We start from the raw sequence: 461,373 nt of genomic DNA on the forward strand, positions 1-461,373 counted from the left end.
GATGGTGAAAAAGACATTATTTCTAATTCAACAACTCCAGAAAGTATAGATTTACAATATCATTTTAATAATATGTTAAACAATGGATGTGATTACTGTGCTATGGAAGTTTCATCACACTCATTAGCATTAAATAGAGTTGATGAAACAGACTTTAAACTAGGAATATTCACAAACTTAACACCAGACCATTTAGATTTTCACAAAGATTTAGAAGACTATAGAAAAGCTAAAGAAAAATTGTTTTTTAAGACTACTATGGCAAACATAATAAATATGGATGATGAGGGTGGTAAAAAGATATACGAAAATATAAAAGATATAGATGTTCCTTGTTACACATATGGAGTTGAAACTAATGCTGATTTTATGGCTAGAGATATAAAATCAGATTCAGATGGTGTATCTTATAGATTAATAACTCCTTCTTATGAAGAAGTTATATTTATACCAGTTCCAGGAATGTTTACAGTATATAATACTTTAGCTGTTATAGCTGCTTGTTATGTACTTGGCATACCTAAACCAGTATATAAAGAAGGTCTTAGACTTTCTAATGGAGTATCAGGAAGATTTGAAACTGTACCAAACGATAAAGGTATAAGTGTAATTGTTGATTATGCTCATACTCCTGACGCACTTGAGAATGTATTAAAGACAACACAACAATTTGCAGAAGGAAAAATAATTTCTGTATTTGGATGTGGTGGAGATAGAGATACTGAAAAGAGACCTTTAATGGGTGCTATTGGACAAAAATATTCTGATATATGTATTGTAACTTCTGATAATCCAAGAACTGAAGAACCAGAAGCAATAATAAAGGATATACTTGAAGGAATAGATAAGGAAAAGAAAAATTATCATGTTGTTGCTGATAGAAAGCAAGCTATAGAAGAAGCTATAAGTATGGCAAAGAAAGATGATGTTGTAATTATAACAGGTAAAGGGCATGAAAATTACCAAATAATAGGTAAGGTTAAGCATCATTTTGATGATAAAGAGATTGCCAATGAATGTTTAAGTAAAATGTAAGGTGAAAATTTAATAAAATATATATTTTAAGAATATAATATCAAAATTATTTTGATATTATATTCTTTTTATGTAGTGTACATTAATACAAATTATGTTAGTAACCTTTAATATAGATAATATAATTTATTAAAATTGTATTATCTATATTAATTAATTTTTTATTGTAATAAAGTTGATAATTTTGTATAATTACAGTAAATATGGAAAAATAAGTATTGTCGCAAAATTGTTAGAATAATTGATATAAAATAATAATTGTATACATATAGATTCCAGAAAGGCAGGAAGCGTGATGTTGGGTGATGCAAAAAATAATAGGCAGGGTTTGTCCATAATTGCTATCATAAGTATCTTAGTAGTTACAATTTCCTGTTTGATTTATGGTTCAAAGTTGAATAAGACACTAGGTGAGGAAACGAATCAATATCTTTCAGAAATAGCAAATCAAAGTGTCAATGTGTTAAAAAAACAAATTAATGGCGATATAAAATTGTTACAATCAATTTCAATATGTATTGAAGGAGAAAAATCTTTTGAATTGGACAATATTATTTCAATACTTAAAAGAGAATCTGTAAATAGTTCATTTAAAAGAATGGGTGTTATTCTACCAGATGGTATGGCATATACTACAGATGGTTATGTAGAAGATTTTTCTAAGAGAGATTATTTTTCCAAGTCAATGCAAGGAGAAGTAGTCATAACAGGTAAGTTAAAAGATGTAATAAAAGATCATAAAGACATTAATGTGTACTCTGTACCAATTTATAAGGGGAACAAGATTATTGGTGTTATATTTGCTACACATAGTACAAAGTTATATGAAAAGATACTCTCTGTACCAACTTTTAATGGAAAAGGATATTCTTATATAGCTAATAGTAATGGTGATATTGTTTTAAATCCAAGTAGCAAAAACGCAAACTCTAATATGGAAAATTTATTTTCATATATAAATAAAAGTAATGCCTTATCAAAATCTACTCTTAATGATATGAAGTTAAATATAAAAAATTCTAAATCAGGTTCATTAAGTTATAATATGTCTGGAAAAGGATATTATTTAAGTTATGCTCCAATAGGAATTAATGATTGGTATCTTTTTTCTGAAGTTCCTAGAACTGCTGTATCTGAAAAATCATATGCTATTATAAAACTTACACTATCAGCATGTATAGTTTTAATTGTGATATTTACATCATTAATAATTTATATCTTGATTATGCAAAAAAAGAGTAAGGAAAGGTTAGAAGAATTTGCGTTTAAAGACAGTATTACAGGAATTGGAAATTCAAATAAATTTAATCTGGAAGGTGGTAAATTTTTATCCACTCATGAGAAAAAAAATCTAGTTTTAATTTATTTTGATATAGATAAATTTAAGTTAGTAAATGATAGATTTGGATATGAAGAGGGAGATCGAGTATTAAGAAAAATTGCAGAGATGATTGAAAATATGTTTAAAGAAGAGTCTGTATTTTCAAGAATTTCAAATGATAATTTTGCTATAATATTTGAAAAAAAGAAGGATAAAGAATCAGTTATAGAGATATGTGAAATTATGCGTAAAAAATTATCTATGATAAAAACTAGCTTAGATGTAGAACTTAATCTGATACCATCTATAGGAGTGTATTTTATTGAAGAGGGAGAAACAAATATATCTACTTGTCTTGATAAGGCTATGATTGCAAAGACTACAGTAAAAAGAAAATACTTAAAAGTGTATGAAATTTATGCTGAGAATTTAAAGGAAACTCTTATAGAAGAACGTGATATTGAGCAAGAGATGCACGATGCTTTAAAAAATGAACAATTTAAGGTGTATTTGCAACCTAAAATTGAATTATCTACAGGTAAAATAGTAGGTTCTGAAGCTCTTGTACGTTGGCAACATCCAAAAAAGGGATTAATAAGTCCAGGTGTGTTTATTCCTATTTTTGAAAAGAATGGTTTTATAACAGAATTGGATATGTTTGTATTTATTCAAGTTTGTAAAAACTTTAAACGTTGGGAAAATGAAGGCTTACCTAGATTTCCTATATCAGTAAATTTATCAAGAGTACATCTTGAAAATCCAGACTTTATAGAAAAGTTTGAAAACATTGCAAAAGAATATGATATTGAACCAAATTTAATTGAAATTGAACTAACAGAGAGTGCAATATTTGATAATACAAAAATGTTATTTAAAATAATGCAGAATTTAAAATCTGTAGGATTTAAAATATCTATGGATGATTTTGGCTCAGGGTATTCTTCTTTAAATATGCTTAAAGATATGCCAATTGATGTATTGAAATTAGATAGACAATTTTTTATAACAGTAGAAGATACAAAAAAGAGTCAAATTGTGGTTTCAAGCATTGTTCAGATGGCAAAGCAACTTGATATAAAAGTTGTTTCAGAGGGAGTTGAAACCTTAGAACAAGCAGAGTTTTTAAGATTTATAGGATGTGATATGGCTCAAGGCTTTTTATTTGCAAAACCAATGCCAATAGAAGAATACGAAAAGTTGATATTAAATAGGAATGATATTGAAGGTATGAGTACAAATTAAAAAACTTAGTACAAAATGAAATAAAGATTTGTAAGAAGAGTGAACTTTGTATAGTCAAAGTTCACTTTATTTATGTAAAAATACTTTGGTATAAAAATATGAATTAGGTTTAGAGTATTACTTTACATTATATGGAGCATATAATATTTTCTAAAAGAGATATAATTTTTCCGTGGCTAGAAGTTTTTAATTTGAGTGTAACAGTTTGTGAATATAAGAATATCAGCAATTATGCAAGTACTTAAGGGAGGAAAATTTTTGAGTAATATAACAATTAGGGAAATGGTAAATGATGAAAGAAAGCTTGTTTTGGTGGAAAGCGTATTTGGGATTACAGTAAAGTACTGTCATTGTTGACAATCATAATTTCTGTGGGAATACTATAAAAAAGAGAGCTTCTATTATGATTTTTAAAAATCATTTAGAAAAACTCTCTTTTTTATAAAATCTAAATAGCTATTATAATATAATAGAAGTTTCTATTATTCTAATTTTCTTATTGTAATACAATAGTTAAGATTGTAGATAAATAAGCATTTTAAACATTAAATCTAAATAATATTACGTCTCCATCTTTAACTATGTATTCTTTACCTTCTAATTTAACTAATCCTTTTTCTTTTGCAGCTGCCATAGTACCATGTTCAACTAAATCATTAAAAGCAATTGTTTCAGCCCTGATAAATCCTCTTTCTATGTCAGAATGTATCTTTCCTCCTGCTTGAGGTGCTTTACTTCCAATCTTTATAGTCCATGCTCTGACTTCTTTTGGACCAGCTGTTAAGAATGAAATTAGACCAAGTAAGGCATAAGATGATTTTATAAGTTTATCAAGCCCTGATTGTTCAAGCCCTAATGTTTCTAAAAATTCTTTCTTTTCTTCAGCAGAATCAAGTTCAGAAATTTCTGCTTCTATTTGTGCACATACAACAACAACTTCAGCATCTTCTGTTTCTGCAAATACTTTAACTTGTTGAACATACTTATTACTTTCTCCATCATCTGCCAAATCATCTTCTGATACATTTGCAGCGTATATTACAGGTTTAGATGTAAGTAAATCTAATGAATTTACAAAGCTTTGTTCATCTTCTGTAAATTGCATAGTTCTTACACACTTACTATTTTCTAAAGTAGCCATGATTGAATTTAACAAATCAAGCTCAGAAACTAAAGTTTTATCAGCTTTAGCGGCTTTTTGAGTTTTATGAATTCTTCTTTCAAGAATCTCTATATCAGAGAAAATTAATTCTAAATTTATAGTTTCTATATCGCGAAGTGGTTCAACAGAACCATCTACATGTATAACATTTTCATCTTCAAAACATCTGACAACATGTACGATTGCATCAACTTCTCTTATATGTGATAAAAATTTATTTCCTAAGCCTTCTCCTTTAGAAGCACCTCTAACTAAACCAGCTATGTCACAAAATTCTATAGCAGTAGGAACTATTTTTTCAGAGTTGTACAATTCTTTTAGTTTATCTAATCTTTCATCTGGAACAGATACAACTCCAACGTTTGGGTCTATTGTACAAAAAGGGTAATTTGCAGATTCTGCGCCTGCTTGAGTTATTGCGTTAAATAGTGTGCTTTTACCTACATTTGGTAAACCAACTATACCTAATTTCATATTAATCGTCCTCTCTCTTATTCTTTTTATATTCTTTATATAACTTTAAACAATCAATCTATGGGATTGTAAAATTGTTTTAATTATAGACATACATATTGATTATACATCATATATATGAAGCTTGTAAACTAGACTTTAAAGCAGACTGCTCTAAATAACTTTATATTTAAATTTAAATAAAAATATTACTTTTAGAAAATAATAAAAAGGATATAATTAAATAGAAGGTTTTTATATATAAGTATATACAATCAAAAAATGAATAAATTTCAATTTTAAAATTGATGTTTAAATAAAAAATAGGAGGTACATATGGTTAATACTAAGAAAATAATAAATTTAGGTAATAATATTAATTTGACTTTGATAAAAACAGAAAAGTTTAAATCAAATCTTATAAGTTTGTATGTTCAGAGATTGTTGGATAAAAAAGAAACTACAAAAAATGCTTTGATACCATCAATAATAGCAAGTGGAAGTGAAAAATATCCTAGTGCCAGAGCAATATCCAATAAACTAGATGATTTATATGGTTCGTCTATGGGAGCTGATGCTGTAAAACGTGGAGAGCGTCAAGTACTAAGTTTTAAAATAATTAATATAAGTGAAAAGTATTTAGATGAAAATATATTTGAAGAAGTAGTAGAATTTTTTAATGAAGTAATAAATAATACACTTGTTGTAGATGGTGGATTTAAAGAAGAATATTTAAATATTGAAAAAGAAAATTTAAGAGATAAGATACAATCAATAATAAATGATAAAAAAGAATATGCACAAGATAAATGTATAGAAGCTATGTGTGGAAATGAAAGATACAGTATAAGTGAGTTTGGTTACGAAGATGAAATAGATAACATAACTTCAAAAGAGCTATATGAGCATTATAGAAATATACTTAAAACATCTCCAATAGACATAGTTGTAGAAGGTAATTTTGATGAAGATAAGGTTGTAGACATAATAAGTAAGAATTTAAAATTCGAAAGAGAAGATATTATAGATATACCAAAAGAAGATTTCATAAAACATGTAGATGAAGTAAAAGTAATAGACGAAAAAATGGAAATAACTCAAGGTAAATTAGTTATGGGGTATAGAGCAAATGTAGATTATGTAGATAATGATAAATATTATGCCCTTGTGGTCGGAAGTAATGTATTAGGTGGTGGTCCACACTCTAAACTATTTGTGAATGTAAGAGAAAAGGAAAGCTTATGCTATTATATTTTCTCTTCAATAGAGAAGTATAAAAGTATTATGCTTATATCATCTGGAATAGAAACTAAAGATTATGATAAAGCTGTAAAATTAATAAAAGAACAATTAGAAAGTTTAAAAGCAGGAGATATATCTGATGAAGAGTTAGAAAATAGTAAGCTTGCTTTAGTTAACTCTATGAAATCTATAACAGATAATATAGGTGGAATGTCTGATTTTGCTTTTTCTCAGTCTATGGCAAAGACAAATTCTGAAGTAGAAGACATAATATCTAGCATAGAGAAAGTTACTAAAAAAGATATAGTTGAGGCTGTAAAAGATATAGAACTTGATACTGTATACTTTTTAAGAAATTAATGGAGGAGATGTCTATGGAAAAAATAGTTAATGATATATTAAGAGAAGAAGTTTATTATGAAAAATTACAAAATGGCTTAGATGTATATTTTATGCCAAAGAGAGGCTTTACAAAAAAATATGCTATTTTAGCTACTAATTATGGTTCAAATGACTTAGAATTTATTCCAATAGGAGAAGATAAAAAGATTAGAGTAAATGAAGGAATTGCACATTTTTTAGAACATAAGATGTTTGAACAACCTGATGGAGGAGATGCTTTTGAAAAATTTTCTAAATTAGGTGTAAGTGCAAATGCATTTACTAACTTTACAATGACAGCATACTTATTTTCAGCTACGGAAAATTTTTATGAAAGTTTAGAGCACTTAATTGATTATGTTCAAACACCTTATTTTACAGATGAAAATGTTGAAAAGGAAAAAGGGATAATAGCACAAGAGATAAAAATGTACAATGATGATCCAGACTGGAATGTGTATTTTAATTGTCTAAAGGCTATGTATGTAAATTATCCTGCTAGAATTGATATAGCTGGTACAGTAGATAGTATATATAAGATAACTAAGGAAGAACTATATAAGTGTTACAATACTTTCTATAATCCAGGAAATATGGCTTTGTTTGTTGTAGGTGATTTGGATGTAGAAAAGGTAATAGATGTAACTAAAAAAGCAAACAATTATGATGTGGATAAACTTTCTAAGAATATAGAAAGATTTTATCCTGAAGAACCAGCAACTGTAAAGGAAAAAGAAGTTATAGAAAAGTTTCCTATATCTATACCTATGTTTAACATAGGTTTTAAAGATAATAATGTAGGTGTAAAAGGAAAAGAACTTTTACGTAAAGAAATTGTAACTGATATCCTTATAGGTATGTTATTTAAAAAGGGCAGTAAACTTTATGAAGATTTGTATATGCAAGGTCTAATAAATGAAAATTTTGGAGCTGGATTTTCATCTCAAGTAGACTATGCTTTTAGCGTAATTGCTGGAGATTCTAAGGAACCTAAAAAAGTAAAAGAGATAATTCTTGAATATATAGAAAGAGCTAAAAAAGAAGGATTATCTAAAGAGGAGTTTGAAAGAACTAAAAAGAAAAAAATTGGTTCATTTATTAAATGTTTTGATTCTATAAACTTTATAGGAAATAGTTTTATATCTTATATCTTTAAAGATATAAATATATTGGATTATTTAGATATTATTAAGGCTGTTGCTTTTGAGGAAGTTGAAGAGAGATTAAAAGAACACTTTAAAGAAGAGTATTGTGTTATTTCTATTGTAGAACCTAAGTAGAACGTTTGAATATTACAAATAAGTAGCTAAAGGCCAAATAGTTAATTTTGATACTTGTTTTATTTAGGTAGCAAGTGATTTTGTTGAATATACTTATACAAATTAAGTTAGTAAAAATTAAATATTATTAATAAAAATTTGTAGAGAGATTGGTGTATAATATACACCAATTTCTTTGCTTGTAAATAATTTATGCATAATTTTGTTGAGACAGCATGTATAATATATTTTAAGTATTTGTAGAATCAACATCAATATGTTTTGTAGAATTAACATTAATATGTTATCATAATTTAGTATAATTACAATTAATTGTAAACATGGTGTATTGCTTTGGAAATATTTTAATTAAGATAAAGAGGTGGAGTTATGGATAGAGTCGCATTTACACTGTTTGGGATAGACATAATGTGGTATGGAATACTTATGGCTAGTGGCATGATTTTGGGAACTTTAATAGCAATAAAAGAGTCGAAAAGAGTTGGGCTTAAAGAAGATGATGTATTAAATATAGCTATCATAGCAATTCCTGTTGGATTAATATGTGCAAGAATATATTATGTTATATTTAATTGGAGTTATTATGCTCAAAATCTATTTCAAATACTTAATTTCAGAGGTGGTGGACTTGCTATACATGGAGGGTTAATAGGTGGAATCTTAGCTGGCTATATATACACTAAGGTTAAAAATATTAATTTCTTAAAAATGGCTGATACTGTCATACTTGGAATGCCTTTAGCACAAGCTATAGGAAGATGGGGGAACTTTATTAACGGAGAAGCTCATGGAGGTACAACTAATTTACCATGGGGAATAATGGTTGATGGAGTAAAGGTTCATCCAACTTTTCTATATGAGTCTATATGGGATTTTGGAATATTTATAGTTTTATTATTGTTTAGAAAAAATAAAAAATACGAAGGACAAGTTATAGTGACTTATATAACCCTTTATTCAATAGGAAGATTTTTTATAGAAGGACTAAGAACAGATAGTTTAATGTTAGGACCACTTAGAATGGCTCAAGTGATAAGTTTAGTTGGTGTTATTGGTGGTATAATAGCACATATTTATTTATCAAAGAGAAATAAAAGCAACAGTATTGAAGAATAATTTAAATAGTAAGTTTGAAGGAGGTAGTTATGGAATTTCATCATGTATCAGTTCTTTTAAATGAATGTATAGAAAATTTAAAGATAAAACCAGATGGAGTATATGTTGACTGTACTATGGGTGGTGCAGGACATTCCAAAGAAATAGTAAAAAAATTATCAGATAAAGGATTATTTATAGGGTTTGACCAAGATAAAAATGCTATAAATACAGCAAGAGAAAGATTAAGTGAATATGAAAGCAGAGTAAAATTTGTTCATAGCAATTTTGAAAATATAAAAGAAGAATTGGAAAAAATCGGAGTTTATAAGATAGATGGTGTATTAGCAGATTTAGGAGTTTCATCTCATCAACTTGATGAAGCTGAGAGAGGATTTTCTTATATGCAAGATGCACCACTTGATATGAGGATGGATGTTAGGTGTGAATTTTCAGCATATGATGTTGTAAACACCTATGCAGAAGATGAGCTAGCTAAGATAATTAAAGATTATGGTGAAGATAACTGGGCTAAACGTATAGCTAAATTTATAGTTGAGGAAAGAGTGAACAAACCAATAGAAACTACAGGTGAATTGGTTGATATAATTAAAAAAGCTATTCCTAAAAAAGCTAGAATAGATGGGCCTCATCCAGCTAAAAGGACTTTTCAAGCTATACGAATAGAAGTAAATAATGAACTTGGAGTAATTACAAAAATGATAAATGATGCCTCTTCTATAATGAATGAAGATGGTAGAATTTGTATAATAACATTTCATTCGTTAGAAGATAGAATAGTAAAGAATGCATTTAAATATCTCGCATCAGATTGTATATGCCCACAGCATTTACCAATATGTCAATGTGATAAAGAATCTGAAGTAAAAATAATAACTAGAAAACCAATATTACCTAGTGCTGAAGAAATAGAAGTAAATCCACGTTCAAGAAGTGCTAAATTGAGAGTAGCGGAAAAAATATAATTTATATAGTTTGAGAGTAAGGACTAGCGATGTAATAAAATAATAAACTTCTTAATTATAGTTAAAACCTATTATAGTTTTTATTAGAATAGAAAACAACTATGATATAATCGACAATATAGAAAAATATTTTCTGTTATAATATAACTAAAGTAGATATTAGGAGTGGAGAAAAATAGAGAATAAGCATAAAAAATTATTAATAAAAATTTGTATTATATTGGGGGTATTTGGTATTTACTTTTTTATACCTCCTGTTAAAAAAATGGTAAATCAGATGATATTTTATCTGAGTATGTTAAATCTAGATGCAATTAAGGAGTACATATTATCATTTGGAGTTTGGGCACCGATAATATCATTTGCACTTATGATATTACAATCAATAGCTGCACCTCTTCCTGCATTTTTAATTACTTTTGCAAATGCAGCCTTATTTGGATGGGTAAATGGTGCTATACTGTCATGGATTAGTGCAATGGCAGGTGCTGCAATTTGTTTTGTAATTGGAAGATTTTTAGGTAGAGATGTAGTTGTAAAACTTACAAGCAAATTTGCACTAGAAAGTATAGATGGTTTTTTTGATAAGTATGGAAAACATACGATTTTAATTGCAAGATTGCTTCCTTTTATATCTTTTGACCTTGTGAGCTATGCAGCAGGTCTAACATCCATGAGTTTTATATCTTTCTTTATAGCTACTGGAGTAGGACAATTACCAGCAACCATTGTATATTCTTATGTTGGTGGTATGTTGACTGGTGGAGCTAAAGTCATGATGACAGGACTTTTAATATTATTTGCTTTAAGTGTATTGATTTATATGTTAAAGAAAATATATAGTGATAAAAATAAATAAAAATTAGTGTAAAATCTATAGGTTTGAATTCAAGAATTAGTGAATCTATAGATTTTTTGTTGTGTATAGAAAAAATTACAAATAGATTGTGTAACAGTGTATTAATTTAGCGATGAAATTTTAAAGGAAGAGATATGATTAATAACAAATATAGTATAGAGGAAAATCTAAAAATCTATATTATCGGGGTGATAATTTGAAAAAAAATTATAAAATACATAATCTAAATGAATATAAAAATAAAAAAAAGAATAATTATAAAAAGAGAATTAATAAAAAAATAGGGGCTAAATGTATTTTATTGATTACAACTTTCGTAGTAATAATATTGAATCTATGTGGTTATTCAAAAATTTCAGAAATGAAATATGATATTCATTATTTACAAAAAGATTTAAGAAAAAAAGAGATAGTACTAGAGGAACTAAAGGCAAAAGAAACTGAAAAAACATCAATAAAAGAAATTGAGTTAAAAGCAAAGGAATTGCTCAATATGGACTATCCAAAAGATGGACAAATAAAGTATATAAATGTGGATAACTAGGGGGAATAGGTTTGAGAAAAGTAAAAAGGATAAGCAAAAAAAGATTGGTACTTGTTCTTGTTTTAGCATGTGCACTGTTTTTTTGCCTTGTTATTAGGACTGGATACCTACAACTTATGAAAGGTAATTGGTTAAGTACAAAAGCATTAGAACAACAAACAAGAGATATACCTATAGAGCCTAAAAGAGGAACTATATATGATAGAAACATGAAAGAATTGGCAGTAAGTGTAACTAAATATACAGTTTGGTGCAAACCTGTAGAAGTTGAAGATAAAAAAGAAGCGGCTGAAAAAGTGGCTGAAATTTTGGACGAAGATTATAAAGATATTTATGCTTTAATAAGCAAAAAAAATATGGCTCTTGTAAAGGTCAAAAGATGGATAGATGATGATAAGGCAAGTAAAATAAGAGATGCTAAATTAGGTGGAATATGGGTAGCAGAAGACAATCAAAGATATTATCCTTATGGAAATTTTGCACCATATGTAATAGGTCATACTTCTTCAGATGCAACAGGGATATCTGGTATAGAAATGCAATATGATAAAAAATTAAAAGGAAAAGCTGGAAAATTAATAGTAAGTACTGATGCTTCAGGTAGAGAAATTCCACAAGGTATGGAAAAATATTATGAACCTGTTCAGGGGAATGGTCTTGTATTGTCTATAGATGAAGTAATCCAACATTATACTGAAAAAGCAGTACAAAAGGCTTATGAAATAAATAATGCAAAGAAAGTCACTGCAATAGCAATGAATCCTAAAACTGGCGATATACTTGCTCTAGCATCAAAACCAGATTATGACCCTAATGACTCAAGAACGCCAATATATCCATATTATCAAGAAGAACTTGAAAAATATAGCGATAAAGACAAAATAAAGGGTTATTATCAAATGTGGAGAAATCCAGCAGTAAGTGATACATATGAACCAGGTTCTACATTTAAACTTATTACATCTTCCAGTGCTCTTGAAGAAGGAGTAATAAAAGATGGTGAGAAATTCACATGTACAGGTAGTGTAACTGTAGGAGGAAGAAAGATTAAATGTTGGAGACACTATAGACCTCATGGAACACAAGAGTTTAAACAAGCAGTACAAAATTCTTGTAACCCTGTGTTTGTTGAATTAGGAAGTAGATTAGGTGTTGGTAAAATGTATGATTATATAGAATCTTTTGGTCTTATGAATAAGACAGGTATAGATTTACCAGGAGAAGCTAAAGGAATATTGTATAATGAAAAAAATGTAGGTCCAGTTGAGTTAGCTACAATATCATTTGGTCAATCAATATCAGTAACTCCAATACAACTTATAACAGCTATATCATCAATAGCAAATGGTGGAGATTTAATGCAACCAAGAGTAGTAAAATCTTATACTGATAACAAAGGTAATATAACTGAGACAGTAAAACCAAAAAAAGTAAGAAATGTTATATCTAAAGAAACATCTAAAAAAATGTTAGAGATTGCAGAGTCAGTTGTAACTGATGGTGGAGGGAAAATTGCATATATACCAGGATATAGACTAGGTGGGAAAACAGGTACAGCTCAAAAGGTTATAGATGGTAAATATGCTCAAGGAAAATATATATGTTCATTCGTGGGAATAGCACCTTGTGATGACCCACAAATTGTAGTTCTTGCTATTGTTGATGAGCCAACAGGAGTAAGTGCATTTGGTAGTACTACAGCAGGACCTATAGTAAAAGAAATAATGAATGATTCTCTAAAATATTTAGGGGTCAAACCAGTATATAAAGAAGAAGAAAAAGCTGAATATGAAAAGAAACAAGTCAAAGTACCAGATGTAAGAAATTTAAAAATTGGGGATGCAGTGAAAGCATTAGAAGATGCGAAGTTAAAACCAAATTTAGATACAGATATAGAAATTCCAAAGGATACAAAAGTAAAGGATGTTTTTCCAAAACCTGGAATAAAAGTTAATGAAGATTCAAGTATAACACTATATTTTGAAAACTAAAAAGTAACAGATAATTAACATATATCCATAAACATCTTCAAAAAAACAGAAATATAGTATATAATTATAAAGTTAAGAGTTATCGTAGGCAATGTATATGTAACGGTATACATTGCCTTTTGTTGCTAAGATAATATAGCTAATGTTTTATAAGGAGGAGTTTGAGAATGGAGTGCTTAACAATAAAGGAGTTAGTACTTGCAACTAATGGAAAGTTAATATATGGAGATTATAATGACTGTGTAAGTGATATAGTTATAGATAGCAGGGAAGCAAATGCACAAAATGCATTTGTAGCCATAGTTGGAGAAAATTTAGATGGGCATACCTTTATAAAGTCTGCATATGATAGTGGATGCAAAACTTTTATAAAAAATGAAAGTAATGGAATAAAATTAGAAAGTTCGGATATAAATTTAATAGAGGTAAAAGATACAACTTTGGCTCTAGGAAATATTTCCAGATATTATAAAGAAAAATTTGACATCCCATTTATAGGTGTTACAGGTAGTGTAGGAAAAACAACTACTAGAGATATGATATATGCAGCTATTTCTGCAAAATTAAACATCTTGAAAAATGAAAAGAACCTAAATAATCATTTTGGGGTTCCTTTGACTTTGTTTAATTTAAATAAAGAACATGAGTGTGCTGTAATAGAAATGGGAATGTCTGGATTTAATGAAATAAAGTATTTGGTGGACATAGTAAATCCTAAAATTGCAGTTATATCAAATATAGGATTGTCACACATAGAAAACCTAGGTTCACAGGAAGGGATTTTAAAGGCAAAGCTGGAGATTGCTTCAAATTTTGATGATACAAATACTTTGATTGTAAATGGGGATGATAAATTTTTATCTACATTAAAAGAAAAAGAGCATGTATATAAGTTAAAAACATTTGGATTTAAGAAAGATAATGACATTTATTGTGAAGATTATACTATGGAAGAAGATAGTTTGACATTTACGTGTGTCATAAATGGAAAAAAAGAGGAAATATTTATACCAACAATAGGAGAGCATAATATATATAATGCTATGTCGGCGATATTAGTTGGCATGAGTTTAAATATTTCTTTGGATTGTATAAAAACAGGTTTAAAAAACTTCAAAGGGACAAAAATGAGATTAGATATAATAAAAAATGAAAGATTAACAATAATTAATGACTCATATAATGCCAGTCCAGATTCTATGGAAGCAGCCTTGAAAATACTTGGTAGATATAAAGGTAGAAAAGTAGCAATACTTGGAGATATGCTTGAGATGGGTGAAATTTCAGAGTATGGTCATAGATTAGTTGGAAAATCATCTATGAATAATACTGATATCATAATAACTATAGGTGAAAACTCAGTGTTTATTGGAGACGAAGCAAAACGATTAGGATTCGATTCATCCAATATATATCACTTTAAAAATAGAGACGATGTATTTAATCGATTAGATGAATTAATAAAAACAGGAGACACTATTTTAGTGAAAGGCTCAAGAGGCATGAAATTAGAAAAAATAGTTGAATATCTAAATAAATAAGCTTAAACTAATGAGTTGATTGACAAGGGAGAGGAGTTTTATGATGTTAGGAATAACAGAGCTTACGTACACCGCATTGATTGCGTTTTTGATAGTAATTATAATAGGACCAATATTTATACCAATGCTTAGGAAATTTAAATTTGGTCAGACAGTTAGAGATGATGGACCTCAAACACATCTAGCTAAGAATGGAACACCTACTATGGGTGGAATTATAATGATTGTTGCAATTCTAATAACTGGACTTACAAGAGTAAAAGTTAGTCATGACATGGCAGTAGGTCTTATATGTATTGCTGGTTTTGGTTTTATTGGTTTTTTAGATGACTTTATAAAAATAAAGCTAAAAAGGTCACTTGGACTAAAAGCATATCAAAAAATAATCCTTCAAGTTGCATTATCTTTTTATGTTGCTTTTTATCAGTATACATCGTCATCAAGTGCTTCGCAACTTATGATACCATTTACAGATTTTGTAATAAATGTTGGAATACTATATATACCAATAATGATGTTTATAATAGTAGCAATAGTAAATGCTGTAAATTTAACTGATGGTCTAGATGGTCTAGCATCAGGAGTGACTTTAGTTGTTTCTGTATTTTTTATGTTGTTTGCAAGTTCAGTTGCAGGCAATACAGAAGTTGCAGTTTTAGCAGCAGCAACTGTTGGAGCATGTCTAGGCTTTTTAGGATTTAATTCATATCCAGCTAGAGTGTTTATGGGAGATACAGGTTCAATGGCATTAGGTGGTGCGGTTGTAGCATTTTCAGTTTTAACTAATTCAGTGCTTATAATACCTATAATTGGAGGCATTTATTTTGCAGAAGCTCTATCAGTTTTAATTCAAGTTGGATATTTTAAAGTAACTAGAAAGAGATTCTTTAAGATGGCTCCAATACACCATCATTTTGAACAATGTGGTTGGCCAGAAACAAGAGTTGTATTTGTTTTTTGGATTATTACAGTTGTTTTAGCTTGGATAAGTATAATAGCAGTATTTTAGGCCTAGGGGGAATAAAAAATGGACTTAAATGGAAAAAAAGTTTTATTAGTAGGGCTTGCAAAAACTGGTATATCTACAATTAAACATTTAGATAAATTAGGAGCAAGTATAATTGTAAATGATATTAAAGATGAAAATAAATTAAAAAACATACTTGATGAATTAAAATCTATAAATGACATAGAATACATATTAGGATGCCATCCAGAGGCTGTAGACGATGTAGATATGGTTGTAGTATCTCCAGGAGTACCATTAGACTTGCCATTTATTTTGAAGCTAAAAAATTCAGGCAAGTATATAATTGGTGAGGTAGAATTAGCTTTTAAATTGTCAAATAATCCAACTTTTATAGGGATTACAGGTACAAATGGTAAGACAACTACAACTAGCTTAGTAGGAGAAATTTTTTCAAGTGCCAAAAAAGATACATATGTAGTTGGTAATATAGGGAATCCTGTAATAGATACTATAGAAACTTCAAATGAAGAATCTATACTTGTAACTGAACTGAGTAGTTTCCAACTTGAAAGTGTGGATGAATTTAGACCTAAAGTAAGTGCAATATTAAATATTACAGAAGATCATTTAAATAGACATCATACTATGGAAAAGTACATAGAAGCTAAATCAAAAATATTTATGAATCAAAATGATGAAGATTTTTGTATATTAAATTATGATGATGAAATAGTGAGAGGCCTAGCTGATAAATGTAATGCCAAAGTAATTTACTTTTCAAGAACTCATAGAGTAAATGGAGGAGTATATTTAGAAAATAATGACATAATAATAGATATAGAGGATAAGATTAAGTTTCTAAATAAAGATGATGTAAGTTTGCCTGGAGGCCATAATTTAGAAAATTGTATGGCAGCAATAGCAATAGCATATGTTTGTAAAGTAGATTTAGAAGTAATAAAAGATGTATTGATGACATTTAAAGGAGTTGAACACAGACAAGAGTTTGTAAGAAACTTAGATAATGTAATATATGTAAATGACTCAAAGGGAACTAATCCAGATTCTACTATAAAAGCTGTACAGTCTTATAATAGACCAATAGTGCTTATAGCAGGAGGAATGGATAAGGGAAGCAACTTTGATGAACTTCTTGAAATTGCAAAATCATATGTCAAATCATTAATCTTATTAGGAGAAACTGCACCAAAGATAGAAAATTGTGCTAAAAATAAAGGATTTAATGACATACATATAGTAAAAGATATGGAGGAAGCAGTTAAGACTTCTCATGAGATTTCAAAAAATGGAGATATAGTGCTTCTTTCACCAGCTTGTGCAAGTTGGGATATGTATGAAAGTTTTGAAGTAAGAGGAAAAGACTTCAAAGATAATGTAAACAATTTAAAATAATCTCTTACCTCTAAACTTACTTAGATGGAAGAATGGAGGTAGATTAGTTGGATGCCTAAAGAAAATTTGAAAAAACAAATTGACATAAGGATGAAGACTGAATTTGATGGAGTAGTATTTTATACTACTATGCTTTTAGTATTTGTAGGAATAGTTATGGTGTTTAGTGCAAGTTTTATACAATCTTCATTTAAACACAATGATGCATACTATTTTCTAAAGAAAAATGTAATATATGCTATACTAGGATTTATAGTTATGATTATTACATCTAGAATAGACTATAATTTTTGGAAGAAAAATGCTACAGCAATTGGAGCTATAGCAGTAGTATTATTATTGTTGGTTTTAACTCCTTTGGGAATAGAAGCAAACGGAGCAAAAAGATGGTTAGGGATAGGTGCTTTAACATTTCAGCCTGCAGAAATTGCAAAGTTTGCTACAATAATATTAACTGCAAAATTGATTGAGAAAAATTATGATAAAATAAAATCTTTGACAAAAGGTGTTGTACCACTTCTCGTAGTTCCAGGAATATTTTTTGCGTTGATAATACTTCAACCAAATTTGTCAACAGCAGGTACTGTAATTCTAGTTACATTTGTAATGATATTTGTTGCTGGAATGGATATGAAAATTGTATTTGCTATGATAGGAAGTGGGGCTGCTTTATTTGCTGCATTAGTAATTGCTGAACCGTATAGACTTAGTCGTGTTACATCTTTTTTAGACCCATTTCAAGACCCACTTGGTAAGGGGTATCAGGTAATACAAGGTTTATATGCATTAGGTTCAGGAGGACTGTTTGGTTTAGGCTTAGGAAAGAGTAAGCAAAAGTATTTTTATATACCAGAGCCACAAAATGACTTTATATTTGCTATAATAGGAGAAGAGTTAGGATTAATTGGTTGTATAATAGTTATAATGCTATTTGTAGCCTTAGTCTACAGATGTGTAAGAATAGCTTTGAAGACTTCTAATGTATTTGCTTGTATGGTTGTCATAGGTATAGGGGCACAAATTGGAATACAAGCAGCTTTAAATATAGCAGTTGCAACATCATCAATGCCAGCTACAGGTGTAGCACTACCATTTATAAGTTATGGAGGTACCTCACTCACCATCTTTATGGGGGCTGTAGGTATAGTGTTGAACATCTCAAAGCATGTCAAAATTAATTAACAGGAGATGATGATTTGATGAAAGTTTTATTATCAGGCGGTGGAACTGGAGGACACGTATATCCAGCTATAGCTATTGCTAACAAAATAAGAGATGAACATCCAGACGCCGAGATAATGTTTGTTGGGACGGAAAAAGGAATAGAATCAGAAATAGTTCCTAAGTATGGATTTGAATTGAAAACTGTAACAGTACAAGGATTTAAGAGAAAAATAGACTTCGATAATGTAAAAAGAGTTTTTAAGCTTTTTAAAGGATTGGAACAATCAAGAAAAATTGTTAAAAAATTTAAGCCAGATGTAGTCATAGGAACTGGTGGATATGTCAGTGGACCTGTTTTATTTAATGCGTCTATGGGAAAAATACCAGCTATAATACATGAGCAAAATTCTTTTCCTGGGGTAACTAATAAGATTTTATCTAAAACAGTTACAAAGGTACTTACAAGTTTTGAAGATTCACATAAAAGATTCCCTGAGGCAGCAGAAGAAAAATTAGTTTTTACAGGAAATCCAGTTAGAAAAGAAATTTTGTTATCAAGAAAAAATATCGCAAGAAAAAATTTAGGAATAAGTGAAGAGAAAAAAATGGTACTTTGCTACGGTGGTAGTGGAGGTTCAAGAAAAATAAATGATGCAATGAGACTTGTCATTAAAAATATGGTAAATGAAGATATAGCTTTTATATTTGCAACAGGAAAAAGCTATTATGAAGAATTTATGGAAAGTATCAGTAATATAAATCTTAAACCATACCAAAAAGTAGTACCTTATTTAGAAGATATGGCAAATGCACTTGCAGCAAGTGATTTAGTTATAGGTAGTGCAGGAGCAATTTCATTAGCTGAAATAACAGCTCTTGGCAAACCTTCTATAATAATACCTAAAGCATATACTGCTGAAAATCATCAAGAGTACAATGCTAAGAGTATAGAGAAGCAAGGGGCAGGGGTTGCAATCTTGGAAAAAAACTTAACTCCAGAAAGCCTGAATACAGCCGTATTTAAACTTTTAGGAGATAGAGAACTTCTAGTTGATATGGCAAATGCAAGTAAAACTATAGGTAGACCTGAGGCTATAGACCTTATATATGATGAGATAATAAAGGTATATAACTCAACACAAAAATCAACAGCTAAGAAACCAAAAAAAGAAAAAGCTATTGAGGAAGTAAAGAAAGAAGCAGCTCCAAGTATAGAAGGTCAGGCTAAAGTAATAGGAATAAAGAAACGATAAATAAATATTTACCCCTAATTTATAATATATTAGATTTTCTAAATTATTCTAAATTAGGGGTTTATTTATGTGTATATAAGTTTTAAGTTATAAAATACATATAGTATTTTATATTTATTTTGATGAAATATCAATTTAATCCTCTTTTTTAATGTTTTATTAGATTGTTTTGTAAGAAAATGAGAAAATTTGACTTTAAATATTATATTTTTTTTGTAGGGAATATAAACTCGAAAGGTGTATTTATTAACCAAAGGGGTTGATTGTATTTGAAGAGGAGAAAGAAGCTAAATACGAATAATGTTATGATAGTTTTAGTTTTTATACTTATGCTATCTTTTGGGATATGTATTATTGTAGGGAGTGATTTATTTGATGTAAATAGGATAGATGTGATTGGAAATAAAAGAGTCACCAAGTCAAATATAATGAAATCGTTAAATGTAAGTTCACATGAAAATATATTTGCATACAATTTTAAAGACATGAAAAGTAAGCTTATGAAAAATCCGTATATAGAAGATGTAGAAATAAAAAGGAAACTTCCAAATAAGATAATTATAAGCTTAAAAGAAAAAGAAATTTTTGCGGTATTAAAGGATGAAGATAACTATTGTTATATAGATAAAAAAGGGAACTTATTAGAGGAATTAAAAGGCACTAATGAAAGTAAAAATGATTTGATAGTGGAAGTAGATTATAGTATTAATGATACAAAATCAATAAAATTTAAAAATTATAAAACTAAAGAGAGTGTATTTAAGACTTTAAATTATTTAAAAGAAGAAGGTATTTATAGAAAAATAAATTATGTAAACTTTAAAAAAGAAGGGAATGTAGATATGCTTACGAGAAGCAATATAAAAATCTTACTTTCTAATGATGATAACTTAGATTATAATATATCTAGGGTAAATAAAATTTTGATTGACCTGCAAAATAAAAATACCAATGGTGGGACTATAAATCTAAATTATGGAAAGCTAGCTGTATATAGTCCAGAAGGATAGACAATTGTAAGGAAGTGATATTTTGAAAAAAAGGTTTATAAATAAGAGTATAATTATAGGAAGTATTGTATTGGGAGTTCTCGTTAGTTTACAACTAAAAATTATTAATATAGAAAATAGAGGAATGACGACTTTTAAGAGAGGCGAGCAACTTACAGAAGAACTTAAATCTCTAAAAAAAGAAAAAGAAAATCTTCAATCAGAAATTAATAGTGTAAAAAAAGATATAGAGACATATAGAGGTAAAAGTGAAAAAGGAGAGCAAGATATACTTAAATCAGAAATAGAAAAATATGAAACTTTAGCTGGATATACAGATGTAGAAGGAAAAGGTATTGAAGTTGAAATAAATTCTACAAAAACTTTAGGAAGCTTTGATAAAAATGACAGTATACTATATAATTATGATTTATTACTGTCAATGATAAATAAATTAAATTCAGCACAAGCAAGTGCCATATCTATAAATAATCAAAGAGTAGTTTCAAATACATATATGTATTTGAAAGAAGATAAACTTTATATGAATGACACTGTTATAAAGGAGCCAATTACAATAAAGGCAATTGGTGATTCTGATACATTAGCTTCTGCGCTCAATATAAAGTATGGTATTGTCTGGGAAATAGAAACGTATTATAATGCAAAGGTAAAAGTAATTAAAGAAGATAATGTAAAAATAAATGGACATGGTGATACAGATAAAGTAGAGAGGAAATAATAATATGAAAAAGAAAATGATTATATTAGGAGCATTCATATTAGGCATTTTCATATCAACTTATATAAAATCACTGAACCCAAATAAAGTGTATATAACATTGAGCCAGACTAAAAATATTGAAAGTGAGATAGAAAATACAAATAAGGAAATAAAAAATCTAAAAGAAGCTCTTAAAAGTAACAAAAAGACTTTAGATGAATATAAGCAAGCAGAAAATAATGGAAATGAATCTATTCAAACATTAATGAAAAAAGAACTTGAAGAAGTTAAAGAGTTAAGTGGTTATTCAGCTGTCACAGGTCCAGGAATAACTATTACTATGAAGGATAGTGAAAGAGAATTAAAAGATGGACAAAATCCAAACGACCTGATTATACATGATATTGACATTCTAAGAGTTTTAAATGATTTGAAAAAAGCAGGTGCAAAAGCAATATCTATAAATGGAGAAAGAGTATTGTCAACAAGTAAGATAAAATGTTCAGGAGCAACTATTACAGTGAATGATACTACATATGGACAACCATTTATAATAAAAGCTATAGGAGATATAGATTTATTGAGTGCAGCTATAAATTCTCCAGAATCATATGCTAAATCTCTAAAGGATATATATGGGATTAATATAAAAATAGAGGAAAATAATGGAAATAGAGTGAATTTATTTGCAAAATAAAACGAAAAATACAAAAAAATAAAGAAAAAATAAAAAAAATTAATAAAAAGGATTGTAATATAGTTGTGTTTCAAAGTAAAATAAAGAGGTGAGGATTTATGATATGGATTTTAGGAGGATTGGCATTTGGTGTGGTAGTAGGTTACTACATTCCATTTACATATTCTATGGATTATTCGATATATATGTCAGTAGCTATTCTTGCAATAATGGATTCTATATTTGGAGCTATAAAATCCAGTTTTGAAGATAACTATGATAATGTAATTTTTGTTACTGGTTTCATAGGTAATGCTATCTTGGCTATATTATTGACTTATATAGGAGAAAAGTTGGGAATTTCACTTTACTACGTGGCAGTATTAGTTTTTGGGATGAGACTATTTAATAATTTATCTATAATTAGACGTTATATCATTGCCAATATTATGAATAAAAAACATAAAAATTAAAGAACTTTTGAGATATACATAAAATATTTTATACTTAAAGAGTAATATTTGACAATATAAGTAAGAAAATTAAAAAGGAAAATTTACGTTTTTGTGGAATATGTTACTTAAAGGTTAACAAAATAAAAGAAGAAAATGATATAATTAATACATACGATAACTTTGAATCATGAGATAAGGGGGTTTATGATGCTAAACTTTGACGTAGAATTAGAAGAATGTGCACAAATTAAAGTAATAGGTGTAGGTGGCGGTGGAAACAATGCTGTCAATAGAATGGTAGAAGCTCAACTTAAAGGCGTTGAATTTATATCAGTAAATACAGATAAACAAGCTTTATATACATCAAAGGCTGAATATAAAGTTCAAATAGGAGAAAAATTAACTAGAGGACTTGGTGCAGGAGCTAATCCAGAAGTAGGAAAAAGAGCTGCAGAAGAAAGTAAAGATGAAATAGTAAAACTACTTCAAGGAGCTGATATGGTATTTGTTACAGCTGGAATGGGTGGTGGTACTGGTACAGGAGCTGCCCCAGTAGTTGCAGGCCTAGCTAAAGAAATGGGTATCCTTACAGTAGGTGTAGTTACAAAACCTTTTGCATTTGAAGGTAAGATAAGAATGAAAAATGCTGAAGGTGGAATAGCTGAGCTTAAGTCAAAGGTAGATACTCTTATAACAATACCAAATGATAGACTTTTACAAATAGTACAAAAGAATACTTCAATGCTGGATGCTTTTGCAGTTGCAGACGATGTGTTAAAACAAGGTATACAATCAATTTCTGACCTTATAGCAGTTGAAGGATTAATAAACTTAGACTTTGCAGATGTTACTACTATAATGAAAGATAAAGGTCTTGCTCATATGGGTATAGGTAGTGCTAGTGGAGAAACTAGAGCTATAGATGCTGCTAGACAAGCTATCCAATCACCACTTTTAGAAACATCAATACAAGGAGCAAAAGGAGTACTTCTTAATGTTACAGGTGGTCCTAACTTAGGATTATTTGAAGTTAATGAAGCATCTACTTTAGTTATGGAATCTTGTGACCCAGAAGCAAATGTTATATTTGGTGCTTCTATAAAAGAAGATTTAGGCGATGAAATAATGATTACAGTAATCGCAACAGGATTTGAAGGTTTACAAGGTGGGATTTTAGATTTGGATACTAAGCCTAAATCAAGTATAAGGTCTTCTCTGAATACAACTGTAAAACAAGTTGTAAAAGAAATAGAAGAAGAAGAAATTGTGGTTGAAGAAAAGATAGAAGCTCCTAAAAAGGCAAGTATAATAGAAGAAGATGATGATGAGAGCATGGAAATACCTACATTTTTAAGAAGAAGAAGATAATATGTAAACTTATAAAGAAGTCAATAGACTTCTTTTTATTTTTTGTACTTTAATCTCCTATTTTTTTTAACATATTTTAATATCAAAAAAAATAGGAGATTAAAGTTTTTTCTACTGAGTATAGAAAAAAATGATAGTTATATAAATGGTTATAGTTTTTTATAATTAGACAATGACATTTTTATTTGGTAATATTAAACCTGAATTGAATTGTAAAAATTTGAGGAAAAAGAGAAATTAAAGTCTGAAAGGGGATTAAGTATGATTAAGCTAAAAAAAATTCTTTCTTTAGCCATGGTTGCTATTTTGTCAACATCACTTCTTGCTGGATGTACAAAAAAAGAAGAATCTAAAGGCAAAGATGGCAAAGAAAAATTAGTTGTATGGTCTGCACCGTTAACAGATCATGATGCAGATGCATGGAAACCAATACTTGAGAAATTTGAAAAGGAAAATAACTGTGAAATTGAATTCCAAATAGTACCATGGGATAATTATGCAGAAAAATATGCTACTGCAATCAGTGCAGGTGAGGGGCCAGATATAGGGTATATGTATGCAGAAATGTTTCCTCAATTTATAGAAATGGGAGCAGTTGAAGATTTAACTCCTTATTTAGAAAAATCAGGAACTTCAGATAATTATTTATACTTAGATAATGCAAAAATGATGGGTGGAATTTACGGTTTACCTATAGAAGCTGCTAATCCAGGTGTATTATACTATAATAAAGATATACTAGAAAAATTGGGAGAAAAACCTCCTAAAACGTGGGAAGATTTTAAAAGAATATGTGAAAAAGCAACAAAAGATACTGATGGAGATGGAAAAATAGACCAATGGGGTCTTGCACAAGGTTGGGGTTCTAAAGTGTTTGGTAGTTTGAACTGGAACTGGTATCCATATCTATGGCAAGCTGGTGGAGATATATATAATGATGATTTAAAATCAGTTAAATTTAACAATAAAGAAGGATTAAAAGCTGCAAACTTTATAAATGATATGAAAAAATATATACCAGATAATGCTTTATCAAAAGACAGTAATGAGATGGTTGAAAGTGTATTTGGACCAGGAAAAGCTGCATTTACTATAATGCTGTCTTCTGCTGCTACAAGTACTTTTGATAAATCATTCCCAGACTTAAACTGGGGATATGTAACTTCATTAGAAGATAAAACAGTTGGTAGTTTTGCCTCAGTAGATGATTTAACTTTAATGTCAGCGTGTAAAAACAAAGAACTTGGATTTAAACTTCTTGAATATATGTTAAGCAAAGACTCAATGGAAGCTTTCCATAAAGAGATACCAAGAGCACCAGTTGCTAAAGGTGAAAAATATCAAGGAGATCCAAGATTTGAAGAAATGGTAACAAAAGATAAAAATATGTACAGACCATTAACAGTTGGACCTCATGGAGTAGAAATATATGAACACTTATGGAAACAACTTCAAATGATGATAGCTGGAGACAAAACTCCAGAACAAGCACTAAACGAATCTGCAAAATATGCAAATGAATTGTTAGCACAATAATTTAATTTTATATTTGATTTATAGACTATGCAATTTAATTTTATACAAGTAAACGATTTACTTGCTATATTATTAAGTCGCATAGTCTTTTTTTATGGAAATATTCCAAAGGTAGAGTTGAATAACTTCTACCTAGATATATTGAATTCTACAAAAAAGTCTATTTCTTTGATGCTAAAAAAATATCTTTTGACGACATAAAGTATAAGACATATATCATTGTTATTTTTAAATAGAATTTGTTTTGGATTCGACTGTCAAAAGTGACATAAAATTTTGTACATACTATCTTATAATATGTTTAAAGGTTTTAAGGGGGGATACATGGTGTATATTGAGTACTATGTTATAGAAAACCTAGTAATAAATTATATTATTATAAGTTGTACTTCTATTCTTACTAAAAAATATAATCCTAGAAAAAATAAGTTGCTGGGGGCTAGTTTAGGAGGAGCCTACTCTGTTGCTTATTTATACCCATCAATGGATATACTATTTACAGTGCCATTTAAAATAATAATCATGAGTATTATAACTTTAATTTCATTTAGGACTAAGAGCAAAAAAGATTATGCTCATGTAGCATTAGTTTTTTATTTAGTAAATATTTTTATTTCTGGAAGTACTTATTTTGTAATTTATTTTACAGGAATAAGCCATTTAAAAATATCTTTTTTAATTGCATGTACTTATGTAAGTTGTGAACTATTAAAGTACATTTACAAAGACTTGAAGATGCTTAAATACATCAAAGAGCTTACGAAGACCATAAATATAAACTTATTAGAAAAAAGCTTTTGCTGTAAGGCATTAGTTGATAGTGGAAATTTATTAAAAGACCCAATAAGTCAAAGTGATGTAATAATAGTCAAATCAAGTGTATTAGAAGGATTGATTCCAGAAAATCTATTAAATATTAACTATGAAGATATAGATATGAAAAAAGCTCAGGAAATTATATGTAGTTTAGATGACAGAACTTCAGGGAGAGTTAGAATAATACCTTATAAACATGCTGGAAGTAATAAGACAAGCATAATAATTGGTCTAAAAGCTGATTATGTAGAGGTAGATGAGCAAAAGATAGGAAATATAATACTTGGTATTTCAAATTTTAATGATAGAGAATATGGGGCAATAATGAATCCAAATATATTGCCTGGATTCTAGCTAAAAATTTAAGGGGGACAAAGGATGTTACGATTAAAAGAAAGAATCATAAGCTTTATTACGATGTTAGGTATTAAATTAAAAATAATAAAGCCAAAAGGAATATACTATATGGGTGGAGCCAATATTCTTCCTCCACCACTAAAACCAGCAGAAGAAATGGAACTTTTGCAAAAGCTAGAAACTGATGAAACCGTAAAATCAATTTTAATAGAAAGAAATTTGAGATTAGTAGTCTACATATCAAGAAAATTTGAAAATACAGGGATAGATGTAGAGGATTTAATTTCTATAGGGACTATAGGTTTGATAAAGGCAGTCAATACTTTTAAATTAAATAAAAATATAAAATTAGCAACCTATGCTTCGAGATGTATAGAAAATGAAATACTAATGTATCTAAGAAAAAATAATAAAAAGAAAACGGAGGTATCATTTGATGAGCCTTTAAATATAGACTTAGATGGAAATGAACTTCTATTATCAGATGTTTTAGGTACAGAAAATGATGAAATATATAAAATAATCGAAGAAGAAATAGATAGAGATTTATTGGTTATGGCACTTGACAGATTAAGTGACAGAGAAAAGCAAATTATGGAATTAAGGTTTGGACTTATAGATAAAGGTATTGAAAAAACACAAAAGGAAGTTGCTGGAATGCTTGGAATATCTCAATCCTACATATCTAGACTTGAAAAGAAAATAATTTCAAGATTACAAAAAGAAATGAAAAAATTTGTATAATGCTAAATTAATTCTTCTTAAAAAGTATAAAAAAATTGGAAATGTAAATAATTTCAATAGATGAATACTTTTTGAGAGAGGACTGAAATGTATGCAAGTTAATAAGGTTGAAATATGTGGTGTTAATACATCTGAACTTCCAGTTCTTAAAAATAAGCAAATGAAGGAACTTTTATTACAAATAAAAAGTGGTGATGAAGAAGCCAGACAACAATTTGTAAGAGGAAATTTAAGGTTAGTCTTGAGTGTAATAAAAAAATTTAACAACAGAGGAGAAAATATAGACGATTTATTTCAAATAGGTTGTATTGGTCTTATAAAAGCTATAGATAATTTTGATTTAAGTCAAAATGTCAGATTTTCAACTTATGCTGTTCCTATGATTATAGGAGAAATTAGAAGATACTTAAGAGACAATAATCCAATCAGAGTTAGTAGATCATTAAAAGATATAGCATATAAGGCACTACAAGTTAGAGAAAGATTAATTAGAACAAATTCAAAAGAACCAACAGTATCAGAAATAGCAAAGGAATTAGAATTAGAAGTAGAGTCAGTTGTAATGGCACTTGATGCTATACAAGATCCAATATCTTTATTTGACCCAGTATATCAAGATAATGGAGATGCCATATTTGTAATGGATCAGGTTCAAGACAAAAAAGATACTGATGAAAACTGGTTGCAAGAAATATCACTTAAGGAAGCTATTAAAAAATTAAATAGTAGAGAAAAGTTGGTATTAGATTTAAGATTTTACAAAGGAAGAACTCAGATAGAAGTTGCTGATGAAATCGGTATATCTCAAGCACAAGTATCAAGAATTGAAAAAAATGCTTTAAAAAATATGAGAAAGTATGTATAAGTAATCCATGGAATGTAAACATAATTTTAAATTTAAATGACCTATATAGGTCATTTTTTTTTATCCAAATACATATTTATTTTTAAAGGAAGGGTGAGTATAATATGATTAGAGTTTCTGATATAATGGAAAAAGAAATTATAAATGTAAAAAATGGAAAAAGGATGGGTTTCATAATCGACATAGATATGGATATTCATGAGGGAAAAGTAGTCTCATTTACCATTTTTGGAGATGGAAGTAGAAGTTTTTTTTCAAGAGGAGGGGATGAAGAAGTTATATTTTGGAATGATATACTTAAAATAGGTTGTGATACAATAATAGTAAATATAGGTTCAGAATTAAGCTTAGATGAATTTGATATATAGCTAAACAAAGGAGGAATACAGATGCAATGTCCTTATTGCAATTATAAAGAATCAAAGGTAATAGATTCTAGACATACAGATTTAAAATCTATTAGAAGAAGACGTGAATGTGAATTATGTAAAAAGAGATTTACTACTTATGAAAAAATAGAAACTACTCCTTTAATGGTTATTAAAAAAGATAATAGTAGAGAGTATTTTGATAGAGAAAAAATAAAATATGGACTATTAAAGGCATGTGAAAAAAGACCTGTATCTGTTGAAGATATTGAGAATATAGTTGTACATATTGAAAATGAAATAAATAAATGCTTTATAGAAGAAATCGAAACCAAAAGAATTGGTGAAATGGTAATGGATAAATTGAAAGATTTAGATGAAGTTGCCTATGTAAGATTTGCTTCTGTGTATAGACAATTTAAAGATATAAATACTTTTGTAAATGAACTTAAAAGTATACTAATAGAAAAAGGAGACAAATGATGAAAGATTATATAAATCTAAAAAGTGTAGAAGATATTAAAGAGTATGTTAACTTAAGTAGCAATTGTAAAGAAATTGATGAAAAATTAAATTCTATAAATCTAGTTATAACTTGTAAAAATATAGATGCAAAAAGTAAAGAAGACATGTTAAGGGTTTGCAAGGAATGCGATTTAATGTTTGAAAATTTAACTAGTAATTCTCAAATACATTCAGACATAGTTAACATAGTTAGTAGAGAGAATATAGGACAAAAAATAGAAGGAGATGCACTTATAACAAACTTAGAGAAAGTACCACTTTTATTGTTTACAGCAGATTGCGTACCTATATCAATTATAGATGCTAAAAATAAAGCCATAGGACTGGCACATGCTGGCTGGAAAGGTACTTTTAGTAATATAGGTCACAAAACAATAAAATTGATGTCTGAGACTTATAAAACAGCTCCTGAAGATTTGATATGTATAATTGGACCATCAATTGGACCTTGTTGTTATGAAGTTTCTGAGGAGTTAGTAGAAAAATTTAACACAATTCTTACAAATAATGATGAAAAGTTCTATATAATAAAAGAGGGAAGTTACTATTTAGATTTATGGAAAATTAATGAGTATATGCTGAGATGTAGTGGAGTCAAAAAAGAAAATATAATAAATTTAAATCTATGCACTAGTTGTAGAGCAGATGAATTCCACTCTTATAGAAAACATAATAAGGCATCAGAGCGAATAGGAACGGTACTACAGATAAAATAGAGAGGAGCTTTTTAATGAATACTAAAGTGCTTGTTATAGACGATGAAATGCATATAGTTGAGCTATTAAAATTCAATTTGGAGGTGTCAAACTACGAAGTTAGTTATTCATATGATGGATTTGATGGATTTATAAAAGCTAAGGAAGTTAAACCAGATTTAATACTTTTAGATTGGATGCTACCAAATATAAGTGGAATAGAAGTATTGAGAAAAATAAGAAGTGATAAAGACTTGAAAAATATTCCTGTTATAATGCTTACTGCTAAAAATATGGAAAATGACAAGGTTGAAGGGCTTGAAGTAGGTGCTGATGATTATATAACCAAGCCATTTAGTATAAAAGAATTGTTAGCTAGGGTTAGCTCTGTTTTAAGAAGATATAACTTAACTAGTACAGGCGAAGAAAATAATATACTTACCACAGGTAATTTAAAACTAGATTTATCAAAACATGAAGTTACTAAAGGTTCTGAAAAGATAGAGTTAACACTTAAAGAGTTTGAACTGTTAAAATTATTAATTCAGAATAAAGGTAAAGTACTTTCAAGAAACTATCTTTTAGATAAAATATGGGGCTATGAATACTATGGAGAAACTAGAACAGTAGATGTCCATATAAGATATTTAAGAAAAAAAATAGAAGATGAAGATAAATCAGAAAAATATATAGAAACTATAAGAGGTGTAGGATACAAAATAGATTAGAAAAAGTTATATTTTAGGAGTGTTATCTTGTGGAAGAATTAAATAGCATATATTTTTTTATTGTTATGTTGTCTATAGCCATTGTAATATTGTCTGTAAGATATACAGTAACACTGAGAAAATATTTAAAAGAGTTTATATACGTTTCAAAAAAAGTAAGTAACAAGGAATTTCATGCTAGGTTGAATATATCAGCTAAAGGCGAATTAGGCGAATTAGCCAGAAATTTTAATCATATGATAAAAAATATGGATGATACATTGGAAGAAGTACAATATAAACATTTACAATTAAGGTCTATATTAAAGAGTATATCTCATGGAATTTTAGCTATAGATGTAAATGGAAACATATTATTGATAAATGATGAAGCTAAAGAAATGATAAAGAGTGAACCAAACAAACTAGTTGAAGGACATAATATCAATGCTGTAATAAAAGAAGAAGAAATATTAAAGCAGATACTTCAATTTATAGGTTCTAAAGAAAATGAAACTGCAAAGATTACTACTAAAGATGATATAGTATACAAAATAAAAGTGGATCCAGTTTATCTTCAAAATACCAATAATGTAATAATTGGCTCAATAGTAAACATAGAAGATATTACTAAAAAAGTGAAGCTTGAAAATATGAGAAGTGATTTTGTTGCTAATGTAAGTCATGAACTTAAAACACCACTTACATCTATAAGTGGATTTGTTGAAACGTTAAAATCCAATGAAAATATAGATGCAAACACTAGAAATAGGTTTTTGGAAATAATAGAAAGTGAATCAGACAGATTAAAAAGATTGATTGACGACATATTATTATTATCATTTGTAGAAAATAAAGACACTCTTCTAATGGAAGATGTTGTAATATACGATGTATTTAGAGAAGTATATGAAATAACTCAACGTTCAGCTAGTGAAAAAAACATAGAAGTTTTATATAAATGTGATGATAAATCAATAAACATACTTTCTAATAGAGATTATATCAAACAAGTATTTTTAAATTTAGTTGATAATGCTATAAAATATACTCAAGATAATGGTATTGTACAAGTGGTAGTTTTAAAAGATGAAGAAAAAATAATAATCAAAGTTATAGATAATGGTGTTGGAATACCAAAAGAAGATGTAGAACGTATCTTTGAACGCTTCTATAGAGTAGATAAAGCAAGAAGTAGAGATGTAGGAGGAACGGGTTTAGGATTGGCTATAACGAAGCATATAGTCAAATCATTAAATGGATGTATAAAAGTAAAAAGTGAACTTGGTATTGGTAGCGAATTTATTGTTACAATCCTACAAAAAAATTTCCTTAAATAGAAGGAAATTTTTTTTGTTTTTTGCACAAACTATATAAGAGAAGGAGCTGAGAAAATGGAAGAAAGCTTATTAGGTGCCAATTTATTTAGACACTCTTTTATAGTAGCAGTAATTATAGGAATATTATGTAGAGGATTAGTTTTAAGAGTTACAGACAAGCAATACCCATCGAGACCACAAGATTATTTAGAGCAAATAATAATATCAGGGCTTTCAGCTTCATTGGGTGCAATAGCATTACCTGCACTTATAGATAAGGAGTTTGCAGCATTAACATTTTTTGCAGTAGCGATACAACAATTTCAAGGTCTTGCAGAGCAGGAAAGAATAACATTAAAAAATATAGACAATGAAGAATTAGTACCAAAGGGAGATGCTTATGTAGAAGAAATAGCATCTACGTATGAATCTAGAAGTTATATCAGTCTTTTTTCTGCATTAGTATCTTCTATAGTTTATATTACTGTTTCAAAACGATATGACCTTAGCTTTATTTATTGTACAATACTAGCTGTTATAGCAGGAGCTTTGGTTGGTTTAATTTTTAGAAGGTTTCTAAGACGAAATAGTATAGCAGATATAGCAGATATAGTTCCTGCTGAAGTAAGTTTTGAAGGGCCTATTTTAAAAGTAAATGGTGTAATAATAACCAATATAGGTTTAGAGAATACAAGAGAAAAATATAAAAATGAATGTTTAGCTATAGAAATTATACCAAGAGATTTGGGTGCATTTGGGATAGTAAATGATATAGGACAAAGACAAGCTATAATACATAATCTATTTATTCATATGGGTATAGATAAAGATGTAGATGAGGTTGATATTGTAGCTATATCTAAAACTAACTTAGAAAAAAGCACTGTGGTTATACCATATATACCAATAATCAAGGATATAGATGTAATGATAGATGTAGTAAAAAGTACTCCTATCATAGAGACATCAAAAGGAAAACAGAGTGATTTTTCTAGAAAGACTTTGTAGATTTATAAGTGAACATTTTATATTAGATATTTTAGGAGTGATTTAATGGATAGAGTATTTTTTGTTGCAGTTATTATTGGTATAACATCAAGAGTTATAATGTTGAATTTAGACCAAAAACAGTACCCTACACAACCAAATGTTTTACTATCTCAGCTCATATTAGCCTTTGTTGCTTCGGCATTAGGAGCATTACTAGTTCCAGCTCTTATAAATCGTTCTTATACATCGATAACATTTTTATCTTTGGCAGCAGAACAGTTTAGACAAGTAAGAGCAAATAGAAGGAATACATTACAAAACTTAGAAGAAGTTCAACTTGTAAAAAGAGGAGCTGCATTTATAGAAGAGATAGCTAGAACTTATGAAGTAAGAAATTATATGTGCATAGTTACATCTTTTTTAACAATAGGATTATATTATGTAATTATTGAAGAAACTAAAATAAGTGAAGGTATGAGTTTGATAATAAGTTCAATTTGTGGTTTATTATTAGCTTTCATACTTAAAAAACTTCTTACTAGAAAAAGTATTGGAGATATAGCTGATGTAATGCCTGCTGATATTAGCTTCGTAAATGAATCTATATTGAAGGTGGGAGATTTAAAAGGAATAACAAATATAGGTCTAAAAAGTGATAGAGAAGTATATATTAATAGAGGTGTAGGAATACAAATAATTCCTAAAAATAGAGATTATGCTAATGCAGGAATATTATTTGATTCGGGTCAAAGACAAGCTATAGTGTACAATATATATTCAAGATTAGGTTTATATGGAGATTATGAAGAACCTGCATTTGTACCATTACCTAGACGAAATAAAGATGATGAAAGTATAATGATTGCTTATTTACCAATAGATAGGAATGTTGAAAAGGTAATGGAAGCTGTAAAATCATGTCCAATACTTTCAAGTTCTAAAGGTAAAAACTTATCACTGAAAAACTATAAAATAGGAAAGAAAGGAAGTGCATAAAATGGGAATGGATATAGGTCTAAATGAATATACCCTAGCAATAGTTACACTAGATAAAAATATGAGAAATGGTGGAGGTTGTCCAATATTTTATGCAAATGATGAAAAAGACTTGCAAAATAAGGCGATGCTCATGTCAAAGTGTGTAGGTGGAATGGTTCACGATATGACTAATGGAACATTAATAATAGTAAAGCATTAAAACGATAAGATACTTTTAAGAGCAAATAATGTTCAAATTTATAAAATATTTAAATTTGAATATTATTTGTTTTAATCTTTTTATAGCTATTTACTTATATTGACTATTAGAATTAAAATGTGTTATTATGACATGAAATGTTTAAAAATGCTATTGTAAAATATAATAAAGTAATAAACTGTATATGAAAATATATTATAATAAATATTGATGAATATAAAAGAGTGGTGAAAAAAATGGAAGTAAATGTAAAAAAAATAAATAATATTATAAGTAAAGTTTACAAAGATAGTATTGCAGAAGAAATAGGTATAGAAGTAGGAGATTTACTTATATCTGTAAATGAACAGCCAATACATGATATAATAGAGTATAGATTCTTACTAAGTGATGAGTATTTAGAGGTAGAGATACAAAAAAAAGATGGCGAAGTCTACATATATGAGATAGAAAAAGACTATGATGAAGATTTGGGTGTTGAATTTACAAATCCAATAATTGACCAAGCTAAAAGTTGTAGAAATAAATGTATGTTTTGTTTTATAGACCAATTGCCAGAAGGAATGAGAGAAACACTTTATTTTAAAGATGATGACTCAAGATTGTCTTTTTTACAAGGAAATTTTGTTACACTTACAAATATGAGCGAAGAAGATATAAATAATATAATTAAATACAGAATAAGTCCTATAAATATATCTGTGCACACAACTAATCCAGAATTAAGACAAAAAATGATAAGTAATAAATTTGCAGGAAAATTATATGGTATAATGAAGAGATTGGCAGATGCTCATATAGAGATGAACTGTCAAATTGTTTTATGTCCAGGTATAAATGATGGAAAGGAATTGGATAGAACAATAAAAGAATTAGCTCAACTTTATCCATATGTAAATAGTGTTGCTATAGTTCCAGTTGGAATTACAAAGCATAGAGAAAATTTAGTAGAATTAAATATATTTGATAATAAGGGTGCAAGTAAAACTATAGAGCAAATACATGAAATACAACAGATATATCTTGAGAAAATAGGAACTCGATTTGCATTTTTATCAGATGAATTTTATATATTATCTAGTAGAGAATTGCCTGGATATGAAGAGTATGAAGGATTTTTACAGTTTGAAGATGGTGTAGGTATGATACGTAAGTTAAAAACAGATATTGAAGAGTATCTAAACACATTGTCTGAGAATATTCTCAAAAGAGATAAAAAGGTATCAATAGCTACTGGACATTCTGCATATGAATTTATACAAAGTATGGCAGATGCTATGATGGACAAGTTTAAAAATCTTCAAATAGATGTTTATGAAATAAAAAACAAGTTTTTTGGAGAAACAATAACAGTATCAGGCCTTTTAACAGCTAAAGATTTAAAAGAGCAACTTGAGCATAAGGAATTGGGAGAAGCTCTTTATATAACAAGAAGTATGTTAAAAGCAGATGAAGAAATTTTCTTAGATAATATTGAACTAAATCAGTTAGAAGAACTTATGAAAATAAAAATTATCCCATGTTTAAATGAAGGAAAAGATTTTGTGGATAAAATTTTAAAATAGAAAACAAAAGATGGAAGGAGAAACAACATGAGTATAAGTAGGCCAGTTGTAGCTGTAGTTGGGAGACCAAATGTTGGTAAGTCTACAATATTTAATAAATTTGCAGGAAAAAGGATATCAATAGTTGAAGATACACCAGGAGTTACAAGAGATAGAATATTTGCAGAAGTAGAATGGTTAGATAAATATTTTACATTAGTAGATACAGGAGGTATTGAGCCTGATAGCGAAGATATAATATTATCTCAAATGAGAAATCAAGCTATGCTTGCAATGGATATGTCACATGTAATACTTTTTATAGTTGATGGCAAGGCTGGAATAACAGCTGCTGATAAAGAAATTGCTCAGATACTTAGAAAAACAAAAAAACCAGTAATTTTAGTGGTTAATAAAATTGATAGTCAAAGTCAGTTTGATAATATATACGATTTTTATGAATTAGGTTTTGGAACTCCTTTTGGAGTGTCAGGAGCCAATAGTATGGGATTTGGAGACTTATTAGATGAGATAGTTCAAAATTTTCCAGCAGGATTAGATACAGAGTATGAAGAAGATATAATAAGAGTAGCTATAACAGGTAAGCCAAATGCAGGAAAGAGTTCTATACTTAATAAGATATTAGGAGAAGAAAGAGTAATTGTAAGTCCAATTGCAGGAACTACTAGGGATGCAATAGATACTTATTTTGAAAAAAATGGACAGAAGTTTCTTCTTATAGATACAGCAGGGCTTAGAAGAAAGAGCAAAATATATGAGACAATAGAAAAATACAGCGTAATAAGAGCTATGAGTGCTGTAGATAGAGCAGATGTTGTGTTAATAGTTATAGACGCTTTGGAAGGCGTTACAGAACAGGATACAAAAGTTGCAGGTATAGCACATGATGAAGGCAAGGGATGTATATTTGTAGTCAATAAATGGGACTTAATAGAAAAAGATAATAAGACAATGAGTAATTACACAAAAGATATAAAAGAAAAATTCCCATTTATGATGTATGCTCCAATAGTATTTGTTTCTGCAAAGACTAATCAAAGAATGAATAAAATATTAGACACAGTTGAATATGTATCAAATGAGCATTCTAAGAGAATATCAACTTCAGCATTAAATGAAGTAATTGGAGAAGCTGTAATGTTAAATCAGCCACCATCTGATAAAGGTAGAAGATTAAAAATTTACTATGGAACTCAAACAGACATTAGACCTCCTAAAATTACTTTATTTATAAATGACAAGAACTTAACTCACTTCTCATATCAAAGATACCTTGAAAATAAGATAAGAGAAAACTTTGGATTTGAAGGAACTTCTATAAAGTTTGAGTATAGACAAAAAAATAAAAAGTAAATATCTAAAATATAACTAAAGGGGGTAAGTTCAGTGGAAATATTTAGTTATATAATTATTGCTGTAATTGCATACTTATTAGGCAATATATCAACTTCGTATATAGTTGCAAAGCGAATTGCTGGGGTTGATATAAGGACTCAAGGTTCGGGTAATGCAGGCTCGACAAATGTACTTAGAACACTTGGGAAAAGAGCAGGAGCAATGACTTTTTTAGGTGATGTTTTTAAAGGTGTAATTGCTGTTTTGATATCGGAAATTGCAGCAAAGTTGGTTGGTATAGATACTCTTTTAGCTGGATATCTAGCAGTTATATGTGTTGTAGCAGGTCATAATTGGCCAGCAGTTTTAGGATTTAGAGGGGGTAAAGGTGTTGCAACTTCGCTAGGTGCAATGCTTGCTGTAAATCCAGCAATAACATTAATGTGTTTGGCAGTGTTTATATTGGTGGTAATTATAACAAAATATGTCTCATTAGGTTCTGTTGTTGGTATAGGTTGTTCACCAATATTTATGATTATAGCAAAAAATAAAGCAGGGTTAGTTGTAGCTTTGTTTTTAACCATATCAGTAATATATAATCACAGAGCAAATATAAAGCGATTGTTAAATGGGACAGAAAGAAAAATTGGTCAAAAGAAAGAATAGTAAATATATTATACTCAGGTGGTGTTAAACATGGAGAAAGTATGTGTATTAGGTACTGGAAGTTGGGGAAGTGCATTAGCTTTAGGCCTTGCAAATAAAGGTAATGATGTTAGCATGTGGACTCGAAAAGAAGAACAAGCTAAAAAAATAAACAGGACTAAAGAAAATACAGACTATTTACCAGGAGTATTATTTCCACATAATATAACTATAAGTACTGATATAGAAAAAACTATAGAAAATTGCAAAGTAATAGTTTTAGCAGTTCCATCTCAAGCAGTAAGAAGTACTTGTGAAAAAATAAAACCCTTTGTAAAAGCTGGACAGATTATCGTTAATGTAGCAAAAGGTCTTGAAAAAGGCACTGGACTTAGATTGTCTCAGGTATGTGAAGAAGAATTGCCACAAAATCCATATGTAATACTATCTGGTCCATCTCATGCTGAAGAAGTAGCAAGAAATATACCTACTACAGTAGTAGTAGCCTCTAAAGAATTAAAAATAGCACAGAGTATACAGGATTTATTTATGAGCCCTAAACTTAGAGTTTATACAAATCCAGATATAGTTGGAGTTGAACTTGGAGGAGCATTAAAAAATATTATAGCTTTCGGTGCTGGTATATGTGATGGTTTAGGGTATGGTGACAATGCAAAAGCAGCTCTTATGACAAGAGGAATTAGTGAAATGAGTAGACTTGGTACTGCTATGGGAGCTAACATGTCTACATTTGCAGGCCTTTCAGGCATTGGAGATTTAATAGTTACTTGTACAAGCATGCATAGTAGAAATAGAAGAGCGGGTATACTTATAGGTCAAGGTATGAGCTTAGAAGATACATTAAAAGAAGTAAAGATGGTTGTAGAAGGAATAACGGCTACTGAAGTAGCACATGATGTTGCTGAAAAGCTGAATATAGATATGCCAATAACTAATGCTATATATTCTGTGATAACTAAAGGTGCAAATCCTAAAGAAGTTGGAATAGAGCTAATGATGAGAAGTAAAAAGCACGAAATGGAAGAAGTAGTTTTAGGTGATGATATATAAACTTATTGCATAATAAAATAAAAAAATAATAGACGTGTTTTAGCCCTCTTTATATAAAGAGGGCTATTTTAATATTACTTAGCATGTTTTATTATGTATTCAATAGAAGAAATCATTTTCATAGTTAATTCATCATCATTAGAATTTTTTCCTGTGTTCTTTTTTGAGAATAATAGATTTTGATAAAAAGAAATAATTATATCATTGATTATGTCTAAATCTTTAGCTGGTATATATCCAGTATCTACAAGATTGTTCAACAGTATTTTATTTCTTTCTTTTATACTTTTTCCTGTAATCATTAAAGATATATCACTGTCATGAATACCCAAATCTTCTGGAAACATATCATAATATTGTTTTGTTATATAACTAAGCTCATAACTGGACAAGTTAAAAAATACCTGATAAAAAGCTTGGGCATTTTCAAAAGAATGTTTACAAAATAATTTCCACATAATTATATATTTCTTATATTCATCATTTACATTCTCTATACACCTCGAAATATTCAAGTTATAATCTTTAAAATATTTTATAGATGCAAATGATATTAGATGGTCTAAATTTTTAAAGTAGTTGTATAGGGTTGAACTGTTATAGCCAGCCATATCTGCAACCTTACGAAGTGTAATATTTTCTATTCCTTCATTTTCCATAATGTTTTGAGCAGCTTCTATGAAATACATCAATATCCTTTTCTTTTGTAACTCTTTATTTGTCATTTTATTCACCTACAAATAATCAATATAGTTTATATAATCGTGATTTTATCATTAAATTTACCATAAATCAAGAATAATATTCCAAAATATAATGTATACTTGTTATATTTTAGATAATTTAAAATCATAATAATATAAAAAATATTTTAAAATTAAATCATGATTGACAAAATAATCATGATTATGATAAAATAATCACAAATAAATTTAATTTACATACGAATACAACAATTAATAAAAATGTTAATAATTTTAAAATAATATGTTTATCTTTGTTGTGTTGAATAAATTATCTAAATATTGAGAAAGAGGTGCACTATGTCAAATAATATGAGACTAGAAAGATTAAGAAAGTATATGAATGAAAAAAACATTGAAATTGCCCTAATATTTGAACCAGACAACCAATTTTATATTAGTGGATTTAAAGCAATAACTTACTCTAGACCAATTGTAACAGTAGTAACTCAAGATAAAATAGAATTAATAGTACCTGGATTAGAGGAGCTACATGCTAAAGAAGTTGCAAAAGTTGATAATGTATATGTATATTATGAAATACCAGAGATGAAAGAACATGGAATATCACATAAACATTACTTAGATATAATTTTAAATAGATATCCTAAAGGAATAACTGTTGGGATAGAAAAAGATATAGTATCTGCAAGCTTTTCAGAATATATAACTGAGAAATCATTTGCTATTAAAGATGTTGGAAGTAAAATATTTGAAATGAGATATGTAAAAGATGCAAGAGAGATAGAATTTTTAAAGATAGCTGGTTACTTATCTGATATAGGAATAAAAGGTTCTTTGGAAAATGTTAGAGTTGGGATGAGTGAATTGGAATTTGACGTTGCAGGGGATAATGCTTTACTAAAATATGTATCTGAAAATTATCCTGATACATATATCGGATTTGCAAACTGGACTTGTTCAGGCATCGATAGAACAGCACAACCACATTTAGACTCCAATACTAGGATACTTCAAAGAGGAGATATAGTAATACATAGTAGACAGGTTTGGTATGAAAACTATAGAGCAGAAAATGAAAGAACTTTTATTATAGGTAAGCCAACAGAAAGACAAAAAGAAGTATTTAAGATTGCAGTAGAAGCTCAACAAGCTGGATTAGATACAATAAAAGCTGGTATACCAGCAAGAATGGTGGATGAAGCAGCAAGAGCTGTTGTTGCAAAGCATGGTCTAGAGTTATATTCAAATCACAGAATAGGTCATGGTTTAGGTTTATCAGAACATGAGGAACCATATTTAAGATTTGACAATGAATTAATATTAGAAGAAGGAATGGTATTTTCTATGGAACCAGGAATATATATACCTGGAATTGGAGGATTTAGACATTCAGATACAGCAATAGTAGGTAAAAATAGTGCTACAATTATAACTAATTATCCAAGAAGTGTTGAAGAGCTTATACTTGATATTTAAATTAGTACATATGTATGAATTTAAGTAAATTTGAAATTGGAGGAATTACAGTGAAAAAGAAGATTGGATTTTGGGATTTAGTATTTATGAATATATCAGCATTATTTGGGATTAGATGGATAGCTAAATCTACTGCCTCTAGTTTTGGGTTGGGTCTTGGTTCGATACCAGTTTGGTTATTGTTTGCTTTTATATTCTTTGTTCCAGCATCACTTATATGTGCAGAGTTGGCTGCAACATATCCAAAAGATGGTGGACTTGGAGAATGGGTTAAACAGGCTTATGGAGAGAAGTGGGGATTTATGGTGTCATGGTTAAATTGGACATCAAAGATATTTTGGTATTCCTCATTCTTGACATTCTTAGCTATAAATATTGCTTATATGCTTGGAAATCCAGCTCTATCAAACAATAAGATGTTTATTTTAGTGCTTTCACTCATAATATTCTGGATGTTATCCTTAGTAAGTACTCGTGGAATGGCATTTGGAAAATTCTTTACAAATACAGGAGCATTAGGTTCTACAATTCCTGCTATATTACTTATAGTGATGGCATTTATGTCTGTAGTTATTCTCAAAAAAGCTCCATCAGCATCTGTATATACAATCCAAAATATAATACCAAAGATAGATGCTAATTCACTAGTTTCTATATCTGCTATAATATTTGCACTATCAGGAGCTGAAACAACTGCTAATTTCATAACCGAAATGGATAATGCTAAGAAAAACTTCCCTAAAGCTATATTGACAGTAGCTGTTTTAATAGGAGGAATCTATATCCTAGGTTCAGTAGCAATAACAATGATACTTCCTCCAGATGAAATTGCAGCATCGACAGGAATACTAGATGCGCTAGCTAAAGTTGCACAAGATTTAGGAATAGGAAGCTGGTTTATAAGAGTAGTAGCATTTGGGATAACTTTATCAGTACTTGGAGCACTAATACTTTATATAGCAGGTCCAGTAAAGATGCTTTTTGGCAATGTAAAAGAAGGTGTATTTCCTAAGCAATTAACTGTTACAAATAAACACAATATACCATCAAATGCTGTAGTAATTCAAGCTATAATAGTGAGTCTACTTCTTATAGGAACAAATTTACTGCCATCAGTAGATAATATATATAATGTCCTTGTAACTATGACAGCATTAACAGCCTTGTTTCCATATGTATTACTTTTTACGTCATATATAAGACTTAGAAAGACAAGACCAAACGAAGAAAGACCATACTCAATTGCAAAAAGTGATTCAGTTTGTATCAATATAGCCAGAATGGTACTTGTAGTGACTGTAGTAGGGATACTTTTCTCAACAGCACCAGTTATGGAGACTTTAAAGGATAATATAGTCTATGAGATTGAAATGATAGGTGGAGGTCTTTTTGTTATAATAACAGGTTTAATGATATGGAAGAACTATGAAAAGAAGGTATCTAATAATTCTGGAGATTCCTATAAATAAAAATATAATTATTTTAGTGAACTAAAAGCGTATCTCTTTAGTTCACTAAAAATTATGGATAAATTAACTTAACATATCAATAAATCTATAATATATTGAAATGTTAAAAAATCAATAATTAGTTGTCATAAAAATTTATGAGTATTTACATAAGGAGGAAATATGTCAGTTGAAGTGAATAAACCAAGCATTTGGAAAAATTTCAAAGTCTTGATAATACTCTTTGTAGCAGGAGCCTTTATATATGCTTTACCATATTTAAAGAATTATTACTATGACACTTTTGCACAAGCATTTAATCTTACAAATACACAAATGGGGAGTTTAGGAAGCATTTATGGTCTACTTGCAATGGTATCATACCTTTTTGGTGGTTTCTTAGCAGACCGTATTTCAGCCAGAAAACTACTTTCAGGTTCTTTAATTATTACAGGGGTATCTGGTCTTGTATTAACGCTTTATCCTCCATATATTGTTGTATTTTTAATCCATGCTTTATGGGGAATAACAACAATACTTACTTTTTGGCCAGCTCTTGTAAAAGCTGTCAGGATGTTAGCATCTGAAAATGAACAAGGAAAAGCTTTTGGATTTATGGAAAGTGGTCGTGGAATTACCAATGCAATTCATTTATCTATAGTCTTAATATTATTTGGATATATTTCATCAAAAGTAAGTGATAAATCTGGTCTTACAGCTATTATAGTACTGTATTCAGCTATAAATGTAATAGTTGGATTATTAGTATTTTTTAAGTTAAAAGATAATGAAAAAGAGGTATCAGCCAAATTTGATAAAGAAGCTTTCTTTACAGTAATAAAAATGCCTCATACATGGATAATAACAATAATAATGTTTTGCTCATATTCAGCTAATATGTCATTTTATTATTTTACGCCGTATTCAACTGAAGCATTTGGAGCTACTGTAGTATTTGCATCTGCAATATCAATATTAGCTCAGTACTGTAGACCAGTAGCATCAGCTGCTTCTGGATTGCTTGGAGATAAAGTTGGTTCATCAAAGATTATATCTTATGGATTTATACTTATGATTGCAGGACTTTTAGGTGTAATCTTTACACCAACGAAATCTTCTATGATTTATGTACTATTGATTGGATGTGTTGCAATATATGTATCTATGTATGCAATTCAAGGTTTACATTATTCATTACTTGAAGAAGGTAATTATTCACTATCAATATCAGGAACTGCTATAGGTATAGTTGCTACATTAGGATATCTTCCAGAAGTACTTTGTCCTCTAGCAGCAGGAAAGATATTAGATGCATTTCCAGGTGTAACTGGATATAAGTACTACTTCATTGTTCTTACTATAGTAGCCATAATTGGATTGGTGTTTACATTTATATGGATGAATATGACTAAAGAAAGACGTAAAGAGCTTATTGAAATGAATAGTAAGTCAAATGAAAATACTACTAAAGTTAGTTAATATAATACATTACTATTTAGGCTAGCATTATAATTTAATTTACATTGAAATTTGCAAATTTCTATATGTAAACTAAATTAATATTGCTGGTCTTTATTTTTCTATTTTAAGAATATTAACCTCGAAATCTAAATATAATTTAATAAGATTAGATGTATAGGAGGAATAATATGAATAATAACATATACGAAGATATATCCAAAAGGACTCAGGGGGATATATATATTGGAGTAGTGGGGCCTGTAAGAACAGGAAAATCAACTTTTATAAGAAAGTTTATGGAAAAGTTGGTTATCCCAAATATAGACAATGAGTTCAAAAAAGATAGAACAAGAGATGAGATACCTCAAAGTGGTTCAGGCAAAACTATAATGACAGTAGAGCCAAAATTTGTACCAGCAGATGGTGTAGAAATTAAAATAAAAGACACAGTATCTTTAAAAGTGAGAATGGTAGATTGTGTTGGATACATAGTTGAAGGAGCTTTAGGTCATGAGGAAGGTGGAAAGCAAAGATTAGTATCCACTCCTTGGTCACAAGAAGCTATGACATTTGAGAAAGCAGCAGAGATAGGGACTAAAAAAGTTATAAAAGACCATTCTACAATAGGAATAGTTGTCTTGACAGATGGCTCAGTTACTGGTATTGATAGAAAAAGCTATGTAGAGCCAGAAGAGAGAGTTATACAAGAATTAAAAAATCTTAAAAAACCATTTGCTGTAGTTTTAAATACGTTAAGTCCTAGAAGTGAAGAAACAAGTCTGCTTAGAAATGAATTAGAGGAAAAATATGAAGTTCCAGTCCTTCCAATGAATATAGTTGAAATGGAAGATGAGGATATAGAAGAAGTTATGGAAACTGTACTATATGATTTCCCACTTACAGAAATAAGAATAAACTTACCTAAATGGGTGGAAGGTCTTGAGAGAAATCACTGGATAAAAAGTAGTATAATAACAACATTAAAACAGAGCATTATAGATATAGGTAAAATAAGAGATATAGAAGGAATTATGCAAGGTTTCTCTGAGTTAGATTTTTTAGATGATACAGGTGTTGACCATGTAGAGTTAGGGGAAGGTGTCATAAACATTGACTTACAAACAAAGCAAGATTTATTCTATAATGTCCTTGAAGAAAAAAGTGGATTTAAAATTGAAGGGGATTATCAATTACTTAGCCTGATAACTAGACTATCTAAAGTTAAAAATGAGTATGATAAGATAGAAAGCGCTTTAATAGATGCTAAGATAAAAGGATATGGAGTAGTAGCCCCTTCTTTAGAAGAACTTAGCTTGGAAGAACCAGAAATAATGAAACAAGGAAAACAGTATGGTATTAAGTTAAAAGCTAATGCACCATCACTTCACATTATAAAAGCAGATATATCTACAGAAGTTTCTCCTATAGTTGGAAATCAAAATCAAGGTGAGGAGATGATAAAATATCTTATGGAGGTATTTGAAGAGCAACCAGCAGATTTATGGGAATCAAATATGTTTGGGAAGTCACTTCATGATTTAGTAAAAGAACAGCTTCAAAGTAAATTGTATACTATGCCAGAGGAAATAAGAGTCAAGATGCAAAAGACTCTACAAAAAATTGTAAATGAAGGAAGTTCTAATATCATAACTATTTTGTTATAAAAATATAGCTACTTGTTAAAGTAAAATATTTGTTTACTTTAACAAGTAGCTTTTTATTTATAAAAATCAATAAAAGTTTTTATATAAATTGACAATAATTGATAATTGTGGAAAAATTATAATGAGTAAAGTATATTTTTAGACAAGGCTGTTTTAAGCTAAAAAAATTCTAGAGGTGTAGTATGAGAAAGTATGAGATATTTATTTTTGTAAATATAATATTTTTATGTTTTATAAGTTTTCCACATAAAGTCTTTGGACAAGAGGATAATTGCCTTGAAGATTTTAAAATATGGTATCAAGAAAATAAAAACAATACTGGAGAGATGGTCTACACTCTTTCTTGTGATATGGTGATAGATGAAGAATATAGGTTTTTCACTCCAGATGAAGCTAAACTCACAATAGATACTAATAAATATAAAATTTTAATAAAAGACCAAGGGAATTTTATAATTCAAGAAAATGAATTGAATATAGTAGGAGAGGGTGGAGAAGATGGAGTAATACATGTAGAAAAAGGAGGAAGATTAAATATAGGTATAGATAATATAATTGCTACCAACGGAACTGCTTTATATATTGAAGAAGGAGGTTATTTAAGATTTAGTTCATACTATGAAAGTATTGGAAATATAAGGGCAAATGGAAATAATGCTATAGGAATTTATTCTGAAAATGACATTAGAGTGCCATATAAGGATATAGAGGTAAGAGGGAAAAATGCTGTAGGAGTATATTGTAAAGGTGATATTGAGTTGGAAAGTACATCAGTAAGAGCTTATGATAATGACAACAAAACTAGATTATTAAGAAGTTCAGATAAAACTGTTAAATCAATTGTATCAAAAAGTAAAAATATTTATATAATTGATAGTTATAATGAGTTTATACCAGCCATATCTGAAGATTCTGGATATAATATTGTAAAATGTTGTCATAGGGGAATTAATGTATTTAGTGAAGAAATAAAAGTAAGTAAAGATGATAAAATAGAAAATATAAAATTTCCCAAAGATATGATATTAGAAACATCTAGTAGTAATCAAATAGATATAGATGTAGAATGGGATTTTACTGATTATTATGAAAAGCTAAAAAAAGAAGAAAATTTTAGTATAACAGGAAAGTTTAAAACAGAAACATTAAATAAAGAAAAAATTATAATAAATGATGATGTTGTTCCTATTTTGAATATATCTGTTATAGAGAAAAAACCAATAGATAATTTGGAATTGGAATTTCAAAATACAAGAAATGGATATGTAGCTGCTTTGTATTATGACATGCCATATAGTGCAAGTAAAGTTTTTGTTGAATATTCAAGTGACGGAATAAATTGGATATCTGAAGAACAGGAGGATATTAGAGACCAAGCTATACTTTTCTTTGAAGATTTTAAGCTGCGTTGTTTTAGAGTAAGAGTGGAAGGAGGATTAAAAGAAGGGTATTCAAATATAGTTTTTAAACCAGGATTTATAACGGGAGGTGGCGATAGCCAAGAGACACCAGATGATGAACAGGAAAATGATGATATTGATGGAGACCGTGGTGGTGGCGGTAGAGATGACCCAGATAGAGAAGATTCTGAGATTATTGGAGATACAAATGACAATAATGAGAATGAAGCTATTGATAAGCAAAGACCTGAAGATTCTAATAAAGATACAGAATCTAATGATGAAGAAAAAGACAATAAACTTCAGCAAGATGAAAAAAATGATAAGTCAGATGAAAAAGATATTAAGACAGAGAATGAAACAAACAAAAACATTAATAATCAAGACAAAAACTTTAAAAGCAATGATTTAATCATGAAAAATAAAATTGAAAGTAGTTTAAAGGAAATATTAACAGAAAGTCATAATGAAAATTATAAATCTCCTCAAAATACATTTAATGACGATAATGCCTTAAATCGAGAAGATACTTCTGAAGTAGGTAAGTTTAATGATAAATTAGACTCTCCTTCTCAATCACAGAATAAAACTCAAAATTTTAATAGTGGAATTATCATTGGAATTGGAATTGTAGTTTTAAGCATGCTATGTTCAATAATAGCAGTAAATCCTGGTATCATAAAGTATATAAATAAATTTATAAAATTTAAATAGTAAAATAAGTAAAATTGTTTAAAATAACTCAATTTTATTTGATAAGAGAATTAGTAGGAGAAAAATATGAGCAAAACAAACAAAGCTTTTATTCTTATAAATTTGTTAATTATGATTTTTGCACTTTTCCCAAATAAGAGTTTTTCCCAAGAAAATAATTGTCTGAATGATTTTAAAAGTTGGATTTTGAAAAATGAATATAATAATAAAAAAATAGTTTACACTCTTTCTTGTGATATGGTAATAGATGGTTATTTTGAACTTAGTATTCCATATGGAACTAAGATTACAATAGATACCAATAAGTATAAAATACTCATAAAAGATAAAGGGAACTTTTTTATCAATGGGAATGAATTAAATATAATTGGAGAAGGTGAAACAGACGGTGTAATTCATGTAGAACGAGGAGGAAAGCTAAGGATAGGGATAGATAATATAACTGCTTTAAATGGAACTGCTTTGTATGCAGAAGAAGAAGCTGATTTAATTATAGATACATATTATGGTGAGGTTGGAAACATAAAAGCAAGTGGAGAAAACGCTATAGGAATTTATTCGGAAAATAATGTTAGAGTAGACTGTAAAACGATTGAAGTTGATGGAGAAAATGCTATAGGAATTTATTCTAAGGGAGAAGTCGAAATAGAGGATACTTCAGTAATTGTCAATGATGATAATAAACAGCAAAGTTTAGGGTTAAGAAGTAACAATAAAAAAGGACAGTCAATTGTATCAGAGATCAAGAATGTCTATATTATAGGAGAGCAAAATACAATAATGCCAGATATACCTCAAGATGATGATTATAATATTATAAGGTGTAATTGCAGAGGTATTGGAGTCTTTGAAGAGGAAATAATGATAACAAAAGAAGATAAAATAGAAGATTTAAAATTTCCTCAAACTGTAACTTTAAAAACTTCTAGTGGAAAGTTTAAAAGGTTAGATGTGGACTGGGATTTATCAAATTACTATACTGATTTAAATAAAAATGCAGAGTTCGTGATAAAAGGAAAATTTAAAGAAGAATATCTAAATGAAAATAATATAGTGCTAAATCATAATGTTGCGCCTATTTTATATGTTCATGTTACAAATAAAGGACCTATAAACGATTTAGAAGTATCTTTTATAAACTCAAAAAAGGGTTATTCAGCTATTTTAGATTACAGTATGCCATATAATGCCAAGAAGGTATTTGTAGAATATTCTGATGATGGTATAAATTGGGTAAGCAAAGAATTAAATTATATTAGTAACCAAACTATACTTGATTTTGAAGATTTTAAATTGAGATGTTTTAGAGTAAATGTAGAAGGTGGATTAAGGGACGGATATTCAAATATATTTTTAAAACCAGGATTTGTGATGGGTGGAGGCAATGGTCAGATGACACCAGAAGATGACCGAGACGTTATTATAGATGGAGGTGATCGTGGAGGTGGTGGTAGAGATGACCCAGATAGAGATGGCAGTAGTGAAAATGAGGGTAATAACAATAAAAATAAAGAAGAAGATAATAATGAAAATAAAGAAAATACTGACAATGGTAGTAATGAAAATAATGATTCTAATGGAGGAAAACCAAATGATTCAGAAGATAACATAGGACCAAGTGCTGGTGGTGTCGATAATAAAAATCATCAAAATAATAAAGAAAATACTGATATAAATGCTGATAAAGAAAATGATTATGAGTATAAAAATAAATTTAATAGTAAAAATTTAATGATAGAAGATGATAGCAATTGTAATTTAAAACAGAAATCAGTATTTAGCAATAATAATCAATATTTCTCTTATGGAGAGGCTTTTGTAAACGGAAATAAAGAAATAAACAATGAAAAATCAGGAGTAAATAATTATGATGAAATAGCAAATGACAATGAGAATCTTAAATCTATATTTAAAAAATATAATTTAAATAGAGAGATTTTCTTTTTACTTTGTATATTAACTCCAACTATGATTGTTTCTATATTAGCTGTAAATCCAAGTGTAAGAAAAAATGTAATAGAATTCATACAAATAAAAAATAATTTTTAAAAAGGTATTATTTAGTAAATTATAAAGCTACTAAGTAATGCCTTTCATTATTATGAAAACTATATATAACTATTAATAAAATGATATATAATATACAGTTTGGTTAAATAGTATAAAAATAATAGAATATTGAAAAAAAATTGACAAATGAATATATAGGTATTAAAATATATTAAATATATACATAAAAAGTGATTTACCAACAAATAAATGAAATATATGTTAGCAACTAGTTCAATTTGTAAAAATGTAAGATTTATAAAAAAATAAGGGAGGATATTATTATGAGAGCAATTTTAACAGTGATTGGAAAGGATAAACCAGGTATAGTAGCAGGAATTAGTGATGAGCTATACAAGCAAAATATTAATATAGTAGATATTTCACAAAAAATACTTCAAGAATATTTTACAATGATTATGGTAGTTGATTTAGAAAAAGCATTAAATTCTTTTGAGCAAACGGTTGAAGATTTAATTGAAAGAGGAAAGAAATTATCAGTAGATGTAAAAATTCAAAGAGAAGAAATCTTTAATTCAATGCATAATCTGTAGTAAATAGTAAGGGGAGGTGATAACAGTGAATGTAGGAAATATACTTGAAACAATCAAGATGATAGATGAAGAACAGTTAGATATAAGAACTATAACTATGGGGATTTCATTACTAGATTGTATAGACCCTGATGGAGATAAAGCGAGAGAAAAAATATATAATAAAATTATGAATTCTGCTAAAGACTTAGTAAAAGTTGGTAAGGATATAGAACGTGAATTTGGTATTCCAATTGTAAATAAAAGAGTATCAGTAACTCCAATATCCATTATTGCAGGTGCAACAGATGAAGAAGATTATGTGAAATTCGCACAGACATTAGATAAAGCAGCAGAGGATTTAGGAATAGACTTTATTGGTGGATTCTCAGCATTGGTTCAAAAGGGATATACAAAAGGTGATAAGATATTAATTAAATCAATTCCAAGAGCTTTGGCAAGTACTAATAAGGTATGTGCTTCAGTAAATGTAGGTTCTACACGATGTGGTATAAATATGGATGCAGTAAAAGAAATGGGAGAAATTATAAAAGAAACTGCAGAAATGACAAAAGATGCAAAAGGATTTGGTTGTGCAAAACTAGTAGTATTTTGTAATGCAGTAGAAGATAATCCATTTATGGCAGGAGCATTCCATGGTGTTGGTGAAGCAGATAGAATTATCAATGTTGGTGTAAGTGGTCCTGGTGTTGTTAAGAGAGCTTTAGAAAAGGTAAAAGGAGAGCCATTTGATGTTGTTGCAGAAACTGTTAAAAAGACAGCATTTAAAATTACAAGAGTTGGACAACTTGTAGCGAAAGAAGCTTCTAGTAGACTAAATGTTCCATTTGGAATAATAGACCTATCATTAGCCCCTACACCTGCAATTGGAGATTCAGTAGCAAATATATTAGAAGAGATGGGACTTGAAGTTGTTGGTACTCATGGTACTACAGCAGCACTAGCTCTTTTAAATGATGCAGTTAAAAAGGGTGGAGTTATGGCATGTTCACATGTTGGAGGACTCAGTGGAGCGTTTATACCAGTATCTGAAGATGCAGGTATGATTGATGCTGTTATTAAGGGTGCTTTAAGTATAGATAAACTTGAAGCTATGACTGCAATTTGTTCTGTAGGTCTTGATATGATAGCTGTGCCAGGAGATACTACAGCAGGTACACTTGGAGCTATGATAGCTGATGAAGCAGCAATAGGTATGATTAATAATAAGACTACAGCAGTTAGAATTATACCAGCACCAGGATGTGATGTAGGTGATATGGTCGAGTTTGGAGGTCTTTTAGGACGAGCACCAGTAATGCCTATAAATAAAAATTCATCTGAACTGTTTACTCAAAGAGGAGGAAGAATTCCAGCTCCTATACATTCATTTAAAAACTAAGTACATTACATATAATAATATTCAAATAAAGATTTATATGACAGAATTAAAGTTGTCTATGTGAGTCTATATATTGAAAGATTATAATTAAAATAATAAATTTTAAAATTTTTGTTGAGATTGTGATAACAACAAAGCGATACATAGACTTTTTAAAAGGTCATGTATCGCTTTTATTTTTTAATATTATCTAATTATTAAATAGAACTTTTTATGTACCTTAAAAGTTATGATATCTAATAGTAATAAATTATACTAACATTTATTTTTAATACATCAACTAAATAAAAAACTAAATAAAAAGTAAATTAAAAAAATAAAAAACTATCTAAATATTTAACACACATAATAATCATAAATAAATATAAAAATAAAACGCTTGCAATTAATAAAATTGCCTACAATATAAAACTTTATCATTTAAAATATTAACTTAAAATATTAATTTATAAATCTTATTATTTTTAAGCAATTTCTTTTTCTACATCAGTACCACGTATTTCACCAGCAGTAAGAACTTTAAAAGTACTGAATATTTTCGAGCCTAAAAATCCTGCAGCTACATTAAATAAGGCACATAAGCCAGCTGTTATGAGTACTTGATTAACTGGATTATAGGCAAACATTATAGCAAATCCAGCTACAGGTGTAGCTGTACCTGGAGTCATATTTACAAGACCCATCAAAGCTACAATGATACCAGAAAAAGCACCTCCAAAGAAATTAGTACAATATATAGGTATTGGATTTGCCGAAATTATGTCTGATTGAGTCAATGGTTCAATAGCAACAGATATAATATCTTTTTTAGATCCTAACTTCAATCTTGCAAATAATGTTGAGTTCATAAAAGCTGAACCAAAAGCACCTAATGCTCCTATTGCCATAGGAAGACCAGTAAGACCAATTATAGACGTAAGCGCCATTGAACTAAGTGGAGATGTACCAACTACTGTTATTAAGCCTCCTAATATAATTCCCATTACTATAGGACTAATATTAGTAGCCTCTATTAAAACTTGTCCGATTTGTAGTAGTGTACTATTAACTAATGGGTCTACATTTGATGCTATAAGACGAGATAGTGGTGCACATAGAAGGATTACAACTACTAAATCCACTCCAGGTGGTACCTTTTTCTCTATAAACTTAATTAAGAAAGAAACAAAGTATCCAGCAACGAATCCAGATAATATAGAAAAATCTAAACATGATAATCCTATTAAAACAGCATAAACTGGAGATACACCAAGAGCTAATGGCACAAGTATAGCAGCAGCAACTCCACCAAGGCTACCATTAGCGGCTCCAACACTTCTAAAAAATTCCATACCTAAAACGTCGCCAAGTAAAGAAAGATTGAATGCCTCGACTAAGAAAGTAGCACAAGCAGCACTTGCAAGAGCTCCCATAGCTTTCATACCATATGGAGCTTTGTAACTAAAAATTGTGAAACAACATAGAACCAATAAAAGTAAACCTGTTCCTAATAAAATTTCTGACATAAGAAAATCCTCCTTGTATTTTTTTTAGGACATAAACTTTTGCTTATGATAACGTTATCCTAATGTGTAAATAATTAACTAATTAATGACAACAGAACAAAAGTAATTTTAAATTTTAATTGGTTTTATATTGTATCTAAAAATAAAAATAACTATAAAGGTATATAAAGCAAGTTTAAAATCTAAGTTAAACTTATACTTTACAATATAATTATATATAAATAATACAATCTTGTATAGGAAGATTGATAAAAAATAAATTTAATATGAAAAAAAACAATTATTATCATATAAAAAAGGAATAAACCTTTTTTAGAAGAAGTATTTATAATGAAAGAAATTATATAGGGGGAGAGTCTTTGAAAAAGGTTAAATATACCAGATTAGTGATACTTGGTATTCTTATATATTTAGTATTTAATATTTTAGTAATGATTATTAGTAAGAATGTAGATACATTAGTATTAAAATCTGAAGTAGTCGATGCAAAAATTAGTACAGAAGGTACTCTAGAAAAAGACTTTAATGACCAGAGTAGTTATTTATCAATATATGTTGATAAAGAAGATTATAAAAGATTTGAAAAAAATCAAGATGTCGTAATTGAATATGACAAACAAAAAATAGATGCAAAAGTTTACAAAATATATAAAAATAATAATAAAATAATGGTAAAATTAAAAATAAGTAACCAAATTATTGGAAATCAGGATACAAGTGTCGAAGAATTTGATATAATATATAATCAGATGGAATGTTTAAAAATACCTAAAACTTCTATAAAAACAAAAGACAATAAACGTGGTGTATATGTAATTGATGAACAATCACAAAGTGTAAAATTTGTCATACTAGAAGGGATAACTTATGAAAATGAATCTTCTGTATTTGTGGATTATTATAAAAATGACATAAATGGAGTTAAAAGTGTTAATCTATATGACAAAATAATTTTAAGACCTAACAAAATAAACACAAATATAAGGATAAAGTAGGTGATAATAATGGGTTCTGTTAAAGAGAATTTATCTGAAATAAGAAGTAAAATTGATGAAGCTGCAAAAAAAGTAAATAGAGATAGTAAAGAAATTACTCTTTTAGCAGTTACTAAAACTGTTGATGTAGATTTAGTTAATGAAGCAATGGAAGAAGGAATTACTTCTGTTGGTGAAAATAAACCTCAAGAATTAGCTAGAAAGTATGATATTATAGGTGACAAACTAAATTGGCACTTAATAGGAACTTTGCAAACAAATAAAGTTAAGTACATAATAGATAAAGTTTGTATGATACATTCTTTAGATAGAGTCGCATTATGCGAGGAAATTCAAAAACGGGCTGAGCAAATAAATAGAGAAATAGATTGCTTAGTACAAGTGAATATATCTAAAGAAGAATCTAAACATGGACTTGATAAAGGAGAAGTTATAGATTTTGTCAAAGAAGTGTCAGAAAAATATAAAAATATAAAAATAAAAGGTCTAATGACAATGGCACCTTTTGTAGCAGATGAAGATGAAATAAGAGGTGTATTCAAAGGTCTTAAAGATTTATCAACACAAATAAAAGAATTAAACATATCTAATGTAGGTATGGATGTTTTATCAATGGGAATGAGTCACGATTATGAAATTGCTATAGAGGAAGGGGCTACCATTGTTAGAGTTGGAACATCAATCTTTGGAGAAAGAAATTACAATAAAAAATAATTACTCAAATCTGAATAAATTCTAAGGAGGAAGTTAATAATGTCAAATGGAATAATATCTAAATTTAAGAACTGGATAGTTGATGAAGATGAAGATTATGTTGAAGATGAATATGAAGGTGGTATGGAAGATATAGTTCAAGAGGAAGAAATAAATGGAGGATTTAGTGCTGCAAAGGCAAATAAAATTGTAAATTTACATACAACTTCTCAAATGAAAGTTGTAATAGTTGAACCTAAAGTTTATGATGAAGCTGCAACTATAGCAGACCATCTAAAACAAAGAAGGGCAGTTATAGTGAATTTGGAAGGATTGACTAATTCTGAAGTTCGTAAATCTATATTTAATTTTATGAATGGAGCGGTTTATGTTTTAGATGGAAGTATACAAAAGGTTTCTAAGTCAATATTTATACTAGCTCCTAATAATGTAGATATAGATGCAAATATGAAAAAAGAATTAGAAAGCAAAGCATTCTTCCCTTGGCAAAATAAATAGTAAAAAGGCGGTTAATGTATGGGAACAATAAGAATTGCACTATATTATCTTTTAGACATAATAGCATGGATGATAGTTATAAAAAGCTTGATGACTTGGTTTCCAAATGGAAGACAAAGCAAAATTTTTGAGATTTTAGAAAATCTTACAGAGCCAATAGAAGGTCCAATCAGGTCTATAATGTACAAATACACAAATGGGCCGATAGATTTTTCTCCTTTAATTGCAATAGTATTATTGATGTTCCTAAGACAATTAGTATTGGTTATATTCTAAGGTGATAACATGGACAAATTGAAATTGACAAATCACATAAAGGATGTAGACTTGAAAAATAAAATGTTTAAAGTAATAGACAAGGCTAATAGTTGTATAAAAAACTATGATGTTAAGTCTACTGAGTTTCTTAATCCATATGAAGTGAGAAATGCTGTAGATATATTAAATTCTACTAATGAAATAAAATACAGTGTGGATGGAGGTTATGAACAAGCTGAAAGAAGCACTGTATTTATTTATCCATTTTACATGGAATATGAGGATATAGAAGATACTCTTAGATTTTTACAAATAGAAGGAAATTTTAAATTTAAAAGTATATCTCATAAAGATTATTTAGGAGCAATTTTGAATCTAGGTATAAAAAGAGACAAAATTGGAGATATAATTATACATGATAGTTTTTGTCAAGTAGTTGTAAGTAGTGATATTTGTGATTTTATAATCATAAATTTAGAGAAAGTTTCAAGAAATAGTGTAATTGTAAAGGAAATTTCCAGAGAAAATATTGTTAATAGTTCTTCAAAATATAAAGAAGTATCATTTACAGTATCTTCAGATAGGTTAGATTGTATCATAAGTAGTCTTTACAATATATCTAGGCAAGATAGTGCAAAATACATAAATGGAGAAAAAGTCCATGTCAATTATGAAAAGATAACTTCAACTTCTAAAATAATTAAAAATGATGATTTAATTTCTATTAGAGGTAAAGGAAGAGCTAAAGTAACACAAATAGGAGATATTACTAAAAAAGGAAGAATAAAAGTTCAAGCAAAATTAATTGTATAAGGACTAATTAAAATTATAGCTGGGAGGAAATGTAATGCTAACTCCAATTGAGATAGAAAATAAAGAGTTTAAAAAAGGTTTAAGAGGTTATAGAGATGAAGAAGTTGATGAGTTTTTAGATATTATCAAAGAAGATTATGAATCTCTATGTAGAGAGAATACAGCTCTTAAAGAAAAATTAGGATTATATCAAGATCAAGTAAATAAATATGAAAATATTGAAGAAACACTAAAAGCTACTTTAATAACTGCTCAAAGTGCAGCAGAAGACACTTGTAGTGCAGCAAATAAAAAGGCTAAGATAATCGTTGAAGAAGCAGATTTAAAGGCTAGACAAATTATAGAACAAGCTAATAATCGTGTTATAGAGATAAGAAAAGAGTACGATGCTTTAGTTAAAGAATTTAAGATATTTAGAAATAAATTTAAATCATTGTTAGAAGATGAAATAAGAAGTGTCGATGAGATTTTTTATGATGTAGATGAAAAATGTGTAAATGCATTTGAAGGTACATCAGTGTATAATTATAGTAATGATGAAGCTGCTACAACTTTAGAATAAACAATAATTTTACTGGATTTTAGGTAGAATTATTGTTTAAGTTTGAGAATACTATAACAAAAACAAAAAATAGGATAAATATGTAAGAAAAATATAAATTATTATATTTTTCAAAAATATATTGACTATTCAAATTATTTGTTATAGAATTTCATATAAACACAGATAAATTTTTAAAAGCGTTGATAGAGACAATTATCTTTAGATAATTTTACAGAGAATTGGGTATGCTGAGAACCAAGGAATTTATAAAGATGAGAATCACTCTTGAGCTGCAGGCTGAACGATTAAACTTTATTAAGCTGTGCCGGTTAGTGCCGTTATACTATTAGAGTGTTATATGTGACTATTGTTAAGTTCACATATAGAATTAGGGTGGTAACGCGATTGATAACTCGTCCCTTTGTTTAAAGGGGACGAGTTTTTTATTATTCAAATTTACGTAAAAGAATAAAAACTTTGGAATTATAATAACTGTAGGAAAGGGTGATTTACATGGCAAAATTTAAGCCATTGGTGGACAGTTCTGTGAAACAAGCAGAAGCACAAGTTTTTGACTATTGGAAAGACATAGATATACTTGAAAAAACTCTAGAAAAAGGTAAAGACGACCCAAGTTTTGTATTTTATGAAGGACCTCCAACAGCTAATGGAAATCCTGGAGTACATCACGTTTTATCTAGAACACTTAAAGATTCTGTTTGTAGATATAAAACAATGTCTGGTTATCAAGTAAAGAGAAAAGCTGGTTGGGATACACACGGATTGCCAGTTGAAATACAAGTAGAAAAAGAATTAGGTCTTACTAGCAAGCAACAAATAGAAGAATATGGAATAGCTGAATTTAACCAAAAATGTAGAGAGTCAGTTTTCTCATTTGAAAAACAATGGAGAATAATGACTGAGAGAATGGCTTATGAAGTTGACTTAGATAATCCATATATAACTTTAGATAATAACTATATAGAATCTGTATGGTGGATATTGAATAAGTTCAATAAAGAAGGATATATATATGAAGGGCATAAAATACTTCCTTATTGCCCAAGATGTGGAACTGGTCTTGCTAGTCATGAGGTTGCACAAGGATATAAAGAAGTAAAGACAAATACAGTTGTAGCTAAATTTAAGAAAAAAGATGCTGATGAATATTTCTTAGCATGGACAACTACTCCATGGACTTTACCATCAAATGTTTCATTAACAGTGAATGCTGATGTTGATTACTTAAAAGTTAAAAAAGGTGATGAGGTATATTATGTATCTAAACCTTTAGCTAATAAAGTACTAGGTGAAGACTATGAAGTTTTAGAAGAAATGAAAGGTAAAGATTTAGAAGGCTTAGAATATGAACAATTAATGCCTTTTGTAGAAGTTGATAAAAAAGCATTTTTCATTACAGTAGGAGATTATGTAACTACTGAAGATGGTACTGGAATAGTTCATACAGCACCAGCATTTGGTGAAGATGACTACAATACAGGTAAAAGATACGATTTACCAGTTGTACAGCCAGTAGATGAAACTGGTAAATTTACAACTACTCCTTGGGAAGGTAGATTTGTAATGGAAGATGGGCTAGATGTTGAAATAATAAAATGGCTAGCTTCTGAAAATAAACTATATAGTAAAGAAAAAGTAGTTCATAATTATCCACATTGTTGGAGATGCCAAACTCCACTTGTGTACTATGCAAAACCAAGCTGGTATATAGAAATGACTAAGCTTAAGGATAAATTAATAGAAAATAATAATGGTGTAAAATGGTTCCCAGGCTTTGTAGGTGAAAAGAGATTTGGAAACTGGTTAGAAAATCTAAATGACTGGGCAATATCAAGAACTAGATATTGGGGAACTCCACTTCCTATATGGAGATGTGAATGCGGTCATACAGATTCAGTTGGTTCAAGAGCAGAATTAGCTGAAAAAGCTATAGAAGATGTAAACCCAGAAACTGTAGAACTTCATAGACCATATGTAGATGATATACACTTGAAGTGTGAAAAATGTGGAAAACCAATGACAAGAGTAACAGAAGTTATAGATTGCTGGTTTGATAGTGGAGCTATGCCATTTGCACAACACCACTATCCATTTGAAAACAAAGAAAACTTTGATGAGCTATTCCCAGCTGATTATATATCAGAAGGTATAGACCAAACTAGAGGTTGGTTCTACTCATTACTTGCAGTATCAACATTTGTATTAGGAAAAGCACCGTATAAGAGTGTCTTAGTTCCAGACCTTGTACTTGATAAAGATGGAAAGAAAATGAGTAAATCAAGAGGAAATACAGTAAATCCTATGCAGTTGTTTGATCAATATGGAGCAGATGCGCTAAGATGGTATTTACTATATGTTTCTCCACCATGGACTCCAACTAAATTTGATATGGATGGATTAAAAGAAATCCAAAGTAAATTTATAGGTACTATGAAAAATGTATATAACTTCTTTACTTTATATGCAAATACAGATGATATAAATCCAACTGAATTCTTTGTAGAATACAAAGATAGACCAGAACTTGACAGATGGATACTATCTAAATTCAATAATTTAATGAAAGATGTAGAAGAAAATTTAGAGATATTTGAATTAAATAAAACTTTAAGAATGATACAAGATTTCATAAATGATGATTTATCTAACTGGTATATAAGACGTTCAAGAAGAAGATTCTGGGCAACTGAATTAACAGAAGATAAAAAAGCTGTATACAATACAACTTATGAATTATTACATGGACTTTGCAGAGCTATAGCACCATTTGCTCCATATATGTCAGAAGAAATGTATAGAAACCTAACTGGAGAAGTATCTGTTCATTTAGCTGAATATCCTAAGTTTAATGAGAGTTTAGTTGATACTAAATTAGAAGAAAAAATGGATTTAGCTAAGAATCTAGTTACTTTAGGTAGAGCTTCAAGAGAAGTTGAGAGAATAAAAGTTCGTCAACCATTACAAAAAGTATTAGTAGATGGTAAATTTGAAGACACAATAAGTGATGTAGTTGATTTAATAAAAGAAGAGCTTAATGTTAAAGAGGTAGTATTTGCTAAAGATTTAGATGAATATATGAACTTTAGCCTAAAACCAAACTTTAAAGAAGCTGGACCAATATTAGGCGCTAAGATGAACTTATTTGTAGGAGCATTAAACAAGTTAAATGCACATGAAACTGCTAATAAACTTGAAAATGGTGAAACTTTAACAGTTGATTTAAATGGAGAAGCATTTGAATTTAATAAAGACTTAGTATTAATAGGTATAACTGCTAAAGAAGGATTTAATGTATCTGTTGAAAATAATCTTTTTGTTATACTAGATACTAAATTAACTGATGAGTTAGTTGATGAAGGATATGCTAGAGAATTTATATCTAAAGTACAACAATTGAGAAAATCTAATAACTTTGAAGTACTAGACAACATAGTAATAGATTACTGTGGTGATGATGAGATTGCTAAAGCTGTTGAGCATTTTGATGAATACATCAAGTCTGAGACTTTAGCTTTAGAAATAAATAGAGTGGATGATAAATCTTTAGAAGAACAAAACTTAAATGACCATATGACAGGTATAAAAGTTACAAGAAAATAAAAAATAACAAGCTGTTAATTAAGAGCCCTATAGAAAATGATTTGTAAATTTCTATAGGGCTTTTTTTAAAAAGATAGCTTATTTCTTTATTTAATTAATTGTTTTTGTACTTCAATAATTAAATGTTTTAATATTCCAAAATTTACAACAAATAAATTTATATAAATCATATAAATTATTTATAGCATATGATAAAATGTTAGTGAATAAACGTTTAAGTGAGGATGAATAATATTTTAGAGTGAACTACTTCTGGTAAATTTATTTTTAAATTTATTGTGTATTATGCAGGGTGGTTTATTTATTATGCAAAGGGGTGCGTTTTGATGTATGGTGAAAGCAAAAAACTAAGTATTGATAATAACATATTTTTGCAATATGGTCTTATTATATTGGGAATGATTTTATCAACCTTAGGAATAAATTTATATCTAGCACCAGCCAAGTTGTTAAGTGGAGGAGTAGCTGGAATTTGTGTTATATTATATAAGTTATTTGGTATAAATCAGGGATTATCTAGTTTTTTGATGAATATACCAATATTTATTATAGCTAAGAAGTATTTTGATAATAAATTTTTGTTAATAAGTTTTGTAAATATGTTACTATTTTCTGTTGCACTTGGTTTAACACAAGATATTGCTAAATATTTTCCAATAGATGATACTATGCTACAATCTATTTATGGTGGTGTTTTAACTGGTATAGGTATGGGATTGACCTTTAAAGCAAGAGCTACTGCTGGAGGGCTTGATATAATAGCAGCTATAATGAAAAGAAAGTACGATATACCAATGAAAAATACATTTTTATTTATTAATTTCTTTGTAGTATGTGCAGGTGCATTTTTATTTGGAGCAAAATTGGTAATGTACACTCTAATTACTATGTATATAATTTCTTTTACAATGGATATAGCAAAAGATTGCTTTGATAGAAAAAAATCTATACTTTTAATATCAAATAGATATGAAGAAATATCAAAAGTAATAATGAATAAGATGGGTAGAGGAGTAACTTTTTTAGAAGCAGAAGGAGCATATACGCAGAATAAGAAAAAAATGATTTACTGTATCATATCTGCAAATGAAGTAGGTAAATTTAAGGATTTAATTTATGATATGGATAGTGAAGCTTTTATTTCTGTAAACAATGTAGAAGAAGTAAAAGGTGGAGGTTTTAAGGATAAATTTTTATAAGATATAAGTGTTAAAAAATACCATATATCTTGTTATTGTACCTAGTTAGATGTATACTGTAACTAATGGGGCACATGAAGTGCTCAATAATATACTAGGAGGTATAATAATATGTTAAGAGAGAGATTTGTAGTAAGAAATCATCATAATCCACATGCTAATGGATGCTGTGGAACTGGAGGAGAAGGATGCTGTGGGGGAGATAACCATCAACATTCACACGAGCATTCTCACAGTCATGGACATGAACATGAGCATGTAAATGGTGTAGGTCATGACCATAATCATGATGATGGATTTTCAGGAACTCATGAGCATGGGCATGAACATACACATATACATGGGCATGAACATTTAGATGGGCATACACATCAACATAAATAGAAGTATTTTAAACTAATAAAATGATTTTTATTTTGTTATTCCATGAAGGTTTAAATAAAAATTATTCATAGCAAATAAAAAAGTGAGCTGTTAAATTAAAAAACTTTAATAGTTCACTTTTATTAATTATTAAAATATCAAGTTTAAATCCAATGGTTAACTAAAAAAGAAGCGATATTTTCATAAGGCATTTTTTCTGTTTTTAACAAGCTTTGGACAACTAAACCATCAACTATAGACATAAGTAAAAAAGAAAAGGATTCAGCATCCTGTTCATTCTCATCACCACTATATTTTTCAAGAGATTCAATAATTTCAGATTTAAGGGTAGCTCGCCATTCAATATATTTCAATCTCATTCTTTCTTTTAAATCATCATTTGAAGTAATAGCTTCACAAATAAGATACATATGTACTCTACCACGACTTTCTATAGTAGATATTTTTTCTAGTATTAAGTTGACCATTTCTATTTGAGAATTTTTGGATTTGACATTTTTTACACAGTTTAATATAGCACTAGTTATAACTTCTAAATGAGTATCAGCAATGTTATATATAATATCATTTTTAGATGAGTAGTGATAATATAGTGTACCCTTACTTATATTCACATCTTTTGCAATATCAGCAAGACTGGTATTTTGAACTCCATTTTTGGCTATTAAATTAGTAGCAGATAATAAAATAGCTTGTTTCATATTATTTGTTTTCATAAAACCTACCTTTCTATGTATATTTATAACAAATTAATAACATTATAAGCTTATAGAAAATTATTGTCAATAAAGCAAGAATCTATATCTATTGACTTTTTTTCATCCAAAATATAAAATAATAATTAAATCGGTCGTACGACCGACTGAATAAACAAAAACAATATCTTATAGTGAGGTTAATATGGATAAAATAAAATTGATAGTAGACAGTGCATGTGACTTACCTAATCATATAATAGAGAAATACAATATTGAAGTTATTGGTTTAAATGTATCTTTTGGAGAAGAGAACTATATATCTGGGAAGGAAATAGATAATGAAACTTTCTACAGAAAAATGGATGAAAGTAAATTATTGCCAAAAACATCATGTCCTTCACCAGATAAGTTTTTAGAAGCATATCAATGCGAAGAGGAAAGTATATTAGTAATTAGCATAAGTTCAGGATTATCTGGAACTTATAATAGTGCACTTTTGGCAAAAGACATGTTCGAAAAAGAAGGAAATAATAAAAAAATTGAAATTATAGATTCACTTAGTGGGTCAATTGGCATAGGACAATTAGTATTAAAAGCGGCAATATTAATAAAAGAAGGAAAAGAACTTGAAGAAATTGTTTCAATAATAGATAGATATAAAGACAATCCACCATTTTATGGAACTCTAGAGACATTAGAAAATGCTATAAAAGGAGGTAGAATAAATCCAATAGCAGGAAAAATTATAAATACATTAAATTTTAAGGCTATAATACAAGTTGCAGATGGGATTGTAACTCCAATAGATAAGGCAAGGGGTGAAGGGAATAGCTTGAAAAAACTGATTCAGTTAGTAGAATCAAAAATTATAGATAAAGAAGAGAAGGTTTTATTTATAGGACATGCTAACTGCCCTGAAAAAGCTCAAAAAGTAAGAGAAACTATGGAAAAAGATGTTAAATATAAAGACGTTGTAATCTGTGAAGTTGGTTCAGTAATGGGAACATATACTTCAAAAGGTGCAATTTTGATAACTGCAATATAAACAACAAACTAAAAAGTTAAAGCTGTATAAAAATGAATAAAATCATTTTTATACAGCTTATTTTGATGTTATTAAGTTAATCTTATAATCAACCAACCACACATATTTCTTTGTCATATTTGTTTAGTATTTCGCAACCATCTTCAGTAACTAGTACTAAATCTTCTATTCTAACTCCAAACTCTCCTGGTAAATATATACCTGGTTCTATAGAGAATATCATTCCTGGTTGTACAGTATCTGTATTTATAGAAGATACATCTCCCTTATCATGAACTTCAAGTCCTATAGAGTGACCAGTTCTATGAGTGAAGTATTGTCCATATCCTTTTTCAGTTATGTAATCACGAGCAGCTGCATCTATATCACAGAATCTAACTCCTGGTTTTACAATAGCTTCAGCTCTCTTATTGGCTTCAAGAACTATTTCAAATATTTCTCTACCTTTTTCAGGTATTTCTTTATAGAATACAGTTCTTGTCATATCAGCACAATAATTATCTTTTATGCAACCTATATCTAATATTATTGCATCACCAGGTTTTACAAGAGCATTTCCTGGTTCTCCATGTGGATTAGCTCCATTAGGACCAAATCCTATTATAGGGTCAAATGAAAATCCATCAGCACCTAAGTCTTCATATATTTTAGATAATTTACCAACAAGTTGTTTTTCTGTAAGTTCACCAGAAACAGTAGCTTTAAGTTGTTCCATACCTTTGTCATTTAATCTTGAAGCTATTCTCATTAATTCTTTTTCTTCTTCATCTTTACACATTCTTAAAGTATCTATTATATAAGATGAGTTTACAAATTTACTTCCTCCACCTGATTCTATTAAGCTTAATAAGAATCTAGCTGGCCAGTTTTTGTCAACACCCATAGTAGCATTTTTGTCTACATGTTCAGTTACTATTTCTATTGGATTTTGAGTATCATTAAACCAAACCATTTCAACACCTAAATCTTCTGCAACTGGGAATAATTCATTTATAAATAATTTATTATTACCATTTAAATTTAAGTATAAAGCTAACAGTCTTTCACCTGGGTGGATTAGTAATCCTGTTAAATAAAATATTGAAGTAGGATCACTTACCAACATTTGAGAAATATCATCTTTTTTCATTTGTTCAAGTACAGCATTTAATCTTTGAGTCTTCATAATAATTTCCTCCTAATCAAAATTCGATACAAATCAATTTTAGCACTATTAAACAAAAATTAGTATACTTTTCTTCTAGAAATATAAAAAAATTTTAACATATATTTTTTATATTAAATTTAATTCCCTATTTTACATTAAAAGAAAAGTAAAATAAGTTTATATTGTGAAAATTTTATAAAAATAATAACTTGAATAAGTAAAAATATATATTTGAGATAGTTATATAATTATGAAAATTAATAAAAAAATTTTTATATTAAAATAATATTGAAACAATTTTAATAATTTAGTATCATTAAAGAGAAAGTGATAGAACTTTCAAAATTTATCACTTTTAGTAAATTTTGATTTCAAAATATCTAAATTTGAGGTATAAATATTTTTATTTAAAGTATTTTATAGGTTAAATTGAAGTATTTTATAGGTTAAATTGAAGTATTTTATAGGTTAAATTGAAGTATTTTATAGGTTAAAGTTATTTTAACTGTTATGAAATCAATTTTTAATTAATAAAGAGAGGGGAAATTATAATAGGATGGAAAAGAAAAAAATAGGCCTATGGAGTTTGGTATTTATGAATGTATCAGCTTTATATGGTATAAGATGGATAGCTAAGTCGACAGCGTCAAGCTTCGGTTTAGGATTAGGTGCAATACCTATGTGGTTATTATTCTCATTTATATATTTCGTACCAGGAGCTTTAATTTGTGCTGAATTAGCTTCTACATATCAAAAAGGTGATGGAGGTTTATATGATTGGGTTAAGGAAGCCTTTGGAGAAAAATATGGCTTTTTAGTTTCTTGGTTAAACTGGACAGCTAAAATATTTTGGTATTCTTCATTCCTAACTTTTTTAGCAGTAAATGTTTCTTATACAATAGGAAATCCAGCACTTGCAGATAATAAGATATTTGTACTTATATTATCTTTAGTAATATTCTGGATATTATCTATTATAGCAACTAAAGGAATAAGCTTTACAAAAATATTTACTAATACAGGTGCATTAGGTTCAACAATACCAAGTGCTATACTTATAATATTTTCATTTTTAGCAGTATTAGTATTGAAAAAACATGATATGGCTTCAACATATACAATAGCTTCAATGACTCCAAAACTTAATATGGATGCATTTGTTGCTATATCAGCTATAATGTTTGGTTTAGCAGGAGCAGAAACTGCAGCTAACTTTATAACAGAGATAGATAAGCCTGAAAAGAACTTCCCTAAAGCTATATTAATATCAGCTGGAATAGTTGCTTCATTATATGTATTAGGTTCTATTGCAATAACAATGATAATACCACCAGACCAAATTACTGCTTCTAAAGGTGTGTTAGATGCGCTTGCAGCTGTTTGTGAATCTTTAGGAATAGGTTCTTGGTTAGTTCAATTGATAGCTTTTGGTATAGCTTTTTCAATATTAGGAGCAATAGTTCTTTATATAGCATCACCAATAAAAATGTTATTTGGTAGTGTTAAAAAAGGAGTATTTCCAGATAGTTTGGTAGAAGTAAATAAACACAAGATACCTTCGAAAGCAGTTATACTTCAAGCAATAATAGTTACTATAATATTATTAGTGACTACATTAATGCCTTCTGTTGATGCTATATACAATGTTCTTGTAACTATGACAGCATTAACTGCATTATTCCCATATGTATTGTTATATGCTTCTTATATTAAGCTAAGAAAAGAGAGACCAGATGAAATTAGACCATATACTATGGCAAAATCAACAGGTACTTGTATAGGTTTAGCGAAAATGGTTTTAACTGTAACTGTAGTTGGTATATTATTATCAGCAGCACCAGTTATGCCTACATTTGCTGAAAATATCATATATGAAATAGAAATGATTGGTGGAGGTCTTCTAGTTATCTTATCTGGTCTATGGTTATGGAATAGATATGAAAAGAGAACAGCTAAATAAAAATGTATTTTAAATATATATTTTGGATATTATTATATATATAGTTGACAATTTATATCATAAGGAATATTATAAAATAAAGAAATTAATAAATTAAATCCTGGGATAAGAAAGAGTAAATAAATAGACTTTTACACAGAGAATTAAGGGTGCTGAGAACTTAATAAAAAGTATTTATTGAATGGGTCTTTGAGGAGTAATGTGAAATGCAGTTTAAGACTGTAGATTATCTGATATCGTGTGTGCACGTTATAGCACATATTAAGATATATATATTCAGCTTTGAGTATATATAAATTTAGGTGGTACCACGGAAAATATATCCGTCCTATTGATTTAGGACGGATTTTTTAATATATAAAATTTAGGAGGAAAGATGAACGTAATAGGAATTATAGGTGCAATGGATGAAGAAGTAAGTATATTAGTGAATTTAATGGATATTAAAGAAATTGTAAAAAAAGCTAGCTTAGAATTTCATAAAGGAACTTTAGAAGGAAAAAATGTTGTTTTAGTAAAATGTGGTATAGGAAAAGTTAACTCTGCTCTTTGTGCACAAATATTAATAAGTGAATTTGAAGTTGATGCTATTGTCAATACAGGTGTTGCGGGGGCTTTAAATGAAAATCTTAATGTCAATGATATAGTAATTTCAACTGATGCGATACAATACGATATAGATACTACTGCATTTGGAGACCCTAAAGGTGTTATACCAAGAATGGAAACATCTGTATTTAAAGCAGATGAAAGACTCGTAGAAGCTGCTTATAAATCTTCTGTAGAAGAAACAAAAACGCATAAAGTATTAAAAGGAAGAGTAGTAACAGGAGATATATTTATAAACTCTAAAGAATTAAAAGAAGAGTTAGTAAATGATTTTGGCGGGTATTGTGGAGAGATGGAAGGTGGAGCTATAGCTCATGTATGTTACTTAAATAATGTTCCATTTGTCATAATAAGAGCAATGTCTGATAAAGCAGATGGAAGTGCTGGCGTTGCATATGAAGTATTTGTACATGAGGCCGCCAACAATTCTAAAGATATCGTATTAAGCATGTTAAAATCAATATAAATATATAAGGAGGTACAAATCATATGAGTGAAAAAAAGGTTATATTTAGTGGTGCACAACCATCAGGTAAGATGACTCTAGGAAACTATTTAGGAGCTATAAAAAACTGGACTGAACTTCAAGAAAATTATAATTGTTATTATAGTATTGTTGATTTACATGCAATAACAGTACCTCAAGACCCTAAAGTTTTGAGAGCTAATACTATAGAATTACTTGCTCAATATCTAGCTTGTGGATTAGATCCAGAAAAAAATACTATATTTATACAATCACATGTTAAAGAGCATGTTGAACTTATGTGGATATTAAATACAATGACTTATATGGGTGAATTAAGTAGAATGACTCAATTTAAAGATAAATCACAAAAGAGTGAAGCAAATCTAAATGCAGGATTATTTACGTATCCAGTTCTTATGGCTGCTGATATACTATTATATCAAGCTGATTTGGTTCCAGTTGGAGATGACCAAAAACAACATTTAGAGCTATCTCGTGATTTAGCAAATAGATTTAATAATAGATTTTCACCTACATTTGTAGTCCCAGAAGGATACTATCCAAAAGGCGGAGCAAGAGTAATGAGTTTACAAGAACCAACTAAGAAAATGAGTAAATCTGATTCAAATGACAACGCATTTATATTATTGGCAGATGATTCAGATACTATAAAGAGAAAGATTAAGAGAAGTGTTACTGATTCTTTAGGTGTTGTAAAGTATACTGATGAACAACCTGGTATTAAAAACTTACTTGATATATATTCTAATTTAAGTAAAAAGAGTGTAGAAGAAATTGTAAACATGTATGAAGGTAAAGGTTATGGAGTATTTAAAGAAGATGTAGCTGAAGTAGTATCAGAAGCTTTAAGACCAATAAGAGAAAAATACGTTGACCTTCTTAATAATAAAGATTATTTAGAAAAAATCTATACTATGGGAGCTGAAAAGGCTGAAAAGCAAGCTAGAAAAACTCTTAGAAAAGTTTATAAAAAGGTTGGGTTTATAGAGAGAAGATATTAATTATATTATATATCTTCTTTAGTAAATAAATATTTAAAGTTATTAAAAAAGTATATGATAGGAAATAGAGAGGATATTATTAAGATAATATCCTCTTTAGTTTTGTAATAAAAAAAGATGAGCTTTTGCTCATCTCAAAGGGGTTAGATTATTCTTACTTTGGGGAAAGTAGAATAAAGGTAAAAGTTAACTGACGTTAACTTTGTTCTTTTTTGCATATCACTACTGAGCATAAAAAAATCAGAAAACCAGAGCCTTCTGAACTAACCTTGAACATACATCCATTATACTTTATACTCAATATGTAATTTATGAATTAATTTTAACTCTTATAAAGAAAATTGTCAATAATATATCAAAAAAACGTTTTAAAAAAATTTATATATATAATTAAATGAGTTTGATTTTATGTTTAACTGATATGATACAATAATTAAGGCAATTATTTTTTATGTATTTAATAAGCCATAAAAATAATACCAATAACATATGTAAAAATTATTTTAAATAGGAAAAATAAGAGGAAAAAACATGAAAACATCAATTTTAATAGCATTAATAGAAAAAACAAGCCTTATTGTAGTATTATTTCTTCTAATAACAAAGCTAAAAACATTTAAACAAATATTTCAAAAAGAAGAATATAGCTTAAATGATTTGATTTGTATATCTTTAGTTTTTACTTTTCTAGCTATATTTGGTACTTACAATGGCATAAATTATATGGGGTCAATAGTAAATACGCGAATAATATCTATAGTATCAGGAGGCGTTTTATTTGGACCAATTGTAGGTATTACAGCAGGGTTGCTATCAGGTATACATAGGTATTTTATGGATATTGGAGGTATAACATCCATGCCATGCCTTTTATCAAGTATACTAGCAGGTGTGTTATCAGGATTTTTGTATAAGAAGATACCAAAGAAGCATAGAGTGATATATGGAATACTAGTAGGTATGATTTCTGAAAGTTTTACTATATTACTTATATATTTAATATCACAGCCTCATTCTCTAGCAATTCAAATAATTAATGGAATATACTTGCCTCTAATTGTCGGACAAATTGGTATAGGATTTGTTATATCTATAGTTGAGGGAATTGAAAAAGATAAAAAGGATATAGAAGCAAGAAATAAAGCAGAAATAAAAGCACTTCAAAGGCAAATTAATCCGCATTTTTTATTTAATTCTCTAAATACAATAGCATCCTTTATAAGATTTAATCCAGATAAAGCTAGAGAACTCATAATAAATTTATCAACTTACTTGAGATACAATCTTGAATATAGTGATAACTTGATAGACATAAATAAAGAGATTGAGCAAGTTAAATCTTTTGTAGAAATAGAAAAGGCTAGATTTGGAGATTTATTAACTATAATTTATGATATAGATGATGTAAATATAAAAATTCCAAGTTTAATTATACAACCAATAGTAGAGAATGCAATTATACATGGAGTTTTGGAAAGTGGAAGAGCTGGTGTGGTAAAAATATCTATAAAAAAATTACAACATTCATTAGAAAATACTATTAGAATATCGATTGAGGATAATGGTATAGGTATAAGTGAAGAAGTTATAAATAATGTATATCAAGATAATATGCCAGAAAATAAGATTGGACTTTATAATGTTCATTTAAGACTTAAGCTAATGTATGGAAGTGGTCTTAATATGAGAAGAACTGATAAAGGAACTTTAATTATGTTTTACGTAAAGGAGTAAGAATATGAAAGCAATAATAGTTGAGGATGAGTTTCCAGCAAGAAAAGAATTGAGATATTTTATTGAAAATAAAAGCGAGATTGAGGTAGTAAGTGAATTTACTAATGGCATAGAAGTACTAGATTTTATTCAAGAAAATAAAATAGATGTAATTTTTTTGGACATAAATATACCTCATCTTGATGGAATGTTACTTGCAAAAACATTAAATCAATTTAAAGCAAGACCTAAAATAGTATTTATAACAGCATATGAAAATTATGCAGTAGATGCTTTTTCATTAGGTGTATTTGACTATGTACTTAAGCCTTATTCTGAGGATAGGATTACATCAATGTTGGATAAGTTAGAGAAAAGTGAAACAAATAGTAGTGAAATATCTAGTGATAATAATTATATATCTAGTGATAAAAAATGTATAATAAATCAAAATATAGAGGAAATAACACATAAAATTAGCCTTTGGAAAGGTGATAAATTGGTTGTAATAGATATTGATGATATATATTACTGTGAGGCTAATGAAAGACAGACATTTATATATACTGAAAAGGAAACATTTATACTAAAAGAGGGTATATCAGAAGTAGAAAACATAATAAATGATAAAACTTTTTTTAGAACACACAGGTCTTACATAGTAAATTTAACTAAAGTAAAAGAAATTATCCCATGGTTTAATAACACATACATATTGAAGTTAAAAGATAGTGATTATGAAGTAACTGTAAGTAGAAGTAGAATAAAAGAATTTAGGCTATTAATGCACATATAAAGTCATTTCATGTATTTAAATATGCACTTAATGTGATTAACATTTATATTAGTACAAAAAAGTATTACTATTTGAACTGGAAATAGTTTTCTTAAACTTATAAAAATTTATAAAGCAATTATAAAAAAACTAAGGGGATGAATTTATGGTAAGTTTTTTAGGTTCAATGGTGGTACTTATAGTAGGTTATTTTATTTATGGTACTTTTGTAGAAAAGGTTTTTGGAATTAATGATAAAAATCAAACTCCAGCTATAGCTTGTAGAGATGGTGTAGATTATGTTCCAATGAAATGGAAAAGAATTTTCTTAATTCAATTCTTAAATATCGCAGGTTTAGGTCCTATATTTGGTGCTATACAAGGTGCATTATTTGGGCCATCAGCATTTTTATGGATAGTATTTGGGACAATTTTTGCAGGTGGTGTACATGACTTTGCTTCTGGATATTTATCTATGAAGAATAAAGGTACATCTGCATCAGAGTTAGTAGGTCTTTACTTAGGCAATAGTGCAAAAATAGCAATGAGAATATTTAGCGTTATTCTTTTGGTATTGGTTGGAGTTGTTTTTATAACAGGTCCAGCAGGATTACTAAAAACATTAACAGGAGTAAATACACAAATATGGGTTGGAGTAATAATTCTTTATTATATAATGGCTACTGTTTTGCCAATAGATAAGTTAATTGGAAAAATATATCCTTTATTTGGAGCAGCTTTATTAATTATGGCAGTAGGTGTAGCAGGAGGATTAATAATAAAGGGATATAACATACCAAATATAAATTTACAAAATATGAATCCAAATGGAACACCCCTATTCCCATATTTATTTATAACAATAGCATGTGGGGCAATATCAGGTTTTCATGCAACACAATCACCACTTATGGCAAGATGTGTTGAAAGAGAAAGTGAAGCAAGACCAGTATTTTATGGTTCAATGGTTGCAGAAGGAATAATAGCTTTAGTTTGGGCAGCAGCAGCTATGTCATACTTCCATGGTATACCTCAACTTAATGTAATATTTAATGATGGTGGAGCAGCTACTGTTGTTAATACAGTATCTGTTGGATTGATGGGGCCTATTGGAGGAGCTTTGGCTATACTTGGTGTTGTAGCATGTCCTATAACTTCAGGTGATACAGCATTTAGAAGTGCTAGATTAACAATAGCTGATGCAATGAACTACAATCAAGATGCAGTTAAAAATAGATTTTTAATAGCTTTACCACTATTTGCAGTAGGTGTTGCTCTTACATTTATAGATTTTAATATAATTTGGAGATACTTCTCTTGGGCAAATCAAACACTTGCTATGATAATGTTATGGACTGGTTCTGCATATTTGGTTAAAGCAAATAAAAACCACTACATAACTACATTGCCAGCGCTTTTTATGACTGTAGTAACATTTAGTTATATAATGCAGGCAAAAGAAGGTTTTAGACTACCAGTAAATATATCTAATGGAATAGGTGTTGCTGTTGCAATAATTCTTGGTATTTTATTCTTTAAAAAAGCTAAAGATATAAAAGAACAAAATACTCATAAATTAGCAAGTTAATATAATTATTACAAAAAATAAAAATATAACATTTAAATGTGTTTTAAAAATTTGTAGGTGAATTTAAAATTTGCCTACAATTTTTTTTTGAAAAAATCAAATCTTACTTTTTATTGTATTTTTAATTTAGTTTTCCACATACTATTTTTATGATATAAATATTAAAATTAGAGGTGTTAAAAATGGATACTAAAAAATACAAAGATAAATTATTGAAAGAAAGAGCAAATTTGACTAATTTAGTGGGAGATATGAAAGACAATACTTTATTTGGAGATACAAATAAACATACCAGTGAAAAGTATTCATCAGGAGAGTTATCTAGTTATGATAATCATATAGGAGATATGGGAACAGATTTATATATGCAAAATATGCAAAATAGTTTAATAAATCATGAAGAAGGTAGATTGTATCAAATAGATATGGCATTATCTAAAATAGAAAATGGGACATACGGACTTTGTGATTTATGTCATAATAAAATAGATTTAGAAAGATTGGATATACTACCTGATACAAATTTATGCAATGAGTGTGCAAAAAAAGAAGAGGATTTATTAGGACATGCAAGTGAAACTCCTGAAGTGGAGGATTCTAATTTTTATTCAACAGACCTAACAAATTTAACTGATTTAAACAAAAACGGAACATTAAGAGATTAAAAAATTGACATCACATATTGTTAGAACGAATTAAGAAAAGAGGTAATGACATGAAAAAAGTAATGTGGGGTATATGTATATGTGTATTATCAATAGTAGGCGTATATACATATAGTCATAATACACATAATCAAAATAGCGTAAAAGAAGCTTATAGTCTAAATGACAATATAAAGAACGATTATGAAGATGTAATAATCAAGCAAGGAAATGAGGACGAAAAAATTTTAGCATTGACTTTTGATGATGGGCCAGATGAAGACTTTACACCACAAGTACTTGATATACTAAAGAAAAATAATGTAAAAGCAACTTTTTTTGTGGTTGGAGAAAAAGTTGCATATAACAAGGAATTACTAAAAAGACAGTATGAGGAAGGGCATGAGATAGGTAATCATACATTTACACATATAAATGTTGAAAAAAATAGTTATAATAAAGTAGAAAAAGAAATAACAGATACACAAAATGCTGTAAAGAGTGTAATTGGAGTAGAGCCCAAAATATTTAGACCTCCATATAGAGCTATGAGCAAAAGTGTATGTGATATTATAGTTTCTAAAGGTATGAATATAATTCTTTGGTCAAACTTGGACCCTAGAGATTGGTCAAATCCTGGCGTTGATAGTATTATTAATACCATTCTTACAAAAGTACAAAATGGAAATATAATACTTTTACATGATTATAATAATAAAAGAAACAATAAGTCACAGACTATACAGGCTTTGGAAGTAGTAATTCCCAAGTTAAAAGAAAAAGGGTATAAATTTGTAACAGTATCTGAACTTATACAACATTTAGATAAAAATCAACAAGTACAAAAATAAAAGATATTTGTTTAAAGACTAATGATGCTTGTAAATCTAAAATACAAGCATCATTAATCTTTAAGCTATAAAATACACAAAAAGTATTGAATAATAGAGTATTTTGAAATTTTTTATACATAATAATGTAATTTTAAATTTGTAGCAATTTATAATATAGAAGGGTTAATATTATTTTTGATTAGTTTTACTAAAAAATTCAATTTTAACAGAGTTGCTCTTTATAGTATTTTTTTTGTATAATGGTAATAGTGAATTTCAATCAAAATTGATTTTTAAATAATTTATAGGGGGAAAAATCATTGTTATATGTGTTAATAATAATTCTGCTTATAGGATTAGACCAATTGTCTAAACTATGGGTGTTAAATAATTTGGTGAATGTGTCTACAATACCAATAATAAAGAATGTATTTCATCTAACTTATGTTGAAAATAGAGGTGCAGCATTTGGACTATTACAAAATAATCAATGGATATTTATAATAGTTGCACTAATTGCAACAGTATTTGGGTTATATTATCTCAATACAAGAAAAGTACATACATCTGGAAAGTTGGGAATCATATTAATAATATCTGGTGCATTAGGAAATCTAATTGATAGAGTTAGATTAGGGTTTGTAGTAGATTATTTTGACTTTAGGATTATATGGGAGTATGTATTTAATGTAGCTGATGTATTTGTAGTTGTAGGAACTGTATTTTTATGTATATATGTTTTATTTTTTGAAAGTAAAAGTAGGTGATTTGATGGAGAATGTAAGAGAGTTTTTAGTGCTTGAAGAGGAAGAAGAGGTTAGACTTGATGTTTATCTAGCAGAACAATTAGGAGATATGTCAAGAAGCTACATACAAAAAATTATAAAAGATGGTAAAGTAAAAGTTAATAATAAAGTAGAAAAAGCAAAATATTTAGTTAAAGAAGAAGATAAGATTATTATAGAAATACCAGAACCTAAAGTTCTAGAGGTTGTAGCTCAAAATATACCAATAGATATTGTATTTGAAGATGATGATATTTTAATAATTAACAAGTCTCAGGATATGGTTGTTCACCCTGCTCCTGGAAATTATGAAAATACATTGGTAAATGGAATTTTGTATCATTGTAAAGATAAGTTATCATCAATAAATGGTGTTATTAGACCTGGTATAGTTCATAGAATAGACAAAGATACTTCTGGTCTTCTTATGGTAGCTAAAAATAATTATGCACATAATTTTTTAGCAGAACAATTAAAAGAGCATTCTATAACTAGGGAGTATGAATTTATATGTTATGGTGTAGTTAAAGAAGATAAAATAACTGTAGACAAACCAATAGGAAGAAATCCTAAGGATAGATTAAAAATGGCTGTAGTAAAGGATGGAAGAAATGCAGTAACTCATTTTGAAGTGGTAGAAAGATTTGATAAATTTACTCATATGAGAGCTAGACTTGAAACTGGTAGAACTCATCAAATAAGAGTTCATGCCTCATCTATAAATCATCCGCTTTTAGGTGATAGTGTATATGGACCTAAAGAAAATAAGTTTAAACTAAAGGGACAAACTTTACATGCTAAGAAATTGGGATTTATACATCCTACCACTAAGGAATATATTGAATTTGATTCAGAATTACCAGAATACTTTAAGGAAGTTCTTAGAAAAATTAAATAAAAGTTTGTATGATATTATAAATCATCTAATTAGATTTATACAAGTGATAAAATTAGTGAAGTTTAGCTAAAATATTTTATATTAAAGTATTTTGATTAAAAAAGCTTGAAAAATTTGAAATATAAATATATAATTTGAGTTAATGGAGTATAAAAATTATCTTTAAACGATACAGAGATATCGTAAGACAATTGCTGAATTAGACTATATATTTTTTTATATAAAAGCTTCTTGTCTTGTGATGAGAAGTTTTTTGTTGTTTAAATTGAAAATTTTAATAAAGTGGTTCTATAAAAATTTAAGAGAGAGGAGTAGATTTGTCAAAATAAAAGAGAATATATTTTTTTGACAATAGTTATGATATGGTAGAAAAAGCTCAATTAATGGATGAAAAGGCTATAGCAAGAGCAATTACTAGGATAAGTCATGAGATAATTGAAAGAAATAAAGGTGTAGAAAACCTAGTCTTAGTTGGAATAAAGACTAGAGGTGTACCAATCGCAAATAGAATATCTAAAAAAATAGAACAAATAGAAGGAACAAAAGTAGATACTGGTGATATTGATATAACACTTTATAGAGATGACTTAGAAAAAATTAATGTTGAACCAGTAGTCAAAGGAACATATCTAGATTTTAATGTAGATGATAAAACAGTAGTTTTAGTTGATGATGTGTTATATACAGGAAGAACTGTAAGAGCAGCACTTGATGCTATTATTGATATAGGAAGACCTAAATCAATACAATTAGCAGTATTAGTGGACAGAGGACATAGAGAATTGCCTATAAGAGCAGATTATGTAGGAAAAAATGTCCCTACTTCAAGACATGAAATTATATCTGTTAGTTTATTAGAAATTGATGGAGAAGATTCAGTTACAATCAAAGAATAGTGGTTTTTTAATATTATATAAAAGCTCAGCATTGTATAGTCATGGAGGAGGATAAAGCTTACATATATTGCACAAAATAAATAATACAAGTTTATTAATGTGTATATTAATGTAGTCTCTATTCTCCTTTATTTTGGTTTTCAATGTCGTAAAATGTAAAAAAATGATAGTTTGTACAGTAAGTATATAGAGATTAAAAAATAGAATCTAGGGAATTATAATTAATTAAAAGATATTAATTGAACAAAGGATTTATTCATATATAATAATTTTTGGAGGTTTTTATGAAAAAAACGATAATGTCTTTACAACATTTATTGGCCATGTTTGGAGCGACAGTATTAGTTCCCATTTTAACAGGCTTTAATCCATCAGTTGCAATTTTTTGCGCTGGTGTTGGTACATTGATATTTCATTTTTGTACAGAAGGAAAAGTACCTGCATTTTTAGGTTCAAGTTTTGCTTTTATTCCTGTTATACTAGCAGCTAAAGAAGCTTATGGAGGAGATTTGGCATATGCTCAGGGTGGTATAATAGTAGCAGGATTAATTTATATTATAATGTCAATTATAGTAAAATTAGTTGGGGTGGATAAAATTAAGTTATATTTTCCAGCACAAGTTACAGGAGCTATGATAGCAGTTATAGGTTTGAATTTATTACCAACGGCTTTTAATATGGCTTCAGCTAATTTTATAATAGCTTTTTTGACTTTAGCAATAGCAATTTTGACTAATAAGTTTGGTAGAGGATTTATAAAACAATTAGGTATATTAATAGCTGTTTTTTCTGGATATATAATATGTTTGGTATTAGGATTAGTAGATATAACTACAATTACAGAAGCAAGTTTACTTGCTATACCTGACTTTACAATTCCTAAATTTAGCTTAGGAGCAATTGTAATTATATCTCCAGTTGTTTTAGCTGTATTTATGGAGCATATAGGAGATATGACTACTAATGGTGCTGTTGTAGGAAAAAACTTTATAGAGAATCCAGGATTAAACAGAACATTACTTGGTGATGGATTTGCAACTATAGTAGCAGGATGCTTAGGTGGACCAGCTAACACTACTTATGGGGAAAATACAGCAGTACTGGCGATAACTAAAAACTATGACCCTTCAATACTTAGACGTACAGCAGTATTTGCTATATTGCTTGCATGTGTAGGGAAGTTTGGAGGATTTCTTCAAAGTATACCAGGTTCAGTTATGGGTGGAATCAGTATAATGCTATTTTCAATGATAACTTATGTTGGATTAAAAACTATAAAAGATAGTTCTTGTGTAGAAAGTAAAGTAAATATATTGATAATAGCAGTTATATTATTGATAGGTCTTGGAACAACTTACTTATCTAATAAAGGGATTTCTATAGGAATTCCTATAACAAGTACTGTAAAGATAACTGGTCTTAGTTTGGCTGCGATTGTAGGTATTGTACTAAATAGAATATTGAATAATCAAGATTTTAAAGTTGAAAAATAATAATTAATTAAGTATATATTATTTTAAATAATCAATTTTTTATAGACATCGGCAATCAATATTGATATAATGATTAAAAATAAATAAAAGAAAGGGTAAGGTAACTGGGAAGATGAGAATATAATCTATTTTTTATAATTTAAAGTATTGTAAATTTTGAAAAGCCTATATTGGTGGCTTTATTTATAATGCTTAAATTAAGGAGAGTAGATTATAGTCTATACGTTTAGTTATTGTGCCTATTTATGTAAATCTCTCCTTATATTTAAGTATACCAGGGAGGGATTTTTTTATGATGTTAATAAAAGTAGAAAATTTAAAAAAATATTATGCTGATAAATTAATTTTGGATATAGATAAACTTGAAATATTAGAGAATGAGAGAATAGGTTTAGTGGGTTCAAATGGTCAGGGAAAAACAACTTTATTAAAAGCAATATTGGGTGAAATAGAAATTGATGAAGGTTGTGTTTATCTTACAGATAGCTATTCATATATAAGTCAGAGTGAAAATAATATTGAAAAATGTAATGATAGTAAAGAAAAAAGTCTATTAAATGCGCCAGATAAATTTGAAGATTATTTATCTGGAGGAGAAAAAGTTAAGCTAAAGATAGCAGATGCACTGAATAATAAGAAAAATATAATAATAGCAGATGAACCAACTTCAAATTTAGATAAAAAGAGTATAGATATTTTGGAAAATATGTTTAAGAGACATAAAGGAGCATTATTATTAATATCTCATGACAGACGTTTTTTAGATGAATTATGTACAACTATATTGGAATTGGAAGGTGGGAAATTAAAAGTTTATAAAGGTAATTACACTGATTATTTAGAACAAAAGGATGCGGATACAAAAAGAGCTGACTTTGAATATCATGAATATATAAATGAAAAAAAAAGATTGGAGAAAGCTCTTTTAGGCAAAAAAGCTTTAAGTGATGGTATAAGGAAGACTCCAAAACGAATGGGGAATTCAGAAGCTAGACTCCATAAAATGGGTGGTCAAACAAATAAGAAAAAAATAGATTCAAGTGTAAAAGCATTAAAAAGTAGAATTGAGAAATTGGAAGTAAAGGATAAGCCTAAAGTTTGTACAGATATGAATATTAAAATACAGGATGGTATGGAAATAATCAGCAAAAACTTAGTGGAATTAAAGGATTTAAGTTTAAATGTGGGAAAAAAGCTTTTACTAGATAATATTTCTTTCAAGGTAAAAAGAGGTAAGAAAATAGCTTTATTAGGCGATAATGGATGTGGAAAAAGTACTCTGATAAAAGAAATACTTAGTAATAAAAATGATTGTATAAAGATAAATAACAAGGTAAAGATAGGTTATTTTGACCAAAATCAAGATTTATTAGATGAGGAAAAGAGTATTTTGTACAATATCAAAGCAAATAGTTCATTTACTGAGTCTTTTATAAGAATAAATTTAAATTTATTTGGATTTAAAAGTGATACTGTTTATAAAAAAGTTAAAGTTCTTAGTGGGGGTGAAAAAGTAAAGATAGCTCTATGTAAAATAATACTAGAAGATAATAATTTTTTAGTTCTTGATGAGCCAACTAATTACTTGGATATAAAATCTATGGAAGCTTTGGAAAAAGCATTGATAAATACTGATAAAACTATGCTTATAGTATCTCATGATAGAGTATTTATATCTCATATTTGTGATTATTTTTTAGAAATAAAAGATAAGCATATAAAGGAGTTTGATTGTAATTATAGTGATTATATCATTAGCAGAAATAAAAAAACTCCCAGTATAGAAAGTAAAGTTAAACAAGAAAATCTTTTAGTATTAGAAAATAGACTTACAAACATTATATCTATGCTGTCAATAGAAAAAGATAATGCAAAAAAAGAGTGTTATGAATTAGAATATAATGAGCTATTAGAAAAAATTAGACGCATAAAAAATAATGCTCAAAATTAAACTAATCGTTGTTTTTTATAAAAATAGAAATTAATCAATTTAAATATAAGTATTGATTATTAAAAAACTAAAAATAAACAAATTTAAAAGTGGCATTCTTGTACAATAAGAATGCCACTACTTTTAGTTAATATGGTAAATATATTATTATTTACCAGTCAGAAATTTTTATAGCTACGAGATATATTTTATTCGGATTTAATTTTAAGCTTAGCTACCATTTCTTCTTCAGGAGTAACATAAATAGTACTATTAGTTTCATAGATAACCATACCAGGTTTAGAACCACTAGGTTTCTTTACATTTTTTTTCTTTGTGTAGTCCACAGGTACTTGAGAAGAAATCTTTGATTTGCTAAAAAATGCAGCTAACATAGCTCCCTCAAATATAGTATTATCAGTAATTTCTTTACCAGCACATTTTATTATTACGTGAGAACCTGGAATATTTTTTGTATGCATCCATAAGTCATCATTATCAGCAAGTCTTAATGTAAGATAATCATTTTGTTTGTTGTTTTTTCCAACCAAGATTTTAAATCCATCAGAAGAAATAAATTCATGAGGTTTTGTAGAAGGAATAGTGTCTTTTTTACTACTTTTCTTTTGTGCTTTGATATATCCAACTTTACCAAGTTCTTCTTTTATATCTTGTAATTCAGCCAAATTTTCACAGTTTTCAATACTCAAAATTATGTTTTCTAAGTAATCTATTTCTTCTTTGTTTAATGAAATTTGGTGAGATATTTCAACTTTGGCATGTTTCATTTTAGTGTACTTTTTAAAATATTTTTGAGCGTTTTCAGATGGAGTCAAATTTTTATTTAATTCTATTGTTACATTTTTACACTCTTCATCATAGAAGTTGGCAACATCAACACTTTCCATCCCTTTTTCTACCATATATATATAAGATGTAATTAGTTCACCCTTTACTTTATAAATATCTGCATTTTCAGACTCTAATAATTCTTCTTCTTGTTTTCTAAGTTTGTTATAAAGTCTATCCAGTTTAACAGATATGCTTTTCTTTAAGTCAGATGAACGTTGATTGATTCTATCTTTAATATCTTTAGTTCTGTAGAAATCCTCTAGTATATTAGAGATGCTTTCTTTATTGATATATGATAAATCATTAAACAATGTAAGATTGACACAACTGAAATCAACGACTTTATCTAATTTTTTATCTATAACAATACAAGGTGAAAACTTATTAGAATTTATATCATTAAATAAACTACAAAATTCTTTGTATAAAGAATCAAACTGTTGACTAGATATATCTTTGCTAATAGCGTTTTGATTTACATCTGCTCTATAACAAATTTCTTTGGCGATAGTAGGGCTTATACCTAAAAATTTAGAATATATAGACTTAAAAATAGGTCCATCAAATTCATTTAGATTGTTAATAAACGAATCTTTAGATATATTATCAAGAGGGTTAAGTTTATCTTGCTTTGGTGGCAATGAGTAACTATGTCCAGGTAAAACCTGACGAACTCTACTTATACTAAAAGGCACTCTTTTTATAGAATCTATAATTTTATCATCTTCATTATGAGTTACTATTATATTACTATGTCTTCCCATAATTTCAATTATAATATTTTTGATTGTCTTTTCTTTTAATTCATCTAAAGATTCAACACTGATTTTTATTATTCTTTCAAAACCAATTTGAGAAATTTCTATAATATTTCCACCTTGTATATATTTTCGAAGCAACATACAAAACATAGGCGCCTTTAGCGGATTTTCTTTTTTATAATTGCTTGTTAAATAAACCCTAGGATTTGAAGCACTTGCACTTAAAACCAATCTAAAATTTTCTTTGTTGTTTCTTATATTAAAAATTACTTCATCATCTTCAGGTTGATGAATCTTATCTATTTTTCCACCTGTAAGCTTTGATGATAATTCATCTACTATTGAATGTATAACTAATCCATCTAATGCCATGTATAGCACCCCTTTCTTTGACCAAAATAAGTCAGTAAATTAATTATACACATAATATATGCTCTATGACTAGGGGGAATTTAAACAACATGGATTAATGTGTAAATTTTATAATTATTTATACTTACAGGATATACTCACAAGAGAATAGGAAGTATATTTTTAAATTAATAATTTAAATTTGCTTAAATATAAAACAAATGTAGTATAATTAGTGTGTAAAGAATAACTTATAAAAGTATATAAACTTTACAAAGCTAAATAAATATTAAAGCTGTATAGTATATGAATATGAAAGAAGGTTGAAAAAATGAAATTTATTGATTTAAGAAGTGATACTGTTACTATGCCTACTGATGAAATGAGAGAAGCCATGGCAAAGGCTCCTGTTGGAGATTCAATCTTTAGAGATGACCCTACTGTAAATAAACTGGAAGAATTAGCAGCAGCTAAAGTTGGAAAAGAAGATGCTATTTTCCTTCCAAGTGGAACTTTTGGAAATCAGTTAGCTTTGTTTACTCACTGCCTAAGAGGTCAAGAAATCATTATTGGTAAAGGGTATCATATTGTGACTCATGAAGTTGGAGCACCTGCTGTAATAGCTGGAGTTCAACTTAGAACTATAGATGAAGATGAAAGTGGAGCTCTTAATCCTGAGCTTGTTGAGAAGGCTATTAGGAGAGATGATATACATGAACCACAAACAGGTCTTATATGTGTAGAAAATGCATATTCAGGTGGAACTGTTGTAAGCCTTGACAATTTAAAAGAAATTAAAAAAATAGCTGAAAAACACAATTTACCAGTGCATTTAGATGGAGCGAGATTATTCAATGCAGCATTAACTTTAGGTGTAGAAGCTAAAGAAATTGCACAATGTTGTGACAGTGTTATGTTCTGTGTATCAAAAGGTTTAGCTGCACCAATGGGTTCTATTCTTGCTGGAAGTAAAGAATTTATAGCAAAAGCTAGAAGAAAGCAAAAAGTTATGGGTGGAGGCATGAGACAAGTTGGTATAGTTGCAGCAGCTGGTATAATTGCCATTGAAAAAATGACACTGAGATTAAATGAGGACCATGATAATGCAAAATATTTAGCTTGTGAGTTGGATAAAATTGAAGGAATTGAAGTAAATAACACTAGTCCAGACCTGAGTATGGTATTCTTTAAAATGAGTGAAGATATAATAAAAGAAGATGTTTTAATAAAAGAGTTTTTTGAAAGAAATATAAAAATCAATAAAATGGAAAATGGGGAGTATAGATTTGTAACTCATGTAGATATTACTAGAGAAGATTTAGATTATGTTTTAAAAACACTTAAAGAATTAATAGGTGTATGCTAATTAGGTATGTTCAAAAAACTAAATAGAAGATGCTAAATATTTTATTTAAAAAATTCATATACAGTTTAAATAAACTATACATAAAATTCATATAGAAATATTATTATATAAACATAGAAAGAACTAGCTTAAAAACATAATATAATTACCCTAATTGTAATGGCAACTCTCCCTAACATCCTCAAATTATAGTTGTCATTACAAAACTTTTCCCATAAATTATAAGTTTATGGGAATTTTTTTATGTTATAATAGTTTAAGTGTTAATTTACAAAGGAGCGATACTTATGAAATTTTGGAAACTACATGGAATAGGCAATGATTTTATTGCAATAGATGGAAGATTTGACCAAATAGATTCATCAAATTATACTGTTTTAGCAAAAAAAGTATGCCATAGAAGATTTTCTGTAGGTGCGGATGGGTTACTAGTTGTAAAAAATTCAGAAATTGCAGATGTAGAAATGGTGTATTATAATTCTGATGGTTCAAGAGCAGCTATGTGTGGAAATGGACTTAGATGTTTTTGTAAGTTTGTTTATGATAATGGCATAGTTAAAAAAGAAAACTTTACAGTAGATACACTAGATGGTGTAAAAAATATAAAAATAAACACTATAAATGGAGAAATAAATACTATAAAAGTTAATATGGGAAAAGGAAGTTTTTTAGCTAAAGATGTTCCTGTGTTAACTGACGAAGAACGTTTTGTGCAAGAAAATATAAAAGTTTTAGATAAAGAGTTTAAGATTACATCTATGTTGATGGGGGTTCCTCACACTGTGGTTATAGTGGATGAATTAAATGTAGATGAAGTTTGTAAATATGGAAAAGAGATTGAAAATAATAAAATATTTCCGAAAAAAACGAATGTAAATTTTGTAAAAGTAGAAGATAAGTATAATATACATGTCTATACTTGGGAAAGAGGTTGTGGATATACTTTAGGATGTGGAACAGGTATGACTGCATCAGCAATAGTATGTAATTTACTTGATATGGTAGAAAATAGTGTAAATGTGACTTCTCAAGGTGGAACAGTACGAATAGATATAGGAGAGTTTTCTTATATGACAGGTCCAGCAGTAAAAATATGTGAAGGTGTTTTGGAGGTTTAGGTAATGGCTATAAGTATGACTGGTTTCGGAAGAGGAGAATACAAAGACGACAACTATTATTTTTTAGTAGAATGTAAAACAATAAATCATAAATATTCAGATATAAATATACGTCTTCCAAGAAAAATTTCATTTTTAGAGGATAAAGTTAGAAATTTAGTAAAAAACTATGTAAAAAGAGGAAGAGTTGATTTATACATAAAATTTGACTTATTAGGTAAAGAAGATGTAAACTTAAATTTTGATGAAGGATTAGCATCTCAATATATAGATATCTTAAAGGAAATAAAAGACAAATTTGATATTATAGATGATATTAGTGTTATGAATGTTGCAAGATTTCCTGATATTATAAAAATAGAAGAAAAAGATGAAGATGAAGATTTACTATGGTCGATGTTAAATCAAGCTGTAGAAGATGCAATGATAAAACTAAGAGAAATGAGAAGTGAAGAAGGTAAAAAATTAGCTGAAGATATTACCATGAGATGTGACTTATTAAAAAATCATATAGAAGAAATTGAAAAATATTCAAGTAGTGTTGTAGAAGACTATAGAGAAAAACTAAATTCAAGAATAAGTGAAATGCTAGAAGACCCAAGTATAATAGATGAAAATAGGTTAGCACAAGAAGTTGCAATATATGCAGATAAAAGTAGTATAACAGAAGAGATAGTTAGGTTTAAAAGTCATATTGGTCAGCTTAAAAAAACTATATTTAAAGACGATTCTATAGGTAGAAAAATTGATTTCTTAATACAGGAGATGAACAGAGAAACTAATACAATAGGTTCAAAATCATCTGATATAAATATAACTAATTTAGTAGTAGAAGTGAAAAGTGAGTTAGAAAAAATAAGAGAACAAATACAAAACATAGAGTAAGAATACAATATTAGAAGGGGAATATTTAAATGTTTACAAAAAAAGGATTATTGCTAGTTGTATCAGGTCCATCAGGTGCAGGAAAAGGTACTATTTGCAAAGAATTACTTAGAGAGAATGATACAATAAAACTTTCTGTATCAGCTACTACAAGAAAACCAAGAGCAGGAGAAGTTGATGGAGTAAATTATTTCTTCATAAGTAAAGAAAAGTTTGAAGATATGATAGGAAAAGGTGAGTTTTTGGAGTATGCTCAAATTTATGATAATTTTTATGGAACTCCAAAAGCAGCAATAATGGAATGTTTAGAAAAAGGACAGGATGTGCTACTAGAAATTGAAATGCAAGGAGCAAAACAAATAAAAGAGGTTTGTCCAGAAGGAGTATTTATATTTGTATTACCTCCATCACTTGAAGAGTTAAAAAATAGAATTGTTGGAAGAGGTACAGAGACAGAAGAAGAAATAGAAAAGAGATTTAGTTGTGCATATGAAGAAATAAAAATGATTAAGGATTATGATTATTTTATATTTAATGAAGATGTGAAAACATCTGCTAAAGAAATAGAAGGTATAATATCATCTGAAAAGAATAAAGTTAGCAGATATAAAAATATTATAATAGAGAAATTTAAGGAGGAATTATAATTATGTTAAAACCATCTATCAATGAGGTACTAGAAAAAATAGACAACAGATATTACTTAGTAGGGACTGTTTCAAAGAGAGCAAGAAAGTTAATTGATGGAGACGAACCATATGTTCCAAACAAAGCTAAGGAAAAACCTGTATGTGTAGCTACTAAGGAAGTTGCAAGTGGAAAAATAACATATAGATTATTGACAGAAGAAGAAATAGAGATAGAAGAAGCTAGACACTACGCTGAGCAACATCAACAAATTTCAGAAGAGGAGTAAGGTCATGCTAAAAAATAAGACTGTTGTAATTGGCATAAGCGGCGGAATAGCTGCATACAAGGCTTGTGATGTTGTAAGTAAATTAAAAAAATTAAATGCAAATATCCATGTTATAATGACAAAATCAGCAACAGAATTTGTTAGACCACTTACACTTCAATCACTAAGTCAAAATTATGTAGTAGAAGATATGTTTGAAGAACCAAAATCTTGGGAAGTTGAACATATATCATTAGCAAAAAAGGCAGATTTGTTTCTAATAGTACCAGCAAGTGCAAATGTTATAGGAAAAATTGCAAATGGTATAGCTGATGATATGCTAACAACTACTGTTATGGCAACAAAAGCACAAGTTTTAATAGCACCAGCTATGAATACTAATATGTATGAAAATCCAATTGTCCAAAAAAATATAAAAACTTTAGAGGAATTTGGATATAAATTTATAGAACCAGAAAGTGGAAGACTTGCATGTGGAGATATTGGAGCAGGAAAACTAGCTAAACCAGATTTAATAGTAGAGGCAGTTTTAGCCAATCTTACGAAAGAGCAAGATTTGAAAGGTCAAAGTATAATAGTTACAGCTGGACCAACTGTAGAAAGTATAGACCCAGTAAGATATTTAACTAATAGGTCTTCTGGTAAAATGGGATATTCTATAGCTAAAGAGGCTATATCTAGAGGTGCTGATGTAACATTAATATCAGGTCCTACAAATCTCTCTATTCCACAAAACCTTAAAAAATTTGTACAAATAGAATCAGCACAAGATTTGTATGAGGCAGTAGTATCAAATTTAAAAGAAAATAAAATAGTAATTCAAAGTGCAGCAGTTGCAGATTATAAGCCAAAAACTTATTCTGACAAAAAAATTAAAAAGAATAATGATGATTTATCAATAGAATTAAGTAGGAATTATGACATTGCTTATGAAATAGGAAAAATAAAGGAAGATAGGATATTAGTTGGATTTGCTGCTGAAACTAATGACTTAATAGAACATGCCAAAGGAAAAATTGAAAAGAAAAATTTAGATTTTATTGTGGCAAATGATTTAACTAAAGAGGGAGCTGGCTTTAGAACTGATACTAATATTGTAAAAATAATAGATACAGAAGGAAATATTACTGAGTACCCTAAAATGAAAAAGGAAGAAGTAGCTAATGTTATATTAAATAAGATTAAAGTGTTACTTGAGAAATAAGAACTTTTTTAAATATGATATTTGTGTATTTTATCACAGCTAAAGTGGCTGAAAGCTGCAATTTACTTTTAGCGAGTAAAAACTCGCAAATGTCAGTTAAATTGTGGTTTTCAGCATTTATTTTGCTGTAAAGTATAAAATATGATTAATAGTTAATTATTAAGATATATCTAATATTAGTAATAACTTGAAACTTTTTAGATATGCTGAGATTTTTTTGATATATTATGAAATGTGTTAAAATATGAGCAGTAGATTAATTTTAAGTAGGAGTTTTACAATGAAAAAATATGCAAAGGTAATAGTTAGAAGCAATACTATATACACAGACAATTTATTTACATATCAAATTCCTGTATTTTTAGAGGAAGTTATAAGTGTTGGGCATAGAATATTAGTGCCATTTGGAAGAGGTAATAAACCAACAGAAGCCTTTGTATTTCAACTTACAAATAATTTAGATGAAAAAATAAAGACTAAAGAAATCATAGATATATTAGATGAAAATCCAATATTTAGAGAAGAAGATTTAGAGTTGGTTTACTGGATGAAAAATAGATATTTGTGTACTTATATAGAGTGTATAAATTTGATATATCCAAAAGGATATAAACTAAATAATTACAAAGTAGTTTTACTAGGTGAAAAGCTAAATGGATTAAGTGAGACTGAATTATATGAAAAGATATCAAAGCTGAGTGATAAAAATAGAGAGATAGTAGAAAAAGTAGTTGGTAGTAAAGGAAAAATTAAGGTTGATAAGTTAAAATATATAGCGAATCTAAATAATTATCTATATACAATGAATAAAAATGGAATTATAAAATTATGTTGGGAATACAAAAATCATAAAAATGAGAAGAAAGTATGCTATGTATCTTTGAGTTTAGAAAATAATAAAATTGATGATTATATAGAACAAAATAAAATAAGCATAGGAAGCAAGCAAAAAGAGATATTAAATTTTCTTAAAAATAATGAAAATGTAGAGATAAATGATTTATTGGATTTATTAAATGCTTCAAAGCAGAGTATAAACTCTTTGAGTAAGAAAGAGTTAATAACTTTAGAATTTAAAGATTATTATAGAGAGCCAAAAAGTATTTACAAATCTATATCAAAAAGTATAAAATTAAACAATGAGCAACAACAAGCGGTTGATGAGATAAATTCAAGTATGTTTATAGATGATAAAAAGCCATATTTAATTCATGGTATAACTGGAAGTGGAAAGACTGAAGTTTATATGGAAATAATAGAATTTGCATTAAGCCAAGGTTTAGATAGTATATTTTTGGTTCCTGAGATAGCATTAACTCCCCAAACGATAGATAGATTAAAGAGTAGGTTTGGCGATTTAGTTGGAGTGTTTCACAGTAAACTATCTGAAGGAGAAAAACACGACGTTTATAAAGCTGTTAAAGCTGGCAAGATAAGAGTTTTAATTGGTGCTAGGTCAGCACTATTTGCTCCTTTTAATTCTTTAGGATTGATAATAATTGATGAATTTCATGAGTCATCATATAAGTCTGAAAAAAATCCTAAGTTTAACGCTATAGAAGTAGCTAGATTTATGGCATTAAAAAATAATCTAACTCTTATTTTAGGTTCAGCGACACCTTCAATTGAAGAGTATTATAGAGCAAAAACTGGTGAATATAAACTTATAAATATAAAAAATAGAGCAAACAATAAACCACTTCCAAATATTGAAGTTGTAGATATGAAAGATGAATTAGATATAGGTAATAGAAGTATATTTAGTTTAAAACTTCAAAGAGAAATAAGTTGTGCGATTGAAGAAAATAGTCAGGTAATACTATTTTTAAATAGAAGAGGTTATGCAAATTTTGTATCATGTAGAAAGTGTGGCTATGTGTTTCAATGTGAAAATTGCGATATATCTTTGACATATCATAAAAAAAGTAATATTGGAAGATGTCATTATTGTGGATATGAAAGAGAAATTCCAAAAGAATGCCCAGAATGTGGAAGTAATTATGTTAAGCCATTTGGAGTAGGAACTCAAAAAATTGAGGAAGAGTTAAAATGTATTTTTCCAAATATAAAAACTTTGAGAATGGATAAAGATACAACATCAAAAAAGGGTTCATTAGAGGAAATACTAAATAAGTTCAAAGATAAAGAAGCAGATGTATTGATAGGAACGCAGATGTTAAGTAAAGGATTGGATTTTGATAATGTAACTTTAGTAGGTATTTTGTCAGCAGACATGATACTAAATTTTCCTGATTTTAAAAGTTTTGAAACAACCTTTCAGTTGATAACTCAAGTTTCTGGAAGGGCAGGAAGAGCAGACAAAGAAGGTAAAGTAGTACTTCAAACATATGATACTGAGCATTATGCTATTAAGCATGCCATAGAGTATAATTATGAAGGTTTTTATGAAGATGAGATAAAGATAAGAAAGGCATTTGGATATTCTCCTTTTAATAACATGTTAAGTGTAGTTGTTAGTGGTGAAGATGAAAGATTAGTTATAAAAAATATAAAAAATATGCATGCATCTTTGATTTATTTATTAGAAAAAAGGGGTATAAACGACTTAGGGTTTATATTAGGACCCAATCCATGCTCAATATCAAAAATAAATCAAAATTATAGATGGCAAATACTCTTTAAAGATGAAAATATTGAAATTAATCTCTTAAAGGGTATAATAAAATATATATGTATAACAAAACGAGATTTGATATTTAATAAGAATATTAATGTATCTATAGATATTAATCCAAATAGTGTATTATAAATTTAGGAGGAAGTGTAATGGCTTTAAGACAAATAGTTCAAATAGGAGAACCAGTACTAAGAAAGAAATCAAAAAAAGTTGAAAAAATTGATGCAAAAATAATACAATTGTTAGACGATATGGCAGAAACTATGTATGATGCAGATGGTGTTGGACTAGCTGCACCTCAAGTTGGAATTTTAAAAAGAGTTGTAGTAATTGATATTGGAGAAGAACTTATAGAACTTATAAACCCAGAAATAATAGAAACATCTGGAGAACAAATAGATGATGAAGGTTGTTTAAGTGTTGTTGGAGAATCTGGAGAGGTTAAAAGACCAAACTATGTAAAAGTTAGAGCTTTAAATAGAAATGGAGAAACAATAGAGCTAGAAGGGGAAGAACTTTTAGCTAGAGCGTTTTGTCATGAAATAGACCATCTAGAGGGAATACTGTTTGTTGATAAAATAGAAAAATAGTAGGGGTTGATTTGATGAAAATAGTATTTATGGGAACTCCTGATATAGCAGTTCCTTGTTTACAAAAAATAATAGATGAAAAGTATGAAATACTAGGAGTTGTAACTCAGCCAGATAAACCAAAAGGAAGAGGTAAAAAACTTGGCATGAGTCCAGTAAAAGAACTTGCAATTGAAAATAATATACCTGTATATCAACCAATTAAAGCTAGAGACAAAGATTTTATAGATACAATGAAATCTTTAAAGCCAGATGTAATGGTAGTTGTAGCTTTTGGGCAAATACTTCCAAAAGAAATATTAGAAATTCCTAAGTTTGGATGTATAAATGTCCATGTTTCTTTACTTCCAAAATATAGAGGTGCGGCGCCTATAAATTGGGTAATAATCAATGGCGAAGAAAAAACTGGTGTTACAACTATGTATATGGATGAAGGGTTAGACACTGGAGATATGATATTAAAGACAGAAGTAAATCTTGATGAAAATATAACAGCAGGAGAACTTCATGATAAAATGATGAATATAGGAGCAGAAACTTTAAAAGAAACATTAAAGTTGATAGAAGCAGGAACTGCTCCAAGAGAAGTACAAAATCATGAGGAATTTTCTTATGCACCAATAATGAATAAATCACTAGGTAATATAGACTTTTCAAAAAATGCTAAGGAAATACACAATCTAGTTAGAGGTGTAAATCCATGGCCAAGTGCTTATACTACTTATAATGGTGTAACGATGAAAATCTGGAAAACTAAAGTATTAGAGGAAGAAAGTAACAAAGAAGCAGGTACAATAATTGAGGTAAATAAAGATGGCATAAAAGTAAGTACTAAAGATAAGGTACTTTTAATTGAAGAAATTCAGATGCCAAATAAAAAGAGAATGCTAGTTGGAGAATATATAAAAGGAAATACTATAGAAATTGGTGTAGTATTGAGTTAGGTGAAAAGTATGACAGATATAAAAAAGTATTTAACAAGTGTTGGTATCTTAGTCTTAATATTAGGGATTTTAATGGGAGTTGCAAACTTTTTTATAATTAGTTTGACTCAAATATTTTCCTTAGGAATAAATGCTGTAGTAATATCACTAATACTTATAATACTATGCTCAACAATAGTTACGTATAGAGTAATTAAAGGAAAAAATGTTAACTCAAATATAATGAAAATAAATTTTAAAATTGTTAGTGTATTATTTCCCATTATATCTTTTATTGCATCATCATTTGGTATGTCAAAAAGTGAAATTAGAAGAATATATATAAAGTTAAATAATGAATATATATACAGTAATAAATATAATTTTAATCCAGAGGATATAATAATTTTAATACCTCATTGTATTCAAGAGAATAGTTGCAAACTAAAAGTTACTAATGATATAGATAATTGTAAAAAATGTGGAAAATGCAATATAGGAGAATTAGCTGAGCTAAATAAAAGTGTTAAAGTAAAAGTATTTGTGGCTACAGGAGGGACTCTAGCTAGAAAAATTATAATTGACAATAAACCTAAAGCTGTTATAGCTGTTGCATGTGAGAGAGATTTAACATCTGGAATACAAGATATAAAAAAAATTCCTGTTTTAGGAGTATTTAATAAAAGACCTAATGGACCTTGTATAAATACTAATGTAGACATAGTAGATATTGAAAAAGCTATAAGCTTTTTAACAGGAAAAGAGATATTAGCTTGTAATTAAACTGTTTTTAAGTTATGTGAATATTAAAGAGGATGTATAATAAAAATATATTTTAGGAGAGTGTTATTTATGTACCCTGTATATGGCGGCTTTTGGGGATTTGACCCAACGATGATTATATTAATTCCAGCTATATTATTCACTGCATATGCTCAATTTAAAGTGAGCTCAACAACAAATAAGTATTTAAGAGTAAATACACGTAGAGGATATACTGGAGAACAGACAGCAAGAAGAGTACTTGATTCAAATGGTTTGTATGATGTAAGGATAGAAATGGTTAGAGGTCATTTAAGTGACCACTATGACCCAAGAAGAAAAACTGTAAGATTATCAGAAGATGTATATTATGGAACATCAATAACTTCTGTTGCAGTAGCTGCACATGAATGTGGTCATGCAATGCAACATGCTAAAGGTTATGCACCTCTTCAAATAAGAAGTAGTTTGGTGCCAGTAGTAAACTTTGCTTCAAGTATTTCTTGGTTTTTAATATTTCTAGGATTTATTATGGCTGGACCATTTCTAAAAATTGGGATACTATTGTTTTCAGCTTCAGTACTATTCCAAATAATAACATTGCCTGTAGAATTTAATGCTTCTAGTAGAGCAATTGTTCAACTTGGAAATCTAGGTATTATAGATGAGGGTGAGGTAAGACAAAGTAGAAAAGTGCTTTCAGCAGCAGCTTTAACATATGTTGCAGCAGCACTAGTTTCAATACTTCAATTACTTAGATTGTTACTAATAGCTCAAAGAAGAGATGACTAAAAATAAAGTGGGTTGTTTAGAAACAACCCTTTTTTATGTTTAATAAAAGGGAGAAATTTATATGGATGCAAGAGAAATTGGATTTAAAGTATTATGTGATATAGAGAAAAATAATAACTATTCAAATATTGCAATAAATAAGCATTTTAAAAACTTAGAAATAAGCGATATGGATAGAGGACTTGCAACAGAGTTAATCTATGGAGTAGTAGAAAATAAATATTACTTAGATTATATAATTAATAAACTTTCAAAAATAAAAGTAAAAAAAATGTCAACTTATGTTAAAATCTTTTTAAGAATGGGAACATATCAAATTTTATTTTTAAATAGTATATCAGATTATGCAGCAGTTAATGAAACTGTGAAGTTATCTAAAAAATATGATAAAAAATCTTCTGGTTTTATAAATGCTATTCTTAGAAATGAAATAAGAAATAAAGATACTATAATGGACATAACTGAGGAAGATAGTGTAAAATACTTATCTATAAAGTATTCTTATAACTCTTGGATTATAAAAAATTGGATAGAAAATTTTGGACAAGAATTTACTGAAGATTTATTAGAAGCAAACAATGAAAAACCTAGTATTTATATAAGAACAAATACACTTAAAATTAGCAGAGAAGAGCTTATTGAAAAATTAAATGAAAAGGGTATTATGTGTTTGAAAGTCCCTATGGTGGAAGAAGCTATAAAAGTCGAAAAATTAAAAAATATAGAAAATAATGAGTTATTTAAGGCTGGTTTATTTACAATTCAAGATATAAGTTCTATGATAGTAGGGAAAGTAATTAATCCAAAGGAAGATTCATTGATTTTGGATGTATGTAGTGCTCCTGGTGGAAAATCTACTCACTTAGCCACTTTAATGAATAATACAGGTCAAGTAATAGCTAGAGATATTTTTGAGCATAAACTAAAGCTTATAAAAGCTACTGTAAATAGACTTGGTCTAAAAAATGTATGTGTAGAAGGATTTGATGCTTCTGAAATTGATGAAAATAGCATAAATAAATTTGATTATGTTTTAGCAGATGTTCCTTGTTCTGGTCTTGGTATAATAAGACGTAAACCAGAAATTAAATATAAGAAAGAAGAAGAGTTGGAAGATATTACTTCTATACAAAAGAAAATATTAGAAAATGCATCAAAGTATGTTAAAATTGGAGGAACTTTAGTCTATAGTACATGTACAGTTCAAGATATGGAAAACATAAATATAATTACTTCTTTTATTGAAGAATATAATAATTTTGAATTGACTCCAATTGACACAGTAAACGTAGATTTAGACAATCAAGATAAAGGATATTTAAAAATATATCCTAATATTCATGGTATAGATGGGTTTTTTATAGCAAAATTAAAGAGAATAAGGTAGTGAATAGAATGGAAGAGAAAAAAATAGTATTAAAAAACTTTACTGAAGATGAACTCAAGGAATTTATGAAAACTATAGATGAAAAACCTTTTAGAGGGAGCCAAATATTTTCTTGGATATACAAAGGTGCAAAAACTTTTGATGACATGAATAATATACCAAAAAGTTTGAGAAATAAATTAGAAGAAGTTTCATGTATAGGTCATATAGATATAGAATTAAAGTTAGAATCTAAGGTAGATGGCACAAAAAAATATTTGTTTTTATTAGATGATGGAAATATAATAGAAACTGTGATGATGGATTATGACAGTAGGGTCACTGTTTGTGTTTCTAATCAAGTAGGTTGTAGAATGGGATGTAACTTCTGTGCATCTACAATGGATGGATTGATTAGAAACTTAGAACCATGGGAGATTTTAGACCAAGTTATTAAAATTCAAGAAGATACTGGAAAAAGAGTATCAAATCTTGTCTTAATGGGAAGTGGTGAGCCACTTGACAATTTTGAAAATACAAAACAATTTTTAAAAATAATTAATGAAAAAAATGGTCTTAATATAGGGTATAGACATATAACTCTTTCAACTTGTGGGATAGTGCCTAAAATGTACGAGTTGGCTGATTTGAAAATAGCTATAAATTTGGCTTTATCACTTCATTCACCATATGATGAAGAAAGAAGAAAGATTATGCCTGTAGCAAATGCATATTCTATTAAAGAAATACTAGATGCCTGTAGATATTATATAAAAAAGACAAATAGAAGGGTTACATTTGAATACTCTCTTATAAAGGGTGTAAATGACTCAGAAAATGAAGCAAAGGCATTAGCAAAGCTTTTAAAAGGTATGCTATGCCATGTAAATTTAATACCAATAAATAAGGTTGAAGAAAGAGAATATGAAAAGCCAGACAAGGCATTTATTTATAAGTTTAGAGATAGTTTAGAGAAAAATAATATACCTGCTACAGTTAGAATGTCTATGGGTTCTGATATTAGTGGAGCTTGTGGTCAATTGAGAAGAAAATACAAGTAATATGTAAGGAGGAAGTCGTATGGTTTATAGTTGTGCCTCCCATATAGGAAAAGTAAGAAAAAACAATGAAGACTATTGTGAGGGAGAAGTTATAGATACAGAACATGGTCCAATAGGAATATTTGCCATAGCTGATGGAATGGGTGGACATAAAAAGGGGGAAGTCGCCAGTAAGTTAGCAGTAGAAAATATAATTGATTTTCTAAAAGAAAACTTATTACAGCATGATAATGTAAAAATAGACTATATAGATGATATACTAAAACAGGCTTATAATAATGTAAACTCAATTGTGCACAAGAAATCTATGGAAGATATAGCATTTGAAGGAATGGGAACTACATTAGTTACAGCTATAGTGTATAATAATGTCTTATATGTGGCAAATGTTGGAGATAGCAGATGTTATTTGTTAACAGATGAAAAATTTGATAAAATAACTATAGACCATTCTGTGGTTGAAGAACTTATGATGGCTCATGTTATTACAGAAGAAGAAGCGAGAAGACATCCACAGAGAAATAGAATAACTAGAGCAATTGGAACAGATGATATGGTTGTTGTAGATATTTTTAAGAAGGAAATCAAAAAAAGTGATATAATACTTCTTGCAACAGATGGATTAACTGGGTTTATTTATGACGAAGATATAAGAAGTTTAATATTAGATTATGAATATGAGAGAATTAGTGATATAAGTGATGAATTGATAAGCATGGCCAATGATGTTTCTGGTAAAGATAATGTTTCGGTGATAGTAATAAAAGTATAATTAGGACGGTGATATTGTGGGAGATACAATTTTAGGAAATCGATATGAAATCATCAGGAAGATTGGTGATGGAGGAATGGCCTTTGTATATGAGGCTAAAGACAGATTATTAAACAGGACTGTTGCACTTAAAGTACTCAGACCTGAATTTGTAGATGACGATGAATTTTTAACAAAATTTAAAAGAGAAGCAGAAGCAGTAGCAAGCCTTTCACATCCAAATATAGTAAATGTATATGATGTTGGGGAAGATGGAAAAGTTCACTACATTGTAATGGAATTTGTAGATGGAAAAAATTTGAAGGAAATTATACAGGATGAAGGGATATTAGACGAATATACCGCACTGGATATAACAAAACAAATAGCTATGGCACTTAGTGCTGCACATAAAAAGGGGATTATACATAGAGATATAAAACCTCATAATATTCTCATATCCAATGAAGGAAGAGTAGTAAAAGTAGCTGATTTTGGTATAGCCAAAGCTGTCTCAAATTCAACTATGACTAATATTGGTAGTATAATAGGCTCAGTACACTATTTTTCACCAGAGCAAGCTAAAGGAAAGTTTGTAACTAATAATGCAGATTTGTATTCTTTAGGTATAGTTTTATATGAAATGCTGATAGGAAAAGTACCATTTAGAGGAGATAGCCCAATTTCTATAGCACTTCAACATATCAATGATGATATAGATTTTACATCAGAAGAGAAAGTTAGGATTCCTCAAAGTGTAAGAACTACAATAAAAAAGCTTACAGAAAAATCTAGTGCAGATAGATACCAAACTGCTGAAGAGTTAATAGAAGATATAGATTATATAGAAAAAAATATTGACTTAGATTTTATAAAGGAATACGATGATTTTGCAACGAAGAAAATTGATGAAAAAGAGATTAATAAAGCTGTAAATCCAGTACTTGCAAAGCCAGTTCCGGAAAAAGTAGTTAAACCTATAGAAGTTGCTGATTTAGATGAAGATGAAGATTATTATGATGATTTTTATGAAGAAGAAGATGAAGACGATGAAGATGAGGAAGAGATAATGAGAGCTAAAAAGAATCAAAAACCTAAGAATACTCAAAGTAAGAGGGCTAAGAAAAAGAAGAAAAAACAAGAAAGTCCTAAAGCTAGAAAAAGACTAAAAGTAGTCGCGGCAGTTTTGATAGTAATCTTATGTGCACAAGTATTCTTAGCATATAAATTTTTATTTGCTGGAGGATTTGGTAGTAAAGATTTAACTGTTCCTAATCTTGTGAATATGACATTAGAGGAAGCACAGAGTGCAGTTGAAAAAGAAGGATTGTCCTTAAGTGTAAAAAGTGAAGAGTATAGCAGTGAGGTAGATAAAAATTGTATAATATCGCAGACACCTGAAGGTGGAAGTACAAATATTAAAAAAGGTGACACCATAAATGTCGTTGTAAGTAAAGGTGCAAACGAAGCTTCAGTTCCCAATGTAGTAGGTATTACTTTAACTAATGCAAAAAAAATTATAGAGGAAAATAAATTGAAAGTTGGAACTGTCAAGTATGAGTATAGTTCAGTATATAAAGAAGGTACAGTTTTAAGTCAGAGCCCTAGTTCTGGTTCATCAAGTGTTCAAGAAGGTGATGAAATAGACCTATATGTTAGCAAAGGCTCAGAGAAATCAAATACGCCAACACCAACAACACCAAATAAGACTCCAACAACACCAGATGAGAATGATACAACAACACCTGGTTCAAACTCAGGAAATAGTGGAGGAAGCTCAGGAGGTTCAAACTCAGGAAATAGTGGAGGAAGTTCAGGAGGTTCAAACTCAGGAACTAACGGAGGAAATTCAGGAAATAGTGGAGGAAACTCTGGAAATAGTGGAGATAATTCAGGAAATAGTGGAGGAAACTCTGGAAATAATGGAGATAATTCAGGAGACTCAAACTCAGGAAATAGTGGAGATAACTCAGGAGGTTCAAACTCAGGAAATAGTGGAGAAACTCCAGCAGGAACTGGTGGAAATATTGGTAAATCAGAATAAATAGTAGCTAAAAATAAAAAGCTGTCCTTTTATAGAAATTATTTTCTTTAAAGGGGCAGTTTGTTTTGTATAAAATATTAGATTAATTATAAGGGAGATAAATATTTATGAATAAAAACAATAAAACAGTTTTGGTAACAGGAGGCTCTAGAGGAATTGGAAGAGCAATATCTAAAATATTTGCAAAAGATGGGTATAATGTATTAATAAACTTTAATAAATCAGAAAATGAGGCTAAAGAATTATACACTGTATTAAACGAAAAGGGTTTTTCTGTAAAATTATTTAAAGCTAATATTTCAAATAGAGAAGAAGTCGAAAATATGATAGATTATTGTATAAAGGAGTTTGGAGGATTAGATGTACTTATAAATAATGCTGGTATAAGCCAAGATAAGTTATTTACAGATATAACTGATGAAGATTGGGATAATATGATGAATATTAACTTGAAAGGAAGTTTTTATTGTTCACAAATTGCTTTAAAATACATGATATCAGAAAAAAAAGGAAACATAATTAATATATCTTCAATTTGGGGTATATCAGGTGCTTCTTGTGAAGTACATTATTCTGTATCAAAAGCAGGTATAATAGGAATGACAAAGGCATTAGCTAAAGAAGTTGCTCCATCAAATATTCGAGTAAATAGCATAGCACCAGGAGTTATTAATACAGATATGTTATCTGAATATAATGAAGATGAGATAGATGTTCTTGTAGAAGAAACTCCTTTAATGAGATTAGGAACACCAGAAGATATAGCAAATTGTGCTATTTTTTTAGCATCTGATAAATCAAGTTTTATTACTGGTCAGGTAATTAGCCCAAACGGAGGATTTGTTATTTAAAAAAAATGTGGTATTATATAAAAATAGGAAAGAATAACACTATATACTACTCATAAACAGTATAGGTTTATATAATTTTATAAAGGGAGGTATTTGATGCTAGAAGGAAAAATTATAAAAGGGATTAGTGGATTTTATTATGTAGATACAGAAAAAGGTCTTTATGAATGTAAGGCTAGAGGTATATTTAGAAAGCAAAAAGTAACACCTTTAGTTGGTGACAGAGTTAAAATAAGTGTTGTTGATGAAGATGAAAAAAAGGGAATTGTGGAAGAAATAGATAGTAGAGACACAGAACTTATAAGACCACCTATAGCAAATGTAGATAAGGCACTAATAGTATTTGCAATAAAAAATCCTAAACCAAACTTATCTCTTTTAGATAGATTTATAGTTTTGGCAGAAAAAGAAAATTTAGAAACTGTAATAATCCTTACAAAAGCAGATTTAGATGATGATAACATATTAGAGCATGTTAAAAAGATATACGAGCTTAGTGGATATAAGGTTATTCCTGTAAGTAATGTCACTAAGTTAAATATAGATAAAGTAAAAGATGAATTAAAAGAAAATGTAGTAGTATTTGCAGGACCGTCTGGAGTTGGAAAATCGAGTTTATTAAATGAAATAGATGAAAATTTTCAACTGCAAACAGGTGTAGTAAGTGATAAAATAAAAAGAGGAAAACATACCACTCGTCATGCTGAACTTTTAAAGTTGGAGTTTGGTGGAATGGTTGCAGATACACCAGGTTTTAGTTCACTTGCACTTGAAGACATAGAAGAAGTTGAACTTAAAGATTATTTTATAGAATTTGATAAATTTAATGATTGTAAGTTTGGTTCAAAATGTATTCATGAAAATGAACCTAATTGTGCTATAAAAGAAGCTGTTGCAAATGGAGAAATATCTAAAGAAAGATATGATAGTTATATACAGCTACTAAATGAAATAAGACAAAATAACAGTAGGAGGTATTAGAAACATGATTAAATTAGCACCATCAATATTATCAGCAGATTTTGCAAAATTATTAGAGGATGTAAGAAAAGTGGAAAGTGCAGGATGTGAATATCTTCATATCGATGTAATGGATGGACATTTTGTACCAAATATCACACTAGGACCACTTGTAGTTAAAAGTTTAAAAAAAGAGAATATAAATATGGTATTTGATGCTCATCTAATGATAGAGAATCCAGACCAATATATTGAAGAGTTCGTAAAAGCAGGATGTGATATAATAACTGTTCATCAGGAAGCTTGTACACATCTACATAGAACTATACAAAATATAAAATCACATGGAATAAAGGCAGGTGTAGTGCTTAATCCAGCAACACCAATAGATACTATTAAACATGTACTATCTGATTTAGATATGGTGCTTTTAATGTCTGTTAATCCTGGATTTGGAGGACAATCATTCATACCTTGTGTGTTAGATAAAATTAAAGAATTAAAAACACTTATAGATAGTAAAGGATTAAATATTGATATAGAAGTTGATGGTGGTATAAGTCCTAAAAATGTGGCTGAAGTTGTGCAAGCAGGAGCTAACGTAATAGTAGCAGGCTCTGCAATATTTGGAAGTGATGACATTCAAGAAACAGTTAATTTATTTAGAAAGAATGCTTCTCTTGAAGAATTAGTTTAGACTTAGGTATGAAAATCTGTATTGTTTTAAATGGTGAAATTGAAGATTATAAAATTACAAGAGATATTATACTTAAAGAATGTTATGACTGCATAATATGTGCAGATGGAGGAGCAAATCACACCTACAAAATGGATATAATACCAGATTATATTTTGGGAGATTTAGATTCAGTAGAAGAAGACAAGATAAATTTCTATAGAAATCAAGGTGTTAAATTTGAAAAATTTCCATCTAAAAAGGATGAAACTGATACAGAACTATGTCTTTTTTTAGCTAAAACTCTTAAAGCTAACCATATTGATTTTTTTTGTGCTTTAGGTGGGAGAATTGACCATACCCTTGCAAATATAAAGCTATTATATTATTTAAAAGAAGATGGCATATATTCTAGGATACTCTCAGATAAAGAAGAGATGTATATAGTTGAAAATGAAGAATTTACCTTGTTTGGAAACAAAGGAGATACTATTTCTGTAATAGCTGTAAAAGGAGATGCTAAAGGAGTAACACTTACTGGCTTGGAATATCCTTTGGATGATTATTATATGAAGTATTCAGTACCTATTGGAATATCCAATGTTATGTTAGGGAATTCTTGTAAAATTAAAGTAGAGCAGGGATGTGTACTTGTAATTAGAAATTTATAAAAATGGACTTTAATAATTGATTTTATATTACAGAGCAGATACAATCAAGTAAAATATATTTATAATTGTATCTGCTTTTTAATATATAATTATAAATAAATAATAATTTTTGACGCAAGGGGGATTTTTTGTGATAGACAGTATTATTTTTGATTTAGATGGAACTCTATGGGATTCAACTGAAGGAGTATGTAAGGTATGGCAAGAGGTCTTAGATAAACGTGAGGATATAGGTTTAAATGTTACAGTAGAATTATTTAGAAGTGTTATGGGCCTTTCATTTGATGAAATAGCAAAGCGTTTCTTTCCAGATTTAGATGAAGAAGAAAGAATGAATATATTAGATGAATGTTCTGCAAGAGAATGTGATTACTTATCTGAATATGGAGGCAAATTATTTGAAGACATAGAAAATACTCTTGGAGAATTATCTAAAAAATATAAATTATTTATAGTAAGTAATTGTCAAAAAGGATATATAGAATCTTTTTTAAAAGCACATAAGCTAGAAAATTACTTTATAGATTTTGAGTGTCCTGGAAATACTGGATTGCATAAAGGTGAAAATAATAAACTCATAATTGATAGAAATAAACTAACTAATCCAATCTATATTGGAGATACTCAAGGGGATGCAAATAGTGCTAAATTTGCTGGGATTCCTTTTGTATATGCAAAATATGGTTTTGGAAATGTGGATGAGTATGATTATTCTATAGAGTCATTTAAAGATTTGTTAGAACATGATATATTAAAATAAGGGAAGTTTAAAATTTGTTTTTAAATTAAAAAAATAATCTACAGGGGGACTTAAAAATGGAATTACAAGATACTATTTACAAAAGACAAAGTGTAAGAAAATTTAAAGAACAAGATGTTTTAGATGAAGATATTTTGAAAATGGTAAAAGCAGCAGGGGCAGCTCCATCAGGTAAAAACATTCAAAACTGGCATTTTGTAGTTATAAAGCGTCGTGATTTAATGGAAAAGATAGCAGATGTGATAACTAAAAAACAACAAGAAATACTTGTAGAGATGGACAAAGTATCAGTAGAAAAAGCTAATAGATTTAGAAAATTTGTGCCAAACTTTACTTTATTTTATTTAAAAGCTCCAGTTTTGGTATTAGTTTTTACAAAGGTATACAACCCATCAGGCTATTATGAGTTAGAACTTATAAATGCACCTAAAGAGACTATAGATAAGTTATTTATAAGAAATCCAGGCATGCAAAGTTTAGGAGCAGCAATTGAAAACTTTACATTATCAGCAATTGAACTTGGGTATGGTTCTTGTTGGTTGACAAGTCAAAACTATGCAGCAGATGAGATAGAATCTGTTTTAGAGGCAGAAACAGGGTTTGAAAAAGGCGAATACTTCTTAGGTGCAATGTTAGCACTTGGAGTACCAGAAGACAACTTAAGAAGTCCATCTAAAAAACCAGTGGAAGACATATGTACATTTATAAAATAAAAACAAGAATTTTTATAAAAAGTAAATAAACTAAAAATAAGTATGCAAAAACTAAAAAGTAGATTTTATTGATATTAAATTTATGTTTCAGGTTGTTGATTTAATTAATACAATAATACCTACTTTTTTTGTGTATATTAAAACAAGTAAATTTAAATCTTTAGAAAATCTTTAGAAAAGTATATATAATATCTTAAGTTTTTAGCTTTAATATTAGATATATAAATAAAGTAAAACAGTATTGAAGTTAAATTAAAGGGAGGGTTCTAAAATGGACATCAAAGATAAATAATTAGAATAGACCACTATAAATTTATAAAAAAATGGAAAAACTTCTATCATATTGTATAATCATATATGTAAAGGTAGTTTATAAATTAATTGATATAAAGGAGATTAAAATGAATTCATATAATATTTTGGTGGTAGAAGATGAAAAGGAAATAGCAGATGCTATAGAAATATACCTTTTAAATCAAGGGTATAATGTTTTTAAAGGTTACAATGGATTGGAAGGTCTTAAAATTATAGAAAGCCAAGAAATACACTTAGCTATAGTTGATATAATGATGCCTCAAATGGATGGAATAACGCTTACAATGAAACTTAGAGAAAATCATAATTTTCCAGTGATAATGTTATCTGCAAAATCAGAAGAAGTTGATAAAATAATGGGGCTTAACATCGGAGCGGATGATTATGTAACAAAACCTTTTAAGCCATTAGAGTTATTGGCTAGAGTTAATTCGCAACTTAGAAGATATACTAAGTATCTAAATATGATAAAAAATAAAGAAGAAAGTTCAGAAAATAATGAAGGTATATTTGTAATAGGTGGATTAGAATTAAATGAAAATACAAAAGAAGTCAGTATTGATGGAAATTATATAAAAACAACTCCTATAGAATTTAAGATATTAAGTTTACTTATGAGAAATGCAGGAAGGGTTTTTTCTGCAGACGAAATATATGAAAGAGTTTGGAATGAAAATGCTGTAAACACAGATACAGTTATGGTACATGTTAGAAATATAAGGGAGAAGATAGAAATTGACCCAAAAAATCCAAAATATTTAAAGGTGGTGTGGGGTGTTGGATATAAAATCGAAAAAATTTAAGGAAAAATATATAATCAGTGTGATAGTCTTTATACTTATGTTATCAGCATCATTAGGTATGATTAGCCAATATTCGACTATACAGTCAGCTGCTAAAGGTGGAGCTAAAAATCCATTTGAGCAAGAAGGATTTGTAGATAGCATATATAAAGGAAGTTATGTTTTAGACCACAATATGAAAGAAGAACAAGAAGGTAAGATGATACAACCTTCGAAGCTTTTTTTAAGTGAAGAAACTATAAATTATATAAAAAATACTAGTAAAGAGAAAAGCGCATATGAAGGTTCAGAAACCTATTACACTGATGAGAGTATTAATGCAGATTTTAATGAAAAATTTGATGAATGGGAATCTTTTATTGATAATTCAAGTAAAAACTTAAAATACTATTTAGTTGATAAAGAAAATAACTTTGAGCTTTTTAATGAGAATAAAGAGTTAAAAGCACTGGATACAACAAAAAATGACACTTCAAAAGAGGAATCTGATAAAAAGCAGCCTCAAGAGACAACTATGAATGATGAGGAAAGACAAGAAAAGATTAAAAATATAAAAGCAAATTATAGGTTTTACCTTGTGATGAATTTTGATAAAGATGGAAAAGTAAATATTGTAGACTCTTATGGAGTAGACCAAAAGATTATCAGCCAAATGTTATTATCTAAATCTAGAGAAGATTTGATGGAGACAGATTTAGATGGAAATTCAATCTCATATAAATTATCTCCAATAAAAAATAAAACATTGGTATATGCGGTACCTAAAGTAATAAGCCAAGATAATTCATATAGCTCATATAATAATTATGGGATGATTTATAGTAGTGATGATATAAGTAGATATATAAATAATGTAGAGAATAATTCTTATTATGAAATTTCTGCAATGATTATAAAAATCATAATATCTATAGTTGTAATTGTAGCTGTAGCATTTCCATATAGAAAATCTAAAGAGTTATTAGGGTTTGAGATAATCACAAGAATACCGTTAGAGTTACTTTTTATTGCTATTGTTATTATACAGAGTATCGTAGCTTTATATCCTACTGATATAATAAGTAACACATTGAATGGAAATTATGTCGAGTATCTAATAAAAAATGATATAAGTGGTAAAATGGCAAATATATTAGTAAGCTCAATGAATTTAATTTATTGGTTTGTAATCTTCTCAATAATATTTGTATTTATAGTACTTTTAAAACATATTCTAAACGTTGGAATAAAAGAGTACTTTGTAAAAAATACTTTGACAGGGATGTTTTTAAAATGGTTTAAAAAATCAAGTAAAGTAGTTATTAATCAAGTTAGAATGACAAATTTAAAGGAAAAGCCAAATAAAACTATAGCTATAATTTTAGCAGTAAACTTATTAATTATAGTTATAATGTGTAGTATGTGGTTCTTTGGAATAATACTTGCATTAATTTACTCAATAGTTTTATTTAAGGTATTGTCAGATTACTCTAAGAAAACAATACGTGAATACAATCAACTTTTAGATGTTACAAAGAAAATTTCAGATGGAAATTTAGAAGCAAATATGGAAGATGATTTAGGGTTCTTTAATCCTATTAAAGATGAGCTTGGAAATATTCAATCTGGATTTAAAAAAGCTGTAGATGAAGAAGTTAAAAGTCAAAAAATGAAAACAGAGCTTATATCAAATGTGTCACATGACTTAAAAACACCTTTGACATCTATAATCACTTATATAGATTTACTAAAGGATGAAAATATAACAGATGAAAATCGTAAAATGTATATTGATACATTGGATAGAAAGTCACAAAGACTACAACACTTAATAGAAGATTTATTTGAAGTGAGCAAAGTAAATAGTGGAGATGTACACTTAAACATAGTAAATGTAGATATTATATCTCTAATGAAACAGACATTACTAGAATTAGATGATAAGATAGCAGAGTCATCACTGAAAATAAAAAATAATTTTTCTAGCGAAAAAATAATATTACCATTAGATAGTCAACGTACATTTAGAGTATTTGAGAATCTTATAATAAATATAAGTAAATATGCAATGCCAAATTCAAGAGTATATATTGATATTTTAGAAACAGATAGACAAGTAAATATCATGCTTAGAAACATGTCAGCAACTGAAATTGATTTTAGTGTAGATGATATTATGGAGAGATTTGTAAGAGGAGATAAGTCACGTAATACAGAAGGCTCTGGACTTGGTCTAGCAATAGCAAAAAGTTTTGTAGAGCTACAAGGTGGTAAAATGAAGATAGATATAGATGGAGATTTATTTAAAGTTACAATTACTTTTAATAAAAATTAAGTTAGATTTTTATCACAGATTATAACTATATAATTTGAAAAATAAAATTTTTTAAGAGTGCTATTTTAAAGTAGCACTCTTTTTATTACTTTACATTGATTGTTATCTTGTATAGAATACTATGGAATCTCTTAGAAACTTTGCTAGTCCAGGCTGTTCTTTATCATAATATGATGTAAAACGTTCATCATCTACATACATCTGTGCTAAAGCAGCATGAGCTTCCTTAGAATAGGTATTCCAAGTGTAACTCAACCATTTATGATGCAATCTTGCAACTTCTTGAGAAAGTTCATTAGATGCATTACCAGTTTTAAAAGCTTTTTTGAGTTTACTAATTATCTCAGTACTTAAATCCTGCCAGTCCTCATAATCTTTTTTAGACATATTTTTTAATTTTCTATTTGATTGATTGATTACATCTTCACCATATTTTTCCCTAATTTCAGTTCCATAATTTTTTTCATTTTCATCAATCATCTTTTCTTTAAAACCTTCAAATTTTTCTAAATCTGTCATAATATATTTTCCCTCCTTCAATGCTATAGTTTTAGTTACATTTTCTATCAGTAAGTCAATTTGTTTTCTTTTAGCTAGTAATTTGCTATGATGTTCTTTTAATGCATTTAGACTGTCAAAAGTTGGTGAGTTTATAATGTTTTTTATATTTTCTAAGCTAATGCCTAACTCTCTATAAAAAAGTATTTGTTGTAGCTTATTAACTTCATTTTGACCATATATACGATAACCTGAGGAATTTATTTTAAGTGGCTTAAGAAGCTCGATTTCATCATAGTATCTAAGGGTTCTAGTACTTATACCAGCTATTTTACTTAATTTCTGAACTGTATATTCCATAAGTAATACCTCCTATAAATTAAATATACACTTTTACGCAACGTCAATGTCAATATATTAAAATATAAAAATTCATATCTTTTAATAAAAATATAAAAAAATATCTTTATTGGATATTTTAATCATAAGTGTCAATAATCACTAGTGAAAATTAAAAAATAAAATTTATAGATTATTTTTATCAAAAGATAGAGAATCTATAACCTGGGAGGAATTGTATGAATTTAAAAAGAAGCAAAGAAAAACGTGAAGAATATAGAAGGCTGTATTCAGATAAAGAAAGTTTTTTAAGTTTGATTCAAAATTTTACAAGCGTCTCAATAGCAAAGGAATTAACTCTTAAAAGTATAGAGTTAGAAACATCTTTTATATGTGAATATAAAGGAAAGGAAGTAGATATAATTTATAAAGTTTTTTCTAAAAATCGTAAAATTTCACACTATATAGTGTTGGAGTTTCAAACAGAAATGGATACTGAGATTGTACCAAGATTAAAATCATACAGAGAGCAAATTTGGAAAAGCTTTATAATGAAAAAGAGTCTTGAAGAAATAGAAAGCAAAGATTTTAAACTCCCAAAAGTTATACCAGTAGTTCTATATAGTGGACCTGAAAGGTTAAGTAAAAAAAGAGGTATTTTAGATATTATAGAATCTGCATCAGAAGATAGTAATAATTCCAGTATAAAAAATTAAAATTACATAATGTATTTATCGGTCTAAAATAGGAACTTATCGCATAAACTTAAATATGAAAATATTTGTAGATACAAGTTCTATGTGGAGGTGTTCCATGAGAAATAACAAGTCTAAGGTATTGCTAGGAATACTGTGTCTAGCAACAGGAATGGCAGTAATTTTATCTATGTTGCTTCCTGGCTGGATTTGGTCAGCACTTACCGCATTAATACTTATTGGATGTGGAGCATTATTATTTTTTTGTTAAAATAATTTTAACTATAAAGTGTGGGGTGAGTATTGATGAAAGTAGTAACAATAAAGTTACCAAAATGGATTTCAAACATAGTTTTAAAATTTATGAGAAAGAGTAAAAATGATTAAATTTAAAAAGCCTACTTTCGGAAGTAGGCTTTTAAACGTGGCTATTAAGCTCTTTCAATCTTACCAGAACGTAAACATCTAGTACAAACTTTTACTCTCTTAGGAGCTCCATCTATAATCGCTCTTACGCTTCTTAAATTAGCTGACCATGTTCTTTTATTATGTTTATTTGAGTGTGATACTTGGTTTCCAGAAACCTTACCTTTACCACATACGCTACATACTTTTGCCATCTACGCACACCTCCTTAAAATGATAACTATTTAAAGACTAAAAACATATTTATATTATCATAAATAACAAAAATTTGCAATAGAAATATATATTTGCCTTACATATATTGAAGAATTTCTCATTATCATATAAAATTATATATATAATTTTATATAAAGTAAATATATTTGAAAAATAATTATTATTTTTCTTTAAATATATAGACAGTACAAGAAATTTTATCCAAAAACTTTTCTAGGTTTAAATTATACCATATTTATAGTATGATATGATTATAATTTTATATAATAAATAAGTAAAAATAGTAAAAAATAAATTAAGAAACATTTTTAATAAAAAAAACTTAAGGGGGTCAACCATGAGTGCAAAGGTAATGAATCAATATGGAAGTATAGAAATAGATAATCAAGTAATAGCTCAAGTCACATATAGAGCTGCAATGGAAAGTTATGGTCTAGTAGGTTTAGCATCTAAATCTAAAGGAATAGTAGAATTATTAAAAGGTGAAAATGCTACTAAAGGTGTTAGAGTAGAAGAAGTAGAAGAAGATGCCATAGCAATAGAACTTTATGTTATAATACAATATGGTACAAATATATCTACAGTTGCAAATAACATAATAGATAGAGTTAAATATGTAGTTGAAAAGATGACTGGTGTAAGAGTCACTAAAATTGATATTAATGTACAAGGAATAAGAGTGAAGTAATTTTATAGGAGGAAAGAAATGATTCAGTATATAGATGGTAAAAGGTTAAGAGAGATGTTCATTTCAGGTGCAAACAATCTCCAAAACAATAAAGATTTAGTTGACAAATTAAATGTATTCCCTGTACCAGATGGAGATACAGGGACTAATATGTCCTTAACTATATCTTATGCCTTAAAAGAGTTAGCGAAAGTAGACAATGATAATATATCAGACATCGGAAAAGCACTATCTAAAGGTTCTTTAATGGGTGCAAGAGGAAACTCAGGAGTTATACTTTCACAAATAATTAGAGGTATAGCTAAGTCTATAGAGGGAAAAAGTAAATTATCAACAGATGATTTAGCAAAAGCTTTTAAAAATGGTTCTGATACAGCTTATAAAGCTGTAATAAAACCAATTGAAGGAACTATACTTACTGTAGTTAGAGAGAGCGGAGAGTTTGCAGTAAAAGCTGCTAAAAAAGAAAAAGATGTAGTAAAGTTTTTAAGTATGCTTGTAAAGGAATCAAATGCTTCACTAGAAAGAACTCCAGACCTTCTAAAAAATCTGAAGGATGCTGGTGTAGTTGATTCTGGAGGAAAAGGGCTTGTACTTATATATGAAGGTATGTTAGCTTCCATAAAAGGTAACAATATAGAAATAAAAAATACTAGCCTAGACACTAATATTGCAACAAATATAGACTTCCCAAAGAATAGTACTAGCACAGATGATATAAAATACTGTTATTGTACAGAATTTATACTAGAAAGTTCTAAAGTAGAAGATACGAAAATAAGAGATATAATGATGGCTTATGGCGATAGTTTAGCAGTAGTTGGAGATGATGGGGTCATAAAGGTACATGTACACACTAATGACCCAGGAAACGTGCTTCAAGAAGCTCTAAAGTATGGTCAATTATTAACTATAAAAATAGAAAATATGAAGTTACAACATGAAAATACAATATTGGAAGTAGAAGAAAAAAAAGAAAATGATAGTGAGCCTTTAGAGGAAGAAAGAGAATTTGGATTCATAGCTACTTCTATGGGTGAAGGATTAGCAAATATATTTAAAGACTTTGGTGTTGACCATATAATAGAAGGTGGTCAAACTATGAATCCAAGTACTGAAGATTTTATGAATGCCATAAAGGATATAAATGCTAAAAATATATTTATTTTCCCAAATAACAGCAATATAATAATGGCTGCTAACCAAGCTAAAGAATTGAGTGATAAAAATATAATAGTTATACCTACAAAAAACACACCTCAAGGATTTGCTGCATTAGTAACATTTAATGGAGAATTAAGTGAAGATGAAAATGAAGAAGCTATGATGAATGCTTTAAATTCAGTTAAATCAGGTCAAGTAACTTTTGCTGTTAGGGATACAGTAATGAATGAAATTGATGTTAAAGAAGGTAATATAATTGGAATTGCAGAAGGTAAATTATTATCAGCAGGGGATTATGTAGATGAAGTAACATCAAATCTTATTGAAAAATTGGTTGATGAGGATACTGCTATAATAACTTTATTCTTTGGTGAAGATGTTACAGAATCTCAGGCAAATGAACTTCGTACTTCTTTAGAAGAAAAATTTGAAGATGTAGATGTGGAATTATATTATGGAGGACAACCTCTTTATTATTACTTAATTTCAGTTGAATAATGATTATAAGAACCTGTATGACCATGTAGCTTTTATAAAGTTGGTTGTACAGGATTTTTGTGTAGTAGGTGATATATTTGTTGGATTTATATAAAGATGTTCAATATGTTAAAGGGATAGGACCTAAAAAGGCATGTAAGCTAAATAAGCTGGGTATATTCACATTAAAAGATTTATTGTATTATTTTCCAAGGCAATTTGAAGATAGAAACAATCTTAAGAAAATAGCGCAGTTGGAGAATGATGAAAAAGCTACAATAAAAGCAGTAATATCAAATATAAATACATTTAGTCCAAAAGAAGGAATGACTTTAACAAAGATTGATGTAAAAGATGAAACTGGTTCGGCTAAACTAGTGTTTTTTAATAAAACTTATATAAAAAATACATTTAGACCTGGAGATTCAATATTGGTTTTTGGAAAAGTTAAGAAAAGATTTAATAACTTAGAACTTACATCGTGTGAATTAGAGTACCTTACTAATTCACCTAAAAATACATGTAGATTTATGCCAGTGTATCAACTTACATATGGTGTTACAAATAAAGAGATTATGAGCATAATTAAGACTGTACTTGAAGATAAGGAATTAATTATACAAGAATATATGCCACAAAGAATTATAGAAAAATATAGATTATGTAATATAGATTTTGCAGTTAGAAATATTCATTCACCAAGCAATAAGGAATCGTTAAAAATAGCTTTATATAGAATTGTATTTGAAGAATTACTTATATTACAGTTGGGACTGTTTGTATTTAAAAGTGGAAGAAATAAAGAAAACGGAATAAAATTTACAACAAGTGAAAGTTTAAAGAATATAATAAGTTCTTTACCATTTAAATTGACTAAAGCTCAGAATAGAGCATTAGATGAAATTATAAATGATATGAATTCTGATAAAATAATGAATAGATTAGTTCAAGGTGATGTAGGTAGTGGTAAAACAGTAGTTGCTCTCTTAGCACTTGCAAATTGTGTCTTAAATGGTTATCAAGGAGCTTTGATGGCACCTACAGAGATATTAGCAGGACAGCATTATATTTCACTTACTGAAACCTTAAAAGATTTTGGTATAAATGTAGGTCTATTAATAGGTAGTCTTACAAAAAAACAAAAAGATATGGTATTAGAACAAATTAAAAATAATGAAATTGATATATTGATAGGAACACATGCATTAATTGAAGATAAAGTTGAATTTAATAATATTGGTCTAGTTATAACAGATGAGCAGCATAGATTTGGAGTTATGCAAAGAAGTAGACTTTCATTAAAAGGAATAAATCCAGATATACTGGTAATGACAGCAACACCAATACCAAGAACATTAGCACTTATACTTTATGGAGATTTAGATATTTCTATTATAGATGAACTCCCCCCAGGTAGACAGCCAATAGAAACACTTGCTATTGAAAAGAGCAAGAGAGATAGAGCTTACAATAACCTAGTAAGAAGAGAAGTTGAATCGGGAAGGCAAGTATATATTGTATGTCCACTAGTTGAAGAAAGTGAATCAATAGAAGCTAAGTCAGCTGTTGAATTAGTAGAGGAATTAAGAGCTGAATACTTCTCAGATTTAAGACTTGGACTTCTTCATGGGAAAATGAAATCAAGTGAAAAAGATGAAGTAATGAGTAACTTTAAGAATAAAGAAATAGATATTTTGGTTTCAACAACAGTTATAGAAGTTGGTGTCAATGTGCCAAATGCAACTCTAATGATAATAGAGAATGCTGAAAGGTTTGGACTTGCACAATTACATCAGCTTAGAGGTAGAGTTGGGAGAGGAAGCCATAAGTCATATTGTGTGCTAATTTACGACTCTAAAACAGATGTATGCAGGCAGAGAATGTCTATAATGGAAGAAACAAATGATGGGTTTAGAATTTCAGAAAAGGATTTAGAAATAAGAGGACCTGGAGAGTTTTTTGGGACCAGACAACATGGACTTCCAGAATTAAAAGTAGCAAATTTGTTTAAGCATATAAAAATATTAAAATTAGCACAGCAGGAAGCTCGATATATATTAGGTGAAGATAATAATCTACAATTGAAAGAGAATATTCCACTTAAAAAGGAAATTATAGATAAATTTAAAGATACATTGGAAGAAATTTCATTAAATTGATTTTAATTTATGTTAAAATATTATTGATGTAAGAATGTGCTGAAGGGAGATTGTCATATTGAGAGTAATTTCAGGAAAAGCAAGAGGATTAAAATTAAATACTCCAAAAAATGAAGATGTAAGGCCAACAACGGATAGAGTAAAAGAGTCTTTATTTAATATAATAAATTCATATATAATGGAAAGTGAAGTTCTAGATTTATTTGCTGGAACTGGTTCTTTAGGGATAGAGTGTTTGTCAAGAGGTGCCAAAGAATGTACTTTTGTAGATATTAGTAAAGAAAGTATAGAAATTGTTAAATCTAATATAAAAAAAGCAAGGGTTGAAAATGAGAGTTTTATTTTAAACCTTGATTTTAAAACTGCTATAGATAAGCTTAAGTTACAAAATAGTAAATTTGACATAATTTTTATGGACCCTCCGTATTATAAAAATATGTTTATAGAAGCTATTGAAAAAATTGATAATTCCAATTTATTGAATGAAGATGGAATAATAGTTGTAGAACATGATACTAATGATTTATTTCCAGATAAAATATGTAAGTTAGAAAAAACTAAAGATAAAAAATATGGAAATACTACATTAACTTTTTATAAGATGGAGGCATAAAATGGAAAATAAACCTAGAAAAGCTATATTTGCAGGAAGCTTTGACCCAATCACTAATGGACATTTAGATATTATTTGCAGGGCTTCGAAGTTATTTGACGAATTACAAATAGGAGTCCTAAATAATCCTAATAAAAAAGGTCTATTTAGCTTTGATGAAAGAGTAGAACTTATAAAAAAAAGTACAAGCCATCTAGAGAATATAAAAGTTGTAACTTTTGATGGGCTATTAATAAGTTACTGTCAAGAAAATGGAATTGGAGCATTAGTTAGAGGTGTAAGAAGTGGTGCAGATGTTGATTATGAGCTTCAAATGGCTCATATGAATAGAGAGCTTAATCCAGATATAGAGACTATAATTTTACCAAGTTGTACAAAATATTCATTTATAAGTTCATCTTTAATAAAAGAGGTTTTGCTCTTTGATGCTGATATAAAAAATTTGGTTCCAAAAATTGTTTTGGAAGAATTAAAGAAAAAAACTACTGGGGGTAATTGATATATGAAGATAGATTTAGAAATGATTGAACTATTTGATCAGTTAGAGGAGATATTTAGAAGTGCTTCTACAATTCCGTTTTCTCATAAATGCACTGTAGATAAGGATGAAGTTTTAGCAATAGTTAATGATATAAGAACTTTAATACCAGAGGAAGTAACACAGGCAGTCTGGATAAATAAAGAAAGAAATAAAATAATAAGCCAAGCTAAACAAGATGCTACAAACATAGTTGAACAAGCACAAAAAGAAGCTGAAAGAATACAGCAAGAATATCAAGAAAATATAGAAGAATTAAAGAAAAATTCTGAAGATGTAGTAAAAGCCTATGTAGAGTCAAGTGAACCTGTTGTTCAAGCAGACCAAAGAGCTAAGGATATAGTTGATAGGGCTGAAAGAATAGCCAATGAGATAAGAATTGGTTCAATTGAATATGCAGAAGATGTGCTTTCTAGTGTTGAGTATAATTTAAAAGAAATATTAGAAGAAATAAAAAGAGATAAAGCTGAACTTAGACCTAAAAAATAAACTTTTTTAAGTAGATGAAAACAGACCATATAATTATATGGTCTATTTTTTGTGTTGTAATTTAATAAAAGAGACTTTCAAATTAAAAATTTCACTAAAAAATTCTAGTTTATTTTAACTATATTGATTGCCATAAAAAATAAAATTAAAAATGGCACTATAGAAAAAAACTATAATAAAAAAAAATATATAGAAAAAACTGATTAGACAAGAAATACATGCTTTGATAATATTTTAAATGGAGTAAAATTATGTAGAATTACAATGAAAAAAGAAAAACCAAACAAGATGGAGGGAATTAAGGTGAGTATGTTGAAAAAATTGTGTTCACTAGCTATGGTGGCAATTATGACTACAACACTTATAACAGGGTGTTCAAGTGGTAGTGGAAAAGATGCAAAAAAGGATGGGGAAAAAGAAAAGCTAGTTCTTTGGATGCCACCAGTAGAAGATAATATGAAGGAAGTTTGGGACCCTATTTTAGATAAATTTGAGGAAAAAAATAACTGTGAAGTAGATTTACAGATAATTCCTTGGGAAAATTATTCAGAAAAATTTGCAACAGCCATAAGTGCTGATGAAGGCCCTGATGTTGGATATATGTATGCAGAAATGTATCCTCAGTTTATACAAAGTGGAGCAGTAGAAGATTTAACTGACTATGCAACTAAAGAGGATAAAGAACAATCTATTTACATAAAAACATCTGAAATGATGGGTGGAATGTATGGAATGCCATTCCAAGCAGCAAATCCAGGTGTATTATACTACAACAAAGATATTCTAGATAAAATAGGAGAAAAACCTCCTAAAACATGGGAAGATTTTAAAAGAATCTGCCAAAAAGCAACAAAGGATACTGATGGCGATGGAAAAATAGACCAATGGGGATTAGCTCAAGGATGGGGAGCTAAAACTTTTGGTAACATGAACTGGAACTGGTATCCATATTTATGGCAAGCTGGTGGAGATATATTTAATGATGATTTAAAATCAGTTAAATTTAATGATAAGAGTGGTTTAGAAGCAGCTAATTTCTTAAAAGAATTACAAGCATATGTACCTGAAGATTCTTTATCTAAAGATAGCAATGAAATGATAGAAAGTGTATTTGGACCAGGGAAAGCAGCCTTTACTATAATGTTGTCTTCTGCTGCAACAAGTGTATTTGATAAGTCATTCCCAGATTTAAATTGGGGATTTGTAACTGGTTTAGAAGACAAGAAAGCTGCAACTTTTGGAGCAGTAGACCATTTATCTTTAATGTCATCAGCAAAAGATAAAAAACTTGCATATAAATTAATACAACATATGTTAAGTGTTGAATCAATGACAGAATTCCATAAAGCGATACCAAGAGCACCAATAACAAAAGGGGAACCATATCAAGGTGATGAAAGATTTAAAGCAATGGTTGAAAATGATAAGGATGTATATAGACCATTGGTAGTAGGACCACATGGTGTTGAAATATATGAATATTTATGGAAAGAACTTCAAACTATGATTTCAGGAGATAAAACTCCAAAACAAGCGTTAGATGATGCTGCAAAATATTCAAATGATTTATTAGCACAATAAAAGTTTAAGGCTGTAAGATGTTATAAAATACTTTACAGATTAAAATTAGCATTGTATTTATAAGTACAATGCTAATATTTATATTGGAGAGGATAAAAATGAATAACTTAGTTAGAGAGTTTGAAGAAAATTCAACAAGAAAAAAATTAAAATTAAATATTAAACCATATATATACATATTACCATTGGGCATAATTTTAGTGGCATTTTATGTATTACCAATAATAATGTCAATATACTTTAGTTTTACAAAGTACAATATTATTAGTCCAGCAACATTTATAGGCTTAGAAAATTATAAAAAATTATTTACAGATGAGACATTAAAAGTATCTATTATAAATACGATTAAATTTGCTATTATAGTAGTACCTTGCCAGACTATTTTATCGTTGATTTTGGCAGTTTGGATTACAGGAAAAGGAAATAGTAAAATAGCTTCATTTGCTAAAGGAGCTATATTTATACCTGTATTGTCGTCTATGGTTTTGATTGGTATGGTATGGAGAGCTTTATTAAATGGAGAAGGTTCAATTATATATCAATTGTTAGGTGCTTTTGGAATAGAATCATCTAAACTTTTGGGAGATAGTAAAACAGCACTTCCTACGCTTATGTTTATATCTATGTGGAAAAATATAGGATATTTTATGGTAATTTATATTTCAGCTATAATGAATTTACCAAAACATTGTTATGAGGTAGCAAAGGTTGATGGAGCTACAAAACTTCAAGAATTTATGAAAATAACAGTTCCACTACTAAAGCCAACTACAATAATGGTTGTGTTTTTAGGAACAATATGGTCGTTACAAGTATTTGACTTGGTTTATACTGTGACAGGTGGAGGTCCAGGGATATCTACTATGAGTATAGTTATGCATGCATTTAACTTAAACTTTAAAAACTTCAATTCTGGATATGCAATGACTGTAGCAAATGTATTATTTTTGTTGATAGCAGTAGTTTCAATTTTACAAAATAAACTTGTAAAACGAGACAGTTCAGATTTTTAGAAAGGTAGGTATAATATGAAAACAACAAAGAGATTATTGAGTGATGGGTTGCTATTATTTATAGCATGTGCAAGCTTAGTACCATTTATATACATGTTGATAATATCATTAAAGGTAACCTATAATTCGTACAATTTGGATATATCTTTTTCAACAGTAACACTTCAAAACTATATAGATATATTTACTAAAAAAGGATTTACGCAATATTTTTTAAACACAGCCATAGTATCTTTTTCAGGAGTACTGTTAAACTTAGTATTTAGTACATTAGCAGGATATTCTTTTGCGAAGATGGATTTTAAAGGTAGTGATAAGTTATTTTTATTTATGATAATGACTTTAATTATACCATCTCAGGTTACAATGATACCACTTTATATAATAATGAAACACTTAGGATGGATAAATAGTTATTTGGCTCTTATTATGCCAATACCAACTGCATTTGGTGTATTTATAATGAGACAAGCTATTTTAGGAGTACCAAAAGAACTCTTAGAATCAGCAAAAATAGATGGTTGTTCAGACCTTAGAATTTTAGTACAAATAGTGTTACCTCTAATCAAACCAGCATTAATTACACTAGCTATATTTACTTTCATGGGAGCATGGAATGAGTTTATGTGGCCTCTTATAGCAACAACTAAAGATGCAATGAGGACATTAACAGTAGGGTTATCCACTCTTAAGACATTCCAGATAACAAATTATGGACAAATGATGGCAGGAGCAACAATAACATTTTTACCTCCATTTATTTTCTATTTAATTTTACAAAGTAAATTTGTTGAGGGTGTATCTTTATCTGGTATAAAAGGTTAAATAGTCTAATTTAAAAATACAAAATAAAACTATAGATGCGGAGGAAATTAAACCATGGAAATTTCATATGTATTGAAAGATTGCACATTTAAACACAATAAATACTCAGTTATAGAAGCTGAAACTTGGGGACATAAGGATTTAAATATTGTAGTAGCTAAAGGTGAAAAATTTGCATTTCAAATTATGCTGAAAGCTACAGAAGAATTTAATTGCACAATTGATGGTAGTAGTGCTATATCATGGAAAGGCTTGGGAAATAGAGTAAGATTAGGTCTAAATGTGCCTGATGGATTAGAAAATAATTTTAGTATAAATATATTAGGGTACGTTCAAGATGATACAAAAGCATTTGTAAATGATGCTATTTTGAGAGATAAAGATGTACTAGTGGAACAATATTTGCCTCAAACGTTTTGGATTGAAGGGCAAGTACCTGAGGATTTTTTAGGAAATAAGTTTAATATAAGTATTGATATATTCAAAAGTTTTGGTTATGAAGATGAAGAAAAAGTTTTTACAGTTGATGTGCCTATAGAAGTAAAAAATGTTGTGTTAAAGCCTTTGGACGAAAGTAAATTCTTTTTAGATTTATGGCAACATCCAAGTTGTCTAGCTAGAATGTATAAAGTTGAATTGTGGTCTGATATACATTTTGAGATAATAGATAATTATCTCAAAGAACTAGCATCTTTAGGAGAAAAAGTTGCAACAGTTATAGTTTCAGATTATCCATGGGCAGGTCAAAGTTGTTATAAAGTCTATAAAAATCCATCAAACTTATATGAATACAACATGGTAGGTGTCTCAAAAGATTTAGATGGAAATATCAAGTGTAATTTTGAAAGCATGGACAAATATATAAGTATAGCTAGTAAGTACAAAATGGCTCAGGAGATAGATTTATTTGGTCTGTTAGGTAATTGGTGTGCTGGAGAGTTTGGAAACCCTATAGAGGGCTATAAAGACCCTATAAGAGTAAGATACTTTGATGAAAAAGACAAAGTGTTTAAATTCATAAATAATACAGATGATTTAAAAGAGTATATAGGATTAGTATTAAATCATTTAATAGAATGTGGTCTATGGGATAGCATCAGGATTATAGCTGATGAACCAAATAATCCAGAGGTTGTAAAAGAGTGTATCAAATTTATAAACTCTACTGTAAGTACTCATCAAGTTAAATATAAATCAGCAACTCATGACCAAAACTTTTTAGATAGAGCTAAAGATGAAGTTGATGACATGTCAATAAATTTAAAACTTACTATTCAAAATTATAAAGATATAGAAAATCTAAAGAAAAAAATGCATGATAAAGGTGGAATATTGACTTGGTTTGTTTGTTGTTTCCCAGAAAAACCAAATAGTTTTATAAGTTCTCCTTTTGTAGAAAATAGAATAATAGGGTGGTACACTTATTATTTTGGTCTTGATGGATTTTTAAGATGGGATTATAATTTATGGACAGAAGACCCTTGGAAAGACGCAAGTTACAAATTCCCTATTTGGAAAGCTGGAGATATGTTCTTTGTTTATCCTGGAAAAGATTTAAAGCCTGTTAGAAGTGTTAGAATGGAAAACTTAAGATTTGGCATACAAGATTTTGAGTTATTTACTATGTTAGAAAAAGAAAAGGGAAGAGAATATATAGAAGTTGAGCTTATGCAAACTCTATTAAATAAAAAAGAAAATGCTGAAATTAAAGGTTTCGGAAATATAGAGCTTGGATATTCACTAGATAATTTTGGATATGATAAGGTCAAAAAACAAGTTTTAGATTTGTTAGATAAGTTATAAAAAATATAAGGCATTATATCGAGAAATAATCAAAGTTATTTTAAGATATACTGCCTTATATTTTTTTAAAAGTATATTTAGAATAAAATTTATAAAGAAGCATAATTAGAGATAACATGATATAATTTAATTTGTTATAATAGGGTACTAATGATATTAAAGCTTCTATAGATAGACTAAAACTAGTAAAGTAATATTATACAAAAAATAAGTTAGGGGGAGAGGAACATAAAAAGAATAGGTATTAGTATAGCAGCCTTTTTGAGTATAGCTTTTATTGGATTTTATTTTATAATAAGAGGAGATAGCGATAAAGTTACAATGCAACGAGGAATAAACATAGGTAATGCGTTAGAATCACCAAAAAATTTTCCTTGGGATGTTAAAATGTCAAATAAGTATTTTGATGATATAAAAATGGCAGGTTTTGATACAGTTCGTATACCAGTAAGATTTTCTGATTACACCTCAGATTCTAATGATTATAAAATTGATGAAGAATTCTTCAAAAAGATTGATGGGCATATAAAGTATGCTTTGGATAAAGAGTTAGTAGTTGTGTTAGATTTACATCACTTTGAAGACATTATGAAAGAACCACAAACTAATAAAGAGAAGTTTTTAAAAATATGGCAACAAATAGCTAATAGATATCAAAAATATGATAAAAAATTGGTTTTTGAATTATTAAATGAGCCTAAAGAAAGCCTATCTCCACAGTTACTAAATGAATACTTTAAAGAAGCTATAAATATAATTAGAAAAACTAATCCTAAAAGGACAATTATAGTGGGTCCATACAATTACTACCAAATTGATTATTTAAAGGATTTAAATATTCCTAAAAACTCTAATATAGTAGTTTCATTTCACTATTATGAACCAAATGATTTTGCATTCCAAGGAAATATCTATCATAAAGGGTTTGAGAACTTAAGCAATATTACTTGGGAAGGAACAAATGAACAACTTGAGTATCTAAAGAAAAGATTTGATACAGTAGAGAAATGGGCTAATAAAAATAATGTAAAAGTTTTATTGGGAGAGTTTGGAATAACAAAAGAGGCACCAGAAGCTTCAAGAGTAGCTTGGATAAAAGCAGTAAGAGAAGAGGCTGAAAAACGAAATTTTTCATGGGCTTACTGGGAACTTGCCTCTGGATTTGGAATATATAATCAAGTTGAAGGTACTTGGGATGAAGAGATATTGAATGCACTAGTAGGAAAGAGGTGATTTGATGAAGAAAAATTCAAAAAAGGTACTTATAACCTTAACTATTATTACTAATATTATATATATATTGTGGAGAATTTTTTATACAATACCTAAAGAAGAAGGGATGTTTGCATTAATTTGTGCGATAATACTACTTTCAGTGGAGTTAATAGGGATGATGGAAATGTTTGTACATTATTATGGAATGTCTAATATTGAGTATCCTGAAAAGCCAATTATAAGTGAAGAACTTTATCTACCTGTGGATGTATTTATTGCAACATATAATGAGTCTGTTGACTTGGTAAGAAAAACAATAAATGGATGTCTTCATATGCAATATCCTGATAAGAAAAAGGTACATATATATATATGTGATGATGGTAATCGTGAAGAAATGCGTCTTCTGTCAGAAAAAATGGGTGTCAATTATATAACTCGAACAGAAAGAGAAGGAGCCAAAGCTGGAAACCTAAATAATGCAATGCAGCATACAAACTCTCCTTTGATTGCTACATTTGATGCAGATATGATACCAATGCATGATTTTTTAATTGATACAGTACCATACTTTTTAAAAAATGAACAGGCTAAAAAAGATGGAGAAAAAGAACAATACGAAAAGATTGGTTTTGTGCAAACACCACAAAGTTTCTATAATCCAGATTTATTTCAATTTAATTTACACTCTGAAGGTAGAATTCCAAATGAACAAGATTATTTTTATAGAGATATTCAATTAGCTAGAAATAAAACCAATTCTGTAATTTATGGTGGTAGTAATACAGTTATTTCAAGAGAAGCTTTAGATGAAGTTGGAGGATTTTATACTTTTTCTATCACAGAAGATTTTGCAACAGGTATTTTAATTCAAAGTAAAGGATATAGATGCTATGCTATTCCAGAAGTACATGCATCAGGATTATCTCCAATAGATTTAAAAAGCCTTATTAAACAACGTGAAAGATGGGCACGTGGATGCATACAGACAGGTAGACGATTGAATATTTTGTTTAGAAAAGGTTTAGGATTTTGGCAGAAAATAAGTTATATTTCTTCAATTACTTATTGGTATGCAAGTATAAAACGCTTTACTTATATAATGGCTCCCATTTTATTTTCAGTCTTTAATGTAATTGTTGTAAAATGCACATTACTTCAAGTATTGATATTTTGGTTACCTATGTATATTTTAAGTAGTTTATCCCTTAAAATATTTTCTCAAAATATAAGAAACACAAGATGGACTAATATATATGAAACTATAATGTTTCAGTCTTTAATGCCAGCAGTAATACTTGAAACATTTGCAATATCTAAGAATAAATTTTCAGTGACCAATAAGAGTAAAGCAGAAGAAAAAAGAATATATAAGGTTTTGCAAGGAGCACCATATTTTATATACATAGTGCTATCTATAATAGGAATCTTAAAGATGTTTATATCAATATTTAAAATGAATTCAATGACATACTCAGTCGTACTGTTTTGGTTAATTGGAAATCTTTTTAATCTTGTTATGGCCATGCTGTTTATATCAGGAAGACAACAATTAAGAAAATCTGAGCGTTATGTTGCTGAAATTGATTTTAAACTAAAGCAAAATTCGTACATTCTTTCTTCAAAAACAATTGATATATCAGAAAATGGATTTGCGTTTTTGTTGGAAAATCCAGAGTATATTTCTCCAGAAGAATTTGAGGTAGAGTTTAAAGAAAAATCAGGAAATGAAATATATATAGCCAGTATGAAGGCAAAGATAGTTAATGTTGTGGAAATAAACTCAAAGTGGAAGTATGCATGTTACATTACACACATTGAAGATAATCAATTTGATAATTGGATGTGTATTGTTCATGATAGGGTGCCGACTTTGCCAATGACAATATCTAATCAATTAGGTTTTTTTGATGACTTGCAAATTAATGTAAAAAAACGTATTGAAAAATCTAAAACTTTATCGAGAAGAAGTCCAAGAATTAATACAAATTTCCAAAGTGATATAGAAAATATAGGTAAGGTAAAACTGGTAAATTTTAATTATCAGTATGTATTACTAGGTTTTGAAAATAAAGATATTTATCCTCAAAAAATAGAAATAGAACTTAATGAAAATATTATACTTGAGTGTGATTTATGTGAAGGTAAAGCCGATATGAGGGGTGTTTTATACAAAGTAAATAATATTGATAGTATAATGCAAAATTTATTTTTAAGAGAGGAAATGATGGAGTGGATATTACAACATAAAACAATTATAATTTCAAAACCTAATGAAAAGAAAGACGAATGCACAGATGAGTTTGAGCCAATGAAATATATTTAGGAGAGATAAAATGAAAATTTTAAAAGTATTTTTGTGTTATTTAAAATATTTTATTTTAGTGTTTATTTTTTTTATAAACAGTACTTTTACAAGTTCAGGAATAAGTAATAAAAATTTAGATTTATCTTTTAAAAAGGTGGAAAGTAATTTAAGTGCTAACATCATACATGAAAATACAAGTATAAAAATAGAGACAGATAGTTCTAAAAATAATAAAGAACGTTATCTATATATTTATAAAAATATAAAAGATGACTGGAATGTATTCCATAATTTTTATATTGAGATTCAAAATAAGAATAAAAGTCCTCAGCGAATTAATTTAAACATACAAAGTAAGGATACGCTTGACTTTAAGTTAAAAGAAGGTAGCGAAATATTTATTGAAAATCAAAATATAATATATTCAGATAAAATAAAAGATGGATGCATAGATATACCAGGTGAGTTTGAGGGAAAAATTTATGTGAATTTTAGCAGTTTTATAAATGATAAAAATAATGTCATGTTAGATTCAGATGTTCTATCAGATATTAACGGGTGGGGAATCACATTTATTCCATCTAGTGAAGAACATAATGTTATTACTATAAGAAAAGTATCTTTACTTTTAGAGGAGCAACTTGAATCCTTGCATAATATTAAAATAATTGGTGATGAAGAAGTACAAATACCTGTATTGGGTCAAAGTATAAGTCAATATAAAGTGTCAGGACTGGAACAGAGTTCAAAAATTAAGTACTCATTTGTAGAAAAACAAAACAATGTAAATATATCTCAGGAAGGTAAATTAACATTAAATAATGAAGTACAACCTGGAGAAATTATTTTAAAAGTTAATGTTGATGACAAGTTTAAAGTTGGAAAGAAGATAGTATTGACTCAGTCTTGGAGTATTAATCAAAAAGATAAAGATGGTGTTCCGTATACCTTAGTATCACCTAAACAATCACCAACCGTACAAAATATGAAAACAGTAAATGCTATGAATAATAGTGTAAATTTTATTCGCATTTTATTTATATCCTTATTAGCAATATGCTTAGGGATATACTTATATTGGAAAAAACACTTAAAAACTGAGTAAAGAGAGGAGGTATAGCATGTTATTTTCAAGTTTGATTTTTTTATTTTATTTTTTACCAATAACTTTGGTATTATATTATTTATTTAGATTTAATCGGACAATCCAAAATATGATATTACTTATTGTTAGTTTATTTTTTTATGCCTGGGGAGAGCCGAAATTTGTTGTTATTATGATAGCTTCTATAATAATGAATTATATATTTGGTTTGATAGTAGACAGATATAGAAAAAGTAAAGTAAAAGTAAAGATTATTTTGATTTTGATGTGTATATATAATATAGGTGTTCTATTTATATTTAAATATCTAGCTTTTGCACTAAGAAATATTAGTTCGCTTATTAATACAGAACTTGCGATTCCAAGCATTGTTTTACCTATAGGTATTTCATTTTTTACCTTTCAAGGAATGTCTTATGTTATAGATGTTTATCGTGGACATGGAGAAGTTCAAAAGAATCCTTTTTATGTAGGATTATATATAGCTTTTTTCCCACAATTAATAGCAGGGCCTATAGTTAGATATGAAAGTGTTGCAGAACAAATTCATAACAGAAAAGAAACTTGGAATAAATTTTCTATTGGAACATGTAGGTTTATAACTGGTTTAGGTAAAAAAATATTAATTTCTAATAATATGGCAATAGTAGCAGATTATATTTACACTATGAATAGTCAAGGTTCAATAGCTACATCGTTGGCTTGGCTTGGTTCAATAGCTTATACTTTACAAATATTTTTTGACTTTTCTGCGTATTCAGATATGGCCATAGGTTTAGGTCTTATGTTTGGTTTTAAATTTGAAGAAAACTTTAATTATCCATATATTTCAAAATCAATTTCTGAGTTTTGGAGAAGATGGCATATTTCTTTAGGAATGTGGTTTAAGAGTTATATATACTTTCCACTTGGTGGTTCTAGAGTTTTAAATAAAGACATTATGATTAGAAATATGTTTATAGTATGGTTATTTACTGGAATATGGCATGGTGCAGAATGGACATTTGTGATTTGGGGGATTTTGAATTTTGTTTTTTTAATTATAGAGAGATTTATAATGTTTGAAAAGATTGAAAATCATAATCTCATAAAACATATTTATACTTTACTAGTAGTAAACTTTGGATGGGTACTGTTTAGAGCTCCAAATTTAAATGAAGCATATAACTATTTTAAAGCTATGTTTGGTGCAAGTGGAGTTATGTGGAGTGACTATACATATATGTTCTTGAAAGAATATTTGATTTTCTTTATATTTGCATTTATTTTTAGTGTACCTATTGCAAAAAAAGTTAATAAATTTGTTGTTGAACAAGCTAAATACAGTACATTATTTAATTTATTTTATCCAATTTGTTCTATTTTATTGTTCTTTATTTCTGTGACATATTTAGTAACTGGAAGTTATAATCCATTTATTTACTTTAATTTTTAGCTGAGGAGGAAAAGTATGAATAGATTTTTTAAAGTAAGGCTAATAACTACAATTATATTCTTAGTTGTTTTATTCACCTTCTCTATCTCTAATATCTGTTATTCTGGAAAAGATATGATACAAGAAATAAAAAAATCAATTAATGATAAGAATAGTTTAAAGGATACTATATCGTCTATTGATAATACAGTAAATGACAAAGTGATATATAAAAATACTTTTATTGAAACTTATGGATATTTGCAAAAACTAATGGGTAAAAATGAATTTTCAAAGTTTAGTGTTGTGAAAGATACTTCTGGCAAAATGCATTACACATATTTTGCTAAATCTCCAAATCAAGTTGATTTATTGTCAGACAGAGTAAGTAAGTTCTCTAAGGAAATGGATAAACAAAATACTAAATTAGTTTATTTAATGACTCCAGATAAATATATAAAAGGAGTAACACAGTTTCCTAAAGGCATACCTTATTCCTATAGTAATGAGACAGCAGATAATTTTTTAAATGAACTAAAAAATGATAATGTTGACTATATAGATTTTAGAAAAAATATTTTAAAAAGTGGTATTTCAAAAGATGAGTTATTCTTTAAAACAGACCACCATTGGAAAGTAGAGACTTCTTTTTGGGCATTTGGAGAATTGATTGAACAGCTTAATAAAAAATATAACATGAAATTAGATGAAAATTATTATTATAGAGATAAAGAAAACTATAATTCGATTGTATATCCTAGGTCATTTCTTGGTTCTATGGGAAGGAAGACAGGAATTTTATATGGTGGAATAGATGATTTTACACTAATTTATCCTAAATTTAAGACGAATTATACATACTATACAGATTCTAAATCTCAAAAATTTGAATTAAAAGGAAGGTTTGAAGAGAGTTTGATATTATCATACCCTTTTAATGCTGACCTTAATTTAATGGATGGACAATCAGATAAATATTTTACATACTTATTGGGGAATCGTCCACTAGTTAAAATTAAAAATATAGAAAATCCAGAAGGATTAAAAGTGTTATTTGTTAAGGACTCATTAATTGTACCAACAGCAGCATTCTTTTCTTCTGTTTGTTCAACTATGGATATGATAGACCCTAGATACTATGATGGAGATATATTAGAATATGCAAAGTCTCAAGATTATGACTTTGTTTTTATATCTGTATATCCTCAAAACCTTACAAAAGAATTTTTTCCATTTTGTAAATAAAATAAAAAATAAATGGCTAACTTTGTACTATGTTAGCCATTTATTTTTATAATATTTTTTAAGAAATGTTTTTCTTATTGAATACTTCTTTATCAACTTTTCCAAGTGACTTACCTACAGTAATTGAAGATACCATAGCACCATTGACATTTATCATTGTACGTCCCATATCTAGTATAGGGTCTATTGCAAGTATTCCACCAACTAGTGGGAAATAAGAGCCAAGACCTACTCCAGAAATAACAACTGAAACAGCTATTGTAGCAGTTCCTGGAAGACCTGCTATTCCAAGTGAACTAATTGTTATAACAATTAACAGCATAACATAAAAACTGATATCCATATTTACTCCAGCCATATTAGCAAGAGTAACAGCCATTAAAGCAGGATATATGCCAGCACAACCATTCATACCCATGTTTGCACCTAAACTTGCTGTAAAGCTTGATACACCCTCATCAACTCCGTGATTTTGTACTAAACTTTCTATCGTAACAGGTAATGTTCCCAAACTAGAACGTGAAGTAAATGCTAGAAGTAGAGCTTCAGTTGAATTTTTTATATAAGTAATAGGATTTAGACCATTTAAAGTTATAAAAATTAAATGTATAACAAATAATATTGCAACTGATATATAAAGAGCTAATATAAAATATAAAACAGAAATTATTGAACTAATACCTTGTGAAGTTATTGTATTAGCAAGTAGTGCAACTACAGCATAAGGCATAAATTTGATAACAGTCATAGATACACTAACAATTATCTTGTAAGATGCTTCTATAAAATCTATAAATGGATTTATAGTTTCAAAATGTTTTTTACTTAGTCTCTTTACTGAGGTACCTATAAATGTAGCAAATATTATTGTAGCTACAATATTTCCATTTGCCATAGCCATTACAGGATTTGATGGTAATAATCCTCTTAAAGTATCTACAAGAGAGTTTATTTCCTTAAGCTCTTGATTTCCACCTAAACTGGATAAATCAGCTCCTACTCCTAATCTCATCGTGTTTGCAACAACAATTCCAACAATTGCTGCTATAGCCGTAGTAATAAGGAGCATTCCTAAAGATTTAAATGTCAAAGTTCCAAGGTTATTATCTTTCATGTTAATAATTACTTTTATAATTGATAAGAAAACTAAAGGTATTACTAACATTTTTAATAAGTCCATAAATCCAGAACCAAATAAACTATACCATTTGCTTACTTCTTGTAACCAAGTAATTTGAGTTGTATCAGTAGGAAAACCAGCAAAAGCTTGAATAATAATTCCCAATATAAGACCAATTATTGTAGCATATATTGTTCTCAATGAAAATTTGATTTTTTTCTTTTCAAATTGTCTAACAATAAAAAATATACCTATAAGTAATAATATGAAAAAAATCGTTTTAAAATCTGTAATCATAAGAAATTGTGATAAGAATGAGTTTTCCAATATTTTTTCTCCTTTGTCTAAAAATAAATTTTTCTAAGCTTAAATGATATCAATATATTAAAAAAATGTCAATATTATATCACAATTTACCGAGATAGAATAAAATAATTTAATTTATCAAAATATGATTAAATAGATGAAAAGGGGGTATAATATATGTTTAAAGACTTTGAATTAGATTAATGGATGTAAGAACAACTTTTATAAAATTTGATTTCAAATAAAAAGATGTTAAAAAAATAACTAAAGTTATCATGAAAATATATACATAGAATAGATATTAAATGAAAAGTTTAAACTAAGTAGAGAAATTAATTAGACGTCTAAGGAGAGATAAAATGAGAGTAATAATAATTGGTGGTGTTGCAGCTGGTATGAGTGCTGCAGCGAAATTAAAAAGAATTAAACCTGAATACGAGGTTGTAGTTTATGAAAAAACTGAAATAGTGTCTTTTGGAGCTTGTGGGTTGCCATATTTTGTAGGTGGTTTTTTTGATGATGCTAATGATTTATTGGCAAGAACACCTGAAAAACTTAGAGAATCGGGCATTGATTTAAATATATTTAGAGAGGTTGTTGCAGTTGATACTAAGTCTAAGAAAATAAAAATAAAAAATGTAAAAACAGATGAGATATACGAAGATTACTATGATAAATTGATGATAGCAACTGGGGCAAGAAGCATTCTGCCTCCTATAAAAAATATAGATTTAAAAAATGTTTCTACACTAAAAAGCCTATATGATGGAGAATATCTAAAAAAATTATTAAGTGGAAAAGAAATAAAAAAAGTAACAATAATAGGTGCTGGATTTATAGGATTAGAAGCAGTTGAAGCATGCAAAAAATTAGGTAAAGATGTACATGTAGTTCAATTGGAAGAGAGAATATTACCACAAGTATTTGATAAGGAAATTACAGATGTCTTAGAGGATGAAATAAGAAATCACGATGTAAAATTGCATTTGGATGAGATAGTTGTAGAATTGTCTGGAAAAGATAAAGTGGAAAAAGTAATAACAAATAAAGGCACAATAGATACAGATGTTGTGATAATTGCTACTGGTGTAAAACCTAACACGGAATTTTTACAAAATACAAATATAAAAACATTAAAAAATGGAGCTATAGTAGTTGATGAATATGGCAGGACTTCTGTTGAAGATATATATTCTGCTGGTGATTGTGCAACTATAAAGAATATAGTGAGTAATGAAAATGCATATATACCTTTAGCAACTGGAGCAAATAAATTAGGTAGGATAGTAGGAGAAAACTTAGCAGGTAAAGAAGTCTCTTATCAAGGTTCTCTATCCTCAAGTTGTATAAAGGTTATGGATATGGAGGCTGCCTCAACTGGAATTACAGAGAAACAAGCTAGTGATTTGGGATTAAACTTCAAATCCAAATTTATTTCTGATTATAATCAAACTCACTATTATCCTGGAAGAAATAAAATATATGTAAAACTTATTTACGATGCAGAGACAAAAGTTATTTTAGGTGGACAAGTAGCTGGTTTTAAAGATGCTGTTCAAAGAACTAATGTGTTGGCAGCTGCTATCTTTGGAAAAATGACCACAAGTCAACTTGGGATGTTAGATTTATGTTATGCTCCACCATTTGCAAGAACCTGGGATGTATTAAATGTAGCTGGAAATGTATCTAAATAATTTTATCTAAATAACTATTAATAATTAAGTAACTATTAATAAATTAAATAACAGTAATAAATTAAATAACAGTAATAAATATTAAAGGAATGAGTTTACCCTAAAATAATTTTATCTAAGGTAAGTTCATTCCTAAATTTTTATTAAGTATAATTTTTACTAAAGCTGTAAAATTAATTATTCATCAAAATTTAAGTGTAAGCTAAGTCTATCTTCACCAATAATCGTATTTTCAAAAACATTAGTAGCATTTTCTAAGTACATGTTAGGCATATCTAATGATGGGCTAAAGTGTGTCAATAAAAGTTGCTTAACATTTCCTAGTTTTGCAAGGTTTGCAGCTTCTCTAAAAGTCATATGCTTATTTTTGACAGCTTTTGAAATATCTAAATCATCACCATACATAGCTTCACATATAAATAAATCGCTATCTTTTATAAAGTTAGGTATTGAGTCTATAGGTCTTGTATCTGTTGTAAGACTTACTTTAACTCCTTTTCTTGGTTCTCCTAAAACCATGTCTGGAGTGTATTTTTTTGAATTTAAAACTACACTTTGACCATCCTGAAGATTTTTCCATATTGTTTTAGGAACTTTATTTTGAGTTGCTTTATTTATATCAAATTTAGGATTTCGTTTAAAATTAAAACTGTATCCTATACACTCTATAGAGTGTTCTAAATGGATTGTTGAAATCTCTATGTTTTTCAAATACTCATTATCTAAAGAAAAACTACCTTGAGGATTTTCTATAATTTTTAAAGTATAGGGTATGTATTCTACTAAATTTCTCATAGAACGAATACAATCAATTATTCCAATAGGACCAACTATAGTTAAATCACTTGTACGACCGCTATTTCCAATCGTTGATAGAAGCCCTAAAAGTCCAAATATATGGTCACCATGTAAATGTGTTATACAAATCAAGTCTATATCTTTAAAGCCACATTTTTTCAACTTCATAGATACTTGAGTGCCTTCACCACAATCAATTAGTATTTTTCTGCCTTTATAATTCATGAATACAGAAGACAAAAATCTATGTGGCATGGGTACATTTCCACCACATCCAAGTAAAGTTAAATCTATCATTTTTTCCCCTTTCTAAAATTAACACAAATCTGTTGTTTGTTTTTATTATGATATCCTATTATAATTATTTTAACATTAAATACAACAATAAATGTGCATTTGAGTCAAGAAATATTAGTAAATAGAAATTTTGTATAATAGTATACAAGAACTCTATAAGTGTAACTTTGCATTTATTTTTGAAAAATTTATAGGAGGTAAATCTAATGAAACTGTCAAAGAAAATTACTATTTTATCATTGATGATGTTGACTTTAGTTGGATGCAGTAATGGGGAAAGTAAAAAAACAGTTGAAGGTTCTAACCATATTCAAAATTCTAAAAAAGAAGAGCAATCTATCGTAGTACATAAAGATGAAAATATATTAAAAGATAGGTATGAGCCACCAAAAGGATTTAAAAGGGTTGATGTAGAAAAAGGTAGCTTCGAAAGTTTTTTGAGGAATACTAAGTTGAAAAATTATGGTGAGAAAGTTAAGTATTACGATGGTAGAACTAAGGAATCAAAAGGTATCTATGATAGTGTATTCGATGTCAATATTGGTGATAGAGATTTGCATCAATGTGCAGATGCAATTATGCTTATGAGAGCAGAATACCTGTATCAGAATAAGAGATATGATGAAATAAGCTTTGACTTTGTGGATGGTTTTAAGGCTAAGTATTCAAAATGGGCAGAAGGATATAGGATTTCAGTAAAAGATAGTGGTTCAAGTTGGTATAAAGCAAGTGAATATTCAACATCATATGATAGTTTTAGAAAATTTATGGATATAGTATTTGCTTATTCAGGCACTTTATCACTTGAAAAAGAATTAAAACCTGTGCAACTTGATGATATGAAAATAGGGGATGTTTTTATAGTTGGAGGCAGTCCAGGACATGCAAGTATAATTATGGATATGGCAGAAAATGAAAAAACCGGAGAAAAGGTCTTTATGATAGCTCAAAGTTATATGCCTGCTCAACAAACTCAGCTTCTTATTAATCGTAAACAACCAAATTTAAGTCCTTGGTATAACTTGAATTTTGAGGGGGATTTAACAGTTCCTCAATGGACTTTTAAAAGAGACCAGCTAAAAAGGTTCTAAAAAATACATATAAAATAAATGAAAATATAAGTGTGAAAAAATGTAACTAGATTAAAACTTGTTGGATATGGACAAAATTAAATTGATAGATAAATATTAAAATCGAAATGATTAACTTCATATATTCTAATATTTATCTAAAAAGCTTTATCTTAAAATAAGAGTCTTATTTTAAAGCTGAAACTAATTTTAGGAGGATAACTTATATTGAAAATTAGAAGATATTTAATTTTAGTAATTATAATTCTAATTACAACAGGCCAGAGTTTTATTTCTTATGGACTAGAGAGTTTTGAAGAAAGTTATAAAAGTGTAGAACAATTAAATAACTTTAAGCACAAAATAGAAAACTCATCTAAAGAAATAACCATTTTTCACACTAATGACATACATGGAAGATATGCTGAAGGTGATGAATATATACAAATAGGTAATCTAGCTACATTAAAAAAGGAAACTCCAAATTCAATTTTAGTAGATGCAGGAGATTGCTTACATGGGTTACCAATAGTAAATATGAATAAAGGTGAAGATGCAATTAAATTAATTAAAAGTGTTGGATATGACTATATTACTCCAGGAAATCATGACTTCAATTATGGAAAGGATAGATTATTAGAGCTATCTAAAATTGCTAATTCAGGAGATAAAACTTTAAAATTTTTAGCATCAAATATATTTGAAGATGATAAGAACATATTTGACAGTAATGATATAAAAGAAATATATGGTATAAAAATAGGATTTTTTGGGCTTACAACCCAAGAAACAAAAAGTAAGACAGGCTCTAAAAATGTAGAAGGATTAGAGTTTAGAAATCCTATAGAAAGTGCAAAAGAGCAAGTAAATGAATTAAAAAGAAAAGGTGCTGATGTAATAGTTGCAATATCACATATTGGAACTAATAGTTTAAGTAAGCCAAATAGTATAGATATAGCAAATAAAGTTAATGGTATTGATTTAATTATTGATGGTCATAGCCACACTAAGTTTGAAAATGGTAAACAGGTTGGTGATACACTGATTGTAAGCACAGGGCAATATCTAGAACATATTGGTGAAGTAAAGTTAACATTGGATACTAATGATACAGAACATATAAAAATAGAAAATAAATCAGCAAGATTAATTGAAAAAGAAGAAGCATTAGAGTATAAGCTTGATTCTAACATAAGTGAAAAGATTGGTGAAATAAAGAAACAGCAGGAACAAGTTTTAGATAAAGTGATAGGAGTAACAAAAAATACTCTAGATGGCTCATATGAAAATGTAAGGACAAAAGAAACGAATCTAGGAAATTTAATAGGTGATATCTTATTAGATAAAACTAAAGCAGATATTTCGCTATTTAATGGGGGGAATATAAGAGATACAATTGAAAAAGGGGATATAACAATAGGAAGTATTGCAGATGTATTCCCTTTTAGCAATACTATAGTTACTAAAAAACTTACAGGAGAACAAATAAAAAGTGTTTTAGAACATGGAGTAAAACTGTATCCAGAAAAAAATTCAGCCTTTTTACAAGTGGGTGGAATCTCATACTATTTTGACCCAAAGCAGAAAGAAGGAGAAAAAATAACTGGTATTATGAAAGATGGAAAATCACTTGACATGAATAAAGAGTATACAGTTGCAACCAATGATTATATAGCACTAGGTGGAGATGAATTTCCTTGCTTATCAAAAGAACCAATGTTAGAAGATTTTGGAAGTTTAGAAAGCGCAGTAATTGAGTATATAGAGTATAAAAAAGAAATCTGCAAGAGTGTAGATGGAAGAATTAGCATTAAAACTAAGGAAGAATTGATAATTAAAAGTAATGAGAGTAACTTAGTATTAAATGGTGATGAAGATAATTTAAATGATAGCGAAGACAGTGCAAATAATGAGGATACTAAAAACTCAAATGAGAATAAACGTAAAAATTTAGATAAAATGAAAGCTAGAGAAAGTTCTAATATAAAAGCATCTAAAGCAGAAATTAAAGAGAAATCTCCTAAAACAGGCGATTTAGGTATCAAAGATAGTATGTTTATATTTGTAGCTTCGAGTGTTTTAATTTACTTATTCAATAATAATCAGATAAATTTAAAAAATAAAAAAGTAAAATGAAATTAGTAATAAAATCAATAATAAAATAGAATTAATAATTATTTATTGATAAATAGGTATTAATTATTATATAAAATACAAACCTAAGCAAAGGTAATTGGATGTTTAAATACTGGATTGCCTTTGTTTTTTATTTATAGTAATATCGAATCAATAATTGTACCCTTGATTAAAAACAAATATATTATTAACTTATTATTGGTATGTTTATTTTATTATCTAAGTGTGTAAAATCTTCTTGATGATTAAAAAATATTTATAAATTGTCAAATAAAATGGCTTAGTTAGTATGATATAATTTAGCTAGTATACATAATAATGGAGGAGAAAAACATGAATAATATATTACTTTTAGAAGATGATAAATCTTTAAATAGAGGGATTAGCTTTAAATTAAAAAAAGAGGGATACAATGTTTTTAATACATTTAGTATAGAAGAGGCAAGAGGTATTTTTTTTAAAGAGGATATAAATTTAATTATTTCTGATATAGGTTTACCAGATGGAAGTGGGTTTGATTTTTGTGAGGAGATTAGAAAGAAAAGTGATGTTTATATAATAATGCTTACAGCACTTGATGAAGAAGTGGATATTGTTACAGGTTATGATTTAGGTGCAGATGATTATATTACAAAGCCATTTAGTTTGATGGTATTAATCTCAAAAGTAAATGCATTTATGAAAAGGGTAAATACAGTAAAAAATTACACTTTACTGGTTTGTGATGATTTGTTTTTTTATTATATAGAAAATAAACTGATTATAAAAAATGATGACAAGGAAGAAGAAATAATTTTAAGTAAAACAGAGACTAAACTATTAAGATATTTGATGGAAAATTCAATGCAAGCTTTGACCAAAGAACAACTATTAGAATCTTTATGGGATAGTAGTGGTAATTTTGTAGATGATAATACAGTTGCAGTAAATATAAGAAGACTTAGACAAAAAGTAGAAAAGAATCCTTCTGAACCTAAGTATATAAAAACAGTAAGAGGAGTTGGATATATATGGGGTGAAAGGAGTATAAAAAAATGTTAAAAGATATAAATACCAAAGAAAATTTTAGTATTAAAGAGGACTATATAATGAAAAAGGCTGTTATATATTCTATTTTATCCATGCTTGTGGTAACACTTGCATTTATATTTTTTGAATATAATAGACTATATGTTTTATATGAACATCAAATAAAAAATACTCAAAGTATGGCAGGTATGTTGATTGAAAAATATCCAGATGATGAGGTAGATATAGTAAAGTCTATTTATAATTTTGACTATAGTAATGCAGAGGTTGGAGAAAAAGCACTTGAAAAATTTGGATATGGGCTAGAAAATAAAATGTCAAATGATAAAAACTTTGGCATATATTTAAAATCTTTTTTTAAAGAATCAATTTTTGTTTTTTTAATAATGTTTATAGCCGTTACAGGAATAATATATTATTTTATAAGATACATAAACAAAAGATTAAGCAAGATTTATTTTATAGTGGAGCAAATGGCACAAGAAAATTATTTAAAAGAAGGTAGCAAGTTAGATAATTCTGGTTATTTGGTAGAATATAATGAGTATTTTAAAGAGGGTACATTTAGTAAGATTAACAATTGCCTGTATGAGTTAAATAGAAGTTTAAAGATAAAATTTATTAAATTAGAAAAAGAAAAGGAAAGTGTAAAATCATTAGTAACAGACATTTCTCATCAATTAAAAACTCCCTTAGCATCATTAAAATTATATAATACATTACTTATAGAAGAAGACTTAGACGAAGATGAAGCACATGAGTTTTTATTAACTAATAAAAATTCTATAAATAAATTGGAAAATTTAATAAATTCTTTAGTTAACATATCAAGACTAGAGATTAGTATGATAAGCATAAAAAAAGAAGATAATGACATAAAAAGTACTATTTTAAATGCTATAGAAAGTATAACTCCTAAAGCGAGAATTAAAAATATAACATTAAAAATAAATGAATTTAATAGTAGAATTATACCTCACGATAAAAAATGGACTGAGGAAAGTATTTTTAATGTATTAGACAATGCTGTTAAGTATACAGAAAGAAATGGAGAAGTAAATATATCCATAGAAGAGACTGTAAACTATTTTAAAATCATAATAGAGGATAATGGTAAAGGAATTGCAAAAAATGAATTTAATAACATATTTAAACGTTTTTATAGAGGAACAGATGAAGAAATTGAATCTATAGAAGGTAGTGGTGTAGGATTGTATTTAAGTAGAAAAATTTTGGAAGAACAAGGTGGTAATATCATGGTATCTTCTAATCTAGGAAAAGGAAGTAAGTTTTCTTTGTTTCTTACAACTATGTAATGTTTACTGAAAGGAGAATGTAATCCTCTACATATATTATATAAGTATAAACAGCTCCACAAATTAGAAGTAGATGATTAAGGAGCAACATAACTTAGAGTGAGGGGATAATTTTATGAAAATACTATATACTGAAAGTTTATCAAAACATTATGGAGAAGGAGAAAGTTTAGTAAAAGCTTTAGATGATGTAAATTTAGAAATAAATGAAGGTGAATTTGTAGCTATAATAGGTAAATCTGGTTCTGGAAAAAGTACATTGTTACATATGATAGGTGGTCTCGATATACCTACATCTGGCAAGGTATACATTGATAATAAAAACATATTTACATTGAAAGAAGAAGAACTTGCTGTATTTAGAAGAAGAAAAATAGGCTTTATATTTCAAAGCTACAATCTAATTCCATCTCTTAATGTATGGGAAAATGTAGTATTACCAATCGGTCTAGATGGTAGAACTGTGGATGAACAATTTATAAAAGACCTTTTAAAATCTTTGGGGCTTGAAAATAAACACGATGTTTTACCAAATACATTATCAGGAGGTCAACAACAAAGAGTAGCAATAGCAAGAGCTTTGGCAACAAGACCAGCCATAATACTTGCTGATGAGCCAACTGGAAACTTGGATTCCAAAACATCAGATGAAGTTATGAGTATACTAAAGTCTATGTCTAAGAAATATAGTCAAACTTTGGTTATGATAACTCATGATGATAGTATAGCTCAAATGGCTGATAGAGTTATATTTATAGAGGATGGTAAGGTGTCAAAGGTTGGTGACAAAAATGATTAATACTACTAAAATAGCAAAAAGTAATGTAAAACAAAATAAATCAAAAAGTATATTAATAATAATAACTATAATACTTTCAACATTGATGCTTTCATCTATAGGTATTTATATTGTCGATACAAGAGAATATCAAAAGGAAAATACAATAAAGTATTCAGGCAATTATCAAGGAGTATTAGCAAATGTAAATGAAAAACAAGCTGAAATATTAAGTAATCATGCAGATATTGAACTAGCTGGAAAAATGAATGGAGTGGGTGTTGAGAAGCTAGAAGATGATACAACCATTTCATTATCATATATGAATGAAGAGGGTTTAAAATTAAATAATTTTGAATTTATAAAAGGAAAATTACCAACAAAAGAAAATGAAATAGTACTAGATAGTGGAGCTTTAAAAGCATTAGGTCATGGTCAAAAATTAGGTGAAAAAATAAAAGTACCTTATGATGATTATAAAAGCGACAAAAGAATAGAAAAAGAATTTATAATAACTGGAATCTTAGAAACTAGTGAAATATATGAAGCAGGAAAGAATTATTCTGCTATTATATCAGAAACATATATGAAAAATACTAGAGATATGTCACAAGAAGATTTCAATATATATGTTAAATTAAAAGATAAGAGTGATTTATCTATAGAACAGGCAAAAGAAAAATTAAATAAGATTGCAAATGATATAGGATTAGATACTAATAATATACTTGTAAATGAAAATTATATAAATGCTTTAAAACCAGATAGTGAAACAATGATAGGAGGAGTTCTTATAGGCTTAGTAATTGTATTGTCTAGTATATTGGTAATATACAATATATTCTACATCTCAATAGTTACTAAAGTACAAGAGTTTGGAAAACTTAGAGCAATTGGTGCAACTAAAAAACAAGTAAAAGCAATAGTGTTTAAGGAAGGCTTTATATTAGCAGGAATAGCAATACCAGTAGGAACAATTTTAGGTTATGCACTTGCAAATATTATAATAAAATCATTTATGGATGTAGATGTAAAATCATCACAATTACCAGTGCTATTATTGGTTGTGGTAATAAGTTTTATATCTGTTGTTTTATCACTTTTGAAACCAATGAAAGTAGCTTCAAAGGTATCTATAGTTGATGCAGTAAGATATACTGGAAATGAAATAAGTGGTAAAAATGATAGAAAAGGACATAAAAATATAAATTTAAAGAATTTATCAAAAGCAAATTTAGAAAGAAATAAAAAGCGTACTTATATGACACTGACATCTCTTATGTTAAGTGGAACTATATTTATAACAGTATCTACTGCTTTAGAAAGTTTTAATGCTGAGAAGATGGCTAGAGAGCATTTTCCTTATGATATAGAAGTTAGATTTACTGGATATGAAATGGATAGCGACAAGAATCCTGAAAGTAATTTGAATATTCTACAAATGAATAATCCATTAGGTAAAGACTTTTTAAACCAAGTAAAGAGTATAGAAGGAGTCAAAAAAACTGAATTAGGAAATTCTGTAAAAATTGGGATGGAGGATTATAATGTTGAGTTTAAACATGACCTTTTACAGAGCATAAATGAAAATGATGTGAAGGATTTAAATAAAAACCTAATAGATGGAAAAATAAATTTTGAAGGGTTACAAACAGGAAACGAAATAGTCATTACTCACCTTGATACAGCAAAAGAAATGGGTGTAAAGGCTGGAGATAAAATAAAATTAACTCTATATGATGGAGATAAAGAGATAAAAAAAGAATTTAAAGTTCAAGCAATAGCTATGGGAACTCCAAGTTTTGGTATAGGAAAAGATTTTATAGATAGAACTTTGAAATATGATACAACAAGTACCATTGGAATATATACTGAAGAAGGAAAATATCAAGAAGTTAAAGATGCTATAAAGAAAATTGCTAAATCTAATGGATATTTAGAAGCGGATTTTTTAGATAGTAGAATAGAATCAAATAAGATGATGATTTCATTTATAAAAATAATGGGCTATACTTTAACTGGTATAATAGGTGTTATTGGATTTATGAATCTTGTAAATACAATGATAACTAGTATAGTTACTAGAAAAAAAGAACTTGGTATGCTTCAAGCAATTGGACTTACTAATAGACAATTAGTAAAAATGCTTAATTCAGAAGCTATATATTATACTTCTAGAATGATGATAGGAAGTATTGTCTTTGGAGGTATATTAGGATACATTGCAGTTGTATTTTTAAGAAAAACTGGATTATCTTATGCAACATATGCATTACCAATAGTACCAATTTTATTTATGGTTGTATTTATCCTTATAGCTCAATTTATAACAACTTATTTAATAGGAAGAAGCTTTAACAAAGAATCTCTTATTGATAGAGTAAGATATAGTGAATAAAAATATATAAAAAGCTATATTTAATTTTTAAACAGGATTATAGAAGATATAAAAATAGAGTTAAATAGGTTAATAATATACAAATACAGGGCAAGTGGCTTAAATGTTCATATGTCCTGTATTTTGTTGTTTTTACTGTTATAAAATTCTTATTAATATAACTTATCAATTTAAGTTGTAAGTGATAGTGTGTTTAATGTTCAGAAGATTGTTATCAGAAAAAAATGTATTGGTACAATTCTAAAAAAATATAAAATTGTACCATGAAAAATGAAAATTTTGTATAATAATCGTATAGAAAATAAAAAGGAGCTGATATATATGAATAATAAAATTAATTATGCACCAGGACCAACAGAAACTAGAGAAAATGTAAGGCTAATAAGAGCAGAGAAAACAACTAACCCAGATATAGATGTTGATTTTGTTGAGTTTTATAAGAAGACATGTGAAAAGTTTGGAAATATAGTTGGTACAAAGAATGATATTTACATATTAAGTGGTGAAGGAATATTGGGACTTGAAGCAGCTTGTGCTTCACTGACAGAGAAGGGTGATAGAGTTCTTGTAATTGACAATGGTATATATGGAGAAGGATTTAAAGACTTTGTAAAAATGTATGGTGGAGAGTATGTGCTTTTTTCAAGTCAATATACAAAAAGTATAGATGTTGATGAGTTAAGAAAGTTTTTAGAAAAGGATAATAACTTTAAATATGCAACAGTGGTTCATTGTGATACTCCAACAGGTGTATTAAATGATGTAAGTGAGATATGTCCGCTATTGAAGGAATATGGAATCTTAACTGTAGTGGATTCTGTGGCAGGTATGGTGGGTGAAAGGTTAAATGTAGATGAATCTAAAATAGATGTAATATTAGGCGGTTCTCAAAAAGCTATTTCTGCACCTGCGGGTCTTACTATAGTTGGTATAAGTCAAGATGCAAAAAATTGTATAAAAAATAGAAAAACAGACATAGTAGGTTTTTATTGTAATTTAAGTATATGGGAAGGATATTACGAAAAAAAATATTTCCCTTATACAATGCCAATAAGTGACATAATGGGTCTTGATAGAGCCTTAGACAATATACTAGAAGAGGGTGTGGAAAAGGTATTAAGTAGACATGAGAAAATAGCTTCTAGTGTAAGACAAGCTGTTGAAGAATATGGTTTAGAATTGTTTTTAGAAGAAGGATATTCTAATACAGTGACAGCAATAAAAATACCTGAAAGTATAGGAGCATTAAAACTTACTGATTATATGCTTAAAAATTACAATACACTTGTTGCAACATCATTAAATCAATATATGGATGCTATTTTGAGAATAGGTCATATGGGGGAAAATGCTAGTCTTGATAAAATAGTTCACATATTAAATGTATTGGATAAAAGTTTAAAAGCATTAGAATTTAATACAAATGGAAGTTTAGTAGATTTATTTAATAAATATTATTTTTAGTCACAATATAAAAGGAGGATGTGGCATGGAAGCTACAGCTAAACAGAAATTTACAACAAAAGATTTGGTAGAAACTTCACTATTAATAGCGTTAGTATTTGTTGCAACCAAGTTTATAAATATAAGATTGCCAATATCTATAAATGGAGGTCTTGTACATTTAGGAACAGCAATGTTATTTATATCAGCAATAGTATTTGGAAGTAAAAAAGGTGCGTTATCAGGTGCTATTGGGATGGCTCTTTTTGATTTGATATCTGGGTGGACTCTATGGGCTCCATTTACATTTATAGTTAGAGGTATTATGGGGTATTTACTTGGAAAGATTGTATGGGCAAATGGCAAGAATGGAGAAAATTTTTTGATTAATGTAATAGGAGTAGTAGTTTCATCAATTTGGATGTTGTTTGGATATTATGTAACAGAGGTTATACTTTATGGTAATTTTATAATTCCACTTACTTCAATACCAGGCAATTTAATGCAGGTGTTAATAGGTCTTATAATAGCACTTCCTATTTCTAAAGCATTAAAAAAATGTATAAGATAGATATGGAATAGATTAAGTTTTTGATAGGATAAATTATATTGTATAATATAAAGATAAAGTATATAATGATAAAAAAATTTAGGATAGAGGTTAATTACAATGTTATCAGTTACAAGGTATGCAGTTAGAAATGTTCGTTTAAAACCCTGGGTAAAGTTTATTTGGTACCTTGAAACAAAATCAAATATATTGCTAAATAATAAGTTATTACCTACAGATAGTATAGATATTATCATTAATCTTTCTGATGTTATGGAATATAAGATTGAAAATCAAAATTATAATGCAAGTAATATACATTTTAATGGAATAAGAGATAAGCATGGATTTGTTATTCAACGTGGAAATATACGTGTGATGGGTATTTCTTTTTATCCATTTGGGCTCTATCCATTTTTAAAGATACCAATTTCAGAGTTTAAGGGTCAACTTGTTGACTTAAAACAAGTATCAAAAGGTTTTGTTGGGAAATTGGAAAGTACATTAAATCAAATATTATCAATAGAAGATATAGTTTTACATTTAGAAAAAATATTAGTATCTGTATTAGATGAAAATTTGGTTATAAATAAGATGATAAATCTCCTAGATTTATTTATATACAATAATCAATATAGCACTATAAAATTGTTTTGTGATGAGATGAACATAAATATTAAAACTTTAGAAAGAGCTTGTTTAAAATATACTGGGTATACACCTAAAATACTAAGGAAAATATATAGATTTAAAATGGTAAGTAATCAGCTTATTTATAGCTCTAAAAATAATAACTTTCTTGACTTAATTTATGAAAATGAATATTATGACCAAGCTCATTTTATTAAAGAATTTAAACAGTTTTCAGGAGTATCGCCAATTAAATTTATTAAAGAGAATAAAACTATTAAAGAAAACACAACGTACAACTATTTATAATTATATTGTCGATTTTTTACAATACCTTTAATTTACTTCTTGTTATGATGTAAGAAAGATAAATAGGAGGGTTTGTATATGAAAATTATTACAGAAATAGTAGAATTTAATGTGGAAGAGAATTTATCAAAAGATGCATTTGTAGAGATTGTAAATGATTTAGAAATAAATTTTCACTCTGTTCAATCGGGCTTTATTGATACTGAGCTTTTATATGATGAAAAAACTCAAAAATGGATTATGATACAACACTGGGATTCTATAGAAAATCTTAAAAGTGCTTCTAGTAAAATGTTTAAAAATACATCTACTGAAAAATTTAGAAATGCTCTAAAGGCACAGACTGTTAAGATGAATATAATTCCACAAATTAAAAGTTGGAAGTTATAATGTCAGATATAAAAAATAATTAATTAGCAAGAAAATAAATCAGCCAAATAACATTTTGTATTAAAATCAAAATTGTTATTTGGCTTTTAGTAGTTATTTATATCTAGATAATATTATTTAAAAGTACTATTGCTGTGAGAGATGCAATAGGTATTTTAGAAGATGGAGGAGTAGAAGTAAAATAGATATCGTAGTCTATTAAGTTTTCTGGTCTTGTTTTTCCTCCAAACTCTATCATATCAGTACTTAATACTGTCTTGTATTTTTTGTCTTGGAATTTTGATATGTCTACTGATTGCATCAGATTAGGATGGAAATTAAATATAAATAAATATTTACCCTTACTGTATACTAAAAGTTTTTTATCATTATCTATATGTATAAGTTCATAACTATTCTGTGCAAAAATATCACTGTATTTTGTAAGTTCAAGCATAGATTTATCAAAGTTCAATAGTTGTTTATATTTTAAGTTATCATTTTCTGAAAGACTCCATTGTCTTCTAGCATATTTATAACTCCAATTGTTTCCTTCACGTGGAAAGTCAATCCACTCAGGGTGTCCAAATTCATTTCCCATAAAATTTAGGTATCCTTCACCAGCTAGAGAAAATGTTGCTAATTTAATTAATTTGTTTAGAGACATGGCTCTATCAATAATATGATTATTTGAGTTTATTTCCATATTCCAATACATTTCTTTATCTGCTAACCGAAATATAATTGTCTTATCACCAACTAATGCTTGGTCATGAGATTCACAATATCCAATGTTTTTTTCACCAGGACGTCTAGTAGTAAGCTCGTACCACATTTTGCCTAAATCCCAATTTTCATCAGAAGATTTTGAGATAGTTTTTATCCAAAAATCAGGTACTCCCATTGCTAATCTATAGTCAAAGCCAATTCCACCATCTCTTATAGGTATACACATTCCAGGCATTCCACTCATATCTTCTGCAATGCTTATTGAATTAGGTTTGATTTCTTTTATTAATTCATTTGCAAATTGAAGATATGTTATAGCTTCCATATCCGTGTTTGCACTGAAATACTTTTTATAACTGTCAAATGAAACTCCAAGACCGTGGTTATGATATAGCATTGAGGTTACGCCATCAAATCTAAAACCATCAAAATGATACTCATTTAGCCAAAATTTTATATTTGAAAGTAAAAAATGAATTACCTCAGGCTTACCATAGTTAAAGAGTTTTGTTCCCCAAGCAGGGTGATTACCTTTTGAACCTGAATGGAAAAATTGATGTTCACTTCCATCAAATTCATTTATTCCCTCTAAAGTATTTTTTACAGCATGAGAGTGAACTAAGTCTAATAAAACAGCAATTCCCATTGAATGAGCTGTATTTATAAGGTTTTTTAAGTCTTCAGGAGTACCAAATCTAGATGAAATTGCATAAAAGTTTGAAACTTGGTATCCAAAAGAAGCATAATATGGATGTTCCATGATAGCCATAAGTTGAATAGTATTGTATCCAGCTTTCTTTATCCTAGGAAGTATATTTTCAGTAAATTCATTATAAGTTCCAATAGATTCTTTTTCAGTAGCCATACCTATATGACATTCGTAGATTAAAGGGAAAGTTATGTTTTTTAAATCAAATTCATTATCAGTCCAATTAAATGGAGTTTTTGGTTGCCATATCTGCCCATTAAAGCTACCAGAATCCTTTTGGATTACCCTCTTTATGTATAATGGTATGCGGTCAAATGTTTCCCCATTTGTAGTGACTTGTACCTTTACCTCAGATTTATGAGGTAAGCTGTTTTTATCAGGTATAAAAATTTCCCAATTACCAGAATCTATTTTTTTTAGAGGATGGGATTTTCTATTCCAATTATTAAAGTCACCAATTAATGATAAACTATCTGCATTTGGAGCCCACTCTCTATAAAACCATCCATCATTTGTTTGATGGAATCCATAATAAAGATGACCATTTGCAAAAGAATTAAAATCTTCACAGCTAGTTAATATTTTTGCTTTTACATCTTCATAGTGTTTCATCCTTTTTTTTATGTCAGACTCAAATGGTTGTAGATAAACATCAACGTCTAAAATTTTAAATCTTTCTTGACTTTTCATTTGATTTTCCCTCCATAATAAGTATTATATTTTAATAAAATAATACTTATCTCATACTATCTTCTCTATATAATTGATATATATTATATAATCCTAATAAAAAGCTTAAACCACCAATAATTAGTTTCATAATTTACCTCCTTAGTATATTTAAAAATATACTTATATATCAGATTCATCAAAATTTAAAAGTTTATTTAAAACTCTTTTAATAATATCATAATCAAAGCCTTTATAGGAAAGATGTTGAGAAATTTTTTGATATATTTTCTTTTTATCTTCTTTTTTTACCCTTTCATATCTTTTTTTTGCTAGATACATGGCATTTTCAAATTCAGTATCTTTGTCTAATTCTGATACTGCTTCATCAATTGCACTTCTTTCAATACCTTTATTATATAAATTTTGTTTAATTCTGTTTTTGCCACATTTGTTTAAATTAACATTGGTATTAACTATTTTCTGAGCCAATATATTGTCATTTACCAGATTATAATTTTTAAGAAAATCTATAACTCTATCAATTGTATCCTCTTCAAAATCTGCTGATAGTTTTTCTTTCATTTTTTTTTCAGACTGGTCAGCACGAGACAAAATATTTAATGCTTTATTTTTAGCTTTTATATACATCTCATCATCTAAAATGGATTTTAATTCCTCTTCATTTACTTCATTTCCTTTTTTTAAATTAAATGTATAAACAAGTTCTTTAAATATAGCAATAAAAAATTTATCATCTACATAAATATTTACTCTATCATCATTTCTTTTTTGTTGTTCTATTTTTGTAATTATACTCATAATTGCTCCTTTTTTATATGTAATTATATTAACAAAAGTAACTAATAAAATTTAATAAAAAACTTATAATTATACGTTATATTTAATCTAAATTAAGACAAAATAATAAAAAGTTATTTTTATTAAAAAGTTAAGTGAAACTATGTTAAATAATTATTTTTTAAAGTGTTTTTTACCATATAAATATGATTATATACCAAAAAAAATAATTTATAAGCTTTAAGAAATAAAAAATAATGGTACAATAGTATTATAACATTAAAAGGAGACAAAATATGAGAAGTAAAAATCTAGTTCAGAAGGCAGAATTGAAAAATACTGAAAAACTAGAGAAATTTAATCGCCATAAAGGCAAAATCAAAATAGGTATATTAGGAGGTACTTTTGACCCTATACACTATGCTCATTTAGCAACAGCAGAGTTTATTAGAGATAAGTATGAGATTGACAAAATTATCTTTATACCATCAGGAAATCCACCACATAAACTAGGTATCACTACAAATAAGTATGATAGATACAATATGACACTTCTAGCAACTGAAAGCAATGAAGATTTTTTAGTTTCAAAAGTAGAAATCGAAAGAAATAAAAGGACTTATACAATCGATACATTAAAATATTTAAAGAAAAAATACAAAAATGCTGATATTTACTTTATAACAGGGGCAGATGCTATTTGTAGTGTTGAAGAGTGGAAAGATGTAAAGAAAAACTTTGAGTTAGCTACTTTTATAGCTGCAACTAGACCAGGTATTAGCTTATTAAGGTCACAAGAAACTATAGAGAAACTGACTAAAAAATATAATGCTGACATTATAACAGTTTACGTTCCATCATTGGATATATCATCCACATATATAAGGGAACAGCTAAATGAAGGAAAGTCTATACGTTACTTAGTACCCGAAAATGTAGAAAATTATTTGTATGAAAATAAACTATATCAATATGGAGATGATTAAATGAACTTAGAGAATATTAACCAGAGATTAAATCAAATGCTACCAGTAGGAAGGCTTAGCCATTCAAAAAATGTTGCAGAATGTGCTGTAAAATTGTGTGAAATTTATGGATGTGACAAAGAAAAAGCCTATATAGCGGGGATGATTCATGATTGTGCGAAATACTTAAGTGATAAAGAAGTAGAGGATTATGTTAATAAGTATGAAATATACTTAGACCCAATAGAAGATGGAAACCGCTCTCTATCACATAGTGTGATAGGGTCATACATATGTGAATATGAGTTTGGTATAGAAGATGAAGATATTATAAATGCAATTAAATACCATACAACAGGAAGAGAAGATATGTCTCTTTTAGAAAAAATAATTTACATAGCAGATTTAATTGAAGAAGGAAGAAAATTTCCAGTTGTAGATACATTGAGAGAATTAGCCTATGAAGGTAAGCTTGACGAAGCACTTTTAACTTCATTTAATAATACTTTAATGTTTGTTATTAATAAAAAAGAAGAAATACATCCAAGAACTGTTATGGCAAGAAACTACCTAATTAAAGAAAAGTTATTATAAAAATCTTATATAAAGGCAAACATATTAATAAAATTAAAGTTGACTATGTTACAAAATCGTATTAATATGTTAGAATAACTAAGTGTATTTAAATTAGGAAAGTGAGGAAATTTTATATGACAGTGGAACAAATGACAAAAATAGCATATGATGCCATAGAAGATAAGCTGGGTCAAGATACAGTTATAATAAATATAGGAAAAGTTTCTAGTTTATGTGATTATTTTGTTATTACTACAGCATCTTCTCAAAGACAAGTAAAAGCTATAGCTGATAATGTTGAAGATGAATTAGCAAAACTAGGATTAGAACCAAGAGGAAAAGAAGGACAAGGAACTCAAACTTGGGTACTTCTTGACTATGGAGATATAATGGTTCACGTATTTAATGAGGAAAATAGAGGATTTTATAATTTAGAAAAATTATGGAAAGATGCACCTTATATAGATATTGACACATTAGCATAAACATGATAATATATGTTATTATAGTTAGAAAATTTCAAAAATTGTATTGAATTGAATAGACTAGAGCAGTAAAAGATTATATTTTTTCAGAGAGTTAGTGGAAGGTGAGAACTAATATTATATAACTTTGAACTTACTAGATTAAAACCTATTCTCCATGGCTGGATTAAAAGCTATCTAAGAGAGTCTATAAAAGTAGGCTAATTAGGGTGGTACCGCGAAGATTTATCCTCGTCCCTAAACGCAAGTTTAGTGACGAGGATTTTTTATTTTCAAAGAATTATTTGGAAATTATAAGTAAATAATATTAAACAAAGTAGTTGAACACAACTAAAAACAGGAGGCAAAATATGAGCGTATATAATTTTAAACAAGTAGAATCGAAATGGCAAAAAATTTGGAAAGATAATGACCAATACAAAATGGATACAGCACAAACTGAAAAACCTAATTATTACACATTAGAAATGTTCCCTTATCCATCTGGAAAGATACACATGGGACATGTTAGAAATTATTCTATAGGCGATGTTGTCGCAAGATTCAAAAAAATGGAAGGTTATAATGTACTTCATCCGATGGGATGGGATTCTTTTGGTTTACCAGCTGAAAATGCAGCTATAAAACATGGAATACATCCACATAAATGGACAATGGAAAATATAGAAGAAATGAAAGAACAATTAAATTTATTAGGGCTTAGCTATGATTGGGATAAAGAAGTAGCAACTTCAACTCCAGAATACTATAGATTTACTCAAGAAATATTTTTGAAATTTTTAGAACATGGACTTGCATATAAGAAAAAATCTTATGTTAACTGGTGTCCTTCTTGTGAGACTGTTCTTGCAAATGAACAAGTTGTTCAAGGAGCATGTGAAAGATGTAAATCAACAGTATTAAAGAAAGACTTGGAACAATGGTATTTTAAAACTACTGAATTTGCAGAAGAATTACTTAATGATTTAGACACATTAGATGGATGGCCAGAAAAAGTTAAAATAATGCAAAGAAACTGGATAGGAAAAAGTACAGGAGCAGATTTAGTATTTGATATAGATGGAACTGACAAATCTGTGACAGTATTTACAACTAGACCAGATACAACTTATGGAGTTACTTATATGGTACTTGCTCCAGAACATGAACTAGTTAAAGAATTGGTTGCTGGTACTGAGTATGAAGCAGATGTTGAAGCTTTTGTTCAAAAAATGCACACTATGACAGAAATAGAGAGAACAGCAGCTGATGTAGAAAAAGAAGGTATGTTTATAGGTAGATATGTTATAAATCCTTTAAATGGAAAAAAAGTTCCTCTATGGATAGCAAACTATGTATTAGTTGAATATGGAACAGGTGCTATAATGGCAGTTCCTGCACATGATGAAAGAGACAGAGATTTTGCTGAAAAATATAATCTAGATATAATAGATGTAATAACAGAAGATAATAAAATGATAAATTCAGAAGAATTTGATGGATTAGATGCTTCAGAAGGATTTGAAGGAATAATAAATAAATTAGAAAAAGAAGGTAGAGGAAAGAGAACAATTAATTATAGATTAAGAGACTGGTTAGTTTCAAGACAAAGATATTGGGGTTGTCCTATACCTGTAGTTTATTGTGATGAGTGTGGAATAGTTCCAGTTAAGAAAGAAGATTTACCAGTTCTTTTACCAACAGATGTTGAATTTACTGGAAAAGGTGAGTCTCCACTTACTACTTCAAAACAGTTTATGTCAGCAACTTGTCCTCACTGTGGAAAACCAGCGAGAAGAGAAGTTGACACTATGGATACATTTGTTGATTCTTCTTGGTATTTCTTAAGATATGTAGACAATAAAAATGAAGATGAACCATTTAGTAAAGACTTAGTTAACAGATGGCATCCAGTAGACCAATATATAGGTGGAGTAGAGCATGCTATAATGCATTTACTTTATGCTAGATGGTTTGTAAAAGCATTTAAGAGTATGGGCATGGTAGACTTTGATGAACCATTTAAAAACTTACTTACTCAAGGTATGGTTCTTATGGATGGTTCTAAAATGAGTAAGTCTAAAGGAAATACAGTATCTCCTATGGATATAATTGATGAATATGGAGCAGATACTGCAAGACTTTTCGTATTATTTGCAGCACCACCAGAAAGAGATTTAGACTGGTCAGAACAAGGTGTTGATGGATGCTTTAGATTCTTAAATAGAGTATATAGATTAGTTGATGAGTTAGCAGATGTCTTCAAAAAAGATGTTGAGTTTGGCGAGTTAAGTTCTCAAGATAAAGATATGAGATATACTATACATTCTACACTTAAAAAAGTTACTGTAGATTTAAGTGAGAAATTTGGATTTAACACTGCTATATCAGCTCTGATGGAATTAATAAATGATATGTACAAATATAAGGAGCTAGATAATATCAATGAAGCAGTTATAAAAGAAGGTGTACAAACAATCGTAACTATAATTTCACCATTTGCACCTCATTTAGGTGAAGAATTATGGACTATGATAGGTCAAGAAGGAAGTGTATTTGATATAGATTGGCCTAAATATGATGAAAAAGCTTTAGTAAAAGATGAAATAGAAGTTGTTGTACAAGTTAATGGAAAGGTTAGAGGAAAGTTAACTGTTAGCTCAAATATATCTAAAGAAGATATGGAAAAAGTGGCTTTAGAAGATGAAAAAATTAAAGCTCTAGTTGAAGATAAAACTATAGTTAAAGTTGTTGCAGTTCCTAAGAAATTAGTTAATATAGTTGTGAAATAAAAAAGTTGTGGAATAAATAAAAAAAGAGAGCTATAAAATAAAATCCCCTTATTGCAATATAAGTAAAAGATTGCAGTAGGGGGATGTTTTATTTTAAACTCTATGATATAATTTATTTTAAATTCTAAACTCTATAATATAATTAACAATAGATTCCTTTTTCAAAGAAGTCTTTGATTTCATCAATATTATTAGTCTTTCCAAGAGCTAAAATAAGTTTTATTCTAGCTTTTTGACCTGGAAGGTCTCCACCAAATATACATCCTATATTTTTTAAGTCTCTACCAGAACCAAAGTAACCATAACTATCAAATACTCTACCTGAATGGCATCTAGAAACTATAACAACAGGAAGTCCTTTTTCCCTTGCATATTCAACGCCAGAAAGCATTAGAGGAGGAATATTGCCTCTACCCATAGCTTCAATAACTATACCTTTATATCCACTATCAACAGCAAATCTTATAAACTCTGCATCTTCTCCAACATATGCTTTAAATAGTGCAACTTTAGATTCTACTTTATCAGTATCTATAATGGTTCTATTTACAATATCTCTCGTAAGAACAAGTTCGTTACAGTCGATTATTCCCAATGGACCACTAGTTAAAGATTTAAATGTATTTAAAGAAAGTGTATTTGTTTTAGTAGCTTCAGAAGCCAATAGCACTTCGTTGTTTAAAACTACAAGAACTCCTTTACCCATAGCATCTTTAGATACGGCAGTACAAACTGATGCAGATAAATTGCTTGAACCATCATAGCCAAGTTCAGAGCTACTTCTCATAGCACCTGTAACTATTACAGGTTTAATATTATCAATTGTAAGGTCTAGAAAATAAGCAGTTTCTTCTAAACTATCAGTACCATGTGTTATTACAACTCCTGTGATATCTTTTCTTGCTAATAAATCATTTACATAATTTTTTAATTCCATCATTCTACAAGGTGTTATGTGAGGTCCTGGAATTTCATCAAAATTAAAAACTTCAACATCTGCAACTTTATCAATATTAGTGACCATAGATAATATTTGTTCCCCAGATAAAGTTGGTATAGCAGCACCTACTTTATCATCTACTGTCATAGATATAGTTCCACCAGTAAAGACTATGGCAACTTTTTTCTTAATACTCATAATATTCTCTGCCTTTCACAAATAAAATTTATAATTCCGATAGGATTATATCAAAAAAAATTATTTAGGTCTATATAAATCCTTTTATTCACATAATTTAGACATTTCAGTGTAATAGGATTATTTTTTTGTTTTTTCCCATTCAGCAATATAGCTATTCAATATTTCTCTTATTGCTTTCCCTATTTTAGTGTAGGCTTCATCATATAGATTTGCTAAAGATATTCTAATTGACCATTCAGGTCCATAGAATCCATTTCCACTAAGTAAGACTACTGAATAATCATTAGCCAATCTATAAAGTATATCTACTGGAGAGGCATTCTTACTTATAAATTTGAATAAATCTTCTCCATAGTTTATTTTAGCCCATTCTTCAATATCAAATTGAGTATAATATGCAGCATTATTTTTACTTTTATTAACTGGAAGCTCTAAAGCTTCAAACAATAGTTTTTGACGTCTATGACATATACTCATATTAAGTTTTTTGTAAGCATCAACTTTATCAATTAATGCAAAGGCAGAGAAAAATGACATTTGAACTTGTTGTGGAGTTGAAAGACCAGCAGTATGATTAAGAGCAACAAGTCTACTATCAGCAACAACTCTTTCCATAAATGAAAGACTAGAAGGATTAAGACTCATATCACTGTAACGCTTATCTACTGATTTCTTCAATTCTCCAGTTAAATCATTTATTTTTTTATCAAAAACATTCTTTTTATGAAGAGCGAATGTACCAAGTCTCCATCCTGTAACTCCAAAATATTTTGAATAAGAATAAACTCCAACAGTGTTATAAGGAAGTTTTGACATTAATGATGAGAAATCTTCTACAAAAGTCCCATATACATCATCTGATATTATCATTAAATCCTTATTATAATTTTCAATTACATCTATTAGATTATTACAAGATGTCTCATCCATAGCTATAGATGCAGGGTTGTTAGGATTAACAACAAATAAAGCTTTAATAGAATTGTCACGAAGCTTTTCTAATTCTTTTTTAGTATACTGCCATGTATGAGCACCTTTTTCATCAACTGCATTTGCGTTTATGTTTACAACTTTAAAATCATAGCGAGGAAGATTAGGTATCTCAAGATAAGGTGTAAATATAGGAGTCATTAAAGCTACTGTATCGCCTTTTTTTAGAAGTTCATTTGCCATTAATGAATCAAATATATAACACATAGCAGCTGTAGCACCTTCAACAGCGAATATTTCTACATCACCATATTTACTTGATATATCATATTTCATTTCTTGAACTAAATAATCATGCACTATTTTTTCCATATGAGGCAACATTCTATCTGGAAGTGGATAATTATCACCAATAATCCCATCAGCTAGTTCATGAACAAATTCATCGCCATCGAATCCAAGTTCATTTATACCAAAATTTATAATATCTCTAGCTAAGTATGCTCCAGGCATATCTATATTTTCATTTATATATTTAAAGAATCTTTCCTTAATGCCCTTTTTTTGAGGCATACCAGCTAAATGTCCTAAATCCCAATTAGAACGTGTTTCAGTAATCGCAAAATGACCAAAAGTGAAAAAAGCTTCTCTAGCAGTTGAACAAGTCCAATTTGGATTTCCACGACCTGCATCAAGCAGTTCTCTATGATTTTCATTTGCAGTATGTTTCGCAATATCTATTAATTTGTCCTTAAATTCAAAAGGACTTATTTTTCCATATATGTTTTTGATTTCTTTATAAGTATTATTTTTCATGTTTAATTCCTCCTTATGTAATAAGTTTCACATTTTTATAATAAAATAAACAAGTTCCTAAAATGATTATACTTTAATTATAATAGGTTTATAGAAAAAGTAAAGTATAAAATTAAAATAATAACTCTATTTAGCTTTATAAAATGTATGTTAAAAGATAAAATACCTTTTAATAAAAAATGATTACTATATAAAATAAAACTCTAATTTAACTTGCATTTTATTTTTTTTGTTATATTTGTTGTAAAAGGTACAGTTTTATTATTATGAAAATGTGTAAAATAAAACTTTTTTTATTTAATGTTGTTTATAAAAATATTTTAGGTTAGATGTGGTAATATTAATGTTATTAAAGAGAATAAAAAAACAATTTTTAATTAAGTAAAATAATATAAATATAAATTTTAATAAAAATAATAAAGAATAAACTGTTATTTTGATAAAAATGTAAAAATTATTTTAATATTATCATTTAGCGTAATCTAACTTAATTGAATAGATGTGTTTATTGTATTCAATTGTTGTATTTTTAGTTTTTTTGTGATTAATTAAAAAATTATAAAAATCGTTTACATGTTGATTTTTAAAAAAAAAAGATATAGAATTATATAGAAAGTAATAAATAAAAATTGGATTTACGGGAGTGGAATAAAATGATAAATGTTACCTTAACAGATGTGAAAGAAGCTAGAGAGACCATTAAAGACATAGTTAAAAAAACTGATTTACTTGAAAGCGTTAAACTTAGCGAAAAAACAGGAGCGAATGTTTTCTATAAATGTGAAAACCTTCAAAAAACAGGGTCTTTTAAATTAAGAGGAGCTTGTAATAAAATAGCAAGTTTAACCGATGAAGAAAAAGCAAGTGGAGTAATAGCTTCAAGTGCAGGAAATCATGCACAAGGTGTCGCATTAGGCGCAAAAATGACTGGTATAAAATCTACAATAGTAATGCCAGCAACGGCACCATTGGCAAAAGTTAGTGCAACTAAAGGTTATGGAGCAGAAGTAGTTTTAAATGGTGCAGTTTATGATGATGCATATGCAAAAGCTGTTGAAATACAAAAAGAAACAGGAGCAACTTTCTTACATCCATTCAATGATAAATATGTTATAGCAGGGCAAGGAACTATATCTCTTGAAATTTTCGAACAATTAAATAATAAGGTTGATACTATACTATGCCCAGTTGGTGGTGGAGGAATAATATCTGGTGTTGCTGTTGCAGCAAAGGCATTAAATCCTAATGTAAAAATAGTTGGTGTTCAAACTGCAAATATACCTTCAATGAAAGAGTCAATTAAAAACGGAAAAGTAACAACAGCATTTAATGATAGTACAATAGCTGATGGTATAGCTGTTAAAACTCCTGGAGACTTAACTTTTGAAATAATAAATGAATTAGTTGATGAAATAGTAGTAGTTGAAGAAATAGAAATAGCTGAATCAATATTATTTATGATGGAAAGTCAAAAGATAGTTTCAGAAGGTGCAGGGGCTGTGTGTACAGCTGCAATATTAAGTGGTAAATATGCACCAGCAAAAGATGAAAACGTAGTGTGTATAATATCTGGTGGTAATATAGATATAAATACATTATATAGAATAATAGGTGTTGCTCTAGCTAAAGAAGGAAGAAGATATTCATTTAGTACAATTATGGAAGATAAGCCAGGAAACTTTGCTGAATTAACTAGAATAATAAGTGAGAATGGTGGAAATATTTTAAGTGCTAATCAAGGTAAATTATCAGCAGGTGAAGCTCTAGGAAAACAAAGTGCGGAATTTATATTAGAAACAATAGATTATGACCATATAGCAAAAATAAAGAACGCAATAGAAGAAAAAGGTTTTAAAATTATAGAATTATAATAAAAGTGTATATAATATACAAGAAAAATAGTATAATAGTGTATGAAGATACATTTTATGTATAGTAGATTAACCAATTAGGAGGATTTTAATATGAAACATGAAGTATTACATACTAATGATGCACCAGCAGCGTTAGGACCATATTCTCAAGCTATAAAAGCTGGAAACTTATTATTTGTATCTGGACAAGTTCCACTTGTGCCAGAAACTATGGAAGTAGTTGAAGGAGATGTACAAGCTCAAACTGCTCAATCTCTAAAAAATCTTAAAGCAATATTAGCTGAAAGTGGAGCTGATTTTTCAAATGTAGTTAAAACTACAGTATTTATAAAAGATATGAATGAATTTGGGGCTATAAACGAAGTTTATGCTGAGTATTTTGGAGAAAATAAACCAGCAAGAGCTTGTGTAGAAGTTGCTAGATTACCAAAAGACGTTAAAGTTGAAATAGAAGTAATAGCTGTATTATAAGATTACAATATTTTTCAAACTGAAAAAAAGAGATGTTTTAAGATTTTAATCTTAAAACATCTCTTTTTTTATTTTAACTTCTAACAGTTTGTCGCTCTTTTATAAAACATATTGATACAATTAATCCAATAAATGCAAGTGTAGCTGCTATTGAAAATGCTACATCTATTCCATGGATATTAGACAGGATAGCTGAACTCATGTGAGCTTTTTTAGTAGCAGTTGTCATTATAGTAATAAGTACAGCAGAGCCTATAGCACCAGATATTTGACGAAGTGTACTATTAATTGCTGTAGCATGAGATATAAGTTCTCTATCTAGTGTTTTAATTCCCCATGTAGTTAATGGCATTAGAACCATTGAAATACCAATCATACGAATACAATACATTAATGATATATGAATTAAAGATGTATCTTTGCCTAAAAATGCAAAAGATAAAGTTCCTAAAAATAAGCATCCAGTTCCTAATATTGATAGAGCGTGAGGACCATATTTATCTAGGTGACGTCCTGCGACTGGATTTAATGCAACCATTAGTATAGCACCAGGCATCATTAAAGAACCTGAAGCAAGTGCAGAGAATCCCCTTACAGATTGAATATATAGAGGTATCATTAATGTAGCAGACATCATTGAAGCATATACAATCATAATTAATAATGTAGAAATAAGAAATGGTTTATTTTTAAAAACTCTTAGTTCTAAGAATGGTTCTTTAGATTTTAATTGACGCCATGTAAACAAAATTAATGATACAATTCCTAATATTATTGGTAGATATGTTGCACTATTAGTCCAGCCATAATTACCTTGATTAGTAAACCCAATCAATAAACCACCAAAACCTAAAGAAGATAGTATTATTGAAGGTATATCCAGTTTTAGTTTCTGAGCTTCTCCAACATTTTTTAATAATATAAATGAAAGTATAACATCTAATATAGCTATAGGTGAAAGAAGCAAAAATAAACTATGCCAACCAAATGAATCTACTAACCATCCAGATAAAGTTGGTCCTATTGCTGGAGCAAATCCCACTGTAATACCAACTAGACTCATAGCTGTACCACGTTTTTCTATAGGACATAAATATAATATAATAACTTGTAAAAGTGGCATTAAAGAGCCAGAACCTACTGCTTGTAACACACGAGCAATCAACATAGTTGAAAAATCACGAGAGAAAAGTGCAATAACACATCCTAAAGAAAAGATAGTCATTGATGTAATAAATAATTTTCGAGTACTAAATCTATTTATCAAGTAAGCTGTTGTAGGAATAATGATACCTGCAATAAGTAGATAAATCGTAGTTAACCACTGACCAACATCAGCAGTAATTTTAAAATCTGACATTATATTGGGAAGTGCAGTTGCCAGTAATGTTTGACTAAGAGAGCTTATAAAAGCACCAGTCATTACGATTGCTATTATCAAATTTCCTTTTTTATTGTTTTTGCTATTACTTTGTATTTCCATAGTTTATAACGTCTCCTTTTTTAATTGATTTTTAATACTATTCAATAAAAGTACTTTTGGTCTCAAAATGTCTTCTTTTTCTAGATATGTAATCATTGCATCCATAATTAAAGAATCATATAGTTGATTTTTTCCTTCTTCATATAATTTTTTTGATGCTTCTAGTAACTTAGGGTTTTCAACAAGAGAAGTGTTTGTTTTGATTAGCTCTTCTATATCCTCTATTGTTTTAAAAAATAATGATTTACTATAAAGAGAAGAATAAGCTTCATCTTCTTGTTCATATAAAAACATTGATTTTTCAATTAAAGGATTTAGGTTATCCGCATTTTCTACAACTAAATCAAGCATTTGTATAGTAAATTCAGCAATAAAGTATACATTTATTTCTCTTTTTTGTATATGAATAATATATGTAAACTGGTGAATTAGAGCATCTAGTAAGAAAACTAAATCAAATAGAATGTTTTCTATTTTGTCGCCATAATTATCAAATAAACTCAGCTTATATTCATTTAATAAATTAGCTCGAGATTTTTTTTGTAACTTACTTGTCGTTTTACGTTGCACTTCAGAAAAATTTTCCCTAACATAAGTATTTATAGTAGTTCTAGAAAAAATATTTCCCCATACAGCTATTATTTTTCTTTTTAATTTTTCAGATGGATGAATATCATTGTTTTCATTAATAGAATGTATAATTTCTAAAAATTTTTCGTCATAATAATTAATTATTTCACAGATAAAACTTTCTTTAGTTTCAAAATGTTTGTAAAAAGTAGCTTTAGACATTTTACATTCTTTTACAATATCTAGTATTGAAGTATTTTGAAAACCTTTTTGGTCAAAGATTCTTTGAGCAATAGTTATAATAAATTTTTGTTTGTCAGTCAATTGGCTATCTCCTTTCATGTAAAAACGATAAGTACTAAGTAGTACTTTAAAGTTTCCATAAATACATTATACATCATTTGGAAAAAAAATCAATATCTGGACCTGTGATATAAAAAAATTGAAAAAATATTGTTAGTTTTAGTAACATAAAGAAGAATTTAAGAGTTTCTTAAGAATTGTTTAAAGAATTTGCAATAAATTAATGATATGATTATACTATGAAGTAAAATGTCTTTAAATTTTTTAGATATTAAATCTAAATTATGGGGGTGCAGTATATGAAAAAGAAAAGAGGCTTGATTATAGTTTTTGCATTTTTTCTAGTTTTCGCAAAAATGTTTATTAATATATCTAGTGGAGAAAATAAAATCATGGCATATGAAATAAGTAAGTATAGAAAAGGTGTGAACGTTTTATCAATAAATAATATTGTAGTAGCAAACAAAAAGTATAGCTTACCTGAAGACTATTCTCCACAAGAAAGTAATGAAGCAAAAGATGCTTTTTATAAAATGAATAAAGAGGCTCAAAAAGCAGGATTAAATCTAAAAGCCTTCAGTACATATAGAAGTTATAAATATCAAGAGAAATTATTTAACTCATATGCAGAAAAACATGGTGAGAAGGAAGCAAACAGATTTTCAGCTAAGCCAGGAGAAAGTGAACATCAAACTGGACTTGCATTTGATATTGGAGGAGACGACCAATCTTGTTGGGCAAATAAAAAATTTAATAATACAAAAGAAGCTAAGTGGCTGTACGAAAATGCATATAAGTATGGATTTATACTTAGATATCCAGAGGGAAAAGAAAGCATAACAGGATACATGTATGAATCATGGCACTATAGATATGTTGGAACTGAACACAGTAAAAACTTTGCAATGAACAATCTAACACTAGAAGAATATTTACATATAGATTAATCCATAATTTGTTAAATTTAGGTTAAAATAAAAAATAATCTAGACTATTAATTATGTAAGGTGTTATAATGTAAATACAATTAAAGATAACTACTCGAAGGGGAGTAGCTTACACGAAAGTGGTAATTAATCGTCAGGACAGTAGAGATACTCGGTTAATTAACAAGGAATTCCTTGATAGCAAGACCTTCAAAATAAGCATTAAGTATGTTTGTTTTGGGGTCTTTTTTTATTCAAGGAATTTTTTATTTAAAAAATTTAAAATTTCAAGTATACATAAGAGTCCCCAAACATAAAATAAATTTATTAAAGAGGAGGGCAACAAATGTCTTACAAAAGTACTTATCAAGAAATAATTAAAAATTTAGACTCAAGCTTAAATGGTTTGAGCAAGGAAAGAGCAGAAGAGCTATTAGAAAAAAATGGAACTAATGAATTAAAGGAAGCAGATAAGGTTCCTACGTATAAGCTTTTCTTAGAAAGTTTTAAAGACCCACTGGTAATAATTCTATTGATAGCTGCTTTAGTACAAATATTTTTAGGTGAAACTGTAGAGTCAATAATAATTTTTGCAGTTATTATTATCAACTCTGTTTTAGGAGTTGTACAAACAAAAAAAGCAGAAAGTTCATTAGAAAGTTTGAAAAATTTATCTGCACCAAATGCAAAGGTAATAAGAGATAATAAGAAAATGACAATTCCAGCAAAAAATTTAGTAGTTGGAGATATTGTATTTTTAGAAGCTGGTGATTACATACCAGCAGATGGAAGACTTATAGAAGCACAATCATTAAAGGTTGTAGAAGGGATGTTAACTGGTGAATCAGAACCAGTTCTAAAACATACAGAAAAAATAAGCGAAGATGTAAGTTTAGGTGACCAAAAAAACATGGTATTTAGTGGTGCTGTAGTCGTTTATGGTAGAGGTTCATTTGTAGTAACTGGAACAGGTATGAATACTGAAATGGGTAAAATAGCTGGTCTTTTAGAAACTGCGGAAAATAAGTTGACACCATTACAACAAAAAATAGAAGCTTTTAGTAAAAAGCTTGGTGTAGGTATTGTAGTACTTGCACTCTTAATATTTATAATTCAGGTAGCAAGAAATTATATGATGGCTGGAAATGGAGAAATGACACAAATTATTCTCGATTCATTCATGTTTTCTGTAGCAGTAGCAGTAGCAGCAATACCAGAAGCTTTATCATCAATAGTTACTATAGTGTTGGCTGTTGGAACAAACAGTATGGCAAAGAAACAAGCTATAATAAGAAAATTACCAGCTGTCGAGACTTTAGGTTCAACAAGTGTCATATGTACTGATAAAACAGGTACTCTTACACAAAATAAAATGACAGTTGTGGACTGTTATATGTATGGAACTAACAATGATGAGCTTAATAAAGAAAATATAAATTATTCTTATCATGCTAAATTGTTGACTATGGTTTCTACATTATGTAATGATTCTCATATAACTAGTGATGGAAAAGAAGTAGGTGACCCAACAGAAGTTGCACTAATAAATTATTCAAGCAAAAATGATTTAGATTATGATAGATTAAGAAGTAAATATATTAGAATAAATGAAATACCATTTGATTCAGATAGAAAGCTTATGTCTACAGTAAATAGTATATATGGAGATTATATAATGTTTACAAAAGGTGCTCCAGATATTGTATTTAGCAGATGTAAATATGCTTTAAAAAATGGCTCAAAAGTAGACATAACAGATGAGATAATAGAAGAATACAAGAATAAAAATGAAGAGTTTTCAAATAGAGCACTTAGAGTATTAGCATTTGCAATAAAAGATGTTCCAGAAGAAGGTTTTACACCTTCAATTGATGACGAACATGATATGATATTGGTTGGGATAATGGCAATGATAGACCCACCAAGAGAAGAAGTAATGGACGCAGTAAAAGAAGCAAAGAGCGCTGGCATAAAAACAGTTATGATAACTGGAGATCACAAAACAACCGCAGCAGCAATTGCAAAAGAAATAGGTATAATGGAAGATGGAGATTTAGCACTTACTGGAAAAGAGTTGGATGCATTAAGTGAAGAAGAATTAAATAAAAAATTAGAAGATATAAGTGTATATGCCAGAGTTTCACCAGAAAACAAAATTCGTATAGTAAAAGCATGGCAACATAAGAATAACATAACTGCTATGACTGGTGATGGTGTCAATGATGCACCAGCTTTAAAACAAGCAGATATAGGTATAGGTATGGGAAGTGGTACTGATGTAGCAAAAGATGCTTCTGCTATGGTCTTAGTTGATGATAACTTTGCAAGTATAGTAAATGCTGTTGAAGTTGGTAGAACAGTATATAGCAATATAATAAAAGCAATAACTTATTTATTTGCAGGAAACTTGGGTGCTATAGTGGCTATCTTGTTTGCAGTATTTGCAGGATGGTCGAACCCATTTACAGCTTTACAACTTTTATTTATAAACCTAGTAAACGACTCTTTGCCAGCAATAGCATTAGGATTTGAAAAATCAGAAAAAAATATAATGAATAAACCTCCTAGACATCCAGATGAAAGTATATTAGCAGGAGGAACATTAAAAGCAGTGGCTATAAGAGGTTGTATAATTGGTATAGTTACAATAATTGCACAATATATAGGATTACAAGTGTCACCAGAACTTGGTGTAGCGATGGCGTTTTCAACTTTAATATTAGCGAGAATAATGCAAACATTGCCTGCACGTTCTAATAATCAGACAATAGTAAAACTAGGCTTTTTTAGTAATAAATATGTTATAGGAGCAGTTTTAATATGTTTTGGACTTTACTCTTTAACATTAATGCCAGTTTTGAGAGGGATATTCTCTATACCAACAGTATTTGGTTTATATGAATTAGGAATTTGTTTAGGTTTAGCATTACTTTCATCAATATTGATGGAACTTAATAAATTAATGAATAGAAATATTGTAGAATAATTAAAAATACTAAACTAAAGGGACATATTGATTTTATCAATATGTCCCTTATATAGTTAGATTTATTCTAGATTATCGATTATTTGGAATGCTTTTATAACCTCAGGAAGTTCTTTTTCTTCAGGCATTCTAAATCTTATAAAGTTTTTATCAAGTCCAGTAAAATCGCTACCAGATATAACTCTTATTTTTAATTTTGCAAATTCTTGTTGTAAATTTATATCTTTATTTTTATGTTCAACTGTCATTATAGATACAGTATCACTAGTCTCAGCTATGTTAAGGTTTTTCCATGGAATCAATAGTTGATTTTTTATAGCTTTTGTTTTTTCTTTTAATTCTTCTATAAATTGAACATCATCTAATAAATTAGCTGCAATACTACGAGAGATTTCAGATACTTCGTAAGGAGTAGAAATCTTTTTAATAGGATTAACAAGTTGTTCAGGAAGGACTGCATATCCTGCTCTTAGTCCAGCCAAACCAAAACCTTTTGAGAATGTTTTTAGAACAATTACATTATCATAATCATTTAAAAGTTTTACAGCTGAATTTTCTTTTGGCATATATTCACCATAAGCCTCATCTATCATAACAGCTATATCATATTTTGCTGCCTCTTTTACTATATTTTCAATTGATGATAGAGGTATAATTTGTCCAGTAGGATTATTTGGGTTATCTATGTAAATTAATTTATATTCTGAATTTATTTTTTCAATAAATTCCTTTTCATTAAACTTGAAATTATTTTCTTTCTTTAAAAGAACATAGTCATAAGTAGCACCATGCATTTTTATATCTGTTTCATATTCTGAAAATTGAGGTGAATATCCTAAAACCTTATCTCCTTTTTCAATAAATAATCTATTTAAAAGATAAATAACATGTATAGAACCATCAGCTAGACAAATTCTATCAGTAGTTAGTGCTGTAAAGTCTTTCCAATAATCAACTATATTGTTTTTTAGACTAATTGAATGAGGGTATCCTCTTATCATATCAAATTCTAAAGCATTAAAAGCTTCTACAGCTTTATTTGAGAAAGATACTGTATTTATACCTTCGCCACAATCTATCTCAAATACATCTTCGCAATGACCAGATTCTATGGCATAACTTTTTTTCAACTGCATTTCAATAGCTTTGTTAATTTTTAATTTCATAGCTTATCACTCCTTATTTAGTCAATAATAAATGTTAAAAAAGTTGCTAGATTTAAAATATTGTGAAAATACATAATAGTAAAAAACAAATATAAATATTATAATAGCTCACTTTATTTAATATGATTATATATCATATATTGTAAAATTTCTAGCATTATAAGACTATAAATTGAAAATATTCAGAAAAATACTACAAGAAACGATTTATTTTGCCTTGATATGGAAGTATAGGAATGTTATTAATTTTATAAATTGGAATAGTTTAAGTGTAAAGTTATGATATAATTTAATAAGGGTAATTCTTTAAATTAGATTAAGGAAATATAAGTATACAATAAAATGTTATGGAGTTGGATGATGGGATATAAATTGATTGTAACAGATATGGATGGAACTTTATTAGGAAATAACCATAAAGTTACTGATGAAAATAAAATTGCACTGCAAAAAGTTATTAAAAGTGGTATTAATGTAACTTTAGCAACAGGAAGAACTTTCGATTCAGCTAAATGCAATGTAGATTTTCTTAAAGAAGATATGCCAATAATAGCTTGTAATGGCTCATTGATAAGGGAGCAAAATGGAAATATAATATATTCAAATAAAATTGATACAAAAACATGTCTAGATATTTTAGATGTGTTAGACAAATATAATATTTACTATCAATGTAATAGTATAGATTCCATGCTTTCAAAAAAAATAGAAGGGCGTGAAGATAGAATAAGTGTGTTTTTGGGCTCTGAAACAGAAGTAATTATAAGGGATGATTTAAGAGAAGAGATTTCTAAAAATGACATATTAAAGTTTGTAATAATAGAAGAAAAAAATCCAGCTATTTTAGACGAAATAAGAAAAGAATTAAAAAAAGTTCAAGGCATAAAAATAACTTCTTCTTGGCCAAATAATATTGAAGTTATGAATACTGGTGTTGATAAAGGCAATGCGGTTAAAATTTTAGCTGAAAAAATGAATATAGATAGAGAAGATATAATTGCATTTGGAGATAATTACAATGATATAGAAATGATACAATTTGCTGGTCTTGGTGTAGCTATGGGAAATGCAGAAGAATTGATTAAACAAGAGGCTGATTATGTGACAGATAGCAATCAAGAGAGTGGAGTTGCAAAAGCAATTTATAAGTTTTTTGAGTTAAAAGAGTCACTTAGTTCTTAAAAAAGGCATTTAAAGGAAAAAATAGGTTGACTATTTTATAGATAGTAATTATAATACAAATAGGTAAAATATAAAAATTTAGATTCAGTGAAGAAGAGAGTAGATATAAAGCAGGTCTCAGCGAGTTAGGGATGGTGTAAGCCTAATGATAATACTTTATATTGAATAGAGCTTTGGAGAATATTACTTGAAATTCAGTATGGTAATAGGTAATCTCGCCTTAAGAGAATAGAGTGGGTAAACATAGTTTATCAACTAGAGTGGTAACACGGAATATTTCGTCTCTTGGTCTTTTTGACCAAGAGATTTTTTATTTTTAGCTAAAGTAAAAATATTATAATTAAAATATAAAAAATTAAAATATGAGGTGAAAAATATGAAATTATGGGGTGGACGCTTTAGAAAAGCTGAAAATCAACTTATGGAAGAATTTAATAAATCTTTTGGGTATGACTGTATACTATACAAAAAAGATATCGAAGGAAGTATAGCACATGTCTATATGCAAGTAAAATGTGGGCTTTTAACAGATGAAGAGGGAAAAGCTATAACAGAAGGTCTAAATGGAATACTTGAAGATATTGAAAATGGGAAATTGGCATTAGATGGAGATTATGAAGATATACATAGTTTTACTGAGATAAACTTGATTCAAAGAATAGGTGATGTTGGGAAGAAACTTCATACAGCTCGTAGTAGAAATGACCAAGTTGCAGTTGATATGAGATTATATGCCAAAGAAAAGGCAAGTGATTTAGTGGGGTTAATATCTGGATTTAAAGAAACTATAAAAGATGTTGCTGATAAAAATTCAGTAATGATGCCAGGATATACTCATCTTCAAAGAGCGCAAGTGGTAACTTTTAAACATCATTTGATGGCATATTATAGTATGTTTGATAGAGATGAGAAAAGAATAAAAAATGCTATAGAAATATTAGATGAATCACCTTTAGGTTGTGGAGCTTTGGCAGGAACTACACATGATATAGATAGAAATATAACTTGTGAGCAATTAGGGTTTAAAAAAGTTGTAGATAATTTTATGGATGGTGTAAGTGATAGAGACTATTTATTAGAACTAATGAGTGATTTTTCAATTATAATGATGCATTTAAGTAGACTTAGTGAAGAATTGATACTTTGGAGTTCTCAAGAATTTGGGTTTGTTGAAATAGATGATTTATATACTACTGGAAGTAGTATAATGCCTCAAAAGAAAAATCCTGATGGTGCAGAACTTATAAGAGGTAAGACTGGTAGAGTATATGGAAATTTATTTGGTCTTTTTACAGTGATGAAAGGTATACCACTAGCTTACAATAAAGATATGCAAGAAGATAAGGAAGGCTTCTTTGATAGTGTACACACTCTTGAAATGTGTATACAAATAATGGAGAGAATGATAGCTACATTAAAGGTAAATGAAGATAAAATGAAACAAGCAGTTAAAAATGGGTTTTTAAATGCTACAGAAGTTGCTGACTATCTAGTTAAAAATAATGTTGCCTTTAGAGATGCACATGGAATTGTTGGAAGTATTGTGATATATTGTGAAGATAATAAAAAAGCAATAGAAGATTTGACACTAGAAGAATTACATAAGTTTTCAGATGAATTTAAGGAAGATATTTATGACTTTATTAACTATGAAAGTATATTAAACAAAGGAATAAAAAAGAATTTAAAATAATATAGGATATTAAGTTTTAAAAGCTGTGAATTTTAATGAGTGGTATCATTAAAACTCACAGCTTTTTATTATATAAAACATTATTTATAATGCAATATCAATAACTTTTAGAGCCAATAAATTTAAATTTATTAACACTAAAAAGTTACTAAAAATAAAACCTTCTATTATTAAAATGATAATTAATATCAATAAGTATTGACAAAATTATTTTTAGATATTATTATATATAGTATAAATAATAATGAAAATCAATATCAAATAAGGCGGGAGGCAGTCTAATGAACTTATTAGTGATTGGTGGCCATGAAAGAATGGAAAAAGATTATATGGTTATGGCCAAGAAAAAAGGTTATAAAACAAAAGTATATACTACTATGTCATCTAAATTAAATAACTCTATAGGAAAACCTGATGCTGTTGTTATACTTACATCAACAGTTTCACATAAGATGTCTAGAACAGTTGAGTCTCAGGCTAAAAAACAGGATATACTAATTGTAAGACATAAAAATAGTAGTAAGGTAGCATTTAATGAATGTCTAGATATGGTTGATGAATGTCTAGGAAACTGTTCAAAATGTAAACTTAACGATAAGCAAAAACAGAAAAATACATAAATATATAATTTAATAAGTTTGAGAATACATATTCAATATGTGTTGAGTGTGTGAAATAAAGTGTGCATTCTTCCAAAAAGTTGTGGTAGTAAAGATATCACAATATACAAGGAAGGAGCACATTTTTATTTTTTAACAAAAATAAAATGTTAAAGAGATTATTGAAAAATATTATTTTAATTATTTTTAAGTTAAGTGCATTTTTAGTAAAATAAGAAAACATAAATAAAAACATATTAACTTAATTTTTGTAGAATTAATTGTCAACTTTTTATTTAAATGGTAGAATATTCATGGATGGTATCTTGTTATAAGAACTATACTTTAAATGTTTTTAATTATTTTGTCTTATATAACTCATATCTTCATGAATGAGATTGGAAATTAAGATGTTGTATCACAAGTTGGAGGTGATACTATTAAAATAGGATTTATTGGTTCTGGAAAAGTTGGGACATCTTTAGCAAATTATTTTTTGTCAAAAGATTATTGTGTAACGGGCTTTTATGGAAGAAATCAATTATCTTTATTAGAATCAACAGATTTAACAAAAACAAAGATTTATAGTAACTTGAAAGACATTATTTATGAAAATAATATATTATTTATTACAACATCAGATGATTCTATTGAAATCATAGACAAAAAACTTTCCAAATTTAATTTAAAACATAAATACATTTGCCACACAAGTGGCTCTTTAAAATCTAGTATATTGTTCTGTTCAAAAAAAGCAGGTGCATTAATTTATTCTGTCCATCCTATATTTGCATTTTCCAATAAAAATACTGATATTAAAAAAATGAAAGACATTTGTTTTTCCATAGAAGGTGATAATGAAAAAGATGATTTATTTATTCAAAATTTTATAAATAGCTTAGGAAATCGGTTTTTCATAAGAGATAAAAATACTTCATCCACTTATCATGTGGCCAATGTTTTAGTTTCAAATTTAGTGTTATCTTTACTATATGTAGGAGTAAGTTACTTTATTAAATTGGGTCTATCTGAAGAAGAAGCTTTAAAAGCTATAAATCCTTTGGTCAAAATAAATATAGAAAATATACTTGATAATGGATTTACTAAATCCCTTACTGGACCTGTTGTTCGTGGTGATATAACACCAATAAAAAAACATTTATCAGCATTAGATAAAAAAGATGAAGATATTTACAAAATACTCTCCTTAAATCTACTAAAAATAATAGCCTTGGAAAATGAAGATTCATTAAAATGTACAAAAAATATTTCTATAGAAAATGCAGTCGAAGATTTAATGAGTAAATCTGAAAAATATAAAGAGATTTACAAAATTTTAGGAGGAAAAAACAATGAAAAATACTATACTGACTTTTAAAAATGCTAAAAGTGATGGAAGGAAGCTATCTATGCTTACTGCTTATGATTACTCAATAGCAAAAATAATGGATGAATGTAACATAAATGGTATTTTAATAGGAGATTCATTAGGAATGGTCGTAAAAGGTGAAGAAAACACTCTATCTGTTACTATAGATGAAATTATATATCATACAAAAGCTGTAAAAAATGGTGCCAAAAATGCCTTAATTGTAAGTGATATGCCATTTCTATCTTACCATGTTTCTACAGAAGAGGCTGTTAAAAATGCTGGCAGACTTGTAAAAGAAGGTGGGGCACATGCTGTAAAATTAGAAGGTGGCTCAAAAGTTATAGAACAAATAAAAAACATTGTAAATGCTCAAATACCTGTAATGGGCCATTTAGGACTAACACCTCAATCTGTAAATTCATTTGGTGGATTTAAGGTTCAAGGAAATACTAGTGAAACAGCAAAACAACTTATTGAAGATGCTAAATTAATAGAAAAAGCAGGAGCATTTTCTATTGTCCTTGAAGGAGTTCCTGCTAAAATAGCTGAGAAGGTGACTAATTCTATTTCAATTCCCACAATAGGGATAGGAGCAGGAATTAATTGTGATGGTCAAATTTTAGTTTATCAAGATATGTTGGGGATGTTTGGAGATTTTGTACCTAAATTTGTAAAGCAATACGCAAATATAGGAGATATAATGAAAGATTCAATTAAAAATTACATACTAGAAGTTGAAACTGGCGTATTTCCACAAGAAAAACATAGCTTTTCAATAAATGAATCTGAATTAGAAAAATTATACTAAGATTAAGGATGGTACAAAATGCTTGTAAAAGAAATAAAATCACTAAGAAATATAATTAAAGATTGGAAAAAAACTGGCTATTCTATAGGACTTGTTCCTACTATGGGATTTTTACATGAAGGACATCAAAGCCTTATTAAAAAAGCTGTAAAAGAAAATGATAAGGTAGTAGTAAGTGTATTTGTAAATCCAACTCAGTTTGGACCAAATGAAGATTTTAACAGTTATCCGAGAGATATAGAAAAAGATTTTAAATGCTGTATAGATAGTGGTGCATCAGTAGTCTTTAACCCATCATCAGAAGAAATGTATTTGAAAGGCAATTGTACTACCATAGATGTGTCTGGACTTACAGATTTTCTTTGTGGTTCTAAAAGACCTGTTCATTTTGGTGGTGTATGCCTAGTTGTTTCAAAACTTCTGAATATAGTAACTCCTGATAAAGCTTATTTTGGAGAGAAAGATGCTCAACAATTAGCAGTAATTAAAAGGATGGTCAAAGATTTGAATATAGACACAAAAATAATAGGATGCCCTATAATTCGTGAAAAAGATGGTTTAGCAAAAAGCTCAAGAAATACATATCTTTCAAAAGAAGAAAGAAAAACTGCTTTAGTTTTAAATGAAAGCCTAAGCTTGGCAAAAGAAGAACTGGCAAAAGGAAATCTAGATGTAAAAAAAATAAAAGAATTAATAACATCTAAAATAAATTCTGAAGATTCAACAAAAATAGATTATGTTGAAATTGTAGATAGTGAGACATTACAACCTGTTGAACATATAGAAAATTCTGTACTTGTAGCAAGTGCTGTTTTCATAGGAAAAACTAGATTAATTGATAACTTTACATTTCAATTTGATATATAGGTTGTTATTTTATACAGTATAGATAATTAAAAAAATGATATTTTATAAAAAGAAAAATTTAAAAATTAGATTTGCTTAAGATTATGATTAATTGTAATTATATGGGAGGTCTCAAAATAAAAATTTGGGTATCTCCTTTTTTGTATAAAAAAGAAAAGGGATTCCTAAGAACTCCTTTTCTATGTGATAATTGTTCTTTAAAAAAACATTATAATTATAGCAGATAAGGGTGTTATAAATAAGTGGTATTGCTATTTTCTCATATTTCTTTTTCCTCTAGACTTTCTTTTATTATTCTTTTTAATATTTGAAGCTATTATAAATATAACTAGAAGTACTAAAATAGCCATAATAATTTTAATAGAAAGCATCAAAGTTTTATTTTCAGTTATAAATGGAAGACTACTATCAAGGTTATTTTTTGCAACTAAATCTATACTCTTTTCTAGCTTACCACTATTATATATATTTAAAGTACCAACCTTAGTACCTTTTTTTACAGGTAAATCAATTTTATCTAGTTCAGTTTTAGTATTGTAGTCACCTTGAGACTCATTTTGTCCTAAAGTTATCTTATAACTATATTTTGGTTCATAAATTAATTCATGTTGTTTTGTAAATAATACTTTTTTAGTATCAGTATATTTTTCTTTATCAACAATAGTAGCGCATTTAAAGTTATCAAATCCATAATCAATTAAGATGCGTGAATCTAAATATAAATCGTAATTAGTTGAATTAAATACAGCAGCAATGACTCTTCTTCCATCTTTTACTGCACTAGATAAAAGACATTTACCAGCAGCATCAGTATATCCTGTTTTTATACCATCAACTATATCGTATTTTATATCTATAGATTGACCTTTATATGTAATCTTATCATGTGATGTTAAAAATTTATTAGTATTTACAAAATATCTTTCATAAGGGTATGCTTTTGTAGCATCAAACTTAAGTGACTTAGTTTTTACAATCTGTCTAAAAACATCATTATTCATAGCTTCTCTGGCCATAAGAGCCATATCATGAGCTGTAGTGTAATGATTTGGGTCTGGTAATCCATGAGGATTGTTAAAATGAGTGCCAGTAGCTCCAATATCTTTTGCCTCAGAATTCATAAGGTCAACAAATTTTTGTACATCTCCTTCACCAACATATCTAGCTAATACAAAGGCAGCATCATTAGAAGAATGAATCAAAAGAGCGTTTAATAATTGTCTTACAGTGAAAGCTTCGCCTTCTTTCAAGTACATACTAGAACCCTCTATCTGAGGTAGGTTTTTAATTTCTATTACTTGATTTAAATTCTTAACCTTTTTCAGAACTAAACAAGCTGTCCATGCCTTAGTTGTTGAAGCTGGATAAAGCTTAGAATCTCCAGATTTATTATACAATATTTTTCCAGTTTCATAGTCCATTAAAACGGCATGTTTGGCAACTATAGCTGGTTCATCATCTGCAAAAGATATATTAGAACTTCCTAAAAATGAAGCAAATATCAAGAAACAGATTAATAAAAGTGATAAATTTCTTTTCATTGTGAGCCTCCAAAATTTAAATTCATCTTTTAGTATAGCATATTTTTGTCAATAATTAAAATGAAGGAGTGATTAATATATGAAAAAAAAGGTAAAAATTATTTTGTTTTCTATGGTATGTTTTTTAACATTGTCAGCAATAATCATTAATCGGTTAGATGTCTTCAAAGAAGATATTTATGTTGTAAGTAAAAATAATTCACATAATAAAAAAACAGATAAGGTAGACAAAATAGTTAAAAATGAAGTAAATAAGCATAATAAATATGAGGGGAAAATAGATAAAAATATTCAAATTAATAAAATAACTATATACATAAGTGGAGCAGTGAATAGACCAGGGATTGTAACTATAGAATCAGATAAGAGACTTTATGATGCTGTAGAATTATTAGGTGGAACAACAAAAGAAGCTGATTTAAATGGAATTAATTTATCACTAAAGTTAGAAGATGAACAACATTACATAATACCTAAAATAGGAGAAACAATATCTGTTACAAGCAACAGCGATTCTAATAAGCCAAGTCTAGAAAATGAACCTAAAAATGAATCTGAAAGTAAAAATAATAAAAATCTATCTGATAAATCAAAAATAAATATAAACACAGCAAAATTAGAAGAACTGGATGCTTTACCTGGAGTTGGAGAAGCTACAGCTAATAAAATTTTACAACATAGAGAAGAAAATGGACAATTTGATTCAATTGAAGATATAAAAAATGTGAATGGGATAGGAGATAAAAAATACGAAAATCTAAAAGATTTAATTTGTATAGACTAAAAATATAATACAAAACTCACTTATAGATATGGTATTATAAATATGTATGTATATGTGTGTATATGCGGAAATTTAGTAAAGGAGGTACTTTTATGAAGAAGGAACAAAAAAAACTTACAGAGATGACAACAGCAGGTGGATGAGCAGCTAAAATAGGGCCAGAGGTTCTGGCATCAGTTTTATCTCAATTGCCTAAAAATGATAATATAGAAAATTTATTAGTAGGATTAGATACAGCAGATGATGCTGCTGTGTATAAGTTAAATGATGATATGGCACTTATTCAAACACTGGATTTCTTTACACCAATGGTAGATGACCCATTTGTATTTGGTCAAATTGCTGCATCAAATTCACTATCAGATGTATATGCTATGGGAGGAAAGCCTTTAGTTGCAATGAATATTGTTTGTTTTCCATCATGTCATGATATGGATGTACTTGCAGAAATATTAAAAGGTGGATTTGATAAAGTAAAAGAAAGTGGTGCACTATTAGTCGGAGGGCATACTGTAGATGACCAAGAACCTAAATATGGTCTTTCAGTTTCTGGAATTGTAAATCCAAATAAAGTTTTATCAAATGCTACTGCAAAGCCTGGCGACAAGTTAGTTATAACAAAGCCAATTGGTGTGGGTGTATTAAATACAGCCATGAAAGAAGGTATGGTAGAACAACATGTATGTGACAAAGTAGTAGAAATAATGATACATTTAAATAAATATGCAGCAATGAGTTTTGATAAAATTGATGTAAATTCAGTTACAGATATCACTGGATTTGGTTTACTTGGGCATGCTTTAGAAATGGCTAAAGCTTCTGAAGTGAGTATTGAAATTGATTCAAAGCATGTTCCAATTATCGAGGGTGCTGTAGAAATGGCAGAAATGGGAATCATACCTGCTGGGATGTATAAAAACATGCATTATGTATCAAAAGATGTAGAAATTGTAGGAGATGTAGAAGTTGCAGTTCAAGATATTTTATATGACCCACAAACTTCTGGAGGGTTATTGATTTCTGTAAAAGAAGAATTAGCAGAAGAACTTGTAAGAGATATGAAGTTAAATGGAGCAATAGAAGCAAAAATCATAGGTTCTGTAGTGAAAAAAGGGGAAAAATATATTAAAGTTTTATAAAATATTATATGTAGAGAAAGAGTGATTATTTTGAGCAAAAGAGAATTATTTGCAATGTTACCTTCAGTTGATGAAGTATTAAGTGATAATAGAATAGTAGAAATAATAGAGGAATATCCTAGAAGTTTAGTTTTAGAATCTGTAAGAGAAGTGATAGATTTTAAGAGACAATTTATTTTAAGATTAAAAGAGGATGCATCTAATTCTGTAACAATAGAATTTGATGAGATAATAGAATCTTCAATAGAGAGAGTTAAATTAAATTACTCATTATCATTAAAAAAAGTTATAAATGCAACTGGTACAGTTATTCATACAAATTTGGGGAGGTCTTTACTTAGTGAAGATATAAAAGATGAATTATGGTGTGTTGCTTCAAGATATTCAAACTTAGAATATGATTTGGATAATGGAGAAAGAGGCTCAAGATATTCTCATTTAACTAATACAATAAAAAGACTTACTGGTGCAGAAGATGTACTAGTTGTAAATAATAATGCAGCAGCAGTGCTTCTTGTACTTAGCACAATGGCAAAAGGAGGAGAAGCAATTGTATCACGTGGAGAGTTAGTGGAAGTAGGAGGTTCTTTCCGAATTCCAAGTATAATGGCTCTTAGTGGTGCAGAATTAGTGGAAATAGGCTCAACTAATAAGACACACTTAAAAGATTATAAAGAAGCTATTACAGAAGAAACTAATGTATTGATGAAAGTTCATACAAGTAACTATAGAATTATGGGATTTACAGAGAGTGTATCTATCGAAGAACTAGTTAATTTGGGTAAAAAATATAAGTTACCTGTAATAGAAGACCTAGGAAGTGGAGTATTTATAGATTTATCAAAATATGGATTATCTTATGAACCAACTGTATTAGATTCTATAAGACAAGGTGCGGATGTAGTTACTTTTAGTGGAGATAAAATGCTTGGTGGGCCACAAGCAGGTATTATAGTTGGGAAAAAAGAGTATATAGAAAAAATGAAGAAAAATCAACTTACTAGAGCTCTTAGAGTCGATAAGCTTACAATATGTGCACTTGAAGCAACTTTAAGGATGTACCTAGATGAAACAAAGGCTGTAGAAAACATACCTACTTTAAAAATGTTGACATATAGCATTGGAGAATTAGAAGCAAAGGCAAATAAATTATTTGAAAAAATAACTGACTTAAATCTAAATGCTAAGATAAACATAGAAGATGGATTCTCTCAGGTAGGAGGAGGGTCTATGCCTCTTGAAACAATAGCCACAAAGGTAATAACAATAACTCCTGAGCATATGAATGTATCATCTTTAGAAAAAAAATTAAGACTCAGTGAAGCTCATATAATAGCTAGAGTATATGATAATAAATATGTTTTAGATGTAAGAACTATATTTGATGATGAATTTGATGTAGTAGTTGAGGAATTAAGAAAAGCCTTTAATTAACTAAATTTGATATAGTAATACTATTAATTTTAATTGAAAATTAAAAGCATTGAAGCTTTGATAGGGGGCAAAAAATGAAAAACGTAGTAATTGGAACAGCAGGTCATATAGACCATGGAAAAACAACTCTTATAAAAGCATTGACTGGAAGAGAAACTGATACCTTGGATGAAGAAAAAAAGAGAGGTATATCAATAAATTTAGGGTTTACTTATTTTGATTTACCAAACAATAGAAGGGCTGGTATCGTAGATGTACCAGGACATGAAAAATTTATAAAAAACATGCTAGCTGGAGCATCAGGACTTGATATAGTTTTACTTGTTGTAGCAGCAGATGAGGGTGTTATGCCACAGACAGTTGAGCATTTAGACATTTTAAGTTTTTTAAATATAAAAAATGGAATAGTAGTTTTGACTAAATCTGATACTGTAGACGAAGAATTTAGAGAACTAGTAAAAGAGGATGTTTGTGAAAAAATAAAAGGTACTTTTCTTGAAAGTGCAGAAATAATTGAAGTTGATTCTGTATCTAAAAAAGGAATAAATACTCTTATTGAAAAAATAGATAAGATGAGTGAGGCAATAGAAGATAAAAACGAAAATTCTCCAGCAAGACTTAATATAGATAGAGTATTTTCTATAAAGGGATTTGGTACTGTAATAACAGGTACATTAATAGAAGGAAAGATAAGTATAGAGGATGACTTGGTTATATATCCACAAGTATTAAAAACAAAGATAAGAAGTATACAAGTTCATGGGGAAAGTAAAGATACAGCTTATGCAGGACAAAGAACAGCAATCAACATATCAAATGTAAAGGTAGATGATATAAAAAGAGGAGATGTTTTGGCTGCTCCAAATTCATTAGAAGAATCAATGATGTTAGATGTGAAATTATCATTGGTAAATCATCTAGAAAAAGGGATAAAGCATTGGGATAGATTGAGATTGTATCATGGGACTAGAGAAATACTTTGTAGAGCAGTTCCACTAGATAAAGATTTAATTGAAAACGGAGAGAATGGATATGTTCAATTAAGACTTGAAGAAAGTATAGTATCTAAGAAGGGTGATACTTTTGTTGTCAGACGTTATTCTCCAATGGAAACTATAGGTGGAGGTGTGATAATTGACCCATCTCCTAAAAAGCATAAGAGATTTGATGAAAAAGTTATAGAGGGATTAAAAATAAAAGAAAAAGGTGAACTTAAAGATATAATAGAAGAATACTTAAAGAGAAATCTAAAAAATTATCCAAATCTAAAAGAAATAATGAGTTATAGTGGTGCTCATGAAGAGCATGTAAAAAAAGCTATTGAGATACTTATATCAGAAAATAAAGTATTGCTTATTGGAAACATGTACATGCATATAAATCAATACAATAAACTGAAGGAAAGTACAATAAATCTTTTAAGTGAGTACCATAAGAAGTATAGATTGAGAAAAGGTATGTTAAAAGAAGAAGTAAGGTCTAAGGTAGAAAGTAATTTTAAGACTAGAGAAATGGATATCTTATTAGAAAAATTATCTACAGAAAATATTATAAAAATAGAAAATAATATAATATCATTATTTGATTTTGAAGTTATCTTAAATGACAAACAAAGAGAAATAGCAAAAAAAATAGAAAAAAAGCTAAAATCATGTGGAGTTTCTTCAATATTGACAATAGATGAAGTTTCTGAAGGAAATCATAACTATGCTGAAGTATTAGAGTCAATGATAGGTAACAAGGTAGAAAAATTGGATGATTTGTATATAATGGATAAAGATATTTATGAAGATGCAAAGAATACTTTAATAAATTATATAAAAGAAAATAAGGAAATAACATTAGGAGAATACAGAGATTTGATAGATTCTAGTAGAAAAAACTGTATGATTATATTAGAAAACTTTGATAGAAACAAAATAACTAAAAGAGTAGAAAACAAAAGAATTTTGTTTTAGCGGAAAATGTCTGTTTTTGCTTTGAGGTATAAAGAAGGAATTATAATGTCGAGTATCGTATAAATTAATTAGTATAAAATATTAATTAAGAGGAAGTGTAAAGTATTGAAGAATATAATACCTGCTGTGAAACCAGATATAAAAGAAAGAGAAGACATGAGCCTTTTATTTATAATAATGGGCTCAGTGCTTTTGTTATTTATTATAAAAGATACAAATAAATATGAAATTTTACTGCATGCTGTATATGCTACATTCTTAATAGCTACAGGAATGATTATATTTAATACTACAAAATTTAAAGTAGATTCATTTTCTACATTTTTAGGATTAGTATTTGCAGCAACTGGAGTATTGGAGTGTATATATTTATTTAATTGTTTAGGTACTAGAGCAGAAGCTGTAATTGGAATTAACATTACAATATCAGCAATGACAGATTTATTTCCTATATTAGGTGTGTATTTAAGTTTTAAATTTGTTAAGGATAATAAACAAATTCATTCGAGCATAATTTTATTTGTAGTAACTGTAGTTTTAACAATATCATCTTTATTCATAATATCTGAAATTTGTAACTCTTTAGATAGAGGGACATTACACTATACTTTAGGGGTTGTTACATCTATATTTATGATAATTGTCTCTATTATGAGTGGAATTGAACTAAACTCAAGTTCAAACGCAAATAAATGGGAATATAGTGAGAAAAAGTTTTTTAATAGAATAATAATAATAACAATCTTATCAAGAGCTCCAAATTTACTACATATAGTAATTGGTAATATACATATAGAAGGTATGTTATCACAAATAACAATAAATGTAGCATTATATTATTTATATAATTATATAGTATCTAAGAACATTAAGAAAACAGCATTGGAATTACATGATACAAATGAAGAATTAACAATAAAAACGGAAAGTTTGAAAGAAAAAAATAAAAAATTAATATATGAAACAGAAAAAATAGAAGAACTTAAAGAAATACTTATAAAAAGAGAATTACGACTACAATCTACTTTAGATGTTGCTGTAAATAGTATAGTTGTGTTTAGTAAGGATGGAGAAATTACATATGCAAATAAAAGTTTTAGAAATATTTTTGGAGATTATAAAGAACAAGATAAATTAAGTTATAAAGTTAAAAATTTTAGTGATTTAATAGAAAGCATTAATTATGTATTTATCAATAAAAAAAATATAGAAAAATTTATTGATACAAGTGACAATAAGGTTTACCAAGCTATATTTGCTCCTTTAATTATAGCTACACAAATAGAAGGAGTCTTATGTGTATTAAAGGACAAAACTAAGAAAAAGGAATACGAACGAAAAGTTATTGAAGCAAATAAGAGAAGTGAAGACTTTTTGGAAAGTGTTGGAGATGGTATAGTAGTACTTGAAGGTAGTAATAAAATATATGTAAATAATGCATGTAGACAAATATTTAAAGAGACATTAGAAAACATCGATTTTTCCTCAATATGTAAAAGTGAAGAAAATATAGAAAAAAGGTATGTAATAGAGGGTGAAGTAAAATATGTAGAGATGAGTTTTTCTCATTATAATAATGAAGGAACTTATAAAACTATTATTGTAATACGTGATACAACTTCTCGAAAGATATCTCAAATAAAACTTGAAGAAAGTCAATCCTCTTATTCAAGATTTATAGATATACTACCTGATGGTATATGCTTGTTAAGAGAAGACTTAAGTGTAAATTATGCAAATAAATCATTTTTGGATATGCTATCTTTTACAAGTATAGATGATGTAAAAGATTCTAATATTAAGATATTAATGAATGCAAATACTGAAGAAAAAATGAAATTTACTGAAAATATGACTAAAGTTTTAAATGAAAATAAGAGTATACTTTTACTAGAATATGAATTAATAAATAATTATGATGATATAGTAGAAGTAGAATTAAGTGCCTTGCCTTTTTCGATATATAACACTAGATATATAATGCTTATTATAAAAGATTTAGCACATAAAAAATACTCTGAACAAGCTGAAAAAGAATTACTTGAAAGATTTAAAACAGATAAAATAAAAACTGAGTTTTTTGCAAATATGTCTCATGAGTTAAAAACACCATTAAATGTTATATCAAGTTCAAATCAATTGGTAGATTCTTTCTATAGAAGTGAAAAAATAAAAGACTATAATAATAATATTAAATCTCATGTTGATTTAGTTAGACAAAGTTCCTATAGACTTCAAAGATTGATAAATAATATTATAGATTTGACAAAGATGGAGTCAGGATTTTACACACTTAAACTTGCAAAATACAATATTGTATCTGTAATAGAAGATTTGTTTATGAATATAGAAGAGTATGCAAGCAGAAAAGATATAAGAATTCTATTTGATACAGAGCTTGAAGAAATCAATGTCTATGTAGACAAGGCTGAAATTGAGAGAATTATACTAAATCTATTATCAAACTGTATTAAATTTACTGATAATGGAGGATGGATATATGTAAACATCTACTATAAAATTGATAAAGTAATAATAAGTGTTAAAGACACTGGTGTTGGTATACCTCAAGATAAATTGGAGTTGATTTTTGAAGAGTTTTCACAAGTTGACAAGACTTTATCTAGAAATACTGAAGGAAGTGGAATAGGACTTGCTATAGTTAAGAACCTAGTAAGTCTTCATGGTGGAGATATAGAAGTAATAAGTGAAGTTAATAAGGGTACAGAATTTTTAATCTCACTGCCAATGAAAAGCTTTAGTAATGAGTATTATACAGAAGATAAGAGAATATACAATCTTCAAGAAAAAATAAAAATAGAATTTTCTGATATATATTATTAGAAAGTTATTAAATTGTAAAAGTAAAATAAAATATTCTATATTTAATAGAGTACATTATAAAAAGCTAGGCTATCATAAAAATAAGTTTTTATGATAGTCTAGCTTTTTTTGATGTTAATTGTATTTTGTATCTATATGTGAGAACATATGATTTCTAGATTACCTTCAAATCCAAAACTTCCAAAGTTATTTGGTAATATAAAATGCATACCTTTCTTTAAATCATACTCTATAGAATTGTGTATCAATTTACCAACTCCATCTAGGATACTGTACAAAGAAAAAGGTGTATTGTGAGTAAAATCACATTTTCCAAAAATATCTAATTTATAGACACTAAAAAATTCATTTGATACAAATGTTGTACATTTAAAGTTTGGTGTTGATACAATTTTATAATCAGTATCAAAATCTGTATGAGGAACATTTGTAACTTCTATTGATTTTTGAACATGAAGTTCACGTTTATTTCCTAAGTTATCAGTTCTATCATAATCATAAACTCTATAAGTAGTATCTGAGTTTTGTTGAGTTTCTAAAATTAATGTTCCCTTACATATAGCATGTATAGTTCCGCTTGGAACATAGAAAAAGTCACCTTTTTTTATATTAACTTTTCTAAGCAGTTTGTCCCATTCGTTATTATTTATCATTTCTATAAATTCTTCACGAGATTTTGCATTGTGACCTATTATAATTTCTGCATCATCAGAACAGTCTATTACATACCAGCATTCTGTTTTACCCAATTCTCCATTTTCGTTTTTTTGAGCATATTCATCATTTGGATGAACTTGAACCGATAAATTGTCATTGGCATCGAGTATTTTTGTAAGCAAAGGGAATTTATCTCCAGGTGTATTACCAAACAATTCTCTATTTTTCTCCCATAATTCAGATAGCTTTTTATTTTTATATTCTCCATTTTCTATCAGACAATCTCCATTTTTATGAGAACTTATAGCCCAACATTCACCTGTTGTAGGTGATTTTATCTCATAGTTAAATTTATCTTTAAGTGCAGTACCACCCCATATTCTATCCATAAAAATAGGCTTTAAAAATAATGGTTCCATAATCTTGTTCCTCCTATGATATTAAATTTATCCTACAAATAATTATATATAAATAGATTATAAAATCAATAGCAAAAAAGTTTTGTCCCTTGAAATGACATAAAGTATAAGGATTTATGAAACAAGATAAACTATGATATATAATATAAAGGTTTAAATTGGAGTGATAATCATGGAGAGATTTAAAGAAGAAAATCAAAAATATAAAAAAGAATTCTTGAAATTGTTGGAGGAATGGGTAAGTATACCTTCCTTTTATGATAAAAATACTGTATCTAAAGATATGCCTTTTGGAAAAGGTGTATATGATGCATTAAAGTGGTTTGAAAATTTAGGTAGAGAAAATAATTTTACTGTTAAAAATATAGATAATCATGCTGTTTATATTGAATATGGAGATGGTAAAGATTATATAGACATATTTGGGCATTGTGATGTTGTAAATCCAGGAGAAGGATGGGATAGTGAGCCATTTAAGCTAGATATTATGGGTGACAAATTAGTTGCTAGAGGTGTTTCCGATAATAAGGGCCCTATGATAGCAAATTTTTTGGCATTAAAAATGATAAAAAGTCTAAATATAGATTTAAAGAGAAAAGTTAGATTAATTGCTGGAGGAAATGAAGAAAGTGGATTTAAGTGCATAAAGCACTATTATAGCAAAGAGCCACATGGTGTATATGGATTTACTCCAGATGCTAAATTTCCTGTATTAAATGGAGAAAAGGGTGGAGCGATAATAAAGCTAATGCTGGATATAGATGATAAATATCTAGATATAAGTGGTGGAATAGAGTTTAATACAATTCCAGACAAAGTGTATATCAAAAATATTGAAAATTTAAGTAATGATTATATAAATTCTGATTTTAATAATGTTTCAATAAGTTTTAATGATGGTAAGTATATTGTGAATGGGAAAGGTGGACACTCATCTAAACCTGAAAAAGCAATAAATCCCATATTAGATACAATTAAAATTTTAGCAGAAAATCTTGGTGAAGATTGGGCAAAAGATTTGTACAGGCTAATAAATAAAGATAATATAGATGGAAAACTGTTTGGCTTAAATGTTGAAGGAAAATGTGGAATTCTTTCAATGGTTCCAACAATAATAAATATAAAAGAAGGAAAGCTTGAAGTAATTTTAAGTGTTAGGTATCCTGAAGTATTGACAGTTGAAGAAATAATAGAAAAATTTGATTTGTATATAAAAATAAATAATATTAATAAATTTAAGTTTATTGGGGAAAATTTAAAGCAAGCAAATTATATAGATGAGAATTCGAAACTTGTAAGACGTTTACATGAGATATATGTAAAGTATTCTGGAGACTCAAAAAGTGTTGTTAGAGTAACCAGTGCAGGAAGCTATGCAGCTGAAATGAAGAATTCAGTAATATTTGGGTGTGAATTTCCTGATGGTAGTTTTGGAAATGTTCATAGTGCAAATGAATTTGCCAGTTTAGATAGGTTTATAACTGCGATAGGTATCTATGCGGAGGCAATAGTTACATTATGCAATAATATATAAATACAAAATGTCCCTTATATAGACATATTATATATACAACTAAAATTTTATTTGATATATAATTGAAATCAAAGAGAAGGTGATACAATGATAACTAAGAAACATGCAGTAATAGTAAAAAGTTTAAGCAATAAAGATGGATATATGACATCAAATGAACTAGCTATTAAATTAGATGTATCTACTAAAACTATTAAAAGATATATAGCAGATTTAAATGGTATTTTGAGTAAGTATGATTTAGAAATAGATTCTTCAAGAGGTATAGGATATAAGCTAAGTGGCTCTAAAACCAACATATCAAAAGCTGTAAAAGAAGCAAATAAATATATAAATGGTTTCTTGGATGATTCTGAAGAAGCAAGGATGTCAAATATAATATGTATGCTGATTAACAGAAATTATATGAGTATAGAAGTAATGGCAGAAGAATTAAATCTAAGTATAGCAGCCATAAATAAATTATCTAGTAAGCTTAAAAGAAAACTTGAAAAGTATGACTTAGTTATAAAATCTAAACCTTATTATGGAAGCTATATATATGGTGAAGAAATTAATATAAGACAGTTGATTACTGATTATGCAATAAAGTTGGATGAGAAGAGTAAAATCAAAGTATTTTTGGATGATATCAGTGAAAACGATATAAATTGCATAGAAAGTATTTTAGAAAAGCATTTAAGAGAAAAAGAAACAATAATTTCAGATAAAGACTTTAATCTTTTACTTTCAAAAATAATAGTTTCTGTGTTTAGAAGTAAGAGAGGTCATAGCAAAAATATAAATTTAATAGATACAGGATATAGATTTCATAATTACAGTTTTATAGAAAAGCTTATGAAAGAAATATCTGATAAAGTTGGATTTAAACTTATTGAAGATGAAGTAATTTATATTTCCAATTATTCTGGTGTAATAGCATATAGAGGTGCACAAGGAATAAAAAATGCAAGTGAAATTGAAGAAAGAATAAGTAGCGTTATAAGTAGTGCTCTTCAAGATATACTGCTTATTTCAGGAAGTGACTATACAAAAGATGAAGAGTTTATGATAGCGATATCTGACCATATAAAGAGGTTTTTAAATAGAGCAAAAGCTAATATAAAATCTAATAATCCTCTGCTTCATCAAATAAAAGAGAAATTTCCAATAGCTTTTAACTTAGCTGTGTTTTTATCAAATAAGCTAGAAACTGAATTTAATTTAAAATTAGATGAAGATGAACTTGGATATATAGCTATTCACTTTGCTGCTTCAAATGAAAGAATGAAAAAAAATACAAGTAAGAAAATTTGTATAGTTTGTCATTATGGTATAGGCACAGGTCAGCTTCTTTCTGAAAAATTAAAGCAGAATATAAGTGACTTAAATGTTGTAGGTGTTTATCCATTTAGATATCTTGATATGGCAATAGGTCAAGATGTTGATTTGGTAGTATCAACAGTTGAATTAAAAGGATATGAAAAGCCAGTCTTATATATAGAAAATATATTTGATGATAGCCTAATTGAAAACGTAAACAAAGCCTTTTATGAAAAGGAAGAAAGAAGAAAAATAATAAGTAATATGTTTGATGAAAGAGCTTTTTTCAGTATAAAAGCAAATACAAAAGAAGAAGTTATACTTTCGCTTTCAAACAAGTTAAAAGAAAGAGACTTTATAGAAGAAAGCTCAATAAAAAGTATAATAGATAGAGAAAATATTTCATCAACTGAAATAGGAAATCTAGTAGCTATACCTCACACAATAGTGAAGGGAGATAAAAAATCTATAATCGGAGTTGGAATACTTGAAAATCCAATAATTTGGGATAAGCAAGAAGTTCAACTAGTATTTATGGTATTTTTTAATACTAAAGAAAAACATAATTTTTCAATATTTAAATACCTTTACAATTTTATAAAAGATGAAGGTGGAGTAAGAGGAATTATTAAAATATGTGACTTTAATAAATTAATGGCACTGATAGGTAATTAAGGAGGAAATTAACAATGGGAACAAACATATTTAACAAAGAATATGTATTTTTAAATACTGAGGCTAAGTCTAAGGTTGAGGTTTTAAAATTTATAGCTAAGAAAGCTAAAGAATTAAATTTAACAGAAGATGAAAATCTAGTATACGAAGGCTTAGCAGCTAGAGAAGAGCAATTTACTACAAATTTGGGAGAATCTATAGCAATACCTCATACTAAAAATGATGCAATTGAAAATCCAGCAGTAGTGGTACTAAAGTTTAATGATAATGTTGTTTGGAATGAAGGTGAGGACAATGTCAAATTGGCAATAAGTTTGCTTATGCCAGGAAAAAGTAAAGAAAACATACACCTTAAATTATTATCGTCTCTTTCAAGAAAATTAATAAATAAAGATTTTAAAGATTCTCTTTTAAAGAGTGATAATGTGGAAGAAATCGCTAATTTAATAAATGAAGCTTTAGGTTTATAGATAAATACTAAAGTTAAAATAAAAATAATTAATTAAAGTAAATAGGAGGAATTTAAAATGAATAAAAAATTAGTAGCATTATGTGCTTGTCCAATGGGACTAGCTCACACTTTTATGGCAGCAGAAGCAATAGAGCAAGCTGCAAAGGCATTAGGTTATGAAGCAAAAGTTGAAACTCAAGGTGCAGATGGTGTGCAAAATGAATTAACAAGAGAAGACATATTAGGAGCAACTATGATAATACATGCAGTAGCAATAACACCAGAAGGTATGGAAAGATTTGATGGTTGTGAAGTTTATGAGGTTGAATTACAAGAGGCTATAAAGAATGCAGAAGGTGTTATAAAGGAAATAGAAGAGGATTTAGGAATATAATAAATTTACTGTGGAGGAAATAGAATGGCAATCAAGAAAAAAGTTATAAACAGTTCAGGTGCTTCTACAACAGGAGGCAATAACGCAGGAAAAACTACTCCATCTAATCCAACTCAATCAAAGGGAAATGGAAAATGGAAAGAAATTAGTAAACATATAATGACAGGTATATCATATATGATACCAGTCTTAGTAATGGGTGGACTTATAGGAGCTTTATCTCAATTAATACCATATGCAATATTAGGGCTTGACCCATCTGTAGGTATAGTTGATGCTATGAACTCAGGTGAATTTACAGGATTTAAACTTAGCCTTTTAAACATGGCACAATTAATGTCAAACTTCGGATTTACTCTGTTTGGATTTGCAATACCACTATTTGCAGCATTCTGTGCAAATTCTATAGGTGGAAAAACAGCCCTAATCGCAGGATTTATAGGTGGATATATAGCTAATAAACCTGTAGGTGTACCACAATTCGTAGATGGACAATGGACAGAAGTTGTACCAGTTGCATCAGGATTCTTAGGTGCAATATTAATCGCATTTATAATAGGATATTTTGTAAAATGGTTAAATAAATCTATAAAAGTTTCTCATAACTGGTTAGCTTTTAAAACAACATTTTTAATACCACTAATAGCATCATTAACTTGTATGGTATTGATGATATTTATAATAACTCCATTTGGTGGATTAATTAATGAAAGTATGAAAAACTTCTTAACAGCAGCAGGAGCAGCGGGAGAATATGTATATGCAACAGCTTTAGCAGCAGCTACAGCATTTGACTTAGGTGGACCAATAAATAAAGCAGCAGGATTCGTTGCACTTGGTTTGACTACAGAAAATGTACTACCAATAACAGCAAGAACAATAGCTATAGTTGTTCCTCCAATTGGATTAGGACTTACAACTTTATTAGATAAAAGATTAGTGGGAAGAAGAGTATATGATAGACAATTCTATCAAGCAGGAAAAACTTCTATATTCCTATCATTTATGGGTATATCAGAGGGAGCAATACCATTTGCACTTGAGAGACCAGGTTTTGTTATACCTTTAAATATCGTAGGAAGTATAATAGGAGCTATTACAGGTATAGTTTTAGGGGCAATTCAGTGGTTCCCAGAGTCAGCTATATGGGCATGGCCTCTAGTAGATAACTTATTTGGATATGTAATAGGTATAGCAGTTGGTGCTATATTCATAGCTGTAGGAAATGTATTTTACAGAAATAAATTAATAAAGGATGGTAAACTTGTTGTAGATTATATTGATTAATTTATAAATTTTACTATCTATAATAACCTTGGCTGGTAATATTGATTGAAACAATATTACCAGCCTTACCTATATGACTAATTAAGGGTGGTGAAGATAAAATTATGAATAAAATAGAAAAAATAAGAAAGTATCTTAAAGAGTATAATGTAGATGGAATTCTTATTAATAGTTCTACCAATAAGTTTTATATTGGAAATCTATTTAGTTCATCAGGCTATGTTTTTATAACGAAAGATAAACAATATATAATAGTAGATTTTAGATACTTTGAAGAAGTTAAAAGAAAATCAGATTTATTTGATGTTATATTAATGGATAAAAATAGAACGTATTTTGATATAATTAATGATATTTGCAGAAATCAAAATATAAAAGAAATTGGCTTTGAAGGAAGTGAAGTATCTTTTGACTCATATAAAAGTATGAATAACAAATTAAATGTAACTTTAAAATCAATTGATTTATCTACTTTAAGAAAAGAGAAAGATGAAGATGAAATAAAATATATAAAAAAAGCTTGTGAAATAGTAGATGCTACGTTTTATCATATAATTGACTTTATAAAAGTTGGTATGACTGAAAGACAAGTAGAAAATGAAATTGTAAGATTCATAAAAGAATTAGGCGGACAAAAAGAATCATTCGACACTATAGTTGCATCTGGTTTGAGAGGAGCCTTACCTCATGGAAAAGCTAGTGAAAAAATTATAGAATATGGAGATTTTGTTACATTTGATTTTGGAGCAAAGTATAATAATTATTGTTCAGACATTACTAGAACTATTTGTATGGGAACTACAAATAAAGAACTAGAAAAAATATATAATATAGTAAAGAAAGCTAATGAAGAGTGTATAAAGGTTTTAAAGCCAGGTATGACTGCTGGTGAAATAGATAAGGTTGCAAGAGATATAATTAGTTCATATGGATATGGTGATAATTTTGGACACAATCTGGGTCATGGTGTAGGTATTATGGTTCATGAGTATCCAGCATTAACTTCAGAATCAAATGAAGTATTAAAAGAAGGCATGGTTGTAACTATAGAGCCTGGTATATATGTGCCAGAACTTGGAGGAGTAAGAATTGAAGATGATGTACTTATAACTCAAGATGGGTGTATGAGATTGACTATATCTACCAAAGATTTAATAGTTGTAAATTAAAAATAAATTGTAGCTAAGTATTTTTATAATAATAAGAAAAGACGAGGTAAATTTAAATGTATAATTTTGATGATAGGCCAGATAGAGTAAGTGAAAAGTGTAGAAAGTGGGATTTAAATATTATAAGAGATAAATTTGGAGATATTAGAGAAGATTTTGTACCAATGTGGATTGCTGATATGGATTTTAAAATACCAACAGAAATAGAAAGTAAATTTATTGAAGCTGTAAAAAGAGGTGTATTTGGATATACATACTGTTATGATGAATTTTATGATTCAGTTATTGGGTGGCAAAATGATATGCATAAAGTAAATGTAGAAAGAGAATGGATTACATTGACTTATGGAACTGTGTCAACACTTCACTATGTAGTACAAGCTTTTTGTAAAAAAGGAGATAGTATAATATTAAATACACCAGTTTATGACCCATTTGAATCATCAGCTAAAAAGCAGGGTGTAAATGTAGTTTGTAATACATTAGATGTGATAAATGATAGATATTATATAAATTTTGATAGATTAGAATCTCAAATTAAAGAAAATAAACCTAAGTTAATGATGTTTTGTACACCACATAATCCATCAGGAAGAATTTGGTCAATTGAAGAAATGACGAAAGTAGCAACTATATGTAAAGAAAACAATGTTATTTTAGTTGCAGATGAAGTACATGCAGAGCATATTCATTATGGCGAATTTAATTCTATTCTTAAGCTTGAAAGGGAACTTTTAGAAAATATTATCCTATTGACATCACCAAATAAAGGGTTTAATCTTGGAGGATTAAAGACCTCTTATTCAATCGTCATAAATAAGGATATAAGAGATACTTTTAGAAAGAAACTAAAACAAAATTCTATAACTTCTCCAAATGTATTTGGAATAATAGGATTAATAACAGCTTATGATGAATGTAGAGAGTGGTTAAAGAACGTAAATGAGTATATAAAATCAAATTATGAACTTTTAGAGAATTGGGTAAATAAATATGAGAAGATTAAACTAATGAAGATGGAATCGTCTTATTTAGCTTGGATGGACATAAGCAATCTAGGACTAAGTGCAAGTGAATTTACAGATAGGTTAGCTGTCAATACAGGAGTGCTAATAGAAGATGGAAGTCACTTTGTAAAAGATGGAGAAAAGTATGTTAGGATAAATTTAGGAACTCAAAAAGAAAATGTAATTGAGGCATTAAATAGAATGGATTTGTTTGTAAAGTCGTTATAAAAAGTTAGTTGAGTTATTTATTAAAAATAAAAAAATGTAGGTTGTTTCAAAGATGTACTAAAAAAGATTAAAAAATAAGGTTTATAGACAGCAAGATGTAATTCAATTATAAAATTAAATATGTTTAATGATAGGCATTTCTAATGAAATGTCTATTTTTATATATATTTTGTAAAGTTTCCTTTACAAAAATAAAAGCAAGTGGTATATTATAAATGTAAAGGAAACTTTACAAAAAGGAGGCAATCTTTTTGAAAAATCGTGTAGAGGATTTAAGAAAGAAAAAAGGTCTTAATCAAGAAGATTTTGCAAAAATTCTTAAGGTTTCAAGGCAGACGATTAGTTCTATTGAAAATGGAAAATATAATCCATCTTTAGAACTTGCATTTCAAATATCTGATTTTTTTGAAATGTCGATTGAAGAAATATTTTTATGGAAGGAGAAATAGTTCATGGAAAAGAGAAATTTAAGAATAGGAATTGTATTTGTAGTTTTAGGTGTTATTTTCTTGTTTCTTTGTTTAATGAATGGTGATAAGTTAGGTTCTTTGTTTGCTGGACTAGCAGGAGGTTTTGGATTTGGTGGAATTTCTGCCATTTATCGTTACTTTTACTGGAATAAGCATAAAGAAGAATACAAAGAAAAGCTCGAAATAGAAAACATTAATCTTCATGATGAAAGAAATGTTATGTATAGAGATAAAGCAGGAAGATATGCTTACATTGTATGTATGATAATAATTCCTATATCTGCTTTTGTTTTCTCTGTACTAAATGCATTAGATATATACAACTCATTGGTAATAATCATATATTTATTTGTTTTGTGGATTGTTTTATATGTTGTAGGAGTTATTTATTATCGAAAGTTAAAGAGTAATGGGTAGTGTTTTATACAAATCAAGCTATAAATATGGTATATACATAAGTACAATTTGTTTTAGACTACTTAGTATATACCATATTTTATATAAAACTTAAATTTACATTAGTTATATTAGAGTTATTTAAATTTGTATGTATAAATTTGTATGCATAATAGATATAGTTATTATTTAAACTCATTATTTATTGAACTTTTTAATAGAAAAAGCTTTGTCTGTAAGTTTAAAATTATTTTGTATGCCATTAGTTAAATATACTTTTTTATCTTTGGTTATAAATATAGCATCTACATTATCAATACTATTAATTAAATCCATACCTTTTTCAAGTCCAAGTCCAAATGTAGAAGTGGATAAAGCATCACAATTAATAGATTTATCAGAGATTATTGTAACACTGCTTAAGTTGTTTTCAAAAGGGTATCCTGTAAATGGATTTAACATATGGTGATATATTTTACCGTCTTTTTCTATAAATCTCTCATAAATTCCAGATGTAACAACAGATTTATTTGTAGTTTCTATATTCCCTATAGATTCTCCATTTTTGCTAGTTGGGTCTTGAATACCAATTTTAAAAGGTTTGTTATTTTTGCTATCTTCTAGAGTAAATATATTACCTCCCAAGTTTACTAAAGCTTTTTTTATACCTTCTGATTTCAAATAGCCTACGATTTTATCAGCAGCATATCCTTTAGCTATTGCCCCTAAATCAATTTTCATATCTTCTTTAGCTAACTTTATAGATTTATTTTTTTCATCTAATATAATATTTTTGTAATCAATGAGCGGCAGAAGTTCGTTTATCTCAGAGTTATTTGGGACTTTAGCCTTGTCTGTTCCAATTGCCCATAGATTGGATAGTGGACCAACTGTTATGTCAAAGTATCCATTTGACAACTTAGAGTATTCTATAGCCTCTTGTACAACAAAAAATGTATCATCAGAAACTTTGACAAAATCTTTACCAGCATTATCATTTATTTTAGAAACATCGCTTCCTGGTATATGGGTACTCATCTTGTTATCAATATATCTTAAAATTGAATCACATTCATTTAAAATTTTATCACTTTTTGATTCTTTTATATTAAATATAGTAACTTCATTTACTGTACCAAGGTAATAGCTTGTCTTACTATATTTAGTATTTTGACTTGAACTCCTAAAAAATGAAAATAAAATTAATGCTAAAATCAATATCACAAAAATAAATGTGATTTTTTTCTTATTCATGGTATATTCCTCCTATGAAATTGTGTTATTATCTTATTATAGCATAATTTCATAGGAGGACAAAAAATGAAGAAAAAAGACATTCTTCTTATTTTAGGTGTTTTGATTGTTATCACAGCATGTTATGGAATAATAAATGTTATAAATTCTAAAAATGCTGGAAGTATTGAAATTTATGTAGATAATAAATTGTATAAGACTGTTTCAATAAATACCAAAGAAGAATTTAAAATAGAAAATAGAGGAGGGTACAATATAGTTAAAATTCATGACAAAGGTGTGGAGATAATAGATGCTTCATGTCCTGATAAGGTGTGTGTACATACAGGTTTTATAAACAAACCAAGTCAAAGTATAGTTTGTATACCTAACAGAGTGAGCATAAAAATAAATACTAATGAAAAAAATGACAATCAAGAGGACATAATTTCTAAATAAAACAATAAATAAAAATAGCTGAAAGGAATTGGTGATAACTATGGTTAATTTAGGAAACGATTGGAATGAATTATTAAAGGAAGAATTTGAAAAAGAATATTATTTAAATTTAAGAAAATTCCTTATAGATGAATATAAGACACGTCAAATTTTTCCTAATATGCATAACATATATGAAGCTTTAAAACACACTTCATATAAAGATACAAAAGTTTTAATACTAGGACAAGACCCCTATCATGGAGATAATCAAGCTCATGGTTTAGCTTTTTCAGTTCAACCACAAGTAAAAACTCCACCATCTCTATTAAATATGTACAAAGAGTTGAAAGAAGATTTAGGATGCTTTATACCTAATAATGGATACTTAATGCCTTGGGCAGACCAAGGTGTGTTACTTTTAAATACAGCACTTACTGTTAGAGCACATGAAGCCAATTCTCATAAAAATAAAGGGTGGGAAATTTTCACAGATAGAGTGATTTCTATTTTAAGTGACCGTGAAGACCCAGTAATTTTTGTACTGTGGGGAAGTAATGCGCGTAAAAAAGTAGAATTGATTGATACAAGTAAGCATTATATTTTGGAAGCACCTCATCCAAGTCCATTATCAGCAAGTAAAGGTTTTTTTGGATGTAAGCACTTCTCTAAGATAAATGAAATTCTCGAAAAGCTAGGAAAAGAACCTATCAATTGGCAGATAGAAAATATATAAAGATAAAAGGTAACAAAATGATAACAAAACAACAATAAACAATGACATTGTTGTAACTAATAGAAATATGCTTCAATAGTTGAAAATACTATGTATGCATATTTCTATTTTTTTGTCAAGTTGACAACTCTTGAAAAAATAGTTACAATTTAGTTACACAAAAAACAAAAAAGAAATTTACGAAGCAGAATATTACGAAGCAAAATATATAGTGTAAAAAATTTGAGGGAGGAAATTTTATATGAATTTAAAGAAATTGAGTAATGTTAAAGTCTCGGCAATGGCGGTTGTTTTATCAGTTGGAATTTTATCTGGATACTCTGCACTTAATAAACAAGTAACATTAGTAGTAAAAGGAGAAGAAAGAACTGTATCTACATTTAGTTCTAATGTAGGAGACCTTTTGGAAGCCCAAAACATTAGCTATGATGGAAATGATATAGTTAGTTTGGATGTAAATTCAAAGTTATCTAATGGAGATAAAATAGAAGTAATTGATGTTAAGGAAAAAACAGTTGTAGAGACTAAAGACATTCCGTTTGAAGTTACAGTTGTTGAAGATAACTCTTTGTCAAAAGGAGATTCTAAAGTTAAAGAAGAAGGAAAAGCTGGTAAAAGTGAATTAGTATATAAAGAAACTTATCACAATGGCAAGAAAGTAGAAAAGGAATTTGTGAAAAAAGTTGTTACATCTGAGCCAGTTAATAAAGTTGTAAATAAAGGAACAAAAGTAGAAATGCAAGTAGCTTCATCAAGGGGAGAAAGTTCAAGAAGGATGGCTTCATCTTCTTCAAGTAGTAGCAGTAGTAACAATGGTAGAAGTATGAGAGTTGTAGCAACTGCATATTCTGGTCATAGTATAACTGCAACAGGAACAAAGCCTAAGTGGGGAACAATAGCTGTAGACCCTAAGGTTATACCATATGGAACGAAAGTATATATACCTCAATTTGATATGGTATTTACTGCTGAAGACTGTGGTGGTGCGATAAAAGGAAATAAAATTGATATATTTATGAATGACTCAAAGACAGTTTATAATTGGGGAAGAAAAACTATAGATATACGTATATTAAAATAATTAAATAATTTATATTTATACTGGAAATTGTATTTTGATTAAATAGAGGAAAAATTCTTTATAGATAATTAAAATATGGTTTCCAGTTTTTAAGTTTATAAATATAGTTATAAATATAATAAGAAGATATATAAATATTAATTGCTATAGATAAAAACTATTTAAAATATGATTTGCTATCAAATTAATCTATAAAAATTGTTGCAAAGAGTCAAAATATATGATATTATAGATTTCGTTGAGAAACGTTTCGTTATGGGAGTGGATGGGTGCCGGTGTGCCCTCTAGTCTTCAAAACTAGTATGAGGGGTTAAGAGCCTCTTAGGTGGGTTCGATTCCCACGCATTCCCGCCAGTATAAAAGGTATCTTTTAATATTAAAAGATACCTTTTTAAATTTAAAAATTATTTTGAGATAATTTAGTTTTAGTAATATATAATATCTAGTATTATATAATGTAAATTTTCTAATACTAATATTAGGTATATAAAAGTCTAGGAGAGTGGAAAAATGGAAAATAACTTTACAACGAGAACTAGTTTTCTAGTTGGAGATGATGGTATAGAAAAACTTAAAAATTCAAATGTAATAGTATTTGGAGTTGGAGGAGTAGGTAGTTTTACTGTTGAAGCTTTAGCAAGAGCTGGAGTGGGTAATCTCACTATTGTTGATTTTGATGATGTAGATATAACAAATATAAATAGACAAATACCAGCATTACATTCAACTGTGGGAAAATATAAAGTCGATGTTATGGAAGAAAGAATTTTAGATATAAATCCTAATATTAATATAAAAAAAATAAGAAATCTTTATAATAAAGATACTAGTAGTGAAATACTAACAGAAAGATATGATTATGTTGTGGATGCAATAGATATGGTAAGCTCGAAGATACATTTAATTGAAACATGTGAAAAAAGAGGTTTAAAAATAATAAGTTCTATGGGTATGGGAAATAAATTGGACCCAACTAAAATAGTTGTTACTGATATACACAAAACAAGTACTTGTCCTTTAGCTAAAGTCATGAGAAAAGAGCTTAGAGATAGAGGAATTAAAAAATTAAAGGTGGTATATTCAACTGAACAACCAATAGAACTTAAAAAGAAAGTCATGAATGGTAAAAAGGTAACACCAGGTAGTGTATCATTTGTGCCATCTGTTGGAGGTCTAGTAATTGCATCTGTAATAGTTAATGAATTATTAGGGTAATAATACTAAATATTTTATCTATAAATTTTATGGACATATTTTAAAGGCTAAAAGCATCAATATAAAACCATTTTATGTTGATACTTTTAGCCTAGTTCTGTTATGTAGTTACAGTTTTATTTCTTATGTTAAGTGTCTATTTTATATTTGTGTTTTGTAAATATCATTTTACCATCACTATAAAAAACAATATCACCCATTTTATCTGTCCTATAAATTGATATATTGTTTTGTTTTAAATTATTGATAACTTCCTTATGAGGATGTCCATATTGATTTTTATATCCACACGATATTGCGGCTATATCTGGATGAATTTTTTCAATAAATTCTAAAGTAGTTGATGAATTGCTTCCATGATGACCGATTTTTATAAAATTGATGTTATCTAATTTAAAATAATGTAAAATTTCTTTTTCAATTGCTTCTTCAGCATCGCCCATAAATAAAAATGAGGTGTCATTAAAATTTAATTTAAAAACTATTGAGTTTAAATTAGGTTCTTCCTGTATATATGAAGGACTTAATACATATATATTTATATTGTTATCGATATTTAAAACATCATCTCTGTATAGATACTGTATAGATAGGTTTTTATCATTACAAGAACTTATTAGATTTTGATAAGCTTCACTTTCTGTTGATTGTTCAGGCATATAGATGGAGTTTACATTAAATTTTTTTATGACATTATCAAGACTTCCTATATGGTCTGAATCTGGATGCGTAGCTATTATTATATCAATGGTTTTTATTCTTTTTTGTTTCAAGTAACTAGTAACTATATTTCCACTATCTTCATCACCTCCATCAATTAATATATTTTTCTTTGTAGGTGTTTGAACTAAAAGACTATCACCTTGTCCAACATCTATCATATGTATAGATAGTAGAGATTTTTTGTCACAAGCACTTAAAAGTGATATTATAATAAGTATTAATAAAAAAATTTTATTTCTCAATAAAAAATCACTCCAGTCATTACATGTTTATATAATTTTATGATGGGTAATATAAGATATATGGGAACTATCCTATTTTATATTTTAGACAATATAAGTGAAATTAATACCATAACTAAATTGGAGTTTTTATAGATACAAAATAAAATTTTAAAAAATTAAGCAATAAAAAGGTAGGAGGATTTTATGTTTTTCAAAGATATTGAACTAAATTCAAAAAAGGAGCTAGACCCTTATTTTGATTTAGTAGATTATGAAGCTTGTGAGTACTGTTTTAGTACTTTATATATGTGGCAACATGTTTATAAGACAGGATACTATATAGGTGAAGATTTTGCTGTTTTAGTTGGTGAATATGAAGGAGATAGTTTCTCAATATTACCACTTGCTAAAAAAGACAAACTTCCAGAAGTTGTAGATTTTGTACTTGAGTATTTTTCACATAACAACAAAAAAATATACTTAAGAGGTATTACTACTGAAGTGGTAGAATTTTTAAAAGAAAAATACCCAAATAGATTTGAGTATATAGAAGAAAGAGATTTATTTGATTATATCTATGATGCAGAAAGTTTAAGAACGCTAGCAGGTAAAAAGAATCAAAAGAAGAGAAATCATATAAATTATTTCTTAAAAGAATATGCAGGTAGATATGAAGCAAGATTATTAGATAAAGAAAACTTCAATGAATGTTTAGTATTAATGAAAGAATGGGAAAGTAACAAAGAAGAAAATAACGAATTTGATGAAAGTATGGATGATGAATTAGTTGGTATCAAAAAGATATTTAACAATTATGATATTTTAAAAGATAAAGTAAAAGTATTTGGTGTATATGTGGATGGAAAATTAGAAGCATTTAGTATCGGAGAGCTTTTAAATAAAAACATGGCATTAATTCATATAGAAAAAGCCAATCCAGATATAAGAGGTTTATATCCATTTATAAACCAACAATTTTTAGTAAGTGAATTTAAAGATGTTGAGTTTGTAAATAGAGAAGAAGACTTAGGTATTGAAGGTCTGAGAAAAGCTAAACTTTCTTACCACCCTTGTAGATTTGTTGAAAAGTACAGTGTTAGGGAGGCTTAATAAACTATATGGAGATTAGGTATGCTAAAGAAGAAGAAATAGAAAGTATAAAAGAAATATGGAGTTATTGCTTTAATGATAGTGAAAGTTTTATGAAATACTATTTTAATGATAAATATAAATATGAAAATACTGTAATAGCTTTAGATGAAGGAAAAATTGTTTCCTCTCTTCAGCTAAACCAGTATAAATTAAGTTTAAATAGTAAGGTATACAATACATCGTATGTAGTAGGGGTTTCCACACTTCCTGAGGGGAGAGGAACTGGCTATATGAGTAAAGTTATTAAATTTACTTTAAATGAGTTGTATAAGAAAGGACAACTAGTATCTATATTAATGCCAATTGATTATAGACTTTATAGAAGGTTTGGATATGAGCATTGTTATGACCAAATTGAATATACTATCAAAACAGATGATTTAAAAACTTTCAAGGCAAATGGAAAAATGATAAAAGCTAATTTATCACAAATTGATGATTTAATTAAAATAGATAAAGTATTTTTAAATGAGGTTAATGGTAATGTGTTAAAAGATGAACATTATTATGAAAACTTATTTAAAGAAATCCAAAGTGAAGATGGACATTTATATATCCATGAAGATAGTGAAAAAGATGGATATGTAATTTATTTTCTTCAAGGAGATAAAATGTTTGTCAGAGAGCTATTTTATAAAAACATAGATGCCCTTAAATCAATGCTTAAATTTATATATAATCACAATACTCAATGTAAGATAGTTACTATAGCTACTCCTATGATAGATAAGATAAGGTTTATATTAGACAATCCTAAAGACTGTGAGATAAAAATAAAACCTTTTATGATGGGAAGAGTTATAAATGTAAAGCAATTTATTGAAGATATAGATATTGATAAGGATATTAATGGCTCTATAAAATTATATATAGAAGATAAATATATAGAAGAGAATAATGGACTATTCAAAATATCTATACAAAATAAAAAAGTAATGTTAGAAAAATTAAATAAAGAATGTACAGATGAGCTTCAAGAGTGTTTTGATATTAAATTAGATATAAATGCTTTAACACAATTGGCATTTTCTTATATAGACATTGAAGAAGCACTTTTATTAAATAATATAAAGGGTATTTCAAAAAAAACAATAGAAATACTTAATTGCATTTTTTCTAAAAAAGATAATTATATAAATGAATATATATAGAAATGAAAATACGTCAAAAGATTTTAATAAATCTTTTGACGTATTCTTTTGTTTATAGAATAATTTCTTTTGTTTAAAAAATATTTATTTGAAAATAATCTAAATAATATGTTTTATAGAGGAGTGATTATGATTCAAATAAGAAGACCTTTACTAATTATATTAATATTTGTGATAGCTGTATCTTTTATTATCACAAATAAGAAGAAAGAGGATGAAAAATTTAATGATAAGATAATAACTATACAAGGAACAGTTAAAGGAAGACTTGAAAAGCCTAGATATAATCAGTATAAAGTAGGCGCTTTCTTAATAAATGATTACACAAGAACTAAAAATTTGAAAATTGGTCAGAAAGTTAATATTACAGGCAAATTTAAAAGTTTAGCTAAAATGAAATATGAAGATTTTGATTATGGAAGGTATATAAAAAGCACTGGATATAAAGGTATAATATATATAAATAGCTATAAAATTATTGGTAAGAATAAAATATATGACTTAATAGGTAAAGTAAAGTTTTACATAAATAAAACGTATAGATATTTATATAAGAAAAATTCGGATTTTATAAATTCTATATTGTTAGCAGAAGTTGAAAATCTGACAGATGAGCAAAAAGAAATGTTCACCAGAACAGGAACTAGCCATGTAATATCTATATCTGGTCTTCATACAGGCATACTATGTGTTGTAATTGCTTTTTTATTAAGAGGTATAAATAAATTGTATAAATTATTAATATTGTCGATTTTTATATCTTTATATTGTATAATGGTAGGTGCGTCTCCATCTATAATTAGGTCTATAACATTTGTTATGGTTTTCTATTTATCAGTCTTTATTAATAGAAAAAAGGATGGAATATCAACACTGTCTCTAATAGGGATAGTTTTAATTATAAATAACCCCTATGTTATATATAATGTAAGTTTTCAATTATCTTTTTTAGCTACATTCTCTATACTAATATTTTACAATAAAATAAATAGTATTATAAAATTAAGTATGGTATCATTGACAATATCGTCAAATATATTAACCTTGCCTATAATATATTATACATTTAAAGGTATACCATTGGTTTCAATCATAGGAAATTTAATCATAGTACCATTTATAGGTATAATAATGTATTTGAGTATTGCAAGTTTAATAATATTTAAAATAAGTGTAGTAATAGCTAAAATAATAGCTTTATTTAACAGTACATTGATAGAAATCATATTTTTTTTACTAGAGAAACTCAGCAATTTAAATTTTACATATATTGATATAGATAACCCTAAACTTTATATTGTAGTGATTTATTACATAGGAGTATTTTTTTACATATTTTACATAGAAGGAAAAGAGATAAAGGAGCAAGAAAATGGATTACAAGGATATTATAAGGAATATAAAAGATAAAAAACTTGAGAAAATGTATCTTTTTTATGGCAGAGAGTATTATTTAATAGAAAATGCAATAAAAGTCTTTAAAGAGAATTTAAACGAAGGAATGCTCGATTTTAACTTAGATATAATAGATGGAAAGGAAATAGTCTTAAATCAGCTTATAAGCTCTATAGAGACACTTCCTTTTATGGATGATAGAAAAATAGTAATAGTAAAAGACTTTGAGTTACTAAAAGGAAAGAAAAAGAATTTTACAGATAGTGACGAAAAATACTTGATAGAGCATTTAGATAATACTCCAGACACTACTACCATAGTTTTTGTTGTATACGGAGATATTGACAAAAGAAAATCTTTAGTTAAAAAGATAAGTAATAATGGAATTGTTTTTAACTGTGACAAGCTTTCTGATATGGACTTATTTAAGTGGATAAAAAAATCTTTTGCTCTAAATGAAGTTATAATAGAAAACTCTCAGATAATGTATTTTATTGAACAAGAAGGATATAGAGATAAAAGTAGTGAAAAGACTTTATCAGACTTAGAAAACGAGATAAATAAAATTAGCTCATTTGTTGGAAAGGGAAATAGTGTAACTAATGATATAATAGATAAATTATCTCCTAAAAAGGTTGAAAATGATATATTTAAGTTAATTGATTATATTGGAGAGCAAAGTGCTTCTAATGCAATGAAAATATTGAATGATATGATACAGGAGGGCGAATCTGTTTTAGGTATATTTTCTATGATAGCTAGACAGTTTAAAATAGTTATGCAAGTAAGACAATTACAATTAGAGGGATACTCAGCAAAACTTATAGCAGATAAATTAAAAATTCATCAATTTGTAATAGGAAAAGCATTAAAGCAGGCTAAGAACTTTTCTGATGATATAATCATAGAAATTTTAAACTATATATTAGAAAGTGATTATAAAATAAAAACAGGTCTTATAAGGGATACCTTAGCAGTAGAAATGTTGGTTAGTAGATACTGTAAAAGACAAGCAGTGTAAAAAAAATTATACATTAATAAAAAATAAATAGCAAGATATGTTATAGTTCAAAGTACAAGTAGGCTAGATTGAGTCTAAGAGTATATAATCTACTATAATATGTCTAACTATTTATTTTTTATTGTATAAATTTCCAAAATAAAAAACCCCTACATAGGGGTTATTATATATAAGAAATATAAACTGGTAATTAAGCGTTCATACCGTTTAACTTTTGAGCTAATTTAGCTACTTTTCTAGCTGCAGCATTCTTATGTATAGTTCCTTTAGAAGCTACTTGGTATATTCTTTTTTGAGCGTATTGGAACTTAACAACAGCATCCTCTCTGTTTCCAGCTGCAACAGCATCTTCGAATCTTCTTATTGCAGTTTTTATTTGAGATTTTCTAACTCTATTTAAAGCAGTTTTCTTTTCGATAACACTTATTCTTTTCTTAGCTGATTTTATATTTGCCACCGTGTTCACCTCCCTGTATTTTTTTCTCATATTCATCGTCAACATATTAGATTTTAACAGAAATAAATCTAAAAATCAAGGATTATTATTTATATATTTTAATAATGTTTTTTGTTTTGATTTTTTAGACTATAAATTATGTATAAATAATTTGAAATATTTTGTTTTTATGTTGATATATTTTGTTCTTTAAATATTTTAATAGATACAATTTAATATTTTATTTTTGTAACATATATCTTGAAATAATACAAATTATTAACATACATTTTGATAGTATTTCCAATAATTATAAGATAATACAAGAAATTACTCATTTTTATGGACTTAGTAATAAATTTTATAAAAATATGAATTTATATGGTTAATATGAAAGTTTTTCTATTAATTAAAGGTAATTTTTTTATTGTCGCAGATAAGCAGAACTATACTATCGCTATTTTTATTACTGTTGACTGTTTAATAGTTTTATATCATACTCTTGTATAGTCTAAAAAATTAGACTATAATAATTTTATGGATTAAAGAAAGGATTGATAAAGTGGATACAACAAAACTAATTTTAAATCCAGCTAGACTCCAAATTTTACAGTATATCAGAATTCATGGTAGTGTTCGTACATCTGATATTGTGAAGTATCTAAGTGATATTCCTCGTGCAACAGTTTACCACCATGTTAAAATTTTGGAAGATAACAATATGATTGAAGTAGTTAAAGAAAATCGTGTACGTGGTACAATTGAAAAAATTTATTCATTAAAGGAATATGCTTTGGATATGGAAGTAGATGCATCTGTTTCACTCTCTACAGCATTTCATATGGGTTTGATGCAAGAAATGAATGAATATTTTAGTTTAAAAAATCAAGACCATAAGAAAGACAATGTATTTTTCACTTCAGCATTGTTATATATAACTGATAGAGAATATGAAAATCTTCTTCAAAGTATAGTTGATTTATTGAAGCCATACATAGACCAAGAACCCAAATCAGATTTAAAACTCCGAAAACTCTCAATTATATCTTCTCCACCTGCAAAAAATGATGAGAAGAAGAAATAACAAACATTTTGTTTTTATAAGGAGGTATTATATATGAACTTTCATGAATTTGGGAATAAAAACAATCCACATATCATGCTGATTCATGGAGGTGGGAATGCATGGTGGAATTATTTACGACAAGCACGAGTATTGTCTGAATACTATCATGTAATACTTCCTACACTGGATGGTCATGGAGAAGAATACAAGACTACATATATTTCTACAGAGGATACAGCAGATAAATTGATGAAATATATAGATGAAGAATGTGGTGGTCATCTTTTTTCTCTGTGTGGAGTATCTCTTGGTGGACAGATTGTTATAGAGATTTTATCTCGAAAACCAGATATTACTGAAAAGGCAATTATTGATGGCAGTATTTGCTATCCTAGACCCAATATGGCACGAGCTTGTATGATGTCGATTCGATTTTTTAGAGGACTTTTATTTAGTGAAAAAGCTTGTAGATTTCAAATTGCTATAATGTCAAAATTATTTCCAAAAAACATGCAATATCCAGATGAAATTAAGAACTATTATATGAAAGATATGCCACATGTCAGAAAAGAAACACTCTATGCTATGTATCGTACTTATATGATGAAGTACACACTTAAGGAGAGTTTAAGAGAAACTACAGCACAAGTGATGTATTGGTATGGTGAAAAGGAAATGAAATGTGTAAAAAACTCTGCAAAGATGTTTCAGTCTTATGTACCTTCTTGTAAAATTTATGAAGCTAAGGGATATAATCATGGTTATCTAGCTATTTATTTGCCAAATGAGTGGTTGGAGATTACTGAACCATTTTTTCAACAGAATGAAATGATATAGAAATTATAAAGTTATTTTGATAAAAAGAAATGTATAATGAATGAAAATTTGACAGGAATTTGATAATATGAAATTGATAAATAGATTAAAAGGTAGCGCCTATATAAATAGTTGCTACCTTTTTATATTTGTAAATAGATGATAGTTAAGGAAGTTTACTGACTATTTACTGACCAAACTCAATTTTCTTACATTGAAAGCCTTAATTTTACTTGTTTTAAATAAATTTATAGTTTTTTGTTATAAAATACTAAATTTTGTTAACAATTATAATTAGCATTTAATTTATACTGGAGGTTTATATGATTAATGTAAGAACAGATTTGGCTTTAGAAGCTAGTGAAATGTGTGAAAAATCTCAAGAAGGAAGTAGTATTCCTGGGGTGGAAATAGAAACTAAAGAATTAGAAAATTGTGTTGTAACAAAAGTTGAAGTAATAGATGAACAAGGTTCAGAGATAATGAACAAAGATATAGGAAAGTATATAACCCTAGAAAGTAATCTTATGAAGTTTGATGATGATGAGTCAAGAGAAGAGATGATAAATTATCTAAAAGATGAATTAGTAGATGTATTTGGACAAGACAAAAATAAAAAGACACTAGTAATTGGTCTTGGAAATAGAAATATTACTTCTGATGCATTGGGTCCCAAAAGTGTATCTAAAACACTAGTAACTAGACATCTCTTTAAAAATTACAACAAGGATTATGATGATGATTTTACTGAGGTATCAGCTCTAAGTCCAGGGGTTATGGGTGTTACTGGGATAGAAACTAGTGAAGTAGTGAAGTCACTAGTTGAGAAAGTTAAGCCAGATAGAGTAGTAGCAATAGATGCACTAGCATCAAGAAAAATGGAAAGAGTAAACTCTACTATACAAATATCAACAGCAGGAATATCACCTGGTGGAGGTGTTGGTAATACAAGAAAATCTCTCACTAAAGAAACCTTAGGAGTGGATGTTATTGCAATAGGAGTTCCAACTGTGGTTGACGCAGCAACTCTTACTATAGATGTTTTGGATATGGCAATAGATAATTTAATATCTCAATCAGAAGAAACAGAAAGTTTTTATAATATGTTGAAAAAACTTAAAGAGGAAGAAAAATATCATCTAATAAAAGATTCGTTAGATCCATATGATAAGAACTTAATCGTAACACCAAAAGATATAGATGATACAATTGAAAATCTATCTATAATAATAAGTGAAGGTCTGAATAGATCTTTACATCCAGGTAGATTGTAAAATAAGGAGGAGCAAATATGTTTAAAAAATGCATTAAAGTAGTAACCTTGACTTTTATATTAGCATGCATTTTACCAGGAAAATCATTGGCTTTAAATCAAGATGACTTTTTAAAGTTTTTAGTAAATTCATCTTATCCAGAAGCTAAAGTCGAAGGAAATAATACAGAAAATAAAAAGAGTGATAAAAATAAAGAAGCAAGTAAAGAAAGTAAAGATGAAAATAAAAAATCTGAGGATGTAAGTAAAGCCGACAATAAGAAAGAAAGCGAAAAAGAATATATAAAACTTTATGTTGGTAAAGAAAATGTTCCAGATATTGAGTCAAAAAACTCAGATACAACTGAAACTAGTACTGCATCTAGTGCAGAGTATAAAGATGACTTAAGAGTGACTAAAGAAAATCCAAGAATTTTGATATATCATACTCATGGGTGTGAAACTTATTCAAACTCACCTGATGGAAATTATCATTCAAGAGATAAGAAAAATTCAGTAATGGAAGTAGGAAATGCATTAACTAGTGCTTTAGACAGTAAGGGATGGGGTGTAGTCCATACTACTAAATACCATGACTATCCATCTTATAATAACTCTTATGCAAGTAGTTTAAAAACAATAAAAAGTATACTCCCTAAATATAATACAGTGGACATAGCAATAGATTTACATAGGGATGCTAGGGATTTAACTAATCCAGCCACTAAAGAAAAAGACCATTTGAAATATACAACTATGATAAATGGAGAGAGAGTATCTAAATTCTTCTTTGTTGTAGGAGGAAAAAATGAAAATAAAGCACAACTTAGAGCTTTAGCAGATGATATAACTGCTTTTGCTGAAAAGAAATATCCAGGCTTGGTGTCTCCAATAGTAGAAAAAGACTATGCTAGATTTAATCAATTTGCAGTTAAAAATCACATGTTAATAGAAATTGGAAATAATGCAACGAGTATAGAAGAATCTAAGGCTACTACAAAGTATCTTGCTGAAATTTTAGATGAATATTTTAAACAAAAAAATTAGATTGTTTAGTGTAATTAGGAGCATGTTGAATGAGCCGATTAGAAAGAAATATAGAAGGTAAAAGTAAACAAAGAAAATATAAGTATATTATGAGAATTATATTTTTAGTTATTATGATTATAGGGACATCCATTTGTGTATTTATAGTTGATAGTAATGCTAAAAGTATGTTGGGAATAAAACAACATAATTATTTCTCAAGTATTAAATTTGATATTACAAAGTTTGATATACCAGATTTTGATATACACAAAATCGTTGAAAAATTTAATAAGTAGGAAATAAGTGAATAAGGTTTATTGATTAAAATAAGCCTTATTTTAGTTATGTATTTTTAATTGTATAAAATAAAAACACATTAACTATATTTTATAGGATTTACTTTAAGTTTATGATATTATATAATATTTAGTGTTAGACTTGATAATCCACATATAATGTGGATAATTTTGTTTAATGCCAATTAGTTTATATTCAAAAATTTAAAATTTGATATATAAAAAGTTTTTATATAATATAAAATGATAACTATAAGAATAATCAAGAGGAGGGAATTTAAGGTGGACAATAAACAAAGTAGAACTAGAAATTTTAGTATAATTGCACATATAGACCATGGAAAGTCTACCTTAGCTGATAGATTAATACAACAAACGGGGCTTGTCAGTGAAAGAGACATGAAGAGTCAATTACTTGATAACATGGATCTTGAAAGAGAAAGAGGAATCACTATAAAGCTTCAAAATATAAGATTAATGTATAAGGCGAAGGATGGAAATGAATATTATTTAAATCTTATAGATACACCAGGACATGTAGACTTCAATTACGAGGTATCAAGAAGTTTAGTAGCATGTGAGGGAGCATTATTGGTAGTCGATGCAGCACAAGGTGTTGAGGCACAGACTTTAGCTAATGTGTATCTTGCAATAGACCAAGATTTAGAAATATTACCAATAATAAATAAAATAGATTTACCAAGTGCAAGACCAGATGAAGTAAAACATGAAATTGAAGATATAATAGGGCTTGATGCAAGTGAAGCACCTCTTATTTCAGCTAAAACAGGTTTAAATATAGAAGATGTTTTAGAAGATATTGTAAAAAATGTCCCTGCACCTAAAGGAGATAATGAAGCACCATTAAAGGCGTTAATATTTGACTCTTATTACGATGCTTATAAAGGTGTTGTAGCCTATGTTAGAGTGTTTGAAGGAACTGTTAAAAAAGGTATGACAATAAAAATGATGAATACTAAGAAAAAGTTTGAAGTAACTGAAGTTGGTGTTATGGCTCCAGGGCAAACTGAACTTAGTGAATTATCAGCAGGTGATGTTGGTTATATTGCTGCTAGTATAAAAGACATAAGAAGCTGTCGTGTAGGGGATACAATAACAGATTCAAATAATCCTACAGAAGAACCTTTACCAGGATATAAAAAAGCTACTCCAATGGTATATTGTGGTATATATCCAGGAGAAGGTGAAAAATATGAAAATGTAAGAGATGCTCTTGAAAAATTACAAGTAAATGATGCTGCCCTTGAATATGAGGCTGAAACTTCAGCAGCACTAGGGTTTGGGTTTAGATGTGGATTTTTAGGTCTTTTACATATGGAAATAATGCAAGAAAGACTTGAGAGAGAATTTAATCTTGATATAATAACTACAGCACCATCTGTTATATACAGAGTTACAAAAACTGACGGAGAAGTTGTAATGATACAAAATCCTGCAAATTTGCCAGAAGTAGCTGAGATAAGAATGATAGAAGAACCTATAGTAAAAGGAGATATAATAGTTCCTAAAGATTATGTAGGTGTTGTTATGGAACTTTGCCAGGAAAGACGTGGAAATATGTTAAACATGGAATATATAGATGAGAGAAGAGTAATGCTTCATTACGACCTTCCTCTTAATGAAGTTGTTTATGATTTCTTTGATGCCTTAAAATCAAGAACTAGAGGATATGGTTCTCTTGATTATGAGATTAAGGGATATGTTGCATCTACTCTTGTAAAACTTGATGTTTTAATTAATAAAGAGCAAGTTGATGCACTTAGTTTTATTGTACATGAAACTCGTGCTTTCCCTAGAGGAAAGGCAATGTGTGAGAAATTAAAAGGAGAAATTCCAAGACATCAATTTGCTATACCTATACAAGCTGCTGTTGGTAATAAGGTTATTGCAAGAGAGACAATAAGTGCTTTAAGAAAAGATGTACTTGCTAAATGTTATGGTGGAGATATATCTCGTAAGAAGAAACTTCTTGAAAAACAAAAAGAAGGTAAGAAGCGTATGAGACAAATTGGCTCTGTTGAAGTTCCTCAAAAAGCATTTATGTCTGTACTTAAGTTGGATGAATAATTTATTAAATTTTTATAAATTTAGATAAATATACTTAAAAGCTAGAGTGATTTTAGAATTATTTCTAAATTAATCTAGTTTTTTTGTGGTATATTTTAATTAAACACATAGAGAATATAAGTAAGAGTATATTAAAGAAAAAATAAAAAAGGTGATATTTATGACTAATATAGAAATTCCTAAAAAAGTGGATTATATAATTAAAGAATTAGAAAAGAATGGTTATGAGGCATATGTAGTTGGAGGATGTGTGAGGGATTGTTTATTAGAAAAAATTCCAAATGACTGGGATATAACAACTAGTGCAAGACCTGAAAAAGTGGTAGAGATATTTGAAAGGACTATTCCAACTGGTATACAACATGGTACTGTAACAGTCATGATTGAACATGAGCCATTTGAAGTGACAACATATAGAATAGATGGAAGTTATAGTGATGGTAGACATCCAGATTCAATAGAATTTACAAATGATATAGTTAAGGATTTGTCAAGAAGAGATTTTACTGTTAATGCAATTGCATACAATTCAAAGACTGGATTAGTTGACCCATTTAATGGTTGTGAGGATATACAAAATAAGTGTATTCGTTGCGTTGGAAATCCAGTAGATAGATTTGAAGAAGATGCACTTAGAATGCTTAGAGCGATTAGGTTTTCTGCACAGCTTAATTTTAAAATAGCTGAAGATACTAAACAAAGTATCTACAGAAACGCAGATTTAATAAAATGTGTGTCTATGGAAAGAATTCAAGTAGAATTCAATAAAATGCTAATATCTGATTCATCTAAGTTAAATTTATTAATTTCAACAGGATTATTAAAATTTATAATTCCTGAAATATGTGACTTAGAAGATGTTATTCAAAATAATCCATATCATATTTATAATGTTGGAAAACATACATTGATAGCTACTGAAGTAATTGAAGATGAATTATATCTAAAGCTTACAATGTTATTTCATGATTTGGGTAAAAAAATTACTAAAACGACAGATAAAAATGGAATTGACCATTTTTATAGTCACAGTAGGGAGTCTGTCAAAATAGCAAAGCAAATTTTGAAGAGACTTAAGTATGATAATTATACTATTAATAAAGTTTTAATATTAATACAATATCATGATTATAGAATAGAACCAAAAAGAAAAATTATTAAAAAGTTATTAAATAAACTTGGAGATGTTGAACTATTTGAAGATTTAATAAAGGTTAATTGGGCTGACACACTTGCTAAAAACCCAAAATATGCAAAACAGAAAATATTAAACCTTATTGAGAGTGAAAAGGAATTTAAACATATAATAAGTCAAAATGAATGCTTTCATATTAAAGACTTAGCTATTAATGGAAACGATTTAATGTCTATAGGTGTTAAACCAGGTAAAGATATAGGGTATCTATTAAATAAGATGCTTGAAATTGTTATTAATAATCCAGAACTAAATGAAAAAGAAATTTTAAAAGGAAAAGTATTAGATATATACACATTTTAAGTTAAAAGATTAAACTTTAATTTAATTAATTTAAGATAGTAAATATAATTTACATTAAAAAAATAGACAGTCTTTAAAGGTTGAAATTATGAAGGTTGGTATTCTATAATTTTAAATGTATAGCAAATTAATATAAATTTAGTAAGTTAATATAAAAAAAAACTTTGGGAATACTAAAACCATAAATTTATAAAATTAATATTTTATGCACTTATAAAACAGTAAGGAGGGACATCATGCGTACTCAACTACAAAAGACTATTGGTCTTTCAGCAGCTCTTTCTACTGTTGTAGGTATGGTTATAGGTTCAGGAGTTTTTTTTAAGCCACAGGCAATATATACCACAACTAATGGAGCTCCAGGACTAGGTATTATAGCATGGCTTTTAGGTGGATTTATAACAATAACAGCTGGACTTACAGCTACAGAAATATCAGCTGCTATCCCAAAAACTGGTGGTATGATGATTTATATTGAAGAAATATATGGAGAAAAATTAGGATTTTTAACTGGATGGATGCAAACTGTATTATTTTTTCCAGGTACGTCAGCAGCATTAGGGGTAATATTTGCTCAACAAGCATCTGAACTTTTAAATATGAGTCCAAACAATATGTCAGTTGTGCTTCCAATAGCAATTGGAGTAATACTGTTTTTATCATTACTTAATATAATAGGCTCATCATTGGGAGGAAAAGTTCAGACAGTAGCTACTATTGGAAAAATGATACCATTAGCTCTAATAATAATATTTGGATTTATTAAAGGCCAAAGTAGTGAGATATTAAATCCATTTGTAGGTGATGGAGTTAATGTATCAAGTGCACTTGGACAAGTATTAATAGCAACGTTGTTTGCATATGATGGATGGATAAATGTCGGTGCTATCTCAGGAGAGATGAAATCTCCAGAAAAAGATTTACCAAGAGCAATAGTTGGTGGGCTATCATTAGTTATGGCAATATATATTATAATAAATGTAGCATATCTTTGGGTTGTGCCAGCAAGTGAATTAGCAACTGTTACTTCACCAGCAACATTAGTTGCAAAAAAATTATTTGGAAATTTAGGTGGAAAAGTAATAACTGTGGGTATATTAATATCAGTGTTTGGTACATTAAATGGATATTTATTAACAGGGTCAAGAATACCATATACATTAGCTGAAAAAGGAACTTTGCCTGCTTCTAAGGTTTTATTAAAAGTAAATTCTGGTGGGTCTCCTGTAAATTCAATACTGCTCATAACTGTATTAGCATGTATATATGCCTTATCTGGTCAATTTAATCTTTTGACAGATTTAACTATATTTTCAATATGGGTATTTTACGTATTGACTTTTGTTGGAGTTATAAGGCTTAGAAGAGAACAACCAGATTTACACAGACCGTATAAAGTTCCTTTATATCCAATAATACCAATTATAGCTATATTAGGTGGATTATTTGTAATAATAAATCAAATACTGACTTCAACAGCAGTATCTTTAGGTGGTATATTTATAACCCTACTTGGATTACCAGTTTATTATTATATGAAGAAAAAATAGTCATTTATTTTAAGTTGAAAAATTTGGATAAAAGTAAAAATCTACTTTTATCCAAATTTTTTATGATATTACATAGTGAAGATGCTTTATATGTTATTTGATGAGTTATTTTGTTTGATTTATAATTTAATAACTGATGCTTTAAGATAATTTTAAGAAATGAGGAATATAAAATGTTAGGACTTTATATACATATCCCATTTTGTGTGAAAAAATGTAAGTATTGTGATTTTAATTCTTATAAAATGGACCTAGATTCAAAAAAAAGATATATAGAAGATTTGAAAATAGAAATGGAGTTATACAGTAATAAATTAAATAGAGATGATAAATACAAAAATAAAGAAGATTTCAATATAGACAAAAACGATATAATAACAAGTATATTTATAGGTGGAGGAACACCTAGTATTTTGACATCTGAAGAAATAAGAGAAGTATTTGTAAGTGTAAAAGAAAAATTCAATATAGACAAAAACGCAGAAATAACCATAGAATGCAATCCTGGCACACTGACACTAGAAAAATTAGAAACTATGAAAGAAGTTGGTATCAATAGACTTAGCATAGGGTTACAAGCTGTCCAAGAAAAGCATTTGAACTTTATAGGAAGAATACATAGTTATAAAGAATTTGAGAAAAACTATATGGACGCACTGAGTGTAGGATTTAAAAATATTAACATAGACTTAATGTATAGTCTTCCCAATCAAACACTATGTGATTGGAAGGAAACTCTTGAAAAAGTTACAGATTTAAATCCAACACATATATCAGCATATTCTCTTATATTAGAAGAAGGTACTGAACTGTATAATATGTATGAAAATAATCAATTTGACCTTATAGATGAAAATATAGATATAGAAATGTATGAGTATACAATAAACTATTTAAAATCAAAAGGATACAATCAATATGAAATATCAAATTACTCACAAGAAGGCTATAATTGTAAACATAATATTTTATATTGGGAATGTGAACACTATATAGGTCTTGGAGCAGGAGCTTCTGGTTATATTGATAATAATAGATATAATAATTTAGAATCTTTAGAGGATTATCATTTAAGTCTGATTAAAGGAGAGAAGCCAATACAAGATAGTGAAAATCTTTCTATAAAAGATATGATAGAAGAAAAGATATTTATGGGCCTTAGAATGAATAAGGGAATAAAATTTAAAGATTTTGAAAAAAATTTTGGAATAGATTTTAGAAAAAAATACAGTAAGCAGATAGAAATGTTACTAGCTAGAGACCTTATAAACCAAAGCTTTGAGGGAATACAATTAACTCAAAAGGGAAGAGAAATATCTAATAGTATATTTATAGAATTTATGGAATGATTTTTAGGGTGTTGACAAAATAAATTTATAATGGTATATAATATATATAATCTTTTTAGCACTCGAACTTAGTGAGTGCTAACAGCTAGGAGGTATAATAATATGGAATTAAATGAAAGAAAATTAAATATCCTCAAAGCTATAGTTAAAGATTATATAGAAACAGCTGAAGCTATAGGTTCTAGAACAATATCTAAAAGGCATGATTTAGGTGTTAGTGCTGCCACCATAAGAAATGAAATGGCTGACCTTGAAGAATTAGGATATTTAATTCAGCCACATACTTCTGCGGGTAGAGTTCCATCTGAAAAAGGCTATAAGTTATATGTAAACTCTCTTATGAGTAAAAGTGAATTAGATGATAATGATAAGATTCTTATTGAACAATGTATGAATCATAACATAAATCATATAAAAGAATTAATTCATGAAACGTCTAAGCTATTATCTCAATTAACTAACTACACAACTGTAGCAGTTACTAAGAGTTTAATAAATCAAAGCGTCATAAAGCATATACAGTTAGTTGCTATGCATGACAATAATATTTTACTTATAGTTGTAACAGATAAAGGGGACTTAAAAAAAGCTAACCTTACAACTAATGTATATTTAGATCAATCTAAGTTAAATTTGATTTCTGATAATCTTACAAAGAAGCTCTTAGGAAAAAGTATAACAGATTTAGATGATAATCTGATTGCTTTTATTAAATATGAAATAAGTGAGTATTCAGGGTTTATAGATGAACTTTTAAATGCCCTAAACTCAAATATGGAAGAAGAAGATTTTTCTCTATCATTAAATGGAGCCACTAATATATTTAGTTATCCAGAATTCAATGATGTGTTAAAAGCAAAGTCATTTTTAAATATGTTAGAAAGAAAGGAAACAATAGCTGACATAATTAAATCAAAGGGAATACAAAAAGAAAATCTAAATATAATAATTGGTAGTGATAATGATTGTAAATTGGCACAGGATTGTAGTATAGTTACAGCAACTTATAATGTAGACAGAGACTTAGTTGGGCGAATAAGCTTCATAGGACCTACAAGAATGGATTACGCTAGAATTTACTCTATAATAAATTATATGAGTTTATTAATTAATAGAAAGTAAAGAAATTTTAAATTGAGGGGTGTAAAGTCTTGGATAAAAAAAATGAGCAACAAGAAGTAAAAGAAGAAAATGATACTTCTATTAACCAAGAATCTGAAACTCAAGTAGAGTTAGAAGATGAAGTTGTTAATGAAGAATGTGAAGAGTCAAGCGAAAAAACTGATGAAGAAAAAGCTGATGATGAAAATGTAACAGATATAAATTCTAAATTAGCAGAAAAAAAATTAAAAGATGAAGTAGATGAATTAAATGACAAATATCAAAGACTTCAAGCCGAATATGCAAACTATAGAAGAAGAACTCAACAAGAAAAAGAAACAATTGGTGTGTTTGCAAATGAGAAAATAATAACTGAGTTAATACCAGTTATAGATAGTATGGAAAGAGCCTTAGATGCATGTGAAGATAAGGAAGATACTATGTATAAGGGTATAAGCCTTGTACATAAACAATTAATAGATACTCTAGTAAAATTTGGAGTAGAAGAAATAGAAGCAGAATCTAAGGAATTTGACCCAAACTTACATCTAGCAGTTATGCAAGAGAGTGTAGATGGAGTAGAAGCAAATCAAATAGTGATGGTACTTCAAAAAGGATATAAGCTAGGAACTAAAGTTATAAGACCTTCAATGGTTAAAGTTTCTTGCTAAGTATATAAATTAAGGTTAAAATATTTAGCCTAATATAAAATACACAAATAAGTAAAATTTAATTATACAATTACTCAAGGAGGATTTTTAGTCATGGGAAAAATAATAGGAATAGATTTAGGAACAACAAATTCATGTGTTGCAGTATTAGAAGGTGGAGAAGCACAAATAATAGCAAATAATGAAGGTATGAGAACTACTCCATCAGTAGTGGCATTTACAAAAGATGGTGAAAGAATAGTTGGAGAACCTGCAAAAAGACAAGCAGTTACAAATGCAGATAAAACAATAACTTCAATAAAAACTCACATGGGAACTGATTACAAAGTGAATATAGATGGAAAATCATATACTCCACAAGAAATATCAGCAATAATATTACAAAAATTAAAATCAGATGCAGAAAGTTACTTAGGACAAACAGTAACAGAAGCAGTTATAACTGTTCCAGCGTACTTTACAGATGCTCAAAGACAAGCTACTAAAGATGCTGGTAGAATAGCAGGGCTAGATGTTAAGAGAATAATAAACGAGCCAACAGCAGCAGCTCTTGCTTATGGTATGGATAAATTAGACCAAGAAAAGAAAATATTAGTATTTGACTTAGGTGGAGGAACTTTTGACGTATCTATACTTGAAATAGGTGATGGTACTTTTGAAGTTTTAGCTACAGCTGGTAACAATAGATTAGGTGGAGATGACTTCGACCAAATAGTAATAGACTATTTAGCAGATGAATTCAAAAAAGCTGAAGGTGTAGATTTAAGAAATGATAAAATGGCTCTTCAAAGATTGAAAGAAGCAGCAGAAAAGGCTAAGAAAGAATTATCATCAACAATGAATTCAAACATAAACTTACCTTTCATAACTGCTACAGCAGAAGGTCCAAAGCATTTAAATATAGATTTATCAAGAGCTAAATTTGAAGAATTAACTAGAGGTTTAGTTGAAAAAACTATGGAACCAACTAAGAGAGCTTTACAAGATGCAGGACTTTCTACAAGTGAAATAGATGATGTATTACTAGTTGGTGGTTCTACAAGAATACCAGCAGTTCAAGATGCTGTTAAGAAATTTATAGGAAAAGATCCTCATAAAGGTATAAACCCAGATGAATGTGTTGCAGCAGGAGCTTCTATACAAGCAGGAGTTTTAGCAGGAGATGTTAAAGACTTATTATTACTAGACGTTACTCCATTATCTCTTGGTATAGAAACTATGGGTAATGTAATGACTAAGATAATAGAAAGAAACACTACAATACCAACTAAGAAATCTCAAGTATTCTCAACTGCTGCTGATAACCAAACAGCTGTTGATATACATGTACTTCAAGGTGAAAGAAGTATGGCTTATGACAATACAACTTTAGGAAGATTCCAATTAACTGATATACCACCAGCACAAAGGGGAATACCTCAAATAGAAGTTACATTTGATATAGATGCAAATGGTATAGTTAATGTTTCAGCTAAAGATTTAGGTACAGGAAAAGAACAAAAAATAACTATAACATCAAATACTAATTTATCAGAAGCAGATATAGAACAAAAAATAAAAGAAGCTGAGATGAATGCTGAAGCTGACAAACAGAAAAAAGAGAAAATAGAAGCATTTAACCAAGCTGAATCTACTATATATCAAACTGAAAAAACTTTAAATGAACTTGGAGATAAAATAAGTGCAAGTGATAAAGAAGATATAGAAAAAGCAATAGCAGACTTAAAAGTTGTAAAAGATAATCAAGATGCTACAGCAGAAGAACTTAAGAAAGCTACAGAAGAAGTAATGACTAAGTTCCAAAAAGTATCTCAAGAAATGTACCAAAAGGCAGCTCAAGAACAACAAGCAGCACAAGGTGCAGAGCAAGCTCAAGATAATGGACCTAAAGATGACAATGTAGTAGATGCTGACTTTAAAGAAGTAGATGAAGATAAATAAGCTATATAATATAACATCAAATGATAATTGAAGAATAGATTATTTATGAAAATCATATAGATATTAAAGATATATGGACAATATACATCATAAAGAATATAATATATCATAGATTATATAACTTAAAGTAGAATATAAGAATTAATGATAGCTTGTAGTTTATTATTCTACAAGCTATCGTTTTGTAAAATGAAGGTGGTGTCAATTTTTGAGTACAAAAAGGGATTATTATGAAGTCTTAGGTATCAGTAAAGGTGCAGAAGCTCAAGAGATAAAAAAAGCTTACAGAAAGTTAGCAATGAAGTACCATCCAGATAGAAACCCTGGTGATGAAGAGGCTGAAGAAAAGTTTAAAGAAATAAATGAAGCTTATGAAGTACTTTCAGATGATACAAAGAGAAAGACTTATGACCAATTTGGACATGATGGGCTAAATGGTCAAGGAGGCTTTGGAGGCCAAGGTGGATTTAATGGCCAAGGCTTTGGTGGATTTGAAGATATGTTTGGAGATATATTTGGTGACATGTTTGGAGGGGGCTTCGGAGGTGGAAGACAAAGAAGAAGAGGTCCACAACGTGGTGCAGATATAAGACAAAATGTTACTATATCTTTTGAAGAAGCTGCATTTGGTAAAAAAATGTCTATAAAGCTAAATAGAAGTGAAGAATGTGATGAGTGTGATGGAACTGGAGCAAAACCAGGAACATCAAAGAAAACTTGTTCAACTTGTAATGGAACTGGTCAAGTTAGAACTGTTCAAAGAACTCCATTTGGAAATATAGCAAGCTCAAGACCTTGTAGTACTTGTAATGGAACTGGAGAAGTAATTGAATCTCCTTGTAGCAAATGTCATGGAACTGGAAACACAAGAAAAGTTAAGACTATAGAAGTAGATATACCTGCAGGTATAGATGATGGTCAAATGATAAAACTTGCTGGTCAAGGTGAAGTGGGAGAAAAAGGTGCTCCAAGAGGAGACTTATACATTGTAGTTAATGTAAAATCTCATCCATTATTTACTAGAGATGGAAATGATATTTACTTTGAGATGCCAATTACATTTGTTCAAGCAACCTTAGGTGATGAAATAGAAGTACCTACTTTGGATGGAAAAGTTAAGTATAGTGTGCCAGAAGGAACACAAACTGGAACTGTATTTAGACTTAAAGAAAAAGGAATTCCTAGAATTAGAGGTAATTCAAGAGGAGACCAATATGTCAAAGTTGTAGTCGAGATTCCTAAAAAATTAAATGATAAGCAAAAAGATCTGTTAAGAGAATTTGCGAAGGAGTGCGGGTCGAACGTCCACGAAAAGAAAAAAACATTCGGACAGAAAATAGAAGATATGTTTAAGAAAAAGTAGTTAAAATAGCCAATATAATGTAATCATATTCTTTAGAATCTAAATTATTTAGTTATAAGATTTTGAATTAATATAATATGATTTTTATATTGGCTATTTTTAATTTTGAGTATGTAAAATATGTATAAATAATTTCTTTATAATACTCACCATTATAATGTAGTTGATGACAAAAATACTTATGTTTTTTAACGTGAGCTTTGTGGCAGGTATTAACTATATAACTTTTTTTTATAAAATAATTGTTTTGACCAAATGTACATTTTAGACGACCAGTTACGCATAAATTGTTGAATATTCTTTTAAATATCTATATACTTTATAGTATAATTTATCAGAAAATTTAGAAAAAAGGATATAAAAAGAAAATCTAATGAAATTATAGGCGGTGTTAATCATATGGAAAGTAATAATAAAGGTGTGTTTAACAATGGAACAATTTCTATAGGTGAAGTATCTATGCCTAAAGGTGGTGGCGCAATAAAAGGTATGGGTGAGACTTTTAGTTCAAATCCATTTACAGGAGTTGGAAATTTTTCTATACCAATAAAAACTTCAAAAGGTCGAGGTTTTGAACCAGATATTTCTTTAAATTATAACTCTGGTGCTGGGAATGGTCCATTTGGATTAGGATTTTCTATTTCATTGCCTTATATATCTAGAAATACGGAGAAGGGTGTGCCTACATATGAGGATATTTTGGATAAGTTTATATTATCTAATTCATCAGAACTTGTAAAAACATGTGATAATAGAAAACAAATGAAGAAATCAAAAAATTTAAATTCCTCATGGGAAGTGACTTCATATTTACCTAGAGTAGAAGGAGACTTTTCAAGAATAGAATATTGGAAGAGTAAAGAGAGTTCTTATTGGAAAATTACTACAAAAGATAACATTACATCAATCTATGGCAAGTCTTTAAATTCAAAAGTTGCAAATCCAAACAATGACAGTCAAATATTTATGTGGCTTATTGAAGAAAGTTTTGATTCAAAAGGAAATAAAATTGAGTATATTTATAAACAAGAAAATAATGAAAATATAATAGATAAATCTAATTATGTAGATAGAAGATTTGATTCATATAAATATATACATAAAATAAGATATGGGAACTATTTTGATAAACAAAAAAAAGAAAAATGGGCCTTTGAAGTGGTCTTTGATTATGGTGAATATGAATTAGAAGATACTTTATTAAAAACGAGTCAGTCGAATCCATATGTATATACAAATATGTGGAAAGTGAGAAAAGATTCTTTTTCGTCATATAGAAGTGGATTTGAAATAAGAATTTGTAGGCTTTGTAGAAATATATTAATGTTTCATAAATTTGAAAATGAACTTGGAGAGATACCATGCCTTGTAAATGTAACTAACTTAAAATATGAAGAAACACTGCAAATGTCTATGCTATCAGAAGTTCAACTGAAAGGATACAGAAGGAATAAAGATAATAGTTATTTTTTAAAATCTATGCCTCCAATAAAGTTAGGATATTCTAGTTTTAATCCAAATAATAAAAAATTCAATTTATTAAAAACAAAAGATGATTCTAATTTACAAGGATATTTACAAAAAACTGAGTTTAATTTTATAGATATTTATGGTGATGGTTTACCAGGAATTTTAATGAGCAATGAAGAGTCTACATTTTTTTGGAGAGCAGAAGGAGATGGAAAATATGGATTTTTAGAAAAACCAATTAAGTTTCCTATTGAAAAAGATTTAACTTCCTCTAATTATTTTTTAATGAGTCTTGAAGGTAATGGCAAATTGAACTTTATTGTTTCAAAAACAGAAAGAGCAGGATTTTATGAGTGTGAAAGTAATGGAGATTGGAAACAATATATGGATTTTGAATATTTTCCTATGGAATTTACAAGAAGCAGTAGAAAAGAAATGGTTGATATAAATGGAAGAGGACTAATAGATATTGCTATATTTGGAGATGATTACCTAAATGTGTATTCATCTATTAAAAAAAGTGGTTTTAGTAGAGCAAATAGAATTGATTTTGGAAATAGAATAAGTTCAGGAGAATTTCCATATAAGAATAGTGAAAACATAAATGAATTTATTGGATTTGGTAATGTACTTGGAGACGGTCTTTATCATAGAATTAGAGTCCGAAATGGATGTTTTGAATGTTGGCCAAATTGTGGTCATGGTAATTTTGGAGAAAAAATATTGTTGAGAAATGCACCAAAGTTTGATGAAGATTTGGATATATCAAGAATTCATTTTGCAGATATTGATGGTTCGGGAACTATGGATATGTGTTATGTATATTTAGATAGAGTAGATATATATCTAAATTTAAGTGGCAATAGATTTAGTGATGCAATATCAATACCATTACCAGAGAATTACTCAAAGTTTGACCAAATAAACTTTGAAGATGTAAATGGAAATGGAGCTTCTTGTATGATATTTACAAAGGTAGGAGAAATAATAAAGCACTATGTTTATGATTTTACAAATAACTCAAAGCCATATTTATTAACTAATATAGATAATTCTTTAGGTATGTTGACAAATATAACTTATTCTAGTTCTGTAAAGTTTTATCTTGAAGATAGGGCTTTAGGTAAAGAATGGCAGACAAAGTTACCATTTCCACTACATGTAGTGGAAAAGATAGAGTTTATTGATGAGATTTCAGAATCTAAATTTACAGAATATTACAAATATCATTCTGGTTATTATGATTATGTGGAACGAAAGTTTAGAGGATTTGGGTTTGTTGAAAATTGGAACTCAGAAAAGATTAATTCAAGTCTAGAAAATCCACTCATAGTACCTACTACTTATATAAAAAAATGGTATCATACAGGGTGTTGTGATCAATTAGAAAATATATCTAAACTTAATGAAGAAGACTTTTTTTCTGAAGATTTGGATGCCTATGTACTACCAGATATTATATTAGATAGTTCTATTAACAAAAAAGATTCAGAAGAACTGAGAGAGGCATATATCTCTTTAGCTGGAAAAATTTTGCGTGAAGAAACTTATGGATTAGATAGTGATATAGAAATTTCAGATATACCATATACTGTGTCTGAAACTAACTTTAAGATAGTAAAGCTTCAAGATAAAATAGAAAATAATTTTGGTGTGTTTTATTCTCATCCAACTGAGTGTATAACATACAATTATGAAAGATTAGTAAAAGACCCACGTATAGCACACAAATTTATATTAGATGTAGATAAGTTTGGTAATATAGAAAAATCTTGTGAAGTATATTACCCAAGAAGGTTTAAAATAATAAACCAAAATAGTGTTTATAGTAAACAATACAACCTTAATATAACAGCAGAATGTACAAAATTTATAAATGAAACTGAAGATTTTAATTTAATTGGAATTGCATATGAACATAGTTTATTTGAGATAGGAGAAGTATCATTAAATGGAAAAATCTATTTTTCATATGATGAAATCAAAACAATAACAAATGAATCTTTTTGTAATGTAGTAAATTACAATGAAAGTTTCAAAAAAGGAAAAGTACAAGCTAGATGTATTTCTTGTGATAGAAAATATTTTTGGAATGAGCATCAGGATAATTTACTGGATTTAGGAAAGATAACTGATAAAGCGTTACTTCATCATCAGGAATTTGCTGTTATGCCAGAAACTTTAGTAAATGATATATTTGCGGATAGGATAAATGATAATATATTAGTTCAAGATTGTGGTTATATCAAAAAAGAAAATTATTGGTGGAATAGAGGGCTTGTTCAAAGTTATTTTACTAGAGAAGAAAATGGATTTTTTATGCCTATATCAAATGAAAATTTATTTATAGAAAAAGATTCAAAATTATATTGTAAAAAATATATTGAGTATGATGAATATAGATTATTTCCAATTAAAATAGGAGAATATTTGTCTGAGCAAATATCAAATGAATCAGAGTTTATAATTGACTATATAACTACTTTACCAAAACAATTGAAAGATATAAATGGTAATATATATCAAGTTATTTTTGATCCATTAGCAATGGTAATTGCAAAATCTAACTATGGTATTGTTGATGAAAGTTTTCAGGGAAACGGAGATTTAGATATATATAAATATTTAGAGAATGCTACGTTTAAAGAGGTTATAAAAAATAATCAAAAATATTTACAAATGGCATCTGAATTTTTCTTTTATGATTTGTGGGAATGGAGTGATAATAAAAAACCAGCTTGCTTTATTCAACTTGTAAGAGAGAATTATTTAAGTGAGATTCAAACTAAGGAAGAAGATAAGGTTCAAATTAATATAGGTTTTTCAGATGGTTTTGGTAGAAATATAGAACAAAAAACTAAAGTTGATTCAGGAAAAGCAATCTTATATAACAAAGGAAATCTTATATATAACAAGTTAGGAGAAGTATCAACTGGGTATGTGGATGAACGTTGGCAAGTGTCCGGAAGAGTAGTGTACAACAATAAGGGAAAACCTATAAAGCAGTTTAAGCCATATTTTTCATCAACTTCTGAATATGAACAACAAAAATATCTAGATAATATATTAACTGCATCAGAAGTTATTTATTATGATTCAATTCTTAGGGTTGTGAAGATTGAAAAAGCTAAAGGTATACCATCAAAATGTTCTATAGTAAAGAATGTATTTACTAAAGTTAAGTATTCTCCATGGGAGGAAATTCACTATGATGAAAATGACACATTAGTAGATTCAGATTATTTCAATGAATATATAAATAATTATCCTGAAAATCCTACTGTAGAACAAGAATATGAGAAAAAAGCACTTTTAAAAGCTAGTAAATTTTATAATACCCCTGAAAAAAAAGTATTTGATAATATGGGAAATCAATATCTATTTATAAGGGATAACCTAGGTGAAGTTTATAAGGATTCATTTAAAGAGATAGCTTGTAAAAGAGGTATAAGTGTAGATGATATATGGAATGAGCTTTTGGGTAAGGAATATATAAAACCAAGCAAGATTCAAGAAAACAAAATTTTAAGTGGATGGGTATCTGAAAAATTTCAACCATATAGTAGTAATTTTAAATTAGAGATAGATGAGAAATATGAAAGTTGCAGTAATGAGTTAATAGATTTTATGAAAAAGAGTTGTCTAACAACGTTTAATGATATAGATGTAACTGGTAAGATTAAGCGTAGTGTAGATGCAAGATTGTATTATTCAAACATTAGTGAAAAAACAGATTTTTGTAATTTTAAGTATTTTTATGATATGAAAGGTAATGAAATTTATGTAGAAAGTGCAGATGCAGGTATAAAGTTAAACCTATTAAATATGTATAATAAGCCTACACATTTATGGGACTTAAGAGGTTTTCATAAAAAAATATATTATGATAATCTACAAAGAATTAAAGAAATTTATGTTGATGGAAGATGTGAAATTGGTCTAAACATAAATCAAACTGTAGAAAAGTATGTTTATGGAGAATTTTATAATCAAGATATTAAAAAGGTGAAAAGTAGGAACCTAATAGGCAAAATTTATAAACATTATGATAGTGCAGGTATAGCTATCTCAGATATTTATGATTTGAATGGTAAGGCTATTAGTGTTAGTAGACAGTTTGCTTCCGATTATAAGAATGAAATTAATTGGGATAAAATAAGTAGTGTTCAGCTTGAAGAAGATGTATTTCATACTAAATATAAGTATGATGCACTTGAAAGATTAAAAATAGAAATTACACCAGATTTAAGTATATATAAAGCCAAGTATAATCAATTAGGTCTATTAAATGGTGTAGATGTATTTTTATCTGAAGAAAACAAAGAATACAATTTTATAAAAGATATAGAGTACAATGCAAATAAGCAAAGAACTAAGATTTATATGAATAATGGTTTAATTACTCAGTATACTTACGATGATATAGATTATAGGTTGAGAGGAATTAAGTCTATAAGGACAATAAATAAAAATGAGGCAGATAAAGGTAATGAGATGAGCACATTTCAAGAGTTAAAATATATATTTGACCCATGTGGAAATGTTATGACTATAATAGATAGTTCTTTGGAAGCAATATTAAAAAGCAAAAAACAAATAAGTCCTGTAATGGAGTACACATACGATGCTATGTATCAATTAATTAATGCAACTGGGAGGAAACATTCAGGTGTTATTGCAGATAAATCAGGTTGTGGCTTTGGAAATTCAAAATACATTAAACTAGGAACATTACATATAAATGATAGTGAAAAAATTGAAAATTATAGAGAGATGTACGGATATGATGATTCAGAAAATTTAGTATCTATAAAGCATATATCAGATAGTTTAACATGGATTAAATCTATTGATATTGATAAAAAATCAAATCATTCTCGTGGTATTAAGTATGGAAATAAAGATGAATTATATTATGAAACTAATTTTGATGAAAATGGTAATATGAGAAACTTAGAAACTATTTCTCAAATTTGCTGGAATTACAAAAATAATATATCTCATGTAGATACTTTAACTAGAGAAGATGAAATATGTGATAGTGATTATTATATATATGATGCAAATGGTCAACGTGTAAGAAAAGTTAGTGAAAGAAAGATAAATACAAATATTTTTGAGATAGAAGAAAAATTTTATATTGGTAATTTTGAAATTAAAAAGATAAAGAGGATAAATAATAAAAATGAAACTATAATTTTAAGTAGAAAATCTATAAAGGTAATGGATGATAAGAAATGTATATCAATGATCTATTTCTGGAATATTGATGAAAGACAACGAGAGACTAAAAATACTAATAAGTACTTTTTTAAATATCAGTTAGATAATAGTAATGGCTCATATTGTGTAGAGATAAATGAAAATGCAGAACTAATAACTTATGAGGAATACTATCCATATGGTGGAACAGCTCTGATTTTAGGAGAAGATGATAGAGAAGTTAATCTAAAGGAATACAGGTATTCAGCAAAAGAGAGAGATTTATCGACAGGACTATATTATTATGGGGAAAGGTATTATGCGTCTCATATTGGGAGATGGGTTTCAGCTGACCCTGCTGGTAAAGTGAATGGTTTAAATTTATACACATTTACTATAAATAATCCTATTAGATATAGTGATGATTTTGGAATGGATATAGGTGATAATTTTACCTTTGAAAGAGATGATTTACTTTACGGATTGCATGAATCAAGGTCTAAAGATATTTATATGAATGAAGTTAGAGCAGCTAATGGACGTAGCCGTTTAGGTGTAGGACCCATAGTAGTGGACAATATGAATAACTTGTTTTTGGGAGTGCAAAGAGGTGAGACTTATGGTCAAGGTAAAGTAGCAATTAATGGGATGACTATAAGAACTCCTATTGTATCTAGATTTATGGCTTTTCTAGAGCATAATTTTTTAGGAAGTAAATTACCTAGAGATAGTAGCCCTTCTTCAATAAAAAGAAGAATCATATCTGGGTGTAAAGCAGGAATGTTGTTTACTGTTGCATCAGGAAAAACTATAAGGTTTGTGTTAGATGGATTGAATATAAGAAGTATATGCTACAATACTCATGAAAAAAGAAGCTATACAGAAAGAGAGCTTAGATTTATATATAAACGACGTAATGATGCAAATTTTATGCAAAACATAAAATTTTATAAAGAAGGTAGAGAAGTTGAAGCTCCATGGATAAGTAATAGTAAGTGGTGGAACACTTGGTATGAAAGTAAAACTGTTAAAGGGTATGGAAAGATTTTAAGTACACTTGAAAAAGTAGGATATGTTGCCTCTGTAATATTAGCTCCATTATTTCTTAACTTTGTTGCTAGTAAGGTTGGTTATAAGTTAAAAAAAGTTTTAAGTGTATAATATAAATTTAGAAAGGAGAATACTATGGATAAGGACAAGCTGACACAAAAAGAGCAACTCAATGTTTTTTATGGTAATAATCCAGATTTTGAATTATCGGATATTGAGTTACATAAAAAAGAAACTTTAGATAAATTAAATTTAGATGGAGTTAATAAAGAAGTGGTTTTAAAAAACCTTATGATACAAAAAAGATTACATCAATTGCATGCGTCAGAAGGTATACATTCAAAGTTGATTGAAAATGATTTAATATCAGCTCAACAAATTGCAAGTATGGAAGAAGAGTATTTTGTTAATACATATTCAACTAAACTAGAAATAAGCAAAGAAACTGCTAGGAAAATTTATAAAAATGCAATATCAATACAGAATAAAGTAATGAATCTCTTAGTAAATATAAAAACAACAGTTGCATCTCCATATTTTAGAAATCTCAAAGTAAATACAATAGGTGATGATACAATTAGATATTTTGAAAAATTACCTAGTTACCAAGAGATGTTCGGAAATTTAGATTTTTGTGATTGTGAAGATTGTAAATCAATATTTGGACCTGCTGCGTATTTCGTAGATTTAATGAGAATAATAGATAAATATATAACTAAACCAAATGAGCATACTATTGATAAAGACCTGAGTTTAAATTATAGAAGGCCTGATTTACAAGAGATACCTCTTACATGTGAAAATGCAAATAATCTTGTTCCATATCTAAAAATAGTAAATGAACGTTTGTATGATTGTATTAAAACTTTATTTAATACAAAAGACACAAGTATATTTGAGGTTCTTGCTACAAAAACTGTGTATCCATTTAATCTCCCATTTAATTTAAACTTGGAGCAGATAAGAGTATATCTAAATCAAGAAAATTTAAATTTGAGTGACATATATGAAACTTGGGATATAGAACAAAACGAAGTTGAGAGAGAAAGGTTAGGTATTTCATTAAAACAGTATAATATTTTAACACAGAGTTTTAAAGATGATAATCAATTAGCAAACTATTATGGTATGAGTGATAAAGCTAAATTAGCAGAATTAAATAATACACAAACATTACTAAAAGTAACACAATTAAAACATAATCAACTTGAAGAATTACTAATGCAAAATGTTTCACAGAACGAAAAAGATAATAATATAGCACATAATTTTTATATAAATCAAGGTCTTTTAGACAAAAAATATTTGTATATTGATGACAATAAGGAAAATAAAAATAATAATCTATCAAATTCAATTAAAAACATCAATAATGATGTTCTCGATAGATTAAATAGATTTATAAGACTAAGTAAAGTAACTTCTTTAAATTTTATGGATTTAGACTGGATGATAAACTCAATTCATTATTATGATAAAAATATAGAAATATCAAAAAAAACTATTACAGATATATCCCGTTTATTAAAATTATCGAGCGATATGGAACTTGATGTAATAGATTTATGTGCACTTATTGCTCCAATAAAAACATATGGAGAAGGCAATGACTTATTAAAGTCAAAAGTACCTTTTGATGTCATATATAATAATTGTAAAACTAAAAAAACTGAGTCTACATATCATCCTAAAAACAATAAACTAAACCCTCTATATATAGACAATTTAAAACTTTGGAATCCTGCTAAAATTGATGAAAATAATATTAAAATTTCAAGATGGCTTTCCAGTAGCTTAATTATGTCAATTGAAGATTTAAATTTTTTAGCTATCACAATTTTTAAAGAAAATGCAAACATAGATTTAAATGCAGATATAGAATTAACTGTAGATAATTTATCAGCTTTATATAGACACTCATTACTTGCAAGAAAATTTAAAATGAAAATTGAAACCTATATAATATTGCTTAAGCTATGCCACTTAGATACTAAAAAGGTTTTTTCTATTGATGATATTTATTGCATTAAAAATGTTGTAAGTTTTATAGAAAATTCTAAAATCAACGTACACAACTTTAACTATTTTATAAATGGAGAAGAAAGTCAGTATGTAAAGCAAATATTCAAAGAAGATAGTATTGATAATTGGTTAAAGTCATTATGTATGAGCATAAAAAAAGATTCAAGTTTAGATATAGAAAATGAAATTATAGAAATGATGTCTGCTTATCTAGGTACAGAAAAAGAGTTATTAAAATATTTAGTGATTGTGTTTAAAAAGTCAATTGTTTTACCTGAGGGTATAAAATATTGGACAGAAGCATTTATAAACTATTCTAACCCTGAGAAATATAAGTTTTATGTTATAGAGGTATTAAGATGTTGTTCAAGATGGATTAACTTAGTAACTAAAATAGCACCAGATTATAAGCTTGTTGAAAGTATTATTAAGTATCCGAACTATTATGGTTTCCAAAATGATTTTAAGTTGTATTCTATAGATAATATTATGAATTTTTATTTGATTAATGAGTATTTATATACTTTTGATGATGTAGATTATGACATGCTTAATTTTATTGAATCAAGCGCAAAAAAAGAAACAAATAGTACAAAATATCTGTCAATAGCAACTAATTGGAATAAATCTCAAATAGATGATTTAATATCTAAGCAATTTTCAAAAGAACAAAATTTAGTGATTTTGATAAAAAAACTAAAAAGCTGTTTTGAGATAGTTAATAAATTAAAGTCTGACAATGCATTTATAGACAATATTCTTACATTATCAGGTTTGGATGAAGAAAAAAATTGGACTAAATATGTTGACATTTCGAATATGGCAGTACAAAAAGTAAAAGGGACATACAGTATAGAAGAATGGAAATCGATAAATACAAAATTACAAGCAATTATAGAAGGTTCTAAACGAGATATTTTGCTTAGTATCACTTTGTATACTCTCAATAAAAAGTTTGTAGATATTAAAACATCAAATGATGTCTATAAGTATTTATTAATTGATGTAGAAATGGATGATTCTACGCAGATTTCTTATATAGTAGAAGCATTAAATGCTACTCAACTTTATCTTCAAAGATGTAGATTAAAAATGGAAAAAGGAGTAGAGTCACTAAATATACCTGAATCTTGGTGGTCCTGGATTATGAATTATAGAATGTGGGAAGCGAATAGAAAAATTTTTGTGTATCCAGAAAATTATTTATTACCATCAATAAGACATACAAAGTCAGAAATATTTAATAAGTTAGAAAGTGCATTATCTCAATCTGAAATAACAGATGCATATATAGAGACAATTTATAATGATTATATAGAAGAATTTTCAAATATATCAAAATTGACTATAGCAAGTTCATATCGTTGTACATATAAAGATTCAATGCGTGGAGATGTTTGTACCTTATTTTTATTTGGACGAACAAGTCAACAACCATATATATATTATTATTGTTATCAAGAAGAGGGGATGCCTTGGACTGAATGGAAAAAAATAGATTTAGCTATAAATTCACACTATATAACTCCAGTATTTGCATTTAACAAACTATTCATATTCTGGGTGGAATTAAAAGAAAATCAAAGTACATCCATAGATGTGGTGGGCTCAGTAAGTAAATCTAATAATAGCAAAACATTTAAAATGGATATGTACTATTCGTTTTTAAATATTCAACAGAAGTGGGTAAATCCTCAAAATATATTATCAGAAGATTTGGTATATTATACTGATTACTCTGACAAGGATTCAATAAAAAATCAACTGCCTTTTAAAAATATTTTTGAAATGGATAGTATTTCTTGGCTTAAAGTAAATGCATTTTCCGTTAATGCATCTAATTTTAAAGCGTTTGATAAAAAATCAAAGGATTTTGAGCGTATAAATATACTTTATGGACCATTTGCAAATCAATCTGGAAAGGTAATTGAAATAAAGCAAATCAATGATGATGGTACAAATAAGTATTGTTTTGAATCCAAGTTAAGTGAAATAGGGGAAAGTTTTAATAGATTGGTTTTAGCAAATAATACGGGTTACTTACCTATTCAACATCAATATTCATTTAATATGAATATGAACAATGAACCACTATTATTAAAAAATGAATTTTTATTGGTTGATAGATATTCACAAAATAAATATCAAATACCTTATAAACCTATTATAGATAAATTTAATAATAAGCTTGGGATTGTTTATTCTCAAAGTGTAATTTATGATAATTATCTATCCGATATGAAAGACTTATCGCATCAAATAGAGGAAAGCTTTGTTGAGTCAGATTCTTTTACATCAGATACAATTGAATTTAGTTTATCAAGTAAGATTTTTAATGATTTAAAAACAAGTAAGATAATTGATGATAATGGTAAGATATTAAAATCAAATCTCAGTACATTAGATTTGGAAATAGTGCTTATAAATAGGATTGTATCAAAAGAAATTAGTCCTAATCAACTTTTAGATATACAAAAAGTATTGTTTAGCCATGTTGGTGGTTTAAATATATTTAATAATATAAATCAAAAGGATATTTCTGTTATGCCTATATATAACCAAGTTGGTTCTTTTGTATTTGACAATGTAGATGAAACATTTATGATTTCTCCAGAGGATAAAATTTCAGTTCCAAGGTTTAGCATGTTATCAGATGGGCTAATAATTACAAGACCACCAGCAAGTGTAAGTTCTTTTTTATCACTTGGTCTTAACTATGATAAATCAATAAAATGTATAAAACTTTTGAAAAATTATGGGTTATTGGATGAAAATAATATAGTTAAAGTTTCGAATATAGATTACAACATAATAGAAATAATATTGAGTAATGCTCAGTTGGATGACACAACAAAAAAATCTATCTATAGGATGTTGATGAATTTTCCAATAGTAAATAAATATAGTTTTGTAAATAAGGATATTAGTAAGAGTGTATCAGAAACTATTTACAATACTTTTGAGTATTATAAAATTATAGATTCACATGGTAGAGCAGATGGAAATAATTTAACATATCCAGATGTTAAGTTGATTCTAAAAAATCAAATAGAGAAAGGTATTATTAAGGTAAATCAGATTTATGATATTTATGAAAAACTAGTTCATTCACCTGTACCAGTAACACTTAAATATGAAAATTTATATGAAGATAAGAATATGTCAGACCTATCTAAATATAAATTTAATATAACTAGACTGTCAACAGGTGCAACAAAAATATTACAAAAACGTATATTTATAGGTGGAATTGATATGCTTCTTAGTACTAATTCTCAAAATATACCAGTTGTTCCTGTTTTACCTTTTGATAGATTTGAACCAAATAAAGATTATATAAACTATCCAAGTGCAATTGATGGTGTACAGGTAGATTTTGATGGGCTTTATGGTGAATACTATTGGGAACTTTTTTATCATGCACCGATGTTATTAGCTCATAATCTGAGAAATAATCAAAATTATGCTCAAGCGCAAAGATGGTATCAATATGTATTTAATCCAACAAATCCAGAAACAAAAATAGTTAAAGATACTTTTTCAAAAGAAACTGAGCATATAATAACTGATAAAATGTCTGAAGATGTACTGTCAGTTTTAAATACTAAAAAAATAGGTAATCCAGCATATCCTATTATTGATGCTAATGGAAGAGTAAACCCAGAATTTAAATTAAATACAGAACTTAGTTTTTTAACAGAATGCAGTTTAAATAATGAAATGATAATCATGGTAAGAAATATATTGATGAATAAGCTTTTAGCTACACCATCAAGTTGTTATTGGAATTTCCAACTATTTCGTACTCATGTTTTAGATGAATTTATAGATACTTTAGATGACAGTAATCCTGCAATGAAAGTTTATAATAATGACCCATTTAACCCACATGCTATTGCTAGACTAAGAATGGGAGCATATGAAAAGTACACTGTGATTCAATATATAGAAAATATAATAGAGTGGGCTGATAAACAATTTATGCAAGATACATGGGAATCTATAACTTCTGCAACGATGCTTTATATATTAGCATCAAGCTTATTGGGAGAAAGACCAGTTAATTTAGGTAGACATGACAAAAAAAATGTAGAAACATTTAAGTCTATACAGACAAAATATAAAGATTGTCCAGGTGGTATACCTCAATTTCTGATAGACCTTGAAAATCATATATCTAATATAAATTCAGATATACAAGTTGATTTAGGGTTTAATAATATAGATGTTTATTTTGGAATACCAGAAAATGAGGAACTTATAAAACTTTGGGATATAGTGGATGATAGATTAAATAAGATTAGACATTCAATGAATATTAAAGGTGAAAAGAGATTATTGGAGTTATATCAACCACCAATTTCACCAGAATTACTTTCTAGGGTTGCAAGTTCAATCAATAATGTAAATTCATTAGCAGAATCACTAGATATAGAACTTTCTAATTATCGTTTTTCATTTCTAATTGAAAAAGCAAAGGAATTTGCAGGGCATATATGTCAACTTGGAACAAGTTTATTAAATACAATTGAAAAAAACGATGCAGAAAGTATGGCAGTGCTTCATTCAATACAAGAAAACAATATTTTAAATATGGTTACAGTAACAAAAGAGAAGCAAATAGAAGAGATAAATGAAACTATTAAGTCAATGGATCAATCCCTTAAGAGTGCAGAACATAAGAAAACATATTATGAGAATTCAATAAAAGATGGACTTTCAGAAGAAGAACAAACAAATTTAGATGCAATGGGAGTAGCTTTATTTTTCCAAGTTTATGCAAATATATTTAAAACATCTTCAAGCATTGGATATGCAGTTCCACAAGTAGGTTCTCCTTTTGCCATGACGTATGGAGGACAGCAGTTAGGAGCTGTATTAGAAGGAATGGCAGGTGCAGCAGAAATAGGGGCATCTATCTCAAATTATGAAGCACAACGCTCTTTAACAATGGCTGGATATAATAGAAGAGAAGAAGATTGGACACTTAACAAAGAATTAGCTAATTATGAAATTGAGAATATTAAGAAACAGATTGAGACTCTTAAAATAAAAGTCCAGAGCGCAAAACAAGAGCTTGAAATACATAAGAAAACAATTTTACAGGGTAATGAAGTTTATAATATTCTAAAAAATAAATTTAATAATGTAGATTTATATTCTTGGATGGTAGGTAGAATAAGTTTAATATATTGGCAAATGTACCAAATAGGATTAAATATGGCTCATGTAGCTGAGAAAGCTTATCAACTTGAATTTGGTTGCGATGATAAATTTATAAATTTTAACAATTGGGATAGTATGAGAAAGGGACTCTTGGCAGGTGAAGGACTTCAATTAGCATTAAGTCAGATGGAGGCATCCTATTATAATAAAAATAAGAGGGGTCTAGAAGTAGAAAAAACTATATCTTTGGCAATGATTAGTCCTGAAGCATTATTAAATCTCAAATCATTTGGAAAATGTAGTTTTGAATTGACTGAAAAAATGTTTGATTATGATTTCCCTGGACATTATTTACGAAAAATTAAGAGTATATCTATATCTGTGCCAGCAGTGGTTGGTCCATTTCAAAATATTAAAGCTACATTAGTTCAGAAAAACAATAGTGTTGTTACAAAACCTTTATTGGAAGTTGTAACTTACCTGTTGGGTAATAAAATTGGAAATAAACCAAAAGAAGGTATTAGAGAAAATTGGTTGCCTAATCAAAAAATTGCCATATCAAAAGGTATTGATGATAGTGGAATGTTCTTGCTTAATTTTAATGATGAGAGATACTTACCATTTGAAGGTACAGGAGTTGTTTCTAGCTGGGAACTTGAGATGTTAAAAGAAACGAATAGGTTTAATTTTGATAGTATATCAGATGTAATAATCAATGTAAAATATACAGCTCTTGAGGATTCAAATTTAAAAGAAAAGGTTATAGAATTGTTATCTAAAAGTTATCCATATGTAGGCGGACTTTATTTTCCTTTACAACAGATATTTTCTACAGAATGGAATATGTTTATAAATGAATGTGATAATCAAGAACTACAGAGTTTTAATTTTGACATTTCATTATCCCAACTTAGTTTCTTTAGAGAAGTTAATGTTAAAGCTATATATATGAAGTTAGATATATTAAAAGATATTGTTTTACCAATAAAATCAGACTTCATAACAATTGAAAATTTAGGTATGAAAGAGACTGTAATCAATTTAAATAAAGATATTGGAATGGTAAATAATATCAATTTAAATATGAATGATATTAAAGGCAAATGGAGTATAAAGATAGATTTAGAAAAAATGAAAAAAGATAAGGATTTAAAGAAGCTTCTTAAAGAAAATAATCATATTGATGGTAAGAAATTATATGGAATAGAAATGGTTTTGGACTATGAAAGTAAAATTTTTTAAGTTGATTAAATTGGTAAATCTAGTCAGTATTATGTTTTTTAAATCATATTAGAAAGAAGGCAAATACAAATGGATATTATTAAAAATATACAAAGCTATTGTGTAGAATTTAGAAATTTATTTGGGTTAAAAGATAATATATCAAGTCAGGTTTTATTAAGTATTGCAAAAGATAGTACATATGCACATAATCTGCATACATGTAGAAATGTTCAAAGTTTTCTTGAATATCTTATAAAGAATCCAGCTTTAGATTATACAGATGAAGAAGTTGAAAAAGAATTTTTAGATAGCACATTATTTTCTAAACTTGATAACATAATTAAAGAATCTAAAATAAGTTTTGTATATGAAGATAATAAAAAAGATTATGAAGATAAGTATGGTTCTTATATAGAGGAAGAAAAGAAAAAAAATCCTGAAGCTAAATCATGTAAACCATGTGCTGAAATTAAAGCAAATGATTTTAGAGAAGTGTACTTAGATTCAAATGGAACAACTTATATTCGTGATGAGATAGTTAAATTACTTAAAGATTATTATGATGGGGTTTATGGCTATGCTAATCCAAGTAGTTCAACAGTACAAGGACATTATACTTTCGATATTATAAATAGTTCCAGAAAGACAATAGCAGACTGTTTAATGGTTGATACAGAGGAAATATATCTTACAGGCTCAGGTTCTGAATCAAATAATTTGGCTATAAAAGGGATAGCGTTTAAGTATTTGGATAAAAAAGGTCATATTATAACCACTAAGATTGAGCATCCATCAGTACTTAGAACTATGGAATATCTTGAAACACTTGGATTTTTGGTAACCTATATAGATGTAGATAAATTGGGAAGGATATCACCAGAAGATATAAAAAATTCTATAAAGGAAAATACAATACTTGTATCAGTAATGGCTGCAAATAATGAAATAGGTACAATAAATCCTATTAAGGAGATAGGAGATATATGTAGAGGTTATAATATACCTTTCATGGTGGATGCAATACAAGCTTTTGGTAAAATACCTTTAAAACCTAAGGAGTGGGGAATTTCACTTCTTACATTTTCAGGACATAAAATATATGCTCCAAAAGGCATTGGTGGAATATATGTAGAAAATGGATTAAGCTTAGTTCCAATAATACATGGTGGAGGACAAGAATATGGACTTAGAGCTGGTACAGAAAATGTAGGTCATATAATGGCTTTAGGAATGGCAACTAAACTTGCTTACAATGAAATGAATGATGAATCAAATAGACTTTTAGAATTACGAAAGTTTTTCTTAGAAGAGATTGAAAAAATTGAACCAGATTATATTGTGAATGGGTCTCTTGAAAATCGACTTCCAAATAATTTAAATATAGGCTTTCCGCTTCTTGATAGTCATGCGATTATAAGAAGTTTAAATAATATAGGTATAAGTGTTTCTCCTGGGTCTGCATGCAGTTCAAAAAGGATAAAAACTTCTCATGTACTTGAAGCAATAGGAGCAAACACAAAACACTATGCTTCAATACGTTTTAGTTTTGGTCTTAATACAAGTAAAGAAGACTTAGAGTATCTATTTAAATATCTTAAACAAATTATTTATATATTAAAATCGAACAACGAAGAAGTGGCAAGAGAAATATTATTAGAAAATTAAAATAATGAGGAGTGTTTTACTATGGGCTATGATTATAATGAATGTAAAAGACGTTTGGAGCAAAAAAAGTTAAAGGCTTGTTTAGAAATGCATTGTATGGATTTTTCTACTTCAAAGGCATATCATGATTCATGTGGAGACCAAGGAATATATCAAGCAGTACATGTGGTAATGTGTAGGAATAGTAAGACAGGAGAAACACTTCCATCTTCTACAGAACATTTAATTGATGACTGTATAGCTAAACGTATGGAGAATAAAGACTGGAATTTAGAAGATTGTTGTTGCTGCTGTTCATGCTTTGCAGATGGTACTTTCATTGCAATACCAGATGGAGAAGTAGAAGTACAAAATATTAAAAATGGTGATGAGGTATTGGGAGGCTCTATAAAAAAGGCTGGAGAAAAAATAAATCTTGCATGGGAGCCTGTAAAAGTACAATTTAGTACAGGGACAGAAAGTGGAGAACAACCATCAATGGTATACATTGTATATCGTTCTTTAGATGAAGAAAGTTCAGATGAGTTAGAAAAGAAAATAAAAAATGGTAAGAGCGAATTAATCGTAACTGCAGACCACGTATTTTTACTTGCTAATGGAAAATTTACTGTGGCAGGTAAATTGAAACCTGGAGACATGTTAATTGACAAAGATGGAAATGAAGTACCTGTTTTAACTGCAAGTTTAGGTCATTATACTGGTGGAGTTCATCATATAACAACTGATATTAATTTTGAGGGAAGTGCTGACAAACATTTAGTTATTGCAGGTGGAGTAGTTTGTGGGGATTATACACTTCAACTTCACTTTGAAGATTTAGAGGATAATCTAAAAGTGGAAAACTACAATGAATTACCTATTATAGGAAGTGAAGAACATATGAAAGCATGTAAACATCTTGTGAAAGAAAGAGGTGTGTTACTTTTCCATAAAGAGGACAACACAGAGGTGGCCATTAATAAAAAATTCTCACCATATAAATTTGGATATAAAGGAACTATAACATCTGCACATACCCTATTTACAAGAGAACAAGCAAATGATATATTCCAAAATGGCACACAATTTCCAATACATATGACATTGGGCTTAAATGCAATCCAATATTTAATAAAACTATTTAAAGGATTTTATCCAGATATAAATATACATTTAGAATGGGATAGAATAGAACCAAATGTATATGCATTTGAAGAATATGGAGTAAAGACTGTCCTAGTATCTGGTGGATTAGTTAGAATGGAAAACTTAGATGTTGAGGGTCTTGCTATGGCAATTGGTCATGGGATAGGTCGTTTCTATGGAGGAGTACCACAAAATAGTGATAAAATGTCAGGGACAGGACCATCAGATTATTATTCGTTTGGTGTTGTAAGTAGAAAAATATGGTTTGGTGACCAATGGATGACTTTAACTCTTAGAGGATATGAGCAATTGGGAGATTTATGTAGATTAATATCAGATGAAAATGCTACAGGAAATGAATATAATGTTTGTGAAGAACCATCTATAAAATGTAGATTGAGCGCAATGGCTTCTGGTATACAAGGAGGAAGTTTACCAGTTTGTGCAGGTGGTGTAGAAAAGCCAAAATTAAAACTTGAAGCAGTTGATAATAATAATGATGGAATTTCTCTTACTTTTAATATGACACTTGATAAGGTATTAGCAGAAGATGAATTGAACTACTTGATAGCCCCAGTAGTTCAAGTAGAAGATATTATAGTAGATTCTAAAAGAGATTTTATAGTGAATATAAAGGCTAAATTTGAATCTGGAAAAGAGTATACTATAAGTGTTAAAAATCTAAAATCTATATATAAGACTGACTTAGATTCAAAATATTCTTCTATTGTTTATATATGTAAAGAGTAAATTGTATAAATATTAATTACATTAACATGCTATAAGATAGACAAAAAATAAAACTGAATATAAATAATTTTCTGAAAAAAATGCTTGTCCCTACATATCTAATATGCTATAATATAATCAAATAAGAGAAAGGGGTGATTCCAGTGGGAACGGATGTGGCACAGCCAAATGATGAAGAAAACTCAATTATAATCTATGAAATAAAGTTAGATGTTTTTAGTGCTATATTAAGTACTGGAAAAACTCAAAAGCTGGGATAATTATTGGAATTGCCTAGACTTAAAATTTTGGTAGTAAAATAGTCATATTGTATAGCCAAAGCATCTAAGTTTTAAAGTTATTTGTAAGAATTAAAACTTTTACAAATTGCATATTTGCTTATAATTTAGTTAGAAAAATTTACGTAAAAAATTGCTTTTGATATGTGCATATGTAAAGAAATATGTATATATGATTAGGTAATAGGCTAGATATGTATGTAAAGAAATATGTATTTAGTAAAATATATGTATATGTAAAGAAATATATATATTATGTGTATAAGATTTTTAGTATAGATTGGTGAATAATAAAAGCAACTTATTATGTTATGGAAAACTAATTTATGTTTGTAAAAAATATATTTAAGATTTGGTTGATATATAGTTGCAAAAATATTGTTTAGTATGAAAAAATAAGTCGAGATAAAAGTTTAAAATAATTGATTTAAATATAGTTTGTTTTGACATCTAATAAATTGAAATAATTTATAAAAATAGACATCTTCTCATAGTGAAAATATACTATGGGAAGGTGTTTTTGTTTTGTATTAAAGATATTATTAAAGATTTGCATGGTTTTACATTTTAATATAATATAGACATGATAATATATATATATTAATAAAATTTAAAAGAGAAAGGTGAGAAAGATGTATTATATAGGTGTAGACATTGGAGGAACAGGCATACAAGCAGGTGTGGTTGATAATCAAGGAAAGATACTTTTTAGAACAGAATGTAAAACTGTGGTTGAAAAGGGATTTGAAGGAATACTAGATGATATAAAAATAATGATTGATAAATTGTTAGAAGAAAACAATCTAAAGATGAAAGAGATAAAGTCTATTGGATTTGGAGTACCTGGGTTTATAAATAAAAAAGGTTTAGTAACTTGTGTAAACTTAAAATGGGATGGAGAAAGTTTTGAGAATGAACTAAAAAGAAGGTTTCCAAATGTTGAAATTCATGGAGAAAATGATGCAACAGTAGCAGCACTTGGAGAATCAAAGTTTGGAAGTATGAAAGGTGCAGATGTTGGAGTTTTATATACTTTAGGAACTGGAGTAGGTGGAGGAATAGTAATTAATCAAAAAGTTTTTTCTGGAGCCCATGGATTAGGCTCAGAAATAGGGCATCAAGTAATAGGAGAAAACTATTTTGATTGCAATTGTGGAAATAATGGTTGTGTGGAAACTTTTTGTTCAGCAACTGCCATTATAAAATATTCTCAAAAACTTATACAAGAAGGTAGAAAAAGTATGATTTTAGATTTAGCAGAAGGAGATTTGAAAAAAATAAATGCAAAGATGGTGTTTGATGCACATAGAGAAAACGACACAGTTGCAATTGAAGTAATAACTAGATTTAAAACTTATTTAGCAAAAACATTTGCAAATACAATAAATACATTAGACCCAGAAGTGATATCAATTGGTGGAGGAGTTTCTAAAGCAAGTGATATAATACTTGATGGGATTGAAGAATTGGTAAGAAAGTTTGTTTTATACAAAAAAGAAGATATAGCAAAAATTGTATGTGCAACCCTAGGTTCAGATGCAGGAATTATAGGAGCAGCTTTTTTATAAGATAAATGAATCAAAAATATTGGGGGCATGATATATGAGTAAGATAAATGCTAAAAGAACTCTTTTTTTAGTGGCTATAGGCTCAGGAACTATGCTGAATCCTCTTAATTCATCTATGATTTCACTTGCATTACATAGTATACAAAACGATTTTAATATTAGTTTTACAACTGTGTCTTGGATGGTTTCAGCCTTTTATTTAGCTAGTGCTATTGCACAGCCAGTTTCAGGAAAGATTGGAGATTTAATAGGTAGAAAAGTTTTATTTTTAAGTGGTTTAATACTCGTAAGTTTTTCAGCATTTATGGTACCATTTACTCAATCATTCTTTATATTGATTTTTATAAGAGTAATTCAAGCTATTGGAACAAGTACATTGTATCCATCTGGAGTTGCTCTTATACAAAATAATATAAAGGAAAGACAATCTTCTGCATTAGCAGTTTTAACTATTTTTGCTTCAACTACAGCAGGATTAGGTCCAACTTTAGGCGGAGTATTGCTTGATTTAGGTGGATGGCATGCTATATTTCTTGTAAATATACCAATTGTTATGGTTGCCATTTGTCTAGGATATTTTTTATTTCCAAAAGAAATAAAAGAGAAAAAAAGTATAAAAGAGACTTTTAAGAATGTTTTATCAAGATTAGATGTTGTTGGTATAGTTTTATTTTCAATTGCAATGATTTTTATATTACTATTCTTATTATCAGTTAAGGAGTCTTTTAATTTAGAGCAATTTGTATTAGGATTAATTTTGATGTGCATTTTTATTTGGCATGAACTGAGAACGAGATTACCCTTTATAGATATTAAACTTTTTATGAGTAATCCTAAGTTATCAAAGGTATATTTACAGTTTATTATATTAAACTTCTTCAATTATATCTTATTTTTTGGTCTTCCAAGTTATTTTCAAGATGCACTACATTACAGTGCTAGGTCAACTGGTCTATTTATGTTGTTCATGTCTGGTATAGGAATTTTCATATCTCCATTGACTGGAAAATGGATAGACAAATCTGGAACTAGAGTACCTCTTATAGTGTCATCAATTTTTATGTTGATTAGTGCAATACTTCTTTCATTAATCTTTATTCAAATACCAGTAATAGGTAAGGGGATAATTTTATCATTAGCAGGTGTTAGTTATGGAGTTGGTAATGTAGCATTACAATCTTCAATGTTTAAAGAAAGTCCTCCTGAGAGCATAGGTACAGCCTCTGGTCTATTTCAAACTAGTCGTTATTTAGGTTCAATTTTTGCTACTGTACTACTTGGAATGGTATTTGAAGCAACTATAACATCAAGTCAATTTAAAATTTTAGGATATGTTATGGTGATTTTAGGTACAATAAGTTTTTTGCTAAACTTTGTTTTTACAAAACAATTAAAGCAAGCGAAATAATGTATTAAAGAAATAATAGATTCAATAAGATTAAAGATATTATTTATAAAAAAGGATATCTTATCAAATATTTACAAGTTTAAAGGAGAGAATATTTGATAAATAACATTTGATAAAGTATATAGTATTTTAACTTAAAATCAAGCAGAAATGTGAGTTAGCATTTCTGCTTGATTTAGCAGTTAATTTTTTTTATATAGAAAATAAGATTTTACACTTAGATAAAAAATCATTGCATTTTCAAAGTTTTTTAAATCAAGGTTGAGTATTTCATTAATTTTTTCCAACCTATATACCAGTGTATTTCTATGTAAAAACATATCACTAGATGTTTTAGAGATGTTTAAGTCATTATTTATAAATTTTATTCCTGTAGATAGAAGTTCTTCATCAATAGATTTTATTTTATTGAAGTCTATCAGTCTATTAAGTACATCGTCTTTGTTAATTAAGTCTAAAGTTTTATACCTAATAAGGTCAAATAAATTTAAAAATTTATCCTTAGCATTATCTTTTACAATATAAGATAGTAAATTAGAGCATAACTGCAATCTAAAATTAAAATCAGATTTGTTATCTAACTCACCAAGATAGAAAATATAAGTACTTTGATAAGTTTCAGTTTCAATTATATTTTGTGTAGTTACATTAATGTCTAAGTTATACTTAGAGTTTACTACAAAAAAACTACTATGTTGAATTGTATTTATATCATCATATAAGTTATAAAAAATACCTTTTAGATATTCAAAATCTATATGTGGCTGATAAATTAAATAAAAGTGACCATTTAGATTATCTAAGTTATTTTCATCTAAAAAATCAATAACATAAACAGTATCATTAAAAGTAACTAAATGACTATTGGCATCTAAACTTTGATTTTTATAAGGGTAAATATTTATTTTTTTATTGAGTTGTTTTTCAAAAAAACTTTTCAAGTCTTCCATAAAGTCTCCTTAGAAATAAGATTATACTCTTATCTTATAGCTAAGTCAGTTTCTTTGTCAAATAAGTGTACTCTATTATTATCAACTGAAAGAGTTAAATTATCACCAACATCAACTCTATTTTTGCTGTCAAATCGAATTGCTATTGTATTTACATCTAATTTTAAATGAGCATAGGTCTCTGCTCCCATAAGTTCTTTTATTTCAACTGTTGATTTAAAGCAAGTATCTTGATTAGATTTAACAAAAGTATCTTCTATATGTATATCTTCTGGTCTAATACCCATAATAACTTCTTTTTTAATATAGTTGTCTTTTATTAAATCATAGTGTTTTTCTCTATTTAATTTTATCTTAATGTATTCGCTTTTAGCATATATTTCTTCATTCTCTTCTATTAATGTAACATTAATAAAGTTCATCTGTGGAGCTCCAATAAATCCTGCAACAAACACATTAGCTGGATAGTCGTATACATCTTGTGGAGTTGCAATCTGTTGTACCACTCCGTCTTTCATTACTACTATTCTGTCAGCCATAGTCATAGCTTCAACTTGGTCATGTGTTACATAGATGAATGTAGTTCCAAGCTGTTGATGTAACTTAGTTATTTCTGTTCTCATGGCAGTTCTAAGTTTTGCGTCCAAGTTAGATAAAGGTTCATCCATTAAGAATACCTTAGGATTTCTAACTATTGCACGTCCTAGAGCAACTCTTTGTCTTTGTCCACCAGATAGTGTTTTAGGTTTTTTATCTAAAAGAGGGACTAAATCCAATATTTTAGCGGCTTCTTTAACTTTTTTATCTATTTCATCTTTTGGCATTTTTCTAAGTTTAAGTGCAAATGCCATGTTTTCATAAACAGATAAGTGAGGATATAAAGCATAATTTTGAAAAACCATTGCTATGTCTCTATCTTTTGGTTCTATATCATTGACAAGTTTATCTCCTATATATAATTCTCCAGAAGATATTTCTTCAAGACCAGCAATCATTCTAAGCGTTGTCGATTTACCACAACCAGATGGTCCCACTAAAACTATAAATTCCTTATCTTTAATATCTATATTTATATTTTTTACTGCATTAAATCCATTAGAATAAAGTTTTGATATATCTTTTAATATTACTTCTGACATTGTAATTCTCCTTAATAATTTAAAATTTAATTATATAATATCAGATGATTTTATTGTAGGAAACATATAAAATAACCAAAAATTTTTGTTTAAAATGTATATCTTGCTAATTTGTATATAATAAATATAATGTGAACTATTTAAAATGTATTAAGGGAAAAGCATAATCAAATAAAGTGCTAAAAATAAGTTAGACAATTTATTATAAATTAAGTAAATTAACTATAATGTAGATATAAACTAATAAAAAATTTATAAAACAAAAAAGTATGATATTTGTGATATAATAAAAGTTATGGAAAAATAGGAAAATTAATATAGAAAAGAGAGGTAAACTTATGAATAATTGGATAGAAGTAACTATAAAAACAACAACAGAGGCAGTTGAGCCAATAACAAATATACTATATGAACAAGGTGCTGGAGGGGCTGTAATAGAAGACCCAAAAGATTTCTTATTTCAAAAGAAAAATGAATTAGATTGGGATTATGTAGAAGAAGAAGTATTTAAAAAGAATGAAGAAGATGGTGTACTGATAAAGACTTATGTGTCAGAAGAAAAAAATGTGATGGAATTTGTCGAAATAATAAAGCAAAAAGTTTTAGGACTAAGAGATTTTGGTATAGATATAGGTGAAGGAAGTGTGTCATTAGACCAAGTAAATGAAGCTGATTGGGCAAATGCATGGAAAGCATACTATAAACCAACAAAAGTAGGTCAAAAGGTAGTAGTAAAACCTACATGGGAAGATTACGATATGCAAGAAGGGGATTTGATAATAGAGCTTGACCCTGGTATGGCTTTTGGTACAGGAACACATGAGACTACTAGTATGTGTATTAGAGAATTAGAGAAATATGTAAATAAAGATTCTAAAGTATTTGATATTGGTTGTGGTAGCGGAATTCTTGCAATAGCAGCAGCTAAATTAGGGGCAAAAGAGGTTGTAGCTGTAGATTTAGACGAAGTTGCAGTGAAAGTTGCAAAAGAAAATGTGCTTGAAAATAAAGTTGAAGAGAATGTATCTGTAATGCATGGGAATTTAACAGATGTAATAAAAGATAAAGCTGATGTTGTAGTTGCAAATATAATCGCTGATATAATAAAAATACTTGCAAAAGATGTACAAAATTTTATGAAAGAAGATGCTATATTTATATCTTCAGGTATAATTTTGGACAAAGTAGAGGAAGTTAAAGAAAGCTTAATCGAAAATGGATTTGAAATAGTTGAGGTTCAAAAACTAGGTGAATGGTCAGCGATAGTTTCTAAACTTAAAAAGTAAAAGGCTGGGTGGAATATAATGGATAGATTCTTTGTTGAAAAAAATAATATAAATTTACAAGACAAAGCCTGCATTATAGAAGGTGAAGATGTAAAACATATTTCAAAAGTTTTAAGGTGTAAAATAGGAGAAAAACTTGAGATATGTGATAAAGATAATAATGAGTATATTTGCGAGATAACAAATATAGAAAAAAATATGGTTAATTTAAAAATTTTAGAAGAAGTTGATATAAATAGAGAATCTAAACTTAAGGTAAAATTATATCAAGGTCTTCCAAAAGCTCCAAAGATGGAGATGATACTTCAAAAACTAACTGAAGTTGGTGTAGATGAAATAATATTAGTTCAAACTAAGAGAAGTGTTGCTAAAGTTGATGATAAAAAAGAAGATAAAAAATTTGAACGTTGGGAAAGAATAATTTATGAAGCCGCAAAGCAAAGTAAAAGAGGTAAAATTCCAAATTTAAGAGGTGTTTTAAGTTTTAAAGAAGCTTTAGAAGATATGAAAAAAAATGATGTAAATATTTGTCCTTATGAGAACGAAAGAACTGTCTCAATAAAACAGGCACTTAAAAATTGTGATTCTAATATAGATAGAGTTGGAATTTTTGTAGGTCCAGAGGGTGGTTTTGCTGAGGAAGAAATAGAGCAAGTTCAAAAAGATAATTGCAGTACTGTATCATTAGGACCTAGAATATTGAGAACTGAGACAGCTTCTGTTGTAGCATCAACAATAGCTTTGTATGAGCTGAGTGATTTAGGAGGAGAATAATAAATTGAAAAAAGTAGCTTTTTATACACTTGGGTGTAAAGTCAATCAATACGAAACTGAAGCTATGCTAGAACTATTTGAAAAAGATGGATATGAACAAGTTAATAGTGAAGAATATGCAGACGTTTATGTTATAAATACATGTACCGTAACTCATATGAGTGATAGAAAATCTCGTCAATATATAAGACGAGTTAAAAAGAAAAATCCAGATGCAATAATAGCTGTTGTGGGATGTTATTCACAAGTATCGCCAGAAGAAATTTTGGATATAGAAGAAGTAAACCTAGTCATGGGTACAAATGATAGAAGGAAGATTGTTGAAGAGATTAGAAGGATAGATGCAAGTAAAAAAGTTAGCACAGTTGATGATATAATGAAGGTAAAAGCATTTGAAGAAATAGAAATTAGTCAAACTAATGGAAAGACTAGAGCATTTATGAAAATTCAAGATGGATGCGACAGATTTTGTACCTACTGTATCATTCCTTATGCCCGAGGACGTGTTAGAAGTAGGGATATTGATAGTATAGTTGATGAAGTGAAAAAATTGGCTAAAAATGGCTATAAAGAGGTGGTATTAACAGGAATACATGTAGCCTCTTATGGAAAAGATTTAAAAGATAAGGATATTAAACTTCTTGATGTAATAAAACAAATAAATGAAATAGATGCAATAGAAAGAATTAGACTTAGCTCTGTTGAACCGATTTTGTTTACTGATGAATTTGTGAATGAAGTTTTAAAGATGGAGAAGGTTTGTCCTCATTATCATCTATCTCTTCAAAGTGGATGTGATGAAACTCTAAAAAGAATGAATAGAAGATATACAACTGAAGAGTATAAGACTATTGTGGATAGATTAAGAGATAAAATACCAAATGTAGCAATAACTACAGATGTAATAGTAGGTTTTCCAGGAGAAACTAATGAGGAATTTAAACAAACATACAATTTCTTAAAAGATATAGAGCTTTCACAAATGCATATTTTTAAATATTCGCCAAGAAAAGGAACTCCAGCTGCAACTATGGAAAATCAAATTGACCCTCAAATGAAACACTTTAGAAGTGAACAACTTTTAAATTTAAGTAAAGAAAACTTTAGTAAATTTGCAACTAAATTTATTGGTAGTGAATTAGAAGTCTTATTTGAACAAAATATAGAGGGCAATAAGTTTGAAGGACTGACTTCAAATTATATAAGAGTTGTTGTTGAAAGTGACAAAAACATACAAGGTCAGATATTAAAAGTAAAAATAAATGATGTAAAAAATGAATATGTAGAAGGAATTTTGCTATAACATGTAGAAATTATAATATTTATAAGATAGGAGGTGGAAGGAAATGGATTGTATATTTTGTAAAATAGCGAACGGAGAAATACCTTCAACTAAAGTTTATGAAGATGAAAGAGTATTGGCATTTAATGATTTGAACCCAGTTGCTCCATATCATATATTAGTTGTACCTAAAAAACATTATGATAGTGTAATTGATATTCCTGATATAGAAATGGATATTGTGTCACATATTCATGTTGTTATTAATAAAATAGCTAAAGAGAAAGGTTTTGACCAAACTGGATTCAGAATCATAAATAATTGTGGAAGCGATGGAGGGCAAGAAGTTAAGCATTTGCACTATCATATTTTAGCAGGTAAAAAGCTTCCTAATTACGAAGCAGAACAAAACTAAACTAAATTATTGAAAAATTGAGTTCCTTCTTGATAAAAATACTTGATAAAAGTAAAAATTTAGTTTATAATAAACAAAGTGTTAGGTTGTAATGCATATTATGCAAAAAGAACATAGTTACAGTCCCAGCATAATTGCGCTATTGGAGGGAGGGAAAAAGAAATGTCAGAAGTAAGAGTTAGAGAAAATGAAACATTAGACAGCGCTTTAAGAAGATTTAAGCGTCAATGTGCAATGTCTGGCATCATGTCAGAAGTAAGAAAAAGAGAGCACTATGATAAGCCAAGCGTTAAGCGTAAGAAAAAAGCTGAAGCAGCAAGAAGAAAAAACGCTAAAAAATAGTAGTAAATAAGAATAAAGAGGTGAAGGGGATGTCCCTTAAGCAAAAGTTACAAGAGGATTTGAAATCTTCGATGAAAAACAAAGATACAGTGAGAAAATCTGTAGTAACTTTAATAAGAGCTTCCATAAAGCAGTATGAAGTTGATAATAGAACTGAACTTGATGAAGATGGAATTATCGATGTAATAGCAAAACAATTAAAGCAACGTAGAGATGCATTAGTTGAATTTGAAAAAGCTGGAAGAGAAGACTTAGTAAAAGAAACAGAAGCTGAAATTGAAGTTTTAAAAGAGTACCTACCTCAACAATTAAGCGAAGAAGAGTTAGAAGAAATTGTAAAATGTACTATATCTGAAGTAGGGGCAACATCTATGAAGGATATGGGAAAAATAATGTCAGTTATTCAACCAAAAGTTAAGGGTAGAGCTGACGGAAAACTTATAAATAAGTTGGTAAAACAAAACTTACAATAGATTGATATAGCCTAGAGAGAAATCTCTAGGCTTTTTATAATTTTTGAGAATAACAAGTCATATCTGAGCATATCTATAATCAAAGAAAATTTTGAAAGAAGGGGAAAAATTTGATTATATCGGTAAAGGAAATTAGAAATTTTTTGATAAACATATCAATACCATTAATAATAGGTTATTTAAGTAGTATTTTGACCATGTTGATTAGTGGAACAGATATTTCAACGTACTATCTACAACTTACAAAACCAAGCTTTGCACCACCAGCTTTTATCTTCCCTATTGTTTGGACTATATTGTACATATTGATGGGTATATCTTCATACCTAATATTAAAAAAAGGTTACAACTTGCCTAAAGTAAGAGATGCAGTGTTTTATTATGGATTACAACTTGCATTAAATTTTGTCTGGAGTATACTATTTTTTGGATTTGGACTTAGATTTACAGCTTTAATAGACATAATAATAATGATTATGGTTTCTATAATAGTTATTTTAAAATTTTCTAAAATAGATAAGAGAGCTGGATATATAAATTTGGTTTATTTGATATGGCTGGTTTATGCTGGATTTTTGAATTATTTTATATGGTTTATTAATAAATAGAATGTAAAGGTTTTGTAAATTACCCCGTACTTTTAATAATATCATATCAAATAAAAAATGAATAGACTATTAAAAATAATCATTTTCATATACAATTATATTAATTTAAATATAATAAATGTATCAAAAATATATTTAAAGATTAACATATTAAAGTATTAGAATTGGAAAGGCTCGAAGGGAGAGGTTTTTATGCAAATAATAGTATCTGGAAGACAAATGAAATTAACTGACGGAATAAAAGGATACGTAGATGGAAAATTAAGTAGGTTAGAAAAATACCTTGATCCTGAATCAGAAGTGAAAGTAACAGTAAGTGCGAAAAAGGATAGACAGAAAGTGGAGGTTACAATAATTCCTATTAATGGTCAAATAATAAGGGCAGAAGACGTAGAAGAAGATTTATATGCAGCAATTGACATTGTTTGTGACAAATTAAGTAGACAAGTTGTAAAGTATAAGACTAAGGTTAAAGACAAAGTTCAAAATAATAAAAGCATAAGATTTGAAAATATTGACTTTATAGATAATAGTAGCGAATTTAATGATTATGACTATGATGATGAGGAAGATGAAAATATAGTTATAGAGAGAAGAAAGAAATTTAATGTAAAACCTATGAGTTCAGAAGAGGCAATTCTTCAAATGGAGTTGGTAGGACATAACTTCTATATGTTTAGAAATCAAGATAACTTTGAAATAAATATAGTATATAAGCGTAAAGCAGGTGGATATGGTTTAATAGAGCAAGACTAATAAAAAAATTGTATACTTTTTATATTTTATATACAAAAAAGTAAAAAGGTAATCATGTTGATTTTTATCAATATGATTACCTTTTTCTTGTTTAAATAATATATTAAATATTAGGTATTTACTGTCTAAAAAAATTTAAAACTACTCCATGATAGTATCAATAAAGTGCATAAATACCTATTTTAAGCATAAAATTAATTAAGGGGGTAATGCTTATGTTAGAAATATCCACTGATTTACAAGTAAATCAACCAGTTGTTACTGTTACAAGTAATACTTTTATGAGTATAGAAAATTATCTATCAATACTAGAATATGAAGTTGATTTAATAAAAATAAAGACTAAGGTAAAAACAATTAAAATATCTGGGGATAAACTTTCGCTTAAGTATATTACTGACAGTGAGATAGGTATAAAGGGAATTATATACAATGTGGAGTATGTTGATTAGGAGGAGATACACTTGATAAGTTTTATAAGGGGATACTATGTTATAGTTGTGGAAGGAGTAGGGCTTGAACAATTTTTAAATCATCTTATAAGAAATGGAATAAATGTTTACAATGTAACTAGAATAAAAAATACTAAAATCGAGTTTAATATAAATAGACAAGATATAAAAGAATTTAAGAATATTTATAGAGGAAGTAAGTTTGATATTAAGGTAAAACAAAAAACAGGAGTTCCTTTTATTATTAAAAGAATTTATAAGCACAAAGGTATGTGGATTTGTGCTATTGTTTCTTTACTTTTATTGATGTCAACATCACAATTTGTAACGGATGTATATATACAATCTCCAGAAGGTATAAAAAAAGAAACTCTTAGAAGTGAACTTTATAAAGTTGGAGTAAGACCAGGAGTATACAAAAAGAGTATTGACAGAAAAGAAGTTAGGGACCATATGATGTCAAAATTTAATGATGTCGCATATTTATCTATTAATGTAAAAGGAACCAATATATTTGTTACTGTTACAAAAAAGGCTGAATCCTTAAAATCTACAGACCAATCAAATTATTGTAATGTAATTGCTTTAAAAAATGGTATAATAGAAAAGGTAATCCCTAGAAGTGGTAAGTCTGTTGTTAAATCTGGAGATATAGTCCAAAAGGGCGCTGTTTTACTAAATGGTGCTAATACAAAATCAATACCCGAAGTATGGGCAAGTACTTTTTATGAATCTACTAAAAAGGCAAGCTATGTAGATACTGTAAATAAAAAAACTGGAGAAAAGAAAAAGGTACACACAATAAGTTTTTATGATAAAGAATTTACAATTAGAAAAAATATAAAATATAAAAATTATGTTGTTGAAAATAAAGAAAAAAGACTTTCAATGGGAGATTATACTTTCCCTATAAAAATAAAGACGAGTACTTTTTATGAAACCAAAAAAGTTGAAGTGAAAAAGAACAAAGAAGAGTTGAAAAAAGAATTATCTGAAAAAGCTTTAAAAGAATTAGAATACATAATACCAGCTTCGGCTAGAATAATAGATGTAAAACATAGCTATAAGGTTAATAAAAATATGTTAGAATATTTAATAACAGTTCAAACTAGTGAAAATATAGCTAAAATTTATCCTCTTAGTAAAGCAGAGGCAGAAAGATTTATAAAGGAAGATAGTAAACCAAAAGAGGGAGAAGAGGAAGTTCCTTCTAATCCACAAAAAAGACCAATAAATGATATAAGAAATGAGTTTAATGAGGATAATAAAGATAATAACGACCAAAATAATTCTGATGGAAATAATAGTAATCAAAATAGTAACAATAGTCAAAATAATAATAGTAACAACAATTAATAAAATTTAACCTAAAACTTGAGGAGGATTAATTCAATTGATAATACAAAAAAAATTTACAATAGCAGATGGCAATTTTGAAAGAGAGTTATTTGGCAACTTTGATGAAAATGTAAAATTGATAGAGAAAACTTTAAATATAGATGTAATACTTAGAGAAGGCAATATAATTTTAATAGGAGAAGAAAAAAATGTAGATTCTGCATTAAAACTTATGAATGAATTGCATCAAACTGTATCAAATGGTAAGCATTTAGATAAACAAAGCATTTCTTATTCATTATCTCTTTTACTTGAAGGTAGTGAGCAAAAGATAAAAGAACTTGAAGGTACAATTGTTATAACTCAAAGAGGTAAAGCTGTTCAACCTAAAACTTTAGGGCAAAAAGAGTATATAAAGCTTATAGAAAATAATGATATAACTTTTGGTGTTGGCCCTGCTGGAACAGGAAAGACTTATCTTGCTGTGGCTATGGCAGTGAAAGCTTTTAAAAGAGATGAAGTTAGTAGAATTATACTTACAAGACCAGCAGTGGAAGCTGGAGAAAGTTTAGGATTTTTACCAGGAGATTTAAAAGATAAAGTAGACCCATATTTAAGACCATTATATGATGCATTATTTGAAATGTTGGGTGCTGATAAGTTTAATAAGTATTTAGAAAGAGGTACTATAGAAGTTGCACCACTTGCATTTATGAGAGGTAGAACTCTTGATAATTCTTTTATAATATTAGATGAAGCTCAAAATACAACTTCTGAGCAAATGAAAATGTTTTTAACTAGATTAGGATTTGGTTCTAAGGCTGTAGTTACAGGTGATATAACACAAACAGATTTGCCTCAAAATAAAAAAAGTGGTCTTATACAAGCTACAGAGATTCTTAAGGGCGTTCAAGGGATAGGCTCTATAATGTTAACAGACAGAGACGTTGTAAGACATGAGTTAGTACAGAGAATAATAAGAGCTTATGAGAAGCATGATAAAAAAGAAGAATTTAAAAAAGAAGAGCGCAAAAAAATGAAAATACAGGAAAAGACTTTCAAAAGAAAGTAAAAGTGTAGTAATATAGATGTATAGCATTATTAATGAATAAAAAGTAGGTGTAATTAATGGATTTGATATTAGATGATAGACAAGATAAATTAGAAGTAAATGAAGAACTAATAGAAAAAATAAAAGATATAATTTTAGAGTGTTTGGATTATGAAGGATATGATGATAATTATGAAGTGAGTCTTTCTTTTGTAGATAATAAAGAGATTCATGAATTAAATAGAGAATATAGAGGAGTTGATAGACCAACTGATGTTTTATCATTTCCTCTTTTAAGTGATGATTTTGAAGATGTTGAATTGGAAGAAGAATCTTTAGGAGATATAGTAGTATCTCTTGAAAGAGCTTTAGAGCAAAGCATAGAATATAATCATAGCTTTGAAAGAGAAGTATGTTTTTTAATATGTCATAGTATGTTTCATCTTTTAGGGTATGACCATGATACAGATGAAAATACAAAAGAAATGAGAGAAAAAGAAGAATACATATTAAATAAGTTAAACATAACAAGGGAGTAATTCTTATGAAAACAGGAAAAACTCGTCAAGGTATAATTAAAGCTTTTAATGCAGCTATAGAAGGAATATTATATACATTTAAATTTGAAAGGAATATGAAAATACATTACTTAGGCTCAGTTGCTGTGCTTATAATAAGTTTATTTTTTAACTTTTCAAAATTGGAAATGATAATGTTACTGATGTCTATATGTTTAGTTGTAGTTGCTGAGATGTTTAATACAGCTATAGAAAAAGCAGTAGACCTGGTAACTGATGAATATCATGTACTTGCAAAAATAGCAAAAGATGTTGCAGCAGGTGGTGTACTAGTAGCAGCATTAAACTCAGTAGTAGTTGGATATATTTTATTTTATGATAAATTGACAGATATATCTGGAATGTTAATTTACAAGATAAGAGAATCAGAATTACATATAACCTTGATATGCATATTATTGGTTCTTATAGCTGTAGTAGTAGTAAAAGCATTGACTTCAACAGGGACACCTTTAAAAGGAGGTATGCCAAGTGGTCATGCTGCTTTAGCATTTGCTATAGCAACTGCAATTACACTTATGACAGAAAGAGTAGTTGCATCTACTCTTGCATATATAATGGCTGTATTGGTTGCTCAAAGTAGGATTGAGGGAAAAATACATACATTCTGGGAAACCATAGCAGGAGCTTTGTTAGGCGTGTTAATAGCAGTATTAGTATTTCAGCTTGGAATGTTTTATAATTAAAATGAATGTACATAAAATATTTAACAATGAAACAAATCTGTTACAATTAAATTTTTATGATATAATGTAGAGTATTAAATAAAAATAAATTCTAATAAGTGTATACAGGAGGAGATGTTGTGGACAACATAGAATTGTTAAAGTTGGCAGAAGATGCTAGACAACATTCTTATGCTCCTTACTCAAGTTTTAGAGTGGGTGCAGCTCTTTTGACTAAGAGTGGAAAAGTTTATACTGGATGTAATATAGAATGTGCATCATTAGGTGGAACAAATTGCGCAGAAAGAACAGCTATTTTTAAAGCTATATCAGAAGGTGATAAGGATATATATAAAATAGCAATAGCAAGTGATAACTCAGAAAATAATGAACAAACATATCCTTGTGGAATATGTAGACAAGTAATTATAGAGTTTGGTTCTGATATAAAAATAATAACAGGATATACTAAAGGAGAGGTGTTTGAGCATGATATAAAAGATTTGCTACCAAACTATTTCTCTGGAAATGATTTAAAATAAATTAAAAAACTAAAATAAATTTAAAGCAATTAAATACAAGAAGATAAAAGTTAGGAGACAGTTAATGTTCAAATCAGGATTTGTCAGTATAGTAGGTAGACCAAATGTAGGGAAATCTACTTTAATGAATAATGTAGTAGGGGAAAAGATAGCTATAATGAGTGATAAACCTCAGACTACAAGAAATACAATACAAGCAGTCTATACAGATGAAGAAACTCAAATAGTATTTTTAGATACACCAGGTATTCACAAACCTAAAAATAAATTAGGTGAATTCATGGTAAAGGCAGCAACAGAAGCTTTTAAAAATGTAGATTTAATATTATTTGTAGTTGATGATTCTAAAAAAATAGGTCCTGGAGACAGAAAAATAATAGAGGATTTAAAATCTGTTAAGACACCAATAATTCTAGTTGTAAATAAAATAGACCAACTAGGTCAAAAAGATGAATTATTTGATATAATAAAAATGTATGATAGAGAAGGTATTTTCAAAGAGATAGTACCAATATCAGCGTTAAAAGGAAAAAATACAGATACTCTAATAAAAGTTATACAAAATTACTTAGAAGAAGGACCAAAGTATTTTCCAGATTATATGATTACAGATCAACCAGAGAGAGTATTAATAGCAGAACTTATAAGAGAAAAAGTTCTTCATTATCTTAATGATGAAATACCTCATGGTGTAGCTGTTGAAATTGAAAAAATGAAAGCAAGAAATGATAAAGAAATAGTAGATGTATCTGCTGTAATATATTGTGAAAGAGATTCACATAAGGGAATAATAATAGGAAAGAATGGTAGGAAACTAAAAGGAATAGGTAAATCAGCAAGACAAGATATAGAATTACTTTTAGGTTCACAAATAAATCTCCAGTTATGGGTTAAGGTTAAAGAAAATTGGAGAAATTTACAAAATTATATAAATAATTTTGGATATAATGATAAATAAAGGTGGGTTATATGGATAGGAAACTGGATGCTTCCCAAGATTTATTATATGAAGTAAAATCATTAATTGATAATAATAAAGTATTGGAGTTAAGAGAATTAATAGAGGAATATCATATAATTGATATATTCGATATAATGGAAAATTTAGAGGAAGACATGAAAATTCAACTGTTTGAAGTACTTCCTCTAGATATGGCATCTTCTATATTAGAAGAAGGTAGTGTAGAGTTTTTTATTAGTATTTTATCTAAGTTAGATGTAGAACATGCAAAAAACATACTTGAACTTATGTCTCTTGGAGACATGGCAGATAAACTTAGTGAACTTGAAGAAGAAGAAAGAGAACATATAATAAATCTTTTAAATCAAGAAAACGCTGACTATGTAAAAGAATTATTATTCTATGATGAAGACTCTGCAGGTGGAACAATGACCACTGGATATATTTCTATAAATAAAGATATGACAGCTCTTGAGGCAATAGAACATATGAGAGAAGAAGCTGATGAAGCTGAGACTATTTATTATATATATGTAGTTGATGATGAAGAAAAGCTAGTTGGAGTATTATCTTTAAGAGAGCTAATAATAGCGAGAGATGCAAATATAGTAGAAGATTTAATGAGTGAAAATATAATTTCTGTTTATGTAGATGAAGATAGAGAAGAAGCGGTTAGGTTAGTATCGAAATACAATTTAATAGCAATTCCAGTAGTAGATAGACAAGAAAAGTTAAAAGGGATAATAACAGTAGATGATATAATAGATGTTATGGAAGAAGAAGCAACTGAAGATATGTATAAATTTGCAGGAAGTTCAGAGCATGAAAGAGAAGTTGCTGAAAAGGAAAATCCTACATTGAAAGAGCAGACAATATCAGCTCTTAGAGGTAGACTGCCATGGTTAATTATTACATTAATTGGAGGTCTATTGGCTTCTCTAATACTTTCTAATTTAGATTATATAATGAACCCTATATATGCTCCACTGGTATTTTTTATACCTGTAGTAATAGGTATGGGTGGTAATATTGGAACACAATCATCTTCTGTTACAGTAATAACACTGTCTAATAAAGATTTGAATTTTAGCAATGTGGTAAGAGAAGGTATTGTAGGAATTATTACAGGTCTTTTGTGTAGTATAATAACAGGTATTGTAATTTACTTTGTTATGAAAAAATTAGACATTGTATTAATTGTTTCAATATCATTATTTATAAATATGGTTTTGGGTGCAACAATAGGTGCATTTATGCCTGTTTTATTAAAAAAGATGGATGCAGATCCATCTACAGTTTCATCACCAATTATATCTACAGCTCTTGATATAACTGGTATAGCAGTTTATTTTATAATAACGACAGCGTTATTGTCAAAAATTGTTTAATAACTTTATGTATGATTTATCCTCTTCTTACTAAAAATATAAGTATAAATGTAAGAAGGGGGTTTTTTAAAAATGAACAATATCAGTTGGGAAGTTTTTAAAAAAACAGGCAGTATAGATGCATATCTATACTTCTGTGATTGCAAAAACCTAAGTGAAGAAGTCGAAGAAGTAAGGGAGAAAAAAGAAGACGATGATAATCCTGAACACCCAGGGGATAGTACTTAAAGCTATAAGGTACAAGGAAAGTGATATAATACTTACTCTGTTTACGAGAAAGCTTGGAAAAGTATCTGCAATAGCAAAAGGAGCTAAAAAAAATAAGAGCTCTTTACTTTCATCATCACAGTTATTTTCTTATAGCAATTTTACTTTAAAAAAACAAGGAAATATGTACAAGGTTACTCAAAGTGAAATCATAAAGAGTTTTTATAATATATCCTACGATATAGAGGCATTTTCTTATGCTACATATATTACAAAATTAGTTGAAAATTCTATACTTGAAAATCAGACTAATAATAGGTTATTTATATTACTTGCACAGACGCTGTATTTATATACACAAGAAAATACAGATAATAGATTTGTAACAGCTGCATTTGAGTTAAAGTTCTTGGACTATATAGGATTTAAACCAATAGTAAATAAATGTATTAATTGCGGAAGTAAAATTTTGCAAAATTCTATGTTTAATGTTTATGAAGGTGGTATACTATGTAGTAAGTGTAATACACTTTTTGATAATAATATAAAACTGGATTTAACAACTGTTAGTCTCATGGAATATGTATTAAGGAATGATATTTTAACATGTAGCAAAGCTAAAGTATCAAAATATATAACACATGAACTCGAAAATATACTAGAAAAATATTTGAAAGTTTATGTTGATAATATTAATCTAAAATCATTACACGTATTGCAAAGTGTAAAAAACAATAAGGGAGTGGATAATAATGAGTAGTAATATAACTATTGAAATGGTTGATTCAGTCTTTGAAAGAGTTCCAGGAGCAACTTATGCAGAAGCAAAAGAAGCATTAGTGGAATGTAATGGAGATGTAATTGAGGCAGTAATATATTTAGAAAATAAAAAGAATACTTGTAATTGTAAAGCTAAATCTGCTAAAGAAACTATGGAAGAAGTATTTGGTAAAGATGGAGAAAATATAAAATATCAATTAAAAGAACTTCTTAAAAAAAGTAGTGTTGTAAGAGTAATAGTTGAAAAAGATGGAAAAACTATGATGAATATTCCTTTAACAGTAGGAGTTGTTGGATTAGCTTTTGTACCATTAGCTACTCTAGTTGGTTTATCAGCTGCTGTTATAAGTAAATATCGTATAAAAGTTCAAAATGAAGAAGATGGTGAAGTTGTAGACTTAGGTGAATTAAATGAAGAAAAACTTCATGTTTTGAAGAATATGATAACTAATGCAGCCAAAGATGTAAAAGATGTAGTAGTTGATAAAAAAGAAGATGATAAAGATGTAACTGCTGATCTAATGAAAGAAGAATCTGAAAAGAATAATGAAAACGAAGACGAAAATAAATAGATATAAAGTGACTTTTAAAAAATGAAAAGAAGATAATTATAAGAATTATCACTAACATTGACAAATTTTATAGAATTTGATATTCTAAAAGTTGTAGAAGAACTATTAAAATAGCCTTTCGTGTAGACGAGAGGCTTTATTGTTATAGGAGGGATTTTTATGAATTTTCAAGAAATGATACTGGCATTGCAAAAATACTGGTCAAAGCAAGGTTGTATCATGATGCAACCTTACGATGTTGAAAAAGGTGCTGGAACTATGAATCCTAATACTTTTTTAAGATCATTAGGACCTGAGCCTTGGCAAGTATGCTATGTAGAGCCTTCAAGAAGACCAGCAGATGGAAGATATGGTGAAAACCCAAACAGATTATATCAACATCATCAATTCCAAGTTATACTAAAGCCATCTCCAGATAATATACAAGAATTGTATTTAGAGAGCTTAAAAGAAATTGGAATTGACCCAAGTGAACATGACATAAGATTTGTTGAAGACAACTGGGAAGCTGCCACAGTTGGTGCTTGGGGACTTGGATGGGAAGTTTGGTTAGATGGTATGGAAATAACTCAATTTACATACTTCCAACAAGTAGGTAATATTGAATGTGAGCTTGAGACAGGAGAAATTACATATGGGTTAGAAAGATTAGCTATGTACATTCAAGAAGTTGATAGTGTTTATGATTTAAAATGGAATGATAAAATAACTTATGGCGAAGTGTTTAATAAAGCTGAGTATGAAAATTCAGTGTATGCGTTTGAATTATGTGATGCAGATATGTTGTTTAATCTGTTTGATATATATGAAAAAGAAGCATTAAGACTTATGGAAAGTGGTCTTGTAATACCTTCATATGATTATGTATTAAAATGTTCTCATGCATTTAATACATTGGATGCAAGAGGAGCAATAGGTGTTAGTCAAAGAGCTTCATTTATAGGTAGAGTTAGAAATATGGCAAAAACTGTTGCAGAAACTTTTGTAAAACAAAGAGAAGAAATGGGATTCCCTCTTTTAAAGGACGGTGACAAATAATGAAAAATTATCTTTTATTTGAAATCGGTGTTGAAGAAATGCCATCAAGATTTATGGGTAGTACACTAGAACAATTAAAAAACAATCTTAATAAATTATTTGAGGAAAATAGAATATCTTTTAATAAAATAGATGCCTATGGAACACCAAGAAGATTGACTTTAGTAGTTGAAGGTTTAAGTGATAAGCAAAGTGATTTAGAAGAAGAAATAAAAGGTCCAGCTAAGAAGATTGCTGTTGATGAAGACAATAATTTCACAAAACCAGCTTTAGGATTTATAAAAAGTAAAGGATTAAGCGAATCTGATATATATTTTAAACAAGTTGGAAAAGATGAATATATTTTTGCTACTATAAAGCAAGCTGGGAAAGACACTTCAGAAGTGTTAAAAGAGATATTACCAGAAACTATAAAATCTGTAGTATTTCCAAAAGCTATGCGTTGGGGAGGAAAAAACCTAAAATTTGCAAGACCTATAAGATGGATAGTTACATTGTTAAATGATAAGGTATTAGAATTTGATTTAGAAGGAATAATATCTTCTAATGTAACAAAAGGGCATAGATTCTTAGGAGAAAGTACAATAGAAGTTAATTCTATAGAAGAATATTTTGAAAAATTAGAGAAAAATTATATAGTTTTAGACCAAAATAAGAGAAAAGAAATTATAAGAAAACAATGTATAGAAGTAGCCAATTCTTTAGGTGGCGAAGTTGAGTTTGATGAAGATTTACTTGAAGAAGTAACTTACTTAGTTGAATATCCAACTGCTTTTTATGGCGAATTTAATACAGATTATATAAAACTACCAAAAGAAGTTGTCATAACTCCTATGAAACAACATCAAAGATATTTCCCAGTTCTTAAAGAAGGAAAACTGTTACCTAACTTTATAGCTGTTAGAAATGGAGATTCTTACAGAATAGATAATGTTAAAGCTGGAAATGAAAAAGTTTTAGAAGCAAGACTTGCCGATGCTTTATTTTTCTATAGAGAAGATACTAAGAGAAACTTAGAAAGCTACATAGAAAAATTAAAAACTGTTGTTTTCCAAGTAAAATTGGGTACTATTTATGACAAAACTTTAAGACTTGAAAAACTAAGCGCTGATATACTTGATAGTTTAGGATTAGCAGATGAAAAGGCAGACACTATGAGAGCTGCTAAATTATCTAAAGCAGATTTAGTTACTGGAATGGTAGGAGAATTTGATGAATTACAAGGTTTTATGGGAAAAGAATATGCGAAGGTTGGAGGAGAAAATGATGTTGTAAGTGAAGCTATTTTTGAACATTATTTACCAAGATTTGCAGGAGATATTCTTCCTAAAACTAATGCAGGGGTAGCTTTATCAATAGCTGATAAATTAGATTCAATAGCAGGATTTTTTGCTATAGGAATACAACCAACAGGTTCTCAAGACCCATATGCTTTAAGAAGACAAGCTTTAGGTATACTTAGTATACTTATGGATAGAAAAGTAGCTGTAGACTTAAAAGTACTTATTGAACATGCTTTAGATAATTATTCTAACTTAGATTTTAATAAAGAAGATGTTGTTGAACAAATAATGAACTTCTTTAATGAAAGAGTAAAAAATCTATTTAAAGATTTAGGTATAAGATATGATGTTGTTGATGCTGTTTTAAGTTCTGATATAAATGATATTTCTGATATGCATATGAGAGCTTTAGAGCTTAATAATTGGCTAGAAAAAGATGAATTAGTGGAAATGCTTACTGCATTTAATAGAGTTTCTACTTTGGCTCAGAAAGCAGAATGTGATAAGGTTGATGAAAGTCTATTAAAAGAAGATGCTGAAATTAAGCTTTATAATGAATTTAAGCAAGTAAAAGTAAGAGTAAAAGAATTATTAAAAGATAAGAAATACGGTACTGCTTTAGATGAGTTTGCATCTTTAAGACCTGTAGTTGATAACCTATTTGATTCAGTTATGGTTATGGATAATGATGAAGCAATTAAAAATAACAGACTTGGTCTACTTAAACAAATATATGATACTATGTTAGAAATTTGTGATTTATCTAAAATAGTTTATAAATAGTATAAAAACATAAACGATTGTAAAAAATGAGATAGTTATAAGCTATCTCATTTTTTATAATCATTTATGTTAAGTCATATTTTATACTTATCAATTATTTTATTTAATAAATCATCATTTGAATCTATCCATTCATAAAAATTTTCTGATGAAACCTCAGCTATTTCATAAAGCATTTTAGGAATGTCACTAGCCTTAAAATCTCCTAGAGATTTTCCTAGTCTAGTCTTACCTATTTCAAAACTACCTCCAACAAATAATTCAAATGCATCAGTAGATACTCCATTGACATTTTTCTTTTTACCACATAATCCTATGCTACCAATTTGGTGAACACCACATGAATTTAGACATCCTGAAATATACAGTTTAGGAGCTTTACTTAAAACTTCTTCATTGTTTTGTAATCTAAAATAATCTATTATCTCATGTAATATTTTTTGGCTATTTTGTATACCCATCTGACAAATAGGAACACCTATGCAGGAGATACTCTGTTCTAATTGAGAGTTACAACTAATAGTCTTGCTTATTTCTAATATCCTTTTTGCCTCATTTCCATCTAAATTTAGAATGTACAAGCCTTCTGTCATACCTAATCTAATCATAGGATTTTTAATATTATCTAACTCTTGAAGTAAAAATTTTAAATCTTTAGTAGATAATAGACCTCCAATTGGATGTATATATACAGTATATAAGCCAGATTGTTTTTGATGGATTAATCTAGAGTCATGTAAATCTATCTTAATTCCAGGTTTAGAATAGTCAATTTGTTCAACATTAAGTTCAAGATTACCTTTTTCTTTTTCTAATTTATAGTATTCTTTAAATTTTTCTAAAAACATATTTTCTCCAAGCGTTTCAACCATATATCTAACCCTAGCTTTGTTTTTATTTTCATAATTACCATAAGCCATAAAGAATTTAATCATTCCTTCTACACAATATAATGCATCTTTAGGTTTTATAACTTCATCAAGTTCTAAAGCAACTTTAGGTTGTTTACCTAAACCTCCACCTAAGAAAACTCTAAAATATGGTTTGCCATTTTTTAGAGTAGCTACAAATCCTAAGTCTTGTATACTACAATGGGCAGAATCTGTGTAACAACTAGAATAGGAAACTTTTAGTTTCCTAGGTAAGTGATATGTAGTAGCATTTTTGATAAAATATTTATCAGTAGCAACTGCATAAGGGGTAACATCAAAAGCTTCGTCAGGGTCAACTCCTGATAATGGAGATAAGCCTACATTTCTAGGATAGTTACCACCACCGCCTCTAGTGAAGATATCATTTTTTATTCCCTCTTCCATAATATCAACTATAGAGTCTATAGACAAGTCATGTAATTGTATAGCTTGTCTAGTTGTTAAGTGTATCTTATCTAGCTTATGTTTGGTAGCCATTTGGTAAATTTTTTTAAGTTGAGATTTCGACAATACCCCAGCAGATACTCGAAGTCTTATCATAAATGATTTTTTGTCTCTTTGAGCATAAACTCCATATCCACCAGAAAATCCTTTGTATTGCATTTTATTTATTTCTCCATTTAATAATTTTAAAGAATATTCTTTAAAATTATCTAGTTCATTTAACAATGTCTCTTTTAAATTATCCATTATTTCACCTCATTATTAGACTTGTATAAAAATAAATATGCTGTATAATTATATATATATTATTATCTAGAGTTGGTAAAAATATAACAGTAGAGTACTATTAAAAGTCAAAATAAGGAACATATACTTAGTATGACTCTTTATTTTGTTAAATAAGTATAATATTTTTGTTTTATAAAATATAATTAAGATAAATAGATAATTTTGTAATTTTAATATATAATATTTAGTATAGTGTTAAATAAACGCTTAATATTCGCAGGAGGAGTACTTGTATATGGGAGAAATAATAAATGCATTAGATAGAGCCCTAGACATAATTTTGCTATTATATCATGAAAAGAGAGAAATGGGAATAACTGAAATAAGTAAGATTATGGGAGTATATAAGAGTACTATACATAGAACTTTAGTAACTCTTGAAAACAAAGGTTTTGTTATACAAAACACTGAGAATGGTAAGTATTGGTTGGGAATAAATTTATATGCAATAGGTATGGTTGTGGGAGAACAGATGTCATTGACTGAAATAGTAAAACCATATACGAAAAAATTAAATCAAGAATTTAACGAAGTGGTGAATGTGTCTATACTAGAAGAAAGAGCTCAAGATTCTCCAAGAAGTATCATAATACATAAAGAATATGGTTCAAATCAATTACTCTCAGTAAATCCGTCAGTTGGTTCTAGTAGCGAATGTTATTGTTCAGCGGTTGGGAAATGTCTTATGGCATTTAATGATTCTATAGATTTTGAAAAATACAGAAAAACTCCAATACACAAATATACAGAACATACAATTGATAATTGGGATGATATGATGATTTTTTTGGCAAAAATAAAAGAGCAAGGATATGCTCTAGATGACCAAGAACTAGAACATGGTTTAACTTGTATTGGAGCACCTATTTTGGATAAAAACAATAAAGCTATAGCAGCAATAAGTCTATCAGGTCCTACTATAAGGATGCGAGAAGGAGACTTTGAATATAAAATTAAAAGGGTTATAGAAACTGCAAAGAGCATATCTGAACTTTTTAGATAATTTTAAGAAATAAATTTGAATAATAAAAAGAGACTAAATTTAAATTGTTATTTGTAAATACCAGTTTAGATATGGTCTCTTTTTTATTGAATATAAAAATTAAATATTTTTAAAATTGAAAAAATTATTGAAATATATAAGCGAATGTGATATCTTTTAATTAAGCAATACAAAACAGAACAGTGTTCTAAAGAATAGAACAATAATAAAATATATATATAATAAACCCACATGAATATTATATATTTAAAATTAGGTAAAAAAATTACTACATAAGAGGGGAGATTTGAAAAATGGAAAAAGTCAAGTTGAGTGTTGAAAGATGTAAGGGGTGTTATCTTTGTATTGAAGCTTGCAAAAAAGAAGCAATAAGTCTTTCTGATTACACAAATAAAAAAGGCTTTGTAACAGTCAAAGTCGATGAAGAAAAGTGTGTTCAATGTGGCGCTTGTTATACAATGTGTCCTGATTTAGTATTTGAGATATTATAAATAACTTTTTATTGGAAGGGAGAAAACGTATGCAAAGTTTATTAATTAAGGGAAATGAAGCCTTAGCAGAAGGAGCTATACGTGGTGGATGTAGATTTTATGCAGGTTATCCAATAACACCACAATCAGAAATATTAGAAATGATGGCTTGGAGACAAAAAGAGGTTGGAGGAGTATTTATTCAAGGTGAATCTGAAATAGCCAGCGTAAATATGGTTATGGGGGCAAGTGCACTTGGAGCAAGAGCTATGACATCTTCATCTGGACCTGGATTTTCATTAAAACAAGAAGGAATTGCATATTGGGTATCAGCTGGTTTACCAGCAGTTGTAGCATGTGTACAGAGATATGGTATAGGAGATGGATTTATAGGAGCTGGTCAAGATAATTACTGGCAAGCTGTAAAAGGTGGAGGAAATGGAGATTATCATTTAATTGTATTAGCACCTAATAGTGTTCAAGAAAATATGGATATGGCATATGAGTCTTTTGAATTAGCTGAAAAATATATGCATCCAGTACTTATACTTTCTGATGCTACAATAGGTCAAATGGTAGAACCTTGTATAGCACCACCAATGAAAGAATATGATAAGGATAAAGCTCCATGGGCAGCAAAAGGAACTCCTGTTGGAGAAAAAAATAAAGTAATAACTGATATAACATATTTTGAGGACCAAGATACATGGCAAAAAGGTTATATAGAAAAAATGAGAAAAGTTCAAGAAAATGAACAAAGATGGGAAGAAATAGAGATAGAAGATGCAGATGTGGTATTTGTTGCATATGGAATTTCTTCAAGAATAGCAGAAGGCGCAGTTAGAGATGCAAGAGCAAGAGGTATAAAACTTGGATTAATAAGACCAAAAACATTGTGGCCTTACCCAAGAAAAGCTTTTAAAAAATTAAAAGATTCATTAAAAGGGCTTGTAACAGTTGAAATGAATATGATGGCACAAATGAAGGAAGATGTAATTATAGCATGTAATAATAGATTCCCAGTATATTCAGTAGCAACAGCTCAATATATGGCAGAAGTAAATCAATTAATAGATTTTGCTCAAGAGATTATAGATGGAAAAGCTAAGCAAGAGGAGGTATTTTAATTATGGCTAAAAAAGCACCAGCAATAATGATGTGTGAAAATATGTTCTGTGGAGGCTGTGGACACTCTATAGTCGATAGAATTATTGGAGAAGTATTAACAGAAATGAATATATGTCAAGATACGATTATATGCTCAGATATAGGATGTAATCATATGTTTCAATTTAGTATGAATGTAGATGTTGTTGTTCCTCCTCATGGTAAAATGGGTGCAGCTATGGCAGCTATGAAAAGAGTTAGACCAGATAAATATATATTTACAATAGCTGGAGATGGTGGAGCTTATGCAATAGGGCTTGGAGAAACTATGTCAGCTGCTACTAGAAATGATAATGTAATATTTTTAGTTATGAATAATAATATGTTTGCAATGACAGGTGGGCAAATGGCTCCAACTACTGTACAAGGTCAACATACAGCTTCTACTCCAGCAGGTAGAACATATGAAGACCATGGCTCAACATTTGATGTTGTAAAAGTTATGGGAAATTTAGATATAGCATATTTGGCAAGAGGAACAATAACTAACCCTAAAGAAATAAATACAACAAAAAGATATATCAAAAAAGCACTTGAAAAACAAAAAGATAAAAAGGGCTTTTGCTTAATAGAAATACTTGTACCATGTCCAACAAACTGGGGATTAAAGCCAGTAGATGCTATGAAGAGAATAGAAAACGAACTTGTTCCAAAGTATCCACTTGGAGAATTTATTGATTAGGGAGGAAATAATATGTTAAATGAAATTATATGTGCTGGTTTTGGAGGACAGGGAGTTCTTACAGCAGGAAAAATTATAATGTATGTTGCATATAAGGCAGAAAAGAAGATTACATGGTTCCCATCTTATGGAAATGAGATGAGAGGAGGAAGTGCAAATTGTAATGTTGTTGTAAGTGATGAAAAAATTGCAAATCCTTGTGTAAAAAATCCAGATATCTTATTGGGAATGAATAGTGTATCAGTAGATAAGTATGAGAGTTTAATGAAAGCAAATGGTTATATGTTTGTCAATGAATCACTAGTAAATAAGGATAGAAAATATAGAGAAGATATTAATGTTATAAAAGTACCTGTTACTGAAATAGCTCAAAATTTAGGTAATGAAAAATCTGCTAATATTTGTATGTTAGGTGCTATGGTGAAGAAATTAGATTTATTCACAAAAGAAGAATTTGAAAGTGGTATGTGTGAATACTTTGAAAATCAAGGTAAAGGAAAGTTTAATGCCAAAAATGTAGAAGCATTTGAAGCTGGATATGACTATGAGTGAATATTTTAAATATTTAAAATTATTATTGAAATACTCATTTTTATGTGTTAGTATTTAATTAATAAAATATAGAACGTCGTTCTGAGTGATAGGACGACAAAAATTTTAAAAAATTAACAGAACGACGTTCTACAGTATGAAACAGAGGAGGCGTTGAAGTGAAAATTTTAGTAATTAATCCTGGTGGTACATCTACAAAGATTTCTGTATTTCAAGATAAAGATGAAGTTTTGAAAAAAAATATAACTCATACAAGAGAAGATTTAAAAAAATTTTCCAAGGTATTTGATGAATATGATTATAGAAAGCAATTAATAGTGGATGTTTTAAGTAGTGAAAATCATGATATAAATTCTTTTGACGCAGTAGTGGGTCGTGGTGGACTTATGAAGGCTATAAAAGGTGGTACCTATATTGTAAGTAAAGAAATGATTGAGGACATGAGAAATGAAATAAATGGAGAACATGCATCAAACTTAGGTGCCTTGTTAGCTAAGACTATAGCAGATGAAATAGGAGTTCAATCATTTGTAGTAGACCCAGTTTCTGTAGATGAATTTGATGATGTATCAAGGATTACAGGTATATCAGATATAGAAAAAGCTAGCTGGCTGCATGCACTAAATCATAAGGCTGTATCAAGAAAAATAGCACAAAAACTAGGTGGAAAATATGAAGATTATAACTTTATTGTAGCTCATCTAGGTTCTGGAATATCAATTGTAGCACATAAAAAAGGAAAAATGATAGATGGAAGTGGTGGAAGGTCTGATGGTCCATTTTCGCCAGAAAGAAGTGGAGGATTACTTGCATACCCTCTTATAGAATTATGCTACTCAGGAAAATATACTCACGATGAAATGGTTGCAAAAGTAAGCTCAATTGGGGGTATGTACGATTATTTAGGAACAAAAGATATGATAGAAATTGAAAATAGAATTAAAGATGGTGATGAAAAAGCTAAACTTATAATGGATGCATTCATCTATCAAACAGCTAAAGAAATTTCTATGTATGGAGCATCACTTTCTGGAGATATAGATAGAATTATTTTAACAGGGGGAATATCGCATTCGGAAATGGTGATTAAAGGAATAATGGAAAAAGTTTCATATTTAGCACCAGTAGAGATAGTGGCAGGTGAGATGGAAATGGAAGCACTTGCTCTTGGAGCTCTTAGAGTACTTAATGGAGAAGAAATGGCAAAAACTTATTAATATTTAGGAGAAAAAATATGTTAAAAGATTTTAATAATTTATTAGAAGAAGCTAAAAAGCTTGAACCTGTTATTGTAAGTGTTGCTGTTGCAGAAGATGAAGAAGTGTTAAAAGCTGTAAAATCAGCAACAGATTTAAATCTTATAAAACCAATTCTCGTAGGCAATAAAGATAAAATAGAAAATATATCAAAAGAGATTGGACTAAAGGGATATGAAATAATAGGGTGTCAAAATCCTGATGAATCAGTTAAAAAAGCTGTAGAAGTAGTTAAAAATAAGGATGCTAAAGTTCTTATGAAGGGGTTAGTAAATACAAGTGTTTATATGAGAGCTATATTAAATAAAGAGTTTGGTCTTAGAACAGGAAGACTTTTAAGTTTACTTGCAGTATATGAATTACCTCAATACCACAAACTTCTTTATTGTACAGATAGTGGTATAAATGTATCTCCAAATTTAAATCAGAAAAAAGATATATTGATAAATTCACTTCTTACTATGAAGAGTATAGGTATGGAAAATCCTAAAACTGCGATACTTACTGCAAATGAAATGGTAGACCCCAAAATACAATCTACAGTAGATGCTAATTCACTTGTAGAGATGGTAAAATTAGGAGAAATACCAAATTGTATAGTAGAAGGTCCAATAGCCTTTGATGTTGCATTTGATGCATATGCAGCAAAGCATAAAGGTATCGAAAGTAATATTGCTGGCGATGTTGACTTACTTGTATTTCCAAATATAGAGGCAGGAAACATATTAGGAAAGTCATGGCTTAGATTCAATAAAGCTAAGTGGGCAGGGATTGTTTTGGGGGCAACAAATCCAATAATTTTAGGTTCACGCTCTGATACAGCCGAAATTAAAATAAATTCAATAGCACTAGCCTGCTTAGCATCACAATAAGAAATTATTTAAAAGGGGATGAATTATTATGAAATATGCAAAAAGAATGGATATGGTAAAGGCTTCAGCTATAAGAGACTCTCAAAAGAAGATAGCTCAAAAAGTGGCAAGTGGTGGAACTGTTATATCTTTTGCAGCAGGACTTCCTGACCCAAACTTATTTCCAATAAAAGAAATAAGTGAAGTAACTAAGCAAGTACTTGATGAAAGAGGAAAATTTGCTTTAGCTTATGGACCTACTAAAGGTGAAGATGAGTTGTTAGAAATAATAGCTAAGAGAATGAAAGAAGAAGAAAATATTGAAACAAAACCAGAAAATATTATAATAACTACTGGTTCACAACAAGGTATAGCTCTTAGTGCTATGATTTTATTAGAAAAAGGAGATATAGTAGTTACAGAAAATCCAAGTTACTTAGGTGCAATAAATGCATTTAGACCTTATGAATGTGATTTTTTAGGAGTAGATACAGATGAAGAAGGAATGGTAACAGAAGATTTAGATAAATTATTATCTGAAAATTCAAACATAAAGGTGATATATGTAATACCAACATTCCAAAATCCTACAGGAAAAACATGGTCTTTACAAAGAAGAAAAGATTTTATGGAAGTTGTAAACAAGTATGATGTCATAGTAATAGAAGATAATCCTTATGGAGAAATAAGATTTACACAAGAACCACTACCTACACTTAAATCACTTGATACTAAAGATAAAGTATTATATCTAGGGTCATTTTCAAAAGTGTTATGTCCAGGATTTAGAGTTGCTTGGATGTGTGGGAATATAGATATTATAGATAAAGCAGAACTTTTAAAGCAAGGTATCGATTTACAATCAAATCAATTTTCTCAAGTACAGGTAATAGAATACTTAAAGAAGTATAATTTAAATGAACATGTAGAAAAAATAAGAGCTGAGTATAAAAAAAGATGTTTCTTGATGTTAGAAACTATGAAAAAATATTTTCCAGAAGAAGCAAAATATACAGAACCAGATGGAGGTATGTTTATATGGGTTGAACTTCCTGAAAGTATAAATGTAGATAATTTACTAGATAAAGCTATTGATGCTGGAGTTGCCTATGTTTCTGGAGAATCATTCTTTGCAAATAATGGTCCAAAAAATACTATGAGACTTAATTATACAACAATGTCAGAAGAGCAAATAGTTGAAGGGATTAAAATACTTGCAGAAGTTATAAAAAAAGAACTCAATTATGCTTGTGAATAAATATTAAAAGTGAGGGCTTAATTATGGGAGAAAAAGGGAACGGGATAAAGTTTGGAAAGTTAATGATTCAACTTGTTATCATAGCTATATGTTGGGAATTAGTTTATATTATACCATTTATCCAATACACATTGTATGATCCAATTTTAAAAGCATTACAGTGTTCAAATACTCAACTAGGTTTTCTACTTACAATTTATGGATTAGGTAATATATTTGGAGCTCCTATAGGAGGATGGTTAGCAGATAGATTTGATTATAGAAAGATAATTTTAGGCTCTGTATTTCTTAATGGAATAGTATCATTTTTATTTGCATTTAACATGAACTATACATTTGCTGTCATAACTTGGGTAGGTTGTGCAATTACATCATTAGTTATGAACTACCCTTCTATGGTAAAGATACTTAGAGTTATAGGAAAAGAAAATCAAGGTAAAGTTTATGGATTTAATGAAGCTATGGTTGGAGTTTCTGGAGTAGTAATGGGAGCTATATTCTTATATATTTATACATTATTTTCAACTCCTGTTTTAGGTATGAGATGGGTAATGATATCTTTAGGAATATTATCTATAGTAATGTGTCCAGTATTATGGTTTGTAATTAAAGATGTAGATATTAGTGAAGAAAAAGAAGAAGGTAAAAGTGAAAAAATGGCTGCTAGTGACTTTATGGTAGTTTTAAAATCACCAAATACTTGGTTAGTAGGTATAAGTATATTCTGTGTATATTCATTTACAGTTACAATGTCTTACTTTACACCTTATATAACATCAGTACTTGGAGGTTCAGTTGCACTATCTGGAGCATTGGCTATAATAAGACAACATGGATTAAAATTATTTGGTGCTCCATTTGGAGGGTACTGTGCAGACAAAGTAAAATCACCTACTAAAGTGCTTTTACCAATATATGTACTTGGTATAGTAGTAATAGTTTTATTCTTAGTATTGCCTTCATCAACGCCAATGACTTTATTTATAGCATTAACATTTGTAGTAGGTATATTAGGTTATATGGGAAAAGGTATATACTATGCAGTTCAAGAGGAAGTAAATGTGCCAGTTAAATATTCAGCTACTACTATAGGTATAGCAGCAGCTTTAGGCTTTTCACCAGATGTATTCCAATTTGCATTAATAGGGCATTGGATAGATACTTATGGTAATAAAGGGTACACATATACATTTATATTCCAAATAGCTATTTTAGTAATAGGAATATTATCTTGTTTATATATATTAAAAGTTAAAAAGAAAAGATTAGAGAAGTTAAAAGCTTAAAAGTTTCATTTAATAAGAGAGTATTTTTTTCAGTATAATCTACTGACATAAATACTGTATAAAAAGTAATACTAAATTAAAACTTATAGTTATATTTGATGAATAAAGTGTGAAAAAATTAAAATGTTATCAAGTGTTTTTAGTATAGTTTTAGCATAAAGTTACCCCTAAAAGTATAAGATTGAGTAGCAATTATCACCTATTTGTATATTTACATAAGTTTGTTTAATATAAATTTTACATGGATTTTAGTAATAGATGATATTTGCACTCAATTTTATATCTAATGATGAATAAGAAAATTATGAAATCTAACTATATATTATCTAGCTACATATTAATAGTGTACTATTTATGTAGTAGTATTGGGCTTTTCCTTATATGTATTTCAATTTATATTGTTTGATTGTCTGTCAAGCACATATCGTTAAAAAATTTATACACTTATGTTCATGTATCAATTGATATTCTTAATTTTGGTAATAATTGTTGGAGTTTACATATTAAAAGATAGAAATAAGGTAAATAAAATAAAAAATGAGTCTATAAGATATGTTGAGTTAAATAAAGTTTATACAAAATATTAGTACATAGCTGTTTAAATTATTGTCTATAAATTAAAATGAATGGTGGTGAGTTGAGTGACCGATTTAGTTAACACCATTAATGGAATTGTTTGGTCACCTGTATTAGTTGCAATGTGCTTATGCATAGGATTGTATTTTTCATTGAAATTAAAATTTTTCCAAATAAAAGACATAAAAGAAATGTTTACCCTTTTACTTGAAGGAGATAGTTCTCAGGTTGGTATATCATCATTTCAAGGATTTGCTACATCAATGGCTGGAAGAATTGGAACTGGTAATATAGCTGGTGTGGCTGTAGCAATAGCAATGGGAGGGCCAGGAGCATTAGTATGGATGTGTATAATGGCTACCTTAGGCTCGGCGACTGCATTTGTAGAATCTACTCTAGCTCAAATATACAAAGATGAACATGATGGTCAGTACAGAGGTGGTCCTCCGTATTACTTTGAAAAAGGTCTTGGATGGAAAAGATGTTCAATTTTATTTTCAGTAGTTGCAATCATAAGTTATACATTTTTCATGCCTGGGACGCAATCAAATACTCTATACTTAGCAATGAATCAAGCATTTGGATTTTCAAGAATGACAATTGCAGTTACATCTTCTATTGCATTAGGAATAATAATTTTTGGAGGAATTAAAAGAATTGGTTTATTTGCTGAAAAGGTAGTACCTATAATGGGTGGAGCATATCTTATCATGACAATAGTGATAATCATAGTAAATATAAATTTAGTTCCAGGAGCTATTATAACTATGTTTAAATCTGCATTCGGATTTGGTTCAATGTTTGGAGGAATGTTAGGTGCAGCAATATCTTGGGGAGTTAAAAGAGGTATATATTCAAATGAAGCAGGTGAAGGTTCTGGAACTTATGGTGCAGCAGCAGCAGAAGTAAGTCATCCAGCTAAACAAGGATTAGTTCAAGCTTTCTCTGTTTATGTGGATACATTATTAATATGTATGGCTACAGGTATTATGATTATAATAACAGGAAAATACAATGTTACAGGAGTTTTAACTGTATTACCAGGTGTAGAGCCAGGTCCACAATATGTGCAGAGTGCAATAAATACATTACATCCTCAACTAGGTGATATTTTTATAGCAATAGTTTTATTATTATTTACCTTCACAACATTATTAGCATTCTCATATATGATGGAGACCAATGTATCTTATTTGGTAACTAGAATTAAAGCACAAAAACATGAAAAGCATATAATAAATGTCTGTAGATTTATGCTTATAATATGTGCAGCAATGTGTTGTTTTATAGAACCACTTACAAGTTGGGCATTAGGTGATATATGTATAGGCGTTTTAACATATATAAACTTAATTGCTATCTTTACACTTCAAAGGCCAGCTATAAAAGCATATTATGATTACATAAGACAGAAAAAATTAGGAATAAAAAGAGCTGATAGAAATTTTAATCCTGTTGAATTGGATATAAAAAATGCTGAATTTTGGGAAAATAGATGCTTAAAAGAGAACGAGCAGAAGTTAAATTGAATTAATGGTTTTTATAGTATTTTATATAGACGTTTTAATTGGACTTTCAAAATAGATATTAAAGTTATGTAAACTCAATATAATAAATTATAAATTTTTAATGCATATGTTTATATTTTTACTTATTAGTTATTTGGTTTATACATGTAGAAATACATATTTATATTCAAAACTGTTATTTTAAAGGTTAGTATATATAGTAAGATTATTTATTTTAATAGATAAAATAATGGATAGAAAAATTTGTACTGTTGAATAAGTCACTAGGTTTTACTATAAGTGTAGAAATAGTTTTAATGTAATAAATATAAGTTTGTTTTATCTTATATGAATAAATATATAAATTAATTTTAATGGGAGGTAAGATTGATATGAAAGAAAAAATAATACAAGTTGCGGATTTAAAGAAAGAAAAAATTTTGGAGCTATGTCAATCTTTGTATGATGAACCAGAAATTGCCCTACAAGAGTATAAATCTGCTAAAAAAATATCAAAATTTCTAATAGAAGAAGGTTTTGAGGTTGAGGAAAATTTGGCAGGTATGGCAACAGCTTTTAAAGCAACAAAGAAAAATGGCGATGGTCCAAGAATAGCATTTATAGCAGAATACGATGCTCTTCCAGGTAATGGTCATGCATGTGGCCATCATTTGATAGCTTCCATGGGAGTTGGAGCTGGAATAACTCTTGCAAGTATACTAGATACTTACAAAGGAGAGGTAAGTATAATTGGGACACCAGCTGAAGAAACTGGGGATGGAAAACCTTACTTGATAGAACATGGTGTATTTGATGGTTATGATGCTGCAATGATGATACACCCAAACTCAAAGACTTGTGTAACTCCAGAAATTATAGCAATAGGAGGATTAGATTTTATATTTACTGGGAAAGCATCCCACGCAGGAGCTAAGCCATATAATGGAATAAATGCTTTGGATGCAGTAGTGTTATTATATAATAATGTAAATGCATTGAGACAACAATTGGTAGATGGAACTAGAATACATGGTATCATACTAGAAGCAGGAACTGCTGCAAATGTAATACCTGACATGGGGAAAGTAAGACTAGAAATACGAGCAAAAGAGCAAGACTACTTTGACGAGGTGGTTGAAAAAGTAAAAAATTGTGCTAGAGGAGCTGCAATAGCTACTGGCTGTGAACTTGAATTTTACCATTTTGAGCCAACTTGCCAAGGCTTAAATGCAAACAAGGTTTTAACAGGTATCTTTACAAACATTATGGAGGAATTTGGTATATATGATGACGATGAGCAGGTATTATTAGGTTCGACAGATATGGGAAATCTTAGTCAAATTATGCCATGTATACATCCTTTGATAAAATTCTCTGAAAATGGTGAAGAACTACATACAAAAGAATTTTTAGAAGCAGCTATAAAGCCATATGCAAAAGATAGAGTAATTGATGGAATAAAAGTATTAGCTTTGACAGGATTACGTTTATTTGAAGAACCAGAATTACTAAAAAAAATGAAAGAAGAGTAAATTCTAACAAAGGGGATTAGGCTATGACTAATAAGAGTAAAATCAAAAAGAAAAAATTAGCATTCCCGGATGCATATGTTTTGATGATAGGTTTAATTATATTTGCAGCCATAATGACCTACATTGTTCCTTCTGGAACATATAATAGAGTTGAAGATTTAAATACTGGAAATATGATTGTGCAAGCTGGAAGTTTTACATATGGAGAACAACATCCTGTCAGTATAATGGATGTATTCAGAGCTATACCAAGCGGGCTTGGAAAAAATTCTGTAACAGTTTTTTTTGTACTTATTATTGGAGGTGCATTTGGTATAGTAAATTCTACTGGCTCACTAGATGCCCTAATTGGTGGAGTTATCTCCAAAAGTAAAGGAAGTAAAAAAGGTGAGATTATAATTACATGTCTAGTATTGACTTTTGGACTAGCTGGTGGAGTTGTAGGAATGTATGAAGAATGTATTGCATTCTTACCTATATTGATGACCTTATGTATTGCTTTGGGATATGATGCATTAGTTGCTTCAGGAATTTTATTGTTAGGGCTTGCATCAGGTTATGGTTCAGCTACTATTAATCCTTTTACAGTAGGATTAGCACAAGGTATTTCAGGTTTACCACTTTTTTCAGGTATGTGGTTTAGATGGATATTTTGGATTTGTACAATGATTTTACTTTCTACATATATAATTTTTTATTGTAAAAAGATAAAAAAAGACCCAAGTAAAAGTTTGGTGTCAGACATTGATTATAGTCACTGGCAAATTGATGAGTCTTCTGTCGGGGATAAGTTATCTTCTGGAAATATTAGAGTATTAGTTACATTCTTTGGAGGAATACTGGTTCTGATGATACTGATTGTAAAATTTTCTTTAGGAATGTCGGATTTATCAGCTTATTTCTTTGCTCTAGGAATTTTATGTGGAATAGTCTATGGTATGAATCCAAATAAAATTGCCTCTGGATTTGTAAAAGGGATGCAAGAGATGGTATATCCAGCTATTTTGATAGGATTTGCATCTAGTATAGTAGTTATATTAGAACAAGGAGTAATTTTAGATTCAATAGTTCATGGATTGTCATTAGTGTTAAATTATGTTCCTAGGATTTTTAGTGGAGGAGCAATGATGATTATGCAATCTGTAATCAATTTCTTTATACCTTCAGGTACAGGTCAAGCTATGGTAACTATGCCACTTATGGCTCCACTTGCAGATGTTATTGGAATACCTAGACAAGTTGCAGTTTTAGCTTACCAAATGGGTGATGGATTTGCAAATGGAATAGTACCAACGCTAGGCGTTCTTATGGCTGGAATATCTATTGCTCATATCCCTTATACAAGATGGTTTAAATTTGCATCAAAGATAATACTTATGGAATTAGCTTTAGGATTTATATTTTTGATGATTGCAGTACAGATTAATTTAGGTCCTTTTTAAAGTGTTAAAAAATACATTTATATAATTTTAAAATAAAATATATTGGGATTGAACATATTAAATTATAAAATTTATAATATAATAAATTACATTTAAGTATAGTCTCTAAAATAAAAGGTGAACTTTATATAGTTCACCTTTTTGATTTACTTTTTTAATTTATAAAAAAAGTTTTTAAAAAGACTTGACCTGAAGTTAACTTAAGGTTGTATATTAAAAAAAGATAATTATAAGGAGTGTGATGCTTATGACAATTAAAGAAGCCTCAAAACGTACTGGAATATCAGTCGATAATTTGCGTTATTATGAAAGGATTGGTTTGATTCCACCTATTCCTAAAAATAAATCTGGAATTCGTGATTATGATGAACGCGCTATTCATTGGATTGAGTTTGTGATGAAGTTTAAAAAAGCAGGTGCTTCTTTAGAAGCTATTATTGAATATGTACGACTTGCATGCTCTGATGATGATACAAAGGAAGTACGTAGAGAAATATTGGTGGAAGTAAAGGAAGATTTGACTACACAGATTAGTAAACTTCAAGAATGTTTAGATGTTGTTGAGTATAAAATTGAAAATTACTATAACCTGTGTGACCCTGTAACACAAAAAATGGTTAAGGAGTGGAAAGAAAAGCATGAATATAAAAAATAATGCTTGACCTTAAGTTGAGTTAAGGGAATACAATATAAAAAATAAAATAAAAGAGGTAATTATATATGAAAAAAGATTTAGGTTCTGTAATAGGATTATATCCTACACCATTAGTAGTAGTTGGAGTAGTAATTAATGAAAGACCTAACTGGATGTTAGTAGGACATTTAGGTATTATTGGACATGACCATATTATGGTAAGTTTAGCAAAATCACATTATACGAATAAAGGAATTAAAGAAAGCAAAGTGCTTTCTGTAAATATTGTAGATGAGTATATGTTGTCAAAAGCAGATTATGTTGGTTGTGTAAGTGGAAGTAAAATTGATAAATCAAAAGTATTTGAATACGAAATAGGTGATGAAGGTGCACCACTAATAAAAGAATCAAAACTAAACATGGAATGTTATGTGGATGATATTTATGAAACAAATGGATTTGAAAATTTTATCTTAAAAATAAGTCATACATATGCAGCCGAAGAAATTTTAAATGAAGAAAGCAAAATCGATTATGATAAATTAAAACCAATTTTATTTGAAATGCCTGGATATACATATTTAAAAACAGGAAATACATTTGCTAAATGTATGACACTTAGAAAGAATGAAGGGGAATGATTATAATGCACTAGTAAAACAAGCCCAACAAGAAATACAAAAAGGTATTATGCCTAGTATTAAAAAAACATCATATGATTTAAATGATATAGAAACTTAAATAATCCTATATAAATCTGGTACTTATTAGACCTTTTAGATTTGTTAACTTATCATAGCAAAAAATATCATGAAAGGTTATAGCTCTGATGATAAAATTAAATACAAGATATATGTAGGAGGAAACAATATGGAGACTTTAAAAGTAAGAACTTTCGAATTATGTGGTACAAATTATGAAATAGGGTATGAGTTAGGAAAATCAATTGTAAATATACCAGAGTTGATAGGTGAACAAATTAATAAATCTAATGTTTTAACTAAAGAAGAAGAAAATCATATGGTGGAGTTATTTGATAAATATTGTCCAGGGCTTAATGAAGAATTACAAGGTTTTGCTGATGCTATTCATGTAAATCAGAATCAAATTTTATACTATACTATGACATATCTTAGACCAGGTTGTAGTCAAGTTGCATTAGCACCAGAATTAACTGAAAATGGTCATGTACTATTTGCACGTAATTTTGACTTTTCACACAAGATGGAGGATTTTGTATTATGCAAAACTAAGGTAGCTGGTAAATACGCACATATTGGGACTACAGTAATGCAGTTTGGTAGAACTGAGGGAATGAATGAATGTGGTTTAGGTGTGAGTCAGTCATCTTGTGGTTTACCTGTAGGTAATTCAGAGGGACTGAGAAAGCCAGCTGTTGTAGGTTTACAATTTTGGGCTGTTATTAGATATTTGTTGGAAAACTGTAAGGATGTAGAGGAAGCATTGGTATATATAGAAGACATGCCAATAGCATATAATATTAATTTATTGATTGCAGATAAGTCTGGAAATATTGCACTTGTAGAAACTTTAGATGGAAGAAAAGACATAAATAGAATAAATAAGGCAGAAAGTGAAAGGGAATCATTTTTGCATTCTACAAATCATGTCCATATTGAGGAACTTCATAAACTAGAACCACAATCAATGAGCAATTCTATTCATAGATATAAATTAATTAAAGAGTATATAGAAAGTTCTAAAAAGATTGGAGAGAAAGATTTAATTAATTTATTGACTTCAAAATATCCACAAGGTCTATCTTGTAATTATTATAATGATTTTTTTGGAACTTTAAAAAGTATAGTTATGGACCTAACTATGGGAAAATTTAATATTTTATGGGGTGGATTGGAAGACAATGGTTGGAATAGTTACTATTTAAATGATAACTTTAAGTATACAACACAACTTGTAAATATAAATATAGAGAAATCACCATCAGATTTTTTTAAATTAATTGAATAAGAAATACTCTGATTATCCTATGTAGTTATAGTATACAAAATAAAATGAAAGTACTAAACAATGTTGAATTGTTTATGATATTTTAGTATAGTAAACAAAATAGTGTTACTTGAAATATTATAATACTTGAGAATATTAAAGCGAATAGGGGGATAATCTTGGATTACTTAAAGTATTTTGAAAAAGCTATAATATATATTGAAAATAACTTAAAAGAAGATATAAGTGTAAATGATGTAGCAAAAGAATCTGGATACTCTTATTATCATTTAACACGTTTATTTAAGTCTATGTTTGGTGAGAGTGTAGGAAGTTATATAAAAAAAAGAAGATTAGTTAATAGTTCTAAAGAACTTTTATACAGTGATAAAAAGGTACTAGATATAGCAATTGATAGTGGTTTTGAATCTTCAGAAGCATTTAGTAGAGCATTTAAATCTATATACAAGGTCAGTCCCATAGAATATAGAAAAAATAGAATAGATGTATTTGTTGGAAAGAAGAAAAAATTAGAATTAGATTTTATGAAACATTTAGTTGAAAATGTAACAATCAAACCAGTTATAAAAGAGATAGATTCAATAAAAGTAATTGGTATAAAAGAAAAAGTAACACTAGAAGATGAGTCATTACCTAGTTTGTGGGAAAAATTTAGAGAAGTATACAATATGGTGCCAAACACTTTGCCATCAAACAGAGCATTTGGAATTTGTGAAGCAACTCCACAAATACATCTACTTAGTGAAACTATGGAATTTAACGAAATAATAGGGCTTGAAGTTAGTAGCTATGAAAATATACCAAGTTTATTTGTTTCAAAAAATATTGATGGAGGAAAATACGCTGTATTCACTCATACTGGTAGCTTGGACAAGCTAGATAAAACTTATGAATATATATGGGGAACTTGGTTCTTAAGCACAAAGGAAAAAATTGATATAAGAGATGATTTCGAGATATATGATGAAAGATTTTTAGGACCTGATAATGTAGATTCACAGATTGATATTTGTATACCTATAAAATAACTGTAGATAAAACTAAAAATAAGTTGAAATAGAAAATAGATGCTCAGAAAAGAGCATCTATTTTTTTATTTATAGTAGCTATCGACAATTTCGATAATAAAATAAATAAAAACAAGTTCTTAAATTTCTAAGAAAAATTTAAAATATAGTCACAATAAAATTTGTATATTTCTGAAAATTCTAATTAGTACAACTTTTTCCTTTGCAAAGTTGAAAAAAGATGTATTAATTTATCAAAAATATTATATTAAAATGATATTAATCAAAGAAAAACATTTATAATAATAGTATATCTTACAGAAAAAGGATGCAATTTGTAGAATTAAAGCTAGTCAATAAAATTAAAAATTTAAAGAAATTATAGGGAGGTTATAATCTTATGGAAAACGTTATTACAGGTCTAAGTAAAGGTGCAGAGTGGTTTATTGGTTTATTTCAAAAGGGAGGAGAACAATTTGTAGGTCTTATATCAGGGACTCTTCCAACATTAATCGTTTTAATGGTAGCTATTAACTCATTGATTAAAATAGTTGGTGAAGAAAGAGTAAATAAATGGGCTTCTAAACTTGGAAGAAATGCTTTTACAAGATATACTTTGCTTCCATTAGTGTCAGTATTTTTCTTAGGAAATCCTATGTGTTATACATTTGGTAGATTTCTAAAAGAGGAACATAAAGCAGGATTTTATGATGCAGCTGTTTCATTTGTACATCCAATTACAGGACTTTTCCCACATGCAAATGCAGGAGAACTTTTTGTATGGCTAGGTATTTCAGCAGGTTTAACTACATTAGGTAAGGAAACAACTACATTAGCATTATGGTATTTTATAGTTGGTCTAATTGTGATTTTTATAAGAGGTGTAGTAACAGAAAAAATGTACGCATTTTTAACAAGAAAAAATAAAGCAACAAATAAGGCTTAGGAGGGGTTTAAAATGGATGCAAATAGAGTATTAAAGATAGAAAAGGGAACTTCTGGTTGGGGAGGACCTTTATACATAAAAAAAGAAGCAACTAGAAATAAAATATTGTCAATGACTGCTGGTGGTATTCATGAAGTGACATTAAAAATAAAAGAATTATTGGATTGTGAGGTTATAGATGGATTTAAAACTGGGATTCCTGATGAAGAGGTGGCAGTAGTTATTATTGATTGTGGTGGAACAGCAAGGTGTGGGGTTTATCCAAAGAAGAAAATACCTACAATTAATGTAAATCCAGTGGGAAAAACAGGGCCTTTAGCAAAATTTATAACTGAAGAATACTATGTATCAGATGTTAATATTAATTGCATAAGTATTTTAGATGGTGAAGAAACACAAAAAAAATCTCAAGAAAATAAAAATGAAAGTCAAAGTTCTATTAGAAAGCCTGATAATTATAATGAAGTAAAATCAAAAGCTCAAGAAGAATATGCGAAGAAAAACATAATACTTTCTATTGGGCAAGGAGCAGGACAAGTAGTATCAAAGTTTTATGATGCGGGTAGAGATACTATCCAAATGATAATGAATAATGTAATACCATTTATGGCATTTGTAAGTATGCTTATGGGAATTATTTTGGCATCTGGGTTAGGTGATTGGATTGCAAAGGTAATATCACCACTTGCAGGAAACATTGGTGGTTTGTTAGTTATATCAATAATTTGTACACTTCCATTTTTATCACCTATATTAGGTCCTGGAGCAGTTATAGCACAGGTAGTAGGTACTCTTGTAGGAACACAAATTGGTCTTGGTGCAATACCAGCATATTTAGCACTTCCTGCTTTATTTGCAATAAATGGGCAAGCTGGCTGTGACTTTGTCCCAGTAGGATTAAGTTTAGGAGAAGCAGAACCAGAAACCGTGGAATATGGAGTACCAGCATTATTTTACTCTCGTTTAATAACTGGGCCAATATCTGTAATTATTGCGTATGGCGTTGCAATATTTGCATTAAGATAGTATTTTATGTTGTTATGAGATTTAAACTTAATTAATAAAATTGTAAATGTAAACTTAAGCTAGTCAAAATTTTAGTTAATGAAAGACTAGCTTTTGTAGTATTAATTAGGAGTGATTATTGATTTGGATTAATACTAAATTTTCCTCTAGCAAAGTGAAATTTTATGTATTAATTTGGTTTCAAGTTTGTACTAGAATGAAATCAAGGAGGAGATGCAAAATGAATGTAACTGAGAAAATTCCTTCTATTGACCGTAAAATATTCAAGATATTGATTATGTGTAGTAAAAAAGAGTTTGTAAGTATTGATTCAATAGCAGACGAATTGAATGTTACAACCAGAAGTGTCAGAACATATATAAAGCAATTGAATAAAGATTTAGGAAGTAACATAGCAATAATAAAATATATAAAAGGTCAAGGCTATAAACTAGAGATAAAAGATAAGCAAATACTCAATAAGATTATTGATGTGAATAAAAAAAGTGTATTTTCATTAAATTCAAAGGAAGAGAGGGCAGAGTTTATACTAAATTATTTGATAGAACTAGATGGATTTATTACACTGGATAGTCTAGCAGATGAGATGTGTATAGGAAGAACTACGCTAGTAAATGACTTTCAATATGTAGAAAAGGTATTAAATTCTTATAATTTGAATTTAGTAAAAAAGCAAAATACAGGAATGAAATTGCATGGTAGTGAACTTGATATTAGGTTACTTATATTAAATCAGTTGTATAAAGATTCAAGAAAAGATTTAAATAATTCTAAGTACTTTAAATGTATCAAAAAAGAAGAAATTGCAAGTTTAGAAGAAGAATTATTGACTTTATTTAAAAATAATAATTTTTATGTTACAGATGAAATGCTCAGAGAAGTTTTTAATTACATAGTAGTTTTGATGTATAGAGTAAAAGAACAGAAGATAGTAAAAGAGTATGATGTAAAATTTGATTTACTTAAGTCATATGATGAGTATCTTATTGCTGGGGAAATAAAGAATATTTTATCAGAAAAATTTGAATATATTTTAAATGATGAAGAAATTATTTATTTAACTATACCATTAGTAAGTGGAAATGCACCAGCATCAGAATGTGCTTTAAATAGTAGTAGAATAAATAAAAATATTGATGATTTAATGGAAAGCATATTCAATCAGATATATGTTGATATGGGTATTTTTATAAATGAGGATGAGTTAAGGGTAGGACTTGGATATCATCTTAGTTTTACACTGAACAGGCTATTATTTAATATAAAATTAAAAAATGTATTGTTAGAAGAAATCAAACAAAACTATATACTTCCATTTAAGCTGGCACAAATAGCAGGAAAAGTAATAGAGAAAAAATATAATCTAGAAGTTTCTGAGGATGAAATTGGTTATATAGCAATTCATTTTAGTGGATACTTAGAAAGAAATAGTAGTAGATTTTATTCAATTAAGAAAATAGCAATTATATGTGGGACAGGTCTTGGAACAGCAAAACTATTAAAAATAAGAGTTGAAAAATTGATAGGAAATAATCCTAAAATTGATACTCTTTCAAGTTTTAATTTGAGAAACATTAATTTAGATGAATACGATATAGTTTTTACAACTATTGATTTAGATACATCAAATATAAATACAATAGTATTAAAAATCAATACAATATTTGATGAAAATAAATTGAGGGAACAATTAAAGACCGTATTATGTTTAAGAGAAGGCAACATAGATACTACTGATTCTCCAAATTTACTAATAAATAATTTGTTAAATGAAAATAAATTTATGATATTAAATGAAAAAACGATACTTGATTCATTAGAAAAAATGATGGACAATCTTATGGATTTGGGATGTATTGATGATAATTTTAGAAAAAATATAATCAAAAGAGAAGAAAAATCTCCTACAGTTTTTGATAAAGGTTTATTATTTCCTCATGCTGTAAATGAAAAGTCAGATAAATTTTTAATGGCAGTTGGGGTTTTAGAAGAGCCAATATTTTATGCAAATAGAAGTATAAAAATAATACTTATGACAATGTTTCCATGTGAGGATAAGGTGGATTCAGATTTATTGGTAAAGATTTATGAAGAAGTTTTAAAGATAGGACAAAATGTAAAATTAACAAATAAGATAAGTAAATGTAGAAGCTTTGTAGAATTTAAAAAAGTATTGATTGAGAATATTATATAGGTTTTGTATAGGACTAAAAAAACAAATTAATTTATGAAAGGTGTGTAAATATGAAACTACTTATAATTTTATTTGTTGTTTATGTTTTAAATACTTTGTTTGTAATGAATCAGAATAAACTATATTTCAAAGCCTTAAATAAAGCTAAAAAAATGGGCGATATAGTGTCTACAGGAAAAAAGAAAAGTTATTTTTCTAAAGGAAGTATAGCTATTATATCTTCAGATTCAGAGGGATTTATAAAGTGTGGAGAAATTTTAAAAGGTCGCACAGTGATGGCTAAGTTTAAAGAGATTGAAGATATAAAAGGATTGGACATATATAGTGCAGAGCAAAAATTTAAAGATGAAGAAAGTATTGTACAAGCTATAAAATTTATAAAAGAAAAAATAAATGTTTCTTTTAATTAATCTAATATAAATTATCAGGAGGGATATCATGAAGTATGAAGTTAAGATAAGTGGGATAGGCAGTTTAGTTGAAGAATTAATAAATGAAAGCAACTGTCTTATTATATACGATGAAACTATTAATGATGAAGATTTGAAAGATATATCTGTAATTCATTCAATATCAACATTAAAAAGTAATGTTGAAATAGGGGATACACTTACAATAGGAAATCGAGATTATTGTATAGTTTCAGTTGGTGATATTGCTCAAAATACTCTTAGAGAAATTGGTCACTGTACAATTAAATTTGATGGAGAAGATAAAGTAAATTTACCTGGAGAAATACATGTAGAAATTGGAAAACCAGATATAAAGATTGGAGATTTAATAACTATTTATTAATTTGAAAAATAAAATTATTATAACAGGAGGAATTGATATGTTAGATTTAAACAGAAAACTTGCAAAGCTAGAAGAAGAAGGTAAAAAAATAAAAGTAGCTCTTATAGGTGCTGGTCATATGGGTAATGGAATGGTAAGTCAAATGGTAAATATGAAAGGAATGGAAGCATCTATTGTTGTAGATATAAATCTAGAATTAGCTCGTAAAGCATTTACTGATGCAGGTATAGAAGAAGAAATCATAGATAATGTAACAAATGAAACAGATGCAGAATTAAAATTACAAGAAGGAAAAGTATTAACATGTAATGACTTTCTTGTGGCTTGCAAAACAAAGTCAATAGATGTAGTTATAGATGCAACAGGAGGTATTGCAATTGGTGCAGAAATAGCACTAAATGCTATTTTAAATAAAAAACATATAGTAATGTTAAACGCTGAAACTGATTGTGTTGTTGGTCCAATACTTAAAAAATTAGCAGATGACGCAGGAGTAATATTTACAGGTTCTGCAGGAGATGAACCAGGGGCAGTAATGGGTCTATTTGATTTTGCAGATGCAATGGGATTTGAAGTTAGAGTAGTAGGTAAAGGTAAAAACAATAAACTAGATTTAGACTGTAATCCTGATACTGTAAAAGAAGAAGCAGAAAGAAAAGGAGCTTCACCTCATATGATAGCTTCTTTTAAAGAAGGTACTAAAACAATGGTAGAAATGGCTTTAATGTGTAATGCAACTGGATTTGTACCTGATGTAAGAGGTGGGCATGGTATTGAAGCTACAGTTAATGAAGTACCTAAGAAATATGCATTAAAAAGCGAGGGTGGAGTATTAGATAATTATGGTGTAGTTGATTTTGTAAATGGTATAGCACCTGGTGTTTTCGTTGTAGTTGCTCATAAATTAAAAGCAGTTAATGATGAATTAAAATACTTAAGTATGGGTGATGGACCTAATTACATATTATATAGACCATATCATTTATGCAGTTTAGAAACTCCTTTATCAGCAGCAATGGCAGTTTTAGAGCATAAGGCTACAATAGTGCCTAAAGCTGGATTAGTTGCAGAAGTTATGACTATAGCTAAGAAAGACTTGAAAAAAGGTGAGTATATGGATGGATATGGTGCATATACATGCTATGGCACTATAGAAAAATATGATGTTGCAAAAGAAATGAATGCTGTACCTATTGGTTTAATCAGTAAAAAGACTAAAGTTATTAAAGATATTAAAAAGGGTGAAGTTATAACATATGATATGGTAGAGATAGAAAAAGATACTACTTTATATCATTTAAGACAATTACAAGAAAAAATATTTGGATAAAATTTATTGTATAATAATATAATATAGATGTTATTTAAAAGAGGGTTGATGGTTATTTTAAAATCAGCCCTTTTAAATTTTTTTATATTTTTTGAGAGAGTGTTTTGATAAATCTTATTTTATAGTTTGTTTACAGTTAAAAATCTTACTAGTAGGTTTAATTTAAATTAATTCTGCAATTTTATATTCATATTTAAGATAATATAATTAAAAATTTTAATATAAAATGAATTAAAATAGCCAATTATGTATTATAATATTAACTGTAATACTAATATAGTTCTATTAATTAAAGAAATATCCCCCATTAATATACAATAAATATCTTTAAGCAAAAGAACTTGGTAAAAAATATATCGTATTCAATAAAAAATCTGTTTACAGAATGGTATATATAGTTATATAATATACTATATAAGATACGAAAAGATAAAAAGTATAGCACAATGAAAGAAGGTGATTATTATTCAGCTTAATGAAAGACAACTAAAAATAATAGATATAGTTAAGGAAAATGAACCAATAACGAGTGAAAGTATTGCCTCCAGCTTGAATGTGACTCGTGCTACACTTAGATCTGATTTAGCTATATTAACAATGACAGGAATACTAGACGCAAGACCAAAAGTTGGATATTTTTATTCAGGAGTTAGTGAAATTAATTTAATTGGTAAAAGTATAAAAGAAAAAACAGTAGAAGATATAATGAGCATGCCTGTACTAGCTAAGAAAGACGAAAGTATATATGATGTAATAGTCACTATGTTTTTATCTGATGTAGGGAGTATAGTTATTATAGATGAAAATGAAGAATTATGTGGAGTTGTTTCTAGAAAGGACTTATTAAAAGCAACTATAGGAGGTTCTGATATAAATAAGATGCCAATAGGTATGATAATGACAAGAACTCCAAATGTAGTTACTCTGACTAAGGGAGCAAGTGTTTTATTGGCTTCAAAAAAAATAATAGAACATGAAGTAGATTCGATTCCAATTGTTGAATATAAAGAAGAAGACAAAAATCATATGAGAGTTGTTGGGAGAATATCAAAAACCAACATAACTAAGCTATTTTTAGAAATAGTTGACAATTAAGGAGGTATGCTGGTGAAAAACCTAATTATATATGCAGTATCAGACTCAGTAGGGGAGACTGCACAACAAGTTGCAAAAGCATGTATGTCACAATTTTATGTAAATGAAACTTATGAAATAAAAAGATTTCCATATATGATTAATAAGGGAGTATTACTTGAAACACTAGAAAATGCAAAAGCTGAAAACGCTTTGATTGTATATACATTAGTTGATGAAGAGCTATGCAGTATTGTTGAAAGATATTGCGAAAGAGAAGGTCTTAGTTGTATAGATTTGATGACAGATATATTAAGGGAAATAAGTAAAAGAACTGGAAGAAAACCTAAAAGAGAAGCTGGTATAATCAGAAAATTAGATGAATCTTACTTTAAGAGAGTTGAGGCTATAGAATTTGCAGTAAAATATGATGATGGAAAGGACCCTAGAGGAGTTCTTCAAGCAGACATAATTTTAGTGGGAATATCAAGAACATCTAAAACTCCTTTAAGTATGTATTTAGCTAATAAAAATATAAAAGTAGCTAATGTACCATTAGTTCCAGAAATACCAATTCCTAAAGAAGTATTTGAAATAGAAACTAAGAAGATAATAGGTCTTACTAATTCACCTGAAAAGTTGAATGAAATAAGAACTCAAAGATTAAAAGCTTTAGGGCTATCTAGTAAAGCTAATTATGCTAACTTAGAAAGAATACTTCAAGAATTAGACTATTCAGAAGAAATAATGAAGAAAATTGGATGCCCAGTAATAAATGTTTCAAATAAAGCAATTGAAGAAACTGCAGGTATAATTTTAGACATAATGAAGGAAAATGGTCTAAAAATATATAAAGAAATAGAAATTTAATAAAATGTTTAATAATAAAAATGATATAAATTAAAATAAAAAAGATTAATGGGGGATTTAACAATGGAAACTAAGTATGTTTATAGTTTTGGTGAAGGAAGCAAAGACATGAAATCTTTACTAGGAGGTAAAGGTGCCAATTTAGCAGAAATGACTAAGATAGGCTTACCTGTCCCTCCTGGATTCACTATAACAACAGAGGCATGTAATGACTACTATGTTAATAATGAAAGTATAAGAGCAGAAATAATAAAAGAAATAGAAGCACATCTAGCTACTTTAGAAAAAGATTTAAACAAAACATTAGGATGCAATAAAAATCCACTACTAGTATCAGTTCGTTCTGGTGCAGTATTCTCTATGCCAGGAATGATGGATACAATACTTAACTTAGGTCTTAATGACAATAGTGTTATTGGTCTAGCAGAAGCTACACAAAATGAAAGATTTGCATATGATAGTTACAGAAGATTCATACAAATGTTTTCTGATGTTGCTATGGAAGTGCCAAAATACAAATTTGAAAATGTACTAGATAGAGTAAAAGAAGCAAAAGGATACACAGTTGATACAGAACTTACAACTGATGACTTAAAAGAAATAGTAAAAGAATTTAAAGCAATATACAAAAAAGAAATAAAAAGTGATTTTCCACAAGACCCAAAAGAGCAATTAATGCTTGCTATAGAGGCAGTGTTTAGATCATGGAATAACCCTCGTGCAATCGTATACCGTAGATTAAATGATATAGCTCATAATTTAGGAACAGCAGTAAATATTCAATCAATGGTATTTGGTAATATGGGAGAAACTAGTGGTACAGGTGTTGCATTTACTAGAAATCCAGCTACAGGAGAAAATAAATTATTTGGTGAATTCTTAATGAATGCTCAAGGTGAAGATGTTGTTGCAGGTATAAGAACTCCTCAAAATATATCAACTCTTGCTGAAGTAATGCCAGCTGTATTTGATGAATTCGTAAAAATTACTCATATACTTGAAGGTCACTATAAAGATATGCAAGATATAGAGTTTACTATAGAAAATGAAAGATTATATATATTACAAACTAGAAATGGTAAAAGAACAGCAGCAGCAGCAATAAATGTAGTAGTTGATTTAGTTGAAGCTGGAATAATAGATGAAAAAGAAGCTATAATGAGAATTGAGCCTAATCAATTAGACCAGTTATTACATCCAAAATTTGAAGATAAAGCTTTAAAAGAAGCTAAAGTTATAGCAAAAGGTTTACCAGCATCACCAGGTGCAGCAAGTGGTAGAGTTTACTTCAATGCTGATGATGTAGTAAAAGCAAATGAAAAGGGAGAAAAAGTAGTTTTAGTTAGACTAGAAACATCTCCAGAAGATATAGAAGGTATGGTTAAGGCTGAAGGAATTCTTACAGCTAGAGGTGGAATGACATCACATGCAGCAGTTGTTGCTAGAGGTATGGGTAAATGTTGTGTTGCTGGATGTGGAGAAATAAAAGTTGATGAGTTTAATAAAGAAGTAAGAGCTCTTGATGATATAGTTATAAAAGAAGGAGAGTACATTTCTATAGATGGTTCTACAGGAAATGTTTACTTAGGAGATGTTAAGAAAACAGAAGTTTCTTTAACTGGAAACTTTGAAAAATTAATGCAATGGGTAGATAAGCATAAATGTATGATGGTTAGAACTAACGCAGATAATCCTAGAGATGCTCGTGCAGCTATAGAATTTGGTGCTGAAGGTATAGGTCTATGTAGAACTGAGCATATGTTCTTTGATGAAGACAGATTACCAGCAGTTAGAGAAATGATATTGTCTAATACAGTAGAGCAAAGAGAAAAAGCTCTTGAAAAAATATTACCAATGCAAAGAGAAGATTTTGTAGAGTTATTCAAAGTTATGGATGGAAAGCCAGTTAATATAAGATTACTAGATCCACCACTACATGAATTCTTACCTCATGATGATGAAACTATAGAAGAACTTTCAAAAACTATGGGAATAAAAGTAAGTGATATTAAGAAGAGAATAGTTGATTTAGATGAATTTAACCCAATGCTTGGGCACAGAGGATGTAGACTTGCAATAACTTATCCTGAAATATGTGTAATGCAATCTAAGGCAATAATACAAGGTGCTATAGAAGCAATAAGAGCAGGTGTTAAAGTTTCTCCAGAAATAATGGTTCCATTAATTGGAGAAGTAAATGAGTTAAAGATAATAAGAAAAATGATAGTAGAAACTGTTGATGCTATAATCAAAGAAGAAGGAGTAGAAGTTCCTTATACTGTAGGTACTATGATAGAAATACCTAGAGCTTGTTTAACAGCTGATGAAATAGCACAAGAAGCAGACTTCTTCAGTTTTGGTACTAATGACTTAACTCAAATGGCATTTGGATATTCAAGAGATGATGCTGGTAAATTCTTAGGTCAATATGTAGATGAAGAAATATTAGAAAAAGACCCATTCCAAGTACTAGACCAAAATGGTGTTGGTAAGTTAGTTAAGATGGGAGTTAAATTAGGTAGAGAAGTTAAACCAGAATTAAAACTAGGAATATGTGGAGAACATGGTGGAGAACCATCTTCAGTAGAGTTCTGTTATAATGTAGGACTTAACTATGTATCTTGTTCACCATTTAGAGTGCCAATTGCTAGACTTGCAGCAGCTCAAGCATCTATAAAAAACCCTAGATAATAATATATTATAAATATATATAATTAAACTAAAATATTATATCTCCTATATATCAATGTATCAAATAGAGTATTTGTAAATTGAGTATAGGGGATTTTTATTTTATATTATTATAAAAAAACTAATTTATATTATAGTAGGTGAAACGTATTTAATTATGTTGCATACATTATTGTAAGAGAGAAATTTCAACCAATAATTAAATTGAGTTTACTGGAGGGGATAAAGTTGACAAAGTGTCCTAAATGTGGAAAAGAAGTATCATCACGTCCAGGTAGTATATGCCCACGATGTGGATTTAAAGTAGTAGAAGAGAGTCTTAAAATGAGATGCCCAGAACCTAGCTGTAGAGCATTAGTATCTAGGAAGTTGGACTATTGTCCTAAATGTGGATGTAAGCTGAAAGGATATAATATTTCAGAATTTGTTAATATGGTCAGATGTAAAATAGATGAAACATTTGATAAGAAGTAATTAAATTAAGCTTTAGACTTTATTTTGTAGTGAAGAATATATGTGTTCTTAGAATCAATAATATTTTAGTAAATAGAAAAAGAGTTGAACTAATAATAAGCCAACTCTTTTTCTATTTTATTGAGCAAATTTATTTTAGTAAATAAATGCTTTTATACAACAGTATTATTTTTTGCCTCCATCGCTAAGTATCCATGGCTTTTCTATACCATTTTTTAATGAATTATAGTTTACAATAAGTGTATCATAGCTATTTTTAGCATCTTCATTGCTTACTACTTGTTTTTTATAGTCAGTTAGAGTAATCAATCCTAAGTCATATCTTAGCTTAGTATTTTTTAATTGTTTTTCCGATAATTCAAGCTGTTTTTTAGTTGTTCCAATTGTATCTTCTAAAGCAAGTAATTGTGCATAGCTATCAATCAAGCCTTTTTTTAGAGCTTTTTTACTATCCTCTAGTGTAACTAAGCCATTTTCAGTATTATATTTTTGTTGAAGATAATTTGCATATGTAGTAAGTCCAGATGCATAAGTCTGTCTTTCAAGATTGTATGCTTCAACTGCTTTTTCATATTGCTCATAATCTTTATCATATTTCTTCTTAAGAACTTCATATTCAGCATCAGTTAAACTACCTTGTTCTGGTTTTGTAGGAGCAACTGGTCTTGTAAGATTAGGTCTATCTGGTAAATCTGCCTTATTTTCATCGTCATCATTAAAACTTTCTTCTGTACGTTCTAAAATCAATTGGTCATACTTTAAGTATTCATTAACCTTACCTTCCATGTATGAATCAACTGAACCACCTACTCTAAAAGACTCAAAACGGTATTCTTTATCTAATTGATAGTTGTCTAAATTTATATTAGTCAACAACTTAAAATAATCTTGATTATTTTTTAGTTCTTGAAGTTTAGATTTTTGAGTATTTTGTAGCGTCTGAAGTTCAAGCTCAGCTGACTCAGTTTCCAATGATGTCACTAGACCTAAATCCTTTTTTAGCTTCATATCTTTAATTTCTTTAGTTTTTATCTCAAGATTATTTTTTATTTTATCTAACTCATTTTCTCTTGATACTAAATCATTATACTTATTAGTAATATCATTTGCTATTTGGTCTTCCATAAAATATTTTGCCTGTTCGCTTTGATTTTTAAGAAGTCCAATTTGGTCATATGGAAATGAGTTGTCACTTCCAGTAAAACTATCAAATTCATCCTGTACTTCTAGTTTTTCTTTTAACATTTTTATTTCTTCTGATTTCATTTTTAATTTTTCACTATTTTTAATTGCTGCACTGACAGCATCTCTAGCAGTTAAAAGTTCTTTTTCAGCCGTTCTTTTAGTCGAGTCACTTAAGGTAGCATTATCAACTTTATTTATAGAAGAAGTATTATCATTTGCATAGGCTGGCATTAAATTAGCTGTTATTATACCAACACCACATCCAATTGCAATTATTTTACTAACTTTTTTCTTCAATACAATCGCCCTCCATTTATATTTAAATTTTAGCTTTTAATTTTGGTTTCTTAAATATTTTTCCTTTTATATCTCCTATTTTATCTGTTATTTTACCAAATATTTTAGGCATCCTATCTGAAAACTTATTTTCCCACTTATCAAATATTAAATATATAGTAGGGATAAGTACTAGTGTTATTAGTGTAGATACAGTAAGCCCACCCATTATAACTACGGCTAGTGGTTGCATTGTTTCTCCACCTTCACCAAGAGATAATGCTGTTGGTAACATACCTAGAATTGTTGTTGCAGTTGTCATTAAAACGGGTCTTAGTCTCGCAGCACAACCAATTGAAACCAATCCAATTAAATCATTACTACTATTTGCTTTTCTAAGTTGTTCTATGTAGTCAATAAGAACTATACCATTGTTAACAACGATACCGATAAGTAAGATTATACCTAACATACCTACAGTACTTAAACTTTGACCAGTTACCAAAAGAGAAAGTACAACTCCAACAAATGCAAATGGCACACAGAACATTATTATAAATGGTTTACTAAATGATTCAAATTGAGCTACCATTACCATATAAACAAGTGCTATGGCTATAACCATTGAGAATCCAAGACTGGCCATAGATTCATTCATCATTTCTGTTTCTCCACCAACACCAATAGAGTAGTCTTTAGGGATTAGCATCTTATTAGTTTTTTCTAATGCTAATTTTGTAGCTGTACCAGCATCTAAATTATCAAGTGTTGCAGTTATATTTACAGAAAAATCACCATCAGTTCTTGATATGGACTGTAAACCATCTACCATTTTTATATCCGAGAAAGCTCCAAGAGGTACTTCATTTCCAGTTGTAGAATTTACTTTTAACTGTTTTATATCTTCTAGATTATCGATACTATCTGCTTTAAACTTTAGATTTACATCGACTTTGTAGTCATCAATAGTAGCAGTAGTAACTGAATCACCATTTATTGCAGTACGCAATAATCCTGCAATTTCTGCTGTATTTACACCGTATTCTTGAGCTCTATGTTTGTCTATTGTAAATTGAGCTTCTTGTGTTGTATCTGTAAGGGAAGTCTCTACATTTCTAAATCCTTTTATAGAACTGAATTCTTTTTCAACTTCTTTTCCTAATATCTTTAATACATCCAAATCAGGGCCCTTCATCTCTAATGTGAAGTCTGCTCCTGAAGTTCCACCCATAACACTACTATTTTGACTTACATTTATTTTACAATCTGGAACAGTAGCAACTCTATCAATTATTTCTTTTTCTATTTCATCGGTAGTTCTTTTTCTATTTTTTTGAGATTCCAATTCAATTGCTATACTTGCACTATTATTATTTGAGTCTGATGTCAAACTTGTTATCAATGTCTTGATTTCTGGAATATCTGAAACTTTTTTCTCTGTCATAGAAACATAATAATCATTAGCTTCTAAGCTAAGACCCTTTGGAAGTTCTATAGAAATAGCCAATTCTCCTTTATCTGCTGCAGGCATAAAGTCCATACCTATAAAGCTCATTCCGAATAGAGAAGCTACAAATATAAGTAAACTTGATATTACTACTAATTTCTGATGTCTTAAGCATACACTTAGTAATCTTTTATATCCTTCACTTACCTTATCAAATATAGGGCTATCTTTTTCCTTCATTTTTTCACTACTTTTACCTCTACTTAGTTTTGCAAATACACTAGGAACAAGAGTAATTGCACCTATAAAAGAGAAGGCTAGAGAAGCTATAAGTGTTTTACCTAAAGCCCCAAATGTTATTTTGGCTATACCTTCTGTAAACATAATAGGTAAGAATATAGCTATAGTAGTCAATGTTGATGCTAGTATTGCATTGGTGACAGTTCTTGTACCTTCAATAGCACAATCATCAATGCTCAAACGACCACTTTTCCTGTATTTAAATATGTTTTCAATTACAACTGTAGCATTATCAACGACCATACCAACTGAAATTACCAATGAACTTGCAGTGATAAGGTTTAAACTTTCGCCTGTAAAATAGAGAACAGCTATTGCTCCTATTATAGAAATTGGTATTGCCACTGCAACAACTAATGAAGCTCTTACACTTTTTAAGAAAGCAAATATTACTACAAATGCAATAACTGCACTTATAAGTAAATTGCTCATTACGCTGTTTATTGATTCGCTTATGTAAGCACTTGTATCATTGGCAATTTTAATTTTAAATTGTGGATTTTCTTTATTCAATTCATCTACATATTTATATGCATCTTGCATAACTTTTACAGTATTTGCATCTTGTTGCTTAGAAATATCTATTACTAAACTGCTTTTTCCATTGTATCTATAAATACTATCTTTGTCTGCAAATCCATAATCTACACTACAAAGAGTATCTAAGTTAACAGTGTTTCCTCCTTTTACAGGAATTTGAATCTGTTTTATATCATCCAAAGATTCTAATTTATCAATTGATCTTAAGACTATCTTATCTTCACCTTGAGTAATTGAACCATAAGGGAATGTTTTATTACTAGATGATAAAATACCTTTTATAGTTGATAAACTAACTCCATAATTTGAAAGAACTGATGGGTCAGCTATTACATTAACTTGAGCTTTTTCTCCACCTTTAATGTCTGCTGATGTAGTACCATCTATAGATTCTATTTTAGGCTGAATTACATCTTCAGCGTATTTTCTTAGTGCTTGTGCATTATTATTTCCACCAGATATAACAAGCTGACCTATAGCTTGTGCATTCATATCTAATTTTAGTACTGTTGGCTTAGCTGCATCATCTGGTAAACTAGTTTGTAATGCATCTACTTTAGATCTAACATCGTTCATTATTTCATCTAGGTTGGTTCCAAATTCAAATTGAGCTACGACCATAGAAACACTTTCTTGTGAACTTGATATAGTTGAGCTTACATTTGAAACAGATGATAAACTTTCATCAACTTTTTGGCTAACTTGTTCGTCAACGTCTTGAGGACCTGCACCTGTCCAAGTAGTCATAACCATTACAACAGGTATTTCTATATCAGGCATTAGATTTATTGACATTTTTTTATATCCAATACCACCAAAAACTATTAATACTAAGAAGACCATTATGATTGTGAGAGGACGCTTAACGGAAGTATGTGTTAAATTCATAATACTATTTCTCCTTTTCTACAGGAAATATCTTAGTTCCATCAGAAATAAGACTTATCCCCCCAATAACCACTGTATCTTTTTCACTTACACCACTTTTGATTGCTATTTTATCCTCTGTTACAATTCCAGTTTGAACTAATGTTTTCTTTGCTATGTTATCTTTAGTTGCTATGTATACATATTTTTTTCCATTTTCTTCAAATATTGCTTTTTTAGGTACTGTAACAGCTCCATTTTCTTTTTCAACGCTTAAGTTTACTTGTGCAGACATTCCTGCTTTAAATTTGTTGTTAGTATTAGTAACAAGTATTTTAACAGGATATAAAGATGTCTGAGGGTCAACTACTGAAGGAACATAATCTATCTTTCCTAAAACTCTTTGGTCTTCAATAACAACATCTACATTACCATCCTTTTTAAATTTAGCTATATCTGCTTCTGTTACATTTAAGCCTACTTCTAATATATTAGGATTAGAAATAACAAAGGCTGGTTGTGATTGTGTTATCATCTCTTTTGAGTCAAAGTTTTTGGCTGTGATTGTTCCATCCACTGGAGCTTTTAATGTCAGCTTATCTAAGTTACTCATTGCTAAGTTATATGATACTTGAGCTTGGTCAAGTTGTTTTTTAGCAAGTGATTTAGCTTGAGGTATACTTTTTGAAGTTGCTGTATTGTATGCTCTTTGTGCAGAATCTAGTTGTTGTTTTGATTGTTCTAAAGCAACTTCTATTTTTTTAAATTGGTCTAAACTAATTACTTCCTGCTCATAAAGAACCTTGTTATTGTCATAATTTCTTTGGGATTCATCATATTGAAGTTTTGCGCTATCAAGAGCTGTTTTTGCTTGATTCACTTGAGCTTCTAATGCACCCCCAGTAGCACTTGCATAACTTGCTTTTGCTAAATCTAGTGATGCTTTAGACTGTTTTACACTGTTTTCTAAATCTTCACTAGTTATACTCAATAAATCATCACCTTTTCTTACATTTTGGCCAAGTTTCACATAAACTTCTTGAACTGTGCCAGCAGTTTGAGCAGTAACTGATGTCTCATCTTTAACTTTTGTAGTTCCTGAGAAAGCATTTGTATTTTCTATTTCTCCACCTACTGCCTTTTGAACAGAGACTGCTATAGGTTTTTCTGGTTCAGGTTCATCTGTTTTTCCACATCCAACTAAGAACAGTGAACTACACATTAAAAAAACTACTAAATATCTTTTCATATCTCCTCCTATTATATTTTACACTAGCTTGTTGTAGAATTTAAAGTGTCTTATAATTTAAGTTTAGTTTTAGGCTAATTAAAAAACTTCCCTTTTTTGGCATTTTATAATTCTCTAATTTGATTATAAATTTATAATTATTATGAGTCAATAACTTTTTCTTGTTTTAAATTTATTAATAGTTTATAATTTATACTATAATAAGTAATGAATATTTTATTACAGTATTTATTGAAGGGATGTTACAAATATGGATAACGATAATATACTTAAAATAGCAGACTCTTTTTTAGACTTTTTATTTGTACTTCAAAATAATATATTCAAAGAAAACGATTTGTTAAAAAAATTTCAAAACAACTCAGATATGATGAAAGAGTATTTTGGAGAGTGTCCAATGGCTCCATCACATGCAAAGGTAATTCTTTATCTTATGACATCAAACTCATCATCAATTTCTCAAATAGCTTCTAATTTAGGAATACTAAAATCAAATATGACACCAATTATTGATAGATTGGTAGAGCATAATTTAGTAAATAAATTTCCTGACCCAAAAGACAGAAGAGTTCTTAGAGTTGAATTGACAGATAAAGCATTTGAATTATTTGATATTGTACAATCTATTCTTAAAGAGTCTATAGTAAAGAAACTATCAAATCTTTCTGATGAGGAACTAACTTTATTAGATGAACATACACTTAAACTATCAGAAATAGTAAAAAAATTAGTTTAAATGTACATATGAGAAGTTATTATATAAAGTTAAATTTTTACACAAAGCAGAAATAGCAGTAGTATAATATATTTAATATTATACTACTGCTATTTCTGCTTTTATGAATATTATTTAATTATCAAATTCTATTTTCCAGTTGAAGTAGCCAGTATCTGGATTTTTATTATATTTTAATGTAGCATCAAACTTGTTTCCATTTTTAGAAGTTAAAGATTTTACTTTTGTCTCACCTTTTTTTAAAATATTTTTGACCATAGTTTTATTAACTTTCTTTTTGTAGAGGCTTAAGTATTTGTCATTTTTCCAAATAACGAACTTACACTCTTTATGATTTTTACAAGCAAATCCTTTATCAAACTCAAGAACATCACCTTGACAAATAGGACATTTACCAAGAGACGTATTTTCATTATTGGTTTTATTTTCTTTTTTAATATCTGTATCTTTTGATACAGCAATTTCCTTTTCAGAATCAGTTAAACTTTTTTTTGAATCCTTTGCTTTTACTTTAGTAAATTTTTTAGTTTTTGAATCAAAAGTATAAGCCTCTGTATTTATATTTTTTGAAGCATCCTGTTTTATAATATTAACATTTTGATATATAAAACTAATAATATGAGTAAGATATTCTTTTCTAGTGTATTTACCTTTTTGAATATCACTTAAACTTTTTTCAAGTTTACCAGTGTAATCTACATCAAATAAGTCCTTAACAGGAAAAATTTCAACTAAATTTTTTCCAAGGTCTGTTATAAAGTAAGATTTGCCTTTTTTCTTTACATAGCCCACTTGACTTATTTTTTTTAGTACATCAGCACGTGTGGCTGATGTTCCTATTGAATACCCTGAAAGTACAGTTGTGTCTTCTTCAGGTACATTTTTACCACAATTTTTCATAGCTTTTAAAAGTGTATCTTCAGTATATGATTTAGGTGGTGTTGTTTGTTTGGTTAATGGCTTTATCTCTAAGACATCAACAATATCATCCTTGTTTACAAAAGGAAGTAAATCGTTTTTTTCTTCCTTATTATACACCTCAAGGTATCCCTTTGATTTAAGTACTTTTCCTTTTGTTAAAAAAGTGCAATCATCTACTTTAGTTTTAATTTCTGTATTCTCATATTCAGCAGGAGGCATAAAATTTGCTACAAATCTATCTTTTATAGCATCATAAACCAATTGTTCATCTTTAGATAAATTTTTTGGTATTATGTAAGTAGGAATTATAGCACTATGTGAATCTACTTTGGATGAATCAAAGACCCTTTTTGTTTTGGAGAATTTAATTTTATTTTCATATTCAAGACCGACTTTTAATTTTTCTAAAGTTTGAGAAGCCTTTGAAGTTAAACTTTCTTCTAAAAAAATAGAATCGGTTCTTGGATAAGTTATATACCCACCTTTACCATTACCCTCATAAAGAGATTGACATACATTTAAAACTTTATCAGAGGTAAAATTAGAGTACTTAGAAGTTATATATCCTTGAAGTGATGTTAAACTAAAAAGTTTTGGTGCATATTCTTTTGACATAGTAACTTTTTTATCTAGTATTTTACCAGTTTGAGATGTAATTGAAGCTATGATTTTATTTGCATCTTCAAGTGTGTCAAATTTACTTTCTTTACCTTTAATATATTTACCTTTATATTCACCATTTTCAGCTTTAAAATGACCTTCTACTTCATAATAAGTTTTGGGAACAAAATTCAGTATTTCCATATCCCTATCATAGACTAATTTGACTGTTGGAAGAATTACTCTACCTATATTTAATAATTTTCCATTTCCATATTTTAATGTAGCAACGGAAGTGAAGTTTATTCCAATTAGCCAATCAGTAATAAGTCTTGTATATCCAGCAGCTTGAAGATTTCTCATTTCATCTTCATCTTTTAAGTTTTTTATACCTCTCGTAATGTCTTCTGGAGTCCATTCATTTACCAAAATTCTTTTTACTGGTTTCTTATTTTTTGCAAGTAAAAATATTAAAAATGCTATAAGTTCTCCCTCTCTGTCATTATCAGTGGCATTTATTACATATTCCACATCTTTTCTGTTTAAAAGTTTTTTTACAGTATTGAATTGTTTGGTTTTAGAACTATCAATTTTGAATTTAAACTTATTTTCAGGCACAAATGGAAAGTTATTCATTTTCCAAGAGCCAGAATACTTATCTTTATCATAATCTTTCATATCATATAATGATACTAAGTGTCCAACTGCATAAGTAATTATATAGTCATTTCCTTCAAAGTAACCATCTTGTCTAGTCTTTGCACCTAAAAACGATGCTATAGTTTTTGCAACAGATGGTTTCTCAGCAAGTACAAGTTTCATAAAAAATCCTCCTTTAAAACACTAATAATTATATTACCACAAAAAAATAAAAAACTTCAAGAGGCTGAAATTTAAGTTATAATATTTATAGGAAATTGAAAGGAGATATAAAATGTACAATTTAAAAGTAAAAAAATTAAATGACGACGCTATAATACCTAATTTTGCTCACAAAGGTGATGCTGGTATGGATTTGTATTCTATAGAGGAGGTTGTAATACCTTCTGGAGAGACTAAACTTATTAAAACTGGAATATGTATAGAACTTCCTGTTATGACAGAAGCGCAAGTAAGACCTAGAAGTGGACTTGCTTTAAAACATTCAATTACTGTGTTAAATACACCAGGAACTATTGATGAGGGATATAGAGGAGAGCTTAAAATCATATTAATAAATCATGGAAAAAATGATTTTAAAGTTGAAAAACATATGAAGATTGCTCAAATGGTAGTAAAACCTATATATGAGATTAATATAGAAGAAGTTAAAGAATTAAGTGATTCCGAAAGAGGAAAAGGTGGATTTGGTTCAACAGGGTTATAAAAGTTACAAAAAAGTTAAAAAATATAAAATTGTTTAATAAGATATAGTTTGGCTATATGACTGAGTTTTAACCTCTCTATGATTAAAAAACATTTATGGTAATTTATGGTATAGAATTATTACTATAGACAAATAGTTACAAATTTGTAATAATATTAATATAAAAGAAATAATTGATATTTAAAAATAGTGTCAATTATTTCTTTTATGTTAGAAATAAAAAAATAAATCTACTAGAAAAGAGGAGATGAGTGGAAAGTTATGAATTTTAATCAAAAGAGAGTAGCAGCCAGTATAATGGCCACAGCGATAATAATGCCTACAATGGGGAATTTAGCATATGCTAATGAGTCTGAAATAGAAAGTTCAACTGTAGAAAGTAGAACAATAACAGGGAATGCAGTAAATTTTAGAAAAGGACCAGGTACAAATAATGCATCTATAGGAAAGTTCTACAAAGGTGATAAAGTTGAGTACATAGGAAAAGATGGTTCTTGGGTAAAAGTTAAATATAATGGGAATACAGGTTATGTGCATGAAAAATATTTATCAATAAATAGCCTAGGAAATAGTAATGAAAGTAATGATGCTTCAGTAAAATCAACAAAAGTTGTTACAGCAAAGGGATTAAATTTTAGAACAGGTCCAAGTACAGGAAGTTCTAAAATATCTACTTTGGGATATGGTACTGAAGTTGGATACATATCTGAATCAAATGGATGGTCAAAAATAAGTTCTAATGGTAGAGTTGGTTATGTTTCAAGTAAATACTTAGGAACTAACTTAAGTGATTCTGCAAATGGAAATGATGGAAGCAGTTCAAGTGATATTGTAAAGGATACAAAAGTTGTAACAGCAAAATCATTAAACCTTAGAACAGGACCAGGAACAGGACACTCTAAAGTGGCTACGTTAAGTTATGGTACTGAAGTTGGAAGTATCTCAGAAGATGGTGGATGGACAAAAGTAAATCACGATGACCAAACAGGATATGTATCAAGTCAATATCTTGCAGAAAAAGGTTCTGTTGATACTTCAACTCCATCCGATTCAACTAATTCTCCAAGTCAGGGAGCTGATAGTGTAATAGGCTTTGCAAAGACACTACTTGGAAAACCATATGTATGGGGAGCAGAAGGTCCAAATAGTTTTGACTGTTCTGGATTCACACAATATGTTATGAAAAAATCTGCTGGAGTTAGTATACCAAGAGTATCTAGAGACCAAAGTAAGTATGGAACATATGTAAATAGAGGAGACCTTAGAAGCGGAGATTTAATATTCTTTGATACACAAGGTTCAAATAATGGCTCTGTAAGTCATGTTGGAATATATATGGGAAATGGAGAGATGATACACGCATCTTCAGGTTCATCAAAAAAGGTAACAATATCTAATATAAATAGTAGTTACTATTCAAGTAGATATGTAAATGCAAGAAGAGTTTTATAATCATTTAAATTTAATGATAAAACTTTATAAATAGATATTTCTTTATTGCTTATAAAATAAAAGCAGGTATGGTGTCAATAGTATTGTAGATTACTATCTATTATTACTGTTGATTCAGTACCTGCTTTTTGTTGTTTATTTATTCTATCTGTGTATAGAAAATGGACAATTCTTTATAGTTTTTTATATTTTTAAGCTAATTTAAGCGAAAAAGTAAGTTAGTAAATTAGTAAATAATTGTAGTTTTATATATAAAGAAGAATTTTAGAATATTTTTTGACATTCCTCTAATTCATAAGCATCCATTAAAGCTTCACCAAATCTTTGATAGTGAATTATTTCTCTTTGACCTAAGAATTTTAGTACGTTTATAACATCAACATCATCTGTTAAGTTTATAAGTTGATAATATGTTGCAAGTGCTTTTTGTTCAGCAGCCATATCTTCATGTAAATCAGTTACAGGATTTGACATAACTGCGATAGGTCTTACATCAAATGGAACTCCATTTGAATCTGTTGGATAAATTCCATATCCATTTTGTGCATAGTTTGAGCCAAGACCAGCAGCTTTTAATTCTTCTGGGCTTACATCAGAAGTTAACTGATAAACCATAGTACATATAAGCTCAACGTGAGCTAGTTCTTCTGTACCAATATCTGTTAAAAGTGCACGCATATTACCAGTAGGCATTGTATATCTTTGACTTAAATATCTTAAAGATGCAGCAAGCTCTCCATTTGGTCCGCCAAATTGAGTTATAAGAAACTTAGCCATTCTTGGGTCACAAGTTTTTATATTAACTGGGTGTTGTAAAGTTTTTTGATATATCCACATGAATTTTCAATCCTCCAATACTTGATGTCTAATAATTAAATTCTCTGTCCCAAGGCCAAGGTTGCTCAGCCCATTGCCAAGGGCATCTACTTGGAGCATACCCAAAGTTAGTTAAAGGACCATATTTATTTTCGTAAGCGTATCTAGCCTGTGCAAATTGGTTACATAATGAATTGTAAGTGTTGATAGCATTTTTATCATCAGGATGAGTGTCTAAATATAAGTTCATATCAACACATGCAAAAGATGTTTCCTGAATTTTTCTCATAAGTTCAGCTCTAGATGAATCTTTCATTATCTTCTACCTCCTCTTAATTTTTTTGGCTTAGCATATAATTCTTTGTTGTACATTTCAGATTCTAATAAATTTAGTTCTGGAAATATAGTTCCAAATTTTAATGCATCAGAAAGGCAGTACATTTCTGTGAAAATTTGATTATTAATATATGGTCTAGCCAAAGATGAACCACAATTTTTTTTAATATCTCTAGTTTTATTTTCCAAGATGAAAACCTCCTTGTTGTAAATAGATAGGTAAGTCTATCTAGTGTATAATATTCATACATTTAAAAATCGTTACTCATAATAAAATATTAAATGAGAAAAATAAAAAAGATAATAAAAGAAAGGCTTTATTTATGTTATTATAAGTTTATGTGTTATTGTAAACTATAAAGTATTTATTAAAATTAAAGTAAAACTATAGTATTTTATAGAAGTAGGTAGACTTTTTTGTAAAATATTATTAACATAAATATACGAGGTGATTAAATGAGTGAGCTATCAGGAAAAGGCTGTGAAATTATAGTTCCTTTTGAGGAAAGACTTTCACTAAGGGATATAGAAAAAAGTATTATAAAAAAATATAGAAAACATTTATGGTCTAAGTTTATAAAGGCAATAAGAGATTATAAACTAGTTGAAGAAGGGGATAAAATAGCTGTAGCAATATCTGGAGGAAAAGATAGTATTCTTATGGCTAAAATGTTTCAAGAATTAAAGAGACATGGACAAGTTAATTTTGATGTTGAATTTATTGCTATGGACCCTGGATATCATGCAAATATAAGGCAATTACTTATAGATAATTGTGAGTATTTAAATATTCCAATACATTTATTTGATTCAAGAATATTTGAAATAGCTGATGAAATTGCAAAAGATTATCCATGTTATATGTGTGCAAGAATGAGAAGAGGAGCATTATATTCAAAAGCAGAAGAATTGGGGTGTAATAAACTTGCATTAGGTCATCATTATGATGATGTAATAGAAACAACTATGCTTAATTTGTTGTGTGCAGGAAATTTTAAAACTATGCTTCCTAAGCTTAATTCCACTAATTTTGAAGGAATAAAAATTATAAGACCACTTTACTATATAAGAGAAGACCACATTATAAGATTTATCCAAAATAGTGGTATATGGCCTTTAAATTGTGCGTGCATGGTTGCTGCTAAAAAAACTGGAAATAAAAGATATGAAATAAAAGATTTAATAAAAAGTTTAGAGCCAAATTTTAAAAATGTAGAAAAATCTATATTTAAAGCAGCAGAAAACGTAAATCTTGATTCGGTACTAGGGTGGCAAAAAGATGGGGAGAAACATTCTTTCTTAGAAAATTATGAATAAAAGTAATTAAAAGAATCACTATAAACAATTGGAAAGGGTGTTTATATTGAAGAGAGTATATATAGATTTTGAGATGAATATGCCAAATTCTAAATCAAAGAGAGATATATTAAATTCAGATATAATTGCAATTGGAGCAGTTATGTATGATGAAAAGACAAAAAATATTGATAAGTTTAAATCTTTAATAAAGCCAGTAAGTAATGCCCAGTTGTATCCTCATATACAAGAGTTGACTCATATATCTTCAGAAGAATTAAAGTATGCACCAAGCTATGAAGAGGTCATGAGAAAGTTTAAAAAGTGGTTAGGCATATTTTCTGAGATTGAAGGAATATATACTTTTGGTAATTTAGATTTAACATGTTTCAATAACACTGATATGAGAAGTTCTAAAAAAAACAATCATCCAAGGTTCGTAAACAACATTAGAGAGTTATTTGTGGATATAAAAGAGAAATATATAGAGTGTGGTATAAAATGTATGAACTATATATCACTAAAAAATTTACTTGAATTTGCTAACTTAGAGTTTAGTGGAGATGCACATGACCCATTAAATGATGCATATAATTTATTTATTTTGGATGAGGCAATTACAAATAATGTAGATATACAAAATCTTTTAATAATGCTAGATATAATAAGACCTCCATTTAATAACATAAATCCAGATTTAAATGATTGTTTTGATAAATTTAAAGAATCACTTTATAAAAAAGAAGGAAATTATGATATTGTAGATTTTTCTATTGAGATAATAAAAACTGTGAGAATGTACTTATTGACAATTATAAATATAAACATACAAAACATAGAAGTTATAAAAGATATAGATAAAAAATTGGATACTATAGATAAATTAAAGAATATAGAAGATGGATATTTTTATTTATTAGAAGATGTGTATTTTGATATAAAAGATTTATTAGAAGATTTAATGCTTTATAGAGTACATGAAGATGAATACAAAAACGAAATAGAAAATATAATAAAGATGTTTGATGAAGATTTAGATAGTGAGAAAATATATATTGATAAGAATAATAACTTAAATGTTATTAATAAAGTATAAAAAGTTACAATTAATAGAACAAAATTTGGTGATTATGATAGTTTTTGAACAAAACTAGATTTAAATGGAACTAAACTACTATAAAAATATATAAAATAGTAATAAGTGTAGAAAGTATATATGCTTTCTACATTTTTAATATTATAGTATTCTAAATTTAATAAATGTATTATATATTTTATAATTAATATATTTTATTGACATTTTATGATTAAAAAATATAAAAACTACTTCTTGCGAAAGTAATTGATTTGTTGTATTATAATTTACATGAATATGGAAAATAATCTTGAAAGCTGTATTATAAAAGTGCATATATTTAAATTTTTAACAAATGACTTATTTATTAAAAGATGAAGGGTAGGATGATGTTATGGGATTTAAAGAAGTAAAAATTGAAGAACTACAGTTTAATCCATTCACTAAAATTGGTAAAGAGTGGTTACTTATAACAGCAGGAAACTCAGATAAATTTAACACAATGACTGCAAGCTGGGGTGGTGTTGGAGTGTATTGGAGTAAAAATGTTGTAACAACTTACATAAGACCACAGAGATATACAAAAGAGTTTGTAGATAATAATGACACATTTACAATTGCATTTTTTGATGAAAAATACAGAGAAGCTTTAAATATTTGTGGTACTATTTCTGGTAGAGATACAAATAAAGTAGAAAAAGCAGGACTTACACCATATTTTATAGATGATACAGTAGCCTTTGAAGAAGCTAATATGATTATGGTTTGTAAAAAATTATATCATGATACAATGCCACCAGAAAACTTTGATGCTAAAGAAAATGATGAAAAGTGGTATCCAAAGAAAGATTATCATACTATGTATATATCAGAAGTTGTAAAAGTTCTTATAAAAGAATAGATAAAATAAATTAAAAAATATTTTTAATAGTAAATAGGTATTTTCTTTTAATTACTATTAAATAGATATTTTTTTATTAAAAGATGAACTCTGTTTTCTAGGGTTCATCTTTTTTATTTCTTTGTATAGAAATATTTATATGAAGTATTCAAGGATATTTCATACGTATCTATTAATTATCTGTGTTTATTGTACTTAGTTTATTTTAAGAGAGATTCTTTTAAAATGAGATTTACTTAATATATAGTCTTAAAAGTATAAATGCCAACTAATAAAAATATATATTATATTAGGTATTTTAAATAAATTTTTATAGTAAAAGGGTGATTTTTATGGAAAATATAACTAGTTATTTTAGAACAATAGTATGTGTGTTTATATGTTTATCATCTGCATTTATATTTATTCAATTAGCTAGAGTTTTTATTAATAAGAAAAAAACTAGTATAAAAAATAAGTCAAAAAAAGGTTTTCGTTATGATAGAGATTTAATTGAGACAAGGAGAGAAAAAACATATACACAAGATAGAAATAGCGATAAAAATAAGAATATTGATAAGAAATTAAAGGGAGAAAAAGTATTCAAATATGATAATGGAGACTTATATAAAGGTGAGTTTATTGATGGGAAGAAAAATGGATTTGGAACATATATTTTTTCAAGTAAGGAAAGGTATGAAGGGTTATGGAAAGATGATAAGATGCATGGAATAGGTAAATATACTTATAAAGATGGTTCAATATATACAGGGGAATTTAAAGATGGTTTTAAAAATGGTCTAGGAAAATTAACTTATCCAAATAATGATATATATAAAGGTTATTTCTTAGATAATAAGAAAAATGGCAAAGGTGTATTATATAAAAGTGATGGAAATAAGCAGGCAGGAATATGGGAAAATGATGAACAATGTAAAAGTTTAGATTTTAAAGAATTAAGCAATAAAAAATTAAATAATAATGTTTATCAAAATAGATTAAATGATAATAAGATAAAAATTTAATTATTATAGTAAAATAATCTTTATTTATAATGGAATATCTGCTGTATATTTAGTAAAATTTGTAAAAATTTCATATATCATATAAAATTAAGTATTGATTAGTATATTGCATAAATATAGAATATAAATATATCCATTTGATAATAAGGAGAAGAGATATGAGAGAATATGTAGTTGTAGATTTAGAAACTACAGGATTAGATCCATATAAAGGTTGTGAAATAATAGAGATAGGTGTAACAGAAATAAAAAATGACGAAATTGTAAAAAACTATTCAAGGTTAATAAAACCTAAGGGTATAATTTCTTCATTTATAACGGAATTGACACACATAAGTAATGAAATGGTAGAAAAAGAGGAGTCTTTAGAGTTGGTTTTACCTAGATTTAGAAAATACATAGGTGATAGAACTATAATTGCACATAATGCAAAATTTGATTTAAAGTTTTTAAATTACTATCTTAGAAAGTTGGATTTAGAGCCAATAAATAATTATATATGTACACTAGAATTATTAAAAAAATGTAAAAGTTATAAAGGAAAAAATAAGAAGCTTGAAACAGCTTGTGCTTATTATAATATAGAGAATATAAATGCTCATAGAGCTGATAGTGACACTTTAGCAACTGCAAAGCTATTTTTAAAAATAAAAGATGAATATTAATCGCAAATATAGAGAAAATTAGTGAAAATATCCTTTATAAAATTGACCCTTAAACTTACAATTTTGTTCTTTGATTTATTTTGTGGAACAATGTATAATGTACCTTATATAAAGAAGGGAGACTAAAATGGGTTATTACAATGATGATGATAATAATAAAATAAGACGTAAAAAAGTTAGTAATAATAAAGATAGTAATAAAAAATCTAAACATTCTTATACTTCAACAAGTAAAAAAAATAAAAATTCTCAGACAGCCTCTAGTAAAAGAATGAGTGAAAAGGTAGATTCACAAAATATTATAAAAAGAGATAGTTTTACAAGAGATAATGTAAGACCTTTAAATACAGATTATAGTCAGAGAGATAGACGAAGAGTTGAGTACAAGCAAAGAGATAGAAAATTAAAAAGCAAAAAAAGAAGAAAGCAAAAGAGAATTAAAATAGCTAGAGCATTATTATCTGTTATGTTAGTGGCACTTATTATATTTTCAGTGGCAGGTGCAATTTTTACAGTTTCAGCTATAAAAGGTTCACCTGAAGTCACTAAAAAATTAATTAAGTCTAAATATATAAGTAGTGAGGTTGTCAGTATAAAACAAATGCCAAAGGACTTAAAACAGGCTATAGTTTCAATAGAAGATGAGAGATTTTATAAGCATAAAGGAGTAGATGTTATTTCCTTAGCTAGGTCAGTACTTAATAATGTGTTTACAGACACAACACAAGGTGGAAGTACTATAGACATGCAAGTTTCAAAAAATCTGCTTACAAGTGATGATAAAACTATGAAGAGAAAAATAAGGGATATGTATAATGCAAAGCAGATGAATAAGATTATGAGTAAAGATGAAATCCTTGAAGCGTATCTAAATAATATGTACCTAGGAAAAAATGCATATGGAGCTGCAAAAGGAGCTGAAGTGTATTTTGGTAAAAAAGTTGGAGAGTTAAACCTAGCTGAGTGTGCTATGCTTGCGGGTATGACCAATAATCCTGCGAGGTATATTGACCATGGAGAGGCTAAGAAGAGACAGTTGACTGTGTTGTATAAAATGCATGAACTTGGTTATATAACTGATAAAGAATACAGAATAGCAAAAGCTGATGACACTCCATTTAAGTCAGAAATTGATTAAAAATATAAAGAATGTAGCGTTTTCAAGGTCTTGAATAACTAAAAATGTAACAAAATAGGTGATTTGCCACCCATTTGCCACCATAATTACAATCTGGTGGCAAATTACTTTATAATTCCTTCAAAAATATTCACTGTTTCAGTCTTCATTTTATCAGTTACATGAGAATAAGTGTCCATAGTAGTGGCAATTTTATTATGACCTAGTCTTTTTTGTATATCTTTTATATTTGCTCCTGCTTCAAGAAGCATAGTGGCATGGGTATGTCTTAAGCTATGAAAATTAAAATCTATTCCTAATTCTCTATTTATAGTTCGTGACATGTTTTTTAAGTTATGTAATGTTATTTGAGAACCATTTTTTTTGGTACAAACCCAATCTGAATCAAAGTACCTAGGAATTTTGACATAAAGCATAGGATTTTCCTTTATAAATCTGTATGGATGGACAGCCATCTTAAAAGAATTATTTAAAACACCCTTGATTACTCTTATAGTGCCACTAGAATAATTTTCTTTAGATTTATCGTTCAAAAATTTTTGAATAATCATGGGTGTTATAAGTTTTAATCGGTACTTTCCTAAATTTGGTTTTATATGATTTTCTATTGCACGTTTATAATTATTTTGAGTCTGAAATTTACAATTAAGCATTACATATTCTTTGTACCAAAAATCTAAAAAATCGGATACGCTAATATTATTCTCGTCAAAAACATTTCCACAATCTTCATATTCATTTAAAGCTATTCTAAGAGCTGGCTGAGCCTCTTTTTTAGTATCTCCACCTACACGTTCTATTTTCTTTCTTTTTCCTTCTACAATGGCTAATTTAAAGTAACAATACCATTTATTACCACGTTTTCTTACGCCACCTTTCATAAAGTTTTTCCTCTCAAAATTAAATAATATGGTTAAAGTAAAATACTTCAATTATATTATAATAATTATATATATTATAAAGAATAAGATTATAAGAAAATAATTTATTCTAATGTTATTTAATGTGGTTAATTGAGTAGAAATAGTTTGTACTTTCGACAACATATAATATATGTTTGTTATACAATTTGATTGAGAGACATGAAAAAAGGGGGAGATATTTTGAAATCAAAGAAATTATTATCATTAGGGTTAGCTATGTCAATGTTTGTTGCTGGTTGTCCTGTATCTGCAAATGCACTTGATAAAATTGATAAAATTCAAGGAGCAGATAAATATGAAACTGCTGGGATTATTGCAGATAAACAAAGTTATACTACTGCAATACTTGTAAATGCAGATAGTACTATGGCTGATGGTCTAAGTGCAAGTGGACTTGCAGGAGCTACAAATGCGCCAATTCTTTTAACTAAAAAGAATAACATACCAAATGCAACTCTTAAGAGAGTAGAGAAAGCTAACAAGGTGTATATAATTGGTGGAGAAAGTTCTATTGATAAGGCAACAGAAACCTTTCTAAAAGATAAAGGAATAGAGACTAAAAGACTTCAAGGAAGCAATAGGATTAAGACAAGTTACAATGTAGCAAAAGAAATAAATTCTATTAATAAAGTAAGTGAGGTAATATTAACTAATGCTTTCAAAGGTGAACCAGATGCTATGAGTATTGCTTCTGCGGCTGTTAGAGATAAAGCACCCATAGTATTGACTGATGGGAAAAGTGTACCATTTAATACTACTGGAATAGAAAGTTATGCGATAGGTGGTACTTCATCAATGAATGATAACTTAGTAAATGATACTAATTCAACTAGATTGGGTGGAGTAGATAGATATGATACTAATAAGAAGATAGTAAATAAGTTCTATAATGGGACAAAAGAATTTTACATAGCAAGTGGAACCGATTTAGTGTATGCGCTTGTTGGTTCTACAATAGCTCAAAATACTCCAATAGCGTTAGTTGATATTGGAAGTAATAAAGATATGCTTAAAAACGCTACAAAAGTAACAGGGATAGGAAATCTAAGTGATAAAATTATGTTAGAGTGTGAAAATACAATTAATAACATTAGCCTTCCAGCCTCAAATAAGAATATAATATGTGGATTAAAGATTGATTTTGATTCGAATCACATAATTTGGAAAGATAAAGGAAGCTATCTTGAATGTTACGATGAAAACCTTGAATATTATACTGAAGAATATAAAGACCCAACTGTTCCTATAAATGTAGAAAATACAAGTACACAAAATTTAGATATAACAAAATTAAAGGTTTATGGAGAAGCTAATTCAACATTATATATGGAGCAATATGCTAAAATAAAAATGGATTTTAATAGTTTTAGTATATTAAAACCAGGAGAAAAATGTACTATTTATTTAGATATAATTTCATTAGACCCATCAAGAAGTATGTCATTGACGTTTTCTTATGTAGGTGATAAAGAAAACTATAAATATGAACAAGGATTGGCAAGTAGAATATTATTTTATAACCAAGATGGAGAAGATTATTTTGAATATAAATAACTATTTGGTATACAAATTAATAGATGTTGAGGATGTCAATATTATTTGTGCCATCATAGAAGAGGACTTTTTATAATGGCGTAGATGGAATAAATTAACTTGTTACAATTTAATTCAAGAATTCAAACAAAAAGATTGTTCGCACAAGTTCTTTTTGTTTGAATATATTTAATCTAATTTATTATGTAATTCTTGTATTTAATAGAACTTCTTTTATGGTACAATAAATATATAGAGATTTTGCAGTGTTCGTTTTTTTTGATGGTTTGTTCGCAGTCGTTGAATTTACTGTACTATATAGGTTTTTTGTGAAGTGTCAAAAAACACTATTACTCGCTCACTGCAATTTTAAAAGGATTATGTGACTTAAAGTTTTGAAAGTGCTCAATCTATTTTGGGGTTTTATATTAACTATGTGGTATGTAAATTTGTATTTATTGTTATAAAAATACGACAATCATCCTGCGTTTTATATTAACTAAGTAGATAGCATAGTAGTTTAAACTACTATGTTTCCTACAATTAAAATTTAAAAATAAATTATTAATAATGTTAAAAAATTTGTTTTCTATGAGTAATTTAATCAGCGAACTAAAATTCTGATTATAGAAACTATGATATAATAAATATATAAATGTGCAGTGACTGATATTTTGAAAATAAATACTGTAAGGATTGTAAATACTAAGTTATAAGTAATATTTTTTGAATTTATTTTGAGCTTTTACATTAACTAAGTGAAATGTAAATAAGATAATAATAGGAGTGGTTTTCAATGCTGATAAATTATCTTGATAGAGGTTATTTTAAACAAATATATATTATAAGTATTCTTGTAATAATATTTTCAATAATATGTGCATTCAAAGTAACTTTTCTATTCTTATTTCTTGCAGGTTTTTATATTGAACAAACATATAAGTTTTTAATAAAGTATAAAAATAAACTTTATATTTCAATTACAGATGATGATATTTTGATTGATGATAAATATATTTTTAGAAGTAAAAATACTAAAAATCATATCAAATTTAAAGATATAGTAAGTGTAAATAAACAAGATAATATTATCGAAATTTTTACGAATGAAAACTCTTATTGTGTATATTTGAAAGCTTTAAGCATTGAGAGCGAAAAATATCTAATAAATATATTAAAGTCATTTTGTTGATTTAATGTATTCTAAAAAAATAATATTAATATGCTTCATATTAACTAAGTGGATAGAAGAGTAGTTGAACTGAACCCTACTTAGTAGACAGTTTTTAATAAGATAGTTATTTTTAAGCAGCACGCTTATATTCTATAGGTGTGTTGCTATTTAATTTAGATTGTAATCTATCATAGTTATACCAACGTATATAGCTATGAACAGCAGTTTCTAGATCATCTCTTGAAGTATACGAATTTAAGTAGATCTCTTCACTTTTAAGATGACCAAAGAAATTTTCCATATAGGCATTATCATAACAATTTCCTCTTCTAGACATACTTTGAGTAATATTATTTATTTTCAAGATATTTTTATAATCCCAGTAAGTGTAGTGAAACCCTTAATCACTATGAATTAATAGTGACTTCTTATCTGAATCAGAAAGGTTATTTATAGCCTTAGTAACTGTATCTAGTATAAATTTAACATCTAAAGTAGAACTCATTTCATATGAAATGAGTTCATTATTGTATAAATCTTTTATAGCAGATAAATAAATTCTCTGAAGAGATTTTCCATAGTACAAATATGTTATATTTGTGACCCATTTTGTATTAGGTTTATCACACTTAAATTCTCTATTTAATATATTAGGCTCTACTTTATCAAATATTATATTTTTTGGCTAAAGTATTTAAATCTTTTTCTACGAATTAAAGATTTTATATCTAAAGACTTCATCAATCTAATAATTTTTTATGATTTACTTTTATTTTATAATTCTTAAAAAGCGTAGCTTTAATACGCCTATATCCATATACTTTTTTAGATTTATTATATATGTCAATAATCTTTTTTTTAAATCATAATCCCTATTGGGAGATTTTTGCTTCAACATCCATTTATAATATCCACTTCTAGAGACGTCTATAATTGAACATAAAAAACTTACCGTATAATTACTTCTCATGCTATGTATAATACGATATTTATCTACTGTGTGTATAACAATCTTTCTAAATTTAACAACTTTTTTAAATATTCATTTTCTGCTTTAAGTTTAAGTATTTCATCATCTTTTGAAAGCTCTTTAGTTCTACGTCTTCCTTTTGAAGATCCTTTACAAGATCCTCGCTGTTCTTCAAGAGTGTCTATTCCAAGTTCTCTATATTTCTTACACCATTTAATTATCATTTGCTCATGAATTTTAAATTCTTCAGCTAATCTTCTATATGTCTTTTAATTGCTAATAATTTATATTCAACACTATATGTTTTTCTTACATTACATTTTTTAATCAAAAAAATCACCCCATTTAGTAGAATTTTACAGTATCTTGTTTACTGTGTCTACTAAATAGGGTGCTGTTCAAGATAGCTGCTACCTTCTTTTTAGTGATTTTTAGAATTTTTTTAGTTTTTCTGGTGTTTTTGGTTGATATACATGCCACAGAGAAGTTGTGTTTGCAGATAAAAATGCTACAAACATAGCTAATACACCACATACTTTCATAAAATGATATAGAATTTTTTTCATGTTAACATCTCCTTATATTATTTTTTTATTTATAATGATTTGAATAATTAGCAATAAATTTATCCAAAATAAAGCTAAAAAAGTGTATACAACATAATTGTAAATAGATAAGTATCTGCATCCTAGAAGAATAGTCAAGAATAAAGTTATAGATATAATTCTTGACATTAACTTATTTTTTTTATATTTTATTTCATTCAGTGGATTGTTAGCATGGCATACTGGAGCAAAAATAAAAATGCCTATAAAGTTAAAACTAGACAATATCACTAAAAATAATGGAATAGGATTAGAATTGTTTAAAATTATTCCCAAAACCATAGAGATAAAAAAAATACTATTGAAAATTAGGATACAGTTTTTATTGCTATTTGCATGATAGCCACCTGAAAATTGTCTTATTATGCAAAAAGATATTAAGAATACTATAGAATAAATCAATTTACCTAATACCAAACCTATCATTAATGAAGCTAAAGTATTTATTATAGAAGATAGTAAAATCTCTAACCCATATGAACAGATTTCTAAATCGTCTTTTTCTATTACTTGATTTAAAACAAACAAAAAAGCTATTTTATCAGCACAAGATTTTATCATTTAACTTTCTCCTTAAATAATTTTATTAATGAATTATGGATATCAACTATTCTCATATGCAATATTTGAATCTTTTTGTGATTTTCCAATTGGTATCATCATATTTAAATAAAATAAATTTTCAGAGAAATTTATAGAAATTGCACCACCATATTTTTCTAAAGAATTTTTTATACTTTTTATTCCTAATCCATGAAATTCTTTATCTTCTTTTGTAGTTAAAAAAGTATTCTTTTTCAATAAAATATCATTTGATTTTGTATTAGTAATTTTTATTACAAAGAATCTATTTACTATCATTCCCTGCAATTTGATTTTTTTATCACCATTTTTAATCTTTTCACAAGCTTCGATTGCGTTATCTAATGCATTTGCAAATATAGAACATATATCTTCTTCTTTAATAAAATTACAATCACTAAAGTTTATATTAATTCTAAAATCAATTCCTTTTTCTATACAAAGTTCTTTTTTTTCTGATAATATAATGTTTAAAGTAATATTTCCTGTATCAAATACGGTACTATATTCATCAAGCTTTTTTTCTATGTTATTTATGTAATTACTAGTATCAATATTCTTTTTATTCATTTCCTTAATACAAATAAGATGATTTTTCATATCATGGTTTAGTTCTTTTGTTTTAATGTAATATTTTTTTATATTACTATAATATTTATTTTCAACATTTATTTTTTCCTGTAGTTTAGTTAATTCAATATATTTTTTATTACTTTTTAATATTTTAACTAGGCTAGAAATCAATGCTATATTAGAAAATGTTAATAATAGTACCATAATTAAGATATCTAATCTGGTAGTAGAAGAAATATCTAGAAGTTTTAAGATATATTTATAAAATATAAAAAATGATATCATATTTGCTACTATTGGTATGCACATATAAATTTCTCTTTTAGTCACTTGCAAATCGTTAGATATGAATTTATAAATGTACAATAGAGCAATAAGAACTATATTTCCTAAAACTATAGTTTCATATCTATAAAAATTATCATTTAATAAAATATTCATAGAACTCAAATTATTTATTGAAACTATCACTATCATACTTAATGCATTTATGCACACCAATATTGCCCAGTAAGAAAACAAAACTATTAAACATTTGGATATATTAACCTCATAATTTAATTTATAAAAAATAAACATTACAAAAATGCATATTAATATTCTATTATCAGCACCAACATTAGTATAGAAAGTAGAAATAATAATAAAGGTTGAAATTAAAAAATATAAATTTATTAAACTAGTTTTTACTTTACTTGTGTAATCAAACACTTTTTTGCACACCCAAATTTCTATAACAGAAGAAATAATTGTTATAAACATATCTAACATAATAAAACTCTCCATAACTTAAGTAATTTTGAATAAATTTCATTTAACAATACGAAAATGATTTGAAATTTTATAATAATTATATCATAAAATAAATTATCATTGGATAAAGTCGCTAAATATTATATATATATGTGATTATTAATCTAAATGAGTAAAACTATAATACATATTGTAATACTAAAACGAACAAAAATTATCATACTAAAACATAAGACAAGTTATAATTGTATTAGATATATACATTAACATACACTAAAAGTATTCTTTTTATATGAGTGCTTTTAGTGTATATTTTTTTACTTTGTCGAATGATTTTTGTCGTATGAATATATTATGAATAAGACTTTATGATAAAATAAGTTTAGAGAAGTGTTTTTATATTAAAAATTAATGTTTTGAATATTTAGAATTTATAAAAAATTCAGGGGATAAAGCTGATGTTGTTAAAAGAAGAAATTGAGTTGAATTTAGAGCCAAGTGATTTAATAAATTCTATACCATACTTTAAATCTGAATATTCAGATTTATGTGGTTTAGATGCGAATTTTATAAAGGAAGAGTTATTGAAAGCTAAAAATATAGAATATAACAAAAGTTTGATTTGTCACCATATTGCTACTATAAGTTGTAATTTGGTGGCAAATTATTTTATATATTCTTGAAAATATTTATAGTTTTATATTCTACAGTCAATCTATTAATAAGAAATTAGTTGGAGAAATGAGGAAATTTTTATTTAGAGTGTTATTTTAACAGCTAGATTTATATACATTTATTTTTTCTTAAGAAATATATATTATTTCTCAAAAAGTAAAAAGTCACTCTTAGTGAAAGAGCGATTTTTAGCTTGATATAAAAATTGAGTGTTATAAAAAAAATAACTTACTATGATTGGTTATGAAACTTCACTCTAGAGCAATAGATTGTAGTTTCTTTTTTTGTTTTTGATGTTATTTTACATCTTCATTATATCGAATTTTATAAAAAATAAATATATTTGAATTAAATTTGTATCATTTATTGTAAGACTATTTAAAAGTAGATAAAACTAAAAAGGATTTTCTAGAAAATAAAATCTATCTAATTGTACTTATTTATTAAGAACATCACTTGGTATAAATATGATTCTACTACATTTTCTCCGTACTCTAGCATAAAATCATCTAACTGTGTATCTATAAAATTACAATAATCATGTGAACTACTAATATAAGCAGCTAATACATGTGTACACGTATCTATTTTCTCCATAAACATTTTACATCCCCCTAAAAAACTTTCATAAAAACAAAAAGAAAATATCTTTTTGGCAACTGGCTGACATAACTCATAAGATACTTTATAAGTCTTAGTCCCTATAGCTTTGCGTCACTAAATTTCTCTAGTTTTGCCGATTTAGTTTTATTCTACACCTATATAATACTAGAATATAATCCATTATTCAATATTATTATGAGAAAATAAAAAATATTTTAAATTATGAAATAAATTTTGCTCAAAAAAATAAAATGAATGAATAAATTATATGGAAATACTTCTATATGGTTGTGTGTTAAAAAGTGCCTATTATTAATTTAGGCTAGAAAAAGCTTTAGGAAATGATAGGATATGAAAAAAGAAGAATTTTAAAAAGCTTATATGGTAAAAATTGGATAAAAAGGTTTGCTTTAATTCTCTTGCATATAAGACTCTATTAAGATAGAATTTATTTATGCATAAATTGACTTACACTATAGTGTGGTAATAAAACAAAGAAAGTATTTTAGCTTTGAAACAAAAGCTTTTTAAAAAATATACATAAAAATTTAATATCAAAAGTGATTTAAAGATTAGTCTAGTTTATTTCCCCAAAAAGTATTATAATGTTCTTTATGTGTAAAAAAGAATATTCATAATTAGATACTACTCAAGATAAAAAATATTAATATATTGTCGTTATTAATAATATAATAAAAAATTTAATGAATTATATTATTAAATCTAACTTATAATATTTTAAAAAAGATTAGAAAATTAACATAAAATGTAAAAATTCACAATTTTTTCATAAAGTATTTGACTAAAAAATTCTCTTGTTGTAGAATTATGTTAGAAAGAGTTTTGGGGGAGGTGTAAATCATGATAAAAAAAATACCACAAGCAGAACTGAAAGTAATGAAATTTATTTGGAGAGTAGATGCTACAGTGACATCAAAAGATGTTATTGAAGCAATGGAGCAAGAATATGGATGGAAACAAACTACAACACTGACACTTTTATCAAGACTAGTAAAAAAAGAATTCTTATATGCTCAAAAAATAGATAGATATACACATTACACAATAGTGGTTAAGCAACAGGAATACTTAAACTTTGAGACAAAGGATTTCCTAAGTAATATACATAATGATTCTTTGGTAAGTTTAATTTCAGCTTTACATGAGGATGAAGCTATAGATAAAAATAAGCTGGATTTTCTAGAAAATTACTTTGATAATTTAAAGGATGAATAGTTATATGATACAAGTTTTTGAAAATCTTATACAGACAACTATTGTATGTAGTCTTGGTATTTGTCTATTATTATTTTTGAAAAGATATTTATTTAAGAATTTTAGTAAAAAGTTCAATTATTATATTTGGTTAGTAATAGTCTTTAGAATGTTGCTTTTTCTTTTTAATTATACAATAGTGTATGAAGTAAAAGAATCAAAAAGTAATAATGTAGTAGGAAATAATATTACAGAAATCACTGTTCCTACAGATAATAATTTTATGTTGTATTTAGCTTGTTTATGGATATTTGTAGCTATAGTTATTGCAGTATATACTTTTGTAAAGTATATAAAATTTAAAAATCTTGTTGTCGATGTATCTTATGATATAGAAGATGATGATATTAACTGTCTTTATAAAGATTTACTGAAAGAGTTAAATATAAAAAAGAAAATTGAATTAAGAGGTTCTGATGAACTGATAAGTCCAGCAGGTATGGGATTATTTAAATCGTACATATTTTTACCAGATTATCCTTATAGCAAGGATGAGTTAAATTGGATTTTAAGACATGAATTGATGCATTTTAAAAACAAAGATCTTTTAATAAAGTTTGCAGTGTTATTTGTGAAAATAATATATTGGTTTAATCCACTTGTTTATATAATGAGTAATAAAGTAAATATAGATTGTGAATTGTGTTGTGATGAAAGTGTCTTGAATGATTGTTCTTTAAAAGAGAAGAAAGAATATGCATTAGCACTTATAAAGTCAATTAAGTTAAGTAAAAATTATCAAAGTGGGATTTTAACTACAGAATTTAATAAGACAAATTTAGAAAAGAGACTTGAGAGTATTGTTAGAAAGAAAGGCAAAAGTGGTATAATGATATCATTAATTTTGTTTATATTATTTTCAGTTACATATTTTGATTTTGAAAGTATTAGTTTTGATAACTCAAATTCTTTAAGAAATATAGGTATTTTAGAAAAAACAGGAGCAGATCTTAAGGATGAGGGTGTAGTTTCAAATAATCTTTATGTAGAGTAAAGATGACTATATGTGATAAAAATAAATATAATTATTTGAGGAGGAGTTTTGCATTGAAAAAAATTAAAAAAGTTATATTACTTGTAAGTTGTTTAATTTTAGTACCTACTAGTATTGTATTTGCAGATGTAAATGCAATGGAAAAATCTACTATGTCTGTATCTGATGGAGAAGAGACTATAAGTTCATTTACTATAACAGGCTATGAATTTACTTATGAGAATGCACCAGAATTTGCAAAAGATGAATATGAAAAAAGTTGTAAAGAATTAAATATAGTACCAGATAAAAATCACAAAATATTTATTCCAGATAAGGTTATAAATATGTATAATTTGGATGAATATAGTGGTGCTACAAGAGAATCATTTTTTATTGAATTTAAAAAAACATACTTCTTGGTTACAGGAAGTAGAAGTTATAGAGTAGATATAGCAGCTTCATCATCTATTGTAGGATATAATCATACTACATCAGGTAATCCAGTCCATCTAGCACAGATTTTATGTAATCAAATCAATGGTGCTGGCATCAAGGCTGATGGACAATTTGGTACTAATACATATAATGCTGTAAAATCATTGCAAGGCAGACTAGGTGTAGCAAAAGATGGTATTGTTGGAAAAAGTACTTGGGAAGCAGCAGGGTATGCTCTTTAATAAGAAATAATTTCTACATAAAAGAGAGTGTTCTAAGATGATTTTCTAGAAATCATGCAATAAGAAATACTCTCTTTTATATAGACACAATATTATATATTCTACCTAAAAACTATTTTTAAGTTTTTGGATAGAAAACAAGTATAAATTAAGGTCTTATTTATAAGTTGTTTTGTGTATGTTACAATCACTTCCATATAACCATACCATCAATATCCTTAACCTCTTGACAACCAGTCAAAATCATAGTTTCACATAACTCATTCCTAACCTTATCTATAAAAAACTCAACACCATCAAGACCTCCACCAAAAGAAGCAGTAACAAAAGATCTTCCCATCAAAACAGCATCAGCACCCAAACCTAACATCTTAACCACATCAACACCAGTTCTAACACCACCATCAGCAAGTATAGTTATCTTTCCTTTTACAGCCTTAGCTATATCTGGAAGCACCTCACAAGTACCAGGAGTATAATCAAGAACTCGTCCACCATGATTTGAAACAACAATAGCACTAGCTCCAGACTCTACAGCCATCAAAGCATCATCCACAGTCATAATCCCTTTTATTATAAAAGGCAATTTAGTCGCTTCAACCAACTCTCTAATCTCTTCAACTGTCTTAGGTGAAAAAGGATTTTCTTGAAGCTGATTATTAATTAATCCACAAGCATCAAGGTCTACACCAACTGCAAAAGCACCAGCCTCTTCAGATAATCTAATTTTTTCTATTATCTTTGAATTTTTCCAAGGCTTTATAAATACAATTCCATCTCCAGCATTATCTTTTAAAACGTCTAAATTATCCAATAAAAAAGTATCTACATTGGTATCTCCAACCATGGCATAGATTCCAGAGTTAGAGCAACCTCTAACAACAGGTTCTATGTATTCTTTTTCAGAAATCTTACCACCCATATTTAACATAGTACCTGATACAGGTGCAGCAAATATAGGAGCACTCATTTTTTTACCAAATAACTCGATAGTAGTATCTGGATTTGAAACATTATGTATTACTCTCATATTTATTTTTACTCTTTCCAAGCTTCTTCTATTTTCTATAAAAGAAGAGCCACTTCCTTTTCCTCCCATGCCAGGAACATTTCCAGCACAAGCTAATCCATTACAAATCTTACAGACTTTACATTTTCCATTAAAGTTATCTCTAGCAGATTCTAATAATTCATTATAGTTCATATCAAATTCTCCTTTTCATTATATTAAAATTGAGTATTACTATATTGAAAATATCTTAATTGTAAATGAAGAGATGATATTGTGATTAGTTAAACTGAGTAATACATATTAGATATTTTTATTATTGTAGGTAAGTAAATTATAGCATATTAGATAAATAAACTTAAATTGTTTTTGTTGATATAGTATATATATAGGATATTTATTAAAATTCAAAAAGGCTATATATAGATTTTTTTAATCTATATATAGCCTTTAAATTTATGTCAATTTCTTTTTTATCAATGAATAAATAATATAGAATACAATATACAAAAAAGTTGCTCGAAATGTTAGGCTAATCCCCATTTACAAAGCAACATCATTATGCTATGTAAATTTGAATCAACAATGTTTTCACCATACCTCACCATAAAGTCATCTAATTGTGTGTCTATAAATGAATAATATCCACTTATGCTATCAATATATGCAGTCATTAAGTGTATACATTCATCACTTTTATCTTTATACATCTGTATCTCCCCCTATACAATATATAAAATTTGATACTAAATCGTATCTTATAAAATAGTTAAGTGTGTTACATCTATATTCAATCTCTGTATTCATATACTTATATTAATAGGTAAAGTGAATTTTGACAATAGGTTTTGAAAAACTGGATGTTCAAAACGTAAAGTTGGGTTTTAAGATAATTAAGTAAATTATATGTATACAATATATGTATATAACTTACTTAATAAGAAATATTATAAAATTATATAACAATTACTTTTATTAAGAATGTTTAAGTGGTAGAATAACTTGGGAGATTAATAATTATTAGGAGGATATAATATGAGTTTGTACAAGTTTATATATGAAGACAAGGAATATTTATTAAAAGAAGATAATTGCAGTGCTTTAATAAATGATGAGGAAAGTCCAATTCAAGGAATAAGCATTCCAAAAATAATTGAGATACTTAATGAATCAGAAGATGTTGATTTTGATATAGAATACTATCAAGAAGCATGCCCATTATGCTTGGAGGGTGTAAAAGAAAAGAAAAAATTCTTTCCGTTTTTAGAATATCATTTTTATATTTTTAGTAAGGATGGAAAATATGTAATAAGTAATATATCTAGTGATTATAAAGGGATGTCTTTTAATAAATTATCAAGAGCAAATAAAGTTGATAATAGTTACATTGTAAGTGTGATAATTTGCGAAAATTGTCAAGATTATATAATTCAAATAGAAAATTGTATAGTTTAGTGTAATTTATGTCTTAATTTAGGAGAAATTTCTAAATTAAGACACCGACTTTTTTTAAAAATAGTATGGAAAATTACTAAATTTGTGAGATAATGAAAGTCGGAGGTGGGTTACAATATATAATAAATATTTGGAAGATATAGATAGTATAATTTTAGATTCAATGTTTAAGCTGACCTTGAATGAAAAACTATTAAATAATGATAACTTTTTTGAAAAAAGAATTGATGAAATTAACAATTCAATTAATTCCTACAAAACTGAACAAAGTAGTTTAATGTTATTAAAATTAAATTTTTTGCTAGCTTTACTGTATGGTATTCAAGGATTTAGTGAAAAAATGAAAAAGTATATTTTGATTTCCTGTAAATATATTGAACAATACTTACCTAAAGATTATGTGTTTTTAGCACGATTTTATTCACAAATAGCCATTTTAAGTTTAAAGAATGAAGATGTAAATAGAGCAGATCTATATATAGATAAATTTAATCTTATTTGTAAGGGGAGCAATTTTTTAGTGGAAGAAATTATCTTTGAATCTCAATTGATTTATATTAAAGCAAGTAAATGTATTGATTCTTCTATAATAATTAAGGAAATAGAAGACTTATATATAAAAGTAAAAGAAACTAATGATTTTAATTGTAAAAAAATATATTTTTTTATAATTGGTAAGATATATTTTTTGTTTTTAGATGATGCATTAATTGCTAAAATGAATTTCTTAAAAGCAAGAAAATATGCAGAGTTATCAAAAGATATAGAAGTATGCTCACTATGCGATATAAAGCTAGGGGAATGTGAATGTTCCTTTGAAAATTATGAAGGAGCAAGAGGATACTTTAATGAAGTAATAAAGAATAAGAAATATACAAACGTAAATATGATTCAAAAGTATAGAGCATCAAATAACATAACTAAATTATTAATAAAAACTAAAGACTATTCAGGTGCTATAAATAATTTAGCAAAATCTGAAGTATATTTGGAAAAATTTAAGAATCAAGATTTAAAAGAAGTAGAAAAATTAGACTTATGTATAAATCTAGCTATGTACTATGCAGAAAGTAATGAAAAATCATTTGAGAAATCAACTTGTTATTTAAATCGGGCTAAAAGTTTATTAAATAACATAAATAATGTAGAAGAGTATATAATATATGATTTAGAAGTGATTTATCATCAGATTAATATATATTATATATTTGAAGATTATGAAAAGTCCTTGATTACAAGCAAAAAACTTCTTGAAAAGGCTAAAGAAGCTAAAAATTATAATTATGTGAAAGAAGCATATAAAACTATACACATGTGTTTTGAGAAGATACAAGATTATGAAATGAGTATGAGATACTTTAAAATGTACTATGAGTTAAAACAGATGTATATGAAAGCTAGGAATAGAAATTATATAGACTCCTTAAATTATAGACATGAGCATATCGAAAAAGAAATAAATAATATGAAAAAAATAAAACTCGATTTAGATAAGAAAAAATACATCGACCCTTTGACAAATGCTTATAATAGAGCATATTTAAATAATTTCTTAGAAAAACAAGAGATTAGTGAGTACAGTTCTGCATTTATGATAGATGTAGATTATTTTAAGGAATACAATGACACTCATGGTCATTATAATGGAGATATTGCTCTTAAAAATATAACTATGATAATAAAAAAATATTTAAAAGAGGACATGTCTGTTATAAGGTATGGAGGAGAGGAATTTTTAATATTGTCTATATGCAAAGATTATAGAAAAAGCAAAGTATTTGGAAAAAAGTTATGTAAGGTTGTAAAAAAATTCTTAAATGATGATTTGACGATTAGTATTGGTATTGATACTTGTAAAAATAGTAGTATAGATATAAGTGAAATAATTGAAAATGCGGATAAAGCCTTATACAAAGCAAAACAAACTGGAAGAAATAGATGTTTGCATTATTATGATTTTAAGAATTTTTAACTCTTGAAATAGGATTGGTGATTTACTTGAAAGGGAGTTTAATAGAAGATTTAAAGAGAAATATAAAAAAGATAGAATATGATATGTTGACTAAGTTCTATCTGAATTTGACCGATTTAAACTACATCTTGGATTATCACAAAGACCTTTTAAATACAAAAATAGATGCTAAAGATAGAGTCTATATTTTATATTTAATTAGTCTAATAAACTATGTAAAAAAAGATAGAGAAGCATCGTATAATTATTTGATAGTTTCACTAAAAGATATTAAACAATTATCACTAAAAGATGATGCAGATATAATATCTAAGATTTATATTTATCTTACTCTATCTGCTATTTCTATAAAAAAATACGATAAAGCAAATCATTTTTATTTTTTAGCCAAAAAAATTATAAAACAACAACGTTTGAATGAATTATTGGTTTTGTTTAATATGAGTTTATGTGTAGAAATAAGTGCACTATATAAAACTAAATCTGAAGTAGTACTATTAGTAGAGGAAGTATCCTTTTTTAAAAAATTAAAAAATAAAGTTCTTGTAAGTAGAGCAAATTATATATTTGGTAGGGTATATCTATACTTATTTAACAACTTTATAAAAAGTATGGAGTATTTGATTGAATGTCTAAGATTAGCCCAGGAAAATAATCTATATTCTATAGAAGCTTTTTGCAAATGTATAATAAGCCTCTGTTATCTAGAAAGTGGGAATAACAGAGAAGCCATAAAGTATATAAAAAATGCACTAGATGTTGCACATAATAATAATTCAGTATGTTCAACTGAAAGAGTAGCAATAAAAATAGACCTTATATGGGCATATTTAAAAGAAGATATGAATAAAGAAGCAGAAGTTGTTTTAGAAAAAACTATAGAACTGATGGATGTTGTTGAAGGCGTATATAAAGATTATTTGTACTCATTCATATTTTTATATTCAGCCGAAATAGAGTTAAAGAAAGATACTTGTAATTTTGAAAGAGTAAATGCATATTTGATTTTATCAAAAAACATATATAAAAGTTTTGGAGATGTTTTTATATATAATTCTAAATTAGATTATATTTATAAGTTATATGGAGATTTATATATAAAATTTAACAATGTAGATGAAGGAATAAGATATTATTTGAAAGGTTTAAACTTAGTTAAAAAAAGTTCATTAAATCCTAAAAAATTGTCTATATTTTATGGTCTAATAGCAAAAGGATATGAATTGAAAAAAGAGTTCAAACTAGCGATTGAATATTATAAAAGTATGGATTGGTATTCAGATAAGTGGGAAAAAAACAATTCTTATAAAACATCACAAGGTATTCATAAACAATATGAATTAAGACAAAAACAAGAAAGTTTAAGATTACTTGTAGATAATAATAAGAAATTGGAAAATGATATTCTAACTGATGGACTAACTCGACTATATAATAGAAGATACTTAGAACAACAATTGAATTTATTCAATGAAGATATAGATAAAAATATGATGGCAATATTGATTGATATAGATTATTTTAAAAGCTATAATGATAACTATGGTCATCCAGCAGGAGATAAAGTTATAATTAAAGTAACTGACATTATAAAAAATGTATTTATAGATATTACTAAACACATAATTAGATATGGAGGAGAGGAAATCTTAATATTAGTAGATTCTATAAAATCAATAAATGTTGAAGAGATTGATAAGATAGAAATATATATTAAAAGAGTTTTTAAACTTCTTGAATTTGAAGGAATTGAACATATATACTCTAAAGTAGAAAACTATGTGACTATAAGTGCTGGAGTAAGTATAAAAAGATGTCGTAGTAGAAAAGATGTCGAGATATTAATTGAAGATGCAGACAAAAACCTATATAAATCAAAAAAAGCAGGTAGAAATCAGTATATACTATAATTTAAAATTGAGGTGATTTTATTGCAAAAGAAGATAGGAATTATAGCCTCTGATATTGAATTAAAAGAAAGAATAGAAGAATTATATAGAGAAGATGTAGAAAATGGAACTATAATAATCGACATACTTAATCTTGATTTAATGGAAAATCAAGGACGTATACTTGTTGAGAAAGGTGCTCAAGCTATAATCGGCAGAGGAGGAGGTTATAGTTTAGTAATAGACACAGTAAGTGTACCTGTAATACCCATGAATATGAAATCAACCGACCTTCTAAGAGCAATAGAAATGGCAAAGCGATATTCTAAAAAAGTAGTATTAATACTTGGAGATAATGAAGTTTCTTTTGATTATGTTGGTTGGAGAAATGTCATAAGTACTGAAATAACTGAAGAATGGTTTGAATCTAAATACGAAATAAGAAGTAAGGTTGTAAAGTATATAGACCAAAAAGATGAAGTTGTAATAGTTGGTGGAGGTCTAGCGTGTTCTTTTGCGAGACAATATGGTATTGATAGTGTATTTGCAACTGCCAGTGACGAATCTATAAGAGAAGCTGTTGAGTATTGTAAGAAATTATTAGATACATTAGGCGAGGAAAAATTTAATAATGAAGTATTAAGAAATATATTAGATGGTATAAAAGATGGAGTAATTGCTATAGATAGTAATGGAAGTATAATTTTGTACAATGAAAGTGCAAAAAACATGCTTAAAGTAGAAAGAAAATGTGCGCTTAATAAATATATTCTAGATATATTTCCAAAAATGGGATGGCTATTAGATTGTCTACATGAGAAAGATGATGTAGAAGATAGAAAGATAAGAAATATAAACAACTTGATTGTTAATACTAGAACAACATTAATAAAAGTAGATGATAGCACTTATGGAGTTTTAGGAATAATACAAGATATAACTAAGCTACAAAATTTAGAAAGAAAAATAAGGTTTGATTTAAATCAAAAAGGTCTATATGCTAGATATACTTTTGATGATTTTTTATTTAAAGATAAATTAACAAAGGAATTTATTGAAGAAGCTAAAAAAATTGGGAAAAGTGATTACACAACGCTACTTTATGGAGAAAGTGGGTCTGGTAAAGAAATTATAGCCCATAGTATACATAATATAAGCAAAAGAAAAGACAGGCCTTTTGTGGCTATAAACTGTGCTACTATAGCAGAAAATTTGCTTGAAAGTGAGCTTTTTGGATATGAAGAAGGTGCATTTACAGGTGCTAGGAAAGGTGGAAAAAGAGGGTTATTTGAACTTGCTCATGGAGGAACTCTTTTTCTTGATGAAATAAACAGTCTCTCATTTAATATTCAGACAAAACTATTAAGAGTAATAGAGGAGCGACAAATAATGAGAATTGGCTCTGACTACATAATACCTTTGGATATTAGAATCATAGCAGCTACCAATGAATCTTTAACAGAAAAAATAGTTATGGGTACATTTAGAGCTGACTTATTCTATAGATTAAGTAGTTTAGAGATAAATATCCCTCCTTTAAGAGATAGAAGAGAAGATATAATACCATTGTTTAATAATTTTGTAAATGAAGTTTTAAAGGATGATGGTTTACATGGAATAAACAGTATAGATGAAAATTTTGCTCTAACTAAGGATGAGATAAATGCGCTATATAATTATAGTTGGCCTGGAAATGTTAGAGAGCTAAAAACAATAGCTCAAAAGTATGTTGTGACAGGGAAAATTAAATTAAGAAAAGAGCAAAACTTTAAGGCTAAAGAAGTAGTACCTAGTTCTAGTGTAGAAGAATTTAATGTTGAAACAACAGCAAGTATGGAAACTACAGATAAAGTCATAGATATAAGTAAGATAAATGATGGTAAGGTAAGTATAGATATAAAAGAAGTAAATAAGTATGTTGAAGAAAAAATAATAAGCATGCTTTTTGCTCAGGGGCTTTCCAAAAATGAAGTTGCACAAGTTCTTGGAATAAGTAGAACATCTCTATGGAAAAAGTATAATAAAAATATTTGACATAATTACATATAAATTATTTTGAAGTGATGTTAATTTTTCAAAACGAATGTTAAGAAAAATTAACATTATTTTTTTGTAGAATTTTATTTTTTCAGACAAGCACATAGATTTGTAAGAAAAATAACTTAAACACTTAATTTTAGTAGTGAAAAAAATCAGAATTCTAAACAAAAGTAGTTTTACATAAAGTTAAATTTGTTGGCATGCTAATTGCTTAATATAAATGTGAGAGTAAATACAATTTTAGGGGTGATGGTATGAGTCAAAGTATGGTTGGTAAGCATGCAATGTGGCCAAAAGAAAATGATGTTATATTTAGCTTATCTGGAAGAGCTCAAGCAGCAGAAAAAGCTTTAGGTATGGATAATGTAATAAATGCAACAATAGGCGCTCTAATGGATGACTCAGGAAAATTAATAACAATGAAAACTGTATATGATGAATATAAAGCATTAGATAACTGTGATATAGGTGCATATGCAGCCCTTGAAGGTCAGCCAGACTACTTAGAAGCAGTTAAAAAAGTATTTTTTAGAGATTACTTACCAGAAGGACATATAAGAGTATTAGCTTCACCAGGAGGAAGTGGTGCAATAAAACTAGCTGTATGGAATTATACAAATGAAGGTGACGAAGTTTTAACATCTGATTGGTTTTGGAGTCCATATGTTAGTATAGCTGAAGAAGCTAATAGAAAAGTAGTAAACTACCAATTGTTTGATGAAAATAGAAAATTTAATTTTGATTCATTCAAAGAAAATTTTGTGAATATAGCAGAAAAACAAGGAAGAGTTTTTACAATTATAAATACACCAGCTCACAATCCAACAGGATATAGTGTTGCAGATGATGAGTGGGATAAAATATTAGACTTATCAAAAGAAGTTGCACAAGATAAAGACAAAAAGATAATATTTTTCGTAGATTCAGCATATATTGACTTTGCAGGTGATGATGATGTATGTAGAAAATTCTTTAAGAAATTTTCCAACTTGCCTGAAAACGTTCTTATATTAGTTGGTTTTAGTATGTCAAAAGGATTTACAGCTTATGGAATGAGAATGGGAGCTATAATTTGTATATCTTCAAGTGAAGATGTAGCAGAAGAGTTCCATTATTCATGTGTTCATTCATGTAGAGCAAACTGGTCAAATTGCAATAGAAGTGCTATGGCAGTTCTATCTAATATTGTAAATGACCCTAAAAAATTCAAAGAATATGAGGAGGAAAAAGAAGTATACAAAAAAATGCTGACTAGAAGAGCAGATGTATTTGTAAAAGAAGCTGAAAGAGTAGGATTAGAAATTCTTCCATATATAGCAGGTTTCTTTGTAAGTATACCATGTGATAATCCAAGAGAAGTATGTGAAGAATTAACTAAACACAATGTATTTGCAATTCCATTGAAGATGGGATTAAGATTTGCAGTTTGTGCAGTTTCAGAAGAAAAATGTAAGAAAGCACCAAGTATTATAAAAGAAGCACTTGAAAGTTTAGAAGTAAAAATAAATAATTAATTTCATTGAACAAATTGGGTGGACTATGAATTTAATAATTGTAGATGGAGGGAATTTTATATGAAACAATTGATGACAGGTAATGAGGCAATTGCACGTGGAGCCTATGAGGCTGGTGTTAAATATGCATCTGCATATCCAGGTACTCCAAGTACAGAAATACTAGAAAATTTAGCAACATATAAAGATGCAATAGTTGCAGAATGGGCTCCAAACGAAAAGGTAGCACTTGAGGCTGCTATAGGGGGTTCAATTGCAGGAGCAAGAACTATGGCTTCTATGAAACATGTTGGTGTAAATGTTGCAGCGGATCCAATATTTACTTATGCATATACAGGCGTAAATGGTGGTATGGTACTTATTACTGCAGATGAACCGGGAATGCATTCATCTCAAAATGAACAAGACAATAGAATGTATGCAAAGTTTGCAAAGATACCTTTATTTGAACCATCAACTAGCCAAGAAGCTAAAGATATGATAAAAGAAGCTTTTGAAGTAAGTGAAAAATATGATACACCAGTTTTATATAGAGTTACAACAAGACTCTGTCACTCAAAAGGTTTAGTAGAGTGTTATGATAGAGAAGAAGTTGAAATTAAAGAGTATGTGAAAAATGCTAAAAAAATGGTTACTGTTCCAGCAAATGCTCAAATAAGAAGAGGCGTTGTTGAAGAGAGAATGGAAACTCTTAAAAAATTCTCAAATGAAACTGACTTAAACTACTATGAAATAAATGATACAAAAATAGGTGTTATAGCTTCAGGTATGTGTTGTAATTTTGCTAAAGAAGTATTTGAAAAAAATGCATCATATATGAAGTTAGGATTTACAAATCCATTACCTTATGAAAAAATAAAAGAATTTGCAGACAAAGTAGATAAAATATATGTAATAGAAGAAAACGACCCATTTATAGAAGAACAAATAAAAGCGTATGGAATAGATTGTATTGGAAAAGATGTAATACCTCCATATGGAGAAATGACACCAGATGTTTTAAGAAAAGCTATATTTGGAAAAACAAATGACACTATAGAATATAAAACTGAATTAGTAACACCAAGACCACCAAGTTTCTGTGCAGGATGTCCACATAGAGGATTCTTCTATGAACTTGGAAAGAGAAAAAATTTAATAGTTGGTGGAGATATAGGATGTTATACTCTTGGATTTGCTCCTCCATATAATGGAATAGATTATGTTGTTTGTATGGGTTCTGCCTTTGGAACTGCACATGGTGCTCAAAAAGTTCTTAACATGAAAGAAGGAAATGAAAAGAGATTAGTAGGTGTACTTGGAGATTCAACTTTCTTCCATACAGGAATAAATGGTCTTTTAGATGTAGTTTACAATAGAGGTAATTCTATATCAGTAATATTAGACAATAGAATAACTGGAATGACAGGACATCAAGAAAATCCAGGTTCAGGATATACTTTACAAGGTGATAAAACTAAAGATGTTGACATAGAAGGATTAGTCAAAGCTTGTGGAATAGAACATGTAAGAGTTATAGACCCTAATAATCTAAAAGAAGTAAATGAAGCATTAGATTGGGCTTTGGCTATAGAAGATGAACCATCTGTAATAATCACAAGATGGCCATGCGTACTTAAAAAATTCTCTAAAGAAGATATAGAAGAGTTTAATAATCCATTTAAAACTAAGTGTAAGGTTGACCATGATAAGTGTATAGGATGTAAATTATGCTTAAAAACTGGATGTCCAGCACTATCATTTGATAAAGAAAATAAATTATCAAATATAGATAGAAATCAGTGTGTAGGATGTGGAGTATGTTCACAAGTTTGTCCAAAACAAGCAATAGTTAAGGAGGAAAAATAATATGACTAAGAGTATACTTTTGGTAGGTGTAGGAGGTCAAGGAACTATACTTGCTAGTAAATTATTAACTATGGGATTGATGGAAGCTGGATATGATGTAAAAATGAGTGAGATACATGGTATGAGCCAAAGAGGAGGTTCAGTTTCTTCACAAGTTAGATATGGAGATTGTGTTCATTCTCCAGTTATAGAAATTGGAGGAGCAGACATTTTAGTATCTTTTGAAAAGATGGAGGCTTTAAGATGGTTTAATTATCTAAAGCCAGAAGGAAAAGCTTTAGTAAATAATCATAGAATAGACTCTATGACTGTTTTAATCGGAGGAGCTGAATATCAAGAAAATGATATAGATGCAGAATTAAATAGATTAAATGCAAAAGTGATAAATGCAGCAGATAAAGCTGAAGAATTAGGAAATGCAAAGATAATGAATGTTATTTTATTAGGATGTCTAGTTAAATCTATGGAACTAGAGTCTATTGACTGGGAAAAAATTATAAGTGAAAATGTTAAACCAAAATTTGTCGAGTTAAATATAAAAGCTTTCCATGAAGGTATGGAAATGGTTGGCAAATAGTTTATAATATATATAAGATAAACTATAGAAATTAATGCGAAAGGAAGAAAAGTATGACTTATAGAATATTAGCCATAAATCCAGGTTCTACTTCTACAAAAATAGGAGTATATGATGGAGAAGAACAAATTTTTGTGAAGACGATAGACCATCCAGCAGAGGAGATTGCAAAATATAATACAATTCAAGACCAATTTGAAATGCGTAAAGAGGCAGTTTTAAGTATTCTTGAAAAAAACAATATAGATTTAAAATCTCTTAGTGCAATAGTTGGAAGAGGTGGAGTTTTACCACCAGTAAAATCAGGGGCATATTTAGTAAATGAAGAAATGATTGATGTACTTAAACATAGACCAGTACTTGAGCATGCTTCAAATTTAGGAGCAGTTGTTGCACATGCAATATCAGAACCACTTGGAATAAATTCATATATCTATGATTCTGTTGCAGTAGACGAACTTATAGATATAGCAAGAGTATCTGGGCTTTGTGGAATGGATAGATCAAGTGCAGGGCATGCACTAAATACTAGAGCAATGGCTTTAAAATATGCTAAAGATAGAGGTAAAGATTACAAGAGTTTAAACTTAATAGTAGCTCATATTGGTGGAGGAGTAAGTATTTATCTTCATGAAAAAGGAAGAATGGTTGATATGTTATCTGATGATGAAGGGCCATTTTCACCAGAAAGATCAGGAAGAGTTCCTGCTACAAAATTAGTAGCTGCTTGTTATTCAGGTCAATGCTCAGAAAGAGAAATGACTAAAAAGATAAGAGGTAAAGGTGGTATAGTTTCATATTTAAATACTGTAGATGCTAGAGAAGTTGAAAAGATGATAGCAGAAGGAAATGAAGAAGCCAAAATTATTTATGAGGCAATGGCATATCAATTGGCAAAAGGAATTGGAGAATTAGCAACTGTAGTAGATGGAAAAGTTGATGCTATAATTATAACAGGTGGAATTGCATATTCTGAAATGTTTACTTCAATGGTTAAAAAGAGAGTTGAATTTATAGCGCCAGTAGAAATTATGGCAGGAGAAAATGAGTTAGAATCACTTGCTTTTGGAACTCTTAGAGTGCTAAATGGAGAAGAAGAAGCTAGAATTTATAGTGAAAATTAATTAAATTAACTAAAAATGTTTAAATATTAGAAAAGTGGTATATCTATTTTTACACTAAAGCTTAGAATATAGGTGAAGACGTGTAAAATATGGATTGCCACTTTTTTTATGATTGAAATTCTATATTAAAATGATGAAAAATTTTGTAAAACTTTGTACTTATATATATATTTTATTGGTATTTATTGTTATTATTATTATGAGGAGTGATTTTTAATGGGAAAAATTAATTTAAAAAGTATGATAAGGTTGTTTTCAGGTTTTTTTATATTTGCAATTTCTTCTGTGCTTATGGTTAATGCACATGTTGGTCTTATGCCTTGGGATGTGCTTCATCAAGGTTTATCTATAAAATTAGGTATAACTATAGGTCAGGCGTCCATATTGGTAGGTGTTATAATCGTTATATTGGATGCAGTTTTTGGTGAAAATATAGGATGGGGTACATTGCTAAATATGACATTTATAGGAATTTTCATTGATTTAGTAATATTTTCAGGTGTGATACCTCATGCAAGTAATACTTATATAGGAGTATTAATGGTTGTTATAGGAATCATCTTAGCTGCTATAGCTAGTTTTTTGTATTTAGGAGTTTGCCTTGGAAGTGGGCCAAGAGATGGTCTTATGATTGCTCTTCAGAAAAAAACTAATAGGTCTGTACGTCTTGTTAGAACAGTTCTTGAAATATTAGCACTCGTTGCTGGTTGGTTATTAGGTGGTTCTGTAGGAATTGGTACACTTGTAAGTGCTTTAGGTTTAGGGTATGTATTACAAATAGTGTTTAGAATGTTTAAATTTGATACAAAATCTCTTAAACATAGATTCATTATAGATGATATAAAAGAGTGGAAAGAAAAGAAAAATGATGAACATAAATGTAAATCAAGCATTGTAATAAAAAATGAACAAAATTAATTATACTAAAATGTATCTATATTTTAGTTAACTTTATAAGGAAAGTAAGGAGATTTGAAAGTGGAATTATGGGATTTGTATAATGCTGATGGAATTAAAACAGGAAATGTTATAGAGCGAGATAATTCTATTGAAGAAGGATATTATCATTTAGCAGTTGAAGTGTGGATTGTAAATAGTAATTTTCAGGTTTTAATTCAGAAAAGGTCTGAAAATAAAAAGACACTGCCAAATATATGGGGGATGACAACTGGATGTATTGTTTCTGGAGAAGAAAGTTTAGATGGTGCAATTCGTGAGGCTAAGGAAGAAATAGGAATTGATATATCCAAAGATGAGATAAAGATTTTTAGAAGTATGATTCATGGAGATACTTTATGGGATGTATATTTAGTTAAAAAAGAGTATGATGTATCAAATGCAATTTTACAAAAAGAAGAAGTAAGTGATATAAAATGGGTAAGTACAGGTGAAATAAGACAATTATTAAAAAAGGGCTTATTTTTTGAATATCCAGAGATATATGATTTACTATCTGATATAGATAATAATGATTTAAATATATAATGTAGGCAGAATTAGATATAAGTATGTATTATCTAAAATTATCTTCTCTAAAATTTAATGTTGTATTAGGAAGAATTAATGCATTATTTTTAATGTTCTCCTAATTAGATTTTAGAATTAGAGTAATAAGTTTGATTGTTAAGTAGTAAAAATCTGGGGAGGATTACGCTGTGGAGAATAATAAAGAATTGACACCCGATAGTTCAAAATATAAGATTGTTTCTATATCTGTGGTAGTGATTATTTTAATTACATTTTGGTATATGTTAAATATGGTGCTTTTAACATTTATAATGACTTTTGTTTTTTATAATTTATTAGTTTCCATAAGAAAAAGAATTAGGAAATTATTTTCTTTCTATGTTCCTGATTCATTAATAATTATAGTATTATATTCGTTATTTGCTATATTATTAGTACTAATTAGTTATGCAGTTGTGCCAATAATTATAGTTCAACTTACAGAGTTAAGCAGGATTTTAAGTAATTTTGATGTAAATCAATTTGCTCAATCTTTAGGGCCAAAGATTTATCCTATTGTTTCAAAGTTGGATTTTAATAAATATATTTCACAGGCAGGATTGTTAATAGCATCAGCAGCAACTAAAGTTGGAAGTTTTGGGATAAATATATTACTAGCTTTTTTACTTAGTTTACTGCTTTTACTTGAAAAAAATGATATTAAAAAATTTGGAAATAAACTTGCAGAAAGTAAAATTTCTTTCATCTATAATTCTCTTGTATTTTTTGGAAAAAGTTTTGTGAAAAATTTTGGTGATGTAATGAAAGTACAAGTAATGATTGCATTTATAAATTCTATTGTTTCTATGATTTTTTTAGGATTTATGGGTTTTCCTCAAATATGGGCTTTAGGGCTTATGATTTTTGTTTTGGGTCTTATTCCAGTAGCTGGAGTTATAGTGTCTCTAATTCCATTAACAGTAATAGCCCTTAATATAGGAGGAATAGCAAAAGTATTTGGCGTTTTGGCCATGATTTGTATAGTGCATGCAGTGGAAACATATATATTAAATCCTAAGTTGATGTCAAATAGAACAAAACTTCCAGTTTGTTTTGTTTTCATTATTTTACTTGTAGGAGAGCATTATTTAGGTGTATGGGGATTATTAATTGGAGTTCCAATATTTATGTTTCTTATGGATATATTTGGTGTAAAATTTAGTTCAAGATGATAACTTATAATTACATTTACTTCCTAATACATAATGCTTTAATTGTAAAAAAGAACCTATAATAGATATCTTTTAAAAGGTATCTGTTTTATAGGTTCCATTTTATTTTTTATAAATACTAAATAGTTAAGTATCAATGAAATTATTTCATTTCAAAAGTTTCACAGCTTGCATTTCCTGAGTTTATATGAACTTTTTCAGCCTTGCAAAGTTCATTCTTGTTGTATTTACATTTTACAGCTTCACAATGAATATTATCTGTATCAACTTGGTTAGTGTCATTAGAACGACTAGTTATACCAGATGTATATTTGTCTTCAAAAGAAGCACAGTAAGTATTTCCTGTAGTAGTTGCTTGCATTCCATCTACTTTTATGCTACCAGCATAACAATATCCACTAGTATTATAAGCACAGTTAGTAGCATCACAATTTAAATTATTATTTTTCATAAATAACCTCCTAAGTTTTTTATTTAAACTTATTATGTGAAGTTATTTGAATTTTATACACTTATTTACAATTACATTTCTTACATTTAACAATTATATCTTCAGAAGTTTCTCTTCCTAAATTTTTATTAATATGATACACATCAATATTTTCAGTTGAACCACATATAGAACATTTAAAGTTGTTCTCTAGTAAAGTTCTTTCTCTAAACAACTTCCAGTACATAGAATTAATATAATCATTATAGTTTACCTTAAGGCATGTCTCAAGAAAGTTTATGTATAGATTGTCTAAATCTCCTGTATTTAAGTCTGTATATTCTGGCTCAAAATATTCACAACATCCTCTAAAATCAGGTTTGGTATCTGAAATAACACATTTAATATCATATCTGTAATCTAGGCTAGGCCCCTTCAATGAAAGGTGTGTACAAAAAGAACAAGATGTTTCTGGTAAATTTTTTTCTAGTTCATGTAATTTATTATTCATAAGTATTCCTCCAAAAAATTATTTTGAGTATATAAACAATGTAGATTATTTTAAATCTTTTATTTATTTATATTAAATATATAGGATAAATATTCCAATAAAAGGTGGCTGTTTATTTATTAATGTATTTAATAAGAAAGAGGCTAATCTCTATTTTGAGACAGCCTCTTTTTATTGAGTTATTTAAAATTAAAAGTTTTAATAAAAATCTAATAATATTTATATTTAGCTAGCTAGATTTGTATCCGTTTTGCTTTTTAGTTTTCTGCCATAGTATACAGTTAAAACAGCATACAAAACAGTAAAAATGGTAGCTAAAATATATGATATATTTATACTTAAGTTAAATCCAATTTGAGCATTGAATATATAACTAGAAATTACAAAAGAATAAAACATACCTGGGATTAAGCTTATGATATAATTTTTTTCTTTTATTATAAGATAAACTGTAATCATAGCAAAGGCGAATATAGCAATAGTTTGGTTACTCCAAGAGAAATATCTCCATAATATATTAAATCCAGAAGTGCTAAGTTTTGCAAATATAAGGATGGCTATAACAGGAATAAATATACAGATTGATAATATAACACGATGTTTCTTTTCTTTTTGGTCATAATGGAAATAATCTGCAAGCATTAATCTTAAAGATCTTAAAGCTGTATCTCCAGAAGTTATTGGTAAAACAATAACACCTATTATAGCTATAATACCACCAACAGAACCAAGTAAGTCTCTAGCAACTAAACCTATTACATCAGGAGAACCTATTAATTCACTAGGTATTCCTTTATTGTAAATACCCATAGCAGCTGCCGCCCAAATCATGGCAATTAAACCTTCCAAAATCATCATATTATAAAAAGTGCTTCTACCTTCTTTTTCATTTGAAACTGATCTTGCTATAAGAGTAGCTTGAGTTGAGTGGAATCCAGAAACAATACCACAAGCAACTGTAACAAAGAATGTAGGGATAAGAGGAATTCCATTAGGATGGATACCTTTCCAATTTGCTAGGCTTAAATTGGCTAAGTCATAACCCTGTGTAAATATTCCAATTCCAACACCAGCAGCAGATAAAAGTAGAATGGCTCCAAATATTGGATATATTTTTCCTATTATTTTATCAATTGGAAATAGTGTTGCACATAAATAATATACAAAGATGATTCCATAAACTATCCAAACGACTGGATTATTGATAGTTGATTTCATATTTAGAATTTGAGTAACTACCAAATCTCCAGGTGTATAAATAAAAACTGCACCAACCAAAAGCATTAATAAGCAAAGGAAGATATTATAAACTTGAAAGACCTTATTACCTAAAAATCTGCTGATAAGAGAAGGCATCTGTGCTCCTTTTTCTCTTATACTAATCATTCCACTCATATAGTCATGTAAAGCTCCTCCTAATACACAACCAATAGGAATTAGTATAAACGCAATTGGACCAAATAAAATACCTTGTATAGGTCCTAAAATCGGTCCTGTACCAGCTATATTAAGCAACTCAATAAGACTATTTTTCCATTTTTTCATTGGAACATAGTCTACTCCATCACTCTGAGCAAGTGCAGGTGTTTTTCTGTCATCTGGGCCAAATACTTTTTCACAATAAGCGCCGTATAAAGCACCTCCTATTAGTAAAATAGCCAAACCAATTAAGAATGTTGTCATAACATCACCCCATTTATAAATTTTTTTGGATTCTGTATACATATTGTCTGAATGTGTAAGTTTTTATAAGATTTTATACTTAAAACACTTACAAATTCTATAAAGTATTAAAACTAATATAATTTCAGAAATAAATACATATACATAATCATGCACTTAGTATACAGGTATTTGGAAAAAAATTCAATATTATAACAAGAAAGAATATAAAAAATATTCTGATAATATTCTACAAAAAATTAAAAAATACAAAAAAAATAATTTAAATAGAGGTAAAAAAATGATAAATTAATTGATAGTGTAAGTGTCTATATCTTAACAATATTAAGAGGTCTAAAATTCTTGAAGAAAAAATAGTCAAGTGATATAATGAATTTACAGGTGTATATACACTAGTACATATAGAAAGCGGTGCAATTATGGATAAAGATTTAACATATCAAATCAAAGAGCTAAAGAAAGAAAAAAATGCAATAATACTTGCTCATTTTTATCAACCACCAGAAATACAAGAATTAGCAGATGCAGTTGGAGATTCGTATTACTTAAGTGAAATTGCTAGAGATTGTAAAGAAGAAGTGGTTGTATTTTGTGGTGTGAGATTTATGGGAGAAAGTGCTAAGATATTATCACCTGAAAAAACTGTATTGATGCCAGTAAGTAACGCTGGATGTGCTATGGCAGATATGGTAGATGAAGAAGGCGTGATAAAACTAAAACAACAGTATCCAAATGCTTTGGTTGTATGTTATATAAACTCTACAGCTAAAGTTAAAGCACATTGTGATGTTTCAGTTACATCATCTAGTGCAATTAAAATATTAGAAAACATAGATAATAAAGAAATTATATTCCTCCCAGACAAGAACCTAGGAGGATATATTGCAGAAAAATTCCCTAATAAAGAATTTATATTTTGGGATGGATATTGTAAATATCACAACAATATAAAAGTTGCAGAAATAATTGAATTAAAAGAAAAGTATAAAGATGCAGAAGTATTGGTACATCCAGAATGTAAAAAAGAAATAAGAGACTTAGGTGATTATGTAGGTAGTACATCAGGAATAATAAAATATGCTACTAACAGCAAAAATACAGATTTTATAATAGCAACTGAAGAGGGTATCTTACATGAATTAAAGAAAAACAATCCTAATAAAAATTTTTATATTCCTGGTGGAAGAATACTATGTACAGATATGAAAAAAACAACATTAGAGAATTTGTATAGTACTCTTAAAAATATGGAAAACGAAGTTATTGTAGAAGATGAAATTATGGAAAAGGCTTTAAATTCACTGCTTAATATGCACAGATTAGCAGAAGGATAGAGGGATAGACTTATGAATTTAGAACAGGATGTTTTAATAATTGGAAGTGGTGTTTCGGGACTATATTGTGCATTAAATTTGGATAAAAATTTAAATGTGTTAGTAGTATCAAAATCTACAATTGAAAACAACAATACATATCTTGCACAAGGAGGAATTTCAACTGCTAGAAATATTGATGATATAGAATCTTTTGTAGAAGATACAATGAAGGCTGGTCAGTATAAAAATAGGGTTGAAGCAGTCAAAGTTCTTGCAGATGAATCTATAGAAAATGTAGGTCAAATAGTAGACTATGGTATGCCTTTAGACAAAGAAAATGGAGAGATAGACTATACAAGAGAGGGAGCTCATAGCGTAAATAGAATAGTTCATAGCAAAGATAATACAGGAGAAGTTGTTTTTAAGACTCTATTAAAAGAAGCTAAAACTAGGGAAAATATAACTCTTATAGAAGATGCTTATCTTTTAGATATATTAAAAGATGGTAATAAGTGTATAGGAGCTAGAATTTTTAAGTCTCAAAAAGAAATTCATATCTTTTCAAAGGTAGTAGTTTTAGCTACAGGTGGAATTGGTGGACTTTTTAAAAATTCTACGAATCAAAGACACCTTACAGGAGATGGAATTGCTATAGCATTAAGAAATAATATTAAAATAGAAAATTTAGAATATATTCAAATACACCCAACAGCTTTCTATGAAGAAAATAGTGAAGGTAGAAGGATGCTTATATCTGAATCTTTGAGAGGAGAAGGGGCTAAACTTTTAAACAAAAACAAAAAAAGATTTGTAGATGAACTTCTTCCAAGAGATGTAGTTTCAAAAGCTATTTTTGAACAAATGGAAAAAGATGATTTGCCTTATGTATATTTAGATGCAACACACTTAGATAGTGAATATTTAATCAATAGATTTTCTTTTATATACAATGAATGTTTAAATAGAGGAACAGATATAACCAAAGAATATATAAAAGTATCTCCTGCACAACATTATTTTATGGGAGGGATACATGTTGATTTAGATTCAAAAACATCTATGGAGAACCTATATGCAGTGGGTGAAATTAGTTGTACAGGTGTTCATGGAGCTAATCGACTAGCAAGTAATTCACTACTTGAAGGTCTTGTATTTTCAAAAAGAGCAGCTAAAAATATAAACTCAGTTATAGGTAGTATAGAAGTGAAGTTTATAGAAGTAGCAAATATAGAGGTGGATGTAGAAAAAATAAAGGAAGAGAATAAAATATTAGTTATAAAAGAAATAGAAAGAACAAGTGAGGATTTTGGCGATGAATTATTTGATTATTGATAAAATGATACAAGATGCTTTAATAGAAGATGTTCCAAGTGAGGATATAACAACTAATTCTATTGTAGATGAAGATTCTAAGTCTACTGTAGATTTAATTTGTAAACAAGATGGTATAATAGCGGGTTTAGGTGTGTTTAAAAGGGTTTTTGAAATACTTGGAGATGTAGAGGTAGAGTTGTATAAAAATGATGGCGATAGGGTAAATAATGCAGAAAAGATAGCTGTATTAACTGGAAATACTAGAAACTTACTTGTGGGAGAACGTGTAGCGTTAAATTATTTACAAAGAATGAGCGGAATAGCTACTGCTACAAGTATGTATGTGGAAAAACTTGAAGGTACAAATACTAAACTATTGGATAGTAGAAAAACAATACCTAATCTTAGAATTTTAGACAAATATTCTGTAAAAGTAGGTGGAGGATGCAATCATAGATTTAATTTATCTGATGGAATATTACTTAAAGATAATCATATTGGAGCTGCAGGTGGCGTCAAAAACGCAGTTGAATTAGCTAGAAAAAACACATCTTTTGTCAGAAAAATAGAGGTAGAAGTGGAAACTCTAGAAATGGTAAAAGAAGCTATAGAAGCTAAAGCAGATATAATAATGTTAGATAATATGAATTTGGAGACAGCAAAAAAGGCTATAGAAATGATAAATGGGAGAGCAGTTGTAGAGTTTTCTGGAAATGTAAATTTAGATACAATAGAATCTATAGGAAAAATTGGTGTTGATGTTGTCTCTGTGGGAGCGCTTACACACTCAGTGAAAGCACTTGATATAAGTATGAAAAACTTAAGAAATATATAAGACAGGACTAAAATAAATTTAATAAAAAAGTATTGAACAGATTTAATTTAATAATGTGATAAATAATTAAAATAGATTACTTAAATAAGCTAGATAAATTTAAGTAATCTATTTTTTATTTATTAAAGTTAACCAAAATGATGAAATAATCAAAAAATAATTGAATAAATATAGAAAAACACTATATTTCTATTGGATAATATTGTTATTATCTATTTTACAGATAAATACGAATAAACTTATAATATAATTACATATGTAAAATTTTGTATAAAATTTAGATAAAAAGTATAGGGGGAATAAAAATGAAAGTAGCTTATATTTTTAGTAGTACTAACTCACATAAAATTCTAGACAAAATGATAATACCACAATTAGAACAAGGAACTCATGGAGTAGATGTCCTAGGTATGTTTTTCTTTATGGATAATACCTTATTTTTGTCTAAAGGTAACCCAGTGGGAGAAAGATTAAGTAAATTGCATGAAAAGACAGATATGATAATAATGGCTTGTGACCAGTGTGCTATAGAAAGAGGGATAGAGGATAATTTGGTCGATGGAGCTACAATTGGATGTTTCCCAAATTTATATGCTTGTTTAGGTGGTGCAGGTGTAGACCAAGTTATAACATTATAAAATCTTGCGGAATACAATCCATAGAAAAAATTTTTCTGTGGATTATTTTAAGTAAAAGATAAATTGTTTAGAGTAGGGGATGAACAAATGTCTAAAATTTTAGTTGAATTCATAAATACTTGACCATCTTGTGATGAGCATGGAGTGTTTATAAAAAAAATTTCTGAGAAGTATACTAACAAGTTAGAAGTAAAACTTTACCAAGCAGGTAAAGATTTCTCATATGTCAAGAAGTATGGAATCATAACAAAAGGAACCTTAATAATAAACCAAAAAAAGAAGTATGATAGATTAAACAAAGATACCATTGAAAAGGCAATAGTAGAAGCTATAAATAATAGTTAAAAGTTTAAAAATTAGGAGCAGTAAAAATGAATATATTAGAAATTGTTTTAAGTGGAGTGAAAAACACTGTGGTAGCTTCTATAGTTACACTAAATGGAGCATCAGGATGGCTTATGATAAGTTTTATATTGGCAGGAGTTCTTCACAATGTTTTAACGCCAAAAAGGTTTCAAAAGCAACTTGGAAATAAGAAGTTTTCTTCTCTGATTAAAAGCACTATTTCAGGAATGTTTTTACCAATTTGTAGTTGTGGCGTAATACCATTGGGCATAAGTATGTATTATTCGGGAGCATACTTAGGGCCAGTACTTGCCTTTATGACATCAACTCCAATAATAAATCCAATAGCTGTAGTTCTTTGTTTAGGTCTTTTGGGACCTAAAATTACAATCATTTATCTTATATCTGGATTTTTAGTACCATTTTTAGTAGGAGTTTTGGGGAATACCTTTGGAAAAGAAGAATTATTTTTGCAAAATGACTCAGATGAAGAAGCTATAGAATTAGAAGAAGAAAAGAGAAGCTTTATAGAAAATATGGTTGATGGGCTTAAATGGTCCTTTGGAGAGTTAGCACTTACTATTAGTAAATATGTAATAATGGGAATGCTTTTTGCGGGATTTATAACAACAATTTTTCCAAATAGTATAATTCAAAAATACTTAGGAAATCCAGGTTTACTATCTCTTGGAAGTATATCAATACTTGCATGTGTTATGTATGTATGTGCTGTAGGACATATTCCATTTATAGCAGCCCTTGTTGCAAGTGGAGCATCTCCTGGGATAGCGATAACATTTTTGATAGCTGGTGCAGCGACAAACTTACCAGAACTTATAAGTATGTGTAAACTTATTGGAAAAAGAACTGTTGTTATATATTCAGTTACACTAACACTCTGTTCAATAATAATAGGTTATATAACCAATTTACTTTTGGCAAACAACAATACTGTGAATTTAGAGACAACAAATTCTTCAATACAATTAGCAAATAAACTAATGTTAAATATACCAGATAGTTTTGAATATATATGCACTATTTTGATTATTTTATTTGCACTTAAAGCAGTAATACCAAAGATGAAAGAGGTCATAGGAAATCATGCTTAAAAAGGTAGTTATAATATCATGTGTAGTAATTGCATTAATAGTCTTATCAAGGGTAGTAGATGATAACCTTAAACAAAATGACTCTATTCCAAATGTAAATCAAGAAACATTAACATATTTCAAGAAAAATCATAAGGAAGATATAATAACCTGTGCTGAAGAAGACTTAAATAATGATGGAAAAAAAGATTTAGTAGTTATATATAAAAAAGGTAATAATTCAAATGAAATGGCAGTGGTAGTTTCTGATGAGGAGAGCCATTATATAACAAAACCAATACCAGCACCTATAGAGAATCAAACTATAACTTTTAAAAATATTGATGAGAAGCTACCAATAGAAGTAATAGTGTCAGGTTCTAAAAATGGCAATGTAGGATACGCTATTTATAGAGTAGAGGGTAAAAAACTTGTCGCTTTATTTGGAGAAGATATGGACAAGTGTTGCTAAAAATAAAAATAATACATAAAAGAGGGGAAATTGAAATGAAAGTATCTAAAAAGATTCAAGCATTAATCTTAGTTAGTGCAGTGGGGGCATTTATATTAACTGGATGTAGCAGTAAACCAAAGGAAGAGGGGAAAAAAGCTGGAAAAGATGATTATGCGATAACAGTAGGGTATTATAATTGTGACCATATGACAGCTGGACCAGTAGCAGAAGCAGCAGGAATATATAAAGATTTAGGTCTTAATGTAAAAACTGTTGGGAATGGTAAAGTTCCTGAAGCCATGGCAGCAGGTAAGATGGATGCTGGTTATATAGGAACAAAGGGTCTAGTAGGAGCTATACCTAAAGGTTCACCAATAACAATAGCAGCAAATAATCACACTGGTGGGTCTGAATATTTAATAGTTTCAAATGATATAAAAGAACCTAAGGATTTAGTGGGCAAAAAAATTGCAACAGATATGAGTGATTTCTTATGGATAAGTGATTATGGTCCAGAAACAGGTTTACCAACTGACCCATCAAAATATGAAGTTGTAAATATGGATTCAGATAAAGATAAATATTTAGCTCTTAAAACTGGAAAGATACAAGCATTTACATCTTGTGACCCTTGGGGTTCTGTAGCTGAAAATGATGGAGTAGGAAAAATAATAGCATCAACTCAATATAAAGAAAAAGCTAATAATAAAGAATATAACTGTTGTTCATTCTCATTAAATAAAAACTTTATAAAAGAGCACCCAGACTTAGCAAAAAAATTGGTTTTAGCTCATACTAAAGCAATAGAATATATATATACAAATCCAGCAGAAGCAGCTAAAATATTTGCAAAATATTATAATGTAGAAGAAGAAGTTGCACTTAGAACTATTTATAAAAAGACAGTTGGAGAAGGTAGAACGCTTACTTGGAAAGTTACAGGAGAAGAATACAAAAACAATTTACAAATGTATAAAGATTTAAAGGCATTAGATGAGATACCTAAATATGAAGATACAATTGATACAAGCTTATTAGATTCTTGTGGGGCAGATGACTTTGATAAGTTTATAAAAGAAAAAGTTAATCCCAAATTTCCAGAAGGTATGAGTTATGAAGATTGGAAAGCAAAGGTATTATAAATAAATGGAGAGAATAAAAAATATAATAATACTTTTTGTCATTATTTTAGGAAGTATATTTATAATATTTTTTAATTTTGAAGATAAAGAAGAAATAAAAGGAAAATTAAGAATAGGGGTATCTGATGATACCTCTGGTTTTGTAATAAATTATATGATAAACAAAGATTACTTTGAAAGCATAAAAGTAAGTGATGTAATGGAGACTTTTACAATTAATGATTGCTGAGCAAGTACAATGCAATGGGCTCTGAGTTCAGAGGAAATAGATATAGCAATCATATGTAAAGATGCAGCAAAACAGTATATAAATGCAACTAGTGAGTTTGAAATTGTTGGTACAGTAGTTCAAAATTCAGATATATTTTTATTAAAGAAGAACAATCCTCAAAAAATAGGAATAATTCAAAATAGAAATTATCAATCTGAATTAGTAAAAAAATACTATGAAAATATAAAAGTTTCTCCATTATTAGGGACAGCACTAGCATATGGGCTAGAAAGTAATTTAGTAGATGGTGTTGTAATAGACTGTATAAAAGCAATTGGATTAGAAGGCGAAAAAAAATCTACAGCTAAATTAGGTGACTATGATACCTATGTATTAGTTGTGAATAAGGAGTTTGAGAAAAGCAAGTCGTATAGTGATTTTATAAAACTATACAATAAAAGTGTTGATAATTTAAGGAAAGAAACTATATTTAAAAAAGCATTAAAAGAGTATAAGAATATAAGAAATATAGATATGGAGGAAATAAGAAGTTGGAAATTAAAATTTCTAAAGATAGAGGAGATACAATAGCTAAGAAAAAATCTAAAAGTAGTATGGACATTTTATATAAAATAATACTTTTAGTTAGTATATTTTTAGTCTGGCATTTTGCAGCAAAAGATATAGGGAGTTCTTTATTACTCCCAATGCCAGTAGATGTAATAAAAGGTTTCTTTTACTGTGTGACAGATGTAGAGACAGTGACTAATCTGTTTATAACATTGCAAAGAGTGCTTAAAGGATTTATGTATGCATTATTGTTTGGACTTCCAATAGGATTTATTATGGGATTTTCTAAGACTTTTGAAAAGCTTTTATCTCCAGTAGTAGATTCTGTAAGACAAGTTCCTATAATGGCGTGGGTTCCTCTTACAATAGTATGGTTTGGTATAGGGGATGGTCCAACAATATTTTTAATAGCTTTTTCAGGAGTTTTTCCTATAATTTTAAATACTATTCAAGGTGTAAGAGCAATATCAAAGGATTATTATAATGCAGCTAGAAGTATGGGGGCATCGCCAATTGTAATATTTGCAAATGTAATAGTACCAGCATCTCTTCCAGATATATTGACTGGTTCAAGAATTGCCATAAGTACAGGATGGATGTCTGTTATCTGAGCCGAGTTCATAGCTACGAGTGCCGGTCTCGGTTACTCCATGGTACAAGCTCAGACATTGATGCATACAGATGTATTAATTGGGCTTATGATATTTGCAGCTTTAATAGGATTTATAATAGATAGAGTACTAAAATTTATAAATAAAATCCTTTGTAGATGGAGGTTTGCAGATTAATGAAATTAAGTGTGAGAGATATAAATAAAACATTTGTAAATAGCAAAATACATACAAAGGTTTTGGAAGATATAAGTATAGATATAGAAAATGGTCAATTTGTTTGTCTTTTAGGACCCTCAGGATGTGGAAAAACAACTTTACTTACTATAATAGGTGGATTTCAAAAGGCAGAAAGTGGAGATGTCTTTATAAATGATAAAATAGTTAAAAAACCAGGTATAGATAGAGCTTTCATATTTCAAAACTACGCTCTATTTCCTTGGAAGACTATAAGGGGCAATGTTTTATTTCCTATGAAACAGCAGAAAATACCGAAAGAAAAGAGAGAAGAAATGTTGGAAGAGCTTTTGGTTATGTCTGATTTAAAAGGGAAAGAAAATCTGTTTCCTCATCAATTGTCTGGAGGAATGAAACAAAGAGTTGCTATGATAAGAGCTTTAGCCTGTAATCCTGAAGTATTATTAATGGATGAACCACTAGGAGCAGTTGATTTTCAAATGAGACAAAACTTACAAGAAGAACTTGAAAGAATATGGACAAAAAAGAAAATAACTGCATTAATGGTAACTCATGATGTTGATGAAGCTGTATATATGAGTGATAGAGTTATAGTAATGTCAAGGGATAAGGGAAGAATTCTTGACGATATAAATATAGACATTCCAAGACCTAGGGCTAGAGGGAGCCAAGAATATGAAGAATATAAGAATAAATTAACTGACATTTTGTCAAAATGTTATGATGTTTAAAGAGGAGTAGAAATGAGTCAAATAGAAAAATACAATAGTTTAAATGACACACAACGAAAGATAAGAATATCTATTATGGATATGATAATAGATAATTGTTCTAGTGTTACACTTAAAGAAGTAATTGAACATATAAGTATAAATTTAAGCTTAGAAAAAGAATATCTAGAAACTACACTGAACCATTTTATTGATAAAAATATAATGGTTGTTGATGGAGATAGCATAAATTTTATATATCCAGTATCAGCATTACCTACTAATCATAAAGTTACATTAAGTGATAATAGAAGCTTCAGTGCAATGTGTGCTATAGATGCAATAGGAACTTCTTGCACATTTAATCAAGATGTAAGAATAAATTCTATTTGTAGTGCCACAGGTAAAGAAATAGAAATATTTATAAAAGATGAAAAAATTGAATATGTAAACAATCCAGATTTAAGAGTGCTTCATATAAACCTTGATAAGCATTCAAATTGGGCAGCAAGTTGCTGAAATGTAATGAATTTCTTCTGGACGAAGAATGATTTTGATGCATGGACAAAAGAAGCTGGATTATCAGATGATGAAGATATATATTGCTTGGACATTAATGAAGCAATAGTAGAATCGTATAAAATATTTAAACTTGAACAAAAAGTATTAGTATAGGAATGTACCTATCAAAAACTAAAAATATCCTTTAGACAAAATATCCATACAATATACACTATTAGTATTTAACATATATATGAGATGGATTTAAATCTAAAGGGATATTTTTAGTTTTTATAGATATTTAGATAGCTTTATTAAGTATATATTTGTTTATAACCTTTGCAACTCCATTTTCATTGTTGGTATCAGTAACATAATCAGCAATTTCTTTTATGCTACTACGTGCATTTCCCATAGCCACACCAAGCCCTGCATATTTTATCATATGTTGGTCATTTTCTTCATCACCAACAGCAATAGCATTTTCTATAGGTATATTTAGATTATTACATAATGTTTGAAGTGCAGTACCCTTATTAGTAGTTTTACCTAAAAATTCTAAATAAAAGGGAGCAGACCTTACTATAGTATATCTATTGAATAAATTCTTAGGAAGTTGTTTTATAATTTCTTCTAATCTTTCTGGTTCATCAACTATCATAACCTTACAGATTTTAATAGATTTATCAATTTTATCTTTATGTATATATTTAACTTCTATATCATTCAATTTAGCTTCATGAAGTGTGTACTTACCAGGAATTTCGTTTGGAGTAACTAAATTTGTCATGGTATTTATGTGTATTTTGGTATTATATTTTTTGCAAACATTGTTGTATATAAAATCAAAGTCGTCTAAAGTCATCTCTACATTATGTATTATTTTTTCACTTTTAACCTCTTGAATCATAGCTCCATTGAAGCATATAACATAATCACCTTCATCTGTTAGATTTAATTGATTTAAAAGTCCTTTGACACCAGGAAGGGGTCTACCTGTTGTTATAACTACTTTAGCTCCAGCTTTCTTTGCTTCTTGAATAGATTCAAATACTTCAGGAGTAACTTTTCTTTTTGTATTTAATATTGTTCCATCAATATCTAGTGCGATTAATTTGTACATATCAACCTCCAGTAATTTATATCCTCAATTTCCTAATGAAAACGTTGACACAACTAGTGTTGAACAAAATTTCAGTAGAAAATTTAATGTGTATATTATTATACCAAGAGATAAGCAATTTAGAAAGTTTAATAGTATTAATTTTTTGATAAAATTATTACTTATATAACATACTTATGTAAAATTGTATCTTTTATGAGTGTATAAAAGTTAACTATAAAAAATGGCATCGTTTGCATTTTGATGTAGAGATAAGCTTATACTATAAAGGTTAATAGTTTTATATGAAAGCTTTATTAAAGTTTGTATAGTAATTAATTTTATTCTATAAAATATTGTAATTACAATAATCATATGTTATTATTCAACATGATTATAATGTAAATATTACTCAAAATAATAATTTATAAAGTCATAGTAGTATGTAATACATGTAAATAATAGCATGTAATGCATATAAAACTATATTTATAAATAAAGAACAAAATTTATAAAGGAGAGTTTTAAATGAAGTTTTCAGAGTTTAAGTATGAAAGACCAAATTATGATAGTATAAAAAAAGAGTTTTTAAAGTGTGTAGAGGAAATAGATAATTCTTGTTGTTATGATGAACAACAAGAAAATATACATAAAATTAATTTTTTGAGAAATAAAATAGAAACGTTGTCAAACATAGCATCTATAAGATACAGTATAAATACTCTTAATAAACTCTATCAAGAGGAAAAAAAATATTGGGACGAATACATGCCTTTATATGAAGAATTAAATTCATATTTTTATAATGTTATAGTAAATTCTAAATTTAAATCTAATTTAAAAAAAGAATTTGGAGAACAATTTTTTACAATAGTGGATTATTCTTTAAAAAGTTTTTCTAAAGAGATAATAAAGGAATTACAAGAAGAAAATAAATTGTGTTCAGAGTATACTAAACTTTTAGCATCTGCACAGATAATGTTTGAAGGAGAAGAGAGAAACTTATCTGGAATGGGAATGTTTATGTGTTCTAAGTCTAGAAAAACAAGGGAATTAGCGAATAAGGCATATTATAATTTCTTTGAAGAAAATGAACCTAAATTTGATGATATATTTGATAAATTAGTTAAACTGAGAGATAAAATAGCAAAAAAACTAGGTTTTAAAAATTTTGTAGAGCTTGGATATATTAGAATGATGAGAAGTAATTACAGAGAAGATAGGATTGAAAATTTTAGAAAACAAGTATTAAAATATATTGTACCACTGGCTGATGAACTTTATGAAAAGCAAGCTAAGAGAACCGGTCTAGAATCTTTGAGTTACATAGATGAAGGCTTAGAATTTTTAACAGGAAATCCAACGTTAAAGGGCAATTCAGAATACATAATTGAAAATGGAAAAAGAATGTATGCTGAATTATCTAAAGAAACTGGTGAATTTTTTAATTTTATGTTAGAAAACGAACTTATGGATTTAGAAACAAAGAAAGGAAAAGGGGCTGGTGGGTACTGTACTTATATACCAGACTACAAGTCGCCATTTATTTTTTCTAACTTTAATCAAACATCTGATGATATAGATGTATTGACACATGAGGCAGGTCATGCATTTCAATTGTATATGTCCAGATGGATTGAAATGCCAGAGATTAATTTTCCTACACTGGATAGTTGCGAAATTCATTCAATGAGTATGGAATTTATAACATGGCCATGGATGGAGTTATTTTTTAAGGAAGACACAGATAAATACAAGTTTACTCATTTATCATCTGCAATTAAATTTATACCTTATGGAGTAGTTGTTGATGAATTTCAGCATTATATTTATAAAAATCCTAATATTGACAAATCAAAAAGAAAAGAAATATGGAGGTTTTTAGAGAAAAAATACTTACCACATAGAAAGTATGATGATAATTCTTTTTTAGAACGAGGTTGCTGGTGGTTTAAACAAGGTCACATATTTAAAAATCCTTTTTACTATATAGATTATGCATTAGCTCAAATTTGTGCATTACAATTTTGGAAAAAAATGATTAAAAACAAAGACTCTGGATGGAATGACTATATAAACATCTGTAAAGTAGGTGGAACAAAGTCATTTTTAGATATTGTAAGTATAGGAAATCTATATTCTCCATTTGACAATGATTGTATAAAATCTGTTATAGGTGATGTGAAATCATGGTTTGATGAAATAAATGACATCAATTTGTAAAAAATTATGAGAAATTTGTTCTCCCAGCTTAAGAATTAAAAACATATATCTTTCTTACAAAAATGATTATGTTTTTAATCAATATGAAATAATAAACCAAAAAAGATTTGTACTTAAAAAAAAAAGAAAATACAGGAAATATGTAATATCAACATTTGGAAAAAAAAGTAAAAATGTATACAAAATACATATAAAAAAACTATTGCAAATTTTATAGAATGTTTATATACTTAAGTCAACAGAGATAGAAAAAAGCTATTTATAAAAATAAAAAGATAAATTGCTAACTTTTCAATTTTCTGAAAATATAATAATCCGGGGGAAGAGTATGGGAGACTGCTTTATAAAAAGCGACCGAAGGGACAAATTTAATCTTACATACCCAGAAGATTAAATGAAATTCTCAGGTAAAGATGACTGTACTTGGACGGGTCTCTGAAAATGATTTTAACAGGGAAGACAAATTGGGAGATTTGTTTTTCCTGTTTTTTATTTATCGAGCAATAAATAAAAATTTGAAAGAGAGTAAAAAAATGATAATAATCACAAATAATCCAAAAGTAAAAGAAGAAGTTCAAGACAGAGAAGTTTTATTTAAAGATACAACTTATATTGGAATCTTAGAAACAAGTAGAGATTTGATACATGAAGGATATGAACTTTTATCTCATCCACTATATGGGAGTGTAAAACCAAATGAGACACCTTATAGAACAGTTATACTAAAACAAGGAAATCGTTTGGATATAAACTCTTTAACCTTAATTGAAGAAGCAATCATAACTGCAAGTAAATTTCAGAATAATAAAAAGACTCCAGCATGGACAGAAAGCGTTCAAGATGACTTTAGAGTAATCGATTATGACATATTTTATAATACAATACAAAGAATGCAGTATGAATAAATGAATTTGTTAAAAAGTTATTAAAATAGCATAAATATTAAATCTGATTTAATATTAAATAAAAATTAAGAAATTTAATTGGGGAGGATAAGTCAAAATGGAAAATGTGTATGACTTAGTAATAATTGGTTCAGGACCAGCAGGGCTTGCAGCAGGTCTTTATGGAGCAAGAGCAAAGTTGAAAACTCTAATCCTAGAAAAAGATAAGACTGGTGGGCAAATTGTAATAACACATGAAATTGCAAATTATCCAGGGTCAGTTCCAAATGCAACAGGACCAAGTCTAATAGCTAGAATGGTTGAGCAATGTAAAGAGTTCGGAGCAGAAATGTTAAGAGACAACATTGTAGATACTGAACTAGATGGAGATATAAAAGTTTTAAAAGGACAAAAGGCAGAATATAGAGCAAAAGCAGTAATAATAGGAACAGGAGCAACACCAAGAAAAATTGGTTGCCCAGGAGAAAAAGAACTTACTGGTAAAGGGGTTTCATATTGTGCAACTTGTGATGCAGATTTCTTTGAAGACTTTGAAGTCTTTGTTGTAGGTGGAGGAGACAGTGCATTAGAGGAAGCAATGTATTTAACTAAGTTTGCTAGAAAAGTAACAATTGTACATAGAAGACAAGGATTTAGATGCGCTAAAAGTGTTGAAGAAAAAGCAAAGGCTAATCCAAAGATAGAGTTTTTACTAGATACAGTAATAGAAGAAATAAAAGGTGATGGAATATTAGAATCAGTTGTATTTAAGAATAAAGTTACTGGAGAAACTCATGAATACTTTGCAGATGAAGAGGATGGAACAATGGGAGTATTTGTTTTCGTTGGATTAGATGCTCAAACTGATTTATTCAAAGGCAAAGTTGATATGGATGAAAAAGGTTACATAATAACTGATGAAGACATGAGAACTAATATACCAGGTGTATTTGCAGCAGGTGATTGCAGATCTAAGACTCTAAGACAGGTTGTAACTGCAACTAACGATGGAGCAATTGCATCTATAGTAGCTGAAAAATATATTGATGAAAAGTTTGAAAACTAAAAAGCTATAAAGTAAAGTTAATGAATAATATTTAAAATATTAAAATAAAATAAAAATTTCAAGGGGGAACATGAAAATGTTAGATTTAGATAAAAGTACTTTTGATGAAGAAGTTTTAAACGCAGAAGGTTTTGTATTTGTTGATTTCTGGAGTGAAGGTTGTGAACCTTGTAAAGCTTTAATGCCAGATGTTCATAAATTAGCTGAAACTTATGGGGATAAAATAAAATTCTGTAAAATGGATACAACAAAAGCTAGAAGATTAGCGATAAAACAAAAAGTATTAGGACTTCCAACTATGGCTATATACAAAGATGGAGAAAAAGTAGACGAAGTTACTAAGGATGATGCTACAATTACTAATATAGAAGATATGATTAAAAAATATCTTTAATATATTGATACAATATTAACAAAAATAAAGAAAAAATCGATTTAAGTCTAGAAGTAAAATAAAAAGGATTTTTATGTCTTAGTTTGTTAAAAAAATAATTTTGGATAAAATATTTTTTTTACGATAAAGAATTTTTAGTAATAAAACAAATATCAAGACATAAAAACACAATATGAAAACATCTTTAAAATAAGTTAGAAAATATTGATATAACTTTGAGAAAAACTCAAATGCATATATACAAAATTAAATAACAGGAGGTGCAAGTATGCGTCTTGAATTAGGGAAAATCTTTATAAAAGATATTCAATTTGGTGATGTAACAGAAGTGAAAGATGGAGTATTATACATCAATAAGCAAGAGATGCTACAAGAAATTGGTGGAGATGAGCATATTAAGTCTATAGATATAGAATTAGCTCGTCCAGGTGAAAGCATAAGAATAACACCTGTAAAAGATGTTATTGAGCCAAGAGTAAAAGTTGAAGGTAATGGGGGAATATTCCCAGGTATCATGTCTAAGGTTGACACTGTAGGAGAAGGAAAAACTCATGCTTTAAAAGGTGTAGCTGTTGTAACTACTGGAAAGATAGTAGGTTTCCAAGAAGGTATAGTAGATATGACTGGAGAAGGGGCTAAATACACTCCATTTTCTAAATTAAATAATGTAGTAGTAGTAGCTGAACCTATTGATGGTTTAAAACAATACGCTCATGAGAAAGCTGTTAGAATGATAGGATTCAAAGCAGCAATGTATTTAGGAGAAGCAGCAAGAAATCTTACTCCAGACGAAGTTTCAGTGTATGAAACTAAACCTCTTCTTGAGTCAATAAAAGAGTATCCAGAACTTCCAAAAGTAGGATATGTTTACATGCTTCAAACTCAAGGATTATTACATGACACTTATGTATATGGTGTAGATGCAAAACAAATAGTACCAACTTTATTATATCCAACAGAATTAATGGACGGAGCAATTGTAAGTGGTAACTGTGTTTCTGCATGTGATAAAAATCCAAGTTATGTTCATATAAACAATGGAGTTGTTGAAGACTTATATGCAAGACATGGTAAAGATATAAATTTTGTAGGTGTAATTATAACTAATGAAAATGTTTACCTAGCAGATAAAGAAAGATCTTCAAACTGGACTTCTAAGTTATGTAAATACTTAGGATTAGACGCAGTTATAGTTTCACAAGAAGGTTTTGGAAATCCAGATACTGACCTTATAATGAACTGCAAAAAAATAGAAATGCAAGGTGTAAAAACAGTTATAGTTACAGATGAATATGCTGGACGTGATGGAGGTTCTCAATCACTTGCAGATGCAGATGTAAGAGCAGATGCTGTTGTAACAGGTGGAAATGCTAACCAAGTTGTAGTACTTCCTAAGTTAGATAAGGTAATTGGACACTTAGAAGTAGTAGATGTAATAGCTGGTGGTTCTGATGGAAGTTTAAAAGCTGATGGAACTATTGAAGTTGAAATACAAGCTATAACAGGTGCAACTAATGAAACAGGATTTGGTCATTTAACTGCTAAAGGATATTAAGAGTTATTTCATTAAACGATTTAGTAATATCATGATTGAGTAATATCAATTAAAAAGATTGTAAATAAATCTATCAAAACATAATGAATGTTATGGATATATAAATAATTAGAAATATAATGAGGAGGATTATTATGAGTTTACTTAGTAATAAAAAGGTTCTTATAATAGGTGACCGTGATGGTATACCAGGACCTGCAATAGAAGAATGTGTAAAAACAGTAGAAGGAGCAGAGGTTGTTTTCTCATCTACAGAATGCTTTGTCTGAACAGCTGCTGGGGCTATGGACTTAGAAAATCAAAACAGAGTTAAAGAAGCTGCTGATAAATTCGGAGCTGAAAATGTTGTGATTTTACTAGGTGCTGCTGAAGCCGAAGCTGCAGGTCTTGCAGCCGAAACAGTAACTGCGGGGGATCCAACTTTCGCTGGACCACTTGCTGGAGTTGCTTTAGGATTAAGTGTTTACCATGTTGTAGAGGAACAAATGAAAGAATTATTTGATGAAACTGTATATGAAGATCAAATAAGTATGATGGAAATGGTTTTAGAAGTTGAAGAAATAGCAGAAGAAATGTCTGGTATAAGAGAAGAATTTTGCAAATTTTAATGCCTAAAAGCAAAAGGGGTGAAACTAAGAGATGGGAAAACTAAGAGTAGTACATTATATTAATCAGTTCTTTGCTGGTATAGGTGGAGAAGAAAAAGCTGATACTAAGCCACATGTGGCAGAAACTTTACCTCCAATAAGTTTACAACTTGATAAATTATTAGGTGAAGATATTGAAGTAGTTGGTACAGTAGTGTGCGGAGACAGTTATTTCAATGAAAATATAGATAGCGCAAGTGAAGAAGTTTTAGCAATGATAAAAGGTTTTGAACCACAACTTTTTATAGCTGGGCCTGCCTTTAATGCTGGTAGATATGGGGTTGCTGCTGGAACAATAACTAAAGTTGTAAAAGATGCTTTAAGTATACCAGCTTTAACAGGTATGTACATTGAAAATCCAGGTGCAGATATGTTCAAAAAGGATGTTTATGTAGTAGAAACTTCTGATTCTGCAGCAGGTATGAGAAAAGCACTTCCTAAGATAGCTAAACTTGCAATAAAACTTGCTAAAGGTGAAGAAATTGGAACTCCTAAAGAAGAAGGATACATAGCTAGAGGAATAAGAGTTAACTACTTCCATGAAGACAGAGGTTCTAAGAGAGCTGTTGACATGTTAATTAAGAAAATAAAAGGCGAGTCATTTGAAACTGAATATCCAATGCCAAATTTTGATAGAGTTGACCCAAGTAATCCTGTAAAAGACTTATCAAAATGCAAAATAGCTTTAGTTACTTCTGGTGGTATAGTTCCTAAAGGAAATCCAGATAGAATAGAATCTTCTTCAGCTTCTAAATATGGAACTTATTCTTTAGCAGGAGTTATGGATTTAACAGAAGAAACTTATGAAACTGCACATGGTGGATATGACCCAGTATATGCAAATTTAGATGCAGATAGAGTATTACCTGTTGATGTTCTTAGAGACTTAGAAAAAGAAGGTGTAATAGGAAAATTACATGAAACTTTCTACACAACTGTAGGTAATGGTACATCTGTTGCAAACTCTAAAAAATATGCTTCTGAAATTGGAGCAGCGTTGGTAGCTGATGGTGTAGATGCAGTAATCTTAACTTCTACATGAGGTACTTGTACTCGTTGCGGTGCAACGATGGTAAAAGAAATAGAAAAAACTGGACTTCCAGTAGTTCATATGTGTACAGTAGTACCTATTTCGTTAACAGTAGGGGCTAACAGAATAGTTCCAACTATAGCAATACCTCATCCACTTGGAAATCCAGCACTTGACCCTACAGAAGAAAAAGCCCTAAGAAGAGGCCTTGTAGAAAAAGCATTAAACGCTTTAACTACAGAAGTAGATGGTCAAACAGTATTTGAAAAATAAAAATAACATACACATATATTATATAGATAAAAATATAAACACACACTAAAAATAAAAAATAACTATACACAAAAAAATAATATAGATTTCATGAATGGGTAAATGTGAGTTATTCATTCATGAAATCTTAAAAAATACCAAAATACATAAAAAAAGAATAAAATAAAATATACAATAAAATAAAAATATAATAATTGAAGTCTTTAATGAAATTAAAATTAGGTGTTCATAAAATTTATGGAGGTGCACAAAATGACTTATCCAGTTTTAAAAGGGGCAGGCTATGTACTTATTCATACTCCAGATATGATAGTGCAAAATGGAAGTACTTGTACAGTTGAAAGAGCAACAAATCCAGATTCAGAATTTTTACAAGAAGTAGGTAATCATATAAGAAGTTATGAGGATGTAGTTAACTACATGCCAAATCAAGTTTACATAGGAAACAGAAGACCAGAAGAATTAAGAGATTTGCCAATGCCATGGTGTGAACAAAAAGTTGAGGGAACTAGAAATGGTAAATTTGGTGAAATAATGCCTCAAGATGAGTTTATAGCTTTAATGCAAATAAGTGATGCATTTGACTTAGTAAAGTTATCGCAAGAATTTATTGATGAAGTAAAACCAAAAATCGAAAATAACTACCCTGAAATTGCACCATTTGTAGGAAAATTAAAGGGTGATGATATAGAAGAAGGTAAGGAATTAGTAGCAACACACATAGCAGAAGGATTATACCATGATGGAAAATTCGTTGGCTATGTAAAAAGAGCACATGACGTAGATGTTAACTTAAATGCTCATACAATGTTTGAAAATTTAGTAGTAAAAGCATCTGGAGTTTTATCTGCTATTCAAATGCTAAGACATAGTAAAATAGACCCTGCTGAAATAGATTATGTTATTGAGTGTTCAGAAGAAGCTTGTGGAGATATAAACCAAAGAGGTGGAGGAAACTTTGCTAAATCAATAGCTGAAATAGCTGGACTTCAAAACGCAACTGGTTCTGATACAAGAGGATTTTGTGCAGCACCAACACATGCATTAATTCAAGCTGCAGCTTTAGTAAAATCTGGGATACACAAAAATGTAATGGTAGTAGCAGGTGGAGCAAGTGCTAAACTTGGAATGAATGCTAAAGACCATGTTAAAAAAGGCCTTCCTGTACTTGAAGATGTTGTTGGAGGATTTGCAGTACTTGTATCTGAAAATGATGGTGTAAACCCAGTTATAAGAACTGATTTAACAGGTAAGCATACAGTGGGAACTGGTTCTTCACCTCAAGCAGTTATGACAGCACTTATAACTTCAGGTCTTGATAGAGCTAATTTAAAAATAACAGATGTTGATGTATATTCAGTTGAAATGCAAAATCCAGATATAACTAAGCCAGCAGGAGCAGGAGATGTTCCAGAAGCAAACTACAAAATGATAGGTGCACTTGCTGTTAAGCGTGGAGACTTAGAGAAGAAAGAATTAAAAGATTTTGTGACTAATAAAGGATTACCAGGATGGGCACCAACTCAAGGACATATACCATCAGGAGCTCCTTATATAGGATTTTTAATAGATGATTTAACTACAGGAGATAGAAATAGAGCTATGATAGTTGGAAAAGGTAGTTTATTCTTAGGAAGAATGACTAATTTATTTGATGGAGTATCTTTTATAGCTGAAAGAAATACAGGTGTTACTGAAGAGACTTCAGGAATATCTAAAGATGAAATTAAGAAGATAATAGCTGAATCTATGAAAAAACTAGCATTAGATATGTTAGAAGAATAGGGGTGAGGATATGTCAAAAAAAGTAATCGCAGATGTATTCTTAGAAGTAGCTAATGCAATAGAAAGCGGCGAATTTGGCAAAAAAATAAGAATTGGTGTGACTACACTTGGAAGTGAACATGGTGTAGAGAACATGGTTAATGGTGCACACTTAGCAAAATCTAACTTATTTGATATAGTACTTATTGGTCCAAAAGTGGAAACTGACCTTGAAGTAGTTGAAGTTAATGATGAAAAAGAAATGCATGGAAAAATGGAAGAATTATTAGATTCAGGATATATAGATGCTTGTGTTACTATGCATTATAATTTTCCAATAGGAGTATCTACAGTAGGTAGAGTAATAACTCCAGCAAAAGGAAAAGAAATGATACTTGCAACAACAACAGGAACAAGTGCTACTAATAGAATAGAAGCAATGGTAAGAAATGCTATTTATGGTATTGCTACAGCTAAATCAATGGGAAATAAACATCCAAAAGTTGGAATACTTAATGTTGATGGAGCTAGACAAGTTGAAAAATGTTTAAAAGAGTTAAAAGATAATGGATATGATATAGAATTTGCAGATTCAATTAGAGCAGATGGTGGATGTGTTATGAGAGGTAATGATTTACTTGTAGGTGCACCTGATGTTATGGTTACTGATACATTATCTGGAAATATATTTATGAAAGTATTTTCTTCATATACTACAGGTGGAGACTATGAAGCTCAAGGCTTTGGGTATGGTCCTGGAGTAGGAGAAGACTATGATAGAAGAGTACTCATAGTATCAAGAGCATCAGGTTCTCCAGTAGTAGCTAATGCATTAAAATATGCTTATGATGTTGTAAAAGGAGAAATAAATAATATTGCAAGAAGTGAATTTACAAAAGTTAAAAGTGCAAAATTTGATGATATTATAGTTTCTCTTACTAAAAAAGAAGTTAAAGCTGAAAAAGTAGAAGTTAAAATGCCAGATAAAGAGGTTGTTACTCGTCAAATAGCTGGTGTTGATATAATGGACTTAGAAGATGCAGTATCTGAATTATGGAAAAATGGAATCTATGCTGAAAGTGGTATGGGTTGTACAGGGCCAATAGTTCTTGTAAATGATGCTAAAGGTGATTTAGCTGTTGAAACTTTAATCAAGGCTGGATACACTGCAAAATAAATATAAATTATACATGTAAATGAATAACATATAGTTATAGCCTTCTACGCTATAACTATATGTTATTTTTGTTACTCAACTTATATTATTTTTATTACCAAAGTAAGTATATAAAGATAATTAAATATTTATAACTGATAAAACAGAAATAGCATGGGCTTTTATCATAGTAATATTTTTTTACTTATTTGTTGTTACTTATACTAAGTAAAAAATTAGTGGAAATGTATAAATAATATTAATAACATATGAAAAAATTTTAGAAATAAAGCATCTATAAGATAAAAAATAACATTATTAGTGGTATAATATAACTAAAGCAAAAATTATTTTTTGGAGGCAAAATCATGAGTAAAGTAGAAAAAGTAGTAGAATTGTTAGAAGCTAAAGGACTTGATGCATTATACTTAACAAAAAAAACAAATGTAAATTACATAAGTGGCTTTCCTGATGAAGAAGCATATGCAGTTATTTGTAAAGATGGAAATTTTTTAGTTACTGATAGTAGATATATGGAGCTTGCTGAAAATGTTTGCAAAGGTTTTGAAGTTATAAACTGGCATAATTTTGATAGAAGTGTGGCAAAAGCTGTAAAAAGTGTGTGTGATAAAGTATGTATAAAAAAGCTTGGATTTGAAAGCACAAATATAATATTTGATAAATATGAAGAACTTAAAAATTTAGTTGAACAAGATGGAGGGGAATTGATACCTACAGAAAATATTGTAGAGACTCTTAGATATGTAAAGGATGAAGAAGAAATTAAAAATACAAGAAAAGCTTGTGAAATAGCTGATAAAGCATTAGAAGAGTTAGTTCCACATATAAAAGCTGGAGTTACTGAAATAGAATTAGCTACAAAACTAGAATATTTTATGAAAATGAATGGAGCTCAAAATATAGGATTTGAAACTATATTGATATCAGGAGCAAAAACTTCATTGCTTCATGGTAAACCAAGTGACAAGGTTATAGAAAATGGTGACTTTGTACTTGTAGATTATGGAGCTATGTACAATGGATATATTTCTGATACAACTAGAACTTTTATAGTTGGAGAAGCATCTGAAAAACAATTAGAGATTTATAATTTAGTTAAAGAAGCACAAGATGTTGGCGTTGAAAACATGAAGGCTGGTGTACATGCTACAATTCCAGATGCAGAAATAAGAAAAGTTGTTAAGAAATATGAAGATTACTATTATCAAGGGATAGGACATGGGGTTGGAAGAGATGTTCATGAAGAACCTTTTATTGGTAATTATGGTGATAAAACAATAGAAGAAGGATGTATAATAACAATGGAACCAGGTATTTATTTCCCAGGATGGGGAGGAGTTAGAATAGAAGATACTGTTTTAATTACAAAAAATGGACCTGAAAGATTAACTAAATTCCCTAAAGATTTGATGATTTTAGACAAATAATTTAATTTTTATATAATTTTTTACACAAAATAATATTGTAATCTCACCATTAAGCTCTCTCTACATATCTTAGTAAAGAGGGCTTAATTTTATTATGTGAGGTGATAATATCCATGAATAAAAAACATAAGTTTATGAAAAACATAAAAAAAGCCTGGTACAAAATTAAATTGATAGATAGATGTCTTATAATTGTTATGGCAATACTCATGTTTGAATCTATATACACATTGTTTGTCAATGAAGTTAACTCACAAGATACTACTACTATTGATGTAGTGATAAGAACTACTTCAGCAGCAATATTTGGATACTTTTTAAGTGCTAATTTTATAAGTAGAACTTCAAGAAAAGTTACAAATACTGATGCATATTCAAATATTTTTATAGATGATAATTCTTCTAATAACGGTCAAGTACCAAGTCAAAATAATATAATGAATGTGAAAAATACTATTGGATTTGAGTTAGAAAGTGACAATTATCAAAATAATGATAAAAAAGTGACTGTTAATAATGATGAAGAGATTGAAAAAGGAGAAACTAGTGAATTGCAAATTGTTATAGCTACTGTGATTTGTATAGTAGCATTAATAGTACTTTTTATTGTAAGAAATTTTACAACACCAGCAACAGCATCTCTAGGAACTATTTCACAGATGAGAGATTTTGTCTCTGGATGCGTGGGTTTCTTGCTAGGTTGTCCAAGTAAACCCAATTAAAAATATGAGTATTAAAATAGGTAAAATTAATATTAAAGGTATCAGTATAATAATATTTAAGTTATGAATGTATATCATTGTAATTCTTTTGAGATAATATATTTTATTGTTATACTGATACTCAAAAATATTTATAATATTTATCAAAATATATATAATGCTGTATTTACATAATATGTAGAAATATTAATTTATATGAATAGAAGCCATATATTCAATAAAAAGTTTCATACTATGAGATATATATTGATGTTTTCTCCAAAGAACACCAATATTGGCAGTAATTGCACGTTCTAAAGGAATTGAACAGAGATTTTCGGTATTCTGGAATATTTCTTTATATAGTATCGTTGAAGCTAAATCATTTTCTAATAAATAACGAATAGTAGAAAGTTGATTTGAGTGTAAAATTATATTTGGTTTAACCTTCTCAAGTCTTTTTGTAATAATTTTGTAGTGATAAGAACCTTCAGATAGTATGACAAAAGGAATATTTTTCAACATATAGTTTGAAATAATGGACTGTTTTGCTAATTCATTTTTTGGATTTGTAACTAAATATAATTCTGTTTTATATATTGTTTTTGAATCTATATCATCATAAATATCACTATCAATTATACCAATGCAAAAATCAAGTGTAGATTCTTCAATCATTTTGGCACCCACAAAGGTTGGGACTTCAAAAATTTTAAGCTCAATATCTGGATAAATTACATTAAATCTAGGTAGTATTTTTGAAAGTAAAAAAGTACCTAAAACTGTAGGAATTCCTATTTTTAGAGATGCTTTTCTTTTTTTTCCTAAATCTAGTGCATCACTTTGAAAATCCTCAAATTGTCTCGTGAAATTTATTGCCTTATCTAAGAAAATCTTACCTTCAGGAGTTAAATCTATTTTATTACCTATTCTAAAAAAAAGTTCAAAACCGAGTTCCTTTTCCAATTCTTTAATAGCTAAGGTTATAGATGGTTGAGAAATATGAATACTTTCTGCTGCTTTAGTCATGTTTTTATATTTACAAACAGTTTGGAAATAATATAGATAATTTATGTTCATTGGTTAATAGTTCCTTTCATTTATGTAATTAGTGACAAGTATATAATTAACAACAATATAAGTTTTGTATATTATTGTAGAAAAATAGAATAGTTTTAAACTATCATATCATAAGTTTTTGATATTTTCAATCTATTAAGAATAGTGCTATTATTAAATTAACAAAAGATAATAGCTGACATAATTTAGGTAACAACTATTTAAAACCTAGTTATATCAATGAATATTAAAAATTTAACTATCTAAAAATAATTAGTATTTATGTAATTTAACTGTTAACTAAATTGTAACATAAAAAACTAATGTTAGAGGGATGAAATTTTTTTAATTAGAAATGTTAATTTAATAACAAGATATAATTTTGCAAAGTTTGCAAAGAGGGGAGAGATATATTTTTTAATAAATATCGTTAATTTAATAACAAAATATGAAAGGGAGTGGTTTGGTGAAATTTGAGTTAATGGATTTTTTAATGAACCCTTTTGTCCTTATGTTCGCTGCTGTAATTACAGGAATATTATTTGGAAAAATTAAATTTGGGAAGTTTAATTTTGGAGTGTCAGGAGCGTTATTTACAGGATTATTTATTGGATGGCTTGTGTATAGCTTAGGAAATTCAGTAATAGCAAAAGGAGAGACAGCAGCAGGGTATAAGGCAGCAACTATCATGATGGGCAATGGAATTATTTCTTCTGATTTCTTTGATTTTTTTCTAATTATATTTGTTGCAGCAGTTGGTTTATTGGCTGCTAAGGATATGAAAGCTGTACTTAAGAAGTATGGAGCTAGATTTGTAGTTTTAGGAGTGCTTATAACTTTTATAGGAGGCTCTATGACTTATGCAATGACTTTGCTATCAAGTAATAAAGGAAGTAGTGCATATGAGGTTTCTGGTGTTTATACAGGAGCACTAACAAGTTCTCCTGGTCTAGCTGCTGCTCTAGAAACAGCTGGTAAACATGCAGAAGATGTATCAAAAGAGTTTGAGAAAGCATCAATAAAAGATAAAAAAGAAATATTAAAAGTAGTTGATCCAGAGGGAAAATTGGATGTAGCTACAACTACATCACTAACTCAAGAGCAAATAGATAAGTATATCGCATATGCTGAAGCAGGTGTTGGTATAGGGCATGCAGTTGCCTATCCTTTTGGAGTATTAATAGTGATTTTAGGAGTAAATTTCCTTCCTAAAATATTTAGAATGGACCTTAGAGAAGAAAGAAGAAAATATGAAAAAGAAATGAAAGAAGCTAGAGATAGTGTTGGTGGTAAAACGATACCAGAAGTTCCATTTAATATAATAACATTTTTCTTAACATGTCTTGCCGGATATTTAGTTGGAGGAATACACGTGTTCATGGGACCATTAGGATACTTTACATTAGGGGCAACTGGTGGTTCTTTAATTGTATCTCTAATACTTGGATATATAGGCAAGATAGGTATAGTAAATTTCAGAATGGAAGAAAAAGTATTAAATATTCTAAAACAAATAGGGCTAGTATTTTTCTTAGCAATAGTTGGATTAAGATATGGTGGTAAAGTTGTTGATTCAATTATGACATCTGGGATGCATCTAGCTTTAGTAGCTATAGTAGTAGGAATTACAGCTATGATGATTGGATTTTTAGTTGGTAAGTATGTATTCAAACTAAATTGGATTTTATTATCTGGAGCTGTCTGTGGTGGTATGACATCAACACCAGGTCTTGGAGCTGCTGTTGATGCTCTTGATAGTGATGACCCAGCAGCAGGGTATGGTGCTACCTATCCATTTGCACTGTTAACTAAAGTTATATTGGTTATAGTTTTACACAAACTTCCAATGTAAATAAGATTTTATATGGGGGGATATTTATGAATAATGAAGGAGTATTTGAAGAATTAAGCGAAAGATTAAGAAATAAAAAGTTATGTGATTTAATTATGAATGCAGATGAAGCTGCTAAACTTATAAATAATGGGATGGTTGTTGGACTTAGTGGATTCACACCTTCAGGTTACCCAAAAGCAGTACCATTAGCGGTTTCAGAAAGGGTAAAAAGTGGAGAGAAGATAAAATTGACTGTATATTCAGGAGCATCTTTAGGACCAGAAGTAGATGGAGCATGGGCAGAAGCAGGAATAATTGAAAGAAGACTTCCTTATCAAACTAATTCAATACTTAGAAACAGTATTAATAAAGGTGATGTCAATTATATAGATATGCATCTAAGTCATTCTACTCAATTTTTAAACTATAAAACTATACCTAAAGTGGATGTAGCGATAATAGAAGCACTTGCCATAACTGAAAATGGAGATATTGTACCAACTAGTGGGATAGGAAATTCACCATCTTTTGTAAAAAGTGCAGACAAAGTAATTGTTGAAATAAATCTGGCAAAACCAATGGAGATGGAAGGTATGGCAGATATATATATTACAGAAAATCCGCCAAACAGGAAACCAATAGAAATAAATCATCCTAAAGATAGAATCGGAACGACATATATACCTTGTGGTTTAGATAAGATTGCAGGAATAGTAATCACTAATATGCAAGATAAAACACGTCCATTGGGTGTTGTAGATGAAGCTTCAAAAAAAATATCAAATAATATTATTGCATTTCTTAGAGAAGAAGTAAAATCAGGTAGATTGTCAAAAAATTTACTTCCTCTTCAATCTGGTGTAGGAAGTGTAGCAAATGCAGTTTTATATGGACTATGTGAATCTGAATTTGAGAATTTAACTTGTTATACAGAGGTTGTGCAGGACTCTATGTTGGACTTAATAAGAATAGGTAAAGTTACAATGGCATCAACTACATCTGTAAGCCCATCACCAGAAGGATTAATAAAATTTGAAAATGATATAGATTTCTTTAAAGATAAGATTATATTGAGACCTCAAGAGATTAGTAACAACCCAGAAATAGCTAGAAGAATTGGTGTAATTGCAATGAATACTGCAATTGAGGTTGATATTTATGGAAATGTAAACTCAACTCATATCATGGGTTCAAAGATGATGAATGGAATCGGTGGTTCTGGTGATTTTGCTAGAAATGGAGCCATAACTATATTTAGTACTGAATCAATTGCAAAAAATGGTGATATATCATCAATAGTACCTATGGTATCTCATGTAGACCACACTGAACATGATGTAATGGTAATTGTAACAGAACAAGGATATGCTGATTTAAGAGGTCTTGCACCTAGAGAAAGAGCTATTAAGATAATAGAAAATTGTGTTCATCCAGATTATAAAGATCAACTTATGGATTACCTAAATAGAGCATGTCAAAATGGAGCAAAACAAACTCCTCATATATTAGACGAAGCTTTATCATGGCATAGTAAATTTATGAGTACAGGTACAATGAAGAAGTCAGAAACTTTTGAAAGTGCATTATAAAAATATTTAATAAATTGGAGGAATATTAAAAATGGAAAAAGCAGTAGAAAACTTTGAAGATTTAAGCAAAGAATATATTAATGGATACATTGAGAGGGCTAGAAAAGCTCAAAGGGAGTTTGAATGTTATACTCAAGAACAAGTGGATAAAATAGTGAAGATAGTTGGAAAGGTAGTATACTATAACGCCGAATATTTAGCTAAACTTGCAGTAGAAGAAACTGGAATGGGTGTATATGAAGATAAAGTAGCTAAAAATAAAAGTAAAGCGAAAGTTATATATAATAATTTAAAAGATAAGAAATCAGTTGGTATAATTGATATAGATAGAGAAACAGGAATAACAAAAGTAGCTAAACCAATTGGAGTTGTAGCAGCAATAACTCCTTGTACAAATCCAATAGTTACACCTATGAGTAATGCCATGTTTGCATTAAAGGGAAGAAATGCAATTATTATAACACCACATCATAAAGCAATTGGATGTAGTACTAAGACTGTTGATATGATTAATGAAGAATTAGAAAAAATAGGAGCACCAGAAAATCTAATACAAATACTTGACCAACAATCAAGAGAAAATACGAGAAATTTAATTTCATCAGCAGATGTAGTAATTGCTACTGGTGGAATGGGAATGGTAAGAGCTGCATATTCAAGTGGAAAACCAGCTCTTGGTGTAGGAGCAGGAAATGTCCAATGTATTATAGACAGAGATGTAGATATTAAAGAAGCAGTACCTAAAATCATAGCTGGAAGAATATTTGATAATGGTATAATTTGCTCAGGTGAGCAATCAGTGATAGTGGCAGAAGAAATGTTTGATAAAATAATGGATGAATTTGAAAGTAACAAAGGATTTATAGTTAGAGATAATGCACAAAAAGAAGCTTTTAGAAATGCCATGTTTGTGAATAAATCTATGAATAAAGATGCAGTAGGACAATCAGTTCATTCAATCGCAAACATTGCAGGAGTTGAAATACCAAAAGATACAAAAATAATAGTAATAGAAGCAGATGGACCAGGTGAAGAAGACATACTTGCAAAAGAAAAAATGTGTCCAGTTATATCTGCATATAAGTATAAAGACTTTGAAGAAGGAGTAGCTATTGCAAAAGCAAATCTAAATGTAGAAGGAAAAGGACATAGTGTATCTATACATTCAAATACAATTAAGAACATAGAATATGCAGGAGAAAATATAGAAGTATCAAGATTTGTAATTAATCAATGTTGTGCTACAAGTGCTGGAGGAAGCTTCTTTAATGGTCTTGCACCTACAAATACCTTAGGTTGTGGTTCTTGGGGAAATAATAGTATTTCTGAAAATCTTGATTACAAACATTTAATTAATATTTCTAGAATTGCTTATTACATGCCAGAAAATGAAGTACCTACAGATGAAGAACTTTGGGGATAAAATTCAAATATAAAAAAGTATTCATTCTAAATTAAAATAGAAATATATTTTAATTTAGAATGAATCTAAACTAAAAATGAATTTAATTTAAAATATTGAAGTGAATTTAGAAGATTGAAAGACGAACAAAAGAAGGAAGTATTATAAATTAACATAAATAAAAATTATTATAAAAGAGAAGGAGTGGTTTTATTATGGCATTAATGACAGGAGCTCAATATATTGAAAGTTTGAGAAAATTAAATACTAAAGTTTATATGTTTGGTGAAGAGGTTAAAAATTGGGTTGACCATCCAATGATTAGACCATCTATAAATTGTGTAGCAGCTACTTATGATTTGGCACATGACCCAGAATATGCAGATTTAATGACAGTTACTTCAAATATTACAGGAGAAAAAATAAATAGATTTGGTCATCTTCATCAAAGTACTGATGATTTGATAAAAAAAGTTAAAATGCAAAGACTATGTGGCCAAAAAACAGCTTCTTGTTTCCAAAGATGTGTAGGTATGGATGCTTTTAATGCGGTATATTCAACAACATTTGAGTGCGACAAAGCGCATGGAACTAATTATCATGATAATTTTGTAAAATACTTAACTTATATACAAGAAAACGATTTAGTAGTTGATGGAGCTATGACTGACCCTAAGGGAGATAGAGCATTATCACCTAGTGCTCAACCTGACCCAGATATGTTCCTTCACATAGTTGAAAGAAGAGAAGATGGAATAGTGGTAAGAGGAGCAAAAGCACATCAAACTGGTTCAATAAATTCACATGAACATCTTATAATGCCTACTATAAGCATGACTGAAGCAGATAAAGACTATGCTGTATCATTTGCAGTTCCTTCAGATGCTGAAGGTGTGTTTATGATTTATGGAAGACAATCTTGTGATACTAGAAAATTAGAAGAGGGAGCAGATGTTGACTTAGGAAATAAAGAGTTTGGAGGTCAAGAAGCTCTAGTAGTATTTGATAATGTATTTGTTCCAAATGATAGAATCTTCTTATGCGGAGAGTGGGATTTCTCTGGTATGTTGGTAGAAAGATTTGCTGGATATCATAGACAAAGTTATGGTGGATGTAAAGTTGGAGTAGGTGATGTAATAATAGGAGCAGCAGCTTTAGCAGCTGATTACAATGGAGCAAACAAAGCTTCTCATATAAAAGATAAATTAATAGAAATGACTCACCTTAATGAAAGCTTATATTGTTGTGGTATAGCATGTTCATCAGAAGGACATAAGACAGAGGCTGGAAACTATCAAATAGATTTACTTCTTGCAAATGTATGTAAACAAAATGTAACTAGATTCCCTTATGAAATAGTGAGACTTGCAGAAGATATAGCTGGTGGGCTTATGGTTACTATGCCTTCAGAAAAAGACTTCAAGTCAGATTTAAAAGTTGGAACAAGTGGAATGACAATAGGTGAAGTATGTAATAAATATTTTAAAGCTTCTTCAGTAGCTTCAACAGAAGAAAGAATGAGAATATTAAGATTCTTAGAAAATATATGTCTTGGCTCATCTGCTGTTGGTTATAGAACTGAGTCAATGCATGGAGCAGGTTCACCACAGGCACAAAGAATAATGATTTCAAGACAAGGAAATATAAATCAGAAGAAAGAATTAGCTAAGACAATTGCAGGAATAAAAAAAGAAAAAGCTCTAAATTTATAAAAAGTTAATATATAAAAAAGTTGATATATAAATGGGAAAATATATTGACTTATACTAATTAATGAAAAAATATATCGTATAAGAATGATTATAAAGTAGTAGTTTGAGTTATAAAAAGAGATTTTAGAAGGAGAATTTACACATGACCTGTGGAGTTAGATTTTGTGGGGGCTGTAACCCTAGATACGAAAGAGGGAAGGCTCTAGCAATAATCAAAGAGCACTTCAATGGTAGAGTAGATTTTAGCGTAGCAGAAGAAGATGTAGAATATGATTTATTACTTATAATTGGAGGATGCACAACTTTATGTGCATCCTACCAACAATATAAAGTTAAGAAATCATATATTAAAATTTGGGATTTTAGTCATATAGAAAGAGCTATAAATATAATAGAATCAGCGATTTGTGAGGCTTAAATAAGAGTTAGATGGGGTGATTTCATTGAATTGGCGAGAATTGTATCAAAGTAAGTTATGTACTGCTATAGAGGCTGTAAAGCATATTAAAGATGGGGATACAGTAGTATTTGCACATTGTGTAGGTGAGCCTCCTGCACTAGTAGAGGCAATGATTGAAAATGCAAAACAGTATAAAAATGTTGAGATTAAGCATATGGTAAGTCTAGGCAGTGGTGGATATACTGGTGAGGGAATGGAAACTCACTTTAGAGTAAATCCAATGTTTGTAAGTGGAAATGTAAGAAAGGCAATTGAAAATGGAGATGGAGATTTTACTCCTGCATTCTTTCATGAAGTACCAAAATTAATTAGAGAGAAAAGATTAAAATGTGATGTTGTTTTAGCTCAGGTAACTCCACCAGATGAACATGGGTATTGTAGCCTAGGAACATCAGTTGATTATACTTATGAGGCTATTAAAACTGCTAAAACAGTAATTGTTCAAGTAAATGACCAATTTCCTAGAACTTATGGTGAAGTAGTTCATGTATCAGAGTTTGATTATATAGTTGAAAAGTCACAACCTTTATATGAACTGCAACCTGCTAAGATTGGAGAAGTAGAAGAAGCAATAGGTAAAAACTGTGCTTCTCTAATTGAAGATGGTTCTACTTTACAACTTGGAATTGGTGGAATTCCAGATGCAGTTATGTTATTTTTAACAGATAAAAAAGATTTAGGAATTCATTCAGAAATGATTTCAGATGGAACCCTAGCTCTCTATGAAAAAGGTGTTATAAATGGTAAATATAAAAATTTTGATAAAGAAAAAATGACAGTTACATTTTTAATGGGAACTAAAAAATTATATGATTTTGCTAATAATAACCCAGTAGTTGAAGTGAAACCTGTAGACTATGTAAATCATCCAGCAGTTATAATGAAACAACATAAAATGGTGTCTATAAATTCTGCTATACAAGTTGATTTGATGGGACAGGTAGTTGCAGAGGCAATGGGTCTTAGACAATTTAGTGGAGTTGGAGGTCAAGTTGACTTCATACGTGGAGTATCTATGGGAGAAGATGGAAAGGCAATTATAGCAATGCCTTCAATAACTACAAAAAAAGATGGGACAGTAATTTCAAAAATTGTCTCTATTGTGGATGAAGGTGCTCCTATAACAACATCTAGAAATGATATTGACTATGTTGTAACTGAGTATGGTATAGCAGAACTAAAAGGGAAATCTCTTAGAGAAAGGGCAAGAAATTTAATCAATATTGCTCATCCAAGTGTAAGAGAAAATCTAGCATTAGAGTTTGAAAAACGATTTAAGGAGAAATATTAATAGTAGAGGGGTGTTAAGTATGGAAGCACTTAGAGTAGTTCCAAAAATATTTTATTTTGATACATTTAAAGAATTCAATGAAGAATTTAAAATAGGAAAAAATGATTTAGTAATTACAAATGAATTTATATATGAACCATATATGAAACCTCTTGGAATAGATACCAATTTAATTTTCCAAGAAAAATTTGGAACAGGTGAACCATCTGATGAAATGATAGATTCTATGACAAAAGAAATGAAGAAATACAATTTCAATAGAATTATCGCTTTTGGAGGAGGTACAATAGTTGATATATGCAAGATATTAGCACTTGATGTTCCAGAGAAGTCTATTGACTTATTTGAAGGAGAAGTAGCACCTAAAAAAGTAAAAGAATTGGTGGTAGTTCCTACAACATGTGGTACAGGAAGTGAAGTAACAAATGTAGCCATTGCAGAGTTAAAATCTAAGCATACTAAAAAGGGTCTTGCAGTAGAAGAAACTTATGCAGATTATGCAGTATTAATTCCAGAGTCAGTAAAAGGATTGCCTTATAAATTTTTTGTAACAAGTTCAGTGGACGCTCTTATACATGCTATTGAGTCTTATCTATCTCCAAAAGCAAGTCCATTTACAGAAATATATTCTTTACAGGCTATAAAAATGATTATGGATGGATATAAAAAGATTGTGGATAAAGGAGAAGAAGAGAGATTCAATCATCTTAAGGACTTTGTACTTGCATCAAACTATGCAGGAATTGCTTTTGGAAATGCTGGTTGTGCAGCAGTGCATGCTTTATCTTATTCGATAGGTGCAGCTTTCCATGTTGCACATGGGGAAGCAAATTATCAGTTCTTTACTGAAGTATTTAAGATGTACTCTAGAAAAAATCCTAATGGAAAGATTACGCAATGTACAAAAATTTTAGCAGATGCTCTTGAATGTGACTCTAATTGTGACGTTTATGGAGAATTAGAGAAATTCTTAAACAAATTAATAACTAAGAAAGCTCTAAGAGAGTATGGAATGGTAGAAAGTCAGATAGATGAATTTACTGATAGTACGATAGCCAATCAACAGAGATTACTTGCCAATAATTATGTAGAACTTAGTAGAGAAGAAATAAGAGAGATATTTGCAAATCTTTATTAATATAATTTTTTATTTGGATTAAGTATAGATGAGATAAATAATGATAATTATATAAATATAAAAAATGAGAGGGCTTAAATTTACTTAAAATTAAGTTCTCTTATTTTTGTATAGCATTAAATGTAAGTACATTTTTAGTTAGAAAATGTACTTACATTTAAGTCTATTACTTCATTTGAAATAATTTGTAGAATTTCAAATTCCTTGACAGTAATAAGTAAGTAATTGTATAATCAAACTGAAATATAATAATAATATTAGTAAAAATGAAAGGATATAAATCATGTATAAACCAGAGAATTTTTCTAAAAAATCTGTATTAATAAATTCGTTTTTAAGTAAGTTTTTGAAGATCGTTGGATGGGGTCTAGTAGGCTTATTTACACTATCAGCCTTAGTATTGTCAACTATTTCAATTATAATTGGATGGGCAGTTATACTTCCTATTCAAGTATGTGCTTTATTCTTAATAATAGGTGGAGTTTGTATTTTTAAAGGTAAAAGATTAGGAGACCAAATTTCTCGTTATAAAAAATACTGTACAATCATAAGTAATAAAAATATTATTCCAGTAGAACTTATTGCAGAAAGTACATCTAAATCACTAAAATTTATAATAAAAGATGTGCAAAAGATGATAGATAAAAATTACTTTATAAATACTTATATTGATAAAAGAAATAATCAAATTGTATTGACAAATGAAGATGGAGTTCCACCAACATATGAAGATATAGTATATGAAGTTGAAGAAGATGAAGTTGAGAATAGCAATGAAGCTGATATGATTATTAAAAAGGGAATGGACTATTTGAGACAAATAAAAGAGGCTAATGAAAATATTAAATCAGAATCAATGTGCAAGAAAATTATACAAGTAGAAGATGTTACAAGTAAAATATTTGATGTTGTAAAACATGACCCATCAAAACTTATTCAGATACAAAAATTTATGGATTATTATATTCCAACTACTTTAAAGCTTTTAAATTCATATCATACATTGGAAGAACAAGGAATAGACAGAGAAAATATAACAACAACTATGGAAAGCATTGAAAGTACAATGAGTACAATTGTAGTGGCTTTTGAAAACCAACTGGATTCTCTATTTGAGGATGAAGCTATTGACATATCTACAGATATTACTGTTTTAGAAAATATGTTAGTTCAAGAGGGATTAACAGGTGGAAAGTTTTAACTGTAATATAAAAAATATTCTGTTATTTTTGAACAGTTAAGTAGTTATGAAGGATAAAAATATGTAAGATATAAGTATATAATTAGTACTTTATGAAGGAAGAGGAGAGAACTATAGAATGAATAATTTAGATGATATACCAGTTATGCCAACACTAACACTTGACCCATTTGGTGAAGAAACAAAAACAAATGATATAAATAATTCTGACCTATTAATGAAAAAGAATGAAAAAGACCCAGAAGAAGAAAAACTATCAGAAGCTGAGCGTAAAATGGTAAAAGAGTTTGCAGAAAAAATAGATATTACAAATACAAATATGATTTTGCAATATGGAGCTGGGGCTCAAAAAAAGGTAGCAGGATTTTCGGAAACCGCTTTAAAGAGTGTTAAAACTAGAGATTTAGGCGAAGTTGGTGATATGCTTACAAATCTAGTTACTGATTTAAAATCATTCTCAGCTGACGAAAAAGAACAAGGTGGTTTTTTAGGAATTTTTAAAAAGGCAAATAATAAAATTTCAAATTTAAAAACTAAGTATGATAGCGCAGAAGTAAATGTAGACAAAGTAAGTAAAGAACTTCAAAAGCATCAAGTTAAAATATTGAAAGATATAGCAATGCTTGATAAAATGTATGAATTAAACTTAGCTTATTCAAAAGAGCTTACAATGTATATTATAGCAGGGAAACAAAAGCTAAAAGATATGAAAGAACTTGAGATGCCAAAATTAAGAGAAAGAGCAAGTTTGTCTGGTTCAACAGAAGATGCTCAATCTGTAAACGATATGGTTTCACTTTGTGACAGATTTGAAAAGAAGATTCATGACTTAGAATTAACTAGAATGGTATCACTTCAAATGGCTCCACAGATAAGATTGGTTCAAAATAGCAATAATCTAATGGCAGAAAAAATTCAATCTACTATAGTAAATACTATTCCATTGTGGAAAAATCAAATAGTACTTGCTCTTGGAATATCTCATTTGAATCAAGCTATGAAAGCACAGCGTGAAGTTAGTAATATGACAAATGAACTTCTACTAAAGAATGCAGAGACATTGAAAATGGGAACAATAGAAACAGCCAAAGAATCAGAAAGAGGAATTGTAGATATAGATACAATTAAGAAAACTAATCAATCTTTAATATCAACTATTGATGAAGTAGTTAAGATACAGAATGATGGTAGAATAAAGAGACAGGAAGCAGAAGTTGAATTATCAAAAATAGAAAATGAACTTAAAAGTAAGCTTCTTGAATTTACAGTTAAATAATAACTCATAAATAATAGCTTATATTAAAATAAAAAGTGTAGTTGATTTTACAATTAACTACACTTTTATTTATATTATAAGTTTCTGTTATCTTTTAGCATAACATCATGAGCTCCACCTTCAACGATACTAGTAGAAGATACAAGTGTTAGCTTAGCATTTTTTTGAAGTTCAGGAATACTAAGAGCACCACAGTTGCACATAGTAGAACGAACCTTACTTAGAGAAAGTGTCACATTGTCTTTTAAAGAACCAGCATAAGGAACATAAGAGTCAACACCTTCTTCAAAAGAAAGTTTCTTATCTCCACCAAGGTCATATCTTTGCCAGTTTCTAGCACGTGCAGAACCTTCTCCCCAATACTCTTTCATGTAACTACCATTTATATTAACCTTATTAGTTGGACTCTCATCAAAACGAGAGAAATATCTACCAAGCATTATAAAATCAGCACCCATAGCTAAGGCTAAAGTTATATGATGGTCATAAACAATACCACCATCAGAACAAATTGGAATGTAAATACCTGTTTTTTCAAAGTATTCATCTCTAGCTTGAGCAACTTCAATTATAGAAGTAGCTTGTCCACGTCCTATACCTTTTTGTTCACGAGTGATACATATAGAACCACCACCAATACCAACTTTAACGAAGTCAGCACCAGCTTCAGCAAGGTAAAGGAATCCTTCACGGTCAACTACATTCCCAGCTCCAACCTTAACTGTATCACCGTATTTTTCACGAATAAAATCAAGAGTTATTTTTTGCCACTCAGAAAAACCTTCTGAAGAGTCTATACATAAAACATCAGCACCAGCTTCAACTAAAGCAGGAACACGCTCAGCAAAGTCTCTAGTATTGATACCAGCTCCAACTACATATCTTTTAGAAGAATCTAAAAGTTCAAGTGGATTTTCTTTATGAGAAGAGTAATCTTTACGGAATACCATATATACAAGATTACCATTGTCATCAAGTACAGGAAGAGAATTAAGCTTATGGTCCCATATAATATTGTTTGCTTCTTTTAAAGTAACATCTTTGTTAGCATAAACTATGGACGACATAGGAGTCATAAACTCACTAACTTTAGTGTCTAAGTCCATACGACTTATACGATAATCACGACTTGCAACAATACCTAATAATTTACCAGTTGAAGTACCATCTTCAGTAACTGCAACCGTAGAATGACCAGTTCTCTCTTTTAGTTCAAGTATGTCTTTTAATGTATTGTCAGGTTTAATATTTGAATCACTCACAACAAATCCAGCTTTATGAGATTTAACACGTGCTACCATAGCAGCTTCACTTTCAATAGATTGAGAACCATATATAAATGAGATGCCACCTTCTTTAGCAAGTGCAATAGCCATCTTGTCATCAGAAACAGATTGCATAATAGCAGAAGTTAAAGGTATATTCATATGAATATCTGCTTCCTCGCCCTTTTTAAATTTAGTAACAGGTGTTTTTAAACTTACATTAGCAGGTATACAGTCAGTAGAAGAGAAACCTGGTACAAGTAGGTATTCACTGAAAGTATGTGATGGTGTATCAAAATAAAACGCCATTTTTTAATCACTCCTTATATTTTTATACTTTATTATAATTGATAGTATTAATTATAACTTATTCTTTAATTTTATTAAAGTATTTTGTCAGATATTGAGATTTTTGAAAAATTTAAACTATTTTAACTGAATCTGTTTAATATATGTTGCTTTATACAATCAAACTGTATATTAAATAATGTTTTATTTAAGGTGGTAGCTAATTTGAAGTTAATTCTTATTATATAATATCTTACATTATGTCTATATACTCCTGTTGTTAATATTAAGTATATAGTATTTTTTATTGAAAGTATAAGTCAATTAAATCTATATTAGTATGTCCAAAAGTGTCTCTAAAAAATTTATTTCATTAAATTCTTAATTTAAAATACTACATAAATAAAATTAAACAAAAACTAAAGTGACAAATGTCATTATCTTAAGTGACATAGAAACGATTTCTTAAAGTTGTTACTATAAAATATAAACTCTATAATAAAAGTATAACAAAAGGGAATCATATCGATATAGAATATAATTCAAATGGAGGTAAAATTATGAGCAGTTCTAATCAATCGACAATAAAGACATCTATACAGCGAGTAGGAAAGTTTTTAAGTGGGATGGTAATGCCAAATATAGGAGCTTTTATAGCATGGGGTCTTATAACAGCATTATTTATACCAACAGGGTGGATGCCAAATGAAAAATTAAGTACTATAGGCGATCCGATGATAAAATATCTTTTACCACTATTGATAGCATATACTGGTGGTAAAGCTATAGCAGGGCAAAGAGGCGGAGTAATAGGTGCAGCAGCAGCGATGGGAGTAATCGTTGGAGCTGATATACCAATGTTTATTGGAGCAATGATAATGGGACCATTTGCAGGATGGGTAATCAAGAAGTTTGATAAACTTGTAGATGGTAAAATACCAACAGGATTTGAGATGTTAGTAAATAACTTTTCAATAGGTATAATAGGTATGCTTCTTGCAATATTAGGTTTTTATGCAATTGGACCAGCTATAGTAGCAGGTACAGCTCTTATAGAATCAGGAGTGCAATTTATAGTTAGCAAAAGTTTATTACCTTTAGTTTCAGTATTTATAGAGCCTGGAAAGGTACTGTTCTTAAACAATGCAATAAATCATGGTATATTAGGTCCTATAGGTATAGCTGAAGCAAAAGAAGCAGGTAAATCTATAATGTTCTTATTAGAAAGTAACCCTGGACCAGGTTTAGGTGTTCTATTAGCATATTGGATGTTTAGTAGAGGAAGTGTAAAACAATCAGCACCAGGAGCAGTAATAATACATTTCCTTGGTGGTATCCATGAAATTTACTTCCCATATATATTAATGAATCCAGTTTTAATATTAGCTACAATGGCAGGTGGAGCAGCAGGAATATTAACTTTTTCAATATTAGGAGCTGGACTTGTAGCAGCACCATCACCAGGAAGTATATTTGCACTTATGGCACTAGCACCAAAAGGAGGATTACTTCCAGTATTAGCAGGGGTTGCAGTTGCGACAGTTGTATCATTCTTAGTGGCAGCACCATTTGTTAAGAGAGCTTCAGCAAACCAAAGTGAAGAAGATGGTACTTTAGAAGAAGCTAAAGCAAAGATGAGTGATATGAAATCTGCAAGCAAAAGTTCAGAACAAAAAGTTAAAGAAAAGCAACTTGAATTAAATGAAATTAAGAAGATTGTATTTGCATGTGATGCAGGAATGGGTTCTAGTGCAATGGGAGCTTCTAGATTTAAAAATAGAATAAAAAACTTGAATTTAGATATAGAAATTACAAATTCATCTGTTGATAATCTTCCAGATGATACACAAATAGTAGTAACTCACAACACATTAGTTGAAAGAGTTGCCAAAAACAATTCAAATGTTGAGATAGTATCAATAAATAACTTTTTAAATGACCCCAATTTAGATATACTGTTTAAAAGATTAGAATCTAAATAAAAAATAAAAAGTACCACTGATTAGGAGTGGATAATTTGAAAAAAAAGAAGATTACATCTAGACAAAAAAAGATAATACTCATGATAGTAGAAAATTCTAAAAAAAATATTCCAATAACTGTTTCTGAAATTGCAGGAGAGTTAGAGTTAAGTTCAAGAACTGTACTTAGAGATATGTCAGGAATTGAAAAATGGTTTGATGAAAATGATTTTAATTTTGTAAAAAAACCAGGTGTAGGTTTGATTTTAGAAGAGAATACAGAAAATCAAAATTTTATAATTGAGTTGTTAGAAGAGGAAAAAATAGAAAAAGAATATAACAAAGAAGAAAGAAACTTAATTATATTATCAAAGCTACTAGTTTCTAATGAGCCAGTAAAATCTTACTACTTTGCAAAAATATTAAAGGTATCTGAAGGAGTACTAAATAATGATTTTGCACTAGCAAGTGAATGGTTAGAAAGATTTGATATTGAGCTTATTAGAAAACCAGGGCTTGGTGTGTATCTCAAAGGTCAGGAAAAAAACTTTAGAGAAGCATATGTAAACCTTATATATGACTCATTTAATGAAAAAGAAATATTGGATATGGTCAGAAATATAAGTGAGAATATACAAACTGATAAAGCAATAGAGATTTTAAGTGAAAATAGACTTTTAAATTTAATGGACAAGTGCATAATAAGAAAAGTTGAAAGTACATTAACAAAGAAGCTTTCAGAGTTAGATGTAAATTTAGCTGATAGTGCATATATAGGGCTTGTAGTTCATATTTCATTAGCTTTACAGAGGATAAAAAATGGTGAAAATATAACTATGGAGAAAGATTTTCTAAAGGAATTATCTTTAACCGAAGAGTTTAAATTAGCTCAGGAAATCGTAAAAGGTATGGCAGTTGATTTTAGTATGGATATACCATTAGATGAAGTTGGATATATAACTATGCACATTAGAGGTGCAAAGCAAAGGTCATCTTCAAGTCATAAAGAGTTAAACTTAGATGACATAGAAGTAATGGACATTACAAATAAAATGATAGATTTGGCAGAAGATGAATTTAAGATAAGTCTTAAAAATGATGAAAGATTATTTAAAGACCTAGCAAACCATCTGGGACCTTCCATAAACAGATTGAATATGGGACTAGAAATAAGAAATCCCCTTTTAGATGAAATAAAAACTAAGTATTCATATGCTTATAATGGAGTCGAAAAGGTTTCTAAAGTCATAAAAGATAAGCTAAATATAAATTCAATACCTGAATCTGAAATAGGATATATTGCAATGCATTTTGCATCAGCCATAGAAAAAAATCTAATGATGCATGCTAATATAAATATTGTTGTAGCATGTCCTACTGGAATAGGAACTTCAAGGTTTTTATCGACTAAAATTGAAAATAAATTTCCAAATCTAAATATACTTGAAACTATTTCAGCTATAAACATAGATGAGGAATATTTAAAAGAAAAAGAAGTCGATTTAATTGTATCTACAGTAGAATTAAATACAAACTTAGATTATATATGTGTAGGTCCATTTATGAGTTCAGATGATGAGCTGATAATCAAAGAAAAAATAAAGTCTATAGCTCAAAACAAATTAATGGATTTAAAAGTAAAAGATGATACTAAAAATAAAAATAAAGTATATGAACAGATAACAGAAAGTATGAACATAGGAAGAGATATTCTTCAGTTTTTAGATGAAATTCAATTTAAAAAATTTAAAAGTAAAAACTTAGATGAACTTATTATGGATTCATCAAAAATATTTGTAAAATCTAGTGAAGATGTAATATCTATAAAAGAATCATTAGAAGAAAGATTAAAAATATCAATTCCATATATAGAAGAATCAAGGATTTTATTATTACACTGTATGAGTGAAAGAATAGATATTATGAAGTTAGCAATAATAAGATTAGAAAATAACATAAAGCTAAATTCTAAGGAAGAAATTGAGAATGTGGTTTTTATGTTACTTCCTAAAGATTCACCAAATTATCAAAGACAAATAATGAGTGAAGTAAGTGGCTCATTAATAGATAATTTTGTTTTTACTAATAAAATAAACAAATTTTCTATACAAGAGATGACATTAGAAATAAAAGATATAGTTTTTAATTTTTATACAAATAAATTAAAAACATTAATAGATAAATAAAATTTACATTAAAAAAAGGAAGGTTGATATTATGAGTAAAGTATTAAATGAGAATAATATATTTTTAGGATTAGATAGTGTTTCAAAGGAAGAAGCTATAACTTTAGCAGGAAGAAAACTATTTGAAAATGGATATGTAAAAGAAGAATATATACCAGCAATGTTGGAAAGAGAAAAGGTAATGACTACATACATGGGCATGGGTGTTGCTATTCCACATGGTGTAAATGAAGCGAAAAAAGAAATATTATCTTCTGGAATAGTTATACTACAATTCCCTAATGGTATAGATTTTGATGGAGAAAAGGCATATTTATTAATAGGAATAGCTGGTGTTGGAGATGAGCATTTAGAGATACTATCTAATATAGCAATAGTTTTAGATGATGATTTAACAGAGAGACTAAAAAATTCAAATGACAAACAAGCTTTTATGGAAGCTTTTGCCAACTAATCTTAGGAGGAACTTAAAATGAAAAAGGCAATCCAATTTGGAGCAGGAAATATTGGAAGAGGATTTATTGGAGGTTTGTTAGTTAAGTCAGGTTATCATGTTGTATTTGCTGATGTTAATGAAGAAATATTAAATTCAATAAATAAAGATAAAAAATATACTATACACATAAGAGATGTAGAATGTGTAGATGAGATAATTGACAATATAAGTGCAGTTTCATCTATAAAAGAAGAAATAATAGATGAGATTGTAGAAGCTGAAATAATAACTACAGCAGTTGGCCCTTTGGTTTTAACTAAAATAGCCCCTACAATTGCTAGAGGTATAAAAACTAGAAAAGAAAAAGGATTAACAAATAATTTAAATATAATAGCTTGTGAAAATGCAATATATGCAAGTTCTTCTTTAAAAGAGGAAATACTTAAGTGTCTAAATAAAGAAGAAGAAGACTATTTAGAGAACTATATTGGTTTCCCTAACTGTTCAGTTGACAGAATAGTTCCTCCTGGTAAAAATGAGAATCCTCTTGATGTAACTGTTGAAAATTTTTATGAGTGGAATGTTGAAAAGCAAGGATTTAAAGGAGAAATACCTAATATAGTTGGAATGAATTTAGCTGATAACCTTATGGCTTATATAGAACGTAAGTTATTTACACTAAATACAGGCCATGCTATAACTGCTTATATAGGGTACTTAAAGGGATACAAAACAATAGAAGAAAGTATAAATGATGAATATATTTGCAATATAGTGAAAAATGCAATGACAGAAAGTGGAGAAGGATTAATTAAAAAATATAATTTTGATTCAGAAGCACATTATAAATATATTGATAAGATTTTAAATAGATTTAAAAATCCATATCTTAATGATGATGTAGTCAGAGTTGGAAGAGAGCCACTTAGAAAATTAAGCGATAAGGATAGATTGATTAAACCTCTAATGACTGCAAAATCATATGGCTTAACAGTTGATAACTTAATTCTTGGAATAGGTGCAGCACTTCATTATAACAATAGTGAAGATGCTCAAAGTGTAGAATTACAAGAACTAATAAAGTCTAATGGAGTAAAAAAAGCTATTGCTAAAATAGCTAATATAAACAAGGATGAAGTACTTCTAGATAATATAGAAAAAAGTTATATCTTTATGGAAAATCTATAAGTTTACTTAAAAAGGTTGAATTTTGTCAAGTAACTAGTGAATGTTTTATTCTACACAGTTTGAATTATTTGTTGAATAATAGAGAATTATAATATATAATTAAAAAGAATAAATTAATATGTTTACCTGTATACTTTTGATAATATGGTTCAAATGTTTCTACTAAGCTACCAATAATAGCTTAACTACAGGAGTGAAGATGATATAGTTTATACTTATTTTAAATTATATATTAAGTTGGTTACTTTGAATTTTAAGCTCCTGTCTATGATATAGACAGGAGCTTTTTTAGTATTCTAAGATAAAATACAAGCAATGTAGAGAGTAAAATTAAAGAGAATATAATTTTTTTTATTAAGATTAATATAATTTAGAAAGGTTTAGGTGGGAGTACAATGAAGGCTTTAGAGGAAAAGATATTAAGAGAAGGTAGTGTTTCAGGAAATGATATACTAAAAGTCGATAGTTTTTTAAATCATCAAATTGATGTAGCTTTTTTAAATGAAATAGGAAAAGAATTTAAAGAGAGATTTAGTGGAGAAAAGGTAGATAAAATATTTACAATAGAGGCTTCAGGAATAGCTATAGCATCAATTGTTTCACAATACTTTGACAATGCACCTGTAGTTTTTGCGAAAAAATCAGAATCTAAAAACTTAGATACTGATGTGTATGAAACTAATGTATATTCATTTACTAAGGCAAAAGAATATGCAGTAAAAGTTTCTAAAAAGTATATAAACGAAGGTGAAAACATATTGGTAGTAGATGATTTTTTAGCTAATGGAAGAGCCGCTCTTGGTCTTAAAGATTTAATTGAACAAGCAAATGCAAACTTAGTTGGAGTAGGGATTGTTATTGAAAAAGGATTCCAAGCTGGAGGAGCACTTTTAAAGGCCAATGATGTAAGATTAGAATCTTTAGCAGTAGTTGAATCTATAGATAATGGAACTGTAAAATTTAGATAATTTATGATATTATATACTTGTGTTTAGCACATATTCTAATTATGGAGGATTTTTTAAATGAGATTTTTTATAGACACAGCTAATATTGAAGAAATAAAGGAAGCAAATGATTTAGGTGTAATATGTGGAGTTACTACAAATCCATCTCTAATAGCTAAAGAAGGTAGAGATTTTATAGAAGTAGTTAAGGAAATCAGTGAGATAGTAGATGGACCAATAAGTGCAGAAGTAATAAGTTTAGAGCACAAGGGTATGATAGAAGAAGCAGAAAAATTATCTAAGATACATAAAAATATAGTTATAAAAATACCTATGACAGCAGAAGGTTTAAAGGCAGTAAAAGTATTATCTAGTAAAGGTATAAAAACTAATGTTACACTTATATTCTCTGCTGGGCAAGCTCTTTTAGCTGCTAGAGCTGGAGCTACATATGTAAGTCCTTTTGTTGGAAGATTAGACGATATATCACAAAATGGTCTTGATTTAATTGAAGAAATTGTTGACATCTTCAGTGTAAATAGTATTGAGTCTCAAATAATAGTTGCTAGTGTTAGAAATCCAATACATGTTTTACAAGCTGCTAGAATGGGAGCTGATATAGCAACAGTTCCTCTTAAAGTTATAAACCAAATGATTAAGCATCCTTTGACAGACAAAGGAATAGATAGCTTTATGAAGGATTGGGAAGGTGCTTCTTTAAAATTATAATCATATAGTTATGGTTATAATTTTAATAGAAGTTCTTATGGAAATTCTAAGTAATAAGGCTAGGCTATTTTGCCTAGTCTTATTTTGGTGTATAATATATTGAAATAAACTAAAATTTAAAGTAAGGAGGCGAAATATGGATAAAATATTAAGAGAGATACAAAGAGAAGACAAGAAAAATCCATACACTGACCAAGAACTTGCTGAAATATTAAATGTAGCTAGGTCTGAAGTAATAGCGGTTAGAAAAAAGAATAATATTTTAGATTCAAGAGAAAGAAGAAAACAAATATTAATAAAGGATATATCTAAGATTGTAAATGAGAATCCTCAAATGTCTGAAAGAAAAATAACTGAAATTTTAACCGAAAATGGCTATAATATATCAAGAAGTGCAGTATCAAAATTACTAAAAGAAGAAAACTTAAGTCAATCGAAAGCTGAAATAAAAGATAAAGAACTAGTATCATCTGGAAAACATGTAAAAGTTAGTAAAGCTGTAGAAGAAGATGGGTTTGAAGAATTAATAGGTATAAAAGGCAGTTTGAAAGAAAAAGTAAACCTAGCTAAATCAGCAATAATGTATCCTCCTAATGGTCTTCATACTATAATATATGGAGAAACAGGTGTAGGTAAGAGTGAGTTAGCTACATGTATGTACAAATATGCTGTGAAAAATAATATCAAAGAAGAAAATAGTCCATTCATAGTATTTAACTGTGCAGATTATGCAGAAAATCCTAATCTATTGATAGCTCAGCTATTTGGAGTAGTAAAAGGTGCATACACAGGTGCAGATGCAAATAGAGAGGGTCTTGTAGAGCAAGCCAATAATGGAATTTTGTTTTTGGATGAAATTCATAGATTACCTGCTGCTGGTCAAGAAATATTATTTTCTTTAATAGATAGAGGTGAATTTAGGAGGTTAGGAGAGAGTAGTTCTAATAGAAAGGCAAATGTTCTCATAATAAGTGCTACAACAGAAAATCCAGATTCTAATTTACTTCAAACATTTAGAAGACGTATACCAATGGTAATAAACTTACCAAATATGAGTGAAAGACCAAAATCTGAAAGATATGAAATAATAATAAAATTCTTTGAAAGAGAAGCAAAAAGAGTAAATAAAAACTTTATAATAACTAAAGAAGTGATGTGTGCACTTATGAATTATAAATGTACTGGGAATATAGGACAGTTAAAGAGTGATATACAAGTAACTTGTGCTAGAGCTTTTAGTAAGGCAATATTTTCTAGTGACAAGGTAATTATAGATTTAGATAGCTTGAGAGATTATATAAAAAGTGGATATTATGATTGTAATTGTGAAGATGAAAAGTATTCTGAGTTTTCAGTTGAAGATATATATATAGATATTAGTGAATTAGTAAGTGGGAAAAATAGAATTTTGTCTGATAATGAGATAAGTGAAATATACAATTATGCAGAAAAAGAATTAAAGGTTCTAGAAAGTAAGTGTTTTTCAGAAGAAGAGTTAAAAAATGCATTTATAGAAAAGTTAGACAATAAATTTAATGCTATTAAAAACAATAAAAACTTGTCTGATAGAAGAAGTCGAATAGACTGGGGTGGACAGTTAAAAGAATCCACACTAGAGATAATGGACAAAGTAATTGTATTTATTAAAGAGCAGTTTAAGCATGTAAATCAGGGGCTGTATTTAGCTTTAGCAATTCATATTGAGCATGCTATAGATAGAATAAGAGATGGAAAAACTATAATAAATCCAAGTTTGGATAAGATAAAAGCATCAATGCCAATGGAATATGAATTATCCAGATATGTAATGGGAATAGTGGAAGATTTAACACAAGTTACATTCCCAGAGGATGAACTTGGATATTTAGCATATTATATAAATAAATTTTGTTACAATGAAGAAAGTATAAAAGATAAAGTAAAAGTAGTTATAGTTACGCATGGTAAAGTTGGAATTGAAATGTCTAATGTTGTAAATCACATTCTTGGTATAGAATGTACACTGGGTATAGAGATAGCACTTACAGATTCACCAGCAGAAGGAATAGAACATGTATTGGATGAACTTAAAAAGATAGAAGCACAGAAAGGAATTTTGGTTCTAATTGATATGGGTTCTCTAGTAATCCTTGGTGATGAGGTTGAAAAAAGACTTGGTATTAGATGTAAGACTGTAAACAGGGTGGATACATTATTAGCAATGGAAGCAGGAAAATTGGCGACAATTGAAGGAAAAAGTTTAGATGGTATAATAGCAGATTTAAAGAAAAATAAAAATTATGCTATGGTAAATACGAATAAATTTAGTTATAGAAAAAATGAATATGGAAAGAAAAATGTAATTATTACATTATGTTTAAGTGGGGTAGGTACAGCTTTAAACTTAAAGGAACATATAGAAAAGCAAATTGAGGAATATGATGCTTCAATTGAAGTAAAGCCAATTGCTTTTTTAAATAATAATTTAGAAGATGAATTAAATGACATTGAAGCTGAATATAATATTATTGCTATTTGTGGCACAATTGATATAGATTATAAAAATGTACCTTTTATTTCTTATAATGAGGTACTTGGAAAAAATGGAATTAACAAGGTATTAGAACATTTAAATAATAAACAACCATCTTTGAGTAGCGATAATCAATTGGATAATTTAATACATGAAGATTTGATTTTATATGATTTTGAAGGAATCTCAAAGGAGTATATAATCGACACTCTTGTATCAAAGCTTGAAGAAGGTGGGTATGTAGACTCAAAATATATATTAAGTGTGTATAAAAGGGAAGCTATGGGAAGTGTTGTAATGGCTTCAAAAGTTGCTGTACCACATGGGCTTCCAGAAAATGTTATAAAACCAGCAATAGCTATAGCAAGATTAAATAAGCCCATAGTGTGGGATAATAAATTTATGGTAGATTTAGTGGTTTTATTAGCACTTAAAGAGAATAATAAAAAAGAAATACGAAGCTTATTTTCAAAGATTAATGACCAGCATACTTTGGAAATTTTATTAAATACTGAAGATAAAAATGAAATAAAAAAGATATTAAGTTAATTTTCAACATGAAAAATAATATAAAAAATTAAATAGAAAAATTTATTTTAGCACAAGTTTTAAGGTAAGTTCAATTGATAGATAGTTAATTGTTTAATATAAGGTTAATACCATAAGATTGATTTATTTAATTTTATAGTATTAGCCTTTTTTATTTGTAGATAGCAAACATACAAAATAATAATAATTAATGATTTTATTTTTTATAGACTTGTTATAAATTATTAAAAAGCAAATATATTGCTAAAATACAGGGCTTTTTTTATATTAATTTATGAAATTTTAGAATCATAAAGATTTGTATATGCAGATACTAAGAAAGAGCAGTAATAAAAGATGGAATATGTATTATAATAATTTATACATATACCAAATAAATAGAAATATCTAGTAGAATATAAGAAATTAAAAACAGTAGTCAGGAAAATATCAAATATGTTGGTGTTATAGTGATTTTCTAATATCAAAGCAGGTGTTATAGAAACATAAAAGTTCGCACCTGCTTTTTATATTAAAATTAAGGAAAATAATAACCCTGCAAGTAAAAATAATAGATTTATTTTCCTTGCAAGATTTGTATTAATTAAAATTGATATTTTATTTTAAGATAAGTTTTTTATTGAATTTTATAGCATCTATACATACTTTCACCACTCTTAAAGGAGAATCTGAAATAAACTTTATCATTAGAAAAATCTTTTTCCATAGCTACTAAATCTTGCTTTTCTCCAGCCTTTCCACCAGTTCCAACTAAGAATACATCTTTTTCACTATCTATTTCTTGAACTGAACCCATATATTTGTAATAGTCATTTATGTCATATGAGCGATATTCAGTAACTTTTTTATTTTCTTCATCCAATTTTATTTTAATAACTCTTGTAGATTTATTTTTTACACCATTATCATATAAGGTTATATATCCATCATCTGTAATTCTAGCATTATGCTGTCTTGAGAATTTTTGATTATCTGTTAAATTGAACTCATCACCCAATCCTCCTAGGGTCCAAATAATTTCTCCTGTTTTTCTATCTAATTTAATAACTTCATCTAAATTTCTAAATGAACAGATTAGATTTCCGTCTTTGGGGTCAATAGTCATAGAATTGAAATGTACATAGTCTAAGGATGTATCACTTTTTTCGCTAAAATTATTTTGTTCAACACTTTCTTCATATAGTTTTTCATGGTCAATACTTTCCCACTGCCATACAACTTTACCATCTTTTATTTCTTGTAGTACACTATTTACCACATAAGGTGAATTTCCTTTATTCAAGTTTGAAGGAATGTTTGTTGCCTTAGATTTTTGATAACTAGAAACGATATAGTGATTATCATTTATGTATATAAAGTCATGGTTTTCTAACTCAGTACCAGATTCTATGTTTTTATTTTTTTCCATAGTAATTTTATTTATTTCATTATAATTTTCATCTAATATAACAAGATATGTTGGTGAGTATCCAACAGAACTTATTCGTTTTGTTGAGTCTTTATCTTGAAGTAAATATCCATATCTAACTTTACCATCATCTGTAGTGATTTTTTTAAAATCAAAAGGATTTGATTCGACTTCCTTGTAAAAAACTATATTTCCTTTGTTATTTAATTTAAATACAAAATTATATTCTTCATTGTGTGTAGTAAGATAATAATCACCATCATAAGGGCTATTTGCAGTAACAGTATACTTTGGAAAATCTTTTGAAAGAGAATTTATGTAATAATTTCTATATGAATTCTCACCACTATACATTACAGATATTTTTATTTTAGAAGAGCTACTGATTTCTTTCAATTTAAAAGTTGATTTATCATTTACATTAATTTCTTTATCATCTATTTTGACACTGTTTACACTTTTAGAGTTTTTTATTGTTATACTATTTTGATTTGTTGAATTAAGTTGCTTTACGTTTTGACTATTAAAAATTCCCTCTTTAGATAGTGTTACATCATAACCATTTACAGTTATAGTAAGTGTTTTTTTCGACTTACTTTGAGATGCAAAGACTTGCTTTGCGAAAACACCAGAAACAAATAAAATACTACATAAAAATACTATCTTTAATAAATTTTTTCTTTTCATTCTTATCTCCTTTTCATATTAAGTTTTATATATTTTCATATTGATTTTATTATATAAATAAAAACATACTATGAATTTAATTATGCGTAACGTGAATTTTGATAGACAATTATATGAAAATTCATTCACACTGAAATAATTAAACAATAAATACGAAAATTAATGTTGTTTAGATTGAATAATTTTATAAAATAGCTAAGAAACAGAAAAAACCACCCATAAAAAATAAAAAAACCATTTCTATAACAAAAAAAACCACGAAAATATAAAAATATATGGATAGTTAAGTGCTTAACAAGTGAAAATTAAAATAAAAATTAAAAAAAATTTATCTATGAAAGTTGGCTAAAATCCTGCAATTGAACATTATTTCAAGGAAAACATTTTCTTTTATTTCACAAAAAAAGCCACTTTTTGGCACGGCATATGCTTTATATAAAGACAAGAAAAACAAGATATGAGATAAGAGCAATTAGGAGGTGCAAATATGGAGTTTATAAATTTTGTAAGTGATAAAGTTATAAACCTTAAAATGGATTGTAAAACAAAAGAAGATTTCTTTAAGGAAATACATAATAAAGTTTTTGAATTAGGCTTTGTAAAAGAAGAATTTGGAGAAAAAATACTAGGAAGAGAAAATGTATTTCCAACAGGTTTAAACTTAGGTGATTATGGAGTAGCTATACCACATACAGATGCAGAATATATTAAAGAACAATTTATAGCAGTCTGTACTTTTAATGAACCAGTAGTATTTAGTTCTATGGAAGACCAAGATGAAAAAGTACCTGTAAATTTAGCTTTCGTTTTGGGGCTTAATCAACCACACAGTCAATTGTCTGTATTAACAGAATTGATGGGGATTATGCAAAATAAAGAATTAGTTGAGAAGCTAATGGATTCTACTGATAAAGAAGAAGTTTTAAAGACAATAAAGTCTTTATAAAAAATAAAAGAATAAAAGATACTAACAATAAAAATAAGAAAATAAAAATTATTAGGAGGAAATAAAAATGAAAAAAATATTAGTAGCATGTGGAGCAGGAATAGCAACATCAACAGTAGTTTGTGATAAGGTAGAAAGATTAGTTAAAGAAAATAATATACAAGCAGAAGTTATACAATGCAAAATAGCTGAATGTGCAACAAAGCAAGATGGAGCAGATTTAATAGTATCAACAACTATATTACCAACAACTTATAATATACCAGCAATAAAAGCAACAGCATATATAACTGGAGTTAATACAGCAGCATTAGATAAAAAAATATTAGATGCTTTAAAATAATCCTATCATAAATAAATTGAAATCATATTAAAAAAACAGAAAAAGGAGGATTTATAAATGGATAAATTATTAGCAGTAGTACAGTACATTTTAAACATGGGACCAACAGTAATACTACCAATAACAATTGTAGTCTTAGGAATGATATTTAGAATTAAATTTACAAAAGCTTTAAAATCAGGTCTTACAATTGGTATAGGGTTTGTGGGTATAAACTTAGTTGTAAACCTATTAACTTCAACACTAGGGCCAGCAGCTCAAGGAATGGTTGAGAGATTTGGACTTAATTTAACAGTAATAGATGTTGGTTGGCCAACAACAGCATCAGCAACATGGGCTTCACCAGTTGCACCAATATTAATACCAGTTTGTTTATTAGTAAACTTACTATTATTATACTTCAATAAAACAAAGATATTAAACGTTGATATATGGAATTATTGGCACTTTATAGTAGCAGGTGCAGTTGGATATATAGTAACAGGAAGTTATATCTGGGCTATATTCTGTGCAATATTAATGGAATTGTTAGTACTATTTATTGCAGAAAAAACAGCCAAGAATGTTCAGGAGTTTTATGATTTAGAAGGTATAGCATTACCAACTGGTTCAACAGCCTCATTTGCTCCACTTGGATATTTAGTGGGTAAATTTGTTGAAAAAATACCAGGAATAAATAAAATACAAGCAGACCCAGATTCTATACAAAAAAAATTCGGTATATTTGGTGAACCAATGATGATGGGTATTATACTAGGGATAATACTTGGAGCTCTTGCTGGATACGATGTAGCAGGAATATTCAATGTAGGTATATCAATGGGTGCAGTAATGTTACTTATGCCTAGAATGGTTAGAATATTAATGGAAGGTTTAATTCCAATTTCAGAATCAATAAGAGATTTCTTACAAGCAAAATATGGAGATAGAGAACTTTATATAGGGCTAGATGCAGCAGTAGCAACTGGACATCCAGCAGTTATATCAACAGCTCTTATACTTGTTCCTATAACTCTATTCTTAGCAGTTATATTACCAGGAAATAAAGTTTTACCATTTGGTGACTTAGCAACAATACCATTCTATATGGCATTTATAGTATGTTTTAGAAAAGGTAATATAGTTCAATCAGTTATAACAGGAACTATAGTAATAGCTATATCACTTTATATGGCTACAAATTTTGCAGATGTTCATACGCAATTATTACAACAAGCAAATATGATGCCAGAAGGAACAACAATGGTTACAAGTATAGATACAGGTGGTAACTTACTAAAATGGGGAATATTGAAATTATCTCAATTAGTTTCTTCACTTGGAATATTCTAATATTTAGTTAATAGAGATTACTCTTTTTTAGTAAAGTATGCGAAAATTTAACATTTAGCAGCTACTAGAAAAGAGTAATATTTTTTATAAATTTTAAAAAAATACAAAATACAAAAGGAGGAGATTTATCGTGAAAGCAGCAGTATTACATGGCACAAATGATATGAGATTTGAAGATATAGAAATAAAACCATGTGAAAGTGATGAGGTAAAAATAAAAGTTATGGCAGCAGGAATATGTGGGTCAGATCCTCCAAGAGTATTGAAACATTGGAAATATCCAGTTCCAGCTATACCAGGACATGAATTTTCTGGAGTAATTGCAGAAGTTGGTAAGGATGTAAAAAATGTAAAAGTTGGAGATAGAGTAGTTGCGATTCCTTTTATACCTTGCAATGAGTGTGAATATTGTAAGAGAGGGTTATTTTCATTATGTGATGACCATGGTATGTTAGGAGCTAAAACTTTTGGAGCTTTTGCAGAATATGCAAATATAAAAGCTACAAATGTTTTACCAATAGGAGACATGGATTTTGAAGATGCCGCTATGATAGAACCACTTGCAGTTGCTATGCATGGAGTACTTAATATAGGTATCCAAGTTGGAGATACTGTAGCTGTAATGGGTAGTGGAACAATGGGTCAACTAGTAATACAAGGACTTAAGATAGCAGGAGCTGGAACAATTATAGCAGTTGATATATCTGATAATAAATTAAGAGAATCAAAAGAATTAGGTGCTGATATAATAATTAATGCTAAAGATGTAAACCCAGTAGAAAAAATAAAAGAACTTACTGGTGGAAAAGGTGTTGATATAGCACTTGAATGTGCAGGCTCTAAAATAACTCAAGAACAATGTTTACTTATAACTAAAAAGAAAAGTAAAATAGGATTTTTAGGAATAGCATATTCAGATATAACTTTATCTGAAGAAGCATTTGAAAATATATTTAGAAAAGAACTAGAGTTAAAAGGTTTCTGGAATTCTTATTCTGCACCATTCCCAGGACAAGAGTGGACTAAAGGAATCACTCTAGTTAATGAAGGAAAAATAAAATTAAAAGAAATGGTATCTCATAGATTTTCACTTGAAGATACTTATAAAGCATTTGAAATGATAAGAGATAGAAAAGAAGAATTTAATAAGATATTAATTTTACCACAAGGGGTTGAAAAATAAATGAAGGCAGTAGTTAAAACTAAACCAGGTTATGATAATGTAGAAGTATTAGAGGTAGAAGAGCCAAAAGCTACAGGAGATAAAGTTAAAATAAAAGTAGAATACAGTGGTATATGTGGTTCAGATATACATTCATTTAAAGGGGAGTATGCAAATATAAAAGCTCCAGTAACTTTAGGTCATGAATTTTCTGGAATTGTCGTAGAAATTGGTGAAGATGTTAAAAATATAAAAGTAGGAGATAGAGTTACATCAGAAACTACTTTTGCAACTTGTGAAAAATGTATATATTGTGCAACTAAAGACTACAATTTATGCCCAACTAGAAAAGGTATTGGTACTCAAGCAGATGGAAGTTTTGCTGAATATGTATTATCAAGAGAGGAAAGCATACATGTACTTCCTGAAAATGTATCTTTATTATCAGCAGCTCTTACAGAGCCACTAGCTTGTTGTGTTCATGCAGCTCTTGAAAAAACTACTATAGAAAGTGATGATACAGTATTAATAATAGGACCAGGGCCAATAGGTTTACTATTAGCTCAAGTTGTTAAATCTCAAGGTGCTACAGTTATAATGTCTGGTGTTACAAAAGATAAAGAAAGATTAGAAATAGCTAAAAATCTTGGAGTAGATAGAACTGTAAACGTAATGGAAGAAAGTCTAGCAGATGTAGTAAATGAAATGACTGATGGAAATGGAGTAAATAAAGGATTTGATTGTTCTGGATTTATGCCAGCAGTTAATGAAGCTTTAAGATTACTTAGAAAGAAAGGAACTTTCGTACAAGTTGGGATATTTGCCAAAAAACTAAATGAAATGGATCAAGAAGCAATAATTCAAAGAGAGTTACAATATATTGGAAGTAGATCACAAAAACCAAGTTCTTGGATTATAGCATTAGATTTAATGGCTAGTGGAAAAGTAAATACAGAAGCATTAGTTACAAGAACTGTTGGTTTAGACGAATTTAAAGAGGGTATTACAGCCTTAATGAACGGAGAAGAAATAAAAGTTGCAGTAAAATCTTAAAAAAACATTTGTATTATTTTAAAAAAAATTGTAAAATCTACTGTAGGATAAGAAAATGTAAGGTCTTAAAAAATAACAGGAGGAAAAAAGTATGAGCACTCTTAGAGATCATTCTAATAATATTAGAAAAAACATAATAAAAATGGTTGCAGAAGCTAAAAGCGGGCATCCAGGTGGTTCATTATCAATAGCTGACATGTTAACAGTGTTATATTTTGATAAAATGAACATATGTGTAGAAAATCCAAAAATGGATGATAGAGATAGATTTGTTCTATCAAAAGGTCATGCAGCACCAGCTTTATATGCTACATTAGCAGAAAAAGGATTTTTCCCAGAAGAAGAATTATTGACACTTAGAAAGTTTGGTTCTAAGTTACAAGGACATCCAGACATGAAAAAAGTAGCAGGAGTAGATATGTCTACTGGTTCTCTTGGACAAGGTTTATCTGCTGCAAATGGTATGGCACTAGCTGGTAAATTAGATAATAAAGACTATACAGTGTATACTATATTAGGTGATGGAGAAATCCAAGAAGGTCAAATATGGGAAGCTGCAATGACAGCATCACATTATAAATTAGACAACTTAATTGCATTTGTTGACTTAAATGGATTACAAATAGATGGTTCTAATGAAGAGGTAATGAATGTTAGTCCAGTAGATGACAAATTTAAATCTTTTGGATGGAATGTAATAGTAATAAATGGACATTGTTTTGATGAAATAGGAAATGCAATAGATGAAGCTAAAAAAGTTACAGGAAAACCAACAGTAATAATAGCTAAAACTGTAAAAGGTAAAGGTGTTTCATTTATGGAAAATAATGCTGCATGGCATGGAACAGCTCCAAATGCAGAACAAGCAGAACAAGCATTGAAAGATTTAGAAGGAGGTCTATAGGAATGGGAATAGCAACTAGAGAAGCTTACGGACAAGTGTTAAAAGAACTTGCAGAAAATAAAGATATAGTAGTATTGGATGCAGACTTAGGAAAAGCTACAAAAAGTATATCATTTAAAGAAGTTGCTCCAGATAGATTTTTTGATATGGGGATAGCAGAAGGTGACATGATTGGTACAGCAGCAGGTCTTGCTACTTGTGGAAAAATACCTTTTGCAAGTACTTTTGCAATATTTGCAGCAGGTAGAGGCTATGAGCAAATAAGAAACTCTGTAGCATATCCAAACTTAAATGTTAAAATAGCAGCTACTCATGCAGGAGTAACAGTAGGAGAAGATGGAGGAAGCCATCAAGCTATAGAAGATATATCTTTAATGAGAGGTATACCAAATATGGTTGTGTTAAATCCAGCAGATGCTTTAGAAGCAAGACAAGCAATATTTGCATCTATTGATTATAATGGACCTGTATATATAAGATTAGGTAGAGCTGCAACTCCAGATGTAAACAGTGAAAACTATAAATTTGAAATAGGAAAAGGAACTGTTTTAAGAGAAGGTTCTGATATAACAGTGATAGCTACAGGAATAATGGTAGCAAAAGCATTAGAAGCAGCAGAAGAACTTGCTAAAGAAGGTATAAATGTAGAAGTTGTTAATATATCTACAATAAAACCTTTAGATGAAACATTAATAAAAGAAAGTGCTAAGAAAACTGGAAAAGTAGTTACAGCAGAAGAGCATAGTATAATTGGTGGTTTAGGTTCAGCTGTATGTGAAGCTTTAGCAGAAACTAAAGATGTAGTAGTTAGAAGAATTGGTGTTAAGGATGTATTTGGTCAATCAGGTACACCAGCAGACTTATTAAAACATTATGGATTAACTACTGAAGATATAGTAAAAAATATAAAAGAATTATTATAGATGTAAATATCATTGAATAATAAATTGGTTTGATATAAATCAATTAAAGCTGTCTTAAAAATAGAAAGAAATTTCTACAATGGGACAGCTTTATTTTTACGATAATTATAAAATTTTATATAAAGAGGGGTGCTTTTTAATGAAAATATCTATTGGATGTGACCATGGTGGTTACGAGTTAAAGGAATTTATAAAAGAAAACTTAATAAATAAAGGTATAGAAGTTGAAGATGTAGGAACAACTTCAAAAGAAAGTGTAGATTTTCCAATATATGCAAAAAAAGTAAGTCAAAATGTTCAAAGTAAAAAATCAGATTTAGGTATACTTTGTTGTGGTACAGGAATAGGCATGTCTATTGCTGCAAATAAATTTAAAGGAATTAGAGCAGCAGTTGTGTCAGATTGTTTTTCAGCTAAAGCCACGAGAGAACACAATAATACAAATGTACTTTGTTTAGGGGAAAGAGTTATTGGAAAAGGATTAGCAATGAGAATTGTTGAAGAATGGTTAAATTCAAGTTATAATGGAGAAAGACATACAAGAAGATTACAAATGATTGATGATATAGAAAATGAAAACTTATAAATAATGAAAATTTATATCTAAGGAGGAGAGTTATGTCTATTATTTGTGCTTCAATAATGTGTGCAGACCAAATGAATTTAAAAAAAGAACTAGAATCTCTTGAAGAAGCTGATGTAAAATTGCTTCACTGTGATGTTATGGATGGAATATTTGTCAAAAACTTAGCTATGGGACCAGAACTATTAAAATCAATAAGTGAAAATACAACTATACCTTTAGATATTCATTTAGCTACAGAAACTCCAAATAAGTATATTGATATGATGTCTTATATAAAACCAAAGTATATTTCTTTTCATGTGGAATCAAGCACAGATGTAAAAGCTGATATACAAAAGTTGAGAGAATATGGAATAGGGCCAGTATTAGCGATAAGTCCTCAAACTAGTGTAGATAAAATAGAAGAATATATAGGTTTAGTTGAGGGTATCTTAGTAATGACAGTAAATCCAGGATTTGCAGGTCAAAAATTTAATCTATCTGTTTTAGATAAGTTAGATAAGCTTACGGAGATATTAAAAGATTATGATAATCCTCCATTTATAGAAGTTGATGGAAATATAAATAAAGAGACCATTAGACTTATGAGTGGCAAAAAAGTCGATATATATGTTGTAGGTACTTCAGCTTTATTTAATGATAAGCCTCCAATTTCATATAAAGAGAAGATAAAAGAATTAAAAGAAAGTATAAAATAGTTAATAATAAAATTATAAAATATGCATATTTAAATAATGTAAACTTTAAATAAGTTAGGAATTTTATAATCTTTAATAAAAATTTTAATTGAGTAAGGAGAATGTTTATGGGTGACATATACAAGCTGCAAAATGGAACAGATATTAGAGGAATAGCATATAAAAATGATTCTAAGGAAGTTAATTTAACTGTAGAAGAAGTAAAAAAAATAGCTAAAGCATTTCATATTTGGTTAAAAGAAAAAACTAAAAAAGATAAAGTAACTGTTGCAATAGGAACTGATTCTAGAATAACAGGGAGTCAATTTAGAAATACTGTTATTGAAACTTTGATTAATGATAATTGTGATGTAATTGATTGTGAGATTGCTACAACACCAGCAATGTTTATGACAACTATCATGGATGGATACCACTCTGATGGCTCAATTATGATTACAGCTAGCCATTTACCTTATTACTATAATGGGTTAAAGTTTTTTACAGAAAATGGTGGTCTAGAAAAAACAGATATAAAAGAAATGTTAGATATAGCTGTTAAAAATGATAGTGTACAGTCTGAAGGAGTAGACAAAAAAGGAACAGCTGTAGTAAAAAATTTAATAGAAGATTATTCTAATTTATTGATAGATAAAATTAGAACAGGTGTAAATTCAAGTAAAAACTATGAAAAGCCTTTTTCTGGACTTAAAATACTAGTTGATGCAGGAAATGGAGCTGGAGGGTTCTTTGCTGAAAAAGTTTTACACATACTGGGAGCAGATACAACAGGTAGTCAGTTTTTGAACCCAGACGGTATGTTTCCAAATCATATACCAAATCCTGAGAATAAAGAAGCAATGGAAAGCATCTGTAAAGCCGTATTAGATAATAAGAGTGATTTAGGAATAATATTTGATACAGATGTAGATAGAGCTGCTATTGTAGGTAAAAATGGGAAACCAATAAATAAAAATGCTCTTATAGCTGTTATATCATCAATAATATTAGAAGAACATCCAAATACAGCCATAGTAACTGATTCTATTACTTCAGAAGGTCTTGCTAAATTCATAAGTGAATTAGGAGGAAGACATCATAGATTTAAAAGAGGATATAAAAATGTAATAAATGAAGCTATAAGATTAAATAGTGAAGATGAAGAGTGCCATTTAGCTATAGAGACATCTGGACATGCTGCTCTAAAAGAAAATTATTTTTTAGACGATGGAGCATATTTAATAGCTAAAATTTTAATAAAAGTTGCAAAACTGTCTTTAGAGGGAAAAACTATAGAAGAATTGATAGAAAACCTTGAAGAAGCAAAGGAAGAAAAAGAAGTTAGAATAGGAATCAATAAAGAAGATTTTAGACCATATGCAGAAGGTATACTAAAAGAATTAGATTCTCATGTTAATAATGTTGATGGATGGTCTGTTGCACCAAATAACTTTGAAGGTATAAGAGTCAATTGTAATGAAGCAAATGGAGATGGTTGGTTTTTACTTAGAATATCATTACATGAGCCATTGTTAGCTTTAAATATTGAATCAAATAAAGTTGGTGGAGCAGAAGAAATTTACTCTGAATTAAAACTTTTCCTAGAAAAATATGACTTAAAAGGTCTTTAGTGTTAATAAAAAACATATACTATATTAAAGAATGGATGTAAATTTATACCTAAGATTACAAATATTACAAAATTGTAATCTTAGGTAACAGAGATGTAACTGATTATGGAAACTCTATGTGATATTATAAATACAGAGAGATGAAATACATGATGATTTATAGAGAAATATAATTTAAAATGTATTAATATCGCACTAAAAGGTATAATCAAATAAATATGTAAATATAAACCCCAACATTTAGAAAGAGACCTCCAAGGAGGTTTTTTTCTTGTTTACTTCTAAAAAAGCATAAAAAATATATTATGTATAGATATAAATTTTTTTCTTTAAACAAATACACAATGTCATGATATAATAACTTTATTAGAACGATAAGGGGATAATAATATTATGTTTAAGAACAAATATGTTGAACGTGTTGAGCAGTTTATAAATGCATATTTTGTAGAGAGGGATGTGAAAAAATGTATGTCTTTTTTTCACAAAAATATATGTTGGATTGGTACTGGAAAGTTTGAAGTAGGGAATAGTATTGAAGAGGTAGAGTATTTATTAGAAGAGTATGTAAAACAATCACCAGATAGTTTTATTTTAGAAAAGTTATGGCTAGATAGTAAAGAATATTCAAAAAATTCACATACTGTATTTGGAGAGTATCTAGTTTGTAAGAAAACTAAAAAAGGCTATAATTTTCAAGTAGAAATAAGAATAACATACTTATGTGTTGAATATGAGGGAGAAATATTAATAAGTAGTGTTCATAATTCTGTTGCAAATGATTTACAAAAAATAGGTGAGTATTTTCCGATAAGTTTAATGGAAGCTGAAAATAATAGACTAGAGGCCATTATTAATGAAAAAACAAAAGAAATAGAAGAGCAAAGAGTTATGTTGTTAGAGGCAAACAGAAAACTTCAGCAACTGGCTATTACGGATGAATTAACTGGTTTATTAAATCAAAGAGCCATTATGGGAAATATAAAATATACTGTTAAAGATAATTCTAAAAATTATGCAATAATGATAATCGACATAGATAATTTTAAACATGTAAATGATAATTATGGGCATCTAGTGGGAGATGAGGTTATAAGAGTGATGGCTTACATCATTCAATCATTTAAAGATTACTATCTATTTGCTGGTAGATATGGTGGAGATGAATTTATTGTTTTGACAGAAAATATAGAAAAAGCAATTCATATTGAATCTAAAGTTCATAATAGTCTACTTAAATATAATTTTAAAGAACTTCAATATAAAATAACTGTAAGCATTGGAATTTCTGAATGGATAGACTTTGATTCCTTTGAAGCATTTTTAAGCGAGGCAGATAAAAAATTATATAAAGCTAAAAAATCAGGAAAAAATAAGACTATATATTAGAGCAAGTATATAAAAATAAGTATATATGTATATTAAAAATAGTTTTATGATTTTAATAAGGTTGTAAATTACAAGTTAACTATTTATAGCATGTAATTTAAAATAAAAATTATTTTGCAATTTACAACCTTATATATTTAATATTAATTAATTTTTTTAAAAGCAAGGGTTACCTTAAATAAATCAGCATCTATAATTATTTCCATAGTTGCATTTTGTAATTCAATTATATTTTGAGAAATTGATAAGCCCAGACCAGAGCCATCTGTATTTCTGGATATATCACCTCTTCTAAATCTTTCTATTAATTCTTCTGGTTTTAGATTTAATTTATCATTTGAAATATTTTTAAAGGTTACTATTATATTTTCATCTTTTATAAACATATCTATGTAAACTCTAGTATTTTTCATAGAATATTTTAGTATATTACCAATTAGGTTTTCAAAGACCCTCCAAGTCTTTTTTCCATCTATCATAGTAAATACAGAGTCTTCTGGTGTTTCTATTATAAAATCTAAATTACTGTTTTGAATTTTATCTTCAAGTTCTACTATACTTTGAATTAAGAGTTCTTTTATATCAGTCTTTGTTATATTAAATTCAACATCACCACTACTAAGTTTAGAAGCTTCGAATATATCTTCTATCAATAATTTTAATCTTTGTGATTTTTTATCTAAAATATTTATATAGTCGTTTATAGTTTCTTTATCAAGGTCGTTATTTTTTAACATATCTACATAACTTAGTATAGATGTAAGTGGAGTCTTTAAGTCATGAGATACATTTGTTATAAGCTCAGTTTTCATTCTTTCACTTTTTATATTAGCATCTACAGCAGCTTCAAGACCATCTGTTATATTATTTATGCTTTTAGATAAAGCAGATATTTCATCATCTCCTATCACTTCCAACTTATATTTTAGATTTCCATTTTCAATGTTTTTTATATTTTTTGAGATATTATTTATGTAATTAAACTTAGTAGATAAAAAGTTGTATATATAAGAACAAGCAATTATACTTACAAGTGTAAATAAAACCTCTATAACTATAGCATTAGCGTAATATATACGCATAAATAATACTAAAGCTATGTACTGAATAACTGCTTGTATAACTATAGAGATTAAAAATGCTATAGCTAGTTTCTTATTTATAGTTTTTCTATTATATCTGCTAACAAGATCTGAAAAGAATCTACATGTTATAGACATATCTTTTGGATTGTAGCCACCATGCTTTATGTTTTCATATATTATATAAATTACAGATAGAATAATAAAATTAAATACAATTAAATTTGTATTGTAGAACATTTTAGTGTTTGTAAATATGTAAAATCGTAATGCTAAAAGTATTAAAATTAATATAAGTGTAAACTCAATCTTTACATTGGAAAAGAAAGTGATAATGTTTTCTAAGAATTTAACTTTATTTTGGTTATTTTTTTTATAGAATATAAAAAATAATATAGCCAATATACAACTTAATAATGCAATACCTTCACAAATAAATTTCAAATTTGTTTTTGATAAATACAAAGGAGGCCCAAAGTAGTAAAAGCAAGGTATAGCTACCTCATTGTATAAATATTTAAATTCATTAATATCAATAAAGTTATTATTTAAATCGTATATTGTCTCAAATAATATAGAAAGCGATAGAAATAATAGTAATAATAAAATAAATTTTGCTCTTGAATCATTAATAATTAAGTTTTTCAATTTTGTAACCAATACCCCACACCACCTTTAAATATTTTGGTTCTTTTGAATTTACTTCAATCTTTTCTCTAATTCTTCTAATATGAACAGCAACAGTTCTTTCGCAGCTATAAGCATCTTCGTTCCAAACTTTTTCATAAATCTCATGAGAAGAGAATATTTTTCCTTTTCGTGATAGGAGAAGAACAAGTATTTTATACTCAAGAGGTGTCATTTTAACTTCTTCACCATCTAAAGAAACTATTTTTGTATCTGTATTTAGCTCAAGACCTCCACTTTTTAAAATATAATTAGTATCATTTGAATTGTTTGTATTACTAAAATCTCCTAAGTTTATATATCTTCTAAGCTGAGATTTTACTCGTGCAGTAAGTTCGAGTGGATTAAATGGTTTAGTTATGTAATCATCAGCACCCATATTAAGGCCTATAATTTTGTCCATATCCTGTGATTTTGCAGATAAAAGTATTATAGGAATATTCTTTTTTTCTCTTATCTTGAGAGTAGTCTTAAGACCATCTAAATTGGGCATCATTACATCCATTATTATTAATTTAATATCATTTTCAATTAATATGTCCAAAGCTTCTAACCCATCATATGCTTTTAAAACGTTAAGATTATCAGGTTTTAAATAGAATTCTATAGCATCTACTATTTCCCTATCATCATCTACAACCAATATATTTTGATTCACTTCATTAATCCCCCTCGAAATTTTATTTTTAATCAATTTTTATTTTATACTAAAAATTGGTTTCAGAAAACAGTAAGTATATAAATTGACTAGCTCTAAAAATATATTAACAAATATAAATAACAAAGGAATTTCATAATTATTAAGAATTTATAACAAATATTTATTTTAAAATAAATATTTGTTATAAATTAGGAGTGTGGAGTATAGCAGGAACATTTTTATCACTTAATAATTTATCAAAAGATTTGTGGTCAGATTTATAACCAATACCCTCTCTACATTCTGATTCATCAATAAGTTTATATTGTTCACATGCATTTTTAACTTTTTCATAGTCCTCAATAGAATGAGCTTTATAAACTATCTTGTTGTTAAAACTTATTTCATGAGCAAACTTAGGTTTTACAAAGTATTTGGCATCTTTGATTTGACCAGAGTTATATAGACCTTGAATAACAGAGCCATTTTTTATGTGTTGTAAATGGTCATCTAACTTGTAAGTATGTGCTATATGGGTTACACTTTTAAATTTTTTTTCAAAAGTAATTGCAATTTCTTCCATAGAGTTAAAATTAGTAGTACCCTTTACATTTTTTTCTGGTAAGATTATTATGTTTTCTCTTTTTACTCCTAGATTATTAAGAGAAGCTAAGAACTCTCTATTTCTGTATTCTGATTTTTGGCTATCTGTAAGAGTTTCATATTTTTTATATCTATCAAAAACAGATATACCACATCCAGTAGATACTAAAACCACAAATACATTATTTTGTCCTCTTTCTTTTACAGCATTTACAATAGCACTACCAGCCCACAATACCTCATCATCTTGATGTTGAACATAGAAAACAACATAATCTTTAAACTTTCTATTACTATAATTAACATAGCTATTAAAACCTGTTAAAATCAAGCATAAAACTAAAATGATAGATAAAATTCCATACTTATTTATAGTAAACTTCTTGTTTTTAAGAGTCATTTAATCATCTCCTGAAAAGCTGTCTTACTTATATTATCAATCAAAGTATTAAAAATTATTTCTTAAAAATCAAAAAATATAGAGTAGATTAATGGAATAAAATTTTTTGTTAACCAAACTAAAAATTAAAAAAATTTATATAGAAGTAAGAAAAAAGAAGGGGTGGTTTATTGGAATAAACTTATAAATAAGCTAAATATCTACTTGACGTTTTATGAATTATTGAATCTAAGCGTACGTGGCACAAAGACTATTTTTTCATTGCTTTCATTTAGTGAGGTATTAAGTATTTAAACTAAATTCAAAGGCGTAAATTTGGTATTATTAACGCCTTTGAAAATTTAGATACTGTTATTAATTTGGTTTGTTTATATTACTTTATATAGTATACTAGTAAAATAGTATTAACCTTAATTACACAACGATTTTAATTGTGCTTTTAAGAATAATGTTATATTTTTAAATATAGTTCTTTCATCAAGATCATTTACATATATATCTTCAATACATGAATCTACAATAAATTCCTCACATAAATCCACTTCTATGTCTAGCTTAGGATTATATCTGTAACCATTTATTGTAACTACTGGTCTTCCAGGTGGTGAAATAACTATTCCTTCTTCATATGTCAAGCATTCAAATTTGGCATATGGAATTATATATGCTAAAAATGGTACTTCATAATGTGCAGAATGAACTGATTGTTCATCTACTAGAGCAGTATATACTATTTTCTGTTTTAATAAACCATTTACTATTAGTTTTCTTCCATTTAAGCATGTTCCTTCAGCATTTTGTAGTATTGCAAATGCACTAGTCTTGTCACAATCGATTGGTATTCTACTTAAACTTTCAACAAGTATAATTAATATACCATTTTCTCCAATTAATATCTCAAATGAAGGTGTAATGATATTATTAATTATTGTTTGTAAAGTTGTTATTAATATTTCTATTAATGGTCCTTCAAGTGTACTAACTGTTTCAAATATATCATTGATAACAATTTGTATAGATTTTAGTAATCTTATTAAATCGTCTGTTCTGCATATTATAGAATTAAGAGATTCGCATACTATTCTTGCTATATCAGTTTGAATTGTATTTAACAAATTATCAATATCAAATAAAATAGAATTCACAGATGGTTGAACTAAATCTAGTAATCTTTGTAACTTAGCTAATAAAGGATTTATAATCTCACCTAATCCAGGTATTAAAGGTATAGCATCCTTAATTGTTGATATTAAATCATTTATTCCACCAATCAATGTATTAATTGTTGTCTGTATATTTGCTGCTAGAAACGCATCTAATATAGCTTCTATTTTATTCAATATATCCAAGCTAATATATAAATTATATGATTTATATGCAAATGGAGTTTCTATAAGTTTTACTGAAGTAATTGTTGCACTTGCATAAACTTGATCTATATTTTCTATATCAGGTTTTAATCTTGGGATGGGAAGTATCTCAGGAATTGAAATCTCTGTCCAATTTAAGTTTTCTTTTTTACATCCATTCATATTTAATTTTGATACATCACATATACCTAAAGTTTTGATATTAAAGTCACATTCACAAGTTTTTTTATTACATCCCATTTTTATTCCTCCTCATTTTATTTAAATTACTTAACATATTTTTGATGCCTTTATAAAAATAGTTGTATTTTTAAAGACACTTCTTTCTGATAATACACATGCATATATATCCTCTATATATGCTGTTATTTTAAATTGTTGGTATAGTGGTGTATTTTTCTCTATTATTATAAATACTGAAAATGGTATATTAAAATCTGCAGAATGAACTGATTGTTCACCTAGTGCTGCTGTATAGATTATTTTTTGTCTTAGTAGTCCCTCTATTATTAGTTTTTTTCCTGTCAAATTTGTACATTCTCCATTTGGTATAGTTTCTCCTGGGATATAGTATCCATTACATGAGCTGTATCCGTTTACCAAAGGTGTTTTTATTACTCTTTGAGATATTATATCTACACAAGAATGTACTTCAACTATATCTTCTATATTTGGCTTTTGTGATGGTATATCTACTGTTTCTGATACAAAAAACTCTGTCCATTTGTTTTTATCTTCAGGACAGGGGCATTGCAAAACTTTTTCTATTTTTGATTCTGGATAGACACCAACAATATTTAATATCTTATCATCGCAACAGCATTTATCATGGAATTGATAAGATGTGCCATTTGTATAATTAGAATTTAACATTTCCTCTACTCCTTATTTTTATAATTTTATAATGTATTTCTTGGTATTGCATATAATAATAATGTTGTATATTTAGAGATAGTTCTTGCATCTAATAGGCTTACAGACAAATCTTCTATACACGCATTTACTTGATAGTCTACATCAAGTGAGTCTAATTTCATTGATTTTGTGCCCTTATTAAAAGTAATTTTCTGTGGTATAACTATATAGCTTGAAAATGGTACATAAAAATGTGCAGAATGAACTGATTGAGATCTTTCATCAGCTGTATAAGATATTTTTTGACACAATTCACCCTCAACAATAATTTTTCTTCCTGTAGAGATTTTTCCTTCTAAGTTTGGTATAAAATCACAATTAGCATCTAAAGGTGATACAGGTGTTTTTACTACTTTTGTTCTCAATATATTCACTGATACATTAACTGAATTTATCTGTTCAATATCTGGTTTTTGTATTGGGATACTTAATGTTTCTGGTATATACATCTGAAACCAATAAGGATATTGACTTATAACCTGTGTAACATCGTCTATGTCACATAAACCGCTTACATCAATTAAATCCATATTACAAGCACATGCATTACTATTCATATTTATCTCTCCTTATATAATTTATTGAAAGTTTTTACCTCTCAATATAATTTATTTAAATTTCGACTTTTTGTTACATGTTTTTAAGATTTTTTATTTTTTTAGCTTTTTTATAACAATATATGATTTTATATCATATATAAAATGTATATAGAAACTTTAATCTCTATATAATTATAAAATTAAGGAGATATTTATATGAATGAAAGTATTTTAAAAACGGGAATTACACCCTTAGAAGACTATCCAGATAACAAATGTATGAAATACTATAAAGAATTTATAGAAGATGATATACTATGTGTTCCAACACAAAAACCAGATATAGAATGTATTAATGAAGTAAGTGTAAAGATATGCATAGAAGATAAGGAGATTATTAACACTATACTAGGGCCAAAATTAGTTATAAAAGGATTTAAAAATATTAAGGTTATATATACAGGAGATAATTGTCAGCAGTCTCTTCATTCTGCACATTGGAGTATACCATTTTGTCAATTTATCTTGCTAAAAGATTTGAGGTATGATAAGTGTGATAATATTATAGAAACTATTTTTGTTGGAATAGAGAATATTTGTGTAAAACACTTTGATTGTAGAATGATTGATTTATCACTATTATTTATAATTTGTCCACAACTTCGTAATTGTAATAATTGTAAATGCTGTAGAAGTTATTGTATGCATAATCCAAATTTATGCTATTATGATAATGATGACTGTTCAGATAGTTGTAATAATGTTACACAATGTAAATATAGTCTTAGTGATAAATATAATAGTAAAATTAGATACAAATAAATATTTAAATAAGAGGCAATAGGTATATTTACATATATTTATTGTCTTTTTATTAAATTAAAGTCAGTTTATATAAGAGAAAATTTAACAATTACTATAAATAGATATATAATAAATTAATATAATATAGTATTATTAAACTTATAATTGTTACTATTTGAGTTAAAATATTGGAAAAAATTATATATCAGTAAATTTAAGATAATAAAAAAAGACCTCAATTACATATAAAAATAAGGTCTTTTTATAGATTTCAAAAAAGTAAAAATATTATAGATTTTTACTTATACAAAAGAAGCTATCTCTTTTAGATTTTTAAACCTATTGAAGTAACTTCTTCTGTATTATAGTTTGTATATTATTATAAAATATTTCAAATAGCTAAAAAGTCATATTATTTGTATTATTCTATATATTTAGCTATCAAAATATATTAGATAAAAATAACAAGTTCTATTATAGTTAATAGAGCTTTTGAAAGATTTTATTTTGTATAAAAATAAGATTTTTAGTAGTTTCTATTACATTTACATTTTTTTGTATAGCATTGTTTTTTGTACTTATCAAAGCATTCTTGTATATCATCTTCATAATTGTTTATATAAGATGAGTTTTCATGATAAATATTACAATAGTCACAACCGTGATGTTCATCATGTTTACATTTTTTTGAACCACATTTTATAAATGCAATGGCTAATTTAATTAGTTCATCAATTAACTCTTCTATTTCATCCAATTCTTTTTCTAAATCACAAATTAGACAATCGCAGAAAGAAGATCTTACATCTTTTTCATCATTGCATGAAATGCAATCACTACAGAATATTAACAGTATAATTATTTTAGCTATAATAGATATTATTAAAAGTATAATTTGTACCAATAAGCAAAATAATTTTCCTACTAAAAATTCACAGTTATCATTACAACTTATTTGTCTTATAGCTTCAGCTAAACACTCAGACAATCTAAAAGCTCTTTTTAATTCTTCTCTAAGTTTGCAGTTTTTTACATAATTAGAATCTATTAGAGATTCTAATTCTTCGGAAAGTTCATTTAATATGCCATTATCTAAATTGAAACTTAAATCTTTCTGAAAATCTAATTTAACTTTTGCATCATATAAATCATAACTTTCGCCAACTAAAAAATATTTTATTATTCTCCATATTTGACAAGGTGTTAAATAAACTCTTGTATTTGCATCTAAATATTTCTCCTCTGTTAATCCAATTACTAATTTCATTAAATCACTAGAATATGATTCTAAATTATTTTTATAATATTCTAAACTCTTTGTATTATCCACTCTTTACCACTCCTATATATATATTAGGATAAATTCAATATCCTAATATATATATATGACTTGAGTACCTTTATGATACAAATAAAAACAAAATTTTACATTAATATATATAAAAATGCTATTTCCAATTGAATTATATAATTTTTTTATATTTTGTGTAAATATATGAATAAACATGTGAAAGAACTTTTATGCAATAGAGGTATAATAACTAAATTTAAGCATCCCTTAGATATAGATAAATTTATAAATTGTAATGGTGATAAATAATAATTTTGTTGTAAATGAAAATGATGTATAGAAGGCATTAACTAATATTATAGAAGTATTAGATTCTAAAAATAAAGAAATTAGGGTAAATACAAATATAAATATATTAAAAGTCTAACTTATTTCAGACTTGAATAGAAACAAAGTTATGTACGAAATGAAGGCAAACAGCAGTCCATGTGTTCTTTGATTTCGTACTTAAATAAAATCTCAAAATTATATCATGTTTTAATAAAAAATAAAACTGTGAATGCTAGAAATATATTTTAATTAATTTTTTAACAGAATAGTATTTAAAAGTAGATAAAACTAAAAAGGGTTTTCTAGAAAATAAGGTCTATTTAATTATACTTACTTACCAATACCATCACTTGATGCAAACAAGATTCTACTATATTTTCTCCGTATTCTAGTATAAAATCATCTAACTGTGTATCTATAAAATCACAATAATCATATGAACTACCAATATAAGCAGTTAACATATGTGTACATCTATCCATTTTATCTCTAAACATATATTATTATCCCCCTAAAAAACTTTCATAAAAACAAAAAGAAAAATATCTTTTTGGCAACTGGCTGACATAACTTATAATATACTTTACAAGTCTTAGTCCCTATAGCTTTGCGTCACTAAATTTCTCTAGTTTTGCCGATTTAGTTTTATTCTACAACTACAATAATACAACAGAATTAGTTATTATTCAACATGATTGTTTGAAAATTGGATAAATTTATAAATATGAACGTCATTTTACTTAAAAAAAACATACTAAATATATAGATTTTATGGTAAAAATTACCTGTATCAATTATGATTAGAAGCTTCTATTATTAATTTGAACTAGACAGAATTTGAGGGAGTGACAAAATGTGGAAGAAGAAATATTAATAGAACAGTTAGTAAGAGCAGAATTTGTGGTAATGTGCTATCTATGGGAAAAAGATTCTTTGATATCTAAAAAAGAAATAATAAGAGACATAAAGCAGATATATGGATGGCATAAGAGTACAATAAAAATAATATTAAAAGGATTAATTTGTAAGGATTTTTTAGCTAGAGATATTATAAGATTTCAATCGCATTATAAAATAATAATAACTAGTGAAGAGTATGATACTTTCAAGAAAAAAGTATTAAAATCTACTAAAAACAGAAAAATTATACGTTCTCTTACGACTACACATAAGTCCATAAGTAAAGAAAAACTATATTATTTAGAAGAGTATTATAGGAATTTTGAAGAATGACTTGGAATAAATTGCAAAAATATTTATATAAATTCTCTTGTTTAGAAAACTTTATTGAGATAGAATTTATATATATATAAATCAATAATTTAAAAAATGAAAATGATAGATAATTAAATAATAAAAACAATGAAGGTATGAAAGTATAAGTTTTTGTACCTTTATTTTATTTATTATTCTGAACATATTTTAAAGATAAAAAATGTAGATAATATATCATTAATTAAAAAATAACAAAGAAATCTAAATTATGAGAGGTATATTTATAGAAAATAATGATATTAAACTTACAATATGTATATTTGCTTTTGTAATTGGAATAATAGTGTTATTTTGCTGTATAGCCTTAGGGCAATTTAATATAGATTGTATTATGTGACAAAATGGTGGAACAATGGATACCAACCAATACAATGTATATTTAGAACAATCTATTTCACAATATAGAAATTTTGGTTCTATATTGGCTTTACTAGGAGGAATAGGAATACTGTTTGATAAAAGTGTTAGAAAAGATTAAAAGAGTAAAAAATATTCTTAGTGATTATATTTTTGGTGTAATTAATACTAATAGAGATTAGAGTAAAGATATATAAGAATAAAGAAGCACCTACTTAAATGGTAGGCGCTTTTGCTTTGTTCAAATTTGCTTAGTTAAATATATAATAGGTAAAATATGTAAAAGTTATATGTTATAATCTTTTTAGCAAGAAGATGTAATCTACAATTTATAGAGTGGAGTTCATACAAAAGATTATCCTCCCAAGGTATAGAAGGGAGGTGAATATGTATGGATAATTTTTTACAGGGCATACTAGCCAGTTTAATAGTTTACTTAATTAGTAAGTTATTTAAAAAAGTAAAAAGCCACTCTGGCAGGAGTGACTTTAGTTTTGAACTAAAAATCAAGTTCAAAAAGAATAAACATTTAGTATTTGAACTTCACTCTACGTCTAAATAGATTGTAGTTCTTCTTGCTTTTATTATACCACAAATTGGTACACATATTCAAAAATAATATTATTATGATATAATAAAAATATAGAAGTTTTGTAGTGTGCGATTTTTCTACTAAAGTATAGTTTAACAGTTGGAATATAAGGTGTTGAGAGACTTTAATAAGTGTTATCAATTGCACTATTAGCCACTCACTGCAAATTTAAGAGAGTTGTATATGTGTAAGTATTGGAAATGCTCAATTTGTTTTGGGGTTTTTCTAAAGACAAAGCTTTTGCATTAGAATTGTTTGCATACTTTCCATCAATTCTATCATGATTATCTACTGCTACTATAGGTTTATGTGACAAATACTCAGCTACTCTCATTTTATCAATATCCTTTTATTTAAAAATTTTATTAAATTCATTCTAATAAACAACATAATAAATGCCAATAAAATAAATAAATTTATTAGTAACATATTTAGTAATTATATTGAAATAACTAGATTATATAAAAAATACAACTAAGGTATATGCAATTCATATAGGTTATATGGTAAAAATTAGATGGATATATTCAGCTAAATTCTCTTATTTGAAAAACTTTAGTGATAGTGGATGAAGATAAATTAATTGAACTCGAAGAATATTTTAAGAATTTGAAATAAAAAAATGACAAATAGATACATAATAAACAAAATGAAGGTATGAAATTATAACTTTTTCTACCTTCATTTTGTTTATTATTCTGAACATGTTAAAAAAATGAAATAAGTTTATCTTCTGTTTATATAAATTTTAATAGGATATGTATAGTATATAGTAGATAGGATGTATAAAAATTGAATTTAAATAAGTAGCTATTATTGCAGTGAAATAAATGCTTCTAAGTATATTCAGGAGGAAGAATGGTGGAAGAAAATTAGTAAAATATGATTCTTCCACCATTTTTCCTCCTAGAAAATAAAAACTACTCAATAAGAATTAATATACATTAATTCAGCTGAATCCAATCAAAATACTTAAATGAAAGTAATCTGAAAACAACATAATTCAAATTAATTAATTCAAATAAACCTCAATTTATCTTAAATCTTAAGAAATATTTAAGATTTAGGATAATATTTTCTTAAGATTTATACTCTATTATATAGATATAAAGAAAAATTATAAAAATGTAAGATAATACAATATAACAATTTAGTCATTATTGAGAAAGGGAGTGAAAGATATTGTATAATAAATATAAGGATTATTATACAATAGAGGAAGTGAAAATATGTACAATATATTAGTAGTAGATGATGATAAAGAGATTGTTGATTCAATAGAGATATATCTTAAATCAGAAGGATTTAAAATACATAAAGCATATGATGGAATGAAAGCATTAGAAGTAATAACAAAAAATGATATCCATCTAATCTTAATGGACATAATGATGCCTAAATTAGATGGAATCAAAGCAACTGTAAAAATACGTGAAGAAAGAAATATACCAATAATTTTAATCTCAGCAAAAAGTGAAGATACAGATAAAATAATGGGATTAAACATTGGAGCTGACGATTATATAACAAAACCATTTAATCTATTAGAACTTGTAGCTAGAGTAAAATCAAACTTAAGGCGATATGTAACCTTAGGTAACTATGAAGATACATGTAAAGAAATTTTAAAAAGTGGGGCTCTAGAGCTAAATACATTGACAAAAGAAGTTAAGATTGATGGCGAAAATATAAAAATGACACCAATTGAATATAAAATAATTGAACTTCTTTTAGAAAATAAAGGACGAGTCTTCTCGATAGATGAGATATACGAAAAAGTATGGAATGAAGAAAGTTTTAATTCAGAAAATACAGTAGCAGTACACATTAGACGAATAAGAGAAAAGATTGAAATAAATCCAAAAGAACCAAGATTTTTAAAGGTGGTGTGGGGAGTTGGTTATAAGATTGAAAAATTTTAGCGGAAAACTTATGAAAGAAAAGAGTTTAATATTTAATTGCATTTTGATTTTAGTCGTTTTTACTTTTACACAAATATTAGGAATTCTTATATGTTTTAACTTCTTCTCAAGTAGCTTAGTGTACTCTATGGGAATTATGCTTGTATTGAATTTTATTTTATATAAGATATTGACGATGTAGATGAGGTGAACAACTTGGAAAAATATAGAGCATTAAAGTTAGTAGCATTAATAATAGTATCTATTTCGTTTCCATTAGCTATACTATTTGCATCAATAGGACTTGCTGAACCTAAACACAATATACAAAAAACTTCTACAAATAGTGGAATTTTTCGAATATCTGATGATTTTTATGACAGCAATATATTTGATGAAAGTACAATTCAAGATTTATTATATAATTTGAAACTATCTGTAAGTAGTGGATACACCAAAGAAGAAAAACTTAAATTAAATTATGAGGATTCAAAATCAGAAGGAAACGGAAAAAATGTTGCTTTAAATAATGATTATGATAACTTTGTAAATGATAAACTATCATCTATAGAATACTTAGACTCTTTAAAAAATGTAAAAATGTATATTAGAAATACATATACAGGAGAGTATTATACGAACACAATATATAATGATTTAGATGAATTTAAGCAAAACATAAAGGGTTATTGTGATGTAGAAATAATAGAAGGAGTAGAAAAAAGTTCCTATACTAAAAAACTAAATGGAAAAAAATCTGAATTAAATAATATCGATTTAAAACTAAATGGTATGGATAAAGCTTTTGAAGTCTATGTATCTTTTCCTAAAGAGTTAAGTATTGAAGATGGAATTGTATACAATAACTTTGAAACGTTTAAGCAAGCTACAGAAAAAGTGCAATTATTTTTTGTAGCTAGTTTAATTTTAGCTATTATATGTTTATTGTCCATTATATTATGTAAACGAATTAAATACAAGGCATTAAAGAAAGACAATGTATTTTTATTAATATACAATAAAATACCTATGGAATTTAATGCAGTAATAATAGTTACCTCAATAATACTTCTATTTCTGTATGTTATTGATACATCCTATGATATTTATATTATATTACTAATTTCTATAGCATCATTACTAATTTCAAATAATATATTTTTTATAACTGTTCAGTTAAGTCATTTAGAAAATAAAATATGTATATTTAAGTCAAGTATTATAGTAAGGGTGATTTTATGGTTAATAAAAACTGTAAGGGAGGTCATTAACGCTATAAAAAAAGTATCTTTAGCAAGAAAAGTTATTGGTATAGTAATAATATCTTTGGTTTTAACAATTGTAATTAGTGTTCAAAGTGTGAGCCTAGGATTGTTATTTTCTATATGTATATTTTTGGGTTTTGCACTTTATATAACCAAAAGGCTTTCTTATTTGAGTTATGTTATAGAAGGTACCGAAAAAATAAAAGATGGTGAATTAGACTATAAGATAAAAATTAGTGGAAATGATAATTTTACATCTTTAGCAGAAAATATAAATAATATTGGAGAAGGTCTGGATAAAGCAATAGAAGAACAGGTAAAAAGTGAAAGGATGAAATCTGACCTTATAACTAATGTATCTCATGATTTAAAAACTCCACTTACTTCTATAATAAATTATGTAGATTTAATTAAAAAAGAAGATTCTATACAACCAGAATATATAAACGATTATATAAATGTACTAGAATCAAAGTCAAAGAGGTTAAAATTATTGATAGAGGATTTATTTGAAGCAAGTAGAGTAAGTAGTGGAAATATAGAGTTACAAATTAGTAAAATTGATTTGGTGCAACTCTTAAGGCAAAGTATAGGTGAACTAGAAGAAAAGTTATCTACAAATAATTTAAGTATAAGACTAAATGTTCCAAATGAAAAAGTGTATATATGGGCAGATGGAAGAAGAATGTATAGAGTTTTTGAAAATCTATTATCAAATATAGCTAAGTATTCTTTAGAAAGTACTAGAGTTTATATAGATGTTTATGAAAATGGTGAAAATGTAAAGGTGGTTATGAAAAACATATCTTCATATGAGTTAAATTTTGACCCAAGTGAAATTATGGAAAGATTTAAAAGAGCTGACGAATCAAGAAATACTGAAGGTAGTGGGTTAGGACTTGCTATTGCAAGAGATTTAGTAAACTTACAAGGTGGAAAATTCTATATAGAGATAGATGGAGATTTGTTTAAAGCAAATTTAGAATTTCAAAAATATGAAGAAGAAATAAAGATAGATTAAAATAAAATTTCAAGATATAATATAATTTTTACAGAAAAATTAAGATATTGAAAGGTTTCTTACAAAACAATTATATAGGTACTTTTAAAGAAAGGAATACTTTTAATTAATTTTATGAGAATATAGATAGATTTGTGTAAATATATTTTTCTTATTCAATATTACTGGAAATTTTGATATGCTCCCTTTATAAGTATACAGTTGAAATAATAACAACTGATGCTATGAAGGGAGTATATTTTTATGTCATGAAAATCTAAAATAGATTTTGAAATAAAAATTAAATCAGTTGAAATGTATTGTTTCGCCCCACTCTTGTTGTTCAAAAACGATAGTAACTGGAAGATTATAAGATAATTTAGATATTTCTTTTAAAATAAATTCTCAATCTCCTTTATTCAAAATATTTTACATACATACTGTACGTATGTTATATTGATGATACCAAATATAAAGGAGATTATTTTTATGAAAAATAGTTTTTATCCTGTACTAATGTGCAATGATATAAGAAAAGAAGCAGATTTTTTTATAGAATTATTTGATTTCAAGGAAACCTTTAATAATGATTGGTATATTAGCTTAAAAGACAATGATGAATTTGAGTTGGCATTGATTGATAGTTCACATGATTCAATACCTAAACTTTATAGAAAACAGTGTGAAGGCCTTATTCTTAATATTGAAGTTAATGACGTAAACACTGTATATTCAGAAGTAATTAGTAGAAAAAAATCATCACTTTTATTAGATATAAAAAATGAAGAATTTGGACAAAGACATTTTATTATTGAAACTCCAAGTAAAATTTTGGTTGATATTATTCAAATAATTCCGCCATCAAATGAGTATCTTAAAAATTATAAGAAATCGGGTAAAGAAAATGAACAAAAATAAAAAAGAATTAGCATCTATAAATACTACAAAAAATTTGATTGCTATTGCACGTAATCATTTTTCTACTTATGGCTATGAGAAGACATCATTAGAAGCTATCGCAGAAGAAGCTAATATGACTAGAGGTGCAGTATATCACCATTTTAAAAATAAAAAAAATCTATTTAAAGCAGTTTTAAATCTTGTTCAGTATGAAGTTGGATTAAATGTAGAAAAAGAAGCTATGAAATCCGAAGATATATGGGAACAGTTAATTTTAGGTTGTGTTGGATTTGTACAATCAGCTACTTTAGAATCTAACAAAAGAATATTATTAATCGAAGCACCCAATATTATAGAATGGACAGAGTGGAAAAAAATGGATAATGAGAATTCTGTTTTACTTTTGGAAGAACAACTCTTAGTTGCACAAAAAAATGGGAAATTAATAGAGTTTGATATTCATATGATTTCACATATGATTTCTGGTGCATTAAATGATTTATCTATTTTTCTTGCAGAAAGCAATATTTTAGATAAAAATCAAGTTTATAAAGCGATTTCTCATTTATTGACAGGGTTTAGAAAAGATGGCTAAGAAAGTGAAAGACTACTATGACATTGAATATGTAAACTTCTTAGCTGAAAAAATAAAATCAGTATATCCAGAATTTATTATTAATGAGTTTTTTTCACTAACAAAACCAACTATTGAATTGTTAGAATTCAATGAAAGGCAAGAGTTATTAGCAAATGCTTTAAAAAAGTCTATCAATTTAAACTATTCAGATACTATTAATGTTTTTGAGAATATATTAGGTCCAGAGTTAGAAGGCAGTTTAGGCATGTTTACAGAGGGTTATTGGTTATGGCCCATTGGAAAGTATGTAGAGAAGTTTGGTGGAGAAAATTTTGAAGTAAGTACAACTTTCAGTAAGGAGTTGACAAAAAGATTTACTAGTGAATATTGTATGCGTACTATAATAAATAATTTTCCTGAACAGTCTATGGAATTGCTTTTAAAATGGAGTAAAGATAGTAATAAAAGAGTTCGTCGATTAGCCAGTGAATGCCTCAGAATACGGTTGCCATGGGCAAAAAAAATGTATGTTGCCTTAGAATACTTTGATACTTATTTTGAATTATTGTCTAATCTAAAAAATGATACAGATAAAACAATTCAAAAGAGTGTAGCAAATAATCTAAATGATTTATACAAAGAAGAGCAAGATAAATTTGAATTAATTATTTCTAGTTGGCAAACAGAAAATATAACAAAAGAATGTCAATGGATTATTAAGCATGCTTCAAGAACAAAAAATAAAAAGAAATAATGTTTGTAGTATTTATATTCAAAAATATGTCTAAAGATGATATCTTTCTAATGAAAAAAGGTAATTAAAAAGTAATTATAAAAAAACTCTATAAGAAAATTGTATTTTTCAAAATATTTTCTTATAGAGGCAAACATATATTGTGTATAATACTAATATTAATGATAAATTTAAACTGATAATCAACCTAATATCTTAAAAATATGTTGGATTCATAAATGGGATTACAAGTTCTGCGACCTCTCCATCTGCATCAAGCCCCCAATATCCGCTGTAAATACCATCACCTATACCGCTTGTGAACATAATTAATCTGTAGGATGTTTGTGGTAATTTTAAAAGTAAGAAATTGCCATTTTTATTCTGTAAATTTGGATGCATTTCATGACTTTTTTGAAAAAGTGTTGCAAAATAATCATTATATTTGTTTTTACCTGGATTTTCATTTTGCCATTTTGTTATAAAATTACTATACTCCTTTGCAACTTTTGCGTCTGAAAAACAGGCTAATCCTGTATCCACACCAAAGAAAGTCCATGCTCCTGACTTTCCAAAATCTTTGCATTTCTTTCCCTTTGGCATTGCAATTTCATACTTGATAGGTTTTTTGTCATTGATAATCAATCTTGATGCTGCAATTCTAAGTCCTGCAATTTTAGAATGGCAGATAGAAATTTCTACCGAATAACTTCCAACAGGTATTTTTCTTTCTAAATAAGTCATATATTCACTACCTAAATACGCAAGAGGGTCTGCAAGGACAACTTCTCCACTTGGGAAATCTGTTTCTCCTATAATGAATGGTTCAAGTTTCTCACTTCTTTGAAACAAGCTTTGAAAGAATTCTATTGAATAGTTTTCATGATTTAGAAATTTTAGGTTTTTTTCAAATGCTATTTGAGCAGGATGTTTAACTTGTTCTCTAATTTCTTTTCCTGTATTTGTATCAATAAAATATTTTCCACTTTTATTAGAGTGAAATTCTAAATCAGTTCCTATGGGCATATAAAAAATATTCAAAGTAGTTGGTTCAACGTTAATAAGTGTATTAAAATCTACAATTGCCATATTCTTGGGATTGTCTACATACTCTTGTGTATCTGTATCACCAAAAGCAATCCATCCATTTCCAAACTCACTATGCTCTCTAAAAAGCCACCTCAGTTTTGATGTTCCATTGAGAATCGATTTGCTGACAATACAGTCACCTGCCCCAGTAATATACTGCTTTACTTCTGATTTTTCGACTTTTGTTTCTTTTTTATTTTTGCTAAACAGTTCCATACGAATTCTCCTTACTTTCAAAAATTTCTTGATAATAAATATAATAGACATTATTTTATTTGATGGTTGATTTGTTATCTTTCAATTTATTTGTTAAATATATCGTATCATACCTTCATACTAAATTCTGTGTTTTTCTGATTTTAGCAAAGATACTTATTTCAATCTGTATGGTAATAATTGTATTTGATTGTATTAAATCATTACAGTACTATTTATTTAAGTAGACACAACTTAGGGATTTTTTACTCAGTATAGATTGTTTTTTTGAAAAAATAATCTATGCCATTCCCATATTTTTTAAAAAATACTTTTTAGTATCATTTATCTTTTAGATTAGGGTTAAACTGTGCAAAATTATAGAATAAGGTAAAATCATGTGCAATTATTTGGTATGGCACTATGTATGTAAAATATAGATAATAAAATTAAGGAGGCAGTATGAAGGAAAGGGCTAAAAAAATATTAGATTTTATTATTAAAAATAACAATGTAACATCACAAGAGCTACAAGAAAAGTTTAATGTATCAAAAAGAACTGTTTATTACGATATCCTATCTATAAATGAAGAACTAGGAAAAAGAGGTAATATAAAAAATATAAAGCACAAATTTATATTTGAAGGTAACTTAGGTAATGTAAGAAAAATAATTTCAGCTGAAGAAGATAAATTTCTAGATAGTGAATATAGAAAAACTTTTATATTAAACAAGATATTACATGATGAAAAAATATCAATAGAAAAACTAACAAATGAAATGTTACTTTCAAAAAACACAGTAGTACAAACAATAACTGATATAAAAAAGCACCTTCAAACAATGGGACTAAAATTAGAGTACAAGGGAAAGTACAAAGTAATAGGTGATGAATATGTTATTAGAGAACTTTTCTTGCTACTTACACAAGAAAATGTATTAGAAATTAATTCTATAAGTAAGGAAGTAACTGACTTTGATACAAAGGGATGCATAAACCTTACAGATTACTCTTTATTAAATTTAACTAAGTTTACAAAGTTTCTAAATAAAAGAATAAGAGATGGGAAAACCTTGTATTCTTATAAATATCTAAATAAAGCTAAAAAAATTAGTTACTTTAATAATTGTAAAGAACTTTTGTGTGAAGAAGCTAATGAAAATGAACAAGCCTATGTATGTGCTTATGTAAGTTCACTTCCTAGTTTAAATAGTGAAGTTAAGGAAGATGTTGTTGAAGAATATGTAGATAAACTTATAGACAAGTTTGAAGTAAATACAGCAATAAAATTAGAAAGTAAACATGAGTTTAAAAAAAATATTTTAAGGCACTTGCATTCTTCTTACAACAGAATAAGATTTAAGTTTCCTATTAGCAACCCTATGCTAGACGAAACGAAGTATAAACATAAGTCACTTTATAAGATTATAAAGTCAATTATAGAAAATGAAGAAGAGTTTCCTGTATTTGAAGGTATAAGAGAAGAAGAAATAGGATTTATAGCAGCATATTTTGGAGGATACTTAAGAGGTTCTAGAGATAATGGTCTAAGAAAGAATAAAGTTTTACTAGTTTGTCCTAATGGTCTTATGGTATCAAAGAGTTTGGAAATACAGCTATACAAATACATACCAACTATAGAAATAGTAGGTATAGTATCTATTAAGCAACTAAAAGAAGTAAATATATACTATGATTACATAATTACAACCATAGACATACAAAATGTAAGTAATGTAATAGTTGTGAATCCTCTTTTAACAACATCAGACATTCAATTACTGATGAACAAACTCATAAGTGTAAAAGAAAATGAGAAGTATTTCAATCTTGAACTGATAATACAGGCGATAAGAAAAAATGGAGTTATTAATAACGAAGAATCATTAAAAGCTGACTTATTAAACATAATACATAAGATAGATGAAGGAGAGATGTATCAACCAATGTTAAAGGAATTAATTAATGAAGATAGGGTCAATATAATAAAAAATGTTAAAGATTGGAAAGAAGCAATAAAAATAGCCTCAAAACCATTGTTAGAAGACAACTCTATAGAAGACTTGTATATAGAAAATATGATAAAGTCAGTTGAAAAGTATGGACCTTATATTGTTTTAGCTGATAGATTTGCTCTACCACATGCAAGTTCTAAAGAAGGGGTAAACAAACTTGCCATGTCTTTACTTATAGTAAAAGATGAGGTTGATTTATTAGGAAAGCCAGTGAATATATTTATGGTACTAGCTGCTATAGATAACACTACTCACATCAGAGCATTAGCATCACTTTCAGAAATGATGTATGAAGAAGAAAATATAAATTTAATAATTAATGGAGACAAAACCTCAATACTAGAACTTATAAATAAACAAAATTAGGAGGAATTTAAAATGAAAATATTAGCAGTATGTGGATTTGGTGTAGGTTCATCAATGGTATTAAAAATGACGATACAAAAGGTTTTAAAGCAGTTAAGTATAGAAGGTGAAGTAGAAAATACAGATATAAACTCAGCTAGAGGAGCTGATTGTGACTGTATATTTACAAGCCAAGAATTATTAAATGAATTAAAAGGAACTTGTAATGTACCAGTATATCCAGTTAAGAAGTATATGGACTTAGCAGAAGTTACAGAAGTTGTTCAAACCTTTTTAAATGATAAGAAATAGTATAAATTTAAAAAAGTAAATTTAAAAGTAAATTTAAGTTAATCGACATAAAATAAAAGCTTACTGAAATTAAAAATAGTAAGCAAGAGAGGGGGATTTTAGTGGTAGAAAACTTAAATAGTTAACCTATCACTAAAAAAATATAATGCTTGATTTTATTTCAAATAATATTTTACGTAATCCGTCTATGCTAATTGGATTAATAGCAGCATTTGGTCTTATATTACAGAAAAAGAAAGCATCAGATGTTATAAAGGGGGCATTACTTGCAGCTTTTGGAATCATAATTATGGAAACTGGAACAGGTATGTTAGTCAGTTCGATAGCACCAATTAATGGAGCTTTCCAAAGTATAAGTGGTGGTGCGGTAACAGAAGGTTTAAGTGATGTTACTTTTACTGCAAGTTATGGAGGAGTTATAGGTTTAGCTATGTTTGTAGGTCTAGCTCTTCATTTAATGATAGCAAGATTTACACCTATTAAGACAATCTTCTTAACAGGTCACATGCTTTACTGGTTTCCGTTTATATTTGTAGCATCAGGAGTTGAAGCTGGATTAGGTGGTGGAGTATTAATAGCTTTTGCAGCAGTACTATCAGCACTTTACTGGTCAATAATGCCATGGTTATTAAGAAAGTATGTATTTGACGTTATTGGAGATGAATCTTTTACACTAGGGCATCCAGCGGGTTGTTTAGCACTTGTATCAGGGTTTGTCGCTAAGTTAGTAGGAAATAAAGAAAAGTCTACAGAAGATATAAACATACCTCAAAGTTTATCATTCTTTAGAGAAATATCTATAAGTGGTGGAATGGCAGTATTTTTAATGTTTATAGTTGTTGGAATAGTAATACCAGGGGCATTTAAGGATGCTAATGAGTTTATTGGAACATATGCAATAAAGCAAGGTCTTTCTTTTGGGGCAGGTCTTATAATCATGCTTCATGGGGTAAGAATGTTAATAAATCAAATAATGCCAGCATTCCAAGGCATATCAGAAAAAGTTGTACCAAACGCACTACCAGCTTTTGACTGTCCAATACTATTTAACTATAAGCCAAATGCTGTATTAATAGGATTTTTAGTTGCTACGTTAACATCTACAGCTATGATTTTAATATGTAACTATTTCAATATATTTAACATGTTAATTATACCACTTGTTATAACTTCATTCTTTGAGTGCGGAGCAGCAGCAGTAATAGGAGAATCGCAAGGTGGTATACGTGGAGCTATAATAGGTACAGCTGTAGCTGCAATACTTATGGTAGCTTTAGTAGGAATATCTGCTGTAATTTACTCAGGAACTATTAAAAACTGGATACTAATATTTGGTGGTAACGACCTTTCATTATTTGGTATAATCAGTAAGTTTATAGGTTCATTATTTGGAGGAGTATTATAAGTATGAAATTTAAATACATAGATGAGATAAAAAGATTAATTGACATAATAGAAAATGAAGAAAAAGTCAATATGGAAAAAGCAGTACAAATCCTTGTTGAGGCAATAGAAAACAAAAGTGCTATATTTTCCTTTGGGGCTTCACATGCAGGAATACTAACAGAAGAATTATTCTACAGGGCAGGTGGATGTGTTCTTATAAATCCAGTATTTGCAAAGTCTCTAATGCTAGATACAGCACCAATAACTCACACTAGTAAGATGGAAAGGCTAGAAGGATATGGTGCAGCTCTAGCTGATAAGACTCCAATTAAAGAAGGAGATGTAGTTATAGTTCACTCAGTATCTGGTAGAAATCCAGTAAGTATAGAGTTTGCTATAGAAGCTAAAAAAAAGATGGCAACAGTAATATGTATAACTAATTTAAGTTATTCAAAGAGCGTATCTTCAAGACATTCTTCAAGAAAAAATCTTTATGAGGTGTGTGATTTAGTAATAGATAATCATGGTCAAAAGGGAGATGCCTGTGTAGACATAGATGGACTAAATCAAAAAGTTAGTCCAACGTCTACTGTAATTGCAACCACTGTTATGAATTCTATTATAGCTCAAGTTACTCAAGAGTTAGTTAATAGAGGGTTAAAGAATCCACCAATTTTTTATAGTGCAAATATAGACGGTGGAGATGAGTTAAATAAGAAGATTTTTGATGAGTATAAAGATGTAATCTACTATGAGTATTAAGGCGAATAAAGTATTTCAATAAGATTCAAAAGGTCTTAACAATGTAAATAAGTAGTATCTAAAAAAGCTGTAGGTAAAATCTACAGCTTTTATTATTAGGTAATCGCATAGAATAAAGATAATTAAAAGTACTCCTTATTTATCTTATAGTATAAATTATTTAACTATTTAATTTCTATAATAAATATATTTAATTGTTTTTAAGTACAATAGTATTTAATTTATATTTATGAATTAATCTTTTTATTTGCTAGTTCTAGTTCTAATTTTTTTATAAAATTATTAAATTCATCTGGTTGTCTTTTTCCAAATAAGATTCTTACAATAAGTGAATTAATTTTTCCAAATATATTTCTATCACTTTCACTTTCAGTGAAAATAAGTTTTGTATTTTCTAAATCAATATGTATAAGTTCATATCTAGTAATAAAACTTTCTCTGTTATTGCTTGTTTTTATCTCATATATTCTATTCTTCTCAAAATTAGTTATTTCAACCTTAAATCTTTTATTATTTTTTTGTTGTACAAATGTACCTACCGCCCTCTTCTCGTTAAAATTAGGGAAATTTAGTCTTGCAGATTTTATAAATATATTAAATATATCTTTTGCAGAGTATTTCAATAAAGCTTCAGATTTAAATGTTTTCATATTATTTTCCTCTCTGTGTGTAATTTTAATACTTGTAAATTATTTTTATAAATAAAATAGTATAATATGTCATATAAAGTCATACCTCAGTTAGAGATATGATTAAATTACTGTGTATATGAGCATTTAATAAAATACTATTATATCGAATTAAAATTTAAAAACAGAAAGTGTTAAAAGCATAAGGGTTCATAAATTCTTTGTTGAGTAGATATATAATATTATATCTAATTAAATAAACTTTTCAATCCTAATTCTATAACTAATTTATATGATAATCTATATTATGAATTATAATATCAGCAATCAAAAACAGTTAATACATTTAGTAAATTACTAAATGTACAAAAAGCAAATGTTTATCAAAATGTATGAATGCTTATGAAAAAGTAGTCATTTACAAGCGTTGCAAAGAAAAAAAGTATTGAAATAAGTATGGCATGATAGTTGCTTATATATTTATCAAGAAAGGAGTTATCAAGCATGGAGTTGAGAGATAAACTTGTAAACATCATAAATACAGAAAATAAAAAAGACCCACTAACAGATGTTCAAATAGCAAAGTTTTTAAATACAACTAGAGAAAATATAACTAATCTAAGGAAAGAACTCAATATAAGTAATTCGAGACAAAGAAGATATCCTTATTTAAAGTCAGCGATTTCAGCAATATTGCAAAACAGCAAGGATATTTCTATTTCAGAAATTACCAGAGAGTTGATGACAGAAGGATTCAATATATCAAGAAGAGTTGTAGAGGAAATTTTACCTAAAGAAAGTTTAGAAATGGAAATCGTAGAGGTAATTGAAGAAAAATCAAGCGACCCGTTTGAAACTTTGATTGGAAATAAGGGAAGTCTTAGAAATGCTGTAGAACAAGCAAAGTCTGCTATATTGTATCCTCCAAAAGGTCTTCCAACTTTAATTGTAGGAGAAAGTGGAGTTGGTAAGAGTTTATTTTCTAAACATATGTATGAGTTTGCAAAGAAAAAAAAGGTAATAAAAGAAAATTCTAATTTTGTTGTATTTAACTGCGCTGATTACAGTGATAATCCACAATTATTGTTATCTTTATTATTTGGATATAAAAAAGGTGCATTTACAGGAGCTGAATATGATACACCAGGTCTTGTAGAAGAAGCTGATGGAGGAGTTTTATTTTTAGATGAAATTCATAGATTACCTCCAAAAGGTCAAGAAATACTATTTTCTATTTTAGACAGAGGCAAATTTAGAAGATTAGGTGAAACTAATGCTGAAAGAAAGGTAAGCATGATACTGATTGGAGCAACTACTGAAAACGTAGAGACTAATTTATTGTTGACATTTAGAAGAAGAATACCAATGCTAATAACATTACCATCATTACATGATAGACTGTTAAAAGAAAAAATAGACCTTATATACAATATCTTTCAACAAGAGTGTAACAGAATAAATGCAAAAATATTTGTAGATAAAAATGTGATTGAAATACTTGCATTAAAAAAATTTAGTGGAAATATAGGGCAATTACAAAATATGATTCAGGTTCTTTGTGCAAGAGCTTTTATGAAGTTTATAAATTCTAAAGATGAAGATTGTGAATCAATAGTAGTAGTAGATATAAATGAAGTTTTAAAGCTTAAGGATTCTTTCAAAGATGCTGCTTTTCAAGAGGTTGAATACACAGAAATAAGAAAGTATTTAAAAAATGCTATATTTATACCATTTAATGTAGAGGAATCCTCAATAAAAGAAAATATTGTGAATGATGAGTACATATTACCAGAGGATATATATAAAACAATTGAAAAGAAATATTATGATTTAAAGTCTCTAGATATTGAAGATATTGACATAGAAAACATTTTATGGACTTTTGTTTTAAATAGATTTGCTGACATAAAGTTTAATCTAGAAAACGATGAAGAAATCTTCTCAATGAGTGATTTAAATAGCTTTGTAAGTGATAGTCTAGTAAAACTGGTAAAAGAGCTAATGAATAATATAATTGAAAAAAATACTAATTTAGAAGTAAATAAAAATGCATTTAAATATCTAGCAATACATTTAGAAGAAGCAATAAAAAGGATTAAACTAAATCAAAAGATAATAAATGTAAACTTAGAAAAAATAAAAATAGATTTTTCAAAAGAATATGAAATAGCAAAACGCTTTGCAATAAAAATTGAAGATACAAATGAAATTAAGATTCCAGAAGATGAGATTGGATTTATAACACTTTATATAAAATCAGCCTTAAAGAATGAAGTAAAAAAAGATAAAGTTGGATTGATAATAATCTCTCATGGTCGTATAGCTACAGAAACTGTAAATGTTGTTAAAGAGCTTTTGGGAGTAAAATTTCCTGTGGCCATAGACATGCCTTTAGATGAAAAACCAATGAATATATATAACAAGGCGGTGGAGTTGTCAAAAATAATAGACCAAGGGAAAGGAATATTATTTCTAGTTGATATTGGGTCACTTACAAATATAGGACAAATAGTAAATAAGAGAACTAACATAAATACTAAAACTATTGATAGAGTAGATCTTTTAATGGCATTAGAAGCAGCTAGGAAAGTTTCTATGGGAGATGAAGAACTTGATGAAATGTTTTTTTCTCTTGTAAAAGATAGGATGGGATATAATTATGAACTGGAAAAGCATATAGATAAAACCAATGCAATTGTAGCCTTATGTCTTACTGGAGAGGGAACCGCTAAGTACATAAGCAAAACATTAGAAGAAAAGTACAACAATACTAAATGTTATCAAATGAGTGCTTTGGATGAGAATCTTCCCTATAAAATTGAAAAATTAAGAGAAAAAAATAATATATTAGCCATTGTTGGTACAATAAATCCCAAAATACCAGGTATAAATTTTATTCCATATAATAAAGATGTTTTTAAAAACCTAGATATCTATCTTTCAAAAAAGCAAGATGATAGTCAAATCAAAGGATATGGAAGAATGCTTGATGAGGATTTAGTAATATTTGAGCCAGATATATATTTTAAAAAGGATTTACTAGAATATGTATGTTCAATTCTTATCAATAAAGGATATGTGGAAAAAGATTATTTGGATTCAGTTCTGCATAGAGAAGAAATGCTTCCAACTTATTCTAAAGGGGCTACAGGTGTACCTCATGGAGATTCTTCTACAGTAAATAGTACAAGATTTGTTTTTATTAAATTAAAAAACCCTATTGACTGGGGTGTAGGCAATGTGAATTTTGTATTTATGCCAGTTTTTAAGACTAATGATAAAGATATTGTTAAGAATGTTCTTGAAATTTTAAAAGATGAAAAGTTTATGAATAGTGCTAAACAGTGTTTTGATAAAGAAGATTTTAAGAAGATTATATTTGATAAATTTAAAAATATATAGATATAGCAACAATTTGAGAGGAGTTAGAGTAATGAATGTAGATTTAATATCATTAGGTTTAGAAGCTAATGATTATGAAAGTATTATCAGAGAATTAGGAAATAAAATGTATCAAAAAAAATATGTAAAAAATACATATATAAATGCCGTTTTGAAAAGAGAAAAAACATTACCTACAGGGCTTAATATTGGAGAAATGTGTGTTGCGATTCCACATACAGACTCACAACATGTAAATGAATCTAATGTAGCTGTAGGAATATTGAAAAATCCAGTAAAATTTAATTCAATGATAGACCCAACAGATAAATTAGATGTGGAGCTTGTATTTTTACTAGCAGTAAAGAATCCAGACTCTCAAGTAAAATTATTAAAAGATTTAATGTCAGTTTTTCAGAATATAAAGCTGTTGAGAGATATAAAAAATGCATCAACAAAAGAAGAAGTAGCTGAATTATTAAATTTTATAGAAATATAATGAAAAGATGTTTTAGAAGTAAATAATAGAAAATTAGAAACTTAAAAGCAGTATTAACTTTTGAGCAATTTAATTTATATAAAATAAAACTTAACTATAATATTAGGAGGAAATTATTATGAAACAATTTAACGTATTATCAGTATGTGGTTCAGGAACAGTTACATCATCAATGGTGGCAGGTAAATTAAAAGAAGTATTAGGAGATAAGGGTATATCTATTACAACAACAGAGGCTAGACCAACAGAAGCATTAAATTTGGCACAATCAGGAAGATTTGATTTTATAACATTTACAAGCCCACTTCAATCAGGTGATTACGGAATACCAACTATAAATGCATTTGCTTGTCTTACTGGTATAGGAGAAGATGCATTCTTTGAAGAAGTTTTAAAGGTTATTGATAGTTTAAATAAATAGTGTTTATAGTATTTAAATTAATAATTTAGATACTATAATAAACTATTATTCAAATAACTACTATCAAAATAAATTTAATTAAAGTGGCATCATTTAAGAATTTATTAGAATAAAAATGACAACAAAAAGATATTTATTTAGACATATTTAATTAATTTGATAAATGTTTAGAAATAGGAGGGTAAAAGATGTTAACATTTATGAAATCTATAATCGATACATTTGGTTCTGCAATTATAGTTCCAATTATAATATTCATAATAGCAAAAATATTTAAAGTGACTACTAAGAAATCGTTTCTTTCAGCTGTATATGCAGGTGTTGCTTTGCAAGGTTTTACGTTAATATTAAATTCATTTACACCAATAATAACACCAGTAATTAATAGAATGGTAGATAGTACAGGAGTAAATTTACCTGTGTTTGATGTTGGTTGGCAAGCTACATCATTAGTTGCATTTTCAACAAGTGCAGGTATGATATACTTAGGTCTTGGAATATTATTGCAAACTATTTTATTTTTAGTAAAGTGGACAGATGTATTCCAACCATCAGATTTATGGAATAATTATTCCTATATGGTTTGGGGAGCAATGGTAATAGGAGTGACAGGCAATTTCCCTTTAGGTATAGGATGTATGGTCTTGTTAAACTTATACAGTTTATTAATATCAGAATTAGTTGCAAAGAGATGGTCTAGTTATTATAGATATCCTAATTGTACAATAATAGCTATGCACAATGTTGAAGCTTCTGTCTTTGCAGTATTTGCAGACCCTATATATAACAAACTTGGACTAAATAAAATAAAGTTAAACCCTAAAGAATTAGAAAAGAAATTAGGATTTTTAGGTGAGCCGATTACTCTAGGTCTTTTCTTGGGTATGTTTATTGGTATACTAGGTAATATGACTAGAATAACTACTATGGAAGCTTGGGGAGAAATAATGAAAGTTGGTATATCTACAAGTGCTGTTATGGCAATATTCCCAAAAGTAGCAAGTATGTTTGCTCAAGCATTTGCACCTATAACAGAAGCTGCTAGAAAGATTATGCAAAAAGCTGGAAATCGCGAGTGGTATATAGCAGTAAATGATGCTGTGGGATATGGTGAACCTGCAACTTTAATATCAGGTCTTATCTTAATTCCAATAATGCTTGTAGTAGCTATGATACTTCCAGGGAATCAGGTATTACCAGTTGTAGACTTACTTGCAATTCCATATATGGTACAAGGTTTAGTTGCAGTACATAATGGTAATATACCAAAAGTAATAGTTTCAGGTATAATATGGTTTGGATTAGGATTATATATATGTACATCTACAGCTCCATTATTTACAGATATGGCTACAAGTGTAGGTGTTGCTATACCAGCTGGAGCTATGCTTATAACAAGTTTCAATATACTAGGAAAACCTTTGATGGGATTAGTGTTCTTTGCATTCTTAAGTGCAAATCCAATTTATATAGGATTAGCAGTTGTAATTTATTTTGTCTTATGGGCATTATTTAGAAAGAATAAAACAAGTATACTTGAATATTTAGAAAAACAAGCACTTAAAAATGTTGCAGAAGAACCTGTAGTAGCATAGCTTAAGTTTATTAAATATAAGAATACAATGAATCAAGAAATCTATAATTGATTTTATAGGAGTATCAGAGATTATCTGAAAATCTATAAATGAAATGTAGATTTCTTTTTATTTTGATAAATATTAGGATTCTGTTTTATTGTGCTCAACTATTAATTTTATGAATTTTATTTTGTTATTTAAAACATATTTTTTTATATTTATACAATAATGTAATTTGATTTTATAAAATGTATTATACACTGTCAAAATGCTTTGTATGTAAGGTATTTGTAGATATGAATTATTTGTTTTTTGTATGGCATAAATATTGCTATATATAAGTGTATAGCATGAAGGGAGAGGTTTATATGGCAAATAAGATGAGAGCATCAGTACTATACGATATAGGTGATGTTAGATATGAAATGGTTGATATACCAGAAATAACAGATGGAGAAGTACTTGTAAATGTTAAATATGTTGGAATATGTGGCTCGGATTTACCTAGGTCTATGGTTAGTGGATTGAGTGGAGGTACAGCATATCCATTAATCTTAGGACATGAGTTTTCTGGTGAAGTTGCTAAAGTAGGGTCAAAAGTAAAGAGTATTAAAGTAGGAGATAGAGTAGCTGTTGCCCCATTAGTTCCTTGTGGAGAATGTGGTTATTGTAAAGAGGGGAATTTCGGATTATGTAATGACTACAATATAATTGGGACAAGAGTAAATGGAGCTTTAGCAGAGTATGTGAAAGTTCCTGAAGAGCATGTTTTAAAATTACCAGATACATTAGATTATGAAACTGCTGCTGGAATTGAACCAGCAACTATAGCATATCATGGGATTGCAAAAGCAGATATTAAGGTAGGAGATAGTGTAGTTGTACTAGGGTGTGGTCCAATAGGTCAGTTTGCTTTACAATGGGCAAAGGTTTTTGGAGCATCTAAAATTATAGCTGTTGATATTTTCAATGAAAAGCTAGAACTTTCTAAAGGTCTAGGAGCGAACTATACAGTAAATTCAAAAGAAGTAGATGCAATTGAAGAAATAAAAAAAATAACTAATGGTGGTGCTGATATTGTCATAGAGACTGCTGGTAGTAGGTTTACTCAAGAGCGATCTCTACTTATAGCAAAAAAAAGAGGAACTATAGTATTTGTAGGTATTTCGCATACAGAATTACCACTTAGTGCAAAAGCTACGGAGAGCATATTACGTGGAGAACTTACTTTGAAAGGTTCTTGGAATTCATATACAAGTCCTTATCCTGGAAGAGCATGGACCGCAACATTAGATTTTATGGGAAAAGGAGATATTATTTTTACACCAATGATTTCACATAAAATAGGTCTTAATGAGGTAGGAGAATTTCTGCGTAAAATGGCAAACAGAGAAATAAATTTTAATAAAATCCTAGTAGAAATATAAAAATTTAAGAGGTATAAAAATGAATAAAAAACTAAAACAAATAGCTAAAAACATAAGAATAAGTATTATAAAAAGTATAACAGAAGCTAAGTCTGGACACCCAGGAGGTTCGCTGTCAATAGTAGATATATTAACTGTATTGTATTTTGAAAAAATGAATATAGACCCTATAAAATTTAATGATGAAGATAGAGATAGATTTGTATTATCAAAAGGGCATTCTGCACCAGCATTATATGCAACTTTGGCAGAAAGAGGTTATTTTGAAAAAAAGGATTTAATAAGTTTAAGAAAATTTACTTCTAAGTTACAAGGACATCCAGACATGAAAAAGGTAGCAGGAGTAGATATGTCTACTGGTTCTCTTGGACAAGGTTTATCTGCTGCAAATGGTATGGCATTAGCTGGTAAATTAGATAATAAAAGCTATAAAGTATACACTATTTTAGGAGATGGCGAGATTCAAGAAGGACAAATATGGGAAGCTGCAATGACAGCATCACATTATAAATTAGATAATTTAATTGCATTTGTTGACTTAAATGGATTGCAAATAGATGGTTCTAATGAAGAAGTAATGAATGTTAGTCCAGTAGATGGCAAATTTAAATCTTTTGGATGGAATGTAATACTAATAAATGGACATTGTTTTGATGAAATAGGAAATGCAATAGATGAAGCTAAAAAAGTTACAGGAAAACCAACAGTAATAATAGCTAAGACTGTAAAAGGTAAAGGTGTTTCATTTATGGAAAATAATGCTGCATGGCATGGAACAGCTCCAAATGCAGAACAAGCAGAACAAGCATTGAAAGATTTAGAAGGAGGTCTATAGGAATGGGAATAGCAACTAGAGAAGCTTACGGACAAGTGTTAAAAGAACTTGCAGAAAATAAAGATATAGTAGTATTGGATGCAGACTTAGGAAAAGCTACAAAAAGTATATCATTTAAAGAAGTTGCTCCAGATAGATTTTTTGATATGGGGATAGCAGAAGGTGACATGATTGGTACAGCAGCAGGTCTTGCTACTTGTGGAAAAATACCTTTTGCAAGTACTTTTGCAATATTTGCAGCAGGAAGGGCTTATGAACAAATAAGAAACTCTGTGGCATATCCAAACTTAAATGTTAAAATAGCAGCTACTCATGCAGGAGTAACAGTAGGAGAAGATGGAGGAAGCCATCAAGCTATAGAAGATATATCTTTAATGAGAGGTATACCAAATATGGTTGTATTAAATCCTGCTGATGGAATAGAAGCAAAGAAAGCTATATTTTCTGCTGTAGATTACAATGGTCCTGTATATCTAAGACTTGGAAGAGCAACTACTGAAGATATACATAATGATGATTATAATTTCAAAATTGGAAAGGGCGAGATTCTTAGACAAGGTTCAGATGTAGCTATAATTGCAACTGGAATAATGGTTTCAAAAGCTATTAAATCTGCTGAATTATTAAGTAAAGAGGGACTTGAAGCTATGGTAGTTAATATATCAACTATAAAACCAATTGATAGTGAACTTATAGTAGAGGTAGCTAAAAATACTGGTAAGGTGGTAACTGTAGAGGAACACAGTGTAATAGGTGGATTAGGTTCTGCTGTTACAGAAGTTTTAAGCGAGAAATACCCTGTTGTAGTAAAGAGGATAGGTATAAATGATGAATTTGGTCAATCAGGAAATCCAGAATCTCTATTAAACTATTATGGATTGACTGTAGAAAATATAGTTAGTACTGCAAAATCATTCTAAATAAATATAATCAATAATAAAAGCAAACTAAAAATAAATTTTATCAAAAAAATATAGGAGGAATCAGAATGTTAGAGACTCTAAAAGAAGAAGTATTAAAAGCAAATTTGGAATTACCTAAAAGAGGATTAATCACTTATACATGGGGAAATGTAAGTGGAATAGATAGAGAAAAAGGGTTAGTAGTAATAAAACCAAGTGGTGTTGAGTATGATAAGATGACTGTAGAAGATATGGTAGTAGTTGATTTAGATGGGAATATAGTAGATGGTAGATTAAGACCTTCTTCAGACACTCCAACTCATCTAGTTTTATATAAAGAGTTTGAGGAATTAGGAGGTATAGTACATACACATTCAAGTTGGGCTACAACTTGGGCTCAAATAGGTAAATCTATACCAGCATGTGGGACTACTCATGCAGACTATTTTTATGGAAGTATACCATGTACTAGAAAAATGACTCGAGAAGAAATAAGTAGTGAGTATGAAAGAGAAACTGGTAATGTAATTGTTGAAGAATTTATGGGGAAAAACCCAATACACTGTCCAGGAGTAATTGTAAATGACCATGGTCCTTTTACTTGGGGTAAAAATGCAAAAGAGGCTGTTCATAATGCAGTGGTTTTAGAAGAAGTTGCAAAGATGGCATATTATACAGAATTAATGAGTCCTGAGAATACTATGGATAGATTACTTATGAACAAGCATTTTTCAAGAAAACATGGTAAAAATGCATACTATGGTCAAAAATAACTATCTGGAGGTAAATTATGCTAGAATCTTTAAAAGTTAAAATTGTAGAAGTAGCAATTAAAGCAGAGAATTATGGCTTGTGTAAGGAAAAAGCTGGTAATTTTAGCATTAGAGATAAGGATACTGGATATATACTTATAACACCTTCAGGTATAGGAAGAGAAGAATTGAAGACAGAACACATTTGTGTATTAGACTTGGATGGGAATGTAATAGAAGCTGAGAAAGGTATTAAACCTAGTAGTGAGGTACTAATGCATATTGAAATATACAAAGTGAGAGCAAATGTAAATGCTATATCGCATACACATTCTCTCTATGCAACAGCATTTTCAGTGGCAAATAAACCAATTATACCAATTGTATATGAGTCAGTTAATTATGGTGGTTATGTAGACATAGCTCCATATGAAAGACCAGGGACTTTGGAACTAGCCAAAAGTGTTTCAAAGTTATTATTAGATACGGATGCATGTTTATTAGAAAGGCATGGATTGACAACTGTAAGTAATGACCTTGAAGATGCTTTGTTAAAATCGAGATATGTAGAAGAAGTAGCAGAAATATACTATAGGTCTTTAGTATTAAATCAATTTAAAGAACCTAAGGCAGTAGATATTAATGAATTTAAAGCATGGAAATATCCAGATGAAATAAAATTTTAATTAGGATGATTTAAATTAAATAGATGAACTATAATAGATATTAGCTTCTTTATATAGTGTAGTACTTCTTAAGTAAATATATTTAATCTGATATATTCATTTAAAACAAAAATAATATAAAACCCTAAATCGATTCTTATATTGGTTTAGGGTTTTATATTTTTTATTTATATATTTCTACTTATGCATTTCTTTTTAGTTGATTTTCTGGAGAATTTATATATTCAAAGTATTTTTTAGTTTCAGATACTATTATAGGTGATAGTGCAAGCAAAGCTATTAAGTTAGGTATTGCCATAAGTCCATTTACAATATCAGCAATTATCCAAACTACTTCTAACTTTAAGAATGCACCTAATAATACCATAGCTACAAATACAGTTCTATATCCATTCATACCTTTTACACCAAATAGGAATTCAAAACATCTTTCTCCATAATAACTCCACCCCAAAATTGTAGTGAATGCAAATAATGTTAAGCTAACTGTAAGTAATATTGGTCCAAATGTAGGAATAGCACCATTAAAAGCTGCTTGAGTCATAACAGCACCATTTAAGTCTGAACACCAAACACCTGATATAACAAGAGAAAATCCAGTAAGTGTACAGATTATAATAGTATCTATAAAAGTTCCTGTCATAGATATAAGTCCTTGCTCTGCTGGCCACTCAGTTTTAGCTGCAGCAGCTGCTATTGGAGCACTACCTAAACCAGATTCATTTGAAAATACACCACGGGCGATACCATTTCTAATTGCTAGTGACATAGTTGCACCTAGAAAACCACCAGTTGCAGCAGTAGGTGTAAATGCACTTTTAATTATCAATACAAAAGTTTCAGGTATTTTATTCCAATAAGATATTAAAATGACTCCACAGATTACAATATAGATAACTGCCATAAAAGGTACTATCTTAGTAGCAACATTAGATATACTTTTAAGACCTCCAAATACAACTAAAGCTACAAATACTGCTAGTACAACACCTGTAATTCTAGGGTCCACTCCAAAGCTACTATTGATAGCGTCTGTTATTGAATTTACTTGAGTAAAAGTACCTATTCCTAAAAGTGCAACTAATATACCACTTATAGCAAAGAATATTGCAAGAGGTCTCCATTTTTCTCCCATACCATTTACTATGTAGTACATAGGTCCACCAGATACTTGACCATTTTTATCTTTAGTTCTGTATTTTATTGCAAGGACACCTTCTGAGTATTTAGTAGCCATCCCAAAGAATGCAGCTATCCACATCCAAAAAAGTGCACCAGGTCCACCAGCTTTAATAGCTGTGGCAACCCCAACGATATTACCAGTACCAACTGTAGCAGCCAATGCAGTACATAAAGCTGCAAAACTTGAAACATCACCACTACCTTTATTTTCAGCAGCAAATATTAGCTTAAGAGCACGTGGAAGTTTTGTTATTTGCACAACGCCAAGTTTAACAGTAAGTAATATACCAGTACCAACTAGTAGTACCAACAGGGGCGGTCCCCAAATAAAAGCATCAACTTTGTTTAAAATATCAATTAGATTCATAAAAACACTCCCTCATTTTTTTGCTTTACACAATCAATAGAATTTTTAATGAAGTAATTGACAGGAAATTAGTATAATTTATTAATAATTTCTAGTGTAATAAAAAAAGCTAAATCTAAAATAGATTCAGCTCTGGATATACACTAATTAGCAACCAAAATAAAAGTATTAATAATACTAGTTTTGGTAGATAATCCCTGTCCTTTTGCCTGAGAGATTGAGCACAAATGCCTTGCCCCTTCGGCGCCCATAATGGGTCTCTCCAGAGTTCCGTAAATTTTACAGTCCTACTTTAAAAAAGTACCTGAGAGTGTTACTCCTTCGGTGTGCCATATGGCAACTCTTCTATAAAATCTTAACCGGATATTGATTTGTCATAGCTTATTGTATTAATAATATTAATATAAGGTTTTGTGTTTTGTCAACTAAAAAATTTAAAAACAGGAAAAAAATATAAAAATATAAGTCTAATTACGAATTATAAACTTACAAATTTAAATAATATACGTAAAAATAAATAGGATAGTAGGTGTGTAAATCAAATTAAATATAGGTTTGTGATAAAAAAAGAAGAAAATATTAAATAATTAATTAGAATTGATTTAATTATGGTAATATTATAGTTACAATGTTAAGAAAAAGTATATTTATTTAGCTTTTAAGTGTAGTGTAAGATTGGAGAAAGAGAAAGGAAGTATTTTAAAATGGGAAAAATATTAGTACTAGCAGAAAAACCTTCTGTGGGAAGAGATATAGCAAAAGTTTTGGGTTCAAAAAATGAAAAAAATGGATATATAGAGGGACCAAAGTATATTGTTACCTGGGCACTAGGTCATTTGGTTACACTTGCTGACCCTGAAAGTTATGGAGAAAGATACAAATCATGGAGTTTAGAAGATTTACCAATACTTCCTAAGTATCTAAAGACTGTTGTAATAAAAAAAAGTGGAAAGCAGTTTAATACAGTGAAGGCTCAAATGAACAGAAATGATATAGATGAAATAGTTATAGCAACAGATGCAGGGAGAGAAGGAGAACTTGTAGCAAGATGGATAATAGAGAAATCTCAAGTAAAAAAACCTTTAAAACGTCTTTGGATTTCTTCAAGTACAGATAAAGCAATAAAAGAAGGTTTTGCAAAACTAAAAAGTGGTAAAGAATATGAAAATTTGTACTATTCAGCAATAGCACGAGCAGAAGCCGATTGGATTATTGGAATAAATGCAACTAGAGCTTTAACAACAAAGTATAACGCACAGCTTTCTTGTGGAAGAGTGCAGACTCCTACTCTTGCTATGATATTGAAAAGAGAAGAAGAAATAAGAAATTTTAAACCTAAAGAATATTATGGATTGGAGATAATTGCAACAAAGGGCAACTCAGATATAAAGTTTATTTGGAATGATAAAAATAATAATTCCTCAACTTTTAGTAAAGAAAAGATGGAAGGTGTATCAAAAAAAGTAAAAGATTTAGATGTTAAAATATCTGAAGTAAATAAATCATATAAGAAAAAATATTCACCTGCGCTTTATGATTTAACAGAATTACAAAGAGATGCAAATAAAATGTTTGGATTTTCAGCAAAAGAAACATTATCTATAATGCAAAAACTATATGAACACCATAAGGTACTTACTTATCCTAGAACTGATTCTAGGTATCTAACTTCGGATATTGTTGGGACATTAAAAGATAGAATAAAAGCTGTAAATGTTAGTGATTATTCGAAGGTTTGTAATAAGTTATTAAAAAGTAATATTGTATCTAATAAGTCTTTTGTTGATAATTCAAAAGTAACAGACCATCATGCCATAATACCAACAGAGCAAAAAGTGTTTATGAGTGATTTTACAGATAAAGAAAGAAAAATATATAATCTTGTCGTAAAAAGGTTTTTGGCAGTATTAAGTCCTCCCTTTGAATATGAACAGACAACTATAAGTGCAACTATAGAGGGCGAGACATTTAAAGCCAAAGGCAATAAAGTAATAAATCTAGGTTGGAAAGAAAGCTATAAAGATATGGATGATGAAGATGAATATGAAAGCATTCCAAATGTGTTGGAAAAAGATATTCTTAAAGTTAAAAGCTTGAAGATGACTTCAGGAAGGACAAATCCACCACCATACTTAAATGAGGCTACACTTTTAACATCTATGGAGAAAAGTGGACTTGGTACAGTTGCTACTAGAGCAGATATAATAGAAAAATTATTCAATTCATTTTTGATGGAAAAGAAAAATAAAGATATATATATAACATCAAAAGGAAAACAACTGTTAGATTTAGTTCCTGTGGACTTAAAGACACCAGAACTTACAGCATCGTGGGAAAAGAAATTATTAGATATTTCAAAAGGGAAGCTTAATAAAAATACATTTATAAATGATATGAAGGATTATTCAAAAGCTATTGTATTAGAAGTAAAAAGTAGTGATAGCAAATTTAAACATGATAATTTAACTAAAAATAGATGCCCAGAATGTGGTAAATTTATGCTAGAGGTAAATGGTAAGAAAGGTAAAATGTTAATTTGTGAAGATAGAGAGTGTAATACTAGAAAAACCATATCACAAACAACTAATTCAAGATGCCCTAATTGTCATAAAAAATTAGAACTTCGTGGTGAAGGTGAAGGAAGAATATTTACTTGTAGTTGTGGGTACAGGGAAAAATTATCCTCTTTTAATAAAAGAAAACAAGAGGAAAAAAAGAAAGCATCAAAGAAAGATGTTAATCAATATCTAAAAAATCAAAATAAAAATCAAGAAGTATTTAATAATCCATTTGCAGAAGCCTTAGCTAAGTTGAAAAAATAAATAGTTTTCATGGCAATATTATACACAATCATAACTTTAACTATATATTAGTTATATGTACTGATATAATATAGGGTATAGTTTAGACATGAAAGTAGGGATGTCAAATGAGATTAAATTATATATTTAAATGCTATTGTGACAAATGTAAAGATATATGGAATAATTCAAGTATCGAATTATGTAAAGAAATAGAAACATATAGTGAAGATTCACAAAAAAAGTGTGAAGGCGAATTAGATAAATTGATAGATAAAGTATCAGTTCACTTAGAAAAGTGTCCAAGTGATGTTGTTCTAAGAAAAATGTGGATAAAAAAAGGTGAAGCTTTTTTGCAAAAAACACTAGAAAAAGAGAATATTTTTAAATTAGAGAAAATGAATGTAGAAGATAGAAAAAAATTCTTAGAAATAACAAAACAATTTATCAGAGATGCTAGAGGATTTGATGATGATTTACCTATAGAAGATATTATGCAGGCCATGAGAAATGTATGGATTTCAAATGCACTGCAATTATTATTTGGAAAAGATGTCTATTATTCAAAAGCAAGTTTTGCATATAGTATGTTATATCCATATACAGACAATTATTTAGATAATACAAAGACAAATGAAATGGATAAAGCCTTATTCAATCGTTGGTTAGAAAAAAGACTCTTAGGAGAAAAAATTAAACCTAATAACTGTCATGAAAGTAAAGTATCTCAGATGATAGATTATATTGAAGAGGTTTATCCTAGAGAAGATTTTAAAGAAATATATGAGTCATTGTTATTAATATTTGAAAGCCAAGTAAAGAGTTTAAAACAGCAGGATAAGGAGACTTATTTGCATAAAGACGAAATATTATCTATTTCTATTGAAAAGGGAGGTTCATCTGTTTTAGTAGATGGATATTTAATAAATGGGCTTATGACAAATGAAGAGGTAAAGTTTTGTATTGGTTATGGATTTTTATTACAAATATCTGATGATTTACAGGATATAAAAGAAGATTTAAAGTGTAATCATAAGACTATTATGACAGAGATGTCAAAAAAGGGTTTATTGGATGAAATTGCAAATAAGTTAATAAACTTTACTATTGAATTAATAGAAAACTTTAAAATTAACAGTAGAAATGAAGCTATAACAGACATGATAAAAAATGATTGTTTAATGTTGATTTTGTTTTCTATAGCTTATAATGCTGAATTTTTTTCTATAGAATATATAAAAAAAATAGAGAGATTTCTTCCATATACGATATCTTATTCATTGGAAATTAAAGAAAAGATGCGAAAAAAATTTAAAAATATTGATTTTTTAAATAATGAAAATGAATATAAAGAAATGATTGATACTATATGTGCAAAGTAGAAAAATAGTGAGATGTATAATACATATCTCACTATTTTAAGTTTAAATAAAATATTGATTTTAAGTTATTTAAATGCAGTAATAATCCCATTATCATGTAGATTTTTAATGATTGTAGCTGCAATAGGAAAGCCAAATAATCCAGCTATTCCAAATAGTTGAGCACCAACAAACATACACATTAGTGTTATTAAAGGATACAGACCAATTTGTTGTCCTACTACTTTTGGTTCTAATATTTGTCTAACAACAGTTATGATGATGTATAGTATTAAAAGCCCTATTGCCAAATGTATATTTCCATTGATTAATGAAATAATCATCCAAGGAGTTAAGATACTTCCTGTGCCTAATACTGGTAAAATATCGACAAGCGCAACTATGACAGATATAGTAAATGCATTTTCAACTTGTAGGATATTAAGACCAATAAGAAGTTCTACAAATGTTACTGATAGTAGTATGGCATATGCTTTTAACAATTTTAAAATAGCATTGATACTACTATTTTTTATATTGATTATCATTGTCTGACTTTTTTCTGGAAACTGTCTTAAAATAAAGTTCACTATTTTTTGATAGTCAAATGTAAAGAAGAAAGAAGCAATTAAAGTTATAATAAGTTTCAACATAAATGCAGGTGTTTTACTTGCAATACTTGCAATAGCATTAAGTGCATTTGTTGAAATAGAGGCAACTAAAGACATCATAGATTGACTGATATTATCCCAACCAAGTATCAATGCTAGATTAACATTAGGTGTACTAGCATCTATCTTAGAAAATAAGGTGTTTAATGTTGGCTGTATACCTGATTTATATATATCAGGAAGTCTAAAAAATATGTCGCTTATACTTGCAAATATTTTTGCACCAAAACTAACTAATAAAAATATTCCTAATCCATAAAAGGCTAAAAGTACTACCGCAGAAATAAATGTACGGTTTAAGTTTGTATTATCTGTAATAAGTTTTATAATAGGTCTTAAAATAAAGGCAATGATAAAACTAATCACAAAAGGCATTAATAATGGAAATAAGAATTTTAAGACAACATATATAATACTTGCTATTAAAACTACATATGTAAATTTAATTATAAAGCTCTTTTGCTTTTGAATGTCCATAATATAAAACCTCCAATGTATTTGATATTATTCTAAATATGGTCTTATTTGTATAAAATATACTACTGTATATTGATTATAAACTATAAAGCTTCTATGTAGTAAATAAATTATGTAAAATTTAGGTTAATTTTGTATAAAGATATACTTTTGTATTTTAAAATTATTAAGCAAATACGAAAAAATATTTTAAATAAATAGCATAAAATTGTGATAAAATTAATTTATAATGTTTGAGCTAAATATAGTAGATAACTTATCATATGATAGAGAATTTTTAAGAGGTGGTAAGATGAAAAACTTTAGAGATTTAGGTGGAAATAAAACAGAGGATGGTAGAACTGTAAAGTATGGTTTATTTTATAGGTCTGCAAAGTTGTCAAATTTGAGTAGGAATGATATAAAGATTTTAAAAGACTTAAATATCAAATATGTATTTGATTATAGGAGTGATGAAGAGGCACGTAAACATCCATCAACAATAATATCAAATATAAAAAATATAAGAATTCCAGCAATGAGAGAATTAGAAGAATCAGGAGGTCGTTTTGGCTCTATCGAAGATATGATTGAGAGTTTATTTGAAAAAGATGGTGCGTTTAATATGCTAAATAATAGCTACTATAATCTACCTGTAAATAATCCTTCATATAAAAAGCTAGTAGAACTTATAAAAGATTACTCTAATTTGCCAGTACTAAATCATTGTACAGCTGGTAAGGATAGAACTGGTGTAGGAAGTGCTATAATTCTTATGATTTTGGGTGTATCAAGAGAAAATATAATGAAAGATTATCTAAAAAGCAATGAGTTTGCAGATAAGGAAATAGAAAGGTTTATAGAATGTAAGCCTAAATTTAAAGATATTCCAAAAGAAAGATTAAATTATATATTTGGTGTAAATGAAGAATATATGAATACAGCCTTTAGAAGAATTGATGAGGAATACAATAGTGTAGAAGAGTATCTATATGGAGAATTTAATTTAAATAAAGAAGAGATAAAAAAATTGAGAAATCAATATCTAGAGTAAAAGGTGATTTTATGAGTTTAAATATAACAGCTAGACAGATAAATATAATAAAGATACTGTTAAATTCAAAAGATACAATGAGTGGACTTGCCTTAAGCCAAGAAATAGGGTGTTCTTCAAAGACTATACAAAATGAAATAAAGGATATTAACAAACAGCTTAAAAATGGTAAAATTTTATCAATAAGAGGTGTTGGTTATAAGTTAGAGGGAAGCTTTGATGAAGTGAATTTAAATAGTAACCTTTATGATGATGTAGATAGGGTAGAATATATAATCAGAAAAATACTAACTTTAAGCAATGAAGAAAAAAATACTATAAGGCTTGAAGATTTAGCAGATTCTATGTATGTAAGTGTTTCAACAGTAAAAAATGACTTAAAAGAAGTCAAGAGGATATTTGATAAGTATTCAATTTCTGTTAAATCTAAGCATAAACAAGGTATATGTATCTCTGAAAATGAAGATAAGATATTAAATTGTATAATTGATTTAAGTAATAAGAGAGACAACCAACTCAGTCTAAATGATTTTTTAAATGACGATATAAAAGAAAAAAAGTTAATAATAAAAAAAATACTATTAGACGCATTAAATGAAAATGGATTAGTACTAACTGATATAGAATTTAAGAATGTATTAAATAATATATTAGTTATTTTGAGCAGGCATAAGTATGATGAAAGAGAGTTTATAAAGGACTATGTAGAAACTTATAGCAACAAAAGAAGTTCAATATTGGAAAATGAACAGAACAAAGAGATTATAATAAATTCGATAAGAACGTTTTGTAAAAATTTAAAGCTAGCTACGTCAATAGATATAAGCCATGATGATATATTTGAAGAATATTTATATAAGCATATTAGTAGCTTGTGTAAGAAAATAAAGTTAGGCATGAATCAATCGCCTATAATAGCACAAGATATTAAAATAAAGTATCCTTTTGCCTTTGAGTTAGCTAATATAGCTAAAAAAACAATAGAACAAGATTTAAAAATAGAAATCAACGAAGATGAAGTTGCAAATATAGCTCTACATATAGGAGGTGCTATTGAGAGGGCATCCTATAATAATAAAGATAAGGTTTTCAAAGCGATAATAGTTTGTACATCAGGTATAGGTACCTCAATGTTAATAAAAGCTAAATTAGAGAATATATTTAGAGAAAAGCTAGAAATATTAAAGGTTATTCCTTCATATCTAGTTGAATATGTAAAGGTTATAGATGTTGATTTTGTAATATCTACTGTACCTATTGAAATAGGTGATATACCAGTAATAAACATCTCTCCAATGTTGAGTGAAAAGGAAATTAAATTAATTGAAAAATATATAGAAACAGGAAATGTATATTTGGATTTAGATATAAAAAACTTATTTGATAGTGCGTTGTTTTTTACTGACTTAGATTTTAAATATAAAGAAGAAGTTATTGATTTTATGGCAAGTGAACTTGTACAAAAAGGTTATATAGATGATGACATGAAAAACTCTTACTTTGAGAGAGAAAAAATAGCAACAACAGAAATAGGCAACATGGTATCTATACCACATGGAGCTATTGGAAAGGTTTATGATAATAAAATAGCAATTGGAATACTAAAAAAACCAATTGCTTGGGAAATATCAGATGTGCGCTTAATAATAATGTTGGCACTTGATAAAGATAAAATATTAGATTATGAAGTTATATTTTCAAACATATACAAAAGAGTAGACTCCATAGCGAAAGTTATAAGCATATGTGAAAATAGCAATTTCGAAAAATTTGTAAACATGTTTAAATAGATATATATAGAACATAGTGTTGTATATACACATGCAAATTTGGATAATATAAAACTAAATAAGATAAAAACGATAAATTTCTCTTTTAATTAAGAGAAATTTTTTGACTTTCAGGGATATTAATATGGAGTTAAGATATAAACATAAGATAAATAAATAAAAAGAGGTGGCAAAATGATTTATACAGTAACATTAAATCCATCAATAGATTATATAGTTGAATTAGATGAATTAAATACAGGAAGTACAAATCGTGTAAATGAAGAATACGTTTATCCAGGAGGAAAAGGTATAAATGTGTCTTGTATACTTAAAGAACTTGGACATGACAATACATCATTAGGTTTTATAAGTGGTTTTACTGGTGAATATATAGTAAAAACATTGGAGGAAAAAAAATTAAAAACAGACTTTATAAAATTGAAAAACGGTTTTTCAAGAATAAATGTAAAAATAAAAGTGTCAGAGGAAACCGAAATTAATGGACAAGGACCCAATATAAGTGATGAATACATCAACCTATTATATAAAAAACTTGATAAATTAAATCAAGATGATATTTTAATATTGGCAGGTAGTATACCATCTACTTTAGATGAAAAATTATATGAAAATATAATGTCTAGACTAGAAGAAAAGAATATAAAAATTGTTGTAGATGCAACAAAAAATCTTCTTCTCAATGTATTAAAATATAAGCCTTTCCTAATTAAACCTAATAATGATGAGCTAGAGGAAATGTTTGGTGTTAAATTAAATTCAAATGAAGATATAGTAAAGTATGCTAAAAAGTTAAAAGAAATGGGAGCTGTAAATGTTTTAGTGTCAATGGGTAAAGATGGTGCATTACTGATTACAGAAGATAATGAAGTATTTATAAGTGATGTACCAAAAGGAACTGTAAAAAATTCTGCAGGAGCAGGAGATTCTATGGTAGCAGGGTTTATATCTGGATATCTAAGTACTGGTGAATATGATTATGCTCTTAAATTAGGTGCAGCTTCAGGAAGTGCAACTGCTTTTTCATATGATTTAGCTGAAAGAAAATATATTGATAAATTAGTAAACGAAATATCTGTTAAAAGATTTTAAAAATAACCTAAAAAATATATAGAGAGGAAATGAGAACTTATGAAAATTATAGATTTATTAGATGAAAAATCAATTAAATTAAATTTAAAGTCAAAAAATAAACCAGAAGTAATAGAAGAACTAGTTGATTTAGTTGAAAATAGTGGTAATTTAAATGATAAAGAAAATTATAAGAAAGCAATTTTAGCCCGTGAAGAGATGAGTACAACAGGAATTGGAGAAGGTGTAGCTATTCCTCATGCTAAGACTACAGCAGTTACTAAAGCTTGTATAGCAGCAGCTGTATCAAAGGAAGGTATAGATTATGAATCTTTTGATGGAAGTTTGTCAAATTTATTTTTTATGATAGCTGCACCAGATGGAGCTAATAATACACATCTTGAAGTATTATCTAGATTATCTACAATACTTATGGATGAAGATTTTAGAAATAAACTTATAAATTCAAATTCAGCAAGAGAATTCAAAGAAATAATAGATAAAAAAGAAAGAGAAAAATTCAGTGAAGAATATCAGGATGAAGAAATTAGTAAAGAGGATGTTTTAAATAATAAAGATAAAAATATTAGTAAGTATCCTCAAGTTTTAGCAGTAACAGCGTGTCCAACAGGAATAGCACATACATTTATGGCAGCTGAAAGTTTAAATAAAATGGCTGAAAGTAAAGGTATCTCTATAAAAGTAGAAACTAATGGTTCAGTAGGTGTTAAGAATAGACTTACAAAAGAAGAGATAGAAAATGCTACATGTATAATAGTAGCAGCAGATAAAAATGTTGAAATGGCCAGATTTAATGGCAAAAAAGTTATAAAAACTAAGGTTGCTGATGGTATACACAAAGCGGAAGAACTTATAGATAAAGCTGTAAATGGAGATGCTCCAATTTATCATGGAGAAGAAGGAAGTCACAACGAATCAAGTGAAGAAAACGAAAGTGGATTTAGAAAAGTCTACAAGCATTTAATGAATGGTGTGTCTAATATGTTGCCATTTGTTATTGGTGGAGGTATACTTATAGCTTTGGCATTCTTACTTGATGATTACTCTATTGACCCTTCACATTTCGGTTCAAATACACCAATAGCAGCATTTTTTAAGGGAATTGGAGATAAAGCATTTGGATTTATGTTACCTGTACTTGCAGGTTATATAGCATATTCTATATCTGATAGACCTGCATTTGTTGTTGGTTTTGTGGGAGGAGCTCTTGCAGGAGATGGTGGTTCAGGTTTTCTAGGAGCATTACTTGCAGGTTTTATAGCAGGATATTTGGTAGAAGGACTTAAGAAAATATTTAATGTATTACCAACTTCATTAGAAGGAATAAAACCAGTATTATTATATCCTTTATTTGGAACTCTTTTGATGGGCGTTATAATGACATTTCTAGTAATACCTCCAGTTACAGCAATTAATAATGCTATGGTTGGATTCCTAAATAGTTTAGGTGGAACTTCAAAAATAGTTTTAGGATTAGTGTTGGGTGGAATGATGGCTGTAGATATGGGTGGACCTGTGAATAAAGCAGCTTATGTATTTGGTGTAGCATCTCTTGAATCAGGGCAATTTGAAATAATGGCAGCAGTAATGGCTGGTGGTATGGTTCCTCCACTTGCTATAGCTCTTGCAACTACATTCTTCAAAAATAGATTTACAAAAGAAGAAAGAGAGTCTGGTAAAGTTAACTATGTAATGGGGTTATCATTTGTAACAGAGGGAGCAATACCTTTTGCAGCTGGAGACCCACTTCATGTTATACCAGCTTGTATTGGAGGTTCAGCAGTAGCAGGAGCACTTAGTATGCTATTTAATGCAGCTCTTCGTGCACCTCATGGAGGAGTATTTGTTATACCAGTAGTTACTCATCCACTTGGATATATAGTGGCTATAATTGTAGGTGCTGTAGTTGGAATGATGCTTTTAGCACTACTTAAAAAACCACTAAATCAAAGCGCATAATAACCAAAGAGTATTAAAAGGGATAATTTTAGATATATTTAAATGAAATTATTATAAAATAACTGACTGACATTTAACTGACAGTCAGTTTTTATTATTTAAAAAAATTTACTTAAACTATAGGGTATTTCATTGTCAAATTTTTAAATCAGATGAGAATATCTATTTTATAGTTATTTGTAATACTTTATAGCTTTATAACTAAGTCATAGTATAGCTTTTTACTTGAAAAACTTTCAATTAGCCTTGACTTATATTTTGTATCATGTTTCATAAATCTTACATCTCATCTTTTAATTAATATTTTAATATTCAATCTTAAATCAAGGAATAAAACTCTACTCTATATGTTCTAAATTAATATTGTATTTTTTTTCACCTTTTATAACTTTGAATTTATCATTTTTATTAGGATAAATAGTCACAACATTGTTTTTGTACTCTGATTCATCACATTTTATATTAAATGGCATAAGCTCTGATTCTCCATATAGATAAGTAACAGGTTTATTATTCTTCATAACGACAATTTGTAGCATATCTCTATCTTTTGGAGAAGATATATTTCTCCATTTATATCCTACAGCTTTATATATATCGTTTGCTGATGTTCCAGACTTAAAGATAAATATTTTATCCCATTCAGGCGGCATTACTTTTGCCAGTCTTATTTCATTATTGTTTTCACTAGCTTTCATAAGTGAAGAAACAAATTGTCCAAATTTCTCATCTTCTTTATTTTTCTCAAATTTAACTAACTCACTGGATTTGTCAACTACACTCCATTTATCGTTATTTTTTTCTAATTTAAAGTTAATTTTAGAAATACATTCTCCATGCTTTCCTGGTTCAGTAACTATAACCTTTTCTCCCAATGTGTTTTTATAATCGTGTTGTTCAATTTGAACATGATTATGCCCTGCAACTATCGCATCAATACCATCAACTTGTTGAGCTAAATCTTGTATTCTATTGCCTGGATTTTTAGGATTTTTAGGTCTTTCACCTGTGTGCGCAACAGCTACTATTATATCTGGACTTTCTTTTTCCATGATTTTTACCCATTTTTTAGCATCTTCTACTAAATCATTCATATATAGTTCACCACTATAACCTTCTTGGTCTTTTAGTTCTAAAGATTTAGAATCTACAAGTTCTCCATTTTCATTTAGTTGTTTTCCTTCACCAACTTCTTTTATAGTAAGTCCTAGAATTCCTAGTTTTACATTTCCTTCTGGTGTATCAATATTTTTTATTATGTATGGTTTTGTATAGCTATCCCCATTTTTCTTATAAGTATTAGCTGATAATACATCTATTTTTTGTTTTTCAAAATCAGATATCATATTGTCTAAATGAAATTTATTAAGAGATATAAATTCATGATTACCAAGAACTACAGCATCATAACCGACTTCTTTCATGTCCTTTGAAATAGGAGTTTCAATATAGCTTTCAGTTTTGTTGTTGTTATCTTTAAGCATAGCATTAGAATAATCATCCATACTACTTCCTAAAGCTACTCCACGGTCAAAGAAGTCTCCAGCATCTACTAAAGTTATATTTTTATCTTTTTCTCTTTGTTCCCTTACATAAGAAGTTAACTCATAAGGGATGTTACCATGTAAATCGGTAGTGGCTAGTACATTTATTTCTGTTGTATGTTTTGAAGTACACCCAGACATTAGCAATATAAATAAACAAGTAATGCCTATAATTATTTTGTTTTTCATAAAACCTCCATTTTACTTTTTCTGAATATTTGTTTTAGTGTCATTAACTACATAATCCCCCTGTAATATCAATAGTAATATATTACTATACAAAAATCAACTATATATTTCATAGACATATAAATTGATAGAGATAAAAATAAAGTTCATTAAATAAAAATCAATTAAAAGTAATCTCAAAAGAATTTTAAAGCATTCTATAAGATTGGTTAACTATAGTATCTTTGAGAAAATGATAAACAAATAATATATAGTCTTGCATTTATTTTTTTATATTATTTATAATAAATAAACCCTATGATGGAAAAACTATTCTTATTTAACATGTAAAGGAGTATTTAAAATGAACGAATCGTATTGGATTTTAAATTCAAGTCCCAAAGAATATGAAAAATTAGGCGAGAATATAAAAGTAGAATGTCTAGTCGTAGGAGGAGGAATAACTGGTTTAACAACTGCATATCTATTAGCAAAAGAAGGTAAAAAAGTAGCACTTGTTGAAGCTGATAAAGTAGGATATGGAACTTCAGGCAGAAATACTGGTAAAGTAACTTGTCAACATGATATAGTATATTCTAAAATAGAGAAAAAATATGGATTAGATAAAGCTAAATCATATTATAATGCAAATAATGAAGCTTTAAAATTGATTGAGAAAATAATCAGTGAAAATAATATAAAATGTGATTTTCAAAGGATTCCATCTTTTGTCTTTACAGAAAAGGAAGAATCTATAAAGGATATTAAAGATGAATACCGTACATGTAAAAAAATAGGCATAGATTGCGAATATTATGAAACTATAAATGATATTCCATTAGATGTAAAAGGAGCTATTCATTTTTCTAATCAAGGTCAATTTAATCCAAAACAATATGTTGATGGTTTGGCAGAAGTAGCAGTAAATTTAGGGCTAAAAATATATGAAAACACGCCGATAGTAGACCTAGAAAAAGGAGCTATATGTAGAGTTAAGACTGGAGATAATAATATAATAGAAGCTGAAAATGTTATAATCTCATCTCACAGTCCATGGTATGATGGGTTGAATTTTTATTTTGCAAAGGAATATGCTGAACGTGCCTATTTAATGGTTGCAGTCCTACAAAATGAATTGCCAGAGGGTATATTTATAAGTATAGATGACCCATCAATAACTTTTAGACAATGTAATGATGAAAATAATAACCTATTAATCTTTGGAGGAGGAGACCACAAAGTTGGTCAAGGTGGAACTGAAGAAGAAATATTTGATGATTTAGAGCATTATGGTAAAGAAGTATTTAAGATAAAAGACTTTAAATGTAAATGGTCTGCTCAAGACAATATGAGTTTTGACAATGTTCCTTATATAGGTTATATCAATAAAAGGGAGAATAATATTTATGTAGCTACAGGATTTTCTAAATGGGGAATGACTAATGGAACTGCTGCAGGAATAATAATAAAAGATTTAATAATAAATAAAACTTCTGACTATAAGGACACTTTCAATCCATCGAGATTAGGTAGTTATTTTTCAATGGATTTTATAAAGGAAAATGCAAATGTAGCGATGAATTATGTAACTGGAAAATTAAAAATAGGTAGTGGAGATATGCCTAAAAGTAGTGGTGAAGGAAAGATTGTTAATATTGATGGAAAAAGATATGGTGTTTATAAAGATGATAGAGGAGATTTTTATATTGTAGATACTACATGTACTCATTTAGGATGTGAACTTAATTTTAATAGTGAAGAAAAAACATGGGATTGTCCATGCCATGGTTCAAGATTTGACTATAAAGGAAACATACTTGAAGGCCCAGCACTTAAGCCATTAAAACTTTATGGTTATGGTGATAATGATGTTAATCCTAAGTTATTATAGAATATAGAATGTTTTGGAAAGGTAAATTATTTATGAATAAACTTTTAAAGCCAATAACCATTTTACTTTATATAGTATATGTTTTATGTGCCATATTTTTTGCTACAAATAGAGCTTTTGGAAATGTAGGTTTAGTAGCAATCAGTTTAATTGGTACTTTTATATTAAGTATTTTAAATAGGCAAAATAAAAGACTTTTGAGCAATGAATTATATATTGTACTTGTATTATTTATAATGTTTGCATCATTATTAGGTACTTGTTTTAATTTTTATGACATAAATTATTATGATGATTTTTTACATTTATGGTCGGGTATAATATCATGTATTGTAGCATTTTCTACAATTAAATATTTTTATATACAAAAAGATATAAGTAAGATGAGTAAAATATTTTTAGTTATATTTGTATTTATGTTTAGTATGGGAGTGGCTAGTTTGTGGGAAATAGGTGAATTTCTAATGGATACTTTTATTGGGACTACTACACAAGCTGGAGGACTAGAAGATACTATGATTGATATGGTAGATGCTTTAATAGGTACAATTATAACCATTCCTTTTATAATAAAAAAATCAAATGCATAGTTTAAAGTTGATTGCAATGGATTTAATTAGTCATATGAAGTCTAAGAAATTATATGACAAATTAAATCCATTTTTTATTGTATATACTTGTATAAGAGATTATATAATTTCTTATATCGTGAAAATAAATTTAAAATATTTAAAAGTGTATATGATTATAAAGACAATATTTTTTATTAAATACAGATATTCTACAAAAAGCATAATATAAATTTTATTTTTTTGTTACAAAATGGAGAAATGTATAGGTATATATATAGATAATAAATATTCTTTGACTTTTGCCAAAACAAAGTCTTTTACTACTATAATTTGAAACTCGTATTTAATGATGTAAATTTGAATCAATTAAATAGTGTAGTAGGTAGAATATTTTTTATACAATACTAATTTTAATGGTACAAAAATTAGTCATTGTATACATATATAAAAATAAATATAAGAAGTAAACTTAATAGGGGGGAACAATGTTAAAAAAAATTAATTTAGAGAGCTGTTTTAAACATGCTATGGAAAAGGGATATAATTATTTAGGTGTGGTTGTAAAAATAGATGAAAATCACAAGGAGCTAATAGTAAATACCAAAAATAATTTTCAAAACAAACTTAAGTATTATAAATTAGCTTATGATGAAAATTTGAATCATAATGTAGCAAATGATATGAGTATAACTGATTTTACATATGGAAATACATTAGCAGATATTGAAAGTAAATTACAAAAAAATTTTATATAAAACAAAAAATATGCTTTTTAATTTAACAAAGTATATCTTATAGAGGGTATATTACATAGTGAATAAGCAAATATGACCCCTCAAAAAATCCGCGTAATACCAACAAATCTAAGAATCCCAAATAAGCTTGTTAGCATTTAAATAATGCTAACAAGCTTAGATATACTAGTCTAAGATATCTCAACTAAGGAAGGAATAATATGGATAAAAGTATAAAGGAAGAGAATATATTGAGTTACAATCCTAATTTAGAAGTAGGGAGATTTGAAAATTTTGAATATACATCAATAGTAAATGAACCTATAACAATTGAGGATTATAAGACTAATATTTTGAAGTCATTTGAAAAGTATCATCCATCAAAAGTAGTATCAAAATTAAATGAACTTATATCATTAATCAAATCCTATTTGAGTTTGATAGAAAATGATGCATATCAAGGTAAGATTACAAAGCAGTATTGTTTTTCTATTACAGAATCTGAACAATATGTACTAAAAGAGGAAAATTTTAAAAATTTATATGGAGATTCTAAGTTTGAAAGTTACTTAGAGATATTAAATATAAAAAACGAATTATTAAATATAAGAAAAATCTTTGTAATGGGGATATACACAACTAAAAAAAATGATTATTTATTTGATGATATAGATTCTTCATTTATTAATAAATTGAACCAGTATGAATATGAAAAGAGTAATCATAATATAAATTACTTTTCATTATTTTATGATATTCAAGTTACATTTATTTTATTAGAATACTGTAAGAAAATAGAAAAAATAATTAAAGAATTATATTTGATTGAAAATAGAAAAAAAGGACAACCAATAAATTCAGAAACACATTTTATTCTAAACAAAAAGTTTAACCTTATAAATAAAACTATGAAAAATGACTTATTTAATGAAAAAAGTATACATGGAAATATAGAGGATTCTTTACATAATCTATTTTTAGCTAAACATGATGTAAATACATTTATAAATAATTTTATTAATTTAAGAGATGAATTTAACTTACTTAATGAGATAAAGGAAGATAATCTAAATGATGTAGAAATTTGCATTGATGAGTTAATAAATGCTTGCATGATGTCTGTAATTTATAAAAAAGATGTTTATAATTCACTATTGAATAAGTCAAAGATAAGAGAATTTTTTACTAAATAATTTACAATAGAGAAAAATGGTTGGTATATTCAGAAAATGAAAAGTATTAATAAGGAGGGTGAATATATGGCTGTTAAGCAAAAAAATATTAAGAAGAAAGATAAAGAGGAGCTTTACTCAAAAGCAGTAAAAATAAAATGCTGTTATTGTAGTAAAAAAGAAGATTGTTTATATCAAGCAAGAAAAGAGTTTAGTGAAAGTATAGGTCATATAACCTATTGTACATTAACTCCAAATATTCCTAAAAAACAACGTAAAAAAATAAAACGTTAGTAAAAGGAGAGCATATATGAAGAACTATTTAAAAAAGAGAGTAGGAAATAGAGGGTTTTGGGTTTCTCTAGCAGCAATGATTCCACTTACAATACAATCTTTTGGATATATTGATATACTACCAAAAAATTATTCTGATATAGTAAATTGTCTTTTAGCCTTACTCACAACACTTGGAATATTGAATGACAATTCTACTGAAAACAAGTGGTATTTAGATGATAAGTAATAGATTTTATTGAATAGCTAACATATTTACATTCTAAAAAAACTTTTCAAAAATATTTATAACAAAAATAAAAAATAAAGGAGATAGTATTATGATTTTTAATGATTTGAAGATACCTAGAGGAAGTTCTTTTGACCCAATGCAAGGAGTTAGATCTGTAGATAATATAGATGGGGATGTCACAGAACTTGTTACAGTTGAAGGTGAAGTCGATGTGAATGCAATTGGGGAATATACTTTGAAATATTCAGCTCCAGATAGATCTGGAAATATAACAACAGCAACTAGAATAATAACAGTTATAGATACAGGTGCTCCTGTAATAAGTGGTGCTGATGATAAGACTATAAATTTATTGGAAGAACTAGATTTAAAAGCTGGAGTTACAGCAATGGATGATATAGATGGAGATTTAACTGATTCGATAGTTATAGAAGGCTCAGTGGATAATACTATACCTGGAGACAATAAGATTGTTTATACTGTGGAAGATAAATCTAAAAATAAAAGTACAGTAAATAGAGTAATAACAGTTGTTGATAATGTAGCTCCTATATTATCTGGTGTTGAAGATTGTACTGTAGAATATGGCTCATCATTTGATTCAAAAGCTGGGGTTACTGCTAATGACAATATAGATGGAGATTTAACTTCTAAGATAGTAATAGAAGGAATAGTTAATACTTCTGTTTTAGGAGAACAAACATTAACATATAGAGTTTCAGATGTTGCAAATAACGAAGCAAGTGTTGTGAGAAAAGTTACTGTTGTTGATACTGTTAAGCCAGTATTTTCAGGCGTAGACAATTTAACATTAAATTTAAATGACACATTCAATGCTTTAGAAGGTGTAACAGCTGTAGATGAAGTTGATGGAGATTTAACAGATTTAATAACTGTTGAAGGTGGAGATTTAGTTGATACATCTGTTGTAAAAGAATATCAAGTTACTTATAAAGTATCTGATAAATCATCAAATGAAGCTGTAGTAGTTAGATTAGTATCTGTAATAGATAATATACCTCCTGTATTAACTGGGGTTGAAGATAAAGAGATAGAAGTAGAGCCAATACCTAAAGAAGAAGTTTAATAAATGATGTAGTAGAGGTGAAATTATGAGTAACTTTAATGTCACTTATAGTGCTGGTGGAAACATAGATAAAATAAAAAAAGTTGGAAATATTGAAGAAATAAATAATATAGAAAACATAGAAAAAATAGATAGTCTATCTGAAGTAGAAAACATAGAAACTCTTAAAAACATTGAAAATTTAGAGCAAGTCAAAAATGTGGCAAAACTTGAATCTGTTTCTAATATAGAGAACCTTAATGAAGTTAATACAGTCAATGAAATAAAAGAGATAGGTAGTATAAGGGGATTTGCATCAAAAACACAACCATATAATTATATGAGATTAATAGAAGTTCCAGCACTTAGAGGAGTGTTTGAAGAAGAAATAGTTTTGTCTCCATCTGAAGTTGAGATTCTTGCTATATCTGTTACATGTAGTGGATATGGAGAAAATGACCACTATAATTTATATTTTAATGAACAATTATGGTTTAAAGATTGGTACTTGGGGGAAGTAAAAGAGGGACTTTTCTTAGGTTCATCAACATATGTATATTCAGCACCTCCAAATTCAAGAGTAATTTTAAAATTTCATAATGATAGCGGAACTTCTAAAAAATTATGGTTTGGTATAAGAATGTTAAAAGACCCAGAACCAATTTAGAGATGGAAAGGAAAATTAAATATGTTAAGTAATGAAATAAAAGACTTTGTCTTCCATGAATTTAAAACAGATGCAGACAGTTTTGTAAAAGATTTAGCAAATGTTTTGGCTTTAGGGAATTATACTAAAGAAGTAAAAGATGTATCTGGAAACTTAATGAGAAAATCATTACCTTCAAAAGAAGATTGTTGGAATATAGTGTATCCTAACCCAAATTTTAAACTTATAAAAGGTAGAGAAGTTTCTTCTTTTGATGAGATAAATGCAAGTGAATATGAAATAATAACTAAGGACCAAATTTCTAAAATAACTGATTCTGTTGTGGTGAGAGCTGTAACAAGACCATCTGATAGAATTACTCAGCAAACAACAAAAGTTGGCTCTGATGAAATTTTAAAATATGGACTTCTGGATAATGATATAGAAGAAAATACAGTTATGTATTTGGAAGTGTATTTTCCAAAATATTTATGTGATACAGAATTGGATGACCCTACTCAACAACGAGATGGAAAAACTGTACCAAAAGTTGTAAATCTAAAAACTGGTGTAAAAGATGCGCAAGCTAGAAACTATCATAACTGCTATATGAGAATTTTTGATAATCCAAATAAGGACTATTCTGGTCCAGCAGAAAATGTTATAGATATGGTAACTGGTGATATAGCTGAATTTAATTCTGCTTCATCTGAATGGTGTAAATTATCTTGGTTTACAGATTTTGATGAAAAGTTTAAATCAGAACTTGGTATAACTGGTTCAGATGCTCTTTTAAGAATACCTATTACATCTTCTTTAAATAATAAGACTAAAATAAGAGTACTTGCTAATATACATCCAAATAGAGTGCTTATAAATGTTACAGGTAATCCAAATGTAGATTATGAGGACAATAGATATTTAGTTGGTCAAGCCTATATAGGTTCTATTGATAGTTTTGATTTTGCTAAGAAAGACATAACTGGTAATTTTGGTATATTTACAACTTCTTCATCTGTACCTTCTATACCAAAGTTTAATATTAAATATAGTGAGCCTTTTAATGGAGTCAATACGCTTGGAACTGATGGAGTAAAAACAACTGGAAAAAATGTTATATCAAATGCAGGAGCTAAGTCAGCTTGGGTAAATATAGGTACATTTCCTTGGTTAAATAATTCATTATTTAATACTAGACCTGCAGATACAATAGTAAAATATACATATAATAGAAGAGATATTCCAAGAGATTTTGGTTCAAATATTGCTGGTGGAAAAACAACTATATATGAACCTAGTTTGCAAGTTACAATAGGAGCTTCTGTAAATAATGAATTTGTGGCTGAGTTTGGATTAATGAATCCAAATATAAAATATAACTCATATGGAGTATCTTATATTACACCTAATGCAAGAACTTCTATATCAAGAGAAAAAGTTACTTTTCCATCTGAGCTACCAATAACTATAGATAAACCAATAGTAAAAGACATGACAGTAGAAGTTCAAGTGACTTATAATGAACAAGATTTATATAACTATATTAGAAAGTATGTAGCACAAAATGATGGAAAAGAGCTTTTAAATGACCTAAGTTATTATATATATGGAGCACAAGATGGAACAGTTGAAAGACCAATTTATTTTTATCTAGGTTTTGATGAAGTTGAAGAAAGAACTACTCAAGAAGGTGGTTCGAATAGAGATAAATATGGAAATCTTGTAGATATAAAATACCATCAAACTTATGGTGTGCATACAGCAAATGGAACAACTGACTTTGCAATGTACAAAACAGACTCTGCTGACTATTTTCAAAGTCACTATTTTATGTTCTCATCAACAGAGCAATTCATGAAAAAACATATGTATGGTAAATCAGTATATACAAACGAATACTTTGCAGATAGGATAAAAATTGTCCATAGTGCAGAAGGTGTTCGTGGAGCTTTATCAGGTATGATAGTGATAGATGCTGAATCACTTTTCCCATTTGATGAATTAATAGTAAACAAATCTTTTGAAAAATATGAAGATAAACCAGAAGAAACATATATATACCTTCCATTAACTACACCTTATACTCCTTTTGCAAATTCTCCAAATGAAAGATATGGTGTTGGAGTATTAAAAGAGCTTAAATATAATGAAAGCAATGATGATTCTAGATGTGAAACTGCATTAAGAGAAATACAAGATATGTATAAAGATATCTATTCTTGTACAAATAATGCTGAATCAGTTTATTTTGCTGATAAAACAGACAATGGATTAGAGATAACATGGCATTCTTCTGATACGAATATAGTAAGTTTTTCTAAAGGAGCAGATGTTGAAGAACCTACAATAGAATTAAAAATATCTCCTGAAAATCCAATTTTAAAAGTTGGAGAAAAAAAAGTTCTTTCTTTACTTGAAGGAGAAGAAATAGTAGAGGATGATAACATAATTTGGATTTCATCAAATGAAAATATAGTTACTGTTTCTCAAAAAGGAGAATTGACAGGGATTAAAATAGGTGGGGCAGTTATAACTGCTAGATATAAAAGTAGAAAAGTTCAAACTGAAGTAAATGTAAATTCTACAGATGAATTGGATGAATCAAATTCACAAGAAGACCCTGTTATATAAAATATAATGAGAAATAGAAAGGATGAATATTAATGTTAGGTATAATTAATAGACCAGATTTCTATGAAGGAGATAAAGAAGTATACTTATCTGCTACTGTAAAGTCTGGAGAAGTCTCTAAAACTAAAAAATTTAAGGTACTTGTAAAAGCATCGAAGCGAACTGATTTACAAAGTGTACTAGAGGATATAGGAAACATATCTATACCAAATATAGTCACAGAAAATCTGACTTTTATACAAAAAGGTAGTTGTGGTTCAACTATAGTATGGTCATCTTCTAGTCCAAATATAATAGGTCAATTAGGAAAAGTAACAAGACCTGTATTTGGTGAACAAGATGCAAAAGTTACTATAAACGTTATTGTGTCAAAGGGAAGTGTAAGTAGAAGTAAAGAATTTAAAGTTACAGTACCAGCATGGACTCAAGAAGGTGAAGTTGAATCTGCTGCTAATGCAATAACTTGGGAACTTATTAGAAATAAAAATACTGATATAAATAAGGTTACAAGTGATTTAGTACTTCCAACAACTATAGGAAATGAAATATCAATAACATGGACTACAAGTAATTCTACATGCTTGAGTGATAAAGGGGTAGTTACTAGACCAGCATATAAAGATGGTGATAGTATCGTATCTGTTACAGCAACACTTACTAAAGGTGAACTTATATCTACAAAAACTATAACTAATATTAGAATACTTAAGCAAGAGCCTACTAATCAAGAGAAGGTTGATGATTTTGTAAAAACTTTTGACTTTGTTTCATATATTGCACCAAATAAATCATTAACAGAACTTAGTGATAACTTTACATTGCCTGCTAAAGTTGAAAATATGTCATTGACTTTCTCGGCACTTGATAATGAAGGTGAAGACTTAACATCAACAAATATAAAATTAGAACTTGATAATCAGGCTCTTTCTTATAAAGCCACAATAGTGAGACCTAGTTCTAGCATTGGTGATTTTAGTTTTAATTTAAAAATTGAAGCTAAAATTACTGTCTTGTCAGAAGGAGAAACATCAGAAGAAATTAAGGCTTCTAAGATATATCCAGCTAAAATATTAGCTATGATTGAAGAATAGATGATTGCAACTTTTAAGTTTAGCACTGGCGTTTTCGTCAGTGCTAATTTTAAATATAATCTTTCTGGGGATGAAAACTCTATAGCTTTATTTTATAAGATAGAATGTGAACACACAGAAAGTAATATAGACAATACTTTGTTGATGTTAAAAAATGACAAAAAGTCAATGTATATTAGAGAAAAACAGGTATTTTTTATAAAAAGTAAGAAATCTTTGCAACCAATATCCATAAGTAATATCTATATAAATAAAGTATATAAAAAATTATATGATAAAAACATTAGTGAATATATAAGTAGCTATAAAGATTTTAAGAAATTTAGAAATTTTAATAATATATTAAACTATCTAAGTAGAGAGGAACAATATTTAGATAAATCAATTATAGAACATATGCTGTTCGTAGAATATAGAAATACTAGAGACAAAATACAAATAAATGATAACTACAATACTTTTAAGACCAATCAAAATACTTTGTTCTTTCAAGATAATACAATAGAAGTAAGTAATATTGATAAATATATAAAAATTTATGACTATGAGGATATGATAGGTCTTCCAAGTAAACAAATTTTTGTAGACTGTAAAAGTACAAATATAAGTGAGACAGAAAATGATACATATATATTTGATTTTGAAAAAAATATTAAAGACTTAGATAAAAAAATAAATGAAAATGATTCTATAGGTGTCAAAAACTCTATAAACAATAAAATATCTATAGAAAAACCAAAATTTGCTGAAAATCATATTAAAAACTTATCTATAAATTTACAAAAAATTATAAAGAATGGAGATTTAAGAAAAGTTTTTGTAGAAGAAAATAAAATGTCTACATCAGATTCATCAGTTAATGTAGATATTAATTTACCTTATTTGATTGATATACCAAATATACCAGAGGTTTTAATCAATAATAATATAAACTTAAGAAACGGTTTTAATAAACAAATACTTATAGAAGATAAAAAACGTTTAGCAAAGGGATACTCAGATAAAATACAAACATTTTTAGAATCTAAATATAAACTATATAAAGCTAAAAATTATATTGAGTTATACCATTCACTAGATAATATTGAAAAAAACATAGATAGTAGTCTTCATATTGT

General features: G+C 28.3%; 397 protein-coding genes, 1 tRNA gene, 1 pseudogene, 5 riboswitches and 3 other annotated features (2 of these 407 cut by a window edge). Of the genes and pseudogenes, 336 read left to right on the forward strand and 63 right to left on the reverse strand.

Annotated elements, in window-relative coordinates; translation table 11 throughout:
* Positions 1-1,035 carry the 3' portion of a UDP-N-acetylmuramoyl-L-alanyl-D-glutamate--2,6-diaminopimelate ligase gene (locus JJC01_06105; GenBank protein UDN59424.1) on the forward strand. The gene continues 420 nt to the left of window position 1, outside the view, so the window shows 1,035 of its 1,455 coding nt (coding positions 421-1,455); the start codon falls outside the window, past its left edge; the stop codon is at positions 1,033-1,035.
* 295 nt (positions 1,036-1,330) lie between these two features.
* The gene (locus tag JJC01_06110) at positions 1,331-3,598 is read left to right on the forward strand and encodes an EAL domain-containing protein (protein UDN59425.1); all 2,268 of its coding nucleotides are present in this window, start codon (positions 1,331-1,333) and stop codon (positions 3,596-3,598) included.
* Between the two features lie 538 nt (positions 3,599-4,136).
* Here the strand turns inward: JJC01_06110 and ychF are convergent.
* Positions 4,137-5,234 carry a redox-regulated ATPase YchF gene (gene ychF, locus JJC01_06115; protein UDN59426.1) on the reverse strand — a complete coding sequence of 366 codons (1,098 nt, stop codon included), beginning with the start codon at positions 5,232-5,234 and terminating at the stop codon, positions 4,137-4,139.
* Between the two features lie 315 nt (positions 5,235-5,549).
* Between ychF and JJC01_06120 the strand changes: the two genes are divergently transcribed.
* From JJC01_06120 to JJC01_06280, 33 genes are all read left to right on the forward strand, one after another.
* Complete coding sequence (locus JJC01_06120; protein UDN59427.1) at positions 5,550-6,815, forward strand: insulinase family protein; 1,266 nt, start codon at positions 5,550-5,552, stop codon at positions 6,813-6,815.
* A gap of 14 nt (positions 6,816-6,829) precedes the next feature.
* Positions 6,830-8,116: an insulinase family protein gene (locus tag JJC01_06125; protein UDN59428.1), complete on the forward strand. Its 1,287-nt coding sequence runs from the start codon at positions 6,830-6,832 to the stop codon at positions 8,114-8,116.
* A 369-nt stretch (positions 8,117-8,485) separates the two neighbouring features.
* Positions 8,486-9,232 carry a prolipoprotein diacylglyceryl transferase gene (locus JJC01_06130; GenBank protein ID UDN59429.1) on the forward strand — a complete coding sequence of 249 codons (747 nt, stop codon included), beginning with the start codon at positions 8,486-8,488 and terminating at the stop codon, positions 9,230-9,232.
* Between the two features lie 29 nt (positions 9,233-9,261).
* Positions 9,262-10,197: a 16S rRNA (cytosine(1402)-N(4))-methyltransferase RsmH gene (gene rsmH, locus JJC01_06135; GenBank protein ID UDN59430.1), complete on the forward strand. Its 936-nt coding sequence runs from the start codon at positions 9,262-9,264 to the stop codon at positions 10,195-10,197.
* Between the two features lie 265 nt (positions 10,198-10,462).
* The gene (locus tag JJC01_06140; GenBank protein ID UDN59431.1) at positions 10,463-11,056 is read left to right on the forward strand and encodes a TVP38/TMEM64 family protein; all 594 of its coding nucleotides are present in this window, start codon (positions 10,463-10,465) and stop codon (positions 11,054-11,056) included.
* A 196-nt stretch (positions 11,057-11,252) separates the two neighbouring features.
* Positions 11,253-11,600 (forward strand): hypothetical protein, encoded by a 348-nt coding sequence (locus JJC01_06145; GenBank protein UDN59432.1) that lies wholly within the window; start codon positions 11,253-11,255, stop codon positions 11,598-11,600.
* An 11-nt stretch (positions 11,601-11,611) separates the two neighbouring features.
* Positions 11,612-13,591, forward strand: coding sequence for a stage V sporulation protein D (locus JJC01_06150; protein ID UDN59433.1), 1,980 nt, complete (start codon positions 11,612-11,614; stop codon positions 13,589-13,591).
* Between the two features lie 167 nt (positions 13,592-13,758).
* Positions 13,759-15,132 (forward strand): UDP-N-acetylmuramoyl-tripeptide--D-alanyl-D-alanine ligase, encoded by a 1,374-nt coding sequence (locus JJC01_06155; GenBank protein ID UDN59434.1) that lies wholly within the window; start codon positions 13,759-13,761, stop codon positions 15,130-15,132.
* 40 nt (positions 15,133-15,172) lie between these two features.
* A complete protein-coding gene (locus JJC01_06160; GenBank protein ID UDN59435.1) occupies positions 15,173-16,141 on the forward strand; it encodes a phospho-N-acetylmuramoyl-pentapeptide-transferase in 969 nt (322 codons plus the stop codon).
* An 18-nt stretch (positions 16,142-16,159) separates the two neighbouring features.
* Positions 16,160-17,515 (forward strand): UDP-N-acetylmuramoyl-L-alanine--D-glutamate ligase, encoded by a 1,356-nt coding sequence (locus JJC01_06165; protein ID UDN59436.1) that lies wholly within the window; start codon positions 16,160-16,162, stop codon positions 17,513-17,515.
* A gap of 51 nt (positions 17,516-17,566) precedes the next feature.
* Complete coding sequence (gene spoVE, locus JJC01_06170; protein UDN59437.1) at positions 17,567-18,697, forward strand: stage V sporulation protein E; 1,131 nt, start codon at positions 17,567-17,569, stop codon at positions 18,695-18,697.
* Positions 18,698-18,714: 17 nt separating this feature from the next.
* Positions 18,715-19,932 carry an undecaprenyldiphospho-muramoylpentapeptide beta-N-acetylglucosaminyltransferase gene (gene murG, locus JJC01_06175; GenBank protein ID UDN59438.1) on the forward strand — a complete coding sequence of 406 codons (1,218 nt, stop codon included), beginning with the start codon at positions 18,715-18,717 and terminating at the stop codon, positions 19,930-19,932.
* A gap of 269 nt (positions 19,933-20,201) precedes the next feature.
* A complete protein-coding gene (locus JJC01_06180; GenBank protein UDN59439.1) occupies positions 20,202-20,942 on the forward strand; it encodes an FtsQ-type POTRA domain-containing protein in 741 nt (246 codons plus the stop codon).
* A 22-nt stretch (positions 20,943-20,964) separates the two neighbouring features.
* The gene (locus tag JJC01_06185) at positions 20,965-21,663 is read left to right on the forward strand and encodes a DUF881 domain-containing protein (protein UDN59440.1); all 699 of its coding nucleotides are present in this window, start codon (positions 20,965-20,967) and stop codon (positions 21,661-21,663) included.
* A gap of 4 nt (positions 21,664-21,667) precedes the next feature.
* Entirely contained in the window at positions 21,668-22,342 is a 675-nt protein-coding gene (locus tag JJC01_06190; protein ID UDN59441.1) for a DUF881 domain-containing protein, read from the forward strand.
* Between the two features lie 98 nt (positions 22,343-22,440).
* Positions 22,441-22,794, forward strand: coding sequence for a small basic family protein (locus JJC01_06195; GenBank protein ID UDN59442.1), 354 nt, complete (start codon positions 22,441-22,443; stop codon positions 22,792-22,794).
* Positions 22,795-22,983: 189 nt separating this feature from the next.
* Entirely contained in the window at positions 22,984-24,144 is a 1,161-nt protein-coding gene (ftsZ, locus tag JJC01_06200; GenBank protein ID UDN59443.1) for a cell division protein FtsZ, read from the forward strand.
* Between the two features lie 261 nt (positions 24,145-24,405).
* Positions 24,406-25,680, forward strand: coding sequence for a sugar ABC transporter substrate-binding protein (locus tag JJC01_06205; protein UDN59444.1), 1,275 nt, complete (start codon positions 24,406-24,408; stop codon positions 25,678-25,680).
* Positions 25,681-25,977: 297 nt separating this feature from the next.
* Positions 25,978-26,850, forward strand: a complete 873-nt coding sequence (locus tag JJC01_06210; GenBank protein UDN60134.1) for a sigma-E processing peptidase SpoIIGA — start codon at positions 25,978-25,980, stop codon at positions 26,848-26,850.
* A gap of 24 nt (positions 26,851-26,874) precedes the next feature.
* On the forward strand, positions 26,875-27,597 hold the full coding sequence (sigE, locus tag JJC01_06215; protein UDN59445.1) for an RNA polymerase sporulation sigma factor SigE: 723 nt from the start codon (positions 26,875-26,877) through the stop codon (positions 27,595-27,597).
* Between the two features lie 91 nt (positions 27,598-27,688).
* On the forward strand, positions 27,689-28,462 hold the full coding sequence (gene sigG / locus JJC01_06220) for an RNA polymerase sporulation sigma factor SigG (GenBank protein ID UDN59446.1): 774 nt from the start codon (positions 27,689-27,691) through the stop codon (positions 28,460-28,462).
* 104 nt (positions 28,463-28,566) lie between these two features.
* Positions 28,567-28,830: a YlmC/YmxH family sporulation protein gene (locus JJC01_06225; GenBank protein ID UDN59447.1), complete on the forward strand. Its 264-nt coding sequence runs from the start codon at positions 28,567-28,569 to the stop codon at positions 28,828-28,830.
* 21 nt (positions 28,831-28,851) lie between these two features.
* The gene (nrdR, locus tag JJC01_06230; protein UDN59448.1) at positions 28,852-29,313 is read left to right on the forward strand and encodes a transcriptional repressor NrdR; all 462 of its coding nucleotides are present in this window, start codon (positions 28,852-28,854) and stop codon (positions 29,311-29,313) included.
* The gene (pgeF, locus tag JJC01_06235; protein ID UDN59449.1) at positions 29,310-30,071 is read left to right on the forward strand and encodes a peptidoglycan editing factor PgeF; all 762 of its coding nucleotides are present in this window, start codon (positions 29,310-29,312) and stop codon (positions 30,069-30,071) included. The genes nrdR and pgeF overlap by 4 nt, the downstream gene beginning before the upstream one ends.
* Before the next feature lie 14 nt (positions 30,072-30,085).
* Positions 30,086-30,778: a response regulator transcription factor gene (locus tag JJC01_06240; GenBank protein ID UDN59450.1), complete on the forward strand. Its 693-nt coding sequence runs from the start codon at positions 30,086-30,088 to the stop codon at positions 30,776-30,778.
* A gap of 29 nt (positions 30,779-30,807) precedes the next feature.
* Positions 30,808-32,097, forward strand: a complete 1,290-nt coding sequence (locus JJC01_06245; protein ID UDN59451.1) for a PAS domain-containing protein — start codon at positions 30,808-30,810, stop codon at positions 32,095-32,097.
* A gap of 54 nt (positions 32,098-32,151) precedes the next feature.
* Positions 32,152-33,084: a YIEGIA family protein gene (locus tag JJC01_06250; protein ID UDN59452.1), complete on the forward strand. Its 933-nt coding sequence runs from the start codon at positions 32,152-32,154 to the stop codon at positions 33,082-33,084.
* Positions 33,085-33,129: 45 nt separating this feature from the next.
* Complete coding sequence (locus JJC01_06255; GenBank protein UDN59453.1) at positions 33,130-34,062, forward strand: YIEGIA family protein; 933 nt, start codon at positions 33,130-33,132, stop codon at positions 34,060-34,062.
* A gap of 1 nt (position 34,063) precedes the next feature.
* On the forward strand, positions 34,064-34,264 hold the full coding sequence (locus tag JJC01_06260; protein ID UDN59454.1) for a hypothetical protein: 201 nt from the start codon (positions 34,064-34,066) through the stop codon (positions 34,262-34,264).
* A 236-nt stretch (positions 34,265-34,500) separates the two neighbouring features.
* A complete protein-coding gene (locus JJC01_06265; GenBank protein UDN59455.1) occupies positions 34,501-35,829 on the forward strand; it encodes a DUF512 domain-containing protein in 1,329 nt (442 codons plus the stop codon).
* 33 nt (positions 35,830-35,862) lie between these two features.
* Positions 35,863-37,182, forward strand: coding sequence for a ribosome biogenesis GTPase Der (gene der / locus JJC01_06270; GenBank protein UDN60135.1), 1,320 nt, complete (start codon positions 35,863-35,865; stop codon positions 37,180-37,182).
* Between the two features lie 33 nt (positions 37,183-37,215).
* The gene (plsY, locus tag JJC01_06275; protein ID UDN59456.1) at positions 37,216-37,830 is read left to right on the forward strand and encodes a glycerol-3-phosphate 1-O-acyltransferase PlsY; all 615 of its coding nucleotides are present in this window, start codon (positions 37,216-37,218) and stop codon (positions 37,828-37,830) included.
* Positions 37,831-37,860: 30 nt separating this feature from the next.
* Complete coding sequence (locus JJC01_06280) at positions 37,861-38,880, forward strand: NAD(P)H-dependent glycerol-3-phosphate dehydrogenase (protein UDN59457.1); 1,020 nt, start codon at positions 37,861-37,863, stop codon at positions 38,878-38,880.
* Positions 38,881-38,954: 74 nt separating this feature from the next.
* On the opposite strand, the gene JJC01_06285 is transcribed toward JJC01_06280, so the two are convergent.
* Entirely contained in the window at positions 38,955-39,605 is a 651-nt protein-coding gene (locus JJC01_06285) for a TetR/AcrR family transcriptional regulator (GenBank protein ID UDN59458.1), read from the reverse strand.
* A gap of 318 nt (positions 39,606-39,923) precedes the next feature.
* Here JJC01_06285 and JJC01_06290 point away from each other — a divergent pair, with 318 nt between their 5' ends.
* From JJC01_06290 to JJC01_06325, 8 genes are all read left to right on the forward strand, one after another.
* The gene (locus tag JJC01_06290; GenBank protein ID UDN59459.1) at positions 39,924-41,063 is read left to right on the forward strand and encodes an aminopeptidase P family protein; all 1,140 of its coding nucleotides are present in this window, start codon (positions 39,924-39,926) and stop codon (positions 41,061-41,063) included.
* A gap of 50 nt (positions 41,064-41,113) precedes the next feature.
* Complete coding sequence (locus tag JJC01_06295; protein UDN59460.1) at positions 41,114-42,532, forward strand: amino acid permease; 1,419 nt, start codon at positions 41,114-41,116, stop codon at positions 42,530-42,532.
* A gap of 162 nt (positions 42,533-42,694) precedes the next feature.
* On the forward strand, positions 42,695-43,990 hold the full coding sequence (locus JJC01_06300) for an MFS transporter (GenBank protein UDN59461.1): 1,296 nt from the start codon (positions 42,695-42,697) through the stop codon (positions 43,988-43,990).
* A gap of 170 nt (positions 43,991-44,160) precedes the next feature.
* Positions 44,161-45,636, forward strand: coding sequence for a stage IV sporulation protein A (gene spoIVA, locus JJC01_06305; GenBank protein UDN59462.1), 1,476 nt, complete (start codon positions 44,161-44,163; stop codon positions 45,634-45,636).
* Between the two features lie 182 nt (positions 45,637-45,818).
* Complete coding sequence (locus tag JJC01_06310) at positions 45,819-47,750, forward strand: hypothetical protein (protein ID UDN59463.1); 1,932 nt, start codon at positions 45,819-45,821, stop codon at positions 47,748-47,750.
* Positions 47,751-47,816: 66 nt separating this feature from the next.
* The gene (locus JJC01_06315; GenBank protein ID UDN59464.1) at positions 47,817-49,799 is read left to right on the forward strand and encodes a hypothetical protein; all 1,983 of its coding nucleotides are present in this window, start codon (positions 47,817-47,819) and stop codon (positions 49,797-49,799) included.
* 284 nt (positions 49,800-50,083) lie between these two features.
* Positions 50,084-50,353 (forward strand): ACT domain-containing protein, encoded by a 270-nt coding sequence (locus JJC01_06320; protein ID UDN59465.1) that lies wholly within the window; start codon positions 50,084-50,086, stop codon positions 50,351-50,353.
* A 25-nt stretch (positions 50,354-50,378) separates the two neighbouring features.
* On the forward strand, positions 50,379-51,734 hold the full coding sequence (locus JJC01_06325; protein ID UDN59466.1) for a PFL family protein: 1,356 nt from the start codon (positions 50,379-50,381) through the stop codon (positions 51,732-51,734).
* A 464-nt stretch (positions 51,735-52,198) separates the two neighbouring features.
* Here JJC01_06325 and JJC01_06330 read toward each other — a convergent pair whose 3' ends face one another.
* Positions 52,199-53,239, reverse strand: a complete 1,041-nt coding sequence (locus JJC01_06330) for a PTS sugar transporter subunit IIC (protein UDN59467.1) — start codon at positions 53,237-53,239, stop codon at positions 52,199-52,201.
* 359 nt (positions 53,240-53,598) lie between these two features.
* Between JJC01_06330 and JJC01_06335 the strand changes: the two genes are divergently transcribed.
* The 9 genes from JJC01_06335 to JJC01_06375 all read left to right on the forward strand — a co-directional run bounded on the left by JJC01_06335 (position 53,599) and on the right by JJC01_06375 (position 62,265).
* The gene (locus tag JJC01_06335; GenBank protein ID UDN59468.1) at positions 53,599-54,234 is read left to right on the forward strand and encodes a hypothetical protein; all 636 of its coding nucleotides are present in this window, start codon (positions 53,599-53,601) and stop codon (positions 54,232-54,234) included.
* Between the two features lie 9 nt (positions 54,235-54,243).
* A complete protein-coding gene (locus tag JJC01_06340) occupies positions 54,244-54,948 on the forward strand; it encodes a YggS family pyridoxal phosphate-dependent enzyme (GenBank protein ID UDN59469.1) in 705 nt (234 codons plus the stop codon).
* Between the two features lie 39 nt (positions 54,949-54,987).
* Positions 54,988-55,446, forward strand: a complete 459-nt coding sequence (locus tag JJC01_06345; protein UDN59470.1) for a cell division protein SepF — start codon at positions 54,988-54,990, stop codon at positions 55,444-55,446.
* Between the two features lie 18 nt (positions 55,447-55,464).
* Positions 55,465-55,722, forward strand: a complete 258-nt coding sequence (locus JJC01_06350) for a YggT family protein (GenBank protein ID UDN59471.1) — start codon at positions 55,465-55,467, stop codon at positions 55,720-55,722.
* Between the two features lie 9 nt (positions 55,723-55,731).
* Positions 55,732-56,517, forward strand: a complete 786-nt coding sequence (locus JJC01_06355; GenBank protein ID UDN59472.1) for an RNA-binding protein — start codon at positions 55,732-55,734, stop codon at positions 56,515-56,517.
* A gap of 34 nt (positions 56,518-56,551) precedes the next feature.
* Positions 56,552-57,079, forward strand: coding sequence for a DivIVA domain-containing protein (locus tag JJC01_06360; GenBank protein ID UDN59473.1), 528 nt, complete (start codon positions 56,552-56,554; stop codon positions 57,077-57,079).
* Between the two features lie 173 nt (positions 57,080-57,252).
* Positions 57,253-57,485: a binding site (T-box leader), on the forward strand.
* 89 nt (positions 57,486-57,574) lie between these two features.
* Positions 57,575-60,682 (forward strand): isoleucine--tRNA ligase, encoded by a 3,108-nt coding sequence (locus tag JJC01_06365; GenBank protein ID UDN59474.1) that lies wholly within the window; start codon positions 57,575-57,577, stop codon positions 60,680-60,682.
* Positions 60,683-61,008: 326 nt separating this feature from the next.
* Positions 61,009-61,881 (forward strand): YitT family protein, encoded by an 873-nt coding sequence (locus tag JJC01_06370; GenBank protein UDN59475.1) that lies wholly within the window; start codon positions 61,009-61,011, stop codon positions 61,879-61,881.
* A gap of 111 nt (positions 61,882-61,992) precedes the next feature.
* A complete protein-coding gene (locus JJC01_06375) occupies positions 61,993-62,265 on the forward strand; it encodes a hypothetical protein (GenBank protein ID UDN59476.1) in 273 nt (90 codons plus the stop codon).
* Between the two features lie 143 nt (positions 62,266-62,408).
* Here the strand turns inward: JJC01_06375 and JJC01_06380 are convergent, their stop codons facing one another.
* Complete coding sequence (locus JJC01_06380; protein UDN59477.1) at positions 62,409-62,981, reverse strand: TetR/AcrR family transcriptional regulator; 573 nt, start codon at positions 62,979-62,981, stop codon at positions 62,409-62,411.
* A 184-nt stretch (positions 62,982-63,165) separates the two neighbouring features.
* Here JJC01_06380 and JJC01_06385 point away from each other — a divergent pair, with 184 nt between their 5' ends.
* Positions 63,166-64,008, forward strand: coding sequence for a DegV family protein (locus JJC01_06385; protein UDN59478.1), 843 nt, complete (start codon positions 63,166-63,168; stop codon positions 64,006-64,008).
* 88 nt (positions 64,009-64,096) lie between these two features.
* Here the strand turns inward: JJC01_06385 and JJC01_06390 are convergent, their stop codons facing one another.
* On the reverse strand, positions 64,097-65,173 hold the full coding sequence (locus tag JJC01_06390) for an aminopeptidase P family protein (GenBank protein ID UDN59479.1): 1,077 nt from the start codon (positions 65,171-65,173) through the stop codon (positions 64,097-64,099).
* Positions 65,174-65,711: 538 nt separating this feature from the next.
* Between JJC01_06390 and JJC01_06395 the strand changes: the two genes are divergently transcribed.
* The 13 genes from JJC01_06395 to abc-f all read left to right on the forward strand — a co-directional run bounded on the left by JJC01_06395 (position 65,712) and on the right by abc-f (position 80,791).
* The gene (locus JJC01_06395) at positions 65,712-67,115 is read left to right on the forward strand and encodes an amino acid permease (GenBank protein ID UDN59480.1); all 1,404 of its coding nucleotides are present in this window, start codon (positions 65,712-65,714) and stop codon (positions 67,113-67,115) included.
* 93 nt (positions 67,116-67,208) lie between these two features.
* Positions 67,209-67,449 (forward strand) — a binding site (T-box leader).
* Between the two features lie 42 nt (positions 67,450-67,491).
* A complete protein-coding gene (locus tag JJC01_06400) occupies positions 67,492-68,190 on the forward strand; it encodes a 5'-methylthioadenosine/adenosylhomocysteine nucleosidase (GenBank protein ID UDN59481.1) in 699 nt (232 codons plus the stop codon).
* Between the two features lie 23 nt (positions 68,191-68,213).
* Positions 68,214-69,215 carry a tryptophan--tRNA ligase gene (gene trpS / locus JJC01_06405; GenBank protein ID UDN59482.1) on the forward strand — a complete coding sequence of 334 codons (1,002 nt, stop codon included), beginning with the start codon at positions 68,214-68,216 and terminating at the stop codon, positions 69,213-69,215.
* Between the two features lie 531 nt (positions 69,216-69,746).
* On the forward strand, positions 69,747-70,949 hold the full coding sequence (locus JJC01_06410) for a histidine kinase (protein ID UDN59483.1): 1,203 nt from the start codon (positions 69,747-69,749) through the stop codon (positions 70,947-70,949).
* 4 nt (positions 70,950-70,953) lie between these two features.
* Positions 70,954-71,724 carry a response regulator transcription factor gene (locus JJC01_06415; GenBank protein ID UDN59484.1) on the forward strand — a complete coding sequence of 257 codons (771 nt, stop codon included), beginning with the start codon at positions 70,954-70,956 and terminating at the stop codon, positions 71,722-71,724.
* A gap of 145 nt (positions 71,725-71,869) precedes the next feature.
* A complete protein-coding gene (locus JJC01_06420) occupies positions 71,870-73,291 on the forward strand; it encodes a carbon starvation protein A (GenBank protein ID UDN59485.1) in 1,422 nt (473 codons plus the stop codon).
* 182 nt (positions 73,292-73,473) lie between these two features.
* On the forward strand, positions 73,474-73,956 hold the full coding sequence (locus JJC01_06425; GenBank protein UDN59486.1) for a TraR/DksA C4-type zinc finger protein: 483 nt from the start codon (positions 73,474-73,476) through the stop codon (positions 73,954-73,956).
* A gap of 50 nt (positions 73,957-74,006) precedes the next feature.
* Positions 74,007-74,786 carry a polysaccharide deacetylase family protein gene (locus tag JJC01_06430; protein ID UDN59487.1) on the forward strand — a complete coding sequence of 260 codons (780 nt, stop codon included), beginning with the start codon at positions 74,007-74,009 and terminating at the stop codon, positions 74,784-74,786.
* Between the two features lie 302 nt (positions 74,787-75,088).
* Complete coding sequence (gene lspA, locus JJC01_06435; protein UDN59488.1) at positions 75,089-75,535, forward strand: signal peptidase II; 447 nt, start codon at positions 75,089-75,091, stop codon at positions 75,533-75,535.
* A complete protein-coding gene (locus JJC01_06440) occupies positions 75,504-76,451 on the forward strand; it encodes an RluA family pseudouridine synthase (GenBank protein ID UDN59489.1) in 948 nt (315 codons plus the stop codon). The genes lspA and JJC01_06440 overlap by 32 nt, the downstream gene beginning before the upstream one ends.
* Positions 76,452-76,813: 362 nt before the next feature.
* Positions 76,814-77,347: a bifunctional pyr operon transcriptional regulator/uracil phosphoribosyltransferase PyrR gene (gene pyrR, locus JJC01_06445; protein ID UDN59490.1), complete on the forward strand. Its 534-nt coding sequence runs from the start codon at positions 76,814-76,816 to the stop codon at positions 77,345-77,347.
* Between the two features lie 284 nt (positions 77,348-77,631).
* Complete coding sequence (locus JJC01_06450) at positions 77,632-78,840, forward strand: uracil permease (GenBank protein ID UDN59491.1); 1,209 nt, start codon at positions 77,632-77,634, stop codon at positions 78,838-78,840.
* 292 nt (positions 78,841-79,132) lie between these two features.
* Positions 79,133-80,791, forward strand: a complete 1,659-nt coding sequence (gene abc-f / locus JJC01_06455; protein UDN59492.1) for an ABC-F type ribosomal protection protein — start codon at positions 79,133-79,135, stop codon at positions 80,789-80,791.
* Between the two features lie 188 nt (positions 80,792-80,979).
* On the opposite strand, the gene JJC01_06460 is transcribed toward abc-f, so the two are convergent.
* On the reverse strand, positions 80,980-82,755 hold the full coding sequence (locus JJC01_06460; protein UDN59493.1) for an NFACT family protein: 1,776 nt from the start codon (positions 82,753-82,755) through the stop codon (positions 80,980-80,982).
* Positions 82,756-83,065: 310 nt separating this feature from the next.
* Here JJC01_06460 and ltaE point away from each other — a divergent pair, with 310 nt between their 5' ends.
* From ltaE to JJC01_06575, 23 genes are all read left to right on the forward strand, one after another.
* Entirely contained in the window at positions 83,066-84,100 is a 1,035-nt protein-coding gene (gene ltaE, locus JJC01_06465) for a low-specificity L-threonine aldolase (protein UDN59494.1), read from the forward strand.
* 287 nt (positions 84,101-84,387) lie between these two features.
* Positions 84,388-85,218 (forward strand): diaminopimelate epimerase, encoded by an 831-nt coding sequence (locus tag JJC01_06470; protein ID UDN59495.1) that lies wholly within the window; start codon positions 84,388-84,390, stop codon positions 85,216-85,218.
* A gap of 3 nt (positions 85,219-85,221) precedes the next feature.
* The gene (locus JJC01_06475; protein ID UDN59496.1) at positions 85,222-86,103 is read left to right on the forward strand and encodes a YicC family protein; all 882 of its coding nucleotides are present in this window, start codon (positions 85,222-85,224) and stop codon (positions 86,101-86,103) included.
* 29 nt (positions 86,104-86,132) lie between these two features.
* The gene (gene gmk, locus JJC01_06480) at positions 86,133-86,750 is read left to right on the forward strand and encodes a guanylate kinase (GenBank protein UDN59497.1); all 618 of its coding nucleotides are present in this window, start codon (positions 86,133-86,135) and stop codon (positions 86,748-86,750) included.
* A gap of 2 nt (positions 86,751-86,752) precedes the next feature.
* A complete protein-coding gene (locus tag JJC01_06485) occupies positions 86,753-87,019 on the forward strand; it encodes a DNA-directed RNA polymerase subunit omega (protein ID UDN59498.1) in 267 nt (88 codons plus the stop codon).
* Between the two features lie 4 nt (positions 87,020-87,023).
* Complete coding sequence (coaBC, locus tag JJC01_06490; protein UDN59499.1) at positions 87,024-88,223, forward strand: bifunctional phosphopantothenoylcysteine decarboxylase/phosphopantothenate--cysteine ligase CoaBC; 1,200 nt, start codon at positions 87,024-87,026, stop codon at positions 88,221-88,223.
* Positions 88,224-88,467: 244 nt separating this feature from the next.
* On the forward strand, positions 88,468-90,993 hold the full coding sequence (gene priA / locus JJC01_06495; GenBank protein UDN59500.1) for a primosomal protein N': 2,526 nt from the start codon (positions 88,468-88,470) through the stop codon (positions 90,991-90,993).
* Positions 90,994-91,010: 17 nt separating this feature from the next.
* Complete coding sequence (gene def, locus JJC01_06500; protein ID UDN59501.1) at positions 91,011-91,451, forward strand: peptide deformylase; 441 nt, start codon at positions 91,011-91,013, stop codon at positions 91,449-91,451.
* 14 nt (positions 91,452-91,465) lie between these two features.
* Positions 91,466-92,395 carry a methionyl-tRNA formyltransferase gene (locus JJC01_06505; protein ID UDN59502.1) on the forward strand — a complete coding sequence of 310 codons (930 nt, stop codon included), beginning with the start codon at positions 91,466-91,468 and terminating at the stop codon, positions 92,393-92,395.
* 9 nt (positions 92,396-92,404) lie between these two features.
* Positions 92,405-93,157 carry a DUF116 domain-containing protein gene (locus JJC01_06510; GenBank protein ID UDN59503.1) on the forward strand — a complete coding sequence of 251 codons (753 nt, stop codon included), beginning with the start codon at positions 92,405-92,407 and terminating at the stop codon, positions 93,155-93,157.
* Positions 93,158-93,226: 69 nt separating this feature from the next.
* A complete protein-coding gene (locus JJC01_06515) occupies positions 93,227-93,928 on the forward strand; it encodes a zinc metallopeptidase (protein ID UDN59504.1) in 702 nt (233 codons plus the stop codon).
* Between the two features lie 61 nt (positions 93,929-93,989).
* On the forward strand, positions 93,990-95,315 hold the full coding sequence (rsmB, locus tag JJC01_06520) for a 16S rRNA (cytosine(967)-C(5))-methyltransferase RsmB (GenBank protein ID UDN59505.1): 1,326 nt from the start codon (positions 93,990-93,992) through the stop codon (positions 95,313-95,315).
* An 8-nt stretch (positions 95,316-95,323) separates the two neighbouring features.
* Positions 95,324-96,355: a 23S rRNA (adenine(2503)-C(2))-methyltransferase RlmN gene (rlmN, locus tag JJC01_06525; GenBank protein UDN59506.1), complete on the forward strand. Its 1,032-nt coding sequence runs from the start codon at positions 95,324-95,326 to the stop codon at positions 96,353-96,355.
* Positions 96,356-96,374: 19 nt separating this feature from the next.
* Positions 96,375-97,127 (forward strand): Stp1/IreP family PP2C-type Ser/Thr phosphatase, encoded by a 753-nt coding sequence (locus tag JJC01_06530; protein UDN59507.1) that lies wholly within the window; start codon positions 96,375-96,377, stop codon positions 97,125-97,127.
* 16 nt (positions 97,128-97,143) lie between these two features.
* Complete coding sequence (gene pknB, locus JJC01_06535) at positions 97,144-99,150, forward strand: Stk1 family PASTA domain-containing Ser/Thr kinase (GenBank protein ID UDN59508.1); 2,007 nt, start codon at positions 97,144-97,146, stop codon at positions 99,148-99,150.
* A 107-nt stretch (positions 99,151-99,257) separates the two neighbouring features.
* Positions 99,258-100,001 carry an SDR family oxidoreductase gene (locus JJC01_06540; protein UDN59509.1) on the forward strand — a complete coding sequence of 248 codons (744 nt, stop codon included), beginning with the start codon at positions 99,258-99,260 and terminating at the stop codon, positions 99,999-100,001.
* A gap of 96 nt (positions 100,002-100,097) precedes the next feature.
* Positions 100,098-100,982 carry a ribosome small subunit-dependent GTPase A gene (rsgA, locus tag JJC01_06545; GenBank protein UDN59510.1) on the forward strand — a complete coding sequence of 295 codons (885 nt, stop codon included), beginning with the start codon at positions 100,098-100,100 and terminating at the stop codon, positions 100,980-100,982.
* A gap of 4 nt (positions 100,983-100,986) precedes the next feature.
* Positions 100,987-101,658, forward strand: coding sequence for a ribulose-phosphate 3-epimerase (locus JJC01_06550; protein ID UDN59511.1), 672 nt, complete (start codon positions 100,987-100,989; stop codon positions 101,656-101,658).
* 8 nt (positions 101,659-101,666) lie between these two features.
* Positions 101,667-102,308 (forward strand): thiamine diphosphokinase, encoded by a 642-nt coding sequence (locus JJC01_06555; GenBank protein ID UDN59512.1) that lies wholly within the window; start codon positions 101,667-101,669, stop codon positions 102,306-102,308.
* A 130-nt stretch (positions 102,309-102,438) separates the two neighbouring features.
* Positions 102,439-103,068: an HAD family hydrolase gene (locus JJC01_06560; protein UDN59513.1), complete on the forward strand. Its 630-nt coding sequence runs from the start codon at positions 102,439-102,441 to the stop codon at positions 103,066-103,068.
* Positions 103,069-103,124: 56 nt separating this feature from the next.
* Entirely contained in the window at positions 103,125-103,781 is a 657-nt protein-coding gene (locus JJC01_06565) for a nitroreductase family protein (GenBank protein UDN59514.1), read from the forward strand.
* A 401-nt stretch (positions 103,782-104,182) separates the two neighbouring features.
* On the forward strand, positions 104,183-104,899 hold the full coding sequence (locus JJC01_06570; GenBank protein UDN59515.1) for a response regulator transcription factor: 717 nt from the start codon (positions 104,183-104,185) through the stop codon (positions 104,897-104,899).
* Positions 104,874-107,213 carry a sensor histidine kinase gene (locus JJC01_06575; protein ID UDN60136.1) on the forward strand — a complete coding sequence of 780 codons (2,340 nt, stop codon included), beginning with the start codon at positions 104,874-104,876 and terminating at the stop codon, positions 107,211-107,213. The genes JJC01_06570 and JJC01_06575 overlap by 26 nt, the downstream gene beginning before the upstream one ends.
* A gap of 102 nt (positions 107,214-107,315) precedes the next feature.
* Here JJC01_06575 and JJC01_06580 read toward each other — a convergent pair whose 3' ends face one another.
* A complete protein-coding gene (locus JJC01_06580; GenBank protein ID UDN59516.1) occupies positions 107,316-108,071 on the reverse strand; it encodes a MerR family transcriptional regulator in 756 nt (251 codons plus the stop codon).
* A gap of 218 nt (positions 108,072-108,289) precedes the next feature.
* On the opposite strand from JJC01_06580, the gene JJC01_06585 reads away from it, so the two are divergent.
* Together JJC01_06585 and JJC01_06590 are read left to right on the forward strand one after the other, a co-directional pair.
* Positions 108,290-108,766, forward strand: coding sequence for an Rpn family recombination-promoting nuclease/putative transposase (locus tag JJC01_06585; GenBank protein ID UDN59517.1), 477 nt, complete (start codon positions 108,290-108,292; stop codon positions 108,764-108,766).
* A 97-nt stretch (positions 108,767-108,863) separates the two neighbouring features.
* On the forward strand, positions 108,864-109,016 hold the full coding sequence (locus tag JJC01_06590; protein ID UDN59518.1) for a 2-oxoglutarate translocator: 153 nt from the start codon (positions 108,864-108,866) through the stop codon (positions 109,014-109,016).
* A gap of 160 nt (positions 109,017-109,176) precedes the next feature.
* Here JJC01_06590 and JJC01_06595 read toward each other — a convergent pair whose 3' ends face one another.
* On the reverse strand, positions 109,177-109,365 hold the full coding sequence (locus JJC01_06595; GenBank protein UDN59519.1) for a 50S ribosomal protein L28: 189 nt from the start codon (positions 109,363-109,365) through the stop codon (positions 109,177-109,179).
* Positions 109,366-109,724: 359 nt separating this feature from the next.
* Between JJC01_06595 and JJC01_06600 the strand changes: the two genes are divergently transcribed.
* The 15 genes from JJC01_06600 to JJC01_06670 all read left to right on the forward strand — a co-directional run bounded on the left by JJC01_06600 (position 109,725) and on the right by JJC01_06670 (position 128,027).
* Positions 109,725-110,075, forward strand: a complete 351-nt coding sequence (locus JJC01_06600) for an Asp23/Gls24 family envelope stress response protein (protein UDN59520.1) — start codon at positions 109,725-109,727, stop codon at positions 110,073-110,075.
* A gap of 18 nt (positions 110,076-110,093) precedes the next feature.
* Positions 110,094-111,737 carry a DAK2 domain-containing protein gene (locus tag JJC01_06605; GenBank protein ID UDN59521.1) on the forward strand — a complete coding sequence of 548 codons (1,644 nt, stop codon included), beginning with the start codon at positions 110,094-110,096 and terminating at the stop codon, positions 111,735-111,737.
* 80 nt (positions 111,738-111,817) lie between these two features.
* Entirely contained in the window at positions 111,818-113,875 is a 2,058-nt protein-coding gene (gene recG, locus JJC01_06610; GenBank protein ID UDN59522.1) for an ATP-dependent DNA helicase RecG, read from the forward strand.
* Between the two features lie 58 nt (positions 113,876-113,933).
* A complete protein-coding gene (rsmD, locus tag JJC01_06615; protein UDN59523.1) occupies positions 113,934-114,488 on the forward strand; it encodes a 16S rRNA (guanine(966)-N(2))-methyltransferase RsmD in 555 nt (184 codons plus the stop codon).
* Position 114,489: 1 nt separating this feature from the next.
* Positions 114,490-114,987 carry a pantetheine-phosphate adenylyltransferase gene (coaD, locus tag JJC01_06620; protein UDN59524.1) on the forward strand — a complete coding sequence of 166 codons (498 nt, stop codon included), beginning with the start codon at positions 114,490-114,492 and terminating at the stop codon, positions 114,985-114,987.
* 3 nt (positions 114,988-114,990) lie between these two features.
* Positions 114,991-115,515: a hypothetical protein gene (locus JJC01_06625; protein UDN59525.1), complete on the forward strand. Its 525-nt coding sequence runs from the start codon at positions 114,991-114,993 to the stop codon at positions 115,513-115,515.
* A gap of 264 nt (positions 115,516-115,779) precedes the next feature.
* Positions 115,780-117,096, forward strand: coding sequence for a sugar ABC transporter substrate-binding protein (locus tag JJC01_06630; protein UDN59526.1), 1,317 nt, complete (start codon positions 115,780-115,782; stop codon positions 117,094-117,096).
* A 98-nt stretch (positions 117,097-117,194) separates the two neighbouring features.
* Positions 117,195-118,112, forward strand: a complete 918-nt coding sequence (locus JJC01_06635) for a sugar ABC transporter permease (GenBank protein ID UDN59527.1) — start codon at positions 117,195-117,197, stop codon at positions 118,110-118,112.
* A gap of 15 nt (positions 118,113-118,127) precedes the next feature.
* Positions 118,128-118,937: a carbohydrate ABC transporter permease gene (locus tag JJC01_06640; protein UDN59528.1), complete on the forward strand. Its 810-nt coding sequence runs from the start codon at positions 118,128-118,130 to the stop codon at positions 118,935-118,937.
* Positions 118,938-118,991: 54 nt separating this feature from the next.
* Positions 118,992-120,740, forward strand: a complete 1,749-nt coding sequence (locus JJC01_06645) for a DUF4091 domain-containing protein (protein UDN59529.1) — start codon at positions 118,992-118,994, stop codon at positions 120,738-120,740.
* A 228-nt stretch (positions 120,741-120,968) separates the two neighbouring features.
* Entirely contained in the window at positions 120,969-121,973 is a 1,005-nt protein-coding gene (locus JJC01_06650) for a glycoside hydrolase family 5 protein (GenBank protein ID UDN60137.1), read from the forward strand.
* A 4-nt stretch (positions 121,974-121,977) separates the two neighbouring features.
* On the forward strand, positions 121,978-124,281 hold the full coding sequence (locus JJC01_06655; protein UDN59530.1) for a glycosyltransferase: 2,304 nt from the start codon (positions 121,978-121,980) through the stop codon (positions 124,279-124,281).
* Positions 124,282-124,291: 10 nt separating this feature from the next.
* Positions 124,292-125,368 (forward strand): hypothetical protein, encoded by a 1,077-nt coding sequence (locus JJC01_06660; protein UDN59531.1) that lies wholly within the window; start codon positions 124,292-124,294, stop codon positions 125,366-125,368.
* Between the two features lie 16 nt (positions 125,369-125,384).
* Positions 125,385-126,803, forward strand: a complete 1,419-nt coding sequence (locus tag JJC01_06665) for an MBOAT family protein (protein ID UDN59532.1) — start codon at positions 125,385-125,387, stop codon at positions 126,801-126,803.
* Positions 126,804-126,818: 15 nt separating this feature from the next.
* Positions 126,819-128,027 (forward strand): hypothetical protein, encoded by a 1,209-nt coding sequence (locus JJC01_06670; GenBank protein ID UDN59533.1) that lies wholly within the window; start codon positions 126,819-126,821, stop codon positions 128,025-128,027.
* 58 nt (positions 128,028-128,085) lie between these two features.
* On the opposite strand, the gene JJC01_06675 is transcribed toward JJC01_06670, so the two are convergent.
* The gene (locus tag JJC01_06675; protein ID UDN59534.1) at positions 128,086-129,474 is read right to left on the reverse strand and encodes a cation:dicarboxylase symporter family transporter; all 1,389 of its coding nucleotides are present in this window, start codon (positions 129,472-129,474) and stop codon (positions 128,086-128,088) included.
* 338 nt (positions 129,475-129,812) lie between these two features.
* Here JJC01_06675 and JJC01_06680 point away from each other — a divergent pair, with 338 nt between their 5' ends.
* A complete protein-coding gene (locus JJC01_06680; protein UDN59535.1) occupies positions 129,813-131,147 on the forward strand; it encodes a CoA-disulfide reductase in 1,335 nt (444 codons plus the stop codon).
* A gap of 177 nt (positions 131,148-131,324) precedes the next feature.
* Here JJC01_06680 and JJC01_06685 read toward each other — a convergent pair whose 3' ends face one another.
* Positions 131,325-132,242: a ribonuclease Z gene (locus JJC01_06685; protein ID UDN59536.1), complete on the reverse strand. Its 918-nt coding sequence runs from the start codon at positions 132,240-132,242 to the stop codon at positions 131,325-131,327.
* A gap of 206 nt (positions 132,243-132,448) precedes the next feature.
* On the opposite strand from JJC01_06685, the gene JJC01_06690 reads away from it, so the two are divergent.
* The 10 genes from JJC01_06690 (at position 132,449) to JJC01_06735 (ending at position 144,291) form a co-directional block, all read left to right on the forward strand.
* Positions 132,449-133,333 (forward strand): DUF4846 domain-containing protein, encoded by an 885-nt coding sequence (locus JJC01_06690; GenBank protein UDN59537.1) that lies wholly within the window; start codon positions 132,449-132,451, stop codon positions 133,331-133,333.
* Between the two features lie 207 nt (positions 133,334-133,540).
* Positions 133,541-135,448, forward strand: a complete 1,908-nt coding sequence (locus tag JJC01_06695) for a bifunctional metallophosphatase/5'-nucleotidase (GenBank protein ID UDN59538.1) — start codon at positions 133,541-133,543, stop codon at positions 135,446-135,448.
* Positions 135,449-135,781: 333 nt separating this feature from the next.
* Entirely contained in the window at positions 135,782-136,489 is a 708-nt protein-coding gene (locus JJC01_06700) for a response regulator transcription factor (protein UDN59539.1), read from the forward strand.
* Positions 136,483-137,793 carry a HAMP domain-containing histidine kinase gene (locus JJC01_06705; GenBank protein ID UDN59540.1) on the forward strand — a complete coding sequence of 437 codons (1,311 nt, stop codon included), beginning with the start codon at positions 136,483-136,485 and terminating at the stop codon, positions 137,791-137,793. The genes JJC01_06700 and JJC01_06705 overlap by 7 nt, the downstream gene beginning before the upstream one ends.
* A gap of 115 nt (positions 137,794-137,908) precedes the next feature.
* Positions 137,909-138,592, forward strand: a complete 684-nt coding sequence (locus JJC01_06710; GenBank protein UDN59541.1) for an ABC transporter ATP-binding protein — start codon at positions 137,909-137,911, stop codon at positions 138,590-138,592.
* Positions 138,585-140,969, forward strand: coding sequence for an FtsX-like permease family protein (locus tag JJC01_06715; protein ID UDN59542.1), 2,385 nt, complete (start codon positions 138,585-138,587; stop codon positions 140,967-140,969). Before JJC01_06710 ends, JJC01_06715 begins: the two co-directional genes overlap by 8 nt.
* 321 nt (positions 140,970-141,290) lie before the next feature.
* Positions 141,291-142,433, forward strand: coding sequence for an alanine--glyoxylate aminotransferase family protein (locus JJC01_06720; protein ID UDN59543.1), 1,143 nt, complete (start codon positions 141,291-141,293; stop codon positions 142,431-142,433).
* A 25-nt stretch (positions 142,434-142,458) separates the two neighbouring features.
* Positions 142,459-142,983 carry an ECF transporter S component gene (locus JJC01_06725; GenBank protein ID UDN59544.1) on the forward strand — a complete coding sequence of 175 codons (525 nt, stop codon included), beginning with the start codon at positions 142,459-142,461 and terminating at the stop codon, positions 142,981-142,983.
* Between the two features lie 99 nt (positions 142,984-143,082).
* Positions 143,083-143,901: a helix-turn-helix transcriptional regulator gene (locus JJC01_06730; GenBank protein ID UDN59545.1), complete on the forward strand. Its 819-nt coding sequence runs from the start codon at positions 143,083-143,085 to the stop codon at positions 143,899-143,901.
* Between the two features lie 78 nt (positions 143,902-143,979).
* On the forward strand, positions 143,980-144,291 hold the full coding sequence (locus JJC01_06735) for an antibiotic biosynthesis monooxygenase (GenBank protein UDN59546.1): 312 nt from the start codon (positions 143,980-143,982) through the stop codon (positions 144,289-144,291).
* A 103-nt stretch (positions 144,292-144,394) separates the two neighbouring features.
* Here the strand turns inward: JJC01_06735 and JJC01_06740 are convergent, their stop codons facing one another.
* Both JJC01_06740 and recX read right to left on the reverse strand, forming a co-directional pair.
* Positions 144,395-146,398, reverse strand: coding sequence for an alpha amylase C-terminal domain-containing protein (locus tag JJC01_06740; GenBank protein ID UDN59547.1), 2,004 nt, complete (start codon positions 146,396-146,398; stop codon positions 144,395-144,397).
* A gap of 162 nt (positions 146,399-146,560) precedes the next feature.
* Positions 146,561-147,199, reverse strand: coding sequence for a recombination regulator RecX (recX, locus tag JJC01_06745; GenBank protein ID UDN59548.1), 639 nt, complete (start codon positions 147,197-147,199; stop codon positions 146,561-146,563).
* A gap of 275 nt (positions 147,200-147,474) precedes the next feature.
* On the opposite strand from recX, the gene JJC01_06750 reads away from it, so the two are divergent.
* The 4 genes from JJC01_06750 (at position 147,475) to JJC01_06765 (ending at position 151,975) form a co-directional block, all read left to right on the forward strand.
* A complete protein-coding gene (locus JJC01_06750) occupies positions 147,475-148,164 on the forward strand; it encodes a nicotinate-nucleotide adenylyltransferase (GenBank protein UDN59549.1) in 690 nt (229 codons plus the stop codon).
* Positions 148,165-148,737: a bis(5'-nucleosyl)-tetraphosphatase (symmetrical) YqeK gene (gene yqeK / locus JJC01_06755; GenBank protein UDN59550.1), complete on the forward strand. Its 573-nt coding sequence runs from the start codon at positions 148,165-148,167 to the stop codon at positions 148,735-148,737. It begins immediately after the preceding gene.
* A 116-nt stretch (positions 148,738-148,853) separates the two neighbouring features.
* Positions 148,854-149,204, forward strand: coding sequence for a ribosome silencing factor (rsfS, locus tag JJC01_06760; protein UDN59551.1), 351 nt, complete (start codon positions 148,854-148,856; stop codon positions 149,202-149,204).
* A 350-nt stretch (positions 149,205-149,554) separates the two neighbouring features.
* The gene (locus JJC01_06765) at positions 149,555-151,975 is read left to right on the forward strand and encodes a leucine--tRNA ligase (protein UDN59552.1); all 2,421 of its coding nucleotides are present in this window, start codon (positions 149,555-149,557) and stop codon (positions 151,973-151,975) included.
* 142 nt (positions 151,976-152,117) lie between these two features.
* Here the strand turns inward: JJC01_06765 and JJC01_06770 are convergent, their stop codons facing one another.
* A complete protein-coding gene (locus tag JJC01_06770; protein UDN59553.1) occupies positions 152,118-153,113 on the reverse strand; it encodes an asparaginase in 996 nt (331 codons plus the stop codon).
* A gap of 120 nt (positions 153,114-153,233) precedes the next feature.
* Positions 153,234-154,862 carry an aspartate 4-decarboxylase gene (gene aspD, locus JJC01_06775; protein ID UDN59554.1) on the reverse strand — a complete coding sequence of 543 codons (1,629 nt, stop codon included), beginning with the start codon at positions 154,860-154,862 and terminating at the stop codon, positions 153,234-153,236.
* Positions 154,863-155,515: 653 nt separating this feature from the next.
* Between aspD and JJC01_06780 the strand changes: the two genes are divergently transcribed.
* The gene (locus JJC01_06780; GenBank protein ID UDN59555.1) at positions 155,516-156,733 is read left to right on the forward strand and encodes a threonine ammonia-lyase; all 1,218 of its coding nucleotides are present in this window, start codon (positions 155,516-155,518) and stop codon (positions 156,731-156,733) included.
* Between the two features lie 93 nt (positions 156,734-156,826).
* Positions 156,827-157,207, forward strand: a complete 381-nt coding sequence (locus tag JJC01_06785) for a RidA family protein (GenBank protein ID UDN59556.1) — start codon at positions 156,827-156,829, stop codon at positions 157,205-157,207.
* Positions 157,208-157,280: 73 nt separating this feature from the next.
* On the opposite strand, the gene JJC01_06790 is transcribed toward JJC01_06785, so the two are convergent.
* Positions 157,281-158,690, reverse strand: a complete 1,410-nt coding sequence (locus tag JJC01_06790) for a multidrug efflux MFS transporter (GenBank protein UDN59557.1) — start codon at positions 158,688-158,690, stop codon at positions 157,281-157,283.
* 3 nt (positions 158,691-158,693) lie between these two features.
* Positions 158,694-159,602 (reverse strand): TetR/AcrR family transcriptional regulator, encoded by a 909-nt coding sequence (locus JJC01_06795; protein ID UDN59558.1) that lies wholly within the window; start codon positions 159,600-159,602, stop codon positions 158,694-158,696.
* A 260-nt stretch (positions 159,603-159,862) separates the two neighbouring features.
* Between JJC01_06795 and JJC01_06800 the strand changes: the two genes are divergently transcribed.
* Both JJC01_06800 and JJC01_06805 read left to right on the forward strand, forming a co-directional pair.
* A complete protein-coding gene (locus JJC01_06800) occupies positions 159,863-160,510 on the forward strand; it encodes a M15 family metallopeptidase (protein UDN59559.1) in 648 nt (215 codons plus the stop codon).
* A 325-nt stretch (positions 160,511-160,835) separates the two neighbouring features.
* Positions 160,836-163,475: a cation-translocating P-type ATPase gene (locus tag JJC01_06805; GenBank protein UDN59560.1), complete on the forward strand. Its 2,640-nt coding sequence runs from the start codon at positions 160,836-160,838 to the stop codon at positions 163,473-163,475.
* 62 nt (positions 163,476-163,537) lie between these two features.
* Here JJC01_06805 and JJC01_06810 read toward each other — a convergent pair whose 3' ends face one another.
* Positions 163,538-164,641: a histidinol-phosphate aminotransferase family protein gene (locus tag JJC01_06810; protein ID UDN59561.1), complete on the reverse strand. Its 1,104-nt coding sequence runs from the start codon at positions 164,639-164,641 to the stop codon at positions 163,538-163,540.
* 360 nt (positions 164,642-165,001) lie between these two features.
* Here JJC01_06810 and JJC01_06815 point away from each other — a divergent pair, with 360 nt between their 5' ends.
* The 6 genes from JJC01_06815 (at position 165,002) to JJC01_06840 (ending at position 171,162) form a co-directional block, all read left to right on the forward strand.
* Positions 165,002-165,823 (forward strand): HAD family phosphatase, encoded by an 822-nt coding sequence (locus JJC01_06815; protein ID UDN59562.1) that lies wholly within the window; start codon positions 165,002-165,004, stop codon positions 165,821-165,823.
* 78 nt (positions 165,824-165,901) lie between these two features.
* Positions 165,902-166,112 (forward strand) — a binding site (T-box leader).
* Positions 166,113-166,199: 87 nt separating this feature from the next.
* Positions 166,200-167,516, forward strand: a complete 1,317-nt coding sequence (gene argH / locus JJC01_06820; GenBank protein UDN59563.1) for an argininosuccinate lyase — start codon at positions 166,200-166,202, stop codon at positions 167,514-167,516.
* A gap of 281 nt (positions 167,517-167,797) precedes the next feature.
* The gene (locus JJC01_06825) at positions 167,798-168,136 is read left to right on the forward strand and encodes a DUF2325 domain-containing protein (GenBank protein ID UDN59564.1); all 339 of its coding nucleotides are present in this window, start codon (positions 167,798-167,800) and stop codon (positions 168,134-168,136) included.
* A 433-nt stretch (positions 168,137-168,569) separates the two neighbouring features.
* Positions 168,570-169,493, forward strand: coding sequence for a DUF2520 domain-containing protein (locus JJC01_06830; protein UDN60138.1), 924 nt, complete (start codon positions 168,570-168,572; stop codon positions 169,491-169,493).
* On the forward strand, positions 169,468-170,295 hold the full coding sequence (panB, locus tag JJC01_06835; protein UDN59565.1) for a 3-methyl-2-oxobutanoate hydroxymethyltransferase: 828 nt from the start codon (positions 169,468-169,470) through the stop codon (positions 170,293-170,295). Before JJC01_06830 ends, panB begins: the two co-directional genes overlap by 26 nt.
* 18 nt (positions 170,296-170,313) lie before the next feature.
* Positions 170,314-171,162 carry a pantoate--beta-alanine ligase gene (locus JJC01_06840; GenBank protein UDN59566.1) on the forward strand — a complete coding sequence of 283 codons (849 nt, stop codon included), beginning with the start codon at positions 170,314-170,316 and terminating at the stop codon, positions 171,160-171,162.
* Between the two features lie 251 nt (positions 171,163-171,413).
* Here JJC01_06840 and JJC01_06845 read toward each other — a convergent pair whose 3' ends face one another.
* On the reverse strand, positions 171,414-172,703 hold the full coding sequence (locus JJC01_06845) for a D-alanyl-D-alanine carboxypeptidase (protein UDN59567.1): 1,290 nt from the start codon (positions 172,701-172,703) through the stop codon (positions 171,414-171,416).
* A gap of 79 nt (positions 172,704-172,782) precedes the next feature.
* Between JJC01_06845 and JJC01_06850 the strand changes: the two genes are divergently transcribed.
* The 5 genes from JJC01_06850 (at position 172,783) to JJC01_06870 (ending at position 180,862) form a co-directional block, all read left to right on the forward strand.
* Complete coding sequence (locus JJC01_06850; GenBank protein ID UDN59568.1) at positions 172,783-173,487, forward strand: DUF655 domain-containing protein; 705 nt, start codon at positions 172,783-172,785, stop codon at positions 173,485-173,487.
* Positions 173,488-173,579: 92 nt separating this feature from the next.
* Positions 173,580-174,626, forward strand: coding sequence for a selenide, water dikinase SelD (gene selD, locus JJC01_06855; protein ID UDN59569.1), 1,047 nt, complete (start codon positions 173,580-173,582; stop codon positions 174,624-174,626).
* 21 nt (positions 174,627-174,647) lie between these two features.
* A complete protein-coding gene (locus JJC01_06860; GenBank protein ID UDN59570.1) occupies positions 174,648-176,060 on the forward strand; it encodes an L-seryl-tRNA(Sec) selenium transferase in 1,413 nt (470 codons plus the stop codon).
* Positions 176,061-176,134: 74 nt separating this feature from the next.
* Complete coding sequence (gene selB, locus JJC01_06865; GenBank protein ID UDN59571.1) at positions 176,135-178,018, forward strand: selenocysteine-specific translation elongation factor; 1,884 nt, start codon at positions 176,135-176,137, stop codon at positions 178,016-178,018.
* A 105-nt stretch (positions 178,019-178,123) separates the two neighbouring features.
* Entirely contained in the window at positions 178,124-180,862 is a 2,739-nt protein-coding gene (locus JJC01_06870; protein UDN59572.1) for a PAS domain-containing sensor histidine kinase, read from the forward strand.
* Positions 180,863-180,993: 131 nt separating this feature from the next.
* Here the strand turns inward: JJC01_06870 and manA are convergent, their stop codons facing one another.
* On the reverse strand, positions 180,994-181,938 hold the full coding sequence (manA, locus tag JJC01_06875; protein UDN59573.1) for a mannose-6-phosphate isomerase, class I: 945 nt from the start codon (positions 181,936-181,938) through the stop codon (positions 180,994-180,996).
* Between the two features lie 172 nt (positions 181,939-182,110).
* Here manA and JJC01_06880 point away from each other — a divergent pair, with 172 nt between their 5' ends.
* The 9 genes from JJC01_06880 (at position 182,111) to JJC01_06920 (ending at position 190,872) form a co-directional block, all read left to right on the forward strand.
* A complete protein-coding gene (locus tag JJC01_06880; protein UDN59574.1) occupies positions 182,111-183,472 on the forward strand; it encodes a Sapep family Mn(2+)-dependent dipeptidase in 1,362 nt (453 codons plus the stop codon).
* Between the two features lie 87 nt (positions 183,473-183,559).
* Positions 183,560-185,449, forward strand: a complete 1,890-nt coding sequence (locus JJC01_06885; protein ID UDN59575.1) for a PTS sugar transporter subunit IIA — start codon at positions 183,560-183,562, stop codon at positions 185,447-185,449.
* Between the two features lie 14 nt (positions 185,450-185,463).
* Entirely contained in the window at positions 185,464-185,919 is a 456-nt protein-coding gene (locus JJC01_06890; protein UDN59576.1) for a PTS sugar transporter subunit IIA, read from the forward strand.
* 57 nt (positions 185,920-185,976) lie between these two features.
* Positions 185,977-186,294: a PTS fructose transporter subunit IIB gene (locus JJC01_06895; protein UDN59577.1), complete on the forward strand. Its 318-nt coding sequence runs from the start codon at positions 185,977-185,979 to the stop codon at positions 186,292-186,294.
* Positions 186,295-186,318: 24 nt separating this feature from the next.
* The gene (locus tag JJC01_06900; protein ID UDN59578.1) at positions 186,319-187,581 is read left to right on the forward strand and encodes a PTS fructose transporter subunit IIC; all 1,263 of its coding nucleotides are present in this window, start codon (positions 186,319-186,321) and stop codon (positions 187,579-187,581) included.
* A gap of 104 nt (positions 187,582-187,685) precedes the next feature.
* The gene (locus tag JJC01_06905; GenBank protein UDN59579.1) at positions 187,686-188,750 is read left to right on the forward strand and encodes an aminopeptidase P family protein; all 1,065 of its coding nucleotides are present in this window, start codon (positions 187,686-187,688) and stop codon (positions 188,748-188,750) included.
* 56 nt (positions 188,751-188,806) lie between these two features.
* The gene (locus JJC01_06910; GenBank protein UDN59580.1) at positions 188,807-189,985 is read left to right on the forward strand and encodes a PatB family C-S lyase; all 1,179 of its coding nucleotides are present in this window, start codon (positions 188,807-188,809) and stop codon (positions 189,983-189,985) included.
* A gap of 251 nt (positions 189,986-190,236) precedes the next feature.
* Positions 190,237-190,434 (forward strand): helix-turn-helix transcriptional regulator, encoded by a 198-nt coding sequence (locus JJC01_06915; protein ID UDN59581.1) that lies wholly within the window; start codon positions 190,237-190,239, stop codon positions 190,432-190,434.
* A 3-nt stretch (positions 190,435-190,437) separates the two neighbouring features.
* Positions 190,438-190,872 carry a tellurium resistance protein TerC gene (locus tag JJC01_06920; protein UDN59582.1) on the forward strand — a complete coding sequence of 145 codons (435 nt, stop codon included), beginning with the start codon at positions 190,438-190,440 and terminating at the stop codon, positions 190,870-190,872.
* Positions 190,873-191,049: 177 nt separating this feature from the next.
* Here JJC01_06920 and JJC01_06925 read toward each other — a convergent pair whose 3' ends face one another.
* Positions 191,050-192,105, reverse strand: coding sequence for an FAD:protein FMN transferase (locus JJC01_06925; GenBank protein UDN59583.1), 1,056 nt, complete (start codon positions 192,103-192,105; stop codon positions 191,050-191,052).
* 66 nt (positions 192,106-192,171) lie between these two features.
* Here JJC01_06925 and JJC01_06930 point away from each other — a divergent pair, with 66 nt between their 5' ends.
* The 5 genes from JJC01_06930 to JJC01_06950 all read left to right on the forward strand — a co-directional run bounded on the left by JJC01_06930 (position 192,172) and on the right by JJC01_06950 (position 195,554).
* The gene (locus tag JJC01_06930; GenBank protein UDN59584.1) at positions 192,172-192,543 is read left to right on the forward strand and encodes a NusG domain II-containing protein; all 372 of its coding nucleotides are present in this window, start codon (positions 192,172-192,174) and stop codon (positions 192,541-192,543) included.
* A gap of 40 nt (positions 192,544-192,583) precedes the next feature.
* A complete protein-coding gene (locus tag JJC01_06935; GenBank protein UDN59585.1) occupies positions 192,584-193,258 on the forward strand; it encodes a uracil-DNA glycosylase in 675 nt (224 codons plus the stop codon).
* 241 nt (positions 193,259-193,499) lie between these two features.
* Complete coding sequence (locus JJC01_06940; protein ID UDN59586.1) at positions 193,500-194,339, forward strand: G5 domain-containing protein; 840 nt, start codon at positions 193,500-193,502, stop codon at positions 194,337-194,339.
* A gap of 257 nt (positions 194,340-194,596) precedes the next feature.
* Positions 194,597-194,693: transfer RNA gene (locus tag JJC01_06945), tRNA-Sec, on the forward strand.
* Positions 194,694-194,849: 156 nt separating this feature from the next.
* Entirely contained in the window at positions 194,850-195,554 is a 705-nt protein-coding gene (locus JJC01_06950) for a tRNA threonylcarbamoyladenosine dehydratase (protein ID UDN59587.1), read from the forward strand.
* Positions 195,555-195,682: 128 nt separating this feature from the next.
* On the opposite strand, the gene JJC01_06955 is transcribed toward JJC01_06950, so the two are convergent.
* The gene (locus JJC01_06955) at positions 195,683-196,519 is read right to left on the reverse strand and encodes an MBL fold metallo-hydrolase (GenBank protein UDN59588.1); all 837 of its coding nucleotides are present in this window, start codon (positions 196,517-196,519) and stop codon (positions 195,683-195,685) included.
* Positions 196,520-196,705: 186 nt separating this feature from the next.
* Between JJC01_06955 and JJC01_06960 the strand changes: the two genes are divergently transcribed.
* The 4 genes from JJC01_06960 (at position 196,706) to holA (ending at position 201,220) form a co-directional block, all read left to right on the forward strand.
* A complete protein-coding gene (locus JJC01_06960; protein ID UDN59589.1) occupies positions 196,706-197,611 on the forward strand; it encodes a DUF2156 domain-containing protein in 906 nt (301 codons plus the stop codon).
* An 8-nt stretch (positions 197,612-197,619) separates the two neighbouring features.
* Entirely contained in the window at positions 197,620-198,804 is a 1,185-nt protein-coding gene (locus tag JJC01_06965) for a GNAT family N-acetyltransferase (GenBank protein UDN59590.1), read from the forward strand.
* Between the two features lie 108 nt (positions 198,805-198,912).
* Positions 198,913-200,214, forward strand: a complete 1,302-nt coding sequence (locus JJC01_06970) for a ComEC/Rec2 family competence protein (protein UDN60139.1) — start codon at positions 198,913-198,915, stop codon at positions 200,212-200,214.
* Positions 200,177-201,220, forward strand: coding sequence for a DNA polymerase III subunit delta (gene holA, locus JJC01_06975; protein UDN59591.1), 1,044 nt, complete (start codon positions 200,177-200,179; stop codon positions 201,218-201,220). Before JJC01_06970 ends, holA begins: the two co-directional genes overlap by 38 nt.
* 190 nt (positions 201,221-201,410) lie before the next feature.
* Here holA and rpsT read toward each other — a convergent pair whose 3' ends face one another.
* Complete coding sequence (gene rpsT / locus JJC01_06980) at positions 201,411-201,677, reverse strand: 30S ribosomal protein S20 (GenBank protein UDN60140.1); 267 nt, start codon at positions 201,675-201,677, stop codon at positions 201,411-201,413.
* A 541-nt stretch (positions 201,678-202,218) separates the two neighbouring features.
* Here rpsT and JJC01_06985 point away from each other — a divergent pair.
* The 19 genes from JJC01_06985 (at position 202,219) to JJC01_07075 (ending at position 240,604) form a co-directional block, all read left to right on the forward strand.
* Positions 202,219-202,740 (forward strand): helix-turn-helix domain-containing protein, encoded by a 522-nt coding sequence (locus tag JJC01_06985; protein ID UDN59592.1) that lies wholly within the window; start codon positions 202,219-202,221, stop codon positions 202,738-202,740.
* Positions 202,741-202,773: 33 nt separating this feature from the next.
* Complete coding sequence (locus tag JJC01_06990; protein ID UDN59593.1) at positions 202,774-203,559, forward strand: alpha/beta hydrolase; 786 nt, start codon at positions 202,774-202,776, stop codon at positions 203,557-203,559.
* Between the two features lie 302 nt (positions 203,560-203,861).
* Positions 203,862-204,812 (forward strand): GPR endopeptidase, encoded by a 951-nt coding sequence (locus JJC01_06995; protein ID UDN59594.1) that lies wholly within the window; start codon positions 203,862-203,864, stop codon positions 204,810-204,812.
* A 17-nt stretch (positions 204,813-204,829) separates the two neighbouring features.
* On the forward strand, positions 204,830-205,837 hold the full coding sequence (locus tag JJC01_07000; GenBank protein UDN59595.1) for a stage II sporulation protein P: 1,008 nt from the start codon (positions 204,830-204,832) through the stop codon (positions 205,835-205,837).
* 29 nt (positions 205,838-205,866) lie between these two features.
* Positions 205,867-206,115, forward strand: a complete 249-nt coding sequence (locus tag JJC01_07005) for a hypothetical protein (GenBank protein UDN59596.1) — start codon at positions 205,867-205,869, stop codon at positions 206,113-206,115.
* A gap of 243 nt (positions 206,116-206,358) precedes the next feature.
* The gene (gene lepA, locus JJC01_07010; GenBank protein ID UDN59597.1) at positions 206,359-208,203 is read left to right on the forward strand and encodes an elongation factor 4; all 1,845 of its coding nucleotides are present in this window, start codon (positions 206,359-206,361) and stop codon (positions 208,201-208,203) included.
* 160 nt (positions 208,204-208,363) lie between these two features.
* Positions 208,364-209,701, forward strand: a complete 1,338-nt coding sequence (locus JJC01_07015) for a CCA tRNA nucleotidyltransferase (protein ID UDN59598.1) — start codon at positions 208,364-208,366, stop codon at positions 209,699-209,701.
* 236 nt (positions 209,702-209,937) lie between these two features.
* A complete protein-coding gene (locus tag JJC01_07020) occupies positions 209,938-211,251 on the forward strand; it encodes an amino acid permease (GenBank protein UDN59599.1) in 1,314 nt (437 codons plus the stop codon).
* A 173-nt stretch (positions 211,252-211,424) separates the two neighbouring features.
* Positions 211,425-212,600, forward strand: coding sequence for an oxygen-independent coproporphyrinogen III oxidase (locus JJC01_07025; protein ID UDN59600.1), 1,176 nt, complete (start codon positions 211,425-211,427; stop codon positions 212,598-212,600).
* Between the two features lie 102 nt (positions 212,601-212,702).
* Positions 212,703-213,722, forward strand: coding sequence for a heat-inducible transcription repressor HrcA (hrcA, locus tag JJC01_07030; GenBank protein ID UDN59601.1), 1,020 nt, complete (start codon positions 212,703-212,705; stop codon positions 213,720-213,722).
* A gap of 29 nt (positions 213,723-213,751) precedes the next feature.
* Entirely contained in the window at positions 213,752-214,372 is a 621-nt protein-coding gene (gene grpE / locus JJC01_07035) for a nucleotide exchange factor GrpE (GenBank protein UDN59602.1), read from the forward strand.
* 93 nt (positions 214,373-214,465) lie between these two features.
* Positions 214,466-216,313 carry a molecular chaperone DnaK gene (dnaK, locus tag JJC01_07040; protein ID UDN59603.1) on the forward strand — a complete coding sequence of 616 codons (1,848 nt, stop codon included), beginning with the start codon at positions 214,466-214,468 and terminating at the stop codon, positions 216,311-216,313.
* Between the two features lie 208 nt (positions 216,314-216,521).
* Entirely contained in the window at positions 216,522-217,676 is a 1,155-nt protein-coding gene (gene dnaJ, locus JJC01_07045; protein ID UDN59604.1) for a molecular chaperone DnaJ, read from the forward strand.
* 399 nt (positions 217,677-218,075) lie between these two features.
* Positions 218,076-225,509 (forward strand): sugar-binding protein, encoded by a 7,434-nt coding sequence (locus tag JJC01_07050; GenBank protein ID UDN59605.1) that lies wholly within the window; start codon positions 218,076-218,078, stop codon positions 225,507-225,509.
* Between the two features lie 24 nt (positions 225,510-225,533).
* Positions 225,534-233,828 carry a hypothetical protein gene (locus tag JJC01_07055; GenBank protein ID UDN59606.1) on the forward strand — a complete coding sequence of 2,765 codons (8,295 nt, stop codon included), beginning with the start codon at positions 225,534-225,536 and terminating at the stop codon, positions 233,826-233,828.
* Positions 233,829-233,897: 69 nt separating this feature from the next.
* Entirely contained in the window at positions 233,898-235,475 is a 1,578-nt protein-coding gene (locus tag JJC01_07060) for a cysteine desulfurase (GenBank protein UDN59607.1), read from the forward strand.
* Between the two features lie 21 nt (positions 235,476-235,496).
* Positions 235,497-237,350 (forward strand): hypothetical protein, encoded by a 1,854-nt coding sequence (locus tag JJC01_07065; GenBank protein ID UDN59608.1) that lies wholly within the window; start codon positions 235,497-235,499, stop codon positions 237,348-237,350.
* Positions 237,351-238,260: 910 nt separating this feature from the next.
* Positions 238,261-239,196 (forward strand): ROK family protein, encoded by a 936-nt coding sequence (locus JJC01_07070; GenBank protein UDN59609.1) that lies wholly within the window; start codon positions 238,261-238,263, stop codon positions 239,194-239,196.
* Positions 239,197-239,230: 34 nt separating this feature from the next.
* The gene (locus tag JJC01_07075; GenBank protein ID UDN59610.1) at positions 239,231-240,604 is read left to right on the forward strand and encodes an MFS transporter; all 1,374 of its coding nucleotides are present in this window, start codon (positions 239,231-239,233) and stop codon (positions 240,602-240,604) included.
* A 182-nt stretch (positions 240,605-240,786) separates the two neighbouring features.
* Here JJC01_07075 and JJC01_07080 read toward each other — a convergent pair whose 3' ends face one another.
* Both JJC01_07080 and ugpC read right to left on the reverse strand, forming a co-directional pair.
* Complete coding sequence (locus JJC01_07080; protein ID UDN59611.1) at positions 240,787-241,554, reverse strand: helix-turn-helix domain-containing protein; 768 nt, start codon at positions 241,552-241,554, stop codon at positions 240,787-240,789.
* 29 nt (positions 241,555-241,583) lie between these two features.
* Positions 241,584-242,693 carry a sn-glycerol-3-phosphate ABC transporter ATP-binding protein UgpC gene (ugpC, locus tag JJC01_07085; protein ID UDN59612.1) on the reverse strand — a complete coding sequence of 370 codons (1,110 nt, stop codon included), beginning with the start codon at positions 242,691-242,693 and terminating at the stop codon, positions 241,584-241,586.
* A gap of 338 nt (positions 242,694-243,031) precedes the next feature.
* Here ugpC and prmA point away from each other — a divergent pair, with 338 nt between their 5' ends.
* The 21 genes from prmA to JJC01_07190 all read left to right on the forward strand — a co-directional run bounded on the left by prmA (position 243,032) and on the right by JJC01_07190 (position 260,267).
* The gene (prmA, locus tag JJC01_07090) at positions 243,032-243,979 is read left to right on the forward strand and encodes a 50S ribosomal protein L11 methyltransferase (protein UDN59613.1); all 948 of its coding nucleotides are present in this window, start codon (positions 243,032-243,034) and stop codon (positions 243,977-243,979) included.
* Positions 243,980-243,997: 18 nt separating this feature from the next.
* Positions 243,998-244,753, forward strand: coding sequence for a 16S rRNA (uracil(1498)-N(3))-methyltransferase (locus tag JJC01_07095; protein UDN59614.1), 756 nt, complete (start codon positions 243,998-244,000; stop codon positions 244,751-244,753).
* A 4-nt stretch (positions 244,754-244,757) separates the two neighbouring features.
* Positions 244,758-246,056: a tRNA (N(6)-L-threonylcarbamoyladenosine(37)-C(2))-methylthiotransferase MtaB gene (mtaB, locus tag JJC01_07100; GenBank protein ID UDN59615.1), complete on the forward strand. Its 1,299-nt coding sequence runs from the start codon at positions 244,758-244,760 to the stop codon at positions 246,054-246,056.
* Between the two features lie 43 nt (positions 246,057-246,099).
* On the forward strand, positions 246,100-246,450 hold the full coding sequence (locus JJC01_07105; GenBank protein UDN59616.1) for a histidine triad nucleotide-binding protein: 351 nt from the start codon (positions 246,100-246,102) through the stop codon (positions 246,448-246,450).
* A gap of 162 nt (positions 246,451-246,612) precedes the next feature.
* A complete protein-coding gene (locus tag JJC01_07110) occupies positions 246,613-246,792 on the forward strand; it encodes a 30S ribosomal protein S21 (GenBank protein ID UDN59617.1) in 180 nt (59 codons plus the stop codon).
* Between the two features lie 29 nt (positions 246,793-246,821).
* The gene (locus tag JJC01_07115) at positions 246,822-247,265 is read left to right on the forward strand and encodes a GatB/YqeY domain-containing protein (GenBank protein ID UDN59618.1); all 444 of its coding nucleotides are present in this window, start codon (positions 246,822-246,824) and stop codon (positions 247,263-247,265) included.
* Positions 247,266-247,375: 110 nt separating this feature from the next.
* Positions 247,376-247,873 carry a tryptophan-rich sensory protein gene (locus JJC01_07120; GenBank protein ID UDN59619.1) on the forward strand — a complete coding sequence of 166 codons (498 nt, stop codon included), beginning with the start codon at positions 247,376-247,378 and terminating at the stop codon, positions 247,871-247,873.
* A gap of 192 nt (positions 247,874-248,065) precedes the next feature.
* The gene (raiA, locus tag JJC01_07125; protein UDN59620.1) at positions 248,066-248,629 is read left to right on the forward strand and encodes a ribosome-associated translation inhibitor RaiA; all 564 of its coding nucleotides are present in this window, start codon (positions 248,066-248,068) and stop codon (positions 248,627-248,629) included.
* Positions 248,630-248,844: 215 nt separating this feature from the next.
* A complete protein-coding gene (locus JJC01_07130; protein ID UDN59621.1) occupies positions 248,845-249,081 on the forward strand; it encodes a YabP/YqfC family sporulation protein in 237 nt (78 codons plus the stop codon).
* A gap of 12 nt (positions 249,082-249,093) precedes the next feature.
* Positions 249,094-250,437: a sporulation protein YqfD gene (gene yqfD, locus JJC01_07135; protein UDN59622.1), complete on the forward strand. Its 1,344-nt coding sequence runs from the start codon at positions 249,094-249,096 to the stop codon at positions 250,435-250,437.
* Positions 250,438-250,474: 37 nt separating this feature from the next.
* Positions 250,475-251,491, forward strand: coding sequence for a PhoH family protein (locus tag JJC01_07140; protein UDN59623.1), 1,017 nt, complete (start codon positions 250,475-250,477; stop codon positions 251,489-251,491).
* Between the two features lie 56 nt (positions 251,492-251,547).
* Positions 251,548-252,009 carry an rRNA maturation RNase YbeY gene (gene ybeY, locus JJC01_07145; GenBank protein ID UDN59624.1) on the forward strand — a complete coding sequence of 154 codons (462 nt, stop codon included), beginning with the start codon at positions 251,548-251,550 and terminating at the stop codon, positions 252,007-252,009.
* 5 nt (positions 252,010-252,014) lie between these two features.
* On the forward strand, positions 252,015-252,734 hold the full coding sequence (locus JJC01_07150; protein UDN59625.1) for a diacylglycerol kinase: 720 nt from the start codon (positions 252,015-252,017) through the stop codon (positions 252,732-252,734).
* A 119-nt stretch (positions 252,735-252,853) separates the two neighbouring features.
* Positions 252,854-253,255, forward strand: a complete 402-nt coding sequence (locus tag JJC01_07155; GenBank protein UDN59626.1) for a cytidine deaminase — start codon at positions 252,854-252,856, stop codon at positions 253,253-253,255.
* Between the two features lie 64 nt (positions 253,256-253,319).
* Complete coding sequence (gene era / locus JJC01_07160) at positions 253,320-254,213, forward strand: GTPase Era (GenBank protein ID UDN59627.1); 894 nt, start codon at positions 253,320-253,322, stop codon at positions 254,211-254,213.
* A gap of 11 nt (positions 254,214-254,224) precedes the next feature.
* Positions 254,225-255,604 carry a magnesium transporter gene (mgtE, locus tag JJC01_07165; protein ID UDN59628.1) on the forward strand — a complete coding sequence of 460 codons (1,380 nt, stop codon included), beginning with the start codon at positions 254,225-254,227 and terminating at the stop codon, positions 255,602-255,604.
* 72 nt (positions 255,605-255,676) lie between these two features.
* The gene (locus JJC01_07170) at positions 255,677-255,832 is read left to right on the forward strand and encodes a YqzL family protein (GenBank protein UDN59629.1); all 156 of its coding nucleotides are present in this window, start codon (positions 255,677-255,679) and stop codon (positions 255,830-255,832) included.
* The gene (gene recO, locus JJC01_07175; protein UDN59630.1) at positions 255,798-256,571 is read left to right on the forward strand and encodes a DNA repair protein RecO; all 774 of its coding nucleotides are present in this window, start codon (positions 255,798-255,800) and stop codon (positions 256,569-256,571) included. The genes JJC01_07170 and recO overlap by 35 nt, the downstream gene beginning before the upstream one ends.
* A complete protein-coding gene (locus JJC01_07180) occupies positions 256,564-257,163 on the forward strand; it encodes a DUF4342 domain-containing protein (GenBank protein UDN59631.1) in 600 nt (199 codons plus the stop codon). The genes recO and JJC01_07180 overlap by 8 nt, the downstream gene beginning before the upstream one ends.
* Before the next feature lie 159 nt (positions 257,164-257,322).
* Positions 257,323-258,201 (forward strand): glycine--tRNA ligase subunit alpha, encoded by an 879-nt coding sequence (gene glyQ / locus JJC01_07185; GenBank protein UDN59632.1) that lies wholly within the window; start codon positions 257,323-257,325, stop codon positions 258,199-258,201.
* Positions 258,201-260,267 carry a glycine--tRNA ligase subunit beta gene (locus tag JJC01_07190; GenBank protein UDN59633.1) on the forward strand — a complete coding sequence of 689 codons (2,067 nt, stop codon included), beginning with the start codon at positions 258,201-258,203 and terminating at the stop codon, positions 260,265-260,267. The genes glyQ and JJC01_07190 overlap by 1 nt, the downstream gene beginning before the upstream one ends.
* A gap of 74 nt (positions 260,268-260,341) precedes the next feature.
* Here JJC01_07190 and JJC01_07195 read toward each other — a convergent pair whose 3' ends face one another.
* Positions 260,342-261,889 (reverse strand): nitrite/sulfite reductase, encoded by a 1,548-nt coding sequence (locus tag JJC01_07195; protein UDN59634.1) that lies wholly within the window; start codon positions 261,887-261,889, stop codon positions 260,342-260,344.
* Between the two features lie 277 nt (positions 261,890-262,166).
* Between JJC01_07195 and JJC01_07200 the strand changes: the two genes are divergently transcribed.
* The 26 genes from JJC01_07200 to JJC01_07325 all read left to right on the forward strand — a co-directional run bounded on the left by JJC01_07200 (position 262,167) and on the right by JJC01_07325 (position 290,544).
* Positions 262,167-262,934, forward strand: a complete 768-nt coding sequence (locus JJC01_07200; GenBank protein ID UDN59635.1) for an IclR family transcriptional regulator — start codon at positions 262,167-262,169, stop codon at positions 262,932-262,934.
* A 293-nt stretch (positions 262,935-263,227) separates the two neighbouring features.
* On the forward strand, positions 263,228-263,425 hold the full coding sequence (locus tag JJC01_07205) for a 4Fe-4S binding protein (GenBank protein UDN59636.1): 198 nt from the start codon (positions 263,228-263,230) through the stop codon (positions 263,423-263,425).
* A gap of 29 nt (positions 263,426-263,454) precedes the next feature.
* Positions 263,455-264,531 carry a 3-methyl-2-oxobutanoate dehydrogenase subunit VorB gene (gene vorB / locus JJC01_07210; protein UDN59637.1) on the forward strand — a complete coding sequence of 359 codons (1,077 nt, stop codon included), beginning with the start codon at positions 263,455-263,457 and terminating at the stop codon, positions 264,529-264,531.
* A gap of 2 nt (positions 264,532-264,533) precedes the next feature.
* Positions 264,534-265,253, forward strand: coding sequence for a 2-oxoglutarate oxidoreductase (locus JJC01_07215; GenBank protein UDN59638.1), 720 nt, complete (start codon positions 264,534-264,536; stop codon positions 265,251-265,253).
* Between the two features lie 12 nt (positions 265,254-265,265).
* Positions 265,266-265,805 (forward strand): 2-oxoacid:acceptor oxidoreductase family protein, encoded by a 540-nt coding sequence (locus JJC01_07220; protein ID UDN59639.1) that lies wholly within the window; start codon positions 265,266-265,268, stop codon positions 265,803-265,805.
* A 158-nt stretch (positions 265,806-265,963) separates the two neighbouring features.
* Positions 265,964-267,022, forward strand: a complete 1,059-nt coding sequence (gene buk, locus JJC01_07225) for a butyrate kinase (protein UDN59640.1) — start codon at positions 265,964-265,966, stop codon at positions 267,020-267,022.
* A gap of 17 nt (positions 267,023-267,039) precedes the next feature.
* Positions 267,040-267,933 carry a bifunctional enoyl-CoA hydratase/phosphate acetyltransferase gene (locus tag JJC01_07230; GenBank protein ID UDN59641.1) on the forward strand — a complete coding sequence of 298 codons (894 nt, stop codon included), beginning with the start codon at positions 267,040-267,042 and terminating at the stop codon, positions 267,931-267,933.
* A gap of 28 nt (positions 267,934-267,961) precedes the next feature.
* Positions 267,962-269,170 carry a PLP-dependent aminotransferase family protein gene (locus JJC01_07235; GenBank protein ID UDN59642.1) on the forward strand — a complete coding sequence of 403 codons (1,209 nt, stop codon included), beginning with the start codon at positions 267,962-267,964 and terminating at the stop codon, positions 269,168-269,170.
* A gap of 23 nt (positions 269,171-269,193) precedes the next feature.
* Entirely contained in the window at positions 269,194-270,456 is a 1,263-nt protein-coding gene (locus JJC01_07240) for an MFS transporter (protein UDN59643.1), read from the forward strand.
* A gap of 641 nt (positions 270,457-271,097) precedes the next feature.
* Positions 271,098-272,561 carry an alanine:cation symporter family protein gene (locus JJC01_07245; protein ID UDN59644.1) on the forward strand — a complete coding sequence of 488 codons (1,464 nt, stop codon included), beginning with the start codon at positions 271,098-271,100 and terminating at the stop codon, positions 272,559-272,561.
* Between the two features lie 371 nt (positions 272,562-272,932).
* Positions 272,933-274,072 (forward strand): M20 family metallopeptidase, encoded by a 1,140-nt coding sequence (locus JJC01_07250; protein ID UDN59645.1) that lies wholly within the window; start codon positions 272,933-272,935, stop codon positions 274,070-274,072.
* A gap of 23 nt (positions 274,073-274,095) precedes the next feature.
* Positions 274,096-275,514: a YfcC family protein gene (locus tag JJC01_07255; GenBank protein ID UDN59646.1), complete on the forward strand. Its 1,419-nt coding sequence runs from the start codon at positions 274,096-274,098 to the stop codon at positions 275,512-275,514.
* Between the two features lie 247 nt (positions 275,515-275,761).
* Positions 275,762-276,169, forward strand: a complete 408-nt coding sequence (locus JJC01_07260) for a MerR family transcriptional regulator (protein UDN59647.1) — start codon at positions 275,762-275,764, stop codon at positions 276,167-276,169.
* Between the two features lie 65 nt (positions 276,170-276,234).
* A complete protein-coding gene (locus JJC01_07265; GenBank protein ID UDN59648.1) occupies positions 276,235-276,789 on the forward strand; it encodes a flavin reductase family protein in 555 nt (184 codons plus the stop codon).
* Positions 276,790-277,018: 229 nt separating this feature from the next.
* Positions 277,019-278,137: a linear amide C-N hydrolase gene (locus JJC01_07270; GenBank protein ID UDN59649.1), complete on the forward strand. Its 1,119-nt coding sequence runs from the start codon at positions 277,019-277,021 to the stop codon at positions 278,135-278,137.
* A gap of 158 nt (positions 278,138-278,295) precedes the next feature.
* Positions 278,296-279,165: an AraC family transcriptional regulator gene (locus tag JJC01_07275; GenBank protein UDN59650.1), complete on the forward strand. Its 870-nt coding sequence runs from the start codon at positions 278,296-278,298 to the stop codon at positions 279,163-279,165.
* 379 nt (positions 279,166-279,544) lie between these two features.
* Entirely contained in the window at positions 279,545-280,090 is a 546-nt protein-coding gene (locus JJC01_07280) for a PTS glucitol/sorbitol transporter subunit IIC (GenBank protein ID UDN59651.1), read from the forward strand.
* 12 nt (positions 280,091-280,102) lie between these two features.
* Complete coding sequence (locus JJC01_07285) at positions 280,103-281,116, forward strand: PTS glucitol/sorbitol transporter subunit IIB (protein ID UDN59652.1); 1,014 nt, start codon at positions 280,103-280,105, stop codon at positions 281,114-281,116.
* Between the two features lie 220 nt (positions 281,117-281,336).
* Positions 281,337-283,310, forward strand: a complete 1,974-nt coding sequence (locus JJC01_07290) for a BglG family transcription antiterminator (protein ID UDN59653.1) — start codon at positions 281,337-281,339, stop codon at positions 283,308-283,310.
* 50 nt (positions 283,311-283,360) lie between these two features.
* The gene (locus JJC01_07295; GenBank protein ID UDN59654.1) at positions 283,361-283,720 is read left to right on the forward strand and encodes a hypothetical protein; all 360 of its coding nucleotides are present in this window, start codon (positions 283,361-283,363) and stop codon (positions 283,718-283,720) included.
* 28 nt (positions 283,721-283,748) lie between these two features.
* Positions 283,749-284,105 (forward strand): PTS glucitol/sorbitol transporter subunit IIA, encoded by a 357-nt coding sequence (locus tag JJC01_07300; GenBank protein ID UDN59655.1) that lies wholly within the window; start codon positions 283,749-283,751, stop codon positions 284,103-284,105.
* Between the two features lie 37 nt (positions 284,106-284,142).
* The gene (locus JJC01_07305) at positions 284,143-285,435 is read left to right on the forward strand and encodes an NAD(P)-dependent oxidoreductase (protein ID UDN59656.1); all 1,293 of its coding nucleotides are present in this window, start codon (positions 284,143-284,145) and stop codon (positions 285,433-285,435) included.
* A 456-nt stretch (positions 285,436-285,891) separates the two neighbouring features.
* Complete coding sequence (locus JJC01_07310; protein UDN59657.1) at positions 285,892-286,530, forward strand: helix-turn-helix transcriptional regulator; 639 nt, start codon at positions 285,892-285,894, stop codon at positions 286,528-286,530.
* Between the two features lie 6 nt (positions 286,531-286,536).
* Entirely contained in the window at positions 286,537-287,379 is an 843-nt protein-coding gene (locus tag JJC01_07315; GenBank protein UDN59658.1) for a kinase/pyrophosphorylase, read from the forward strand.
* Positions 287,380-287,442: 63 nt separating this feature from the next.
* Complete coding sequence (locus tag JJC01_07320) at positions 287,443-290,070, forward strand: pyruvate, phosphate dikinase (protein ID UDN59659.1); 2,628 nt, start codon at positions 287,443-287,445, stop codon at positions 290,068-290,070.
* A 228-nt stretch (positions 290,071-290,298) separates the two neighbouring features.
* Positions 290,299-290,544: a hypothetical protein gene (locus JJC01_07325; GenBank protein ID UDN59660.1), complete on the forward strand. Its 246-nt coding sequence runs from the start codon at positions 290,299-290,301 to the stop codon at positions 290,542-290,544.
* 165 nt (positions 290,545-290,709) lie between these two features.
* On the opposite strand, the gene JJC01_07330 is transcribed toward JJC01_07325, so the two are convergent.
* From JJC01_07330 to JJC01_07340, 3 genes are read right to left on the reverse strand one after another with little or no spacing between them, the layout of a single operon-like run.
* Complete coding sequence (locus tag JJC01_07330; GenBank protein UDN59661.1) at positions 290,710-292,026, reverse strand: TolC family protein; 1,317 nt, start codon at positions 292,024-292,026, stop codon at positions 290,710-290,712.
* A gap of 22 nt (positions 292,027-292,048) precedes the next feature.
* Positions 292,049-295,180: an efflux RND transporter permease subunit gene (locus JJC01_07335; GenBank protein ID UDN59662.1), complete on the reverse strand. Its 3,132-nt coding sequence runs from the start codon at positions 295,178-295,180 to the stop codon at positions 292,049-292,051.
* 4 nt (positions 295,181-295,184) lie between these two features.
* Positions 295,185-296,408, reverse strand: coding sequence for an efflux RND transporter periplasmic adaptor subunit (locus JJC01_07340; GenBank protein UDN59663.1), 1,224 nt, complete (start codon positions 296,406-296,408; stop codon positions 295,185-295,187).
* A gap of 250 nt (positions 296,409-296,658) precedes the next feature.
* Here JJC01_07340 and JJC01_07345 point away from each other — a divergent pair, with 250 nt between their 5' ends.
* Positions 296,659-297,144: a MarR family transcriptional regulator gene (locus JJC01_07345; protein UDN59664.1), complete on the forward strand. Its 486-nt coding sequence runs from the start codon at positions 296,659-296,661 to the stop codon at positions 297,142-297,144.
* Positions 297,145-297,258: 114 nt separating this feature from the next.
* Here JJC01_07345 and JJC01_07350 read toward each other — a convergent pair whose 3' ends face one another.
* The gene (locus JJC01_07350; GenBank protein UDN59665.1) at positions 297,259-299,487 is read right to left on the reverse strand and encodes a type IA DNA topoisomerase; all 2,229 of its coding nucleotides are present in this window, start codon (positions 299,485-299,487) and stop codon (positions 297,259-297,261) included.
* A 112-nt stretch (positions 299,488-299,599) separates the two neighbouring features.
* Between JJC01_07350 and dut the strand changes: the two genes are divergently transcribed.
* Both dut and JJC01_07360 read left to right on the forward strand, forming a co-directional pair.
* A complete protein-coding gene (dut, locus tag JJC01_07355; GenBank protein UDN59666.1) occupies positions 299,600-300,031 on the forward strand; it encodes a dUTP diphosphatase in 432 nt (143 codons plus the stop codon).
* Positions 300,032-300,292: 261 nt separating this feature from the next.
* Positions 300,293-301,483, forward strand: coding sequence for an SH3 domain-containing protein (locus JJC01_07360; GenBank protein UDN59667.1), 1,191 nt, complete (start codon positions 300,293-300,295; stop codon positions 301,481-301,483).
* 264 nt (positions 301,484-301,747) lie between these two features.
* On the opposite strand, the gene JJC01_07365 is transcribed toward JJC01_07360, so the two are convergent.
* Genes JJC01_07365 through JJC01_07375 form a run of 3 tightly spaced genes read right to left on the reverse strand, consistent with a single transcriptional unit; the run spans position 301,748 to position 302,824 of the window.
* Positions 301,748-302,320 carry a manganese catalase family protein gene (locus JJC01_07365; protein UDN59668.1) on the reverse strand — a complete coding sequence of 191 codons (573 nt, stop codon included), beginning with the start codon at positions 302,318-302,320 and terminating at the stop codon, positions 301,748-301,750.
* A 28-nt stretch (positions 302,321-302,348) separates the two neighbouring features.
* A complete protein-coding gene (locus JJC01_07370; GenBank protein ID UDN59669.1) occupies positions 302,349-302,615 on the reverse strand; it encodes a spore coat protein CotJB in 267 nt (88 codons plus the stop codon).
* Entirely contained in the window at positions 302,615-302,824 is a 210-nt protein-coding gene (locus JJC01_07375) for a spore coat associated protein CotJA (protein ID UDN59670.1), read from the reverse strand. The genes JJC01_07370 and JJC01_07375 overlap by 1 nt, the downstream gene beginning before the upstream one ends.
* 267 nt (positions 302,825-303,091) lie before the next feature.
* Between JJC01_07375 and JJC01_07380 the strand changes: the two genes are divergently transcribed.
* The 6 genes from JJC01_07380 to JJC01_07405 all read left to right on the forward strand — a co-directional run bounded on the left by JJC01_07380 (position 303,092) and on the right by JJC01_07405 (position 308,714).
* Positions 303,092-303,952 (forward strand): tRNA 2-thiocytidine biosynthesis protein TtcA, encoded by an 861-nt coding sequence (locus JJC01_07380; protein ID UDN59671.1) that lies wholly within the window; start codon positions 303,092-303,094, stop codon positions 303,950-303,952.
* A 46-nt stretch (positions 303,953-303,998) separates the two neighbouring features.
* Positions 303,999-305,027 (forward strand): exonuclease domain-containing protein, encoded by a 1,029-nt coding sequence (locus tag JJC01_07385; GenBank protein ID UDN59672.1) that lies wholly within the window; start codon positions 303,999-304,001, stop codon positions 305,025-305,027.
* Between the two features lie 373 nt (positions 305,028-305,400).
* A complete protein-coding gene (locus JJC01_07390) occupies positions 305,401-305,907 on the forward strand; it encodes a flavin reductase (protein ID UDN59673.1) in 507 nt (168 codons plus the stop codon).
* A 332-nt stretch (positions 305,908-306,239) separates the two neighbouring features.
* Entirely contained in the window at positions 306,240-306,911 is a 672-nt protein-coding gene (locus tag JJC01_07395; GenBank protein UDN59674.1) for a hypothetical protein, read from the forward strand.
* 158 nt (positions 306,912-307,069) lie between these two features.
* Positions 307,070-307,576, forward strand: coding sequence for a 3'-5' exonuclease (locus JJC01_07400; protein ID UDN59675.1), 507 nt, complete (start codon positions 307,070-307,072; stop codon positions 307,574-307,576).
* 127 nt (positions 307,577-307,703) lie between these two features.
* Entirely contained in the window at positions 307,704-308,714 is a 1,011-nt protein-coding gene (locus tag JJC01_07405; protein ID UDN59676.1) for a transglycosylase domain-containing protein, read from the forward strand.
* Positions 308,715-308,818: 104 nt separating this feature from the next.
* On the opposite strand, the gene JJC01_07410 is transcribed toward JJC01_07405, so the two are convergent.
* Entirely contained in the window at positions 308,819-309,595 is a 777-nt protein-coding gene (locus JJC01_07410) for a tyrosine-type recombinase/integrase family protein (protein UDN59677.1), read from the reverse strand.
* 222 nt (positions 309,596-309,817) lie between these two features.
* Here JJC01_07410 and JJC01_07415 point away from each other — a divergent pair, with 222 nt between their 5' ends.
* Together JJC01_07415 and JJC01_07420 are read left to right on the forward strand one after the other, a co-directional pair.
* Positions 309,818-311,191 carry a cell wall-binding repeat-containing protein gene (locus tag JJC01_07415; GenBank protein ID UDN59678.1) on the forward strand — a complete coding sequence of 458 codons (1,374 nt, stop codon included), beginning with the start codon at positions 309,818-309,820 and terminating at the stop codon, positions 311,189-311,191.
* Positions 311,192-312,167: 976 nt separating this feature from the next.
* A complete protein-coding gene (locus JJC01_07420) occupies positions 312,168-312,362 on the forward strand; it encodes a hypothetical protein (GenBank protein ID UDN60141.1) in 195 nt (64 codons plus the stop codon).
* 112 nt (positions 312,363-312,474) lie between these two features.
* On the opposite strand, the gene JJC01_07425 is transcribed toward JJC01_07420, so the two are convergent.
* The 6 genes from JJC01_07425 to JJC01_07450 form a co-directional block, all read right to left on the reverse strand.
* Complete coding sequence (locus JJC01_07425) at positions 312,475-312,708, reverse strand: IS3 family transposase (protein ID UDN59679.1); 234 nt, start codon at positions 312,706-312,708, stop codon at positions 312,475-312,477.
* 376 nt (positions 312,709-313,084) lie between these two features.
* On the reverse strand, positions 313,085-313,195 hold the full coding sequence (locus tag JJC01_07430) for a transposase (protein UDN60142.1): 111 nt from the start codon (positions 313,193-313,195) through the stop codon (positions 313,085-313,087).
* Positions 313,196-313,337: 142 nt separating this feature from the next.
* On the reverse strand, positions 313,338-313,550 hold the full coding sequence (locus JJC01_07435) for a hypothetical protein (GenBank protein ID UDN60143.1): 213 nt from the start codon (positions 313,548-313,550) through the stop codon (positions 313,338-313,340).
* Positions 313,551-313,745: 195 nt separating this feature from the next.
* Positions 313,746-313,880 (reverse strand): cyclic lactone autoinducer peptide, encoded by a 135-nt coding sequence (locus JJC01_07440; protein UDN59680.1) that lies wholly within the window; start codon positions 313,878-313,880, stop codon positions 313,746-313,748.
* Between the two features lie 12 nt (positions 313,881-313,892).
* Entirely contained in the window at positions 313,893-314,480 is a 588-nt protein-coding gene (locus tag JJC01_07445) for an accessory gene regulator B family protein (GenBank protein ID UDN59681.1), read from the reverse strand.
* A 42-nt stretch (positions 314,481-314,522) separates the two neighbouring features.
* Positions 314,523-315,860: a GHKL domain-containing protein gene (locus tag JJC01_07450; protein UDN59682.1), complete on the reverse strand. Its 1,338-nt coding sequence runs from the start codon at positions 315,858-315,860 to the stop codon at positions 314,523-314,525.
* 425 nt (positions 315,861-316,285) lie between these two features.
* Here JJC01_07450 and JJC01_07455 point away from each other — a divergent pair, with 425 nt between their 5' ends.
* Positions 316,286-316,510: a hypothetical protein gene (locus JJC01_07455; GenBank protein UDN59683.1), complete on the forward strand. Its 225-nt coding sequence runs from the start codon at positions 316,286-316,288 to the stop codon at positions 316,508-316,510.
* A 418-nt stretch (positions 316,511-316,928) separates the two neighbouring features.
* Here JJC01_07455 and JJC01_07460 read toward each other — a convergent pair whose 3' ends face one another.
* Positions 316,929-317,105 carry a hypothetical protein gene (locus JJC01_07460; GenBank protein ID UDN59684.1) on the reverse strand — a complete coding sequence of 59 codons (177 nt, stop codon included), beginning with the start codon at positions 317,103-317,105 and terminating at the stop codon, positions 316,929-316,931.
* 48 nt (positions 317,106-317,153) lie between these two features.
* Positions 317,154-317,250: riboswitch (cyclic di-GMP riboswitch) on the reverse strand.
* A 716-nt stretch (positions 317,251-317,966) separates the two neighbouring features.
* On the opposite strand from JJC01_07460, the gene JJC01_07465 reads away from it, so the two are divergent.
* The 3 genes from JJC01_07465 to JJC01_07475 all read left to right on the forward strand — a co-directional run bounded on the left by JJC01_07465 (position 317,967) and on the right by JJC01_07475 (position 320,033).
* Complete coding sequence (locus tag JJC01_07465; GenBank protein UDN59685.1) at positions 317,967-318,341, forward strand: BlaI/MecI/CopY family transcriptional regulator; 375 nt, start codon at positions 317,967-317,969, stop codon at positions 318,339-318,341.
* Entirely contained in the window at positions 318,334-319,374 is a 1,041-nt protein-coding gene (locus JJC01_07470) for a protease (GenBank protein UDN59686.1), read from the forward strand. The genes JJC01_07465 and JJC01_07470 overlap by 8 nt, the downstream gene beginning before the upstream one ends.
* Before the next feature lie 137 nt (positions 319,375-319,511).
* Positions 319,512-320,033 carry a peptidoglycan-binding protein gene (locus tag JJC01_07475; GenBank protein ID UDN60144.1) on the forward strand — a complete coding sequence of 174 codons (522 nt, stop codon included), beginning with the start codon at positions 319,512-319,514 and terminating at the stop codon, positions 320,031-320,033.
* Between the two features lie 187 nt (positions 320,034-320,220).
* Here JJC01_07475 and JJC01_07480 read toward each other — a convergent pair whose 3' ends face one another.
* Positions 320,221-321,237 (reverse strand): alpha-hydroxy-acid oxidizing protein, encoded by a 1,017-nt coding sequence (locus JJC01_07480; GenBank protein ID UDN59687.1) that lies wholly within the window; start codon positions 321,235-321,237, stop codon positions 320,221-320,223.
* Positions 321,238-321,569: 332 nt separating this feature from the next.
* Positions 321,570-321,752, reverse strand: coding sequence for a hypothetical protein (locus tag JJC01_07485; protein ID UDN59688.1), 183 nt, complete (start codon positions 321,750-321,752; stop codon positions 321,570-321,572).
* A 325-nt stretch (positions 321,753-322,077) separates the two neighbouring features.
* Here JJC01_07485 and JJC01_07490 point away from each other — a divergent pair, with 325 nt between their 5' ends.
* The 11 genes from JJC01_07490 to JJC01_07540 all read left to right on the forward strand — a co-directional run bounded on the left by JJC01_07490 (position 322,078) and on the right by JJC01_07540 (position 336,139).
* Positions 322,078-322,497: a DUF3785 domain-containing protein gene (locus tag JJC01_07490; GenBank protein ID UDN59689.1), complete on the forward strand. Its 420-nt coding sequence runs from the start codon at positions 322,078-322,080 to the stop codon at positions 322,495-322,497.
* Positions 322,498-322,627: 130 nt separating this feature from the next.
* A complete protein-coding gene (locus tag JJC01_07495) occupies positions 322,628-324,469 on the forward strand; it encodes a GGDEF domain-containing protein (protein ID UDN59690.1) in 1,842 nt (613 codons plus the stop codon).
* Between the two features lie 26 nt (positions 324,470-324,495).
* The gene (locus JJC01_07500) at positions 324,496-326,379 is read left to right on the forward strand and encodes a GGDEF domain-containing protein (GenBank protein UDN59691.1); all 1,884 of its coding nucleotides are present in this window, start codon (positions 324,496-324,498) and stop codon (positions 326,377-326,379) included.
* Between the two features lie 12 nt (positions 326,380-326,391).
* Positions 326,392-328,392: a sigma 54-interacting transcriptional regulator gene (locus JJC01_07505; GenBank protein ID UDN59692.1), complete on the forward strand. Its 2,001-nt coding sequence runs from the start codon at positions 326,392-326,394 to the stop codon at positions 328,390-328,392.
* 260 nt (positions 328,393-328,652) lie between these two features.
* Positions 328,653-329,912, forward strand: a complete 1,260-nt coding sequence (locus tag JJC01_07510; GenBank protein ID UDN59693.1) for an aminotransferase class I/II-fold pyridoxal phosphate-dependent enzyme — start codon at positions 328,653-328,655, stop codon at positions 329,910-329,912.
* Positions 329,913-329,972: 60 nt separating this feature from the next.
* Positions 329,973-331,760, forward strand: a complete 1,788-nt coding sequence (gene iorA / locus JJC01_07515; GenBank protein UDN59694.1) for an indolepyruvate ferredoxin oxidoreductase subunit alpha — start codon at positions 329,973-329,975, stop codon at positions 331,758-331,760.
* 1 nt (position 331,761) lies between these two features.
* Positions 331,762-332,337 (forward strand): indolepyruvate oxidoreductase subunit beta, encoded by a 576-nt coding sequence (locus tag JJC01_07520; GenBank protein ID UDN59695.1) that lies wholly within the window; start codon positions 331,762-331,764, stop codon positions 332,335-332,337.
* Positions 332,338-332,390: 53 nt separating this feature from the next.
* Positions 332,391-333,461, forward strand: coding sequence for a butyrate kinase (gene buk / locus JJC01_07525; protein ID UDN59696.1), 1,071 nt, complete (start codon positions 332,391-332,393; stop codon positions 333,459-333,461).
* A 216-nt stretch (positions 333,462-333,677) separates the two neighbouring features.
* Entirely contained in the window at positions 333,678-334,379 is a 702-nt protein-coding gene (locus JJC01_07530) for a hypothetical protein (protein ID UDN59697.1), read from the forward strand.
* A gap of 60 nt (positions 334,380-334,439) precedes the next feature.
* Positions 334,440-334,946: an NUDIX domain-containing protein gene (locus JJC01_07535; GenBank protein UDN59698.1), complete on the forward strand. Its 507-nt coding sequence runs from the start codon at positions 334,440-334,442 to the stop codon at positions 334,944-334,946.
* 170 nt (positions 334,947-335,116) lie between these two features.
* Positions 335,117-336,139 carry an AI-2E family transporter gene (locus JJC01_07540; GenBank protein UDN59699.1) on the forward strand — a complete coding sequence of 341 codons (1,023 nt, stop codon included), beginning with the start codon at positions 335,117-335,119 and terminating at the stop codon, positions 336,137-336,139.
* A gap of 142 nt (positions 336,140-336,281) precedes the next feature.
* Here JJC01_07540 and JJC01_07545 read toward each other — a convergent pair whose 3' ends face one another.
* The 3 genes from JJC01_07545 to JJC01_07555 form a co-directional block, all read right to left on the reverse strand.
* A complete protein-coding gene (locus JJC01_07545) occupies positions 336,282-336,590 on the reverse strand; it encodes a DUF1540 domain-containing protein (protein UDN59700.1) in 309 nt (102 codons plus the stop codon).
* A 61-nt stretch (positions 336,591-336,651) separates the two neighbouring features.
* Positions 336,652-337,080 carry a hypothetical protein gene (locus JJC01_07550; protein UDN59701.1) on the reverse strand — a complete coding sequence of 143 codons (429 nt, stop codon included), beginning with the start codon at positions 337,078-337,080 and terminating at the stop codon, positions 336,652-336,654.
* A 225-nt stretch (positions 337,081-337,305) separates the two neighbouring features.
* Positions 337,306-338,763, reverse strand: a complete 1,458-nt coding sequence (locus JJC01_07555) for a carbon starvation protein A (protein ID UDN59702.1) — start codon at positions 338,761-338,763, stop codon at positions 337,306-337,308.
* Between the two features lie 419 nt (positions 338,764-339,182).
* Between JJC01_07555 and nadA the strand changes: the two genes are divergently transcribed.
* The 14 genes from nadA (at position 339,183) to JJC01_07625 (ending at position 348,873) form a co-directional block, all read left to right on the forward strand.
* The gene (gene nadA / locus JJC01_07560) at positions 339,183-340,097 is read left to right on the forward strand and encodes a quinolinate synthase NadA (protein ID UDN59703.1); all 915 of its coding nucleotides are present in this window, start codon (positions 339,183-339,185) and stop codon (positions 340,095-340,097) included.
* 12 nt (positions 340,098-340,109) lie between these two features.
* Positions 340,110-341,411 (forward strand): L-aspartate oxidase, encoded by a 1,302-nt coding sequence (locus tag JJC01_07565; GenBank protein UDN59704.1) that lies wholly within the window; start codon positions 340,110-340,112, stop codon positions 341,409-341,411.
* Positions 341,392-342,228: a carboxylating nicotinate-nucleotide diphosphorylase gene (gene nadC, locus JJC01_07570; protein ID UDN59705.1), complete on the forward strand. Its 837-nt coding sequence runs from the start codon at positions 341,392-341,394 to the stop codon at positions 342,226-342,228. The genes JJC01_07565 and nadC overlap by 20 nt, the downstream gene beginning before the upstream one ends.
* A 305-nt stretch (positions 342,229-342,533) precedes the next feature.
* On the forward strand, positions 342,534-342,866 hold the full coding sequence (locus JJC01_07575; GenBank protein ID UDN59706.1) for a DsrE family protein: 333 nt from the start codon (positions 342,534-342,536) through the stop codon (positions 342,864-342,866).
* 159 nt (positions 342,867-343,025) lie between these two features.
* Positions 343,026-343,211 (forward strand): hypothetical protein, encoded by a 186-nt coding sequence (locus tag JJC01_07580; GenBank protein ID UDN60145.1) that lies wholly within the window; start codon positions 343,026-343,028, stop codon positions 343,209-343,211.
* A 26-nt stretch (positions 343,212-343,237) separates the two neighbouring features.
* Positions 343,238-344,323 (forward strand): permease, encoded by a 1,086-nt coding sequence (locus JJC01_07585; GenBank protein ID UDN59707.1) that lies wholly within the window; start codon positions 343,238-343,240, stop codon positions 344,321-344,323.
* Positions 344,316-344,774: a hypothetical protein gene (locus tag JJC01_07590; GenBank protein ID UDN59708.1), complete on the forward strand. Its 459-nt coding sequence runs from the start codon at positions 344,316-344,318 to the stop codon at positions 344,772-344,774. The genes JJC01_07585 and JJC01_07590 overlap by 8 nt, the downstream gene beginning before the upstream one ends.
* 35 nt (positions 344,775-344,809) lie before the next feature.
* On the forward strand, positions 344,810-345,898 hold the full coding sequence (locus tag JJC01_07595; protein UDN59709.1) for an ABC transporter substrate-binding protein: 1,089 nt from the start codon (positions 344,810-344,812) through the stop codon (positions 345,896-345,898).
* 4 nt (positions 345,899-345,902) lie between these two features.
* A complete protein-coding gene (locus tag JJC01_07600; GenBank protein UDN59710.1) occupies positions 345,903-346,127 on the forward strand; it encodes a hypothetical protein in 225 nt (74 codons plus the stop codon).
* Between the two features lie 9 nt (positions 346,128-346,136).
* Positions 346,137-346,700 carry a hypothetical protein gene (locus JJC01_07605; GenBank protein UDN59711.1) on the forward strand — a complete coding sequence of 188 codons (564 nt, stop codon included), beginning with the start codon at positions 346,137-346,139 and terminating at the stop codon, positions 346,698-346,700.
* Positions 346,661-347,290 (forward strand): ABC transporter permease, encoded by a 630-nt coding sequence (locus JJC01_07610; protein UDN59712.1) that lies wholly within the window; start codon positions 346,661-346,663, stop codon positions 347,288-347,290. Before JJC01_07605 ends, JJC01_07610 begins: the two co-directional genes overlap by 40 nt.
* A gap of 176 nt (positions 347,291-347,466) precedes the next feature.
* Positions 347,467-348,219 (forward strand): ABC transporter ATP-binding protein, encoded by a 753-nt coding sequence (locus JJC01_07615; GenBank protein ID UDN59713.1) that lies wholly within the window; start codon positions 347,467-347,469, stop codon positions 348,217-348,219.
* 12 nt (positions 348,220-348,231) lie between these two features.
* A complete protein-coding gene (locus JJC01_07620) occupies positions 348,232-348,717 on the forward strand; it encodes a hypothetical protein (protein UDN59714.1) in 486 nt (161 codons plus the stop codon).
* A 6-nt stretch (positions 348,718-348,723) separates the two neighbouring features.
* Entirely contained in the window at positions 348,724-348,873 is a 150-nt protein-coding gene (locus JJC01_07625; GenBank protein ID UDN59715.1) for a hypothetical protein, read from the forward strand.
* Positions 348,874-349,000: 127 nt separating this feature from the next.
* On the opposite strand, the gene yidA is transcribed toward JJC01_07625, so the two are convergent.
* On the reverse strand, positions 349,001-349,822 hold the full coding sequence (yidA, locus tag JJC01_07630; protein ID UDN59716.1) for a sugar-phosphatase: 822 nt from the start codon (positions 349,820-349,822) through the stop codon (positions 349,001-349,003).
* A gap of 507 nt (positions 349,823-350,329) precedes the next feature.
* Between yidA and JJC01_07635 the strand changes: the two genes are divergently transcribed.
* The 11 genes from JJC01_07635 to JJC01_07685 all read left to right on the forward strand — a co-directional run bounded on the left by JJC01_07635 (position 350,330) and on the right by JJC01_07685 (position 362,963).
* Complete coding sequence (locus tag JJC01_07635) at positions 350,330-352,024, forward strand: M3 family oligoendopeptidase (GenBank protein ID UDN59717.1); 1,695 nt, start codon at positions 350,330-350,332, stop codon at positions 352,022-352,024.
* 319 nt (positions 352,025-352,343) lie between these two features.
* Positions 352,344-352,454, forward strand: a riboswitch (glycine riboswitch).
* A gap of 103 nt (positions 352,455-352,557) precedes the next feature.
* On the forward strand, positions 352,558-352,929 hold the full coding sequence (locus tag JJC01_07640; protein ID UDN59718.1) for a GrdX family protein: 372 nt from the start codon (positions 352,558-352,560) through the stop codon (positions 352,927-352,929).
* Between the two features lie 97 nt (positions 352,930-353,026).
* Positions 353,027-353,974, forward strand: coding sequence for a thioredoxin-disulfide reductase (gene trxB, locus JJC01_07645; protein ID UDN59719.1), 948 nt, complete (start codon positions 353,027-353,029; stop codon positions 353,972-353,974).
* 76 nt (positions 353,975-354,050) lie between these two features.
* Complete coding sequence (locus tag JJC01_07650; GenBank protein ID UDN59720.1) at positions 354,051-354,368, forward strand: thioredoxin; 318 nt, start codon at positions 354,051-354,053, stop codon at positions 354,366-354,368.
* A 268-nt stretch (positions 354,369-354,636) separates the two neighbouring features.
* Positions 354,637-355,923, forward strand: a complete 1,287-nt coding sequence (locus JJC01_07655) for a glycine/sarcosine/betaine reductase component B subunit (GenBank protein ID UDN59721.1) — start codon at positions 354,637-354,639, stop codon at positions 355,921-355,923.
* A 134-nt stretch (positions 355,924-356,057) separates the two neighbouring features.
* Positions 356,058-356,531 (forward strand): glycine/sarcosine/betaine reductase complex selenoprotein A, encoded by a 474-nt coding sequence (locus tag JJC01_07660; GenBank protein UDN59722.1) that lies wholly within the window; start codon positions 356,058-356,060, stop codon positions 356,529-356,531.
* Positions 356,532-356,562: 31 nt separating this feature from the next.
* Positions 356,563-357,873 carry a glycine reductase complex selenoprotein B gene (gene grdB, locus JJC01_07665; protein ID UDN59723.1) on the forward strand — a complete coding sequence of 437 codons (1,311 nt, stop codon included), beginning with the start codon at positions 356,563-356,565 and terminating at the stop codon, positions 357,871-357,873.
* Positions 357,874-358,125: 252 nt separating this feature from the next.
* Positions 358,126-359,658, forward strand: a complete 1,533-nt coding sequence (locus JJC01_07670) for a ketoacyl-ACP synthase III family protein (GenBank protein UDN59724.1) — start codon at positions 358,126-358,128, stop codon at positions 359,656-359,658.
* 10 nt (positions 359,659-359,668) lie between these two features.
* Positions 359,669-360,814 carry a glycine reductase gene (locus JJC01_07675; protein ID UDN59725.1) on the forward strand — a complete coding sequence of 382 codons (1,146 nt, stop codon included), beginning with the start codon at positions 359,669-359,671 and terminating at the stop codon, positions 360,812-360,814.
* A gap of 347 nt (positions 360,815-361,161) precedes the next feature.
* On the forward strand, positions 361,162-362,241 hold the full coding sequence (locus tag JJC01_07680) for an aminopeptidase P family protein (protein ID UDN59726.1): 1,080 nt from the start codon (positions 361,162-361,164) through the stop codon (positions 362,239-362,241).
* A gap of 113 nt (positions 362,242-362,354) precedes the next feature.
* Positions 362,355-362,963 (forward strand): hypothetical protein, encoded by a 609-nt coding sequence (locus JJC01_07685; protein ID UDN59727.1) that lies wholly within the window; start codon positions 362,355-362,357, stop codon positions 362,961-362,963.
* A 186-nt stretch (positions 362,964-363,149) separates the two neighbouring features.
* Here JJC01_07685 and JJC01_07690 read toward each other — a convergent pair whose 3' ends face one another.
* On the reverse strand, positions 363,150-364,022 hold the full coding sequence (locus tag JJC01_07690; GenBank protein UDN59728.1) for a LysR family transcriptional regulator: 873 nt from the start codon (positions 364,020-364,022) through the stop codon (positions 363,150-363,152).
* 427 nt (positions 364,023-364,449) lie between these two features.
* Between JJC01_07690 and JJC01_07695 the strand changes: the two genes are divergently transcribed.
* The 9 genes from JJC01_07695 to JJC01_07735 all read left to right on the forward strand — a co-directional run bounded on the left by JJC01_07695 (position 364,450) and on the right by JJC01_07735 (position 375,904).
* Positions 364,450-365,853, forward strand: a complete 1,404-nt coding sequence (locus JJC01_07695; protein ID UDN59729.1) for a hypothetical protein — start codon at positions 364,450-364,452, stop codon at positions 365,851-365,853.
* Positions 365,854-365,879: 26 nt separating this feature from the next.
* The gene (locus JJC01_07700; protein UDN59730.1) at positions 365,880-367,424 is read left to right on the forward strand and encodes an acetyl-CoA hydrolase/transferase family protein; all 1,545 of its coding nucleotides are present in this window, start codon (positions 365,880-365,882) and stop codon (positions 367,422-367,424) included.
* A gap of 31 nt (positions 367,425-367,455) precedes the next feature.
* Positions 367,456-368,847: an aldehyde dehydrogenase family protein gene (locus JJC01_07705; GenBank protein ID UDN59731.1), complete on the forward strand. Its 1,392-nt coding sequence runs from the start codon at positions 367,456-367,458 to the stop codon at positions 368,845-368,847.
* 194 nt (positions 368,848-369,041) lie between these two features.
* Positions 369,042-370,538, forward strand: a complete 1,497-nt coding sequence (abfD, locus tag JJC01_07710; GenBank protein ID UDN59732.1) for a 4-hydroxybutyryl-CoA dehydratase/vinylacetyl-CoA-Delta-isomerase — start codon at positions 369,042-369,044, stop codon at positions 370,536-370,538.
* Between the two features lie 142 nt (positions 370,539-370,680).
* Positions 370,681-370,956, forward strand: a complete 276-nt coding sequence (locus JJC01_07715) for a hypothetical protein (protein ID UDN59733.1) — start codon at positions 370,681-370,683, stop codon at positions 370,954-370,956.
* Between the two features lie 25 nt (positions 370,957-370,981).
* A complete protein-coding gene (locus JJC01_07720) occupies positions 370,982-372,289 on the forward strand; it encodes an acetyl-CoA hydrolase/transferase family protein (protein ID UDN59734.1) in 1,308 nt (435 codons plus the stop codon).
* 19 nt (positions 372,290-372,308) lie between these two features.
* Complete coding sequence (locus JJC01_07725) at positions 372,309-373,427, forward strand: 4-hydroxybutyrate dehydrogenase (protein ID UDN59735.1); 1,119 nt, start codon at positions 372,309-372,311, stop codon at positions 373,425-373,427.
* 283 nt (positions 373,428-373,710) lie between these two features.
* Positions 373,711-374,628, forward strand: coding sequence for a 5-bromo-4-chloroindolyl phosphate hydrolysis family protein (locus JJC01_07730; protein UDN59736.1), 918 nt, complete (start codon positions 373,711-373,713; stop codon positions 374,626-374,628).
* A 118-nt stretch (positions 374,629-374,746) separates the two neighbouring features.
* Positions 374,747-375,904 (forward strand): toxic anion resistance protein, encoded by a 1,158-nt coding sequence (locus tag JJC01_07735; GenBank protein ID UDN59737.1) that lies wholly within the window; start codon positions 374,747-374,749, stop codon positions 375,902-375,904.
* 74 nt (positions 375,905-375,978) lie between these two features.
* Here JJC01_07735 and JJC01_07740 read toward each other — a convergent pair whose 3' ends face one another.
* Positions 375,979-377,478, reverse strand: a complete 1,500-nt coding sequence (locus JJC01_07740) for an IMP dehydrogenase (protein ID UDN59738.1) — start codon at positions 377,476-377,478, stop codon at positions 375,979-375,981.
* A gap of 539 nt (positions 377,479-378,017) precedes the next feature.
* On the opposite strand from JJC01_07740, the gene JJC01_07745 reads away from it, so the two are divergent.
* The 7 genes from JJC01_07745 (at position 378,018) to JJC01_07775 (ending at position 387,965) form a co-directional block, all read left to right on the forward strand.
* Positions 378,018-379,439: a PTS mannitol transporter subunit IICB gene (locus tag JJC01_07745; protein UDN59739.1), complete on the forward strand. Its 1,422-nt coding sequence runs from the start codon at positions 378,018-378,020 to the stop codon at positions 379,437-379,439.
* A gap of 35 nt (positions 379,440-379,474) precedes the next feature.
* Positions 379,475-381,604 carry a transcription antiterminator gene (locus JJC01_07750; GenBank protein UDN59740.1) on the forward strand — a complete coding sequence of 710 codons (2,130 nt, stop codon included), beginning with the start codon at positions 379,475-379,477 and terminating at the stop codon, positions 381,602-381,604.
* Between the two features lie 31 nt (positions 381,605-381,635).
* Entirely contained in the window at positions 381,636-382,058 is a 423-nt protein-coding gene (locus JJC01_07755; protein ID UDN59741.1) for a PTS sugar transporter subunit IIA, read from the forward strand.
* Positions 382,059-382,076: 18 nt separating this feature from the next.
* Positions 382,077-383,228, forward strand: a complete 1,152-nt coding sequence (locus JJC01_07760) for a mannitol-1-phosphate 5-dehydrogenase (GenBank protein ID UDN59742.1) — start codon at positions 382,077-382,079, stop codon at positions 383,226-383,228.
* Between the two features lie 106 nt (positions 383,229-383,334).
* A riboswitch (purine riboswitch) is annotated at positions 383,335-383,436 on the forward strand.
* Between the two features lie 187 nt (positions 383,437-383,623).
* The gene (locus tag JJC01_07765) at positions 383,624-384,196 is read left to right on the forward strand and encodes a xanthine phosphoribosyltransferase (GenBank protein UDN59743.1); all 573 of its coding nucleotides are present in this window, start codon (positions 383,624-383,626) and stop codon (positions 384,194-384,196) included.
* A 57-nt stretch (positions 384,197-384,253) separates the two neighbouring features.
* The gene (fsa, locus tag JJC01_07770; protein UDN59744.1) at positions 384,254-384,904 is read left to right on the forward strand and encodes a fructose-6-phosphate aldolase; all 651 of its coding nucleotides are present in this window, start codon (positions 384,254-384,256) and stop codon (positions 384,902-384,904) included.
* Positions 384,905-385,040: 136 nt separating this feature from the next.
* Positions 385,041-387,965, forward strand: a complete 2,925-nt coding sequence (locus JJC01_07775; protein ID UDN59745.1) for a sigma 54-interacting transcriptional regulator — start codon at positions 385,041-385,043, stop codon at positions 387,963-387,965.
* A gap of 616 nt (positions 387,966-388,581) precedes the next feature.
* On the opposite strand, the gene JJC01_07780 is transcribed toward JJC01_07775, so the two are convergent.
* Positions 388,582-390,060, reverse strand: coding sequence for an aryl-sulfate sulfotransferase (locus JJC01_07780; protein ID UDN59746.1), 1,479 nt, complete (start codon positions 390,058-390,060; stop codon positions 388,582-388,584).
* Between the two features lie 487 nt (positions 390,061-390,547).
* Here JJC01_07780 and JJC01_07785 point away from each other — a divergent pair, with 487 nt between their 5' ends.
* From JJC01_07785 to JJC01_07835, 11 genes are all read left to right on the forward strand, one after another.
* A complete protein-coding gene (locus JJC01_07785) occupies positions 390,548-391,006 on the forward strand; it encodes a PTS sugar transporter subunit IIA (protein UDN59747.1) in 459 nt (152 codons plus the stop codon).
* A 67-nt stretch (positions 391,007-391,073) separates the two neighbouring features.
* A complete protein-coding gene (locus tag JJC01_07790) occupies positions 391,074-391,349 on the forward strand; it encodes a PTS sugar transporter subunit IIB (protein UDN59748.1) in 276 nt (91 codons plus the stop codon).
* A 57-nt stretch (positions 391,350-391,406) separates the two neighbouring features.
* Positions 391,407-392,681 carry a PTS galactitol transporter subunit IIC gene (locus tag JJC01_07795; protein ID UDN59749.1) on the forward strand — a complete coding sequence of 425 codons (1,275 nt, stop codon included), beginning with the start codon at positions 391,407-391,409 and terminating at the stop codon, positions 392,679-392,681.
* Between the two features lie 130 nt (positions 392,682-392,811).
* Complete coding sequence (locus tag JJC01_07800; protein ID UDN59750.1) at positions 392,812-393,864, forward strand: galactitol-1-phosphate 5-dehydrogenase; 1,053 nt, start codon at positions 392,812-392,814, stop codon at positions 393,862-393,864.
* Positions 393,865-394,896, forward strand: coding sequence for a zinc-binding dehydrogenase (locus JJC01_07805; GenBank protein UDN59751.1), 1,032 nt, complete (start codon positions 393,865-393,867; stop codon positions 394,894-394,896).
* A gap of 91 nt (positions 394,897-394,987) precedes the next feature.
* Complete coding sequence (locus tag JJC01_07810; protein UDN59752.1) at positions 394,988-395,800, forward strand: transketolase; 813 nt, start codon at positions 394,988-394,990, stop codon at positions 395,798-395,800.
* 2 nt (positions 395,801-395,802) lie between these two features.
* On the forward strand, positions 395,803-396,723 hold the full coding sequence (locus JJC01_07815) for a transketolase family protein (protein ID UDN59753.1): 921 nt from the start codon (positions 395,803-395,805) through the stop codon (positions 396,721-396,723).
* Positions 396,724-396,862: 139 nt separating this feature from the next.
* Positions 396,863-397,309 (forward strand): ribose 5-phosphate isomerase B, encoded by a 447-nt coding sequence (gene rpiB, locus JJC01_07820; GenBank protein UDN59754.1) that lies wholly within the window; start codon positions 396,863-396,865, stop codon positions 397,307-397,309.
* A 32-nt stretch (positions 397,310-397,341) separates the two neighbouring features.
* A complete protein-coding gene (locus JJC01_07825; GenBank protein UDN59755.1) occupies positions 397,342-398,007 on the forward strand; it encodes a ribulose-phosphate 3-epimerase in 666 nt (221 codons plus the stop codon).
* A gap of 107 nt (positions 398,008-398,114) precedes the next feature.
* Positions 398,115-399,617 (forward strand): phosphomannomutase/phosphoglucomutase, encoded by a 1,503-nt coding sequence (locus JJC01_07830; protein UDN59756.1) that lies wholly within the window; start codon positions 398,115-398,117, stop codon positions 399,615-399,617.
* A 393-nt stretch (positions 399,618-400,010) separates the two neighbouring features.
* Entirely contained in the window at positions 400,011-401,006 is a 996-nt protein-coding gene (locus tag JJC01_07835; protein UDN59757.1) for a GGDEF domain-containing protein, read from the forward strand.
* A gap of 143 nt (positions 401,007-401,149) precedes the next feature.
* Here the strand turns inward: JJC01_07835 and JJC01_07840 are convergent, their stop codons facing one another.
* The 6 genes from JJC01_07840 to JJC01_07865 all read right to left on the reverse strand — a co-directional run bounded on the left by JJC01_07840 (position 401,150) and on the right by JJC01_07865 (position 407,260).
* Positions 401,150-402,748, reverse strand: a complete 1,599-nt coding sequence (locus tag JJC01_07840) for a sensor histidine kinase (protein UDN59758.1) — start codon at positions 402,746-402,748, stop codon at positions 401,150-401,152.
* Positions 402,717-403,433 carry a response regulator transcription factor gene (locus JJC01_07845; protein ID UDN59759.1) on the reverse strand — a complete coding sequence of 239 codons (717 nt, stop codon included), beginning with the start codon at positions 403,431-403,433 and terminating at the stop codon, positions 402,717-402,719. The genes JJC01_07840 and JJC01_07845 overlap by 32 nt, the downstream gene beginning before the upstream one ends.
* A gap of 184 nt (positions 403,434-403,617) precedes the next feature.
* Complete coding sequence (locus JJC01_07850) at positions 403,618-404,418, reverse strand: PIG-L family deacetylase (GenBank protein UDN59760.1); 801 nt, start codon at positions 404,416-404,418, stop codon at positions 403,618-403,620.
* Positions 404,419-404,828: 410 nt separating this feature from the next.
* Positions 404,829-406,028, reverse strand: a complete 1,200-nt coding sequence (locus JJC01_07855) for a hypothetical protein (GenBank protein UDN59761.1) — start codon at positions 406,026-406,028, stop codon at positions 404,829-404,831.
* Between the two features lie 30 nt (positions 406,029-406,058).
* The gene (locus JJC01_07860) at positions 406,059-406,661 is read right to left on the reverse strand and encodes a DUF3794 domain-containing protein (protein ID UDN59762.1); all 603 of its coding nucleotides are present in this window, start codon (positions 406,659-406,661) and stop codon (positions 406,059-406,061) included.
* 26 nt (positions 406,662-406,687) lie between these two features.
* Entirely contained in the window at positions 406,688-407,260 is a 573-nt protein-coding gene (locus JJC01_07865) for a DUF3794 domain-containing protein (GenBank protein UDN59763.1), read from the reverse strand.
* 198 nt (positions 407,261-407,458) lie between these two features.
* Between JJC01_07865 and JJC01_07870 the strand changes: the two genes are divergently transcribed.
* On the forward strand, positions 407,459-408,064 hold the full coding sequence (locus tag JJC01_07870; protein UDN59764.1) for a DUF3794 domain-containing protein: 606 nt from the start codon (positions 407,459-407,461) through the stop codon (positions 408,062-408,064).
* A gap of 508 nt (positions 408,065-408,572) precedes the next feature.
* Here the strand turns inward: JJC01_07870 and JJC01_07875 are convergent.
* On the reverse strand, positions 408,573-409,376 hold the full coding sequence (locus tag JJC01_07875) for a hypothetical protein (GenBank protein UDN59765.1): 804 nt from the start codon (positions 409,374-409,376) through the stop codon (positions 408,573-408,575).
* Positions 409,377-409,987: 611 nt separating this feature from the next.
* Entirely contained in the window at positions 409,988-410,164 is a 177-nt protein-coding gene (locus JJC01_07880; protein ID UDN59766.1) for a hypothetical protein, read from the reverse strand.
* A 52-nt stretch (positions 410,165-410,216) separates the two neighbouring features.
* A riboswitch (cyclic di-GMP riboswitch) is annotated at positions 410,217-410,313 on the reverse strand.
* Positions 410,314-410,522: 209 nt separating this feature from the next.
* Here JJC01_07880 and JJC01_07885 point away from each other — a divergent pair.
* Together JJC01_07885 and JJC01_07890 are read left to right on the forward strand one after the other, a co-directional pair.
* Positions 410,523-410,900 carry a BlaI/MecI/CopY family transcriptional regulator gene (locus JJC01_07885; protein ID UDN59767.1) on the forward strand — a complete coding sequence of 126 codons (378 nt, stop codon included), beginning with the start codon at positions 410,523-410,525 and terminating at the stop codon, positions 410,898-410,900.
* 265 nt (positions 410,901-411,165) lie between these two features.
* Positions 411,166-411,420, forward strand: a pseudogene (locus JJC01_07890) (hypothetical protein).
* Between the two features lie 628 nt (positions 411,421-412,048).
* Here JJC01_07890 and JJC01_07895 read toward each other — a convergent pair.
* The gene (locus tag JJC01_07895) at positions 412,049-412,225 is read right to left on the reverse strand and encodes a hypothetical protein (GenBank protein ID UDN59768.1); all 177 of its coding nucleotides are present in this window, start codon (positions 412,223-412,225) and stop codon (positions 412,049-412,051) included.
* An 895-nt stretch (positions 412,226-413,120) separates the two neighbouring features.
* Here JJC01_07895 and JJC01_07900 point away from each other — a divergent pair.
* From JJC01_07900 to JJC01_07920, 5 genes are all read left to right on the forward strand, one after another.
* Positions 413,121-413,813, forward strand: a complete 693-nt coding sequence (locus tag JJC01_07900) for a response regulator transcription factor (GenBank protein ID UDN59769.1) — start codon at positions 413,121-413,123, stop codon at positions 413,811-413,813.
* 195 nt (positions 413,814-414,008) lie between these two features.
* Entirely contained in the window at positions 414,009-416,078 is a 2,070-nt protein-coding gene (locus JJC01_07905) for a sensor histidine kinase (GenBank protein UDN59770.1), read from the forward strand.
* A gap of 468 nt (positions 416,079-416,546) precedes the next feature.
* Positions 416,547-416,975 (forward strand): hypothetical protein, encoded by a 429-nt coding sequence (locus JJC01_07910; protein UDN59771.1) that lies wholly within the window; start codon positions 416,547-416,549, stop codon positions 416,973-416,975.
* Positions 416,962-417,552 (forward strand): TetR/AcrR family transcriptional regulator, encoded by a 591-nt coding sequence (locus tag JJC01_07915; GenBank protein ID UDN59772.1) that lies wholly within the window; start codon positions 416,962-416,964, stop codon positions 417,550-417,552. Before JJC01_07910 ends, JJC01_07915 begins: the two co-directional genes overlap by 14 nt.
* Positions 417,545-418,288, forward strand: a complete 744-nt coding sequence (locus JJC01_07920) for a DNA alkylation repair protein (GenBank protein UDN59773.1) — start codon at positions 417,545-417,547, stop codon at positions 418,286-418,288. The genes JJC01_07915 and JJC01_07920 overlap by 8 nt, the downstream gene beginning before the upstream one ends.
* Positions 418,289-418,483: 195 nt before the next feature.
* Here JJC01_07920 and JJC01_07925 read toward each other — a convergent pair whose 3' ends face one another.
* Complete coding sequence (locus tag JJC01_07925; GenBank protein UDN59774.1) at positions 418,484-419,572, reverse strand: DUF2185 domain-containing protein; 1,089 nt, start codon at positions 419,570-419,572, stop codon at positions 418,484-418,486.
* A 441-nt stretch (positions 419,573-420,013) separates the two neighbouring features.
* On the opposite strand from JJC01_07925, the gene JJC01_07930 reads away from it, so the two are divergent.
* From JJC01_07930 to JJC01_07945, 4 genes are all read left to right on the forward strand, one after another.
* Positions 420,014-421,933 (forward strand): transcription antiterminator, encoded by a 1,920-nt coding sequence (locus JJC01_07930; GenBank protein UDN59775.1) that lies wholly within the window; start codon positions 420,014-420,016, stop codon positions 421,931-421,933.
* A 12-nt stretch (positions 421,934-421,945) separates the two neighbouring features.
* On the forward strand, positions 421,946-422,224 hold the full coding sequence (locus JJC01_07935) for a PTS sugar transporter subunit IIB (GenBank protein UDN59776.1): 279 nt from the start codon (positions 421,946-421,948) through the stop codon (positions 422,222-422,224).
* A gap of 145 nt (positions 422,225-422,369) precedes the next feature.
* A complete protein-coding gene (locus JJC01_07940; protein UDN59777.1) occupies positions 422,370-423,629 on the forward strand; it encodes a PTS ascorbate transporter subunit IIC in 1,260 nt (419 codons plus the stop codon).
* A gap of 2 nt (positions 423,630-423,631) precedes the next feature.
* Positions 423,632-424,372: an SIS domain-containing protein gene (locus tag JJC01_07945; GenBank protein UDN59778.1), complete on the forward strand. Its 741-nt coding sequence runs from the start codon at positions 423,632-423,634 to the stop codon at positions 424,370-424,372.
* A 227-nt stretch (positions 424,373-424,599) separates the two neighbouring features.
* Here JJC01_07945 and JJC01_07950 read toward each other — a convergent pair whose 3' ends face one another.
* Entirely contained in the window at positions 424,600-425,022 is a 423-nt protein-coding gene (locus JJC01_07950) for a DUF3284 domain-containing protein (GenBank protein ID UDN59779.1), read from the reverse strand.
* Between the two features lie 483 nt (positions 425,023-425,505).
* Here JJC01_07950 and JJC01_07955 point away from each other — a divergent pair, with 483 nt between their 5' ends.
* The 9 genes from JJC01_07955 (at position 425,506) to JJC01_07995 (ending at position 435,481) form a co-directional block, all read left to right on the forward strand.
* Positions 425,506-428,403 (forward strand): sigma 54-interacting transcriptional regulator, encoded by a 2,898-nt coding sequence (locus tag JJC01_07955; GenBank protein UDN59780.1) that lies wholly within the window; start codon positions 425,506-425,508, stop codon positions 428,401-428,403.
* 31 nt (positions 428,404-428,434) lie between these two features.
* Positions 428,435-428,881, forward strand: coding sequence for a PTS sugar transporter subunit IIA (locus JJC01_07960; protein ID UDN59781.1), 447 nt, complete (start codon positions 428,435-428,437; stop codon positions 428,879-428,881).
* A 118-nt stretch (positions 428,882-428,999) separates the two neighbouring features.
* Positions 429,000-429,302: a PTS sugar transporter subunit IIB gene (locus JJC01_07965; GenBank protein UDN59782.1), complete on the forward strand. Its 303-nt coding sequence runs from the start codon at positions 429,000-429,002 to the stop codon at positions 429,300-429,302.
* Between the two features lie 188 nt (positions 429,303-429,490).
* A complete protein-coding gene (locus JJC01_07970) occupies positions 429,491-430,897 on the forward strand; it encodes a PTS galactitol transporter subunit IIC (protein ID UDN59783.1) in 1,407 nt (468 codons plus the stop codon).
* Positions 430,898-431,247: 350 nt separating this feature from the next.
* A complete protein-coding gene (locus tag JJC01_07975) occupies positions 431,248-432,306 on the forward strand; it encodes a galactitol-1-phosphate 5-dehydrogenase (GenBank protein ID UDN59784.1) in 1,059 nt (352 codons plus the stop codon).
* 19 nt (positions 432,307-432,325) lie between these two features.
* A complete protein-coding gene (locus JJC01_07980; GenBank protein ID UDN59785.1) occupies positions 432,326-433,141 on the forward strand; it encodes a transketolase in 816 nt (271 codons plus the stop codon).
* 2 nt (positions 433,142-433,143) lie between these two features.
* Complete coding sequence (locus JJC01_07985) at positions 433,144-434,061, forward strand: transketolase family protein (protein UDN59786.1); 918 nt, start codon at positions 433,144-433,146, stop codon at positions 434,059-434,061.
* A gap of 68 nt (positions 434,062-434,129) precedes the next feature.
* Positions 434,130-434,816, forward strand: coding sequence for an L-ribulose-5-phosphate 4-epimerase (araD, locus tag JJC01_07990; GenBank protein ID UDN59787.1), 687 nt, complete (start codon positions 434,130-434,132; stop codon positions 434,814-434,816).
* Between the two features lie 17 nt (positions 434,817-434,833).
* Positions 434,834-435,481, forward strand: coding sequence for a class II aldolase/adducin family protein (locus tag JJC01_07995; protein UDN59788.1), 648 nt, complete (start codon positions 434,834-434,836; stop codon positions 435,479-435,481).
* A 181-nt stretch (positions 435,482-435,662) separates the two neighbouring features.
* Here the strand turns inward: JJC01_07995 and JJC01_08000 are convergent, their stop codons facing one another.
* Positions 435,663-437,030, reverse strand: a complete 1,368-nt coding sequence (locus tag JJC01_08000) for a sodium:alanine symporter family protein (protein ID UDN59789.1) — start codon at positions 437,028-437,030, stop codon at positions 435,663-435,665.
* A gap of 187 nt (positions 437,031-437,217) precedes the next feature.
* Positions 437,218-437,306, reverse strand: a riboswitch (glycine riboswitch).
* Between the two features lie 428 nt (positions 437,307-437,734).
* On the opposite strand from JJC01_08000, the gene JJC01_08005 reads away from it, so the two are divergent.
* Positions 437,735-439,852: a DNA topoisomerase III gene (locus tag JJC01_08005; protein UDN59790.1), complete on the forward strand. Its 2,118-nt coding sequence runs from the start codon at positions 437,735-437,737 to the stop codon at positions 439,850-439,852.
* 107 nt (positions 439,853-439,959) lie between these two features.
* Positions 439,960-441,213, forward strand: coding sequence for a flagellar protein FliS (locus tag JJC01_08010; GenBank protein UDN59791.1), 1,254 nt, complete (start codon positions 439,960-439,962; stop codon positions 441,211-441,213).
* A gap of 65 nt (positions 441,214-441,278) precedes the next feature.
* Here the strand turns inward: JJC01_08010 and ytvI are convergent, their stop codons facing one another.
* Positions 441,279-442,340 (reverse strand): sporulation integral membrane protein YtvI, encoded by a 1,062-nt coding sequence (gene ytvI, locus JJC01_08015; protein UDN59792.1) that lies wholly within the window; start codon positions 442,338-442,340, stop codon positions 441,279-441,281.
* A 292-nt stretch (positions 442,341-442,632) separates the two neighbouring features.
* Between ytvI and JJC01_08020 the strand changes: the two genes are divergently transcribed.
* The 4 genes from JJC01_08020 (at position 442,633) to JJC01_08035 (ending at position 448,214) form a co-directional block, all read left to right on the forward strand.
* Positions 442,633-443,373, forward strand: coding sequence for a tyrosine-protein phosphatase (locus JJC01_08020; protein ID UDN59793.1), 741 nt, complete (start codon positions 442,633-442,635; stop codon positions 443,371-443,373).
* A gap of 11 nt (positions 443,374-443,384) precedes the next feature.
* Entirely contained in the window at positions 443,385-445,163 is a 1,779-nt protein-coding gene (locus JJC01_08025) for a transcription antiterminator (GenBank protein UDN59794.1), read from the forward strand.
* Positions 445,164-445,337: 174 nt separating this feature from the next.
* Positions 445,338-446,255 carry a 1-phosphofructokinase gene (gene pfkB, locus JJC01_08030; GenBank protein UDN59795.1) on the forward strand — a complete coding sequence of 306 codons (918 nt, stop codon included), beginning with the start codon at positions 445,338-445,340 and terminating at the stop codon, positions 446,253-446,255.
* A gap of 39 nt (positions 446,256-446,294) precedes the next feature.
* Positions 446,295-448,214 carry a PTS sugar transporter subunit IIA gene (locus tag JJC01_08035; protein UDN59796.1) on the forward strand — a complete coding sequence of 640 codons (1,920 nt, stop codon included), beginning with the start codon at positions 446,295-446,297 and terminating at the stop codon, positions 448,212-448,214.
* 338 nt (positions 448,215-448,552) lie between these two features.
* Here the strand turns inward: JJC01_08035 and JJC01_08040 are convergent, their stop codons facing one another.
* Positions 448,553-449,947: a metallophosphoesterase gene (locus JJC01_08040; protein ID UDN59797.1), complete on the reverse strand. Its 1,395-nt coding sequence runs from the start codon at positions 449,945-449,947 to the stop codon at positions 448,553-448,555.
* Between the two features lie 343 nt (positions 449,948-450,290).
* Between JJC01_08040 and JJC01_08045 the strand changes: the two genes are divergently transcribed.
* The 11 genes from JJC01_08045 to JJC01_08095 all read left to right on the forward strand — a co-directional run.
* Positions 450,291-451,817, forward strand: a complete 1,527-nt coding sequence (locus tag JJC01_08045) for an FAD-dependent oxidoreductase (protein ID UDN59798.1) — start codon at positions 450,291-450,293, stop codon at positions 451,815-451,817.
* 32 nt (positions 451,818-451,849) lie between these two features.
* Positions 451,850-452,407, forward strand: a complete 558-nt coding sequence (locus tag JJC01_08050; GenBank protein ID UDN59799.1) for a hypothetical protein — start codon at positions 451,850-451,852, stop codon at positions 452,405-452,407.
* A gap of 467 nt (positions 452,408-452,874) precedes the next feature.
* On the forward strand, positions 452,875-453,144 hold the full coding sequence (locus JJC01_08055; GenBank protein UDN59800.1) for a hypothetical protein: 270 nt from the start codon (positions 452,875-452,877) through the stop codon (positions 453,142-453,144).
* A gap of 200 nt (positions 453,145-453,344) precedes the next feature.
* The gene (locus JJC01_08060) at positions 453,345-454,316 is read left to right on the forward strand and encodes a hypothetical protein (GenBank protein ID UDN59801.1); all 972 of its coding nucleotides are present in this window, start codon (positions 453,345-453,347) and stop codon (positions 454,314-454,316) included.
* Positions 454,317-454,382: 66 nt separating this feature from the next.
* A complete protein-coding gene (locus JJC01_08065) occupies positions 454,383-454,589 on the forward strand; it encodes a hypothetical protein (GenBank protein ID UDN59802.1) in 207 nt (68 codons plus the stop codon).
* Positions 454,590-454,605: 16 nt separating this feature from the next.
* Positions 454,606-454,818 carry a holin gene (locus JJC01_08070; protein UDN59803.1) on the forward strand — a complete coding sequence of 71 codons (213 nt, stop codon included), beginning with the start codon at positions 454,606-454,608 and terminating at the stop codon, positions 454,816-454,818.
* A gap of 91 nt (positions 454,819-454,909) precedes the next feature.
* Positions 454,910-455,908: a DUF5011 domain-containing protein gene (locus tag JJC01_08075; GenBank protein UDN59804.1), complete on the forward strand. Its 999-nt coding sequence runs from the start codon at positions 454,910-454,912 to the stop codon at positions 455,906-455,908.
* A gap of 25 nt (positions 455,909-455,933) precedes the next feature.
* A complete protein-coding gene (locus JJC01_08080; GenBank protein ID UDN59805.1) occupies positions 455,934-456,554 on the forward strand; it encodes a hypothetical protein in 621 nt (206 codons plus the stop codon).
* A 21-nt stretch (positions 456,555-456,575) separates the two neighbouring features.
* Positions 456,576-459,164, forward strand: a complete 2,589-nt coding sequence (locus tag JJC01_08085) for an Ig-like domain-containing protein (protein UDN59806.1) — start codon at positions 456,576-456,578, stop codon at positions 459,162-459,164.
* Positions 459,165-459,196: 32 nt separating this feature from the next.
* The gene (locus JJC01_08090) at positions 459,197-460,255 is read left to right on the forward strand and encodes a hypothetical protein (protein UDN59807.1); all 1,059 of its coding nucleotides are present in this window, start codon (positions 459,197-459,199) and stop codon (positions 460,253-460,255) included.
* Positions 460,256-461,373 carry the 5' end (the start) of a hypothetical protein gene (locus JJC01_08095; protein UDN59808.1) on the forward strand. The gene runs 1,777 nt beyond the window's last position, so only the first 1,118 of its 2,895 coding nucleotides appear in the window; the start codon lies at positions 460,256-460,258; its stop codon lies off the right edge, out of view.

Origin of the sequence: Clostridioides sp. ES-S-0010-02 (genome assembly GCA_020641055.1) — a bacterium.
In the GTDB taxonomy this organism is placed as follows: Bacteria; Bacillota; Clostridia; order Peptostreptococcales; family Peptostreptococcaceae; genus Clostridioides.

What these genes read in the sequence shown, in the direction of transcription:
- JJC01_06110 (UDN59425.1), top strand. Translation starts at nt 1,331, where the DNA reads ATGTTGGGTGATGCAAAAAATAATAGGCAGGGTTTGTCCATAATTGCT.
- ychF (UDN59426.1), bottom strand. Translation starts at nt 5,234, where the DNA reads ATGAAATTAGGTATAGTTGGTTTACCAAATGTAGGTAAAAGCACACTA.
- JJC01_06120 (UDN59427.1), top strand. Translation starts at nt 5,550, where the DNA reads ATGGTTAATACTAAGAAAATAATAAATTTAGGTAATAATATTAATTTG.
- JJC01_06125 (UDN59428.1), top strand. Translation starts at nt 6,830, where the DNA reads ATGGAAAAAATAGTTAATGATATATTAAGAGAAGAAGTTTATTATGAA.
- JJC01_06130 (UDN59429.1), top strand. Translation starts at nt 8,486, where the DNA reads ATGGATAGAGTCGCATTTACACTGTTTGGGATAGACATAATGTGGTAT.
- rsmH (UDN59430.1), top strand. Translation starts at nt 9,262, where the DNA reads ATGGAATTTCATCATGTATCAGTTCTTTTAAATGAATGTATAGAAAAT.
- JJC01_06140 (UDN59431.1), top strand. Translation starts at nt 10,463, where the DNA reads ATGGTAAATCAGATGATATTTTATCTGAGTATGTTAAATCTAGATGCA.
- JJC01_06155 (UDN59434.1), top strand. Translation starts at nt 13,759, where the DNA reads ATGGAGTGCTTAACAATAAAGGAGTTAGTACTTGCAACTAATGGAAAG.
- JJC01_06160 (UDN59435.1), top strand. Translation starts at nt 15,173, where the DNA reads ATGATGTTAGGAATAACAGAGCTTACGTACACCGCATTGATTGCGTTT.
- JJC01_06165 (UDN59436.1), top strand. Translation starts at nt 16,160, where the DNA reads ATGGACTTAAATGGAAAAAAAGTTTTATTAGTAGGGCTTGCAAAAACT.
- spoVE (UDN59437.1), top strand. Translation starts at nt 17,567, where the DNA reads ATGCCTAAAGAAAATTTGAAAAAACAAATTGACATAAGGATGAAGACT.
- murG (UDN59438.1), top strand. Translation starts at nt 18,715, where the DNA reads ATGAAAGTTTTATTATCAGGCGGTGGAACTGGAGGACACGTATATCCA.
- JJC01_06190 (UDN59441.1), top strand. Translation starts at nt 21,668, where the DNA reads ATGAAAAAGAAAATGATTATATTAGGAGCATTCATATTAGGCATTTTC.
- JJC01_06195 (UDN59442.1), top strand. Translation starts at nt 22,441, where the DNA reads ATGATATGGATTTTAGGAGGATTGGCATTTGGTGTGGTAGTAGGTTAC.
- ftsZ (UDN59443.1), top strand. Translation starts at nt 22,984, where the DNA reads ATGCTAAACTTTGACGTAGAATTAGAAGAATGTGCACAAATTAAAGTA.
- JJC01_06205 (UDN59444.1), top strand. Translation starts at nt 24,406, where the DNA reads ATGATTAAGCTAAAAAAAATTCTTTCTTTAGCCATGGTTGCTATTTTG.
- JJC01_06210 (UDN60134.1), top strand. Translation starts at nt 25,978, where the DNA reads ATGTTTAAAGGTTTTAAGGGGGGATACATGGTGTATATTGAGTACTAT.
- sigE (UDN59445.1), top strand. Translation starts at nt 26,875, where the DNA reads ATGTTACGATTAAAAGAAAGAATCATAAGCTTTATTACGATGTTAGGT.
- sigG (UDN59446.1), top strand. Translation starts at nt 27,689, where the DNA reads ATGCAAGTTAATAAGGTTGAAATATGTGGTGTTAATACATCTGAACTT.
- JJC01_06225 (UDN59447.1), top strand. Translation starts at nt 28,567, where the DNA reads ATGATTAGAGTTTCTGATATAATGGAAAAAGAAATTATAAATGTAAAA.
- nrdR (UDN59448.1), top strand. Translation starts at nt 28,852, where the DNA reads ATGCAATGTCCTTATTGCAATTATAAAGAATCAAAGGTAATAGATTCT.
- pgeF (UDN59449.1), top strand. Translation starts at nt 29,310, where the DNA reads ATGATGAAAGATTATATAAATCTAAAAAGTGTAGAAGATATTAAAGAG.
- JJC01_06240 (UDN59450.1), top strand. Translation starts at nt 30,086, where the DNA reads ATGAATACTAAAGTGCTTGTTATAGACGATGAAATGCATATAGTTGAG.
- JJC01_06250 (UDN59452.1), top strand. Translation starts at nt 32,152, where the DNA reads ATGGAAGAAAGCTTATTAGGTGCCAATTTATTTAGACACTCTTTTATA.
- JJC01_06255 (UDN59453.1), top strand. Translation starts at nt 33,130, where the DNA reads ATGGATAGAGTATTTTTTGTTGCAGTTATTATTGGTATAACATCAAGA.
- JJC01_06260 (UDN59454.1), top strand. Translation starts at nt 34,064, where the DNA reads ATGGGAATGGATATAGGTCTAAATGAATATACCCTAGCAATAGTTACA.
- JJC01_06265 (UDN59455.1), top strand. Translation starts at nt 34,501, where the DNA reads ATGGAAGTAAATGTAAAAAAAATAAATAATATTATAAGTAAAGTTTAC.
- JJC01_06280 (UDN59457.1), top strand. Translation starts at nt 37,861, where the DNA reads ATGGAGAAAGTATGTGTATTAGGTACTGGAAGTTGGGGAAGTGCATTA.
- JJC01_06285 (UDN59458.1), bottom strand. Translation starts at nt 39,605, where the DNA reads ATGACAAATAAAGAGTTACAAAAGAAAAGGATATTGATGTATTTCATA.
- JJC01_06290 (UDN59459.1), top strand. Translation starts at nt 39,924, where the DNA reads ATGTCAAATAATATGAGACTAGAAAGATTAAGAAAGTATATGAATGAA.
- JJC01_06300 (UDN59461.1), top strand. Translation starts at nt 42,695, where the DNA reads ATGTCAGTTGAAGTGAATAAACCAAGCATTTGGAAAAATTTCAAAGTC.
- spoIVA (UDN59462.1), top strand. Translation starts at nt 44,161, where the DNA reads ATGAATAATAACATATACGAAGATATATCCAAAAGGACTCAGGGGGAT.
- JJC01_06310 (UDN59463.1), top strand. Translation starts at nt 45,819, where the DNA reads ATGAGAAAGTATGAGATATTTATTTTTGTAAATATAATATTTTTATGT.
- JJC01_06315 (UDN59464.1), top strand. Translation starts at nt 47,817, where the DNA reads ATGAGCAAAACAAACAAAGCTTTTATTCTTATAAATTTGTTAATTATG.
- JJC01_06320 (UDN59465.1), top strand. Translation starts at nt 50,084, where the DNA reads ATGAGAGCAATTTTAACAGTGATTGGAAAGGATAAACCAGGTATAGTA.
- JJC01_06330 (UDN59467.1), bottom strand. Translation starts at nt 53,239, where the DNA reads ATGTCAGAAATTTTATTAGGAACAGGTTTACTTTTATTGGTTCTATGT.
- JJC01_06340 (UDN59469.1), top strand. Translation starts at nt 54,244, where the DNA reads ATGGGTTCTGTTAAAGAGAATTTATCTGAAATAAGAAGTAAAATTGAT.
- JJC01_06345 (UDN59470.1), top strand. Translation starts at nt 54,988, where the DNA reads ATGTCAAATGGAATAATATCTAAATTTAAGAACTGGATAGTTGATGAA.
- JJC01_06350 (UDN59471.1), top strand. Translation starts at nt 55,465, where the DNA reads ATGGGAACAATAAGAATTGCACTATATTATCTTTTAGACATAATAGCA.
- JJC01_06355 (UDN59472.1), top strand. Translation starts at nt 55,732, where the DNA reads ATGGACAAATTGAAATTGACAAATCACATAAAGGATGTAGACTTGAAA.
- JJC01_06360 (UDN59473.1), top strand. Translation starts at nt 56,552, where the DNA reads ATGCTAACTCCAATTGAGATAGAAAATAAAGAGTTTAAAAAAGGTTTA.
- JJC01_06365 (UDN59474.1), top strand. Translation starts at nt 57,575, where the DNA reads ATGGCAAAATTTAAGCCATTGGTGGACAGTTCTGTGAAACAAGCAGAA.
- JJC01_06370 (UDN59475.1), top strand. Translation starts at nt 61,009, where the DNA reads ATGTATGGTGAAAGCAAAAAACTAAGTATTGATAATAACATATTTTTG.
- JJC01_06375 (UDN59476.1), top strand. Translation starts at nt 61,993, where the DNA reads ATGTTAAGAGAGAGATTTGTAGTAAGAAATCATCATAATCCACATGCT.
- JJC01_06380 (UDN59477.1), bottom strand. Translation starts at nt 62,981, where the DNA reads ATGAAAACAAATAATATGAAACAAGCTATTTTATTATCTGCTACTAAT.
- JJC01_06385 (UDN59478.1), top strand. Translation starts at nt 63,166, where the DNA reads ATGGATAAAATAAAATTGATAGTAGACAGTGCATGTGACTTACCTAAT.
- JJC01_06390 (UDN59479.1), bottom strand. Translation starts at nt 65,173, where the DNA reads ATGAAGACTCAAAGATTAAATGCTGTACTTGAACAAATGAAAAAAGAT.
- JJC01_06395 (UDN59480.1), top strand. Translation starts at nt 65,712, where the DNA reads ATGGAAAAGAAAAAAATAGGCCTATGGAGTTTGGTATTTATGAATGTA.
- JJC01_06400 (UDN59481.1), top strand. Translation starts at nt 67,492, where the DNA reads ATGAACGTAATAGGAATTATAGGTGCAATGGATGAAGAAGTAAGTATA.
- trpS (UDN59482.1), top strand. Translation starts at nt 68,214, where the DNA reads ATGAGTGAAAAAAAGGTTATATTTAGTGGTGCACAACCATCAGGTAAG.
- JJC01_06410 (UDN59483.1), top strand. Translation starts at nt 69,747, where the DNA reads ATGAAAACATCAATTTTAATAGCATTAATAGAAAAAACAAGCCTTATT.
- JJC01_06415 (UDN59484.1), top strand. Translation starts at nt 70,954, where the DNA reads ATGAAAGCAATAATAGTTGAGGATGAGTTTCCAGCAAGAAAAGAATTG.
- JJC01_06420 (UDN59485.1), top strand. Translation starts at nt 71,870, where the DNA reads ATGGTAAGTTTTTTAGGTTCAATGGTGGTACTTATAGTAGGTTATTTT.
- JJC01_06425 (UDN59486.1), top strand. Translation starts at nt 73,474, where the DNA reads ATGGATACTAAAAAATACAAAGATAAATTATTGAAAGAAAGAGCAAAT.
- JJC01_06430 (UDN59487.1), top strand. Translation starts at nt 74,007, where the DNA reads ATGAAAAAAGTAATGTGGGGTATATGTATATGTGTATTATCAATAGTA.
- JJC01_06440 (UDN59489.1), top strand. Translation starts at nt 75,504, where the DNA reads ATGTTTTATTTTTTGAAAGTAAAAGTAGGTGATTTGATGGAGAATGTA.
- pyrR (UDN59490.1), top strand. Translation starts at nt 76,814, where the DNA reads ATGGTAGAAAAAGCTCAATTAATGGATGAAAAGGCTATAGCAAGAGCA.
- JJC01_06450 (UDN59491.1), top strand. Translation starts at nt 77,632, where the DNA reads ATGAAAAAAACGATAATGTCTTTACAACATTTATTGGCCATGTTTGGA.
- abc-f (UDN59492.1), top strand. Translation starts at nt 79,133, where the DNA reads ATGATGTTAATAAAAGTAGAAAATTTAAAAAAATATTATGCTGATAAA.
- JJC01_06460 (UDN59493.1), bottom strand. Translation starts at nt 82,755, where the DNA reads ATGGCATTAGATGGATTAGTTATACATTCAATAGTAGATGAATTATCA.
- ltaE (UDN59494.1), top strand. Translation starts at nt 83,066, where the DNA reads ATGAAATTTATTGATTTAAGAAGTGATACTGTTACTATGCCTACTGAT.
- JJC01_06470 (UDN59495.1), top strand. Translation starts at nt 84,388, where the DNA reads ATGAAATTTTGGAAACTACATGGAATAGGCAATGATTTTATTGCAATA.
- JJC01_06475 (UDN59496.1), top strand. Translation starts at nt 85,222, where the DNA reads ATGGCTATAAGTATGACTGGTTTCGGAAGAGGAGAATACAAAGACGAC.
- gmk (UDN59497.1), top strand. Translation starts at nt 86,133, where the DNA reads ATGTTTACAAAAAAAGGATTATTGCTAGTTGTATCAGGTCCATCAGGT.
- JJC01_06485 (UDN59498.1), top strand. Translation starts at nt 86,753, where the DNA reads ATGTTAAAACCATCTATCAATGAGGTACTAGAAAAAATAGACAACAGA.
- coaBC (UDN59499.1), top strand. Translation starts at nt 87,024, where the DNA reads ATGCTAAAAAATAAGACTGTTGTAATTGGCATAAGCGGCGGAATAGCT.
- priA (UDN59500.1), top strand. Translation starts at nt 88,468, where the DNA reads ATGAGCAGTAGATTAATTTTAAGTAGGAGTTTTACAATGAAAAAATAT.
- def (UDN59501.1), top strand. Translation starts at nt 91,011, where the DNA reads ATGGCTTTAAGACAAATAGTTCAAATAGGAGAACCAGTACTAAGAAAG.
- JJC01_06505 (UDN59502.1), top strand. Translation starts at nt 91,466, where the DNA reads ATGAAAATAGTATTTATGGGAACTCCTGATATAGCAGTTCCTTGTTTA.
- JJC01_06510 (UDN59503.1), top strand. Translation starts at nt 92,405, where the DNA reads ATGACAGATATAAAAAAGTATTTAACAAGTGTTGGTATCTTAGTCTTA.
- JJC01_06515 (UDN59504.1), top strand. Translation starts at nt 93,227, where the DNA reads ATGTACCCTGTATATGGCGGCTTTTGGGGATTTGACCCAACGATGATT.
- rsmB (UDN59505.1), top strand. Translation starts at nt 93,990, where the DNA reads ATGGATGCAAGAGAAATTGGATTTAAAGTATTATGTGATATAGAGAAA.
- rlmN (UDN59506.1), top strand. Translation starts at nt 95,324, where the DNA reads ATGGAAGAGAAAAAAATAGTATTAAAAAACTTTACTGAAGATGAACTC.
- JJC01_06530 (UDN59507.1), top strand. Translation starts at nt 96,375, where the DNA reads ATGGTTTATAGTTGTGCCTCCCATATAGGAAAAGTAAGAAAAAACAAT.
- JJC01_06540 (UDN59509.1), top strand. Translation starts at nt 99,258, where the DNA reads ATGAATAAAAACAATAAAACAGTTTTGGTAACAGGAGGCTCTAGAGGA.
- rsgA (UDN59510.1), top strand. Translation starts at nt 100,098, where the DNA reads ATGCTAGAAGGAAAAATTATAAAAGGGATTAGTGGATTTTATTATGTA.
- JJC01_06550 (UDN59511.1), top strand. Translation starts at nt 100,987, where the DNA reads ATGATTAAATTAGCACCATCAATATTATCAGCAGATTTTGCAAAATTA.
- JJC01_06555 (UDN59512.1), top strand. Translation starts at nt 101,667, where the DNA reads ATGAAAATCTGTATTGTTTTAAATGGTGAAATTGAAGATTATAAAATT.
- JJC01_06565 (UDN59514.1), top strand. Translation starts at nt 103,125, where the DNA reads ATGGAATTACAAGATACTATTTACAAAAGACAAAGTGTAAGAAAATTT.
- JJC01_06570 (UDN59515.1), top strand. Translation starts at nt 104,183, where the DNA reads ATGAATTCATATAATATTTTGGTGGTAGAAGATGAAAAGGAAATAGCA.
- JJC01_06580 (UDN59516.1), bottom strand. Translation starts at nt 108,071, where the DNA reads ATGGAATATACAGTTCAGAAATTAAGTAAAATAGCTGGTATAAGTACT.
- JJC01_06585 (UDN59517.1), top strand. Translation starts at nt 108,290, where the DNA reads ATGAATTTAAAAAGAAGCAAAGAAAAACGTGAAGAATATAGAAGGCTG.
- JJC01_06590 (UDN59518.1), top strand. Translation starts at nt 108,864, where the DNA reads ATGAGAAATAACAAGTCTAAGGTATTGCTAGGAATACTGTGTCTAGCA.
- JJC01_06595 (UDN59519.1), bottom strand. Translation starts at nt 109,365, where the DNA reads ATGGCAAAAGTATGTAGCGTATGTGGTAAAGGTAAGGTTTCTGGAAAC.
- JJC01_06600 (UDN59520.1), top strand. Translation starts at nt 109,725, where the DNA reads ATGAGTGCAAAGGTAATGAATCAATATGGAAGTATAGAAATAGATAAT.
- JJC01_06605 (UDN59521.1), top strand. Translation starts at nt 110,094, where the DNA reads ATGATTCAGTATATAGATGGTAAAAGGTTAAGAGAGATGTTCATTTCA.
- coaD (UDN59524.1), top strand. Translation starts at nt 114,490, where the DNA reads ATGGAAAATAAACCTAGAAAAGCTATATTTGCAGGAAGCTTTGACCCA.
- JJC01_06625 (UDN59525.1), top strand. Translation starts at nt 114,991, where the DNA reads ATGAAGATAGATTTAGAAATGATTGAACTATTTGATCAGTTAGAGGAG.
- JJC01_06630 (UDN59526.1), top strand. Translation starts at nt 115,780, where the DNA reads ATGAAAAAAGAAAAACCAAACAAGATGGAGGGAATTAAGGTGAGTATG.
- JJC01_06635 (UDN59527.1), top strand. Translation starts at nt 117,195, where the DNA reads ATGAATAACTTAGTTAGAGAGTTTGAAGAAAATTCAACAAGAAAAAAA.
- JJC01_06640 (UDN59528.1), top strand. Translation starts at nt 118,128, where the DNA reads ATGAAAACAACAAAGAGATTATTGAGTGATGGGTTGCTATTATTTATA.
- JJC01_06645 (UDN59529.1), top strand. Translation starts at nt 118,992, where the DNA reads ATGGAAATTTCATATGTATTGAAAGATTGCACATTTAAACACAATAAA.
- JJC01_06655 (UDN59530.1), top strand. Translation starts at nt 121,978, where the DNA reads ATGAAGAAAAATTCAAAAAAGGTACTTATAACCTTAACTATTATTACT.
- JJC01_06660 (UDN59531.1), top strand. Translation starts at nt 124,292, where the DNA reads ATGAAAATTTTAAAAGTATTTTTGTGTTATTTAAAATATTTTATTTTA.
- JJC01_06665 (UDN59532.1), top strand. Translation starts at nt 125,385, where the DNA reads ATGTTATTTTCAAGTTTGATTTTTTTATTTTATTTTTTACCAATAACT.
- JJC01_06670 (UDN59533.1), top strand. Translation starts at nt 126,819, where the DNA reads ATGAATAGATTTTTTAAAGTAAGGCTAATAACTACAATTATATTCTTA.
- JJC01_06680 (UDN59535.1), top strand. Translation starts at nt 129,813, where the DNA reads ATGAGAGTAATAATAATTGGTGGTGTTGCAGCTGGTATGAGTGCTGCA.
- JJC01_06685 (UDN59536.1), bottom strand. Translation starts at nt 132,242, where the DNA reads ATGATAGATTTAACTTTACTTGGATGTGGTGGAAATGTACCCATGCCA.
- JJC01_06690 (UDN59537.1), top strand. Translation starts at nt 132,449, where the DNA reads ATGAAACTGTCAAAGAAAATTACTATTTTATCATTGATGATGTTGACT.
- JJC01_06700 (UDN59539.1), top strand. Translation starts at nt 135,782, where the DNA reads ATGAATAATATATTACTTTTAGAAGATGATAAATCTTTAAATAGAGGG.
- JJC01_06705 (UDN59540.1), top strand. Translation starts at nt 136,483, where the DNA reads ATGTTAAAAGATATAAATACCAAAGAAAATTTTAGTATTAAAGAGGAC.
- JJC01_06710 (UDN59541.1), top strand. Translation starts at nt 137,909, where the DNA reads ATGAAAATACTATATACTGAAAGTTTATCAAAACATTATGGAGAAGGA.
- JJC01_06715 (UDN59542.1), top strand. Translation starts at nt 138,585, where the DNA reads ATGATTAATACTACTAAAATAGCAAAAAGTAATGTAAAACAAAATAAA.
- JJC01_06720 (UDN59543.1), top strand. Translation starts at nt 141,291, where the DNA reads ATGAATAATAAAATTAATTATGCACCAGGACCAACAGAAACTAGAGAA.
- JJC01_06725 (UDN59544.1), top strand. Translation starts at nt 142,459, where the DNA reads ATGGAAGCTACAGCTAAACAGAAATTTACAACAAAAGATTTGGTAGAA.
- JJC01_06730 (UDN59545.1), top strand. Translation starts at nt 143,083, where the DNA reads ATGTTATCAGTTACAAGGTATGCAGTTAGAAATGTTCGTTTAAAACCC.
- JJC01_06735 (UDN59546.1), top strand. Translation starts at nt 143,980, where the DNA reads ATGAAAATTATTACAGAAATAGTAGAATTTAATGTGGAAGAGAATTTA.
- JJC01_06740 (UDN59547.1), bottom strand. Translation starts at nt 146,398, where the DNA reads ATGAAAAGTCAAGAAAGATTTAAAATTTTAGACGTTGATGTTTATCTA.
- recX (UDN59548.1), bottom strand. Translation starts at nt 147,199, where the DNA reads ATGAGTATAATTACAAAAATAGAACAACAAAAAAGAAATGATGATAGA.
- JJC01_06750 (UDN59549.1), top strand. Translation starts at nt 147,475, where the DNA reads ATGAGAAGTAAAAATCTAGTTCAGAAGGCAGAATTGAAAAATACTGAA.
- yqeK (UDN59550.1), top strand. Translation starts at nt 148,165, where the DNA reads ATGAACTTAGAGAATATTAACCAGAGATTAAATCAAATGCTACCAGTA.
- rsfS (UDN59551.1), top strand. Translation starts at nt 148,854, where the DNA reads ATGACAGTGGAACAAATGACAAAAATAGCATATGATGCCATAGAAGAT.
- JJC01_06765 (UDN59552.1), top strand. Translation starts at nt 149,555, where the DNA reads ATGAGCGTATATAATTTTAAACAAGTAGAATCGAAATGGCAAAAAATT.
- JJC01_06770 (UDN59553.1), bottom strand. Translation starts at nt 153,113, where the DNA reads ATGAGTATTAAGAAAAAAGTTGCCATAGTCTTTACTGGTGGAACTATA.
- aspD (UDN59554.1), bottom strand. Translation starts at nt 154,862, where the DNA reads ATGAAAAATAATACTTATAAAGAAATCAAAAACATATATGGAAAAATA.
- JJC01_06780 (UDN59555.1), top strand. Translation starts at nt 155,516, where the DNA reads ATGATAAATGTTACCTTAACAGATGTGAAAGAAGCTAGAGAGACCATT.
- JJC01_06785 (UDN59556.1), top strand. Translation starts at nt 156,827, where the DNA reads ATGAAACATGAAGTATTACATACTAATGATGCACCAGCAGCGTTAGGA.
- JJC01_06790 (UDN59557.1), bottom strand. Translation starts at nt 158,690, where the DNA reads ATGGAAATACAAAGTAATAGCAAAAACAATAAAAAAGGAAATTTGATA.
- JJC01_06795 (UDN59558.1), bottom strand. Translation starts at nt 159,602, where the DNA reads ATGAAAGGAGATAGCCAATTGACTGACAAACAAAAATTTATTATAACT.
- JJC01_06800 (UDN59559.1), top strand. Translation starts at nt 159,863, where the DNA reads ATGAAAAAGAAAAGAGGCTTGATTATAGTTTTTGCATTTTTTCTAGTT.
- JJC01_06805 (UDN59560.1), top strand. Translation starts at nt 160,836, where the DNA reads ATGTCTTACAAAAGTACTTATCAAGAAATAATTAAAAATTTAGACTCA.
- JJC01_06810 (UDN59561.1), bottom strand. Translation starts at nt 164,641, where the DNA reads ATGAAATTAAAAATTAACAAAGCTATTGAAATGCAGTTGAAAAAAAGT.
- JJC01_06815 (UDN59562.1), top strand. Translation starts at nt 165,002, where the DNA reads ATGGGATATAAATTGATTGTAACAGATATGGATGGAACTTTATTAGGA.
- argH (UDN59563.1), top strand. Translation starts at nt 166,200, where the DNA reads ATGAAATTATGGGGTGGACGCTTTAGAAAAGCTGAAAATCAACTTATG.
- JJC01_06825 (UDN59564.1), top strand. Translation starts at nt 167,798, where the DNA reads ATGAACTTATTAGTGATTGGTGGCCATGAAAGAATGGAAAAAGATTAT.
- panB (UDN59565.1), top strand. Translation starts at nt 169,468, where the DNA reads ATGAAAAATACTATACTGACTTTTAAAAATGCTAAAAGTGATGGAAGG.
- JJC01_06840 (UDN59566.1), top strand. Translation starts at nt 170,314, where the DNA reads ATGCTTGTAAAAGAAATAAAATCACTAAGAAATATAATTAAAGATTGG.
- JJC01_06845 (UDN59567.1), bottom strand. Translation starts at nt 172,703, where the DNA reads ATGAAAAGAAATTTATCACTTTTATTAATCTGTTTCTTGATATTTGCT.
- JJC01_06850 (UDN59568.1), top strand. Translation starts at nt 172,783, where the DNA reads ATGAAAAAAAAGGTAAAAATTATTTTGTTTTCTATGGTATGTTTTTTA.
- selB (UDN59571.1), top strand. Translation starts at nt 176,135, where the DNA reads ATGAAAAACGTAGTAATTGGAACAGCAGGTCATATAGACCATGGAAAA.
- manA (UDN59573.1), bottom strand. Translation starts at nt 181,938, where the DNA reads ATGGAACCATTATTTTTAAAGCCTATTTTTATGGATAGAATATGGGGT.
- JJC01_06880 (UDN59574.1), top strand. Translation starts at nt 182,111, where the DNA reads ATGGAGAGATTTAAAGAAGAAAATCAAAAATATAAAAAAGAATTCTTG.
- JJC01_06885 (UDN59575.1), top strand. Translation starts at nt 183,560, where the DNA reads ATGATAACTAAGAAACATGCAGTAATAGTAAAAAGTTTAAGCAATAAA.
- JJC01_06890 (UDN59576.1), top strand. Translation starts at nt 185,464, where the DNA reads ATGGGAACAAACATATTTAACAAAGAATATGTATTTTTAAATACTGAG.
- JJC01_06895 (UDN59577.1), top strand. Translation starts at nt 185,977, where the DNA reads ATGAATAAAAAATTAGTAGCATTATGTGCTTGTCCAATGGGACTAGCT.
- JJC01_06900 (UDN59578.1), top strand. Translation starts at nt 186,319, where the DNA reads ATGGCAATCAAGAAAAAAGTTATAAACAGTTCAGGTGCTTCTACAACA.
- JJC01_06905 (UDN59579.1), top strand. Translation starts at nt 187,686, where the DNA reads ATGAATAAAATAGAAAAAATAAGAAAGTATCTTAAAGAGTATAATGTA.
- JJC01_06910 (UDN59580.1), top strand. Translation starts at nt 188,807, where the DNA reads ATGTATAATTTTGATGATAGGCCAGATAGAGTAAGTGAAAAGTGTAGA.
- JJC01_06920 (UDN59582.1), top strand. Translation starts at nt 190,438, where the DNA reads ATGGAAAAGAGAAATTTAAGAATAGGAATTGTATTTGTAGTTTTAGGT.
- JJC01_06925 (UDN59583.1), bottom strand. Translation starts at nt 192,105, where the DNA reads ATGAATAAGAAAAAAATCACATTTATTTTTGTGATATTGATTTTAGCA.
- JJC01_06930 (UDN59584.1), top strand. Translation starts at nt 192,172, where the DNA reads ATGAAGAAAAAAGACATTCTTCTTATTTTAGGTGTTTTGATTGTTATC.
- JJC01_06935 (UDN59585.1), top strand. Translation starts at nt 192,584, where the DNA reads ATGGTTAATTTAGGAAACGATTGGAATGAATTATTAAAGGAAGAATTT.
- JJC01_06940 (UDN59586.1), top strand. Translation starts at nt 193,500, where the DNA reads ATGAATTTAAAGAAATTGAGTAATGTTAAAGTCTCGGCAATGGCGGTT.
- JJC01_06950 (UDN59587.1), top strand. Translation starts at nt 194,850, where the DNA reads ATGGAAAATAACTTTACAACGAGAACTAGTTTTCTAGTTGGAGATGAT.
- JJC01_06960 (UDN59589.1), top strand. Translation starts at nt 196,706, where the DNA reads ATGTTTTTCAAAGATATTGAACTAAATTCAAAAAAGGAGCTAGACCCT.
- JJC01_06965 (UDN59590.1), top strand. Translation starts at nt 197,620, where the DNA reads ATGGAGATTAGGTATGCTAAAGAAGAAGAAATAGAAAGTATAAAAGAA.
- JJC01_06970 (UDN60139.1), top strand. Translation starts at nt 198,913, where the DNA reads ATGTTTTATAGAGGAGTGATTATGATTCAAATAAGAAGACCTTTACTA.
- holA (UDN59591.1), top strand. Translation starts at nt 200,177, where the DNA reads ATGGATTACAAGGATATTATAAGGAATATAAAAGATAAAAAACTTGAG.
- JJC01_06990 (UDN59593.1), top strand. Translation starts at nt 202,774, where the DNA reads ATGAACTTTCATGAATTTGGGAATAAAAACAATCCACATATCATGCTG.
- JJC01_06995 (UDN59594.1), top strand. Translation starts at nt 203,862, where the DNA reads ATGATTAATGTAAGAACAGATTTGGCTTTAGAAGCTAGTGAAATGTGT.
- JJC01_07000 (UDN59595.1), top strand. Translation starts at nt 204,830, where the DNA reads ATGTTTAAAAAATGCATTAAAGTAGTAACCTTGACTTTTATATTAGCA.
- JJC01_07005 (UDN59596.1), top strand. Translation starts at nt 205,867, where the DNA reads ATGAGCCGATTAGAAAGAAATATAGAAGGTAAAAGTAAACAAAGAAAA.
- lepA (UDN59597.1), top strand. Translation starts at nt 206,359, where the DNA reads ATGATAACTATAAGAATAATCAAGAGGAGGGAATTTAAGGTGGACAAT.
- JJC01_07015 (UDN59598.1), top strand. Translation starts at nt 208,364, where the DNA reads ATGACTAATATAGAAATTCCTAAAAAAGTGGATTATATAATTAAAGAA.
- JJC01_07020 (UDN59599.1), top strand. Translation starts at nt 209,938, where the DNA reads ATGCGTACTCAACTACAAAAGACTATTGGTCTTTCAGCAGCTCTTTCT.
- JJC01_07025 (UDN59600.1), top strand. Translation starts at nt 211,425, where the DNA reads ATGTTAGGACTTTATATACATATCCCATTTTGTGTGAAAAAATGTAAG.
- hrcA (UDN59601.1), top strand. Translation starts at nt 212,703, where the DNA reads ATGGAATTAAATGAAAGAAAATTAAATATCCTCAAAGCTATAGTTAAA.
- dnaK (UDN59603.1), top strand. Translation starts at nt 214,466, where the DNA reads ATGGGAAAAATAATAGGAATAGATTTAGGAACAACAAATTCATGTGTT.
- JJC01_07050 (UDN59605.1), top strand. Translation starts at nt 218,076, where the DNA reads ATGGAAAGTAATAATAAAGGTGTGTTTAACAATGGAACAATTTCTATA.
- JJC01_07055 (UDN59606.1), top strand. Translation starts at nt 225,534, where the DNA reads ATGGATAAGGACAAGCTGACACAAAAAGAGCAACTCAATGTTTTTTAT.
- JJC01_07060 (UDN59607.1), top strand. Translation starts at nt 233,898, where the DNA reads ATGGATATTATTAAAAATATACAAAGCTATTGTGTAGAATTTAGAAAT.
- JJC01_07065 (UDN59608.1), top strand. Translation starts at nt 235,497, where the DNA reads ATGGGCTATGATTATAATGAATGTAAAAGACGTTTGGAGCAAAAAAAG.
- JJC01_07070 (UDN59609.1), top strand. Translation starts at nt 238,261, where the DNA reads ATGTATTATATAGGTGTAGACATTGGAGGAACAGGCATACAAGCAGGT.
- JJC01_07075 (UDN59610.1), top strand. Translation starts at nt 239,231, where the DNA reads ATGAGTAAGATAAATGCTAAAAGAACTCTTTTTTTAGTGGCTATAGGC.
- JJC01_07080 (UDN59611.1), bottom strand. Translation starts at nt 241,554, where the DNA reads ATGGAAGACTTGAAAAGTTTTTTTGAAAAACAACTCAATAAAAAAATA.
- ugpC (UDN59612.1), bottom strand. Translation starts at nt 242,693, where the DNA reads ATGTCAGAAGTAATATTAAAAGATATATCAAAACTTTATTCTAATGGA.
- prmA (UDN59613.1), top strand. Translation starts at nt 243,032, where the DNA reads ATGAATAATTGGATAGAAGTAACTATAAAAACAACAACAGAGGCAGTT.
- JJC01_07095 (UDN59614.1), top strand. Translation starts at nt 243,998, where the DNA reads ATGGATAGATTCTTTGTTGAAAAAAATAATATAAATTTACAAGACAAA.
- JJC01_07105 (UDN59616.1), top strand. Translation starts at nt 246,100, where the DNA reads ATGGATTGTATATTTTGTAAAATAGCGAACGGAGAAATACCTTCAACT.
- JJC01_07110 (UDN59617.1), top strand. Translation starts at nt 246,613, where the DNA reads ATGTCAGAAGTAAGAGTTAGAGAAAATGAAACATTAGACAGCGCTTTA.
- JJC01_07115 (UDN59618.1), top strand. Translation starts at nt 246,822, where the DNA reads ATGTCCCTTAAGCAAAAGTTACAAGAGGATTTGAAATCTTCGATGAAA.
- raiA (UDN59620.1), top strand. Translation starts at nt 248,066, where the DNA reads ATGCAAATAATAGTATCTGGAAGACAAATGAAATTAACTGACGGAATA.
- JJC01_07130 (UDN59621.1), top strand. Translation starts at nt 248,845, where the DNA reads ATGTTAGAAATATCCACTGATTTACAAGTAAATCAACCAGTTGTTACT.
- ybeY (UDN59624.1), top strand. Translation starts at nt 251,548, where the DNA reads ATGGATTTGATATTAGATGATAGACAAGATAAATTAGAAGTAAATGAA.
- JJC01_07150 (UDN59625.1), top strand. Translation starts at nt 252,015, where the DNA reads ATGAAAACAGGAAAAACTCGTCAAGGTATAATTAAAGCTTTTAATGCA.
- era (UDN59627.1), top strand. Translation starts at nt 253,320, where the DNA reads ATGTTCAAATCAGGATTTGTCAGTATAGTAGGTAGACCAAATGTAGGG.
- mgtE (UDN59628.1), top strand. Translation starts at nt 254,225, where the DNA reads ATGGATAGGAAACTGGATGCTTCCCAAGATTTATTATATGAAGTAAAA.
- JJC01_07170 (UDN59629.1), top strand. Translation starts at nt 255,677, where the DNA reads ATGAACAATATCAGTTGGGAAGTTTTTAAAAAAACAGGCAGTATAGAT.
- recO (UDN59630.1), top strand. Translation starts at nt 255,798, where the DNA reads ATGATAATCCTGAACACCCAGGGGATAGTACTTAAAGCTATAAGGTAC.
- JJC01_07180 (UDN59631.1), top strand. Translation starts at nt 256,564, where the DNA reads ATGAGTAGTAATATAACTATTGAAATGGTTGATTCAGTCTTTGAAAGA.
- glyQ (UDN59632.1), top strand. Translation starts at nt 257,323, where the DNA reads ATGAATTTTCAAGAAATGATACTGGCATTGCAAAAATACTGGTCAAAG.
- JJC01_07190 (UDN59633.1), top strand. Translation starts at nt 258,201, where the DNA reads ATGAAAAATTATCTTTTATTTGAAATCGGTGTTGAAGAAATGCCATCA.
- JJC01_07195 (UDN59634.1), bottom strand. Translation starts at nt 261,889, where the DNA reads ATGGATAATTTAAAAGAGACATTGTTAAATGAACTAGATAATTTTAAA.
- JJC01_07200 (UDN59635.1), top strand. Translation starts at nt 262,167, where the DNA reads ATGGGAGAAATAATAAATGCATTAGATAGAGCCCTAGACATAATTTTG.
- JJC01_07205 (UDN59636.1), top strand. Translation starts at nt 263,228, where the DNA reads ATGGAAAAAGTCAAGTTGAGTGTTGAAAGATGTAAGGGGTGTTATCTT.
- vorB (UDN59637.1), top strand. Translation starts at nt 263,455, where the DNA reads ATGCAAAGTTTATTAATTAAGGGAAATGAAGCCTTAGCAGAAGGAGCT.
- JJC01_07215 (UDN59638.1), top strand. Translation starts at nt 264,534, where the DNA reads ATGGCTAAAAAAGCACCAGCAATAATGATGTGTGAAAATATGTTCTGT.
- JJC01_07220 (UDN59639.1), top strand. Translation starts at nt 265,266, where the DNA reads ATGTTAAATGAAATTATATGTGCTGGTTTTGGAGGACAGGGAGTTCTT.
- JJC01_07230 (UDN59641.1), top strand. Translation starts at nt 267,040, where the DNA reads ATGTTAAAAGATTTTAATAATTTATTAGAAGAAGCTAAAAAGCTTGAA.
- JJC01_07235 (UDN59642.1), top strand. Translation starts at nt 267,962, where the DNA reads ATGAAATATGCAAAAAGAATGGATATGGTAAAGGCTTCAGCTATAAGA.
- JJC01_07240 (UDN59643.1), top strand. Translation starts at nt 269,194, where the DNA reads ATGGGAGAAAAAGGGAACGGGATAAAGTTTGGAAAGTTAATGATTCAA.
- JJC01_07250 (UDN59645.1), top strand. Translation starts at nt 272,933, where the DNA reads ATGAAAGAAAAAATAATACAAGTTGCGGATTTAAAGAAAGAAAAAATT.
- JJC01_07255 (UDN59646.1), top strand. Translation starts at nt 274,096, where the DNA reads ATGACTAATAAGAGTAAAATCAAAAAGAAAAAATTAGCATTCCCGGAT.
- JJC01_07260 (UDN59647.1), top strand. Translation starts at nt 275,762, where the DNA reads ATGACAATTAAAGAAGCCTCAAAACGTACTGGAATATCAGTCGATAAT.
- JJC01_07265 (UDN59648.1), top strand. Translation starts at nt 276,235, where the DNA reads ATGAAAAAAGATTTAGGTTCTGTAATAGGATTATATCCTACACCATTA.
- JJC01_07270 (UDN59649.1), top strand. Translation starts at nt 277,019, where the DNA reads ATGGAGACTTTAAAAGTAAGAACTTTCGAATTATGTGGTACAAATTAT.
- JJC01_07280 (UDN59651.1), top strand. Translation starts at nt 279,545, where the DNA reads ATGGAAAACGTTATTACAGGTCTAAGTAAAGGTGCAGAGTGGTTTATT.
- JJC01_07285 (UDN59652.1), top strand. Translation starts at nt 280,103, where the DNA reads ATGGATGCAAATAGAGTATTAAAGATAGAAAAGGGAACTTCTGGTTGG.
- JJC01_07290 (UDN59653.1), top strand. Translation starts at nt 281,337, where the DNA reads ATGAATGTAACTGAGAAAATTCCTTCTATTGACCGTAAAATATTCAAG.
- JJC01_07295 (UDN59654.1), top strand. Translation starts at nt 283,361, where the DNA reads ATGAAACTACTTATAATTTTATTTGTTGTTTATGTTTTAAATACTTTG.
- JJC01_07300 (UDN59655.1), top strand. Translation starts at nt 283,749, where the DNA reads ATGAAGTATGAAGTTAAGATAAGTGGGATAGGCAGTTTAGTTGAAGAA.
- JJC01_07305 (UDN59656.1), top strand. Translation starts at nt 284,143, where the DNA reads ATGTTAGATTTAAACAGAAAACTTGCAAAGCTAGAAGAAGAAGGTAAA.
- JJC01_07315 (UDN59658.1), top strand. Translation starts at nt 286,537, where the DNA reads ATGCTGGTGAAAAACCTAATTATATATGCAGTATCAGACTCAGTAGGG.
- JJC01_07320 (UDN59659.1), top strand. Translation starts at nt 287,443, where the DNA reads ATGGAAACTAAGTATGTTTATAGTTTTGGTGAAGGAAGCAAAGACATG.
- JJC01_07335 (UDN59662.1), bottom strand. Translation starts at nt 295,180, where the DNA reads ATGAATTTAACACATACTTCCGTTAAGCGTCCTCTCACAATCATAATG.
- JJC01_07340 (UDN59663.1), bottom strand. Translation starts at nt 296,408, where the DNA reads ATGAAAAGATATTTAGTAGTTTTTTTAATGTGTAGTTCACTGTTCTTA.
- JJC01_07345 (UDN59664.1), top strand. Translation starts at nt 296,659, where the DNA reads ATGGATAACGATAATATACTTAAAATAGCAGACTCTTTTTTAGACTTT.
- JJC01_07350 (UDN59665.1), bottom strand. Translation starts at nt 299,487, where the DNA reads ATGAAACTTGTACTTGCTGAGAAACCATCTGTTGCAAAAACTATAGCA.
- dut (UDN59666.1), top strand. Translation starts at nt 299,600, where the DNA reads ATGTACAATTTAAAAGTAAAAAAATTAAATGACGACGCTATAATACCT.
- JJC01_07360 (UDN59667.1), top strand. Translation starts at nt 300,293, where the DNA reads ATGAATTTTAATCAAAAGAGAGTAGCAGCCAGTATAATGGCCACAGCG.
- JJC01_07365 (UDN59668.1), bottom strand. Translation starts at nt 302,320, where the DNA reads ATGTGGATATATCAAAAAACTTTACAACACCCAGTTAATATAAAAACT.
- JJC01_07370 (UDN59669.1), bottom strand. Translation starts at nt 302,615, where the DNA reads ATGAAAGATTCATCTAGAGCTGAACTTATGAGAAAAATTCAGGAAACA.
- JJC01_07380 (UDN59671.1), top strand. Translation starts at nt 303,092, where the DNA reads ATGAGTGAGCTATCAGGAAAAGGCTGTGAAATTATAGTTCCTTTTGAG.
- JJC01_07390 (UDN59673.1), top strand. Translation starts at nt 305,401, where the DNA reads ATGGGATTTAAAGAAGTAAAAATTGAAGAACTACAGTTTAATCCATTC.
- JJC01_07395 (UDN59674.1), top strand. Translation starts at nt 306,240, where the DNA reads ATGGAAAATATAACTAGTTATTTTAGAACAATAGTATGTGTGTTTATA.
- JJC01_07400 (UDN59675.1), top strand. Translation starts at nt 307,070, where the DNA reads ATGAGAGAATATGTAGTTGTAGATTTAGAAACTACAGGATTAGATCCA.
- JJC01_07405 (UDN59676.1), top strand. Translation starts at nt 307,704, where the DNA reads ATGGGTTATTACAATGATGATGATAATAATAAAATAAGACGTAAAAAA.
- JJC01_07410 (UDN59677.1), bottom strand. Translation starts at nt 309,595, where the DNA reads ATGAAAGGTGGCGTAAGAAAACGTGGTAATAAATGGTATTGTTACTTT.
- JJC01_07440 (UDN59680.1), bottom strand. Translation starts at nt 313,880, where the DNA reads ATGAAAAAAATTCTATATCATTTTATGAAAGTATGTGGTGTATTAGCT.
- JJC01_07445 (UDN59681.1), bottom strand. Translation starts at nt 314,480, where the DNA reads ATGATAAAATCTTGTGCTGATAAAATAGCTTTTTTGTTTGTTTTAAAT.
- JJC01_07450 (UDN59682.1), bottom strand. Translation starts at nt 315,860, where the DNA reads ATGGAGAGTTTTATTATGTTAGATATGTTTATAACAATTATTTCTTCT.
- JJC01_07455 (UDN59683.1), top strand. Translation starts at nt 316,286, where the DNA reads ATGTTGTTAAAAGAAGAAATTGAGTTGAATTTAGAGCCAAGTGATTTA.
- JJC01_07460 (UDN59684.1), bottom strand. Translation starts at nt 317,105, where the DNA reads ATGTTTATGGAGAAAATAGATACGTGTACACATGTATTAGCTGCTTAT.
- JJC01_07465 (UDN59685.1), top strand. Translation starts at nt 317,967, where the DNA reads ATGATAAAAAAAATACCACAAGCAGAACTGAAAGTAATGAAATTTATT.
- JJC01_07470 (UDN59686.1), top strand. Translation starts at nt 318,334, where the DNA reads ATGAATAGTTATATGATACAAGTTTTTGAAAATCTTATACAGACAACT.
- JJC01_07475 (UDN60144.1), top strand. Translation starts at nt 319,512, where the DNA reads ATGGAAAAATCTACTATGTCTGTATCTGATGGAGAAGAGACTATAAGT.
- JJC01_07480 (UDN59687.1), bottom strand. Translation starts at nt 321,237, where the DNA reads ATGAACTATAATGAATTATTAGAATCTGCTAGAGATAACTTTAATGGA.
- JJC01_07485 (UDN59688.1), bottom strand. Translation starts at nt 321,752, where the DNA reads ATGTATAAAGATAAAAGTGATGAATGTATACACTTAATGACTGCATAT.
- JJC01_07490 (UDN59689.1), top strand. Translation starts at nt 322,078, where the DNA reads ATGAGTTTGTACAAGTTTATATATGAAGACAAGGAATATTTATTAAAA.
- JJC01_07510 (UDN59693.1), top strand. Translation starts at nt 328,653, where the DNA reads ATGAGTCAAAGTATGGTTGGTAAGCATGCAATGTGGCCAAAAGAAAAT.
- iorA (UDN59694.1), top strand. Translation starts at nt 329,973, where the DNA reads ATGAAACAATTGATGACAGGTAATGAGGCAATTGCACGTGGAGCCTAT.
- JJC01_07520 (UDN59695.1), top strand. Translation starts at nt 331,762, where the DNA reads ATGACTAAGAGTATACTTTTGGTAGGTGTAGGAGGTCAAGGAACTATA.
- buk (UDN59696.1), top strand. Translation starts at nt 332,391, where the DNA reads ATGACTTATAGAATATTAGCCATAAATCCAGGTTCTACTTCTACAAAA.
- JJC01_07530 (UDN59697.1), top strand. Translation starts at nt 333,678, where the DNA reads ATGGGAAAAATTAATTTAAAAAGTATGATAAGGTTGTTTTCAGGTTTT.
- JJC01_07545 (UDN59700.1), bottom strand. Translation starts at nt 336,590, where the DNA reads ATGAAAAATAATAATTTAAATTGTGATGCTACTAACTGTGCTTATAAT.
- JJC01_07550 (UDN59701.1), bottom strand. Translation starts at nt 337,080, where the DNA reads ATGAATAATAAATTACATGAACTAGAAAAAAATTTACCAGAAACATCT.
- JJC01_07555 (UDN59702.1), bottom strand. Translation starts at nt 338,763, where the DNA reads ATGACAACATTCTTAATTGGTTTGGCTATTTTACTAATAGGAGGTGCT.
- nadA (UDN59703.1), top strand. Translation starts at nt 339,183, where the DNA reads ATGGATAAAGATTTAACATATCAAATCAAAGAGCTAAAGAAAGAAAAA.
- JJC01_07565 (UDN59704.1), top strand. Translation starts at nt 340,110, where the DNA reads ATGAATTTAGAACAGGATGTTTTAATAATTGGAAGTGGTGTTTCGGGA.
- nadC (UDN59705.1), top strand. Translation starts at nt 341,392, where the DNA reads ATGAATTATTTGATTATTGATAAAATGATACAAGATGCTTTAATAGAA.
- JJC01_07575 (UDN59706.1), top strand. Translation starts at nt 342,534, where the DNA reads ATGAAAGTAGCTTATATTTTTAGTAGTACTAACTCACATAAAATTCTA.
- JJC01_07585 (UDN59707.1), top strand. Translation starts at nt 343,238, where the DNA reads ATGAATATATTAGAAATTGTTTTAAGTGGAGTGAAAAACACTGTGGTA.
- JJC01_07590 (UDN59708.1), top strand. Translation starts at nt 344,316, where the DNA reads ATGCTTAAAAAGGTAGTTATAATATCATGTGTAGTAATTGCATTAATA.
- JJC01_07595 (UDN59709.1), top strand. Translation starts at nt 344,810, where the DNA reads ATGAAAGTATCTAAAAAGATTCAAGCATTAATCTTAGTTAGTGCAGTG.
- JJC01_07600 (UDN59710.1), top strand. Translation starts at nt 345,903, where the DNA reads ATGGAGAGAATAAAAAATATAATAATACTTTTTGTCATTATTTTAGGA.
- JJC01_07605 (UDN59711.1), top strand. Translation starts at nt 346,137, where the DNA reads ATGCAATGGGCTCTGAGTTCAGAGGAAATAGATATAGCAATCATATGT.
- JJC01_07615 (UDN59713.1), top strand. Translation starts at nt 347,467, where the DNA reads ATGAAATTAAGTGTGAGAGATATAAATAAAACATTTGTAAATAGCAAA.
- JJC01_07620 (UDN59714.1), top strand. Translation starts at nt 348,232, where the DNA reads ATGAGTCAAATAGAAAAATACAATAGTTTAAATGACACACAACGAAAG.
- JJC01_07625 (UDN59715.1), top strand. Translation starts at nt 348,724, where the DNA reads ATGAATTTCTTCTGGACGAAGAATGATTTTGATGCATGGACAAAAGAA.
- yidA (UDN59716.1), bottom strand. Translation starts at nt 349,822, where the DNA reads ATGTACAAATTAATCGCACTAGATATTGATGGAACAATATTAAATACA.
- JJC01_07635 (UDN59717.1), top strand. Translation starts at nt 350,330, where the DNA reads ATGAAGTTTTCAGAGTTTAAGTATGAAAGACCAAATTATGATAGTATA.
- JJC01_07640 (UDN59718.1), top strand. Translation starts at nt 352,558, where the DNA reads ATGATAATAATCACAAATAATCCAAAAGTAAAAGAAGAAGTTCAAGAC.
- trxB (UDN59719.1), top strand. Translation starts at nt 353,027, where the DNA reads ATGGAAAATGTGTATGACTTAGTAATAATTGGTTCAGGACCAGCAGGG.
- JJC01_07650 (UDN59720.1), top strand. Translation starts at nt 354,051, where the DNA reads ATGTTAGATTTAGATAAAAGTACTTTTGATGAAGAAGTTTTAAACGCA.
- JJC01_07655 (UDN59721.1), top strand. Translation starts at nt 354,637, where the DNA reads ATGCGTCTTGAATTAGGGAAAATCTTTATAAAAGATATTCAATTTGGT.
- JJC01_07670 (UDN59724.1), top strand. Translation starts at nt 358,126, where the DNA reads ATGACTTATCCAGTTTTAAAAGGGGCAGGCTATGTACTTATTCATACT.
- JJC01_07675 (UDN59725.1), top strand. Translation starts at nt 359,669, where the DNA reads ATGTCAAAAAAAGTAATCGCAGATGTATTCTTAGAAGTAGCTAATGCA.
- JJC01_07680 (UDN59726.1), top strand. Translation starts at nt 361,162, where the DNA reads ATGAGTAAAGTAGAAAAAGTAGTAGAATTGTTAGAAGCTAAAGGACTT.
- JJC01_07685 (UDN59727.1), top strand. Translation starts at nt 362,355, where the DNA reads ATGAATAAAAAACATAAGTTTATGAAAAACATAAAAAAAGCCTGGTAC.
- JJC01_07690 (UDN59728.1), bottom strand. Translation starts at nt 364,022, where the DNA reads ATGAACATAAATTATCTATATTATTTCCAAACTGTTTGTAAATATAAA.
- JJC01_07695 (UDN59729.1), top strand. Translation starts at nt 364,450, where the DNA reads ATGAAAGGGAGTGGTTTGGTGAAATTTGAGTTAATGGATTTTTTAATG.
- JJC01_07700 (UDN59730.1), top strand. Translation starts at nt 365,880, where the DNA reads ATGAATAATGAAGGAGTATTTGAAGAATTAAGCGAAAGATTAAGAAAT.
- JJC01_07705 (UDN59731.1), top strand. Translation starts at nt 367,456, where the DNA reads ATGGAAAAAGCAGTAGAAAACTTTGAAGATTTAAGCAAAGAATATATT.
- abfD (UDN59732.1), top strand. Translation starts at nt 369,042, where the DNA reads ATGGCATTAATGACAGGAGCTCAATATATTGAAAGTTTGAGAAAATTA.
- JJC01_07715 (UDN59733.1), top strand. Translation starts at nt 370,681, where the DNA reads ATGACCTGTGGAGTTAGATTTTGTGGGGGCTGTAACCCTAGATACGAA.
- JJC01_07725 (UDN59735.1), top strand. Translation starts at nt 372,309, where the DNA reads ATGGAAGCACTTAGAGTAGTTCCAAAAATATTTTATTTTGATACATTT.
- JJC01_07730 (UDN59736.1), top strand. Translation starts at nt 373,711, where the DNA reads ATGTATAAACCAGAGAATTTTTCTAAAAAATCTGTATTAATAAATTCG.
- JJC01_07735 (UDN59737.1), top strand. Translation starts at nt 374,747, where the DNA reads ATGAATAATTTAGATGATATACCAGTTATGCCAACACTAACACTTGAC.
- JJC01_07740 (UDN59738.1), bottom strand. Translation starts at nt 377,478, where the DNA reads ATGGCGTTTTATTTTGATACACCATCACATACTTTCAGTGAATACCTA.
- JJC01_07745 (UDN59739.1), top strand. Translation starts at nt 378,018, where the DNA reads ATGAGCAGTTCTAATCAATCGACAATAAAGACATCTATACAGCGAGTA.
- JJC01_07755 (UDN59741.1), top strand. Translation starts at nt 381,636, where the DNA reads ATGAGTAAAGTATTAAATGAGAATAATATATTTTTAGGATTAGATAGT.
- JJC01_07760 (UDN59742.1), top strand. Translation starts at nt 382,077, where the DNA reads ATGAAAAAGGCAATCCAATTTGGAGCAGGAAATATTGGAAGAGGATTT.
- JJC01_07765 (UDN59743.1), top strand. Translation starts at nt 383,624, where the DNA reads ATGAAGGCTTTAGAGGAAAAGATATTAAGAGAAGGTAGTGTTTCAGGA.
- fsa (UDN59744.1), top strand. Translation starts at nt 384,254, where the DNA reads ATGAGATTTTTTATAGACACAGCTAATATTGAAGAAATAAAGGAAGCA.
- JJC01_07775 (UDN59745.1), top strand. Translation starts at nt 385,041, where the DNA reads ATGGATAAAATATTAAGAGAGATACAAAGAGAAGACAAGAAAAATCCA.
- JJC01_07780 (UDN59746.1), bottom strand. Translation starts at nt 390,060, where the DNA reads ATGAAAAGAAAAAATTTATTAAAGATAGTATTTTTATGTAGTATTTTA.
- JJC01_07785 (UDN59747.1), top strand. Translation starts at nt 390,548, where the DNA reads ATGGAGTTTATAAATTTTGTAAGTGATAAAGTTATAAACCTTAAAATG.
- JJC01_07790 (UDN59748.1), top strand. Translation starts at nt 391,074, where the DNA reads ATGAAAAAAATATTAGTAGCATGTGGAGCAGGAATAGCAACATCAACA.
- JJC01_07795 (UDN59749.1), top strand. Translation starts at nt 391,407, where the DNA reads ATGGATAAATTATTAGCAGTAGTACAGTACATTTTAAACATGGGACCA.
- JJC01_07805 (UDN59751.1), top strand. Translation starts at nt 393,865, where the DNA reads ATGAAGGCAGTAGTTAAAACTAAACCAGGTTATGATAATGTAGAAGTA.
- JJC01_07810 (UDN59752.1), top strand. Translation starts at nt 394,988, where the DNA reads ATGAGCACTCTTAGAGATCATTCTAATAATATTAGAAAAAACATAATA.
- JJC01_07815 (UDN59753.1), top strand. Translation starts at nt 395,803, where the DNA reads ATGGGAATAGCAACTAGAGAAGCTTACGGACAAGTGTTAAAAGAACTT.
- rpiB (UDN59754.1), top strand. Translation starts at nt 396,863, where the DNA reads ATGAAAATATCTATTGGATGTGACCATGGTGGTTACGAGTTAAAGGAA.
- JJC01_07825 (UDN59755.1), top strand. Translation starts at nt 397,342, where the DNA reads ATGTCTATTATTTGTGCTTCAATAATGTGTGCAGACCAAATGAATTTA.
- JJC01_07830 (UDN59756.1), top strand. Translation starts at nt 398,115, where the DNA reads ATGGGTGACATATACAAGCTGCAAAATGGAACAGATATTAGAGGAATA.
- JJC01_07835 (UDN59757.1), top strand. Translation starts at nt 400,011, where the DNA reads ATGTTTAAGAACAAATATGTTGAACGTGTTGAGCAGTTTATAAATGCA.
- JJC01_07850 (UDN59760.1), bottom strand. Translation starts at nt 404,418, where the DNA reads ATGACTCTTAAAAACAAGAAGTTTACTATAAATAAGTATGGAATTTTA.
- JJC01_07855 (UDN59761.1), bottom strand. Translation starts at nt 406,028, where the DNA reads ATGGGATGTAATAAAAAAACTTGTGAATGTGACTTTAATATCAAAACT.
- JJC01_07860 (UDN59762.1), bottom strand. Translation starts at nt 406,661, where the DNA reads ATGTTAAATTCTAATTATACAAATGGCACATCTTATCAATTCCATGAT.
- JJC01_07865 (UDN59763.1), bottom strand. Translation starts at nt 407,260, where the DNA reads ATGAATAGTAATGCATGTGCTTGTAATATGGATTTAATTGATGTAAGC.
- JJC01_07870 (UDN59764.1), top strand. Translation starts at nt 407,459, where the DNA reads ATGAATGAAAGTATTTTAAAAACGGGAATTACACCCTTAGAAGACTAT.
- JJC01_07880 (UDN59766.1), bottom strand. Translation starts at nt 410,164, where the DNA reads ATGTTTAGAGATAAAATGGATAGATGTACACATATGTTAACTGCTTAT.
- JJC01_07895 (UDN59768.1), bottom strand. Translation starts at nt 412,225, where the DNA reads ATGAGAGTAGCTGAGTATTTGTCACATAAACCTATAGTAGCAGTAGAT.
- JJC01_07900 (UDN59769.1), top strand. Translation starts at nt 413,121, where the DNA reads ATGTACAATATATTAGTAGTAGATGATGATAAAGAGATTGTTGATTCA.
- JJC01_07910 (UDN59771.1), top strand. Translation starts at nt 416,547, where the DNA reads ATGAAAAATAGTTTTTATCCTGTACTAATGTGCAATGATATAAGAAAA.
- JJC01_07915 (UDN59772.1), top strand. Translation starts at nt 416,962, where the DNA reads ATGAACAAAAATAAAAAAGAATTAGCATCTATAAATACTACAAAAAAT.
- JJC01_07920 (UDN59773.1), top strand. Translation starts at nt 417,545, where the DNA reads ATGGCTAAGAAAGTGAAAGACTACTATGACATTGAATATGTAAACTTC.
- JJC01_07925 (UDN59774.1), bottom strand. Translation starts at nt 419,572, where the DNA reads ATGGAACTGTTTAGCAAAAATAAAAAAGAAACAAAAGTCGAAAAATCA.
- JJC01_07930 (UDN59775.1), top strand. Translation starts at nt 420,014, where the DNA reads ATGAAGGAAAGGGCTAAAAAAATATTAGATTTTATTATTAAAAATAAC.
- JJC01_07935 (UDN59776.1), top strand. Translation starts at nt 421,946, where the DNA reads ATGAAAATATTAGCAGTATGTGGATTTGGTGTAGGTTCATCAATGGTA.
- JJC01_07940 (UDN59777.1), top strand. Translation starts at nt 422,370, where the DNA reads ATGCTTGATTTTATTTCAAATAATATTTTACGTAATCCGTCTATGCTA.
- JJC01_07945 (UDN59778.1), top strand. Translation starts at nt 423,632, where the DNA reads ATGAAATTTAAATACATAGATGAGATAAAAAGATTAATTGACATAATA.
- JJC01_07950 (UDN59779.1), bottom strand. Translation starts at nt 425,022, where the DNA reads ATGAAAACATTTAAATCTGAAGCTTTATTGAAATACTCTGCAAAAGAT.
- JJC01_07955 (UDN59780.1), top strand. Translation starts at nt 425,506, where the DNA reads ATGGAGTTGAGAGATAAACTTGTAAACATCATAAATACAGAAAATAAA.
- JJC01_07960 (UDN59781.1), top strand. Translation starts at nt 428,435, where the DNA reads ATGAATGTAGATTTAATATCATTAGGTTTAGAAGCTAATGATTATGAA.
- JJC01_07965 (UDN59782.1), top strand. Translation starts at nt 429,000, where the DNA reads ATGAAACAATTTAACGTATTATCAGTATGTGGTTCAGGAACAGTTACA.
- JJC01_07970 (UDN59783.1), top strand. Translation starts at nt 429,491, where the DNA reads ATGTTAACATTTATGAAATCTATAATCGATACATTTGGTTCTGCAATT.
- JJC01_07975 (UDN59784.1), top strand. Translation starts at nt 431,248, where the DNA reads ATGGCAAATAAGATGAGAGCATCAGTACTATACGATATAGGTGATGTT.
- JJC01_07980 (UDN59785.1), top strand. Translation starts at nt 432,326, where the DNA reads ATGAATAAAAAACTAAAACAAATAGCTAAAAACATAAGAATAAGTATT.
- JJC01_07985 (UDN59786.1), top strand. Translation starts at nt 433,144, where the DNA reads ATGGGAATAGCAACTAGAGAAGCTTACGGACAAGTGTTAAAAGAACTT.
- araD (UDN59787.1), top strand. Translation starts at nt 434,130, where the DNA reads ATGTTAGAGACTCTAAAAGAAGAAGTATTAAAAGCAAATTTGGAATTA.
- JJC01_07995 (UDN59788.1), top strand. Translation starts at nt 434,834, where the DNA reads ATGCTAGAATCTTTAAAAGTTAAAATTGTAGAAGTAGCAATTAAAGCA.
- JJC01_08000 (UDN59789.1), bottom strand. Translation starts at nt 437,030, where the DNA reads ATGAATCTAATTGATATTTTAAACAAAGTTGATGCTTTTATTTGGGGA.
- JJC01_08005 (UDN59790.1), top strand. Translation starts at nt 437,735, where the DNA reads ATGGGAAAAATATTAGTACTAGCAGAAAAACCTTCTGTGGGAAGAGAT.
- JJC01_08010 (UDN59791.1), top strand. Translation starts at nt 439,960, where the DNA reads ATGAGATTAAATTATATATTTAAATGCTATTGTGACAAATGTAAAGAT.
- ytvI (UDN59792.1), bottom strand. Translation starts at nt 442,340, where the DNA reads ATGGACATTCAAAAGCAAAAGAGCTTTATAATTAAATTTACATATGTA.
- JJC01_08020 (UDN59793.1), top strand. Translation starts at nt 442,633, where the DNA reads ATGAAAAACTTTAGAGATTTAGGTGGAAATAAAACAGAGGATGGTAGA.
- JJC01_08025 (UDN59794.1), top strand. Translation starts at nt 443,385, where the DNA reads ATGAGTTTAAATATAACAGCTAGACAGATAAATATAATAAAGATACTG.
- pfkB (UDN59795.1), top strand. Translation starts at nt 445,338, where the DNA reads ATGATTTATACAGTAACATTAAATCCATCAATAGATTATATAGTTGAA.
- JJC01_08035 (UDN59796.1), top strand. Translation starts at nt 446,295, where the DNA reads ATGAAAATTATAGATTTATTAGATGAAAAATCAATTAAATTAAATTTA.
- JJC01_08040 (UDN59797.1), bottom strand. Translation starts at nt 449,947, where the DNA reads ATGAAAAACAAAATAATTATAGGCATTACTTGTTTATTTATATTGCTA.
- JJC01_08045 (UDN59798.1), top strand. Translation starts at nt 450,291, where the DNA reads ATGAACGAATCGTATTGGATTTTAAATTCAAGTCCCAAAGAATATGAA.
- JJC01_08050 (UDN59799.1), top strand. Translation starts at nt 451,850, where the DNA reads ATGAATAAACTTTTAAAGCCAATAACCATTTTACTTTATATAGTATAT.
- JJC01_08055 (UDN59800.1), top strand. Translation starts at nt 452,875, where the DNA reads ATGTTAAAAAAAATTAATTTAGAGAGCTGTTTTAAACATGCTATGGAA.
- JJC01_08060 (UDN59801.1), top strand. Translation starts at nt 453,345, where the DNA reads ATGGATAAAAGTATAAAGGAAGAGAATATATTGAGTTACAATCCTAAT.
- JJC01_08065 (UDN59802.1), top strand. Translation starts at nt 454,383, where the DNA reads ATGGCTGTTAAGCAAAAAAATATTAAGAAGAAAGATAAAGAGGAGCTT.
- JJC01_08070 (UDN59803.1), top strand. Translation starts at nt 454,606, where the DNA reads ATGAAGAACTATTTAAAAAAGAGAGTAGGAAATAGAGGGTTTTGGGTT.
- JJC01_08075 (UDN59804.1), top strand. Translation starts at nt 454,910, where the DNA reads ATGATTTTTAATGATTTGAAGATACCTAGAGGAAGTTCTTTTGACCCA.
- JJC01_08080 (UDN59805.1), top strand. Translation starts at nt 455,934, where the DNA reads ATGAGTAACTTTAATGTCACTTATAGTGCTGGTGGAAACATAGATAAA.
- JJC01_08085 (UDN59806.1), top strand. Translation starts at nt 456,576, where the DNA reads ATGTTAAGTAATGAAATAAAAGACTTTGTCTTCCATGAATTTAAAACA.
- JJC01_08090 (UDN59807.1), top strand. Translation starts at nt 459,197, where the DNA reads ATGTTAGGTATAATTAATAGACCAGATTTCTATGAAGGAGATAAAGAA.